The 461,373-nt window shown below is 43.0% G+C and carries 428 protein-coding genes, 2 tRNA genes, 1 pseudogene and 1 CRISPR repeat array (1 of these 432 running past the window's edge); of the genes and pseudogenes, 221 read left to right on the top strand and 210 right to left on the bottom strand.

Annotation, left to right across the window (positions count from 1 at the left end; translation table 11 throughout):
• Window positions 1–176: 176 nt before the first annotated feature.
• The 4 genes from KSK55_RS14520 to KSK55_RS14505 form a co-directional block, all read right to left on the bottom strand.
• Complete coding sequence (locus KSK55_RS14520) at window positions 177–335, bottom strand: hypothetical protein (protein ID WP_218607421.1); 159 nt, start codon at window positions 333–335, stop codon at window positions 177–179.
• 160 nt (window positions 336–495) lie between these two features.
• The gene (locus tag KSK55_RS14515; protein WP_218607420.1) at window positions 496–696 is read right to left on the bottom strand and encodes a hypothetical protein; all 201 of its coding nucleotides are present in this window, start codon (window positions 694–696) and stop codon (window positions 496–498) included.
• Window positions 697–877: 181 nt separating this feature from the next.
• A complete protein-coding gene (locus KSK55_RS14510) occupies window positions 878–2,059 on the bottom strand; it encodes a bifunctional 5,6,7,8-tetrahydromethanopterin hydro-lyase/3-hexulose-6-phosphate synthase (RefSeq protein WP_218607419.1) in 1,182 nt (393 codons plus the stop codon).
• An 88-nt stretch (window positions 2,060–2,147) separates the two neighbouring features.
• Window positions 2,148–2,307, bottom strand: a tRNA-Trp gene (locus KSK55_RS14505).
• 89 nt (window positions 2,308–2,396) lie between these two features.
• On the opposite strand from KSK55_RS14505, the gene KSK55_RS14500 reads away from it, so the two are divergent.
• On the top strand, window positions 2,397–4,112 hold the full coding sequence (locus tag KSK55_RS14500) for an AMP-binding protein (RefSeq protein ID WP_218607418.1): 1,716 nt from the start codon (window positions 2,397–2,399) through the stop codon (window positions 4,110–4,112).
• Here the strand turns inward: KSK55_RS14500 and KSK55_RS14495 are convergent, their stop codons facing one another.
• On the bottom strand, window positions 4,113–4,784 hold the full coding sequence (locus KSK55_RS14495) for a flavodoxin family protein (RefSeq protein WP_218607417.1): 672 nt from the start codon (window positions 4,782–4,784) through the stop codon (window positions 4,113–4,115). It lies immediately after the preceding gene.
• A 181-nt stretch (window positions 4,785–4,965) separates the two neighbouring features.
• Between KSK55_RS14495 and KSK55_RS14490 the strand changes: the two genes are divergently transcribed.
• The 4 genes from KSK55_RS14490 (at window position 4,966) to KSK55_RS14475 (ending at window position 8,604) form a co-directional block, all read left to right on the top strand.
• Window positions 4,966–6,255 (top strand): phenylacetate--CoA ligase family protein, encoded by a 1,290-nt coding sequence (locus KSK55_RS14490; RefSeq protein ID WP_218607416.1) that lies wholly within the window; start codon window positions 4,966–4,968, stop codon window positions 6,253–6,255.
• Window positions 6,255–7,556: a phenylacetate--CoA ligase family protein gene (locus KSK55_RS14485; RefSeq protein ID WP_218607415.1), complete on the top strand. Its 1,302-nt coding sequence runs from the start codon at window positions 6,255–6,257 to the stop codon at window positions 7,554–7,556. Before KSK55_RS14490 ends, KSK55_RS14485 begins: the two co-directional genes overlap by 1 nt.
• Entirely contained in the window at window positions 7,557–7,991 is a 435-nt protein-coding gene (locus tag KSK55_RS14480) for an ACT domain-containing protein (RefSeq protein WP_214420880.1), read from the top strand. It begins immediately after the preceding gene.
• A gap of 73 nt (window positions 7,992–8,064) precedes the next feature.
• Window positions 8,065–8,604, top strand: coding sequence for a DJ-1/PfpI family protein (locus tag KSK55_RS14475; RefSeq protein ID WP_214420879.1), 540 nt, complete (start codon window positions 8,065–8,067; stop codon window positions 8,602–8,604).
• A gap of 61 nt (window positions 8,605–8,665) precedes the next feature.
• Here the strand turns inward: KSK55_RS14475 and speD are convergent, their stop codons facing one another.
• The 5 genes from speD to KSK55_RS14450 all read right to left on the bottom strand — a co-directional run bounded on the left by speD (window position 8,666) and on the right by KSK55_RS14450 (window position 12,439).
• Window positions 8,666–9,106 carry an S-adenosylmethionine decarboxylase gene (gene speD, locus KSK55_RS14470; RefSeq protein WP_214420878.1) on the bottom strand — a complete coding sequence of 147 codons (441 nt, stop codon included), beginning with the start codon at window positions 9,104–9,106 and terminating at the stop codon, window positions 8,666–8,668.
• A gap of 517 nt (window positions 9,107–9,623) precedes the next feature.
• Window positions 9,624–10,214: a DUF5803 family protein gene (locus tag KSK55_RS14465; protein ID WP_218607414.1), complete on the bottom strand. Its 591-nt coding sequence runs from the start codon at window positions 10,212–10,214 to the stop codon at window positions 9,624–9,626.
• The gene (thrC, locus tag KSK55_RS14460; protein ID WP_218607413.1) at window positions 10,169–11,377 is read right to left on the bottom strand and encodes a threonine synthase; all 1,209 of its coding nucleotides are present in this window, start codon (window positions 11,375–11,377) and stop codon (window positions 10,169–10,171) included. The genes KSK55_RS14465 and thrC overlap by 46 nt, the downstream gene beginning before the upstream one ends.
• Window positions 11,378–11,453: 76 nt before the next feature.
• A complete protein-coding gene (locus KSK55_RS14455; RefSeq protein ID WP_214420875.1) occupies window positions 11,454–12,080 on the bottom strand; it encodes a response regulator in 627 nt (208 codons plus the stop codon).
• On the bottom strand, window positions 12,080–12,439 hold the full coding sequence (locus KSK55_RS14450) for a roadblock/LC7 domain-containing protein (protein WP_214420874.1): 360 nt from the start codon (window positions 12,437–12,439) through the stop codon (window positions 12,080–12,082). Before KSK55_RS14450 ends, KSK55_RS14455 begins: the two co-directional genes overlap by 1 nt.
• Before the next feature lie 225 nt (window positions 12,440–12,664).
• Here KSK55_RS14450 and KSK55_RS14445 point away from each other — a divergent pair.
• The 5 genes from KSK55_RS14445 (at window position 12,665) to KSK55_RS14425 (ending at window position 15,934) form a co-directional block, all read left to right on the top strand.
• Window positions 12,665–12,737 (top strand) — tRNA-Pro (locus KSK55_RS14445).
• Window positions 12,738–12,759: 22 nt separating this feature from the next.
• Entirely contained in the window at window positions 12,760–13,629 is an 870-nt protein-coding gene (locus KSK55_RS14440) for a damage-control phosphatase ARMT1 family protein (RefSeq protein WP_218607412.1), read from the top strand.
• A 63-nt stretch (window positions 13,630–13,692) separates the two neighbouring features.
• Entirely contained in the window at window positions 13,693–14,148 is a 456-nt protein-coding gene (locus KSK55_RS14435; RefSeq protein ID WP_214420872.1) for an NfeD family protein, read from the top strand.
• Window positions 14,149–15,234, top strand: a complete 1,086-nt coding sequence (locus KSK55_RS14430) for an SPFH domain-containing protein (protein WP_218607411.1) — start codon at window positions 14,149–14,151, stop codon at window positions 15,232–15,234.
• A 64-nt stretch (window positions 15,235–15,298) separates the two neighbouring features.
• Complete coding sequence (locus tag KSK55_RS14425; protein ID WP_214420870.1) at window positions 15,299–15,934, top strand: response regulator; 636 nt, start codon at window positions 15,299–15,301, stop codon at window positions 15,932–15,934.
• A 4-nt stretch (window positions 15,935–15,938) separates the two neighbouring features.
• Here the strand turns inward: KSK55_RS14425 and pap are convergent, their stop codons facing one another.
• Window positions 15,939–17,435, bottom strand: coding sequence for a polyphosphate:AMP phosphotransferase (gene pap / locus KSK55_RS14420; protein WP_218607410.1), 1,497 nt, complete (start codon window positions 17,433–17,435; stop codon window positions 15,939–15,941).
• 113 nt (window positions 17,436–17,548) lie between these two features.
• On the opposite strand from pap, the gene KSK55_RS14415 reads away from it, so the two are divergent.
• From KSK55_RS14415 to KSK55_RS14400, 5 genes are all read left to right on the top strand, one after another.
• Window positions 17,549–18,271: a YkgJ family cysteine cluster protein gene (locus KSK55_RS14415; protein WP_218607409.1), complete on the top strand. Its 723-nt coding sequence runs from the start codon at window positions 17,549–17,551 to the stop codon at window positions 18,269–18,271.
• 74 nt (window positions 18,272–18,345) lie between these two features.
• Entirely contained in the window at window positions 18,346–19,005 is a 660-nt protein-coding gene (locus KSK55_RS16565) for a tryptophan transporter (protein WP_306127655.1), read from the top strand.
• Entirely contained in the window at window positions 19,002–20,438 is a 1,437-nt protein-coding gene (locus KSK55_RS14410; RefSeq protein WP_256664042.1) for an ABC transporter ATP-binding protein, read from the top strand. The genes KSK55_RS16565 and KSK55_RS14410 overlap by 4 nt, the downstream gene beginning before the upstream one ends.
• Window positions 20,435–21,223, top strand: a complete 789-nt coding sequence (locus KSK55_RS14405) for an energy-coupling factor transporter transmembrane component T family protein (protein ID WP_218607408.1) — start codon at window positions 20,435–20,437, stop codon at window positions 21,221–21,223. The genes KSK55_RS14410 and KSK55_RS14405 overlap by 4 nt, the downstream gene beginning before the upstream one ends.
• Before the next feature lie 57 nt (window positions 21,224–21,280).
• Window positions 21,281–21,868: a response regulator gene (locus KSK55_RS14400; RefSeq protein WP_250545258.1), complete on the top strand. Its 588-nt coding sequence runs from the start codon at window positions 21,281–21,283 to the stop codon at window positions 21,866–21,868.
• Window positions 21,869–21,883: 15 nt separating this feature from the next.
• Here the strand turns inward: KSK55_RS14400 and KSK55_RS14395 are convergent, their stop codons facing one another.
• From KSK55_RS14395 to KSK55_RS14350, 10 genes are all read right to left on the bottom strand, one after another.
• Complete coding sequence (locus KSK55_RS14395; protein WP_218607407.1) at window positions 21,884–22,594, bottom strand: tetratricopeptide repeat protein; 711 nt, start codon at window positions 22,592–22,594, stop codon at window positions 21,884–21,886.
• 79 nt (window positions 22,595–22,673) lie between these two features.
• Entirely contained in the window at window positions 22,674–23,432 is a 759-nt protein-coding gene (locus KSK55_RS14390; protein WP_214420865.1) for a tetratricopeptide repeat protein, read from the bottom strand.
• Window positions 23,433–23,534: 102 nt separating this feature from the next.
• Entirely contained in the window at window positions 23,535–23,984 is a 450-nt protein-coding gene (gene ndk, locus KSK55_RS14385) for a nucleoside-diphosphate kinase (protein WP_218607406.1), read from the bottom strand.
• Window positions 23,985–23,986: 2 nt separating this feature from the next.
• Window positions 23,987–24,178, bottom strand: coding sequence for a 50S ribosomal protein L24e (locus KSK55_RS14380; protein ID WP_011448599.1), 192 nt, complete (start codon window positions 24,176–24,178; stop codon window positions 23,987–23,989).
• Window positions 24,179–24,183: 5 nt separating this feature from the next.
• On the bottom strand, window positions 24,184–24,387 hold the full coding sequence (locus KSK55_RS14375; protein WP_011448598.1) for a 30S ribosomal protein S28e: 204 nt from the start codon (window positions 24,385–24,387) through the stop codon (window positions 24,184–24,186).
• Between the two features lie 5 nt (window positions 24,388–24,392).
• Window positions 24,393–24,761: a 50S ribosomal protein L7Ae gene (gene rpl7ae / locus KSK55_RS14370; RefSeq protein WP_214420863.1), complete on the bottom strand. Its 369-nt coding sequence runs from the start codon at window positions 24,759–24,761 to the stop codon at window positions 24,393–24,395.
• Between the two features lie 149 nt (window positions 24,762–24,910).
• Entirely contained in the window at window positions 24,911–27,004 is a 2,094-nt protein-coding gene (locus KSK55_RS14365) for a DUF2298 domain-containing protein (protein WP_218607405.1), read from the bottom strand.
• Between the two features lie 6 nt (window positions 27,005–27,010).
• A complete protein-coding gene (locus KSK55_RS14360) occupies window positions 27,011–27,967 on the bottom strand; it encodes a lysylphosphatidylglycerol synthase transmembrane domain-containing protein (protein ID WP_218607404.1) in 957 nt (318 codons plus the stop codon).
• Window positions 27,957–28,667: a dolichyl-phosphate beta-glucosyltransferase gene (locus tag KSK55_RS14355; protein WP_372238753.1), complete on the bottom strand. Its 711-nt coding sequence runs from the start codon at window positions 28,665–28,667 to the stop codon at window positions 27,957–27,959. Before KSK55_RS14355 ends, KSK55_RS14360 begins: the two co-directional genes overlap by 11 nt.
• The gene (locus KSK55_RS14350; protein ID WP_218607402.1) at window positions 28,667–29,908 is read right to left on the bottom strand and encodes an NAD(P)/FAD-dependent oxidoreductase; all 1,242 of its coding nucleotides are present in this window, start codon (window positions 29,906–29,908) and stop codon (window positions 28,667–28,669) included. The genes KSK55_RS14355 and KSK55_RS14350 overlap by 1 nt, the downstream gene beginning before the upstream one ends.
• A gap of 120 nt (window positions 29,909–30,028) precedes the next feature.
• Here KSK55_RS14350 and KSK55_RS14345 point away from each other — a divergent pair, with 120 nt between their 5' ends.
• Complete coding sequence (locus KSK55_RS14345) at window positions 30,029–31,210, top strand: tubulin/FtsZ family protein (protein WP_214420858.1); 1,182 nt, start codon at window positions 30,029–30,031, stop codon at window positions 31,208–31,210.
• 7 nt (window positions 31,211–31,217) lie between these two features.
• Window positions 31,218–32,417, top strand: coding sequence for a hypothetical protein (locus KSK55_RS14340; RefSeq protein WP_218607401.1), 1,200 nt, complete (start codon window positions 31,218–31,220; stop codon window positions 32,415–32,417).
• 239 nt (window positions 32,418–32,656) lie between these two features.
• Here the strand turns inward: KSK55_RS14340 and KSK55_RS14335 are convergent, their stop codons facing one another.
• From KSK55_RS14335 to tuf, 3 genes are all read right to left on the bottom strand, one after another.
• The gene (locus KSK55_RS14335; RefSeq protein ID WP_218607400.1) at window positions 32,657–34,210 is read right to left on the bottom strand and encodes a flippase activity-associated protein Agl23; all 1,554 of its coding nucleotides are present in this window, start codon (window positions 34,208–34,210) and stop codon (window positions 32,657–32,659) included.
• A gap of 190 nt (window positions 34,211–34,400) precedes the next feature.
• Window positions 34,401–34,709 carry a 30S ribosomal protein S10 gene (gene rpsJ / locus KSK55_RS14330; RefSeq protein WP_011448589.1) on the bottom strand — a complete coding sequence of 103 codons (309 nt, stop codon included), beginning with the start codon at window positions 34,707–34,709 and terminating at the stop codon, window positions 34,401–34,403.
• 16 nt (window positions 34,710–34,725) lie between these two features.
• On the bottom strand, window positions 34,726–36,003 hold the full coding sequence (tuf, locus tag KSK55_RS14325; protein WP_218607399.1) for a translation elongation factor EF-1 subunit alpha: 1,278 nt from the start codon (window positions 36,001–36,003) through the stop codon (window positions 34,726–34,728).
• A 195-nt stretch (window positions 36,004–36,198) separates the two neighbouring features.
• Between tuf and KSK55_RS14320 the strand changes: the two genes are divergently transcribed.
• Complete coding sequence (locus KSK55_RS14320; protein ID WP_214420854.1) at window positions 36,199–36,507, top strand: hypothetical protein; 309 nt, start codon at window positions 36,199–36,201, stop codon at window positions 36,505–36,507.
• Window positions 36,508–36,527: 20 nt separating this feature from the next.
• Here the strand turns inward: KSK55_RS14320 and cobS are convergent, their stop codons facing one another.
• Entirely contained in the window at window positions 36,528–37,271 is a 744-nt protein-coding gene (gene cobS / locus KSK55_RS14315) for an adenosylcobinamide-GDP ribazoletransferase (RefSeq protein ID WP_218607398.1), read from the bottom strand.
• 85 nt (window positions 37,272–37,356) lie between these two features.
• Between cobS and cobT the strand changes: the two genes are divergently transcribed.
• Genes cobT through nudC (KSK55_RS14275) form a run of 8 tightly spaced genes read left to right on the top strand, consistent with a single transcriptional unit; the run spans window position 37,357 to window position 43,642 of the window.
• Complete coding sequence (cobT, locus tag KSK55_RS14310) at window positions 37,357–38,364, top strand: nicotinate mononucleotide-dependent phosphoribosyltransferase CobT (protein ID WP_218607397.1); 1,008 nt, start codon at window positions 37,357–37,359, stop codon at window positions 38,362–38,364.
• A gap of 36 nt (window positions 38,365–38,400) precedes the next feature.
• Window positions 38,401–38,967, top strand: a complete 567-nt coding sequence (locus KSK55_RS14305; RefSeq protein ID WP_218607396.1) for a GMP synthase subunit A — start codon at window positions 38,401–38,403, stop codon at window positions 38,965–38,967.
• On the top strand, window positions 38,964–39,503 hold the full coding sequence (locus tag KSK55_RS14300) for a YkgJ family cysteine cluster protein (RefSeq protein ID WP_218607395.1): 540 nt from the start codon (window positions 38,964–38,966) through the stop codon (window positions 39,501–39,503). The genes KSK55_RS14305 and KSK55_RS14300 overlap by 4 nt, the downstream gene beginning before the upstream one ends.
• Window positions 39,496–40,704, top strand: coding sequence for a TraB/GumN family protein (locus KSK55_RS14295; protein WP_218607394.1), 1,209 nt, complete (start codon window positions 39,496–39,498; stop codon window positions 40,702–40,704). Before KSK55_RS14300 ends, KSK55_RS14295 begins: the two co-directional genes overlap by 8 nt.
• 15 nt (window positions 40,705–40,719) lie before the next feature.
• Complete coding sequence (locus KSK55_RS14290; RefSeq protein ID WP_218607393.1) at window positions 40,720–41,469, top strand: SAM-dependent methyltransferase; 750 nt, start codon at window positions 40,720–40,722, stop codon at window positions 41,467–41,469.
• 23 nt (window positions 41,470–41,492) lie between these two features.
• Entirely contained in the window at window positions 41,493–42,170 is a 678-nt protein-coding gene (locus KSK55_RS14285) for a diphthine--ammonia ligase (protein WP_218607392.1), read from the top strand.
• Window positions 42,171–42,173: 3 nt separating this feature from the next.
• Window positions 42,174–42,791 carry a glutamine amidotransferase-related protein gene (locus KSK55_RS14280; RefSeq protein WP_218607391.1) on the top strand — a complete coding sequence of 206 codons (618 nt, stop codon included), beginning with the start codon at window positions 42,174–42,176 and terminating at the stop codon, window positions 42,789–42,791.
• A gap of 26 nt (window positions 42,792–42,817) precedes the next feature.
• Window positions 42,818–43,642: an NAD(+) diphosphatase gene (gene nudC, locus KSK55_RS14275; protein WP_218607390.1), complete on the top strand. Its 825-nt coding sequence runs from the start codon at window positions 42,818–42,820 to the stop codon at window positions 43,640–43,642.
• On the opposite strand, the gene KSK55_RS14270 is transcribed toward nudC (KSK55_RS14275), so the two are convergent.
• Window positions 43,639–44,340 carry a hypothetical protein gene (locus tag KSK55_RS14270; protein WP_218607389.1) on the bottom strand — a complete coding sequence of 234 codons (702 nt, stop codon included), beginning with the start codon at window positions 44,338–44,340 and terminating at the stop codon, window positions 43,639–43,641. The two genes, nudC (KSK55_RS14275) and KSK55_RS14270, sit on opposite strands and share 4 nt — an antisense overlap.
• A gap of 282 nt (window positions 44,341–44,622) precedes the next feature.
• Between KSK55_RS14270 and KSK55_RS14265 the strand changes: the two genes are divergently transcribed.
• Window positions 44,623–44,814, top strand: a complete 192-nt coding sequence (locus KSK55_RS14265) for a hypothetical protein (RefSeq protein WP_218607388.1) — start codon at window positions 44,623–44,625, stop codon at window positions 44,812–44,814.
• 541 nt (window positions 44,815–45,355) lie between these two features.
• Window positions 45,356–45,997, top strand: coding sequence for a hypothetical protein (locus KSK55_RS14260; protein WP_218607387.1), 642 nt, complete (start codon window positions 45,356–45,358; stop codon window positions 45,995–45,997).
• An 83-nt stretch (window positions 45,998–46,080) separates the two neighbouring features.
• On the opposite strand, the gene KSK55_RS14255 is transcribed toward KSK55_RS14260, so the two are convergent.
• A complete protein-coding gene (locus tag KSK55_RS14255) occupies window positions 46,081–47,115 on the bottom strand; it encodes a hypothetical protein (protein ID WP_218607386.1) in 1,035 nt (344 codons plus the stop codon).
• Window positions 47,116–47,325: 210 nt separating this feature from the next.
• Between KSK55_RS14255 and KSK55_RS14250 the strand changes: the two genes are divergently transcribed.
• The 3 genes from KSK55_RS14250 to KSK55_RS14240 all read left to right on the top strand — a co-directional run bounded on the left by KSK55_RS14250 (window position 47,326) and on the right by KSK55_RS14240 (window position 49,507).
• Window positions 47,326–47,943: a YIP1 family protein gene (locus KSK55_RS14250; RefSeq protein WP_218607385.1), complete on the top strand. Its 618-nt coding sequence runs from the start codon at window positions 47,326–47,328 to the stop codon at window positions 47,941–47,943.
• Window positions 47,944–48,045: 102 nt separating this feature from the next.
• Window positions 48,046–48,945: a cupin domain-containing protein gene (locus tag KSK55_RS14245; RefSeq protein ID WP_218607384.1), complete on the top strand. Its 900-nt coding sequence runs from the start codon at window positions 48,046–48,048 to the stop codon at window positions 48,943–48,945.
• 226 nt (window positions 48,946–49,171) lie between these two features.
• Window positions 49,172–49,507: an RNA recognition motif domain-containing protein gene (locus KSK55_RS14240; protein ID WP_214420838.1), complete on the top strand. Its 336-nt coding sequence runs from the start codon at window positions 49,172–49,174 to the stop codon at window positions 49,505–49,507.
• A 172-nt stretch (window positions 49,508–49,679) separates the two neighbouring features.
• Here KSK55_RS14240 and KSK55_RS14235 read toward each other — a convergent pair whose 3' ends face one another.
• Genes KSK55_RS14235 through KSK55_RS14225 form a run of 3 tightly spaced genes read right to left on the bottom strand, consistent with a single transcriptional unit; the run spans window position 49,680 to window position 52,208 of the window.
• Entirely contained in the window at window positions 49,680–50,882 is a 1,203-nt protein-coding gene (locus KSK55_RS14235) for a hypothetical protein (RefSeq protein ID WP_218607383.1), read from the bottom strand.
• Window positions 50,879–51,187, bottom strand: coding sequence for a carboxymuconolactone decarboxylase family protein (locus KSK55_RS14230; protein ID WP_218607382.1), 309 nt, complete (start codon window positions 51,185–51,187; stop codon window positions 50,879–50,881). Before KSK55_RS14230 ends, KSK55_RS14235 begins: the two co-directional genes overlap by 4 nt.
• Window positions 51,188–51,239: 52 nt before the next feature.
• Window positions 51,240–52,208 (bottom strand): mechanosensitive ion channel family protein, encoded by a 969-nt coding sequence (locus KSK55_RS14225; RefSeq protein WP_256664039.1) that lies wholly within the window; start codon window positions 52,206–52,208, stop codon window positions 51,240–51,242.
• A gap of 182 nt (window positions 52,209–52,390) precedes the next feature.
• Here KSK55_RS14225 and KSK55_RS14220 point away from each other — a divergent pair, with 182 nt between their 5' ends.
• Both KSK55_RS14220 and KSK55_RS14215 read left to right on the top strand, forming a co-directional pair.
• On the top strand, window positions 52,391–52,999 hold the full coding sequence (locus KSK55_RS14220; protein WP_256664038.1) for a DUF2115 domain-containing protein: 609 nt from the start codon (window positions 52,391–52,393) through the stop codon (window positions 52,997–52,999).
• Between the two features lie 2 nt (window positions 53,000–53,001).
• On the top strand, window positions 53,002–53,829 hold the full coding sequence (locus KSK55_RS14215; RefSeq protein WP_218607380.1) for a lipase family alpha/beta hydrolase: 828 nt from the start codon (window positions 53,002–53,004) through the stop codon (window positions 53,827–53,829).
• A gap of 38 nt (window positions 53,830–53,867) precedes the next feature.
• On the opposite strand, the gene KSK55_RS14210 is transcribed toward KSK55_RS14215, so the two are convergent.
• Entirely contained in the window at window positions 53,868–54,440 is a 573-nt protein-coding gene (locus tag KSK55_RS14210; RefSeq protein ID WP_250545255.1) for an RNA recognition motif domain-containing protein, read from the bottom strand.
• A 233-nt stretch (window positions 54,441–54,673) separates the two neighbouring features.
• On the opposite strand from KSK55_RS14210, the gene KSK55_RS14205 reads away from it, so the two are divergent.
• Window positions 54,674–55,261, top strand: a complete 588-nt coding sequence (locus tag KSK55_RS14205; protein WP_218607379.1) for a hypothetical protein — start codon at window positions 54,674–54,676, stop codon at window positions 55,259–55,261.
• Here KSK55_RS14205 and KSK55_RS14200 read toward each other — a convergent pair.
• Window positions 55,209–55,802: an endonuclease dU gene (locus tag KSK55_RS14200; protein ID WP_218607378.1), complete on the bottom strand. Its 594-nt coding sequence runs from the start codon at window positions 55,800–55,802 to the stop codon at window positions 55,209–55,211. The two genes, KSK55_RS14205 and KSK55_RS14200, sit on opposite strands and share 53 nt — an antisense overlap.
• 108 nt (window positions 55,803–55,910) lie before the next feature.
• Between KSK55_RS14200 and KSK55_RS14195 the strand changes: the two genes are divergently transcribed.
• Window positions 55,911–56,951, top strand: a complete 1,041-nt coding sequence (locus KSK55_RS14195; protein WP_218607377.1) for a tetratricopeptide repeat protein — start codon at window positions 55,911–55,913, stop codon at window positions 56,949–56,951.
• Between the two features lie 24 nt (window positions 56,952–56,975).
• Here KSK55_RS14195 and KSK55_RS14190 read toward each other — a convergent pair whose 3' ends face one another.
• A complete protein-coding gene (locus KSK55_RS14190) occupies window positions 56,976–57,692 on the bottom strand; it encodes a DNA alkylation repair protein (RefSeq protein ID WP_218607376.1) in 717 nt (238 codons plus the stop codon).
• Between the two features lie 410 nt (window positions 57,693–58,102).
• Between KSK55_RS14190 and KSK55_RS14185 the strand changes: the two genes are divergently transcribed.
• The 3 genes from KSK55_RS14185 (at window position 58,103) to KSK55_RS14175 (ending at window position 60,697) form a co-directional block, all read left to right on the top strand.
• A complete protein-coding gene (locus KSK55_RS14185) occupies window positions 58,103–59,269 on the top strand; it encodes a TIGR04083 family peptide-modifying radical SAM enzyme (protein ID WP_218607375.1) in 1,167 nt (388 codons plus the stop codon).
• 88 nt (window positions 59,270–59,357) lie between these two features.
• Window positions 59,358–59,861: an HdeD family acid-resistance protein gene (locus KSK55_RS14180; RefSeq protein WP_214420828.1), complete on the top strand. Its 504-nt coding sequence runs from the start codon at window positions 59,358–59,360 to the stop codon at window positions 59,859–59,861.
• Window positions 59,862–59,950: 89 nt separating this feature from the next.
• The gene (locus KSK55_RS14175) at window positions 59,951–60,697 is read left to right on the top strand and encodes a ribonuclease Z (RefSeq protein ID WP_214420827.1); all 747 of its coding nucleotides are present in this window, start codon (window positions 59,951–59,953) and stop codon (window positions 60,695–60,697) included.
• A 1-nt stretch (window position 60,698) separates the two neighbouring features.
• On the opposite strand, the gene KSK55_RS14170 is transcribed toward KSK55_RS14175, so the two are convergent.
• The gene (locus KSK55_RS14170; protein ID WP_218607374.1) at window positions 60,699–61,373 is read right to left on the bottom strand and encodes a MarC family protein; all 675 of its coding nucleotides are present in this window, start codon (window positions 61,371–61,373) and stop codon (window positions 60,699–60,701) included.
• Between the two features lie 173 nt (window positions 61,374–61,546).
• On the opposite strand from KSK55_RS14170, the gene KSK55_RS14165 reads away from it, so the two are divergent.
• Window positions 61,547–63,586, top strand: a complete 2,040-nt coding sequence (locus tag KSK55_RS14165; RefSeq protein ID WP_218607373.1) for a cache domain-containing protein — start codon at window positions 61,547–61,549, stop codon at window positions 63,584–63,586.
• Window positions 63,587–63,615: 29 nt separating this feature from the next.
• On the opposite strand, the gene KSK55_RS14160 is transcribed toward KSK55_RS14165, so the two are convergent.
• The gene (locus KSK55_RS14160) at window positions 63,616–63,909 is read right to left on the bottom strand and encodes a GYD domain-containing protein (protein WP_214420824.1); all 294 of its coding nucleotides are present in this window, start codon (window positions 63,907–63,909) and stop codon (window positions 63,616–63,618) included.
• A gap of 133 nt (window positions 63,910–64,042) precedes the next feature.
• Here KSK55_RS14160 and KSK55_RS14155 point away from each other — a divergent pair, with 133 nt between their 5' ends.
• Window positions 64,043–65,572: a transglutaminase-like domain-containing protein gene (locus tag KSK55_RS14155; RefSeq protein WP_218607372.1), complete on the top strand. Its 1,530-nt coding sequence runs from the start codon at window positions 64,043–64,045 to the stop codon at window positions 65,570–65,572.
• Window positions 65,573–65,596: 24 nt separating this feature from the next.
• On the opposite strand, the gene KSK55_RS14150 is transcribed toward KSK55_RS14155, so the two are convergent.
• Entirely contained in the window at window positions 65,597–66,814 is a 1,218-nt protein-coding gene (locus tag KSK55_RS14150) for an FprA family A-type flavoprotein (RefSeq protein WP_218607371.1), read from the bottom strand.
• 76 nt (window positions 66,815–66,890) lie between these two features.
• Here KSK55_RS14150 and KSK55_RS14145 point away from each other — a divergent pair, with 76 nt between their 5' ends.
• Window positions 66,891–67,667: a V4R domain-containing protein gene (locus KSK55_RS14145; RefSeq protein WP_218607370.1), complete on the top strand. Its 777-nt coding sequence runs from the start codon at window positions 66,891–66,893 to the stop codon at window positions 67,665–67,667.
• A gap of 29 nt (window positions 67,668–67,696) precedes the next feature.
• Here the strand turns inward: KSK55_RS14145 and KSK55_RS14140 are convergent, their stop codons facing one another.
• On the bottom strand, window positions 67,697–67,978 hold the full coding sequence (locus KSK55_RS14140) for a hypothetical protein (RefSeq protein WP_214420820.1): 282 nt from the start codon (window positions 67,976–67,978) through the stop codon (window positions 67,697–67,699).
• Window positions 67,979–68,083: 105 nt separating this feature from the next.
• A complete protein-coding gene (locus KSK55_RS14135; protein WP_218607369.1) occupies window positions 68,084–68,602 on the bottom strand; it encodes a hypothetical protein in 519 nt (172 codons plus the stop codon).
• A gap of 93 nt (window positions 68,603–68,695) precedes the next feature.
• On the opposite strand from KSK55_RS14135, the gene KSK55_RS14130 reads away from it, so the two are divergent.
• From KSK55_RS14130 to KSK55_RS14110, 5 genes are all read left to right on the top strand, one after another.
• Window positions 68,696–69,562 (top strand): GNAT family N-acetyltransferase, encoded by an 867-nt coding sequence (locus KSK55_RS14130; RefSeq protein ID WP_218607368.1) that lies wholly within the window; start codon window positions 68,696–68,698, stop codon window positions 69,560–69,562.
• Window positions 69,559–70,122 carry a cysteine hydrolase family protein gene (locus tag KSK55_RS14125; protein WP_218607367.1) on the top strand — a complete coding sequence of 188 codons (564 nt, stop codon included), beginning with the start codon at window positions 69,559–69,561 and terminating at the stop codon, window positions 70,120–70,122. The genes KSK55_RS14130 and KSK55_RS14125 overlap by 4 nt, the downstream gene beginning before the upstream one ends.
• Before the next feature lie 61 nt (window positions 70,123–70,183).
• A complete protein-coding gene (locus tag KSK55_RS14120; protein WP_214420816.1) occupies window positions 70,184–70,459 on the top strand; it encodes a DUF1294 domain-containing protein in 276 nt (91 codons plus the stop codon).
• 81 nt (window positions 70,460–70,540) lie between these two features.
• Window positions 70,541–71,626: a cache domain-containing protein gene (locus KSK55_RS14115; RefSeq protein ID WP_218607366.1), complete on the top strand. Its 1,086-nt coding sequence runs from the start codon at window positions 70,541–70,543 to the stop codon at window positions 71,624–71,626.
• Window positions 71,627–71,713: 87 nt separating this feature from the next.
• A complete protein-coding gene (locus KSK55_RS14110; RefSeq protein ID WP_218607365.1) occupies window positions 71,714–72,445 on the top strand; it encodes a helix-turn-helix domain-containing protein in 732 nt (243 codons plus the stop codon).
• A gap of 139 nt (window positions 72,446–72,584) precedes the next feature.
• On the opposite strand, the gene KSK55_RS14105 is transcribed toward KSK55_RS14110, so the two are convergent.
• Complete coding sequence (locus KSK55_RS14105; protein WP_214420813.1) at window positions 72,585–73,409, bottom strand: nitroreductase family protein; 825 nt, start codon at window positions 73,407–73,409, stop codon at window positions 72,585–72,587.
• Between the two features lie 15 nt (window positions 73,410–73,424).
• Window positions 73,425–73,643 carry a 4-oxalocrotonate tautomerase DmpI gene (gene dmpI, locus KSK55_RS14100; RefSeq protein WP_218607364.1) on the bottom strand — a complete coding sequence of 73 codons (219 nt, stop codon included), beginning with the start codon at window positions 73,641–73,643 and terminating at the stop codon, window positions 73,425–73,427.
• A gap of 153 nt (window positions 73,644–73,796) precedes the next feature.
• Here dmpI and KSK55_RS14095 point away from each other — a divergent pair, with 153 nt between their 5' ends.
• Window positions 73,797–74,153 carry a winged helix-turn-helix transcriptional regulator gene (locus tag KSK55_RS14095; RefSeq protein WP_214420811.1) on the top strand — a complete coding sequence of 119 codons (357 nt, stop codon included), beginning with the start codon at window positions 73,797–73,799 and terminating at the stop codon, window positions 74,151–74,153.
• Window positions 74,154–74,200: 47 nt separating this feature from the next.
• Here the strand turns inward: KSK55_RS14095 and KSK55_RS14090 are convergent, their stop codons facing one another.
• Entirely contained in the window at window positions 74,201–74,665 is a 465-nt protein-coding gene (locus KSK55_RS14090) for an LEA/WHy family protein (RefSeq protein WP_218607363.1), read from the bottom strand.
• A 256-nt stretch (window positions 74,666–74,921) separates the two neighbouring features.
• On the opposite strand from KSK55_RS14090, the gene KSK55_RS14085 reads away from it, so the two are divergent.
• The gene (locus KSK55_RS14085; RefSeq protein WP_218607362.1) at window positions 74,922–75,296 is read left to right on the top strand and encodes a hypothetical protein; all 375 of its coding nucleotides are present in this window, start codon (window positions 74,922–74,924) and stop codon (window positions 75,294–75,296) included.
• Between the two features lie 163 nt (window positions 75,297–75,459).
• The gene (locus KSK55_RS14080) at window positions 75,460–76,779 is read left to right on the top strand and encodes a hypothetical protein (RefSeq protein WP_218607361.1); all 1,320 of its coding nucleotides are present in this window, start codon (window positions 75,460–75,462) and stop codon (window positions 76,777–76,779) included.
• Between the two features lie 8 nt (window positions 76,780–76,787).
• On the opposite strand, the gene KSK55_RS14075 is transcribed toward KSK55_RS14080, so the two are convergent.
• On the bottom strand, window positions 76,788–77,363 hold the full coding sequence (locus KSK55_RS14075) for an HD domain-containing protein (protein ID WP_218607359.1): 576 nt from the start codon (window positions 77,361–77,363) through the stop codon (window positions 76,788–76,790).
• 288 nt (window positions 77,364–77,651) lie between these two features.
• Between KSK55_RS14075 and KSK55_RS14070 the strand changes: the two genes are divergently transcribed.
• On the top strand, window positions 77,652–79,427 hold the full coding sequence (locus tag KSK55_RS14070) for a thiamine pyrophosphate-dependent enzyme (RefSeq protein ID WP_218607357.1): 1,776 nt from the start codon (window positions 77,652–77,654) through the stop codon (window positions 79,425–79,427).
• 54 nt (window positions 79,428–79,481) lie between these two features.
• Here KSK55_RS14070 and KSK55_RS14065 read toward each other — a convergent pair whose 3' ends face one another.
• Both KSK55_RS14065 and KSK55_RS14060 read right to left on the bottom strand, forming a co-directional pair.
• The gene (locus KSK55_RS14065; RefSeq protein ID WP_214420805.1) at window positions 79,482–80,141 is read right to left on the bottom strand and encodes a metal-dependent hydrolase; all 660 of its coding nucleotides are present in this window, start codon (window positions 80,139–80,141) and stop codon (window positions 79,482–79,484) included.
• A gap of 9 nt (window positions 80,142–80,150) precedes the next feature.
• Window positions 80,151–80,762 (bottom strand): helix-turn-helix domain-containing protein, encoded by a 612-nt coding sequence (locus tag KSK55_RS14060; RefSeq protein ID WP_214420804.1) that lies wholly within the window; start codon window positions 80,760–80,762, stop codon window positions 80,151–80,153.
• 252 nt (window positions 80,763–81,014) lie between these two features.
• On the opposite strand from KSK55_RS14060, the gene glyS reads away from it, so the two are divergent.
• On the top strand, window positions 81,015–82,733 hold the full coding sequence (gene glyS, locus KSK55_RS14055; protein WP_218607355.1) for a glycine--tRNA ligase: 1,719 nt from the start codon (window positions 81,015–81,017) through the stop codon (window positions 82,731–82,733).
• A complete protein-coding gene (locus tag KSK55_RS14050) occupies window positions 82,733–84,985 on the top strand; it encodes a DEAD/DEAH box helicase (RefSeq protein ID WP_218607354.1) in 2,253 nt (750 codons plus the stop codon). The genes glyS and KSK55_RS14050 overlap by 1 nt, the downstream gene beginning before the upstream one ends.
• On the opposite strand, the gene KSK55_RS14045 is transcribed toward KSK55_RS14050, so the two are convergent.
• Window positions 84,955–85,356, bottom strand: a complete 402-nt coding sequence (locus KSK55_RS14045; protein ID WP_218607353.1) for an Sjogren's syndrome/scleroderma autoantigen 1 family protein — start codon at window positions 85,354–85,356, stop codon at window positions 84,955–84,957. The two genes, KSK55_RS14050 and KSK55_RS14045, sit on opposite strands and share 31 nt — an antisense overlap.
• 63 nt (window positions 85,357–85,419) lie before the next feature.
• On the opposite strand from KSK55_RS14045, the gene KSK55_RS14040 reads away from it, so the two are divergent.
• Entirely contained in the window at window positions 85,420–85,683 is a 264-nt protein-coding gene (locus KSK55_RS14040) for a UPF0147 family protein (RefSeq protein WP_109941945.1), read from the top strand.
• Between the two features lie 77 nt (window positions 85,684–85,760).
• Here KSK55_RS14040 and KSK55_RS14035 read toward each other — a convergent pair whose 3' ends face one another.
• Window positions 85,761–86,180, bottom strand: a complete 420-nt coding sequence (locus KSK55_RS14035; RefSeq protein WP_218607352.1) for a secondary thiamine-phosphate synthase enzyme YjbQ — start codon at window positions 86,178–86,180, stop codon at window positions 85,761–85,763.
• Between the two features lie 58 nt (window positions 86,181–86,238).
• Complete coding sequence (thiC, locus tag KSK55_RS14030; protein WP_218607350.1) at window positions 86,239–87,519, bottom strand: phosphomethylpyrimidine synthase ThiC; 1,281 nt, start codon at window positions 87,517–87,519, stop codon at window positions 86,239–86,241.
• A 145-nt stretch (window positions 87,520–87,664) separates the two neighbouring features.
• Here thiC and KSK55_RS14025 point away from each other — a divergent pair, with 145 nt between their 5' ends.
• The 7 genes from KSK55_RS14025 (at window position 87,665) to KSK55_RS13995 (ending at window position 93,239) form a co-directional block, all read left to right on the top strand.
• Entirely contained in the window at window positions 87,665–88,411 is a 747-nt protein-coding gene (locus KSK55_RS14025; RefSeq protein WP_256664036.1) for an anaerobic ribonucleoside-triphosphate reductase activating protein, read from the top strand.
• Window positions 88,365–88,910, top strand: a complete 546-nt coding sequence (locus KSK55_RS14020; protein ID WP_218607349.1) for a dephospho-CoA kinase — start codon at window positions 88,365–88,367, stop codon at window positions 88,908–88,910. The genes KSK55_RS14025 and KSK55_RS14020 overlap by 47 nt, the downstream gene beginning before the upstream one ends.
• A complete protein-coding gene (locus KSK55_RS14015; RefSeq protein WP_218607347.1) occupies window positions 88,907–89,677 on the top strand; it encodes a sugar phosphate isomerase/epimerase family protein in 771 nt (256 codons plus the stop codon). The genes KSK55_RS14020 and KSK55_RS14015 overlap by 4 nt, the downstream gene beginning before the upstream one ends.
• Complete coding sequence (locus KSK55_RS14010; protein WP_306127608.1) at window positions 89,662–90,618, top strand: ribonuclease Z; 957 nt, start codon at window positions 89,662–89,664, stop codon at window positions 90,616–90,618. The genes KSK55_RS14015 and KSK55_RS14010 overlap by 16 nt, the downstream gene beginning before the upstream one ends.
• Before the next feature lie 231 nt (window positions 90,619–90,849).
• A complete protein-coding gene (locus tag KSK55_RS14005) occupies window positions 90,850–92,688 on the top strand; it encodes a DHH family phosphoesterase (protein ID WP_218607346.1) in 1,839 nt (612 codons plus the stop codon).
• Window positions 92,689–92,773: 85 nt separating this feature from the next.
• Window positions 92,774–93,025 carry a DUF7123 family protein gene (locus tag KSK55_RS14000; protein WP_214421322.1) on the top strand — a complete coding sequence of 84 codons (252 nt, stop codon included), beginning with the start codon at window positions 92,774–92,776 and terminating at the stop codon, window positions 93,023–93,025.
• 25 nt (window positions 93,026–93,050) lie between these two features.
• The gene (locus KSK55_RS13995) at window positions 93,051–93,239 is read left to right on the top strand and encodes a hypothetical protein (protein ID WP_214420794.1); all 189 of its coding nucleotides are present in this window, start codon (window positions 93,051–93,053) and stop codon (window positions 93,237–93,239) included.
• Window positions 93,240–93,303: 64 nt separating this feature from the next.
• Here KSK55_RS13995 and KSK55_RS13990 read toward each other — a convergent pair whose 3' ends face one another.
• From KSK55_RS13990 to acs, 3 genes are all read right to left on the bottom strand, one after another.
• Window positions 93,304–93,711, bottom strand: a complete 408-nt coding sequence (locus tag KSK55_RS13990) for a phosphate-starvation-inducible PsiE family protein (protein WP_218607345.1) — start codon at window positions 93,709–93,711, stop codon at window positions 93,304–93,306.
• Between the two features lie 89 nt (window positions 93,712–93,800).
• A complete protein-coding gene (locus KSK55_RS13985) occupies window positions 93,801–95,060 on the bottom strand; it encodes an L-lactate MFS transporter (RefSeq protein WP_256664035.1) in 1,260 nt (419 codons plus the stop codon).
• 7 nt (window positions 95,061–95,067) lie between these two features.
• Window positions 95,068–96,957, bottom strand: a complete 1,890-nt coding sequence (gene acs / locus KSK55_RS13980) for an acetate--CoA ligase (RefSeq protein ID WP_218607344.1) — start codon at window positions 96,955–96,957, stop codon at window positions 95,068–95,070.
• A gap of 345 nt (window positions 96,958–97,302) precedes the next feature.
• Here acs and KSK55_RS13975 point away from each other — a divergent pair, with 345 nt between their 5' ends.
• The 3 genes from KSK55_RS13975 (at window position 97,303) to KSK55_RS13965 (ending at window position 102,110) form a co-directional block, all read left to right on the top strand.
• The gene (locus KSK55_RS13975; RefSeq protein ID WP_218607343.1) at window positions 97,303–98,691 is read left to right on the top strand and encodes a PAS domain-containing protein; all 1,389 of its coding nucleotides are present in this window, start codon (window positions 97,303–97,305) and stop codon (window positions 98,689–98,691) included.
• Window positions 98,692–98,764: 73 nt separating this feature from the next.
• Complete coding sequence (locus KSK55_RS13970; RefSeq protein WP_218607342.1) at window positions 98,765–101,083, top strand: histidine kinase dimerization/phosphoacceptor domain -containing protein; 2,319 nt, start codon at window positions 98,765–98,767, stop codon at window positions 101,081–101,083.
• The gene (locus KSK55_RS13965) at window positions 101,055–102,110 is read left to right on the top strand and encodes a response regulator (RefSeq protein ID WP_218607341.1); all 1,056 of its coding nucleotides are present in this window, start codon (window positions 101,055–101,057) and stop codon (window positions 102,108–102,110) included. Before KSK55_RS13970 ends, KSK55_RS13965 begins: the two co-directional genes overlap by 29 nt.
• On the opposite strand, the gene KSK55_RS13960 is transcribed toward KSK55_RS13965, so the two are convergent.
• The 5 genes from KSK55_RS13960 to pheS all read right to left on the bottom strand — a co-directional run bounded on the left by KSK55_RS13960 (window position 102,092) and on the right by pheS (window position 106,825).
• Complete coding sequence (locus tag KSK55_RS13960; RefSeq protein ID WP_218607340.1) at window positions 102,092–102,670, bottom strand: hypothetical protein; 579 nt, start codon at window positions 102,668–102,670, stop codon at window positions 102,092–102,094. The genes KSK55_RS13965 and KSK55_RS13960 overlap by 19 nt on opposite strands.
• A 198-nt stretch (window positions 102,671–102,868) precedes the next feature.
• Window positions 102,869–103,240 carry a hypothetical protein gene (locus KSK55_RS13955; protein WP_214420787.1) on the bottom strand — a complete coding sequence of 124 codons (372 nt, stop codon included), beginning with the start codon at window positions 103,238–103,240 and terminating at the stop codon, window positions 102,869–102,871.
• A complete protein-coding gene (locus tag KSK55_RS13950; RefSeq protein WP_218607339.1) occupies window positions 103,240–103,716 on the bottom strand; it encodes an acylphosphatase in 477 nt (158 codons plus the stop codon). Before KSK55_RS13950 ends, KSK55_RS13955 begins: the two co-directional genes overlap by 1 nt.
• Window positions 103,717–103,769: 53 nt before the next feature.
• Complete coding sequence (gene pheT / locus KSK55_RS13945) at window positions 103,770–105,389, bottom strand: phenylalanine--tRNA ligase subunit beta (protein WP_218607338.1); 1,620 nt, start codon at window positions 105,387–105,389, stop codon at window positions 103,770–103,772.
• Window positions 105,389–106,825: a phenylalanine--tRNA ligase subunit alpha gene (gene pheS / locus KSK55_RS13940; RefSeq protein ID WP_218607337.1), complete on the bottom strand. Its 1,437-nt coding sequence runs from the start codon at window positions 106,823–106,825 to the stop codon at window positions 105,389–105,391. Before pheS ends, pheT begins: the two co-directional genes overlap by 1 nt.
• A 600-nt stretch (window positions 106,826–107,425) precedes the next feature.
• Here pheS and KSK55_RS13935 point away from each other — a divergent pair.
• Entirely contained in the window at window positions 107,426–109,045 is a 1,620-nt protein-coding gene (locus KSK55_RS13935; RefSeq protein WP_218607335.1) for an IS1634 family transposase, read from the top strand.
• Window positions 109,046–109,056: 11 nt separating this feature from the next.
• Complete coding sequence (locus KSK55_RS16560; protein WP_306127601.1) at window positions 109,057–109,212, top strand: nucleotidyltransferase substrate binding protein; 156 nt, start codon at window positions 109,057–109,059, stop codon at window positions 109,210–109,212.
• 80 nt (window positions 109,213–109,292) lie between these two features.
• On the opposite strand, the gene KSK55_RS13925 is transcribed toward KSK55_RS16560, so the two are convergent.
• The 3 genes from KSK55_RS13925 to KSK55_RS13915 all read right to left on the bottom strand — a co-directional run bounded on the left by KSK55_RS13925 (window position 109,293) and on the right by KSK55_RS13915 (window position 113,658).
• Window positions 109,293–110,561 carry a tryptophan--tRNA ligase gene (locus KSK55_RS13925; RefSeq protein ID WP_218607334.1) on the bottom strand — a complete coding sequence of 423 codons (1,269 nt, stop codon included), beginning with the start codon at window positions 110,559–110,561 and terminating at the stop codon, window positions 109,293–109,295.
• Between the two features lie 7 nt (window positions 110,562–110,568).
• Window positions 110,569–111,576 (bottom strand): tRNA-intron lyase, encoded by a 1,008-nt coding sequence (gene endA / locus KSK55_RS13920; RefSeq protein WP_218607333.1) that lies wholly within the window; start codon window positions 111,574–111,576, stop codon window positions 110,569–110,571.
• Window positions 111,577–111,786: 210 nt separating this feature from the next.
• Window positions 111,787–113,658, bottom strand: a complete 1,872-nt coding sequence (locus tag KSK55_RS13915; protein ID WP_218607332.1) for a PAS domain S-box protein — start codon at window positions 113,656–113,658, stop codon at window positions 111,787–111,789.
• Window positions 113,659–113,904: 246 nt separating this feature from the next.
• Here KSK55_RS13915 and KSK55_RS13910 point away from each other — a divergent pair, with 246 nt between their 5' ends.
• The 3 genes from KSK55_RS13910 (at window position 113,905) to ablB (ending at window position 117,295) form a co-directional block, all read left to right on the top strand.
• On the top strand, window positions 113,905–115,068 hold the full coding sequence (locus KSK55_RS13910; RefSeq protein ID WP_218607331.1) for a KamA family radical SAM protein: 1,164 nt from the start codon (window positions 113,905–113,907) through the stop codon (window positions 115,066–115,068).
• Window positions 115,069–115,152: 84 nt separating this feature from the next.
• Entirely contained in the window at window positions 115,153–116,466 is a 1,314-nt protein-coding gene (gene kamA / locus KSK55_RS13905) for a lysine 2,3-aminomutase (RefSeq protein ID WP_218607330.1), read from the top strand.
• Window positions 116,456–117,295 (top strand): putative beta-lysine N-acetyltransferase, encoded by an 840-nt coding sequence (gene ablB / locus KSK55_RS13900; protein ID WP_218607329.1) that lies wholly within the window; start codon window positions 116,456–116,458, stop codon window positions 117,293–117,295. Before kamA ends, ablB begins: the two co-directional genes overlap by 11 nt.
• A gap of 24 nt (window positions 117,296–117,319) precedes the next feature.
• Here ablB and KSK55_RS13895 read toward each other — a convergent pair whose 3' ends face one another.
• From KSK55_RS13895 to KSK55_RS13885, 3 genes are all read right to left on the bottom strand, one after another.
• A complete protein-coding gene (locus tag KSK55_RS13895) occupies window positions 117,320–119,131 on the bottom strand; it encodes a KUP/HAK/KT family potassium transporter (RefSeq protein WP_218607327.1) in 1,812 nt (603 codons plus the stop codon).
• Between the two features lie 134 nt (window positions 119,132–119,265).
• Window positions 119,266–120,141, bottom strand: a complete 876-nt coding sequence (locus KSK55_RS13890; RefSeq protein WP_214420772.1) for a mechanosensitive ion channel family protein — start codon at window positions 120,139–120,141, stop codon at window positions 119,266–119,268.
• Complete coding sequence (locus KSK55_RS13885) at window positions 120,141–121,133, bottom strand: hypothetical protein (protein ID WP_218607326.1); 993 nt, start codon at window positions 121,131–121,133, stop codon at window positions 120,141–120,143. The genes KSK55_RS13890 and KSK55_RS13885 overlap by 1 nt, the downstream gene beginning before the upstream one ends.
• A gap of 394 nt (window positions 121,134–121,527) precedes the next feature.
• Here KSK55_RS13885 and KSK55_RS13880 point away from each other — a divergent pair, with 394 nt between their 5' ends.
• From KSK55_RS13880 to KSK55_RS13820, 13 genes are all read left to right on the top strand, one after another.
• Window positions 121,528–122,802: a hypothetical protein gene (locus tag KSK55_RS13880; protein WP_218607325.1), complete on the top strand. Its 1,275-nt coding sequence runs from the start codon at window positions 121,528–121,530 to the stop codon at window positions 122,800–122,802.
• 167 nt (window positions 122,803–122,969) lie between these two features.
• Window positions 122,970–123,434, top strand: a complete 465-nt coding sequence (locus KSK55_RS13875) for a hypothetical protein (RefSeq protein WP_218607324.1) — start codon at window positions 122,970–122,972, stop codon at window positions 123,432–123,434.
• 103 nt (window positions 123,435–123,537) lie between these two features.
• Window positions 123,538–124,548, top strand: coding sequence for a TIGR00341 family protein (locus tag KSK55_RS13870; protein ID WP_218607323.1), 1,011 nt, complete (start codon window positions 123,538–123,540; stop codon window positions 124,546–124,548).
• A gap of 52 nt (window positions 124,549–124,600) precedes the next feature.
• Window positions 124,601–125,284 carry a nitrite/sulfite reductase domain-containing protein gene (locus KSK55_RS13865; RefSeq protein WP_218607322.1) on the top strand — a complete coding sequence of 228 codons (684 nt, stop codon included), beginning with the start codon at window positions 124,601–124,603 and terminating at the stop codon, window positions 125,282–125,284.
• Between the two features lie 2 nt (window positions 125,285–125,286).
• Window positions 125,287–125,625 carry a cupin domain-containing protein gene (locus KSK55_RS13860; RefSeq protein WP_214420764.1) on the top strand — a complete coding sequence of 113 codons (339 nt, stop codon included), beginning with the start codon at window positions 125,287–125,289 and terminating at the stop codon, window positions 125,623–125,625.
• A gap of 188 nt (window positions 125,626–125,813) precedes the next feature.
• Complete coding sequence (locus KSK55_RS13855) at window positions 125,814–126,563, top strand: nitroreductase family protein (protein ID WP_256664031.1); 750 nt, start codon at window positions 125,814–125,816, stop codon at window positions 126,561–126,563.
• Between the two features lie 453 nt (window positions 126,564–127,016).
• A complete protein-coding gene (locus KSK55_RS13850; RefSeq protein WP_256664030.1) occupies window positions 127,017–128,951 on the top strand; it encodes an NADH-quinone oxidoreductase subunit 5 family protein in 1,935 nt (644 codons plus the stop codon).
• Window positions 128,948–129,805 carry an NADH-quinone oxidoreductase subunit H gene (locus tag KSK55_RS13845; protein WP_218607320.1) on the top strand — a complete coding sequence of 286 codons (858 nt, stop codon included), beginning with the start codon at window positions 128,948–128,950 and terminating at the stop codon, window positions 129,803–129,805. The genes KSK55_RS13850 and KSK55_RS13845 overlap by 4 nt, the downstream gene beginning before the upstream one ends.
• A 5-nt stretch (window positions 129,806–129,810) precedes the next feature.
• A complete protein-coding gene (locus tag KSK55_RS13840) occupies window positions 129,811–130,257 on the top strand; it encodes an NADH-quinone oxidoreductase subunit B family protein (protein WP_214420761.1) in 447 nt (148 codons plus the stop codon).
• Complete coding sequence (locus KSK55_RS13835; protein WP_218607319.1) at window positions 130,254–130,643, top strand: NADH-quinone oxidoreductase subunit C; 390 nt, start codon at window positions 130,254–130,256, stop codon at window positions 130,641–130,643. Before KSK55_RS13840 ends, KSK55_RS13835 begins: the two co-directional genes overlap by 4 nt.
• A complete protein-coding gene (locus tag KSK55_RS13830; RefSeq protein WP_218607318.1) occupies window positions 130,636–131,715 on the top strand; it encodes a hydrogenase large subunit in 1,080 nt (359 codons plus the stop codon). The genes KSK55_RS13835 and KSK55_RS13830 overlap by 8 nt, the downstream gene beginning before the upstream one ends.
• Window positions 131,716–131,720: 5 nt before the next feature.
• Complete coding sequence (locus KSK55_RS13825) at window positions 131,721–132,089, top strand: 4Fe-4S binding protein (protein WP_218607317.1); 369 nt, start codon at window positions 131,721–131,723, stop codon at window positions 132,087–132,089.
• Between the two features lie 138 nt (window positions 132,090–132,227).
• Window positions 132,228–132,398 carry a type II toxin-antitoxin system HicB family antitoxin gene (locus KSK55_RS13820; RefSeq protein ID WP_218607316.1) on the top strand — a complete coding sequence of 57 codons (171 nt, stop codon included), beginning with the start codon at window positions 132,228–132,230 and terminating at the stop codon, window positions 132,396–132,398.
• 23 nt (window positions 132,399–132,421) lie between these two features.
• Here the strand turns inward: KSK55_RS13820 and KSK55_RS13815 are convergent, their stop codons facing one another.
• The 11 genes from KSK55_RS13815 to KSK55_RS16615 all read right to left on the bottom strand — a co-directional run bounded on the left by KSK55_RS13815 (window position 132,422) and on the right by KSK55_RS16615 (window position 148,215).
• A complete protein-coding gene (locus KSK55_RS13815; protein WP_218607315.1) occupies window positions 132,422–133,090 on the bottom strand; it encodes a V-type ATP synthase subunit D in 669 nt (222 codons plus the stop codon).
• Window positions 133,091–133,093: 3 nt separating this feature from the next.
• Entirely contained in the window at window positions 133,094–134,494 is a 1,401-nt protein-coding gene (locus tag KSK55_RS13810; RefSeq protein WP_218607314.1) for a V-type ATP synthase subunit B, read from the bottom strand.
• Entirely contained in the window at window positions 134,476–136,230 is a 1,755-nt protein-coding gene (locus KSK55_RS13805; protein ID WP_218607313.1) for a V-type ATP synthase subunit A, read from the bottom strand. Before KSK55_RS13805 ends, KSK55_RS13810 begins: the two co-directional genes overlap by 19 nt.
• 1 nt (window position 136,231) lies before the next feature.
• Window positions 136,232–136,552 (bottom strand): V-type ATP synthase subunit F, encoded by a 321-nt coding sequence (locus KSK55_RS13800; protein ID WP_218607312.1) that lies wholly within the window; start codon window positions 136,550–136,552, stop codon window positions 136,232–136,234.
• Window positions 136,545–137,594 (bottom strand): V-type ATPase subunit, encoded by a 1,050-nt coding sequence (locus KSK55_RS13795; RefSeq protein WP_218607311.1) that lies wholly within the window; start codon window positions 137,592–137,594, stop codon window positions 136,545–136,547. The genes KSK55_RS13800 and KSK55_RS13795 overlap by 8 nt, the downstream gene beginning before the upstream one ends.
• Window positions 137,587–138,180: a V-type ATP synthase subunit E gene (locus tag KSK55_RS13790; protein WP_218607310.1), complete on the bottom strand. Its 594-nt coding sequence runs from the start codon at window positions 138,178–138,180 to the stop codon at window positions 137,587–137,589. The genes KSK55_RS13795 and KSK55_RS13790 overlap by 8 nt, the downstream gene beginning before the upstream one ends.
• A gap of 35 nt (window positions 138,181–138,215) precedes the next feature.
• On the bottom strand, window positions 138,216–138,434 hold the full coding sequence (locus KSK55_RS13785) for an ATPase (RefSeq protein ID WP_109941428.1): 219 nt from the start codon (window positions 138,432–138,434) through the stop codon (window positions 138,216–138,218).
• A gap of 83 nt (window positions 138,435–138,517) precedes the next feature.
• Window positions 138,518–140,431: a V-type ATP synthase subunit I gene (locus KSK55_RS13780; protein WP_218607309.1), complete on the bottom strand. Its 1,914-nt coding sequence runs from the start codon at window positions 140,429–140,431 to the stop codon at window positions 138,518–138,520.
• Window position 140,432: 1 nt separating this feature from the next.
• A complete protein-coding gene (locus KSK55_RS13775; RefSeq protein ID WP_214420748.1) occupies window positions 140,433–140,750 on the bottom strand; it encodes a V-type ATPase subunit subunit G family protein in 318 nt (105 codons plus the stop codon).
• A gap of 89 nt (window positions 140,751–140,839) precedes the next feature.
• Window positions 140,840–141,007: a hypothetical protein gene (locus KSK55_RS13770; protein ID WP_214420747.1), complete on the bottom strand. Its 168-nt coding sequence runs from the start codon at window positions 141,005–141,007 to the stop codon at window positions 140,840–140,842.
• A gap of 173 nt (window positions 141,008–141,180) precedes the next feature.
• The gene (locus KSK55_RS16615; protein ID WP_306127580.1) at window positions 141,181–148,215 is read right to left on the bottom strand and encodes a DUF7948 domain-containing protein; all 7,035 of its coding nucleotides are present in this window, start codon (window positions 148,213–148,215) and stop codon (window positions 141,181–141,183) included.
• Window positions 148,216–149,162: 947 nt separating this feature from the next.
• Between KSK55_RS16615 and KSK55_RS13735 the strand changes: the two genes are divergently transcribed.
• Window positions 149,163–149,768 (top strand): PDDEXK family nuclease, encoded by a 606-nt coding sequence (locus KSK55_RS13735; RefSeq protein WP_218607308.1) that lies wholly within the window; start codon window positions 149,163–149,165, stop codon window positions 149,766–149,768.
• A gap of 27 nt (window positions 149,769–149,795) precedes the next feature.
• Entirely contained in the window at window positions 149,796–150,644 is an 849-nt protein-coding gene (locus KSK55_RS13730) for a universal stress protein (protein WP_218607307.1), read from the top strand.
• An 8-nt stretch (window positions 150,645–150,652) separates the two neighbouring features.
• On the opposite strand, the gene KSK55_RS13725 is transcribed toward KSK55_RS13730, so the two are convergent.
• The 11 genes from KSK55_RS13725 to KSK55_RS13675 form a co-directional block, all read right to left on the bottom strand.
• Window positions 150,653–151,327, bottom strand: coding sequence for a V-type ATP synthase subunit D (locus KSK55_RS13725; RefSeq protein WP_218607306.1), 675 nt, complete (start codon window positions 151,325–151,327; stop codon window positions 150,653–150,655).
• Window positions 151,312–152,718, bottom strand: a complete 1,407-nt coding sequence (locus KSK55_RS13720) for a V-type ATP synthase subunit B (protein WP_256664028.1) — start codon at window positions 152,716–152,718, stop codon at window positions 151,312–151,314. The genes KSK55_RS13725 and KSK55_RS13720 overlap by 16 nt, the downstream gene beginning before the upstream one ends.
• A complete protein-coding gene (locus KSK55_RS13715) occupies window positions 152,718–154,484 on the bottom strand; it encodes a V-type ATP synthase subunit A (RefSeq protein WP_218608955.1) in 1,767 nt (588 codons plus the stop codon). The genes KSK55_RS13720 and KSK55_RS13715 overlap by 1 nt, the downstream gene beginning before the upstream one ends.
• Window positions 154,485–154,536: 52 nt before the next feature.
• Window positions 154,537–154,815 (bottom strand): V-type ATP synthase subunit F, encoded by a 279-nt coding sequence (locus tag KSK55_RS13710; RefSeq protein ID WP_218607305.1) that lies wholly within the window; start codon window positions 154,813–154,815, stop codon window positions 154,537–154,539.
• Complete coding sequence (locus KSK55_RS13705; RefSeq protein WP_218607304.1) at window positions 154,812–156,005, bottom strand: V-type ATPase subunit; 1,194 nt, start codon at window positions 156,003–156,005, stop codon at window positions 154,812–154,814. The genes KSK55_RS13710 and KSK55_RS13705 overlap by 4 nt, the downstream gene beginning before the upstream one ends.
• Entirely contained in the window at window positions 156,005–156,610 is a 606-nt protein-coding gene (locus tag KSK55_RS13700) for a V-type ATP synthase subunit E (protein ID WP_218607303.1), read from the bottom strand. Before KSK55_RS13700 ends, KSK55_RS13705 begins: the two co-directional genes overlap by 1 nt.
• Before the next feature lie 8 nt (window positions 156,611–156,618).
• On the bottom strand, window positions 156,619–157,344 hold the full coding sequence (locus KSK55_RS13695; RefSeq protein ID WP_250545251.1) for a V-type ATP synthase subunit K: 726 nt from the start codon (window positions 157,342–157,344) through the stop codon (window positions 156,619–156,621).
• Window positions 157,341–159,323, bottom strand: coding sequence for a V-type ATP synthase subunit I (locus KSK55_RS13690; protein ID WP_218607302.1), 1,983 nt, complete (start codon window positions 159,321–159,323; stop codon window positions 157,341–157,343). Before KSK55_RS13690 ends, KSK55_RS13695 begins: the two co-directional genes overlap by 4 nt.
• On the bottom strand, window positions 159,298–159,639 hold the full coding sequence (locus tag KSK55_RS13685; protein WP_218607301.1) for a hypothetical protein: 342 nt from the start codon (window positions 159,637–159,639) through the stop codon (window positions 159,298–159,300). Before KSK55_RS13685 ends, KSK55_RS13690 begins: the two co-directional genes overlap by 26 nt.
• Before the next feature lie 133 nt (window positions 159,640–159,772).
• The gene (locus KSK55_RS13680; RefSeq protein ID WP_218607300.1) at window positions 159,773–160,879 is read right to left on the bottom strand and encodes a DUF362 domain-containing protein; all 1,107 of its coding nucleotides are present in this window, start codon (window positions 160,877–160,879) and stop codon (window positions 159,773–159,775) included.
• 49 nt (window positions 160,880–160,928) lie between these two features.
• Window positions 160,929–161,849, bottom strand: a complete 921-nt coding sequence (locus KSK55_RS13675; RefSeq protein ID WP_218607299.1) for an AEC family transporter — start codon at window positions 161,847–161,849, stop codon at window positions 160,929–160,931.
• Between the two features lie 177 nt (window positions 161,850–162,026).
• Between KSK55_RS13675 and KSK55_RS13670 the strand changes: the two genes are divergently transcribed.
• Entirely contained in the window at window positions 162,027–162,584 is a 558-nt protein-coding gene (locus KSK55_RS13670) for a LemA family protein (protein WP_218607298.1), read from the top strand.
• A gap of 9 nt (window positions 162,585–162,593) precedes the next feature.
• Here KSK55_RS13670 and KSK55_RS16545 read toward each other — a convergent pair whose 3' ends face one another.
• From KSK55_RS16545 to KSK55_RS13645, 5 genes are all read right to left on the bottom strand, one after another.
• Window positions 162,594–163,883, bottom strand: coding sequence for a diadenylate cyclase (locus KSK55_RS16545; protein ID WP_256664027.1), 1,290 nt, complete (start codon window positions 163,881–163,883; stop codon window positions 162,594–162,596).
• 130 nt (window positions 163,884–164,013) lie between these two features.
• Window positions 164,014–166,146 carry a NosD domain-containing protein gene (locus KSK55_RS13660; protein ID WP_218607297.1) on the bottom strand — a complete coding sequence of 711 codons (2,133 nt, stop codon included), beginning with the start codon at window positions 166,144–166,146 and terminating at the stop codon, window positions 164,014–164,016.
• A 241-nt stretch (window positions 166,147–166,387) separates the two neighbouring features.
• Window positions 166,388–167,242, bottom strand: coding sequence for a deoxyribonuclease IV (locus tag KSK55_RS13655; protein ID WP_218607296.1), 855 nt, complete (start codon window positions 167,240–167,242; stop codon window positions 166,388–166,390).
• Entirely contained in the window at window positions 167,239–168,648 is a 1,410-nt protein-coding gene (locus KSK55_RS13650) for an aldehyde dehydrogenase family protein (protein WP_218607295.1), read from the bottom strand. The genes KSK55_RS13655 and KSK55_RS13650 overlap by 4 nt, the downstream gene beginning before the upstream one ends.
• Before the next feature lie 66 nt (window positions 168,649–168,714).
• Window positions 168,715–169,854 carry a glycosyltransferase family 4 protein gene (locus KSK55_RS13645; RefSeq protein ID WP_218607294.1) on the bottom strand — a complete coding sequence of 380 codons (1,140 nt, stop codon included), beginning with the start codon at window positions 169,852–169,854 and terminating at the stop codon, window positions 168,715–168,717.
• Between the two features lie 364 nt (window positions 169,855–170,218).
• Between KSK55_RS13645 and KSK55_RS13640 the strand changes: the two genes are divergently transcribed.
• Genes KSK55_RS13640 through trpA form a run of 7 tightly spaced genes read left to right on the top strand, consistent with a single transcriptional unit; the run spans window position 170,219 to window position 176,616 of the window.
• Window positions 170,219–171,769: an anthranilate synthase component I family protein gene (locus KSK55_RS13640; RefSeq protein ID WP_218607293.1), complete on the top strand. Its 1,551-nt coding sequence runs from the start codon at window positions 170,219–170,221 to the stop codon at window positions 171,767–171,769.
• Window positions 171,766–172,344 carry an anthranilate synthase component II gene (locus tag KSK55_RS13635; protein WP_214420731.1) on the top strand — a complete coding sequence of 193 codons (579 nt, stop codon included), beginning with the start codon at window positions 171,766–171,768 and terminating at the stop codon, window positions 172,342–172,344. Before KSK55_RS13640 ends, KSK55_RS13635 begins: the two co-directional genes overlap by 4 nt.
• On the top strand, window positions 172,344–173,351 hold the full coding sequence (gene trpD / locus KSK55_RS13630) for an anthranilate phosphoribosyltransferase (protein WP_214420730.1): 1,008 nt from the start codon (window positions 172,344–172,346) through the stop codon (window positions 173,349–173,351). The genes KSK55_RS13635 and trpD overlap by 1 nt, the downstream gene beginning before the upstream one ends.
• Window positions 173,348–174,097, top strand: a complete 750-nt coding sequence (locus KSK55_RS13625; RefSeq protein WP_214420729.1) for an indole-3-glycerol phosphate synthase TrpC — start codon at window positions 173,348–173,350, stop codon at window positions 174,095–174,097. The genes trpD and KSK55_RS13625 overlap by 4 nt, the downstream gene beginning before the upstream one ends.
• Entirely contained in the window at window positions 174,001–174,672 is a 672-nt protein-coding gene (locus KSK55_RS13620) for a phosphoribosylanthranilate isomerase (RefSeq protein ID WP_306128601.1), read from the top strand. Before KSK55_RS13625 ends, KSK55_RS13620 begins: the two co-directional genes overlap by 97 nt.
• Window positions 174,662–175,837 carry a tryptophan synthase subunit beta gene (trpB, locus tag KSK55_RS13615; RefSeq protein ID WP_218607292.1) on the top strand — a complete coding sequence of 392 codons (1,176 nt, stop codon included), beginning with the start codon at window positions 174,662–174,664 and terminating at the stop codon, window positions 175,835–175,837. The genes KSK55_RS13620 and trpB overlap by 11 nt, the downstream gene beginning before the upstream one ends.
• A complete protein-coding gene (gene trpA, locus KSK55_RS13610) occupies window positions 175,834–176,616 on the top strand; it encodes a tryptophan synthase subunit alpha (RefSeq protein ID WP_218607291.1) in 783 nt (260 codons plus the stop codon). Before trpB ends, trpA begins: the two co-directional genes overlap by 4 nt.
• Window positions 176,617–176,633: 17 nt before the next feature.
• On the opposite strand, the gene KSK55_RS13605 is transcribed toward trpA, so the two are convergent.
• Window positions 176,634–179,591 (bottom strand): hybrid sensor histidine kinase/response regulator, encoded by a 2,958-nt coding sequence (locus tag KSK55_RS13605; RefSeq protein WP_218607290.1) that lies wholly within the window; start codon window positions 179,589–179,591, stop codon window positions 176,634–176,636.
• A gap of 117 nt (window positions 179,592–179,708) precedes the next feature.
• On the opposite strand from KSK55_RS13605, the gene KSK55_RS13600 reads away from it, so the two are divergent.
• From KSK55_RS13600 to KSK55_RS13585, 4 genes are all read left to right on the top strand, one after another.
• Entirely contained in the window at window positions 179,709–180,335 is a 627-nt protein-coding gene (locus tag KSK55_RS13600) for a tetratricopeptide repeat protein (RefSeq protein ID WP_218607289.1), read from the top strand.
• 97 nt (window positions 180,336–180,432) lie between these two features.
• Window positions 180,433–180,933: a hypothetical protein gene (locus KSK55_RS13595; protein WP_218607288.1), complete on the top strand. Its 501-nt coding sequence runs from the start codon at window positions 180,433–180,435 to the stop codon at window positions 180,931–180,933.
• A 24-nt stretch (window positions 180,934–180,957) separates the two neighbouring features.
• Window positions 180,958–181,815 (top strand): thymidylate synthase, encoded by an 858-nt coding sequence (locus KSK55_RS13590; protein ID WP_214420723.1) that lies wholly within the window; start codon window positions 180,958–180,960, stop codon window positions 181,813–181,815.
• A gap of 454 nt (window positions 181,816–182,269) precedes the next feature.
• Window positions 182,270–184,300, top strand: coding sequence for an AAA family ATPase (locus tag KSK55_RS13585; protein ID WP_218607287.1), 2,031 nt, complete (start codon window positions 182,270–182,272; stop codon window positions 184,298–184,300).
• 2 nt (window positions 184,301–184,302) lie between these two features.
• Here KSK55_RS13585 and KSK55_RS13580 read toward each other — a convergent pair whose 3' ends face one another.
• The 15 genes from KSK55_RS13580 to KSK55_RS13510 all read right to left on the bottom strand — a co-directional run bounded on the left by KSK55_RS13580 (window position 184,303) and on the right by KSK55_RS13510 (window position 199,499).
• The gene (locus tag KSK55_RS13580) at window positions 184,303–185,292 is read right to left on the bottom strand and encodes an isocitrate/isopropylmalate dehydrogenase family protein (protein ID WP_218607286.1); all 990 of its coding nucleotides are present in this window, start codon (window positions 185,290–185,292) and stop codon (window positions 184,303–184,305) included.
• On the bottom strand, window positions 185,289–186,086 hold the full coding sequence (locus KSK55_RS13575; RefSeq protein ID WP_218607285.1) for a DUF7714 family protein: 798 nt from the start codon (window positions 186,084–186,086) through the stop codon (window positions 185,289–185,291). Before KSK55_RS13575 ends, KSK55_RS13580 begins: the two co-directional genes overlap by 4 nt.
• A complete protein-coding gene (locus KSK55_RS13570; RefSeq protein ID WP_218607284.1) occupies window positions 186,083–186,571 on the bottom strand; it encodes a LeuD/DmdB family oxidoreductase small subunit in 489 nt (162 codons plus the stop codon). The genes KSK55_RS13575 and KSK55_RS13570 overlap by 4 nt, the downstream gene beginning before the upstream one ends.
• Entirely contained in the window at window positions 186,568–187,779 is a 1,212-nt protein-coding gene (locus KSK55_RS13565; protein ID WP_218607283.1) for an aconitase/3-isopropylmalate dehydratase large subunit family protein, read from the bottom strand. The genes KSK55_RS13570 and KSK55_RS13565 overlap by 4 nt, the downstream gene beginning before the upstream one ends.
• On the bottom strand, window positions 187,727–188,908 hold the full coding sequence (locus KSK55_RS13560; protein WP_218607282.1) for a homocitrate synthase family protein: 1,182 nt from the start codon (window positions 188,906–188,908) through the stop codon (window positions 187,727–187,729). Before KSK55_RS13560 ends, KSK55_RS13565 begins: the two co-directional genes overlap by 53 nt.
• On the bottom strand, window positions 188,905–190,002 hold the full coding sequence (locus tag KSK55_RS13555; protein WP_218607281.1) for a thiamine pyrophosphate-dependent enzyme: 1,098 nt from the start codon (window positions 190,000–190,002) through the stop codon (window positions 188,905–188,907). The genes KSK55_RS13560 and KSK55_RS13555 overlap by 4 nt, the downstream gene beginning before the upstream one ends.
• Complete coding sequence (locus tag KSK55_RS13550) at window positions 189,999–190,964, bottom strand: radical SAM protein (protein ID WP_218607280.1); 966 nt, start codon at window positions 190,962–190,964, stop codon at window positions 189,999–190,001. Before KSK55_RS13550 ends, KSK55_RS13555 begins: the two co-directional genes overlap by 4 nt.
• Window positions 190,949–191,839, bottom strand: coding sequence for a methanogenesis marker protein 11 (gene mmp11 / locus KSK55_RS13545; RefSeq protein WP_218607279.1), 891 nt, complete (start codon window positions 191,837–191,839; stop codon window positions 190,949–190,951). The genes KSK55_RS13550 and mmp11 overlap by 16 nt, the downstream gene beginning before the upstream one ends.
• Before the next feature lie 202 nt (window positions 191,840–192,041).
• The gene (locus KSK55_RS13540) at window positions 192,042–193,838 is read right to left on the bottom strand and encodes a chloride channel protein (RefSeq protein ID WP_218607278.1); all 1,797 of its coding nucleotides are present in this window, start codon (window positions 193,836–193,838) and stop codon (window positions 192,042–192,044) included.
• A 208-nt stretch (window positions 193,839–194,046) separates the two neighbouring features.
• Window positions 194,047–196,152, bottom strand: a complete 2,106-nt coding sequence (locus KSK55_RS13535; protein ID WP_218607277.1) for a DUF262 domain-containing protein — start codon at window positions 196,150–196,152, stop codon at window positions 194,047–194,049.
• A gap of 125 nt (window positions 196,153–196,277) precedes the next feature.
• Entirely contained in the window at window positions 196,278–196,733 is a 456-nt protein-coding gene (locus KSK55_RS13530) for a ferritin-like domain-containing protein (RefSeq protein WP_218607276.1), read from the bottom strand.
• Window positions 196,734–196,853: 120 nt separating this feature from the next.
• Entirely contained in the window at window positions 196,854–197,213 is a 360-nt protein-coding gene (locus KSK55_RS13525; RefSeq protein ID WP_250545245.1) for a rubredoxin, read from the bottom strand.
• Window positions 197,214–197,518: 305 nt separating this feature from the next.
• Window positions 197,519–198,406 (bottom strand): formylmethanofuran--tetrahydromethanopterin N-formyltransferase, encoded by an 888-nt coding sequence (fhcD, locus tag KSK55_RS13520; protein WP_214420710.1) that lies wholly within the window; start codon window positions 198,404–198,406, stop codon window positions 197,519–197,521.
• An 80-nt stretch (window positions 198,407–198,486) separates the two neighbouring features.
• Window positions 198,487–199,032 carry a hypothetical protein gene (locus KSK55_RS13515; protein WP_218607275.1) on the bottom strand — a complete coding sequence of 182 codons (546 nt, stop codon included), beginning with the start codon at window positions 199,030–199,032 and terminating at the stop codon, window positions 198,487–198,489.
• A gap of 32 nt (window positions 199,033–199,064) precedes the next feature.
• Window positions 199,065–199,499 (bottom strand): hypothetical protein, encoded by a 435-nt coding sequence (locus KSK55_RS13510; RefSeq protein ID WP_218607274.1) that lies wholly within the window; start codon window positions 199,497–199,499, stop codon window positions 199,065–199,067.
• Between the two features lie 204 nt (window positions 199,500–199,703).
• Between KSK55_RS13510 and KSK55_RS13505 the strand changes: the two genes are divergently transcribed.
• From KSK55_RS13505 to KSK55_RS13480, 6 genes are all read left to right on the top strand, one after another.
• On the top strand, window positions 199,704–200,576 hold the full coding sequence (locus KSK55_RS13505; RefSeq protein WP_218607273.1) for a formate/nitrite transporter family protein: 873 nt from the start codon (window positions 199,704–199,706) through the stop codon (window positions 200,574–200,576).
• A gap of 20 nt (window positions 200,577–200,596) precedes the next feature.
• Complete coding sequence (locus KSK55_RS13500) at window positions 200,597–201,139, top strand: nucleotide-binding protein (RefSeq protein ID WP_218607272.1); 543 nt, start codon at window positions 200,597–200,599, stop codon at window positions 201,137–201,139.
• Between the two features lie 223 nt (window positions 201,140–201,362).
• Window positions 201,363–203,429 (top strand): formate dehydrogenase subunit alpha, encoded by a 2,067-nt coding sequence (gene fdhF / locus KSK55_RS13495; protein WP_214420705.1) that lies wholly within the window; start codon window positions 201,363–201,365, stop codon window positions 203,427–203,429.
• Window positions 203,430–203,431: 2 nt separating this feature from the next.
• Window positions 203,432–204,676, top strand: coding sequence for a Coenzyme F420 hydrogenase/dehydrogenase, beta subunit C-terminal domain (locus tag KSK55_RS13490; RefSeq protein WP_218607271.1), 1,245 nt, complete (start codon window positions 203,432–203,434; stop codon window positions 204,674–204,676).
• A gap of 89 nt (window positions 204,677–204,765) precedes the next feature.
• Window positions 204,766–205,311 carry a diacylglycerol/polyprenol kinase family protein gene (locus KSK55_RS13485; protein ID WP_218607270.1) on the top strand — a complete coding sequence of 182 codons (546 nt, stop codon included), beginning with the start codon at window positions 204,766–204,768 and terminating at the stop codon, window positions 205,309–205,311.
• Between the two features lie 133 nt (window positions 205,312–205,444).
• Entirely contained in the window at window positions 205,445–207,040 is a 1,596-nt protein-coding gene (locus KSK55_RS13480; protein ID WP_214420702.1) for a DEAD/DEAH box helicase, read from the top strand.
• Window positions 207,041–207,047: 7 nt separating this feature from the next.
• Here the strand turns inward: KSK55_RS13480 and KSK55_RS13475 are convergent, their stop codons facing one another.
• From KSK55_RS13475 to KSK55_RS13450, 6 genes are read right to left on the bottom strand one after another with little or no spacing between them, the layout of a single operon-like run.
• Window positions 207,048–207,560, bottom strand: coding sequence for an NADH-quinone oxidoreductase subunit B family protein (locus tag KSK55_RS13475; RefSeq protein WP_218607269.1), 513 nt, complete (start codon window positions 207,558–207,560; stop codon window positions 207,048–207,050).
• 8 nt (window positions 207,561–207,568) lie between these two features.
• Window positions 207,569–209,110, bottom strand: coding sequence for a hydrogenase large subunit (locus tag KSK55_RS13470; protein ID WP_218607268.1), 1,542 nt, complete (start codon window positions 209,108–209,110; stop codon window positions 207,569–207,571).
• A complete protein-coding gene (locus tag KSK55_RS13465; protein ID WP_218607267.1) occupies window positions 209,107–210,576 on the bottom strand; it encodes a proton-conducting transporter transmembrane domain-containing protein in 1,470 nt (489 codons plus the stop codon). The genes KSK55_RS13470 and KSK55_RS13465 overlap by 4 nt, the downstream gene beginning before the upstream one ends.
• Window positions 210,573–211,265, bottom strand: coding sequence for a hydrogenase subunit (locus tag KSK55_RS13460; protein WP_218607266.1), 693 nt, complete (start codon window positions 211,263–211,265; stop codon window positions 210,573–210,575). Before KSK55_RS13460 ends, KSK55_RS13465 begins: the two co-directional genes overlap by 4 nt.
• Complete coding sequence (locus tag KSK55_RS13455) at window positions 211,262–212,203, bottom strand: respiratory chain complex I subunit 1 family protein (protein ID WP_218607265.1); 942 nt, start codon at window positions 212,201–212,203, stop codon at window positions 211,262–211,264. The genes KSK55_RS13460 and KSK55_RS13455 overlap by 4 nt, the downstream gene beginning before the upstream one ends.
• Entirely contained in the window at window positions 212,200–214,131 is a 1,932-nt protein-coding gene (locus KSK55_RS13450; RefSeq protein WP_218607264.1) for a proton-conducting transporter transmembrane domain-containing protein, read from the bottom strand. The genes KSK55_RS13455 and KSK55_RS13450 overlap by 4 nt, the downstream gene beginning before the upstream one ends.
• 189 nt (window positions 214,132–214,320) lie before the next feature.
• On the opposite strand from KSK55_RS13450, the gene KSK55_RS13445 reads away from it, so the two are divergent.
• Complete coding sequence (locus KSK55_RS13445) at window positions 214,321–214,731, top strand: DUF2493 domain-containing protein (protein ID WP_218607263.1); 411 nt, start codon at window positions 214,321–214,323, stop codon at window positions 214,729–214,731.
• Window positions 214,732–214,784: 53 nt separating this feature from the next.
• Here KSK55_RS13445 and KSK55_RS13440 read toward each other — a convergent pair whose 3' ends face one another.
• Complete coding sequence (locus KSK55_RS13440) at window positions 214,785–215,399, bottom strand: carbonic anhydrase (RefSeq protein ID WP_218607262.1); 615 nt, start codon at window positions 215,397–215,399, stop codon at window positions 214,785–214,787.
• Window positions 215,400–215,538: 139 nt separating this feature from the next.
• Between KSK55_RS13440 and KSK55_RS13435 the strand changes: the two genes are divergently transcribed.
• The 7 genes from KSK55_RS13435 to KSK55_RS13405 all read left to right on the top strand — a co-directional run bounded on the left by KSK55_RS13435 (window position 215,539) and on the right by KSK55_RS13405 (window position 218,583).
• A complete protein-coding gene (locus KSK55_RS13435) occupies window positions 215,539–216,351 on the top strand; it encodes a hypothetical protein (protein ID WP_218607261.1) in 813 nt (270 codons plus the stop codon).
• A gap of 3 nt (window positions 216,352–216,354) precedes the next feature.
• Entirely contained in the window at window positions 216,355–216,732 is a 378-nt protein-coding gene (locus KSK55_RS13430; RefSeq protein WP_214420692.1) for a hypothetical protein, read from the top strand.
• Between the two features lie 10 nt (window positions 216,733–216,742).
• The gene (locus KSK55_RS13425; RefSeq protein WP_218607260.1) at window positions 216,743–217,039 is read left to right on the top strand and encodes a hypothetical protein; all 297 of its coding nucleotides are present in this window, start codon (window positions 216,743–216,745) and stop codon (window positions 217,037–217,039) included.
• A 2-nt stretch (window positions 217,040–217,041) separates the two neighbouring features.
• A complete protein-coding gene (locus KSK55_RS13420; protein ID WP_256664026.1) occupies window positions 217,042–217,257 on the top strand; it encodes a hypothetical protein in 216 nt (71 codons plus the stop codon).
• Window positions 217,254–217,598: a hypothetical protein gene (locus KSK55_RS13415; RefSeq protein WP_214420689.1), complete on the top strand. Its 345-nt coding sequence runs from the start codon at window positions 217,254–217,256 to the stop codon at window positions 217,596–217,598. The genes KSK55_RS13420 and KSK55_RS13415 overlap by 4 nt, the downstream gene beginning before the upstream one ends.
• Window positions 217,564–217,932: a hypothetical protein gene (locus KSK55_RS13410; RefSeq protein WP_218607258.1), complete on the top strand. Its 369-nt coding sequence runs from the start codon at window positions 217,564–217,566 to the stop codon at window positions 217,930–217,932. Before KSK55_RS13415 ends, KSK55_RS13410 begins: the two co-directional genes overlap by 35 nt.
• 84 nt (window positions 217,933–218,016) lie before the next feature.
• The gene (locus KSK55_RS13405; RefSeq protein WP_214420687.1) at window positions 218,017–218,583 is read left to right on the top strand and encodes a hypothetical protein; all 567 of its coding nucleotides are present in this window, start codon (window positions 218,017–218,019) and stop codon (window positions 218,581–218,583) included.
• Between the two features lie 12 nt (window positions 218,584–218,595).
• Here KSK55_RS13405 and KSK55_RS13400 read toward each other — a convergent pair whose 3' ends face one another.
• Window positions 218,596–219,852: a Coenzyme F420 hydrogenase/dehydrogenase, beta subunit C-terminal domain gene (locus tag KSK55_RS13400; RefSeq protein WP_218607257.1), complete on the bottom strand. Its 1,257-nt coding sequence runs from the start codon at window positions 219,850–219,852 to the stop codon at window positions 218,596–218,598.
• Window positions 219,849–221,921, bottom strand: a complete 2,073-nt coding sequence (gene fdhF / locus KSK55_RS13395; RefSeq protein ID WP_218607256.1) for a formate dehydrogenase subunit alpha — start codon at window positions 221,919–221,921, stop codon at window positions 219,849–219,851. Before fdhF (KSK55_RS13395) ends, KSK55_RS13400 begins: the two co-directional genes overlap by 4 nt.
• 643 nt (window positions 221,922–222,564) lie before the next feature.
• On the opposite strand from fdhF (KSK55_RS13395), the gene KSK55_RS13390 reads away from it, so the two are divergent.
• The 6 genes from KSK55_RS13390 to KSK55_RS13365 are packed head-to-tail and all read left to right on the top strand — an operon-like array spanning window position 222,565 to window position 227,982.
• Window positions 222,565–222,822: a 4Fe-4S binding protein gene (locus KSK55_RS13390; protein WP_218607255.1), complete on the top strand. Its 258-nt coding sequence runs from the start codon at window positions 222,565–222,567 to the stop codon at window positions 222,820–222,822.
• Window positions 222,823–222,882: 60 nt separating this feature from the next.
• Window positions 222,883–224,049 (top strand): 4Fe-4S binding protein, encoded by a 1,167-nt coding sequence (locus KSK55_RS13385; RefSeq protein WP_218607254.1) that lies wholly within the window; start codon window positions 222,883–222,885, stop codon window positions 224,047–224,049.
• Between the two features lie 12 nt (window positions 224,050–224,061).
• Window positions 224,062–224,637: a CoB--CoM heterodisulfide reductase subunit C gene (gene hdrC / locus KSK55_RS13380; protein ID WP_218607253.1), complete on the top strand. Its 576-nt coding sequence runs from the start codon at window positions 224,062–224,064 to the stop codon at window positions 224,635–224,637.
• A gap of 2 nt (window positions 224,638–224,639) precedes the next feature.
• Window positions 224,640–225,530: a CoB--CoM heterodisulfide reductase subunit B gene (gene hdrB, locus KSK55_RS13375; RefSeq protein ID WP_218607252.1), complete on the top strand. Its 891-nt coding sequence runs from the start codon at window positions 224,640–224,642 to the stop codon at window positions 225,528–225,530.
• Between the two features lie 14 nt (window positions 225,531–225,544).
• Window positions 225,545–227,560 carry a CoB--CoM heterodisulfide reductase iron-sulfur subunit A family protein gene (locus tag KSK55_RS13370; protein ID WP_218607251.1) on the top strand — a complete coding sequence of 672 codons (2,016 nt, stop codon included), beginning with the start codon at window positions 225,545–225,547 and terminating at the stop codon, window positions 227,558–227,560.
• Complete coding sequence (locus tag KSK55_RS13365) at window positions 227,560–227,982, top strand: hydrogenase iron-sulfur subunit (RefSeq protein ID WP_218607250.1); 423 nt, start codon at window positions 227,560–227,562, stop codon at window positions 227,980–227,982. Before KSK55_RS13370 ends, KSK55_RS13365 begins: the two co-directional genes overlap by 1 nt.
• A 106-nt stretch (window positions 227,983–228,088) precedes the next feature.
• Here KSK55_RS13365 and KSK55_RS13360 read toward each other — a convergent pair whose 3' ends face one another.
• The 9 genes from KSK55_RS13360 to KSK55_RS13320 form a co-directional block, all read right to left on the bottom strand.
• Window positions 228,089–229,474: a formylmethanofuran dehydrogenase subunit B gene (locus KSK55_RS13360; RefSeq protein WP_218607249.1), complete on the bottom strand. Its 1,386-nt coding sequence runs from the start codon at window positions 229,472–229,474 to the stop codon at window positions 228,089–228,091.
• Window positions 229,458–229,880 (bottom strand): molybdopterin dinucleotide binding domain-containing protein, encoded by a 423-nt coding sequence (locus KSK55_RS13355; protein ID WP_218607248.1) that lies wholly within the window; start codon window positions 229,878–229,880, stop codon window positions 229,458–229,460. Before KSK55_RS13355 ends, KSK55_RS13360 begins: the two co-directional genes overlap by 17 nt.
• Window positions 229,881–229,922: 42 nt before the next feature.
• A complete protein-coding gene (locus KSK55_RS13350; protein WP_214420676.1) occupies window positions 229,923–230,195 on the bottom strand; it encodes a hypothetical protein in 273 nt (90 codons plus the stop codon).
• A gap of 24 nt (window positions 230,196–230,219) precedes the next feature.
• Window positions 230,220–231,266, bottom strand: a complete 1,047-nt coding sequence (locus KSK55_RS13345; RefSeq protein ID WP_218607247.1) for a class I SAM-dependent methyltransferase — start codon at window positions 231,264–231,266, stop codon at window positions 230,220–230,222.
• Between the two features lie 103 nt (window positions 231,267–231,369).
• Window positions 231,370–232,170: a formylmethanofuran dehydrogenase subunit C gene (locus tag KSK55_RS13340; protein WP_214420674.1), complete on the bottom strand. Its 801-nt coding sequence runs from the start codon at window positions 232,168–232,170 to the stop codon at window positions 231,370–231,372.
• A gap of 13 nt (window positions 232,171–232,183) precedes the next feature.
• Window positions 232,184–233,899, bottom strand: a complete 1,716-nt coding sequence (locus tag KSK55_RS13335; protein ID WP_218607246.1) for a formylmethanofuran dehydrogenase subunit A — start codon at window positions 233,897–233,899, stop codon at window positions 232,184–232,186.
• Window positions 233,899–235,230, bottom strand: coding sequence for a formylmethanofuran dehydrogenase subunit B (locus KSK55_RS13330; protein WP_218607245.1), 1,332 nt, complete (start codon window positions 235,228–235,230; stop codon window positions 233,899–233,901). Before KSK55_RS13330 ends, KSK55_RS13335 begins: the two co-directional genes overlap by 1 nt.
• A complete protein-coding gene (locus KSK55_RS13325; protein ID WP_214420671.1) occupies window positions 235,230–235,643 on the bottom strand; it encodes a molybdopterin dinucleotide binding domain-containing protein in 414 nt (137 codons plus the stop codon). The genes KSK55_RS13330 and KSK55_RS13325 overlap by 1 nt, the downstream gene beginning before the upstream one ends.
• 633 nt (window positions 235,644–236,276) lie before the next feature.
• Entirely contained in the window at window positions 236,277–237,818 is a 1,542-nt protein-coding gene (locus KSK55_RS13320; RefSeq protein WP_218607244.1) for a hypothetical protein, read from the bottom strand.
• Between the two features lie 169 nt (window positions 237,819–237,987).
• Between KSK55_RS13320 and KSK55_RS13315 the strand changes: the two genes are divergently transcribed.
• From KSK55_RS13315 to KSK55_RS13290, 6 genes are read left to right on the top strand one after another with little or no spacing between them, the layout of a single operon-like run.
• Window positions 237,988–238,509 (top strand): OsmC family protein, encoded by a 522-nt coding sequence (locus KSK55_RS13315; RefSeq protein WP_214420669.1) that lies wholly within the window; start codon window positions 237,988–237,990, stop codon window positions 238,507–238,509.
• A gap of 7 nt (window positions 238,510–238,516) precedes the next feature.
• Entirely contained in the window at window positions 238,517–239,026 is a 510-nt protein-coding gene (locus KSK55_RS13310) for a YeeE/YedE thiosulfate transporter family protein (protein WP_214420668.1), read from the top strand.
• A complete protein-coding gene (locus tag KSK55_RS13305; protein ID WP_218607243.1) occupies window positions 239,026–239,544 on the top strand; it encodes a YeeE/YedE thiosulfate transporter family protein in 519 nt (172 codons plus the stop codon). Before KSK55_RS13310 ends, KSK55_RS13305 begins: the two co-directional genes overlap by 1 nt.
• A gap of 1 nt (window position 239,545) precedes the next feature.
• Complete coding sequence (locus tag KSK55_RS13300; RefSeq protein ID WP_218607242.1) at window positions 239,546–239,770, top strand: sulfurtransferase TusA family protein; 225 nt, start codon at window positions 239,546–239,548, stop codon at window positions 239,768–239,770.
• A 14-nt stretch (window positions 239,771–239,784) separates the two neighbouring features.
• Window positions 239,785–240,927, top strand: coding sequence for a hypothetical protein (locus KSK55_RS13295; RefSeq protein ID WP_218607241.1), 1,143 nt, complete (start codon window positions 239,785–239,787; stop codon window positions 240,925–240,927).
• On the top strand, window positions 240,905–241,153 hold the full coding sequence (locus tag KSK55_RS13290; protein WP_214420664.1) for a hypothetical protein: 249 nt from the start codon (window positions 240,905–240,907) through the stop codon (window positions 241,151–241,153). The genes KSK55_RS13295 and KSK55_RS13290 overlap by 23 nt, the downstream gene beginning before the upstream one ends.
• Window positions 241,154–241,184: 31 nt before the next feature.
• Here KSK55_RS13290 and KSK55_RS13285 read toward each other — a convergent pair whose 3' ends face one another.
• Window positions 241,185–241,829, bottom strand: coding sequence for a hypothetical protein (locus tag KSK55_RS13285; protein ID WP_218607240.1), 645 nt, complete (start codon window positions 241,827–241,829; stop codon window positions 241,185–241,187).
• A 120-nt stretch (window positions 241,830–241,949) separates the two neighbouring features.
• On the opposite strand from KSK55_RS13285, the gene KSK55_RS13280 reads away from it, so the two are divergent.
• Together KSK55_RS13280 and KSK55_RS13275 are read left to right on the top strand one after the other, a co-directional pair.
• Window positions 241,950–242,867 carry a 4Fe-4S binding protein gene (locus KSK55_RS13280; protein ID WP_256664024.1) on the top strand — a complete coding sequence of 306 codons (918 nt, stop codon included), beginning with the start codon at window positions 241,950–241,952 and terminating at the stop codon, window positions 242,865–242,867.
• 37 nt (window positions 242,868–242,904) lie between these two features.
• On the top strand, window positions 242,905–243,075 hold the full coding sequence (locus KSK55_RS13275; RefSeq protein ID WP_214420662.1) for a rubredoxin: 171 nt from the start codon (window positions 242,905–242,907) through the stop codon (window positions 243,073–243,075).
• Window positions 243,076–243,666: 591 nt separating this feature from the next.
• On the opposite strand, the gene KSK55_RS13270 is transcribed toward KSK55_RS13275, so the two are convergent.
• A complete protein-coding gene (locus tag KSK55_RS13270) occupies window positions 243,667–243,921 on the bottom strand; it encodes a hypothetical protein (RefSeq protein ID WP_218607239.1) in 255 nt (84 codons plus the stop codon).
• Between the two features lie 63 nt (window positions 243,922–243,984).
• Between KSK55_RS13270 and KSK55_RS13265 the strand changes: the two genes are divergently transcribed.
• From KSK55_RS13265 to KSK55_RS13250, 4 genes are read left to right on the top strand one after another with little or no spacing between them, the layout of a single operon-like run.
• Complete coding sequence (locus KSK55_RS13265) at window positions 243,985–244,410, top strand: molybdopterin dinucleotide binding domain-containing protein (protein ID WP_214420660.1); 426 nt, start codon at window positions 243,985–243,987, stop codon at window positions 244,408–244,410.
• Window positions 244,411–244,413: 3 nt separating this feature from the next.
• The gene (locus KSK55_RS13260; RefSeq protein WP_218607238.1) at window positions 244,414–245,733 is read left to right on the top strand and encodes a formylmethanofuran dehydrogenase subunit B; all 1,320 of its coding nucleotides are present in this window, start codon (window positions 244,414–244,416) and stop codon (window positions 245,731–245,733) included.
• On the top strand, window positions 245,734–247,452 hold the full coding sequence (locus KSK55_RS13255) for a formylmethanofuran dehydrogenase subunit A (protein ID WP_214420658.1): 1,719 nt from the start codon (window positions 245,734–245,736) through the stop codon (window positions 247,450–247,452).
• A gap of 10 nt (window positions 247,453–247,462) precedes the next feature.
• Window positions 247,463–248,263 carry a formylmethanofuran dehydrogenase subunit C gene (locus tag KSK55_RS13250; protein WP_218607237.1) on the top strand — a complete coding sequence of 267 codons (801 nt, stop codon included), beginning with the start codon at window positions 247,463–247,465 and terminating at the stop codon, window positions 248,261–248,263.
• A 24-nt stretch (window positions 248,264–248,287) separates the two neighbouring features.
• Here KSK55_RS13250 and KSK55_RS13245 read toward each other — a convergent pair whose 3' ends face one another.
• Complete coding sequence (locus tag KSK55_RS13245) at window positions 248,288–251,551, bottom strand: PAS domain S-box protein (RefSeq protein WP_218607236.1); 3,264 nt, start codon at window positions 251,549–251,551, stop codon at window positions 248,288–248,290.
• 290 nt (window positions 251,552–251,841) lie between these two features.
• On the opposite strand from KSK55_RS13245, the gene KSK55_RS13240 reads away from it, so the two are divergent.
• Window positions 251,842–254,553 carry a hybrid sensor histidine kinase/response regulator gene (locus KSK55_RS13240; RefSeq protein WP_218607235.1) on the top strand — a complete coding sequence of 904 codons (2,712 nt, stop codon included), beginning with the start codon at window positions 251,842–251,844 and terminating at the stop codon, window positions 254,551–254,553.
• Window positions 254,554–254,603: 50 nt separating this feature from the next.
• Here KSK55_RS13240 and KSK55_RS13235 read toward each other — a convergent pair whose 3' ends face one another.
• The 3 genes from KSK55_RS13235 to KSK55_RS13225 form a co-directional block, all read right to left on the bottom strand.
• Window positions 254,604–256,850, bottom strand: coding sequence for an efflux RND transporter permease subunit (locus KSK55_RS13235; protein WP_218607234.1), 2,247 nt, complete (start codon window positions 256,848–256,850; stop codon window positions 254,604–254,606).
• 21 nt (window positions 256,851–256,871) lie between these two features.
• Window positions 256,872–258,182 (bottom strand): COG1361 S-layer family protein, encoded by a 1,311-nt coding sequence (locus KSK55_RS13230; protein ID WP_218607233.1) that lies wholly within the window; start codon window positions 258,180–258,182, stop codon window positions 256,872–256,874.
• 149 nt (window positions 258,183–258,331) lie between these two features.
• The gene (locus KSK55_RS13225) at window positions 258,332–258,835 is read right to left on the bottom strand and encodes a MarR family winged helix-turn-helix transcriptional regulator (protein WP_214420651.1); all 504 of its coding nucleotides are present in this window, start codon (window positions 258,833–258,835) and stop codon (window positions 258,332–258,334) included.
• 664 nt (window positions 258,836–259,499) lie between these two features.
• On the opposite strand from KSK55_RS13225, the gene KSK55_RS13220 reads away from it, so the two are divergent.
• Complete coding sequence (locus KSK55_RS13220; protein WP_218607232.1) at window positions 259,500–259,862, top strand: hypothetical protein; 363 nt, start codon at window positions 259,500–259,502, stop codon at window positions 259,860–259,862.
• Window positions 259,859–260,140 (top strand): type II toxin-antitoxin system HicA family toxin, encoded by a 282-nt coding sequence (locus KSK55_RS13215; protein WP_218607231.1) that lies wholly within the window; start codon window positions 259,859–259,861, stop codon window positions 260,138–260,140. The genes KSK55_RS13220 and KSK55_RS13215 overlap by 4 nt, the downstream gene beginning before the upstream one ends.
• A 299-nt stretch (window positions 260,141–260,439) precedes the next feature.
• Here the strand turns inward: KSK55_RS13215 and KSK55_RS13210 are convergent, their stop codons facing one another.
• The 3 genes from KSK55_RS13210 to KSK55_RS13200 all read right to left on the bottom strand — a co-directional run bounded on the left by KSK55_RS13210 (window position 260,440) and on the right by KSK55_RS13200 (window position 262,041).
• Window positions 260,440–261,261 (bottom strand): hypothetical protein, encoded by an 822-nt coding sequence (locus KSK55_RS13210; RefSeq protein WP_218607230.1) that lies wholly within the window; start codon window positions 261,259–261,261, stop codon window positions 260,440–260,442.
• Window positions 261,262–261,370: 109 nt separating this feature from the next.
• Window positions 261,371–261,727, bottom strand: a complete 357-nt coding sequence (locus KSK55_RS13205) for a HepT-like ribonuclease domain-containing protein (protein ID WP_218607229.1) — start codon at window positions 261,725–261,727, stop codon at window positions 261,371–261,373.
• Entirely contained in the window at window positions 261,724–262,041 is a 318-nt protein-coding gene (locus KSK55_RS13200; RefSeq protein ID WP_218607228.1) for a nucleotidyltransferase family protein, read from the bottom strand. Before KSK55_RS13200 ends, KSK55_RS13205 begins: the two co-directional genes overlap by 4 nt.
• A 168-nt stretch (window positions 262,042–262,209) precedes the next feature.
• Here KSK55_RS13200 and KSK55_RS13195 point away from each other — a divergent pair, with 168 nt between their 5' ends.
• Both KSK55_RS13195 and KSK55_RS13190 read left to right on the top strand, forming a co-directional pair.
• On the top strand, window positions 262,210–265,338 hold the full coding sequence (locus KSK55_RS13195) for a DEAD/DEAH box helicase (protein WP_256664023.1): 3,129 nt from the start codon (window positions 262,210–262,212) through the stop codon (window positions 265,336–265,338).
• Window positions 265,335–266,234 (top strand): SWIM zinc finger family protein, encoded by a 900-nt coding sequence (locus KSK55_RS13190; protein WP_218607227.1) that lies wholly within the window; start codon window positions 265,335–265,337, stop codon window positions 266,232–266,234. Before KSK55_RS13195 ends, KSK55_RS13190 begins: the two co-directional genes overlap by 4 nt.
• Before the next feature lie 87 nt (window positions 266,235–266,321).
• On the opposite strand, the gene KSK55_RS13185 is transcribed toward KSK55_RS13190, so the two are convergent.
• Window positions 266,322–268,466, bottom strand: a complete 2,145-nt coding sequence (locus tag KSK55_RS13185; RefSeq protein WP_218607226.1) for a BMP family ABC transporter substrate-binding protein — start codon at window positions 268,464–268,466, stop codon at window positions 266,322–266,324.
• A 664-nt stretch (window positions 268,467–269,130) separates the two neighbouring features.
• On the opposite strand from KSK55_RS13185, the gene KSK55_RS13180 reads away from it, so the two are divergent.
• Together KSK55_RS13180 and KSK55_RS13175 are read left to right on the top strand one after the other, a co-directional pair.
• On the top strand, window positions 269,131–273,468 hold the full coding sequence (locus KSK55_RS13180; protein WP_218607225.1) for a PAS domain S-box protein: 4,338 nt from the start codon (window positions 269,131–269,133) through the stop codon (window positions 273,466–273,468).
• Window positions 273,465–274,604: a PAS domain-containing sensor histidine kinase gene (locus tag KSK55_RS13175; protein ID WP_306128598.1), complete on the top strand. Its 1,140-nt coding sequence runs from the start codon at window positions 273,465–273,467 to the stop codon at window positions 274,602–274,604. Before KSK55_RS13180 ends, KSK55_RS13175 begins: the two co-directional genes overlap by 4 nt.
• Here the strand turns inward: KSK55_RS13175 and KSK55_RS13170 are convergent.
• Window positions 274,601–277,309, bottom strand: coding sequence for a response regulator (locus KSK55_RS13170; RefSeq protein WP_218607223.1), 2,709 nt, complete (start codon window positions 277,307–277,309; stop codon window positions 274,601–274,603). The genes KSK55_RS13175 and KSK55_RS13170 overlap by 4 nt on opposite strands.
• 287 nt (window positions 277,310–277,596) lie before the next feature.
• Between KSK55_RS13170 and KSK55_RS13165 the strand changes: the two genes are divergently transcribed.
• From KSK55_RS13165 to KSK55_RS13155, 3 genes are all read left to right on the top strand, one after another.
• The gene (locus KSK55_RS13165) at window positions 277,597–279,411 is read left to right on the top strand and encodes a PAS domain-containing sensor histidine kinase (RefSeq protein WP_218607222.1); all 1,815 of its coding nucleotides are present in this window, start codon (window positions 277,597–277,599) and stop codon (window positions 279,409–279,411) included.
• Between the two features lie 285 nt (window positions 279,412–279,696).
• A complete protein-coding gene (locus tag KSK55_RS13160) occupies window positions 279,697–283,038 on the top strand; it encodes a response regulator (protein WP_218607221.1) in 3,342 nt (1,113 codons plus the stop codon).
• Between the two features lie 194 nt (window positions 283,039–283,232).
• Complete coding sequence (locus KSK55_RS13155) at window positions 283,233–283,790, top strand: sensor histidine kinase (protein ID WP_218607220.1); 558 nt, start codon at window positions 283,233–283,235, stop codon at window positions 283,788–283,790.
• 116 nt (window positions 283,791–283,906) lie between these two features.
• On the opposite strand, the gene KSK55_RS13150 is transcribed toward KSK55_RS13155, so the two are convergent.
• From KSK55_RS13150 to KSK55_RS13135, 4 genes are all read right to left on the bottom strand, one after another.
• Entirely contained in the window at window positions 283,907–286,024 is a 2,118-nt protein-coding gene (locus KSK55_RS13150) for a response regulator (RefSeq protein ID WP_218607219.1), read from the bottom strand.
• Between the two features lie 395 nt (window positions 286,025–286,419).
• A complete protein-coding gene (locus KSK55_RS13145; protein WP_218607218.1) occupies window positions 286,420–288,786 on the bottom strand; it encodes a PAS domain S-box protein in 2,367 nt (788 codons plus the stop codon).
• A 105-nt stretch (window positions 288,787–288,891) separates the two neighbouring features.
• A complete protein-coding gene (locus tag KSK55_RS13140) occupies window positions 288,892–291,777 on the bottom strand; it encodes a methyl-accepting chemotaxis protein (protein ID WP_218607217.1) in 2,886 nt (961 codons plus the stop codon).
• Window positions 291,770–293,809, bottom strand: a complete 2,040-nt coding sequence (locus KSK55_RS13135; RefSeq protein WP_218607216.1) for a PAS domain S-box protein — start codon at window positions 293,807–293,809, stop codon at window positions 291,770–291,772. The genes KSK55_RS13140 and KSK55_RS13135 overlap by 8 nt, the downstream gene beginning before the upstream one ends.
• A gap of 145 nt (window positions 293,810–293,954) precedes the next feature.
• On the opposite strand from KSK55_RS13135, the gene KSK55_RS13130 reads away from it, so the two are divergent.
• Complete coding sequence (locus KSK55_RS13130) at window positions 293,955–295,370, top strand: PAS domain S-box protein (protein ID WP_218607215.1); 1,416 nt, start codon at window positions 293,955–293,957, stop codon at window positions 295,368–295,370.
• Window positions 295,371–295,488: 118 nt separating this feature from the next.
• Here KSK55_RS13130 and KSK55_RS13125 read toward each other — a convergent pair whose 3' ends face one another.
• Window positions 295,489–297,702: a sensor histidine kinase gene (locus KSK55_RS13125; RefSeq protein ID WP_218607214.1), complete on the bottom strand. Its 2,214-nt coding sequence runs from the start codon at window positions 297,700–297,702 to the stop codon at window positions 295,489–295,491.
• Between the two features lie 241 nt (window positions 297,703–297,943).
• Between KSK55_RS13125 and KSK55_RS13120 the strand changes: the two genes are divergently transcribed.
• The gene (locus tag KSK55_RS13120; protein WP_372238752.1) at window positions 297,944–298,885 is read left to right on the top strand and encodes an IS5 family transposase; all 942 of its coding nucleotides are present in this window, start codon (window positions 297,944–297,946) and stop codon (window positions 298,883–298,885) included.
• Window positions 298,886–299,326: 441 nt separating this feature from the next.
• Here KSK55_RS13120 and KSK55_RS13115 read toward each other — a convergent pair whose 3' ends face one another.
• Together KSK55_RS13115 and KSK55_RS13110 are read right to left on the bottom strand one after the other, a co-directional pair.
• Window positions 299,327–299,605, bottom strand: a complete 279-nt coding sequence (locus tag KSK55_RS13115) for a type II toxin-antitoxin system RelE family toxin (RefSeq protein ID WP_218607212.1) — start codon at window positions 299,603–299,605, stop codon at window positions 299,327–299,329.
• Complete coding sequence (locus KSK55_RS13110; protein ID WP_218607211.1) at window positions 299,598–299,840, bottom strand: hypothetical protein; 243 nt, start codon at window positions 299,838–299,840, stop codon at window positions 299,598–299,600. The genes KSK55_RS13115 and KSK55_RS13110 overlap by 8 nt, the downstream gene beginning before the upstream one ends.
• Window positions 299,841–300,048: 208 nt before the next feature.
• Here KSK55_RS13110 and KSK55_RS13105 point away from each other — a divergent pair, with 208 nt between their 5' ends.
• From KSK55_RS13105 to KSK55_RS16755, 3 genes are all read left to right on the top strand, one after another.
• Window positions 300,049–300,597: a hypothetical protein gene (locus KSK55_RS13105; RefSeq protein WP_218607210.1), complete on the top strand. Its 549-nt coding sequence runs from the start codon at window positions 300,049–300,051 to the stop codon at window positions 300,595–300,597.
• A gap of 156 nt (window positions 300,598–300,753) precedes the next feature.
• Window positions 300,754–302,373 (top strand): serine hydrolase, encoded by a 1,620-nt coding sequence (locus KSK55_RS13100; protein WP_218607209.1) that lies wholly within the window; start codon window positions 300,754–300,756, stop codon window positions 302,371–302,373.
• A gap of 135 nt (window positions 302,374–302,508) precedes the next feature.
• Window positions 302,509–302,643, top strand: a complete 135-nt coding sequence (locus tag KSK55_RS16755) for a hypothetical protein (protein WP_214419191.1) — start codon at window positions 302,509–302,511, stop codon at window positions 302,641–302,643.
• A 69-nt stretch (window positions 302,644–302,712) separates the two neighbouring features.
• Here KSK55_RS16755 and KSK55_RS13090 read toward each other — a convergent pair whose 3' ends face one another.
• Window positions 302,713–306,723 (bottom strand): peptidase associated/transthyretin-like domain-containing protein, encoded by a 4,011-nt coding sequence (locus tag KSK55_RS13090; protein WP_218607208.1) that lies wholly within the window; start codon window positions 306,721–306,723, stop codon window positions 302,713–302,715.
• A 331-nt stretch (window positions 306,724–307,054) separates the two neighbouring features.
• Between KSK55_RS13090 and KSK55_RS13085 the strand changes: the two genes are divergently transcribed.
• From KSK55_RS13085 to KSK55_RS16540, 3 genes are all read left to right on the top strand, one after another.
• Complete coding sequence (locus KSK55_RS13085) at window positions 307,055–307,933, top strand: hypothetical protein (protein WP_218607207.1); 879 nt, start codon at window positions 307,055–307,057, stop codon at window positions 307,931–307,933.
• A gap of 130 nt (window positions 307,934–308,063) precedes the next feature.
• Window positions 308,064–308,909 carry a hypothetical protein gene (locus KSK55_RS13080; protein ID WP_218607206.1) on the top strand — a complete coding sequence of 282 codons (846 nt, stop codon included), beginning with the start codon at window positions 308,064–308,066 and terminating at the stop codon, window positions 308,907–308,909.
• A gap of 620 nt (window positions 308,910–309,529) precedes the next feature.
• Entirely contained in the window at window positions 309,530–311,689 is a 2,160-nt protein-coding gene (locus KSK55_RS16540; protein WP_256664019.1) for a NosD domain-containing protein, read from the top strand.
• Between the two features lie 163 nt (window positions 311,690–311,852).
• Here KSK55_RS16540 and KSK55_RS13070 read toward each other — a convergent pair whose 3' ends face one another.
• Window positions 311,853–312,281: an EVE domain-containing protein gene (locus KSK55_RS13070; RefSeq protein WP_218607205.1), complete on the bottom strand. Its 429-nt coding sequence runs from the start codon at window positions 312,279–312,281 to the stop codon at window positions 311,853–311,855.
• A gap of 73 nt (window positions 312,282–312,354) precedes the next feature.
• On the opposite strand from KSK55_RS13070, the gene KSK55_RS13065 reads away from it, so the two are divergent.
• On the top strand, window positions 312,355–313,953 hold the full coding sequence (locus tag KSK55_RS13065; protein ID WP_218607204.1) for a class I SAM-dependent DNA methyltransferase: 1,599 nt from the start codon (window positions 312,355–312,357) through the stop codon (window positions 313,951–313,953).
• Complete coding sequence (locus KSK55_RS13060) at window positions 313,950–315,038, top strand: PDDEXK nuclease domain-containing protein (RefSeq protein WP_256664018.1); 1,089 nt, start codon at window positions 313,950–313,952, stop codon at window positions 315,036–315,038. The genes KSK55_RS13065 and KSK55_RS13060 overlap by 4 nt, the downstream gene beginning before the upstream one ends.
• A gap of 378 nt (window positions 315,039–315,416) precedes the next feature.
• Here KSK55_RS13060 and KSK55_RS13055 read toward each other — a convergent pair whose 3' ends face one another.
• Window positions 315,417–316,001 carry an HNH endonuclease gene (locus KSK55_RS13055; protein ID WP_218607203.1) on the bottom strand — a complete coding sequence of 195 codons (585 nt, stop codon included), beginning with the start codon at window positions 315,999–316,001 and terminating at the stop codon, window positions 315,417–315,419.
• A 75-nt stretch (window positions 316,002–316,076) separates the two neighbouring features.
• Here KSK55_RS13055 and KSK55_RS13050 point away from each other — a divergent pair, with 75 nt between their 5' ends.
• On the top strand, window positions 316,077–317,261 hold the full coding sequence (locus KSK55_RS13050; protein WP_218607202.1) for a restriction endonuclease: 1,185 nt from the start codon (window positions 316,077–316,079) through the stop codon (window positions 317,259–317,261).
• A 114-nt stretch (window positions 317,262–317,375) separates the two neighbouring features.
• Here KSK55_RS13050 and KSK55_RS13045 read toward each other — a convergent pair whose 3' ends face one another.
• A complete protein-coding gene (locus tag KSK55_RS13045) occupies window positions 317,376–317,843 on the bottom strand; it encodes a hypothetical protein (protein WP_218607201.1) in 468 nt (155 codons plus the stop codon).
• Between the two features lie 486 nt (window positions 317,844–318,329).
• On the opposite strand from KSK55_RS13045, the gene KSK55_RS13040 reads away from it, so the two are divergent.
• The 6 genes from KSK55_RS13040 to KSK55_RS16745 all read left to right on the top strand — a co-directional run bounded on the left by KSK55_RS13040 (window position 318,330) and on the right by KSK55_RS16745 (window position 319,881).
• A complete protein-coding gene (locus KSK55_RS13040) occupies window positions 318,330–318,581 on the top strand; it encodes an ATP-binding protein (RefSeq protein WP_218607200.1) in 252 nt (83 codons plus the stop codon).
• Between the two features lie 11 nt (window positions 318,582–318,592).
• A complete protein-coding gene (locus tag KSK55_RS13035) occupies window positions 318,593–318,811 on the top strand; it encodes a Fic family protein (RefSeq protein ID WP_218607199.1) in 219 nt (72 codons plus the stop codon).
• 19 nt (window positions 318,812–318,830) lie between these two features.
• Window positions 318,831–318,998: a hypothetical protein gene (locus KSK55_RS16535; protein WP_256664017.1), complete on the top strand. Its 168-nt coding sequence runs from the start codon at window positions 318,831–318,833 to the stop codon at window positions 318,996–318,998.
• Window positions 318,967–319,065, top strand: a complete 99-nt coding sequence (locus KSK55_RS16750) for a hypothetical protein (RefSeq protein WP_372238751.1) — start codon at window positions 318,967–318,969, stop codon at window positions 319,063–319,065. The genes KSK55_RS16535 and KSK55_RS16750 overlap by 32 nt, the downstream gene beginning before the upstream one ends.
• A gap of 169 nt (window positions 319,066–319,234) precedes the next feature.
• Window positions 319,235–319,534 carry a nucleotidyltransferase family protein gene (locus KSK55_RS13025; protein ID WP_218607197.1) on the top strand — a complete coding sequence of 100 codons (300 nt, stop codon included), beginning with the start codon at window positions 319,235–319,237 and terminating at the stop codon, window positions 319,532–319,534.
• A 215-nt stretch (window positions 319,535–319,749) separates the two neighbouring features.
• The gene (locus KSK55_RS16745) at window positions 319,750–319,881 is read left to right on the top strand and encodes a HepT-like ribonuclease domain-containing protein (RefSeq protein ID WP_218607196.1); all 132 of its coding nucleotides are present in this window, start codon (window positions 319,750–319,752) and stop codon (window positions 319,879–319,881) included.
• Between the two features lie 225 nt (window positions 319,882–320,106).
• On the opposite strand, the gene KSK55_RS16740 is transcribed toward KSK55_RS16745, so the two are convergent.
• Window positions 320,107–320,232 (bottom strand): hypothetical protein, encoded by a 126-nt coding sequence (locus KSK55_RS16740; RefSeq protein WP_372238727.1) that lies wholly within the window; start codon window positions 320,230–320,232, stop codon window positions 320,107–320,109.
• A gap of 174 nt (window positions 320,233–320,406) precedes the next feature.
• Here KSK55_RS16740 and KSK55_RS16530 point away from each other — a divergent pair, with 174 nt between their 5' ends.
• Both KSK55_RS16530 and KSK55_RS13005 read left to right on the top strand, forming a co-directional pair.
• The gene (locus KSK55_RS16530) at window positions 320,407–320,874 is read left to right on the top strand and encodes a hypothetical protein (RefSeq protein WP_256664016.1); all 468 of its coding nucleotides are present in this window, start codon (window positions 320,407–320,409) and stop codon (window positions 320,872–320,874) included.
• Window positions 320,875–320,883: 9 nt separating this feature from the next.
• Window positions 320,884–321,111 (top strand): hypothetical protein, encoded by a 228-nt coding sequence (locus tag KSK55_RS13005; RefSeq protein WP_218607195.1) that lies wholly within the window; start codon window positions 320,884–320,886, stop codon window positions 321,109–321,111.
• A gap of 202 nt (window positions 321,112–321,313) precedes the next feature.
• Here the strand turns inward: KSK55_RS13005 and KSK55_RS13000 are convergent, their stop codons facing one another.
• From KSK55_RS13000 to KSK55_RS12980, 5 genes are all read right to left on the bottom strand, one after another.
• Window positions 321,314–321,631 carry a hypothetical protein gene (locus KSK55_RS13000; protein WP_218607194.1) on the bottom strand — a complete coding sequence of 106 codons (318 nt, stop codon included), beginning with the start codon at window positions 321,629–321,631 and terminating at the stop codon, window positions 321,314–321,316.
• Window positions 321,631–324,786: a hypothetical protein gene (locus KSK55_RS12995; protein ID WP_218607193.1), complete on the bottom strand. Its 3,156-nt coding sequence runs from the start codon at window positions 324,784–324,786 to the stop codon at window positions 321,631–321,633. The genes KSK55_RS13000 and KSK55_RS12995 overlap by 1 nt, the downstream gene beginning before the upstream one ends.
• Window positions 324,783–325,094: a hypothetical protein gene (locus tag KSK55_RS12990; protein ID WP_250545173.1), complete on the bottom strand. Its 312-nt coding sequence runs from the start codon at window positions 325,092–325,094 to the stop codon at window positions 324,783–324,785. The genes KSK55_RS12995 and KSK55_RS12990 overlap by 4 nt, the downstream gene beginning before the upstream one ends.
• Complete coding sequence (locus tag KSK55_RS12985; RefSeq protein ID WP_214419214.1) at window positions 325,076–325,402, bottom strand: hypothetical protein; 327 nt, start codon at window positions 325,400–325,402, stop codon at window positions 325,076–325,078. The genes KSK55_RS12990 and KSK55_RS12985 overlap by 19 nt, the downstream gene beginning before the upstream one ends.
• 156 nt (window positions 325,403–325,558) lie before the next feature.
• Window positions 325,559–325,855, bottom strand: coding sequence for a hypothetical protein (locus KSK55_RS12980; RefSeq protein ID WP_218607192.1), 297 nt, complete (start codon window positions 325,853–325,855; stop codon window positions 325,559–325,561).
• A gap of 450 nt (window positions 325,856–326,305) precedes the next feature.
• Here KSK55_RS12980 and KSK55_RS12975 point away from each other — a divergent pair, with 450 nt between their 5' ends.
• Entirely contained in the window at window positions 326,306–327,004 is a 699-nt protein-coding gene (locus KSK55_RS12975; protein ID WP_218607191.1) for a hypothetical protein, read from the top strand.
• On the opposite strand, the gene KSK55_RS16525 is transcribed toward KSK55_RS12975, so the two are convergent.
• From KSK55_RS16525 to KSK55_RS12965, 3 genes are all read right to left on the bottom strand, one after another.
• Window positions 326,999–327,133: a hypothetical protein gene (locus KSK55_RS16525; protein ID WP_256664015.1), complete on the bottom strand. Its 135-nt coding sequence runs from the start codon at window positions 327,131–327,133 to the stop codon at window positions 326,999–327,001. The two genes, KSK55_RS12975 and KSK55_RS16525, sit on opposite strands and share 6 nt — an antisense overlap.
• A gap of 186 nt (window positions 327,134–327,319) precedes the next feature.
• Entirely contained in the window at window positions 327,320–327,577 is a 258-nt protein-coding gene (locus KSK55_RS12970) for a type II toxin-antitoxin system RelE family toxin (protein ID WP_218607190.1), read from the bottom strand.
• Between the two features lie 12 nt (window positions 327,578–327,589).
• Window positions 327,590–327,817 (bottom strand): hypothetical protein, encoded by a 228-nt coding sequence (locus KSK55_RS12965; protein WP_218607189.1) that lies wholly within the window; start codon window positions 327,815–327,817, stop codon window positions 327,590–327,592.
• A gap of 136 nt (window positions 327,818–327,953) precedes the next feature.
• Here KSK55_RS12965 and KSK55_RS12960 point away from each other — a divergent pair.
• The 3 genes and pseudogenes from KSK55_RS12960 to KSK55_RS12950 all read left to right on the top strand — a co-directional run.
• Window positions 327,954–328,244: pseudogene (locus KSK55_RS12960) on the top strand (HIT family protein); the annotation flags it as partial.
• A 907-nt stretch (window positions 328,245–329,151) separates the two neighbouring features.
• Complete coding sequence (locus KSK55_RS12955) at window positions 329,152–329,436, top strand: nucleotidyltransferase family protein (RefSeq protein WP_218607188.1); 285 nt, start codon at window positions 329,152–329,154, stop codon at window positions 329,434–329,436.
• Window positions 329,433–329,780 (top strand): HepT-like ribonuclease domain-containing protein, encoded by a 348-nt coding sequence (locus KSK55_RS12950; RefSeq protein ID WP_218607187.1) that lies wholly within the window; start codon window positions 329,433–329,435, stop codon window positions 329,778–329,780. The genes KSK55_RS12955 and KSK55_RS12950 overlap by 4 nt, the downstream gene beginning before the upstream one ends.
• A gap of 403 nt (window positions 329,781–330,183) precedes the next feature.
• On the opposite strand, the gene KSK55_RS12945 is transcribed toward KSK55_RS12950, so the two are convergent.
• A complete protein-coding gene (locus KSK55_RS12945) occupies window positions 330,184–330,423 on the bottom strand; it encodes a type II toxin-antitoxin system MqsA family antitoxin (RefSeq protein WP_218607186.1) in 240 nt (79 codons plus the stop codon).
• A gap of 331 nt (window positions 330,424–330,754) precedes the next feature.
• Between KSK55_RS12945 and KSK55_RS12940 the strand changes: the two genes are divergently transcribed.
• The gene (locus tag KSK55_RS12940) at window positions 330,755–330,970 is read left to right on the top strand and encodes an HIT family protein (protein WP_256664014.1); all 216 of its coding nucleotides are present in this window, start codon (window positions 330,755–330,757) and stop codon (window positions 330,968–330,970) included.
• 23 nt (window positions 330,971–330,993) lie between these two features.
• Here the strand turns inward: KSK55_RS12940 and KSK55_RS16800 are convergent, their stop codons facing one another.
• Both KSK55_RS16800 and KSK55_RS12935 read right to left on the bottom strand, forming a co-directional pair.
• Window positions 330,994–331,089, bottom strand: a complete 96-nt coding sequence (locus KSK55_RS16800; RefSeq protein ID WP_463144482.1) for a type II toxin-antitoxin system HicA family toxin — start codon at window positions 331,087–331,089, stop codon at window positions 330,994–330,996.
• 121 nt (window positions 331,090–331,210) lie between these two features.
• Window positions 331,211–331,423 carry a type II toxin-antitoxin system HicB family antitoxin gene (locus KSK55_RS12935; protein ID WP_218607185.1) on the bottom strand — a complete coding sequence of 71 codons (213 nt, stop codon included), beginning with the start codon at window positions 331,421–331,423 and terminating at the stop codon, window positions 331,211–331,213.
• Between the two features lie 114 nt (window positions 331,424–331,537).
• Between KSK55_RS12935 and KSK55_RS16520 the strand changes: the two genes are divergently transcribed.
• Window positions 331,538–331,666: a hypothetical protein gene (locus KSK55_RS16520; RefSeq protein WP_256664013.1), complete on the top strand. Its 129-nt coding sequence runs from the start codon at window positions 331,538–331,540 to the stop codon at window positions 331,664–331,666.
• 594 nt (window positions 331,667–332,260) lie between these two features.
• Here the strand turns inward: KSK55_RS16520 and KSK55_RS12930 are convergent.
• A complete protein-coding gene (locus tag KSK55_RS12930; RefSeq protein ID WP_218607184.1) occupies window positions 332,261–332,911 on the bottom strand; it encodes a TetR/AcrR family transcriptional regulator in 651 nt (216 codons plus the stop codon).
• A 213-nt stretch (window positions 332,912–333,124) separates the two neighbouring features.
• On the opposite strand from KSK55_RS12930, the gene KSK55_RS12925 reads away from it, so the two are divergent.
• The gene (locus tag KSK55_RS12925; RefSeq protein ID WP_218607183.1) at window positions 333,125–334,726 is read left to right on the top strand and encodes an amidohydrolase; all 1,602 of its coding nucleotides are present in this window, start codon (window positions 333,125–333,127) and stop codon (window positions 334,724–334,726) included.
• On the top strand, window positions 334,723–335,442 hold the full coding sequence (locus tag KSK55_RS12920; RefSeq protein ID WP_218607182.1) for a methyltransferase family protein: 720 nt from the start codon (window positions 334,723–334,725) through the stop codon (window positions 335,440–335,442). Before KSK55_RS12925 ends, KSK55_RS12920 begins: the two co-directional genes overlap by 4 nt.
• A 25-nt stretch (window positions 335,443–335,467) precedes the next feature.
• Here KSK55_RS12920 and KSK55_RS12915 read toward each other — a convergent pair whose 3' ends face one another.
• The 4 genes from KSK55_RS12915 to KSK55_RS12900 all read right to left on the bottom strand — a co-directional run bounded on the left by KSK55_RS12915 (window position 335,468) and on the right by KSK55_RS12900 (window position 339,387).
• The gene (locus KSK55_RS12915) at window positions 335,468–335,743 is read right to left on the bottom strand and encodes a hypothetical protein (protein ID WP_218607181.1); all 276 of its coding nucleotides are present in this window, start codon (window positions 335,741–335,743) and stop codon (window positions 335,468–335,470) included.
• A 3-nt stretch (window positions 335,744–335,746) separates the two neighbouring features.
• Complete coding sequence (locus tag KSK55_RS12910; protein WP_218607180.1) at window positions 335,747–337,189, bottom strand: condensation domain-containing protein; 1,443 nt, start codon at window positions 337,187–337,189, stop codon at window positions 335,747–335,749.
• A gap of 227 nt (window positions 337,190–337,416) precedes the next feature.
• The gene (locus KSK55_RS12905) at window positions 337,417–338,061 is read right to left on the bottom strand and encodes a TetR/AcrR family transcriptional regulator (protein WP_218607179.1); all 645 of its coding nucleotides are present in this window, start codon (window positions 338,059–338,061) and stop codon (window positions 337,417–337,419) included.
• 471 nt (window positions 338,062–338,532) lie between these two features.
• Window positions 338,533–339,387, bottom strand: coding sequence for a class I SAM-dependent methyltransferase (locus KSK55_RS12900; protein ID WP_256664012.1), 855 nt, complete (start codon window positions 339,385–339,387; stop codon window positions 338,533–338,535).
• Window positions 339,388–339,673: 286 nt separating this feature from the next.
• Between KSK55_RS12900 and KSK55_RS12895 the strand changes: the two genes are divergently transcribed.
• From KSK55_RS12895 to KSK55_RS12885, 3 genes are all read left to right on the top strand, one after another.
• Complete coding sequence (locus KSK55_RS12895) at window positions 339,674–340,378, top strand: TetR/AcrR family transcriptional regulator (RefSeq protein WP_250545175.1); 705 nt, start codon at window positions 339,674–339,676, stop codon at window positions 340,376–340,378.
• A gap of 304 nt (window positions 340,379–340,682) precedes the next feature.
• The gene (locus KSK55_RS12890; protein ID WP_218607177.1) at window positions 340,683–341,096 is read left to right on the top strand and encodes a DUF3795 domain-containing protein; all 414 of its coding nucleotides are present in this window, start codon (window positions 340,683–340,685) and stop codon (window positions 341,094–341,096) included.
• Window positions 341,097–341,260: 164 nt separating this feature from the next.
• On the top strand, window positions 341,261–341,416 hold the full coding sequence (locus KSK55_RS12885; protein WP_218607176.1) for a hypothetical protein: 156 nt from the start codon (window positions 341,261–341,263) through the stop codon (window positions 341,414–341,416).
• Between the two features lie 363 nt (window positions 341,417–341,779).
• Window positions 341,780–343,484: direct repeats of the CRISPR family, unit length 37 nt; unit sequence GTTTCAATCCCTATCGGGTTTTCTTATTCACTGTAAC.
• A 125-nt stretch (window positions 343,485–343,609) separates the two neighbouring features.
• On the opposite strand, the gene cas2 is transcribed toward KSK55_RS12885, so the two are convergent.
• The 9 genes from cas2 to cas6 all read right to left on the bottom strand — a co-directional run bounded on the left by cas2 (window position 343,610) and on the right by cas6 (window position 354,301).
• Window positions 343,610–343,879 carry a CRISPR-associated endonuclease Cas2 gene (cas2, locus tag KSK55_RS12880; RefSeq protein WP_218607175.1) on the bottom strand — a complete coding sequence of 90 codons (270 nt, stop codon included), beginning with the start codon at window positions 343,877–343,879 and terminating at the stop codon, window positions 343,610–343,612.
• A gap of 5 nt (window positions 343,880–343,884) precedes the next feature.
• A complete protein-coding gene (cas1d, locus tag KSK55_RS12875; RefSeq protein ID WP_218607174.1) occupies window positions 343,885–344,928 on the bottom strand; it encodes a type I-D CRISPR-associated endonuclease Cas1d in 1,044 nt (347 codons plus the stop codon).
• Complete coding sequence (gene cas4 / locus KSK55_RS12870; RefSeq protein WP_218607173.1) at window positions 344,915–345,499, bottom strand: CRISPR-associated protein Cas4; 585 nt, start codon at window positions 345,497–345,499, stop codon at window positions 344,915–344,917. Before cas4 ends, cas1d begins: the two co-directional genes overlap by 14 nt.
• 16 nt (window positions 345,500–345,515) lie before the next feature.
• Window positions 345,516–346,280 carry an FxLYD domain-containing protein gene (locus tag KSK55_RS12865; RefSeq protein ID WP_218607172.1) on the bottom strand — a complete coding sequence of 255 codons (765 nt, stop codon included), beginning with the start codon at window positions 346,278–346,280 and terminating at the stop codon, window positions 345,516–345,518.
• A gap of 94 nt (window positions 346,281–346,374) precedes the next feature.
• Window positions 346,375–348,453, bottom strand: coding sequence for a type I-D CRISPR-associated helicase Cas3' (gene cas3, locus KSK55_RS12860; protein ID WP_218607171.1), 2,079 nt, complete (start codon window positions 348,451–348,453; stop codon window positions 346,375–346,377).
• A complete protein-coding gene (cas5d, locus tag KSK55_RS12855; RefSeq protein ID WP_218607170.1) occupies window positions 348,450–349,184 on the bottom strand; it encodes a type I-D CRISPR-associated protein Cas5/Csc1 in 735 nt (244 codons plus the stop codon). Before cas5d ends, cas3 begins: the two co-directional genes overlap by 4 nt.
• 17 nt (window positions 349,185–349,201) lie before the next feature.
• Entirely contained in the window at window positions 349,202–350,209 is a 1,008-nt protein-coding gene (gene cas7d, locus KSK55_RS12850) for a type I-D CRISPR-associated protein Cas7/Csc2 (RefSeq protein WP_218607169.1), read from the bottom strand.
• A 65-nt stretch (window positions 350,210–350,274) separates the two neighbouring features.
• Window positions 350,275–353,454, bottom strand: coding sequence for a type I-D CRISPR-associated protein Cas10d/Csc3 (gene cas10d, locus KSK55_RS12845; RefSeq protein WP_218607168.1), 3,180 nt, complete (start codon window positions 353,452–353,454; stop codon window positions 350,275–350,277).
• Window positions 353,444–354,301, bottom strand: coding sequence for a CRISPR system precrRNA processing endoribonuclease RAMP protein Cas6 (gene cas6 / locus KSK55_RS12840; RefSeq protein ID WP_218607167.1), 858 nt, complete (start codon window positions 354,299–354,301; stop codon window positions 353,444–353,446). Before cas6 ends, cas10d begins: the two co-directional genes overlap by 11 nt.
• Before the next feature lie 104 nt (window positions 354,302–354,405).
• Here cas6 and csa3 point away from each other — a divergent pair, with 104 nt between their 5' ends.
• Both csa3 and KSK55_RS12830 read left to right on the top strand, forming a co-directional pair.
• Complete coding sequence (gene csa3 / locus KSK55_RS12835) at window positions 354,406–355,083, top strand: CRISPR-associated CARF protein Csa3 (RefSeq protein ID WP_218607166.1); 678 nt, start codon at window positions 354,406–354,408, stop codon at window positions 355,081–355,083.
• Window positions 355,084–355,670: 587 nt separating this feature from the next.
• Window positions 355,671–356,234, top strand: coding sequence for a hypothetical protein (locus KSK55_RS12830; protein ID WP_218607165.1), 564 nt, complete (start codon window positions 355,671–355,673; stop codon window positions 356,232–356,234).
• A gap of 147 nt (window positions 356,235–356,381) precedes the next feature.
• Here KSK55_RS12830 and KSK55_RS12825 read toward each other — a convergent pair whose 3' ends face one another.
• From KSK55_RS12825 to KSK55_RS12810, 4 genes are read right to left on the bottom strand one after another with little or no spacing between them, the layout of a single operon-like run.
• The gene (locus tag KSK55_RS12825; RefSeq protein WP_218607164.1) at window positions 356,382–357,164 is read right to left on the bottom strand and encodes a 4Fe-4S binding protein; all 783 of its coding nucleotides are present in this window, start codon (window positions 357,162–357,164) and stop codon (window positions 356,382–356,384) included.
• 31 nt (window positions 357,165–357,195) lie between these two features.
• On the bottom strand, window positions 357,196–358,434 hold the full coding sequence (locus KSK55_RS12820) for an ATP-binding protein (protein WP_218607163.1): 1,239 nt from the start codon (window positions 358,432–358,434) through the stop codon (window positions 357,196–357,198).
• On the bottom strand, window positions 358,428–361,178 hold the full coding sequence (locus tag KSK55_RS12815) for a TrlF family AAA-like ATPase (protein ID WP_218607162.1): 2,751 nt from the start codon (window positions 361,176–361,178) through the stop codon (window positions 358,428–358,430). The genes KSK55_RS12820 and KSK55_RS12815 overlap by 7 nt, the downstream gene beginning before the upstream one ends.
• A complete protein-coding gene (locus KSK55_RS12810) occupies window positions 361,175–361,378 on the bottom strand; it encodes a hypothetical protein (protein WP_218607161.1) in 204 nt (67 codons plus the stop codon). The genes KSK55_RS12815 and KSK55_RS12810 overlap by 4 nt, the downstream gene beginning before the upstream one ends.
• A 600-nt stretch (window positions 361,379–361,978) precedes the next feature.
• Between KSK55_RS12810 and KSK55_RS12805 the strand changes: the two genes are divergently transcribed.
• The 3 genes from KSK55_RS12805 to KSK55_RS12795 are packed head-to-tail and all read left to right on the top strand — an operon-like array spanning window position 361,979 to window position 363,245.
• Window positions 361,979–362,482 (top strand): hypothetical protein, encoded by a 504-nt coding sequence (locus tag KSK55_RS12805; protein WP_214419233.1) that lies wholly within the window; start codon window positions 361,979–361,981, stop codon window positions 362,480–362,482.
• Window positions 362,483–362,508: 26 nt separating this feature from the next.
• Window positions 362,509–363,063, top strand: coding sequence for a hypothetical protein (locus KSK55_RS12800; protein WP_218607160.1), 555 nt, complete (start codon window positions 362,509–362,511; stop codon window positions 363,061–363,063).
• Window positions 363,060–363,245 (top strand): hypothetical protein, encoded by a 186-nt coding sequence (locus KSK55_RS12795; protein ID WP_218607159.1) that lies wholly within the window; start codon window positions 363,060–363,062, stop codon window positions 363,243–363,245. The genes KSK55_RS12800 and KSK55_RS12795 overlap by 4 nt, the downstream gene beginning before the upstream one ends.
• A gap of 332 nt (window positions 363,246–363,577) precedes the next feature.
• On the opposite strand, the gene KSK55_RS12790 is transcribed toward KSK55_RS12795, so the two are convergent.
• From KSK55_RS12790 to KSK55_RS12780, 3 genes are read right to left on the bottom strand one after another with little or no spacing between them, the layout of a single operon-like run.
• On the bottom strand, window positions 363,578–364,465 hold the full coding sequence (locus tag KSK55_RS12790) for a glycine betaine ABC transporter substrate-binding protein (protein ID WP_214419235.1): 888 nt from the start codon (window positions 364,463–364,465) through the stop codon (window positions 363,578–363,580).
• Between the two features lie 18 nt (window positions 364,466–364,483).
• On the bottom strand, window positions 364,484–365,383 hold the full coding sequence (locus tag KSK55_RS12785) for an ABC transporter permease (protein ID WP_218607158.1): 900 nt from the start codon (window positions 365,381–365,383) through the stop codon (window positions 364,484–364,486).
• The gene (locus tag KSK55_RS12780; protein ID WP_214419237.1) at window positions 365,380–366,597 is read right to left on the bottom strand and encodes a quaternary amine ABC transporter ATP-binding protein; all 1,218 of its coding nucleotides are present in this window, start codon (window positions 366,595–366,597) and stop codon (window positions 365,380–365,382) included. Before KSK55_RS12780 ends, KSK55_RS12785 begins: the two co-directional genes overlap by 4 nt.
• A 577-nt stretch (window positions 366,598–367,174) precedes the next feature.
• Here KSK55_RS12780 and KSK55_RS12775 point away from each other — a divergent pair.
• The 7 genes from KSK55_RS12775 to KSK55_RS12745 all read left to right on the top strand — a co-directional run bounded on the left by KSK55_RS12775 (window position 367,175) and on the right by KSK55_RS12745 (window position 372,028).
• Window positions 367,175–367,549 carry a desulfoferrodoxin gene (locus KSK55_RS12775; RefSeq protein ID WP_218607157.1) on the top strand — a complete coding sequence of 125 codons (375 nt, stop codon included), beginning with the start codon at window positions 367,175–367,177 and terminating at the stop codon, window positions 367,547–367,549.
• Window positions 367,550–367,870: 321 nt separating this feature from the next.
• Window positions 367,871–368,668: a hypothetical protein gene (locus tag KSK55_RS12770; RefSeq protein WP_218607156.1), complete on the top strand. Its 798-nt coding sequence runs from the start codon at window positions 367,871–367,873 to the stop codon at window positions 368,666–368,668.
• A 29-nt stretch (window positions 368,669–368,697) separates the two neighbouring features.
• The gene (locus KSK55_RS12765) at window positions 368,698–369,948 is read left to right on the top strand and encodes a hypothetical protein (RefSeq protein ID WP_218607155.1); all 1,251 of its coding nucleotides are present in this window, start codon (window positions 368,698–368,700) and stop codon (window positions 369,946–369,948) included.
• Window positions 369,945–370,523, top strand: coding sequence for a DUF2178 domain-containing protein (locus tag KSK55_RS12760; RefSeq protein WP_218607154.1), 579 nt, complete (start codon window positions 369,945–369,947; stop codon window positions 370,521–370,523). The genes KSK55_RS12765 and KSK55_RS12760 overlap by 4 nt, the downstream gene beginning before the upstream one ends.
• Before the next feature lie 54 nt (window positions 370,524–370,577).
• On the top strand, window positions 370,578–370,763 hold the full coding sequence (locus KSK55_RS12755; protein WP_256664010.1) for a helix-turn-helix transcriptional regulator: 186 nt from the start codon (window positions 370,578–370,580) through the stop codon (window positions 370,761–370,763).
• A 344-nt stretch (window positions 370,764–371,107) separates the two neighbouring features.
• Window positions 371,108–371,263, top strand: a complete 156-nt coding sequence (locus tag KSK55_RS12750) for a hypothetical protein (protein WP_218607152.1) — start codon at window positions 371,108–371,110, stop codon at window positions 371,261–371,263.
• A gap of 69 nt (window positions 371,264–371,332) precedes the next feature.
• Entirely contained in the window at window positions 371,333–372,028 is a 696-nt protein-coding gene (locus KSK55_RS12745) for a tetratricopeptide repeat protein (protein WP_218607151.1), read from the top strand.
• Between the two features lie 141 nt (window positions 372,029–372,169).
• Here KSK55_RS12745 and KSK55_RS12740 read toward each other — a convergent pair whose 3' ends face one another.
• Together KSK55_RS12740 and KSK55_RS12735 are read right to left on the bottom strand one after the other, a co-directional pair.
• Window positions 372,170–372,748: a DUF937 domain-containing protein gene (locus tag KSK55_RS12740; RefSeq protein WP_214419256.1), complete on the bottom strand. Its 579-nt coding sequence runs from the start codon at window positions 372,746–372,748 to the stop codon at window positions 372,170–372,172.
• Window positions 372,749–372,921: 173 nt separating this feature from the next.
• On the bottom strand, window positions 372,922–373,254 hold the full coding sequence (locus tag KSK55_RS12735; protein ID WP_218607150.1) for a hypothetical protein: 333 nt from the start codon (window positions 373,252–373,254) through the stop codon (window positions 372,922–372,924).
• Window positions 373,255–373,603: 349 nt separating this feature from the next.
• Between KSK55_RS12735 and KSK55_RS12730 the strand changes: the two genes are divergently transcribed.
• From KSK55_RS12730 to KSK55_RS12705, 6 genes are all read left to right on the top strand, one after another.
• A complete protein-coding gene (locus tag KSK55_RS12730; protein WP_214419258.1) occupies window positions 373,604–373,834 on the top strand; it encodes a hypothetical protein in 231 nt (76 codons plus the stop codon).
• Window positions 373,835–373,856: 22 nt separating this feature from the next.
• Window positions 373,857–374,192, top strand: coding sequence for a YegP family protein (locus tag KSK55_RS12725; RefSeq protein ID WP_218607149.1), 336 nt, complete (start codon window positions 373,857–373,859; stop codon window positions 374,190–374,192).
• 430 nt (window positions 374,193–374,622) lie between these two features.
• A complete protein-coding gene (locus KSK55_RS12720; protein ID WP_218607148.1) occupies window positions 374,623–376,731 on the top strand; it encodes a HAMP domain-containing methyl-accepting chemotaxis protein in 2,109 nt (702 codons plus the stop codon).
• A gap of 28 nt (window positions 376,732–376,759) precedes the next feature.
• Window positions 376,760–377,317, top strand: a complete 558-nt coding sequence (locus KSK55_RS12715; RefSeq protein WP_218607147.1) for a chemotaxis protein CheW — start codon at window positions 376,760–376,762, stop codon at window positions 377,315–377,317.
• Between the two features lie 413 nt (window positions 377,318–377,730).
• Entirely contained in the window at window positions 377,731–380,031 is a 2,301-nt protein-coding gene (locus KSK55_RS12710; RefSeq protein ID WP_218607146.1) for a S8 family serine peptidase, read from the top strand.
• 218 nt (window positions 380,032–380,249) lie between these two features.
• Window positions 380,250–381,080 carry a hypothetical protein gene (locus tag KSK55_RS12705; protein ID WP_218607145.1) on the top strand — a complete coding sequence of 277 codons (831 nt, stop codon included), beginning with the start codon at window positions 380,250–380,252 and terminating at the stop codon, window positions 381,078–381,080.
• A gap of 102 nt (window positions 381,081–381,182) precedes the next feature.
• On the opposite strand, the gene KSK55_RS12700 is transcribed toward KSK55_RS12705, so the two are convergent.
• From KSK55_RS12700 to KSK55_RS12685, 4 genes are all read right to left on the bottom strand, one after another.
• Window positions 381,183–381,623, bottom strand: a complete 441-nt coding sequence (locus tag KSK55_RS12700) for a hypothetical protein (protein WP_218607144.1) — start codon at window positions 381,621–381,623, stop codon at window positions 381,183–381,185.
• 159 nt (window positions 381,624–381,782) lie between these two features.
• Window positions 381,783–384,035 carry a PAS domain S-box protein gene (locus tag KSK55_RS12695; protein WP_218607143.1) on the bottom strand — a complete coding sequence of 751 codons (2,253 nt, stop codon included), beginning with the start codon at window positions 384,033–384,035 and terminating at the stop codon, window positions 381,783–381,785.
• Window positions 384,004–385,044, bottom strand: a complete 1,041-nt coding sequence (locus KSK55_RS12690; RefSeq protein ID WP_218607142.1) for a uroporphyrinogen decarboxylase family protein — start codon at window positions 385,042–385,044, stop codon at window positions 384,004–384,006. The genes KSK55_RS12695 and KSK55_RS12690 overlap by 32 nt, the downstream gene beginning before the upstream one ends.
• Window positions 385,041–385,679, bottom strand: a complete 639-nt coding sequence (locus KSK55_RS12685) for a cobalamin B12-binding domain-containing protein (RefSeq protein ID WP_218607141.1) — start codon at window positions 385,677–385,679, stop codon at window positions 385,041–385,043. Before KSK55_RS12685 ends, KSK55_RS12690 begins: the two co-directional genes overlap by 4 nt.
• A 369-nt stretch (window positions 385,680–386,048) precedes the next feature.
• On the opposite strand from KSK55_RS12685, the gene KSK55_RS12680 reads away from it, so the two are divergent.
• Window positions 386,049–387,440: an ATP-binding protein gene (locus KSK55_RS12680; RefSeq protein ID WP_218607140.1), complete on the top strand. Its 1,392-nt coding sequence runs from the start codon at window positions 386,049–386,051 to the stop codon at window positions 387,438–387,440.
• Window positions 387,441–387,501: 61 nt separating this feature from the next.
• Here the strand turns inward: KSK55_RS12680 and hisI are convergent, their stop codons facing one another.
• The 3 genes from hisI to KSK55_RS12665 all read right to left on the bottom strand — a co-directional run bounded on the left by hisI (window position 387,502) and on the right by KSK55_RS12665 (window position 388,708).
• Complete coding sequence (gene hisI / locus KSK55_RS12675; RefSeq protein WP_218608947.1) at window positions 387,502–387,867, bottom strand: phosphoribosyl-AMP cyclohydrolase; 366 nt, start codon at window positions 387,865–387,867, stop codon at window positions 387,502–387,504.
• Between the two features lie 338 nt (window positions 387,868–388,205).
• Window positions 388,206–388,466: a type II toxin-antitoxin system RelE family toxin gene (locus KSK55_RS12670; protein ID WP_218607139.1), complete on the bottom strand. Its 261-nt coding sequence runs from the start codon at window positions 388,464–388,466 to the stop codon at window positions 388,206–388,208.
• 5 nt (window positions 388,467–388,471) lie between these two features.
• On the bottom strand, window positions 388,472–388,708 hold the full coding sequence (locus tag KSK55_RS12665) for a hypothetical protein (RefSeq protein ID WP_218607138.1): 237 nt from the start codon (window positions 388,706–388,708) through the stop codon (window positions 388,472–388,474).
• A 272-nt stretch (window positions 388,709–388,980) separates the two neighbouring features.
• Between KSK55_RS12665 and hisG the strand changes: the two genes are divergently transcribed.
• Window positions 388,981–389,853, top strand: a complete 873-nt coding sequence (gene hisG, locus KSK55_RS12660) for an ATP phosphoribosyltransferase (RefSeq protein ID WP_218607137.1) — start codon at window positions 388,981–388,983, stop codon at window positions 389,851–389,853.
• A 76-nt stretch (window positions 389,854–389,929) separates the two neighbouring features.
• Here hisG and KSK55_RS12655 read toward each other — a convergent pair whose 3' ends face one another.
• Window positions 389,930–392,980, bottom strand: coding sequence for a PAS domain S-box protein (locus KSK55_RS12655; RefSeq protein ID WP_218607136.1), 3,051 nt, complete (start codon window positions 392,978–392,980; stop codon window positions 389,930–389,932).
• Between the two features lie 83 nt (window positions 392,981–393,063).
• Here KSK55_RS12655 and KSK55_RS12650 point away from each other — a divergent pair, with 83 nt between their 5' ends.
• The 6 genes from KSK55_RS12650 to KSK55_RS12625 all read left to right on the top strand — a co-directional run bounded on the left by KSK55_RS12650 (window position 393,064) and on the right by KSK55_RS12625 (window position 401,925).
• Window positions 393,064–394,320: a molybdopterin molybdotransferase MoeA gene (locus KSK55_RS12650; RefSeq protein WP_218607135.1), complete on the top strand. Its 1,257-nt coding sequence runs from the start codon at window positions 393,064–393,066 to the stop codon at window positions 394,318–394,320.
• A 96-nt stretch (window positions 394,321–394,416) separates the two neighbouring features.
• On the top strand, window positions 394,417–394,782 hold the full coding sequence (locus tag KSK55_RS12645) for a hypothetical protein (protein WP_218607134.1): 366 nt from the start codon (window positions 394,417–394,419) through the stop codon (window positions 394,780–394,782).
• A 251-nt stretch (window positions 394,783–395,033) separates the two neighbouring features.
• Window positions 395,034–395,441, top strand: coding sequence for a hypothetical protein (locus KSK55_RS12640; RefSeq protein ID WP_218607133.1), 408 nt, complete (start codon window positions 395,034–395,036; stop codon window positions 395,439–395,441).
• Window positions 395,442–395,554: 113 nt separating this feature from the next.
• Window positions 395,555–397,699: a histidine kinase N-terminal 7TM domain-containing protein gene (locus KSK55_RS12635; protein WP_218607132.1), complete on the top strand. Its 2,145-nt coding sequence runs from the start codon at window positions 395,555–395,557 to the stop codon at window positions 397,697–397,699.
• 517 nt (window positions 397,700–398,216) lie between these two features.
• Window positions 398,217–399,641, top strand: coding sequence for a transposase (locus KSK55_RS12630; RefSeq protein ID WP_218607131.1), 1,425 nt, complete (start codon window positions 398,217–398,219; stop codon window positions 399,639–399,641).
• A 115-nt stretch (window positions 399,642–399,756) separates the two neighbouring features.
• Window positions 399,757–401,925, top strand: coding sequence for a hybrid sensor histidine kinase/response regulator (locus tag KSK55_RS12625; protein ID WP_218607130.1), 2,169 nt, complete (start codon window positions 399,757–399,759; stop codon window positions 401,923–401,925).
• Window positions 401,926–401,969: 44 nt separating this feature from the next.
• On the opposite strand, the gene KSK55_RS12620 is transcribed toward KSK55_RS12625, so the two are convergent.
• Together KSK55_RS12620 and KSK55_RS12615 are read right to left on the bottom strand one after the other, a co-directional pair.
• Entirely contained in the window at window positions 401,970–402,437 is a 468-nt protein-coding gene (locus tag KSK55_RS12620; protein ID WP_218607129.1) for a YkgJ family cysteine cluster protein, read from the bottom strand.
• A 60-nt stretch (window positions 402,438–402,497) separates the two neighbouring features.
• Entirely contained in the window at window positions 402,498–403,991 is a 1,494-nt protein-coding gene (locus tag KSK55_RS12615) for a PAS domain S-box protein (protein WP_218607128.1), read from the bottom strand.
• A gap of 366 nt (window positions 403,992–404,357) precedes the next feature.
• Between KSK55_RS12615 and tnpC the strand changes: the two genes are divergently transcribed.
• The 4 genes from tnpC (at window position 404,358) to KSK55_RS12595 (ending at window position 412,162) form a co-directional block, all read left to right on the top strand.
• Window positions 404,358–405,836 carry an IS66 family transposase gene (gene tnpC / locus KSK55_RS12610; RefSeq protein WP_218607127.1) on the top strand — a complete coding sequence of 493 codons (1,479 nt, stop codon included), beginning with the start codon at window positions 404,358–404,360 and terminating at the stop codon, window positions 405,834–405,836.
• A complete protein-coding gene (locus KSK55_RS12605; RefSeq protein ID WP_306128596.1) occupies window positions 405,827–409,621 on the top strand; it encodes a PAS domain-containing protein in 3,795 nt (1,264 codons plus the stop codon). The genes tnpC and KSK55_RS12605 overlap by 10 nt, the downstream gene beginning before the upstream one ends.
• Before the next feature lie 58 nt (window positions 409,622–409,679).
• A complete protein-coding gene (locus KSK55_RS12600; protein WP_218607125.1) occupies window positions 409,680–410,129 on the top strand; it encodes a response regulator in 450 nt (149 codons plus the stop codon).
• A 113-nt stretch (window positions 410,130–410,242) separates the two neighbouring features.
• Window positions 410,243–412,162, top strand: coding sequence for a transporter substrate-binding domain-containing protein (locus KSK55_RS12595; protein WP_218607124.1), 1,920 nt, complete (start codon window positions 410,243–410,245; stop codon window positions 412,160–412,162).
• Between the two features lie 90 nt (window positions 412,163–412,252).
• Here the strand turns inward: KSK55_RS12595 and KSK55_RS12590 are convergent, their stop codons facing one another.
• Both KSK55_RS12590 and KSK55_RS12585 read right to left on the bottom strand, forming a co-directional pair.
• A complete protein-coding gene (locus KSK55_RS12590) occupies window positions 412,253–412,957 on the bottom strand; it encodes a PAS domain-containing protein (protein WP_218607123.1) in 705 nt (234 codons plus the stop codon).
• A 10-nt stretch (window positions 412,958–412,967) separates the two neighbouring features.
• On the bottom strand, window positions 412,968–414,059 hold the full coding sequence (locus tag KSK55_RS12585; RefSeq protein ID WP_218607122.1) for a PAS domain-containing protein: 1,092 nt from the start codon (window positions 414,057–414,059) through the stop codon (window positions 412,968–412,970).
• A 337-nt stretch (window positions 414,060–414,396) separates the two neighbouring features.
• Here KSK55_RS12585 and KSK55_RS12580 point away from each other — a divergent pair, with 337 nt between their 5' ends.
• The 5 genes from KSK55_RS12580 (at window position 414,397) to KSK55_RS12560 (ending at window position 419,735) form a co-directional block, all read left to right on the top strand.
• Window positions 414,397–415,821, top strand: a complete 1,425-nt coding sequence (locus KSK55_RS12580; RefSeq protein WP_218607121.1) for an MFS transporter — start codon at window positions 414,397–414,399, stop codon at window positions 415,819–415,821.
• A 47-nt stretch (window positions 415,822–415,868) separates the two neighbouring features.
• Window positions 415,869–417,236 carry an MATE family efflux transporter gene (locus KSK55_RS12575; RefSeq protein WP_218607120.1) on the top strand — a complete coding sequence of 456 codons (1,368 nt, stop codon included), beginning with the start codon at window positions 415,869–415,871 and terminating at the stop codon, window positions 417,234–417,236.
• A gap of 149 nt (window positions 417,237–417,385) precedes the next feature.
• Window positions 417,386–417,865 carry a PadR family transcriptional regulator gene (locus tag KSK55_RS12570; protein WP_218607119.1) on the top strand — a complete coding sequence of 160 codons (480 nt, stop codon included), beginning with the start codon at window positions 417,386–417,388 and terminating at the stop codon, window positions 417,863–417,865.
• A 132-nt stretch (window positions 417,866–417,997) separates the two neighbouring features.
• Window positions 417,998–418,984 (top strand): ATP-binding cassette domain-containing protein, encoded by a 987-nt coding sequence (locus tag KSK55_RS12565; RefSeq protein ID WP_218607118.1) that lies wholly within the window; start codon window positions 417,998–418,000, stop codon window positions 418,982–418,984.
• Between the two features lies 1 nt (window position 418,985).
• A complete protein-coding gene (locus tag KSK55_RS12560; protein WP_218607117.1) occupies window positions 418,986–419,735 on the top strand; it encodes an ABC transporter permease in 750 nt (249 codons plus the stop codon).
• 12 nt (window positions 419,736–419,747) lie between these two features.
• Here KSK55_RS12560 and KSK55_RS12555 read toward each other — a convergent pair whose 3' ends face one another.
• From KSK55_RS12555 to KSK55_RS12545, 3 genes are read right to left on the bottom strand one after another with little or no spacing between them, the layout of a single operon-like run.
• Complete coding sequence (locus tag KSK55_RS12555) at window positions 419,748–420,443, bottom strand: TetR/AcrR family transcriptional regulator (protein ID WP_218607116.1); 696 nt, start codon at window positions 420,441–420,443, stop codon at window positions 419,748–419,750.
• Window positions 420,444–420,498: 55 nt separating this feature from the next.
• A complete protein-coding gene (nudC, locus tag KSK55_RS12550; RefSeq protein ID WP_218607115.1) occupies window positions 420,499–421,344 on the bottom strand; it encodes an NAD(+) diphosphatase in 846 nt (281 codons plus the stop codon).
• 45 nt (window positions 421,345–421,389) lie between these two features.
• Complete coding sequence (locus tag KSK55_RS12545; RefSeq protein WP_218607114.1) at window positions 421,390–422,190, bottom strand: EFR1 family ferrodoxin; 801 nt, start codon at window positions 422,188–422,190, stop codon at window positions 421,390–421,392.
• 273 nt (window positions 422,191–422,463) lie between these two features.
• Here KSK55_RS12545 and modD point away from each other — a divergent pair, with 273 nt between their 5' ends.
• The 8 genes from modD to fdhD all read left to right on the top strand — a co-directional run bounded on the left by modD (window position 422,464) and on the right by fdhD (window position 436,925).
• Entirely contained in the window at window positions 422,464–423,312 is an 849-nt protein-coding gene (gene modD, locus KSK55_RS12540) for a ModD protein (RefSeq protein WP_218607113.1), read from the top strand.
• Window positions 423,313–423,545: 233 nt separating this feature from the next.
• Window positions 423,546–426,677 carry a PAS domain S-box protein gene (locus KSK55_RS12535; protein ID WP_218607112.1) on the top strand — a complete coding sequence of 1,044 codons (3,132 nt, stop codon included), beginning with the start codon at window positions 423,546–423,548 and terminating at the stop codon, window positions 426,675–426,677.
• A 250-nt stretch (window positions 426,678–426,927) separates the two neighbouring features.
• Window positions 426,928–428,250 (top strand): hemolysin family protein, encoded by a 1,323-nt coding sequence (locus KSK55_RS12530; protein ID WP_218607111.1) that lies wholly within the window; start codon window positions 426,928–426,930, stop codon window positions 428,248–428,250.
• A gap of 994 nt (window positions 428,251–429,244) precedes the next feature.
• Window positions 429,245–431,302: a formate dehydrogenase subunit alpha gene (gene fdhF, locus KSK55_RS12525; RefSeq protein ID WP_218607110.1), complete on the top strand. Its 2,058-nt coding sequence runs from the start codon at window positions 429,245–429,247 to the stop codon at window positions 431,300–431,302.
• Between the two features lies 1 nt (window position 431,303).
• Entirely contained in the window at window positions 431,304–432,455 is a 1,152-nt protein-coding gene (locus KSK55_RS12520) for a Coenzyme F420 hydrogenase/dehydrogenase, beta subunit C-terminal domain (protein WP_214419291.1), read from the top strand.
• Window positions 432,456–432,746: 291 nt separating this feature from the next.
• The gene (gene fdhF, locus KSK55_RS12515; protein WP_218607109.1) at window positions 432,747–434,807 is read left to right on the top strand and encodes a formate dehydrogenase subunit alpha; all 2,061 of its coding nucleotides are present in this window, start codon (window positions 432,747–432,749) and stop codon (window positions 434,805–434,807) included.
• A gap of 1 nt (window position 434,808) precedes the next feature.
• Complete coding sequence (locus tag KSK55_RS12510) at window positions 434,809–436,053, top strand: Coenzyme F420 hydrogenase/dehydrogenase, beta subunit C-terminal domain (RefSeq protein ID WP_218607108.1); 1,245 nt, start codon at window positions 434,809–434,811, stop codon at window positions 436,051–436,053.
• Between the two features lie 86 nt (window positions 436,054–436,139).
• On the top strand, window positions 436,140–436,925 hold the full coding sequence (gene fdhD, locus KSK55_RS12505; protein ID WP_218607107.1) for a formate dehydrogenase accessory sulfurtransferase FdhD: 786 nt from the start codon (window positions 436,140–436,142) through the stop codon (window positions 436,923–436,925).
• Window positions 436,926–436,970: 45 nt separating this feature from the next.
• Here the strand turns inward: fdhD and KSK55_RS12500 are convergent, their stop codons facing one another.
• Together KSK55_RS12500 and KSK55_RS12495 are read right to left on the bottom strand one after the other, a co-directional pair.
• Window positions 436,971–437,804: an ABC transporter ATP-binding protein gene (locus KSK55_RS12500; RefSeq protein ID WP_218607106.1), complete on the bottom strand. Its 834-nt coding sequence runs from the start codon at window positions 437,802–437,804 to the stop codon at window positions 436,971–436,973.
• Complete coding sequence (locus KSK55_RS12495) at window positions 437,795–438,904, bottom strand: FecCD family ABC transporter permease (protein ID WP_218607105.1); 1,110 nt, start codon at window positions 438,902–438,904, stop codon at window positions 437,795–437,797. Before KSK55_RS12495 ends, KSK55_RS12500 begins: the two co-directional genes overlap by 10 nt.
• A gap of 256 nt (window positions 438,905–439,160) precedes the next feature.
• Between KSK55_RS12495 and KSK55_RS12490 the strand changes: the two genes are divergently transcribed.
• On the top strand, window positions 439,161–440,012 hold the full coding sequence (locus KSK55_RS12490; RefSeq protein WP_218607104.1) for a class I SAM-dependent methyltransferase: 852 nt from the start codon (window positions 439,161–439,163) through the stop codon (window positions 440,010–440,012).
• 145 nt (window positions 440,013–440,157) lie between these two features.
• On the opposite strand, the gene KSK55_RS12485 is transcribed toward KSK55_RS12490, so the two are convergent.
• Entirely contained in the window at window positions 440,158–441,210 is a 1,053-nt protein-coding gene (locus tag KSK55_RS12485) for a molybdopterin molybdotransferase MoeA (protein ID WP_218607103.1), read from the bottom strand.
• 298 nt (window positions 441,211–441,508) lie between these two features.
• On the opposite strand from KSK55_RS12485, the gene KSK55_RS12480 reads away from it, so the two are divergent.
• Together KSK55_RS12480 and KSK55_RS12475 are read left to right on the top strand one after the other, a co-directional pair.
• Window positions 441,509–442,336, top strand: coding sequence for a DUF364 domain-containing protein (locus tag KSK55_RS12480; protein ID WP_218607102.1), 828 nt, complete (start codon window positions 441,509–441,511; stop codon window positions 442,334–442,336).
• Complete coding sequence (locus KSK55_RS12475) at window positions 442,326–443,165, top strand: XdhC family protein (protein WP_218607101.1); 840 nt, start codon at window positions 442,326–442,328, stop codon at window positions 443,163–443,165. Before KSK55_RS12480 ends, KSK55_RS12475 begins: the two co-directional genes overlap by 11 nt.
• On the opposite strand, the gene KSK55_RS12470 is transcribed toward KSK55_RS12475, so the two are convergent.
• Window positions 443,156–443,740 (bottom strand): nucleoside-triphosphatase, encoded by a 585-nt coding sequence (locus KSK55_RS12470; RefSeq protein ID WP_218607100.1) that lies wholly within the window; start codon window positions 443,738–443,740, stop codon window positions 443,156–443,158. The two genes, KSK55_RS12475 and KSK55_RS12470, sit on opposite strands and share 10 nt — an antisense overlap.
• Window positions 443,741–444,049: 309 nt before the next feature.
• Between KSK55_RS12470 and KSK55_RS12465 the strand changes: the two genes are divergently transcribed.
• The 5 genes from KSK55_RS12465 (at window position 444,050) to KSK55_RS12445 (ending at window position 448,249) form a co-directional block, all read left to right on the top strand.
• On the top strand, window positions 444,050–444,766 hold the full coding sequence (locus tag KSK55_RS12465) for a class I SAM-dependent methyltransferase (RefSeq protein WP_218607099.1): 717 nt from the start codon (window positions 444,050–444,052) through the stop codon (window positions 444,764–444,766).
• A 239-nt stretch (window positions 444,767–445,005) separates the two neighbouring features.
• Window positions 445,006–445,812: a molybdate ABC transporter substrate-binding protein gene (gene modA, locus KSK55_RS12460; RefSeq protein ID WP_218607098.1), complete on the top strand. Its 807-nt coding sequence runs from the start codon at window positions 445,006–445,008 to the stop codon at window positions 445,810–445,812.
• A gap of 12 nt (window positions 445,813–445,824) precedes the next feature.
• Window positions 445,825–446,640 (top strand): ABC transporter permease, encoded by an 816-nt coding sequence (locus KSK55_RS12455; protein WP_218607097.1) that lies wholly within the window; start codon window positions 445,825–445,827, stop codon window positions 446,638–446,640.
• Window positions 446,640–447,383: an ABC transporter ATP-binding protein gene (locus KSK55_RS12450; RefSeq protein WP_218607096.1), complete on the top strand. Its 744-nt coding sequence runs from the start codon at window positions 446,640–446,642 to the stop codon at window positions 447,381–447,383. The genes KSK55_RS12455 and KSK55_RS12450 overlap by 1 nt, the downstream gene beginning before the upstream one ends.
• A 47-nt stretch (window positions 447,384–447,430) precedes the next feature.
• Complete coding sequence (locus KSK55_RS12445; RefSeq protein ID WP_218607095.1) at window positions 447,431–448,249, top strand: alpha/beta fold hydrolase; 819 nt, start codon at window positions 447,431–447,433, stop codon at window positions 448,247–448,249.
• On the opposite strand, the gene KSK55_RS12440 is transcribed toward KSK55_RS12445, so the two are convergent.
• From KSK55_RS12440 to KSK55_RS12425, 4 genes are all read right to left on the bottom strand, one after another.
• Window positions 448,198–448,986, bottom strand: coding sequence for an HD domain-containing protein (locus KSK55_RS12440; RefSeq protein WP_218607094.1), 789 nt, complete (start codon window positions 448,984–448,986; stop codon window positions 448,198–448,200). The two genes, KSK55_RS12445 and KSK55_RS12440, sit on opposite strands and share 52 nt — an antisense overlap.
• 35 nt (window positions 448,987–449,021) lie before the next feature.
• Window positions 449,022–449,321 carry a DUF4213 domain-containing protein gene (locus KSK55_RS12435; RefSeq protein ID WP_218607093.1) on the bottom strand — a complete coding sequence of 100 codons (300 nt, stop codon included), beginning with the start codon at window positions 449,319–449,321 and terminating at the stop codon, window positions 449,022–449,024.
• 65 nt (window positions 449,322–449,386) lie between these two features.
• Entirely contained in the window at window positions 449,387–449,938 is a 552-nt protein-coding gene (locus tag KSK55_RS12430) for an FmdE family protein (RefSeq protein ID WP_214419310.1), read from the bottom strand.
• Window positions 449,939–450,041: 103 nt separating this feature from the next.
• Window positions 450,042–450,251 (bottom strand): TOBE domain-containing protein, encoded by a 210-nt coding sequence (locus KSK55_RS12425; protein ID WP_214419311.1) that lies wholly within the window; start codon window positions 450,249–450,251, stop codon window positions 450,042–450,044.
• A gap of 275 nt (window positions 450,252–450,526) precedes the next feature.
• On the opposite strand from KSK55_RS12425, the gene KSK55_RS12420 reads away from it, so the two are divergent.
• Both KSK55_RS12420 and KSK55_RS12415 read left to right on the top strand, forming a co-directional pair.
• A complete protein-coding gene (locus tag KSK55_RS12420) occupies window positions 450,527–451,393 on the top strand; it encodes a class I SAM-dependent methyltransferase (RefSeq protein ID WP_218607092.1) in 867 nt (288 codons plus the stop codon).
• Between the two features lie 451 nt (window positions 451,394–451,844).
• Window positions 451,845–452,108: a hypothetical protein gene (locus KSK55_RS12415; RefSeq protein WP_218607091.1), complete on the top strand. Its 264-nt coding sequence runs from the start codon at window positions 451,845–451,847 to the stop codon at window positions 452,106–452,108.
• A 161-nt stretch (window positions 452,109–452,269) separates the two neighbouring features.
• Here KSK55_RS12415 and KSK55_RS12410 read toward each other — a convergent pair whose 3' ends face one another.
• From KSK55_RS12410 to KSK55_RS12375, 8 genes are all read right to left on the bottom strand, one after another.
• Window positions 452,270–453,967 carry a radical SAM protein gene (locus KSK55_RS12410; RefSeq protein ID WP_218607090.1) on the bottom strand — a complete coding sequence of 566 codons (1,698 nt, stop codon included), beginning with the start codon at window positions 453,965–453,967 and terminating at the stop codon, window positions 452,270–452,272.
• 19 nt (window positions 453,968–453,986) lie between these two features.
• Window positions 453,987–455,033 (bottom strand): ABC transporter substrate-binding protein, encoded by a 1,047-nt coding sequence (locus KSK55_RS12405; protein ID WP_214419315.1) that lies wholly within the window; start codon window positions 455,031–455,033, stop codon window positions 453,987–453,989.
• Window positions 455,034–455,142: 109 nt separating this feature from the next.
• Window positions 455,143–455,559 (bottom strand): hypothetical protein, encoded by a 417-nt coding sequence (locus KSK55_RS12400; RefSeq protein ID WP_218607089.1) that lies wholly within the window; start codon window positions 455,557–455,559, stop codon window positions 455,143–455,145.
• Window positions 455,560–455,639: 80 nt separating this feature from the next.
• Complete coding sequence (locus KSK55_RS12395) at window positions 455,640–457,397, bottom strand: radical SAM protein (protein WP_218607088.1); 1,758 nt, start codon at window positions 457,395–457,397, stop codon at window positions 455,640–455,642.
• Window positions 457,394–458,038: a class I SAM-dependent methyltransferase gene (locus KSK55_RS12390; protein ID WP_218607087.1), complete on the bottom strand. Its 645-nt coding sequence runs from the start codon at window positions 458,036–458,038 to the stop codon at window positions 457,394–457,396. Before KSK55_RS12390 ends, KSK55_RS12395 begins: the two co-directional genes overlap by 4 nt.
• A gap of 6 nt (window positions 458,039–458,044) precedes the next feature.
• Window positions 458,045–459,124, bottom strand: a complete 1,080-nt coding sequence (locus KSK55_RS12385; RefSeq protein WP_218607086.1) for an ABC transporter substrate-binding protein — start codon at window positions 459,122–459,124, stop codon at window positions 458,045–458,047.
• Window positions 459,125–459,319: 195 nt separating this feature from the next.
• Complete coding sequence (locus KSK55_RS12380; RefSeq protein WP_256664004.1) at window positions 459,320–460,537, bottom strand: molybdopterin molybdotransferase MoeA; 1,218 nt, start codon at window positions 460,535–460,537, stop codon at window positions 459,320–459,322.
• 347 nt (window positions 460,538–460,884) lie between these two features.
• Complete coding sequence (locus KSK55_RS12375) at window positions 460,885–461,127, bottom strand: hypothetical protein (protein ID WP_218607085.1); 243 nt, start codon at window positions 461,125–461,127, stop codon at window positions 460,885–460,887.
• Here KSK55_RS12375 and KSK55_RS12370 point away from each other — a divergent pair.
• Window positions 461,126–461,373, top strand: the 5' end (the start) of a protein-coding gene (locus KSK55_RS12370; RefSeq protein ID WP_218607084.1) for an ABC transporter substrate-binding protein. It continues 577 nt past the right edge of the window; 248 of the gene's 825 nt are visible here — the first part of the coding sequence; the start codon lies at window positions 461,126–461,128; its stop codon lies off the right edge, out of view. The two genes, KSK55_RS12375 and KSK55_RS12370, sit on opposite strands and share 2 nt — an antisense overlap.

The raw sequence follows: 461,373 nt of genomic DNA, 5'->3' as shown, positions 1-461,373 counted from the left end.
TCAATATTCTATGGACATCGTATTGAATTGCCGTTCAATCAATTCAGGAAAAAATTGGCTCAACGAGCGGTAGAAATGATTACAGACAGGTATAAAATATCTATCTAGGATAGCAAAAACACAGATTTCACATAAATAGTTTAAATTTGTGAGAGAATGATGAATCACGAGTTATTTTACATCCCCCAAACGGTTATGAAGAGCCGGTTCATTTCTCCACTCATATCAGGCTCTTTTTTCTCACAAAATACCTTCTCATCCCACGGTACTTCCTCTCTCCGGTCAATAACAACGAGATCCGCCTCATCAGCACCACATCGATCAGAATACTTCATCACCTGGTTCATCCAATCTACAATTTTCTGTTCACGGGACTAAATGTTGATGTATCACTCTTTTTTAAAGTTCATTGATAAGAATAGAATCTAATAGATACATCAAGGATATCCCAGCCGAATCAAAATCCATGAATTAGAATATGAAATTTTGAGCGATTTACCTGGCCCGGCAAGCAGCGGCTTTGCTCCGGTCATTTTCGTATATCAAGGGATCAATATCGTATTCAAGAAAACGCCGAGTATCATCTTTGGTGAGAGTTATTGATGTATTGAAAGGTTCTGCTATTTTAATATCTCCTGATATAAGTGAAATATCTGATGCTCGAAGATTTAACAATATTAAAAGATATAAGGGCATGAACGTATTCTTCTTATCCCTTTGTGGTTCGGGATTATCATGTAGGATCACCACCCAATAAGGAATGGATATCAAAAAACTGAAGAAACCGAGTGAAGCTACAGTAGGATAAAAAAATTGATGATCTGAACAGACCACTTCACCAGAACATGAAAATGCTGGGCATTTTTTTGTTCTGGTATTAGAAATCGGTCATAATTCTAAACTGATCGATCTCTTCCTTATTGAGCTGCTCAAGGAATTCCTCGGCAGCATGTCTGACATCCTTGCTGGCGGTAATTGCTCTGCCGACCACAAGAATATCTGCACCGGTTTTGAGTGCTTCCTTGACAACCGGGACACGGATACCGCCGGCGGTTGCGACCAGGAGTTTTCCACCTGCTGCCTTCTTGATGTCACCTATGTTGCCCCATGCATGGGATGTGTGTTCTGCATCAATGGCACGGTGAAGCTCAACGATGTCAGGCTTGACCTTCAAGCTTGCGATAAGACCAACCGGGTCTTCGACGTTGAGCATGTCAATGACTGAGTAGATACCAGTCTTGCGTGCCTCGGTAATTGCTTTCTCGATGGTAGATGCCGGAGCAAGACCTGACATAACCACTGCATCAGCAGATGAGTCGGCTGCCATCCGGGCCTCAAGGTTACCGGTATCAAGAATCTTCATATCGGCGACGATAAATGCGTTTGGCTTTATTGCTCGGATCTCGCTGATAACCTGCAGTCCGAACTTCTTGATGAGTGGGGTTCCTGCTTCGATGATCAGGTGGTCATTCTCAGGAAGTGATGAGAGCACTGATCTCAGTTTGCCCATGTCAACAATATCGAGGGCAACCTGAAGGTATGGTGGATCCCACAGGCGCGGAACCTTAAAGCCCATAACCGCATGAGCGGCGCGGTCTTTTTCGTGGATCAAAGTCTTTTCATCAGGGAATTCCTCAAATGCACGAGATATTGCAAGTTTTGTTGCTCCGTAGTTGTACCGATAAATCCGATTATAGTCTTTTGCTGATGGATGAAGGAAAGCGCTGGCTAGAATACAGATATCGTTGATATTTACATCGCCAAAAAGCCCTTCTTCAACCGCATCAGCAACCGCCTTGGCAACTGCTGCCTGGACAGGCCCGAACATCTGGTTTACCTGTCCCTCATGTTTCAGGGTGACCTTTGGAATGACGACTGTTGCCGGTTTCGTAAGCAGATTTGGTCTTACTACAGCCAGAAGAGGGGTGTGTCCGGCAGAGAGCTGTGAGAGGGCATTTGCAAATGCAATCCCGACCGGACCGTTCTTATCTCCGACGATCAGGTCAACATGAGCCAGTTCGGAACCTTCGCCGATCAGGGCTTCGCCTATTAGATACATATGATAACCTTCCCCTATATTTCAGCGACCAGACTATAAATCAACAGCGCAGCTTATGGTCTGCGTACTCTGATGTTCGTAAAACAGGTGGGGTCGGTGAGATTTGAACTCACGATCGACGGGTCTCTCCGATATGCATCAGTGCTCCAACGGATCATCATCAAATCAGAAGACCCATTTGTCATCATCTGCACCGGAATGCAAAGACCGCTGGAGCCCGTCGCCATGCCGGACTAGGCCACGACCCCTGTGCTCATATACGTAGTCTGAAAGCTGATTTAAAGATTATGATCATCAGTCGTGACTGATAAATTCAGGGAGTTCCCACCTGAGATCAATGGATTCAAAGGCCACTCCCGAACTGAGTTATGCCTGTGGGACTGCCGAGGTTCCTCTACTCGGGCAGACTATCGGTGAAATTCTAAATGAAATCGCAGAACGGTATCCTGACAATGAGGCGCTTGTATCACCAGAACAGGAGATCAGATTAACCTACCGGCAGTTTCGGGAGGCGGTCGACAAAGTAGCCCGCGGGCTTATGGCTCTTGATGTAAACAAGGGTGACCGCGTCGGTATCTGGGCGATGAATTATGCAGAATGGATTGTTGTTCAGTTTGCAACCGCCAAGATCGGGGCAATTATGGTCAATATCAACCCCTCATATCGGACATTTGAACTTGAATATTGTCTGAAGCAATCTGAAATCAAGTTACTCATCCTGCAAGGGCGATTTAAAACATCAGACTATGTCGGAATGTTTTATGAAACATGTCCGGAGGCATATGAATCACGACCAGGGCGCATTTTATCTGAAAAGTTTCCCTTCCTAAAAACCGTGGTCTTCATGGGTGATATTCCTTATAACGGAATGTACCAGTGGGATGACCTGCTCAAGAAAGCAGACAGTATCAGCCAGGATGAACTAATTGAGCGGGAAAATGCTCTCGATTTTGATGATGCAATCAATATCCAGTATACCTCCGGAACCACCGGCTATCCAAAAGGAGTGGTGCTTACTCATCACGGGGTTTTAACCAATGGATATATCATCGGTGAAGGGATGGGATTTACCGAGAAGGACCGTCTCTGCATACCTGTTCCGTTTTACCACTGTTTTGGTATGGTCCTCTCAAACATGGCCTGTGTATCGCATGGTTCAACCATGGTCATCCCAGGCCCGGCTTTCGATCCTGGCGATGTCCTCAAGACCATCGAAGCCGAGCGGTGCACGGCGGTGCACGGTGTTCCCACCATGTTTATTGCTGAACTTCGCCACCCCGATTTTGCAAAATTTGACCTCCGCTCACTTCGGACTGGCATCATGGCCGGATCTCCCTGCCCTATTGAGACAATGAAAGAAGTCGCAACAAAAATGCACATGTCAGAAGTAGTCATTGTATATGGTCAGACAGAACTTTCACCAGGCGTTACCATGACAACCACCCGCGATCCGATTGACAAACGTGTGGCGACTGTTGGCCGGGTATTCCCCCATACTGAGATAAAGATCATCGATCCAGAGACAAAGAAAATTATCCCCCGTGGTGAGATTGGGGAGATTTGTGCCAGAGGATATATGACCATGCGGTGTTACTACAACAATCCGACCGCAACTCGGCAGGCAAAAGATGAACATGGCTGGGTCCATACCGGAGACCTGGGTTCGTTTGATCCTGAAGGATTTGTCCACATCGAAGGCCGGCTCAAAGATATGGTCATTCGTGGCGGAGAAAATATCTATCCACGTGAAATCGAAGAATTCCTTCACCAGCATCCGAAGATTGCAGATGTATATGTAATCGGGGTTCCGGATGAGAAGTACGGAGAAGAACTCATGGCCTGGATAAAACTTGAAGAAGGGGCATCCCTGACCGAAGATGAGATCCGTACATATGCTGACGGAAAGATTGCCCGGTATAAGATCCCCCGGTATTATGCCTTTGTGGATTCCTTCCCGATTACTGTATCTGGTAAGATCCAGAAGTTTAAAATGAGGGAGATGGGAATTGAGATGCTTGGCCTTCAGGAAGTTGCACAGATTAAAACTGCCTGATCATAACCACTTTTTTTGCACGAAATATGTGTATTCGTACGGCCATTCATCCTTTCTAAAGGAGACGAGTTGTTTCATCCGATCTAGCATGGCGTTATGACCTTCCTGCTGATCAGGAAACTCTGCTTTCGTAAGGATTGCATCAGCAAGCTGAATACCCAATTGATAAGATCGATCAATCCCCTTTTGAAACAATTCTTCGCCATCAGAAAGGTTTAATCCCACAGATCCGACAATAGAAGCACCCATGATAAAGAGCGACTGATTCAGATAATCTGCAACCTCTTGTGCTCCTGATCCTCCTGCTGTACTGACAGCCACAGAATACTTACCTAAAAGTCGCTGACAGTGAACAGTATCAGCCATTCTATCAAGTAACGATTTCATCTTTGCTGTAACATTATTGATATAATTCGGGCTGCTCATTACAATACCATCAGATTCAAGGATGACATCATATACATCAGAAAACTCATCCATGTGCACACAAGATCCGGTTTTATAACAGGTATCACAGGCTTTGCAATACTCAATCTCAAAATTATAGAGATCAATGTGCACTGTTTCACATCCTCCATCAGATGCACCACTTAATACTGCAGATAAGAGAAGGTCTGTGTTGCTTTTTTTCCTCGGGCTGCTGCTAATACCGACAACCTGCATATAATTCATAAAGGGAGTAAAAAAAGATAAATTAATGGATCATTTTTCTTGAGATACCAGGTCGCTGGTTTTCATTTATTTGTTTTGAAAGTTTCGTGCTGCGTGTTATCGTGTAACAAGGGTTATTCCTTGTCCCTCCCAAACCATATACCATAAACATCCATTCCAGGGTGTTCAGGATAATACGGTTATGTTCTGGGATGAGGCTATTGAGACGATAAAACCAGCAGAACTAAAAGTTCTCCAGGAAAAGCGTCTCCGTGAAACAGTTTCCCGTTGTGCGAATGTCGGTTTTTACCAGAAAAAGTTCAAAGAAGCAGGGATTCGTCCATCAGATATTCGAACAATAGAGGATCTCCAAAAGATTCCATTTACACGAAAAACGGATCTTCGTGACGGATACCCCTTTGGATTTCTTGCAGTCCCGCTCAAAGATGTTGTAAGAATTCACACCACTTCAGGGACGACAGGAAAACCAACTGTTGTTGGATATACGGCAGGAGATATTGACACCTGGTCATCTCTTATTGCAAGAAACCTGACCATGGTCGGCCTGACAAATGATGATGTCTTTCAGAATATGGTAAATTACGGAATGTTTACCGGCGGACTCGGATTTCACTATGGTGCAGAAAAAGCAGGCCTGACTGCGGTGCCAAGCGGTACGGGCAATACAAAACGACAGATTGAACTGATCCAGGACTTTGGTGTTACGGCGATTCATTGCACTCCAAGTTATGGTCTTCATCTTGCAGAGGCTGCAGCAGAGATGAAAATGGATCTCCCTTCACTCCGGGTAGGTATCTTTGGAGCTGAGCCCTGGTCTGAGAAGACTCGGAACGAACTTGAGGAGAAGCTGGGTGTTGAGGCGTTTGACAGTTATGGGATGAGTGAACTGTATGGTCCTGGTGTAGCCTTTGAATGCTCTGAACACAATGGACTGCACATCTGGCATGATTCGTACCTGGTTGAAATAATTGATCCACTGACCGGTGAAAGCCTTGGTCCTGGAGAGCGGGGAGAATTAGTCATAACTCCCCTGACAAAGGAGGCAATGCCACTACTCCGGTACCGGACCGGTGATATCACGATGATCATGGATGATGAGTGTTCATGTGGCAGAGGTCCGAAACTTGCACGGTTTACCGGAAGAAGTGATGATATGCTGGTTATTCGTGGAATTAACGTATTTCCCAGCCAGATAGAACATGTCCTTTTATCCATCCCGGAGGTAGGCAATCACTATATGGTTTATGTTGACCGGATCAACCATATGGATGAGATGACGATTGATGTAGAAGTTTCCCGTGAAAATTTTCACGGTGAACTTGCTGATTTAAAGAAAGTTCAAAATAAAGTGATAAAATCGCTTCGAGATGTCCTTGAGCTTCGGACAACGGTCCATCTTGTGGAACCAGGAACACTTCCAAGGTTTGAAGGAAAAGCAAAACGAGTCATTGACAGGCGGGGGTCTGACTAATGCGGTGCTGGGATCCAAGAATCGAGGAGATGCCGGTTTCCGATCTGCAGAAACTTCAGTATAAACTCCTAAAAACACTGGTATACCGGGTTTACAGTTTTTCTCCTTTTTATCACCAGCGCATGAAAGAGGCAGGAGTCCATCCGGATGATATCAACTCTCTCGCTGATATCACCAAACTGCCATTTATGTATAAAAAAGACCTCCGGGATACATATCCAGATGGGATGATTATGAGTGAGCAGGAAGAACTCGTCCGATACCATGTCTCATCTGGAACAACAGGAAAACCAACCGTTGTCGGTTATACTAAAAACGATATTTACAACTGGACTGAATCCCTTGCCCGCGCCCTTACATCCGCCGGATTGGGACGGGGAGATGTCATGCAGGTTAGTTATGGGTATGGCCTTTTCACCGGGGGACTTGGGTTACATTACGGGGCAGAACGGATTGGTGCAACAGTTCTTCCAACATCGGTCGGTAATACTGAACGCCAGATTGAGTTGATGCAGGATCTTAAAGTCACAGCAATTGCCTGCACTCCATCATACCTCCTCCACATGGGAGAAGTCGCCGAAAAGATGGGGATCTCAATAAAGAATGATACCCTTCTTCGTAAAGCGGTTGTAGGGGCAGAACCATGGAGTGAGCAGATGCGTATCCGGATAAAAGACAGCCTTGGGGTGGATGCATATGACATCTATGGTACCAGTGAACTTTCCGGACCGCTCTTTTGTGAATGTGAATATCAACAGGGCTTTCATGTCTGGGGTGACCTGATTTATCCAGAAATTCTGGATCCGGATTCACAAGAGCCATTACCCCCGGGGGAACGAGGCGAACTTGTTGTTACCATGCTCCAAAAAGACGGTCTGCCGATTATCAGATACCGTACAGGTGATGTAACCGCAATACGAGAAGAACCGTGCCCATGTGGACGGACACATCCACGACTTGAACGCCTCTCTGGACGGGTGGATGATATGCTTATTATTCGCGGGATTAATGTCTTCCCAAGTCAGATAGAGCATGCCCTCCTCGGAATCCCCGAAGTTGCAGAACATTTCATGATCGAGGTTGACCGGATAGGTGCTCTTGACGAGATGCTCATTAAGGTTGAACTTGCAAAAGAAGCCTTTTCTGATAAGATATCAGACCTGATGCGTACACGCAGGCATGTAGAAAAGATATTGAAGAGTGCTTTGAATGTCCAGGTTTCAGTAGAATTAACAGAACCAGGAACACTTCCACGGTTTGAAGGAAAAGCAAAACGAGTCATTGACAAGAGGTTGATTTAAATGAGTTGTGAACAGTATATGATCCGCCAGATCTCTCTTTTTTCAGAGAATAAACCAGGTCGTCTGGCTGCATTGGCAAAAGCATGTCAGGAAGAGAAAGTAAACATCCTAGCCTTTTCTATTGCTGAGGCAGAAGGATTTGGTGTCATAAGAGTACTTGTTGACAAACCCGACATCGCATTTCAAAAACTCACCTCAATGGGATTTAATGTGGCATTTACCCATGTTATCGCTGTCGAGATGAAAGATGAACCCGGCGGGCTGTTTGAGATTGCCTCAAAACTCAGTGATGCTAGGATCAATATCGAATACTCATATGCTTTCTCCGGAAAAAACAAGGCAGTTCTCATTTTACGAGTCGACCAGGTCGAAGAAGCAATCAGACTTTTGTTATCTCATAAATTCAGCCTGATTGCTTCAGATACTATTCAATAACCAACCTACTCTTTTTCTGGTATAGATCCATACCTTTATTGATTTGTGAGAAGACTTCCCTTCAGTGAGGAGCATGTCTATAGAAAAACGAATCCTGATTGTTATTGCACCCATGAAATTTCGTGATGAAGAACTCTCTGAACCGATTAAATATCTTGAAAAATTTGGGATAGGGTATGACATTGTCTCTACCAGAACAGGTCTAGCGGTCGGGATGCTGGGCGGTAAAGTCCTTATTGAAAAGACCATTCAGGATGTAATTCAGACAGGGATTTCTCCCTATTCCGGGATATTGATCGTAGGAGGAGGGGGATCACCTGATTTTCTCTGGAATAATCTGATGCTTATTGACCTGGTAAAAAAATTCGACCATGAAGAGAAGATTCTTTCAGCAATATGTCTATCTTCCGCAATCCTTGCCCAAGCGGGGGTTTTAAAAGGGAAACAAGCAACGGCCTGGAATGACGATGCTGCGATTACACAATTAAAAGAAGGCGGGGCAGTGTATAAACCCGACCCAATTGTCATTGATGGCCGAGTAATAACCGCAAACGGTCCTCCCGCTGCTCCAGGATTTGGAGAGAAAATTGTAAAAGCCGTAATGGCTTTATAACTCTATTTTGGATCAAACCGGTGGGCTTTAAAAAGGATAAAAGAAAAAGGGTATTGAGGGTTTAATCCCGGAATGCGATGTGAACGGTCACCTGGTCTGCACCAAAGAATTCACGGCAGAATTCAGCGGTGAGCTGTGGTGCATATTCTTTGCATGAGAAGATATCAATGTAGGCAGCATTGGTTTCATTTGCAAAGTGCGCACCGATGAGTGATGTTTCGATCAGCTGAGTCATGGAATATCCTGCTACCCGCTCACATGGCCCGAAGTTGATGATCTGTGGTTCCCCAAACCGCTTCATCTTGATAAGGTCACAAAGCTCAACAACAAACTCTCTGATCTTTCCTGCATCTCTGATGGTTTCCGGGTTGCAGTTTTTCAGATCAACACTGGTATAGAGGCCCCAGGCATTCCTGACTTTAAACTCCTCCATAATCTCCTGATCTGATTTTGCTGGTACGGTTGCGATTCCTTCTCTTGTTGGAACGAGTGTGTCTATCATGGTGTATCTCCTTTTGACTCAATCACGTGTATCCCTGAGGATTTAAGGTTTACTCTGATCAAAAGTGCCCGAATTGAGAAATCACTATTTTTGAGCGTTAAAAGCCATTTTAGGCGATTTAAAACCATTTTAAACAAAAAATCTCGGTTTATCCGTGAAATTTAATTTTAAGGCAGATCTGGGATTTTGATCTCTCCGTATAATCGAAATAAATCATTTCTAATCGTTTTTAAGGCTTGCGCGTAAATACAGGCATTTTTAATCAAACCGATCTCAATTAAACAAATTACAATCGCTCTTTCGACCAAAATGTAGGATTTAAGGAGATTATTTTTTATAAGAAAAAACGAAAAAATTGAGGTTTTTTACTTCACATTCGTAAACATACAACATGATGCCATACAGATCCTTCCTCATGAGATGGTTTTCATGAGGTGCCGCATTCAGTTGCCTCTTCTATGAGGGACCAAAAAGAAGAATCAGGGAAATGGATCATTCCGGGAGAAAGATCTGTGCGCTATTTTTTTCTGGAGAGGAAAAATGGCAGGAGCATTACTACAGCAATAATGAGCCAGAACTGGGCAAATAGATAGAGCAAATGTTCCTGCCCTTCATCATAGTACCGGAGTTCAACTGACCTGACCTGATCCCAGGATACCATGGTAGTATTATTGGTCAGATTTGTTGTTGATCCCGCAGGTTGAATTGAGGTAAGTAAAGGATTTCCAATATGGTACGGATGAGGGAGTGATACAGTTATGTTGGACGGCTCAGTAAAAAGAAACTGTAATGTGTTAGAAGTGATCGGAGCTTCATATCCAATCGTGTAGTTCCCTTTTGGGAAGGTCAGAATCCCACGGTCTGGAGTGACTAAGATATTGTCAGTTTCATTTCGGATCGTGAGATTCTTTGCCTGGAGGGGTATCCGTTCACCTACCATTCCAGGCTGAATAAGTTCATACCGGTCAGTATTATTGACCATCACGATGGCTTGATAGTTTTTTCCTCCGTCATCAACCGCGACCGAGATGGATGTCCCGGCCACCGGGATGATGAACAGGATCAGAGATGCAATGCAGCAAGCAATGATTCGAGTGTGGCTTCGCATTCGATTGGTGGAGCACATTGTTTTATTACCGTTTCCGGATCTTTGAGCAGGTGACCGGTGACCACGCACACAATCCGTTCGTCACGATCGATAACACCAGCTTCAACGAGTTTCTTCACTCCTGCAACAGATGCAGCAGATGCAGGTTCAACACCGATTCCTTCTTTTTGTGCAAGAGCACGCTGCATGGCAAGAATCTCATCATCGGTTACTGAATCAGCAGTTCCCTTGCTCATCCTTATTGCATTCAGAACCTTTTCTGCATTGACCGGAGCACCGATACGGATTGCTGTTGCAATAGTTTCTGGTGATGCTTCTGGAATTACCTCAGGCAGGTTTTCTTTGATTGCTTTCACCACTGGTTGTGATCCTTCTGCCTGTATGCCAGTCATCATTGGCATATGGTCAACAAATCCAAGTTCTGTAAGTTCTATAAGACCTTTGTAGACAGCTGATATATTCCCAGCATTTCCAACAGGCAGAATCATCCGATCCGGGACTTCCCCATCGAGTTGATCGATAGTCTCAAACCCAATGGTCTTCTGTCCTTCAAGTCGGTATGGATTGACAGAGTTCAGGAGATAGATACCTTTTTTCTCACAGAGGTCGCGGACCATCTCTAATGCCCGGTCAAAGTTCCCATGAATGGATATGACTTTGGCACCATGCATAAGCGCCTGAGCAACTTTCCCAAGTGCTACTTTTCCGGATGGGAGCAAAACAATGACAGGAATACCGGCCTTTGCCCCATAGACAGCAAGTGAGGCTGAAGTATTTCCAGTGCTGGCACAAGCAACAGATTTCATCCCAAGCTGGAGGGCCATGGAAACACCAACGGTCATACCCCGATCCTTAAAAGATCCGGACGGGTTCATCCCTTCATGCTTTGCGTATAACTCTTTGATTCCAAGCTCTTCACCAATACGTTTGAGATGGTATAGAGGGGTACCACCTTCGTAAAGAGTAACCGGACTACCTGAAACCGGGAGCAGTTCATGATATCTCCATACTGAGAGTGGTCGTTTCTGCCATTCTTTTCTGGTAATATTGATATTGGCAAGGTCATACCTGACCTCAAGAAGGTGTCCGCATTTGCTGCAGGAATAAATCACGGCATCAGACCGATAGGTTGCCCCACAACCAATGCATACGAGATCAAACATAGGAAAAAAGGTTAGCATCTTTTCTTACTTCATACTGTGGGAGGGAATGGGGTTTAGAAAAGAAATGAACCAAGGATCAGGATGACCCCGAAAAGATCTCGCGGATCTGCCCCAGGCGCATCTCCTGGAATTTCATATTCGTCTCCATACTTTTTATTGCAATATTGATATCATCGGAGAATTTCATCGAAGGATCAGAGAGATCGTACGTGGTGGAAAGAAGCTTTAACAGACGCTTGGTAATCTCTGTACTTTTTACAAGCCGCCCATATTCATTGATAAGAGCATCATCAAATCCACCTTCTTTTGCCCGAACCATATCATCTGCGATCTGTTTCCGTCGGTTGATGACTCCTTCAATTGCTGCATAGAGCTCTGAATGGGTGACTGGCTTTAAGATGTAATCCTCGATGTACATCCCGTACTCCTGAGCTTCCTGAGGAGTCAGCTGTTTTGCAGTCAGCATCATCACGGGAATATCCTTTGTATCAAAATTCTGTTTTATCGCAACAAGGGTTTCCCATCCGTCCATGGGCTCCATCATGATATCCAGAAGAATGAGATCCGGAGTTACGGTTTTTAATAAATCAATACCTTCCGGGCCGCTATTTGCAGAATAAACGGTATATCCCCCTCTTTCAAGCATGGTTACAAAAATATCGACAATAAAAGGACTATCGTCGATCACCATTATTGTTGACATTAGAACGTCCCTCCCACATCTTCCGCAATTTCCCTGAGCATCCCGGTCATTTGTTGCAGATCCCATGCTGGGTCCACCAGGGCAGCTAATAAAATCTTCTCTCCGGCCCCCATTATTATCAAAATGCCATCCGGAGAATGAAGTGTGACCATTTCAGGTGATTGAATCTTCACAATAACTGCTGCAGATTCAGCTGAAGCAAGAAGGGTGGCACACATCGCTGCAAACCATGCTTCGTTAAAATCACCGGCAGAGTACCGGCCAAGCATGATACCATCACGGGATACGAGTGCACATAATTTGACCCCTTCAATCAGCCTGATATTTTCTATTATCCCTGCAATCTTTTCTTTTAGCATACCCCGCTCCCGTTACCTGCTGATAATACGATATAGTCACAGAGCTATATATTTAATGGTTTGTTGTTTTGGGATATGAGAATATAAGTTTCGATTCTCTCTCTGGTTTACCTCTCATCATGCGTCCCCCTCTGCCACACAATAGAATATTCTCAAAGGTTCCTGTTCCGGTCAGGTAAGAATGGGTAAGTACATATGGAACAGCTGAGAAAATAGTATGGAATTGGGGCCATAGGGTAGCCTGGCATCCTAGGAGACTGGGGGTCTTCTGACTCGAGTTCGAATCTCGATGGCCCCATTACATTTTTTCGGGGAATGAAATGAACCATGACCCACGTTGTTATGATTGCCTTCTTTCAAGGGTAGAACTTGAAATCGAACTGGTTGAATCAGACAAAAAATCAGATAAAAAAAAGATCAGTGACACCTACTCCCACGCAGAAGAGTTGATCAGATTTTTGCATACTACACCACTAACTCATCCGATGATTGCATCTGAACTTCATCGATCTATTTATCGTAAGCTGGGTAGCTCGGATCCTTTTTATGCGCTCAAGCAGGATTCAGATGAAGTGTCACGTAAGATTCTTGATGCCATATCTGGTCGTCTTTCAGGATTTCGCGATTATGTGCTTGCCAGTGTGATTGGCAATATGTTTGATTACGGAGTCAAAGGTCATGAGGTTTGTGCGGACTTTGTCTCATATTTCGATCGTGAATTTTCTAAAGGTCTCACTATTGATGATACTGAAAAGATTCTTCCGTTGTGCACGAATGTTCTTTATTTTACAGACAACTGCGGAGAGATCGTCTTTGATCAGGCTCTTATCTCCTGGCTTATTTCACATGGAAGTACGGTTACCCTGGTTGTCCGGGATGGGCCAATACTAAACGATGCCACCCTGGAAGATGCAAAACGACTTGGCCTTAATACGCAGGTTCATTCCATTCTTACAACCGGAGCAGGAGTTGAACTCGGTATCAGGTTTGACCTACTTCCAGAAGAAGTCAGAATCGCGCTAGAAAACTGCAGTATAATCATCTCAAAAGGCATGGCGAACTATGAAAGTCTTCGTGAAGAACAAGGACTTCCCCCGATCGCATATCTGCTCGCTGCAAAATGTAATCCAATCGCCGAGGAACTGGGAGTTAGTCGCGGGGATAAACTAGCAGTACTGAAAAACATCTGATCCTGACAAAACTAAGTTATTACATATACACATCTTTTTGGTTCAGCCTGACAAGATAACCTTATGGTTTTTGAAGATTTCTCATATGGCTGGATCATCATTTTATTCGGTGCATTGTTTTTTGTTCTTGAAGTCTTCTCTCCGGGGTTTTTCCTCCTCGTCCCTGGGACGGTACTCCTCATAATCGGCGTTCTCGTGGTACTCGGTATCGACATATTTGGCTCCACATATGGTATTGTCATAGGTATTGCCATAGCAATTCTGGCAGCCATTGTCACCGTATTCTTGTATAGCCGCTTGACACCAGGAGATGAAAAACCCCTTACTATCAGTATGGATTCGTTGATTGGAAAAACCGGCAGAGTATTAACTGCTGCTGATGAACAAACCCTGTCTGGAAAAGTCTCAATTGAAGGACAGATATTTAGTGCGAAATCATATGCAGGTACTATCCCGGAAGGGGCAAAAGTAAAAGTTATTGCCTCTCAGGGTGTGCATATTGTTGTAGAGGAGGAATAAATGGCAGTATTTGAAACTCTTGTAACTCTGTTTCTGGTAATTATTATCCTGATCATCTTTGCCCGTGGCGTTATCATTGTACAGCCATATGAACAAGGTCTGCAGATAAGGCTTGGTCGATATATTGGAAGGATGAATCCTGGTTTTCGATGGGTTATCCCCCTCATTACCCAGGTGGTCAAACTCGACCTGCGGACATTGGTGATGGATGTCCCCAGCCAGGAAGTAATCACAAAAGACAACTCACCAACTAATGTGGACGCTATCGTCTACATTCGAGTCATCGATCCGGAAAAAGCCTATTTCGAGGTGGCAAATTACCGGATGGCAACAGTCGCTCTTGCTCAGACTACCCTTCGAGGTATCATCGGTGACATGGAGCTTGATGAAGTTCTTTATAACCGTGAGAGTATTAACACCAAACTTCGTGACATTCTTGACCGGGAAACTGATCAGTGGGGTGTGAAGGTTGAACGTGTTGAGATCAAGGAAGTTGATCCGGTTGGAACTGTCAAGCAGGCAATGACCGAACAGACCGCTGCCGAACGTGAACGCAGAGCTGCAATTCTACGTGCTGATGGAGAAAAGCGATCTGCGATCTTGAAAGCAGAAGGTATGAAAAAGAGTATGATCCTGGAAGCCGAAGGAGAACGTCAGAGTAAAATCCTCAAGGCTGAAGGAGAGCGTCTGTCACAGATTCTACGGGCACAAGGAGAATCACAGGGTCTCCGTATTCTGGCACTCGGATCTCGATCCCTGGATAAACGGGCAATTACTGTTCTATCCTTTGATGCCCTGAAAACCATGGCTAACGGACAGGCAACGAAAATCATATTCCCGTTCGAGATCTCCAGTCTCATCAAACAAGGTGCGAAATACCTTGGTGCAACTGAATCCATGGATGATACAGAAGCATTTGAAACCAGCCTGGATGAGAGCCTGCTTGGGGACATTCCCACAGCAGAACGAATTCAGGAAGTAGTCAAATCCATAGAAGATGAAACACGTGCCATCATGAATGAGGAGATGGTTAGTGACCAGGAATCAGTTATATCTGATCTTGATGAGAAAAAGCTGATAACATAATGGCAGAAAATACTGTGTTAGCCGGGGGTTGGTTGAGGTTACCCCATGCACAGGAAGGGTGAGAATGGTTGGTTCAAGATTAAAAGTCCTGTATGTTGATGATGAGGCCCTGCTCAAGATGGCATTTGTCGAAACCTTGAAACAACAGGGTTTTGACGCCAGAGGAGCGTTGAGTGGACAGGAAGCGATTGACCTGATTCACAAAGACGTTCCGGATATCATCATTTTGGATGTTATGATGAAACCCATGGACGGGTGGGAAACTCTGCTCCATATCAAGGAACATGAACCGGCACGATCGGTCCCGATCATAATGCAGACAGGTAAAAGCCTCACAATTAAAGATGTCCTGCGATATGGGAACCTTATTGATGACTATCTGATAAAACCGGTTCGTCTTCCTGACTTAATACGTTCGATTGAGGGAGTAGGAAACAGAAATGCTGAGATCCACCAGAAAAAGGATGATGCATTAAAAAATGGAGCAGATCCGACTACTGCTCATGAATATGCAGAACTTATAAAAAGAATTCAGGTTGAGCAGCGTCTTATTGAAATTCTGGGGAGAATTTATCCCATCCAACGTGATGGTACAATTGAAACAGACCTTGAAATTCCTGAATTGCATGAATTCGTACATCAGTACGAAAACCATAAAAATAGATTTGAAGAACTGAAAACGCAGATTTTTGCGTTCTAAAAATTTATTTGATCTCTTTTATTTTTTTCTGCAGAGCAGATTCGACAGTTTCAAGGACCGCTATACGTCCATAATATTTGCTATTTGCCGGAATTACCGTCCATGGTGCACGACTGGTTGTTGTCCGTCTTATCATAGCGCTTACTGCTGATTCGTACTGATCCCATTTCTCACGATTTCTCCAATCCTCATCAGTGATTTTCCAGTTTTTTTCAAGATTACTCTGACGATCATTAAAGCGTCTGAGTTGCTCATCTTTGTCAATGTGAAGCCAGAATTTTATGAGCACAGTCCCATCACGGATAAGTTCATCTTCCATAACATTGATTTCATGGTATGCACGCTGCCATTCAGCTTCAGAACAGAATCCTTCAACCCGTTCTACTAAAACACGGCCATACCAGCTCCGGTCAAAGATAGTAATATGGCCTTTTCTTGGAAACCGGGTATAAAACCTCCAAAGATAGTGATGCATTTTTTCCCAGTCATTTGGAACACCAATCGGTTCAACAACGTAGCCTCTGGGATTAAATGATTCAGCAAGCCGGATGATGCACCCTCCTTTTCCAGCTGCATCCCATCCTTCAAAAACTATTACGACAGGGATGTTTTGTTTATAAACCTCCACCTGAAGATCTCTGAGTGATTCCTGAATTCCTTGTAAAATTGGTTTATATTCAGCTCTGGTGTAACTTTTTGTAAGATCGGCTTTTTGAAGAAGTGATGATTCTTCAGATTCTTCAACACTTTTCAGTAAAAAGGTCTGGTTTTGTTCTTTCTGCCCACCTTCACCTTTTTCAAGCCAACATTCGACAGCGGAATTAAAAGTCTGAAGAATTCTGACATATCCGTATTTCATCGATTCAGCTTCAATTATCGTCCAGGGTGACGAAGGCATGTCAGTCTTCATGAGCATGTGGTCAATCATCTCAAAATCACGGCTGACCATGTATATGCCTTCTTTTCTGCGCAAGTACCGGGCCTGCATGGTAAAAGGACTATCTTTTATATCATTTAACCGCTTTTTCTGTTCTTCCTTGCTTATATGTAGAAAGAACTTCAGAATGAGGTTTCCATCACTGATAAGCTGGGCTTCAAAATTATTGATATCTTCTATACAGGAAGCCGGGATCTCCCTCATAGAGTCACTATTATACCGCTCAACGATTGTTGCTGTGTACCAACTCCGATCAAAGATAGCAGTTTGCCCATATGAGGGAAGTCTCGCCCAGAACCGCCAGAACATCCCGTGGTCACGCTCAATGTCATTCGGTTCAGCAATAGGATGAACCCGGGTCCCTCGTGGATCAAGCACAGGCTGAAGGAGATTTATGATTCTGGTAATGCCTGAGCCTCTCCATCCCTCCATTACAATGATGACAGATTTCCCACGTTTTCGGACTTCTCGTTGCAACTCGGCAGTTCGCGCTTCAAGAGGCTCCACGATTGAAGAATATTGTCCTTTTGGTACTCTTCCGGTCAGATCAAAGGCTTCAAGCATGTTATCTCTCATTAGTGTATTACAGGGTTTAAAGATTTTCAACAGTGCAGGCGTTGTCGTCATGATTGATCTCTTCGTCAATACTATGCCTCTTAACGGCAGAGTATAACGAAATGTCAAACTCTTATATCAGACATGAGATTACGAGGCTGACAACAGAACTTGCCCTGTTGACTAAATGGAGTCCTCAGGATCTCGCTGATATTATCCAGGATGTAGGGTTCTCCTGTACACTATGCGGGCGGTGTTGTACAACAGAATTTAATGGACATGTCTTTTTACTAGATGATGATGCAGCAAGAATTAAAAAAATAAAACCAGAGGTACTAGTTCCTGCACCAGAATTTGAACTTGTTGATGGGGAGGGTAATTTTTACGTCTCTGGATATGCTCTCCGTGTAAGAGAAGATGGAACATGCGTATTTCTTGAAAACAACAGGTGCGCTATATACGAAAACCGGTTTGCAATATGCCGAATTTATCCATACATGCTGCATCGTGAACCAGATAGGAAAAAAAATCCTGTTTTTAGACAAATTAGTGGACTAAATGAACACGGTGATTATCACTACCCTATATCTGAAGATGAAGCATATGCTCTGGCAGAGGAGACAATACAATATGAAAACGCATGGCTTATGCAGATGATAGATTTCTATACTACTGCAGAGGAACGCTTTCTCAAGAATAATACCAGCCATATTAGAAAAAACTATGACCGCCGGATTCAGGAATTCAAAAAAGGCGCATCGGTTCAGGTGTATGTATGGTTCAAGGGGGATTTTGTTCCAGTTATCGTGCGCCGAGAGGAATACCAGGGATTTGGATGGCCATAAGACATGATCAGGTACTACAGGTCTGACAATCTTCATATAGGCCAATGTATAATTTCATACATAGATGTTACAACATGTCCATCACCTTCTCAGAGGTGCATGTCCAGGATCGCCCATATACTGGCGATGACTCAATATTCCATTCAGTATTGTATTGCTCATTTGAATACCAATCATTAAAGAAAAACATGAAATCACAGGATATCGCCATTGTCGGCATTTTACTTGCAGTGGGTGCAATTGCACGATTCGCTGCACTCTATGCACCGCTCCCACCGTTCTTAGTACCAAATTTTGTTATTGTATTTTATTGTCTGGCCATCATGCTGGTTGTTCCTAAATTTTCCCAGGCACTCGGGATAGGATTTATTGGCGGAATAATCAGTGCCCTCATCAGTCATTCAATATTTCCTCCAGGAAATCTTATCAGTGAACCTATCGGGGCTGTTGCATGTCTCCTGGTCTTCCAGGCATTGAAAACAAGGTTCTCAGCAGCTCCATTCGCCGCTACCCTCGTAGCAACCCTTGCAAGTGGAATATCATTCATCTGCATTGTTATGCTGCTCGTAATGGTAGCTCCTGGCCTGCTGTTTAAGGCATTCAACTATGAGAGCATGTATGCATTCTTCAGTGCCATGATGATCATGATTGTTCTCCCGACGGCAATTATCAACACAATAATCGCTCAACTCCTGTATGTTCCTGCATCACGAGCATTATCACGTCGATCATGATTCTTGCAACATCCTTAAACTACACATACCCGGTTGGTATCCGACCTGCCCTCCGGGACATCACTCTTTCTATTCATTCCGGAGAACTAGTCCTTGTTACCGGTCCAACGGCTGCTGGTAAAACGACCTTGTGTTATGCTCTGTCAGGAATACTGCAGCATGAATTTGGTGGAAACGTTACCGGCTATCTTGCACTGAAAGGCAAACCAGTCACAGAATATACCGGAGTGGGTGAACTTAACCGGTATATCAGCATGGTCTTTGATGATGCAGATTCCCAACTCATTTTTACAAGCGTAGAGGAAGAGTTGGCGTCAGGTCTTGAGACAAGGATCGATTCAAAGACGGAAATTGAAGAACGTGTCAGAAAAGTGATGGATTTGTGTGGGATCTCCCATCTTCGTGAGAGACCGCCTTATGCCTTATCTGGTGGCCAGAAACAACGTGTAGCGATTGCTGCGGCCCTTGCAATGGATACTGAAGTTATCATCCTTGATGAACCAACTTCAGAATTAGATGTTGATGCAACAACACGGATTATTGAGATCCTAAAAGGGCTGAAAGAGCTTGGTAAGACTATCATTATCGTTGATCACTCTCTTGAAGGATATCGGAATGTCGCTGACCGGGTGATTGTCATGGAAGAAGGACACATCAGTCGGGAGGGAACATTTGATGAGATTTATCCTGAACAGCAGGGTTCGATGAAAGCCCTCTATACTGATTCTGACCTTGTGCCATACACTCCGGCAGATCGTCCAGTGATCGTGAAAATAGACACGTTGAGGAAACGGTACGGTGAAATAGAAGCGCTCAGTGGAGTATCAGTTACTCTCTATGAAGGAGAGTTTATTGCAATTCTGGGTGAAAATGGATCAGGAAAGACGACACTCGTAAAACACTTGAATGGTCTGCTTAGGCCTGATGGTGGAACAATTTTTGTACGGAGCCATAATGCGGTAACCGCACCAGTAATTGAGTTGGTTAAAGAAGCGGGGCTTGTGTTTCAGAATCCTGATACCATGCTCTTTGCCGATAGTGTGAAGGATGAGATTATGTTCGGTCTAGAGAACATTGGATCAGCTAATCCAGACCAGGTAATCAGTGATGTCCTGAACATGGTAGGTCTCTCCGGTTCTGAATCAACCTATCCCCGTCATCTCTCACGTGGCGAGCGACAACGCCTGGCTGTTGCATGCATCCTTGCCATGAAACCGGGAATCATAATTCTGGATGAACCAACTACCGGCCTTGATGAGATAGAATCAGACCGGATGATGGATCTTATGCTCACTCTTCAAAAGAGAGGACACACAATCATCATGGTTACTCATAACATGAGGATAGCAGAAGAGTATGCGAGCCGGATCATTGCGATGGAGAGCGGTCACATCATTGGTGATTATCATAACCTGAAGGGGCGGGCAGCATGAGTGAAATTCTTCAGTATATTCCTGGGAACAGTCCGCTTCATCATCTCAATCCGGTGACGAAACTTCTGCTGGTAATCCTGATTGTTGGTCTCTGTGTTATGTCTTCACAGATTCCCTTTCTCTGTTTCCTCATCGTTGTTTTGGTGTTTGGGGCATTATTCTCCGGATTAATCAAGGAAGTAATCTCCCAGGTTCCGTTTCTGATCCTGTTGTCATTTTTCCTCGTCCTTCTGACAAGTCTGACAGTTCAAGAAGGCGATATGCTTTTTACCATCCTTCCTTCAACAGAACCATCGGTGGCAGGATTTGGGATAACCCTTGGCGGACTGCTTTTTGGTGTCATTTTATCGCTCCGGTTTATCGTGATGATAACTGCATTCCAGCTTTTTGTCATAGCCACAAAACCTAGTGACCTGGTTACCGGACTGCTTGCATTCCGCCTGCCAGTTGATTACGTACTAATGCTGCTTATTGCTCTCCGGTTCATCCCGAGCCTTCAGCTTGAGGCCAAACGAATTCATGAAGCCCAATTATGTAGAGGATATAATCCAGGGACAGGAGTATCAGGAAAGATCAGGAGTATGAAACCTATCATGATCCCATTGGTGGCAAATTCTCTTGCAAAAACACAGGTTCTGGGTTTGACTCTTGATATGCGAGGATATAGGGCAAGAAAAAAACTTCCGCTTCATAAACTTATCTTTGGAGCAGGCGATGTTATTTGTGCAGTGCTGGTTATTGTTATCCTTGCAACATTTGCATTGCTCCATTTCATCTATACATAAATCTCACCCTGACCTTCGGGTTCTTTTTTTTTAGAACAATCGCCATGATTAAAGACCATGAGCGGCAATAAGTGTCTGTCTATGATATCTGTCCTGCTTGTTGATGATGAACCGGTAATACTGGATATCGCCCGTGCTTTTCTCGAGCGTCATGGAGAGTTTTCAGTAACCACAGTGTTATCAGCCCAGGAAGGGCTTACCATGCTTCAGGAGCAAAGTTTTGATGCGGTTGTGTCAGATTATGAAATGCCGGTCATGAATGGACTTGCCTTTTTACGGGCGATCCGTGAAAATGGGAATCATATTCCTTTTATCATCTTCACCGGACGAGGTCGTGAAGATGTGGTAATTGAAGCTCTTAACGCTGGGGCAGATTATTACATACAGAAAGGGGGTGATCCGCGTGCACAGTTTACTGAGCTTGCCTATAAAATTCGCGAATCAGTCAGGAAAAAGAAGGATATTCCACCTCCGGCAGAACATGACCATGTCAGGACAAAAGTCATCACTCATCTTCATGCGATCAAAGATCTCGTTAGTCAACTTCAGGCAACAGAGCTAACCCCAGGACAGGAACCGCTTCTCCAGGAATCAGGTGCACATATAAAGGATCTTCTGAACCTGTTTGGTGAATCCAGACTATAAAAAACAGTTTTTTTATTAATTTCTTTCAATAAGGCTTTTCGCATAGGTAAAAGCTTCATTTGCTTCATTTATCTGACCAAGTGCTAGGTGAATCTCACCTTTTTTATTCCATATCTCCGGGTTTTCAGGATCAATTCCCGTCATGACCTCATAGCATTTGAGGACTTCCATGAATCTGCCTAGTTTTGTCAGAGTGTATGCCTTATGTTGCCATAGATCAATGCGTTTAGGATCAATCTCAATAGCCTTATCAAACTTAAGTAGTGCATCCTCGTAATTCTCAAGACGATTATAGGCAAAACCGAGGAGCAGGTATGAATTCTCTTTTTTGTCATCTGGCCCGGCAAGTTCCAATGAACGTTCTGCAGCTTTGATAGCCAGTTTATACTGGCCATCTTCAATGTATGAAGAGGCTTTCCCCTGCCAGGCACCACTTTCATCCGGATTCAGCCTTATAGCTTCATCAAAGTCATTCATGGCTTCCTGCTGCCTTTCCAGATGCTGAAGAGCAATACCTCTCCAGGTCCATACTTTCGGATTTACCGGATCAAGCCGAATGGAATTGCTGTATGCATCAACTGCTTCAATATAGAGTCCGTCTTTTGCGAACCGGTTCCCTTGTTCAATCCAGTCCTGCGCACTCCATCCTTCTGATCCCAGACATCCACATAGGAGAATCAGCATCAATACTGACAGGGATATTAAAACAGTTGAACCGAACTTCATGACGATATCATTCCAGGTGCCAGAATACACAATTCTTTTTATTCATTATCAGAGAAATAAGAAATGTCTTCCTCTCTGGTCAGGGAACAACAGAGATGGGAGTCTTTGGGATCTTACGTGCAATATCTTCTCCCTGTTTTTTATAAAGCAGGTTTGCCTGATTTATTGCGACTTCCGCTTCATCATTTCGACCGAGAACCCGGAGAACAGACGCTTTGTTTATCCAGTTCTCTGCGTTGGCTGAGTTTAATGTAAGTGCCTTTTCAAAGGAAGCGAGTGCATTTGTATAATTCTTTTCCATGACAAAAGCGTACCCCCGGGAACTCCAGGCTTTTTCCATTGACGGATCCATGAGGAGAATTTTATCAAAGTGAGCAACTGCAAGATCGTACTGGCCTCGTCCACTTAAAGCAAGACCACGATAATACCAGTATTCTGTATTTGCTTCATCAAGTTCAATGGCCTTGTAAAAAGATCTGACTGCCTCATCATAATCGCCCATCATGTAACTGGCACGACCTTTCCAATACCATGCTGCAGGATAATCCGCTTTGACCCTAATTGCAGCAGTAAAAGCATCGATGGCATCTTTATATCTGACAAGTTCAAAAAGAGCCAGACCCTTCAGATAGTAGAGTTCACTGTCGGTTCCGGAGATCCTGATCGCCTGATCATACAGAGATACAGATTCAGCATATCGCCCATCTTCAAAGGCAGAACGTGCCTGATCCCTGATGCGGTCGGATTCGGTACACCCGGCTGCAATTAATCCGGCTATCAGAAGAAATACAAGCAGACAGACTCTCATCTTCATGATCATCGGTTTATGTGCAGTCATCCCAGGTCACCAGTCGGGTACTACTATTCTTCTCTTTTGTATTGAAATATCCGGGATAAATCTCAGGTACCGGAAAAAATGGTAAAAGCCAATCAAAAAAATTTATTCGTAGAGGTACTGTTCATCAATCCGGGTATATGAAACAAGTTCTTCCGGTTTGAAATGAATAGCAATCTCGCGATTTGCAGTTTCTACAGAGTCAGAGCCATGGATGACGTTCATCCCTATCTCAAGGGCAAAGTCTCCACGAATCGTGCCAGGTGCTGCACCGGCAGGGTTTGTTGCTCCGATCATGTCCCTGCTTATCTTCACGATATCTTTTCCTTCCCATACCATCAGGAAACAGGGTCCTGAAGTGATGTATGCCTTCAGACCTGGGAAGAAAGGTTTCTGCACGTGTTCTGCATAGTGTTCCATAACCCGTGCATCTGGAAGCCGTTCAAATCGTGAGGCAACCATCTTGAATCCACGGCGTTCAAACCGGGTGATAACTTCACCGATAAGTCCGCGCTGAACTCCGTCAGGCTTTACCATCAGAAATGTCCGTTCCATTGTTATACCTTGCCAAGAGCTTTCCGGCCAGCGGTGGTCCATCTGACACGGCGTGGGATACGTCCGAGCTTATGGTTCTTCTGGCACTTGGTGCTGCAGTAATAGAAAATCTGTCCGTCTTTCTTGACATACATCTTCCCGGTTCCAGGCTCCATCTGCAGACCGCAGAAAGAACAGATATGCGTATCAATCATAGTTCTTACCTCCGGGAAAGTTTCTTTGCTTCACGTTCGGTCTCAAGGAGCATCAGAACATCACCTTCACGGATCGGTCCTACCGTGTTGCGGGTGATAATCCGCCCCTTGTTCGGGCCATCAAGGATACGGGCTTTAACCTGCATGGCTTCTCCATGCATACCGGTTGACCCGATAACCTCGATTACTTCAGCGGGCGTTCCGTCCATGGTATTCACTCAGCTTTGAGAGCTGCTATCTGTGCAGCAATTTCATCGATGGTCTCTTTTGCTTTTCCGGACTTTACGATAGCTGCAGCAGCAGAGCCGACTTCCAGTCCGCAAGCAGCGCCGATATCATTCTGCTTGCTGATATAGAGGTACGGAATCTTCTTTTCATCGCAGAGTGGTCCAAGATGCATGACGATCTCTGCAGGTTCAACATCTCCGCCAATAAGGACCAACTGTGCGATGCCGCGCTCGATGGCCTTGGTGGCTTCGTTGGAGCCCTTTTTGATTTTTCCGCTTTCACGTGCGGCTTCGACGGCTTCAAGAGCCTTATTCTGGATCTCTTCAGAGACTTCAAAGGTAACGTAGTTTGCCATGAATTCACCTCATTCAGGAGGGGCATGACCCTCCGTCATCACTCATCAGCAGATGACGAATGTGCCATATAAGTTACGGTTGTGGGCGTTTAAAGGTTCGTAAACCAGGCCCTGTTTTTTGGGTGAAATGCCCCAAAAGTAGACAGATTTCAGGAAAGTGTGTGATGATAGATGGTAACATCGCGGTTCCTGTACAGTTCCTGCAGACCCTCCAGAGGAAGTAAGACTGCATACTTCTCATGTTCCACCGGACCGACATAGAGCAGATCAGCTTTATATTGGTTCATGAGCCTGATGGTCTGATCAGGATCTTCATAGATGGTCTGTATATCTTTACTCCGCTGACCATACCATCCTTTCGGATTGTCACCTCTCCACATATATTCATGAAATTGCCATCCGATTATTGTGGGAACTCCTGTAAAAGAAGACACCCGGGAGGTATATTGGTAATCATCTCCGGTTGCTTCCACAAGAATATGGGATCCAGGAAGTGTTCGCAGGAAGGTAATTGCCTCAGCATCTCCCTGGTGAGTTCCTTTCAACCATGCCATCCCGTCCAGAGTAGGAGTATGAGAACCATGGATAGTGGAGACAATAACAGGAGGTATGATCAAGCAGAGGATGAGCATGATAACTACAGTATATTGAAGAATCCGGCTTTTTAATCCGGGGTGAACAGAAAAATAAATATCACACTCTCGTCCCACCATGAGAGCTGCTGCAGTTCCACAAAGAATCCATGCTCCAATATAGAGTTTAAATACCGTGTTCATCCGGTAATATACCTCTCCCATATTGTCTACCAAGTAGATTAGTTCACAAAAGAGGAGAATGGCCAAACCACCAGCTGCAAGAAGATCAGCAGGACCAGATCTGCGATGAAGAACTAATACCAGGAACAGACCTGCCAGACCAGCAGAGATGTACCCGGTCAAAAAAAAGGGGATTATTGCCACAATAATCCAGGGAACTTTCATCATTTGAGTCCTGAGTGAAAAAATAAACCCGATGAAAAACCAGCCATTGACCAGTAAAAATTGTTGAAGAGTTGAGGGTGCATGCACAAAACCAAACCCTTCAATACCGGGGGATTGCATCCCAAACAGGAGTGGACTGATGAGAATCAGACTTGCTGCCGGAACCAATAACAGATAAAAGAAGGCAACAGGGCAAGGATCTAGTGCTTGAGAAAAATCTCTTTCTTTAATAACAGTCAGCAATCTCAAAATAATGGCTTTTGGATGTGTTAAATGATAGAAGATGTGATATTCTTTTGAAATCAACCACAGTCCGGTTCCAAGAATCATCGGCGCCCAGATAAAAACATCCCAACTGTTCACTGCAGGCACGATTGACAGACCAAGTGCTGTGAATAACAGGATGGTTAATCTGCTTTTGTTACTGTTGGTCCAATAGGTAAGTGCAGCAGTCACCATCAGGACTAAAAATGTCTGTGGTAATATTCCCAAAACATGAGCGTGTACATCGCCGAATAAAAATGAAAAGAGAGGATATTCATTTATTGTGTTCTCAATGACTCTGCTGCTATCCCAAAGAAGAGTAAACGAGCGTGTTCCAGACAAAGCCAGGTAAATAAAATAGGGATTTACTATAAAAAAGGCAAGAACGGGGAGAAGCCGTGTTCTTTTTAATACAAGGTGTCCAACCCCGTAAATATTTATCGCCGAAAGGGCAGCAACAGTCGGAAGCGCCAGATTGAAAAGAATATATGAAGGAATCCCTGCCATCAGGGCGGGTGTAGCTATCATCCAGTGACCCAGATAATAATACACATTCAAAAAACCACCTGCAAACCAGGGATCGAGTGGAGGGACCAGAGGAGACCGGAGGATTGAAGCAAGAAATCCATGATCCATGAACTTTTCGGCCCCATTAATATCCGGATTATACGCCCGGACAATGAGCATTGCTCCAAAAACGAGAGAAAAGAGGAGGTAATATCTCCATTCCAAAGGAATTTGGCGATAAAATCCAGTTTTCTTATAATAACAGGTACAGATGCAGATGATAAGAACCGGAATGATTCCTATACCAGCAGGAAGGCCACTCAGTACCGCATACCAGGTAGCAAGAGTTGTGAGGATAAATCCTCCAGTCCATGAAACTGGAACCGCTATTTCAGGAAGATAATCCTTAATCCAGGGATAAAGCGCAAGATGAAAAAAAATTAGCAGAAGTACCCAGGATATTACAGCAACGATCTGACTGGATTCTATCATTTGATATCACTCATCTCGTAATCGCTTTTTGATACTGGCACTGAGTTCAGGTATCACCCAGTCTCCTAAATACAGGATTGAGAGAGCTCCTCCTATCAGAGTTATTCCGTTTTTTATCAGGTGATCAATGACTGCAATAAGGGTTGAAACCGCAGGAGCGGTTCCTGCAAGCTCAAAGATTACAGCAAGAGCAAATTCATAGGTTCCAACCCCTCCAGGAGTGAGTGGGACAGCTTTGACAAGATTTCCGGCCACCACTGCAAGCAAGACAACTTCAAAGGGGATCTCCTGCCTGAACATGACCGCAACCAGATAACAGATGAGAGTGTCAAGGATCCAGATAAGAATTGATGTTGCACCAAGTATGAGTGCAGAACGGGGAGTGAGAGAGGCTTTTCTCATCTCATCGAGCATGGTCAGAATATATTGTACGTATTTATTCTTTGTACGGACTGTCCCCGTTATGAGAAGAACAAGGAAGAAAATCCCTCCAAGAACCAAGGGGATGATGAGCAGCATTCGAATCCATGGTGGAACATTCAACACAAACACCACGGCACATAGCCCCAGAATCGCAACTGATATGATATCAAATACCCTCTCTACCACGATAGAAGAAAGCCCCTGCGATATGGTCGCATCGTAATCATGTTTGAGAAGGACAACCCGTATTAAATCTCCGAGACGGGCAGGTACGATGAGATTTACTGTCTGTGATATGAAAATGCAGGCAACACCAAAGATGAACGATATTCTGACCTGCATCCGTGTTAGTATCGCCTGATATCGACTTCCCCGCACACCCCAGGCAAAAAGACATATGAAACATGCCGGAATGAGAAAGAGGGGCTGAACATAGGCAAGTGCATTAGCCAGGTCATCCCAAACACGGACTACCATGACGATCAGAATTGCTGCCGCCAGAAGAACTGATAGACAGATGGCGATGAATTTACGATACATAAAGTTGCCACCAGAGCCGGAGAATTGCCCGCCCCATCTTCCAAATATCACCAGATCTGACCGTTGTCCCCTGACCTTCTGTCCACACAACAGGAATCTCGGCAATTTTTAGTCCCTTCTTTTGTGCACGGACAAGAATTTCTGTATCCCAGAACCAATGAGTATCTGTTGTTTCTTTCAGGAGCATGCGGATAGAAGAGATACTAAAAGCTTTAAATCCGCATTGATGATCAGAGAGAGTGCTTCGAAGAAAGAGCCGAACCAGAAAGTTGTATCCTCTGCTTTTTATTTCACGGCCGGTGCTCCTTATAATCCTGGATTCAGGCAACAACCGAGACCCTGTTGCGATATCAAATCCTTCTCTAATATGTTTAAGAAGTTCTTCAAGGTGTGAAATATCTGTTGCCATATCAACGTCGAAGTAACAAAAAATCTCACCTCGTGCTTTGGATGCGGCCAGAGTAAGCGCTGATCCTCTTCCAAGCCGTTCATTCCGGTGGAGGTGAATTATATTCGGATTATTTCGTGCATAATCAGCCGCACATTCTGCTGATCCATCAGTGCTGGCATCTTCTGCTATAATGAGTTCATACTGCGAAGTGAGAGATGAAAGAATAGGGATTACTTTTGGCACCGCATCTTTGAGTGCCTGAACATCATTATATACCGGTATTACAACAGTTACCGAATCAAAATTAATCAAAGAGGACGTCCCTCCAGCTGCGAAAAGGAAATTATCTCCTTCGCTGCCCGTTCTCCTGCCCGGACAGAGCCTTCAATACTTCGTTCAGGATAATTCTCTGCTGAAAACATACCAGCAAGGCTCATACCAGGAACTGTTAGTTCTTCCATTCGTGGCTTATACCCAGCCAGATAGAGCGGTCCTGCGAATGGATCAAGTGAGAGTTCGGTCCATAATATGTCACTTTTTTGTACACCAAATTTTTTACAGAAATCCCGGATCATTTGCTCTTTTAAATCCGGAACAGGATTTCCGGTAAAATACGAAGCAAGATAGATGATATGCTCCCCATACCATGAAAATGGCGCAAAACAAGTATGACCAATTACGGCACCATAGGGTGCGTTATCATACAGATTTATCCAATAAATCCCATTGGTAACTGCTCGCTTCAGGCCCATGGTCAGACAGGCAGCCCCCTGGTAAGGAACATCAGAGATGGGAACTCCAATTTCACGAAGAAGTCCTGGTGCGATGGTAGCAATTATGCCTTCGTATGGCTCATCATTTACAAACCATGTTTTCTCTTGCCGTATGAGAGAAGTAACCGGTGAAGATATTCTTATCTCACCACCCCGCTCGGTGATCTGTCCAGATATTGTATTAATGAACCTTGAAAATCCTTTATTCAGGTATCCCAATCGTTCTCCCGCAAGACTTCTGTCTGATCGGATTGCAACCCTGCTCACTAACCAGGCTGCAGATACCTTCTCTGCATTCATTCCAAACTTAGATTTCAGGAGTGGTCTGAAAAAGGATTGGTAAATTTTGTCCCCAACCTGTTCATGTAGAAATTTTTCTGCGCTGATGGCATCTAATTCAGAGAGATCAAATGTTCTGACTTTTTTCGTAAACAACCCAAGTTTAATTTTATCAGGAATGGTCAGGTACGGATACCTGAGGATTTCAATGGGAGTTGTAAGAGGATATATGACCCCGTTAAGGTATGTTCCCGTTGATCCTTTCAGCCATAAAATATCCTCTGTTAGACGCAATTCATCCAAAAGGTGTAAAAAACTCTCGTCACCGGTGAAAAAATGATGATAATATCGTTCTATAGAATAGGTTCCTCGATGATAGGAAGAGAGCAAGCCACCTAATTCGGCTGACTTTTCGTAAATAGTAATTTCATGGTCCGGGGAAAGCCTATATGCCGATACAAGCCCGCTGAGGCCCCCTCCAATTATTGCAATCCGCATATTCTGTTATAATCCCTTAGATATTCCCATCCTGCTCATTGAAGAAGCTTTTTGAATGTATAAAGGAAAGATGTACCAAATATTAAGAATCCCGATATTTCATACAACTGGTGTACCTCCATGAAAGTGTTTTTTATAGGATTTGGTCAGGCTGGTGGCAAAATTGTTGACCGGTTCATTGAGTTTGACAATAGAACCAATGGCAACAGTTTTCGTGCTATTGCGGTAAATACAGCCAGAACTGATCTGATGGGACTTCAGCACCTCGATTTTGAGGACCGAGTCCTGATTGGTCAGACGAGCGTGAAAGGCCATGGCGTTGGTACCGATAATGATACCGGCGCCCAGATAACCTTTGACGAAATTGACATCATTATGAATGCCATCGACCGAAAAGGAATCGGTGAAACGGAGGCATTTATTATTGTGTCTGGTCTTGGTGGCGGAACTGGATCAGGTGGTTCACCCGTTCTCGCCCGTCACCTTAAAAAGATATACAAAGAGCCGGTCTATGTCCTTGGCATTCTTCCGGCTCCCGAAGAGGGACGCTTATACTCATATAATGCTGCACGAAGTCTAGCAACCCTGGTAAAGGAAGCAGACAACGTAATCCTCTTCGATAATAGTGCATGGAAGAATGAGGGAGAAAGTATAAAGGGTGCATTTGACCGGTTGAATGATGAGATCGTCCGTAGATTTGGATTATTGTTCCGTGCTGGAGAGGTTGGACAACTAGGTATTGGCGAAATGGTTGTAGACTCCAGCGAGATTATCAATACCCTCCGGGGTGGGGGTATAAGTTCAGTTGGATATGCCATCAGCGAAGTCATTGACTCCGGACCAGTGGAAAAAGATAGGGGATTTTTTGATCGCATTATCGGGAGAAAACAGATAGAGGAACGCCGTCCGGAGGAAAAACTGATGGGAGAGGATAAAACCTCCCGGATTTTATCGCTGGTCAGGCGTGCAATGCTTGGGAGGCTGACTCTCCCATGTGAGTATTCCACCACAAGCCGTGCACTGGTTCTGGTTGCCGGACCACCAGACGATCTTGACAGGAAAGGAATTGAAAAAGCAAAGAGCTGGGTAGAGGAGAACATTGCCGGTGTGGAGGTGCGTGGTGGAGATTATCCAGCCCAGAGCAGGTATGTAGCAGCAATCGTTCTTTTAGCATCCATTGCAGATGCCCCACGGGTGACCAATCTGCTTGAAATAGCTAAAGAGACGAAAGCTACATCAGAACGGATTGATGAAGAGAATGTTCTGAAACTGGATGAGAGTATTGAACCACTCTTTGAGTGAGGAAGTTATGAAGACCGGATCACTAATCATCTTTCTAAGTATCATTTTTTGTTTCATTGCTATCCCGGCAATGGCCAGTGTTGAAGTTGGACATGTTAACATTAAGCCTTCAGGAGATCTTGAATCTGGCAAATCCAATGTTACTGCAGATTTGCAGATGAGTTTCATCTCAGTTGGCGGAGAAACCTTCCCAAGTGATGAAAGTATTTCACTTAAGACAGAACTTGAAAATCCTGTATGGACCTATTCTATCATTCTGGATGGTGTTGAAAATCCTCGCCCGGCTGTTAGTAAAAAGCAGTTAGACCTTTCAGGATGGGAACTTTCGTATGAAAATGTTGACGAGAGTGTCAAAGTCAACCTGAAAGGAATGGCCCCAAAAGTGGACAGTTCGCGCCAAATCGAAGTTGTTTCTGTCAATGTTGCAACACCAGGTGGAAGAGTGAAGGAGACCGTCAAGAATGTGACGGCTTTTGTCACAAATCCTGGAGAGCTAAAAGGAGACATCACATCAGTTAAGGAATCTTATTCAAAACTGGAAAAGGATATCGCACAGAATAAAGCTGATGGAATTGATGTTTCCAAGGCTGAAGCAAAAGCAAAGGAAGCATTGAATTCCTTAAATTCTGCAGCTGGTGCAAGCTATTCGAATGCTCAGGTTTACATAAAAAACGCAAACACCTTCATCAAAGATGCATATTCCATGCTTGACATGGGCGTTTCCCAAAAAGCTATCAATGAAGTAAAAGAGGCAATTGATAAAACAGATGAATGGATAAACTACTTTAAGACAGAAAAGGAGATGGGAAGTGATCCACGTCTCGCTCCAATTATTACCAAACGTGAATTCGCCGCTGAAGATGCAAGTGATGCAAAAGAGCTTTTTGATGCTGGTAAGTATACCGACGCACGAAAGAAAGCTGAAGAAGCATACCAGAAAGCAAACGAAGTGTTTGAAGCTACCCAGGAACTCCAGACTGAAGTTGAATCCGCTCCAAAAGGACCTGAACTACCAGATATTTCCGGAATAATCCCATATATCGTTGGAATTATTGTTGTCGCAATAGTTGGTTTTATTCTCTACCGGGTTATGAAGAATCGTGGAGGAAAAGGTGGAGGCAAGGGAGGAGGAGGCGGAGGCAGCTTCGGATCCCGTGACAAGCCACGGAAAAAATCTACAGTTCATCAATATGATGAGCTCTTCTAATATTTTTATTCGAATTTTTCGTCACTAACCACTCTTTTTTCCCAGAGTTACGTTATACTTTTCGGAGTAGAAGAATATGAAAAGAACCAGTTTACTCTGCGAACATATGTTAGGCTTGATAAACTGTGTGAATAAAAAACCAAATAGAATTCATCTATTCGTATCTGTAACTGTTCTTCTTATAATCACTCGGGCATTTGTTGAGACGAAAAGAGGGGAACAAAAAATGAAAATTACAATTATTCCTTTAACATACCAGCCTGGTCAATACGGGTAAACACATCAAGGTTAACAGTGCCCATTTTTCCATCCCGAAGAAAATACCACTGTAGAATCCTTTCTTTATTATCAAACCAGGAATACCAATAGCTAAGATGATAGGTTCTTTTTTCAAAATCAGGTAATGATTCATAACTATCAATATCGTGTGTTATGATAACATCTGGATTTTTTCCCATCCAGACAATGGGATCAACCTTTTTTCCATAAAATAAAATTTTCTCCCATTCTCCTCCCCGGTAATACCAGGGTAGAGGCCAGTAGGAATCTGAGGCAACCACCACATTTTTTGCAGAATCAATAATTTTCATGACTTCCCGCATATCTTCCGAATTCTGAACCTGTACAATAGGCTCATTGATGTCGGTCGGGGTAAAGCATACATGAACGGTCATACCTATCAGAAATGCCACGGTTATGATTCCTGCAATAATTTTTTTCTTTTCAATGCGGTATGATGCAAGGAGAATGACAGGAAATAATTGATGAATCAAAAGCCAGGGAACTTTTTCCCCAACCCATCCATAAAAGACCAGGGTGCTAGCGGTCCAAATTACCATGAGAAGAATGAATAGAGATATTTTAGCATCGTTAGACAATTCCTCTGCCGTATGGGTATTTCGAATATAATTGATACCATTATCTTTCCATCCACATTGCCAGATAGCATACCATACAAGAATAAGCAGAGGGATTTCATACAGAAGAAACATGAGCAAATACCAGTATGGAGGTCCACATAATCGACATTGATCATGCATTGAAGTCCAGTGTTCTATTGCTTTAAGCGGTGCTTCAAAGAACATCTGAGGATGCTGGAAGAATGAAGTGTAAAAGATAAAGCCAATAACTGCGGCAATAATGATTGAACCAATCAAATCCCGCTTCCAAGTTATAGGGAGGGATATTTTTTTGAAAATAATCAGAGAAATAAAAAAGGATCCAAAAACTAAAATTACCACTGGCATATCCTCTTTCAGGCACAATCCACATGCTGCTGCAACTCCTGCAAGATAAGCCCATCCTGATTTTTTATATTCTATATATCCAAGAATTGCTACCAAAAGCAAAATCGAGAAAAATAATTGAAAGATATCATGACGTAGAAACCGGGAAAAATACACCATGTCAGGTGAGCATGCAAAAAAGAGTGCTGCCCAGATAGAATGATTTCTTGATAACCAACCGGTTTTATAAATTCCGTATATCAGAAGGATTATGAGAGTACCAAAGATTGCCGGAACAAATCGCGCAATGAGATCCGAATCTCCGAATATTCGAAAGAATCCGGCCATGAGATAGTATAAAAATGGGCCATGGTACATGGGATCATATTGGTATACTCCTTTTGTCAGAAGTTCATAACTAAACCATGCATGAATAGCTTCGTCATGATGTAATAACTTAAGATTCGGTAGAATTGTCCGGAGAAATAATCCAAACAGGAAAATAACAGTAAATATTTTTTCGACAGAACAGTTCGTGTATCGTTCCCGTAACATCTGAACATTCATTGGTTTTCTGCCTCAGTAAGTAGAACGGTTCATCACTAAAAGGCAATCTTTGGTGAAAAAATGCGGTCGGTGGATATTTCCCTCTGTCCCCCGTTAATCATTATAAAATGAAAAGAAGGTATCTCCCTTGGGAGGTACTGTGGATGATATTGGGATTATTGCGGCTTATCTGAAAAGCCGCCCATATTCATCAGCTTTCAAGGACAATCTCAATTCCAATGTCCTTTGGTACCTGGGTACGCATAAGCTGACGAAGAGCACGCTCATCAGCGTCGAGATCAATGAGACGCTTGTGAACTCTCATCTGCCAGCGGTCCCAGGTAGCTGTCCCTTCTCCATCCGGACTTTTCCGGATAGGTACCACAAGCTTCCTGGTTGGCAGGGGAATCGGACCGGCCAGATTTACACCGGTCCGCTCAGCGATCTCTTTAATCTTTTCGCACACTTCTTCTACTTTCTGATAATCGGTTCCGGTGAGTCGGATTCTGGCCTTCTGCATGATAACACCGATTCGATCAGCGCATCTGCTTTCTGGCAACTTCAATACACATGCCGGCAGCGATGGTCTGGCCCATATCACGGATTGCGAACCGTCCAAGCTGTGGGAATTCCTTTGCACTCTCGATACAGAGTGGCTTGGTTGGATGACACTTGATGATTGCTGCATCTCCTGCTTTCAGGAAGGTTGGGTTCTCCTCAAGGGTCTGACCGGTACGTGGATCAAGTTTCTTTACAAGTTCAGTAAAGGTACAAGCGGTCTGCGCTGTGTGACAGTGGAAGACCGGGGTGTATCCAATAGTGATAGCACTTGGGTGCTGAAGAACGACAATCTGTGCAGAGAATTCTTCTGCAACTGCTGGCGGATTGTCAGCGGCCCCACAAACGTCACCACGACGAACATCATCCTTTCCGATACCACGGACGTTAAATCCGATGTTATCGCCTGGAAGTGCCTGTGGAATTTCTTCGTGGTGCATCTCAATAGACTTGCATTCACCAGTCTTGTTGGCTGGCATGAAGGTAACATTCATACCTTTCTTGAGAATACCGGTTTCAACACGTCCGACCGGAACAGTTCCAATGCCGGAGATTGAATATGCATCCTGAATTGGGACACGAAGTGGTTTTTCGGTTGGCTTGTCAGGAACTTCGAGTTCATCAAGTAATCCGAAGAGTGTTTTTCCTTTGTACCAAGGCATCTTGTCAGAGTTCTTGATTATGTTGTCACCCTCAAATGCACTGATTGGGATAAACTTGACACTGTCTGGGTTGGTTCCAACCATTTTCAGAAGGTTTCCAACATCGGTCTTGACCTGGTTGAACCGAGCTTCGTCATAGTTGGATGCATCCATCTTGTTGACTGCAACAATGAGCTGCTTGATACCAAGGGTCTTGGACAGGAAAACGTGCTCCTTGGTCTGTTCCATAACACCATCAGGTGCTGCAACGACGATGACTGCTGCATCCGCCTGGGAAGCACCAGTGATCATGTTCTTGACGAAGTCTCTGTGTCCCGGACAGTCCACGACAGTAAAGTAGTACTTGTCAGTGTCGAACCGCTTGTGGGCAATATCAATGGTAATACCACGTTCACGCTCTTCTTTCAGGCTGTCCATAACCCATGCAAAAGCGAATGAACCCTTACCTTTTGATTCTGCTTCTTTCTTATACTGTTCAACGATGTGTGCCGGAACAGCTCCGGCTTCGTACATCAGTCTGCCGACGGTAGTTGACTTACCATGGTCAATGTGACCAATAACAGCGAGGTTAATGTGGGGCTTCTCAGTTGCCATATATACAAATCCTCCAATACCTCCGCACGATATCAGAACTGCAAAGCACAGCCCGGTTATGCGAGTATTACATATTTGATAGAAGTCCTTTTAATATTTTTCACTATGACCCTGGAGCCGGCGTAAACCAGATTATTGGATATCAGGAGAAAACGAAGTAATTAAGAGGGTTTCAGAGGAATGATCTGAATACATATGAAGTCAATTCCAATTCTCCGTGAGCAAGGCTCAGATAAAGCATATGTGGAATGTGCCTCTGGAAAACTGCCAGTGCACACCAGGTGCTCATATTGCATGAATTGTAAAGGAATTCAGGTAGGGGCGCGGGTTATGCCTTCTCCTTATGAGAATGCCTTTTCTCAGATAAGAGGGGCGAACGTACCCCCTGAGATCCTTATGGAAGCTGCCATGCAATTCAACAGTTTGGTCCGCGATGGCTCTGCAATTGCGTGTGATGATGAAAAAGAACAAGGATACACCCCACGTTTTAGATCACGGCTCTGACACAGGTTTTCTAATAATTATCAAACGTTCATCGTGGCAAGACTACAGGCACAGATAGTGAGGAGAGCGCACCGGGTTATCTCCCCCGTTGCTCCAGTGACATCACCATTTACACCTCCAAACAATTTATAGGCCAGAAACCGGGTACACAGCGGAATTATAATTAGTATAATCCCGGCATAAATTTTTACAAAAAGGGGGATAGGTAACAGAAATGCGGGCACGAGAAGCAGGGTGGCTGGTATTACAAACCAGGTTTTTGAATAGGAATGTAACGTTGCATGCAGACCGTCATGAAATGGTTTGCCAAACACAGTAAGGAATGCCATGCTCCATTTCCCCCCTGTTTCAGCAATAATTAGCACTGATGCTGCAATCACCCCAGTTTGAACTGAACCTAAAGATACCACAGAGAGCAGGGTTACCATCATCCCAAGAGCAAGGGCTCCGGAGCCTATTTGCCGGTCAGTAAGGGCATGAATCCGTTTTTGTTGTGAACCATGCGCCATAAGCCCATCACCAAAGTCCAATAAACCATCAAGATGGTTTGCCCCAGACATAAACAGAACCAGACCAATAGCAAGCACCGCCCCGACAAATGAGGGTGCAGGTATGAAAATTAAGAGGAAACCACCAAACCCACCGATAACATATCCGGCCAATGGATACAGCCATGTATTGCGTGCAAATGCCTCAAAAGGGACTATTTTTCCAAGAGGCAGAATCGTGGTGAACTGGAGAAGTGCCAGGATGGCGTGTATCATGATTCCTCATGAGTTTTCACACCTGACAGATATGGGCTTTGGTGAAGCGAGAGATTGATGGTTCATTCAGAGCAATCGATTACGAATGGTTTTTCTATCCCGACCAAATTTATTACAGCCAAAAAGACCGTTGTTTGTAGGAATTCTGGCGAACACCATGTTATCCACAGTTCCTGGCCTCTCAGGAGCTGGGCCGAATCCAATGGGTTCTCTGCTTGTGCCGGTTCTGGATGCGGAACTAATCTGGCAGGGTGTTATTACAAGTTCAGATGCAACACCAAACACCCCTACTGGATGCCCGACACCTGCATCAATAACACGAGCAGTTCTTAATCTGGCTGGATTATCACCTTTATTCATAAATGCCGGACTGGTTCATCGACCAACCGTTCCAGTGCTGGATCTCCAGGGAAAAGCAGGGGAGGATCCTCGGTACAGACCGGCTGTTCCAGATGCAGTACGATTATATGAAGAAGGAATCAGGGTTGGAAAGCTTTTATCGGCATATGATCTTCTGGTAATTGGTGAATGTGTTCCGGGAGGTACGACAACGGCTCTGTGTGTCCTCAGAATGTTAGGGTATGATGCAAGAGTAAGCAGCGCGTCGGTAAAAAATCCGGAATCAATGAAAGAAGAAGTCTACAACGAAGTAGTAAACCGGATTGGGAAACGTATATCGCATCCTCTCGAAATCATCAAAGAAACCGGAGATCCTATGATAGCAGTGTGTGTCGGATTATCAAAGGGCTTTCCAGGAAAAGTCTTCCTTGCAGGGGGGACACAAATGCTTGCCGTTGCAGCAGTGATCCAGGCTTTAGGAAACCCCATGCCAGAAGTTGTAACAACTACCTATGTTCGTGATGATCCACATGCTAGCTGTGATAAAACAGCACAGGAGATCGATGTTCCGATAACCTATGTCGATCCCGGATTTGGGGATTTGGGTCATTCAGGTCTAGTCAGGTACTGTATTGGGGAGGTCAAGGAAGGGATGGGATGTGGTGGAGCAATGATGCTTGGGAACCTTCTTGGATATAATCCGGAGGAAATTACCAAGTCCATTGTCTCATTTGTGACTGGGTATAGTCCCTGAATGCATATCTACTGCCCGGTATAACATATAAGGAAGATGCTTCCTTTATTTGTGGTCAATAATTATGGCCAGTTCAACCATCTCATTCTTCGGGCTCTTCGTGACCTGGATATTGATGCAAAACTTATCCCAAATACCACACCGATTGAAGATGTAATAGCCGGATGCCGTGGTATCATACTTGGTGGTGGCCCGGATATATCTCGTGCCGGAATGTCAGATCAATATATTCATCTTAAAAAACCGGTTCTTGGGATCTGTCTTGGTTTGCATGTTATTGCACAAACATTTGGCGGAACAGTTCAGTCAGGGCAGAAAGGAGGGTATGGAGCAGTTGAGGTAACCATTACAGATCATGATACAATTCTTACCGGGTATCCAGAGAAGATGCAGGTATGGGCGTCCCATGCAGATGAGGTAATTGTCCTCCCTGTTGGATTTAACCGGCTTGCTACCTCTTCTATCTGTGGAAACGAGGCGATAGCACATAAAGAACTGCCAGTATTTGGTATTCAATGGCATCCGGAGGTGAGCCATACCTTTGAGGGGTACCGGATATTTGAAAACTTCAATCATATCTGTCAGGACCAGACAGAGGTATGACTCATTCATTATCCCTCGTGGGTGCCATTAAAGAAACAGGTTTTTCATGTACCCGGTGTGGAACATGTTGCAAGGAATCTGAACCCGGATCCAACCTTGTTATGGTAGGACCCGAAGAAATATCCAGGATAATCGAGAGGAGCGGTCTTTCATTTGAAGATATCGTAGAACCCTATCCAGACAGAATTCAGGAAGGGGGAAAGGACTATACCTTTGGATGGGTTCTTCGCCGAAAAAATGATCAATGTATGTTTCTTGAAAGAAACCGGTGTATTATATATGAGGTTCGACCGTGGATCTGTCGGACATACCCATTTATGCTGGACAATTCAGGTCTATCAGTCCATCCATGTGAAGGAATAAGGACTGTTAACCATACAGAAGATGCTCAAGAGATGGCGTTGAACCTGGAAAAACGCCTCGAATATGAACAAGATCAGGATGATAAAATTCTGAAAATTTTATCTTCTCACTCCATTCCGGCAGGTAAGCCGGTTGTAATAGATGCAGAAGGAATAAAGGAATATCATGGGTGAAATCCGGATAATCGGGACAGCACATGTCTCACAAAAAAGTGTTGATGAAGTAAAAACAGCGATTGATGAGTGGCAACCTGATGTGGTTGCCATTGAACTAGACCAGGGCAGATACCTGGGCCTGAAACAGCAGCAAAAAAATCCGGAAATCGAAGATATCCTTCAGGCAAAGAATTTCACACAACTCTTAATTCAGTGGATTCTTGCATACATCCAGAGAAAAATCGGAATGGATGTCGGCGTTGAACCTGGTGCAGAGATGAAAGCAGCAATTGCAGCAGCAGAAGAGCGTCAGGTAAAAATTGCCCTTATCGACCGTGATATCAGGATAACCCTCCACCGATTCTGGGCATCGATGTCAATCATTGAAAAATTCAAGATGTTTTACGCACTCATCGGTTCGGTTGTTGTCGCAGATAAGAGCGGCGAACTCATCGATATAGATGAACTCACAAAAGAGGATGTGGTCACTCTTGCGATGGAGGAGTTTTATAAGTATTCACCACGTGGAGCAGAAGCACTGATCGGTGAGAGAGATGCATACATGTCTCATAATCTGGTAAGATTGGTTGCATCACATGAACGTGTTTTAGCAGTAGTTGGTGCAGGACATAGGAAAGGTATTGAAAAATTCTTACAAAGACCGGAGACGATTCCCCCATTAGACAGCCTGACCACCCAGATAAAAACCCGGCCATGGGGATTGATTTTCGGAGTCATTGTCACTGCAGTGTTTCTCCTCCTCATCCTTGCCATCATATTCTCCGGAGTCGGAACAGAGGTATTACTTCAGGCTCTCGTATACTGGGTTTTGATTCATGGTGTTCTAACATTTATCTTTACGTTGATTGCCGGAGGACATCCGATATCCGGACTTGTCGGTTTTGCGGTAAGTCCCCTATCATCACTTCATCCTCTTATTGCCGCCGGATGGTTTTCAGCAATCGCAGAAGCTAAGATCAGAAAACCTCGTGGTTCTGATATTAAGAGAATCATGGAAGCAGAGTCGATAATGGAAATGCGAGACATCCCATTATTCAAAGTAGTCCTTGTAGCGGCACTTGCAAATGTAGGGTCAAGTATCGGAACATTTGCATATTTCATATTTATCTTCCCGATTCTCGGTATTGATCCAAATGTAATATTGGGTCAGGGATTTTCCAATATGTGGGCTGCAATAACAAACATGTTACCTTTTTAATGAGTAACGACTTGAATGGATGACAAACAATCTTTTCAATTTTTTCTGGATTTTTACGCAGACCTTCCCAGGCAGGGCCCGGGAAATGACCAGTTTACCCAGCATATACTAGGTCTGCTCATTGACCTTCCCCCTCATCCAAAGGCCCTTGATATGGGATGTGGAAGCGGTAAACAATCCCTTATTCTTGCACAATGTGGATGCCGCGTGACAGCTGTTGATCTTCATCAGACAATACTTGATGGACTAGTCCGGCGAATAAAGAGGGAAAAACTCGAAGATTTCATTGTACCTGTTCATGCATCAATGGATATGTATGAATCAAAGGAGCCAGTAGATCTCATTTGGAGTGAGGGTGCGATATACATTATTGGATTTGAAAATGGACTTACATTGTGGAAAAAACATTTGAAAACTGACGGATACCTGGTTGTTTCAGAAATGACATGGCTGACCTCAAATCCACCAAATCCAGTACATGAATTTTGGGCCAGTGAATATCCAGCAATGACAACGATCGACAAAAATCAGTTACTCATTGAAAAAAGCGGATACCGGTGGCTAGGTTCAATTCTTCTTCCAGACCATGCCTGGGATGATTACTATGCCCCACAAAAAGAGAAAATAACAAGGTTGCGAAAAACTGAAATACTCTCTTTAAGTGAAGACAGAATATTGAAAGAAATTGAAGATGAAATTCAGATTTTTGAAGAGAACCGGGGAATGTTTGGATATGTATTTTACCTGATGCAAAACTGTGCATAAAGGCAGGGTATTATGTTGATCGTATGAGAATCGGGGCACTATTATCCGGGGGAAAAGATTCGGTTTATGCTGCATGGCGAATGATACAAACCGGACATGAAATTTCTTGTTTTATTACTATTCAGTCCCGTAATCCGGAAAGTTACATGTTTCATACTCCAAATATTTCTTTGACAAAACTCCAGGCCGAGGCAGCAGAAATCCCGATCCTTATACAGGAGACAGATGGAGCTAAAGAGAAAGAACTGGTTGACCTCAGGGAAGCAATACATCGGGCAGCAAGTACTTATCATCTTGATGGTATTGTTACCGGAGCTATTCAATCAGTATATCAGGCATCCCGGATTGAGCATATTTGCCATGATGAAAAATTATGGTGTTTTTCACCACTCTGGCTTTGTGATCAGGAACAATATATCAATTCCTTAGTGTCTGAAGGATTTGAAGTAATCATTGCGGGTGTTTTTGCTGAACCTCTTGACGAATCATGGTTAGGAGTGAGAATTGATGAGTCATTTCTGAACCGGATGAAAAAGATACATCAGAAGTACCATGTATCACTTGCCGGAGAGGGAGGAGAATATGAGAGTTTTGTCTGCTATGCCCCATTTTTCCACAAAAGAATAGAGATCCTAGAAACAGAAGCAAAGTTCGCATATGGATCAGGAGGCTATGTTATCTCCCGTGCACAGTTGGTGTAATCTATGATTTTAATTATTGATCTGACCGATCCAGAGATAACTATTCTCCGCGATGAGTTCGTGGCCCCAATCACCCGATATTTCCTAAGTGTCGGTCAGCAAACGCGGGTTATACGCCTCGAAGAGTGGGGAAGAGTAGATCCAGTAGTGAATGGTATCATTATTTGTGGAACTGCTTTAGCTGATGACTGGTATGTAAACCATTCTATAGAAACACAATTGAACCTATGGAATGGTCCAATACTTGGAATCTGCGCAGGAATGCAGATGCTTTTAACTGGAACCGGAGGCGAGAGACACCCATTTCTGGAGATTGGAATGACTCCTGTATACCTGACTGATATTGGGAGAGAACATCAGTTAACGAAAGGGAAGGATGATTTTTCAGGTTATTCTCTTCATCAATACACTGCTGCTAGAATCCACCCCTGGATATCCCTTGCAGAATCAGATGACGGGGAACAGATTGTAATGCATCAGCATAAGCCATGGTTTGGAGTCTTATTTCATCCAGAAGTCAGAAATGAATGGATTTTTGAGCGATTTATATTATACGTTCATCAATTCTCACAAACACACTCTTCAGGAATAGAAGTTGACTTCGACAAGACAGTCATATAAAATCAGGATGAATGTGTAACCATTTTATGTACCACCCATCATTTGCAATTCCCCGGATGAATATCCATGGGGATCTATCATCTCACCATTCTTATCTCATAGCTCAGTCAGACGGGCATCTTATCAAGGGAACAGAAGGATTTGTCTTTCATGACATTCCAGAAGATATTGCCAGGTTTGAATCTTGCAGGATTTTTCTCGGAACCTGGAACGGTATATCCTGGTGGGTAATCGGTATTCGGTTAGATCTTCCACTCCAAACAGCGTATTCTTTATTGACACTTCGGGAAATTCCAAATGGGACAAACTCTCCGATTTCTGGTATTGCATGTCGTGCTGTTCAACTGGTTAGATTTGATACATTGACAAAATATTGTGGGTATTGTGGCAGTCGAACATATATAAAAACTGACGAGGTTGCAAAAATTTGTACATCCTGCAAAAAAATCGTTTTCCCAAAACTATCACCGGCGGTTATCGTCCGTATTACTGATGGTAGCAGAATACTCCTTTCCAGATCACCTCATTTTCCGAAAGATATGTACAGTGTACAGGCAGGATTTGTCGAAGCAGGTGAGTCCTTAGAGACCGCAGTATGTAGAGAGGTTCGTGAGGAAATCGGTATTGAAATCTCAAACATCAAATACTTCGGATCGCAGCCCTGGCCTTTTCCTGACTCACTCATGATAGGATTTACTGCAGAATATGCAGGAGGAGAGATCATGCCAGACGGATTTGAAATAGAGGACGCTGGATGGTATACACATGAAAATCTTCCACAACTCCCCGGTCCGGACAGTATTGCAAGTGCTTTAATTCTTAGTTGGATAGAACAGATAGCACCCTATTAATCCTCCTCCCATCGATGTGCCAGGTTTTCGCTTGCTGATATGACATAGTGGGGAACATCAGATATAATTACCAGAAGAATTCGGTGGGAGCAATATGGACAACAACCAGCCCTGAGTGATTTCATCTCATTCATCTCTTCGGATGATAAAGAACGGTAATCAACAATCTCTCCTGATGTATGAGGGAGGTTTATGAGAACAGCAGGGCTGAACTGGTGATGACATCGCTGACAAAATCCCCATAATCCATATTGAATGATAATGCGGGTGATACCCTGTTGTTCCAGGTCGTTTATTACCGGATGGTTCCAATAAAATAACGGGAATTTTCGTACTGCAACAGGAAGGCCGGCATATACCTTTAATTTCGGAACTTCAGAGTGAGTCAGATAGCCTCCGGGAATATGCAGAACCACCTGACAGTGAACACACATGGTTTCACCGCCCATTATGGGATCTAGTTCGGAGAGATCAACAGTATTTATTTCACTACAAATAGGACAGGGAAAGAAAATTGTTTTAAGGATATATTTTACATCAGATGTAGTTTTGTTTAAAGGTATTTTTAGTTTCTTTGTGGATTTTTCCGGTTCTTCGACAGGTAAAACAGGTTTTCCCTCCTCATATTTATTTAAACAATTGTCCGGGGTTTCTTTAATATCATCAGTCACTCCTTTTCTTCTACTCCAAAATCCCATGATTCTCCCCATTCAAGACACATACAGTTGGTATAAGCATAAGATTATTAAATAATATCCCAATTATTCAGAATTGTCTCTTGAATGAGGTGAAGAAAATGATAAAACGTATGAACAGATCTCCCATGAAAACGGGAGAGGCTGGCGGGTGCCCTGATGGGATGCTGTCAGGGGGGATGTGAATGATGATTATGCCCGATGAAATGGCATCATTGTTGGGGGGTTTATCCGGGTCTACCTAGTGCTGTCTGGTGGGGTTGATGTGTCTGGTAGGTGATCCATGTGTGCAGACGGATGGCACTATTGTACCACTCCATTGCAACAGTTGTAATGGCACACCGGCAATATGCCGGCAGGGATCAAATTACCCGAATTCCAACTCTGAATACCATTATGATAGGGGGCTATAGCGGATGTTACCAGCCCCTGTCCCGCGAGGCACCGCTCCGGGGGATCCGTCACGAGTACCTCTGATCCAATGGGTCATCGGGTGGAGAGTTAAATGTTACTTCTTGTAATCGTGAAATAAAAATCATACGATAAATTTCATAGAGATAGTGATCTACGTTCTGACCCCGAAAGAATGCCTGATTATCATGAATTCCCCGCATCCTGAAATCATACAATACAATCCGGAGAAGAACATTGAACATCCGGAAACTATTGGTTTTTAAAAATATGACTGAAAATCGGGAATTTAGTTCTCATAATCACGATTTTCAAAAATATCGATTGAAACGTGTAAATATTAATAATTTGTTCAAATATTCAGAGTGCGTGCTTGACTTTATGATTTAAAATATTTTTATGTGAGCATATAATTCAATTTATAATCATTATGATATAATATTTAAAAGAATAATCATTTCAAAGAGTTTTCCTGAATTTTTATCGGAATAATTCAGACAATATGAAATATTCAGATTATCAATCTTTTACTATAATAATACCCGACTGTTTTTTTAAAAGGAGATATATGAGATAGCATATTTGTATATGAGATCAACAACAGTGTATGGTTAAATATTTCATTGTGGGTTGTATCCTCCTCGCTACAATCCTACTCGCAGGATGTGTTCAACAGGAGCAAATTCAGTCTTATCCAGTAGTATCTCCGGAGGAAACAAGCAAACCAGTTCAAGAGTCAGAGATCTCCCCTGAAGAGCTTGTGAACGAGTCTAAAAATGAGACAATAAGTCATACACCATTACCGACAACATCACCAATAATCACACCAGAGCCCACAACTCCAGTTCAGGTACCGACACCAGATCCAAACTTGGCTTTTCAGGAACTTGTTATAACAAAGCTTGATCTCATTCAGGAAGGAAAGAAAGCAGTTCTTGATACCTGGAATGCCGGAGATGCTTTAGCAGCTCAAACACATATTAATGAACTTCGTCAAAGAATCAGAAACAATAATGATGCCAGTACATTTCCAAAGAAAATGGATTATGTGCGGTTACAATATTATGATTTTATTGATCGGATGATTCAGTTTACTGACAATTTTGATCAGGCAGCCATATTACGGAATAAGGGAGAGAGCGGTTCATCTAATTCCTATGTTTCTGCAGGAATTATGGCGGGGGACAGGGCAGATATCTCGGACAAGAAAATCCGGGTCTTCCTCAATGAACATCCAAAACTCCTGTAATTTTTTCAATCTAAACAGTTTTCCCTTTTTACACAGGATCTGAACCCATATATTACAAAAAATGGATTTTTTTATGATTGGGGCTATTCAATCGTAATAATCAATTTCGCTTCCGCATCTTCCGCTGGCCTTGCAGGTTCACCAAAGTAAAACCCTACTTCATCTCCTGTCTTAAGTCCATATACATTCAACCCGTCGGTATCTGGATAAAGATAGTCCTTAAGAAGAATATTATTGACTAGAACAAACCATGTTTTATCACCAGAAAAATGATAATCATTAATTCCTTCTAAAAAGAGTATTCCACCCTTTCTCATTGATTTGTCACTCACGCTTACATCTGAAATTTTGTCATCGTCCATCAGTTTTTTCAAGAGTCCAAGTGGAGTGTCACCGTCGATTTCATAATCTCCCCCGGTTGTTGTTATGTTAACTATCCCGGATGGGAGTGAGAACGAACCACTATATAGGATTTCCTGGTCGCCAGTAGAAGAAGTGTTTGAAGATTTTGTGTCTGATTCGTCCGGGGAGCTTTCTTTTTCAATTTCTTCCACAGTTTTTTCATTTAGCTTAGGTAAATCTTCATTGGTAGTGACATTCAGGGTATCCTGTTCTGGTTTGACTGTCTCATTCCCCTGGTTAGTACTCACTGGTTCAGCCAGGACTTCATGGATCTCCCCTACCGTTACAGTCAGATATGCCTTTGATTCTGAAACCATCCCTTTCGGATCTCCAAGAATGAATAGGACAACGTCACCTTCATTCAGCAGATACCGGTTAAGCCCCATGGTTTCTGACAGAACGACATCCTCAAGTCTCTCTCCATTTACCTTGACGTACCAACCGGCTTCATCTCCAAAACTCAGGTTTCCTATTCCATCAAGAAGCAGGATTCCTTTCTTCTCCATCAATTCATCACCAATGGAAAGTTTGTTTATTGTTCCCGCTTCCTGAAGAATCTGAAGGATCCCAATCGGAGTGTTCCCTGGGACCGTATATGATGTTCCAGAGTATGAAAGGACTGAAAGCGATCCTTTTGTATCTACAGTTCCATTATAGAGGAGACCAACGATATCTGATGACGTTTCTTTTATGTCAGTTATCTCTGTATCAGGCATGACATCATCCGTATCTTCTGCAAATGATATGCCGGAACAAAATAAGAGCACAATAAAAAGCAGATGTATTACGGATAATGATCTCTGGAGTCTTTGCATGTGAATCACTTCGAATCTGACGATGTGTCAGTACATAAGAGTAGGATTTAATAAGATGAGAAGATGACCCAGCAGGGAACAACTATACCTGATTATAGTATAGTACAAATTATGATTCAAATTCTGATTGACGATATTCGCGGCGTTCTCCTTCACCCAAATAAATTCTTCCAAAATGTTCGTGAATCAGGCCTTCCTCATGCGTACAGGCAATATATTGTGCTGCTCGCATTTTTCTCAGTAATTGCCGGGTGGATCAGAATGTTTGACAACGACCACGCAATTCGGGAGATGTTACAAATAGTCCCATATTATGGTCCGTATATTGCAGAAAAAATATGCCCAATCATTGCTGAATTTGGAGTTGCTATAATAATAGGGACGTTTCTTGCAGGAATATATCTTGTGTTCATCGCAGGCGCTCTTATACATCCATTTATTCTTCTGGTAGGGGGTGAACAGGGTTTTAGTCAGACAATGAAGGTACAGATGTATGCCGCTACACCAACACTTCTCTTTGGTTGGGTTCCAGTGATGGGAATTATTGGGATAGTCTGGTCCAGCATTATAATGGTAGTTGGTTTAAAAGAGTGTGCAGGATTATCATTGATCAGATCAGTTCTGGCAGTCATCGTACCAATTTTCCTTTTTGCAAGTTTTTTTCTCATCATAATCATCACAATTCAGTCTTTCACCATGTTCCTCAATCCGATATACTGGCTTACTTAAGTTAAAAAAAGCGTAAGAAAAAACCAGATCTAACATAGAGATTAGAAGTGAATAAGGGCAATACAAGAACCCTCTTAATATTTGTGGTGCTAACGTGAGTATATGAATTTCAGATATCCGGTTATTGCCACTGCTTTTATTCTATCACTGTTAACATGTAGCGTTTTATTCGCGGATAATTCTTGGGAAAAATCTGAAGGGATTGTCCTGACTGAAGATAACTACGAGTGGGTACATCACGATGAACTGCTCAATGTCACCGATGTTTTCTCCCGGCTAGACCTCATGTCAGGAATGACTCTTTCTCCCAATACGTCTCTAACACTGTATAATGCAGATCCTGGTGCAGTTCTCTCACCTGATGCAATACTCCCAGTTCCAGAGGTGATATATGTACTGGAAGGAACAATCAACATCACCGCTGATGATGAACAAATCCTGGCCGGGCCGAATGACGCGGTGTATATTCCGCCAATGAAACTTCGCAGATATGAAAATGCAGATGAGGGTAGACTTCGCTTTTTTTCATTGCTTGACTGGACAAATCAGGACAGTAATGCTACTTCTATAGATGAAGATGGAGAAGAAGGATATCATGACACAACAGTCCGGATCAGAACAGAAGAGACAATTTCTCCCCATATTATAGGAAATCAGACATCCAATGAAACATTTAGATTTTATCGGTTATTACATCCAGAAGAAGACGCTCTTGAACTATCATATGATCTTGGATCTGTCTGGATGTCTGAAGGTTCCCAGATGCCAGACCATTATATTGATGATCGGTATCAACTCATAACCATTTTATCAGGTTCGGGTAATTACTCTGTCGGATGTACTCAATACCCGGTTAATCCAGGAGATATTGTTTTTGCTGCTCCAGGTGCTGTTATGAATAGTACTGCAGATCAGGATTTACATCTCTTGGTAATTACGAATCCCTATTACGAGGAAAAATATGATCATGCAATACCAGGTGCATGTGATGTTATTATCTAATACAGGATTATATAATGCTCATTTATTTTTTAAATGATGGTGATAATTCAAATACTCTTGCGTCTATTATTGTATAGCAGACGTTTGAGCAATTCTGAAATAGTTCCTGAGCATCCTTCGGTCTGAAGTGTTTTGTGTCACGCTATTCTCGGTTATGTCTCTGGCAGGGAGGATCCCAGGATCCGTGACTGCCATTTACACGGATGCAAAAGATAAGTGATTGATAATGGAAGGAAAGAGATTATACGTTGGGAACCTCCCCTACTCTACAAATGAGACCCAGATCAGAGAACTTTTTGCTCCTTTTGGGACAGTTGACAATGTCAAGCTTATTGAGCAGAAAGGATTTGGATTTGTAGAAATGAGCACCTCCGAAGAGGCACAAAACGCAATGGATTCCCTAAACCAGACCGAATTTGGTGGAAGAACCCTGCGGATTGACGAAGCCCGTCCCATGCAGCCACGCCGTGAATTCGGTGGCAATAGTTCCTTTGGTGGAAACCGTGGCTATGGCGGCGGTAGCGGAAGCGGTGGCTTTGGCGGTAACCGCAGAAGATACTAAACTTTTTTAAAATTTCCATACTAATTGCATGGATTAGGGGACATTTCTCCTATTTTTATTCATCATTATCCATATCATCAGGGCATGCATAAATAAATCCATGAGAAGTTAGGGTAGCGATACACACGATTATCCTAAAGGGCACAAAAACCACCATCACTCTTCTGTTGACTTATATTTCGGCCTCATCAACATCAGGTTTTTGTGATGAGAAAAAATCAGACAATCGTGTTTGTTGTTCTTTCATAAGTGACCTGAGCAATTTTCCTGAGGTAATAAATTGTTCTGGTTTCAGGGTCATTTTTCCGGATGCATATGAGAATGCATCCTTAAATGTTTCAAACTCCAGCCCTTTGGTCAGCATGGCATTTCTGACATTCTCGCGGACATTAAATACCCCGAGTGGCACATATCCTTCGGTTGCTTCTCGGAGAACAATAGCACCAGCTTGCTTTTGTTCACGGAGAAGGGCTTCAAGAATTGCCATTTTACATGTGTAATAACACCCACCGACGGTTGAGTATTCCGTTTTCGGGCTTTTTATCTCACTATCTGAAAAAATAAGTTCTTCATCACCGAGTACCCTGATAAATGCTTCTGTCCACTCGTACTGCCATCCGGTGGGGGTTAATATTACAGCATAACGATTATGCAGACTGCTAAATTCATGAACCCGCCAGGAATCCATCAGACTAAACTTTTTTACCTGGTGAAAAAGATGATTTGCTAACGTACTATCAACCGCAGTGATTGACCACCGGGTAGGTACTAGATGCCTTTTTTTCCCGTTCCCCATAGTTCCTGCGGAAAATGCCTTTTGAATAGAAGAAAAAGGAACCTTCTCTTTATGGAGATTTATGACTGCATCCCTTGCCAGCAGATCGGTGTCATCAAAGGCCAGTTCAAGATGGTGATTCCATCTCACCGGTTCACATGAGAGTTTATCAATTGATGCACTTGGTCCAAAAGGTGCATGCTCCTCACTGAATGAAAAACCAGTAGGAACCTCAAGAAATGCGGCCTCACTCTCAACCGATGTGTCTGACAGCACAATCTCCTGCAGCTGGCTGACAAATCTGCTGTGTATATCGGTGGTCTCAACAAGGCGTTTTCCACGCACCAGACCGAGCCGGTATCCTATAATCTCCTCCTGTGACTTCTTTGCAGGGATCCATGACTCAGGCGTGTCATATACTCCTGTATCTCCATGTTCGGGAGTGATAAGGGGTCCGGCAAAGACTTTCGGGTATCCGGCACTTCCAATGAAGATGGATGGAGGTGAACTTCCATCCAGCTCAGTACCGATGGGTACCGACCTGCTCTGAAGTGTTGAGACCGTCAGGGTCCGAAGATATTCAGCCTTTCCTATACTCATTGTTTATCATACATCTCAACTATAAGGGGGAGAACCTTTAATACACCAGATATACCGCTGACGGTGAGGGTCAGGAGGACCGCATCAAGTATCTCCTCTCTTGTTGCCCCAAGTCCCTTCGCCATCGGAAGGTGAGCCCGGACCGCCCGTTCATCTCCCATTGCAGTTTTCATAGCGATATAGATGAGCTGCTTTGTTTTCTGGTCTAATCCTTCTGATGCGATAAGTGCCTGGATAAGACCATTGAACGCTGCTGCAGCCTCAGGGGCCTCTTTCTGAAAAAGTTCCATGGGGGAAAGTTCCATAAACAATATGTACCCCCTGGCCTTATGAAGGATGTATAGGGAATTCTGTAATTTATCCTTCCTTTTTCAGGTGCACATCCACCTGGGGAAATGGTATCTCAATACCCTCGTTTTTAAATACCTTCAGAATGCGACAGTTTATGAAATCACGGATCTCGTAAGTCATGGTATACTTATCTGTCCAGATAATCATCTGCAGGTTCAGACTGGATTCTGCGAAATCAAGGAAATATACTGATGGTTCCGGCTCATGAAGACAGAGGCCGGTATCAATGATCTCACCTGCAATCTTTAAAAGAAGGGCCTTGACTTTTACAATATCACTGCCGTAGGCTACCCCAAGATTTATCCGGACTTTGATCTCCTGATTTGGTTCTGCGTAATTGATTACCACATCATTGGTGAGGATTGAATTCGGAATAGTGACGAGTTGACTGTCAAGGGTTTTAATTCTCGTACTTCTGGGCCCGATAGTGATCACGTCACCGATGAATTCCTGCACCTGTATCCGATCACCGATAAGGAAGGGTTGATCCGCTGCAAGCAGTGCACCTGAAAAGAAATTGCCCAGGATATCCTTCCCTGCAAAACCAGCTGCTATTCCGACAATACCTCCGGCAGCAAGAAGGGGGGTAATGTCAACATTGAGTATTTTAAGAATAATGAGTCCTGCAATAATCCAGACAATATAACTGAATGTTGATCTGAAGAAGTGATAGAACCTGATTCCTGCTTCATTTGATGCAGACTGGAGTATATGTTCTTCATACTGGTGTGCTACATTTTTCACAAATGACCAGAAGATCCAGGTCGCAAGGATGGTAATGCAGACCATCAGGTACCTATTATCCAGGATCCAGGCGTATTCAGCGGGAATGAGGGTGCTTATTGCTAGAGAGGAATAGATAGTGATGATGACGAGGAAGAGGATCAGGGGTTTTCCGATAGATGAAAGGATGATATCATCGATGACACTTTCGGTCCGTTTTGCCCGTGATCTAAGCAGATTTCCGACTGCCATTATAAATATAATGCCGATAATGCCACTAATGAGGATAAATAAAGCGGAAATATTCGAAGGTTCCATCTCTTATATGTCGTCTTGGAAAGGTAATAGTAGTGGACACATGGACCTTCAGTCTCTGCTTCCTATTGGGTACATTGCATGAAACTATATTGTATCTCCGGTTTCATGTATAACAAGTGATAACCGAACGGGTCTGCTGTGGGATGACAGATCCAGAGCAATCAAAAATCGAATCAATTGTAGCACGAATGGCTGGTGCGGCTCATAAAGGGGATCTTGGCACCATTGTTGCTGAAGAAATTCTGAAATACTCTGTATTAGAACTACAGGTGATCGGAGGGAGATTAAATCTTGAGATAGAACGACTTCCAGCAAATTACCGGCATAAAATCAGATCCTATTTCAGGGACCAGATATTCGGGGCTCACCATCTGCTCCTCTCCAGGTATAGAAGTGGGATCTTTCTGAAGTGTTCTGACCCATTACGTGACCCAGAACTCTTTCTCTCCTACTGCCAGATGATACCTGACGGGTGTATGGCATGGGATGAGGATACATGGAAAAACCCTGAGATCTGGAGCCCGAAGCACCGGCTTTTTTACTATCTGATTGCAGCATATACCATGTTTGTCGAAGATCTTCCTGGTCACCCGGTCGGGATGCCATTTCCCGGAGGTCAGGTTGTGGAGAAACAGGGTGAAGAGTACTATTGTCCGATTCGTGATAAGGAAAAGGATGTATTCTTCTCCATCTGTAACTTCTGTCCAGCCAGGCAGACAGATTAATCATGGATTCAATTCCTTTAGTTTTGGTTCATGGGTGGAAGAGTCATCCGGGTATCTGGAGAAGACTTATTGAACGGGTGAATATCCCCACTGAAAAGATCTGGCTCTTTGATTACTCTGATCTACATGAATCGACAATCTCACAAATTGCCCACCAACTCAAATCCTTCCTTCATGAGAAACGGAAAGTGACCGGATATACCGGACCGGTTGATATTATCTGCCATTCAATGGGTGGGTATGTTACCAGATATTATGTCGAGGTAATCGATGGAGGAAAAAGAGAAGAAAATGTCAGGCAGCTCATAGAGATAGGTGTTCCAAACCAGGGCTCTTCAATGGCAGAGATCTTTAATGATCCAAAGTATGGCCCTCATGTTATCCAAATCCTGTCAGGGGAATTTGTCCCGAAAAAATATGAACCTGAAAAGGATGTCAATGTCCAGGGCCTTCGAATAAAAAGTAGGGAGACATTTCAGCTCAGAAAAGCAGGTATCCGTCCGGATATCAGATATAGGAATATTCTTTCAGCAAACCGGACAGGAGATCCGGCTTTTTTCCCAAGTTTTGAAGGAAGAACCTGGGTACTGGGTCATGATGAGACCTGGAGAAAAACCTGGCTCGGAGATGGTGTCATTCCCCATTATGATTCATATCTTCCAGGGACAGAGTTTGATCTCATCCCGTGTAATCCAGAAACAATGTTGGATGAGCCCTATCAGTATTGTCACATTCTCCTGCCAAAAAATTCTGAAGTTATCAGATTGGTAATCAGATATGTGGAAAACCCAACAATTCCCTCGTCAGAAAAGTTTCCAGAACACCACTAATATCATAAAAAAATATCAGAATCTGAAAATTAGAAGAATTATCTGGATCCACCCGGCCAGAACCGTGTCTTTGTTTTTTTCTGAGCAGGTTTATCATCGCGAGGGGGAGTTTTACTCGGTCTGTTTTTCCCGGCAGGAGCAGTATCCTTTTTATCTGGCCGAGGAGCACTTCGTAAAGTTCGCTCTGAATAATCAGATTCCCTCTGTCTGGTTGGTGCATTTTTACCAGATCTCTGGGATGATTTACCTCGTGTTCCAGACCCAGATTTTCCCCGTGGACTAGCTGATTTTCCATATGTTGGTTTTTGACCCTGGAATCTTCCACCAGACCTGTTTTGAAACCCGGTCTTACTTTTTGGAGGCCTTACATCATCAATGAGAAGATTTCGTCCCATGAATTCCGTTTCGTTGAGGGCATTTCGTGCCGTTCGTGCATCTTCATAACTCTCCATCTCAACAAATCCGTATCCTTTCCCTTCAATTATCCTGACACCAACAACTTCACCATATTTGGAAAACAGTCCCCATAACTGCTTTTCATCAACAGAATATGTCAGGTTCCCAACAAACAACCTTTTTGGATTCATATTATTGCCTTTATTTGAGTGCATGTCGAGGAATAATCAGCATTTCGTTCTAATTATCCCAAATGGTTTACCTTGCACTATAATTACCGGTATAACTTTAAGTAGACTCTGACGTCTTGCATTCATACATCGACATGAAGTCATCTTCATCAGACATCATGTATTCACAAACACACTCGTCGCATACGAGTAGTCAGTCATCAAAGAACCAATTCATAATTTTCATATCCATTCTCATTGAACCAATGTGGCACATTATGGGGTTTGATGTTGCGGATTCAAGTACTCATTCTATCATTCTAATGGTAATGATAACAATTATCATTGGTGCTCTCATATTGGCATATTTCTTGGGATTTATACAACTTCCCTTTCACAATTGCCTGGCGCCAGCTATCATTCAGATTGTTGGGGTGAATCATAATGGTGAGAAGCTTGAAAGCCAGGTGGTAATCAGATCGTTTTCCCATGAAGAAATCAACAACAGTCACCTGATGGCAAGAATAAAAGTGAATGATGAATATCTTCTTGCCTTTATATCTACGCTTGATGGAAATGATTTTATTCCAACTAAACATTATGGTGTGAAAACCATTGGAGGTTCAGGGTGCAGGGGGCAGTTTTTCGCTCCGAAGGAGACCATAGTGATCGATCTGAAAAATGGTTTTATTCACCCAGGAGATAATGTTGAACTTCGGATATATCGAAAATTAATCGGATGCCATTCTCCTTTGGCTCCAGGAAACCTCCTTGATTCAGAATATATGGAAAAATACGAGGAAGAGTTTATATTTAGCCAGATGAAGGATTATCGATTATTTTCCCAGCATTGGTATTATGCATGATGGTTCGGGCACACAGTCTGGCAACCCTGACAGGTTCAGGAATTTTTCCATGAAGGGTAAATATTCTGCATAACTTTATGACTTCATTATCCGAACAACCATATCCCCTGGCATACAAAAACAAACCTGTTTTAAGGGGGACAACCATTCTCTCTCCAAGGTCTTTGTATGCTTTTATCCGTTCCTCATCTCCAGGAAAATGATGTCTGATATGGCCTGATAGGCCATTTGAATCCTTATATGAGACACAAATCACAGGAAACCCGGTTTTTTCCATAATCTCCACCGGATTAATCACATTATACCATGCGATGACACACCCATTCAAAAGGATTGCATTCACATCCTGACGGCCAAGAGACGTTATCATCCGGATTATCTCTGCCGTTGCATCCATCCCCCCCACCCGGACTTTTCCAAAGCAGAAGCCGTCAATATGCAGGTCCCGACGCATAACAACTCCGCAGAGAACCGACCAGTCATGGTGTGCAAAAGACTCGGAGATCCCTAATACCCGGATACCCTGCTTTTGGAGCTGCATATCAATAGATCATCTGTTCAGGTACTAGAATTCTTGCGAACCTGAAAAGTATGTATCATCATGGCTCAAGTCCAATCCTATCAGAGGTACCAGATTCTGGAGATGAGAATGACATCACCACAGAGTTGTGCAGGAATTCTAACGCACATCCGAGACCATGTTCCCAGTGATAAGAGTCAGGTTATGGAATACCTCACTGATATGGAGCATCATTATGCAGGACACCCATGTCAGAAGGAGATATCTGACCTCTTTGCATCTCTGGCAATCCAGTCATTCTCTCATGTTGAATTTCAGACCTTCATGTCCCGGGTTCAAAATCCGGATATAATTGTAGAAGCGGTCCTTGGATCTGTCCGTTCACTCCTGAACGAACGAAATGGAATGGCTGCAGAGTCAGCTTTGTTATACATCCTTCCCTATGCTGAGCATCCGAATGAGGGAGAGGAAAAATATCTGTCATTTCGGGATTTTATCGAGTATGCATATTATATAACCTGGCTCTCACCGGAGCAGACTTTTAAGGTTCATCCCTATCAAAACTGCGATATCCTATTCCAGTCAGGACAACTCGCCTTGTTAAAAGGAGAAAAGAATCAAGCCAGAGCTATTTTCAGGTTCCTTTCAGAACTGAGTCCGGTCAATGATTCCATATTGTTTGCCCGTGCTGATATGTGTCGGGAAGGGAGAATCCTGAATGAATTTCGCAATCTTACGAACCAATGTTTTGAGTATGCCTGGAAACCTGATGACCTGGCCCATGCCTACCGGAATATGGGATATTACCTGACAGAAATGGGTGATTATACCGGAGCAGTCACCTGCTACCTAATGGCCACCACGTGGGAGGACTCACCAGAGACCGCTCGGGAACTGGCATATATCAAGGAAAAGGCTGGCAAAGAGCCGGATGTGCCTGCTATTCTCTCCCATGGTCGTGAGATTCTGGATGAACGAAATATCCCCTATGGTCCGAATCCGAAGATCATCGAACTGATGGTCTCGTATGCAGAAGAATGCAAACAGGATGGTGATTTCTTTGAAGCCAGAAAGTATCTCAGCCGGGCAAAAGCACTTGAATTAAGCGACAGTCTGGAACGGGAGATAGAGGTCATTGAACGGTTTATTGAAGACAATACTATTTTCTGATCTGAATAAAAATATGGGATGATACTATTTCCAGTCCTTTTTCATCGCTTCTGCCCGTCTCTCTTTTGGCATGAGTTCAATTGCATAGCGGAGTGACGTTCGTGGCATCTCTTTTTTATGAGCAAGAACATACTCAAAAATAATATCCTCATGCTGTCTGCTTGCTTCTTTTAATAGCCAGCCATATCCCTTCCTGACCAGATCATCCTCATCAGTAAGCAGAGCATCGGCTATCTCAAGAACATCATCCAGGTATTTTCCACGCTTTGCCGGAATAATGAGAGAGACAGCAGCTGCTCGCCTCATCCACTGGTTTTCAGAATGGGTCCATGTTTTTAATTCACCGATAAAATCAGGATACTTATCGATAAAGTCACCCATCGAGTGGTTACAAAAACTGTCACATGCAGCCCAGTTGGTGATATAGTTCATAATCCAATGTCTGAAGGTGATCATGTCTTCTGGCTCGAACTGGTCTTTGAGGTTAGGGACCCAGGAAGCAACAATACCCGTCTCTTCCAGATATCCTGACAGAAAAAGTTCCTCGCAGAGAGAGAATATTTCTTGTTTACTTCTGGTATTCACTTCTTTCCAGTATTTTTTAGCAATCTTTGATACCCCGGCAGATTTACATCCGTACGCTTTCACTTCTTGCTTGAAAAACCGCTGATAACTGGTTTTAGTCTTTTCGTCGATGGAGGTAGACAATTCCTCTTTTATCTTCCGGATGATCGGATCCATGTATGAAATTGACAGCACATCATATTGACATATTCGAAATCCAGATTTTGTTCATATCCTCTCCTGTTCATTGTGATATGAAATATAGTCCTCTTTCGGATCAAAGGGATCTTAGAATCTATCCTGAACTCTTCACCAAGAGAACAGTGGGCTTTTTTATAATGGGTGTTTTCACTGAAAAATAAACGATACATGAGGAAAAGAGCGGATTTACCTCAATAGGACAGACATGACGGATATATGAATTCTTGATGGTAATCCATTAATTGAGAGTTAAACGGCAGCGTGCGCTGACTATCACAAAACATGCTCATACAACATATAGTGATTTCTTATCCATGATACAGACCAAATGGTGCATCTAATAAGTCTTCGGAGGAGTACTTATTCAGGAGAATTGTGGTAGACCGATGAAAACCCCTTTTCATATTATGATAATCCCGACTCTTGGCTGCCCATCCAATTGTAAATACTGCTGGAGCTCGGAAGAAGGATCTCCAGTGATGAATATTCAGGTTGTAAGGGATGTCGTATCCTGGCTTTCAGATTTTCGGGATGATCCGGTCACGATAACCTTTCATGGCGGTGAACCTCTCCTTGCCGGATCTGCCTTTTATCGTGCGGCTCTCCCCATTCTTGCACAGGGTCTAGCGAAAAATAAACCCTCATTCGCGATTCAGACAAACCTATGGCGAATGACTCCGGAACTTGCGAAGATTTTTGCAGAATACCATATTCCCATTGGATCTAGTATCGATGGTCCTGAGGATATAACCGATTATCAGCGGGGTGACGGGTATTTTCAAAAGACGATGGAAGGGTACCGGGTTGCACGGGAGCATGGCCTGAATGTCAGGTTCATCTGTACATTTACCGGCTATTCTGAAAAACAGCGGGAGCCCATCGTACAGTTTTTCATCGACCAGGGTTTTACGATGAAACTTCATCCGGCACTTCCTTCACTTCGAAGTGACAGCCCAAATGAGTGGGCGCTGGCCCCGGAGAAATTTGGGGCTCTCCTAGTCTATCTCCTGGATCAGTCACTTGACCACTACCATGAGATTGACATTATGAACATCAATGACCTGGTCCGGTGTGTCTTTACGAGAAGGGGGAATGTCTGCACTTTTGCCGACTGTATGGGAAATACCTATGCCATCGGTCCGGATGGGAATATCTATCCTTGTTACCGGTTTGTCGGCATGGAAGAATATGTCATGGGCAATGTCCGTGACCGGCCGACACAGAAAGAACTTGATGAATCAAAGGCAGGCCGCCTTATGAATGATTTCAAAGCCTACGTGGATACCCATTGTTCATCCTGTTCCCACATCCGGTATTGCCGGGGAGGATGCCCGTATAATGCAATTGCCCCGTCCGGTGGAGAGATCACCGGTGTTGATCCTCATTGTATTGCATATAAACGGATATTTGATGAAATCACCGATCGGATGAATACCGAGATGTTTGATGCACCACCGATGTTCGGGGGATTCGGACCTGGGCAGACGGGCACAGGTTTGGGAAAACAAAAACCTGGAATAATGGCTCTCATGCAGAAGATTGCTATGCAATAATCATCCCTCCATCTGATTAGGGATCAATTCGGATTTATGGATGGTGGTACAATCATCCTGTATGAACATGATCTGGGTGAGCACGGGTATGTCCAGACAGACTACTGTGGTAGCCATACTCATCGGTCTTCTTATGCTCGTCTTTTCCCCCTTTATCCCTGGCATCATCGGGGTGTTTCTTGCCGCAGTAATATTCCTGATATCGCTGATTATTGTGGGTATTGGCTATTCAGTGAGAGGATCAGGGTTTTCTGTTCCGTTTATGCTCCTTGGAATTATCGGTGTATGTGTTAGTCTGTATGCTCTATTCAACCCTGATATGACGGTCTCGCTTATGGGGATCTTACTGGGGGTCATTATCCTCATGATGGGTATCATGCAACTCGGGTTTTCGTCTGGGTTTGTTCAGGACCGTATATCCTGGATTTTTCTGATTATCGGAGGGTTGTTGAGCATTTTTGTCGGGTTTTATCTCATTCTTTATCCCCAGGACGGGATGCAACTCCTTGTCGTGTTTATCGGGTGTTATCTGATTGCGTATGGAGTGATTGGGGTAATCAGAGGCAGATCATCGCAGACCTATATCTATTGATTTCATCTCTTTTTTTAAGAGTTAATGTCATTTGTTGAGACTGGAACACGCCTTATATCAGTTTATGAGTTCGATGTATTCATGATATAATGGAAGAGATCACAGTAATTTTTCATGGAACGAACGGATGGTACACCTCGAAAACAGGGTATACCACCTGCATCACCATTGATACTCCTGACTGTTTTATCATTCTCGACGCTGGAGAGGGTTTTACAAAGATTCCGGATGTATATCCATCCATACAAAAACCTGCCCTCTTGTTCTTCTCTCATTTTCACCTGGATCATATATCCGGCCTTCATACTCTGGCTCGGTGTCAGTTTGAAGGCGGTCTGTCCATCTATGGTCCTCCGGGGGCTCATATGTTATCCAAATTTATCGGGTATCCCTACACCGTCCCCCTGAGTGAACTGACCTACCCAGTTACGATAATGGAACTAGTAGAAGGCAGGTGTAATCTCCAGATTCCGGTTCAGACTGCATTCCTTGTTCATAATCAGCCGGTTTTCGGGTACCGGTTTGAACTTTCAAAAACAATTACGTTCTGCACAGATACCGGACCATGTGAGGGTATTTTAACCCTGGGAGCAGATGCAGATCTTCTTATTACCGAATGTGCCTATCTCCCCGGACAGGAAAATCCCGGATGGCCTCATTTAAACCCTGAAGTAGCAGTTCGTCTTGCGACTGAGGCAAGGGCAAAACGACTGGCACTGGTTCATTTTGCCGCAGATCTCTATGCATCACTTGATCAGCGAAGTGCAATAAAAAATATCGGCCCTCAGTTTTCTGATGTAATTATAGGCATGGATGATATGGTCATCAAAATGTAATTTATCCGGACAGGGAAGGGAGGATCATGGTGGTGATCGCTCCTGTGATCCCCTCCAGAGTCAATTGGACAGCAATTGCTGCAAGGACAAGCCCCATCAGACGGACCAGGATCTCAATTCCCTGGTTTCCAAACACCTTGCCTATGAAATCCGAACTCATATTAAGCAGAGTAATGAAGATGACAATAAGAAGGATGACAAGCAGTCCTCCGAGGAATGCTGTTTCTGTCGGTGCATTACTCCCAAAAAGAATGGCTGCAGCAATCGATCCCGGACCAACATAGAGCGGGATGCCAAGCGGGACAATAATGGTCGGTAGAATGGATTCGTTCTTCTCAAGAAGCATCTCCTTTCCGGTATCAGAGATAACTTTGTTCATGGTTATGGTATGTGTTCCGCTCATCATTGACAGGGCAACACCGAAGAGAATTATGCCTCCTGCTATCTGGAAAGCAGGCAGCGATATATGGAAAAAACTCAGAACCATCTGACCAGAAAAGAGAAATATTGCCATCGCTGAAAAAATAAATACAGACAGGTACAGAGCGGTTTTTTTCCGGACATGTGAACTGAGCGAACTGGTATATGCAATAAAAAAGGGAAGGTTTCCAAATGGATCCAGGATTGCAAAAAATGTTCCAACTGCTCCGACCAAATATCCGATATCTGAAACCATGAAATTTATCTTAATAGTATTAGTCAACATGCTTTATTGAGATATGACATTGGCTTACCAGAAATTTACAGTAGGAAATTATTATAATCCACCTTGATAAGTAAAATATAATAGACAAAACGATATTTGCTCTAAACATAACCAGAACGAAGAGAAGAAGAGAGATACATGAAATGAAAGACTATTCATTCCGTTTGCCCCCATATATTCCATATACTCTTTTATTTGTCGCAATTTTTCTTATTCTGGGTATTCTTTTAGGCCTTCTTTATTATGAATATGAAGAGGAAGTGGTTCAGAGAGTTTATGATCAGGGATTTTCAATTTTAAATCAGGTTGACAATGAAATTCTCGATCAATTCACTGCATATCGCACTGCATTGCAAAAATTAAGTACAAGACAAGATATCATAACAACTACCGACCAGGGCAAACGGATCTTAAAGTTTTATTATGAATTAAATCAGGACGAAATCAGTGCGATATCACGTGTTGACAGAAATGGTAAAGTCGTATATACATATCCCGAAAGACCTGAACTGATCGGAACCAATATTTCAAACCAGTCACATGTACAAAAGATCCAACAAACTCAAAAACCAGTATTGTCTGATATTTTTCAATCAATTCAGGGATATAACGCTCTTGCGTACCATTATCCGATTTTTCTCAATGGAACATTTGATGGCAGCGTCGCAATATTAATTCCATTTACAACAGTCTTTGAAAAGAAATTATCTCAAGTAGAATTAACAAAAGGAGGAAAAGCATGGCTTGTATCAGGCGATGGAATAATTCTTCATTCACCATTCAAAAGTGATTACGGAGCCAGTTTTTTTGAACAATACAAAGAGATTCCCTCATTTCCTAAATCATTTGAAGGAATCAATTCGCATCAGGCAGACATACATACATTCTTAATACCAAACAATGGATCATTTCCATTTGAACCAGGTCTCTATGATATAGTACACAAACCTCTCGCATTAGAAGATTCATATTGGGATCTTTTTTTTATTACACCCAGAAAAGTGGTTGTAGCTGATATGCAATCCTTCCTTACGAGTATTGTATTGATAATCATCAGCATATTTGTAATGGTATCCTTCTTTATTTTGCTTTTATTCAGGCAACGAAAACAGATACAGGAAAAACAGATTCAAGTATCGATCGAACGTGCAATTGGTCAGGAAAAGGCCCAGTTAGTATCAATCCTTGAAAGTATGGAGTCACTCGTGTTTGTAATTGATCCAGATGATAAATACATCATATACGCGAATCCGACTGCAAAAAAATATTTTGGAGAGAGTGTATTAGGACAGTCCTGCCAAACCATATTCCTGAAAAAAGATGAAACATGTCCAAAATTGTGCATAATACAGGACATTATTCCAGGAGAGACACAAACAGTAAAAGAGCTTTTTATACAGACAATAAATCATCACTTTCAGGTATTCTCAAAAAGAATAAGTTGGCAAAGTGGAGGAGAGAAGATCCTCATAGTAATGAATGACATTACCGAACAAAAAACACTTGATCTTATGCTTCATCAGGCAAGAGAAAAACTCAGGATCCTCAATTCAATAACCAGTAATGAAATAATGAACCAGATTTTCATTCTTGGTGGATACTTTGAGATTGTTCGTGAAGCACAATCAGATGAGGAGCGTATTCTTTATCATAACAAATGCCATGAATCGCTCAAAAAGGTAGAAGAACTTGTAAAATATCTGCAAGCATATCAAGGGCTGGGTCAGAGTCATCCAAAATGGCAGAATGTAAATGAAATTACCATTTATGCATTTTCACATTTATCATCAAGGTCAATTGCTCATGTTGTCACAACTGGATCATTGGAAATCTATGCTGATCCTCTTCTGGAACAGGGATTCGAACAATTAATCAGAAACTCAATAATTCATGGAAAAACAGTTGATACAATAACCTTGACTGCATCAATAGAATCTGAAAGTGAAGATTTGCTCCTTTCCTACACCGATAATGGACAGGGAATAGAACCGGAGAATAAAGAAAAAATATTCAATAAGGGATATGGTTCGGGTCAAGGCTCAGGACTAGGCCTTTTCCTGGTCAGAGAAATATTATCTATTACCGGTATAGAAATTCATGAAACCGGTATCTATCAGGAAGGGGCCAGATTTGAAATGAAAATCCCAAAAGGGGCCTATAGGTATGATTCAGGCTCTGATTGATCGATATCTTCAATGTTATTTCATCTTGATTAATGGTATTTATCAATTACTGAATAGAGTTGTTCAGGTGGCATCGCCATTAATGTCTCTGAACTTACTGTACTAAACCTTCCAATTTCAAAGAGAATCATGGTCATGACATCTTGTGATGGTGCTTCGATAATAGCAACAAAATCATATTGTCCAAAGGTATAATAAAGAGAAACTAAATTACCGCCGGCCTTTTTGATAATATCAGCTGCTCTCCTATCTCGTTCCTTAAACTCCCGTGCCTGTTCCAGGGCCAGGTTTGTCAATCTTCCAAGTAAAATAAAGGTAAGCATGGTGAGTAATTGACTACCAGGGTAATAAACCTGGTGTCATCCAGAATAAAACGATTGTCAATTTTTTCAGGTTCTTTTTTCAGAGAGTCAGATTATAAAGAATTCCTACGATCAAAGAGGTTTTTTATTATAAATGAGTACTACTCAATCAGGTAGAAGAACAATGGTTGGACGGTTATATACAGGAATGATATTATTCCTGATTCTTATTACAGGAACAAGTATCACAGCGGATGAAATACAATCCCCAGAAATTCTATTTCAACAGGCTGAAAAAGCTATGAATGACTCAAGGTTTGAAGAGGCATACTACTTTTTTATGAACAGTTCGGTGGAATATGCTGCAGAAGGGAATCAGGAAAAAAAACTGGATGCTCTCCGACAGGCAAAACGGATAAGTTGGATGTTTAGCGAGATGATCTATAACCAGACCAGCGCGGATGAGACCATTGCTCATACATTTCCCCAATTCTCACATGATGAACGATCAGCCTTTTTAAAACCTGGAGCCTCTATTCAGTTCGTATCTGACGGAAAAACGTATTATTATGAAGGAATTGCACGGAATGTTCAGTACCAAAACAAAACATTGAGCCAGAATATGACAAGGTCACTGAATGAATCCCCATTTTTTGACCAGATTATGCCCTATATTAGCGCTCCCCGTGATGAAAAAAACCCGCTCTATCAAAACCACACTTTTGTTGGAACCGGTAAAATGAGCATTCCACGCAATTTGTTGCCAGATAATGGAACATTGCAGATATGGCTGCCCTTACCAGTAGAAATAGAGAGCCAAACGAACATTTCAGTCCTTTCACTAGAACCTGAGGACGATGTAATCTCTGGTCCGGTAACAACGGGCACAATTGGGGAGGTTTATTTTGAGATCCCACTTGATGAGGTGACAAGTGAATATGTCAACACGTCGGTTGAGGTGGCGGTGACGACAAGTCCACGGATTAATAACGTAAACCCGGATCTGATCAGCGGATACGATACCTCATCAATGTTATACCAGAGATACACTCACAGTCAGCCAAATATCAACGTAACTCCTGAAATTGTTGAATTGGCACATGAGATAGTTGGTGATGAGAAAAACCCATATAAAAAAGCAAAATTGATTTATAATTATATCCTTAACACCCTTCCCTATAGTAATGTGCCACATAGTCACCTTACCGCAATGAACATAAGTGAATCAGATTTTGTACATGAAACAGGATTTGGAGATTGTGGAACCCAGAGTGTATACTTTTCGGCTCTCTGTCGGGCAGTAGGAATCCCTGCACGGGCTCCAGGTGGGTATCAGATAGTACCAGGACATCAGGGAACGCATTTCTGGGCAGAGTTTTATCTCCCCGAATATGGGTGGATTCCTGTTGATGTGACCGTGGCAGACGCAGCAGACTGGGCCTACAATGCAACCCCGGAGCAGATAGCAGAGTACAAGGATTTCTTTTTTGGCAATCTGGACCCATACCGGTTTACTATTCAGACCGATGTGGATGAGTTATTTAGCGGTGAGCCAAATCCTGATATTCTCATGACTTTTGTCCATCAGAAACCGGCAGTGGTATGCACATCCTCCGATTCTGATCTCGAGATGCTGGGGATGATCTATGCGTCATTTACCTTTGAGGATATCACCGCAGAATAAAAAAGGGATCAGGCTGGAATCCCTTTATTCTTTTATTGCTTTTGCCATCTCAAGACCGGCATCGAATGCCTGATCAAGTTCATTGACATCGGGAACAAATACGACTTCCATTGTCTTCGTTACATTGAATCCTGCTGTTTTGAGTTCATCTGCAATCATAGCCGGAGCACCGCCTTTCCCGCCCATAGAACCGAAGGTCATTGCATAACGTTCACCGGTGCGATCAAAATGCAGTCCTTTCAGATAATAGATAAGGTCCCCGATGCTTGGATAGGGCATATCATTAATGGTTGGAATACCAATCATCAGACCCTTTGACTCCAGGATGTGCTTTACAATCTCCGACCGTTCATCCTCATGCAAGTTAAAGATCTTCACATCACATCCACCGGTCATGACTCCTTCTGCAAGAGCATGGGCAAGCATCCGGGTCGAACCATGCATGGTATCATAGACGATTGTAACCTTTGGTTTGATGAGAGTTCCGGTAGCCCAACCAACATATGCGTTGATGATCTTTGATGGATCTGTCCAAATCTGCCCATGGGAGGGGGCAATCATCTTCACTTTACTGATGAGATCAAGATTTGCCAGTTCAGATGCTTTTTTGATAAAAAGTCCTGAAAGCGGGACTATAAGGTTGGCATAAAATTTTTGTGCTGCATCCATCAGAACCGTTTCAGAAATCTCGCTGTCAAGACGCTTCGAGAAACAAAGATGCTGGCCGAATGCATCGTTCGGGAACAAGATTCCATCCTCTACAAGGAGGGTGAACATTGAGTCAGGCCAGTGAAGAAGAGGGGCTTGAACAAATGCCAGGGTTTTTTTCCCATAGTCAAGGGTATCCCCGGTTTTGATGTGTCTGAAAGTTGCACCCTGTAATGCAGGGTAATGTCTTATTAGCCCTTTCTCGGCAATCTCGGTACAATAGATGGGTGCTTTTGGGAATTTTTTATGAATCTCTGGCAGGGCTCCAGAGTGATCCTTTTCGACATGGTTCTGGACGATGATATCGATATGAAGATCCCGTCCCTCCTGGTTACATGCATCAGTGATTCTTCCCCACATCTGTGCAGACTGTCCAGGATAAACATTATCAATCAGGACTGTCTTTTCACCAAAGAGAAGGAATGCGTTGTATGTCGTTCCATCAAGGGTATATCCGTGGTAGGATCTCAGGTCCCAGTCCAGTGTTCCGACCCAGTATACTCCATCTGCGATTTTATATGCACTTGCTTTCATGGTTCAACTCGTTAGTATTAGTACGAACATTCTATTGTGTGCGAACAAATATGAACCTTCCGAATAATATCTGTATGTGGTAGAAAGCAAGGAGTTGCCCGATCAGGATCTGACAGAAGATATACGACTTTTTTCTTCAAAAGATCGGGTAATGGCAATAGACAGTTCAGTCAAGAAAAAAATTCTTGATCTATTGCAAGAACGTGATCGCTCGTTTGATGAACTGGTAAGTTCCTGTGGCAAAGCAAAATCCACGATATCAGTGCATATCCATGATCTCATTCATGCAGGATTTATTTCCTCACAGACCGATCCTCATGATAACCGTAAAAAAATACTCACCCTTACATCTGATCCAATTGGACGTCTGACAAACCGTGATCGTGACATTTCTCTCAAAGAAGAGCCATGTGATGAGGAACTTCCATTTCATCCAAGAGATATTGCATCCTTTTTCAAGTTTGGAATCCGCACATTTCGAACTGAAGCCATGGCTCTTGGGATTAATATAGATCCGGTGCTTGAACGAACCGGATGGAAAATTGGATCTATTCTTACACCCCTCATTTATAGTCCAGATATATCCCAAATGGTTCAGAACATCCATAATTTCTGGCAGGAACATGGGCTTGGATCAGTAGAACTGAGTGGATCTGATCCCATTGCTATTATCGTCTATGGGTGTTTTGAATGTGAAGATTTACCTGTAACCGGTCATGGAGCATGTTCATTTGATATTGGCGTTCTTTCAGCGATATTTACAAAATATCTTAATGCCCCTGTTCAGATAACTGAAGTAGAGTGTTATTCCGCAGGTGACACTCATTGCAGATTCCTAATTAAAAAGCTATAAACAGAAAAACGATAACGAGAGAAAAGAAATTACCGTGGGATTCTCTCGTTTAGCAACTTATAAAATTTTACATAGATATCCGGTCGCTTCTTCATCATTTTGAAAATTTTTTCGTTCGTAACTTCATCACAGGGAATAAAAGGCTCCTCGGTAAGGAGCGGATCTCCTGGAGTAATGATTGATGTATCTCCTGAATCAAGATTAAAGATGATACACCGGTCATCTGCAACCGGACCAATGAGAGTCTGTTTAGGTTCTCCGTGAATATCTGTCCGATATCCAAGAACCTTATTTGGTCTTTTCTCCTGCATGGTCAAATAGTACTATTACATTTGTCTTTATCATACATAGATAAATTGGGTAAACATTTTTTATTATCACATCTCATTCTCATTCTCTAATCGAAAAGATTTGGATTAGGAAATTCGATTTATTAGTTTACTAGTTACAATTGCATCGAATATACGATGAATATTTTCCCTTGCGGTATCAAACCATACCAGCATTTCATCCCTTGAAAACGTAAATTGATCTTTATTACTTGCTTTAAAAACAAGAATCATTTTATCATTATTTTGTTCATAGCGAACGTTAATTACTAAATTCTCAATACTTCCTGCGATGTTTATCTCTGATACAGGCCCCTGTACAATCAGGGATCTTATATCAACGGGAACCATCGGAGCAATTAAAATGAGATTTCCAGGGATATCTCCTGTAGTTAGAAGGAACACATCAGTATACTTGAGTATACAATCAGTTGTTATTTTATTATTTGCTGTCAGTTCTAATGAATGAATAATCTGGTTCCGTATTTTTTCCCACCCAGGATAAGGAGAAGGAAACACTTCTTCAACACTCTGTCCATTTTCTGAGCAAAACCTGAACATGACTTCTTCAACAGGAGAACGAGAAAAATTATGAGAAGTAACCATAGAAACCATTCCATATCATACTACAAAGATACTTTTTACCTATATTCAATCATCTCCGAATACTCATATAGATGCAGAAAAAAACCAGTGAGTATGGTCCGGATCATACAGTTCCCCCGGATTGTTCCGGCAGCAGGGACACCACCCAAAAGAATAGAAGAATATGTGGGACGAATCATATCCGGAACTTCCAATGTGAGTATTGCAAGAATGATTAGCCCTCCTGGTTGGTCTGAGCCATATCAAATCCCGGAATTTGAAGAGTACACCATTGTTCTCTCCGGAATTCTTCAGGTTGAAGCAGAGGGACATTGTATTCAGGTTCAGGCAGGACAAGCAGTAATAATGCCATCAGGAATAAAAGTGCGATATAGTACTCCTGAGGGAGCTGAATATATTGCGGTTTGCACTCCTGCATTTTCCCCTGATATCGTCAATCGTGAGATGGTAATTAATGATTACGAGATACAGAAAATTGCGAAACCTTCAATTTTAAGCACTATCATTTTTGCAACCGGACCAGAAGAGATTGATCAGATAGAAGACCTTTGGGTGGAATTAAGGAGATTTATTCAATCCAAAAACCATTTATTCGTTGATAGAATGAATAAAGTCAAATTTCATGAACGAAAACAGGAAATCCTTGAGAGAAATGCTTCAAGAAACCTTCGGATCTTTTTTGCGTCAGACGAAATAAGCCATAAGAATATCGGATATTGTCTCTGTTCTGTAGCTTCTGACTCATATGGAGAAATTGAGTCAATTTTTATTTGTGAAGAAGCCAGAAACCAGGGTATCGGAACTAAACTTATGACTCAGGCACTTTCCTGGATGAAAGAAGAGGGCGGAACAGATATCCTTGTTCATGTTACGGTTGGAAATGAAGATGTTATTGGATTTTATAAAAAGTTTGGATTACACCCACGGCAATATATACTGTCTTGCCCGGAGGAGAAATGACCAAATCAGCACTTGTTCTCATTGATATTCAGAATGATTACTTCCCTGGTGGAGCGATGGAATGTTTTAACAGTATCAGTGCTGCAGAAAACGCAGGAAATATTCTAAAATTCGCCAGAGAACAAGGATTTATGCCAATCCATATAAGACACATCTCTACACGCCCTGATGCCAATTTTTTTAAACCTCATACATATGGATCTGAGTTGTATCATCTCGTAGCGCCTTTAGCTGATGAACAAGTTATCATTAAACATTATCCAAATAGTTTTCAAAAAACCGATCTAAAGGATGTTCTCTTAAAAAAAGGAGTTGAAAATCTCATCATTTGCGGAATGATGAGTCATATGTGCATTGATGCTACAGTTCGAGCAGCTGCAGATAAGGGATTTTCCTGTACCCTTATTCATGATGCTTGTGCAACAAGAGAACTATCATTTCTGGGTACCATCATCCCTGCAAACATGGTCCATGCAGCGTACATGAGTGCATTATCAGGACTATATGCCAGAGTATGTTCGACTGAAGAGTTGCTTTCCGGGATCATGAGTGGCATATAAAAGATGTGCATTAGAATACTCACATATTTTAGCACATTGCGCGAAACCAGATAAGTCATCTATGAACGAATTTCTGCTCATACCATACCTTATCATCAATGGGATTGCTTTTGCCTTATTTGGAATCGATAAACAACGGGCAATGCAAGAAGAATACCGGATATCAGAAAAAACACTCCTGACTATTGCCCTCTTTGGTCCTTTTGGAGCATATGGAGGAATGCGAATATTCAGACACAAAATTCGAAAACCGCTCTTTTCAATTCTGGTTCCTATTTTTATTCTCATACATGTTGCTATTTATGTACTCATTATCTCTGCATATGTTAGCCTCTAATGAAAGAATCAGATCGGTGGTTCTTAAAGATAAAAAGGAGTACACCAGAACTCTTTTCTCATGATCCACCGAAAAAAATGTATGATACAATCAGCAGTATCGGTGGGTGTAATTGTTCTGACATTATCACTCATCTGTGCAAGTGGGTGTATTGCACAGGAAACAACTCCGGAAATCTCATTTACCGGTGAAATTGTGTATATGGATCTTGAAGGAGGATTTTATGGAATTATTTCTTCTGAAGGGACAAACTATCTCCCCCTGGATCTTTCTGATGAGTTCAGGAAAGATGGCCTGAAGGTTGATGTATCTGGTACAATTGACCAGGATGTCATGACAATTCAAATGTGGGGTCAGCCTTTCAGGATTAACTCGATATCTGTACGTAGTGATATGCCAGAATCAAAAACCTGGTATGAAGGACAAGAAACTGGTCTTTCTCCAGATGAGAAGTTGGGTATGACAACACTATTGCTTAAGTCATCATCATCTCTTATGACCACTTTGAATGAGTATGATGCAGAAGTAGCAAAGGTTGCATTAGAGCTCAAAGGGAAGAACCTGCAAACAAGTGAACTGGACTCTTATCTTGAAAAACTGATTCAGAAAAATAATGGAGTCTATGCTGCATCAATTATTGACAGGTCAGGAACCATAATTGCAATTTATCCAGACTCCCACCAGGAAAGTGTTGGAAAGGATGCAAGTTCACAGTTGGCAATAAAATCCGTGAAAACAAATCCAGTACCGGGAATGAGTGATTATATTGAGACAATTGAAGGTGAACATGCAATATTCATTGTCCATCCATTGTACTCTTCTTCTCTGTCAGTTACAGGGTATCTCACAGCATTATATAAACCAGATATTCTGGTAGAAGAAGCACTCCGTTCAGTTCATGATAACGAAAACTCAATCCTTGTTATCCAGCCGGACGGAACAATTATCGGTTACGCTGGATTAGCAGCAGGTACATTATTTCCGGCTGACACAAACCAGACTCGAAATATTTCGATGAATGATAACCTACCGATTGCGTCATATCCAGCAGGTTATGATATGATAACGCTTGGAACCGAATCGAGCATTGACAATATTGAATACCCGGTTTACTGGACCTCAATTTTCCTCCATCATAATCCCTGGAGAATCCTGGTTTTTAAGTAATTACCCTTTTTTTACATGATCTTTTCGTGAGAGTTATCCTCTATAATAAAGAGATCCTTTTTTCAGATCGGAAATCAATATTACACCTTGAAAATGGTGCATTCTAAACAGACGATTACTCTATCAATCTCACCCCAAATAATAAGTAGACTGCGTATTTTAGCCGCTGAACATCATGTTCCTATTGAAGAAGTTGCGACAGACCTCATATACCAAGCTCTCCAGATCAAAAAACATGATCCTGTTCGTGTTGTCCAGATGGATCAAAAAGGTCATTTTAGTTCATCGGATTCTGAAATTCTCCGGGAGATTATTCAACGACAGGATGGAGAAATTACCTGGCTCCGTGAGCAAATAGCACGGTTGTCCACATTGACTCCAACCACTCATGTCATTAGGCATGAATATCCAGCCATCAGCGATGATACAAGGGTGCTAAAACCACTTATTCCAGATGAGAAAAAACAGTCTCATCCTACAGAAGAAAAAGAGGAGGATAATTCTGATGCAACCCTTCCCTCTCAGATATCCCTTGAAGATGTCCAATATAATGCTACAGAGACAGGGATGGAGTCAGATGACCTCATAACGTCAGAATATTCTGGTCATGCAAGAGTTGGGGAACAAACCCTTCGCGATTCCATTGGGGGCGTCAGGGAAGAAAAAAAATATTCTGTACGTGAAGCAGCTGCGATAGCCGGAGAAAGTGAATCGGTATTGCTTGAATATATTAGCGATGGATTTCTACCAGCAGAACGAGATGGAACAGAATACCGTATACAAGGTGTCGATCTTCGCCGGTATATAATGAGCAGGTAGATATTTCCTTGATGATGTGAGAATTAAATAATTGACTGATCTGAAAAAGGGAATCATACTCATTTTCTAGTGAGAATTACAGACGCATTTAAAAAAAACATGGATTGATTCCAGGTAACTATTCATTTTCAATTTTATCTCATTTCCATATAACCTGTAAAGCATTACGTTTAGGAATCTGATGGAACTTATATTTCGGATATCCAATCATCATTCCATATATAGAGACATGATCAGGTGGGAGACCCAGACTTGCCATGAGATCTGGTGAGCTGAGGCAAGCAATCTGAACAATCCCTGCCCAACAGGTGCCCAGATCCAAAGTAGGGGCGACGATATCAAGATGAGTCAGTGCAATAGTCGCATCAATAAATCCTACTGGATTATCCTTGTGAGCATATGCAATTACCAGATGTGGCGCTCCATGGCAGATATGATCTTCCCCATGGTCCCATGCATTAATAATCATAGGCAATATCGGCATTAACGGATGCTCGGCGCCCGACTTTACCAATTGACGAGCCCATTCAATAACACCAGCGACGAGGTTTTGAACCTCTTTCGGGTTTGAAATAATCAGCCATCTGACTGACTGACCATTCATACCTGTTGGTGCATACCTGATTATATCCAGTATTTTCTCTAAAGTTTCCCGGGGAACCGGCTCCTTTTTATAACTTCTGACCGAACGTCGCATTGCGATGAGTCTGCTGAGTTGTGCAAAGGTGGGATTTGAATCTGCAACATAATCAGGAATGGACCCTGCACCTTCAAAATCCACAGTTATTGCTCCTTCCGGACAGATTGAAGCACAATGGCCACATTTACTACAAAACTGAACGCCATTTGGATTTACAGATGCGATACTTTCTCCTTCTTTCATTTCAATAATACAGTACGGGCAGAGTGTCATACATAATGTGCACCCCGAACATTTTGATGAATCAATGGCAATGGTGGTCATTTTATCTTCCAGTAATTACTGAGAATTACCCTGGTTTTTCGCTCTTTGTGCAAATACATCAGTCAGGGGGATACCTCCCACCCCAATCGCATCAAGAGGATACTCTTTAATAAGCACGACAAAGGACGATTCGGAAATGTTTGTTATTTCACTTGCAATTTTCGTGAGATTTTTAATAAGTTCTTCTTTTTTTTCCGTACCAACCGGTGCAATTTCTAATGATATGACAGGCATTACCCTCTCCTGAAATATCCAGAGAAACCTTGATCAAAAAATTTGGAGGATTGATTGTCCAAGAATTGCTCCATCATATTTCAATACTATACATTAGGTAGTAACTATATTATTAATAATTGCATTCTAACGGATAGTAAAAATCCTATATGTATGAATGAAAAAAATCAATATCATTGTCCAGTAGAGGCTGCTCTAGCCGTAATTGGAGGAAAATGGAAAGCTCTGATTATCTGGCAATTGAAATCAGGGACACTCCGATTTACCCAGATTATGGATCACCTTCCCATGGTATCTCCACGGATGCTTACGAAACAACTTCGGGAACTTGAAGATGACGGTGTAATAATGAGAGTTATGTACCCGGAAGTCCCGCCACGAGTTGAGTATTCTCTTACTCCTCTGGGGATTTCAGTTATTCCAGTTCTCGAATCACTCTGTTCATGGGGATCAGAATATCTCCTTCATACCGGGTCATCAATTCCGGAAAAAAACTGTAAAAACAAGTAAGATATTGCCTACCCATAAAATCCAATTTTATTTAAAAAAAGGGAAATTCATATTTTTAGGGGAATGGATCTTGTCTCCTGAAAGGGGATTCGTGGCTCAAATCCAAAGAAAGATGGCTCTGCAATACCCGTAACCTGTATAGAAATATCACCGGACAACAAAAGGTGAAACCCAGCTTTAATCAGATCTTCATTCCTGACCGATACTGGCAACAATACAGTGCTCTCTCCAACCATTATATCAATATCCTCCTTTTCAATATGGCTTAACTGGTTCCATTCCTTACCATTCAGGTAGGATACATCTGCAGTAATTTTCCTGAACATGATCCCAAAGGGATTTGGATTTTCCACATTCAGTGTTATATTCAGACTTAGATCAGTGGCATTTATGTGAGCTAGATCTACGGATCCAACTGTAACGGATGGTTCCTGAAAAATTGAACTACAACCACTCACTAATATTGTTGAAACGACTATCATCAATAATAAAACAAAATGTTCAATATTCATAGTCTTTTTCCACCCTAAACCATAATAGATGTTCTACCAGACTCATGTATGATACTTACTGCCATACAATAAAACATTTTCATGATAAGAGATAAAAAGTAAGAAAATACAGGAATACAATCGAATACTTGCATGATAAATGTGAAATCACCCCTAGTAAAATTAAAAATTTGTCCATTGAACCAAACTATCAATGATATTCCATACTAATTTCAAAACTGTTCTTTTTCTGACACTTATAATAACAATTGGAAGTATGAATTATGGTATTCTCGCTGGAACTCAAGATGAATCTGCACTACATAAATATTCTGGAGTATTCAATGGATCAGAAGCCGGAGGGATGCCGGTAGCGAATGATATGGAGATGATGATTGACCTTTTGGAAAAAACCCGAATTGATACCTCATATGGTGAGGATGGAGGATCAATTTTTTCCATGGTGGACATATCCCTGACCCGGATAATCGATTCTCTTTCATCAGGGGACATTGAGGGATTCATGGATATCCCGTTGATTAAGGAAACTCTTGCTTATTTTCATATCAACGTTGATGATATTGTATTATCACCAAACGAGACTCCAAAAACTATGGAAGCAATTGATAATTATGCCAAAAGGTATGAATAAGATCCATTTACTAATTTAAATTCTTCTGATTCAATCATTTTTCATAAATTGATACACAGCATCATGTATAGAAATACCCGAAGAGATGTAAGAACATACCATAATATTCGGAACTAATAAATTCCGAAACTTATAATTTCCTTTTTAGAAATGTGGTGGCATCATGGGTAATAATATGACTCAAGCATTTTCAGGTCTGCCAATAGTGTTGATAATGATCATACTGACATTGTCCACAGGTATTGGCTTTGCGAGTGCAGCAGTCTCTGATGAGAAAATTATTTTCAATGGTCCTTTCTTTGAAAATTATGGACAGGGGTTTTCCAACTGGTCTGGTGATATGCCACCCCCAAGTGGCACACTCTTATTGAAAGGAACCTTGTCTGTTCTACCAGATACAGTGAATGCTGGTGAGTCAGTTGAGTTTACTTTAAACCTCGATGTTTCTGCGATGACCATAACAGGAAAAAGTGGTGCAACAATAAAAGCCTCCGGAGAACGGATATGGTCACTAGACACAACAAAACTCCTTGGAGAGCAGGTTGATTTTCAGGCAATCCCTGATCCAGAACTACTCGGAGTAGGTATTGGATCACCAGTCCCTGATCTCATCCTTCGTAGCACGAAGAGAATACAATCAGTTTCCATTCCTGAAACAGGAAAACCGGGAGTGTATCCAATCCGTGCATTTATAAAAGGAACTGACCTTCGGACAAATTCGGTAAACCTAACAGTATTAAACGGTTCTGCGACTTCAGAATTCAATAATTCGAGTGTATTAGAAGAACCAGGTAAAACACTGGAAATTACTTCACTAGCGATTACAATACCAGTAAAATCTGATTCTGAAAATCAAACATCAGATCTCCAGATAGGTGCAATAAACGGTAAGATAATAAACGAGCGTGAAATTCACGTTACCAGCATCTATCCCTTTACAGGAGGGGCCGGCAACACCATGGGAATTAAAATATATGGGGATCACTTCACATCCCCGGTGTATGTGACCCTTGTTAAGGATAATATGGTAATTGATGCATATAATTACTGTTTTGCCGAAAACCAGAAGTATGGTGTAGTCATGATTGACATCCCTGTGGATGCTGAATTGGGTACCTGGAATCTGGTGATAACAACAAAGACTGGAAAAGCAACCATCCCATTTGAAGTCACCTCCAAACTCATAGAACCTGTAATTCTGTCAGTAGATGCACCAGTCCTGACACCTGACGCTGCAGAGGACGTTTCAATTACCGGACGAGAATTAATTGAACCGTGTGAGGTCTTATTGGCAGGAGATAACCTTAAGTGGTTTTCATTCTATCCAAAGCCTGTTGTGATGCACAATGCCATGAAAATACGGGTAAAAATTGATGCTCCATTATCTGAGGAGATTACTTCAGGCAAAATGGATCTTTGCGTCTGGAATACTGATGGTGTAGCTTCAACATATAAAAAAGCAATCTCATTTTCTCTTGAATAAAATATCCCTTATTTTATCTCATTTTCAAGTACACTCATAAAATAAAGAAGGAAATTATGCCTTTTCATCGCAATTTCCTCTGCTGTTTGAGTGTACATAAGATCTTTTAACTTCAACAATTTCTCATATACATGACTCACTGCATCAGGAATATCGCTATTTCGCTCTCCAGAGGAAATAAATGTCCGGGCAATCCCTACCGCACCAATTGCATCAAGATTATCAGCATCAGACAATATTTTTGCTTCTAATGTAACAGGTACCGGATCAGAACTAAACCGGTGAGCCTCAATTGCATGTTGAATGAGTGGGATATATGGATCATTATACCCTATTGATGTGAGATATTCTCCGGCAATTCTTGCCCCTTCTTTTTCATGAGGTATGCCAGTCTTTTTTTCAACCGGGCGGGCAATATCATGAAACAGTGCAGCAGGGATCAATATATCCAGATTTGCCTGCTCTTTCATCCCGATGGTGTGACACAGATCTGTCACACGCAACGTATGATCAAATCCATGAGAACCAGGCTCATACAATATCCTCTGCACATATTCTTTTATACTAAAAAATGTTTCGTTCATATTAATTTAAAAACTAAATATTTCAGATTTTCATCCTTCAATTTTTTAAAATAATTTCGGCCAGTCATTCTAAATGGGCTATGTATATATGATTTCTATCTGATCCTAATCAAATAGCAAGAGAGGGGAAAAACTAAAGGTGAACTCAATCAGCACATGAACAATTGGATCAACCAATAAGAATCCTGATAATTCAATGTAGCATAAAATGGTATATATAAACAATAACTGTTCATCATCCAATACAGAGACAAACATTAAAACTCCAGCATCAGTAATTGACTTATCATGGCAGTATGGAAGTGTAGTATATGCGAATATCTGTACGATGAAATGTCTGGAGATCAATCTACCAATATTCCACCAGGAACCCCTTTTTCATCAATTCCGGATACCTGGCGATGCCCCATCTGTCATGCAGATAAAACTGCATTCAAACGAGTATTAGAGAATAGTCCTTTTACTGCTAATCTCCCTACGGTTTCTGAAGCAATAATAAAAAACCTGGTCCATTTTGGGATCATTGAGTATTTCGGAGTTCCCGGAACAAGCAGTCTTGGTATCATCGACGCCATCCGAAAAAATGATAATGCACGATTTACTCTCTTTCGTCATGAAGAAAATGCTGCAATGGCCGCATCAGCGTACAATAAACTCACCGGAAAAATAGCCGCATGTGTCACTATTGCGGGTCCGGGAGCTACCAACCTGACCACCGGCCTGTATGATGCCAAGGAAGATAGAGCATCTGTCCTTTCAATAAACGGACAGGTAGAGATGCAATATGCTGGTCCGGGAGGCTTTCAGGAGATAGATCAGGACGCATTTTTCAGACCGGTGACTGTTTTCAATAATACCATTTATGATAAGAAAATGACAATAAAAATTCTAACCATGGCAGTGCAACATGCGGTAGTAAGAAATGGTGTTGCACAGATATCAGTTCCAAACGATATTCAAAAACAGGAGATTGATCCAGAGTATGCTACAGTCCATGGAGTTATTCCAAATCGGATGATTCGTCCAGATAATGAAACCCTACAAAAAGCAATAACCCTTATTCATTCATCTACATCTCCGGTAATCCTTGCTGGGTGGGGAGCACATTCCTACCCATCTCAGGTAGAAACATTTGCAGAAAGAATAGATGCTCCAATCCTCTCAACATTTCGTGCAAAAGGAATAATTCCTGATGAACATCCACTGTATGCAGGTATTCTCGGAACGGTTGGATCTCCTGGAGCACGAACAATGGTTGAACAGGCAGATCTGCTCATCACTCTTGGAGTTGGATTTTCTAAGATGACCCGAGTTCCAGAACATACCAGGATAATACAAGTCGATTATGATCCTATTCGTCTTGGCAGGGGAAAAGATACTCTTCCGGTGTATGGAGATGTCGGAGAAGTCTTAAGAGAAATACTTCAAGGTATCCCATCCTCTTCTCATTCAAGTGCAAGAAATCGGGTCGAACAGGTAAAAAAACCATGGGAGGAGATCAGAAAAACTGAAGCAGATGATCGTTCCACTCCTATACGGCCTCCATATATCATGGAAATCCTCTCTAAAATTATTCCATCCGATGCCATAATTTCAGTAGATGTCGGTGAAAATGGCTGGTGGTTTGGAAGAAATTTTCGAATGAAGGGTCAGAAATTTGTCATGTCTGGATATCTTGCTACTATGGGATTTGGATTTCCCGGAGCAATCGCGGGAAAAATCGCATATCCAGAAAAACGAGTGTTTTGCATTACCGGAGATGGCGGATTTGCAATGGCAATGGGTGATTTTGTTACAGCTGTTAAATATGATCTCCCCATGGTAGTAATTATCCTCAATAACCATGAACTCGGAATGATCCAGGTTGAACAGCAGATAGAAAAATATCCTAACTATGCAACTGCCTTGCATAATCCGGACTTTCTTTTATATGCCAAATCATGCGGAGGTGAAGGTATCAGGGTAGAAAAACCTGAGGAACTTGAGTCAGCGGTAATCTGGGCAACCAGTCAAGATTGTCCTGTGATCGTTGATGTAATCACTGATCCCAGACGATTTGTGTAACACATATTTGCATTCTGTTCTGATCAATAAGAATACATAAAAAAAATTATATGATTATGCAGGTATCTTATACTCCATTCCGGGCTCAAGAATAACTGCTGTCATATCTGTCGTTTCATTAATCGCCCGGGCAAACTCAGAAACATCCTGACGTATCTTTTCAAACGTATTGTAATGTATTGGAATTACAATTGGAGCACCGATAAACTCTGCAGCCATCATCCCTTCTCCTGGACCCATCGTATATCTCCCTCCAACCGGGATAAGAGCCACATCAGGATGGTATAACTCACCGATAAGACGCATATCTGAAAACAGACCTGTATCACCTGCATGATACACAGTCACCCCATCCATCCGGATGATAAATCCAGCTGCACTACCACCATACATACCTATTCCTGCCTCTTCTATCCAGGATGAATGCAATGCCTGCGTCATGGTAAATGAAACATCATCCACAACAATAGTCCCACCGATATTCATTGCTTCAGTAGTGCACCCCTTCCCCCGGAGGTAATGAGCGATCTCATTATTGGTAATTATCGGGACCGAATATGATGCGGCAATACCCAGATGATCTGCATGAGCATGGGTCACTGCAACAAGATCAGGTTTAATCCTGATATCACTATCTGGAACGGAGGGATCAATCAGGATGGATTTCGAACCTTCCAGTACGATACAGGAATGGCCAGGATAAATAATTTTCATAAAAAATGTTCAGGTGATGTCAATCAACTCTGCTTCGGTAATGTCTATGGATTCACCAAAGGCATCTTTCGTTGCAGAGGAAGTCATACTCTCAGTAAGATCACGGTCTTCCATCACGTCACGGATACGTTCGAGATACTGATCCATCTCCCGATCAACCATGGCTTCAAGGACATGCCGGTATTCACGAAGGGTTGACGGACTTATCCCCAATTCCTCACTTATCTCCTTCATTGTTTTACCAGAAACAAGCAGGTGCTCCATCTGGTTCCGATCAAACGGCATCTTAAAGTCAAGTTCACGGAAGAGTTTCATCCTGACCCGGGCACGAGCAACAGTCTTGGAGAGTTTTTCATCACCAAGTTCCCTCGCAATTTCCGTATCGTTTTTACCACCGTAGTAAGCACAAATCAACTTTGCAAGCTGAATAGGTTTCAGCTTGGTCTTAAAGAAGCCCTGGTCGAGGAGTTCTCTCATTATGAGAGCAATTTCTCGCTCGACAGCATCACTATCACGGAGCGTACCATGGATCTTCTTCATCGGTTCCACAATTTTTGTGTTACCGGTCATATTGGCGAACAGTTGTAACAGCTGTTCTTTCTTCGCGACCTCTTCAGGCATTAGGACTCACACACGCTAGGGTTACCGATATAGATACCGCTGAAATTATTTAAGTTTGTTGGAATTTTTACGAAATATGACCACAATCTATTATATGGTCATAGCAAATGAGGCGTAAAAGTGCAACAGAGTCACCCTTCATGGTAGGACAGGGTTTATCATCACCATCTGGTTCAGCAGGTGGGAGGGCAGATTCAGAAGAAAATCTTCATTGTAGTTGAGAGCAATATGTAACCCGGTTTGTGATCCCAGATGAGCGATGTCTTTGATAATGTGATGGATCTGGCAAAACGCAGAGGGTTTGTCTGGCCAACTACAGAATGCTATGGCTCGGTTGCAGGGTTTATCGATTACGGCCCTCTTGGAACGTTAGTCAAACGCCGTATCGAAGACCTCTGGCGCCAGTTCTATGTAATCTCGGAAGGATATTACGAGATAGAATGCCCAACCATCGGCCAGGAGGCCATGTATATCGCATCCGGACATGTCAAGGGTTTTTCTGACAAGATGTGTCAGTGTCCGGCATGCAATGAATACTTGCGGGCTGACCATGTAGCTGAAGCCCACAATGTCCCGAACGCTGCAACCCTCTCCTGTGAGGCTCTTGCAGAAAAAATATGTACACTCCCCTGTCCTGCATGTAATGAGGTTCTTGGAAAAGTAGATGTTTTTACCTTCAACCTGATGTTTCAGACTACCATTGGACCTGGTTCACAGAGAAAAGGATATTTACGGCCCGAGACAGCTCAAGGTATCTTTGTTGATTTTGGTCGGTTACTCCGGTTTTACCGTGATAAGCTTCCCTTTGGAACCGTGCAGATCGGGCGCTCATATCGGAATGAGATATCTCCCAGGCAGGGAATGATCCGGCTTCGTGAATTCACCCAAGCAGAGGCTGAGATCTTTGTTCACCCTGAGATGAAGGATCACCCGAATTTTGAACGGTATGCAAATTATGCATTTCCTCTTCTCTCATCAGAGCAACAGCTTGGAGGACTTGAGGCAAAAACCTACACCATGAAAGATGCTGTTGCACAGGGAGTTATTGCGAACGAATACGTCGCCTACTATCTGGCCCTGACCCACGAACTGCTCGTCACGATTGGGGTAATTCCAGAACGTCTCAGATTCCGTCAACACCTCCCAGATGAACGTGCACATTATGCAGAAGATTGTTGGGATGCTGAGATTTTCTCCGAACGGTTTGGATGGGTTGAGACGGTAGGAATTGCAGATCGTACAGATTATGACCTGAAAGCCCATGCTGATCAGAGTGGCGATTCTTTTACCGCATATATCCAGTTTGAGGAGCCACGCCGGGAAATGAGACGGGTCATCAATGCTAACATGGGTGTGCTCGGTCCACAGTACCGGGGAAAAGCCAAGGTTATATCAGATGCCCTGCAGGAGGTCACTCCCGGCCCGGATGGAGCAACCGTTGTCATCGATGGGGAAGAGATCTTTGTCCCGGCTGAACTCTACGAGGTGAAAGAAGAAGAGGTGGATGTCCGTGGTGTTGATGTCAGACCTCATGTCATCGAACCAAGTTATGGTATAGACCGGATGATCTATGCCGTACTTGAACACTCATACCATGAAGAGGAAGTCGAGGGTGAAGTCAGGAAAGTGATGCGGTTCCCGAGCAGAATCGCTCCCGTTCAGGTTGCAATATTCCCACTTATGTCACGCGACGGACTGGATAAAATGGCAAAAGAAATTACCAGAACGCTTCAAATGCAGGGTATTCTTGCTGAATATGATGACTCAGGGGCAATCGGGCGTCGGTATCGCAGACAGGACGAGATAGGAACGCCATTTGCTGTGACGGTTGACTATGACTCACTTGAAGATAATACCGTAACTCTTCGTGACCGTGACAGCATGGAACAGATCCGAATTTCAAAAGACCAGCTTGCTGATCTGATACCAGCCCTTATCAGGGGTAAAAGCTCATTCTCTTCACTCATCTGATGGATTATATCTCCCATCCTTTTGTTGTTCCGGAGACAATGCAAAAGAGGACATACCAGTTCTCTATCTCCATGAACGCTCTTGAGGGAAATACACTTGTTGTTATTCCGACAGGCCTTGGAAAAACAGCAATTGCACTTATTGTTGCAGCTTCCCGTCTGTACCAGAACGGGGGGAAGGTGCTGATGATGGCCCCGACAAAACCTCTGGTCGAGCAGCACCTTCGCTATTTTCAGACTCATCTCGCCATCCCCGGAGATGATAACACAAAGTTTGCGATGTTCACCGGAGAAGCATCACCGGATAAGAGAACTCAAGAATGGATGGCTGCATCGGTGATTCTGGCTACCCCTCAGGTTATTAAAAATGACATCATAGCCGGCAGGTATGATCTCTCGGATGTGTCACTCCTTATTGTGGACGAAGGACATCGTGCAGTCGGAAATTATGCCTATGTCTTTTTGGCAGACCGATACATACAGACAGCAAAAGAACCGCTCATCCTCGCAATGACTGCATCTCCAGGGGGAAATAAGGAAAAGATCGCAGATATTGTCGAGAACCTGCATATCAAATCAATTGAAACAAGGACCGAGAACGACCCGGATGTGAAACCATATGTCCACGAAAAAGAAGTTGAGATCATCCATGTCGATCTTCCGGCAGAACTAAAAATCGCTCTTGAAGATCTAAAAGCACTCGTCAGTGATCGACTTAACCAGCTGAAACAAGCAGGTTTTCCAGTTATCGACCAGTCTTCCCTTTCAATGAAGGCACTCCAGGAGATATCAGCAATTATCCAGCAACGGATTGCAGAACGGGATGCTTCAGGATTTGCTGCGGCCAGTATCCATGCTGAACTGATGAAACTCAGGCATGCCATTGGTTTGGCAGAGTCACAGGGTTGTATGGTCCTGAAAGCCTACCTGAACAAACTCCTCGCAGAAGGAAATGCACCAGGCGGGTCAAAGGCATCAAAGAGGATTGCCTATGATCCCAGGTTCATGAGGCTGCTGAACCGGTCCATCGAATGGAAGGAGGAATGCCACCCGAAACTCCTTATCCTCCCTGACCTGGTACAGTCTATCCTGGAGGAATCACCGGAGACCAGGATCATCATCTTTGCGACCTATCGGGACACGGTCAAGATGATCGTTGATACTCTGCAGGCAACGGGAATTTCTGCAGAACGGTTTGTTGGTAAAGCAAACAAGGATCAGGAGAAAGGACTCTCCCAAAAGAGACAAATTGCTACTATAAGCAGGTTCCGTGAGGGAGAATTTTCCGTATTAGTCGCTACGTCAGTCGGAGAGGAAGGATTAGATATCCCCTCAACCGATGTGGTAATCTTCTATGAGCCGGTCCCCTCTGAGATCCGGAGTATACAGAGAAAGGGAAGAACCGGGCGTCACAGCACTGGACGAATAATTGTTCTGGTTACCAGGAAAACTGCTGATGAGACCTTTCAGATAGTCTCCAGAAGAAGGGAGAAAGCGATGGCAACCGGCATGAAAAATATTGTTGGTCATGAGAAAAAAATTCTCCAGACCGCACTCCCTCTGGATCAGGAAGAACTGCAAAAAGCGAAAGAAACACAAGAGGAGTACTTCTCAGGACCAAAGATTATCATTGATGATCGGGAACTGGTATCAAAGGTTGCCGAATACCTCTCCTCTGCCGGAGCAGTTATACGGATTGAACGGCTTTTTCAGGGCGATTATAAAATTGGTGATAGGATTCTTGTTGAGCGGAAGACTTCCCGTGATTTTGTTGATAGTCTCATCGACCGGGATCTCCTTGATCAGCTCAGAGATATGGCTAGGGTGTGCCCAAAACCTGTCCTGATTATTGAGGGGGGTGATATCTATGCTCAACGGGACATTCACCCGAATGCTATCAGAGGTGCTCTTGCTGCAATTTCTGTCTCCATGGGAATCACGATCTTTCAGACCCGGGATCCGGGTGATACCGCAGACCTGCTCCTGGTCCTTGCACGGAGGGAAGAAGAGAACGGATTTACGGAACGAGGATCCAGCCAGAAAGAGACATACGAGAGTCTTGCATCAGCTCAGGAGGCAATCATGAGTGCATTCCCGGATCTTGGGCCAAAATATGCCCGTGCACTCCTCACAGCATTTGGTTCGCTTAAAGCCATCATCGATGCTGAAAAAGAGGATCTTCTTCATATCCCAGGTATCGGTGCAAAAAAAGCAGAGATGATTTACGAGTTATCCCGTCGGCCGTACCCGTAAAGAAGAAGTGCATATGCTTCAGCCCCTTTCTTAACCGATTCCATCAGGGTAAGAATCCGGGTACTGTCCTGTTCCTCGCGTGCCTGAATCAGAAGAGCCCGAAGGGTGAGAGAAAACTCATCTTCAAGGCCTCCGGGTGCAACTGGTACCTGTTGTGACAGTACCGGCCTGGAAGTTGGTAATGGAACAGTGGTAGGCTGCTGTTCATGGTGTGATCGTGCAACCTGTTCTTCCTGGCAGACAACACACAGAGTCTCGCCTTTATATTCAAAGAGTGGTGAATGGCAGACCGGACAGGTCTTTGACAGCATCTTCCCTCCCTTCAAGAGGTACTCGGCCATAATCTCATCAGGGCTTTTTATTTTAGTCATCGGTCAGTACTGTTTTATGGGGTGGGGGTCTACTTATAAGCGAAGGTTCCAGCAGGTGATAATATGCCAACTCCAGAACAAACCATCGATATCTGTATCCAGATGTTATCCGCCATTATTGACGATGGCACCATCCCCAGAAATATCCGCCGTGTAGCAGATGAGACCCGTACTATTCTCCAGAACCAGGATCGCCAGCTTGGTCTTCGGGCAGCAGAGGCAATTTCAAAGATTGATGAAATCAGCAGTGACCCAAACATGCCGGTTCATGCACGAACCCGTGTCTGGGAATTAGTGTCGCAACTTGAAACTGTACCGCTCGATTAAACGTACATCCTATTTTCGGAGGAGAGAAATCTTCCTCCAGGGCCTTTTGGTCAGACGAAAATGAAACATGACCGTAGTCATTCACCAATGATAGTTATTACAAGGTGACGATCCCGACGTGGCCTCATATCTAGTTCAAGGAGAACAATCTGTTGCCATGTTCCGAGTATAAGCGCGCCATCACGTATCGGAATAGTGAGCGAAGGTCCAACCATTGCTGCTTTTACATGGGATCTTCCATTGCCGTCGCCCCACCGACTATCGTGAGCATAGGTAATATCAGACGGAGCACAGACCGACAGAGCTCGAGAGAGGTCGTTGAGAACTCCTGGTTCATATTCGATGGTCGTCACTGCTGCTGTAGATCCAGTCACAAACACATGGCACAGACCGATTTTGACTCCAGATAAACAGACTGTCTCCTGCACTTTTCCAGTAATATCAACAATGTCCCCTTCTCCCCTGGTTGACAGAGTTATGGTTCCGGATACTGCCATCCATTGACTGTTGCATTCAGCATGCAAGATTTTTTCGGAAAAAAGAATAAAAATAGATTTAGTCTAGTTTTTTGATTACTTTATTGGCTATCTTCAGGGCACAGTAGTCACCGCACATGGTGCAGGCGTCAGTATCAGCTGATGCACGCTCACTTCTTATCTGTCGTGCACGGGCAGGATTAATAGCAAGGTTGAACTGGGCTTCCCAGTCAAGATCACGACGGGCATGACCCATAGCAAGATCCTGGTCACGTTTGTTCAGTTTGATCATGTCACCAACATGTGCTGCGATCCGACTGGAGAAAACACCTTCATAAACCTCTTCCGGATTTGGTAAGGCGAGGTGTTCTGCAGGAGTTACATAGCAGATAAAGTCAGCACCATACATGGAGGACATGGCAGCACCAATAGCCGAGACACGGTCATCATATCCTGGTGCAATGTCAGTAACGATAGGACCAAGCATGTAAAATGGTTTATTACCCGACATACGCTTCATCAGCTTGACGTTTGTCTCAATCTCATCAAGGGGCACATGACCCGGACCTTCAACTATAACCTGGATACCCATTTCATGAGCACGGTCACCAAGTTCTGCGTTGATTATCAGTTCCTGAATCTGTGCACGGTCGGTTGCATCATGGACAGCTCCTGCCCGCATTCCATTCCCAGTTGAGAGGGTTACCTCATGCTCTTTCAAGATCTCACACAGGTAATCAAACTCCGCATAGAGGGGATTTTCCTTGTCATTGTGAAGCATCCATGCAGTAAGGAAGGCACCACCACGCGAACAGAGACCTCCGTGTCGTCCCTGGCGCTGAAGCCGTTCAAGGGTGATCCGGTTTATACCGGTGTGAATTGCCATGAAATTGGTTCCAAGTTTTGCCTGCTCCTCAGTGATACGGAAGAGGTCATCTTCCCGCATATGGATGACTGCTCCATCTTTTCTTGCAGCTTCGATAAAAGCCTGATACAATGGAACTGAACCAACGGAGAGTGTGGTCGCTTCAATACACCGTCTGCGAACCTCAACAAAGTCGCCACCAGTTGAGAGTTCCATAATGGTATCGGCACCAGCACGCTCTCCAGCTTTTACCTTCTCAACTTCCATATCCACATCGACGATATCGGTCGAGGTTCCAACAGAACAGTTCACCTTGGTTTTCAGCCCTCCACCAATACCACAGAATTTTACTTTTCTATAGGGTGATACCGGGATTACTATCTGGCCACCTGCGATCCCCCTTCGGATAAAATCTTCAGTAACGCCTTCCTGGGCTGCTACGACCTTCATTTCTTCGGTGATGATGCCTTTTCTTGCATCCTCGACTATTGACATAGCCTATATGTTCATTTAGAAGATACATAAAGGCTCTTTTTTACAAAAGAGAGTCAATTTTTGTTTATTTGAAAACAAGAAATATTGTTCTGCCTTGAATTCACCCTGAATATTCTATAGCTGGGAGATCAAACCTTCATGAGTAGTGTCTGAATCAATACATATCAACTTCGGAGGTTTTGTTCCTCTCAGCACGGTAGACTGGCGGGGAAAATCAGTTTGCGTCGTATTTTTTCGAGGGTGCCCGGTCAAATGTTGGTACTGTCACAACCAGAGCATCCTGTCTGGTGAAGATAGAAGACCCGTTGATGAAATCAAAGAACTCATCCGCTCTTCATCATTACTCATCAGTGGAGTCATTTTTTCGGGAGGTGAAGCAACCATGCAACCAGCTGCGCTTTTTTCACTGGCAGAATACAGCAAATCTATCGGGCTTTCTACCGGGTTACATACAAACGGAGTATATCCGGATGTAATCAAAAAGCTAATCGATAAACGACTTATTGATCATATCGCCCTTGATGTCAAAGCTGAATGGAACTTGTATACCGTAAGGGGGAAAGAACGAGCAGTTGGAAAACAGGTTAAGGATTCACTGACACAATGTACTGCAGCCTACCATTCCGGAACACTCCCCGGTTTTGAAGTCGTGGTAACCTTGTTTCCAGGATATGGGGAAGAAGTCATGACAATTTCCCATGACGTTGCCCCTGATATTGACCTGGTTTTACAACAGGGAGTATTGATGGGTATCAGACCTCTTGATATACATAATCTGCAAAAAATAGCAGACCGCTTAGGCCGGAAAGTCAGAATACGCACTCGAAGTGATGGAGAAATAATATATGAGAGTAATAGCAGTAGTGGGGATGCCAGGATCAGGGAAAGGTGAATTCTCCGCTATCGCACAGGAAATGGGAATCCCGGTTGTGGTGATGGGCGATGTTATCAGAGAAGAAGTAAAAAACCAGGGCCTTCCTCCGACCGATGAAAGTATGGGAATTATAGCTCGAGGGCTCAGAGAAAAATATGGCATGGCGGCAATAGCTCATGTATGTGTACCAGTGATTGCCCGGCAACAAGCATCTGTGGTACTGGTTGACGGAGTAAGAGGGGATGCAGAAGTTACTCTGTTCTCAGATTCATTCCCTGAATTCTCCCTCGTCTCCATCGAATCACCGCTCATCACCCGGTTCGCACGATTGTCCGAACGGGGACGAACAGATGACCTGCAAAATATTCATGAACTCATTGCCAGGGATGAACGGGAATGTTCGTTTGGACTTGGAAAAGCAATGGAACTTGCATCTGTGAAGATAGATAATACCGGAACCAGAGAAGAGTTTCAGGAGAAGGTCAGGAAGTATCTGGCTGGGATGAAGTCTACATGAATATCAAATATTTTTTTGGGTCCTCGTCAAAAGTCTGGGAAGACATTTCGTGGATTTATGGCATTGAAGAGGCAGGATTTGATGGGTGGGAGATCTGTGCAGATGGGAATTACCATTTTGGTAAGAAAGATCAGTACGAGAGAGTTATCGAAACTCTCCGATCTACAACCCTGCAGGCAACAGTCCATGCTCCGTTTGGTGACCTCAATCCTGCTGCAATCAATGATCCTATTTGGCGGGAGACGGTCAGGCAACTCTCAGAGTGCATCAGATTATCATCAGAGATTACCGATCGGATAACCATCCATCCCGGATACCTTTCCTGCACCGGAAAACTGGTCCCCGATAAAATCTGGCAACTGCAAAAGGAAGCAATGAGGGAGATAGGAAAAGCTGCAACAGAATACGGGGTTATCGCCTGCCTTGAAAACATGCCAGATATCCATGACTTCCTTTGCAGATATCCCGAAGAGATAGAAGGGATTATCGAAGGGATCGAAGGAGTCTCCATGACGATTGACTTTGGTCATGCGAATACAATGGGAAAGGTAAATGACTTTATCAAGGCACTCAAATCTGCTTCTCATGTCCACATCCATGATAACCATGGGAAATCTGATGAGCACCTTGCTATCGGTGAAGGAACGATAGACTGGAACAAGGTTTCGAAAGCCCTTATAAGAGAATACCGGGGAGTAGTGGTTGTAGAGGGAAGATCAATTCCTGAAGCAAAACGCTCCCTAGCCCAGGTATGGGGGTGGAGATAATAGCCGGAGAGACCCTGCAGCTCTTTTTCCTTGGAACATCAGGGGCACTTCCTACCATATCACGGAATCTTCCCTGCATACTTTTAAAGTGGGGATCTCATGATCTGATCTTTGACTGTGGAGAGGGAGCTCAGCGACAGATGATGAAGGCGCGTGCAGGGTTCTCACCCGAAGTCATCTACATATCTCACTGGCATGCAGACCATTTTCTCGGGATCATTGGCCTTCTTCAGACCATGTCCTTTAACGGACGGGAGCAGCCACTGACTATCGTTGGTCCTGATTGTGTCCATGATATGGTCACTGATATCAAAGGATTATGTAGAACCAGGCTGGGATTCCCAGTAGAATCTCAAAAGGTGCGGGGGGGTGATCTGCTCATCTATGAAGGGTATTCAATCCGGGTCTTTGGAGTAGATCATGGCATTCCCGGGGTAGGATATATATTTGAAGAGAATATGAGACCTGGGCGGTTTAACCGTGAACGTGCCATCGAGCTGGGTATCAGACCCGGACCGCTCTTTGGAAAGCTGCAAAGGGGATCTCCGGTTACCATCACAATTGACGGCGAAGAAAGGGTCATTACTCCGGATATGGTTATGGGCCCACCCCGGCCAGGAAGAAAAGTTATTTATACCGGGGATACCCGGCCGGTTCTTTCAGAACTTGCAGATATCGGAGAGGATGCAGATCTCCTCATCCATGATGCGACGTTTGACCACCAGGAAGAGGAGCGGGCAAGAGAGTTCATGCATGCAACTGCGGCAGAAGCAGGTATTGTTGCACAAGCCCTGAAAGCCCACCGCCTGGCTCTCTTCCATTTCAGTACCCGGTACACATCAATCGATACCCATATAGCCGATGCAAAAACCCATTTTTCAGGAGAGATCCTAGCCCCGGATGATCTTACTGTTTTCGATGTCCCCTTCAGGGATGTATAACCATTTTTCTCAGCAATGCAAATGAAGTTAGACGAAATCCCTTATCGGATCATTCCAGACAGATCTCCTGAAATAGGAGAAAAGACGATACTATCAACACTCATATGAACCGCTCCGTGAACACGAGTGGTATTCTTCTGACGCGATACATTACATTCCGCCTTCAAAGGAGCAGAATTTTTTGAATTCCTGCTGCCGGCTGACGGGCCGGATCTCGCTCTGGTGAATAGTATGCCAACAGGAACAGAGACAATAGTTTACAGCTTGGGCGATGGGTGCAGTATTACTGACATCGTCATTGGAAAGACATATACAGGAACAATCCAGGGTTTTGCAAATTTTGGGGCGTTCGTATATCTGAATAGTTCAATCAAGGGGCTCATCCACAAGTCCAATATGCTTATGAGTCACCAGGAGGGTGACACGGTCATTGTTAGGGTTGGAAACATCCGTGACAATGGGAATATTGACCTCGAGGAGATCGTCATCTCATCATACCAGATACAACCAGTCGTTTGCAAAAGACGGACAACTAAACTTGAGGAATTAAATAAAAAAGTTGGACGATCCGTTACTCTTGAATGTCAGGTGGCCCAGGTAAAACAGACATCGGGGCCCACCATCTTCACACTTGTGGACGAAAGTGGAACTGAAAATGCAGCAGGGTTTATTGAAGCAGGAAAACGTGCTTTTCCAGATGTAAACCAGGGAGACACCGTCCGGGCAACCGGAGATGTAATGATGCGTGGAGGTCAGGTCCAGGTTGAATTGGCCAGGCTTGAAGTCCTACATGGCCCAGAAGCAAAGGAAGTACTTGACCGGATCGAGCAGGCTATCGATGATCGGGCGGAGCCGGAAGAAATTTCTCTTCTTATCGAAAGTCCGGTGCTTGAAAAACTCAAACCTGAAATGAGAAAGATTGCAAAACAGATTCGTCGTGCAGTTTTTACCGCCCAGCCAATATTGCTCCGCCACCATGCAGATGCTGATGGTATCTGTTCAGCAGTTGCCATTGAGCAGGCCGTTGTTGCCCTTATTAACGACTCTGGTGGAGATTATGATACTGCAAATTATCTTTTCAAACGTGCACCGTCGAAAGCTCCATTCTATGAGATAGAAGACATTGTCCGTGACCTGGATTATGCGACCCGTGACAACATCAGGTTCGGGCAAAAGATGCCCCTTATCATGCTGACTGACAATGGTTCCACAGAAGAAGATCTTCCTGCGATGAAGATGGCAAAGGTCTATGGTATCCCCATGATCGTCTTTGACCACCATCATCCGGATGAAATTGTGGACCAGTACCTCAATGCTCATGTCAATCCCTACCACGTTGATGGAGATTATGGGATAACAGCGGGAATGCTGGGGACCGAAATTGCCAGGCTCATCTTCCCAGGAGTGGATCAACAGGTGCGCCATATCGCCGCTGTTGCTGGAGTTGCCGATCGGAGTGAAGCACCTGAAAGACAGCAGTACCTGAACCTTGTCGCTGAGCGGTACACTGAAGAGGATTGCAGAAAAATCGCTCTTGCCCTTGATTATATACAGTTCTATCTCAGATTTAATGACGGAAAAGAACTTATCAAGGATATTCTGGACCTGAACGGTGATCATGACCGATACCGGAATATGGTTGATCTCCTGGTCGCTGAAGCTGAGTTTGCGATCTCTGAACAGGTGAAAACCTGTATGCCGCATGTCATCTCTTCATCTTTACCAAATGGAGCGCACCTCTTCCAAATTGATGTCGAGATCCATGCTCACAAATTTACATTCCCACCACCAGGAAAAACATGTGGTGAGGTTCATGATCGGTTATGTCAACAATATGCCGGAGAACCTGTTGTTACACTTGGATTCGGGCCTGATTTTGTTGTGCTAAGATCCCGGGGTGTCCTCATGAATATTCCCCAAATGGTCCGCGAACTCCGTGATGAGATATCAGGAGCAGGAGTTAATGGTGGAGGCCATCTGGTCGTAGGAAGCATCAAATTCGTTGAAGGAATGAGAAAAGATGTTATTTCACGTCTTTCCGAAAAAATTGGAGAATTTCCAACAGCCTGATATTAGTCATGATAAATCATGATAATTAGAGTAGTTTTAAATGTCTGCAATTGAATGTGTAAAGTACGCTGATGGAGGTCGCATAATGCCATCACACTTAAAATTTAGAGAGAAGTACAACGAGACTCAGTCCCGGCTTATTACTTACCTCAGAAAAGGGCTCGATTCAGGAAGGCATTATTTCAAGTCCAAGTATATTGCAAAAGACCTGGGACTGTCTTCCAAAGAAGTGGGGACCAATATGGCAATTCTTGCAGAAATCTGTCAGGAACTGACCATAGTCAAGTGGAGCTACTCAAACAGCACCACTTGGATGGTATCCCCAGTAAAGAATTAAATCTTTTTTTCCCGAATGCATGAGTATGAAAGAGATCATTTCATTTGAGTCAGACTTAGAATTTGTCGGAGACATTAACGAATTTAAAGACTGTCTGATGTCACAGGATAACACACAAAATGATCCAAAAGTTCTCTGGTTTAACATCGATGTTCCAAAGGGACATGGATTACAGCCAGGTGACCGGGTCAAAATCACTGTAGAAAAAGTTTGAAGTTATTACATAGGATGCATGGAAATTCCGTGCATTTCTGTTCTTTTTTATAAATCAGTACTCATCACGCCTCATGAGTTCTTTTTATAAGTTCTTCTTTAATCTTCTCACGGTTTGATTTGCGGATAAGATAATACGCGATTCCCAAGGACAATATCAGGATTCCGAGCCCGATAAGATGCATGTCTGTTACCTCCGAATCAAGCAGGATAACCTTTCGTGCAACCGCTGTCATCGCAACCATGACTATTACTTCCACGTGAATAACATGATCGCGAAGATAAGTCAGGATTGACTCAAAAAACTCAATACCTATGAGAACCAGGAGGAAATATCCAAATATCTGGATAATCTCATGGCTTTCCAAAATAAATCCGCTATCATCAACAAGAAACATGAATACAGTAATTCCAAGATTGATAATTGAAACAACAAGAACGATACCAAGCAGGATGAGAAGAATCAGATACATGAGTCGATGAAAGGATTTGATAGAATCAATCATTTCACATTAGTTGTTTCTCATGGCAAAGAAAAATGCCGGCTCTTTTAAAAAAAGAATTATGTGTCTTTCATGAAAAATGCTGTGATGATCCCAATAAGTGCAAGTACGGCCACTACGGGAAATACTCCGAGGTACGAACCTGTTGCGTCACGGATGTATCCTGCGATCTGTGGCCCGGCGATTGCACCTGCCCCATATGCAAGAAAGATTACTCCATAACATCGCGGGTAATCACCAGTTCCAAAGAACCGGGCAGTAGAAGCAGGAGCTATTGCAAGCCATCCACCAAGGCATCCCCACAGAAGGGCAAATGCCAGTATGTATACCGGAACTGAAGGGACAGATGCAATAAGCAATGATGCTCCTCCGATAAGGATAAATGAGACAATTGCCGTATTCCGGGGATTTATCATATCGGTCAATGCCCCGAAGACCGGCCTTCCTCCTCCATTAAAAATTGCAAAAAATCCGACAAGCATAATCCCAAGAGTTGCCTCAATCCCGACCACTTCTGATCCAACCGGTTTTGATATTGATATTGCCATAAGACCAGCCAGACAGCCGATAAAATAACATAGCCAAAGGGCATAAAACCGTCCTGACCTGACCATTTCTGGAAGGGCTGTTGAACAGGCACATGAAGCAGCTGCTGGAGATCCAGCAAAGCCTTTGGGAGTCCAGCCAGATGGCGGAAACCTGAATGGAATAGCCAGGAGTAGAGTCAGAATTAAAAATGCTAGTCCAAATATCCGAAACGTTCCCATGACCCCTGTTATCCCAATCAATACACCTGCAAGATTTGCAGTGATAAATGCCGAAAACCCAAATCCCAGTAGGACAAGGCCAACTGCAAATCCCCGTCGATCAGGAAACCATCTGGCAGCTGCTGCAACAGGGGCTCCATATGCAATACCCACACCAAGTCCGCCGATTACCCCATATAGGAAATAGAGCATGAGGACAGATGTGGAAAATGATGCCAGAATCCACCCTAGTCCGGTCAAGACACCACCAGCCATGATAATCTTCCGGGGCCCGTAGATATCAAGATATTTACCGGTCAATGGCATTGCTATGGCGAAACAGGCAAGGAATACAGAGAATGGCATAAGGATCTCACTAGCGGTTACAGCCTGTCCTAATGTCTGTGTAAAATATTCGGTGAGTGGGCCAACAAAAACCGACCAGGAATATACACTTCCCAGACACAGGTTTATAGCCATCCCAAGAAATACGAGAATCCATCTCCCTTTCTCTGCATCTATACCCCAAAACATGGGATTACTTTGGTTTTGTGAGAATGAGGTATCAGCCATGTTCTTGTTACTCCTCAAGAGTTGAAGTATCACCAAGGTCCATGTTCATCTCCTTTGCTTTGAGAATTCGTCTCATAATTTTCCCACTTCGAGTCCGAGGAAGAGAATCAACAAATTCTATTGCAGCAGGCATCGCAATTGGCCCGATGCTCATCCGGACATGATATATAAGTTCTGAAACCAGTTTCTGACTTGGCTCAAATCCTTTGACCAGAATGACAAATGCTTTGACTGCCTGTCCCTTAATTTCATCAGGTACCCCGATTACAGCAGCTTCTGCTACAGCTTCATGCTCAACGAGTGCTGATTCAACCTCTGCAGTTCCAAGATTATGACCTGCCACAATGATGATGTCATCTGACCTGCCCAGGATCATAATATAACCGTCATCATCCTTTACTGCAAGATCCCCGGCAGTGTAATAGTTCCGAATCTGGTTCCAGTATTTGCGATACCGCTCATCATTGCGATAAACAGTCCTCATCATGGATGGCCAGGGTTTTTTTATGACCAGAAGACCTCCCTGACCAGGTGGTAGGCTATTACCATCTTTATCAACCACGTCTGCCTCAATACCAGGAATAGGTAATCCTGCAAAACCGGGTTTCATTGGTTCACCAAGAGGTGTTGTAATCATGTGCATTCCAGTTTCAGTCTGCCACCAGGTATCTAGGACTGGACACCGGCTCTTTCCAATAACCCGATAGTACCACTCAAATGCTTCCGGATTCAAAGGTTCTCCAACAGATCCAATAATCCGGAGTGAATCCAGATTATGCTTATTCGGCCATTCCTCTCCCACCCGCATGAACATACGGATGGCTGTTGGAGCGGTATAGAAAATGGTAACCCCCAATTCTTCAATAATGCTCCACCATATCCCGGGGTCAGGCCAGTCAGGAGTAGTCTCAGTGATAACCACCGTAGCTCCTGCAGCAAGCGGCCCATAAACAATGTAACTATGGCCCGTGATCCATCCGGTATCAGCAGTGCACCATAAGACATCATTCTCCTTTAGATCAAAGATATACTTTGCAGTGTAGTGAACACCGGTTGCGTAGCCTCCACATGCATGGACGATTCCTTTTGGCATCCCGGTAGTTCCGCTGGTGTAAAGAATAAACAGGGGATCCTCTGCATCCATCTCTTCCGGGGGGCAGTCTGTATCAACGCCCTCAAGGAGACCGTAAAAGTCTTCTTCCATTTCTGAATACAGCTCTACCGAACATTTCTCACGACATAAGACGATGACTTTCTCAACACTTGGTGCATTCCTGATGGCATCATCGACAATACTTCGAAGTGAGATAACTTTTCCCCGGCGTTTCCCGACATCGGCTGTGATAACAACTTTTGCTTCAGCATCCCGAATACGGGAATGAAGAGCTTCTGCCCCAAATCCTGCATACACAATAGAATGAACAGCTCCTATACGAGCACAGGCTAACAATGCAATGATATGCTCAGGAACCAGAGGCATGTAAAAACAGATCCGATCACCTTTTGAAATCCCTATTTTTTTTAGTGCGTTTGCAAATCGCATTACATCCCGGTGGAGTTGACGATAGGTAAATACCCGTTCTTCCCCGTCTTCACCACGCCAGATTAATGCTAATTTATTCCTTCTCCCAGCTTTAATATGGCGATCCAGACAACTGGTGGTTATGTTGAGTGATCCACCATTAAACCATCGGGCATATGGGTAATCCCATTCCAGAACTTTATTCCAAGGCTTTATCCAGTCAATTTCCCTAGCCATTTGATCCCAGAACAATTCAGGATCAGCTTTAAAGCCCCCATATGCTTTTTTGTAATCTCCAAGGTGTGATTGTTCTTGAAATTCGGGATCTGGCAGGTACGATTTAGAATTCATCACAACTTCAAAATTCTCTGACATTATCCAACTCCTTTTATAAATAGCCCACATTTATCATCTGGCTTTTCCAGAAATATGACACAAAGAATGCATGTATATCTCGTACTGATAATGCTAAGCATCAGAAAATAGAAGGATTGCGTATAAATTAATTATTTGTATAGGTAGTACAGATATGTTGTACATAATAAAAATTAATTATTAGTTTTATTTTCAATAATTATTGAAATTTTATTTAGATTTCATTATCAATATTGTTTTTTTTCAACAATATGAAAAGAAGTCAGATTTATCATGATGAAAACAGGATGTATATGTACGACATTTGTTCTCCTGTATCTGGAATGAATCGGAGTCACACATATCATGATTGGAGATTACGAAGAAATACGGACCATTAAAGAACTGTTACAAGGATCTCCACAGGGGATGTCAATAACTGACATATCACAGGAGTTACATCTACATCGGACAACTGCAGCGAAATACCTGGATATGCTTCAGATGAAAGGTGATGTTGACCTTCGGATCATGGGAACATCAAAAATATATCACCTTTCAAACAGAATCCCAGCAGCAGTAATCCGTAATTTTTATAATGGTCCATACATCCTCTTCTCAGCACGGCTGATAGTGAAAGACTACTCATCAGACCTAGCAGAAATCTGTGGTATCGAGGGCGACATTACCGGTAAAGATCTCTCCGATCCCGCTCTTCACTCTCTTACTCATAACACCATGACTGACATTTGTAAGCGTGCAGTCTTGGGAACCCCAGATGAAATAGATCTTTCATTAACCGGAAAAAAGATGCAGAGAGTTTTGCACATCCGGATTGTTCCTATTGTATTTGATGATGGCCGGGCAGGATGCTCATTTCTCATAGAAGACATCACTGAACTTGCCATGATCAGACAGGAGATTGAGATCTGTGAGAAAGAACTCAGGATGGTATCTGAGGATCTAACAGAATTTGTTTTCCGATGTACACCTGATGGCATCCTCAAACGGGTAAATCATCCATTCTGTATCAGGATGGACAGAAAACCGGAGGAGTTGCTCGGATTCCCTTATGAACCAGTAATATCGCATGTGGACATCGAACGCTTATCCAAGATAAAACGTGAAATTACACCCTCTTCTCCCACACAGACCATTTCATTTAAAGCGATTCAACCAGATGGAATGGTGGCATTCGAGGAATGGACATACCGGGGAATATTTACCGAGAATGGTACTCTTTCCGGGTATCTGGCTGTAGGGCATGACATTTCGAAACAAAAACACCTCGAAGAACAACTCAACACATTTCATGCAAGTTTTGAGGCTCTTGTTAAGCAGCGTACGAAAGAGATGCGGCAGGCTAACCAGGACCTTATGAAAGAGATAGCACGCAGAGAACGGATCGAGCGTGAACTCCTCATCATTGAAGCCGCCTTTAACCATGCATCAGACTCAATTCTCCTATTTGAACGATCAGGAGATCTCTGGCGGGCGAATGAAACAAGCTGCAGGCTGCTTGGATATACGCAGGAAGAGATATCCCATATTTCAGTTTTTGACATTAACCAAGAGATAACACAAGAAATATGGGATGAAATGTGGGAAAACGCAGAAGAAGAATCTGGGATATCACGGGTGATATCAACTCATGTCAGAAGGGATGACACAATTATTCCGGTCGAGGTCTCAAGGACATTTTTCAAAGCAGGTTCTATGACTTTGTTCTGCTCAATAGCAAGAGAGATGCGATAATCTCTATTCATTTTTAAGGCCTTCCATGAACCCATACGGTTAATTAAAAACATGACCCAATTGAAAAGACCAGATGATACGCATTCTGCTTGTTGATGATGAACCCGAACTCCTGGAACTTGAGCAACGAATACTGGAACAGAAGTTTGGATTTGCAACAATTACTGCATCATCCGGAAATGAGGCATTAGAGGTATTTGAAAACCAGACAATAGATGCAATAATTTCTGATTATTCCATGCCTGGGATGGATGGAATTGCCCTGTTGCGAAAAATCCGGGAAATTCATAGTACCATCCCCTTCATCCTCTTTACCATTCGAGAACGAGAAGAGATTGCAATTGAGGCGATAAACAATGGGGCTAACTTTTACATGCAAAAGGAAAAACTTCCCCAGGTTGTTTTTGCCGAACTTGCCCACGCCATTACGAAGTCAGTTGAATTATTCAGAGCAGAAAAAAACCTAAAAATACAACGCGACCTTGCGCTGGCAAATGCCAATGCAAAGACCCTCGAAGAAACATTGCTCATCTGTACTCGTGCAATTCTTGACGTCTCCGGAATGGATGGCGTTGGAATATATTTATTTTATGAGGGAGATCTGTCCCTTGCCACTGCAAGTGGAAACGTGCCTGGTTATCACACACAACCTGTCCAGCAACAGGTTATTCCTCTGCTTCAAGCGATCTTAAAACACGCGAAAACCCAATTTCGGGAACAACCTGAGATCATGCAGACAACTCCGGTATTAGGAGAAATTGAAAACATTCAAACAGACATTTGTGCCAGTATGCATCATCATGGGAAAAAAATTGGTGCAGTCCATATTTTTTCCTACCATAAACATGATGTCTTTGAGGTATCACTCCAACGCTTTGTCACCGATATTATCGTCCAGGTTGGTGGATATATCTCTGACCGACTCGCAGAGGAAGCATTAAAGAACAGCGAAAACAGGATGAAGGCACTCATCAGGAACCTTCCAGGTATGGTGTATCATGGGCATATTGATGAAGAAAGAACCATGGACTTTGTCAGTGAAGCAGTGTATCTCCTAACTGGTTTTCATCCAAATGAAATAACTCATAATACTGTCAGATCCTGGGGATCACTCATTTATCCGCATGACAGAAGTCACATCCCTGAAGTAATTACTCGTGCAATTGAGAAAAATGTCATGTTCCGCCTCACATACCGGATTTTAACAAGAGAAAATAAATTCAAATGGGTACTTGAGCAAGGTACCGGGATATATGATTCTGACGGGACTCTGACAGGAATTGAAGGAATCGTCATGGATATCACCAGACAGAAAATCCTTGATGATCAGGTAAAAATGTACCATACTCGTCTGAAAACGCTCTTTATGCTCATGGCAGCCGGTTGTATTATCTTTAAGAGTGAAGGAACGGTAGAGAATACGGTGATAATTGATATAAACCGGGCAGCAGAGGAGATTGAACAGAGAACAAAGATTGATCTCATCGGTACGGATTTTCAGTCACTCTTTCATGCAGCAGACCAGGAGTTACATGATGCTCTTTCTGATATCTTAATTGATAAAAAAGCAAGAACGATCCAGAAATGTGCAATACAATATCCAAATGGTCTGCGATATTTTGATATATTCCTAAGTAGTGCTCCTGTTGGAACAGAGCGAACTGATGTGGAGATATTTCTCATCTACAATGACGTGACAGATCGGGTTATAACAGAAAAACAGATCATAACATCATTGCATGAAAAAGAGCTCCTTCTCAAAGAGGTTCATCACCGGGTAAAAAATAACCTTCAGATAATATCCGGAATTTTAAAACTTCAATCAATGAGAATTCAGGATCCACGGGCCCAGGAGATCATCCAGGAGTGTCGAAGTCAGGTCTATAGTATGGCTTCGATTCATGAATTATTATATAATTCAAGAGATATAGGAAGAGTCCGTGTAGAAGACTATATAAGCAAACTGGTTGATCATTTTAAACAGGAATATGAAGGTATATCAGCGAGACTAAAACTCATTGTCAGAGTGGATCCTGTAATCGTCCTTGATATCGAACGATGTATTCCCTGCGGACTGATATTGAATGAACTTATTATGAATGCAGTAAAATATGCATTTGAACCTGATCAGGATGGGGAGATCAAAATTTCATTCACTCAGGACATTCAGTCATACCAGATGCAGGTGGCCGACAATGGACGGGGGCTTCCAAAAGACTTCGATGTTAGGAAAAGTCAGTCTCTTGGCATGGAACTAACATCCCAGCTGACACATCAGTTACGGGGAAAACTTGATATTTCCAGTGATAAAGGAACGGTATTTACCGTTACATTTCCAAAAATAGATGGGGGCAGGGGAAAAAATGAGTCCACGACGAATACTGATCGTTGAAGATGAGGCAGTTACATCAGTAATGCTTGAGAAGACTCTGAAAGAACTGGGATACGAAGTTGTAGGTAGTGCTTTTGATGGTAGAGAAGCTATCGAAATTGCCAGGGAGAAGCACCCAGATCTCATATTAATGGATATTCGAATTCAGGGAGATATGGATGGTATTGAAACGGCAAAACTGATCTACCAACAGTATAATATCCCAAGCATTTATCTGACAGCACATTCGGATGAAGACACAATAAAAAGAGCAGTAGAATCAGGCCCGTTCGGATACCTGATTAAGCCGTTTAAAGAGCGGGAACTGTATAGCAATATCGAGATGGTGGCACACAAACACAAACTCTATCGAACCACTTCAGCAAGAAGCGAGCCTGAAGAACCACGAGGAGGTATGGACCGTCGACAGGAAACCCAGACTCCAGCTGCTATTCCTGCTCCTCAACCTGCTCGTCCTCAGGATTTACGGCTCGGTATTCTTGCTGTTCAGGCTATACCGCACCCAGTGATCCTCTTATCAACAAATGGAGCCATTACCTATTCTAATCCTGCATTCCGTAATTTTCATCGGATGACTACGAATCAATATGATTCCACACCTTCCTCTATAGACGAACTACCCGAATTGTGTAGAAAGATATGGGCCTCAGGAAAGAACCGGTTTAAAGAAGGCAAAGGATTTTCAATAAACGGACCAATTCCCATAAAAGGGACACCTCATAGATACAGAGTCGATATGCTGCCACTTATGGAAAAAGGAGTACTACATTTTATCGTTGCAATTATTCTTCCAGGAGAGAGCGGGACAGGAGCTAAAACAGAAATTACTGATTCATCTGGAAACTTGCTTGAAGAAGTAATCGACACAATAAAAGAGATCCGTTTTCTTGCATCATCAGAAGAGACATATCGCCTACATCAGATTGTCACTCGGGCTGATGGTGTGCTAAAAAACCTTGGAGAAATTAAAAATATATCATACCCAGGTCAGGGAGAAAAGAAGAGCGGTCAGATACTAACCGGATAATCATTTAATATTTTTGCAGGTAATCGCATTCTGATATGCCATGATGACTGAGGGTAATGCTCTTCGAGAATGAGGAGTGAACACCGCTCAAGGTTACCAAACTGTTCCTGGTCAAACCTGAATTCTGCTTCTTTATAAAAAGCCATTATTTTTTTAACCGCATCAGTTACATCTTCACCAACTATTTTTTTCCCAAATTTGTCTCCAATTTCAAATGGGATTGAAAGTTCAACATCCTCCATCCAGAGAACACTCTTGTCGACTTCAAAAAAACCTTTTCCAATAATGATATAATGAAATTCGACATCCATATGTGGTTCATCCGGACCTGTTCGAACCAGCATATTATACAAAAAATCCAACAAAACACGTTTATTCGAGATCAGATCAGAGGATACAGCTTCCTTGGATAATCGGCGGGCCATATCAGGTATGATATCCTGTCGATCCACCATCATCAAAAACTGTTCTTGTGACTTGATATTATTCGCCATCACTTTTAATGTGAGAAACTGTTCCCTGATATCGGACCCAATACCCCGCCCCATGTTGACTGCCATACTACAGAAATTCTTCTTCTTTCATGAAAGATATTAGCATCGGATCATAAAAATTGGAATATATTTTTACCCACATATATAGCGACATAGGGTTTATTATTTAAAAGGACTTCTCATTATAACCTTATCTTTATTATTAGAAGACAATGAGCGAAAATATATGAAAATTATACAATTTGGAAAAGAATCTCAGAAAGATTAGGATACATCCATCTCATCAAGAAATGGAAGTAATCCGATAACTCTGGGAATAGTGCCATCCTGTTCTATCCTGACAATAGACACCCCAAGAGGAATAACGCTCAGTGCCTCGTTAAACGCAGGATTCATCTCCCGCTGAATTTCCAGAAAGACAGGGAGATGAATGAATGGACGTTCATGTTCCTCAAATTTTCCATACTCATTCAAATCCTTCTCATATGTTGAGTTATATGCAAGGTCCTTTTCAAAATATACAATAATCTCACATGGTTCCCGGACCGAAATTTGTTCAAGTGCCCTGATATCTACAACCATACCTGGAGCAAGATTTGCAACAACTACCGGAAACGCTGGCTTTTCTACTTTCATTAACCAATCCCCTGAGTATGAATTGCTTCAATAACCCGTTCCAAAACTTCACGGCGTTTTCTTGATTCCTTTTTCATGTCACGCAGAGCAGACACCATCTCTTCCTGCATCTTCAGGCTCCGCTTTTGGAGCTTGATCATCTCTTTCAAGTATTCAAGACCAAGTTCTGACCGGTGAAACATCTCTTTTTGAAAATCACCAAAATGAGCTTCAAAGTGAGTAAGGGTTCCTTCATAGGCTGATTCAGAGACCATAAGTGATTCTACTAAAATAAGTGGTTCATCATCAGCTTTTAGATCCTCGCAAAACCTGGCAAGGTCGTCTTCATCCCCTTCAGCAACAATCCTGACTGATCCATCCGGAAGATTTTCAGCATATCCGAAAATTCCATGCCGGTTTGCAATCAGTCTGGCAAATCCCCGGTACCCGACCCGTTGTACCCGGCCGGTTACCAGAATAGTGAGTCGTTTCTGCATAGGCTGTGAATGTCCTATGCTGAGACGGGAAACGGGTTTAAGATTTCGTTTCCTTACTGTTGAAAAATAAGATGAAGAGAAATCTCAATACCCGCGACCGGCTGGTCAATATCAAACAGGTTTAATACTCCTGGGTGTATTTCCCCAAATACTCCAACTTTTTTTCCGTTAACCAAAATATCAACGGCTCTTCCGGATGTAAAGGCAGGATCAGAACTTTCTGCTGGAGTATATGCAACTCCAAGTTCTCTCATCAGGGCATCAACAGTTGCATAAGCTTCTGAAAAATCAGCCCCTGGATGGGTTGAAGCAAGAGCAAGACTCTGGAACGTCTGTAGATCAGAGACGATATCCCCGGTGTGAAAAATCCGCTGGGGAAGTTCGCGCCGTTTGTTCATTCTCAACAGATCCAGAAGGAGGGGGAGAAGATCTGTTCTGACAAGTGTTTGTTCTTCTGATATCGGGTGAAGAACACGAAGCGCTTTTGGATCAGGTTCACGCTTCATCCTAGAGTACATGATCTCATCGTTTGAAAGCGTGAACGGCATGACCTCAAGGTATCCTAATCCACAGCATATATCACGGACAGATGATGCAAGGGTATTGATGGGGTGTTCACACCCAGTTGCAAAAGTGGGAGGCAACTCAGCTTCAAGGTTACTAAATCCAGTTCCGATTGCAACATCTTCGTACACATCCCATTCATGCATAATGTCTGCACGATAACAAGGGATTCGTATTGAGACAATATCTTCTCCTGATTTCTCAGCACCATATCGCATCTTCTTCAGGATATCAGCAATTTTTTCAGCAGAGAATGATGTCCCAAGGAGTTTGTTACAGGATCCAACATGAATTTCCCGAAGAGTCGGGGAGAGATCTGGCATCACAGAATTTTTGACGGTTACACTTTCACATCTTCCTCCAGCAGTGATGAGAGTTGTACATAAAACCTTCAGGGCCGTCATAACTGCACGTTCATCGGTTCCTGTTACATCAAGGAGAAGGTTCGTCGATGATTCAGTCACCCTGGTTAATTCTCCGTTGATGATGGGCGGGAATGAAAGAACATTGCCATTTGCATCCTCAATAAGTGGCATGACCGGTTTGTCTTTCACGATATGGGAATAGTCACGTCCTTTCGGATGCTCTTCCATGATCTCAGCAAGCGTCATCTCCCGATCATAATCCAGTGGAACAAATGATCTCGTTAATGGCGCTCCATAATATCTGAATGGAGGGGTCAATTTATCAAGATCATGAACACCGATGGCTACTTTTGCCCGGCCACGACCAACTACCCAGTGCAGTGCCTCCTGTACTCCCATGAGACTGATGATCGCTTCATTATCAAGGTGAATGTCTCTGATTACAGCTGAAGCGATGTAAGGTCTGACATCTTTCAGGTTATCATCAACAGAAAACGAGATAGATGAAGGAGTAACAGAATAGGTCTCTTCTCCGGTTTCCAGTCCAAGAAAACCTCGCATGGCACGTGCAACACCTTCTGTTGAATAGAGATCCACACGTGACGGGAAGAATTCAACATCCACCTGCTCCTCGAGGATACGTTCGATATCTGAACCAATCATGGGGAGGTGATCTATGATAGTCTGTCGGTCTGTTCCACACAGACGCTCCAGATATTTGTAAGGAAGTGAAACAACCGGCATCAGCATCGCCCTCCATGAACGACCGGCATTCTCCGTACCCAGTCTATATCACTCTGGTATAGTTCACGAAGATCAGTAAGACCCATCCTCAGCATGGCAACACGGGAGACGCCTAGACCCCAGGCAAGAACCGGGCAGTTAATACCCCAGGGTGATGTTACTTCTTCTCTGAAAATTCCTGCCCCACCAAGCTCAACCCAGCCGAGATCCTCAATATATACTTCTGGTTCGACACTGGGTTCAGTATATGGGAAGTATCCGGGTCTGAACCGAACCGACTCAAATCCCATCCGTACATAAAATTCTTTTAAAAATCCAAGCAGGTTACGGAAGTTCACATTCGAATCCATGACTATGCCTTCGAGTTGTTCAAACTCAGGAAGGTGGGTTGGATCGATTGCTTCCCGACGATATACCCGGCCGATACAAAAAGCCTTAACCGGAGGATTCTGATGCCCTGCAAGGTGCTGAATAGAAAGACTGGTGGTATGAGTCCGAAGCACTGTTGCCTTTGCTTTTTCAGGATCCCATTTCCCTCCCCATCCGGTTGATGAAGTATCGCCTCCAGATTCATGCATATCACGGACTTTTTCCCAACCTCCCGGGAGATCCTGCTTTCCGGCAAGGTGGAATGTGTCCTGCATCTCCCTGGCCGGATGATCCTGAGGCTGGAACAGGGCATCAAAATTCCAGAAGGCTCCCTGAATGATGCTTCCATGGAGTTCAGTAAAACCCATGTCAAGAAGAATCCGTCGCATCTCATCGATCATACGCTGGTACGGGTGAATCTTTCCGGGCCAGACAGGGCGAGGGAGCTTCGTGATATCATATCGGCGAAGAGAAAGATCCTTCCAGGCTCCGGAGCTGATCTGGTCTGCAGTCAGGGTTCCGGTTTCTTCAGTAAGTGTAATCCCGGCTGCAGCCAGTTTTTTCCCCTCATCAGTAATACAGATTAAATATCTTACAGATTCATCTTCTATAACAAGGCCTCGCTTGAGAAGATCCTTTTTGATGTCAGCTGGAGCGGCATTAGGATTTTTCAGATTGATTTCAAGAGGAGAGAGGGTTGCATCTCCGGTTTTTTTGACCATTCCGGATTCTATTTTTACCCAGCCAAGCCGTTTCATCCAGCCAAGCCCTATCTTTGCATGAGGATGGGCATTCAAATCTGCAATGGAAGAGGAGTCACCAAAACTATCATAGAGTTGACGTTCCGGGAGACCTTCAGTCAAGTACCGGCTTCCTTCCTCAGTCAGGGATAGTGTTGTTGTGACGTTCCGTTCAACAGTTGCAAGACCTTTCTGCGATAAGAGTCCCCCATACTGAACAACTGACTCAGCAGGCCGGGAAAGAATACTTCCCATCTCTTCCGGAGTTGTGGTCCCGGTTTTTTCAAGTTCGAGAAGCAGACGTTTCTCGTTCAAAGTTAGTTGCATCGTATCTCCTTACATGATTTGGTAGTTTGCTTTTGATGAAGGATCAATATGTGCGTTTTTTGTATGTTGTTCATCGGTATACATCTCCTGACAACCAACGGTTGTAGTAATCGATTATTACAGGGGTCCGGCAACGTATCCAGACCCCTACCTAAACGAAAAGAATGAGCCGGAAAAGAATTGAGAGAACGATCCGATATTGCTCATGAAAGTCTGCTGTAATGTTACCAGTGATTAGTATTTATAAGATCGGGATCGTGAGTAAAGAATAACACAATAACCAAAAAACATACAATGATTCCTGCAAAAAATTCCCATTATACCGGGAATAAGACCTCCATATGATCGAATTGGTTCGCTCTTACAATCTCCCGCAGAAAAGGGACACAAACCATTTTGTATGGTATTTCCAGAACAAGAGAAGTGATCAGACTTTAGAATGAAATATCCACTACAGTATACATATCGAATGACATCAGGAACCCACACAAAATGAATGAAAAAAGGATATTCCCACATTCCGCATATCCTTTTATAAAATTCAATTAATCATAAAAGCTTAACTATAAATACTTCCTGATCGATCTCTATGGATAAACGATGGATTTCGATGATATCTTCGTATCAGATTCAGATAGGACAATCGGTCATCTTGGACTTGTTGCTGGTAGTTATGATGAACTGAATATTGGTCAGATAATTGATAACTTCATTCCAAAAACAGGTCCACATCACTTGACACATGGCGATATTGTTAAAGCAATGGTCATAAATGGCCTAGGATATATTGAACGGCGGCTTTATCTTTTTCCTGCATTTTTTACCGATATCTCCCTCACTCGTCTTTTTAACAAGGAGATCACTCCAACACAATTGAATGATGATCTTCTGGGTCGGACTTTAGATGCAATTCATGCGTTTGGAGAAACCGAAATGTTCAATCATATTGTATCGGAATGCCTTGAAAGAGACCAATTCGCAATCAATTTAGTAAATAACGATACTACCAACTTTAGTGTCCATGGAAACTATGACTCAGACAGCAATACTGAAGAAATTGAGATAACGCATGGTCATCCAAAGGATGGTCGCTGGGATCTTAAACGATTTGCACTTGGAATGGCAACCAATCAACATGGAATTCCTCTTCTTCTTCAGACATTCTCAGGGAATGAGTCTGATAAAAAAGCACTCCTTGAGATCATAACGAAAGTTAAAAAGAACCTCAATGTTGCAGAAAAAGTCATTCATGTAGCAGATTCAGCATTCTATACTGAAGAAAATCTTCAGACGCTCGGCTTTCATACCTTCTGGATATCACGTGTTCCCTTAACAATATCTGAAGCTGAGTCTCTTCGAAAAACTTCTGAATCTTTCACTTCCTGCGAAGACAGTCGTTATTCATACTATTGCTCATCATCCAATTACGCCGGAGTCAGACAAACTTGGATTGTCTTTCATTCAAGTGAACAACAAAGAAAAAAAGAGAAGGATTTTGATAAAAAAGTAGAGAAAGAACTCATACGAGCTCAAAAATCCCTAAAACACCTGGCCTGTAAACGTTTTGCCTGTGAACCCGATGCCAGAAGTGCTGCTGCCGAATGGGTTTCGAAACACCCGTGGGTAATTTTTGATACTTGTTCTATAAAACAAGTTCACGAGCGATTAGAGAAGAAACGGGGACGGCCTGGAAAAGATGAAACGCTCATACTGAAATATGTTATTGAGGCTGATATCTCACTAAATTTTACTGAATTAGAAAAAGAAAAGTCAATTCTTGGCAGATTTATTATTGCGACAAATGATCTGGATTTGGATCCTGAAACCACGTTAAACTATTATAAAGGTCAATCACAGGTCGAAAAAGGATTCAGGTTTCTGAAGGATAAAACGTTCCGGGTGTCTGACGTATTTCTCAAAAATACAGGGAGAATTCAGGCTTTGGCAATGATCATGGTTCTTTGTCTATATGTATACGCCATAACAGAGTACAAGTTACGGAAAAGTCTCAAAGAGACTAATGAAACAGTGCCGAATCAAACCGGTAAACCAACTCAAAAACCAACATTACGCTGGATTTTCTTTTTATTTCGAAGAGTTAGAGAACTCTCACTTCGGATTGAAGGCAGAATCGTCACCAAAGTTCTCAATTTGGATAAAACGATTCGGAAAATTATTCGATTGCTTGGGACGCATCATGAAAAATATTATTTCACATAACAAACTGCGGAATGTGGGATATTCGGTACAAACAGAGATTAACAAACTACTGTAGGGCACTAGAGATGCTCCGTCAGGGAACAAAGATCTATCATTCCCGCCCTTTAACCCAATTGGAAAAGCAGGGGTTTATAAAAACATTTGAATTTACGTTTGAACTTGCGTGAAGGTGATGAAGGATTACCTTGCGTATCATGGATACTCAGATAACTATCCATACCAAGCGGAAAAAAAAGAGAATTCTTGATTAACAACTCTTTTCTGATCGTATCTGATCTGCTGCAACTGCCATCTTTTCCCTGAATTCATCCAGGAATGCTAAAACTCTCGCAGCACTATCTTTCTTACACTGCCCACACATGAGTTCTCCAGCCATACATTTCCGCCGGATTTCAGCAAGTTCTGTATCATCTGATACCATATGAAACAGATTCAGGAGGAACACCGGGCATTTATCTGCTTCTCCACCAAGCTCTTTTTGTTCCTGGAGTGTCATCCGGCCACCAGTCAGGGCAGACATGATCTTCTTGGTGACCTTCTTGTCATCCTCATAAAATCCAATAATACTCTCCGGGATACTGGATGACATCTTCCCCCCGGTCAGACCGGGCATAAACCGGTGAAAGGTCGCTGAGGGAGTAACAAATCCATATCCCCCATAAGTCCGCTCGATCGCCCGGATAGTCTTTTTTACGACATCCAGAGGAACCCCGGTAATATCTATATGTCCTTCGTACCGTTTGGATCCCCTAAATGCCTTATGCACCGCTTCCATCGCCTCTTCCGGGGCCTCCTTTGACCGGACACTGACATGAGTATTCCGATCTTCGACGGTGAACATCCGGAGTTTATGGGCAACCCCTCTCGTAAGACGGATATGCGGATCCTGGTCAAGACCAACTGGCACAACAGTCGGGGCCGGTTCTGATTCCACCTGGGGATGGAGAATATCTGCAACCTGGGTTAAGACACTCATAGCATGACCGATGTCGGTATCAGGAGTAAATCCATAAATTGCAGAGAGCTCTGAAAAATTCACTTTGGCTGATGCTTCAAATGCAAGATCCTGTACGATCCGGTTAGAACTTTGCTCATACGTTTCTCCATGGTACCCGAGGGCATAGAGGCAGGAGAGGTATTCATCACCATATTTCCGGCACTGTTCCCAGGTAAGGTTCCGGACTGCATGAGCCTCACGATCAGCAATACAGATATATCCCCTCCCTCCCTGCTTTACATGCCAGACTACTTCTTTCATGACCATCAGGTGTCCCAGATGCGGATGTCCGGATGGCATAAATCCGGTCATAACATTAAAGGGTTCATTGGTCCTGATTGCATTCGCTATCTGATGGTAATCGCGGTGACCAAAGACAATTCCTCTTCTGATAAAATCAGGAACGTCTGGGAGAAGATTGGTAACCGTTTCGATTCGCTCAATTCCGAACTCGGCATGTAGACGCTCAATATCGACAGACTGGTCTGATGCCCAGGGATTTACTGCTTCAGTATCCATGATGATTCTAGAGTTTTATTCGTGCAAATTCTATGAAGACAATGCCCTCATCATGTATACCGGCAAATAACATCTTCTTTTTGACACTATGTGCCATCCGTACAGACCGTGATATACTATTCATGGGAAGGGTTTCACCCTTGTCGATTGCCTGAACGAGCATCTCTGAATGGATTTTTCTTCCGGAATAAACACGGAAATGATGCCCAAACTTATACCCGGTCTTTGGAATATACTGGAGTGTCCGCAAATGGCGGTACACAGCAATTTTTTTGTCAAGTTCAGGATCTGAATCACGGATCAGGGTGCAATACCCGTCAGGGGTTAATATCTCCTCACCCTGATGAATCGTCACAAGACCCTGCTCCATCAGGTAGGTTGCTTCAACCGTTGCAAGGACAATCCTTGCTTCATCAAGTCTTTTTCCATAAAATGCCTGATCATAACCGAGATCTGCATCTGCGGTTATGATAACAGATATACTTGAAAGAATTCCAACAGCCGGCTTTGGGTCAGGTGTTACTTCAAGGCTTGGGAGTTTCTGTATTTTTACTTCATAGTACGTTATCTCAAATTCATCATCGACCACGGCGAGTACGTGTTGCTTTCTCATATTCAGTGTGGTTTTTACCTCATTCTGAACTACGGCAAAATCAATTAGATCACGTTCGGAAAGCACTCTGACCATGTATTGTGACTCGCCTTTTCCTGGTTTTTCGCCTCTTTTAAACACCCGGAAATCATGTGGACCTGTCTGAACCACATAGCCACGTTCCCGAATGTCACGATACACCAGAAAAGATCTGATCATATGGGCATCTTCAGAAAACCTAACCAGAAGTGAATCAAAATCAAACCCAGGGATCTCAATTCTTCCCCGGTACACGAGATAGAGTGCTTCTACCGGAGAGAGACGGAGCCCGTCCTTTTGCGGTCTTCCAAATCCGCTCTGTTCATAGAGGGCATATCCCTCCGATCCAAGAAGGACTTTATTATCTTCTATCCGTGCCTTCACGCCTTAAGATTAGGGCGTCGTCCATCATAAAACAGCCCTGGAAGCCGGACCTAAACCTCCCTTGCTGTTCGGGTATAAACTGCATGATGATATATATTAGAATTGGAGTATACAAGTTAGGAAATATCTCAATAAAGCCACTCATAAAAAAAAGGGGTAGATTGATTAGAAAAACAAATGTTGAACGAATCAGATCAAAAAAAATTGAGGTTATGATTCGATAAATCCAGTTATACGATGTTGCAGACTGTATATTTCATCCCGAAGTGATGTAACATTTCGAAGCACGATGAGAATTGCAGAGATGAGGCCTGCGTTATCTTTCTCTGGAATGAACATAGCATCCATGAGCATCTCTACCCCATCATGAGTAATAGTGAAAAGTTCATGTAGAGGTATTCCAGACAAAAAAACAGACTTAAATCGATCACAGGTAGGAAAAATCTTACGGATTTCTTGGGCCTCGCTTATGTGCACCCCGATAAGATTCTCAGGACTGGTCCCAATTAACCTTCCCAGGGATGGATTTGCATACAATATCATACCCGCCCGGTTGATGACCATAATATCATCCAGAACATGCTCAGCAATACCTCGGAGTAATTCCTCTTCATCCCTGATTTTTGCTTCATTCTCCCTGAAAGAGGTAATATCACGAAGTGACTGGATAGCTCCAGAGAGTTCACCTGTCTCTGTGTAGTATGGTGTAACCTTGACCCAGTAAATCCGCTTACTCCCATCCTGCCTGTATGCGATGGTCTCTGCAGTAAGAGCTTCCCCTTCCTGGACAATGTTTTTAAAAAATGCATTTATTGACGGATCATACCTGTTAAATATCAGATCTGCAAGGACAGGGCGACTATATCCATATATTGCTGGTACAAAAAGATCAATAGATTTTCCAATTGTCTCCTCTGATTGAAGACCGGCCATATTCTCGAGTTGCTTATTCCAAAGTATTATCAGTTTATTCTTATCAACGGCAAATGTTGGATCAGGAAGATGATCTAAAATCCACTCCATTCTCTTTTGCGACTGGACAACCTGCCGTTCACGGGTGATTAGATCTGTTATATCAAATCCGGCGAGAATCATTGAAGCACCATTCTTCCCTTTCCGGAGTCGTATCAGATTCCAGGAATAAATCTGTGAGGAGATCTGATTTTCTATGATGAGTGATGAATCCCAACTTGAAAAATCAGAAATACCATTTCGGACAAGGTCAATTTTATCAGTAATTACTATCCCCTGTTCATCCAGATGAGGAAACAAAGTATGTAATAGAGCCGGATGGTCTTGCTCCCCATCATGGAGATGAACAATCTCTGATGCATAATGATTACAAAAAACAACTTTTCCGGCAGAGTTTACCTTCAGAATCACAGCGCGAACATTCTGCAGGAGATCACGGATTGCTCGTTCACGACTTGATACCTCCCGAACTGTGCTTTTTGCTTTTTCCAGATTGTTCGTCAAATCAGAGTGAATAAGAGAGATCTGATGTTCATACTCGGATGCAAGACTCTTTGCCTGCTCTTTACTTGATTGGATTTCAGTTTGATCCTGAAGGATCATCACTGATCCACGTTCATCCCCCACCAATTGAATTGCAAATATACGATAACGCAGGAATTTTTCCCTCATTTGTCCTGAAAGATGTAAAATGCCCTCAATAGCCTGTAAAGGAGGTTCCAGGAGTACTTTTTGAATTTCCTCAGAAAAGATAGCAGCCAATGGAGAGTATCTGATTGATCTGCCTTTCAACGTATCACAAGAAGTAAAAAGCATTTCACAAAATGCTGGATTTACATCAGTGATTGTTCCATCATGACTAATGATGAGAACTCCTTCATCAAGGACAGCGAGAATTTCTGAGCTCGAAACCCGGAACGATGCACGATATATTTTTGCAGGTCCAAGAGACCGTCGCTCAGCCCTTCCAGCGTGGAAAAGAGACTCAAGATACCGGGCCGCAGTTGTCCGGGTTATATGCAATAACCGTGATACTTCCTCGATTGTCAACCCTTCTCTATTTGAGCATAACAGAGAGTGGACCTGTTCTTCATATGATCCTGTAGACAAATGAGAACTCCATTAAACGGATATCGTTTTTCTTTGACCTAGAAATACATTGTGGTATGTGATAAATCAAGATCATTACTAATAGTAATCAGATCTAAGAAACTATAAATATGAGGATCCCCAATTATTCCTTAACCGGGACTTTCAGAATACCAATCTTATTGACCATTGCCCGGATACTCTATACCCCGAGGGATTCCCTCCTACACCCAGGGGTTTATTGTTAACCACCAGGAGGTGAACACGATGAAAGGAACATATATTACAGACATTACCAGGATCCCATACTTTCAGTCTCTGAAAAAAAGCGAACAAGAGAGCCTTTTACAGGTGACAGAACGATTCCCATTCCGTGCATCACGTCATTATCTCTCTCTTATCGATTGGAATAATCCTAACGATCCACTAAAAAGAATCATTTTCCCAGATCCTGGTGAACTATCTATGATCGGCAGCCGTGATCCATCCCAGGAACAAAATTACACAGTCCAACATGGATTGCAGCATAAATATCCCCAGACATCTCTGTTCCTTCTTTCAGATGAGTGCGGTGGCATTTGTCGTTTTTGCTTCAGAAAACGTCTTTTCATGGACTGTCAAAGGCAGACTGTCAGAGATTATACTCCGGCACTAGGATACATCAGAGATCATACTGAAGTTACCGATGTACTGTTATCAGGTGGTGATCCGCTCATCCTTTCAACACCACACCTCCGAAAAGTAATCAATGAGTTGAAGTCTATCGATCATGTTGGAATCATCCGGATAGGAACAAAAATGCTGGCATATAATCCTGGAAGGATTACCGGGGATCCGGATTTCATCTCTCTGATCAATGAGTCATCCAAAGAAAACAAAAAAATATACATCATGGCTCATTTCAACCATCCGGCAGAGATATCCCCCGAATCAATACAGGCAATCGGGATGCTTCAGCAGGCAGGTGCCATTATTGTAAACCAGACTCCGGTTATCGATGGAGTGAATAATAATCCAGCCATTATGGCCCAATTATTTAAAAAATTATCATTCCAGGGAATTTCGCCATATTATGTCTTCCAGTGCAGGCCGACAATAGGAAACCAGATCTATACAGTTCCAGTAGAAAAGTCATACCAGATTATGCATACTGCATTTAAACAATGTTCAGGTCTTGCAAAGCGGGCTAGATTTATTATGTCTCATAGCACCGGGAAGGTAGAGGTTGTCGGGATGAATAACCATAACATCTTTATGAGGTACCATCAGGCAGCCGATCCAGAAGATTATGACAAATTCATGATATCTCATTCAAATCCACAGGCACGATGGTTTGATGATTATGAGCCGTTTACTCCAGGAACAGGCCCTATCCGGGAGTGGCTGTTTGAATATGATCCTGCTGCTTATCGTGAAGTGGCAACCTACTAAGTTTTTTTCTTCTTGAGGTACCCATTCGCCAGTTTTATGAAAAAATGTTGGTAAAAACCAAATTCATCAAAATCATACAAAAATATGACTCATATAAAAACAATCCCTCCATCTATCGAACAAGCTGCCGAAGATAATAAACAAAGGTGGAAAGACTGGAAATGGCAAGTTGGGCATAGCATTACTGATATTAAAACTCTAGAACGCATGCTTGACATACCATTGTCTGATACGGAACGAAAAGATATACAGAAGACATGTGACATCTTTCCTATGTCTATTACTCCTTATTACCTGTCTTTGATCGATACCCATGATCCATATCATGATCCCATTTTTAAACAGGCGGTTCCATCTGTCGGAGAATTAATCATAGAGGACTATGATATTCACGATCCACTGGGAGAAGACGCAGATAGTCCATGCCCATTGATCACACACAGGTATCCGGACAGAATCCTGTTTCTGATAAGCAACACCTGTGCAATGTACTGCAGACATTGTACACGAAAGAGAAAGGTAGGTCAGGTATCCTCAATTCCATTGGAAGAGGAACTGGAAGCAGCCTATTCATACATCGAAAATCATCCCGAAATCCGAGATGTCCTGTTATCAGGAGGGGATCCTCTCATGCTGTCAGACCATCAACTGGACAGAATACTAAGCAGGTTACGAAAAATACCTCATATTGAGATTATCAGAATCGGATCCCGGGTACCTGTTGTTCTTCCTTTCCGGATAACTGATAATCTTGTTTCAATCCTCAAAAAATATCACCCCCTCTGGCTAAATACTCATTTTAACCATCCAAAAGAATTCACGGATGATTCACGTAACGCTCTTGCAAAACTTGCGGATGCAGGAATTCCTCTTGGTAACCAGTCTGTTCTATTAGCAGGGGTAAATGACTGTCCGGTCATCATGAAAAAACTGGTTCAAGAACTTGTAAAAAACCGTGTCAGGCCATATTACTTGTTCCAATGCGATCTTGCAGAGGGCCTTGCTCATTTCAGAACACCAGTAGGGAAAGGAATCGAAATTATTGAAAGCCTTATTGGCCATACTTCAGGTCTTGCAGTTCCTACGTATGTAATTGATGCACCAGGAGGCGGTGGAAAAATCCCAGTGATGCCCTATTATCTCGTATCGTGGTCTTCCAACAAGGTTGTTCTCCGTAATTATGAAGGGATGTTCACTACTTATCAGGAACCATCTTCATATGAGGGAGTAACTTGTGATCTTCGGTGTGAGGCATGTGTACTCCAACATTCAATTGATGAGGAAAGTGCAGGAAAACGTGCTCAGGGGATTGAGGCATTATTATCAGATTATGAAAATGATATTACAATCCTCCCAGCAGATCTTGACCGAATCTCTAGGAGGGCAGATGGAGACTGATTTTTTAGTAACCATTGGGAAAAGCCTGATTCAACATGGATATTATAATAACAGGATTTACCTTATCCAGGTTCATCCGGACGATATTGAACTCATCCTGCATAGAATCAATTATTTACAACTTGTTTACTCTTATGAAAAGATTATCCTTAAGGTTCCCAGATCATTAGAGAGGGATTTTAAAACCCCGGATACACGGATTGAAGCGCGTATTCCGGGTTATTACCAGGGTATAGAAGATGCTCTTTTTTTATCCAGGTTTTTTAATATCCGGAGAGCTGAAGAAGATGGGTTTAATAAAATCCAAAGAAACATTCATACCTGCCAGAATAACCTGCTCCCACCAGTTCAAAAAAATTATTCGCAAGAAATAAGGATTCGAAAAGCAGACACATCTGATATTTCAGAGCTATGTGCCCTATACAAAAAGGTTTTTGAGACATATCCATTTCCGATATGTGAACCTTATTATCTGAAAAAGATCATGAGTTCTGGTGTACCTTTTTTTGTTGCTGAAATATCAAATGAAGTTATAGGTGCAGGCTCTTGTGAAATTGATGCACATGCTTCTGCTGTTGAAATGAGTGATTTAGCCGTAAATCCAAAATATCGGGGATATGGAATCTCAAAAATACTTCTTTCATTTATGGAGAAACACATGAAGAAAAATCATGTTAAAACAGCATTTACGATTTGCAGGGCAGAACCACTCCAAATCAACCGTTTATTTTCCGGTTTCGGGTATCAACATGGTGGAACGCTCATTAAAAATACAAATATTTGTGGAAAATTTGAGAGTATGAATATCTGGTATAAGAGTCTGACTTGAATTTCAAATAATTTTTTTCTTAATTTACATTACAAACCTGGTAACTACTCCGTGAATTTTCTCAGCCGGCAATGAATAAAACTGAACAAATGGTGGAGAAGCTTTTTTCATCAGACCAAAGAGGTTCCAGATCATCCGGTCACTTATGATATTCTCAATGCCATAAAAGATCGTTTTTTCATAAATCCCTCTCTCACGGAGAAGACCTTCGATATCTACAATTTCCATATACCCAGCTTCAATGATAAATGCAGAAAGCCCTTCTGCCAGTCCTTCCTGATAATCAGATGTAACTCCAAAAGGATATCCTTTGACTCTGACAGAAACCAGAATGTTTTGTTGGTAAATGATGTTATTTTGGAAAAAAATTTGTCCAATATAGGGAGAGACTGATCGAATATCTGAGGTAAAATACAGTGCAGCACCTGAAATTTTGCATACTCCCTTGTATAACTGATGATATTTATCGATAAACTCTTCATAGGGGATGGGTTTAAATACTGAACGAAGTTTCTGCTGCCCCTGTATAAATATCATGATTATGATAAAAGGTATCAGGGCCAGAAGAAAAGACCAGTAAGCTCCATGTGGGAGTTTTGTTAAACAGGCCATGAAGAAGGTCAGGTTAATTCCAAGTAATAAACACATGACTCCAACCTTTCCTGCATCCCTTTTGATGGAAAATATGACAAGAAGCATGAAAGCAGTTATTGACATATCTCCGGCAACTGCAAGTCCATATGCTGCCCCAAGATGTTCTGATGACTGAAAAGCAGCCATAACGATCAACACTGCTAATAAAAGGATCCAGTTTATGCTGTCAATATAGATCTGTGACCGAAGTGATGAAGATGTGTAATCTATCTTCATTTTTGGTATAATCCGTGTTGTCATTGCCTGATAAACAATAGAAAACATACCGCTGATCATAGCCTGAGACGCTATAACCGTTGCACAGATACTCATGACCAGAAACGGAATGTATAATGGTCCAACTATGGAGGAAACCATGGAGAAGAGGACCGTTCCGGTAGAACCATGTTCTAGTACAAATGCCCCCTGACCCAGATAACTAAGCATTAGAGCAGGAAACACACAATACCACCCTTTTACAATAGGTTCCCGACCAAGGTGACCCATATCAGCATACAATGCTTCACCTCCAGTGACACATAATACAAGAGCTGATAACACGATGAGTGAAGCAAGGCCGTTATCCAGTAAAAACCCAAATGCAAAATGAGGGCTTAACGCAAACAGAATGTGCGGTGTTGATACCAGACTGATTAGCCCTGTAATTGAGAGACAGAGGAACCATATTGCCATCACCGGACCAAATGCCCATGAAATCTTATCTGTTCCCCTTCTCTGGAATGCAAATAAACAGATTGCAATTGAAGCTGCAATAAGAAGCAAAATAGTACCACTTATATCTTCAAGCCCTGGAACGAGTCTAATTCCTTCAACAGCAGATAAAATACTGATAGCAGGTGTGATCACCCCGTCACCCATGAAAAGACAAACACCGACTATCGCCAGGAGTGATATAAACGGAACCAATGGGCTGTCCTTTAATAATCCAGTCAGAATTTCTTTTAATACAATAGTACCTCCTTCACCCTTTGATCCAACATTCATGGCAAACCAGACATACTGGACCGTGATTATTAGAAAAAGGCTCCAGAAAATTAAAGAGATAATTCCAAAAATATTTCCCTCATCCGGGACGAGAACAAGAAGTATGATGCCAATTGTATAAATCGGACTTGTCCCGATGTCTCCAAATACAAGCCCTAATGATTTAAGAACCCGGGAATCGACCAGGGTAGAAAACATACCTTTACGTTTTAAAAGAAATAATAAAGTGCTTTTGGTTTTTTTATGAACTCTACATTTGAATTACACAACAATAACAGATCGGTGTCTGTTTTCAAGAGAAAACGTGATAAAAATACCTTTGAAAAAAAACATTATCTCCCCTCTAACTTTTCAGTGATTAAATACTGGTTAGAGTCTTGTTGTTTTTCCATTAGGACACCCGGGTATGGTGGAGAACGAATATTCTCATTTCTCATCGCATCCCAGGCTCGTTGATGGAGATCAGATTGATACTCAAACTCATACCTATGATCTGTCACATATGCTTTGGCCCTTATTCGATTATAAAATGGAAATGAGTGAATAAGAACTGTGTAAGGAAAATCATCACTAATAATTACATATGGTGAACTTGCAATTGTTTCTCTGACAAGAGTTTGAGCCAGGGAATAATCTGAATCCGTATCAATGAAGAGATCTGTTACAACCATCATTGCAGTGGAACCAAAATTTCCACTAGAAACAGTTCCGGAAAATATCTGGTAATTTGGTATGGTCACAACATCGTCAGACGGAGTAACCATTCTTGTTGTTCGAAGACCAATATCTGTCACTTCACCATAATACGCTCCAAACGCTACTTTATCCCCAATCTGATATGGTTTTTCAAAAATTATCACAATACCTCCGATAATGTTGGCCAGAAGATCCTTCAGCCCAAAACCCAATGCAGCACCAAATAATCCAAAAAAGGCAACCATCTCAGTATAGGAAGGAGCGAGAATTGCAGTGATGGCAAACCAGGTAGCAATACAATAAAAAGCAATTTTTACTAGCGGTATCAGCATTTGTATGGTGATACGATCTTTAGAAAACATCTCGGAAAATTGTTGGAGAAAATGACCAATAATCCAGTTAAGAATAAATGTTAAAAGATAAATCAGGACAATATATAGAATAAGGAAAGAATAGTCTCCGGAAAGAGGGGCAACAGGTGAGCCCATATCCAACGCAACGCTTTCATTCATTACCAAATCATCCTCCGTTGTTTTAAGTAATCCACAACCGGTGCAAATCCCTCTAAACTGATGCACCATACTTCCTCATTTCTGATTACCAGCCCTGATGATACCAGTCGATATAATGAAGAATTAAGCATTGCTTTATCCTGAATGGACTCATTTAGCCTTGAATATACAGGTAATTCATACATGAGAATAAGGGTTAACACAAAGATATCAATAGCATATAATTCAGGGACAGAAAGCGGCTTTGGAAGGTGTGTTACTCTGATTTCATCTTCCACTATCGCATCATGAAATATTTTCAGAGCGATCCCTGGTTCACCTGAAGATAGTCGATATATTTCCCGAAAGATCAGTTCTTCTGGCAAAGCCTGTTTATCTGCGAGTAAAGGAATATATGATGCATAACGACGTTGAACGGTCAGATATGGAATAGAAAACGAAAGATTTAATGAAGAAATGGTAATATCATAATCTTTCCTTACTAATTCCAATGAATTATCCAGTTCAGTATCAATAATAAAATGAAGGTTTTCTTTCCCATCAGCAATGAGATATTTTTTTAATTCAGGTAAGGATAAGAGAGGAAGAGTAATAATTATCGGAAACCAGCGTTCTATGTGAAGAAATCCACTCAGGAAATTCCATGAATACTGGTTCCATGTAGTAATAACCTGACGTGAATTCGTTACAAGAGAAGATAGAAATAACCTCAGAAGATCAAAACCATGTGGCCTTCTTTCATAAAGATATTGACATTCTTCGCAGACATAAACCGCATGTTCTTCAAATAAATTCTCCAACTCTCTTTTTCCAAATGGTTCTCCAGAAAAATTTTTCCTCTTAACTAATACAGAAATTTCCCTGGCAATACTATCTGCTACAACGGTTCTGGAGTATGAAGTTGGACTTATTATAGCGATTTTTGGAGGAGTTCTGAAGTCTCCGGGTTTTCTGATATGTGTCAGGATCTCACATATTTTAGATTCATACAACAGGACATCATTTCCGAGAATACATGTTTGGTTTAGAGAGTTATCATTCTGGATCCTGGATATGAAAATCACCCAAATTCTATAAAACTTGATCGTGTAATAAGAGCCATGAAGATTTATAATTTCAGGTTATCATCTTATTGCATGATTATGCCATAAGTATTAATAATTTATTGATTGAATTATCGATAATACAACATAATACTATAAGATTTTTTTATTTTGATATCTGCTGTAGTATTCCAGGTGAAGGTGTCCGATTTAAAATACGTGTGCCAGCGGGCAGTTATCGACAGATAAGTGGATTCAGATAGAAATATCATTTTTCGAAAATAATGCTACTTTGAAAGAATGCATTAAGGGTACAATCGCCATTCAAGGAGTAGTATATTATATGACAGACGAACACAGGCAGATAAAGAACCATCTTAAAATTACCGGGGAAGCAGATCTTACGATCGAAGTGGTCATTTTGATCATTCTTGGGATTTTTATGTTTCTTTTTGGGGTACTTCTCTTTCAGATTAACACCGGAATTCTTCCATATGCACCAGATAGCACCTATGGATTGTTCCTCCTCCTTATCGCTTTTCAAATCGTCACCATGGGAAAGACACCATTTGGTGATCTCAAGCGGTCTTGGCTTTTGATTTTGGCAGGTATATGCGTTGCGATTGTAGGTATGGCTGCAGGTTTTATTCCTGGCTATCTTTCAGAGTATGTTAGGATCCTTGTCGGAAGCGTTCTTTTTTTCGGAGGAGCAGCTCTTTTCCTACAATTATTTTTGAGGGAAGACAAGGCAAAAACATGGAGACATAGTTCAGGTGTGTTACAGCACCTCATCCTGGCGTGTGGGATAGTATACATTATAAGCTGTTTTTGTGGCCTGATCACTCTTTTTCCTGGGATAACTACCAATCAACAAACCGCTGTAATTCTAATTCTGTATGCAATAAGTTTATTTTACCTTGCATGGTGTATTCAGAAGATTGCTCGAAAATACCCGTCTTCAAAACAAACAGCCAATGATATTCATGCGAGAATTGATAATACGCAAACAAGTAGGATTTGGCTGGTACTAAAAGATACTTCACTCTCCCTCTCATTGAGTGTTCTTCTTCTGGTTGCAGTTCTCCTAACTCTTCTTGGATTAGTCCTGATCCCGGTAAATCTGGGATTATTTCCTTTTTCACAAGATGGGCTGTTAGGGATGCTTCTGGTCATTTTTGCGATTCAGATGATGGCACTCGGTGAAACGCCGGTTGGTGCATACAAACGCTCCTGGCTGATGGTCATTATTGGTATGACCTTTGCAACCTTTGGAATTATATCCAGCGTTGTTCCCGGAGTTTTAATCAACCTGCTCCAGGCATTAATCGGTCTGCTTAATATTATTGGGGGTGTCGTGTTACTTATCGGACGTTTTTACCCAGTACTCCTGGCAATGAGAAATCCACCGGATCAACCGGTTTTTCAACCACCAATCCTTAAACAAATGAATGTTACCCAGACCATACTCAATTTTGTATCCATTGCCTTTGGTATTTCGATGCTCATCCCAGGGATAATGCCAGGGCTTATTAATGCAGAGATTATTGTTGTAAATGGACTGCTCCTCTTTGTTTTAGCATACCTCATCAGAAAACTTGAAAAATTATATCCAATATAGGATAATGGGACATGATCCACACTATTTTTCAAAAAAATGAAAAGACTACAACCGCTTTCTTCTGTATATTAGTAATTAAATCCATATTCTAAAGAAAACATATATTCTATTCACTCAAAAATTCAAAAACCATTGAATTGTTATTATACATGATGAAGAGGAACCGTATGCAGAATGTATCTTGGAAACTAATCATGAAGATAATCACCAGTTTTATTTTAATCAGCTTGATTATCGCATTCTTTCCCGTATCAGCTACCATTTTCATTGAAGATGGAACGGAACTCGATGAACAGGGCCTTATACAGTACTTAAAAGAGCCTGCTCCAGATTTTGAAAAACCGGGAGCCATCTATTTTTATGATCCGAACTGTGGTGCCTGTATGCCAGTCCATGACTTTTGGGATACATACTTAAAAGAAAATCCGGATGTCATTTTGGAGCAGGTCAACCTTGAAGAAGGTGCTGATCAGATGGATCGGTTTAAGGAATTCTCCCAGTCATATAACCGTGAAAAGACCTTTATTCCACTGGTTTACCTGGGTCCGGTTGCTCTGGAAGGAACAGATGACATTAAGAATTACTTCGATATAGTATATACCTGGTATATGGCATCATTCACAGGAGAATAAATCTTTTAATTTTTTTTTCATTCGCCTGAATAGATGAAATAAGGGAATATTTCCCTATTACCAATGTTATGATAATGGATGAACTCATATCATCCATTGGTCTATGCTCGAAGAATTTATAAGAGTTAATAAATTTGACCAGGCATACCTCCCCATACTACAGAAAAAACTCTGTTTTGAAGGTGAATGTGCCGGAAACGGAATACTAAATTATGGAGTACTCCTGACACTTGCAACCATTATCTCAACCTATGGTGTGATTGCAGGTTCAACCGCCACCGTGATCGGTGCCATGATAATTGCTCCTTTGATGACACCAATTATGGCAACAACACTTGCGATTGTACTTGGGGACACACACCGGGCCGGAAAATCGTTGATTATGGTAACGATTAGCACGGTTTTTGTTATCCTTCTGGCTGCTCTGCTCACTTGTAGTATCTCACCTCTTGCCATTGATTTTCAGGGAAATCCAGAGATCCTCTCGAGAACCGCACCTGATATGTTTGCACTCTATGTTGCCCTTGCATCTGGAGCTGCAGGAGCTTTTGCCGTCAGCCGGGAATCGGTCAGTGACTCACTGCCTGGAGTTGCGATTGCTATCTCTCTTGTTCCTCCGCTCAGTGTTGTTGGTATTTCTCTGTCCAAATTTCAATGGGGAGATGCAAGCGGTTCATTTCTCTTGTTTCTCACAAACCTGTTTGCCATTCTGGTATCCGGGGGGGCAGTTTTCTGGATTTCCGGAATTAATCCTGGATGGATGGATAAAAGCCGATCTAAAAAACGAAAACAGGCATTTACCATTGCAGTCATCTGTGTCGCCCTGATATCAGTCCCACTTTTCATCTCTGGTTATGAGACCCTGGAACAGGCATATTATTCAAAAGAAGCACAAGACATTACAAAGAACTGGTTGTCCGGATCAGGATATGAGATAACTACATTTGATCTTCGGAAACAGAACCTTACTTTTCATATAATCGGAATCGGAGAGATACCGGATCTTGAATATTTACACCTGGCACTTGATGAGCATTTTAAAAAACCCATAGCAATTGAAATGCGGGCAATTCCGATAAATATTCTACATTATCCATCAGATACCGGTCAGTGAGGAAAGGAGAAATATATCCTCTTTTACGTAATATCAACAGGAGGAAGATATCATGAAAAAAATAAACGGAGCAATTCTGCAACGGGATGGGAAAACATACGGAATCATGACAAATACACCCGCCGGCATGATCACTTCTGAGGATCTTGAACAAATCGCTGCTGTCGGGAGAAAATTTCACATTCCGGTCATGAAAATAACATCAGGACAGCGGATTATTCTTGCTGGAATACCCGCTGATGATGTCGATAACGTATTTAAAGAGCTTGGCACTCTCGGAAAGCCTGACCTCGGACCTTGTGTTAAATTTGTTCAGGGGTGTCTTGGCACAGAAATGTGTAAGTGGGGAGCACAGGATTCAATCGGGCTTGCATCCAGAATAGAAATTCTCGTTCAGGATAAAAAATTCCCGGCAAAAATCAAAATCGGGGTATCAGGGTGCCAACGGTGTTGTAGTGAGAGTCAACTCCGTGATATCGGACTTATTGGCACTACACGGGGTTGGATTGTCCTTTTTGGAGGAAATGGTGGAAGAAAGCCTCGAATTGCAGACCCGATTGCCTATGGCCTTTCAATAGATGAGGCATGTGATCTGGTCAGCAGACTTCTAGAATATTACCAAAAACACGGAGAATCCCAGGAGCGGACCGCCAGGTTCATGGAGCGTATTGGCATAGAAACATTAAAATCTGAATTGCTCTCTATGATTCCATATATAAATCTGGATAAGGTGTAACCATGATTATTACCGATGTAGCACAGGTTCCTTCAGGACCCAATCCTCACCACGTGGATGCCAGAAAGATCTATGATTCCCCCCATGCTATGACAGTTGTCATTACGCTTCAACCAGGAGAATCACTCAAAAAACATATAACACCGGTCGACGTCTTTTTTTATGTCCTGGAAGGGACAGGAATTGTTGAGATCGGTGATGAAAAAGCCGAGGTAACAAAAGATAAGTTAGTGGAAAGTCCAGCCAGGATTCCGCACCGATGGATTAACCAGAGTACTGAAGTTTTCAGAGTTCTTGTTGTAAAAGTCCCAAAACCAACTGAAGAGACAAAATTGCTTTAAATTTTTCCCTTTTTTACCACTTTTTTTCACTCAGATTTACCATCATGAATATCCGGATTTATATTTTGCAGGTAGAATGATTAAGAAATATGAAGCAGACATCACCCACTCATTCAGTTATAATTGACATAGAAAAATGCATATCCTGCGGGATCTGTTCATCAGTCTGCATGTTCTCCGTGATAATCATGGATGAAACAACAAGAAAACCCGTTATCTCATCAAACGTTCCACCCTGCAGTCAATGTGGACATTGCGAAACATTCTGTCCGGAGGGTGCCATTCACCTGAACATCCCAGACCTAAAACCACCAAATCTTTCTCAAAATATTCATCCGGTTTCCACCGAACAGATACAGGATCTGGTTCTCCACAGGCGGTCAATCAGAAAATACCTGCAAAAACCGGTTCCGCGGGATACAATAGAAGAGATCCTGGATATTGTGCGATATGCACCGTCAGCCATGAACCTTCAGACAGTCCGATGGCAGGTTATCTATGAAACTAAAGTAATCAGAAACATTGCTCAAGAGATAATATCCTGGATGAACCTGATGATTACCGAACAAAGGCTTCATGAATTCGCGATTGGAACTTCATTTCCCTATATTACCAGTGAATGGGAGAAAGGCAGGGATCTCATAACACACGGAGCACCACACCTTCTGTTAACATACTCAGGAAATGATGAACTGACTGCAACAACAGACGCAATTATCGCAACAAGTTACCTGGACCTGATTGCACCGGTTTTTAATCTGGGATCCTGTTGGACGGGTATTTTAAAGCGGGCAGCAGATTGGTCACCAGATGTCCTGGCATTACTCGATCTCCCGGAAGGCTCCATACCACAGACTGCACTTTTGATCGGGCATCCGGCATTCATCCAGTATTCAATTCCTGAGCGAAAACCTGTGAAGGTCAGGTGGATAGGATGATTACTACCATTTTTGATAATGCTCCCAATTGTGATTATGATCGACATTTAAATAACGGCACGCTATTGGCTTTTTGCACATATCCCCATACATTGTATACCCCTGTTTCTACTTCCAATAGCACCCCTTTATAAAATCGATATATTCGTAGATCATAGCATTTGCGTCTATTATTAACCCCATTTTTCCCTGCGTGGACAGAGATATATAAAATATCATAAATATTTTAGATTTATCAAAATAGTGGTCAAATATCTTTTTTATGTATACTAAAAATTGAATACGCCTCACCACCCTGTAAGAAAAAGCATTTTTAGGATAAAGAAGAGTAAAAATATCGACAATTCACGAATTATCTATTTTATTAACTCAAATAAAAATAAAAACACATAAATTGTCTTTGTATTCACCATGATTCCTACTAACTATCATGATAAATAATGATAAATAGACATGGTCATAAACGTTACATACATGGAACTGCTCATCTTCCTGATACTCTTTCCTCTTCTGATGGCCGGCCTGTTAGTATTCATACCAGGTGAAAATTTCAGAAGAGCAGCAGTAATAAGCGGAGCAGTCCTGGTTGGGATTGCGTCTCTTGTTGCACTCGCTCAAAGTGTCACCAGTCAGGCGGTATTTTATTCCGTCCCGGTAGATACTATCGGGATCCTGATTTTTATCGGGGATATTATCATTAGCGGGTACATCATTTTCGTCAGTCTGAAAGCCAGGCAATATTTGGTGACTGGTATCACCGTGATTCAGCTTATACTACTGTGTACGGTAGAATATCTTGCACTCGCAGATCATGCACATATACCGGAATTATTCTCAGATCAGCTCTCCGGAATAATGGCTGCGATAATTGGTGTTATCGGTGGGCTCATCTGTGTGTATGCTCTTGGATATATGCGGGAATATCATTCAGAGCATCCGGATCGACCAGACACGAGACCACAATTCTTTGGAATCATGTTCCTATTCCTCTCTGCAATGTTCGGTGTCGTATTCTCAAACAATCTTCTCTGGTTGTTCTTTTTTTGGGAGATAACAACACTTTGTTCATTCCTTCTGATCAGATACCCGGAGACTGATGAGGCAATAAAAAATGCATTCAGGGCTCTTCTCTTCAACCTGGTTGGAGGAGCATGTATCCCGGTTGCTTTCCTGTTCATTTTTCTAACCGGAGGATCTGAACTTATCGGCCTCCATGAACTTGTCAGTGCCGGTCCTGGTCTAGCTCTTATTCCGGCCGGACTTATTGCGGTTGCAGGACTTGCTAAATCTGCCCAGTTCCCATTTTCATCATGGCTTGTCGGGGCAATGGTTGCACCAACTCCGGTATCTGCCCTCCTTCACTCAAGCACGATGGTAAAGGCAGGGGTATACATTATTGCACGGTTTGCACCGGTCTTTGAAGGACAGATTGTTGGCATTTTAATTGCTCTTATCGGTGGCATCACGTTCCTTGCTGCGTCAGCAATTGCCATATCTCAAAGTAATGCGAAAAAAGTTCTTGCATATTCCACCATTGCAAACCTTGGGCTTATTGTTGCATGTTGTGGGGTTGGAACCGCAGAAGCACTCTGGGCGGCAGTACTCCTGATAGTCTTCCATGCCATTGCAAAATCACTACTCTTCCTGTCGGTCGGTACGGTAGAGCACCAGATCCACAGCAGGGATATTGAAGACATGACAGGACTAGTCACCAGGATGCCCCGGATCACCATGATGATTCTTATTGGCATTGCCGGAATGTTTCTTGCTCCATTCGGGATGCTTATTTCAAAATGGGCATCATTACATGCGTTTGTAGAATCGGTTCCTCCTTATGGTATCCTCTTGGTAATTATTATCGCATATGGCAGTGGTATAACCGCTTTCTTCTGGGCTAAATGGATGGGAAAACTCATTGCAGTTGGTGAGCCTGAACAAAAAGATGAGACACATATTCCGAAATCTGAAAAAAACATACTCTATATTTTATCAGCTCTTACCATAGGGGTTTGTTTTGGTTTCCCGATAATTTCATGGTACCTCATTGAACCATGGCTTTTAACCATGTATAAATCTGTAACAGAACTCATCTCACTCAGCAACATTGAAATAATGTTCATGATGCTCTTTTTAGTGCTCATCATGCCATTTTCTCTTGCCCGGTTCACTCAATCAGCGAGGAGGGTACCACGATACCTGTGTGGAATTCCGGAAAGCCAGACAACTGTCTTTATGGGAAGCTGTGGAATCAACCGGGAAATTACCCTCTCAAATTATTACCTGGACAGGATCTTTGGTGAAGAACGTCTCTCACGAATCAGTGTTGGAATTGGTATCTTCCTGATTGTCCTACTTCTCAATATCCTTATCATCGGAGGTGGCCTGTGAATTCATTCAATCCCTTCCTTGCAGCAGCATTATTTATCATTCTTGCACCGGTAGTCGGAATTCTTATCACCGGACTGGATCGGATACTGACAGCCAGAATGCAGGGGAGAGTTGGACCGCCTGTATTGCAACCCTGGTATGATATCCGAAAATTATTCCAGAAAAAACAGGTAGCAGTCTGGGGAGCACAGAGTTTCTTTATCTTCTGTTATCTCATCTTCATAATATTCACCGGAGCTCTCTTCTTCGCCGGAGGAGATATTTTGCTCGTCATTTTCGCCTTTACCCTGGGGCATGTCTTCCTGGTGCTTGGTGCCTATGTCTCATACTCACCATATGCCCATATCGGAGCCGAAAGGGAACTTATCCAGTTAATGGCAGTCGAGCCGATGATCATTATCGCGGCTATCGGGCTCTATCAGGTGAATGACTCGTTCCTCATCGGTGATATGGCAAATCATCCCGGACTTCCGATATTGCTATTACCCGGTGTATTTCTCGGTTTTATTTATATATTAACATTTAAACTCAGGAAATCTCCATTTGACCTTGCAACGTCTCACCATGCACATCAGGAGCTGGTGAAGGGAAGTACTACAGAATTCTCAGGCTGGACCCTTGGAATGCTGGAACTTGCTCATATTTACGAACTTGTCGTAATGCTAGGATTTATCTGGCTCTTCTTTGGTGATAATCTCATACTGTGTGGAATTGCCATTGTAGTGATTATGGTCCTAGAAATATTGGTTGATAACTGCACATCAAGAGTGAGATGGCAGGATGCCATGATCAGTGCCTGGTTTGTCACCCTCGTAGCCGGAGCAGGAAACATCTTTGCCCTTTCAATAATGTGAGAACCATGTCATACCTACAGAAATCACCCTGGATAATTCACTATGATGCCTCAAGTTGTAATGGCTGTGACATTGAAGTATTGGCCTGTCTGACACCACTCTATGATGTCGAGCGGTTTGGAATTCTCAATACAGGAAATCCAAAACATGCAGATATCTTTGTCATTACCGGTGGTGTGAACGAGATAAATAAAGAGGTTGTGCAGAATATCTACGAGCAGATGCCTCATCCTAAAGTTGTCGTAGCGGTTGGTATCTGTGCCTGTTCTGGCGGAGTATTTAAAGAATGCTACAATATTTCCGGCGGTGTTGCAACCGTCATACCTGTCGATGTATATGTTCCTGGATGTGCAGCACGTCCGGAATCGATCATTGATGGTATCGTGCAGGCACTTGGAATACTTGAACAGAAACGAAATACGATGAAAGCCGGAGCGGAGGGGACCGTATGAAACAGCCAGAACAGAACATCGAGACCATTACTGTCGAAGACCTCATTCACCGGGTCCACTCCTTCCATGACGATGGGTACCGCCTAGTCCAGATCAGTTGTGCACAGGAGGGGGATACTTTTGAACTGACCTACACCTTTGACAGGGATCTGGCCCTTTCACATCTCAGGATCCCAGCGGACCAGGAGACCAGTATTCCAAGTATCTCCCGAATCTATCTTGCATCATTCGTGTATGAGAACGAAATAGCAGATCTCTTTGGCATTCCCTTCTCAGGAATTACAGTTGATTATAAGGGGACATTTATCAGAACCAGCATTCCACACCCGTTTGGAACACCACAGATTGCGGTAGTGAAAAAGAAGCCGGAGGACAAGCATGAGTAAACAGATTATTGTCCCGTTTGGGCCACAACACCCGGTCCTTCCTGAACCAATTCATCTTGACCTGGTTCTGGAAGATGAGCGAGTGGTAGAAGCAATCCCCTCAATCGGATACGTTCATCGCGGCCTTGAAAAACTCGTAGAAAAACGAGACTACAAGGATTATGTATTCATATCCGAGCGTATCTGCGGGATCTGCAGTTTCATTCACGGAGCTACCTATTGCCAGGGAGTAGAGCAAATAATGGGAATTGAGATCCCAAGGCGTGCAGAATTTCTTCGGGCAATATGGTCTGAATACTCCCGTATGCACAGTCATCTCCTCTGGCTTGGATGTTTTGCAGACAGTATGGGGTATGAAAACCTCTTCATGAACTGCTGGAAAGTCAGGGAGAAGATCCTTGATGTACTTGAACGGACAACCGGAGGCCGGGTTATACAGGGAGTAAACCGGGTTGGTGGAGTCAGCAGAGATATGGATGCAGCAGAGCTCAAACGGATTGAGAGTGAAATCCCCGGATTACGTGCTGACTTCACAGAACTAACCCGGATATTTGATGAGGATCTGACAGTCCAGACGAGGACCAAGGGAATCGGGATGCTTCCCAAAGACAAGGCATGGAATCTTGGAGCGGTCGGCCCGGTTATAAGGGGCAGTGGGCATGCAATAGATGCTCGGTCCACCGGGTATGGAGCCTATGATGAACTTGATTTTAATCCCGTTGTCAGAGATGAGGCGGATTGTCATGCCCGATGTCTGGTCAGGGCTGAGGAACTGTTCACCTCACTGGATCTCATAGAGAATGCCATTGACCGGATCCCTGCCGGCGAGATTTTGGTACCAGTCAAAGGCAACCCATCCGGTGAATATTATGCACGGGCAGAACAGCCACGGGGAGAGGTCATTCATTACGTAAAGGCCAACGGAAAGAAAAACCTGCTCCGTCACCGGGTCAGGACGCCGACGCTTGCGAATGTTCCTGCTCTTGTTCATATGCTGGCGGGCTGTGAACTTGCCGATGTTCCTGTTATCGTGCTGACGATTGATCCCTGTATCGGCTGTATGGAGCGGTGATTGTCATGAAAGTAGGAGTTATGGCCCTGACCGTCCTGAAAAACCTTGTCAAAGGACCTGCAACCATCAGATATCCATACCAACCGGCAAAGGTTACACCGGTAACCCGTGGTCACCTTGTTATTAATATTGACGATTGTATATTCTGTGGTCTGTGCCGGATGCACTGTCCTGCAGATGCCATTGAAGTCAGCAAACCTGACCGGACATGGAGGCTAAACCAGTTCCAGTGTGTTATCTGTGGGTGTTGTGTCAGTTACTGTCCAAAAGATTGTCTTTCCATTGAACAGACCTATCTTCCGCCATCGACATCGGCAACTTATCTGACGTTCACCGGACCGGAACCGGATAGAAAGGAAGAGGGGCAGGAATAGCCGGTATCGGATTAGATTTCATACTTTTTTCTGGGAAATTCTGAATTAATCAACCAGATTATATATTAATTTTTCTCGCTTGACAAGTTTAAAAGCAGGAAAGGGAATATATGAGAGAGAACGAACAAGGTCTGGCAGATGAAAAGATATCAACTTACAACCCAGATTTGGGAAGAAGAGGGAGTTTACGTCTCACAATGCAGGGATATCAAAGTTGCATCCTGTGGTGCCACCCCAAAAGAAGCTCTTGATAATCTGCATGAAGCAATTAAACTTTGGCAAAAAAATGCTGAGTTTCTCGGAATATGAGCAAGGTAAAGATAATCACTCACTTACGCTGATCTCGTACCGGCTTGAGCCATTTTCTTTTTTACTTTCTTCCGTTCTATCAGTTTCTTCACCTTTTTCAATCTGAACAGATCCTCTCGTTCCCGCTCCTCAATACTGAACCGGATATATTTAGCCTGATCTTTCAATTCAGGAATAATAATCTGATCAAGAGCATTGACACGTCTCCGGTTCATCTGGATCTCATTTCCAAGCCGGCGAAGCGTAGTCTCAGTCTCGGCAAGTCTGATTATCATATCCAACTCGGATTCGAATTTTTCAGCCGCTTCATTTATCCGGCTGCTGGTACCGATAAGCCCATACCCCCGCTGCATCACATTCAGGGCTACACTCGTCTTCTGGATCACCGGAACCGGGACGCCCATAATATTTTTTCCAGAGATATCAACCATGATCTGCCTTTTGGTTGCATACGAAGCAGATTTCACTGCAACTGGATCGTCCACGGCTTCCGCTACCAGAAGGGCAATATCAGCTTCTACGGCAAGCTGTTCGAGCCCTTCTCTTGACTCAGAAAAGTTGACCATTATCTTAAAAAATTCCTGGATAAGAGCTTCCATCTTCTCTTTCAGGAGATCACGGCCCTGCTCTGCCAGCACTATCTGGGACCGCTTTTTCATCAGCTCCATCCGGGTTGGGTGTACCTGCTCCATGGTCTATCCTCCGGAGATGATAAGTGTCCGATATTTATCGATGTATTCTTCTTTTATTCGTTTCAGTTCCTGGTCAGGCAACAAGCTGAAAAGTTCCCATGCAACCTGCAGGGTTGTCTCAATACTTCGCTCCACATTTCCCTGTGAGATAAATCGCTTCTCAAAATGGTCCGCAAATTTCAGGTAATTCCGATCAAGCTCTGAAAGTGCCTCCTCTCCAACAATAGCAACCAGCCTTCGAAGGTCCCGTCCATAGGCGTAGGAAGCATAGAGCTGATCTGCCACATTCCGGTGATCTTCTCTGGTCTTTCCAGGCCCGATACCAAGATTCATAAGCCGTGAGAGGCAGGGAAGGGCATCAATAGGTGGATTAACCCCTTTCCTAAACAGGTCACGGGATAACACAATCTGCCCTTCGGTAATATATCCGGTCAGATCAGGAACTGGGTGAGTGATATCATCATCCGGCATGGTCAGAATCGGAATCTGGGTGATTGATCCGGTGCAGCCCTTGATACGTCCGGCACGTTCGTAAATGGTTGCAAGGTCGGTATACATGTACCCAGGATATCCACGCCTTCCCGGAATCTCCTCACGAGCAGTCGAGATTTCTCGAAGGGCATCACAGTAATTGGTCATATCAGTCAGAATGACCAGGACATGCAGATTATGTGTATATGCCAGAAACTCAGCAGCAGTAAGAGCACACCGGGGGGTTGCAATCCGTTCGATGGTTGGATCATCGGCAAGGTTTAAGAAGAAAACGACCCGTTCTAAGGCACCACTCTCTTCAAACTCTTTCATAAAGAATGAAGCTTCTTTATAGGTGATACCCATCGCTGCAAAAACCACTGCAAAGTTTTCTCCCTCTCCCAGGACTTTGGCCTGTTTTGCTATCTGGGCAGCCAGCTGGTTAGCGGGAAGCCCTGCACCTGAGAAAATGGGGAGTTTCTGACCTCTGACAAGTGTATTAAGTGCATCTATTGCAGAGATTCCAGTCTGAATAAATTCTGCGGGTTTGTCACGGGAATAGGGATTAATTGGCATTCCAGCGATGTCAAGCCTGGCTTCGGGAATAATTGCCGGTCCACCGTCTCGTGGCCGCCCGACTCCGTTCAGCACCCGGCCAAGCATATCATACGAGACATCAATAAGAGGAGACTGGCCGGTGAACCTGACGGTTGTCACGTGACTATCAATACCCCTGGTCCCTTCAAAGACCTGAACAATAGCAATATCCTCAGCAATATCAAGGATCTGACCAGTCCTTATCTCTCCATCCGGAAGAACAATCTGCGCAGTCTCACCAAAGGAGATCTCTTTTGGCCGTTCAACAAAGATGAGAGGACCTGATACATAATGTACCGTCTGATAATCCACTGTAATCAGGCTGCCGTGCTGCATGTCTGCACCTCCAGGGTTTCAGTCTGTTCCCACACCAGATCACTGAGCGCTTTTAACCGGCCCAAATCTTTCTGTTCTTTCATCCGTGCTATCTCTGACCTGGCTGGGATTGAAAGAAGCTGACGAAGTGGAACACTCCGTCTCATTGCAGCCCTGATTGCATCATAATACCAGATAATCACTTTCAGCATCCAGTATTGCTTTTCAAGCGGGCAGAATGAATCATCATCACTATAAGCACTCTGCTGGAGGAAATCTTCACGAATAATTTTAGCAATCTCAAGGACTACTTTTTCCTTATCCGGAAGAGCGTCTGGTCCGACTAATTGCACAATCTCTTGAAGTTCAACTTCTTTTTGCAGAATATACATTGCCCGACCCCTGAACTGGTACCAGTCACGGGCAACCTGTTCTGAAAACCAGTCCTCAACATCCTCGAGGTACAGGGAATAACTCCGAATCCAGTTCACTGACGGGTAATGCCGGCGATATGCAAGATTTGCATCGAGAGCCCAGAAAGTTCCAGCTATCCGAAGAGTGTTCTGGGTTATCGGTTCAGAAAAATCACCTCCCGGAGGTGATACCGCACCAATAATCGTTACCGAACCGGTTTTTTCTTCAGAACCTGCACAGATAACCCGTCCCGCACGTTCATAAAAAGCAGCAAGACGGGTTGCAAGATAAGCAGGATACCCTTCTTCTCCCGGCATCTCTTCAAGTCTTCCGGAGACTTCACGGAGTGCTTCTCCCCACCGGGAGGTCGAATCTGCTAAAAGTGCGACATCAATGCCCATGTCCCGGTAATATTCTGCTATTGTAATTCCGGTGTAAATAGACGCTTCACGGGCAGCTACCGGCATATTTGAGGTGTTTGCGATCATGATCGTCCGCTCTATCAGCGGGTAACCGGTTCTCGGATCGGTCAGTTCCGGAAACTCAGTCAGCACATCAGTCATCTCATTTCCCCGCTCACCACATCCGATATAAACAACCACCTGGGTATCAGCCCATTTTGCAAGGGTTTGTTCCGATACTGTCTTCCCGGTTCCAAACCCGCCCGGAATCATGGCAGTCCCACCCTTCACCAGGGGGAACATCGTATCAAAGACCCGCTGGCCGGTGAGCAGGGGAACCTCCGGATCCAGTCGCTTGATAAAGGGCCTTCCCTTTCTTACCGGCCACCGCTGAAGCATGGATAATTCTGTCCCATCCTCAAGGATGCAGACGGTATCGACAACAGTGAATTCTCCTGAAGAAATGGTTTTAATTGTACCCGTAACTCCGGGTGGGACCATAATTGAATGAACAAGATGAAACTCCTGGACCGTTCCAATTACATCACCTGACTGTACATCATCCCCTGCTTTTTTGACCGGATGAAAAGCCCATTTTTTATCCCGGTCAAGCCCGGGAACCATGATGCCCCTGCTAATATAATTCCCGCTCTTTGCATACAGGGCAGGAAGAGGCCTTTGAACTCCGTCATAAATAGATGCCAGTAAACCTGGGCCAAGTTCTACAGACAGAGGAACTCCCGTATTCTCCACCGGTTCGTGGATCATAAGACCGGTTGTATCCTCATAGACCTGGATAACTGCCTCATCTGCTTCAAGCCGGATAATTTCTCCAGGAAGGGCCGCCTTCCCCACTGATACAACATCATACATCCGCGATCCGGTCATATTCCGTGCAGTAATTACCGGTCCTGAAATTCTGGCAATTGTTCCGGTTATCATGTTAACTCCTCATCACCACATTATATCCTATCGCTCTCCGGAGCAGACGTTCAACATACCCGCTCACTTCGTCGCCTTTCCGGGGTGCAGGAATCGGAATAATGACCGGGTGATAACACCGTTCAATCTCTTCATACAGGCTTTTATCCAGATTTGCAAGAAAATCTTCACGAACTGCAATAATACCCGTTTCGTCCTCATGAAGCAGAGACGATAACAGTCGTGATGCTGTAACTGAATCTTCAGCCTCCAGGACATCAGACCCGGCAAGGCGAAATCCGGTTGCTGATTCAGGATCAGTGATGATGACGACTTTATACATACACCATCTCCGCCTCCATATCTTCTGGAGGGATCAGAGCATTTTTACATCGTGCAATTATCCGCAAATTCATAATTTCGGTATATTTAGCCCACATATACCCAATTACAATCGTAACAGAAAGAGGATCGCCCCGGTACAACCTGATAGCATGCCGAATCAGGTATTCATCAAGGAGATGCTGATACGCAGATATTTTGAGGTTATCACCTTCAGTGCTTCGTAAATCACTCAAAAAACGGTATGGAGTTTCTTCAAGGAATTCAACAACACTGGGTACTGACCCAAGGTCCAGCATAACCCGGAGTTTTTTGCGATCAAATACCCTGCCTCCTTCGATAAGAATCTGATCTGCATCCTCTGTATCGATATTATCCCTGACAATCATCAACACAGACTTAAGGTTTATAAGATCTATCTCGGTTGCAATTAAATCACGGATAATACGTTCATCTTCAGATTTACCACTCACAAGGGAACGGGCCTGCTCATAATAAAACTGATCAAGTGCATTTTCTAGAATGATAAGATCCGATACACGGGAATACTCCGGAAATGCAGTGGTAAGAGGAGAAGCATAAGGAACATCCCAAGTTGCAAGAAGATCAATAACGCCTTTTATATCCGGCTGCTTTAAAAGTTCGGTAAGAAGCGACTCATCAAATTCTCCAGCAGGAACCAGGTTTTCCTGGATTTGCATGGAAGGAACATAGATCCTCTTTCCCCGGAGAATTGTTTTAAGATTATGAATATCCCACCGGGATGAGAAGATTTTAATATATCGCTCTCCCTTTTCCCCTTCTAAAAACCGTGCTATTTTTTGAATCGTCCTGATGAGATTCTGTCTGAGAGCATCTTCTATCCCAGATAAACCTGGTTTTCCAACAAGAGCACGTTCCAAATCTTCCCGATATGTCGTTTCTTCAAGAGCTGTAATCAGGCTAGAAATATCAGGTTTTAAAATTAAATTGCTCAGGCTCCCTTTATCAAGCAGCCGTGAATACATACCCCTGATTCGGGCATTCACATAGCCGTTATCCATCAGGACCTCCAAGAATCAGGGTGATGATCTCAAGGGTTGATTGTTCCTGAATTTTTGATAACCTGGTTTCCAGGGTATTATCAGCACGGATTTTGCCATCTGCAGATGTTCCACACAAACCACCAATGGTCCGCAAATCCTTTTCAATGCGATAATCAAGGCCGTTTTTGTGAAGGACTTTTTCACATAACGTTGCATCAGCTGGATCAATATGAAGAACTATCTGTTCTCCGGCAAGTGACCGGATAACCTCATCAACAAGACGCTCATATAAAGAGGCATACATCGAGTCAGACCTTATATTGGCCATGTTCTGCAACGATTTATCAATAGCCTCATGTATGAGTTGTTGTCTGACGGAACTTACCTTTCGTTTAACTTCCTGTTTTGCAAGAAATTTTTGTCGGTTAGATTCAAGAGCCAGATCTCGTTTTGCTTTCTCCAGGTACTGAGCATGGATAGCCGAGAGTTCAGTTTCGGTTTCCCGAAGAATTGCCTCTATTTCCCGATCAGCATCCCGGAGAACCTCCCGATTTTTTTCATCCGCCGCAGACTCTATGGACTTGATAAGGTCTTCATATGCCATTGCTATTCACCTTCTGTACAACGGTACCTGGTTGATTATTCAACCATGATGATGATCATAGCGGCCACTACAAAACCCAAAATGACCAGTGTTTCAGGAATAGCCTCCAGAACGATGACAATACCTGCGGACTCCGGACGTTCGGCTACAGTTCCTGCTCCGGCTGCTCCAATCTTTGACTGGGCGATTCCAGTTGCAATTGCTCCTCCAGCAAAGGCAATTGCAGCACCAATAGGGACTTCCCAACCTGTCATGATAACCTCCAACGATTACCTTATCCTGTGTATATTTATATATTGTGATTTGTCCGTCACAAAAGAAGATAGAAAAAATGGTTTTAGAGTCGCTCTTTTCCAAATGGTTTGTAAGGATTACCTCCTCCTTCATAAAATTTCGAGAAGAACTCCACCACATGTAATCTAAGGGAATGAATAGATGGACTAAACATGGCAAGAAGAATGTTTAATGCATGAAGGAGAATTGCAACAATAATACCCACAATGAAGATACCAATTTCATGCGAAAGCCGGTTAGCAACTAATGCCAGTATCACCGAGGCAAGCCCGATAGCCATCAGACGGGCATATGACATAATATTGCCAATTGTTCCCATCACTTCGATAACTCCCCGACTGCCACCGCCGTATATCAGGCACCCGATTGAGATTAGCATCAAAGCAATGATCAGAAATAACACTGATTTCGGGATATGCCCGGCATAAGAACCCAATAGAAGAAGAATCCCGGACACGAGGCCTAACATACCGATCTTCTCAATAGCGTGCTTTTTCTTGTGGTGCCGGAGAGCATTCAAAATACCAAGAGACAAGCCAAAAAATACATGAAATACGCCTATCCCTATTGTCAGGAGGAGGAGTGGAATGATTGATTCAATCCGGTTCCAGGTGATGCCAAAAATGGTAAGTGGGTGAAGCCAGCCCATGTGCTCGCCAAGATCTCCAAAAAACTCCCCAAATATGTACCCAAAAATAATCGTAGGAATAGAAGATATTATGAGGATTCCCATGAGTTGTTTTAGCCACCCGATATGAGAAAATTTATACCGGACAAAAAGACTGAAACATAAAATTACCATCCCATATCCGATATCACCCACGATGAGTCCGAAAAAGAGGGGAAAGAAGATGGCAATAAGTGGTGTGGGATCAATCTCACGATATTGCGGGGGTTGAACCAGGTTCATGAAGAACTCGAATGGTTTTGCCCAGAATGGATTATCAAAATACACCGGGGCATTATCAAAAACTGCTGGATCGTACGGGAGCTCAGTTACCACCACTGATTCATCAAAATTACTTTTGAGCGCCTTTTTCGTTGCAGGCAGATATTTCTGTGGTATCCATCCCTTTACCACAAAAGTATAATCTGTCTGACCAAAGTGAGAATATGCAGAGGTCTCCTCAAGAAAGTTAGTGAGTAATGTTTTCAGAGTGAAGAGATCAGCATACCATACTACAGAGATTTCCTTGATCCTTTTTTCTATTTCAGCAATTTCATCTATAATTGCTTTTTTATCTGCTGCAATAAGGGCCAGTGCCTTCTCCAGGGGCATGTTTGTATACTCCTGGGGAATCCGCACTTCATTTACGTTCTTTGAATAGAGAAAATCATGAACCTTACCTGCATATTTTTTACTGAATACCGTAATTACCGCGATATTTTTGTCATCAAGATCTGCACTGATGAATTCAAATTGGTTTCTGGTTATTTCGGATAAAAACGGATGAATAATCTCAAGGACTGATTCGAATTCTTTTTGAATGATTAAAATGGTGACTTCAAATCCTTCAAGGGTGGGAAGTTGTTGCTCGAGTGGAGATATCTTTTTGATGATCTTTTCATACCTTGCAAGGGTTGTGTACCTGACATCAAGATCCCCTTTTCTGGTCTCAAGAGTCCGAAGCCGTTCTTCGAGAGAATCACAGACTTCTGTTGCCGTAATGGACAATTCATTATAAGAAAGGCCTGCGTATTTTTCTATAAGAGGACTTTTTTGAGCCTTCTTAGAATCCGTTGGTGTCAGGATCTGGAGCTGGCCCTTTATCCGAATTAATAGAGACGTGATTTCTTCAGGGTTAAAAGTATCAAGCGGAGCAATTTCCATGGTCTCCAGGCGTTCATTTTTTGCATCCTCAAGATGAAGAGAACCTGCCTGGTACAGTACATCAACTATTCTTTGATAGTCCTTTTTTGGACCAACCACCAGGATCTGTTTCATCTTTTGCAGCATATTACCCCAGAACCATTTCGACGATCTGTTTTACTGCACCATCAACCTTTTTTTCCCCTTTTTTGAGAATCTCTTCTGCCTCTTTTTCTCCAGCCAGGTGAATAGAAGAAATTTCCTCGGACAGTTTAGAAAGACCTTCCTTCATATACCTGGATGCTTCTTCTGCTCCTTTCTTTTCTGCTTCTTCCCTCAAATTCCGCGCCTTGACTCGAGCATCATGGATTCGGGTTTCTGCTTCTTTACAGACGACATCACATTGCTCTTTGAGCTCAGCTTCTTTTCGTGATATCTGGTCCAGCAGTGAATGTTCTGTCTCCATACTTATCCCTGTTATGATGAGGATCTGTGTGTCACCGGTTTGAGTTGCTTTGTAAGCAGCCTCTGGCTATTAAAATAAACCAGGCCAGATCACAGCCCGTATTTACTTTTCATCCGTCGTGTCATACCATAACTTTCAGCATCTTCCAGCTTCTTTTTACAGGGCGGACGGCTAGCGGCTTCAAGTATCCGATCCTCACATCTCTTCATAGCAATCTGCTTGAGCTCGAGGATCTTTTTCATGTCTGGTACAGCCATAACAATCACCCCGTATCATACGTAACAGTGTCCTTTTACTATCACATATTATTTAAGTATAGTATATTGAATATCATCAAGCTGAATCAATTAATTGTTTTTTGGAATAGTTCTGCCCATATATTATGGATTCAAGAAAAAAAGGGATATGTGCCAATTATGAAACCTCGACACTACCCTTTTACTTGGATAAAATTATTCATCACTTGATACCCTGCAGTTTGATTATTATATGCTCGGAGAGAGACGGTGAATATCCCTGGAATTTTATACTGGTGAACGGGATCTTTATCTGATGAGATCCCCCCGTCACCAAACTGCCAATACCACGATATTGGATCACCAATGGACTGATCCCTGAATGAAACCTCAAGTGGAGGGGTGCCAGTTGTCGGAGTGGCATTGAAGGAGACGTGGATCTGACCTGGTGATGGGGTTCCTTCTGTTGCCATCCGGTGGTCTGAAGAGATATTTGTGAATGGTCGGGTTTTAATCGCTCCCTCTGATTCATCATCTACGACTACGTCTACCAGGTCAGCTCCGGGTTTTGGCTGGGTGATATAGGTCTTATTTGTTCCCACCGGGTATGATATGTTACCAGATGGATACACAATTGACCAGGAATCTGCTGTGGCGTTGATCTCATACTGGCCAGGGATGTCGGTGAAATCCGAATGGATGGTGTGATTTGTGGTGACATTGCGGAATATGTATTTTGCTACTGCTCCGACTGTTTGATTGTCGACCTGAACGTCATGGATATAGAAACCGGGATTTGGGGTGATGGTGAAAGTTTGATCAGAGCCTTCGGGGACGGGGATTGAACCTGCTGGGGTGATGGTGCCGTTCGGGGAGGCGGTGGAGGTGATGAAATTATTAGAGGGTGCTAACATGATATAATCAATTTGGGTCGAGGTGTCAATACCTAAATCATTTGAAACCGTAAGCGAGACTGTGTAATTACCGGGTATTTTATAGATATGAATGGGGTTTTGTAAAGTTGAATTTGTACCATCGCCAAATGTCCATAACCAGTGAGAGGGTGAATTTATTGATAAATCAATAAATGAGACAGCAGTTGGTACAAAACCTTTAGTAATATTTGATGAAAAATTCGATTTTATAGGGTTCCAGTGTTTATCAGAATATACAATTGTATCAAAAGTACCATCGCCATTTTTATCAATCTTAATCATAACACCTGTTTCATTTTTCTGAAGCATTGTCCAATTTATAGAATATTCATGAACCTCCCTCTTTTTTGTTAATATACCTGATGCGTTGAATAATTCTGTACTGGAGATAGAAAGTGAGTAATTACTTGATTCCGTCCCAATAAAGCGGTAAATTATTGAGTCATTATCTTCAGGTAACCAGATTCTCTCCAAAGCAGGATCATAAATAGAAAAAGGAATATCCTCAATCACATCTCCATTTAATATTCCCGTCATTCTTCCAAGAGAATCAATAACTTGTGGTTCAATCGGACTCCACATTTTTATTTCTGTAGAATGACTTACAAGAATTTCCAATCGCTTTGCGAAATCATCTGCAGCTTCTTTTACTGTTTTTCCACCAATCTGACTTTTTTCTGTTTCATAATCATCATAATTACCGTTATTGTAGTAAAAATCCTTAATACGGTTTTTTAATTGATAGCAGAGTCCAATTGAAGAATCACATAAATATGTCCCGGGGTAGGTTTTATAGCCATTATATCTCTGTAAAGCAGAAATCCATGCAAATTCTTCACATGAAAAACAAGTTTTTTCTTCCTGCCCAACACAAATATTCTTATTATCGGACTTAATACACTTTTCATATCCATCTTTCACTAATTTATAATGATCGTTTAAAGCATACAATCCGTCAGCAATGTTGGCTCTTATGCCCTGTGTTGTATTTGTGTAGAAGTGAGTACATGCCTCACAACTCCATCCAGGATAATTATAACGATCTTTAATGTTTTCAGCACCGCATGAATCAGAGGGATATCTTTTTACACAAGTTGTCTTCGTTCTCGATGCCCATACACAATTTGGGTTATCAGTAGGACAATAAAGACAATAGGTTGATTCTCCGATTTTTGTGGGTAATGGGCTCTCAGAACAACCTAAATCCCGACATGTATCAATATCACCATGATCATTCCACCATCTAATACCCAAAGCTTTCCCCACATATTTATCTGCATCAATGCGAGCGATTCCCCTACCCCATGGATCCATTGTGATAAAATCATTATCATAATGAACAATCCATGATTCTTGAGCAATCTTTGCAATTACGAGATAAGTAGGAAATTCGGTAGGTGGATAATTAAATGACCTTCCCGCTTTAAGAAAAATGGGAATTAATTCTTCCACTAATCCCCTAATAATCGGCTTTCTGGAGGATTCTTCCTTTATTACCTGCACAGCCCTGTCTTCAGAAATTGAAGACTGAATTTCATCGATCTTTATCCATCCATCCGTTTTATCAGTGACATCATAAATGTGTTGGTAACCATTCAACAATTCAAATTTATTTTGAATAACCCACCCATTTGGAATCAATTTAATAGGCTGATGCTGTAAAGTATTTTTATTCTCATTTAACTTCGTAATTGTTTTCGGTGTTTTTTCCACATCCAGAATAGATATTCCAATTTCTTCATCAAATGAGTGTATTTTTTTGAATAGTTCTAATGAATTCTTAGTTTTACTTCCAAGTAAATCAGTTTCATAACCCGGAGAGCCGGGCTCCTGTTCTGATGGTCTTTTATAATAAAAATCTATGTCAGATATTTGTGTAATTGGATTTGAATTTAAAATTTTTTGAAGATTTTTAAAATATTGGTTATTAGTGTTCAAATTTTCGGGAACATTTTCAAAATTAAAATCAAGAGGAATATTTTGATATTCCGATATCATTATAGGATTCCTAACAATATAGGCTCCAGTCGGACTATTAACTTCAACCCATTCACCCATTTCAGTTGTAGTGAACAGTTTGGTTACATCTTTTGATTTGAATCCATTATAATAGCAAGTATAAATATTAAGTGAAAAGGCCTTTCCACCAGTTAAAAGAAATTTGTAAGTATTAGCAGGATAATTCACAATATCTGTGTAGGAATTTTGTGCTAATCCAACATTTTCATCAGAACTCATTAAAACCTCCTGTATATTTATTTCATAATGGCTGATATCGGTTTGATTAGACCAAATCGGATGTTTCCAAGTCATTTCAAAGTCATTGCTGACCTCAGTGTTGTTTATCGGATACAGCACCGTCGGTGCCGAAATAATCGGAAACGCCCATCCAATATATCCTTCAGGATTCGGATTATACCCCCTGTGAATGATCTTCTGATTCATATCACAGCCAATAACATTCCCGTCTCCTTCAGACAAAGCAAAGGCCATGTCTCCGGATTGATACATTGCAACAGATCCTTTCGGTGGGATTAGGGTCTGATTTCTGTTAGCCCTTTTAAATAACTCTTTTACCTGCTCAAAACTCTGAATCCGTGAATCAAACGCATACCCTGACCCATTCTGATACACATCATTGATGAACGTCAATGAATTACCACAATAGTCAGTGTTTATTGTACCTGCTGCATATGAGACGGCACTATTAATTTTTAACTTATCTCCTGTATCATCCGGAGTCCCGATTATGTAATCAGGCAGGGACAATTTTCGAGAGGTTGTTCCATCACTTACCGTCAGGTTCACCGTGTAATACCCTGTATTGACATAGGTATGGGTAGGATTTTTTTCATTGGAGATCATTCCATCGCCAAATTCCCATAGCCATGATGTGGGATTACCATCAGACTGATCATAAAATGTTACCTCCAGAGGAACCTTACCGGAGGCGACTGAGGCTATAAACTTTGAATCTAAAGGTTTGGGAGGTTTATCTTCAATAGTAAGTGCATTCTCCATCTTTCCTAACTTGCCATCAGGATTAGTGACTGTAACATTGTATATCCCTGCAGGAACACCCTGGAGGTGATATATTACAGAGATCGTGTCAGGACCGCCATACAAACAACTCCGCGTGATAGCGGTCCCAGGTCTTGCAATCGTCACAAGAGATTCTTCAATGAACCCAGCACCATGAATGATAAATCCATATATATCATCATTAAAAGAAGTCGATGGTTCGATTGAGTTTACAATGACAGATGAACTCTGACCAGTTACCTCAAAAGAACCGCTCTTCGCAGCGATCTGTCCATCCCCATTCTTGACAACCAGATCATACGTTCCTGTTCTTCTACCGGTAATATCAAATGTGCCGGTTATATTCCCGGAATCAAGGACGGCAATATTCGTCCCGGTGATGTTTATCTGGCCATCTCCAAATGTTTTAGAAAGATTCACAATCGGTAGAGGAGCGGACTGGAAGTTGGAGCCGGTGATACGGAACTGGACCAATGTGGTGTTGGGGGCGGATAGGGGAGAGATTGAAGTGATGGTTGGCGACGGGCTACCTCCAATTACGAATGACTCAAGATTATCAGCATCAATTAAATGTGGATTTTCAGGACCCGCAGAATCACGGTGAACTGCACGATAGTAATAGGTTGTGCCTGGACTGAGCTCGGTAAGGATATGGCGATATGTAGAGTTCGTTTGATTTACAATAGATAAACCAACTTTTGTCTTCGGAGTTGCCCCACCTTCATACCTAAAACTAACCGGATAATCAACACCAGGTTCGGCATTTGTAATATGACCGCTTAATATTGCAGACCTCTCACTTACAATTGCAGTATCGGTTACAAGTTTTGGGTTAACTGACGGGCCGGTTACCTCAAAAGAACCGCTCTTCGTAGCGATCTGTCCATCACCATTCTTTACTACAAGGTCATAGGTTCCCGTTCTTGCCCCGGTTAGATCAAACGTACCGGTAATATTTCTGAAATCTGGGACGCCAACATTCGTTGCGGTGATGTTTACCAAGCCATTTCTAAATGTTTTAGAAAGATTCACAATCGGTAGAGGAGCGGACTGGAAGTTGGAGCCGGTGATACGGAACTGGACCAATGTGGTGTTGGGGGCGGATAGGGGAGAGATTGAGGTAATAGTTGGAGAAAGAATTGAAAAAGAGAATTTTACCATAAAAGCATCCTGTTGTCCCCCATGTATTGGTTGATATGACTCTGGAGTTGTGGGAAATGAACCATCAGTATATCCAATTACATATGCATTCCCTTCAGTATCTATCACGATTCCATGCCCCTCGTCATAACCTGTACCCCCAAAATAAGTTGAATAGAGGAGGGAAGAACCGGTAGAGTTTAATTTTGTGATAAAAGCATCAACGCTTCCTCCAGAAATTGTCTGATAAGCCCCGGGAGTTATTGGGAAGTCGGTACTTGCTGTGTATCCATTCAAGTATACATTCCCATTCTGATCTATTATGAGCCCTTCACCGCGTTCAACACTTGTTCCTCCCAAATAAGTGGAATAGAGGAGGGAAGAACCGGTAGAGTTTAGTTTTGTGACAAAGACATCACTACTACCTCCAAATGTTGTTTGATATGACCCTGGGGTCGTGGAAAAGTTAATGCTTGATGTATATCCGGTCACGTATACATTTCCGGTTGAATCAACATCGACTCCTTCTCCTGCATCTCCTGATGCACCACCCATGTATGTGGAGAAAATAACTGATGAGCCAGCAGCGTCAAGTTTCGTAACAAAGGCATCCCAGGTACCTCCTCCATATATTGTCTGGAATGCTCCTGGAGACGTGGGAAACAAACCATCAGTTCTTCCAGTGACGAATGCTATCCCTTCTGAATCTACCGCGATTCCATACCCTTCATCATAACCTGATCCTCCAATATAGGTAGAATAGAGGAGGGAAGAACCAACAGCGTCAAGTTTCGTAACAAATGAATCCCAAGTCCCTCCTCCATATAATGTCTGATATGATCCAGGGGTTGTGGGAAACGATCCATCTGTCCATCCAGCCACGTATGCATTCCCGCCTGTATCTAATGCGATGGCACGTGAATCATCTTGGCCCCTTCCACCTAGATAAGTTGAATAGAGGAGGGAAGAACCAGCAGTGTCAAGTTTCGTGACAAAGGCATCTCCATAGCCCCCATATATTGTCTGGAATGCCCCTGGAGTCATGGGGAAATCAGTATTGGTGGTCATCCCAGTCACGTAGGCATTCCCTTCAGAATCTACAGCGATTCCATAACCAATATCGTTAGAAGTTCCACCCAGATATGTGGAATAAAGAAGCGAAGAACCAGCAGAGTTTAATTTCGTAACAAAGACATCAACATTACCTCCATATAATGTCTGAAATGCTCCCGTAGTAATTGGGAAATCAGTACTTGCGGTTCTTCCAGTCACGTAGGCATTCCCTTCTGAGTCTACAGTGATTCCATACCCATTTTCATTATAAACTCTGCCCAGATACGTAGAATATATCAAGTCTGGATCGATCACTAACTCATATTCAGGATTATACGTATCAATCTCAATGGTCAACTTTTTATCATCCAAGAGGACATATCTGGCCTCGACATCTACCCTGTTCCCATCAATCTCCTGAAAACACACCGGCTGCGATTCGGTCATAGAACCCTGCCCGGTTGTAATATTCAGATTTCCATTTTGATCAATTGAAATGGAATCAGCACCATGGTATTCCATCTGGATGAGTGCCGGATCAACACCTGATGCAACGATGAACTCACGTTTAAGAACCGAACCGTTTCCACAGTAGAGGAGATCAATACCAGGATAAAGATCATGGTACCGTACTGCCCCGTACGTTGAGAGATTCGACCGCCAGGCATCAGGGTCATTCCCAATAAAAAAATTTGCTGTTCCTGGCAGGACATCTTCACCTGTGATGTGGGTAGATTCATTTGCACCGATAAAGGTCTGAGTTATCACAACAAATGTTTCATTAGTCGCGTCTGGGGATTTTTCCATTGAAAAGAGCATACTTGTATTGGTAAATGAGAACGATGTCCCGGAACCTCTGACCATAAACCATACATTCGGGTCAGTCTGCCCATCGTTCGGAATGAATGAGAGAGGAAGCGCTGCCATTTGGACTGTGATGCTTTCGTTTCTTTCCTTATTATCAGGAATTAGCTGATTTTCCGAGCTTGTGAAAAGAACAGGCTCCCCAGATATTGTTCCAGATATATGTCCTGCATGAACTCCCTGGATCAGCATCATGAGGGCAAATAGGATGAGAAAATACTCGGATAGCCTAGTTACTATTCCAAACGATTGCTTTGTATGGAAAAAATTGTTTTTTATAATCTGTTCCTTTGATCTTTTAAAGATGCCAGAATAGGAGATTTTTAATTTGGTATTCATTGAAAATCACATTGAATTTCGATATGGGGATGTTGGTAGCAGTACTGATCCCAGGATGTGAGATACAATTGATGTTGGGCGTTTGCTTGACAGTTTTAGGAAAAGGAGCAATACAAAAATCCCAGCAATTGTCAACAAAATGAGAGAGATAAGTTAAAAAATTACTTTTTATAACCAATAAAAACAGTAGAGGCAGAAGTAAAAGACTGGTTAGCCACGTAATCTTTCGTATCATATCCCCATCACTTCATCCATCCATTACATCCGATAGGCACCCTGACTTTTTCGAGATCAGCCGGTCAAAAGACCAAATAGTTTTTTTTTACCGATTCAATAATCGTAGAGTAGACACAGGGGAGCTTTACCTAAATAGTTCATAATTAGATAAAAGGGTAAATAATAATTCTCATTTAATAATATCCCATTACAATTAAATTCGACATCCCTAATATATTGAGCCATTTTGATCGTATTGGAGAAATTAGAGAGGATAGTGCATACCCCTCATTTTTGTTGCAGGGTTTATAAGTGATTTAAATACTCTTATTTCCCAACATGGGGTTAATCGCTATTCTCTAGATATATTGAAAAAACAGAATCGAATTTCAGATATTAAAAATCAGGAGGGATAATAAGTGGAACCGCTGTTATCCCAAAAGCCATTTTTTTCTTTAAAGCAAATTTTACTATTTCTCTCTGCAATCTTCCCTGTTCCAGTCCAAAAAAGGACCCATATGTTTCGATTTTGTTTCGTTTTTTCCCGGAACAGATAATATCACTCATTACAATAGTATATCAGGAAAATGTCACCATCTTCTAAACCAAAAACATCATCCCAGGATCAAACCAACCCGGACGGACCACTCTCCTTTGAAAAAGTCTGGCTCATGTTCCAGGAGACGGACAAAAAGTTCCAAGAGACAGACAAGAAATTCCAGGACACAGATAGAAAATTCAAGGAAACTGATAAAAAGCTGAATAAACTGGAACGCTTATTCGTATCCCAATGGGGAAAACTGGTTGAATCCCTGGTAGAAGGTGACATTATTTCAATTCTCAACCAGCGTGGGATAAAAGTAACTGATACCATCAAACGCAGATCAGGACGTCGTGATGGTGTTGATTACGAGTTTGATATCATCGCAATAAACGGAACTGAAATAGTCATAGTAGAAGTAAAAACAACACTCCGGCCTGAGGATATCAGGGGTTTTTTGAAAAAACTAAGGCAGGCAAAGAACTGGATGCCCGAATATTCTGACAAGAGGGTATATGGAGCGGTTGCATTTATATCAGAAGACGCTGGTACTGCAGCAATGGCTGAGAAGAATGGTCTTTTCGTGATCCGTGCTACGGGTGACAGTGCCAGCATCGTGAATAATAATAGTTTCGTTCCAAAGATTTGGTGACGTTATCTTTCAACGAGAGGGTAATATATGTTCAGGCGTATCCTGTTTCCCACAGATTTTTCTGAGTATGCACGGCGAGTAATGGATTGTATTGCAGGCCTTCCTGGTGTTCTGGAAGTTGTGATGCTCCATGTGATTAGTTCTGACAGTCCGGCAGCTCTTCGGGGAGATATCGAGTCATCTGCACGTGAAAGACTTGAATCAGACCGGGCTCTTCTTCAAAGTCTTGGAATTTCAGTTATAAAAACAGAAGTCGTGCTCTCAGAATCGGTACCAGCCTCAATTGATGAGGTCGCAAAAAGACATGAATCCACCATCATCGTAATGGGAGCCAGAGGAAAGGGTCTTATTAAAGGCCTTCACCTAGGTAGTGTTACCCACCGGGTGTTACATGATTCACATACGAACCTTCTCATCATGCGAGGACAGATTATCGAACGGCTATCTGGAGAAAAATTTCAGAAGTTCTGTCCGATGATTTTTTCCAAAGTACTGATTCCAGTTGATCTGACCCCGGATTCATGGGATGCAGTTCAAAAGATCGGAAAAATCCCGGAGGTCATTGAGATAATTGTCTGTTCGGTCATATCACGTGGAGAAACGGAAAGTGAGATTGAACGGATACGAAATAAAACCGCAGATGCCCTGAAAGAAAAATGTGCACAACTGAAAACAGCCGGAGCAGAAGTCAGGTGGAGAATTCTTGAAGGTGATCCGGTCAGTCGTGTTCTTGAGTATGCAGATGAAGCAGATGTATCCCTGGTTTGTACCGTTCCGACAGAAAAAGGTATAATAGCAGAGTTATTGCATGGAAGTTTCTCATGTGAACTGGCACGACGTACCTCCAGACCTGTTCTGGTAATCAGAAAAGATTGAGAAATAGATCAGGCAATACCTTTTTCCTCAACCTCCTTTCGTTCCATGATCTGTTTCATTCGCTTTCTTCTAAACAAGTCTTCCCGCTCACGTTCTTCAAGCCTGAATTCAATGTATTTCATTGTCTGCTGGAGCCGTGGGATGACCAGGTGTTCTAAAGCATTGACTCTTCTCCTAGTTCTGTTCATCTCAAGAGTGATCCGGTCAGCTCTTCCTTCAAGTGATGCATAGGAGAGAAGAGAATGCAAAACCTTCTCATACCGGAGAGCGGCCTCATCTACCTGGCCTGAGGTGCCAAAAACGCTGTATCCTCGCTCGTTTCTATATACTCCCTGTTCAATTCCTTCAGACATGGTAATGACCGGAACTCGTACCCCCATGACCTGAGAAGAGGTAACCTCCAGTCCTGGAATATGCACACACGAAGATGCCAGGTCAGATAGTCTGACCCATCCGGTAATTATTCCAGCCAGTTTGAGTGCTTCGTAGGCTTCTTCCATCTCTTTTTGAATGAAACCAGCCCTCTGTTCCATCTCTGTAGTAAGCCGTGTATGTTCAATAACAAGGGCATCTAATTTTTCCTGTAAAATGTCCCTGCCCTTCTGGGCGATAAGTTCACGTCTTGAGAGCCTGAGAAACTCAAGTCTTGTTGGTCTGACTCCTGCAATTACGGCCCGCTGCATTCCAGAATCTCCTCTCCGTGATAGTAGGCTTTTATAAATTCTGTGCTAACTCGTTTCAATTCAGATTTTGGAAGGATTGACAACAGATCCCAGGCTAAATTGAGAGTATCTTCAAATGACCGATCCTCATACGAGGCCTGCCTGATAAAATCATTCTCATACCGGTCACAAAACCGGATATATATCTTATCAAGTGAAGAAAGCCCCTCTTCTCCCATCACTGCCACCAGACTTTTGAGCCTGATTCCCCGGGCATATGCTGAATAGAGTTGGTTTTTTACCTCTGCGTGATCTGCCCGTGTCCGGCCTGGTCCGATGCCTCCCTGCATAAGACGGGAGAGACAAGGCAGAACATCCACCGGGGGATAAATCCCTTTCCGGTGCAGGTCACGGGAGAGTACTATCTGTCCCTCGGTAATATACCCAGTCAGGTCGGGGACGGGATGAGTAATATCATCATCAGGCATGGTCAGGATAGGAAGTTGGGTAATTGATCCTTCTCTGCCCCTGATTCGACCGGCCCGTTCAAAGAGTGACGCAAGATCGGTGTAAATGTATCCGGGATATCCTCTTCTCCCAGGAACTTCTTCTCGTGCAGCTGCAATCTCCCGGAGTGCCTCACAATAATTTGTAATATCTGTCAGCACCACAAGAACGTGCATTCCCTTGTCAAAAGCCAGATATTCAGCGGTGGTAAGTGCAAGCCGGGGAGTAATTATCCGTTCAATAGCCGGATCGTCTGCAAGGTTCAGGAAAAGGACTGCTCGTTCAAGTGCTCCGGATTCTTCAAACTCACGGATGAAGAACGCAGACTCTTCATAGGTAATCCCCATCGCTGCAAAGACGACAGCAAACTTTTCCGCCTGACCAGTCACCTTTGCCTGCCTTGCAATCTGGGATGCAAGCAGATTGTGGGGAAGTCCTGCCCCGGAGAACAGGGGAAGTTTCTGACCCCTGACAAGGGTGTTCATACCATCAATTGATGATATGCCGGTCTGGATAGAGTCACGGGGGTGTTCACGGGCAGAAGGATTTATCGGTGATCCATAAATATCCCTGATACACTCCGGAATGACCGGTCCTCCTCCATCAAGCGGCCTGGCACTTCCGTCAAATGTTCTTCCCAGCATGTCAGACGAGAGGGAGATCTTCATCGGTTCACCTCTGAACCTGACCTTTGTCAGTTCTGTGTCAAGATCACGGGTACCCCGGAAGACCTGAACCATTGCTCTGGTGGTTGTCGTCTCCAGAACCTGCCCGATACGAACCTCTCCATTTGGAAGCACAATTTCCGCTATCTCCCCATAACCGATACCTTCTACACCATCAAGAACCATCAGAGGCCCGACCACTTTTGAGACACCGGTATACATCCGGAAACTGGTTTCCATTACACCCCTCCCTTCATTTCACGGACAGCCCGGATATCAGTTTCAATCTCTAAAAACAACGATTCTTCCTCGTCCGGTGATGATGAGCCCATCCGTGCAAACCGTTCAATAATGGGAAGAGTCCGAAGCTGTGATACCGAAACCCCCATTTCCAGAGCAAGTTCTGCACGGTTAAAAAAAGAAAAGATTGCCTGAAGCATCCGGTACTGCTTTTTCGGTCCGGTATATGTATCAAATTCATCAAAAGCATATTGCATGAGATAGCTCTCACGGAGAATCTCAGCTTTTAACAGGAGCAGGCGATCAGATTCAGGAAGAGTTTCCGGGCCGACAAGTCTGATGATCTCTTCCAGTTCATTTTCCCTTTGGAGGATCTCCATCATCTCCTGTTTCATTCTGACAAAATCCGGACCAATATGCTCTTCCCACCATGATCCGGCTATTGAGCTGTACAGGGAATAAGACATAAGCCAATTAATAGCAGGAAAATGCCGTTGGTATGCCAAATCTGCATCAAGTGCCCAGAAAACCTTTACAATACGAAGAGTATTCTGGGTAACTGGTTCTGAAAAATCTCCTCCCGGAGGAGATACGGCCCCGATGACCGAGATAGAACCCTCATGATCACCTGTTCCAAGCAAAGACACCCGTCCGGCACGTTCGTAAAAGTCAGCAAGACGTGAACTCAGATATGCCGGATATCCTTCTTCTCCAGGCATCTCTTCTAGCCGACCAGATATCTCCCGCATTGCCTCTGCCCATCGTGAGGTTGAATCAGCCATAAGAGCAACATGGTAGCCCATGTCACGATAGTACTCAGCAATTGTAATTCCCGTGTATACCGATGCTTCACGGGCTGCAACTGGCATATTGCTGGTATTTGCTATCAGAACCATCCTGCTGCTTAGGGCATGACCAGTCCGGGGATCTTTCAGAGTTGGGAATTGTTCAAGGACATCTGCCATCTCATTGCCTCGTTCCCCACATCCAATGTAGACAATGATATCTGCATTAACCCACTTGGCTAGCTGTTGTTGCACGACAGTTTTTCCTGACCCAAAAGGACCGGGTATTGCTGCTGTCCCACCTCTGGCAAGAGGAAAGAGGGTGTCAATAATTCTCTGGCCGGTCATCAAAGGTTCAATGGGATCAAGACGTTCGCGAACCGGTCTTGGGTCACGAACCGGCCAGCGTTGGATCATGGTAAGGGTTTTTTTCACAGTTCCAGTATCGATAGTGGCTATTGTATCGGTGATGACATATTCTCCTTTTTCAGCCAGTGACTCAAGCGTTCCACTGACTCCGGGAGGAACAAGGATATAGTGATGGACAGCGACGGATTCACGGACACACCCAAGGCGATCCCCTTCATGAATCATGTCTCCTTTTTTTGCACATGGATAAAACCGGTATTTTTTCGTCCGGTCAAGGGCAGGAGCAGACGCTCCACGTTCGATCATATCACCAGTATTGCGAAGGATCTCCTCAAGCGGACGCTGAATACCATCATACATAGTGCCCACAAGACCCGGACCAAGTTCAACCGAGAGGGGAAGATATGTCCGTATTACCGGTTCACCAGGAGTAAGACCGATGGTTTCTTCATATACCTGGATTGTGGCCCGGTCTCCTTCAAGAATGATGATTTCCCCGATTAATCCGGTATTTCCAACCTTCACCGATTCATACATACGGCTCCCTGCCATTCCCTCAGCCTCAACAACAGGACCGGTAACCCTGATAATTACCCCGTTATTCTCATTCATTTCTCTCATCTCACCATTCCTCCCGAATGCACAATACCACACCATCCATTCCTCATGCTGTTCCTCCACACACTTCCGCTTGATCGCCAATATCAGGGATTATTGAGATAACTGGAATCATCCGGGGTGATGTTTTCGCTTCCCTGATCATCTCCGGGATCATTCTGGCAACCGGTTTACTCACCAGGATTACACCAATCTCTGAATTTTTAAGACAAATCTCCATTGCCTGTTTTGCATCGTCAAGCGTCTCACAGATAAATGCTTCATGAACTCCGCCAAGAAGAAAACCAAGACTCAACCTTTTGAATGCAAGCACAGCCACCTTCATGTCTCCTCCGGTCCCGTAATCAGCATCTTACCAATCTGGTCAGAGGAAAGGCCTTCAGAAAGACCTGTCAGGATGATACGAATATTTCTAAGTTCAAATTCTTTTGCTACCAGGTACCAGAGCAGCGGCCCACCGGTATGGTAGTATTCCATGGATAACCGTGAGATCGTTTCAAGGAGATACCGATCTAATGCAAGATCTATTGAAAGCATACTCTCTGTGGATGGATATGATCGGAGCAGGGGAGAAAGAACTGAATCATACCTGGTTCCTGACAACTGACGAACCAAGTCTGGCAAGCTCATCATCTCATTCATCTGTATAAGCCTCCATGATGGCAGATCAAGGCCGCCGTCGATTAAGCATGGCATAACCTGCTGGGGGTTCCAACCGGCATGTTTTGCCCGGATTAATGTTCTGATATTTTGAATATCAATGAGTATGGAGATATAATCCCGATATGGAGAGGCAAGATAAGCCTGCACCATTGAACTCTGACTTTTTATTTCTGCAAATCCCATGCAATCAAGGACATGATCCAGATAAAAGACAGATTTTTCTTTCTCATACAGGACAAGACCGTCTGCAAGAATTTGACCATATCGTGTCTCATGAAATATTCTCGCCGCTTCACTCACCGAACGTGAGTTCGCAATTTTTAAGGCTACATCTGTGGTAAACTCTTCAGGCCAGAGAAGAGGAATCTCTGGAATAATTGCTGCACGACCATCATGGACCATTCTGAGGATCCTTTTTACTTTGGCAATCTCCTGAAAAGAGAGTATTGCATCAAAAAAAAGCCATGCATCCCGTGGAGCCTGTGAACGAAGAGTCTGGACTTCATCATACCATGCAATGAGCAGTTCTTCTTCAGCCTGATCCGGGTTGCAATCAAGAGAGACCGATGCCAGGTACCCGGAGCTTTTCAGTCTGCTGATAGAATCAGGAAGAGAGCCACTTTGCATAAGATCCTGCACAAGTTCCGGTTCAATATAGGGCACTCCCCTCGCTTTTATCCTGGCGACAACAGGCGTGTATGACGTAAGAGAAAGGAGGACCGGAAAATATCCGACAATACTTAAAAGAGTCAGAAACAAGAGAAACATGACGGCAATAAGAATTGCAGCAGTAAGTTCAGTTATAAATGGGGATCCAGCACTCAATAGTACGGTAAGATCCGATATTTCCATCAGGATTCACCATTCTGAAACAGGATCTGTGATGCGATGCTTATCATCTCACGTTCCATCCTGGTAACTCTGGTTTCAAAAGTGTTGTCTATTGATACATTATCGGAGATACGGATACAGATGACACCCCCGTTTGTGTCTATTGAATCATCTGAAATTCTGATCGAGAATCCTTCACTGTTTACCTTCTTCATAACGGTTTCAGCAAGAGACCGGTCATCAGAGTGAACCTGCACGAGAATATCAGATTTTCCAAGATTCTGAACACATTCTCGGATAAGGTTTTCAAAAAGAGCAGGATATTCATCCTTTTTACGAATTTCGTTCAAATGCACGGACACTTCCTTAAAACATTCATTAATGATATCTTCTCTGGTTTTACGGACCAGACGTTTTGCCTCTATCCTGGCTCGTGACTGTTCACTGGCAATATATTGTCTTATTTCCCGATGCCCTTCTGCCATCCGGTGATTGTAGGCTTCCTCTGCTTTCTGTTCTGCCTGGGTCCTGATATGTGAGATGTCACATGTCTCTTCAGACCTGATGATCCTGATCTCCTTATCCGCTTCTTCACGAATTCGGGTGATGATAGTATCGACTGACATAATACGCCTTATCCACTAAAAAGTCCAAGCCCAAAGAGGATCAGAATAGCGATGAGCAGACCAAAGATTGCAAACGTCTCTGACATAGCGGCAAATACAAGGCTTCGGCCAATTGCTCCAGGATTTCGTGCGGTTGCAGCAATCCCACTTGAACAGGTAATCCCCTGACCAATAGCAGAAAATCCGGCAAGACCAACCGCAAGGCCTGCACCGATAAGACCGATTGCAACCGGCATCTCAACCGAAAAATCTGCGGACAGAATTCCCGTGAGAGCAAGCATAAGAACTGCAATCAAAAGACCATAAATTGCCTGAGTCTCGCAGACGGCAGAGAAGACCACACCTTTCCCAAACATTTCCGGTTTTTCTGCAGTGTTGGAAACACCGGACGCAGCAGCGATACCCTGACCAATAGCTGAAAATCCGGCGAGACCGACCGCAAGGCCTGCTGCTACGGCAACAAGCCCGGCAGGAGTCGGGATATCACCGGCTGTTCCTCCTAAAAAACCACCAGACTGAAGAATCAGAATTGCTATTAATAGCCCGTATATGGCCTGGGTCTGAGGGATTGCTGTAAATACGAGGGCCATTCCAAACTTCTCCGGTCGTTCAGAGATAACCCCGGATGCTGCAGATCCGACTATTCCTACCCCGATTCCGGAACCAATTGCAGAACATCCAACTGCAATCCCTGCTCCGATAGCCATTAAAACCGCACCAGTACCTATTGTCATAATACCTCCTCTCTCATGTTTCGTGTATATATCCGACTCTCTTGGAAGGGGACAAACTCCTTTCCACCGCCAGCGTAAAATTTCCCAAAGAATTCAATGTAATGCAGACGTAATGCATGAATCACACTCCCCAGGGTCTGAATAGCAAGGTTGAAAATTTGACCGGCAATGCAAAACAATATCGCCGGGATAATCATAAATGGATGAACTGAAGCAATCATTTCGGATAATATGTTAATTGTCATGGCAATGCCTCCGGTAGCAAGAGCAAGGGCAAGTATCCTGACATATGAAAGCCAGTCTCCTAGAAATCCAGTAAGACTGAAAAAACCCATGGGCCCTTTCTTAATAAAAAGAACCGCAAGCCCAAATAACGCACCTACAAGAGCTAAATTTACAGTAAGGGGTGAAAATGTCATCCAGCCAAAGAATACTATAAGGAGTACTGCTGCAGATGGTTGAAGAATAAACCAGATTCCCTGCTCCTGAAATGCTGTCCGGTACATTTTCGCTCGAATATTCTGCCAGAGTCCAAGCAGGATACCAAGGTTGATATGAATCGTACCGATAATGAGAGCTACCTGGAACAGGAGAATTGGTGACTGAAGCGGTTCAATCAGGACGAATGGTGGAGTGATATGAAAGAACCGGGGGAGCATGTCACCAAACCAGCCACCTTGAATGGTTCCAAGAATAATATCTGCAATACCTGAACAAAGCAGAATATAACTCATGTCCCTGAAGGGAGCATCATATTTTCCAGGTCCACGGTAGAGGAGCCATCCCACGAGAGCAATGATCACCCCATACCCGGCATCACCAAGCATGAGTCCAAAAAACAAAAGGTATGCTGGCGCAAAAAACGGAGTTGGATCAATCTCATCATACCGGGGTCTTGAGAATGTTGTCGTCAGTAACTCAAACGGAGCCAGCCATTTAGGATTGTCATATCGGACCGGAACATCATCTTCTGGTCCTGCAGGTCGTATATGCAGGAAAAACTCACTATCAGTTATCTTTTTGAGAAGAGATGAAAGGCGGTCTGTGTCTTTTACCCGGACCCATCCATGAAGGTATACAACATCTCTGCTTGATCCAAAATTCCGGGTTATTTCAAGCCGTTCCCGCCGTATTCCCAGTTCTTCTCGAATAGCCCGTAATGGCACCAGATATTTTTTTGCATGGGAAGCAAGTGATTCTAATAACTCCTGTTCACCAACCTGATATCTCTCAAGCTGATCCTGTTCCTGCATGAGTATTTCCGAAGGAAGACCCGAATACGACTCTGGGAGAATGATACGATGAAACCAGGATTTATGAGATAGTTCTTCAAGAATCCCTTTCATTTCAGGAGTTCCTATACAAAAAACAACCACATCCTGGTCATCTGGTTCTTGGGTCAGATAGATCTCATCATTTTTGGTTTCATTCTGCCATGCCTGGAAGAGATCTATTGATTCTTTTTTTATCCATCCGGCAACAGAAAAAGTAAAAAGGCCAGTGGCCAGGTATGAAACATCTACATCCAGAACAGAAAGACGATTCAGATATGATATTCTATCAAGGGTTACCTGCTGTAATTCCCTGTTTTTCTTAAGATTTTCATAAACCTCAAGCGCAGTTTCAGCAGATCCAAGCAGATCATCTGCCAAGTGTATAACATCATTCAGAGGTTCAGTGCGGGCAGGAACGAACACCTTATCCGGGGGTGTGAGGAGAGATTTCAAGGAGGTATCTGGTTTCAGATCATATGACTGAAGAATCTCACAAACCCGATCAGCCCTGAATTGCAGGTTAATGATTTTCTCTATATCTTCTTTCGGAACTTCAGGAGGAGAGGAAGGAATATCTTCCACACTGGCCCTTTTCAGATCAAGAACTTCAAGTTCTCCCTGCTCATGAAGAGAAGAGGTGATATCTGTAAGCCATCGACGGTGAATGCCGATGATGACACTATTCATTCGGGCTGGATAAAACATGATCCTCTCCGGTAATCATCCGGATCAGACGAAGAACTGCATCATCTTTCTTCTGTGTTGAATGTTCCCTGATGCGTTGTGCTTCATCTTTGGCATTTTTTAAGAGGAGGGTATGCTCCTCTTGCATGTCTTTTTCAGCTCCCTCTCTCTCCTCCCGTACTTTCTTTTCAGCATCAGAAAGACGGAGAGCCATCCTTTCTTCTCCTTCCCGTATAGCCTCTTCAATCGCCAGCTTCTTTCTCTGCCGTGCTCCCTCGATCAGATCAGCAGCTTCCTGCTCGCATTTTTTTATCTGATCTATCTCAAGGATCCCCATACTACATCTTTTTAGTCTATCTTCACGTCATTTATCAGTTGTCATCAGGTCTCATCCAGGGCATCGACCCATCTCCATGTCAAAAAATATCAAAAAAACCTGTTATTGCCGGCACAACGGGTGCCAGGAGGAATTATATTTCAATTAAGGTATAATTTCGCGATCCAAGTCCTATCTCATGACCATAATCAATCTGGTGATACCCTTCAACCTGCTCCCAGACTCCTTTGAATTTATTCTCTCCTGGCTGGTGGTGATAGTGAAGTGATGAACACTCAAGGCCTTGCTCATTATTAATCAAATCAATTGCAGCAGCGTCAATTGCAACCGGATCATCAGATGCCAGGAATCCAATATCAGGAACAATTGGTGAATCACTCCACGGAACACAATCACAATCAGGGGTAATATTCGTTAGAAAACTCACATACAGAACTTTTCCGGATTTGCCTGCAACTGCTCCCAGGGCATACTCAGCCATACGCTCCAAAAACCTCGGTACATCCCGTTCCCAGTTAAAGGATATTGCCTGTTCAGGGCAGACCTGCAGACAGGCTGAACATCCATAGCAGATAGATTTATCAACGACTGCCTTCTTTCCGATATGAATTGCCCCAAATGGACACTGGGTTACACAATATCCACATCCGATACATTCAGACTCGTTAACTTCAGCCTGCATCCCCTGGTGCTGATCGCGTTTTCCAAGAGGAGAAGCACATCCCATCGCCAGGTTTTTAATTGCTCCCCCAAATCCTGCAAGAGCATGCCCTTTGACATGAGTAAGAACAACCATAGCCTGTGCATCAAGAATATCCCTGGCTATCCTAACGGACTTGAAATGCTTTCCCGGGATATCCACATCCCCATAACTATTTCCTGAAAGGCCATCTGCTATCAGGACCGGAGCATCAACAACTGCATACGCAAATCCATGTCTGATGGCGGTTGTTATATGGTCTGCTGCATTGTGTCGCGATCCAATATACATTGTATTAGTATCAGTCAGAAATGGTTTTCCAGACAATTTTTTGACAGCATCGACAACCTGTCTGACAAAAACCGGTTTGATATACGTATCATTGCCAAGCTCTCCAAAGTGCAGCTTAATGGCTGTTAAATCCCCCTCTTCAATCATCCGGGATAGTCCAGCCACTTCACAGAGTTTTGATATCTTTACACAATTATTCTCATCCGGATTCCGGACCCGCATACGAGCCAGATAGACTGTGCTGACCATCGTTCTTCCCGTGAGATTGTTACCTGAAAATATTTAGTTTAGCCCTCTCTCATGGCAATAAAAAAATGCTTATGAGCGGTATTGTCACAAGAGAGAGCAGGGTGGAGATAAAAACTCCTTTGGAAGCAAGCTCCGCATTCACCCCATACTCTTCAGAGAGCAAGACCGTATTTGCAGCCACCGGCATGGCAGCTAGGAGAACTGGAATTCCGAGGAGAAGAGGATCATGAACAAATGGTGATATCAGAAGAAACACTACAGCAGGAATTGCAAGAAGCCTGATGGATGAAATAATCCAAATCCGTGTATCTGACAGCATTTCAAAAAAAGGCAGAGGAGCCAGGAATGTTCCAATGACGATCATTGCAAGCGGGGTTGTTATTGAACCAAGGAGCGAGATTGATTCATTGATAGGTGATGGGATAGTAAGACCGGTTCCTAAAAGGACAAGACCCAGGATGGATGCAATAAGACCCGGTGTGACAATCCGTTTGATGTCCGGTTGACGTGCGAGATCCGGGCGAAGCAAAAACACTCCCACGGTAAAGACCAAAAAACCGAAGGGGAGGTTGACGAGTGTAACATAAAAGACAGATGCTTCACCAAACATTGCATACGCTACCGGATACCCCATAAATCCCAGGTTTGAAAAGATAAGCATGAAACGTAACACTCCAGTTTCAAACCGGGACCCATGGAGGAGTAAAGGAACAATTCCAGCAAAGATGAACGAGACAACATAAACCACAATTTCAATGAATACTATCATTTCCATTGAGTAAATGAGCCCTTCAGAGAGTGGTACCTGCATACTTTCCAGAATAAGGCAGGGTATTGCGACGTTTACCAGGAGGGACGATAGACCGGATGCACCACTTCGGGTGATATATCCCATGCGAAACGCAACAAATCCTACCCCAATCAGGATAAAAAGTGTGAATATACTTGTTACCACCGGGATAAAGTCCATAGTACACCAGCCGACTCCTTCATGGATCACGCAATGGATATTGAAGAAAGATCTCGTATGAAGGTTGTATGTTCTACCACATAGTTGGGATCATGACTGAATTTTCGAATTGCTGAATATGACCGTGGGAGGAGGAATTTTATCTCTTTCCGGCGTCAATAGGTTGTAGGACTACCTATGATAGGATTAATAATTGCCGGGATCGGGATTCTGATCCTGCTTGGTCTTGTAGCATGGTTCATCTCACTCTATAACCGATTTTACGCATTGAAAAACTCGTATGAAGCAACCCTTGGTCAGATTAAAGTCGCATTGAAAAAACGGCTTGACATGATAGACCAGCTGCTGGGTGCGGTGAAAAGTTATGCTGCATTTGAAAAGGAGACTTTTGAACGTGTCACTGCCATGCGGGCATCGGTTGGATCAGCTGGTAGTGGTGATATTCCGGCGTTAGAGGCAGAATCCCGGTCGATATTGGGTCGTCTTCTTGCAGTCATGGAAAATTATCCAGACCTGAAAACCCAGGCTACAGTATCTGAACTTATGGGCGCTGTAAAAAACGTTGAAGACGAAATTGCCCGTCAGCGGTACACATGTAATAATATTGCCGAACAGTTCAACACCATGGTAGATACTATTCCCTCGAACTTTGTCGCACGGTTTTCAGGCCTTACAAAACTGGAATACCTTGAATTTGAAGAAGAGATTAACAAGAGACCAGAGATCTCTTTTTAATTATTTTTTTTAGTTAGTCTCAAGGATGATTCGTCCACGAGCCATTATCCTGACCTGACCACCACTTTCTGATACAACTATCCCAATAGCTTTTGTCTCCTGGGTTATGGCTGCAACTGATACATGTCTGGTTCCAAATCCTTTTGAGAGCCGGACATTACTGGTATCAATGGATATGTATCTGCCCGCTGCTTCAACTGTCCCATCCTCCCGTATCACAAATGCTCCGTCAAGGAGAGAAAGTTCTTTGATATTTTCCCTCATATCCGGATTTGTTATCATACGTTCGCATTCTGAGTGACCTGCGAGTGGATTCAGGATCAGTTGTCTTGATCGCTCAAGAACCGCATCACTGTCACCCAGGACAAATGCTGTTCCAACCGGTTTTCCTTCTCTTCCTTCTCTGGCAATTTCTATTGCCAGTTTTATGACCTGCTTGCAGATGTACTGATCCCCATGATAATAATCTGAGATACTATCGGCGATCTGGTCAAGTTCTCTATCTGTTACCGGACCAGATGACTGTCTTGACAGTACCTGACCCCCTTCAGGAGCCGGACGTTTTCTGATATGATATATGACAAGACCACTGATGATAAGACCGCCTACTCCGGTCCCGATAAGAATCCAGAATAACGGGGTAGCTAGAAATGGAACACCTTCTCCGGGTATGAGTGGCATATCTCCGGGACTCATATTTGCTGTGATCGAAGGTCTAGTTGCATTTTTATCTGCTGAAAAATACCCTGGATCAATAGTCAGCAGGAACCGGTATGAGTCATATGCCTCATCATACATTCCCAATTTATCATAGCATGTCGCCCGATGATACCAGGCATCAGCATAATACGGATCACGTGCAATGGCCTTTTCAAACTCTATGAGTGCTGCCTGACAATTACCCGCCTCTTCAAGTGAACGTCCTAATTGGAAATATGTCTGGGCAGTCTCATTGTTACCTATTTCTGTAAGAGACGGAGTTGGAACTGGACTTGCCGGCACTGTCCCGGTCAATGTTGGCCTTGGAGAGAGCGTTTGCACTGGCATCTGTATAGTCGGTGATGTTCCAGGTTTTGGATTCTCTACCGGAGGTTTTACAGCTGGTTCCTTGGTGTGAATAGGAGCTATTGTTGCCTTTGTGGTTACATCCTGCAATGGAATAGGAGAGGTTGCTGAAGGGGTTAGTATGTCTACTCCGGCAGGTATAGGAGTCTCAGCATAACAGGGCTGAATCGATGATATTCCAAACAAAATCAGAATAAACACCATCAGGTACCGATACCAGGTGATGGCGTTCATAGTATAACTAAGGTGCTGATTAGTGATAAAGATGTAACTGAAAGGACGATTCATTTTGAGGTTTAATAAGATATTCAGTCCTCGTTCGTAATTAAAAAGATAAAAACATGATCGTATAAATAAAAATATTTCAGGTAAACCCGGCAATGATGGTGTGATCACGGGTTACATTGATAAACTGATACTCAGTCGCCGGTTCAACAGTAGAGCCGTCAATCAGAAGATAGTCTATCTCATGCCCTTCATAAGGTGTGAGAACAAAGGTGACATTCTCTTTTTCCATAACCTCAACACTCCCCTCTGGGAAGATAGCACCACCAGGGCCGGCGTATGCGGTTACAGTATATCCTGGGACCATTTCTCCATTTGCCTTGTTCATCATGACAATGGAACCGGATGATGTAGTATTCTTGGCTACATCAGTAGTCTTTGGAAGATAAGTCAAAGCTGGAGGGACAACAAGGAATGGTGTTGTATTGTTCTCCACCGTATCAGTTCTATTTCCAATCTGCACTAAGACAGGGGCCGTTTCATTTGATACTTCCAGAATAGCAGGAGAAGCCTGATTAACTGAACTCACCTCAATAGCCTCAGGTGTGACACCGGAGTCTGTTACGCTAATGTTGATTACAACCGTCTCATCTGCTGCCGGATACCGATCAATTGTTCCAGTGGCGAGGGTCTGATTCTGATGCTGCACCTTCCATGAGGTATAAAGTGGAACATCTGCAGGGACAGGAACAGACAGGCTTGATGTTGGGACTTCATCAAGAACAACCTCGGTATTTACCGTTGTCAGAAGACTAACCTGATAACCAGGTGACAGTCCTGTAAAGAACAGATACCCGTTCTTCACTAGAGGAAGAGATGATATGGTTTCATTCTGAACAGTAACATTTTCAGAGACATTTCCCTGTCCATCCCTGACTTGCACGACAGAGGTATTCAAAGCAGAGAAAACTGATTCTTCTCCATTATACTCATTCTGAACGGAGATAGAAGGAGAATATGAGGAGTTATTTGTCGTGTAGTTCACATCACTAGTCCCAGTGATGTTAACAGGGATTAATAAATTCTCCTCTATCTGTTCACTGATTACGCTCTCGTTCACAGTGCTGTTATCTGTATCGGATTGTGTTCCGTTTGCCTCAGGAAGAACGTCACCTTCTGATTCAGATATAACAACAACTTCAGGTTCCGGAGTCGGAGCAGGATAATTCTTGTCGGTGTTCGTCAGGGGGAGATAATCAATGTTGTATGCATTAATTTCATATGGTGTATCACCTATGCCATACCCGTCTTCATCTGCAACATCATCTGAAAAACCAGAAAGACCTGGTGCCGATCCCCAGTAATTGCCGCCTTTATATGGGCCACCAAGAATATTCACACCGACGTCAAGGGTGGTATTCCATGAGATATCACTGCTGATATCATCAACTGAAATATTATTGACACTTCCAAAGTAGTTATTGTAAATTTCTGCACCCCTGACACCATTCCCGATTACCACAACAGGGCCGGTTTCAGTTTTTGAGAAATTGTTATCGACGATTACAGAGTTTTCAGAGTTTTCAAGCTGGAGTGCAGCATACTTGTTATCACTCACATTGTTTTTGGTCATTGAAAATCCAGTTGAATCTGTGACCTGAATGCCATACACCTCGCAGGTATTGACGTTATTTTCTATGAGGGAGACATCAGTGGTTTTCATAACGATGACACCAACACCATTATTCTTCAGATTATTCTTTTTTAGTGTGACCAAATTAGAATTCTGTTCTATGTTTATGGCTTTTGAACAATCACGAATCATATTGTCAAAGATGGTAATGACATCAGAGTACTCAATGTGGATTCCAGTCGGACAATCGATGATATCAAGGTTTGAAATCTCGTTTTGGTCACCTTCTTCACCTTTCACGTACTGGTAACTGACTGCTGTATTCCAGTCCTCAAGTTTGAGGTTTTTTATCGTGACATTGGTGATTGAGCCACCGTACTTGTTCACATAAACACCAACTGATTTGTCACGCTGATCTCCACCCAAAAAAAATCCTTGACCGTCGATCACCACATCAGACGACTCAACCTTAATTCCATACATATCTGTAATACCACGGGCATCAGCCGTTAGCTCATACATCCCTGGTGATGTTATCACAACAGGAGCAGTTATCGGCTGTGCTGATACAGATACAATACATACAGTAAATATTACCAGGATGAGAGATCCCAGGCACCTTAATGAATTTCCTGACATCACAAACACCTTCCCCATCTTCGAAGATTCAGACATCTATGAACCTGAAGAGTTTCCTATCTCTACGTATAGGTAAGGAACCCTATAAGGTTCTCGGAAAAGTACCAGATATTACAGAGATTTTTACACCTTGCCGTATTTAAAACGATGAAACAGGAAGGAAATCAGGACAGGATTTTATCATCCGGATAGAATATTTTTTCTTAAATTTCATCTATACAGACATATTTTGGAAGAATCCTCATCCCATAAGGTCCCTGACCTTCTGGATATTTTCATTATCTCCGCGCCGATCATCAACAGGGGTTTCGCAAATGCAGGGTATCCCAAAAAATCCTGGATGGTGAAGTATGGATAAAATTCCTTCCTCTCCTAGTGCTCCAAGACCAATATGTTCATGTCTGTCAAGTCCACTTCCACAGTTACCTTTTGCGTCATTGAGATGGATCAGTTTCAGGTTTAGTAGCTCTATCCGCTCTTCAATGAGATCGCTCACCATCCCGACAGACTGCTCATCTCTGAGATCATATCCTGCAGCAAAAGCATGACAGGTATCAAAACAGATCCCGACTCGAGAGGTATCCTGGCATCTCCCAAAGACATCCGCAATTCCTTCAATCGTGCTCCCTACAGAGTTTTTCTCTCCGGCGGTGTTTTCAAGTAAAAGCATGGTATCTCCGGACACCTCGGAAAGAGCAGTATCAATAGCCTGGACAACCCGATCACGTCCTGAAGTCAAACCATCGCCGGCATGACCAAGGTGTGTGACAAGGTACGGGATAGATAATGTTCTGCACCTTTCAAGTTCCAGGCATAATGCCTGAACTGATTTCTCATATAAAGATGGTTTTTCTCCAGCCAGGTTTGGAAGGTATGAGATGTGGGCAAAAACAAGACCTGGAGAAAATTGTTTTATTGCCTCACGAAATGCTAATCCTTCTTGTTCTGAAATTGGTTTTGCCTGCCATCCTCTCGGATTTTTGGTGAATATCTGAAAACAGTCACATCCCCGTTCCCGAGCCCGGTCAAAAGCATTTGCAAGGGATCCGGCAATGGAGACATGCACCCCTACTTGTCTTTTATAATCTCCCTTCATGGCTGAATAAGAATTGTCTTTTCTTCAAGGTATTGTTCCAACGCATATCGCCCGTTTTCGCGCCCGATTCCGGAGAATTTCGTCCCCCCAAATGGAACTTCAGGCGGTATTCTCAGGTGTTGGTTTACCCAGACGATTCCGGCTTTGAGTTCCTCAGTTGCTTTTGATATAATTCGCATATCATGAGTCCATATCGATGCTCCAAGACCAAACCGTGTTGCATTGGCACGGGTAATCGCTTCCTCAAGACTATCAAACGTGGATATCGGAAGCACCGGACCAAAAACCTCATTGTTCATCACCGGAGCATCCGGATCCACATCTGTCAGAATGGTGGGATGGTAAAAACTTCCCATACATGATGAGGAATCAGGAAGGGTACCTCCACAGAGTACGGTCGCCATCTCCCGGGTAATCGTCTCTTCAACTTGGGAATGGAGAGCATCACGTTGGCTCATCGTGTGTACCGGTCCCATATCCACACCTTTTTCAAGACCGTTTCCTACTTTAAGGGCTCCGGCATATTCGCGAACTCTTCGGATGAACTGATCAGAGATTTTTTTATCAACAAAAACACGTTTAATAGCCGTACAGGTCTGACCACAGTTAAAAAAACGCCCCGAAACAGCACCTTTTGCCGCAAGATCAGGATCTGCATCCTGACAGACAATCATCGCATCACTTCCCCCGAGTTCCAGAATTGTCTTTTTAAGGGTTGGTGCTGCGATCTCAGCGACTCTGATTCCGGTCCGGACTGCTCCGGTAAATGATAAGGCTCTAATATCCTGGTGCCGTGCCAATGCTTCCCCCACCTCATCTCCAGACCCAGTCACTATCCGGACGACAGACGGGGGAAGACCTGCTTCATAGAGGTGTCCTACAAGGGTCAGACATGTCAGAGGTGCTGTTGATGAGGGCTTGAGGACCATAGTATTCCCAGAAGCCAGAACCGGACCGATTTTCCAGCTCATGATGAGTGCCGGAAGATTCCAGGGAATGATTGCAGCACACACCCCGATGGGTTCCCTCCTTACCATCATATGACCATACTGCCTGCTCACCCCATAATCACCCCTCAACATTCCAGAGATTGAGGCATAGTATTCTAAAACCCTTGCAAATCCGGCGATCTCATTCATGGATTCTTTCAGGGGTTTTCCCTGTTCACGGGTCAATAAGGTAGCAAGGTTTTTCTGGTCGGCCCGAATCCTTCCGGCAGCAGAAAACAAAATTTTTGATCGCTCCGGGGGATCAGTCCTGGACCATGACAGGAATGCATCGCCAGTCTCCCGGACCGCCTCATCAACATCATGAGCAGTTCCTGCCTGAACCGTTCCGACAAGACTCCCGTCTACAGGATTATACACAGATATCATATCGCGATTGTTGCCCTGTCCATTCTGCATGGTAACAGATTTGATCCCCAGATGAAAAATTACAGTGGTGAGGAGGAAAAAGAAAAGATTTGGAATTCAGCTGCAGACTGTTCCATACATACAGTCAAGGTTTTCTGCAATACCTTCCCATCTGAATTGACGGTATACTTTTGATCTGCCGGACCTCCCAAATTTTGACAACCGGTCCGTATCTTCAAGGGCCTGACAGATCCCTTCTGCGATTTGGTCAGCAGAGACTTCGACTTTTATTCCATCACGATATGATTCGATATTTTCGTGTAGACCACCCACATCACAAGCCACAACCGGCTTCCCCGCACTCCATGCCTCAGGGAGCACGATTCCAAACGGTTCATTTCTACTTGGTATCACCACCAGGTCTGCGGCTTTTAACAGTCTGACATATTCTGCATCACTGATATATCCAGGGAATCTGACCGGAAGACCGCGATCATAAGCAACTTGGGAAAGCCACGGACGCATGCCACCATCACCGGCCATGATCACCTGCATTCCCCAGAATTGATCTTTTACCCTGGGCAATGCATCAAGGAGCAGATCCGGGCCTTTTTGGTACGCCATCCTGCCAATAAAGAGAATGGTCGGTGCATATGGATGTATACCGAGGTCTGCTTTTATCGCGCCCTGATCTAGATCAACATCAAACTGTTCTGGTATCACCCCATTTGGAAATACTCGGATCTTCCAGTCAGGAACCTGATACAGATTCATAACCTCTTCACGAAGGACATTGCTGACTGTTGTTACCTGCTTTGCAACAAGTCCGGCATACCATTCCTTCCCACAGATCTCGTGATATTCCCACCAGTCCCCATGCTGGTTTCCATTTCGCCCATATTCAGTAGAGTGATACGTGAAGACGGTGTTTCTCTCTTTTAGGAGGTGCAATGCCTCAGTAACATGCCAGTCATGAAAATGAAGGATATCAAACGGTTTTCTATCGAATTCTTTAAACCGGTTCACCATGCCATGACTCATATTCCGGCAGTATTCAATGATATTTCCACCTTCAGGTCTGACTCCGTGATAATGAACCCCGTTAAAGGTAAAATCACAATCTCCCCTGGTAAAGAAATGAACATCGTTTCTTTTCGCAAGCTCCTGAGCTACATATGTGGCCGCGTTCGCAAGTCCGCCCACCCGTTCGGAGTACATTGACTCCCAACAGAAGAATGCAATTTTTTTCCGTTCCACGTATACATCTCCTAGCATTATCACCCGGCAGTTACCCTGCCATAATATCCGGGATTTTCAACATCGAGTATGGTTTTTTTTACATTTTTTTGGAGTATTTTTTACTTGTGTCAGCTGCCCTTTGACCGGGCAGAACAGATTTCAGTAGTCACTTATAATATATATAATTACCTTTTTGATCTTCGTTAAAACAAATATATTGTTAGATCGACCTTTGATTTCATTTTGAAGCGCTAAAATTTAACCGTGATGCGTGTATGTAAAAATGAGATCTCCATAAATCATTTTTGTACTCCTTACGATAAGAGATAACAATAATGCATATATATGTACATTGATCAACATCTATGATCATGATTGCTCAATGCATTTCCCAGAAGGTGATGCCGGTGGAATGGAAGCTGCCATGACGGCGGGTCATATCCCGGAGATTATGTCCTTTTCCACATATGAGGAGATAATCACAACCCTGAAAAAACCAGCGTATGTTCCAGTGTCCATGAATGTCCCTGAACCAAGGGCAGATCCTGCAGCAATATACGCCGATCTCGAAACAACAGAGGGTTTTTTACTTGAATCGATGGAAGGTGTGCCTAAAAGAGCCGTGAGGTCAATTATTGGAATCCGGCCTCTTGCATCTCTCTCCATATCAGAAACGCTTGAAGTTACTGGAGAGTATGGAGATGTTATTTCTGAGATCGTCAGAAAAGATGGGAATATCTGCAAACCATCTGATGTTTTGCGCCGCATTTGTTCTACAATATCCGGGTATACACCTGATCGGTGCACATTTACCGGCGGAATGGCCGGATACTGCAGGTACGATCTCGTTTCTAGTATTACCGACGGGATGGTGAAGACCGGGACAGAGGAGGGTCCGGTTATCAGACTACAGATACCCGGTGAACTGATCATCTTTGATCATGTTGCTCATTCCTGTATGATCATTGCAGGAACCATGGTCATGGATGGAGATGACATACAACAGAAATACCAGGATGCTGTCAGGAAGGTTCAAAATCTGCACAGAACTATCTCAACCAGCAAACTTAGAAAAGAGGTTTACCTCATTCACAAAACACCTTTGTCTCTCCCGGACCATGACCGGATTCCTTTTGAAGAGTCAGTAGAAAAGGCACTCAATCATATCAGAGCAGGAGATATCTTCCAGGTTGTCCTTTCACGACAGGTTTCACTCCCCTATGACAAAGATCCCTATACAATCTACAAGGTACTCAGACAAATTAACCCCTCACCATACCTGTATTACTTTCATTTCGGTGATGAGGCAATAATCGGATCAAGTCCGGAGATGCTGGTCAAGACTGAAGGCAAAATGATCACCACCGTCCCTATTGCCGGAACCAGGCCACGGGGAAAGACCGATGCAGAAGATGACGCCCTTGCCCGGGATCTTCTTTCAGATCCAAAAGAACGGGCAGAACACCTGATGCTTGTCGATCTGGCCAGAAATGACATTGGCAGAGTTTCAGAGTTTGGAACCGTAAAAGTATCCGAATTCATGTCTGTTGAGAAGTTCTCCCATGTCCAGCACATCACCTCAATTGTAACCGGAGAATTGCAGGAAGATAAGGATCCGGTTGATGCACTTGAGGCCTGTTTCCCGGCAGGCACGGTAAGTGGAGCACCAAAAATCCGTGCAATGCAGATAATTCAGGATCTTGAACCAGTCTCCAGGGGATTATACTCAGGAGCAGTCGGATACCTGGGTTTTCAAGGTTTGATGGAGTTTGCAATTGCAATCAGAACCGTTATTATAAAAAATAATATCGCAACCTGTCAGGCAGGAGCTGGTATTGTTGCTGACTCAGTTCCATCCCGGGAGTTTGAAGAGACTCAGGCAAAGGCCGGAGCGATGGCACAAGCAATCTTTGCAGCAGGAGAATTATCATGAACGTTGTAATTATCGACTGTTTTGACAGTTTTACCTATAATCTGTATCAACTGGTCGGATCCCTGGGGGCTGATCCGATTCCGGTTACTTCTAATAATCCAGTTGAAATAGTGGAAAAACAAGAACCAGATCGGATCATTCTCTCCCCAGGACCAGGAACGCCATTAGAATCAGGGGTTTGTGCCGATGTAATCAAAGCATATATCGGTGAAGTTCCGATTCTGGGTGTATGCCTTGGCCACCAGACAATTATTCACACCCTGGGTGGAACGATATCCCGGATGAAACGGCCGGTTCATGGGATGACGAGTGAGATCAGAACCAATGGTGAGGGAATTTTCCAGAGTATTCCAGACCGGTTCACCGCAGCACGGTATCATTCTCTTACTGCAGAACCACATCACCTGCCATCAGAACTTGAAGTAGTTGCAACCGCTGAAGATGACGGAGCAATTATGGCAGTATCACACAGGAAACATCCGGTGTATGGCCTGCAGTTTCATCCTGAAAGTATCATGACCCCACATGGACGAACCATCATGAAGAACTTTTTACAGTTCGGTGGTGAGTGTTGATGATCCAGAGTGCGATTAAAAAAGTCATCAGCATGCAGGATCTGGCAGCCGATGAAGCACGGGATCTTATGACATACATTGCAGACGGAAGGGTGACTGAGGCACAGATAGGATCAATTCTGACTGCACTTACCATGAAAGGAGTCACGGCACACGAAATTACTGCATTTGCCCAGGTTTTAAAAGAGCGGGCTATCCAGGTAAAGACAGCATCTGGTACCTGTGTTGATACCTGTGGAACCGGAGGTGATGGTGCCCAGACCTTTAATATCAGTACTGCAGCGGCCCTTGTTGCTGCAGCAGCCGGAGTACGAGTCGTCAAGCATGGAAACAGGGGAGTCTCCAGCAGGTCAGGTTCTGCTGATGTCCTTGAAGCACTTGGAATTCCAATAACACTCACTCCTGAAGAAGCAGCATCCTCTGTTGCCAGAAATAACATAGCATTCCTCTTTGCTCCCGGGTATCATCCGGCAATTGGAAGAGTTGCATCAGCACGGCGGGAGATCGGTTTTTTTTCGGTCTTTAACATCCTCGGCCCACTTTTAAATCCGGCCGGTGCATCATCTCGACTGATCGGTGTTGGTGATACCAGACATATTCCTTCCATTACCGGAGCACTGGCAAATCTTGGTGTTTCACATGCCATGGTTGTCCATGGTGACGGAACAGATGAGATCACCATCACCGGAGAGACACGGGTCTTTGAACTGTATGATGGGACTATATCACAATATACTCTGACACCTGAAGAATTTGGTATCTCACGGGTGAGTCGTGATGCGATTACTGGAGGAACTCCTGCAGAAAACGCACAAACTATCAGGGAGATTTTTTCCGGGAGAAAAGGACCATGCAGGGATATAGTACTCCTGAATGCAGCGGCGGCGATTTACCTTGGAGAAAAAGCTTCATGCTTATACGATGGATATGACATCGCCTGTAATGTCGTTGACTCAGGAAAAGCAAAGCATCTTCTCAGATCTCTTCGTCCAGGTGAGGCATCATGATCCTTGACGATATTGTCGCATCATCACAAAGACGGGCAGCAGCACTTCCGGAATCATTTCCCTCATCCTCTCACGCTCCCATAAGTCTTCGAAAGGCGATAACACAGACACGAAATAATGCAGTCATTGCAGAACTCAAGTTTGCCTCTCCTTCACGGGGAGTAATAACACAGGAGAAAAAAACCGAAGCGGCCATTACTGACATGATCCAGGGAGGGTGCTGTGCTCTCTCAATACTCACTGAGCCGGATTATTTCCTTGGTAGTCCGGACACCATACCTGCGATCAGAGAATCAGTGCCAATTCCAATCCTTCGAAAGGATTTCATCGTCGATGAACATCAGCTGGATGAGACCAGATCTCTTGGTGCGGATGCTGTTCTTCTGATATCATCTGTTCTAGGTGACGAAACAGAACACTTTGTGAAGGAAACTCAAAGGAGAGGACTTGAACCACTCCTTGAAGTTCATACGAGAAAAGAAGCAAGACAGGCAGTGGATTCAGGTGTCGAACTTGTTGGCATAAACAACCGGGATCTGAAAACATTCAGAACCGATCTCTCAACAACGAAAAATATTGCACCGATTCTCAGGCAAGCGGGGCTTACCGTCATATCAGCAAGCGGAATGATCTGGCCTTGTGATATCAGATCCCTGCATCAGTATGCAGATGGGTTTCTTATCGGATCAAGTATTATGTCATCAGGAAATCCGAGAAAACGAGTGGAGGGATTTGTATACGCATAAAAATCTGTGGGATTACTTGTCAGGAAGATGCACGCCTTGCAGACCATGCCGGAGCTGATGCCATAGGAGTAGTTCTGTTTTCAGACTCACCCCGTTCGGTGTCACCAGAGAAAGCGAAAGAAATTTTCAAGGCAGCGGGTCCGTACATGGGACGGGTATGTGTATCTCATACCGACTCATCAGAAGACCTAGCACAGATACTTGACCTGCATCCAACAGCAATCCAGATATCATACCCCCATACCCTTCCAGAAGACCGGACCGTTCAGGTGATCCGGGTCATTAAGCCAGGTGATCCCATTCCTCAGTCAGCAGATGCCATAATCGTAGACGCCAGTATGGGGAAAGGGACACTATACGACCATACCTACGCACAACAGATCATAGCAATGTCAAAAATACCAGTGATCCTCGCCGGAGGATTGAATCCAGAGAATGTTTCCGAAGCGGTCAGAACATTAAGACCATATGCCGTTGATGTTGCATCAGGGGTTGAATCCGCTCCAGGGATAAAAGATCAGAAAAAAGTCCTTTCATTTGTAAAAAACGCCAGAGAGGCCGAATATGGAGCTTAACACCAGATTTGGAGAATATGGAGGATGTTTTGTTCCGGAAACCCTTATGGTTGCACTTGAAGAACTTGAATCAGCATACCTCAATATATTCCCAAATCCTGCATTTCAAAAAGAATTCCAGGAATACCTGACAACGTATGCAGGGAGAAAAACTCCTCTTACCCTATGTAGGAATATGTCCAAAGACCTTGGATGCACCGTATATCTAAAACGGGAGGATCTCCTTCATTCCGGGGCACACAAGCTCAACAATGCCCTTGGACAAGCATTACTTGCAAAACATATGGGCAAAAAAAGGCTGATCGCGGAGACTGGAGCAGGTCAGCACGGAGTTGCTACAGCCATTGCAGGAGCTGTCCTCGGACTGGAAGTGGACGTCTTCATGGGAGAAGTGGACATTGCCCGTCAGGCCCTGAATGTGGCGAGGATGAACATGATGGGTGCACGGGTAATTCCAGTCACATCAGGAACACGAACGCTGAAAGATGCAATGAATGAAGCTCTCCGTGACTGGGTTGCACGAGTAAGGGATACCCATTACCTGATAGGAACCGTTGCAGGCCCTCATCCATACCCGGTACTGGTCAGGGATTTGCAACGGGTGATCGGAGATGAGACACGAGAGCAGATCCTCTCAGTGCAGGGAAGACTCCCGGATATCATTATTGCCTGCATCGGTGGAGGTTCAAATGCAATGGGGATATTCCATCCGTTCATCGACGATGCCTCAGTCACGATGTATGGGGTTGAGGCAGGTGGAGAAGGACTTGACAAAAAACATGGTGCTTCCTTATGTGGTGGAAGACCGGGTGTTCTTCATGGGAACTATTCATACCTCCTGCAGGATTCATACGGGCAGATCATAGAGTCACATTCCATATCAGCAGGCCTGGATTACCCGGGAGTCGGGCCAGAACATGCCATGTATAAGGACTCAAAAAGGATCACGTACACAGCCATTACCGATACCGAAGCACTTGAGGCATTCCTGTACTTGTCCCGGACAGAAGGTATTGTTCCGGCCCTTGAATCATCACATGCCATCGCCTTTGCGAGAAAAATAGGACCTAAATTATCAAAGGACGCACTCCTGATAATAAATCTTTCCGGACGGGGAGACAAGGATGTTGAAACCGTTCTGAGATATATGAGAGGTGCAGCATGAACCGACTCTCAAAAGCATTCCAAAATAGAAAACGGGAACTCCTCATGACCTTCACCGTTGCAGGAGACCCCGATTATTCAATAAGTCGTGAAATAATCAAAGCACTTGAGAAAGGAGGAGCAGACATAATCGAACTCGGACTCCCCTTTTCAGACCCTGTCGCTGATGGTCCGGTCATTCAGCAGGCTGATCAACGAGCTTTGGAATCAGGTATGAACACTGACCGGTTCTTTGATCTGGTCAGGGACATCAGGAAGGATTCAGAAATACCTCTGGTGGTTCTGACATATACAAACCTCATCTTGCAACGGGGTATTCAATCATTTTACCAGGATGCTGCCGATGCCGGTATCGACGCAGTTGTTGTTGCAGATCTTCCTTATGAAGAAGCAGCTTCATTTATCATAGCAGCGGAAAAGGCAGGAATTGCTCCGGTAATGATGGTCAGTACCACTACATCAAAGGAGCGGCTTTTTAAAATTCTCACCGTTAAAAGTGGCTTTATCTATCTTGTTGCAGCCCTTGGCGTGACCGGAGTCAGACAGGCAACAGATCCACAGGCACGTGAGTTACTCTCTGAAATTAAAAAACAGAGTAATATACCTGTTGCTCCCGGATTTGGAATATCAGACAGAACACAAGTGATGGAATGGGGTAAAGCAGGTGCAGATGCAGTAATTGTCGGATCAGCCCTCGTCAAAACGATTGAAGGAAGATTACAGGATCCTGATTCACTCATCCCGGCGGTTACCGCATTTGTCCAAAGCCTGAAAGGATAACCAGGTCCAACCACATATTAAGGATTAAGATTACAACACCCGTCTCTGGTGATGGGAAGACAGATCATAAACCGGGATCCATGACCCGGCCCATCACTTTCAACCCAGACTTTTCCACCATAACATTCCATTACCCTCTTGACAATGGCAAGACCAAGACCTGACGACTGTCGATCATGACGTGAACGGTCGACCATGTAAAATTCATCAAAAACATGAACTGCTTCTTCCTGAGTCAGCCCAATTCCGGTATCCTCTACGGTGATAATCGCAGCATTTTCATCTGTGACCGAATAAATGCGAATATTTCCTCCATTTCCGGTGTATTTTATCGCGTTACTAATAAGATTATCAAAAACAGAGGAAGCATCCCTCGCTGAAAATCTGACTACCAGATCATCAGGAACAAGAATCTCGATATCCAGCTTTTTCTGTTTTATAAAGAGCCAATTTTTCTCCACTGCCTGCCTGATAAGGATGACCGGATGAATCATTTCATACTCAACCACACCATCCTGGCGACTTAACCGGGCAAGTGTCAGGATCTTATCGGTCTGTTCCCTGATTGAATAAACTGACCGGAGAAGAACACTATATAATATCCTTTTATCTGGATCTTCTTCTTCATGCAACAGAGATGGCAGGAGAGCGATCAGAGGTGTCAGGGGGGTTTTCAGATCATGACCAAGTTGGTTGATGAAATCATCTTTCTGACGCAATAGCCGGTTAATCTCATCTGTCCGTTCCCTGACACGATCATCCAGGTCACGGTTCATACTAATGAGCCGATTCGTCAAAAAGTCAAGTTCATGGTTTTTATCTTCCAGAACACGGGCATATTCACGAAGTTGTTTCTCCGCTTTTTTACGTGCCCTGATATCCCGTGCAACAACCAGAACAGCAGGATCCCCCCGGTACCTGATTGGCCGTGAGGAAACTTCCACCTGAAGGTGTTCCCCATGAGAACCTAAAAAAACTTCTTCCTGGGGTAAATTTGAATCTAATCCAGATAATGAGGTTTCTATTCGTTTCTTCACAAGGGGTAAAAAATCTGGATGTACATACAAGAATGGATCACGTCCAAGAATGTCCTCTTCAGTTTCTCCTCCAAACAGTCTGACTCCAGCTGGATTTGAATACAATATCTCAATACCATTATGAACAAAAATAGCATCAGGAGAAAGATCAACCAGTGTCCGGTACCGAGATTCACTCTCCCGAAGAGCTAAATTTACATCCACAAGCTCCCGGGTTCGTTCATTTACCAGTTTCTCCAGTTCCTCCCGTGATTTTTTTAATGCCTCTTCAGCCTCTTTTCTCCCGGTGATGTCACGAATGCATTCAATAGCTCCAAAAATATCACCATCAGCATTTCGGAGCGGGGAAGCAACCCCCCAAAAGTATGTCGTTCCAGATCCAAGGCCTGGAATATATGACTCCCCAATGATGACATCGCCTTCCTGTCTGATAAAGGCATATTCTTTTTTTGGAATCAGTTCAGGATGCAGGGCATAATCAACAAGAATCGGCCGCCGCACCATGTAAAAAGGCAGGGAATACTCATAATTACTTTTTCCGAGGATATCCCTGGCATCAATTCCGGTCATCTTGGCAATTGCCCGGTTCCAGAAGATAACTTCGCCAGCCTTATTAATGACCACAGTTGCATCAGGGAAAAAGTCAATTACATCAGCAAGTTGTTGTTTTGATTCCCGAATGGCATCTTCAGCCTGTTTCCTCATGGAAATGTCAATGATCACTCCACGCAGGCCAACAACGGTTCCGTTCACAACAGCAGGTGCCGAATGGATGATTATCGGAAACGTTGATCCATCCAAACGGACTCCAATGTATTCATGAGGCTTTGATGGATTCCCATGTAAAACCTGGGTGATGATCTCCTTTGCCTGTTCATGATCCTCTGGAATGATAAAACGAAAAACAGAGATATTATTCAATCCCTGAGCAGGATCAAATCCGAACATCGTAAAAGCCTGATGATTCACATACGTAATAGTTCCATCAAGAGAACATTCAAAAACTCCTTCAGGGAGAAGGTCAGCAAGATCTTTATATCTTTTTTCACTTTCCCGGACCTTACTTTTAGAGAGGCGTAACTCCTCCACTTTACGTTTCAGTTCTTCTCCTGATGCCATGAGTTCCTGGTAAGCAGTATGCAGATCAGCGTTTCGTTGCCCCAGTTCTTTTTCAGAAAGCAGCCGTTCAGTAATATCCCGAATTATTGCCTGAAAAAGAACCCTCCCCTTGATGTCAAGCCTGCTAATACTCATCTCAGCATCAAATTCAGTTCCATCAAGACGCGAAAACTTCCAGGTAACAAAAGCACCCCCGGCACGATAGGCTTCTTTAAAAACAATTTCTGCCTTTTCCCGGGTTAATTCCCCATCTGGCTGTATTTCAGGTGCCAGTAAGAAAAAATCAGAATCCAGAAGACGACTTCGGTCCAGATGAAACATCAATGCTGCATGGTTGTTACAATCACGAATAAACCAATCCGATATGAGAATGATTCCATCACGGGCAGTTTCAAAAAGAAGTCTGAATTTTTCTTCATTCTCTAAAAGTGCCCGCTGCGCTTCTTCGGCGTGGACAGCCTGCCTGATTTTATGAGCAAGCTCGGCAAAAAGTGATGATTGATCACCACCTTTTTGAAGATAAAAAGCAGCACCCTCGTTGATTGCTTCTATGACCACCTCTTCCCTACCTTTGCCTGTAAAGAGAATAAATGGAATTTTTACCCCTTTTTTCCGGTAGGCTCTGAGAAGATCCAGACCGGTCATACCTGGCATCTGGTAATCAGAAACTACGATGTCATATGAGCCATCAAGGATCATATCAAGAGCCTGATGACCATACCGTACGGTGGTGACAGAAAAATCTCCCATTTTCTGGAGATATATCTTAAAAAATCCACAAAAGGACTCGTCATCATCAACATACAGAACTGATATCATCAAGGAACCTGACTAGTATACCTGATAGTGTGGTACGATACCCGGTTATATCAAAGTACGGCCAGACTCTTGAACACTCACCGGGTACCTGATAACGTCGTACGGAGAATGATAGCAATGATGAAATCTATATACATCGCAATTCTGTGTTTTTTTGTCTGTTGTGCACTGCCAGTAGCAGGAGAAACCGCAGATGAACTTGCAGCAGAGGGGAATGCCCTCTATGATGCGGATAAGTACAATGAGGCTCTCATTATTCTGGACAAGGCATTAGCCCTCGATCCTGATAATCTGGAGGCATTAAACGGAAAAGGGAAAACCCTGAAAAGTCTTGGCAGATATGAAGAAGCAATAGAACAGTATGACATGGCTATTTCTCTAGATCCCACATATAAAAAAGCCTGGAATAATAAGGGTAATGTGCTCACATATCTTGAACAATATGACGAAGCAGTCGCCATGTTTGACGAAGCAATTAAGATTGATCCAGAGTATGGAAAAGCTTACAGTAACCTGGCATGGTGCTTAAACTTAGCCGAACGGTATGAAGAAGCACTGGAATCAGCGGATCAGGCAACCATCCTGGAACCTGATTATGCACGGGGCTGGTTGAACCGTGGTATTGCATTAGCGGCTCTTGGTCGGTATGATGAGGCAGTTAGTTCATATGATACAGCACTCATTCTTGATCCAGGGCTTACCGAAGCAGAAGAAGGTAAAAATGAAGCAATTAGTTTGATGTAGCACTATCCATATCATTTCTTTTTTGGTACCCGGTTATCAATATCGCCTGAAAAAATACAAAAAATCACATACCTTGCGGTCTTAAAACATATCTACAATGAAGTTGTGGAATTACGTGTTGTTATCCATTATCCTGGCACTCGTTACAGTATGTATGGTATCTGCTGATAACCAGTCTGTGACAAATAGTTCGCCAGATGTCAACCAAACAAATACAACGAGCCTAATTCACATCTCCCCCCAGGAAGAACTTATGAACCTGGCATTTGCTGCACGTGAATTCGCTCTTGAAAATGGTAAAGAAAAGGCAATCACAGAATTTTCTAACCCGTCAGGACAATTCAGCACAAAGGGCAGATATGTCATTGCCTACGACATGGATGGAACCCTCTTAGCCAACATGAAAGTACCTGGAGAGGTTGGTTCCAAATTCATCAAGGATGACTATGATGCAGGCCAGGTAAGAATGATGCGGGATATGGCAACCACTGGCGGTGGCCTGTATACTGATCCTGCAACCGGTGCATTCTGGTTTATCATGGATGTTGATGGCAGCTGGTGGATCTGTACTGCCCAGTACCAGACATCCGGCCAGTAATAACTAGACCATGAGGATATAGCCATGATACTGATCAGAAAACGAAGCATAGGACAGGCTCATGAGGAGGTAATACGGGAGATAGCCAAACGGTGTGAAGGTCAGGTACGGGTTACTGAAGATGGAGAATACACCTGGGATCCGGAAGAGCCGATCTGCATTCATGTAGATGAGCCATTTTCAGAACCGATGCGATCAGGGGCCAGTCTGTTTGGAGAAAAATTTTCAGAACAGTACCAGGCATCATTATACACCATCACACCGCGCCGCAATGACGGAACCGATGCTGTATATACCTATGGAAACCGTCTGCGGGATTATCCGGCACCGGAGGTTGAAATCGGTTTTTCATCAGGAAGTACTATAAAAAAAGCCATCGACGGGATATTTCGAAAACTCGGATATGTTCCGGCCAGCGCATGCGGTAACCTGACCTGGAAAGGTGACGGGAACTATGGTGGTATCGATCAGATTGAGAAAAGTATTATCAATCGACTGGTTTCCAATCCTGAAAGCAGGCGGGCAATCGCAATAACCTGGTTTCCGGTTAGGGATGTTACTGCTGATGAACCTCCCTGTCTTCAGATTGTTCAGGGATTAATCGATAAAAAGAATCATTTGAATCTGATTTGTCTGTTTCGAAGCAATGACATGCTTTCTGCTTGGGGTCAGAATGCATACGGTCTTGCACATCTTCAAAAATATATCTGTGACCAGGTTAACCAGAAAAGAAAAGGAAATGGCAACGATATCACGACCGGATGGCTTGAAACCATCAGCATATCAGCCCATATGTACTTCCACCGGGACCAACTTGAATTAAACCTCTTTTTAGAGAAGATAAAAACCGGAGAACTGTTTCAATCTTTCCAAAAGCGATAATTGCCAGTGATTTACAGAAAATCTTTGTTCATTTTTTAGAAAGAAAAGAGAAACCATTTATAGTGCCAATCCGATATGAAATCGTGTGGTGCATGAGTCGGCGGCCAGATACCTGTTCATTGAAATCTGAGCTTTCGACTGTACCAGAATATGGGAGACTTCACAGAGGAGGTATCCACCATGATACCCGGATACCTCACTGCCTTCATTTTGTATATACCATGACTTTAGGTATGTTTTAGCATTGATTTTGTAAGACTTCATCGAATATAAAGCCCGGGTACACGGATTTTTGTTAATCGCCTACATTACCTGTCTGCCGCTATCTGGGTGATTTGATAGAAGATACTTTTATCAAAATCAATGAAATCAACACGATCAGCCGTTATTTTTAACCTATCTTATGAATAACCACCCAAGAACATTTATAGGATAACAAATCGAGAGATATCCTATGCAACTTGCCGAGTTCCGGGTCCAGAATTATAAAATTATAGAGGATACCGGATGGATTCCAGTCCAGAACCTCACTACATTCGTTGGAAAAAACGAATCAGGAAAATCAGCAATTTTTCGGGCACTATCAAAACTCAACTCTTCAGACGGGGAAGGATACGACGGCCTGAAGGAATTTCCACGGCAACGGTATGCCGCAGAGATAACCCGGACAGACTGGCCTGTTGCATCAGGCAGGTTTATCCTTACTCCAGATGAGCAACGGGATATCGCCGCGATATCTGAGCTGTGCAGAGATGTTCATAGTGTTGAGGTAACCAGGCATTATACCGGAACCTACAGCATTACATATCACCCGGACGTCGGAGTTGACCTGGTAACTCCACCAGACCTGATTTATGCAATAGAAAGTGCAATTGAGCACATCAGAAACCTGATTGCACCAGAAGGAAAGGGAGAAGACCTTGGAAGAATAAAAGAAGGTCTGCTGGCATTTCTGGAAGAACAAAAAAATGGAATTCCAATAGATGGGCAGATTCAGAAGCGGCATATTTCAGACCTGATTAATGCAATTAAAAGCAGGGCGAATGAACCCTGGCAACATGATATCCTTAATCCGGTTACAGAACCGATGTACCGGCTTATCAGACAGATGGAGATCTTCGAGGGTCTCATGGCAGCAAACCGATACATCATTGAACATCTGCCAAAATTTGTCTATTTTGACCAGTATAACGTTATTGAGAGTGCCATACACATTCCGACCTTTATCGCCACACTCAAATCTCACCCTGAAACACCAGGCCTTCGTGCAACCCACTGTCTCTTCCGTCATGTAAACCTGGACCTGGACCAGCTTGACCGGCTTGGTTCACACAAAAATGCAGTTGATGACAACCCAATCATCAGAAGACAGGTTGATGAGCGGTCAATTCTCCTCTCCACTGCATCCAACCTAATGTCAAAAAAATTTGAAGACTGGTGGGGACAGAGAAAGATCCGGTTCAGATATGACATTGACGGAGATTATTTCAGAGTATGGGTATCAGACGACCTCGATCCGTCAGAGATTGAACTCGAACAGAGAAGTGCCGGGCTCCAATATTTCTTCTCATTTTACCTGATATTCCTGGTTGAATCAGGAGATGCATACCATGACAGCATCCTGCTTCTTGATGAACCCGGACTCCAGCTCCACCCGACTGCACAACAACATGCAGTTAAATTCTTTGAGCGAATATCCCATCAGAACCAGATATTCTTCTCCACCCATTCACCATTCATGATAGATCTTGACCATCTTGATAGGGTCAGAACAGTTTATGAAGGGCCAGAAGGGACAACAAAAGTATCTGTTTCAGAATGGCCGGCTGACCGTGACTCATTGTTCCCGCTTGAGGCAGCACTCGCCACCCGGATTGCTGAAAAAACCCTCTCCGGAGGCAACCAGCTCATCGTGGAAGAAACCCTGGATCTCTGGCTGTTACAGGCAATGAATTATGCACTTCGGAACAGAGGAAAGCCCGGACTTTCTCCTGAAATCAGAATTACACCAGCAGGAGGAGCAGCAAACCTACTTCCACTCGCCCTGATGATGACTGCACATAAAAAACCTGCAGCAGTGCTTTTATCAGGAAACAATGTGCCAGTAGGGGTAATTGAAAAACTCCCATCCATGCATTTGAGTGAAGGAAACGGTCTTCTCTTTTATAGTGCATTTGGTAATCGTCAAGGAGCTGGGATTGAAGATCTCTTCTCTCCTGATTTCTATTATCGGTGTGTCAAAGATATTTACCCGGATCTGCCACTTGGTCAGGTACCAGAAAAAAGTCCTGCAGAACGAAATGAAGAGCGGGGAATTGCATTCCAGATTGCAGATCTTGTCGAGCGAAGACAGGGAGAACACTTTGAACGCTGGCGGGTTGCTGAGCTGCTCTCTGATCGGATCTGTGAATCTCCACAAAACCTGGATGAAGAGACAATTGACAGATTCTGTCGTCTCTTTGAAGAGATAAACAGGGTTTCCTGATCTCACAGATCCGGAACTTCTGCCTTTTTTTCTGCCTGTAAATTTCGAAGAACTGCACGCCCTACATCATCTGTTGTTGCTGTCCCACCCAAGTCAGGCGTTTTTATTCCATCAGTAATAGTTTTTTGAATCGCCCGCTCTACTGCAAGAGCCCGGGGTTTTTCTCCCACATACTTCAGAAGCAGAGAAACACACCGAATGGCTGCAATCGGATTTGCAATCCCTTTTCCGGTAATGTCAGGTGCACTCCCATGAACTGGTTCAAAGAGTGCCTGATGCCTGCCGATATTTGCACTTGGAAGCATACCAAGCCCACCTTCAAGAAATGCCGCTGCATCGGAGAGAATATCGCCGAAAATATTCGTCGTCACAATCACATCATATCGTGACGGATGCTGAAGAACATCAAGGACAAGAGAGTCAATATATTTTTTATCAATAGAGATTCCAGCTTTTTCAGCCTCTTCCATACAAATTTCAAGGAAATACACATCAGACTTCAAAACATTCGCCTTGTTTCCAATGGTAAGATGCCGTCTTCTCCGTTTGGCACAGGCACTTGCAAACCGTGCAATCCTGCGGGATCCTTCCTGGCTAACCACACGAAGAGTACATGCCCGGTCCTTCTCCTGCCATTCAATACCCGAATACAGCCCCTCCGTGTTTTCCCGAACTATAAGGATATCAAATCCTTCACCAAACACCGGACGAAGATTTGCATAGAGGTCTAATTCCTTTCTTATCCGGAGTACGACACTGTGATACTTGGGATCAGGGGGTGTTGTAATTGCACCAAACAAAATGAGATCCGCTTTTCTGAGAGTTTCAAGAGTCTTATCTGATAATGCATCACCAGTTCGTTTCCAGCACTCATATCCAAGATATACTGGTATATACTCCCATTCCGGGTGATAATACCGAAGAATTTCAAGTGCAGAGGGAATGACCTCTGGTCCGATACCATCACCAGGAGCAATAACAACCCGCTTCATCCATTCCTCCATTCATGTATACATGCATACAGGGCATCGGCAATCTGTTTTGGTGATGCACCCCAATGGACTACAACGCCCTTTTTTCCATTCAACGTCTGTACCCCGCTTCGCTCTGCCCGACAACATCGTGCGATAAAAGGTTCCTCTGTGACAGCATTGGCCGGACAGATATCAATGAGCGGAAAATCATGCCCATAACAGTCTTTGAGAACCTGTCGTGCTGTCATACATCCGGCAACATGCTCATCTCCCTTTAACCGGTCTGAGTCGATCGTGCGGGAAAAACCACCTGCTTTGCAGGGATATACATCAGCCTGGGTTTCTCTGATATCCCGGACATGATACTGAAACGTGATTTCGAGTTCTCCAAAAATGCCCGCTTCATCAAGTGTCTGAACAGTTCCGGCAAGATGGGGCCGGGGAGGAGTTACATCATATACATGAACTGTAAGGAGTGATGCAGGATCCGGATCACAAATAAAAATCATATGCTCCTCAATCCCGGTAAAGATAGTGCATCGTTTATTGGTCTGTAAAGCCTTTTTAATAAGGTCTCCACGGTTATGAAGCACCACCGGTTCAGGATACATATATACATCATCCGGACCAGCTATCTGGGTTACCGATTCAATATCCCTCATCAGTCCATCCCCATCTGCGGGCTTTACGGCTAATATTTCAAACCCACCGGGAACTTCATGGATCAGATATTCTGATAGAAAATAAACCCGGTCCCCTACCGGTTTGTTACCTGCATACCCGATACATTTGCAGTGAGGGGGAAAAATCATCGTTCTAGTCTCCGTTTCCAGTATTCCACGAGACCCCCGTTGCTGAGAATCTCCTGCATCCGGGAAGATAGTGGCAGGAATTCATGGCGGATTCCATCAACGGTTATCCATCCCTCGGTACAATCAAAGGTAACCATCATTCCATCCCGGCACTCAGGGATATTACATTCAAGAACCGGCAAGCCGACGTTGATGCAGTTCCGAAAAAATATCCGGGCAAATGACGGAGCAATAACAGCAAGAACCCCGGCTTCATGCAAAGCCCGTGCTGCCTGTTCACGTGAGGACCCACAGCCCATATTCTTCCCGGCAACAAGGACAGAACCCTGTAGTCTTGATGCAAGTGTGGGATCCAGATCTTCAAACACATGTTTTGCCCACAGACTCCAGTCCTTGGTTCTCAGGTATCTCCCAGCGATTACAAGATCTGTGTCAATATCTTCTCCAATGCAGACAGCCGGACCAGAACCTTTGAGTGCTGTCATAGTACCTCCCGTGGATCTGCAATCTCCCCAACAAGGGCGCTGGCTGCAGCGGTTGATGGAGAACAGAGGTAGTACGAGGCTCCGACTCCCATTCGGTTCTTAAAGTTCCGGTTAGCCGTTGAAAGAGCAACTTCACCCTCACCAAGCACACCCATATGAGCCCCAAGACAGGGTCCACATCCCGGTGGTCCCATAATACATCCGGCCTTCACCAGATCTGCAGCAACACCGGTTGTAATCGCCTGCAGATAATCACGCTCTGAAGCCGGAACAACAATAGTTCTAACCTTTACCCGGTGTCCTTTCAGTATCCTGGCAGCACGGGTAAGATCTTCAAACCGGCCATTTGTACAGGTTCCGATAAAGACCTGGTCAAGGGCAATGCCGGCTAATTGTGATACCGGCTGAATGGTATCCACCCGGTGAGGTACAGCACAGACCGGTTCCAGGGAAGAGAGATCAAGATCACATTCTCGGACATATACAGGATTTTCCGGGAGCTGCATGTGACAGGGAACCGAATACCCAGCAAGGTACCGCCTGGTTTCTGTGTCTGCATAGAAAAGTCCGGTCTTGGCCCCGGCTTCTACTGCCATGTTACACAGGGTCAGTCGTCCTTCCATGGGAACTGATGGTGCTGCCTCACCAGTAAATTCCAGGGCATCATATGTTCCACCGTCCATCCCTAACTCCGCAACATATGATAATGCCACATCTTTCCATTCAACTCCGGCTTTCAGAGATCCGCTCAGATGTAACCCTATTGAATCAGGGACCCGAAGCCAGGTTTCGCCAGATACCCAGATGCCGGCCATATCACTCGCACCAACACCGGTTGCAAAGGCTCCCAGAGCACCTAGAGTGCATGAGTGTGAATCGGCCCCTATTACGACCTCACCTGGATGAACAAGACCTTCAGCCATAACCTGATGACAGATACCAGATCCAATCTCCCTGAAATGTGCACCGTTCTCTGCAAAAGTCCGGAGTTCTGCCTGCAGCTCTGCGGTCTGGGAATTGTTTGCCGGAGCAATGTGGTCATAGATGACATAGACGGCATCAGGATTGGCAAGGCCGGGAGCGCCTATCGCATCATAAATGATTTTTGCCTGAATCCCGGTCCCGTCATGGCAAAATGCCTTGTCTACCTTCCGGTCAACATACGTGCCGGCCTGGGCACCCAGAATCTTCTCCGAGAGTGTTACCATTGATGACATCCTCCCCGGTCACCTGCGAGATTATCTCCCGCAAAACCTGCTGGTTGATACTGCATTTATCCTCACTTCTGTCTTTAATCAGCTCAAGCACCTGAGTAACCTGATCATCAGTAATGTGATACCCAAATGTGGTCAGGATATGGACAAGTGCCCTTTTTCCAGTGTGTTTTCCTAAAATGAACCGCCGCTCAAGTCCCAGGAGTTCAGGTGGAATAAATTCATATGTCTCGGGATTTTCAAGAATGGCAGCGATGTGAATGCCACTCTCATGAGCAAACGCATTTGCACCGACAACTGGTTTCGTAATCGGCATATAAATCCCGGTGTACTTTTGAACCTGCTCTGATAGTGCCGGAATCTCAGTCAGGTCATACCGGGCTATTCCTCCTTTGAGAACAAGGGATACCAGAACCTCCTCAAGCCTGGCATTTCCTGCCCGTTCACCCAGACCATTCACTGTTGTGTGAAGCTGAAACGCCCCAAGTTCAGCAGCAATAAGCGTGTTTGCCGTTGCACAGCCAAGATCGTTGTGAGCATGGATTGCAATTGGGATGGGGGTTCTTGGAACGATATCTTTCATCACCGTTGCAACTTCTAGCGGTGTCAGACATCCGGTTGTGTCTGCATATGTGACATACGATGCCTTATGTTCGGCGGCTTGTTTGTAGATCTCTACAAGAATATCAGGATCAGTCCGTGATGCATCCTCTGCACCAAACCGGACGATAAGGCCGTGATCAACTGCATAATCGAGTTGCTCAATGGCGTTTGCAACCACGACTTCCCGGGGTTTTTTATGTTTATACTTTAGATGCAGATCAGACGGGGCAATGAAAAGTCCAATCATATCTACTTCTGCATCAAGGGCAGCATCAACATCTTCCCGACAGGCCCGTGAAAGACCACATATCTTTGCAGAAAGACCAAGCCGGGAGATATCTCTGACCATCTCTTTTTCATGGACAGATACAATGGGAAATCCGGCTTCGATTATTTCTACCCCAACTGCATCAAGTCTGGTTGCAATATCCTTCTTCTCTTCAGGGGTAAATGAAACCCCCGGGGTCTGTTCGCCATCACGAAGGGTTACATCACAAATTTCAACATGCCATGGTTTCATTTGGATCTCTCCTCTGGACATACTCCCTGAATGACGAACACCCGGAAGGTGTTATCAGGGACAATATATTCTGAAATTTTTTCATGTTCAGCCGCATCTACAACATCCGGCTGTGCAAATCCAATGTAATCGGTTATGTCCGGGACCGGTTGTCGGCCGGTTGTCCCCATGCACCGGTTCTGCAGGACAATACAAAGCACAGGTCTGCCTTTTGCATGAAGATCAATCAAGGCCTGAGCACCAGAATGGAGCAAAGCATAGTCTCCAGTCAGTGCAACCCGGGTGGACTGGGCTGCAACACCAATTGAAGACCCCATCCCATAATTGGCAATCCCAAATGCAAATGGAGGGATCATGGAAAGAAGACTACAACCGGTATCACTGATAACCGGGACATTCCTATCCTGCAGAAGGTCAAAGACAAACTTAAACGGACAATCCGGACAGAACATTCGCGAGGAACCACGTTCCCGCCTGCTTTGTGGAATGTCGCCGGTTGTCAGGGGAGAGACTGGGAATGGAAGGTACCCTTCCTGTTGCATTACTGGAACAGATTCATATGCCCAGACTGAACGTCCATACATGGTCAGATCCGGGTCGGCAAGTGACCCGGTTTTTCTCCCCGTATCATATCCCATCTTGTCCGACGGTCTGTTGAGATCATCTGGGATAAATCGGACAATTGAAACACGGGAAAACCGCTCTGATGCACGGAAAGCCTCTCCAACCGGGTCAGAACCCGAACCATCAATGACCGGACATATCGCAATTTCGCCATAGATCCGGGAATCCTGAATGGTCTGGGTTCCATATGCCGTGGGATCATCTCCTACGACAATAATTACCCCGGCGGTCAGACCCTGAACGGTTGCATGAACCAGAGTATCGGCAAGCACATTCATCCCGACATGTTTGACTATTACGCAGGACCGTTTCCCCGAGAGCGAGTCTCCAAGGGCATACTCAAGAGCTACTTTTTCATTTATGACCAGCTCTGCCCCGGTCTCTTCAATAAGAGTTGTTACCGGGTATCCAGGCACTGCATATACCGAATCAGCATATGCTAGTATAGCATCCCCTAATCCGGAGATCATGTATCCCTCCCCGGAATCAGGTCACAACCGGTACATGACGGACACATAGTCAGGGCTTCTTTGGGATCAAGCCCATATCTCCGGATCATTTCTTCATGAATCCGGGCTATCCTGATAATCCGGTCTGGTAGAGGGGCATGAAGATCAATCAGATCCCCACCCGGAGTCAAAGGCCGGATAACCGGCAGGATTCCATCCTGGCACAGTTGTTCAATACAAGCAGTCATCTCCTCATCAGTCTCTCCTAGGCCGAGGATGATATTTGAAAAGACATGGTTCCTGCCAAACAGGGGAACTGCAGCACGAAGGGCAGTAAGTGCATCGTCCCTGACAAGACCCGGACACATGACAGAAAAGAGATGGTCGGTTGCCGTCTCAAGGTTGAATTTTACTTCTGAAACACCAGCATCTTTCAGACGACGGGGCGTTTCCGGGTCAGGATAGATAGATACCCCTATAGGAAGGTGAAACTTCTGCAGTCGTCTGACAGCCTCAAGGGTATAGCGTTCCTCTTCATGAATATCGGTCAGAACACCTGATGTCAGGGATATTGCATCAATATCAGGAAATACAGATGCAACCATTTCCTCTATCTCATCAATACTCCGCCGGGGTCCAGGGCTTTTCCACACATTACAGTACCGGCACTGAAAGATACAGGAGCCGGTGATAGTCAGATAAGCCTGACGTGGACAATGGAGCCCGGGTTTTTCAAGTATGCCTGAATATTCCTCTCCTTCGTACCGGAGGAGGGCCTGTCCATTCCCGGTATGCTGTATTTCTACAAACCCAGTATCTGAAAGGGTAAGCCTGACCCGGCGCCCATCCATAGAAAAAAATATCGACCCGGCCTTTCCTGCCCCTGGACCAGCACGGGATCGTGCGATATATTCGTCTGCAAAAACTCCGGTGATATATACAGTACCTGCATTGAGCAGCCGGGCTTTCAGCTCTGCCCACATAACCGAAGGCCCTCATCATACCGGGTATAAAACGGGATCGCTGCTATTGCCCCGGTTATACCCCGGCCGTTTATCCAAATTTTCAGATCATCGCCAGCAAGTGCCCGGGCATCATCCGGAGAGACTTGTCCTGTTTTTGTCCGCCACCCATATTCAAGAAGACGATCGGGGGAGAATCCAGTGAAGACCGCCATGCCAGTCTCTTTAGAGAGCGTATACTGCATCAGGAGTTCTGAAAACTTTCTGGCCAGATCGTCAGGATTGCTGGTTGCGAATTCAGCCACGACGCCAACACAGTTTTTTGTCCTGAAGGGAACCGGAAAGAGCTGGACAATGGTATGGGAGAGGTACCGGTGCTGTTCATTCGCAACCGTCCGGGCAATATTGTGAACCAGGGTCCATGTTGCTCCTTCTTCCGGGGTATCAGTATCATCAACACCAATAAGCACACGATTCTTTCGGGAGAGGACTATAGTCGATCCAGCAACTTTTCCCCCGCCTGATTCGTCATATTCTGATCGAAGTACCCCCTCGGCACCTGCCCGGCATATAGTGGCGCCGACTCCGCCACCACCCATACCAATATAGGAGATCGCGATTTCATTCCCTTCTACACTGACTTTTGAGATACCAGCCGGAAATTTGGATCCTTCAAGAGCAAGGTCAACCTCTCCGGTCCGAAGAAGGAACCGGTTCATGGACCCGACGGTTCTGACATCGGTTACAAGAGGGGACTGTGCATAGTGCTTTTTCACCCACATGGCACCACCGATACAGTCAAAGCACTCAATAAGTTCAACCTGGCTTCCTGCATCATCGCTGACTGCGCAAATCCATGGATAATGGATAATATATGGCTCTGATATACCAGACATTCCGGGCTCCAGAAATTTTTCCAGACAGGGGATATTTGTTGGCGAAAATTTCGTCAACAAACATGGTGCACCAATAGGTATAAGTGTTGTCTATGAGGATGTTCAACCTCTCCTCACATCTCATTCATCTGATTCTCGTCCCCGAATGGTAAAATTGAAAATTTAGAACACAATAAGAAATTAAAATAATAAAAAGTGAATATCACAAGAAGTACTTACACTCCTGCTGTGCTTTTGTAGCATATGCATGCGTAATATCCCTCCTTGTAATGAGGCCTACCATGTATGGGAGATCATCCTGAATTTCTACAATTGGGACATGTCCGATATCTACTGCAATCATGTCTTTTAAAATTGACTCGAGGTCTGTATCTGGGCTGGAAGTAACCAGATCAGTCATCATAACTGTGCTTACCTTTCTATTATCCCAGCACCCTTTCGAATCTTTCAAGGTAACAAACCCGACAAGAACATTATCAGGAGTAATGACAGGAAATCCATAATGAGTAGACTCTTCAACGAGAGTGAGGATTTTACTACATGGATCCTCGGGTGTTAAAGTTACAACCCGTTCCACGGGAGTCATGGCATCTTTTGCGGGAATCACCTGAAGCACATGTGAATCATACTCACCCCTATGTGCTCCGGATAATGTTTTATTAGAAATTTGAGAGCCATATATCGTTCTGTTCCCAACTAATATCACGGACACTGCTACTGCACCCATCGCCGGTACAAACAGAGAAAAATCGCCGACCATCTCGATGATCATGATAAGACAGGCAATCGGTGAATGAGAGATACCTCCAAAAAGAGAGATCATACCACAAATAGCAAAAACAGGTACAGAACTTAAAGGGACAATATGGGGGATAAGTATGTGCATCACCATACCAAATGCGCCCCCTGTCGTCGCTCCAATGGTAAGACCGGGGGCAAAAACACCCCCACTCCCCCCAGAACCGATAGTCAATGATGTCGTGAGAATCCGAACAAGAGGAATAAATAACAAAACAGAAAGTGGGAGCATATTGTAAACAGTAAGTTGAATAAACCCATATCCGGACCCAATACTACCAAGGGCTATGAGAAACGTTTCGTGGGAGAGACATGCCAGAACAATGACAAGTACACCAATACATGCCGCACCCATTACTGGTTTTAAATAAATAGGGAGATTGTATTTGATCCATATATCCCTGAAAAAAACTCTGGAACGCTGAAATATTTCCAGATATCCTATTCCAACAATTGCACAGACAATTCCTAAAAGAACAAAAAGAGGTATCTCTGGAACAGACCAGGATAGATCTCCTTTCGCAAAAATGGGTTCATATCCTTCAAAATAACCGAAAATGCCATATCCAATAATTGAAGACAGAAAAGCAGGTACAATTGCATCTGATTCAAAATCGCGAAGATAGAGAATTTCTGCCGCAAGAATTGCTCCACCAAGAGGAGCTTTGAATATCGTTCCGATTCCAGCACCAATTCCAGCAGCAATCGCTATTCGTCGTTCTTTATCAGGTAGTTTTAAAATATCAGCGGCTATGGATCCAAACCCGGCTGCTATTTGAGCCGTAGGTCCTTCTCTGCCTGCACTTCCCCCGGTTGCGATGGTGCAAATAGAAGCAAGTGCTTTAATGACAGGAATTCGTCTTCTAATCCGCCCAGTCGTATGAAATGCGGCGATAGCAGCATCAGTTCCATGACCTTCTGCTTCCGGAGCAAACCGGTACACGAGAAATCCGGACGCTAATGCACCTAAACAGATGATTGGCAGAAACATCCAGATATTTACTGGAGGAGACCATGATGCAATCATTTCAGCAGACATGCCATCCACCGGATATCTATAGCCCCAGATATCCCCCATGATGATTTGGTTTGCAAATTTAATTCCCTCAAAAAAGAGAAGTGCACCAAATCCAGAGATTATGCCTATAAGAATAGACAACCCGATAGTCTTTCGGAAAAGGATAACCTCAGCGGACACCATGAAAATGGTATATATTTTTAACCTTTGTTATGCATTCCCATTTTTCATGTGAGGAGAGATTATCGTATTGAAATAGAGGAAGTAAAATAGGGGCTATTTAAATATCAGGTAGAGGGTGGAAGCAATTCCATGACTGTGATTAACACAAGGACCGGTCACAATCCTGATTGGTACCAATATCTTCTCATATGGTATCCAGGCCATCGGTTTATTCACAAGTCAGACACCAGACTTCCTCATTCCACCCGACAAGTTTGATGATATTCAGGCACATATCACGGATCTGGTACCGGCCAAATCGTGACTTAAATGAATACGTTCCGACATTTGATTTATACCGGGCCGGATCATCGGAAAAATACCCAGGATATTCCCGGACAACACGTTCAAATTTCTGGGGTTCTTTCTCATAAATAGCCCGGATAGTATTTTCAAGAACCTGATACCAAAATTTTACCGGATACACCGTTCCGGCAATATTCAGGTTTGATGGCCGTGCCTGTTTTGGGATCTCACCTGAACGCATACACCCGGCAGGAACTACGGATGGTTTTGCAATCTCTATTTCAGGAACTTCGCATCGAGGCCAGATTTTCACACAGAATGCCGCCAGCACTCCTGACCGCTGATCAATCTGATACCGTCTCCAGAAACGGATATTTTTCATTCCCGCGTTGAGCATCAGATTATCTAAGGCATACCATGCCTTCTTGTCTTCAAAGGCGCCATTTTTAATCGATGAATTTTCCTGAGTCAGGGTCAGGTTACCAAGGCGGTGAAGAAAATCTGTATGAACTGATGACCAGTCAGACCCAAGATGCTCTATCCAGTGATCCGAAAGAGACTCCGGCATGATATGATCAATCATCAGATCTTCTGATTCATCTTCAAAGAGGGCATATGATGCTACAGGCTCAAGCCCTCGTGGCTGGCTTGAAAAGAACTCCTCAAGTCGCTCAAGAATAACGAAAGCAAGTTCGTTCTCAGTCTCTGGATGGTAGAGATCACTGTACCTGAGATGATCTGTAAATTCATCATCATCAGGGAGATCAAACGGAGGTTGGAGGGAGGCAATAAGAGATTTCGTCTCATCTGCAGAGAGATACCCATTCCCATCAGATGCAGCACGGCAAAGGATCTCAAATACATCCTCATACACTGTATCAGGCCTTCCACATACCATACGCCTGATAAAGTAACTCTCAATACAACTGAGAACCTCAAACACTTCCTGGTCAGATAATTTTCCACCGTTCTCATTATCCGTATCATTGGCAGCCAGCAGGAGAAGGAAAAAGGGAGCTGGAGTATTATTACTAATTCTCCGGATTCGGAATAGCGACTTCAGAATTTCCTTTCGTTCCCGGCTTGTGCCTTCTTCCGAATCTGGAAACAGAATACGGCGATAATATTCTGATGACCTGCTCATGTCCTTGAGCAGATACAAGACCTCATCTGGTAAAGCATTCTGAAACCGTTTCCGGATCTTTTCAAATATTTCACCATGCCGAATGAACCGGCCCTCTTTCATACAATAATGCCTGATAAACGATGAGATGAGAACCTGATCATTTAACAGCCGCTCTTCCATCGGTTTCCAGTACAGATCGTACTGAGCCTCTGCAATCTCCTGGCTTTCAAGATGGGCAAAGAAGAAATTCCGGATGAGATCAGACTCCTCAAGGGGAACACCCCGGTAATTTAATGCTTCAAATACCTGGTTTGGGTTTTCCCCTTCATCCAGTTCAATATAGACAACACACAGATCCTCGGTGATTACCTGTTGAAGAGCATTCAAATCCATCTCAGTTGACCGATCAAGCTGCCACCAGAAATAGTCAAAACATTCAACAATCCGCGAGTCCTGGTCAAAAACGTAGTCCTCATCAAAAATATGGTAGAGCGCGTTTTTATCAACGCGGGTAGGAATCACCACATACTGGCCTTCACCACTCTTCGGAGCATTTTTCAAAAAATCAGATATCTGGTTATAAAGTTCTGTTAATCCTTTTTCACGTGCAAATGCCCTGATAACTGCAAGAATGATACTTATGGTGGTAATTCGTTGCTGACCGTCAATAATTACATATTTATCAAGATTTTTTTCATATTCCCTGACAACAACAACAGAACCCAGAAACCTGGCAGGGTGTTTGGTATCCTGACCAGACATGAGCTGGTATTGCTCCCGGATATCAGACCAGAGTTGCTCCCATTGTTGCCGTGACCAGACATAAGGCCGTTGAAATAATGGAACTTTGTATTGCTTTGCCCCATTATATAAGTCCCACACAGAAGCCTTGGTCGCCTTCATACCCCACGAATCCCACTAATTATTTCACTCTCTCATCCCTTTACCCCACCGGTCAGGTCAGAGAAAATGAATCAGGAAATGGCAGTATGCAAATATCAAAGAATCTTGTATCGGAAAAAATGAAATTACCAGGCCTCTGAAAAGGCACTGTTGGTATATATATCTTCAAGACGGGCTTTATGTCCGCGCTCCATCTTTGCAAGCTCCTCAAAGACCTTTTTCTGATCTGCATCCATGCTTGCGGCTGCAAACTGCTCATACATCTGCATTGCCTCTTCTTCCCGTTTGATTGCAACCTGCAGACCTTCGAGGGGTTTTAAATCCATGGATGGTTTTGGTTTTTCCATGGTATCTGACAGGTGATAATCTTTAACTTCATCAAACCTGAGTTCTTTTTTGGCACCACTCAGATATTCCTGGAGAGTTTTCCGGTGATACGTCTCCTCCTGGGCAAGTTCTTTGAACGTTCCCTTCAAAGCCGGATCTTTGACTTTTTCTGAAAGCGAGATGTAAAATGCATACGCATCAACTTCCTTGTCGATCGCAGCAAGTAAGATCTTCTTATATTCTTCCAGTTTCATAAGCCACCCTCCTGAGGGCAAATAATAATTACAAGCGGGTATGGTAAAAAAGATAGTGATCACAAAACTGAAAAGCCGAATCAACAGGAAAAACCATAAAAAATCAGAAAAAAAGAGAGATTATTCAGTAGCTATAAATTCACTCTTACCAATTTTTGCATAAACCCCGCATATCGGACAGATATAGGTATCGGGGAGATCTTCAAAGGAGGTTCCTGGTGGTATCCCATTCTTTGGCTCGCCTCTCTTGGGATCATACAGGTATCCACATGCAACACAGCGATACCGCCCTGATGGTGCTTCCATGGGGACGAACTCTCTCTTCGTAATATTAGCCTTTCCACAAACCGGACAAACATAGGTATCTGGAAGGTCTTCGAATGCTGTACCCGGTGGGATTCCATTCTTTGGCTCGCCTCTCACCGGATCATAGATATATCCACAAATTTCGCATTTATAGGGTTTCATCTGTTTTCTCATGGTAACCACACATCACAAGCTTACCGTTGTAACATGTTGATAATTGATGGAATTTCTATTAAAGATTTCCAAATTGTTTTTTTCATATTACGCAGGATCATTGCCATCTTCTGTTTCCACATACATTCCCGGAGAAAAAAGAAGCGACTATGTTTAACTACCCCGAACCCAGAAAATCTGATAATTACTAAAAACCAGAGAATTTCAAATTAATTTGAGAAGTTCGATCAAAACTGTTTTTTTGCATATACCTTGCATATCGGTTTTTGATCAGGTTGATGGAAGCGCGATAAAAAAGGTATTGTTTAGAAAAGTTCAGCCAGTTTAAACTGGAATGGTCCAAGTTTTCCTTCATAGTTACCAGCACTGATGAATGAAACACCTGGAACTTTGACTGCAGCCTTGATACCTGCTGCCATTGCCTTCTTGACTGCTGCCTCGTCAACACCATTGATGACAAGTTCATAGATGGATTTTACTCCCTCGGGGACTTTTGTATCCGGAACTTTTTCGCGGATGGTTGGGCAGTACTGCTCATTGGTTGTTGCCGGAATCGGGAACTTGTAGTTCTTTGCTCCGACCTTGGAACCGGAAGCAACAATGCCACCTGCAAAGCTGGTGATGGTGCCTTTTACGTCTAAAATTGCATCTGCAGCGGCCTTTGCTCCCATGAGAGCGGTCATCTGGTTGTCAGCCATGACAAAGAAGTTGCCACCTGCGACACCCTTGACCATCCCAAAGACCTCTTCTCCGATATAGTCTCCTTCCATGATCGGGATCTTCCAGCACTGGCGTCCGCCAACTTCAACCTTGGACTCAAATTTGTCTCCGAAGAAGTGAATCTTGATATCAAACTTCTCTTCTGCATCTGGCATTCCATTAAAGACTGAGGTAGTAGCTGCGGTAAGAACACACTCAGCGATACGTTCCATAACCTGTTCTGGAACCTTCTTTTTTGATGCACAGATAAGAATTGACACACCCGGACGTCCGTCTGGGGTCTCATCAGCACTCACAAATCCTTCTATTCCTGCTTCACATGGACAACCGATAGCAGATGTTGCAAATCCTGTTGCCTCTGTGGCCGCAGTCATTGCCCATTCGCGGGTTACACCGGTGATAATGACCCGTGATACCCATATTGGAAATCCTTCAGCAAATGTGTTATCAATTGGTACACCGTTCAGTTCCATTACGGTTCCTCAGAAAGAGGTCATCAGTCAGACCAATAATGGTTGTGAATTCGATCTGATACCTGAAAGCAATTCACCTTTCATTCAGGACACATTCTACAGGCCTCCAGGACATCAATTCCTCGGAGTGGCTGCGATGGATCTGCTGTGGTAACAAGGGTTGACAAGGCCAGCACTGAGTCGGGTAATTTCAAACCAAACAAGTCGGTCGATTGTACCTCATGGGTATGTGATTGAACTGTTTTCCTGACCGTCCCCCGGTTTATGGCAATACCCATCCTGTTCATGAGAACAGCCGCATAAGAAAACGTATGATCCTCGGAAAGAGACAGGCAGAGATCAACAATTGGTGATCCGAACCGGCTCTTATCATAAAATGGCGCTTTTGCATAACAGAGCTGCCCGCAATCACGACAATGAAAGCGCTTGACATATACGTAAATATGTTTTTCCCCTTCCGGAGAATAGACGGTAGAAAAACGCCGCTGTTTCATGTCATGACTGATCACCATTCCCATACAATTCGGACAGGGAAGGGGGTCAGTAAACTGGACACCTGAAACTCCGGTTACCGCCTGATAGACAAGGTCAGCAATAATCGGGGAAATAAACGGTTGGCGACGCATCTACAGGATAGTACAATCAACCTGACCGGTGTTTAAGGATGTTGCATTGTATTCGATGGTCCATACCTGGTCAGCAGTCGCCAGAGTAGAATCGTGAGCGTACATGAATACAGAACCTGGAGTAAGATAGTCCAGGGAATTTCCATGCTGAAAAATATGATTAAGGCATATATCGGGGTCATAATAGAGACGATGTCCTTTTTTTCAAACAGAAGCGCAAGACCAGCTAACACAAATGAACCAAGAACACATCCCCAGATAAAACTCCCTTCATTTTCCATTATAGCCATAGAATGAAGAATATAGGAGAAACCAATTCCTGCCCAGGGAAGAACAAGTGACAGGACGCATAGAACCTTTTGGAGGACCGTAAGGTTTCGGATAGGGAAAATATCGTCAATATTCATTATCCTTATCCTGAGACGGAATGGATGATGAAATGTCCGGATTATGATCCGGGTTCTCATTCGGCAATCACCGATGAGGGGGTCACTTTTCGTATAACAAAAATAAAATCTCATATCCTCGAGTCTTTTTTGGATAATAAGGCATTTCAAGCCGGGATTATTTTCAAAAGTGTTTAATACTATCACAAAATACTTAATGTTTAAGCCTGCAAGGCGTGTTGTGTGGCCTTGAATCAGGCAGACTCTGTGAAGGTGTAACTAACTATGGTATTTCATCCACCCGTACAAATAATCGCCAAGGGAGCGAGCGCTGGAAAGTATAAAGCAGGCCTAGAATGGTGGAACATGATCATCCGTGGATTCATGTCCGGAGCATACATCGCAATGGGAGGTGCCCTCGCCTGCGTCTGTTCTACTGCAGTCGCTGATAACCTGGGAGCTGGTTTTGGTCAGCTTATTCTGGGAGCAGTGTTCCCTGTTGGGCTTATTATCACCGTCCTTACCGGTGCAGAGCTCTTTACCGGTGACGCAATGCTTGCACCACTTGCAGCATTTGTTCACAAGGTCAGCTGGGGAAAAGTCCTGAACCTCTGGATATGGGTTTATATCGGAAATCTTATCGGTTCAATCTTTTATGCATATATAATGGCAAACGGACCGTTTGTCTCATGGAACGCTGCAGGTCTTGCAACCGTGAATGCCTTTGGATTACGGGCAGTAAATATCGGTATTGCAAAAGTCAGTTATGTTGGAATGGCAGGTCTGTGGGCTGCATTCCTGAAGGGTATCGGATGTAACTGGCTCGTTAACCTCGCTATCCTGCTTGGTATCTGTGCAGATGATGCAATTGGTAAATTCTTCGGTATCTGGTTCCCGATCATGGCTTTCGTTTCAACCGGATTCGAACACTGTGTTGCCAACATGTACTTCATACCCGCCGGTATCATGACGGCAGGATACCTGAACGCAGAACAAGTCGCAACTATTACTGCAGAAAAACTTGCGACATTGAATTGGGTTACGATGTGGACAAACAACATCATCGTTGTCACCATTGGAAACATCGTCGGTGGTCTGCTCTTTGTAGGTATCATCTACTGGATTGCCTTCAAGAAAGAGATCGAAGCACTTGAGTAATTAAACACCCTTCTTTTTTTATGCAGTTTCTTCCAAGAAAGATACGACCGTCAATCCTGCACATCCTTGTCTTTGTGTTTTTTCTGATCCTGATTTGTATCTATGTATTTTCAACCGGAGACACCAGTATGCTTATCTGGGGTATCCCAACGCTGATTTGTCTTCTTCTTATCCCCATGGGTCTGACCTATATCTCACAAAGCCAGTATTCTGACCTTATCCCGGTATATGAAACAACGGCGAAAGACGTGAAGATACGCGAGATCAATGAATCCATGATATCAAAACCTATCAAAATCGAGGGACTTGTTGAAGAGGTCAGATTCAAATCCTTAAACCGGCCGCATTTTATTATTGGTGACCGGACCGGTGTTACTACAGTGAAGATGTTTACAAATCCTCAGAATGATATCAACAAAGGAGACGTAGTTGAGGTGTACGGACAGGTCATCAAGAGATACATCTTCTATGGTGATCCGATCGTCAATGGTGTGGATATCAGGGTTACCAGATCCAACGTCAAGAGTTCACCATCTTCAGCTTCCAAAGGCAAAAAGAGATAAGTGAACCATTCTGATGCGCCCTGATTCTTTCATTTTCTGTTTCTTTTTTTCGACATATTAGCATGCGCACGTAATTAACCAGAAGTGATGTACATTTAAGAATCGGTTCTGAAGATACCCGATCATTGTACATAATCAGTCCACCACAAATCACCATCTTTGAGATTTTTTTCATAAGACTTATCAGTCCTTATCCAGAACCTTTTGTTACCGAGGAATCGTAATGGATCTCAAGTATGTCCAGACTACATGCCCGTACTGCGGTACCGGGTGTTCATTTAACCTCGTGGTAAAGGACGGTAAGGTTGTAGGGACTGCTCCCTATCACCGCTCTCCAGTGAATGAAGGAAAGGTATGCCCAAAGGGGACCTATGCCCATGAATTCATTAACAGCCCTGACCGTCTGACAAAACCACTGATAAAGAAAGATGGTAAATTCGTCGAAGCTTCCTGGGAAGAGGCAATAAAACTCATCGCTGATAAGTTCAAATCCTACAAGCCAGATGAATGCGCTGTTCTTTCTTCAGCCCGTGTCTCCAACGAAGAAAATTACGCCATGATGAAATTCGCCCGTGGCGTTTTAAAGACACGGCATATTGATCACTGTGCACGTCTCTGCCATGCATCAACCGTTGCAGGTCTTGCAAACATATTTGGTTCCGGGGCAATGACCAACTCCATTCCGGATATTGCAGAGTCAAAATGCGTCTTTGTCATCGGATCAAACACCTTTGAAAACCATCCGCTCATCGGCCGTCAGATTATGAAGGCAAAATCGAATGGTGCCAAAGTCGTCTATGTTGACCCCCGAAAGACCCCAACCGGAAAGCAGGCCGATCTCTTCTTACAGTTCTACTCCGGAACTGATGTCTGTCTCCTCAATGGTATGATGCAGGAGATCATCAAAAACGGCTGGGAGAACAAAGAGTTCATTGAAAAGCGCTGTAACGGCTTTGATGAACTCAAGAAAGAGGTCATGAAAGATGACTATAGTCTTGAGAATGTCTCATCTGTCACTGGCGTCCCGGTCGATGATATCAAGACCGCCGCCGAATGGTTTTCAAAATCAGGAGCCAGTACAATCCTCTATTCGATGGGTATCACCCAGCACACCACCGGAGTTGACAATGTCAAATCGGTTGGTAATATCCAGATGCTGACCGGAAACCTCGGACGGCCAGGAACCGGTGTCAACGCCCTTCGTGGACAGAACAATGTGCAGGGTGCCTGTGATATGGGAGCTTTGCCGGTTGTTTTTACCGGATACCAGAAAGTCATTGATGAAGCTGCCCACAAAAAGTTCGCTGACGCCTGGAAGTTCCCTGATGGCATTGCAGAAGGGAAGAACGGGTACGAAGTCACGGTCATGATGGACGTGCTGACTGACAAGCCAGGTGAACTCAAATGTATGTACATCATGGGTGAAAACCCGATGATCTCTGACCCTGACCTGACCCACGTCGAGCATGCATTAAAATCACTTGAATTCCTCGTCGTTCAGGATATCTTTATGAATGAGACCGGTGTCCTTGCAGATGTTGTCCTGCCTTCCTGCTGTTATGCAGAAAAGGATGGAACCCAGACCTCAACCGAACGCCGTGTTCAGATGTGGAGAAAAGCCCAGGATCCACCAGGAGAGGCAAAACTTGACTGGGTGATCATCTCTGAAATTGCAAAGGCAATGGGATATGGAGAACAGTTTGCCTGGAAATCTGCTGAAGAGATCTTTACCGAGATGGCAGCACTCACCCCATCCTACGCTGGAATGGACTATGTAAGACTCAACAGACCTGAAGCCCTCCACTGGCCATGCCCGACAAAAGAACACCCGGGAACCCCAATCCTCCATATCGAGAAGTTCGGTATGCCAGACGGTAAGGGTCTGATGACTGCTATTCCATTCAAATACCAGCAGGAACGTCCGGATGCTGAATATCCAATCCTTCTGACCACCGGACGATGTATCTGGCACTGGCACACCGGAACCATGACCCGTAGATCCGAGAGTCTTGAGCGTGAAGAACCAACCGGATGGATTGAGATGCACCCTGAGGATGCAAAAGCTCTGGGAGTTAAAAACAACGAGATGGTAAAAGCAATCAGCCGCCGTGGCGAGATCACCATCAAGGCACGTATCACTGACACCATCAAAAAGGGCGTTATGTTCATACCGTTCCACTTTGTCGAGTGTGCAGCAAATATGCTCACTATCAATGCTCTTGACCCCATTGCAAAGATTCCGGAATCAAAGGCATGTGCAATAAAAGTTGAGAAGATACAGGAGGCCTGAACATGGCAGCAAAAGGCGATATGAGCTATGTCTGGGCAAAAGACAAAGATATCCTCGATAAGGGAGAATGTGGTGGAGCAGTCACTGCACTCCTGAAATATGCATTGGAAAGTAAATTTGTAGACGCAGTCCTTGCCGTCAGAAAAGGCCAGGATATCTATGATGCAGTCCCGGCATTCATCACCGATCCGGCAGAAGTTGCATCCACTGCAGGATCCCTACACTGTGGAACGCTCCTGCTTCCAAAGATCTTAAAGAACTACGCCGACGGTGCAAAGGGCATGAAGATCGCCGTAACCTGCAAGGGTTGTGACGTCATGGCCTTTTACGAGCTTGCAAAGAGAAACCAGATAAATCTTGACAATATTGTCATGATTGGTGTCAACTGTGGTGGTTCGGTAAGCCCGGTGAGTGCCCGGAAGATGATCTCTGAAAAGTTCGGTGTAAACCCTGATACCGTCCACAAGGAAGAGATCGACAAGGGTCAGTTTATCATTGAGTACGAAGGCGGACACAAGGGCATCAAGATTGATGAACTTGAAGAAGAAGGATACGGACGCCGTTCAAACTGTCGCCGCTGTAAGATGAAAGTCCCCCGCCAGGCAGACCTTGCATGTGGGAACTGGGGAGTCATCGGAGACAAGGCAGGAAAGGCAACCTTTGTTGAAGTCTGTTCAGAGAAGGGTGCAAAGCTCCTCTCCGATGCACAGGCAAAAGGTGCTGTTGAAGTTGCAGCAGCCGATCCAAAGGGTATTGAAATCCGTGGCAAAGTCGAGAAGGCCATGCTTAAGCTCGGTGACGAGTGGCGTGCAAAAGACTTTACTGCACTTGGAAAGGGTAAGGAACGCTTAAAACTTCTGATGGATGAGACCTCAAAGTGTATCAAGTGTTATGCTTGTGTTGAGAATTGTCCCATCTGTTACTGTGTTGAATGTTCAACCAAGAAGCCATGGTACATCACTCCAGGTCAGCTCCCGCCAGGTTTCATGTTCCACCTGATCAGATTTGCACATATTTCTGACTCCTGTATCAACTGTGGTCAGTGTGAAGAACTCTGTTCCATGGACATCCGGAATGCACTCTTCATGCACTCACAACAGGTTGAGATTGAGAAGCAGTTCAAGCACACACCAGGTATTGACATGACCCCGCCAATCCACGCGTTTGTTGAGGAGAAGGCAGAGCGTGCCCGGCTTGATGCTACCGGAACTGATTCCATCTATATCAACATATTCAAGGATGAGTAATCATCCCTCCATTTTTCGCACCGAAGCCTGTCTTTCCGGAAACCATCCGGAAAGGATCACCTTATCACGTAATCTGACATCGTGTACTCATGAATGAGTACCTGCGCAAGACTTCCCACTTGTTATTCGGACTCCTTGTCGCCGGTGTTATCCTGATTTTTCCAACATACCAGGCAGCGATGATCATCGGATTTTCCTTGTACGTCGGTCTTATCCTCATTGACCTGTGTATGAAAGGATACAAGATACCCCTGATTTCAATGATTATCCATCATATGGAACGGGAGGGAGAATTTCCAGGAAAAGGGGCGTTCTTCTTTGTCTTCAGTGCCCTCGTAACCCTCATGTTCTTCCCGCCGGTGGTTGCTGCGGTATCTGTTGCAGTACTTGCCGTGCTGGACGGATTTTCAACCATATTTGGCATCAGGTTTGGAAAGCACCGGATATGGAATAAAAAAACTTTGGAAGGATTTCTCGGAGGAGTCATCATCACAGCAGCCCTGCTCCTGTTTATCTCGCCACCAGTCTATGCCATTCTCATCTCGCTGGTTGCAGGATTTGTCGAACTCCTAAGTCCGGTAGATGATAACCTGATCATTCCCTGGGTTGTTGCGATGCTGATTACTTTATTATGAAAGATAACTCTTTTTATTTGAACTGCCGCGATTGATTTAAACAATACCAAGAGAAATTAAAAATAGAATCCTCCCGGTTCTTTTTCAGGATAAAACCATCATCCTTATATCCCCGTGGGACGCAGAATATGCGATGGAAATACCTTCTTTTTCAGACCTCCAGCTTTCACCTGGAATCCTTAAAGCCATCCGTGATATCGGATATGAAGAACCAACCCCAATACAGTCTCAAGTTATCCCATTAATTCTCGCCGGCAACGATGTTGCAGGACAGGCCTATACCGGAACTGGTAAAACCGCATCATATGGTATTCCTGCACTCGAGATGTGTCAGCCTGCAAATCGGAAAGTTCAGACCATCATCCTCTGTCCAACCAGAGAACTTGCTGTACAGGTAGGAACTGAACTGAACAGACTGGCAATGCATCGGAAAGGAATCTCAATCCTTCCGGTATATGGTGGTCAGCCAATTGAACGACAACTCAAGGCTCTCTCCCGCGGGGTTCATATCGTTATCGGAACTCCGGGAAGAGTGATCGATCATATTAAACGGGGAACTCTGACCCTTGATTCGGTCTCACTGGTCGTAATGGACGAGGCAGATCAGATGCTTGATATGGGATTCCGTGATGATATAGAAGAAATACTCTCCCACATACCAAAAGAGCATCAGACTGTCATTCTCTCAGCCACATTCCCCTCTGAAATCCTCGATATCTCCCGTCGTTTCCAGAAAGATCCGATTGATGTCAAGATGGTTCACCAGGAACTGACCGTTCCACAAATTGAACAGTACTATATTGAAGTCAGGGAACCGGCTAAGTCAGACACCCTTATCAGAGTCCTTGAATTTTACCAGCCACAACGGACCATCATCTTTTGTAACACCCAGATTGCCGTAGATGCAGTATCAAGCGCTCTCAAGGCAGAAGGATTCATGGCTGACGGTCTTCATGGCGGTATGGCACAGGCCCAGCGTGACAAAGTCATGAATGCATTCCGGAAAGGGCAACTCGAAATTCTGATTGCAACTGATGTGGCTGCCCGTGGAATTGACGTTGAAGAGATTGACCTTGTCTGCAACTACGACTTTCCCCAGGATGATGAATATTATGTGCACCGGATCGGCCGGACAGCACGTGCAGGACGAACCGGCCGTGCAATCAGTTTTGTAAGTCCCCGGGAACGGTACAGACTCCGGGATGTCAGACGGAGCACACGAGCCGAACCTGAACCACTCCCCATTCCGACCCTTCGAGAAATCGGAGGCAAGAAAGCCATCACCACCCTTGCTGATGCAGATTCACTCATGAACACCGGGGATCTCTCATTCTGTCGCCCGATGATAGAGGAGAAGATTGCAGGAGGCGCTGATCCAATTGCCCTTGCAGCATCCCTGCTTATGATTGCAGCCGGCATCGGAACTGAAAAAGAAGACGAACTTGAGAAATATCTTGGAGAACAGGCAGTTGTCAGGCTTTCAGCAGGTCGGCAGGATGGCATCCTGGTCAGGGATATTCTCCAGGTTGTCAGAAACAGTGGTAGAAATATTCAGAACGATATTGGAAACATCCGGATCGGACAGACTGCCACCTACATTGATGTTCCTGAACCCTCGGTCAAGGATGTCATTGATGTCCTGAACGGTGCCCAGATAGGAAGAATCAGGCTTGTTGCAAAAAGAGGAAGAAAGCAGTCTGATATTCCAAAAAGACGCTTTACTAAATAATTAAAAATTACCTTTTTTCCGCCGACTGCATCATCATAAGCAGTCCTTTCATGATGGCAGCAGGTGTCGGGGGATTTCCCGGAATCTTCAGGTCAACAGGAATTACAGAATCAACCGGTCCCAAAACTGCATAACTTTCTGCAAATATCCCGCCGGTGCAGGCATCATCACCCACTGCTATGACGAATTTTGGTTCAGGGGTTGCTTCATATGTCTTTATCAGGGCTTCTTTCATGGCATGAGTAACAACACCGGTGACCGCAAGAACATCTGCATGCCTGGGTGATGCAACAAACGTGATACCAAACCGTTCAACATCGTAATGCGGGGCAGAAAGATTTGCTAGTTCAATCTCAGCAGCATTGTCACTTCCACAGTCAACCTCCCGGATCGCAATACTATTCCCAAATACGCGATCAATCTCCTGCCTGAGCATCAATCCTGTCGATTCAAATACCAGATCTGTGGTATTTGACCTGGTGACTTTTGGTTTTTTGAGTAAAAGTGAGAGAATATTCATGGTAATCCTCACAGATCAGTCCCTGCATACGATAGATTCAGACTCTTGTTTATCACCGGGAAATCAGGGACAATATTTCCCATAACTGCATGTTCAATTGCAAGCCAGTTACAAAACGACGCGGTTGAGACCGCAAACCGGTCAATTTTGCCATCAATGACTTTAATCCAGAAGAGGGTCCGTCCACGGGGAGATTCAAGTGCTGATAAGCTAAATCCATCCCGAATCGTGGCAGTAACATGAACCGGTCCTTTTGGAATATCAGGAATCATCTCCTTGATTAGGGTAAGAGATGCACGAATCTCTTCTCCTTTAACTGAAAACCGGGCCAGCACATCGCCATCCCTCTTGAATATAACGCACGGCGGATGAGCCAGATACCAGCCATAGGGGTGATCAGCCCTGACATCACATGCTCTTCCACTTGCCCGTGCAATGGGTCCGGAAAGAGCAAGTGGATCAATCAGAGGTTCTCTGACAACACCGGTTGTTGAAAACCGGTCAATCACCGATGGGACAGATAATGTCCAGGTAAAAACCTCATCAAGATCCACGAGAGATTGTATGACCGTGTCTTTGAGTGCCATAAGAAGATCATCCGGAATGTCCCGTGACAGGCCACCAACTGTAAGTATACCTTTTAAAAACCGTGAACCGGTGATCATTTCACATGATCGCTGGAGTTCTTCCCGGATGATTAAAAACCTGGCCGCTGCTGCAGAGAATGCAACATCGGTCACCATTCCGGCAAGATCAGAAAGGAGAGAGTATGACCGTTCCAGTTCAAGCAGAATAACCCGGAGAGCAGCAGCCCGATCAGGAATACGGATGGATGCAATCGTTTCTATAGCCATTGCATAGCAACAGGCAAGTGCCGCAGATTCATCTCCGGATATGGATTCTGCAATCCGGATCCCAGAGAAAGGATCGGATCCTTCAGCCAGTTTTTCAATTCCCCGGTGCAGGTACCCAAGCCTGAGCTCAAGGTTGACAATTGTCTCACCAATGACAGAGAACCTGAAATGACCAGGTTCAATAATCCCGGCATGAACCGGACCGACCGGAACCTGATACACAGCAGTTCCCTGTACCTGTCTGAATTCATAAGGAGCAGTCTTTTCAGTAGTCTGAACCGGGCCATTTTTTGTGGTTTTTCGCAGTGGATAAAATCCTTCCGGGTAACATTCATGGAGCAACAGTCTTCTCTCGTCAACAGATCCTTCAAACCTGATACCAAACTCATCTGCTATCTTCCGCTCAAAATACGAGGCAACCGGATAGAGAGAGGCAATTGATTCCGGGTGGGAAGTATCTACAACAAGAACTATAAATTCTGGCCGTTCTGCCTCTTCAATCACGTACCAGAGTCTGAATACCTCGGTTGTCCTGCTTTCATCGGTGCAAAAAATCCAGACAAGCCTGGACTCACGGGCAAGTTCTGCGGTAAGGATATTTTTCAGGTCCTCCGCTGGCACAGAGTAATATACCGCGGTGGCATCTGATTTTATGAGCCATGATGAAGGAAGGCCAGGTGATCCCATCACACTCATGGGCTTACCCCCATTCCTAAATCAGCAACAGCAGCGGTGAGAAATGCCTCCTCTCCAGGGATCATGATAATCCCGATACCAGCAGACAGGAGAAGAAGAGCAATAATAGGGATTGCCATCGAGAACGGTGCCCGATATGGCTGTGGTCCTTCCCCATCTGAAAACCGGACGGCCATAATGGAGAGATAATATCGTACCAGGGCTGTAGCCGCGATTGCAAAGAGAAGAAGCGTTACTGCAGGTATCCAGATCGAGACTTCAGCCGATGCCATGAGTATTCCTAATTTTGAGAGGAACAGGGGAAACACCGGCATACCAATAAGAGCGGCAAATCCTGCAAAAAGGGTGAGAGCTGCATATGGCTGAAGCCTGAAGAGATCACCAATCTCATCTTCCCCGGTTTTTGTCGGAATTTTATATTGCCGATGCAGTATTCCAGCAGATAAAAATAATCCGGCCTTGATGCAGGAATGACCAAGCATATGATATAATGCCCAGAAAAGAGCCACTGGAGCTCCAATAGCGATACCAAGCAGAATAAAACCCATATTTTCTATCGACGAAAAAGCGATCAGGACTTTGAGTTTTTTCTGCCTGAGCATTGACAGGCAGGCCAGGGACATGGTGATCATGGCAAAGACCAGCAGAAGAAGAGAGGCTTGATCAAAAACTTCAGTCTGGTGGACTATTCCGGTCATCCGAAGAATACCATACATTCCCACATTCAGGATAGCACCAGAGAGGACCGCACTGACCGCTGAAGGTGCCTTTGCATGGGCTTCAGGAAGCCAGGTGTGGAACGGAACAATACCTGACTTTGCAGCAAACCCGATAAAGAAGAAGACAAAGGCAATCCATATCATCCCGCTGTCACACCCGGCAGCTTCCTGGACAATAACCGCCCAATCAAGACTTCCCATCCCGGTTTTATTTTGAACAGCCTCAAAAAGAAAAATAATCCCGATAAATGAGAACAGCATGGAAGTAGAACAGACAAAGATGTATTTCAGGGATGCATCGATATTCGCCCTGACAGCAAGGATTGCAATCAAAAGGGCAGAGAGCACTGTCGTCAGTTCGGCAAATATCCAGAACAGGGCCACATTTGGAGAAAATAACGCCATCGTCGTGACCAGAAGCAGGGTTGATAATCCAAAATAAAAAATCCGAAGACTTCTCTTTTCAAGGTCACCTGATTTGACAAGACCATCAATATACCCCACTGCATACACACTGGCACTCGTAAAGATAATGCCGGTGATGAGCATGATAAACAGATTCACATGATCAATGAGGAAAAAAGTCTCATTTTCCCACTCATTCGGGGAGAGAATCAAAAGAACAGTTATGAGCACTGATCCAGCAGCATGGATGACACTCAAATAACTCAACCATGTGTGTCTCTTCTGTATTAACTGGCACAGCAGGATGATTCCGGCCAGAACCAGATAAGTCATTGCTATCATTGGACTGCCTCCTCACCGGTGAAAAGATGAAACTCCTGCATTCGTTCCTTATACTCCTCAATAGATGAGTCAATCCCGACGGTGAGAATCGATGTCAGGAGCACCAGGATTATCAGGTCAACCATGATGACAAACTCGATGATAAAGGGAAGTTCGGTTACAAACATACCAAACAACAGAACCCCGTTTTCCATAGACAGGTACCCGATGACTTTTGTAATTGCCATCTTCCGGGAGAAGACTGCAATAAGCCCCATCAGGACCATGGATACTCCGATTACACTACCCAGAAAGAAGAGACTGCTGCTTTCGTATAATGAATCAAGAATCCTGGAGAAACAGGTGTATACCAGGAGAATTATCAGGATACTCACTATCAGGGCACCTGCCGGATGAAGATATGAGAACCTGATATCCTGGTGTATCTGGATCCGCTGTTGTATCATCCGGATAAAGGTTGGAATACCCCACACTTTGGAGATAAAGGTCAGTCCTGCTACCAGAAACAATAGTGCATGATCTTCAATTCCGGCCAGAAATACGGCGATGATAACCAATAGGAGTGACTGGAGCTGATAGATCCTGACTAGGTTAGGGAGGTTTCGTGACGAGAGGAGAAATGCAGCCGATACTAATACCAGGACCAGAGAGATCCTGACCAGTACAGGGGCTGATTCGGGTGTAATCATATCATCACCTCGATAAAGATCGTAAGAATGGAGAAGAAGAACGCTATCATGAAGAGGTTTGGTATCTGAAAGAACCGCATTTTTGCAAAAGATGACTCAAAGAGTCCGATACCAATGGACAGGACTGTTCCTTTCAGAAGAAACAGGATGCACCCAATAATAAGGGCAGGAACTGAAAATTCAAACATCAATCCAGCAGGAACCAGAATATTGATGAGCAATGCCATTAGGAGCACCTGTTTTACTCCATGAGAGAGTTCGAAGAGGGCCAGATTTCTTCCAGAGGTATCAAGAAGCATCCCCTCATGAACCATGGTCAGTTCAAGATGAGTTTCCGGATTATCCACCGGAATCCTACCGGTTTCAACAATTATCAGGATAAACAGCGAGATGCAAAGAAGCAGGATCGTCGGAGACCATGAGGGAGACTCAAGAGCTGCATGACGGAACATCTCAGGTATTGAAAGACTTCCCATGACAAAGGCAAGAGCCGCAAAGACCAGTACGGTTACCGGCTCGATAATCGCTGAAAGGCTCATCTCACGGGAACTGCCCATCCCGCCAAAACTGCTCGCTGCATCAAGACCAAGCAAAGCCAGGAGCAGACGGCCCGCTACAAGCAGGTAAAGAAACACGATGATATTCCCCGTCACCGGTTCCAGATCCGGTACCCAGACAAGGGGGACCATAAGTGCTGCAACCAGGAGAATCGAGAGTGAGGCATATGGGGCAAGCCGTGAGATGAAACTTGCATACTCAGAGTAGATGACCTCTTTTTTGAAGAGCTTGGCAAGGTTGAGATATCCTTGGATTATCCGGGGACCTCTTCGTCCTTGAACCCGTGCTTTCACTTTTTTTACCACCGTGATGTACAAGGGAGCCAGACCGAGAACCAGGAGAATATTCAGCACCCCGTACACAACCGGGATGAAATTCATGACGACCACCCGAGTACGATGATAAGGGCAATTACCATGAGAAAGACATAGAGCACATACCGATCAACACTCCCATTCTGAAGACCACTAACATACCCGGCATACCGGTCAATTCCCCGTGCAACCGGAAGATAGAGACATTCTTCAAAGAATTTCATCAGATAAATTCCAGCCTCACCAGTCCGGAACAGACACTGAAATGAATCATGGTACTGTTTTGATACAGTGATTTTTGTCCGGAACACCGGAGAGAAAAACCTGACAACCGGTTCAGTAAACCCAGATCCCGTATATTCGTTCATACTGCCTGGAGCATGCATCCCACAATCCCAGGTCCGGGAGATCTTGGTCTTTTGAGAAGCACCGGCATACACTGCCCCATACACCAGGCATGTGGTGATAAGGAGGAGGACAGCTACCGTGCTTAAATCAGGCATTAGTCCAGGATATCCAAAAATCCCCAGAATGTGATAGGCACATACTCCAAGAACAATACTCATCCCTGCAAGTACGGCCGGGCCTGCCACCATAAAGAATGGGGTTTCCCGGGCATTTTCTGCTCCAGAACTCCGGGGAAGGGCAAGAAATGTCAGACCAAAGGCTTTCACAAATGTAGTGACAGTCAATGCTCCGGTCAGGCCGAAAAGGGCAAGAGCTATGATCATGACAACCTGTGCATATGGATCAAGACTCATAAGGCCGCCGATAAGGGCCTGATAAATAAGAAGTTCGCCAATAAACCCTGAAAACGGAGGAATGGCTGATATTGAGAGAATGCCAATGAAAAAGAGCAGACCAGTGGAAGGCATCCGGACCAGAATTCCACCAAGTTCATCAATATTTCTTGTGTGTGCAGCCTGACAGACAGATCCTGCAGTAAGGAAAAGAAGGCCTTTGAATATGCCATGACTAACTGAGTGAAAGATTGCACCGACAAGTGCCATCGTCGCTATATCCAATTGACCATATGAGGCAAAAATGACCCAGAGCGAGAGACCTATCAGGACGACTCCGGTATTATCAATAGAAGAGTATGCCAGCAATCCTTTCAAATCCTGTTCTTTGAGGGCATACATAACCCCAAGAACCGCTGTCAGGCAGCCAAAGACCAGCATGACATATCCCCAGGATATATCAGTCTCATAAAACCGGGTAAGAACCCTGACCAGGGCATACAATGCTGTACTGATCATCATTCCAGACATCAGGGCTGATACCGGAGATGGGGCTGCCGGATGGGCATGCGTCAGCCATTTATGAAATGGGATGACCCCGGATTTGATGGCAATACCAATAAAAAGGCAGAAGAAGGAGACTGGAATGAGGACATCACTTCCGGACACCTTGTCAGGATATGCAAAAGAACCGGTGATGAGCCTGAGCAGGATGATACCAAAAAAGATGAAGACGGTTGAGAGCTGGGTCATTGCAAGATAAAAAATAGCAGCATACCGTGTCCTGGCCTCCTCATACTCAGTAAGCACGAGGAAAAAGGAAAGAATTGCCATGATCTCCCAGAATATCAGAAATGCAATAAGAGTCTGTGAGAAGATGACCAGAAGCATGCTCACCAGAAAAAGGGGAATCAATGATGAGACAAGGTATTTTCTCCGGTCTCCATGCATCCGGTCAAGGTATCCAGGAGTGTACATACTGACGGCCACAGTAAGGATACCAAGAAGAACAGAATAAACAGCAGAAAGCCGATCAATTCCCAAAGTTACCGGGTATAATGCAGATATAGAAATCTTCAAAACCGGTATACTGTAATTGTGCAGGGCAGCGAAAAGACAGGACACAACAAGAAGAAGACCACCAACCCCCATTATCAGGGATGATATCTCCCATATTCGTTTTTTTCGTATACAGAGAGGGACTATACCTGCAAGAGCATACAAGAGCAGGATGAATAGAAATATTTCTGACATAACATCACATTCGAAGGTTCAATATCGTCTAAAATCAATGGAAGAATAAATTAAGGTTGTGATGAAGTGTTTTTTACAACCGATTTTACAGTTTAACAAAAAAACACGATAAAGGTTTCCTGGGACAGGTACATCTGGAGATGAAACCAATAGAAAACATATATACCAGATATGATAATTATTAAGGGCATGAAAAAATTAATTATCTCCGGTCCTCGTACATGCCGGAAATTTACAACGGTTTCTAAAGAAATCGAGAAATATATCGCAGAATTGAATGGTGTCGATGAAATCATTACCGGTGGTTCAACTGGTGTAGACCTGATTGCGAAGCAGTATGCCCTGGACAATAATATCGCATACAAAGAGTTTGAGCCAAATTGGCAGGATAATTTAAACGCTGCAGGTCTGGTCCGTGACGCGCACATGGCAGAATACGGCACTCATCTTCTGATTCTCTCGAACGGCTCATCAAAAGAGTCACGAAACCTCATTGCAGAAGCAAAAAAGAATAATCTTACCATTAAAACCGTTGGATATATTGAAGAGATGCTCATTGAGCTGAAACAGCCAGTCGGAACACCGGCAGGTTCAATCTAAACCTTTTTTCAATATTACATACCAATACCCCTTGAAAGGGGAAAAAGAGAGATTTATTCCTGTTTTAATGGCTTGCCTGGATCGACGACCTCAAGCTGAGCGGTTGACAGCCGGTAATAGAGTCCGACAACCCGGAGTTTTCCTGCATCTTCTGCATCCTTTACCACACTATAGGTGCGAAGATTTGCAAGCTGTAACTTTACATTTTCAATCTCAAGTTCAGACTGCCACTTACGAGCTTCTTCTGGGTCTGCCGGCTTTTCTCCCTTACTCTCAACTGCATGGAGTGCAGTATGTGCATGTCTGAGCCATCCCGGAATCAGAACATCGTCACCACTCTTCTTACTGGCAAGTGCTTTCATGGCACCACACTCTTCATGTCCACACACGACCAGGGTATTGACTTTCAGGTGACGAATTCCATATTCAAGAAATGTTCCGATATTCCAGTCTCCCGGAGGAACGATATTCCCAATATTCCGGTGAACAAATATTTCCCCGGGTTTTGCATGACAGGTAATTTCCGGGGCAACCCGCGAGTCACAACACCCGATCATCATGACATGCGGATTCTGCCCCTTCAGGAGTGCCTTATAATATTCTATGTTCTCTGCGTATTCATTCTCGACGAAGGTCTGATTTCCTTCCATTAACTTTTCGATTCCCATATGAAATCTCCCAGGGTCCTTATCACATAAGGATTAATGATCGTGATCTGAAGAACCAATATATATTGCGATTTTATTTCCAGACAATCCCCTGAAATAAACCGAAAGATTGAAAAAGGTTATGACCTGATTAAACCACATGGAGGAAGCTACCCTGCAGGCAGTGAAACGGGCTATGCCCGGTCACGGAAGAGCCCGCATTCATGAAAAACTCATTTCAATCCTGGGAATTGAGGATCAGACTGAGGTGGAAGTGAGTACAGATGCAGGGGCGACCCTTTATCTGACGGTTTTTGCAGACGAACTTGTAGATGAGGGTACAATTCGAATCAGTGGAGAAGATTTGAAAAAACTTGGCATTCCTGACGGTGGAAATGTCCATGTAAAAAGAAAAATCCCTCTTGAAGAACAGGTCCGGACAGCTGCAGAAACTGCCGCTACCCAGATTAAGGAAGGTGCCCAGGACATCGGAACCAAACTGTCTGAAACTGCAGAAAAGATTCAGAAAGGGGCAGCAGAGACAGCAGAGCAGTTAGGAACGAAGGCAAAGGAGCTAACCGACAAGGTCAAAGAAGAGACAAAACCTATCGGAGAAAAGGTAACCAAGGCTGCAAAGAGTTCTGCAGATGCAATCCGGGATAAGATCCCGATCGGAAAACTTGCCCCTGAGATTGAGAAAGGTCTCTCAGCCTTAAGCCAGGAGGATGCAAAGAAGATCAGGAGCTTTCTTACCGGCGTGGAAGGAGTAAGTGCTGCTGTCCCGGTAAAATTTGCTTCCGGACGGTCATTTGGCAATCTGACAATCCCACCGGAGATTAACCTGGTTGCAATCCAGCGGGGAACCGCATTACTTGAATTAAAACCTGATATAATCCTTAAAGAAGGCGATATTGCATACTGCAGCGGCCCTTCTGATATGATTAGCTTTGTTACCAGGATGCTGGAGGGATAACCTGTGGAGATCTCCTTTAGTCAGGACGGCCTTATCGGGATTGCAATCCTGCTTGTCATCGTTGTCATGATTTACCTGATGATCAGGGAAATCAGAATGATGCGAACGAATACGAGAAAACTCGAATTAGAACTTGAACGTGACAAACTGCAGATCCTCAAACAGGACAATGCAGCCTCAGTCCAGCCGGCATTACGTCTAACAACCGACCAGATATCTGCACTCAAGGAGATTGAAGAGTCAAATATTACCCTTGAAACCGATATATTCATGAAACAAAAGACAATTGAGGGAAGGCTGAAGCGTCTTGAAAATTATGTCAAGCGTGAAAAATTAGACCTGATGATAGACCGGATTGAATCTGAAGAAAAAAAGATTTAGGTGAAGTTACATGTTTGAAACATCAGGAAGTACCAGAAAATTCTTCGAAAATATTCCCCATTTTGACACCCCGGTCACATCAAAAGTCCCGACATTTGACCGGACACTGGACTCATATTTTGACCGGAATTTCGAGACAATCATCGAAGAATGGGGACTTGTAACCGAGTCAGATCTCAGTGAATACGCACGAAAACTTGATTATTTAAGTTATGAGGTAGGTAGACTGCATATAGAAAAAGACCTCCTTAAAAAACGTGCAGACTCTATTGAAAAAGCAATTTCAAACCTGGAGGCAAGAAAATGAACATGGATAATTACCTAAGTTCATATCTTGACCGCCGGATGAAACTGATGATTGATGACTGGCAGCTCTCCACCACTGCCGATATCAGGGATTTGTCACAACGATACCGCAAGGTAAAACAGGATCTTGACTCTCTGAAAACCTTTGAGCGTGAATCTCATAACCGGATGGATCGGATGGAGGAACGGATACGAGCCCTTCAGGAGCAGATGAAATGACGCTTATTGAGATTCTTTTAATCATCCTTATCGTCCTTATTGTTGCATTTCTGCTCTTCTGGTTCTACCAGGGATCATCTGGCAGGGTATCACTCAGAAGACCGGTTGAGAGCAGGGTGGATGAATATCTTGACCGTCGGTTTGCCCAGCTTGTTGAGGAATGGGGAGTCGTTCGCAGACCAAAACTGAAACGGTTCAAAGAAGAACGGGGATCAACCCTTGATGCAGATGAGATGAAGATTGCAGAAGTGAAAAAGTTTGAGAACGAGTTTATTGAAAACCTCTCCGAACTTGAGGCACGACTTGATGCACTTGAAAAATCCCTTGAATCGAAAAAGTAACGACCAAAATACATCAGGCGGTATGTTTGCTGCCCTGAAAAACCAGGTTATGCGGGTTCGGAAGGACAATGAACCCCCAAACCGGGATATGGAATCGTTTTCCCGGTATGTATGCGATCTCTGTCACACATCAGGCCCCTTATCCGGTCTTCGTCAGTGTGTCATCTGCGGAAGATGGGGATGTAGTTCCTGTTGGCATGATGAGTATTATCTCTGTAAATCATGCGGAGGAATCATGAGACTCTTACTCCTGAAACTTCCAACCCATGATGAACAGAACCAACCAAATACGGATGATTCAACCCCTCCGGATCCAATTGAAGACATCCCCTGAACTATTTTTGGTTCCTTGTCAAAACTGGATAATTCAATACTCCCGCTGTCCAGATGATATAGGAACATATCCGGAAGGTCCGTTGTGAAAAGCATAAAAATTCCATCCCTTATCTCATCAGTAGTCCTGAATGCATTAACAGGGATTGAGGGGATGGAATTTACCCTGCTTGACCATTGTCCCTACTGTAATGGCGAGGTCAGGTACCATGACATGCGAAAGAAACGGTTCGCAACCGTCATCATTGATGGCGAGAAGAAGATCATCAATGTCCTGGTTACCAGATATTACTGCAAAAATTGCGGAAAATTATGCTATGCACAGGCACCATTTTACCCGAATACAAAATTTGGATCACCAGTTATCGACCTGTGCCTGACCCTGGCCCGGGCTCATCCATTCAATCATAGTGCACGAATTCTTCAGGAAATGGGAGTTGTGGTTGACAGGGGCACCATCAGGAACTTCTTCTCCCGTGACATCCCGGAAGTCAGTTATGCAAAAATTTATGGGCTCTCAATTCCTCTCTCAATCTTTTACCTCTCTGATCTCGCATCAAAAAGGCAGCAGTCACGACTGGTAACCCAGGAAGACGTCCTCAAAGTCTGCGGATTCCCATCAACAAAAGAACTCTTTCAAAAAGAAGAATAAGGACGCTCTGCTTTATTCATCATCAACAGGCAGGACATTCTGGCTAAAAAGCCGTATCATCTCATAATATCGGTTTCCGTAGTAATGCTCCCACTCCTCATGCTGGTTTACTTTCGCAAGCACCGGCATTCCCCCAGGTTTTCCCGGATGATACCCGAACATCAGTTCAAGTTCTGCCTGTAATGCATGCATCATCAGTGATACCGGAATATCCATTGCACACCGGTCCTGACACTGACCACAATTAATACATGAGTCAGCTATGTGAGAAAACCGGATCAGGTGAAACATCAGCGGAGGCGGGATCTCTCCAGGTTTTACCAGCCATGGCTTTTTTGTCTGGCAATCCTGACAAAAACAGAGTGGACATGCCTGGGAACACTGGTAACATTTAATGCACCGGGAGGTCTCCTTCATTATCCAGGTCAGCCGGGAAAGGCCTGAACCTATTTTTGAGAACATTATCTTCCGCTTTTTTTCAGATAATGTCTGCATTGCTGCTTCTACCCGTGAACGTGCCTCAATGCCTTTAGGGTCAGCAGGAATTATCGTGATGTATCCGTTCTTTCTGGCCTCGTCCAGGAAAACAGATCCTTTTTTACTGCATACCTCAACAAATGTCGCATTCTCTGCATGTTCACCAACCAGACCCCAGGATCCACAGACAATATCACACTGGCGAGGTATCGGAGTATCACATCTCTTACATGAATCACGCCGGCCAAATCCTTCCTCTTCAATACTTTCCAGGGAATATTCACGGGAGATATCGCCTGCACGGATAACAGCCCTTCCATTTCTGATAATAAAAGAATCAACCAGATCAGGATGAATGCCACATATGTTCCGGATAAAAGTCCGGGCCTTCGTTGGAGATATCGTACCACTACAATTCAAGCCAATAAGAAAGAGATCGTCCCGATCCAGTCTGCTGCGTTTGGTAAGTTCAATAACTGCCTTTGCATCACATCCCTTGAGAACAGCAGCAATTTTCATTCCCGGATTGGCACAGACCGCCTGAACAATCCAGTCTGCAGTCAGGAGACTTCCACAATACAAGGATCCTGAGCATAATACAATCTCATCAGGATTTGTAATCAGGACCGGGCGGGGATCATAGATATCCTCACCTTTTTGCATGCAACATACCGCATCTACCGTCCCTGACTCAAGCAGATATATCAGAAGGCCCGTGACAAGACCGCCGGATGCTGCAGAATCCCGGATTTGCTCATCAACAGACCAGCCATAAAACATAGTCCCGTTCATGATCCCTCCTCTTCTTCGCCAGCTGGTTCAATGGCAACACAAATCGGTTTATATTCAGATATCCCGGCTTGAACATCATCAGGAAGTCCTATAAGCCGGTTCAGTGCAGAATCAAAGATAAGTGGCATAAAAACCATGCCTTCCTTAATATCAGACACGACCCTGGCTCTACAGGACAACCGGCCTTTTCTAGATCTGACCTGAACCATATCACCATCAACAATTCTGGCAGATGATGCATCCGAGGGATGAATCTCTATATATGCCTCATTCACCTCATCAGCCAGGTTTTTACTCCTTCGGGTCATTGCCCCTGCATGCCAGTGCCAGATAATCCGACCAGAGGTAAGACGAAACGGGAACTCCTTACCGGGGATCTCTGAAGGTTCCTTCCATTCCACCGGACAGAACACTCCTTTCCCGTCCGGGTGATAAAATCTGTCATTATAGAGGATTGGGGTACCTGCATGGTCATCGAATGGACATGGCCAGCAAATCCCATCCGGATGACGGATACGGACATACGTCATTCCATGATATGGTTCACAGACCTCGGTAATCTCCCCAAAGATCTCTTCTGGTGAGTGGTAGGGAAACTGTTTTTCAAACCCCATCACCCGTGCAATATCTGTGATAATCTCCCAGTCAGGTTTTGCTTCTCCTAGTGGATTGATGGCTTTGCTCAGATGCTGGACTCGTCGCTCCGTATTAGTAGCCGTTCCATCCTTTTCGGCAAAACATGCTGCAGGAAGGACAATATGGGCGTATTCACACGTCTTGGTAAAGAAGATATCAGAAACCACAAGAAATTCCACATTCTGGATTGCATGAAGAGTGGTATTCTGATCAGGTTCAGTTACCAGGGGATTTTCTCCGACCAGAAACAATGCCTTAATCCCATTCTGTCTGGCACCGGCTCTCTGAAAGATATTCGTGATATTCAGACCTTCTTTCGGTGGACAAATCCCATCAGGAAACTTCCAAATACGACCGATCTTTCTATGGATAAGGCTATCGGTAACCGGCTGGTATCCTGGGAAAAAGCCAGGAAGACAGCCCATGTCACAGGCCCCCTGTACATTATTCTGGCCGCGAAGGGCATTCACCCCGGTTCCCGGACGTCCGATATTTCCAGTCAGCATCATCAGATTGGCAATAGCACGAACATTATTTATACCACCACTCTGCTGGGAAAGACCCATTGCATATAAAACCGTACAACTGGCAGAGGTCCCTATCCACTGTGCAGCAAGGAGCAGATCTTCTTTTGAAACACCGGTGAGAAGACTGACATTCTGGGGACTGTACCGGGATTGTAATACTACCTTTTTGAGTGACTCAAATTCCCGTGTCCGGGAAGCTATGAACTCTTTATCTTCCCAGCCGTTCCGGATAATCTCTCCCATAATACAATTCAGAACCGCTACATCACTTCCACTGAAAAACTGGAGAAACAAATCTGACTGAATCGCTGTCGGAGTATACCTGGGATCAGCATAAATAAATTTCCCACCGGCTGCCTGTGCACGGACAATTTGTCTTCCAATAAGAGGATGCTGCTCAAAAGTATTGGAACCAAGGCAAAAGACACACTCAGACTCCCCGATATCCGGGATTGAATTCGTCATGGCTCCAGTTCCAAACGAGAGAGTAAGACCGGTCATGGTTGCTTCATGACATAATCGTGCACAATGATCCAGATTATTTGTCTTTAATACTCCCCGGGCGAATTTCATGAGCACATAATTGTCTTCATTCGTACACCGGGCCGATGCGAGGACTCCGATTTCATCAGGAGTATATGATTTGAATTTTTGTGCTATCAACTGATATACAGTCTCCCAGTCTGTTTCAACAAAAACTCCTCCCTTCCTGACAAGCGGTTTTTTGAGCCGGTCAGGACTATGAATAAACTGGTGGCAATAGGTACCTTTCGGACAGAGTTTTCCTTCATTTACCGGAGACCGGATATTCGGGTTGGTTCCGACAACTTTTCCATCCTGTACAATCAGGTTTACCGAGCACCCGGTTCCACAGTACGGACAAATCGTCGGGATCTGAGATATCATACTACATTTTAATCCTCAACTCAGGACGACATAAATCCTTGCCTAATTTTAGAATTTTTGATGATTTATGGTGGATGAATCGATATTAGAAGACCCAAATATGCAAATGGAGACCGTTCATGCGGGCAGTAGGTCGGCGAGTCTCATAAGACCCCCTCCTAAATGGAAAATGTGCTCACTATTTGGCTGTATAGTAGTCGATTTTCGCGTTTGAAGAGAATACAGGCACGCAGGGTTTTTTTCCTGAAAAATACCTGAAAAATACTACCAATTATTCCATTTTTCCATGAATAACGACCATAATATCGATTGATTGATTTGATTCAGGGATTCGTACATCAATTTCATATGTCATTTTTACGAACTGGTCAGAATGTAACTCAATCATTGAATGATCAGTGAATTTCGGTTTTTTAAAAAATACCTCAGACGGAAATGGTCAGATTTATCATGATTTATCATGAAATATAGGGGTTCGAATGATAAGCTTCTGCTTTTGACATACTACGAGTTGTCAACATAAAAGACACACTTTCGCCCTGTTTTTGATGAAAAACTCCCATATCCAATTCAGAACCTTTATCTATATTTTCTAACAACCTTTGTTCAGTCGATTTTAATCGATCAGGCTGGTGCGACAAATATGGCATTTGCAGTTCATGTAAACATGGAACGCTGTACCGGCTGCAACAATTGTGTGGTAGCATGTCCAGTGAATGCACTGGAGTTATTCACGGTTAACCCGGCGAGCACGGATAAGATCTACAAAGTCATCAATGGAGCAGCAATCTCTCTTGATGTCAAGTATGAACTTTGTGCAGGCTGTGGAATCTGTGTCGATGCATGCCCATACGATGTGATTCAGCTCTCCGGTCAACCTCCCCAGGCTGTTGAAGCCTGAAGGGTGCGGAGAAAGATAAGCGTTTCAGGAACAGAATTCGTGAACAACCGAGGTATCTTAATGTCTACACTGTTTCCTAAGTATTCCAAGACCTCTGATGGGTCTAAGGTTATAATGGAGCAGAGACTTCTCCAGCAGGTAAACAACCTCATCCTTGACAATGATGTTTGTACCGGGTGTGGTATCTGTGCTGAAGTCTGTCCCGAAGAAGCAATTGTAGTAGGGGCAGTCGGAGGAGTCCGGAGAGGACTTGTTGATGATGCAGCAAGCATTCGTGTCGATGAGACAAAATGCTCATACTGTGGTGTCTGTGTCATCATGTGTCCTTTCTCTGCTCTGGCTCTGAAAGTTGATGGCGAAGAACGTCTGCCAATCCTTGAAAAAGAAGGATTCCCGACATATGACAAGGGAACGGCAATTGACCAAGACAAATGTGTCAGATGTAATATCTGTGACGATGTTTGTCCCCGTGATGCAATAGACCGCGATGTCCCTCTCTTTGAAGGACAGGACAAGGAAGGTCTTGCAAAAGGTCAGGGCATCAATCTCAAGGTTGAGTTTGTTGTCGATGATGAAAAGTGTACCAAGTGTGGCATCTGTGGCAACCTGTGTGAGGCCATCAATGTGCTCCACAAGCCCTTCAGCCCTGAAAAGGGAGCTGTTGAGGGTGAAGTTATCTGGGATGAGGCATACTGTGACGGATGTAATGTCTGTGCAGAAGCATGTCCATCTGAGGCAATCAAGGTTACACGGACTGTTGTCGGACAGAAAAAACTTGGAAACGTCAACATCATCGAGGAAGACTGTTGTACATGCCGCTGGTGTGCAATCAACTGTCCGACCGAAGCTATTACTGTGAACAAGATCTTTGAAGGAGAGATCACGTTCCATGCAGAGAAATGTCCGGGAGGATGTTCCACCTGTGTTGATGTTTGCCCGGCAAATGCCATTTATCTCCCGACACCAAAGCCTGCAAAGGATATGAAGGGACAAATAGAGGCAAATATTGCAGTAAATCCGGACTTCTGTATCCTGTGTGGAGCCTGTGTCCATGCCTGTCCGGGAGAGGATATCATCTACCTCCGCCGTGACAGCGTGAAGATCAAAGGCAAAGAGACTGACCTCTTTAAGAAGATCAAGGAAAAACTCTTCACTCCAAGAACTTCCAAGGTCAAAGAACAGTCATCCCTGGCCGGTTCTGTTGAATTAAAGGCGGTAAGCCAGTAATAGAGGTGTCTTATGGCTGCAAAATCATATAACATTCCAGAACTGGACAAAAAACTTGCAGATCGCCGGTACCATCTCACCGATACAAACCCTGAGTTTACCGAGAAGATCCTCAAGACCAGCAGAACTATCGCAAATATGTGCTACCAGTGTGGTACCTGTACCGGTTCCTGCCCGTCAGCACCCCGGAGTTCATACCGGATCCGTCTCTTCATGAGACGCTGTGTCCTTGGACTTGAGAATGAAGCCCTGACTGACCCGGATCTCTGGCTCTGTACAACCTGTTATTCCTGTACAGACCGCTGCCCACGTGACATCGCTCCAACCGATGTTATCATGGCAATGAGAAACCTTGCATTCAAGCGTGACATTGTTCCAAAGAACTTCCTGCAGACCTGCCAGCTTATCTATAACAACGGACACGGTGTGCCAAACAATGACGTCAACCGTGCAGCACGTACCAAGCTTGGTCTTCCTGCAGACCCACCGACAACGCACTCATACCCTGAATTCATCAAGGGTATCCAGAAGATTATCGACCATTATGGTCTGAAAGAGAATGCAGACAGAATTCTGAAGGGTGACTAAACGTGCACGAATACGCATTTTTCCTTGGGTGTATTGCACCAAACCGGTACCCCGGCTGTGAGGCGTCTGCCATCAAGACCAGTGAAAAGGTCGGCATCAAGCTCCTCCCGCTGAAGGGTGCCAGCTGTTGTCCTGCTCCAGGTGCATTCGGATCCATTGACCTGAACGTCTGGTACGCAATGGCAGCACGAAACCTCGTCCTTGCAGAAGAGATGAAAAAAGACATTGCACTCATCTGCAACGGTTGTTACAAGTCAATCTACGAAGTTAACCACATCCTCAAGCACAACGATGAACTTCGGGACAGTACAAATGAAGTTCTTGCTGAGATTGACATGCAATTTAAGGGTACCATTGATGTCTGGCACCTTGCAGAACTCTATTATGATGATAAGATCTGTGGGGTCCAGAAGATCAAGGACAGTGTCACAACTCCACTCAATGGTGCTAAGATTGCCGCTCACTATGGCTGTCACTTAATGAAGCCAAAGAAAGAGAGACATTTCGGAGACACTGAAAACCCGATGTGGTTTGAAGAACTCATTGCAGCACTTGGCGCTGAACCGGTTCAGTACCGCAACAAGATGCAGTGCTGTGGTGCTGGTGGCGGTGTCCGTGGATATGATATTGTCCATGCCCTTGACATAACCAATGAAAAACTCATTAATGTCAAAGAAGTTGGTGCTGACGCAATCACTGAAGTATGTCCATTCTGTCAGCTTCAGTTTGACCGTGGTCAGATTGAGATCAAAGAGAAGTTTGGCGACGTGTACAACATCCCTGTTCTGCACTACAACGAACTCCTTGGTCTTGCCCAGGGTATGAGCCCACAGGATCTTGCACTTGACCTGCATGCAATCGACTGTACACCATTCCTGCAGAAGGTGCTCTAAGGGAGGACAAAGATATGGCAGAAAATACTGAACCAAGAATCGGTGTCTTCCTGTGCCACTGTGGTACCAATATCGCCGGTTCCCTCTCAATCAAAGATGTCGTCGACTACGCAAAAACACTTCCCTTTGTCGCCGTAGCTGACGAATATCAGTACATGTGCTCAACACCGGGTCAGAAGAAGATTGATGATGCAATCAAGGAACACAACCTGACCGGTGTTGTTGTCGCAGCATGTTCCCCCCGTCTTCACGAACCAACCTTCCGTACAGCAACCAAGGAAGGAGGATTAAATCCATTCCGGTTTGAGATGGCAAACATCCGTGAGCAGAACTCATGGGTTCACATGCATGGTATGTGGGACGAAGCAACCGAGAAGGCAAAGGACCAGGTCAGAATGGCAGTTGCAAAGGCAACAATGCTTGAAGACCTTGTTCCAAAGAGCGTTCCGGTAGAGCCTACCGCAATGGTTGTCGGAGCAGGAGTTGCCGGTATTCAGGCAGCCCTTGACCTTGCAAGTGCAGGAATCAAGACCTACCTGGTTGAGCGGACCCCGACCGTCGGTGGCCGTATGTCCCAGCTTGACAAGACCTTCCCGACCCTTGACTGTTCACAGTGTATTCTGACACCAAAGATGGTGGATGTCGGACGTCACCCGAACATCGAACTTCTGACCTACCATGAGGTTGAGACCGTAGAAGGATACATCGGTAACTTCGAAGTCACTCTCCGGAAGAAAGCCCGTGGAGTTATGAACCCGGTCGAAGCAGCTGCCAAGGGAATCGTTGGTGGTGGCTGTAATGGTTGTGGAGACTGTGCTGCAGTCTGTCCGGTCATCAAGCCAAACCCGTTCGAGATGGGAATGGCACCACGCAAGGCTATCTACATCTACCACGCCCAGGTCATGCCACTCATCTACACCGTCGACTTTGATTCCTGTGTCAAGTGTGGTCTGTGTGTCGAGGCCTGTGGTGAAAAGAAGGCAATTGACCTTGAGATGCAGGACGAATTTGTCAAGTACAAAGTCGGAACCGCAATCCTTGCAACCGGATACGAACTCTTCCCGGTTGAGAACAAGAGAGAGTGGGGATACAAGCAGTTTGATAACGTCATCAATGCTCTCGAGTTCGAGCGTCTGATCTGTGCATCCGGTCCGACCGGTGGTCACCTTGTCCGTCCAAGCGATGGCAAGACCCCGATGAAGGTTGGATTTGTGCTGTGTGCAGGATCCAGAGACAACACCGGAATCGGAAAGCCATACTGTTCCCGGTTCTGTTGTATGTACTCACTCAAGCATGCTCACCAGATCATGGAGAAGATTCCAGGTGCTGTTGCATACCTCTTCTACATGGATATCCGGTCCTTTGGTAAGATGTACGAGGAGTTCTACTACCGTATCCAGCATGAGGGTGCCAAGTTCATCCGTGGACGTGTCGCCAATGTGCTTGAGGATCCAGCAACCAAGAACCTCCACGTCTATACTGAAGATACCCTGCTCGGTCGCCCGGTCGATGTAGAAGTCGATCTGCTTGTCCTTGCAGCCGCAGCACAGCCCAATGAAGGTGCAAACGTTCTTCGGAAGAAGTTCGGTGTATCTGCATCACAGGACGGCTGGATGCTTGAAGCACACCCGAAATTAAACCCCTGTGGAACTACCACTGCAGGAGTGTTCCTCGCCGGTGTCTGTCAGGGTCCAAAAGACATTCCTGACGCAGTTGCACAGGCAGAAGGTGCAGCATCAGCAGCATCTATCCCGATTCACATGGGTAAAGTCGAGCTTGAGCCATACTTTGCCATGTGTATTGACGAACTGTGTGCCGGTTGTGGAATGTGTGTGAACCTCTGTCCATACTCTGCACTCGCCCTTGGTGAGAAGGATGGCAGAACCGTCATGGTTGTTACCGAAGCCAAGTGTAAAGGCTGTGGTACCTGTGGAGGATTCTGTCCAGGTGGAGCAATCAAGATGCAGCACTTTACCACACCACAGATCGCAGCACAGATTGATGCATTCTTTGCAGGAGGAGAACAGTAATGGCAGACGAATGGAAACCACAGATTCTCGCTATCATCTGCAACTGGTGTTCCTACGCAGGTGCTGACCTTGCCGGTGGTGCACGTATTCAGTACCCACCAACGGTCCGTGCAATCCGTGTTATGTGTACCGGTCGTGTTGACATGCTCTTCATCCTCAAGGCATTTGTTGAGGGTGCAGACGGTGTCCTCGTCTCCGGATGTCACTTTGGTGACTGTCACTACCTTGAAGGTAACTACAAAGCAGCAAAGCGTATGTTCATGATCAAGTCCCTGCTTAAAAACATCGGTCTTGATGACAGACGTTTCCGTATGACCTTTGTCTCAGCATCCGAGGGTGCAAAGTGGGCAACTGTCATGGAAGATGTTACCAACACCGTCAAGGAACTTGGTCCCAGCCCGATCAAGGAATTCAAAAAATAAATATTTTTTTTCTACGTAATTTTCAGTAATTTCCTTATTGCTACTGAAAAATAGTTATCGTGTTTTCTGCTCAAATTCCGAAAAATCGGCTATTTGCAGATATTTTTTACGTACAAATTACTGATTCCAAAGATATAGGTTCAGAACTATCCGGACTGCATATTTTCGCTTTCTCAAGGATTAACTCTTCTAACCGGTTTGCTATTCCAGTTAAAACCTCTTCATCAGATAGCATCCCTTCAGGCATATCAATTACTTTCCGATACTGAATCGGAACATTATCCATCCGGTACACAATTCCCGGAACTTCAACCCCGGAAATTCCAACCGGAATGTGGAGATCTGCAATTTCTGCAGCCATACTCACATTTGGATCAATGGTTATCCAGGTATGCTTTTTCAGTTTTTTCACCGCATCAATAGGAAAATGGGCCGCTGCATCGGTTCCGATATTAATGAAGAGATCAATCTCGTCACGGGAGGCAAGATCAATCGTACTCGTTTCCCCCGGATTCATGTGAGCATAATCTCCTTTCGTGAGATCAACACAATAGGGAAATCCATAGGTCCAGCACCATACTCTGTTTGGGCCGGCAATATTAAAATGGCCCCGCATTGCCATAATCGACCATTTAGATACAGCGTTTAAGTCCCGCATGAGTGAGATTGCTATGTCAACATTGTGATTTCGTCCATCGGTATGGGTAAGGCCCATACCAAAAAAGCACACACCGAATTTTGCTCCCTTCAAAATCTTCGAGACTTCCAGGATAGATTGTTTCGGAATTCCGGCAACCATTTCTGGAATATCAGATTCATACCCGTACAGGACCATCCGGAATGCATTCAAGAGATCATAATCATGGCCCTGTTTGATCTGCAGGTGATAATCAGCAACCCCGGCAGTGTCGGTTTTCCGGGGATCTACCACGATAACCGTTCTTTCAGTAAAACCATTTCCCTTGAAAAATCCTAAGGGATATATTGCATATCTGGACATATGCCGTGGATGGGCATGAACCGGGTTCGCCCCCCAGTACAGGATGACATCTGCACGGTTTTTCACCTCGCCAAGGGTACAGGTCGGGTGACCATTGTCAAAAAATGCCATGAGAGATGGCCCATGACAGATAGAGGCACAATTATCCAAAATCCCGCAACCAATTTCCATCAGTTGTGCTGCTGCCCGCTGTGCTTCACAGGTTGTCGATCCAAATCCGTACATCAGGGGCTTTTTAGCGTTCAGGATGGCTTTTGCAGCAAAATCAATGGCCTCCTCGTAAGAAATTTCACTGAAACTCCCATCCGGCTGACGGAGGCGTGGCCGGGTAATCCGCTCATGGTTTGTAGCCTGAAGAAAAATTTCTGTCCCTATCGCACAGGCATTTTCAACCTCCAGGATCTTTTTTCCATCATCAGAAACGACTACTCTGACATCATCACAGGAGCACCCACAATATGGACACCCGATTCCTTCAAGAATTTTCACCATCTTCCCTCCACATTCCAACCGATTCACATATCAGATCACGAGCACTCCTGACTTGTAATTCAGGGGCCGGGGTTACAGTAACCGGAAACCCGCTGTACTGCGGAACACCAGTTGACTGGGTTCTTATCGGAACAATCTGGTTTGCCCAGACCCCTTGTCTGATGTGACACATGCCTGGTGGGAGTTCCTGTATTCCGATAATGGCAGTGACTACAACTTCACCGCACTCACTGACAACTCTAACCGGAGAATCTTCTTCAATCCCCATCCGGAGCATATCAAGGTCATTCATTTCAATAACACTACAGGCATCAAAATACTCCCTGGATTGTTTCCCTTTCTCCATGGCGATACCTTCTTCAATTGACCGGTGAGTTATCATGGTCAGAGTGCGTTGAGATATCATAATCAAAAGACCTAAAAATGAAAAAATTTTGTCAGAATCCTCTTATTCTCCAAGAAGCTCAATAGCCAGATCATAGGGATTTTTCGGTTTTTCACTCCCCGGTTTGTTGAAGAAAAACGTATGAGGATTAATCTCCTTCATCTGTTCAATCGTAAGGCGATTTATAATGTCCTGAGAAACCTGTTCTGCTTCCTTTGATTTTCCGGGGAATTTTAAAATATATCCCATTTTGATGTGTTTCAGCATCGCTTCTTTCAGCTCTGCATCAGTTAAGGTGCTAAAAGGGGTATATCCTTCTTGTTCTGGGCGGGGCATGATACTCTCCTTCATGGTTATTCTTCATACAGTGTTAAGTAACTGTCCATTACTCTTCTGAGCCAGATGAAGAGAGGACTCTCCATACCGTGACCTGATAACTCCTGACTGGCGGATAATCAGACCACAATCATCACATAATTTTTCGAATTCTCGTTTATCCGGGAGCTGATGATACCGGTTATGAATTGCAAGTTCTAGTTCATACAGTCCTTGCATACCTGTTCCAACCGGGGGAGAGGAAAACCAGTGATTTGACAGGAACAGGCCCCCTTGGGAGATCATGGATGCTAATTTGGAAAGGATTGCGGGCAATGTCCCTATATGTGAATACAGTACATGAGCAACAAGAACGATGTCAGATGCAGATCCCTGGTATGATTCAATATCACCTGAAACAACCTGAATCCGGTTTTTCATTCCGAATTTTTCGATATTCTCTTCTGCAAAAGAAGGATCAACAGAACCTGTCAGAACCGTCGCTGTCATCTTCGGATTATTCTGACAGGCAGCTATGGCATACAGACCATGACCACTCTGAACCTCCAAAAACGATCTGGCAGATAAAAATCCATCCCAGGTCTTCAGTATATTTATCACATTCTGTATTGTTCCCCGAAGGGCAAGATTCGCCTCTGAACGAACTGACTCCGCTGACAGGGTGTCAAATGTCTGTTTCTTCTCCGGATGTGTAAGAAACACATCAATATCCTTCCATGGTGAATCATCTGCAGCGATATTCATGATATAATCCCCCTGGTAGAACGGACTGTTTTTGACAAAATGCATCCGTGCTGCAGGAGAAATCGCATACTCATCTCCGTTTTTGCGAACCATATCAAGATAATACAGCATACCAAGGAGGCTTGTCATAAATTCCGGCCGGATACCGGCTCCGACAGCGATTTTTTCTGGAGTTGCAGGGCCATTCTCCGAAAGCCAAGAAAACAGATCTCGTTTCAGTGCTGCTTTTATGACCATATACTCTTTATATACCTGTACCAGGTCGTCTACAATTTCAATTACCGGAGATTCCGGGATTTTCAGGATTTCCTGTATCTCGTCACTCATAGTGTATCACATTGTCCCCACATCTGAAAAAAAAAGAAAAACATACCGTTCGATCTCCCTCTCTTCATATTTCCGGAACAGGGAGGCTGGTGGATAAAAAAGGTTATTTTTTAAGGTAGAGATTACCGTAGATAATTTCTCCCTTCTTCTTTTCCTTGCGTTCACCAAGGTCTCCGATGTACTGGTCAAAGGTGTAGGTTGCTCCATCTACTTCTTTCTCAACGGTTGCAACTTTCTTAAAGCCAGGCAATGGATAGAGCAGGTTTCCGAAAATGTAGGCGTCTCCTTTTACCATCTGACCGCCGACACGTCCCTCAACATCTCCCTTGATGATAACCGTTCCCCCTTCTGCATGGGTCAGAACGTGAATAAATGCATCACCTTCGATGATGATGGTTCCACCAGTCATAGCAGTTCCGATATCATTTCCGGCATTTCCTTTTATCCGGATAAGGCCTCCGGACATACCCCGCCAGTCTCCACGGTAGGCACTTCCGACATGATTCTGGGCATCTCCCTCAACCAGGATCTCCCCGCCTTCCATCGCAATACCAAGGAACGTATCTGCATTCCCTTTTACCGTGATTGTACCACCGGTCATCCAGCCCCCGATATACATATCGGTATCACTGTTGATGACTACCTCACCTGCAGACATCTTCTGTCCGAATCGCTTCATCTTCCGGACATTCCCGTTTACCACGATTTTTGTATCTGCAGCGGTTTCACCGGCTTTTCCTTCAAACTTGAAGAAGTCCCCAAGTTTCCACTGGATCTTCCCTTCATGTGCCGGGAGGTCTGCAATCTCTGCAAGGCTCTTTCCAGCAAACTGATCCGGGGTAACATTGTAGCATTCAAGGTATAATTCCGGCTGCTGTACCAGAGTCATTGTTACGGTTTCCATTCCTCATTCCTCCTTATGCTACATCCAGTTCGATTGCCCGCGGGTTATGCACATGTTCATCAAATACTGCATAATTCTCAAGATTTACCGTGTAGTTCTTGGTAAATTTCTCTTTAATGTCATGCATGACCTGAGCATTCTCTGCTATGTTTACCTTGGTCCAGAGGGTGTACTTGGGAGGCTCAGCGGTAATCTGACCGTCTTTGACAACCATGATGCCTTCCTTAAAGGTGTATGCAGTGTTCAGGAATGCAGCTTCAATGAGTTCTGGATCAGACGGAAGCGTGTTCGCATCAAGATCATAGATAGCAATGTTTCCATCAGCACCTTTTGCAAGGCTTCCATACATATCTGAAAGACCAAGGGCTTTTGCCGGACCAGCACGAGTCATCTGGGCAATTTCATACAGCCCAAGTTCTTTATCCATTGATGCAATGTTACTTGCTGCGATGACCTTGTCCTTCCACTTCATAGTGTCAAGGGTTGCTTCACGTGCCTTCTGGGACATCAGCCACTTGATAACACGGGGATACCGGGTAAATGGTCCTGCATTCGGGTGATCCGTCGTGATATGGACCCGCATCAGATCTTTTGCAAAGAGAGCGATTTCAAGACCAATTGCCCACTGGATTCCACAGACCTTGATATTCTTGTCATAGATATAGGGAACGATGCCTGATCCGGTCTCAAGTTCAACATCAACATTTGCCCACTTGATGTGATTGAGCTGGTTGAGGTGATATTCAAACGGACCATCGGCGGTCATCGTGGTTGTTTCGTCAAGAGTAACCTGCCCCATGTCAACAGTAATGTTTTTGTTACTGTTGACATAGTCCATAACTTCCTTGGCACCAGATTCAAAGTCACCCCATGAAGTGCCCTTGTAACTGTGGAACTGGAGATGGGTGTTATGAAGAACCTGCTCTCTGCCAAACTTGTTTTTGGCTTTTATGCCTTCAGCAAGTCGTAATGTATCAATAGTATCCTTGTAGTTGCCCGGATTTCCAAGGTTGTTTCCATGGATATGGACCGAGTGGGGTAGACCGAGATACTCGTTTGCTTCAATAAGGCCTTTGACAATCTCTGCCGGAGTGATATCGAAGTACGGGACAGGGTCGTTTATAGTTGTACAGTTCTCTCCCCATGCCCAGGCTTCGGTTCCACCCGGATTGACGACCTTGATACCAATACCCTTGGTGGCATTGAGCAGCCATGCAATATATGAGGCATTGTTCTCAAGTTCTTTGTTTTTGATATATTCAAAGCAGAACCAGTTATTCCCGAACACGGGCATTGCTGCCTGGTCAAGAATGGGTGTATCACGGAACTCTTCATGCACGTGAGGTGCAAGAAGCGGGGGCATTGCGGCTTCGTTGGTGAAGGTGTATCCCATACGGGCATAGGCGTAACCCGTCTTCCAGGTGGACGGAATAGAAAATCCCATCTCCATACGCTTCCCCTGCTTGACAATACCTCCCCGGTATTCACCACGGAAGAATTTATCTTCAGGACGCATTTCCCGACCAAGGTTTACCTTTGGACCGGCAACATGCGTATGAATGTCCACTCCACCTGCCATGACCGTCTTGCCAGATGCATCAATGGTCTGTGCCTTTGATGAGACCTTGTCAACAATCTTGCCATCTTTGATAGCAATATCTGCCTTGTCTCCCTTAATTCCAGAAATCGGGTCAAAGACATACCCGTTCTTGATAAGAAGTTCTGCCATCAGGCCTCACCCTTTGCAATGAGTTCTTCCATCCGATCAGCAATCTTGTTCAGAAGAGTCTCGTCATCCATAACTCCTTCCGGAGGTTCAATAACTTTCCTGAACTGGATCGGCACGTTATCCATACGATAGACGATACCACCTACATCCACACCACAGATACAGACCGGGATATGAAGGTCAGAGATCTCGGATGCCATGTTGATACTCGGGTCAATAGTAACCCAAGGGTGTTTCTTGAGCTGTTTCACTGCTGGATATGGGAAGTGTGCCCCTGCATCGGTACCGATATTTATGAACATGTCCACTTCGTCACGCATTGCCATGTCAACCGAGCTGGTCTCACCAGGGTTCATGTGAGCATGGTTCTGCTTGGTAAGGTCAAGACAATAGGGGAATCCAAAGGTCCATGACCAGACAACACCAGGTCCGGCGATGTTGTAGTGACCCCGCATTGCCATGATCGTCCACTTTGAAACCTTGTTCAGGTCACGGGTTAACGAAATGGCAATATCGATATTGTGATTTCTCCCATCAGAGTGTGTCAGGCCCATACCGAAGAATGTTGTTCCAAACCGGGCATTCTTCATGATTTCTGCTACTTCAAGGATAGTCTCTTTCTTGATTCCGGCAACCTCATCAGGAAGGTCATCTCCATGGCCATTCACGACCATTCGGAATGCATTGAAGAGTTCGTAATCATGACCCTGCTTAACCTGCAGGTGATAATCAGCCACGTTTGCAGTGTCTGTGAACCGGGGATCAATAACAATGACCGTTCTCTTCTTCTGCCCTTTTCCAGTGAAGAACCCACGAGGGAAGATAGAATATCGTGACATGTGGCGGGGATGTGCATGAGCCGGGTTTGAACCCCAGTATACGATTACATCCGCACGGTTTTTCACTTCTCCTAAGGTACAGGTCGGGTACCCGTTATCAAATATGGCAAGGAAGGACGGACCATGACAGATAGTTGCACAGTTATCAAGCATACCACCGGAAATTTCCATAACTCGTGCAGCTGCTGCCTGTCCTTCACAATTGGTTGAGCCAAAACCATACATAAGGGGCTTTTTTGCCTTGATAAGATGCCGTGCAGTCCATTCTATGGCTTCATCGTAGGAGATCTCTTTCATTGAGCCATCTGGCTGGCGTAGTCTGGGGAGTTTGATTCTATCCTTTGAACATCCATGTTTGAAAATCTCAGTCCCGATTGCACAGACATTTTCTACTTCAAGGATATCCTTTCCATCATCAGAAACCGTCACCCTGACATCATCACACGAGCAGCCACAATATGGACACCCGACATTCTCGATTACTTTCGGCATTATTGATCACCCTTCCAAAGTCCAAACGATCCTTGGACCAGTTCAAGTGCTGATTTTAATTTTTCGTCAGGTGCTGGCTCAACAGTGACAGGAAATCCACTATATTGGGGTGCTCCGGTTGACTGTGTTCGTGGAGGGACCACCTGATTTGCCCATACCCCCTGTCTGATATGACAGAGACCGGGGTAACAGGTCTGGCGGCCCGCTACAGCTTTTACAACAACTTCACCGGATTCACTCTTCACACGGACATTGGTATTTTTCATGATACCAAGTTCTTTCATGTCCTGAATATTCATCTCGATGATGCTGCAGGCGTCGAAGTATTGTCTGGAGGTTTTTCCTATCTCCATAGCAATACCTTCTTCTATTGCCCGCTGGGTTATCATGTTTAACGTTTTTTTTGCTGTCATAGGATCTCCCGATAATCCTATTCTAAAATGCTTTACCTCTGACCAGACCAATCATTACCAGTACCAAATCCGGTATTGTGCCTATATTATGCCTATTATTGTAATGGCTGGAATGGATTCACGTGTCAAACCATTTTACCAGTCTGTAATACTGCATTGTAGAAATCAGCACATAGGTTCCGTTGATACCTGATATTTTACATGTTTCATTCATTCTTACCCACCCGAAGGGTCGACATGTGAAGCATGTAACGTGAGGCCTGATCAACAGAACATAATCTTTTTTGAACAGTATATAGAGTTATTTTTTCAATTAATTAGGCATTGTATTACCTGATAATCAATTGAATTCTCCTACCCATCCAAGATTCATTTATATCAATTTATTCTCTTTAAAACTTATATAGGACATAAAATGCCAATATAAATCATGAATTAATTTCATCATAAAACTATTTCTATTAGGCACTGTAAACAAGGAAAATTAATGAGATTTATTTTCTTTTATTGAAGATATAACTATGATTACTTACCATGCTGAATGGTAATCCCAGTATAAATTTTTAGCAAACTATTACCAATATTTTTCAGATTTCTATAACAAGATTAGCGGTTGGAGGTTCAGTAAAGAGTTTAATCCCCTTTCAGGGGAGGAATCCCACCAAAGTATGAAAGAACCGTTTTTTGGGTTTTTGATAACCGGTACGGGAATATTGAAGGCTGATAGGATTTTATGACATAAATCGGACGTAACTCGGTCAATAAAGCTTCAAATGAGGGCACTTCAGGGATTTGGGCAGAGGATAGCCGATTTACAATAAGTTCCTTGATAAGGACCGCCAGGAAACAGATGAAAAAAATCCCTTTTCGGATCCGTTCGATACGATACCCTTTAAAATCACGTTCAAGTTGAGATATGAATGAACTCATCTGTTGCTCAAGGTTTCCTCTCATATCCGCGAGCGTAAAGCACTCTTCCCATGAGAATTCACCCCGGTAAAGAACACAGGTGCGCCCGAGTCTTTTGTTTGCCTGGTGAACTTCTTCCTGGTCAGTCCGTATTGAAGGACTGCCACGAGTTTTATCGATGATGAAATATTTCCGGAATGATCCGGCACTTTCATTGAGAAGCTCTTCAATTGTTCCAGGATATTCCTTTGTTTCCTGTACTAGATCTCGAATATTCTGAAGATTTTTATGGAATGCAAGCCGATCTGCCTGTTCCCTTCTGATATCATGGAGGATGTACCCATGAACCTGATTCTTCCCATATGAAATAGAAAAAGGACGAATATAACAGGCTTCACCCCGATAATACCGGATATTTGCGGGGTGATCCATCTGCTCTCCCCAGGCTAAGACATGTTTTAATACTGGCCCATAAGAGGCATCGGTCCTGGTAATAAACGAACAACCTGCATTAACAATTCTGAGCATGAGAGACGGGGAGAGATAATCCCAGTGAGGAACAATGATTCCATCTGGAATCTTCCGAGAAGCAACCTGATCAATAGTATCCTCAATTACAGCACGTTGAAACTGAAATGCATCAAAACCGGCAATAATTTGCTTTTCTGGATCGTAGTGGATACGGACTCCAAGTTCCCGCTCCAGTATTTCATCTGAAAAAAGCCCGCTCCCTTTCTCCTTCATCAGTTCAGCGATATCATGTAACCGGAGCGTAAAGAGGACTCTTCTCCCAGACAGATCATTAATTGATGCAAACATCCTGGAAAAAACTTCAGCAACCGGTCGGTCAGAGATTTTCTGGAGAACAAGGAGCAGATCTGCTTCATTAAACTCTGCACCAGGAATGAGCCTGGACAGGTACGTGCTTTCCAGCCAGGTTGCAAGATTCGATGGCGGACACGGATGTATGAGCCTGTTAATTGTGAGTAAAATGATCGTTGCTGTTTCATCGGGAGAACATGATGAGAGCAATGCTTCAATTACTTTATGCGTTTTTACGGCCCAATAAGCAGGAATATATTCCCCAAATTCAAAAACCTGCCCGATTTTCCCTCCCCGGTCTTTCTTAACCGGTTCCCCGTCTATATTTTTTCCCAGGTATTTCGTTTTCTGCCGCCATTTACCGGTATCCGGATCATAATACGGGGTAATCTCATAGAGGTACTCATGCCCTTTAATCTTTTTTTTTCGAATGAAGGATTTCATAGTAAGGCTGTCAGCATTGTTTTCTTTTTATATGAATTAGGCACTAATTGTCTCATATGTGCTTGTATTGCGTTAAAGTATTAAAACAACTTATTTCGTTTGATATTTTAATGGTTAACTTTTTTATAAAATATATTTATCCCATGATTTTTGAAACAATTGTGAAACAATGTCACTCAATAATATTGACCTGGAACAGGTGGATGAATATGAGGCTGAGATCCTGAAGAATAAGGAAGAAGCTAAATTCACGACGAAAATGGAGGGCACCTGGCTATATGAAGAATCAGGACCCCAGTTTTCAGCGGAAACAAAGACGAACAAGGGCTCCGTCACATTTTCTTTGTCACACCCAAATTTTTCAGGCCCCGGTCCGTTTCCAAGTCCGATGGCCTACGGTCTTTTCTGGATGGTCGGGTGTGTCAGTTCTACCTTCATGACTGCAGCAGAAAAGAAAAAAATTGCAGTTAAATCACTGAAAGCAAAGATTGAGGCCGACCTGAACTATTTAAAACAGTTTAATCTGGGAGAAGAACCCCTCATCTCTGCATACCGAGTCTTTTTTGATGTCGAAACAGACGCTTCAGATGCTGAAGTAGAAGAGCTGAGACAAGCTGCATTGGCAGGGTGCATGGCGATGTATACGATCAAACATGCAATCCCGCTCGACCTGACCGTTACGAGATCCTAGGTGTTTCATGAACGAACATAAAAAAATATTAGAAGGTCAGAAAGGGCCGATTATTCTCGGAGTAATTATCGGATTTCTTGCGGCAATTGTTCAGGCGCTGACCATTTCTGCCGGAGGACCAGAGGCATACGGGTTTTGTGCACTCTGTCATACCCGTGACCTGGTGAATGGAATTCTGAACATAGTGTTAGGCACAAACTATGGTCTGGCACCCATTTCCAAGGCTGCGATTCTTCCGGTGCTGACCATGATAGGAGTGCTCATCGGTGGAGTTATTGCTGCCAAGATGAGCAGGGAATTTAGAATAAAACATGCACAGGTAAAGGACATTCTGGTTTATTTCATCGGAGGCGTGCTCCTGATGCAGTTTGGCCTTCTGTTTGGTGCCTGTCCGTACCGGGCTGCATTACGGCTTGGGTATGGTGATGTTGTTGCACTCTTTGGAATAATTGGAATCGTCGTCGGAGTATGGCTGGCTCTTGCTCTGATCACCCGCTCGTTTAAAGGAGGGAACTAATGGCAGCAGGATGGATTTCAAAAGAACTTGCAATTATTCTTGTTCCGTTCATCACCCTGGTATCTGGCTGTATCATCGGATACTTTGCACAGAAAACCGGATTTTGTGCAATTGGTGGTTTTCGTGATTACATCATGTTCAGGCACACCCGCCTGCTGAATGGATTCATTGCCATGATCGTAAGTGCCATTGTGGCGTTTTTCATCTTCCACCTGATTACTCCCATGGCATTTGAGAACTTCCCCTGGCTGGTGACAAAAGGAGTATTATCAGCAGTTCCAGGAGCACCGGCAGATCTTTCGCAGATGGCTTATATCATCCTGGCAGTGATCGGAGGCATCGGAATGGGAGTAATCGGTGTATATGTCGGTGGTTGTCCGCTCAGACAATTTGTCATGACCGCTGAAGGAAGCATGAAATCGCTCTGGTTTGTGATTGGTATGGCGGTTGGAAGTGTCATATTCTACCTTATCACGGCAGGATTTGTTGTCGGACTCATGAAATCAGTGGGGCTTTAACATGGTTCAGAAAAAACTTGATATTAAAGGCGTCGTATGCCCGTTTTGTGTATTGAAAGTAAAAACCGCTCTTGACGAGATGAAGGCCGGGGATGAACTGATTGTTGTCAGCGATCATCCTCCTGCAGCAAAAGATTCAATTCCTGCATTTGCCAAGATGAACGGATTTATCTGTTCTGTTCAGTCAAGTGAACCAGGACTCTGGGAATTATCCATAAAAAAATAATTTTTGGCGATTGAGTGAAAACACCACAGATATCATACCCGACGGTCAAAGCACTGCTCTCCAGCCATGTCTCAAAAGAGCGGCTGCTCTGGTTGCAGATGCTGACACCTTCACACACAACCTCGTCTGATTCAGATACAAATTCCAAAATTACGTTTTACCTGTGTGGGGATGCCCTGTACAGCCTGGTCCACCCTGAAACTGCACCTATGTGGGAGGAACTTGGGAAAAGGCCGGGAGTTCAGATTATTGCAGAAACCGATGACCTTGCCGATATGGGTCTTCTTACCAGGCCAATAGAACCTGGTCCAATAAATAAAGGAAATCTGAAGGTTCTGTTTTTCAAAGAAGAACATATCCCGGTCTCTTCTGCAGGATTTCTCCACCTCTACAGCCCCTATATGCATCGTCATACCGATCAGTTTCTCGCATGTGTTGACCAGGCGGTCTCGTTATCCATCCCGCTCTCTGTTATTCTCTACCTGGACGGGGTCCATTTATGCCATACAAACCAGGTGACAACTGAATTTGAAAATATAGAACACGGTCTTGATCAAATTCAGCAGAAAGCGATTGAAACCGGGATATCTTTCAATATTACCGCCTGTCAGCGATGCAGTCAGGCACGTGGATATCTCCATCCGGGACCTCTTGAAGATAAAGTAGCACCCTGTTTTCGAAAAGAAGTAGAAGTCTCCGGATTGTCACAGCTGATCCCGCTCTTTTCATCTTCTGAAATTGTCCTGAGTGCAGACTGCATGGATATTCCAGGAACCGGGGAAGAAGCATATGTCATGGTGATAACCGGAACACCATATGGAACAGAACATACCTTTGGAGCCATATCCTTCGCCGTGGCACTCGCAGGAAAAGACATTCCAACATATGTTATCTTTGCAGAGGAGGGTGCCTACTGCTTCATACCAGCCCCGGATAGCCGGTTTTCAGGAACCGTCCGTGATATCCACGGAGTTATTGAAGCGACTGCCATACCAGGGCTGCTTGAATATGCCGTACTTGAACGCTCGTTATCAGAAAGAGGGATTCATACAGACTATGAGGTCCCGGATTTTCAGGTGTTCGGACCTGATGAAATCGCGTCACTCATGAACAAATTAATAACCGGAGGATATCATGTCAGAGTGCTTATATGGTAATGTTGATTGCTCGATGAGGGATTTACGGGATGAAACATGCACCAATGTCTCGATTCAGCTCTCTCTTCTCATGAAACGACTGAAACGGGGCGAAGTAAAAAAGATCATGCTCACCAGGAAACAATATGCCCAGGTTGAAGGAATAAACAAACGATTTCATCTATCAATGGAAAAAGAAGAATCCGGTAATGATTTACTCATTACGATATCACACCATGATACATAAAAACCGGGCCTGAAGACTCACCCAGGTCCTCTCATTTTTCACAATATCGAACGAAATTTTCTGGACCACCCGGATGAACGCGGTTTTTGTCCTGTTCTATTCCTTCGCTCGTGAATCTCTCTTCCATCTCATCCCGGATCTCATCTTCATGCATGACAACATTCCATTTCTCTCCGGTCAGGCAGTATCCACGTTTATCTTTGACCAGGACCGGATATGATGCAATGTCTTCAGGAATGGGCTGCGTATCAAGACGCCTAAAGTTCACCAGATCTTCTGGCCGAAGACCGATGGCGTCACACAGTTCTCTGAGATTATTGAGCCATACGAGAAGATCCCGGACATCGATGGTATCCCATTTCATGATCTGGTACAATAACATGTAGGTGTCACGTTCTCTTGTAATATGCCGAACCCCGCTATCTTCCTTGAAATAGAACTCATGAAAATATTTGATGTCACGTATCTGCTGGGCAATATCAAAGAGAACATTCCGATTTTCATTCAGGGTTCGGATAATTTCATTATCGTCGACTTTTTTTGTCAGTTCCCGCAGAGTCTTCGAGATATCTTTTATATCATCCACATATTCATCCAGTTCACGGAGCGTGTCGACATATTTCTCTTCAAGGTTCACCCCGAAGAACGCCTCCATGTGTTCAGACATATTTGCCATGTATAAAGAGGTCTGGCCTTCATACAATAAATCTATCGCGTTGTTCTGGTTAGGCACTTTTTAAAGTTAATATAGTGGTTAAATTCAGCTTCCCTATCCACTTATGTAGTCCTACCGTACATGAATGATATAATGGACGTAGATCCCCGTTTGTACTCCCGTGGAGGTATCATCACCGAACGTGATCCAGAGCGGTGCATCATCCGCCTCAGGATACCAGCCGGAATGCTTACTCCTGAACAGACCATCGGTATTGGAAAAATAGCCAGAACGTATGGCGATGGCCGGGTTCATCTCACGGTACGGCAGACCATCGAGATCCCTGGCGTTGATCCAAGCCGCATTGTTCCAATGCTGACTGCACTCAAGGATAACGGAACTCCGCTTGGTTCAGAACGGCAGGAGATAGTGAATGTCACAGCCTGTATGGGAACTGACCACTGTAAATATGCAAATATTGACTCCCTGGCACTTGCAAAAAAGATAGATGAACGATTTTTTGGGAAAGAGATGCCGGTAAAGGTCCGAATTGCGATATCAGCATGCCCGAACGGATGTTCAAGTGAGCGGATGAATGAGATCGGCATCACCGGAGTCAGGGAACCCAATCGTGACCAGGAACTCTGTACCGGGTGTGGGACCTGCCAGAAATACTGCAGGGAAAATGCAATCATAATCAGGCGTGGACAGGTTGAACTAGACAAAAAACTCTGTATGGAATGCGGTATGTGTGTTATGCCCTGTCCGTTTGATGTTTTAAGGGGGAGTGAGCCACGATACCGGATCACCGTCGGGGGAAGAAGAGGCCGACATCCGAAAGTAGGACGTGAACTGGTTACCGTATCAGATCCTGAAACGGTCCTTGAAATCGTCGGTAAAATAATAAAATGGGTCTATGAGCTCGCTTCCAGTGATGTACTCCTGCCGGAACAACTTGATGAACTTGAATTTAACCAGTTCAAGAAAGAGATCCGGGAACAATATGCAGAAAAAAGGGAGTGGCCACCAGCTGAATCAGAAGGATCAGAGTACCTGTGACCTCATTTTTTATATCATTCCGGAAGAATGTATGAATATGACAAAATGGCAGTGTCTGGAATGTGCATATGTATATGATCCAGAAAAAGGTGATAAAACCCAGAATATTCCTCCGGGAACGCCCTTTGAAAAGCTTCCCAAAACCTGGGTATGTCCGGAATGTAAAATATCCATCCAGAAAAAAGGATTATTTGTTCCCCGAGAATAACCGGATTATTGCCCGGCGCAATACAAATTGCCCACAATTATGCATTTTTTCTTCTGATGCCTGTCAGTTTTACTGTTTGAACAGACCAGAATAGATCTCTTATTTTCCAAAAATGATCATGAAAAAAACAGGAATCATGGATAAACGCCTTTTGTAAAGTAAAAAAAAGAGACAGGATCATATATTTTCTGTTGGCAACCTTACTTCGTACATCCAAGATTATTGTTAAATCATTCAAATTAATTGACGTAAGCTTCTCCATAATCAGATATATATAATTATGCTCAAATCAAGATTATTCCACTTCTAATCTTCTAAGATTGCGCTTTTCACATCATGCTCTTTTTCAGAGTTTTTTGGGTTAGTGCCTATCTTATCAGGAATGGTATTCAGGACGTAAATGCGATCATATGCAATTTAGGCATTGTGAATTGTCAGATATTACCTGTTTAATCAGATATGAGCACACATTGTAGTCCTAATCAATGGGCACAAAAAAATTTTGCCTAATCATCACCAAACCTTCGGTCACAAACTCATCTCTCTCCTTCCGGGTCATGATGCCCAACTTGCCGGATAACTCCGAAACCTTTAAAAGAGACTCTTTCGCCTCATCTCAAAATGGAGGCATGATGAACCCAAATCCTTTATTATCCCCACGTTGACCGTTACTTGTTCGGTTGACAAGTGGTGCCTGTTCGGGTCAGGACCATGGATGGAAACCTGAATGGTGGGATACTCCCGATATCCCATCACCAGTCTTCTCATACTAACCATTGGTGCATGCTGATCCCCACGTTCGTACCACAAGAATCTGGAACCCAGGTTCGTGTGACCGTCTTTCATCGGAATGATCGCTTCTGATGATTCCTGAATTCAAGCGTAGAATTTGGGAAACGGAGGAGATGAATGACAAACAAGATTACGTTGAATCTTATTACCTGTCGAACCATTCAGCAAGGAGTTGCTATGGAGACAGGAAAGACTTCCAAGAAGTACTATGACGCTGCTTCAATCATTCACATGCACGAGGATGATATGAAAAAAGCAGGAATCATGGCAAATACCAATGTCCGGGTCACCAGCAAAGATGGTACCATCGTGGTTAAGGCAGTCCGGACCCGTGAAGACGTTGTTCCAGGTCTTGCAATGCTCCCCATGGGACCCTGGGCAAATGCACTTGTCTCTGCATATACCTACTCCACCGGAGAACCCTGCTTTAAGGGATTTCCTGTAGATATCGAGCCCGCTGAAAAAGAGAAGGTAATGGAAGCAGTTGAACTGATCCAGACCCTTTGTTATGGCGAAGATAGAAAACCACCGGCAAGGGAGTAATACATGTCTAAAGTAGTAACCGATGTTACCTGTCCATTTTGCGGAACCCTGTGTGATGATCTTGAGATCACGGTTTCTGATGACGGGAAAGAAATTATTGATTGTCAGAACGCCTGTGCAATCGGCTCTGAAAAATTCCTTCACGTACGGAAGGAAGGCCGGGTAACCCGTCCAAGAAAACGCCAGCCAGACGGATCCTATAAAGAGATCTCATACGATGAAGCTATTGAATACACCGCACAGATGCTGGCAAAAGCCAAAAAGACCCTCTGGTATGGATGGGCTTCAACCAGCTGTGAGGCAATGGCAATCGGTCACAAGGTTGCAGAAAAAGCAGGAACCATCGTTGATAACTGTGCAACCGTCTGTCACGGCTCTTCACTGCTTGCAATCCAGGACGTTGGTGTCCCAAGCTGTACCTTAGGAGAAGTCAAGAACCGTGCAGACCGTATCGTGTTCTGGGGATGTAACCCGGCCCATGCTCACCCCCGTCACATGTCCCGATACTCTATCTTCCCCCGTGGATTCTTCACCACCAAGGGTCACAAGGGAAGAAAGATCATCTGTGTTGACTGCCGGTACACCGACACAGCAAAATGTGCCGATGAATTCATCCAGATAGAACAGGGATACGACTACGAACTCCTTGATGCATTCAGAACGGTTGCCCGTGGACAGCCAATTCCTGATGTCGTCGGTGGAGTCCCGAAGGAAAAGATCATATCCGCAGTAAATACCTTAAAAGAAGGACGGTTCGGTGTCATCTTCTTCGGTATGGGTCTGACTCACACCCTTGGAAGAAACCACAATATCGATATCGCAATCAACCTCACCCGTGACTTAAACGACTTTACCAAGTTTTCCATCATAGCAATGAGAGGACACTGGAACGTTACCGGTTCAGGACAGGTTCTCTCATGGCAGTATGGATTCCCGTACTGTGTTGACCTCACCCGCCGGACCCATGCCCGGTACAACCCTGGTGAGACATCCTCTGTTGACCTGCTTCGGAGAAAGGAAGTCGATGCCTGTATCTGTATCGCATCTGATATCGGTGCACACTTCCCAATTGAAGCAACCAGACATATGGCCCAGATTCCATCGGTCTGTATTGACCCACATATCAACCTGACAACCGAGATCTCCGATGTTCACATCCCGGTCGCTCTTGTCGGTGTTGAAGTCGAAGGTTGTGCCTATCGTATGGACAACGTCCCGATTGCATGCCGGAAAGTCGTCGAACCTCCAGAAGGAATGCTCACCGATGAGGAGCTTCTTGAGAAGGTATACGACCGGCTCTGTGAAATCATGGGGGATGCGTAAATGAGTGAAATACTGATCAAGAACGGTCATGTCTTTGATGTTGTCAGTGGCGTAAAAGGAGACAAGGCCGATATCGCCATCAAGGATGGCAAAATTGTAGACAAGGTCTCATCCAAGGCAAAGACTATCGATGCATCCGGAAAGACCGTCATGGCCGGTGCACTTGATATCCATGCCCACGTTGCAGGACCAAAAGTCAACCTTGGCCGATGGTTCAGACCAGAAGACAAGATGATCCGTGGTGAGATGCGGGGCGGTATCGTCAAGCAGACCACCAGAATGGAGCAGGGTTTCTCAATTCCGTCCGTATTCAGAACCGGATACTCATACGCCCGTATGGGGTACGGATTTACCATGGAAGCAGCCATGCCACCGCTCTATGCACGGCATGTCCATGAAGAGATCAAGGATACTCCAATCATCGATGAAGCAGCACTTCCGGTGTTTGGAAACAACTGGTTCGTCTTTGAATACCTAAAGGAACACGATATCGAAAAGACTGCAGCATATACTGCCTGGCTTCTCAAGGTAACCAAGGGATATGGTATCAAGATCGTCAACCCCGGTGGCACAGAAGCATGGGGATGGGGTCTGAACTGTCTTGGCATCAATGATGAGGTTCCGTTCTTTGACATCACACCGTCAGAGATCATCAAGGGTCTTATTGAGACCAATGAATACCTTGGTCTGCCACACTCCATTCACATCCATGGAAATATGCTTGGAGACCCGGGCAATGCACCAACAACCATCGACACGATGAAACTTGCAGCCGGGTACAAGGCAAAGAACACCTTTAACCGTGAACAGGTTATGCACCTGACTCACCTGCAGTTCCACTCCTATGGCGGTTCCAGCTGGGGAGACTTTTGTTCAAACTCCAAGGAGATCATGAACTACGTCAATGCACATCCCGAACTCACCTTTGATACCGGAAATGTGACCCTTGATGAGACAACCACCATGACCGCCGACGGTCCGTTTGAACACCACCTCAGTGCATTAAACCACCTCAAGTGGTGTAACGTGGACGTCGAACTTGAGACCGGTTCCGGAGTTGTTCCGTTCATCTACAGCCCGAACGTCTTCCCCTGTGCCGTCCAGTGGGCAGTCGGTCTTGAACTTGCCCTTCTTGCAACGGATCCAATGCGGACCATGATCACCACCGACCATCCGAACGCTGGTCCGTTCACCCGGTACCCACGGGTATTCAAGTGGCTTATGTGCAAGAAGACCCGTGATGAGCAGATGGCCGCCTTCAAAAACAGTGGCAAGGTAGCAGACGCAACCATCCTGAACGAACTTGACCGTGAAATCACGCTCTTTGAGCTTTCACAGATGACCCGTGCTGGTCCGGCAAAGGCCCTTGGTCTTTCAAACATGATGGGAGGTCTTGCTTCAGGTATGAATGCAGATGTTGCCATCTACGACCTCAACCCGGCCAAGATGCCAACCGATCCAGAAGAGATTGAGAAAGCCTTCTCGAACAGTGCATACTTCATCAAGAATGGAGAGATCGTCTGCCAGGACGGTCAGATTGTTCATGCAGGCACCAAGAAGACCTTCTGGGTTGATGCAAAAGCACCGGAGAGCAAGCAGGTTACCCGTGATGTCAGGGAGAAATTCCTCCGGTATTACACTGTAACGCAGGCAAACTACGAGGTTCCGGATTCATACGCACCGAACCCGTTCGTCATCGAAACCAAGGCAAATGTGTGAGGAATCAGGAATGAAGATCGCAACAATCAATCTGAAAACTGCCCCGACGTTATATCTTGAAGCAGACTGTATCACCCCCGATTCCTTTGCAGGAAAGAGCAAGGATGAGATTCTGGCACTTCCGGTCTATGAAGGAAGAGAATGCTACAAGCTTGGGGACTACTTTGAAATCGCCGGTGAAATCGGCGAAACTCCGGAAGAAACAAAGATCGTCGTAAACGGTGACTGCAGCAAAGTCAAGTACATCGGCGCAAAGATGTCAGCCGGAGAGGTCATCGTCAACAGCAGCACTGACATGTACACTGGTGCATGGATGAGAGGCGGCAAACTGACCATCAAGGGCAATGTGGACTCCTTCTCCGGCCTTGGCATGGAGAACGGAGAGTTCATCGTCGAAGGAGACGGTATGAACTACATCGGTGCATCCTACCGTGGTGACTGGCGTGGTATGCAGGGCGGAGTCCTCCGGGTAAAAGGCAATGTCGGCAGTGACATCGGTACCTTTATGAACGGTGGAACCCTCATCGTCGAAGGAAACGCAGATGTCCACATCGGAACCCACCAGGAAGGCGGAACCATCATTGTAAAAGGTGACGTCAACCGTCGTGTCGGCGGCCAGATGGTCAAAGGAACTATCTATGTCTTTGGCAACATGAATTACATGATGCCCGGGTTCAAGTACAACCAGGATGTTGAGCTGGAAGTTGACGGATACAAGGGAACCTTTGCCGAGTACATCGGTGACCTTGGTGAGCGTCACTCCAAGTCCAAGGGTCAGGTCGTGTACGGGAAACTGTACAGAAAGAAATAATTTTCTTAAAAAATCCTTTTTTTTCTATTTTCTCTGGGAAATATCAATCCCGATTCCAACAAAGAAATCAAGTTCCCCAGAAGGAAGAAGGACTGGTCTTCCACGCCATTCCACCAGGTATACCTTCCCTGACTTACTCACAATCCTGTTTTCATTCAGGGTTGCAGACGAATCTCTCACAATCCGACGGAATATGTCAGAAACACGCTCCCGATCTTCTGCAGGGACAAAGGTGCTCAGGTAATCCTTATCCTTCACTTCGTCTTCAGAATATTCCAGTGCATCGAGAAGCATCCGGTTCATCATCAGGGTTTTCCCTTTCCCATTGATAGCAACAATAAATACCGGTGAGATATCAAGTAACAGCTGAGAGAACTTCCTTTCTGACTGTAACGAATTGTCTGCCTCTTTTTCAGCAGTTACATCAAGAATAACCCCACTAAACAACAATTCATCAGACACCCTGACCGGAGCAGACATAGTACGGAAATAAATAATCCGCCCGTCAGATCGTATGAACCTGCCTTCAAACTCCCATTTTGATTCTGTTTTTACCGCCTGATCTAAAGACGATAAAAACCGTTCCTGATCCTCTGGCGCAACACCAGATAGGAATTGTGTAAGGAAGGTCGAAATTTCTCCGGAAATTCCCAGGATTTCGCCAACTCTGGAACTCACATAGGTTAGTCCGAATTCTCCAGAGTCTTTTGCATTAAACTGGAAGACAATGCCAGGAATCGTATTTGCAATCCCGGTAATCTGCTCGTTGCTTCGCCTGAGTGAATCTTCAACTCTCCTCCGGTCAGTAATATCGGCCATCGTTGCGAGGATCTCAGGTTCTCCCCGATATTCAACATATACTGCAGATATGACCACGGTTTTCTGGGTTCCGTCTTTTATCCGGATAATTACTTCCTTCCCATCCACATATCTCTGTCTGTTCAAATCATGAGTAATGTCATGAAGGTCTTCAGGGGAGAGGATATCTAATTCTTCGGCCTTTTTCCCGACTATTTCAGTTGCTACATATCCGGTAATCTTTTCATGATAGTCATTTACGAGCAGGCAGAACCCTCTTTTGTCATACAATATACAGGCGTACGGTGCAAGTTCAAAAAGGATTCGAAACCTTTTCTCACTCTCACGTAACGCTTGTTCATTTGATAACAACATTTGGTAATTTTTCTGAAGCATGGCTTCAGATGCCTGAATCTGTTCATACGCTACCAAAAGATCATGTTCTGCCCGTTTTCGTCCAGAAATCTCCCTGAAAAACCAGACCCGTCCATAATATTCCCCATTATCTCCAAACATTGGGGCAGAAAAACGTTCTAATACCCTTCCATGGCGAAGATTTATCTCTTCAAAACTCTTCTCTTCAGGGTGTGCATACAGATATCTGACCCGTGAAAGAAATTCTTCAGAATCAACAACAGAATCTAAAATAGAGGTTAAAACCGGATCATCACTTCGTGATAATAACAGATCATCAGGGATACCCCATATCTCCTGGAACTTTTTATTATATTCTAGAATTTTCCCATTTTTATCGACAATGAGAATCCCATCCGGAGAAACTTCCTGTTGGGTCTTTAGTATTGCATTCTTAAACGCAATTTCAGTCTCAGCTTTTTTACGGTCGGTAATGTCCTGAATTACCCCAAGAACGCGGATAATATTCCCCTGATCATCTCGCTCACATCTTGCTCGTGAATGAATATACTTCTCCGCTGAACCATCAGCCGGATGAATGACATATTCAATGTCATACGGAATATCATCAGAGAGGAGATCCACAAGTGCCTGATGAACCCGATCCCGATCAGGAATACAGGATTCAATATCCTCAATAGGAAAATTGCCTGCAACCGGAGGATAACCAAAGATAGCCAGACCCTCAGCAGATCCCCAGATAGAATCGGTCTGAATAGTATACTCCCATGCACCAGTCCTGCCAATCTCCTGAGCCAGAATGAGTCGTTCCTCACTTTCTCTGACCATTCGTTCACTATCGGTCAATTCCTCGAATTTTTCCCGAAGTTCTTCTTCATCAGCTGCTATCTGTTCATATGCATCCTTCAGCCTCTCTTCAGCCTGTTTTTTTTCAGTGATATCCCGACCTACCACCTGATAGTCTGATACCTGACCAACTTCATCAAATAGTGCCCTGACTGTCCATATCTGCCAGTACATATTCCCGTCTTTTCCAGGAACCATTCTCTCCATCTCACGGGTAGGAACATCAGGCGTAAGCGATTGTAAAAAATTTTCAACAGCAGCGTAATTATCAATCTCCATGATATCCCGGATATTTTTGCCAACCGGATGATGCAGACCAATTCGTGGAGCGTAATACTGTCGATATGCTTCATTTGTGAAGGTGATAACTCCTTCAGGGGTAAACCGGGCTATCATTTCGGTCTGGTCATTAACAACCGACCGGTATCGTTCCTCACTTTTGCGTATATCTTCTTCAGCTTTTTTTAGTTGCGTGATATCCCGGATTGATTCTATGGCTCCTGTTATCGTTCCAGACTGATCAAAGAGCTTGCTGACCTTTACAAGAATGTAGAGATGAGAACCGTCAATATGGATGAAATCAGTCTCGCCAGTAAGGGATGAACCGTCCCGCTCAATATTCGAGTAGTACTGCAGAATGACATCATCAGGTTCATCGATCAGATCAATCAGGACAGGGCGGGTAGATCGATAGATAGCATATTTATATGCATCTTGCCCCTTTCCGATAATATCAGCAGATGAGGTTTTGGTCAAATTTTCAAGAGCCCGGTTCCATGCAATCACTTTTCCAGAGACATCAACAGCGAAGGTGGGATCAGGAAGAAAATTTATGATATCAGAGAAGCGTTTTTCCGATGTTTTTAATGCTCGTTCAGCATCTTTTCTTCGTGCAGCCTGGCGGATTTTATGTACCAACTCGGCAAATTGTGATTTGGGTTCTCCTCCTTTCTGCAGGTAAAAATCAGCTCCATGATTGATAGCCTGGATAACCACCTCCTCCCTCCCCCGGCCGGTGAAGAGAATAAAAGGAATATCACCAAACTTTTGACGAACTTCCTGGAGTAGCCCGATGCCATCCATACCTGGCATCTGGTAGTCTGAAACGATACCATCATACGAATTACTGGCAATCTTTACAAGAGCCTCATCTGCCGAAGGAGAAGTATCTACAGAGAGATTGCCAAACCGCTCCATGAAGAGTTTTCCAATAGTTAATAGTTCAACCTCATCGTCAACATAGAGGATACAAAGTCTCTGTTCATCCATAGATAACAAAAATTCTCCAAATAATTGCCGCTTATTTCAGATTTCAAGGGCATTCTGCTTTTGGTAGTATATCCGTTGCACAGTAGTATCTTTCATATTATCAGGAAAGGATAAATAACCAACGAGTGGTTAACATTTCGTTTTAGTCTCAAAAAAGGTTATTACTCATGAACTTTTTCTCTGGTCCATTTTGGTCCGGAAAGAATCGACATAAAGATTTTTATGAATGCCTCCTAGTTTTCACCCTAAAGGTTAACATCTCAGATGGAGAGGTATATCATACCAAACTCATGTCTACTTCTCCTTTAACAATCCTTTACGTTGATGATGAACCCCTTCTTCTCCAGGCAACAAAAGCATATCTGGAGCACCTGGGATTTCACGTCGAGACTACAGATTCCGGCCTTAAAGCACTCGGATTACTCTCTGAAAAACATTATGATGCCATCGTTTCAGACTACCAGATGGCAGGTATGGACGGTATTACCCTCTTAAAAGAGATCCGGAGCAGAAATCCTGAGATCCCATTCATTCTCTATACCGGACGAGGACGGGAAGAGGTGGTCATAGAGGCGATTGATAACGGGGCTGACTTTTATGTCCAGAAAGGAGGAAAACCAGCACCGCAATTTAAAGAATTAACACACAAAATTAGGATTGCGGTTCAGAAGAAACAAGACAGCAAGGCACTCATGGAGAGTGAACTCAGGTTTCGCTCTCTTATTCAAAACTCATCAGACATTATACGAATCCTGGACAAAGACGGAACTATCCTCTTTGATTCACCATCCTCATCTCGAATTCTGGGATACCCGGAAGGGTCACTTGTCGGGACATGTGCTTTTGATTACATTCATCCGGAAGACAAAGATCAGGTCCAGTCAGATTTTCTGGAGGTGCATAATAATACAAATGACCATATTCCCACAGAATACCGAATAAGAAAGGCTGATGGATCATACCTGTATGTTGAATCTGTTGGTCTCAATCTTCTTGACACACCAGGAATCAATGGCATCGTCACCACCACCCATCCGATTCATACCCAGAAAATGGCTGAATTCGGGATGAAAAAGGTGGCTGATGATCTTGCTGCAGCATATGAGGAACTTGCAGCAAATGAGGAAGAACTCAGGATCAGTTATGAGCAGCTGAAAGAGCAGGAACAGGCTCTATTAGAGAGTGAAGAACGATTTCGGAGCATGGCTGAGCGCTCTTCAGATCTGATAATCCTCATCAGCAAAGAGTTTCTTTCCATATATCTCTCCCCCTCTGCTCATTCTGTTATCGGATATGATCCTGAAGAATTCGTTGGCAAACCTGCAGAATATTGGGCTCAAACAATCTTCTCACCGAGCGGACCAGATTTTTACCAGGCTGTTCAAAAAACAATGAATGGTGAATCTGTTTCAAACCTTGAGGTCCAGATCCAGAAAAAGAACGGAGAGTATGCCTATGTCAATATCAATGCAGTCCCCACTCAGCATGAGGAAAAAATCACTGGGATACAGGTATCAATGCGGGATATTACTCCTGTCAGAAAAGCAGAACGTGCTTTTCGGGAGAGTGAGATAAAACTTCGGAAAAGTGAACAACGGTTCCTTGCAACAACCACGAACGCAGGATTCTGGGTCTGGGAAGTCGATGCTGACGGGATATATACGTATTCGAGCCCTGCTGTTGAAAGCATCATGGGATACCATCCGGATGACCTGATTGGAAAGATTCGTTTTTTTGATCTCTTTGATCCATCAGTTCGTGATGAACAGGTTGAAATGGCCAGGGAAATCTTTGATTCAAAAAAATCCTTTTCTAATTTTATTAATCTCAACAGTCATAAGAATGGAAGATGTGTAATCCTGAATACATGTGGAACTCCGGTATTTGACGAACACGGAATATTTTCCGGATACTGCGGAGTGGATCAGGATATTACCACCCAAAAAGAAGCAGAAGAAAAGATCAGGGATAGCGAGGCACGATACCGGCTGCTTGCAGATAATGTGCATGATGTTATATGGACCACCGATGAACGGATGAGAATTACCTATGTTTCTCCTTCGGTTATCGATATGCTTGGGTTTAGTCCTGCAGAAATCAGAACCATGACATTTCGGGATCTTCTCACTCCTGAATCATATCAAAGGATTATAAATCATCATTATGAGTGGTTAGATCAGCTACTTGAAAATAAAAAAATCACTGATAAATCAACTGTTGAATTAGAATTCATCCGCAAGGATCAGACCAGGGTTTGTACAGAGATCATGATAAAACCCATCTATACAGAATATGAACTGTTTATCGGCCTTGTGGGTGTTACCCGGGACATTTCAAAAAGAAAACATACTGAAAAAGCCCTCAAGGTTGCAAATCATCAGTTAAGTCTTCTGACAAGCGTTACCAGACACGACATCCTCAATAAAGTATCTGTCATTTTTACCTATCTGTCTCTTGCAGACCTGGAATATGCCAGTCCCAAACTCACTGAATATCTCAGAATTATTAAAATGGCAACTGATGATATTCAGTCCCATATTGAATTTACCAGAGTATATCAAAATCTTGGTTCACAAGAACCACAATGGTTTATTCTGGAGCGGGTTATGCCCAGGTCAGTTTTGCCGGTCAATATTCATTATCTCAATGACTTGTGCAGGTTCGCTCTCTACGGAGATCCCATGCTTGAAAAAGTGTTCTTCAACCTTCTGGATAACTCAATCCGGCATGGGGATTATGTTACTGACATCCGGGTTTCGGCATATAATTCTGACGGAGGGCTCATCATTATCTGGGAGGATAATGGCAGGGGTATTCCATATGAAGAGAAAGACTCTATATTTGAACATGGAGTCGGGAATAACACAGGTTTTGGTCTTTTTTTGGTCAGAGAAATTTTGCTTCTCACCGGTATCACTATTCAGGAGACAGGAATTCCCGGAAATGGGGCCAGGTTTGAGATCCGGGTACCAAAAGGAGTGTACCGGATTATAGAGGGTTAAATTATTTTTGGGAGGAAATTTTCGTTCCGACGAAGACGTTCATCGAAAAATTAATTATGAGAATGAGAATGAGAGAAAACATCATCTTCAATCTTCTCTACTTTGTGGATTACCTGGTCAAGTAATACAAGAACTGCTGGCATTACAATAACCGCCCCGATAAGTGAAAAGAACACCGCGATGATGGTACTCAGTCCAAAATTACTCACAATGGGAAATGTCGAGAGGATAAGAGCCGAGAACCCGAAGAACGTTGCAAGACCTGAAACCAGGATTGCAGAACCTATCTTCCGGACACTATTTTTTATAGATTCTATCACGTCATCATTGGATTCCCGTTCTTCTATATACCGCTCCATAACCAGAATTGTATACTGACATGCAATTCCGATGGTCATCGAACCAAGACATGCGGTCAGGATATTGTAGTCAATACCCAGAAGATACATCGCAACCGCATTCCAGCCGACAATTGCGACAATAGGAATGATTGGAGTAATTGCGTTAATATTCCGGTACACAACCCCAAGAAATACAACGACAAGAAGGAATCCAAGATAGGTCATCGCTTCTTTACTCTCCACCAGTTCACGGATAAGGGTTGTAAATAATTCAAACGAACCCACAATTCTGGTCTTAATACCCGGAGGCGGATAAACAAATTCCAAATCCGCTTCGACCAGTTTTCGTAATTCTCCTTTTTGTGGGGTATCGAGTTTAATGGTGTATAACTTGATTATCGCTTCATTACGCCCGTTCAGGAACTGTTTCTGAGTCTCTTCCGGAATCTGCTCTAAGACACCTGTTAATTCACTTTTGGTTGAAGGGATGGTTCCATTGTTGTACATCTTTACATAATCAGCAATACTCACTGCATTTGTCAGCTGGGAGTGAGAATCCACCTGATATTTCGTAAATCTGTCCATCCATTGAATGGATTCAAGAGATATGACATCAGATCCATACACCAGAATGGCAATCGGATCAGTTGATCCAATAGTCCGGGAAACCTTGTCCATTGTGACCTTTGCAGGCATATCCCCCGGAACAAACGATTGTTCATTGGTATTTATTGGAATCTTTGGATCCAGTTGGATACCAATGAACGCTACCATTACCACGAGAAGAAGGATTGGAACTGGTCGTTTTGCTACCCACTCCGCAATCTTTGAAAGAGACAGATCAATTATTTCCGACTGACGGGATTTTCCTGCTCCTTTCGGTTTGTACCCAAACACGAGTGCAAATAATGGAATGCCGATTAACGATGTAAGATAACAGACGACAACCCCGATGATGGCAACAAGTCCGAATGACTGGATCATCGGCACCGGAGAGATAAACATTGCCATAAATCCCATTGTTGTTGCAAGCATCGCAAAGAGCACCGCCGGACCGGTCTTGATGATGGTTGTTTTCACTGCAACAGACAATGGATTGGTTCTGCTCTCCTCTTCAAGTCTTGATTGAAACTGAATTGCATAATCTATTCCCAGTCCCAGGAGAATTGGAAATGCAGACACGACTGACATCCCGACCTGAATATGTGCCATTCCCATAAGACCAAAGGTGAAAAGCAGACCCAGAGTCACAATGAGGATCGGGAGGAACCGGTGGCTCACATAGGTAAAAAGAAGCCCTACAACGATAACCATCAGAATAAGTGCTGCAATAATGAGAGTTCCCATGGATTTGCTCAGTTCATCTTCCATCTCCTGGGAAAACGCTGCTTCACCGGTGAGCTGAATGGTCAGTCCTGGTGGAACTGTTGTACTTGCAATAAAGGAACGGATATTCTCTATGGCATTTTCTTTCTGATCAAGGGTAAGCCCTGGATCAAGAGTAATCATTCCCATTGAAAGAAGTTGCGATGGAATGTACTGCTTTACAATTGATTCGGGGAGAGTCTGTATTACTTCATCAATTTCCGCTCTGTTACTTGGAAGCACCCCAGATGTTTTTTCCTTGATTACATTCGTAATTTGAGAAACGGACGAAACATACGGCAGATTTTCGATTGGATCCTGTATGGAGTCTATATACTGTAATTGATCAGGACTGAGCGGCGTCCCAGACTCATACAGCAAAACAAGAGTGTTTTGCTGAAACGTGTCCTGATAATGAGCAGTTATAATACCCCGCTCTGAAGTGGGACTCATATAGGTGTCATTTCCAGACACCATCGAGATCATGGTCATACCAAGGAGTGATACGGCCATGAAAACAAGGATACAACCAGATAACAATCTCGGATGGTCCACTACAACATCGGCAAGCCGACTAAAAATAGGTGGCATAGGTCTTTTCCCAGAATTCTTTCAGACCCTTTGTCCCTGTTTTTTTGTCCGGAAGAAATGAATTCCACCGATGATTGCTGCAAAAGCGACTACGAGCAGGATGAGGTTTGAAAGCATACCCGGTCCTGATGGTTTTTCAACCGTTACCGGCACTTTAATGGTATCTGAAATTCTGCTGGTGTCCAGTGCATCACGGTATCGGACTTCTGAATCAAGTGCATAATTCTTGACGGTTGCATCAGATCCAACCGTAACCCTGAATCTTGCAATGCTTGTTTCTCCAGGACCGATATCACCAAGATAGGCAAGATCGTCATTGCTGGTAAAAGGATCTACTGCACTAATCCTGGCTTGTGCATGGTACGCAACAGATTCGCCGATATTTTTGAACGGAACTTCAATAACATGACTTTGACCCGGATTTACAATGGAATCATCTCCAGTCACTTCAAAAGCGATTTTTTTCAAAACCGGGATACCAATCTCCTCTTCCGGAGTGGTCATCTGTTCGCCGTCAGTATTTTCATACCGTACCTGAACTTTCAGCGGGTACTGCTGTGGCTCTGCATCCAGACTCACCGATACTTTAAATTTTGCATCCATCTCGGCTCCAGGAGCAAAGGTTCCGAGGTATACCATTCCATCAACCGGCACAACCGGGGAATTACCACTTCTGATAATCTCTGCAACAGCCTTTTCTCCCACATCACTGCCGGTATTTTTCAATCTAAGGGTAACATACCCGGAACCACCGGCATGTATCTCTTCAGGAGTCACTTTGATAATATCAGTATTAATCGCTGATTTCATCGATAATGGAAGGATAAGGGATTTCATCTGTTCCTGGTACCGATAGGTAACACTGTCTGTTCCCTGTTGCTCTGCATGTGCCAGATGGGTATATCTGATGGTAATCGGAAGGTCATACATACCGGCTTTCGCGTCATCTTTTATCCGGATTTGAAAGGAGGCAATAGCGTTTTCAGATCCTTTTACGTCCCCGATCATCTGGGCATCAGATTTTATCAGTACGGGTGCATCACCAGACTGGAGTGTTGCAGTTACCATTTTTGCCGTACTCGGAAGATCATCCTGTTCAACAATACCAGACTGGACCATTTTCATCTGATTCAGACCGTCGTTTTGTATGCGAACATCAAGACCTACCGTTTCACCAGGAGTAAATTCATTTGTTCCAGAGATGGAAATGGTAAGATTTGGTGAACCAGCGAGGTACTTTGTACCTGCAAGAGCCGGAGTTGCCATAAACGATGCTGCTATAAGGGCTATGCCCATTATGAGAAATGCTTTTTGGGTATGTGCGATTATCATACTAGTGGTCTCACATTATTTCCGTCCATGCTGATCTGTGGGGCGGAAATCTTGAAATCTGACAGTTTTAAGGTAATGCCAAAATGGCAGGGACCATTTCAAAACCGGGCTGTTCGTCTGTGGTAGGTCTGAACAGTCCGGTTTGATACTTATGGAGAATCTTTTTTATCAAGGGTGTAGAATGACCAGGCCGATTGATCGTACCTGTCGGTGAAAATCGAAAAGATGGTATGAATTTCTTTGCTTGCGTCACAAAATCTCTTCAAATCAGAGGAGGATAATTTTGAAATGAATGGGATGATGTTATTTCGCATATTCTGAAGAAGCATTCGAAGTTCTTTTCTGCCTTCATCGGTTACGGATATGTTCATTGCTCTCCGATCCGATGGATCAACAATCCGTTCGACTAATCCTTCAGAAACCAGATGTTCTACCAATCGTGACATGTATGGTTTTGAGATAAACATACTCCCACAGAGATCTGACATGGATTTTGTTCCCTGAGCTTCCAGGATACCGAGTAACCGGTACTTTGCCTCTTGCATCCCGGAAAGATCGGGAAAGGCAATCTTCATGATCACCTGGAATTCGAGAAACAACTGTAGTATCTCTGTAGCAGCTATCTCCTGAGGAGTCTTAACCATCGGTGTCATCTACCTATACAAATTAGTTCACAGTGTAAATAAATGTATGTGTGAATTATGTATTTGTGCAATTATTTACTGAGTGTATCATTGACACCGGGAAATGAATGATGAAATCTGATAATCTGCATATGTTCCTCTTATTCCCGGTATGAGTTCCGAAGGTAGAACAGACCAGGCTTACTGTGAAAAACGTCCCTTCAAACGCATTTAACCCGGGGTTTCACGACACTCCCATATCCCCGGAGATAAAAACAGGTGTATGGAACATATCTTTTCATTTCATTTATTCTAAACGTTATGCAGGGCAATACAATATGAAATCTTCAAATATTGTTATAATCTCAGTTATTTTCGCGATTTTTTGATCGAGACTCTGATACTGGAAGAGCGATAACTCTCATCAGAAGTAATATATCTACAATTCGTAAAAAATGGCGTAAACGTCATTGGAGAAACGGTTTCAGCGTTCCGTAATCTGCCATGGATACCAAATGGTACCAATGTTTGGATCAACAGATATATTTCTCTCATAATCTTGTGTCAGCCTAGAGCGACTGAACATTTACGTCATAAAATGGCTCAATGGATATCATACAACATTGGCTGATCTTGAAGAGTTTTACCGAGAATATATAATGACACTATACAAATCATAATTATCAGGATAGGTATGATCCAAACAGACCACACACCTCATCGAGCTCTTGTCACAGATATGACTGGAACCCCCCTATATTTTGAACAAGGTTTTATTTTCATCGATTCTGGCATTGGTGGAGAAAACGTTGCGTACACCCTGAAAGAACCGGTGAAGATATCAATAGTATTTGATGATGAGAGCAACGAATATATTCTTTCAAATGATCTCCTTCATCTCTTATCCCATCATTCATCTCTCCCAGAAGCAATTCGGATTATTCAGGAGCAGATATATATCCTATATGAAGAGTTTGTAATTGCGGAACCGGTTCATATTCATAAATCAGGCATGGCTTTTCGTGAACTATTAAAAAGATTGGTTGAGGTTTCGTGACCTCAAGAAAGAGTGAAAAAGTGGTTAAAGCACTTTTAAAAAAAGGATTCGTATGTAAAAATACCCATCATAGATATTTGATTTTTTCAAATCAGGGCAAAGATACTGACATTATTACCTTTGTAAGTCATGAAAAAAGAGAGATGAGCGATGCATTGCTTTCAGTAATGGCACGACAGATCTCACTTTCGAAAGAAGATTTTTTTTTGTTAATCGACTGCACTATAGATGAATCAGATCTCATAGCAAGGTACAAGGAAATCGGAAAAATCGACTGAAATTGGAAATGAGAGAAAAAATAACTCCGAATCCTGATAACTCATGAGAATTCGGATATCCCACAAATGTCACCCAAGAATATTCCTCGTAATCATTAGCATCCAATATTAAAGCGAAATCGTATATCCTTCTGCTTGAAGAATACTATAAAAATCAACCAATCAATCATTCGAGTAGAGCGTATTACTGAGTTATTCGCGTTAATAGCGAGTAAATGCATATTTAGAATGTAATGTAAGGTTTTATCGTCCCCTAAACTGCAACGAATACGCAGCATTACATTCAGAACGAAAAAAGGTTATAAAGTAGTTGTCTCTTTATATCCGTCCATGATCTCAATGACAACCGGAATCAGGGCAGACATATCCGCTTCAGATCCGTTTTCGGTCATATTTGTCATAGATTCCTGAACAACACCATCTGCTTTCTGCTTCAATTCCCTGATGTCTTCAATGGAACTTTCTGCAAACCGTGACTCAAACAATGCTGCATCGGTATCAAATGCTGACATCTTTTCAGTATAGAGATCAATAAGGGCCGGATCTGCAGTCAGTACATATCCTTCCTGTGCATTGACAGCACCCAACAGATGAGTATACAAGAGAAGTCTGAAGCTATCTTCACCGATTGCGTTTTTATCGATGAATCTGGCAATGATGTTATCAAATACCCTGATAAGGTCTACTGCAGCATCTTTGTATTCTACAACTTCATCTTCTGCCGGTGTGAGATTATGTGCCTCAAAGGTTGATAGCATCTGAAGACCGGATGCATTCAGGGCATCATATGCTGAGTACAATGTTGCCCACTCTGCAGTTGCATCTTCACTCTCATTCACCGCAGCATCAATCGTATCAAGAAGGGCATCGATCTTTCCGTCAGGATCCTGGGTCGCAATCATGAAATCTTCAATTTCGCTCGCATCTTTGAGGATCAGGGAGCCAAAACCGTCTTCAATCATACGAAGATCTGCAGCATAGAGTTCTATCATGGCATGTGCCGATTCGTTATTCAACATCCATGGTTCGCCAATGGTTTGATTATCATTGGTATCTTCGGCAAAAACACCGCCAATAAGGAGAATGGTGAGAATGAAACATCCAGAGATAATGTTTTTCATAATTCCTCGCAGACGACAAGAATAAAAATCCCACATTCCCCTACCCAACACATGGAATCTGTACCTTGCCATCGGAATATAGGTTACACAGAAGGGTATTAGTAGATAATTATTCCTGCTCGATAGAAAAGATATTGGTTTTTACCAGAGCAAAATCTTTCGAAATACTTGGTAATATTTCTCTGGCCGTTTTGAAAACTATCTGAAAATTGACTCCAAAATATTCATGAATTAACTTATCTCTCATTCCGGCCATTTCAGCCCAGGGAATTGTGGGGTACCTGTCTCTGATATCTAGAGGAATTTTCTTCGCTGCTTCACCCATTACCTCAAATGCCCGAACTACAGCGAATTGTGTTTTTTTATCCTCTAAAAACTCTTCATATGACATATTATCAGTGAATTCCAGAATGATGTGGATCATATCACCAATATCATCCAGGTAGTCCTGAAAATCACGTTTCATTCATACACCACTTCTGATAAGATATGTTCACCAATATGACGCTTTAACGAATCTTTCAAAACCAGATCAACCTTCATATGGAATATACTAGAAAGATATTGTTCCAATCTCACAAATGTAAACAAATCTGGAGTTTTTGAGAATGTGACCAGAATATCAATATCACTGGTATCAGTTCCTTCTCCCCGAACAATTGAGCCAAAAAGTCCAATCTCCTGGACATGATAATCCCGCTCAAGATAAGTGGCTTTTTCTTTTAAGATTGCTAATATTTCATCTCTTGAATATGGCCGGATAATTTTGCAAGCGTTCATAATGCAGAATGATATGTCATTAAGAAATTTCTCACATAAATATCCTGTCATTGAAAAAAAAGTATTCACCAAAATCCATTTATAAATCATCTACCCATACCAGTTCAGCTCCGAACCTCCCATACCCACACATGTATCTTTCCCCGGACGAAACAGGTGAGAGAACAGATGGAACTCAAGAGGGGCTATGTACCGGAACACCAGGAAAAGCCTGACACATATCCAGAGACTAAGCCACCAATTATCCTGCATGGCCTCATATATCCCCGGATTTCAGGCATTGCCTTATTTGGAGAATCCGGATCAGATAAACCAGCCCCGAATATAACTCTCAGTCATTCTGATATCTATCCTCCTGCTCTCCCTCATTATCGACTTGCCGAGACGATCCATACGATAACCGGCCATTCTTTCCATTCGGCCAGTCGGGCATACTGGATAATCCATGCACCAGAACCCAGATCAGGGAGTTCTGATACCAATAATTCCAAAACCGGACACCAACAGGTACCACTCTCCCGATATACTGTTCCGGTTCTCATCATCCCGTACGAAACCTTTTTTGAAACATTCACCACTCTTCAGGCATCACCGGATGTCCACATCGGAGACACGGTCACATATCTTATTAGCTTGCTGGAATCAGCATGTATTCTGGTCAGGGATGGAAAATTCAAACCAGCCCTCGTAAAGACTTCATCAGGATACCAGATCAGCTGGACTCCGGCACTTCTCCCTGATGATTTCTCATGGCTGGCCCGGTATGCAGCCGCAATGCCGCCAATTATGCAATTTGCCTCTGAACAGAAGAGAATTCAAAAGCCACTCCCAAACCCAGAGGAATTTCTTTTTGCTGCTCTCTCCGGGATGATGGAGACCATAATCAAACAGGCACTCAAAAAGCATCCACCTTCTATCCGGCCAGGAAAGCGGATGATAGAGCATGAAAAAGATGCCCTTGCCTTCATGGCTTCCCTCACCGGAAAAGACCTCAATATACAGGATCATGAGTTGGATCCAGTGTTTGCAGAAAAGATGGATGAATGGCTTTTGTTCCGGAAAGAAGGGTCTGTCCCCTTTCATACCTGTATCATCGTGCAGGAACCAGACGGTGAAGATCTGGAACCCTGGACGATTCGGCTCTGTATACGATCTGAAGGGGATCCTGACCTCCTTATCCCGGCCAAGACGATCTGGAACCTTCCTGACAAATCCGGTGGAGTGCTTCCCCCTGGTCCGGTCCTCATCCAGGAACTCCTTACCGGACTTTCGCGGGCCGTGTCAGTATCACCGGTTCTGAAAGATTGCCTGTCAGGTTCAAATCCGACAACCGCGGAGATACCACTTGCTGATGCAGCAACCTTTCTGACTACCGAGGTTCTTGCCGTAAAAGACAAAAGAGTAGATGTAATCCTCCCGTCATGGTGGACCGATGAGAAGTACAGACCCCGGATTGAACTTGGCGCCCGCAAGAAAGGTCCGGCTCACCGGGACGGGATGCTTGGGATATCTGAACTAATCTCGTTTGATTACCGGATTGCTATTGGTGATGAATCAGTATCTCCTGAAGAGTTCTGGCAGGCAGTCAAACAGAAAACCCCGATCATCAAAGTGAAGGGCAGATGGATCTTTGGGAATGCAGGTGCCCTTTCCACTGCACTCACACAATTTGAGAGACGATACATCCGGGGAAAGCCACAGGCAGGAGATCTCATCCAACTGTCGGTCGGAGGATTTGATGGTCCGATCACCGTTCAGGTCAGGGGAACCGATGAATGGACAAAAGATATCCTTGCCATGCTCCGGTCAACACAGGATGCTGCCGAATGTCCAATCCCCGCAGCATTGAACGGGACACTCCGGCCATACCAGGAGACAGGACATGCATTCCTCCTTCGATGTACCGAGCGGGGATTTGGGGCCTGTCTTGCCGATGATATGGGCCTTGGAAAGACAATTCAGACGATTGCATGGTTCTTATCCCTGAAAGAGCATGATCCAGACCTGGCTCCGGCTCTTATCATCTGCCCCATGTCAGTTGCCGGAAACTGGGAACGAGAGATTAAACGGTTTGCTCCTTCTCTTTCGGTCTGGATCCATCATGGAATCTCCCGGTGCAGAGGGGATGAATTTTTCCGGCTCATCAGCCAGTATGACCTTATTCTGACCACGTATAACCTGGCAAGCCGGGATATTGATCACCTTTCACCGGTCAGGTGGTCAGCTGTTATCCTTGATGAGGCCCAGAATATAAAAAATCCGAATACGCTCCAGTCACAGGCAATTCGGGAGCTGATTGCTGACCGGAGGATTGCCCTGACCGGAACACCGGTGGAGAACCGTCTTCTTGAACTCTGGTCAATCATGGACTTTTTAAATCCCGGATACCTGGGATCCCAGCATGCATTTCAGTCAAGGTATGGTCATCTGTCAGGAACAGAAAAAGACCGGCATGGGACCACTGAACTTCGTCTGCTTATCAGGCCGTTCCTCTTGCGACGAATGAAGACCGATAAGGCGGTGATTGCTGATCTTCCGGAGAAGATGGAATCACGGGTGTTTTGCACGCTTACCCATGAACAGGCGACGTTATACCAGGCGGTTGTCGAGGATATGGCACAGTCTCTTGAGACGGTAACCGGACTGGCACGACGAGGAGTTATCTTCCGGACCATCACCAGGCTGAAACAGATCTGCAATCATCCCGGCCTTTTCATCCATGATCGAGGATTTCTGCCCGAACGGTCAGGGAAAGTCTCCCGACTTCTTGAGATGCTGGAAGAGGTCAGCGAAGAAGGAGATTCTGCCCTGATATTCAGCCAGTATGCGACGTTTGCAGAGTATCTTGCAGGTATTCTGCGGGAAAGGTTTTCAATGCCAGTATTACTCCTTACCGGAAAGACTCCCCGGCTAGAGCGTGAACGACTGGTCAGGGAGTTTCAGTCATCGAAAGAGCCATCACTCTTTGTGATATCGTTAAAAGCCGGAGGTACCGGGCTGAACCTGACCGCTGCAACCCATGTCTTCCATGTTGACCGGTGGTGGAACCCGGCAGTTGAGGACCAGGCGACGGATAGGACATACCGGATCGGACAACGGCAGAATGTTCAGGTTCATCTGATGATCGCCGCCGGAACGCTTGAAGAACAGATTGACCGGATCAATAATGAGAAACGAATTCTGGGTCAGGAGGTTCTGGCACAGGGAGAGGATCTCCTCACCAGTCTGTCAACAGAGGAATTACTGGATATCGTCTCACTCCGTGATGCGGTACTCTCCGGGGAGGATGAGGAATGAAGAGAAAGATCTGGTGGCAGATTCCGGGCACCCTCCCGATCAGTAAAAAAATACGCTTACAGAGCCAGCACGGGCCGGTTGGCAAGAACTGGTGGACAATCCGGTTTGTCTCGGTCCTTGAGGACTATGGTGAGAACGGACGACTCAGCCGGGGAAAGCATTGTGCGAGGAATGGGTTTGGGAATAATATCCGGTTCGGTCCTGGTGAGGTGAGTATGGGTATTCTTTGTACTGGATCATCAGCCAGACCCGTAGGATTATTATTCCCTCGTTTCTCCACCGAGGTCTGGGATATGGTTATTGAAACCATTACCCATGATGCTGCACTGACCGGATCACTCATAATCGGAGAATTCACTCGCGATCTTGTGGATACACTGGAAAAGAAAGAAATATTTCTTATTCCTGATCATTACCGGAGTGTTCGGGCTTTTTGTCACTGCTCTGATGATCAGAATCCGTGCATTCATGTTGCTGCTGCATGGTACTTCCTTGCTGAGGTACTTGATGAAGATCCCTGGATGCTCTTTCTCCTCCATGGAATGACAAGGGAGGAGGTGATGAACCGGGTTCAGACTTTCCGGAATCTCGTTTCTCATCCGGTTCCCGGTTCAGATGCAAAAGAAGGGACTGAGCAGGAGGCCGGTATTCCAAAGGTTGGTGATCCCCAGGGATTTTTCTCCTGCATCGATACCAGTGAGACCTTATACCAGGTTCCGGAGCGAAACGTGTCACCAATCCTGCTCCTTGGTCCTGCCCCATACCGGCTCGGAGGGAAGAACCTTGCCGAACGGATAAACGGAATGTATCCGGATATTCGTGCTTATGCAGAATCAGTCCGTTTTGGTAAGGCGAAATCCAGTAGATCTAAAGATTTCGAAAAATCGTTCTTTTGAAGAAAAGTAAATAATGTCGATATTACCGAGAAAAAACAAAAATAAAGAATGTTATGGAACATATTCATGAACCGGATCCTCTGAGCTTCAGGTAGATTCGGCCTTTATCTCCTGCTGAACAGCTTCGTTCATTTTGCTCTCTATTATTTTAGAAAAGTCACCAAACCTTGGGTTTATCACTAAAGAGGATCCATCATTGGTAAGATTGTATTCAACAAGGCCGGGTGTAAACCTCCTGTTCAGTGCTTCGGATAATTCCCAATATACAACCGGATCAAGGTTCTTTACCACCGATGCGATAACAACTCCCGGCCCGAGATATGACTGATCCGAATCAACTCCGATAATCTTGAGATCCTGCGATTTTTTCGCTGCTGATACCGCTCCAAGACCTGACGCTCCTGCTACCGTGAAGATGATGTCTGTTCCGTTTCGATACATATCCATTGCAATTGCAGCTCCCTTCTCCGGCTGATGGTATCCAGAGTTATCATCAGCAATATAGGTGATATTCACCACAATCGTCGGATCTTCATCTATAGCTCCTTTGATAAACCCGTCTGTGAAACTGTCAATAACCTGGGCTTTTCTCCCGGCAATTACTGCTATCTGTCCAGTCTTTGTCAGGTCTCCAGCAAGTCTTCCGGCAAGATAACTGGCTCCATACATCGAGAATGAAGCAGTCCTGATATGGGGAAGCGACATTGGATCAGCATCAATCACCATGACCGGAATATCAGGGTACTCCTCTGCTACCCGTTCTGCATACTCAGCCATATATGATCCGAGCATCAGCACAGCACTGGCCTTCTTTCCGGTTAATGGATTGAATACCGGGTCAGGTTCCTCGCCGGTATCTCCGGTATATATCTCATGAACGGTCAGGTTAAAGTCATCCCTGATTCTCAGGATACCCAGATATGCCTGGTCAGTAAATCCGAAATCCCCCTTCTCACCGTTATACACAAAGGATATTTCTGCTCTTTTATCTTCGGTAGTATTTAGAAAAGCAGAGAGATCCTGCATCGGTTGCTTTATCTTATCCGTTTCCCTCCTGTCTTCCCTTGATCCGGAGATGTACGAATCAGCGAGAAATTCACCTTCCTCCACCCTCCAGTGAACATACCATGTTGTCAGGGGATCTGTCCCGGTCCTTGTATCATAATCGAGCGTTCCTGATGCACCGGAGAGATCAGGGAGATATCCGCCACGGATTATTCTTATTGCCTGTGCAGTTCCCTGATCATCCCAGGGAGTTACCATGTCACTCCCCTGAACCACTGATGTCAAATACTCACCAGGCTCTTCTGAAGGGTTTGCCTCCATTCTCGCAAGAGCTGCAATCCCCAAAATCAGGGCATCCCTGGTAAGAGCTGCATAATCGGAGGGCATCTTTCCAAACGCTTTTTGGTAGGATACAAAAAATCCGGTTTTTTTATCTGCTGTAGGACTTACTCCTTCAGCCCCTTCCGCATATTCTCCGGCAGTTGTGAGAAATGTATCTGAACGTCCAGCATCAGTAAAGAATAATTGTACAGTACTGTTTTGTGCCTTAACAAAGCGGGCAATCTCTGCAGCAATGGATCCTCTAGCTGCAACAATCAGATAATCAGGTTTTTTTGATATGATATTGTTCAAAAGGCTGGAAATATCCAGTTCATGGGAAAAAGGCACTGATTCGATATGCACAACTCCGGATTCATTTGCATAATACTCTGCCCAATCTGCGAATGTCTTCCCATACGTGTTATTTTCATACATAAGAGATACCGTGTGAGTTCCCCGTTCAGCAACCAGATCCATGATGAGCTGAGTCTGTATCCTGTCACCACCAGTTGTCCGCCAGATATATCCTGACTCTCCAAACAGGTCAGCAATCTCTCCTGATGTAGCCGACGGAGTAATGAGGATCTTCTTTGCAGCAATGAAATCAGGTGCTATCTGAAAGACCTCATCACTTGTTGCCGGACCAATGACCACCCGGATATCAGGGTCGGCAAGCATCTTCAGGGCTGCTTCTCTTGTAGGAACCGTACTGGTATCAATACCTACGAGTTCTATGGTTCCAACACCTTCCTTTTCCAAACCGGCAACGGTCCAGTTCAGAGTCTCATAAAAGTCCATGGCACTGTCCCCTGATGCAGGGAGAAGGACCCCAATCCGATACTGATCTGTTGTCGGAGACTCAATTTCGGGATAATCGCCAGTTACCGCTGGAATTAAGAGTGTCATGCAGATAGCAAAGTATAGTCCGAGTTTTTTTGAAAAGGAGAAGGGGATGTGCATTGAGACTAAAATTTATTTTTTTATCTTAAAAGAGGTTCCTTATTTATATTCGAGATCAGATAAAGCGATTAAACCTATTAAAATCCAGTTTTAAGGATGCAATCAACGCATATGAGTTTGGATGAGGTATAGTTCCGGGATGTCTTCACCAAGTCTAAAACTTCTGAATACTTCATGCAGGATACGGTATTTGCCCATGCTGAATTCGTGATGATTGTTGATAGCCTATTGATAAATATTGTATCTCACTGAAGAGTGTAACAAACACCCCCTTTTTCCCCAGTAAAGTTTATAAATCCAAAGCCGATCTTTAACCTCCGGTGAAGGAGCAATAAATATTCTCTACACCAGTTTCTAGGCCATAGAGCAGATTTTAAGGTAAATCTATTACTAATGAGATATGAAATAGAGATGCGATAATCATAAAAAATGAGATACATGATCAAGACGAATACTGAGGGTTTCCACATTCTTTTAAGCAACCTGAAATGAGCAAGATATCTGAATTATGCCCCCAACCCGATAACCTTCGGCATTCATACAGTACAAAAAGAGTATACCTCCCCAAGATTTGAATACCAATGATATAGAATCAGGATCACTTCAAACCATGATTTCAATCCTCTATGCAGACGATAAAGGAGACCTGCTCGTCAGAGGTAAACAAATCCTGGAGAAAAATGGTGAATTCTCCGTCCATACCTGTATATCAGTACAGGAAGGCATGGAGAATATCAACTCCCATGACTATGATGTTATCATATCCCGGTTTTCAAAACCCGGCTTTGATGGAATTTCCTTTTTAAAAGCAGTCAGAAAGCAGTCAGGAGATATTCCGTTCATCCTCCTGACAAATCCTGATAATGATCTGGCTCTCTATGAAGTGTTCCAGAATGGTGCAGATATGTGCCCCTGGAAAGAGGGGAACGAGGAGTTCAGGTTTTTGTTACTCACTCTGAAAATAAGATCTGTGGTACAGAGAGAGAAGAATGAAAGTTCTGTACATGATCTGAAATCCGAAACAGAATCTCTCAAGCACCGGGCAGCAATGCTTCGCATCCTCAATGAGATCATATCAGAGGTAAATAATGCTCAAAGTCTCTCGGATCTTCTGGAAAAGGTTCTTGAGAAGTCGATAACTCTCTTAAACTTTGATTCGGGAGGAATATATTTCGTTGACCCTGATTCACGGATGGCCCATATTGTTCATGCTCAAAACCTCCCGGTCCAATTCCTTGCTGAGGTTGATAATGTTTCAATCGATAAAGAGCCCTATAACACGATGTTTATAAAAAATCAGCCGCTTTTTATCGAAAATTATGTCCAAGTCAGCCCGGAGCGTTCACAGAAATATGGATTGTACTCTATTGCCACACTTCCCCTAATTTCAAAGGGGAAGGCCATCGGTGTATTAAATATTGCCAGTATGAGGCGGTATCTCATCAGTGATGAGGAAAAGGAGACACTCATCTCAATAAGCAGAGAACTTGGCAGTGCAATTGAGCGGCTTTGTACCGAAGAAGAAAGAAGGAGGAGTGCACAAAACATCAGAACCCTGTTTCAGTCTATCGAGGACATAGTCTTTGTTGTCGATCTGAAAGGTACTATTATTGCAATGAATGCCGCAGCGGAGCAGAAACTATCCTATTCAAGACAGGAACTCATCGGCAGAAACATTCTTGACATTCTGGCTCCCGAAAAAAGAGAAGAAGCATTCATACTCTATGAAAAACTGGTAGATGGAACCGTGAAGGACAATTCCATCCCAATTATTGCAAAAGATGGGACTCGGATCGAGGTCGATACAAAAGTTTCAAGGGGAAGGTGGGATGACCAGGATGTTCTTATCGGAGTGAGCAGGGATGTCACCGAACGCAGGCGGTTTGAAGACGCATTACAAAAGAGCGAACGCAGGCTGAATGAAGCACAACATCTCGCAAAGACAGGGAGCTGGGAACTGGACATTCCTGCAAACCGTCTTTCATGGTCTGATGTCATCTTTGAGATATTTGAAATAGATCCCATCCAATTCGGTGCAACATATGAGGCTTTTTTAAATGCCATACATCCTGATGACCGAAAAGCTGTAGATAAGGCCTATTCTGCTTCATTACGAGATAAAACACCATACCAGATAGAACATCGTCTGCGTATGCCGGATGGCAGGATAAAATATGTCCTGGAACGATGCGAAACAAAGTATGATTCATCCGGAAGACCCCTATCATCCCTGGGAACTGTTCAGGATATTACCGAACAGAAGATCGCAGAACTCTCTCTGAAAGAGAAGGATATAAGGTACCGGGAGATATTTGAAGGCAATTTTGACGGGTTTGTAATGGTTGACCTGGCCGGGCATGTCATCGATGCAAACCAGGCATATTGTTCGATTGTTGGATATACTCTGGAAGAATTAAAGGCGCTGGATAATTTTTATGTGATCACAGCGGAAAAATGGCAACGATGGGAACAGGAAGAGATCTGGAAAAAACGTCTCCTTGTCCATGGCTATTCCGGTCTGTTTGAGAAGGAATATATCAGGAAGAACGGGGAGATCTTCCCGGTAGAACTTCAGGCCTACGTCTCATATTCCATTGACGGAACCCTGCGATGTCTCTGGGCGGTTGTCCGGGATATAACCGAACGAAAACATGCAGAGGAGGAACGGGAATCTCTTATCTCGACAATTGTAAAGAATAATGCAGATCTGAACGTCACCTATGAACAGTTATTGCAGACTGAACAGGAACTGAAAAAACAGAATGTAGCCCTGACACTATCCAGGGAGAGTTTCAGGGAGACGAATGAATACCTTGAAAACCTTATTGCATATGCAAATGTTCCGATCATCATCTGGAACCCCTCATTTCATATTAAAAGAGTAAACCGGTCTTTTGAGCACCTTATCGGGAGACCTGCAGAAGAGATGACAGGTCAGTCATTACGGGTCCTATTTCCGCCTGATAAGGCTGACAGAACCATGCGACTGCTACAGACCACTCTGGATGGTGTTCGATGGGAAACCACAGAGATAGACATTATCAGGAGTGATGGTGCCATCCGGACACTGCTCTGGAATTCTGCTACCCTGTATACCCCGGATGGTCTTACCCCCCTAGCTACAATCGCTCAGGGCTATGATGTCACTGAAAAGAACCGGCTTGAGCGTGAAAAAGAGAGTGCATTGGAACAGATTCAAAATAATCTGGCTATTCTTGCAATTCTGAATGATGAGATACGAAATCCGCTCGCAATTATCATGGCTACTGCATCCATGCTTGCTGATCCGGCAGCTGCCGATATTATCGATAATGAGGTGAACCGGATTGATCAGCTGGTCACTCAGCTGGATCAGCGATGGCTCCAGTCTGAAAAAGTCCTGAATATGATAAGGAAACACTACAATATCACAGTCTCACATAGAACAGAAGCCGGGTTAGTGGAGCTGCGTCGTGAAGATACAAAAGATCAGATTTCTGCAGAAAAGGATGGATCATGCGAAGAACAGAGAGAGGTACTCATTGAAGAAGTTCAGGCACAGCTCTATACCATCCTCAACAGTATGGATGTTTTGGTATATGTTGCCGATATGGACACCTATGAGATATTATATGCGAATAACCGGTTGAAAGCATATTTAGGACCATTAACCGGACAAAAATGTTACCAGTACTTGCAAAATGGCCGGGAAAGTCCCTGTCCTTTCTGTACCAATCATCTTCTGGTAGATGAAAACGGCCCGACAGGATTGTACCAATGGGAGTTTCAAAGTCCTGTGACCGGAAGATGGTATGACTGCCGGGACCGGGCCATCCGGTGGAGCGACGGAAGAATAGTCAGAATGGAAATCGGGACAGATATAACCGCCCATAAAATAGCTGAAAAAACACTTCAGGCATCAGAACAGCGGATTCGAACGTTACTTGAGAATATTCCCTTCGGAATTCTCCTGGCAGATGGGAAAACCCGGCGATTTATCTTTGCAAATGAGACAATATGCCAGATGATGGGATACACCTGCGATGAACTCATTGGGATGACCCCTCAGGATATCCATCCCCCTGAAGAGTATCCCCGTATCAGGGAGATATTTGATCAGATGGCAAAAGGAACTGTAGAATCCTGCCAGGATATCCCCATATTACGAAAAGACAGGAGTGTCTTTCCGGTGAGAATTCATAGTTCAACTCTGAATTTAGAGGGACAGAGGTATCTTCTTGGGATCTTTTCAGATATTACCGAACAGAAAATTGCAGAAGAGAAGATTCTGGAATTGCAACGTCGTGAATCTGATATAATCAACTTTTTACCTGATGCGACCTTTGCCATCGACCGGGAAGGAAGGGTGATTGCATGGAACCGTACCATGGAGGAGATGACCGGTGTTTTCGCAGAAGATATGCTGGGAAAAGGAGATTATGAATATGCCATCCCCTTCTATGGAGAGCAGAGACCTCTTCTCATTGATCTCTCTCTCCTCCCTGATGAGATAATCGAAAAGAAGTACCAGGATCTCCGGCATGAGGGGAGAATCCTGGTTGCAGAAACTACAAAAGCCAGACCAAAAGGTTTGGAAAAAGTCCTCTGGGGAATGGCTACTCCCCTCACCGATGCAAAAGGAAACGTGATTGGTGCCATAGAATCCATCAGGGACATTACCGAAGTGAAAAAGACAGAGAAGGCTCTCCGGTTATCCCAGGAGAAGTATTCAACATTATTCCTTTCCAGTCCGGATGCCATCATCATCTCAGATCTCGTAAGTGGGAGGATCATTGAAGTCAATGATGCATTCGCTCATAACCTGGAATATTCTTATGAGGAATTAATAGGCAGGAACACAATAGAACTTGAAATATGGAACTCACAGGATGAACGGAATCATTTTATCAACCTCATCAAAAAACAGGGAAAAGTGAAAGGATTTGAGACGGTTACCCATTCTAAATAAGGAAGTCGTTTTGGGTATCTATCTCTGCTGATATAATTGCCCTGGAGGGTCAGACATTTCTTATCAGCACTATCCGTGATATATCTGGGCAGAAACAGAATGAAATCGCTCTGAAAGAAAGTGAGGAGAAATACCGGAATGTTGTAGAGCAGGCCCAGGATGGTATCGTCATTGTTCAGGGCTTTTATATGGTATTTTTAAATGATGCATTTGCACGAATTACCGGATACACGGTTGATGATCTCACCGGACGAGACTTTCGGACACTATTCCCTCCAGATAAACAAGAAAAATTTGCTGAGTTTATTCGCAAAAGACTTGCGGGAGAACCATTGCCCAAGATCCATGAAACCAATCTGCTCCGATGCGATAATTCCGAAATTCAGGTAGAAGCGATTGGGGCGTTGATATCATATCAGGGTGCTCCGGCAGATCTCATCATCGTGCGGGACATTAGTGAGAGAAAGAGACTTGAATTCTCTCTCCTAGAAGCATTACAAAAACTCAAAATCCTGACCGGGATAACACGGCATGATATTATCAACGATTTAAATATCATCACCGTATCGCTGGATTTGGTACTTGATTCGGATTTGAGACGAGATCAACAGGAGTACATCACCAATGCCCTTACTGCAGGGCAGACATTGAAAAATACCATCGAATTTACGAGGGAATGTGAAGATTTCGGATCTCTCTCCAGCCGGTGGATGGACCTGATCTCTATCGTAAATGCAGCGAGATCTGATGTTTCATTAGGGGATATCACAGCAGACATTTTAATCTCTCCGGATATTGAAATTTTTGCAGATCCCATTATTCAGAAAGTCTTTTCAACCTTATTTGAAAATTCTGTCAGGCATGGGACCACTATCTCTGCCATCTGGATTACCACAGAAAAAAGGGGTAAAAAGATAATTATTGTCTATGCCGATGACGGGATAGGTATTCCAGAAGAAGATAAGGAGAGAATCTTTCAGCACGGGTATGGAAAGAATACCGGAATAGGTCTGTATCTGGTTAGAGAATTTCTTTCAATCACCGGGCTTACCATTTGTGAAACAGGAGAATCAGGAAAAGGGGCACGTTTTGAAATTGTGGTCCCGCATGGATTATTCAGATTTCAAAAGGACTAAGTTACGTTATTCAGGATAACCCGGTATGACTCCCGGGGGATTTTCATCTCAAACCGTGCTCCGGTTCCCGGTTTTCCGTTTTCTGTGATCCTGATATCGGTCAGGGACAAAATCTCCCTGACAAGGAACATGCCAAGACTGGTATTCTTTCCAAATCCCCGTTCAAAGATCTTCTCTTTCTCATTATCTGCAATACCAACCCCATTGTCTTCCCATACCACGATAAGGAAATCTCCTTCCTTTCGGGCAGAGACACGTATCTCAGAGACCGTTTCCCCATGACGAAGAGAGTTATCGAGCAGATTAAAAAAGACTTTTTCAAGCATGGGGTCGGCAAAGATTATAATTCCCTGAATATCTGTATTCAGGGTGACGGAAGAGGGAACCTGAGAACGGGGGATGACCAGATCAAGAAGTATCCATTGAGGTTCATGAGAACCGAGTTCCTCATAGATACGGGTAAATTCAATCTGGGTCTGGATATCACGGGTGGCGTTACATATGATTGAGAAATACTCTGTAGTGGATGGGTTCAGAAGTCCCTTCTCCATCAGCTCTAAAAATCCGTAAATAACTGATACTTTATTGAGGATATCATGCCGTGTTATTCCTGTCAGAAGACTCAGCTGCCGGTTTGCTTTCTTTATGGCGTCTTCATTCCGTTTCCGCTCGTTAATGTCATGGGATATTCCCTGGAGAAGAATAACATTTCCTTCTTCGTCCAGAACTGGTGAGATATTCAGCGAATGCCACTTCCATGACCCGTCTTTATACAGTAACCTGCATTCAACAACAGCTTTCTCCTTTCCCTCAATAATTTTTTGGGTAATACTGGCAAAAATCCGGGGATAATCATCAGGATGGATAAAACGCGATGCGTCACATCCGATTACCTCATTATTCTCGTATCCAAATATGGTCGTCCATTTATCCGGTATATAGGTGATGATGCCATCCGGTGTCAGAGAAAAGACGATATCATTGGCATTCTCCACAAAAGACCGAAATTTTTCCTCACTCTTCCGAAGGAGCTCTTCTGCCTCTTTCCTTTTGGTGATATCCCTCGTAACCCCGACAAAACCGGTAAATTTTTTATTTGCATCAAACGCAGTTGAGATCATCATCTCCGCCCAGGTTGAGGGTTTATTTTTGGTTTTAAACTCCAGTTCCAGAACCATTTTATGGGGAACCGGAATTCCGTTTTTCAAAAGATCCTGTCCCTGCTCCAGAAACGTCTGAAATACCTGCATTGATTCAGGCGCCAAGAAATCTTCCAGTTTCATCTTTAGTGCCTGTTCCTGTGAAAAACCGAGAGCCCGGGTGACGGACGGGGAGATATAGGTCAGGTGCATCGTTTCATCGCATGTCCAGATAACGTCATGAACATTTTCTGCAAGCACCCGGTATTTTTCTTCACTCTTATACAGAGCAGCCTTTATCTCTTTCACCGAGGTAATGACCCGCATCGAAACCTGGGCACCGGTCAGGAGATTGTTGTTTACAATCGGGGTCGCATACAGGTTCACAAAGACTGATCTTCCATCTTTTGTCAGAATGCGGATGTTCACATCCTCGACTGATTCTTTTTCCTGCAATGTTCGAATGATGTGTTTAAACTCCTCGATATCCATCGGAAAGAGGAGTGAAGCAGCATCTTCAGTTGATTTTCCAACAAGTTCCTGCTTCGAATATCCGGTGATTGCAAAAACGGACGGGGAGATATAGGTTGCACAGAGCCGGTCATCGAGGATCACAATCAGATCAGAAGAACGTTCAGCCATTAATCTGAAGCGTTCCTCAGATGCCCTGAGTTCTTTCATCATCCCGAATAATTCGGTTACATCAGACGAGACACCACGAAATCCTACACGGTTACCGCTCTTATCCTCAAGGGGAAATGATCTGATATTGAGAATACGCTGACTTCCATCCTTATGAAGAACAGGGACATCAAAGGAAAAAAGGCCTGGTTTTCTCGTCTTTCCCTCTTTGAGGACCTCCCTCATCATCTCCATTCCTTCCGGAGTAAGGATGGAAAGCAAATTTCTCCCTACCAGTTCTTCCGGAGTATATCCGGAGATTGAACGACACTGGGGGCTGACATATGTTACGAATCCGTCAAGGTCCGTATCCCATATTACATCAGGAGAGGTCTCAACAATGTTTCTAAACTTTTTTTCACTCTCCTCTAATGAGTTCTTCAATGTTTTAAGCTCGGCATACTGCCCCCGTATCTCCTTCTCAACAGCCGGTATCTGGTCAGAAAATACTCTCCTTCGCTGAACCGCTTTCATGAGTTTATCAGATATCTCTTCAAATAGTGCCCTTGAATCTTCTCCTTTCTGAATATAGAAATCCACACCGTACTCAATGGCCCTGATTATGACCTCTTCCCTTCCCTTTTCAGAAACGAGGATAAAGGGCATGGTGTCGAATCGTTCCCTGATCTCCTGGAGTAACACAAGACCATCCATATCCGGCATCAGGTAATCAGAGACGATGGCATCATAGGTATGCAGATGAGGTAATGCCAGAGCCTCCTCTGCTGAAGTTAGTGTATCAACTGTTATCGGACCAGAACTCTCCAGATACTTCTTCCCAAGTTTCTGAAGACTCTCCTCGTCATCGACATACAGAACAGAGACAGAGGAATCCGGATGTTTGTCTAAATCCGTCTCATTACCCAAAAAATTTGTTTGCGGCATTCCTCCCCCTCGTCATCAGTATATTGTCTGAATTGTTCTGAACAGATATGAATAATTAGCCATTTAGCTTCAGAATCATTAATAGATATCGCCATTTTTACCAAAACCATCCTGAACGTCTGGCATGAACCATACAAAACAGAAAAATAAATCATATCAGGGAAAGAAACACAATAGGAGAATTATACTGAAAAAAGGGATCTCATCCTATCAAGAGGCTGACTCATGCGTATGATGAGAATAGTGCTCACTTCTCTTCCTAACAGATACATATAAGGATACCGCTCATGGATTTTGTACCGTACCTGTCTATTTTTCCAGATCTTCTCCTCGTTTTTATCCTGATTGCCGGTATCATGTATCGAACCTCTGAAAAACAGAAGAGATATGCCATCATTATCGGAAGCATCGGATGTCTTACCCTGTTTTCGGGCTCGATTATCAGATGGAATACGGATCTCCTCTATACCGGTCTGTCTGCTCATATCATAGGAGAACTCCTCATCTTTTGTGCAATTCTTCTTCTGATTACTTCAAAACAGGCATCAGAACCGGATAAAAACCTGGGAATGAAAATTTCAGAGCTGGAGCGTCAGGTTTTGGAAAAATCTGAGGCTCTTGATATGACGAATATTCTTCTGAAAAATGAACTAGAAGTCAGGACCTCGTTTGAAGCAGATCTTCAGGAGAGTGAAGAGAAGTTTCGCACTATCACTGAGAATACCCCGCTTGGGATGATACTTGTCAACAAGGATAATTCCATCGCCTATATCAACCCTCAGGTGACCAGATCACTTGGATTTATTCTGGACGATATTCCGGACATGCAGACCGTCATCCGGGTTTTCTTACCAGATCCATCTGATCAGGAAGATGCCTTTCATATGTGGCAGGATCTGGCCTGGAAAATAGACAGGCAGATCCAGGAACCTGAACCCCATGTCTACCAAATAAGCGCAAAAGACGGATCCCAGAGGACATTTGAGTTGTATTTTGCACCATACGGGAAGGTTATGCTCATCCTTCTCCATGATATCACCATCCGGAAAAAAGCCCAGGATGAACTCCGGGAATCTGAACGCCGGTACCGTGAGATGATAGAGAAGATCCCACTCATAGTCGTGATACTGGACCGTGATGGGAAGGTAGTGTTCGGAAACAACCACCTCCTCAAGGTTATCGGATGTGACAAAGATGAAATCCTGGGTGCAGACTGGTTTTCTTCATTTACCCCTCCTGAAGAGCATGTACGGGATACCTTCGTCCAATATATCCAGGAGGAAAAGGTACCCCCACAGCTTGAGAACTCAATTGTTTCCAAAGATAACCAAAAGCACTCTGTTCTCTGGACAAACCTTGTGCTTCAGGAAACCGATGGCAGAACTACCGGAATTATCAGTCTTGGAACGGATATCACCGAGCGAATACAGCGGGAAAAGGCTATCCAGCTTGCAAATAAGAAACTCAATATCCTCTCTTCCATCTCCCGCCATGATATTGCAAACACCCTAACTGAAATCTTTCTTACTCTTGAACTGGCACAGGATACCATAGAGGATACTGCCTCACAGGAATTAATTCGCGAAACCCTTGATGGACTTCGGATTATTCGTCACCAGATAGAATTTTCCCGGTACTACCAGGACATCGGAGTCCATGCTCCGGAGTGGTTTGAGCTTGACACCATTATCACGCTCGTAGTCAGGGAGATGGCTCTTCCTGATATCACGATAACCATAGAGACAGGAAAGGTCATGGTGTATTCAGATCCTCTCATTCAGAAAGTCTTCTTCAATCTCATCGATAACACCATCAGGCATGGAAAGCAGGTGACGGTGATCTCATTTACGCTGATGTATGAAGGATCTGACCTCATCATCGTGTATCGTGATGACGGGGCAGGCATATCTTCTGATGAGAAGGAGAAAATATTTGAGAAGGGATTTGGAAAACATACCGGAATGGGGTTATTTTTAATCAGAGATATATTGGCAATTACCGGGCTTTCCATCCGGGAATGTGGAACTCCTGGAACGGGAGCACGGTTTGAGATACGGGTACCAAAAGGAGCATGGCGGGCTGGAGTGGAAATGGGGGGGTAGAAAAGGAGGGATCCGGCTTATTTTCATTTAAACCGGATGATCAATAAATATTGTTGAATCAGTATAAAAACCAGGATCCATCAACGGTTTAACTAGAAGGTATAGGTATTGGTTTACGTATTGGTGTAGGGAGAGCAATAGCGTGTGATTTGTGTGCATGCCTCATAATACCCCTTTTTCTTCGATGATAAATCCAAGGTATTTGATATATGAAATTCCCCCTCTTATTCCCACAATCATTATTATACTCTTCACGTTCTATTTTACTCTATATCAGGAACTTTCATGATCTCAGTCCTGTATGTTGATGATGACCTCACACTCCTCGAATTAGGGAAACTCTTTCTTGAGCGAACCGGAGAATTTCAGGTTGAACTTCGTGATTCGGCGGTAGAAGCCGTAGAGCTCTTAAAAAACACTTCATTTGACATTATCCTCTCTGATTACGAGATGCCGGTTATGAACGGGCTTGAATTTTTAAAAGAGGTCCGAAGTACATTAGGAGAGATCCCCTTTATTCTGTTTACCGGAAGAGGAAGGGAAGAAGTGGTCATTCAGGCCTTAAATGACGGGGCTGATTATTACCTGCAGAAGGGCGGAGATCCCAAACCCCAGTTTGTCGAATTAACGCATAAAATGAAACTTGCCGTTCAGCGGCGCAATATCGGCATTGAACTCAAGGAGAGTGAGCAGCGGTACCGTGAGGTAGTTGAGACACAGTCGGAATTTATCTGCCGGTTTACTCCCGGTGGCATCACCGTATTTGTAAATGAGGCGTATTGCAACTATTTTGGAATAAAAAGAGAGGAGATCATAGGGCAGCGATTCATTCCTGATATTCCTGAAGACGACCGGGAAAAAGTCCACACCCATTTTGCCTTACTCACCCAGGACTCACCAGTTGGAGAGATTGAGCACCGGATACGTATGCCTGATGGCAGTCTCCGCTGGCACCGGTGGCGTGACCATGCAATTTTTAATGAAAAAGGAACCCTCATCGAGTATCAATCGCTTGGGAGAGATATTACAGACCGAAAGCAGGTAGAAGAAGAACTGAAACAGTCTGAAAGTCTGTACAGGGCAGTATTTGAAAATACCGGGGCAGCTTCGATTATTATCGGCCCGACCACTCTCATTCTGCGGGCAAACTCAGGATGGGAAAAGCTGACCGGTGTGCCGATTGCCGAACAGGAAAACAAATTAAGCTGGACGAAATTTATTGATGAAGATGATGTAAAACGAATGGTTGAGTATCATCATATCAGGAGGAAGGATCCCTCCCTGGCTCCGACAGTGTATGAATGCCGGACCCATAATGAAGCAGATGGATCAGTCCATACCTGCATCGTCCATGTCGATGTCATTCCAGGAAGCGATAACAGTATTGCGTCCCTTGTTGATATTACGAACCAGAAACAGTACGCAGAAGAGGTACAGGCAGCCAATGAGGAGCTTACCGCCACCCAGGAAGAACTGCAAGCACAGTTTGAAGAACTCAAACGTAACCAGGAAATAATCCAGGAGAGTGAGGAAAAATACCGGAGAATTCTTGAGAATATGCAGGATGTGTACTATCAGACCGATAAAGAAGGTAAAATAATTCTTACGAGCCCATCAGCAACTTCGGTCCTTGGATATCCGGACAATACTGAATATTATGGAAAAAACGTTGCTGATGCACTATATTATAACCCAGAAGACAGAAAAGTCTTTCTTACAGCGATTGAAAAGACCGGAAAGGTGGAAAATTACGAAGTAACACTCCGAAAAGGAGATGGAACCCCGATTACGGTTTTGACCAGCAGTCATAGATATTATGATAATACCGGTAATTACCTCGGGATTGAAGGGTTATTCAGGGATATTTCCGAAAGAAAGCAGATGGAGATCAGACTCAATGAATCAGAGAATCTCCACCGGGCGGTTTTTGACAATACCGGGACGATTATCCTGGTAGTGGAGTCTGACAATACCATCGTATACGCCAATAAAAAATTTGTCCAACTTTCAGGATATTCAAAAGAGAAACTGGAGGGGAAGATGTGCTGGACTGATTTCATCATGCCTGAAGACCTCATTAAGATGAAAGAGTACCATCGCATACGCCGAGCCAATCCTGCATCTCCACCGCCGGTCTATCCATTCAGGTTTGTTGACCGATTTGGAAAGATGCGGTACTGCATTAATAATGTAGCCATGATCCCCGGTACTGAGCGGAGTGTTGCATCGGCAATTGACATTACAGACCAGGTTATCGCTGAGACTGAATACCACACTATCTTTGAAAATATTCAGGATGTCTTCTACCGGTCTGATTCGGAAGGGAAGATAATCCTTATTAGTCCCTCTGCAACCACGGTGTTAGGGTACGAGTCCCTGGCTGAACTAATCGGTAAAAAAATCGCGGAGACACTGTATCTGAAGCCCCAGGACAGGGAGACCTTCCTCAGGGATATGAAAGAAAATGGATCGGTCACGAATTATGAGGTTCAGCTGAAAAAGAAAGACGGAACCCCGATAACAGTCCTGACCAGCAGCCACTATTATTATGATCATCAAGGGAATTATGTTGGGATTGAAGGGATATTCAGGGACATTACTGAACGAAAACAGATAGAGATCCTGTATAAAACCATATTTGATAAAACAGGTATCCCCATGTTGATTCTTAATGAAGATTTGGTGATATCTGATATGAATGCAGAGTTTGAACAGGCATTCGGATATACCCGCTCAGAGATAATCGGACAGTTACAATGGCCTGCCCTGATTGCTGATGATGACCGGGGGCGGATGATAGAATATTATGCTCTGCAGAAAAAAAACCTCTCCGCTCTTTTAGAAAATAATGCATTTACCTATGTTTTGAAAAATGGTGAGACCCAGGTAGGAGCGATATTAATAACCTCCATTCCCGGAACCGGGAAAAGTCTGATTTCAATCGAGAACATAGCAGATTTGCTAGAAACACGGACCAAATTAAAATCTACTAAAGAGGAGATGAATCAGTTATTCAATCAGCTTCCTGATTACGTCATTATTCATGAAGGGGAGACCATTGTCTATGTCAATGATGAAGGGGCACGGCTGATGGGAAAAACTCCTGAGGAGATCATTGGAACATCAGTCCTCTCATTTGCAGCTCCAGAATATCACGATCTCCTGATACAAAACATCGGATTCAGATACCAGGGAATAAATATTAAACCTTATTTGATTGAGGTCACTATCCCTTCTGGTGAGCGGAGATGGCTTGAAGTTCGATCAGCGTCACTAGCGGGACGATTGAAGGATACAACCCTGGCTGTTCTCACTGATGTAACGGAGCAGAAAAAAGCAGAAATCGCATTGAAAGAGAGTGAATTACAGTACCGAACGATTATTGAAAATATGCAGGATCTGGTCTATAGAGCAGACCTTTCTGGCAACCTGATCATGATAAGTCCTGCCGGAGTCAGACCTGCAGGATTTTCATCGGCTGATGAGATGATTGGCTGTAATATCTCTCATATGTTCTATTCTAATCCAGGTGAGCGCGAAAAACTTTTAGAGCTCCTTCAAAAAGATGAGAAAGTTACAAATTTTCCAACTTCTCTCGTTGACAACATGGAAATATCCATCAGGTAACCGTTAGCTGTCAGTTCTACCGGGACATTCATGGAAATATTATCGGCATTGAAGGAATTCTCCACGATGTCACCGAGATAAAAAAGGCAGAAGAAGCAGTATTACTTGCAAACCGGAAACTAAACCTTCTGACAAAAATTACAAGGCATGATATCAATAATCAGCTGGTTGCACTCCTTGGATATCTAACCATTTTGGATGAAACTCTGAAGGATTCTCCAGAGTATGAGTTAGCAAAAAAAGCCGTATCTGTTGCGGAACGGATTAACTCAATAATCCAGTTTACAAAGCAATATGAGGATATTGGAGTGAAATCCCCCATCTGGAAGAATATACGAAAGACCACTCTTGATGCATCAGAACAGGTTCATCTTGGATCGGTTATCATACAGAATGATATATCTGAAGACATTGAGGTATTTGCTGATCCGCTCCTAGTGAAGATCATCTATAATCTGATTGAGAATGCGGTCAGGTATGGTGAAACGATAACGAAAATCCGGTTTTATGAAGAAGAAGCATCCAACCTGGTGCTTATCTGTGAGGATGACGGGGTTGGAGTAATTCCGGAAGAAAAGGAGAGGATATTTGAGAGAGGATATGGAAGGAATACCGGTCTTGGACTGGCTTTGTGCAGGGATATCCTTACAATTACTGACATTTCAATCATTGAGACAGGAGAGTTTGGGAGTGGAGCGAGATTTGAGATATCCATTCCCTCAACCGGGTGGAGAAAGATACCCAGGGATTAGAAATTATATTATCTTCTGATTTCATTTAAGATGAGCCAGAACCTTTTTCCCCGAAACCCGGATCAATGAGAACCGATCGCTTTCTGAGAGGATGCTTTTTGGAATAAACGGATATATCACCTATTTTCCTCCCGATCATCCTCTTCCGGAAGTATTTCACGTATTGATGCCTGGGCACCGGTCAATACTCCATCCTGAAATATTGGTACGGCATGAATGCTAACGTATGCCCGGGTCCCGTCTTTCCTGATGATTTGGATATCTCGCTCATACACTCTCTTTCCTTTTGATTCGCCATTCAAAACCTCTTTCGCATCATGTGATATGACATCGCCGCCCTGCTCAAAGAAATTCTGAATCGCGAATTCATATGATTTTCCCAGCAGTTCGTGAGGTTCATACCCAAGAATTGTCCGTGCTGCTGGAGAGGCATAGGTAACGCACAGACGATGATCGAACACCAGAATCAGATCCGAAGAACGTTCTGCTATCCCCCGAAACCGCTCCTCGCTCTCTTTGAGTGCCTCTTTTGCCAGTACTTCTTCAGTGATGTCATGAGAAATGGACCCAAACCGGTATCCCCGAACCGTTTTCATGGAGAAGATCCTCTGGCGGGTAATAATCGTCGTCCCGTCCGGGCGTTTGCCAGAAATAATCTGTGGTCCGGGGAAGACCGGTACCCCTGTTTTGAGCGAGGATTGTAATGCTTCTTTTATTGCGTTTCTATGCTCTGCATCCTGGTGCTCTGCAGGTGCCATCCGGAGGGTGAGATCCCAGATATACATTCCAAGGGCTACTTCTTTCGGGATCCCGGATATCATTTCAGAACTCCGATTCCATTCGATGACTCGGCCCTCCTCATCAATCATGGAGACAGACTCCTCAGTATTGTCAATTAGGGAGCGGAGCCGGAATTCGCTGTCAACAAGAGCCTGTTTACTGGTAAGAAGCTCCTGGTAGGAGCTCTGCAATGATTCCTCAGATGCTGCTAATTCTTCATATGCTGCATGTATCTCTTCTTCGTCCCTTTTCCGACGGGTAATATCCTTTCCTGATACCTGGTATTCAACAGGAGTGCCCTTCTCATCAAATAAAGCCCTGACGGTCCATAACTGCCAGTGCTTTTCTCCGTCGGTCCCGGTAACCTCCCGCTCCATCTCCCGAACTGGTGTATCAATAGTAAGTGAACGAAGAAACGCTTCAACCGCTGAATAATTCTTGATCTGCATCAGGTCGCGGATATTTTTCCCTTCAACATCTTTCAGGTCAAGTAAAGGGGCAAAATTATCACGATACGCTTCGTTGATGAAGGTAATCGTCCCATCGGATGTAAACCGGGCGATGAAATCGGTCTGATCATGAATGATCGAGCGGTACCGCTGCTCACTTGTAAAGAGTTCCCGTTCGGTATTTTTCAGGGGGGTGATGTCACGGACCGTTTCTATCGCCCCGGTGATAACACCCTCCTGGTTGTATAACCTGCTGACCTTTATCGTTAAATAAAATATTTCCCCATTTTTCCGGGTCATTTCGGTCTCAGCAGAAATTGAAGAACCATCCCTGAAAAATGTGGGATAATGCATCTCTATAGTCTCATCAGGTTCGTCAATAAGGTCTATCAGGAGCGGGCGATCCTGGGTATAAAACGTAGTAACATAGTCATCATGGGTTTTCCCAAGAATACTGTCAGCTGAAAAGCCGGTCATCTCTTCCAGAGCCCGATTCCAGGCAATTACTTCTCCTTTCTGGTTGATGGCAAAGGTAGCATCGGGAAGGAAGTTTATGATATCCGATACCCGCTTTTCAGACTCACGGACTGATTTTTCCGCCTGTTTTCTCCGGACCGCCTGCCTGATTTTATGGGATAGTTCGGCAAATTGCGACTTTGGCTCCCCTCCTTTCTGAAGATAAAAGTCAGCTCCGTTATTGATTGCTTCTATCACGACCTCTTCGCGACCCCGGCCGGTAAAGAGAATAAAAGGGACGTCGTCATACTGTTCCCGGACTGTTTTTAGAAATTCGATACCATCCATCACCGGCATCTGGTAATCAGAGACAATGGCATCATAGGTCTCTATGGAAGAAGAAGAGAGGGCAGTCTTTGCGGATGTCTGAGTATCAACACGGAAATGGCCGGTACGTTCCAGGAAGAGCTTTCCTATGGTGAGGAGGTCTTCCTCATCGTCTACATAGAGAACCGAAACCAGTGGCGATTTATTATTTTCATCAAACATAGATATTCAGTTATCCTCATTCAGGGGGTATTTGTTGAATATTTAGAATGACAGGGAAATATCGTGAGTATGAGAGTATAGGATCTCATCGATAATTAAAGGTGAGGTGTGTTCAGTTTATCAGATCGATATTTCAAAAAAAATAATGAATATTCACATAAATATCCAAAAAATTTTTAAGACGAATGAGAAGAGATTCATTTCGGCAATATTTTCCACGTAACAATAATTATCCCATGATCTTAAACTTTTTAAAATAATTAGAGGATTTATTTAATAGAATCTAACTCGATATAAAGACAAGCCCAAGAATACTCATTTTATAACGACAGTTCCTGCACTTTTCTTCATGCAAAAAACCAAGTTTATTTTGGGATTGGATCTTTGAAATACGATTATTCCCATTTTCCCTGAGGAATATTCATTTCAAATCTGACTCCCTGTCCAGGTTCACCACATTCACAAATCGAGATCCCTGTCATGGCAAGAATTTCCTTTATGAGAAATAACCCAAGCCCGGTGTTCTTACCAAAACCTTCTTCAAAGATCCGGTTTTTGTCATCATAGGCAATACCAACACCATCATCCTCATAAACAACTTTCAGATTGTGTAATCCCCTCTCTCCATATAAATTGATTTGGCTGACATTCTTCCCATGACGAAGTGAATTATCAATAAGGTTCTCAAATACTTTTGAGATCAGAGGATCGGCAAAAATCCGGGCATCTTCACCTTTGAAAGTATAGAACGAGGTATGGATCTTATGATGCCGTGCGGCCTGAAATCCAAGAGAACTCAAGGTAAACCATCCGGGTTCCATTACTCCTATCGTTTGATACTCAAAGGTGGTTTTTAATTGCTCGAGGATATTCGTGCAGGGATCAATGGCTCTTTTTATCAATTCTGCTTCCTCGTGTGGAATATCACCTGAACTAACCAGATCAAGAATGGTCATGACTGTTCCAAGTTCATTTTTAATGTCATGCTGGGTTATCGATGAGAGGATTTTTACCTTATTCTGAGCCTGACGAAGAGCACTTTTTCGTTCATACTCCTCTGTGATATCCCTGAAAATGGTCATCACAGATATGGAATCATCAATATACACAGGAGTTTCTGCAACTTCCACAGGGATTTCAGTACTATCCATTCGTAAAAATTTTCCTTCGATGAATGGGTGTTTTGTTTCAGCTGCCCGGAAAATGCGATCATTTATCTTTTCTCGGCATTCTGGATGAACAACATCAAGAGGAGACCTTCCCATTAAGCAGGAAAGATCGTCATATCCAAGAATCTGACAGGCCATTGGATTCGCATAACTTATCGCATCATCCCGATGAATGATGACACCATCTGGAAGGTGTTCAATAAAACTTCTAAATCGCTTTTCGTTAATTTCAAGTAAACTTTTTTGATTTTCGATTTCATCCAAACTGGTGCGAATTTCTTCATTCTGAGCTGCAATCTCCTCATATGAAGAGGCGAGATCCTCTACCTTTTCCCTAAGTTGCAGTTCCAACTCCTTTTTTTCCGTTATATCACGGATGGATTCAATAGCTCCGGATATATTTCCATCGCCATCATACAATGGGGCAACTATTGCCCATAAAAAAGCTCTTTTTCCAACATAAATCTGGTCATTATGGACTTCTGCAATCAGGTGATCATGTTCATTTTTAATAAAATCGTATTTTGTTCGAATTTCAGGATGATCTTGTAAGGCAAGATCGATGAGGGTGGGACAACGTTTTGAATAAAACGGCTCTGCATACGCATGATTTCCGTGACCGAGGATGTCGATGGCATTTTTCTGAGTCATCCGTTCAATTGCACGGTTCCAGGCGATGACTGTTCCATTATTATCAATCGCAAAGGTGGGATCTGGAATAAAGTCAATAATATTTTGAAGTGTCCGGGCACTCTCATCCAAAGCACGGGACTTCCTTGCAAGATCCAGTTCATTTTGTTTGATAAGAGTTATATCACGAAGCGTTTCAACGACTCCAATGAGTTGATCATTTTCATCATAAAGCGGGCTTGCTTTCACCCATACATTTCGTTTACCCCCTGATCCGAGGCACACTATTGTCTCAGCGGTGATGGTATCCTCTTCATGAATAATATTTTCATACCATTCCTGAATTCTGGAATCAGGATTAAAAATATGATCCGCAAGAGATAATCTGGGAATTCCAAAGATTCTCTGGGAACAGTCTCTCAATTTGATGCTTAACATTTCCTGTTCTGAATATCCGGTCACCTTTTCTATGGCACGATTCCAGGCGATCAGATATCCATCAGTACTAATAACAAATGTCGGGTCAGGAAGATGATTAATAATCATCTTTGACTGATGATGCACTCGTAATAATTCTAGTTCGGCACGTCTTTTTTCAACGGCTTTCTGAATCATATTTACCAGTTCAGCATATTGGGCCTTTGGTTCGCCTCCCTTTTGCAGATAAAAATCAGCTCCATTATTCAGTGCTTCAATAACGACTTCTTCACGACCTTTCCCCGTAAAAAGAATAAATGGAACAAAATGTTCTGAATCCCTGAGTGTTTTTAAAAAAGATATCCCATCCATCTCAGGCATCTGGTAGTCAGATACAATAATGTCAAAAGTTGAAATGTTCAGGGATGATAATGCCTCTTGCGCTGAAGATACTGTTGTTACTCTTAAATTCCAGTATTTTTGAAGATATATCTGCCCGATCTCCAATAATTCAGGTTCATCATCAACATATAGAACGGAATACATAAAATCACATAAAATTCAAGCACGAATACTCAACACTCAGGAGGTTACCTAGAAATAACGGAGCCAGGTTATTGATACTCACCAAAACCTTCTCTCTGAAAAAATTTAAAGAGAAAAACTCTCAACTTTTTTCTTTAACCCCTTAGCCATGTCAGAGATCTCTCCTGAAGCACTTGCTATCTCCTCTGTTGATGCACTGGACTCTTCAGCAACTGCTGCAAGACCAGTCATTTTTTGTTCTTCACCAGTCACCATCTGTTGAATTACCCCGACATTTTGTGTAACCCGGTTGGTTGCCTCTGCCTGGTTTTCCGTGGCACGTGTAATCTCCGATACATTACTTTCAGCAATTTCAATGTCTTTTGCAATCTGATTGAGTGATGCGAGAGCATTTCCAACAGATGAAGAACCGGCAATAATACTATCAAATGCATTTTTCATAGATTCTGCAGTCATTTCACTCTCTTTCGTCAGTGTGGAGATAAGTTCTCCGATTTTTCCCGTCGCAAGTTTGGATTCTCCGGCCAGGTTCTTTACTTCTCCAGCAACAACTGCAAAACCTCTTCCATGTTCTCCGGCTCTGGCGGCTTCGATTGCTGCATTAAGTGCCAATAAATTCGTTTGATTCGCAATATCCCCAATCATCTGAACAATTTTGCCTACTTCGTTCATCCGGTTATTCAGGGTTATTATCTGATCAGTCGCTTCACGGGAGATTTTTTCAACGATCTTCATTTTTTCAGTTGCTTCTTTCCCCTGATGAACAGCCTGATTCCCATTCGAAGCTATTTGAGCAACTAATTTCCTAACATCCTGAGCGCTTGCAGAAATCTCTTCAATCGATGCAGAAAGGTCAGTAATCTCATTCGAAACACGATCCAACTCCTGCAATTGATTTGATATCTCCTGTGATGCCTGCTGGCTTATCAAAGCTACCTGTTGAGAACCCTCCGTGAGGTCCACTGTTGCCCTGCTGATATCTTCAATCGACTGAGCAAGAGATTTACTTTGAGTGAGAATGGTGACGAGGACATCATGTATCGCCTGGATAGATGAATTCAGATCTGTCTTCACCCCGATAAGTGGATCTTCATCATATATCGGAGTTGAAACCGAGAGATTCTTATTTGCCAGAGCGGATAAGGTATCGGCTATCTCACCAATACTCTTCTGCAATTTCTGCTCAAGTTCCCGGATAGTGGTAATATCAAAATATACTCCAAGAACCTCATCAATTTTTCCATTCTCATCTGGAAGAGGCAGATAATGGGCCGTCAGGTATAACTTCTTTTTTGGTGTTTCAACCAGAAGTTCTCCAGTCACAGCGATTCCTTTTGTGAACGCAAGTCTGAAATCCTCACCTTTTCGTTCAAGAATCTTAAAATCAGTAAGTTTCATGGAAAGGATTTGTTCTTGAGAATATCCACTTAACTCTACCCAGGTTTTGTTTGCACGGATAATCTTAAGGTCCTTGTCAAGAATAAATATCAGCCCTGGATTATTTTCAATAATCATCTGATTTTTATTTTCAAGGGCCTTAATGGACGAAATATCGAAATATGCTGCAAGAATCTCATTAATTGTGCCATCTTCTGAGGGAAGGGGAACATAATGGAATTGCAAGTGAAGTTTTCCTTTCGGGACGATAACTCCCAGTTCACCAGTCACTTCAGCACCCTTCGTAAATGCATCCATGATATTCCCTCCTGAGCGTTCATACACTTTAAAATCGGTTAGTTTCATTGAAAGGAGTTGATCCATGGAATATCCACTGACAGTTACCCAGGAAGGATTCGCTTCAGTTATCTGAAGGCTTTTATCAAGTATGAAGAAAAGAGTGGGGTTTTTTTCAATAAGAACACGGTTTCTTTGTGCCAGGGAATGTAAATAGGTCACATCAAAATATGCAGCAAGAATTTCATCTATCTGTCCATCCTCTGATACAAAAGGCACATAATGATATTGTAAGTGGACCCTCCCATTGGGGACTTCAACACCGAGTTCACCGGTTACTTCAGCACCTTTTGTAAACGCATCCATAATATTCCCTCCCGAACGCTCATATACTTTAAAATCAGTGAGTTTCATGGAAAGGAGCTGGTCCCGGGTATACCCACTGAAAGCCTCCCAGGAAGGGTTCGCTTCAGTTATCTGAAGGTTTTTATCCAGTATGAAGAAAAGAGTGGGATTTTTTTCGATCATCAACTGATTCTTTCGTTGCAGACTCCGATTTTCGGTTACATCAAAGTATACAGCGAGAAGACTATCTATAGCATCTCTGTCCCTTGGATGAAAAACCGGAGTGTAATGATACACCAGGGCAAGTCTTCCGTTAGGAGTATCCAGAACCATCTCTCCGGATATCGCCTTTTTCTCTCTGATTGCACGGTCAATAGTGTCACCTGACCGGGAGAGGACCGAGAGATCTTTTAAATTCATTGAAAGGAGTTGTTCACGTGAATATCCACTTTTTTGTACCCATGCATTATTCACATCAACAATGTCAAAAGAAGGATCCAGGATAAGCATCAGGGCCGGATTATCCTTAAAAATGACATCGTTCTCTCGAATTGACAGAGCATGCCCATATTGATCTCCGATCCCTGAAGGACTGATCTGAAGACCAATCAGAACCATATCCTCATCATTCGATGAAGATGATGAGAATGATGAGAAGGTAAGGAAAATTTCCCCGGGACTCTTATCAGGTCCATTCACTGAAAATTTCCCAGATACTTCACTTATACTCATCGGTTTGTTCACGGCCTCTCTATACATACCATGAAAACGATCCCTCTCCTTGGGGAGGATTTGAAATGTCGTGCAAAAATCCATGTCCAAATACCGATCAGGAGTCTCCCCACCCAGCAGGTGAACTGCAGACAAGGATATCTCCTTTATCTGGCCCTCTTTCACAAGAACGAGGGGTGATGGCATATATCTGATCATCGAATAGTCATGCAGGTTGTAATGATTGTTTATTTTATTCATGTTCTTCCCCTAATTTTTTAAAGATCCCGATAAAAGCAGGCTTTGATTGGTAAAATGTTATTGAACCCTGAATTTCAATTAAAATAATTGTTTTACGCTTTGTTTTAGCATGGACATGATAAACCACTGAAGATGTTTTTTTAGTCAGACGATCTTCCATTGTTTTTTTGATTGTCGGAATATCTTCTTCAAGAAAGAACGAGAAGAAAGGAAGGGAGCAGAGTTCTTCAAGAGTGTATCCAAGGAGTGACACAATATAGGGGTTAGCATAGAGGAATTTCTCATCCTGGATGATGTAAACTCCGAGTGACAAAGATTCCGCCAGCTTTCTGAATTTTTCTTCAGATTCCCGAAGTGCATGTTCAGTATCTGAAAGCTTGGAAATATCAATAATTGATACAATGCTCTGTTTTGTGTCAGGGATCATACCAACCGTGATAAATGAACGAATTCTCTGGTTATCCCGGGTGATAAAGGTAAATTCATATTGTGAGGGAATATTCGATACCCCTTTCCGACGATTCTGGTGATATTCATACATCCGTTTCAGATCTTCAGGAGAAACAAAACTGGTCCATGACATCGAATGTTCGATATTTGAGCGAGAGTACCCGGATATTCGTTCCATTTCATGATTTGCAGAAATAATGGACGTATCTTCATCCAGCACCATCATGGCTGTTCCGGTTGATTCAAATACCGTCCGATAGAGTTCCTCTGATTGTGCAAGATTTATTTCTATCCGTTTTCTATCAGTAATATCACGACCAACGGACTGATATTCAACACAGGTTCCATGTTCATCAAAAACTGCATGGTCTGACCATTGTTGCCACCGGATTCCCCCATCGGGAAATATCACCTGATGTTCAATAGTTCCATCAGGGTATTCAGGGGTAAGCTTTGAAAAATATTGGCATAATTCTTTGAGATCTTCTTTCGGCATTTTTGGCTTAAATTTTTTCCCAATTACTTCATCTGATGGGATCCCAAAATACATGCAGTACGCATTATTAACGAAGATATGTGTTCCATCAGGGCGGTATCGGCATATGAATTCGGCCTGTTGTTCAACGACATTCCGATACCGCTCCTCGCTTTCAACAAGTTTTTGATCTCCTTTTCTTCGTATGATAGCGTTGATTATTACCTGACCAAATATCCGGAGAGTATTTATTTCTTCATCAATCCAGGATGTTTCCTGTAGCAACGTATCAAGACCCAGAATCCCTGTTGTTACTTCTCCGATCTGGATGGGAACAAGGAGTATAGATTGTATATTTAAATCTCCAATTTTACCGAAAAATTCTGGTTCTTCTGTTTTTTTTCTTGTGACGGAATCACATAGAACATACTGATTTTGATCTAATTCAAAAAATATTTTATAATAATCAGATAGATTTTCGTTCTGGATTTCTTCATATGCAGATTTATATCCAGGTTTACACCAATCATGAGTGATTGAAAAGGTTTTTTTTGTCGCATCGTCCCACATCATGAGATAACATCGATCAGATCTACATAAGGTCCCAATTTCTTCTAAAGCATCTTCAATTTTTTTATCAATAAAAAGAAAAGGGGTATTCATCAGACCAGTTGAGATTTCAGTAATTCTTTTTATTAAAGATATCTGTTTCTCAAGCGCTCTCTCTGTTTTCTGCTTATCTACCGCCTTTTTGAGTTTATGAATGAGTTCGATGAACTGAGCCTTTGGATCCCCACCTTTCTGAAGATAAAAATCAGCACCACTATTTAATGCATCGATTACAACTTCTTCCCGTCCCTTTCCGGTAAATATGATAAAAGGAGTATTACAACCACGTTGTCGGATATTTTTGAGTAATGTAATGCCATCAATTTCTGGCATCTCGTAATCAGATATAATGGCATCATAATTCCTTGTAGTAAGATGATCAAACGCTTTTTTTGGATCTGAACAGATATCTGCGGATATTTCTCCACTTTTTTCAAGAAAAATCTTCCCAATATTGAGGAGATCCTGTTGATCATCAATATATAATACAGATATCATGGAAATGGTGCTGTTTTTCTGTTCAAGTAATTTGCAACATGAGAAAGTGGCTTATTTGACTACTCACATATGTGTATATGATAAGCAATAACTTAAAGGATAGTGAAGCCGTGCAACATTGCCCAGCAATGCCCGTAATATTTTTATGAAAAATATTGAATCCGATATAATTAATTATCTACAGAATAAGGACGATGAGGTAACGATACGTGAACTGACAGAGCAGTTTCACATGAACCGTAATACCATAGCGAAATATCTCCAGGCTCTCATCCGGAGAGGCGATATTGAAGTTACGCAATTTGGGATGATGAAAATATATCGGATGAGTTCACGAATTCCAGCAAAGGGAATGTTTCATCTGGTTATGGATCCCGCCTGTATCATAGATACGGAGAGAAATATTGTTTCTTACAATACATATTTCACAGAATTATTTTCTTTAAAAGCAAGTAACCGAAAATTGTATTCACCTTGTACACTGCCAGAAGAGTTCTACCAGAACGATCTTGTTGATGCCATTATCCAAGGAATCCATGGGGAAATATCTGAGAAGGCTCGGGAGATGAAAATTTCCGGAAGGCTCTATGCTCTTCATGTAAAAATACTGCCACTTATTCTTGAAGACAATACCTTTGGATGCGGGGTAATTTTCAGGGATGAATCTCGTGTTCAGAAATTATCCAGTTTTTTGGAAGAGTCAGAGGGAAGATATCGTGCTATTGTTGATGACCAAATGGATCTTGTGTGCCGGAGAGCACCAGATCTTACCCTTACCTATGTGAATAAGGCATACTGCGAGGCTGCACGGCGAACTTCAGATGATCTTCTGGAGAAGAAACTATTCCCCTTTGTTCTCACCAATCTCTCAAATGAAACAGAATCAATTTACCGACAGATTACCATAAATAATCCAATTATTGAATTTAATACAAAAGATATTTCCAGCAACGGACAAAGCCGCTGGTTGCAGTGGAACTTAAGGGGTTTTTTTTCTCCACATGGAGAGATTTTGGAGTATCATGCAATAGGAAGGGATATCACCCCGTTAAAACGGTGTGAAGAACAGATCCGAATATATCAACAATCAATTGAGTATCTTGTCCAGGAACGGACACGTGAACTGCAGGAATCAAACAAGAGATTATTAGAAGAACTGATGATTTGGGAGAAAAAAGAAGGAAGACTTTTAGAACGTGAAATGTGGTTTAAATCTATATTCAATAATATTACCGAACCATGTCTTCTTTTTGAACAGAGTGAACATGGAGAACCAAGCAGGATAATTGAGGCGAATAAAAGTGCCTGTCATATTTTACAATATAGTCATGATGAATTACTCTCAATGGTATCGACTGATATTACCACAGAAGAACACTGGCATGAATATCTCGAGTGTTATGCGAAACAGTTCGCTGAAGACCAGGTCATCAGGTATCCAGGAGTCGGGAAGAGAAAAGATGGGAAAAATTTGCATCTAGAAATTTCAGCACAGCGATTCAGAGTGGGAAAAAAACCATTGGTCCTGATGATCTGCAGATGTCCGGAGGAACCGGTGTGACAATGAATTATCCATTAGATTTGGTTTATATGGTTTAAAATAAATCAAAAATCCAACCAAGTAGCAAAAGAAGCCTAAATTTTCATGCCTAGTTATCTGATTTTTTTTTCACTCTATTTTATTCACGAGGAGGGAACGTGAATGAGAATGTCGTTCCTTCTCCAGGTGTTGACGTAACCCAGATCTTCCCTCCATGCCGCCTGATGATACGATGAACGGTTGCAAGACCTACTCCTGACCCTTCGAACTGATCAGTCCTTACAAGCCTGATGAAGGGTTTGAAGATCTGGTTGGATAACGCCATATCAAACCCTATGCCATTGTCTTTGACATAATAGACAGTTCCTGTCTGATCCTGGACTGTGCCAATCTCTAGCTGGGGATCGCTTCTTTTTCTGGAGAACTTTACGGCATTACTGATCAGGTTCATGAAAACCTGCTGTATCATTGTTTTATCTCCATAACACGGAGGCAGGTCGTAGATTATGACGCTGACCTTGTGATCAGGATTCTGCTCAAGCACAGATGATACAACATCTGAAATAAGTGGATTCAGAGAAATTTCTTCGCATACCAACTCCTGCCAGTTTAAATGTGAGAGTGAGAGGAGACTTTCGATCAGCTCATTCATATGAAGCACAGTCTGACGGATCTTTTCAAGATACTCCAGTTCTTTCGGTTCCAGGCGGGAACCGGCTTTCACCGAAACGATTGTTGTAAATCCATCAATAGCCCGTAACGGGGCTTTGAGATCATGAGAGACTGAATACGTAAACGCCTTCAGTTCACTGGTAGCCTCTTCCAGTTCCATCGTTCGTTGTGCTACCCGTTTCTCTAAATCTACATTCAGGAGCCGAACTTCTGCTTCTATCTGCTTTAACCGGGTTACATCAACAACACTCCCTCTGGCTCCAATTACAATCCCATTTTCAGATCGCGGTGCAACATAGGCTAATACTGAGAATGAACTTCCATCTTCCCGCATGCTGGTGAACTCGGATCCGAGGGTTTTTTCTCCACGAAGAATAGCAGAATAGATCTCTTTGGCCCGTTCCCGGTCTTGCGGGATTATTGATGAAAATATATTGATACCCTGAAAAGATGTGTATAAATTTGATCCATAGAGTTCAAAGGCTGCGGGATTTGCAAATGTAATGTTTCCATCAGGATCAGATTCGAACACCCCGACAGGGAGGAGCTGGACAAGATCCATGAACCGTTGCTCACTTGCTTCCCGTTTCCGGATCTGCTCCTTAAGCCGTTCGACCATGATTCCCGTCTTCTTTGCCAGGTTAGACAACTCGTACCCATGGACCGGCTGTATGGTATGATTAAGGTCTCCGGCGGCAATGGCATCAACATCGGAGGCAAACTGCTCTATGGGTTTTGAGATCCTCCGAGACACCATGAATGCGATGACTCCTCCAAGGAGTAACACAAGCATGGCCGTAAATCCATGGAGAATTGCCAGTTGTCTTAGTTCTCCGGAGAGTAGGGAGTCGTCATAGGTGAGTTTTGAAAAGATGCTCATATCGGCAGGGTATTCCTGATTCCGAAGGTCAACGGGTATCCATATGATAGTCTTTTTAAACATCGGATCCCTGACCACCTGGGTAGTCCGATTCTCTTTGAGGAGATAGTCAAGCATGGCAGATTCTTCAGGTGTCGGAATGTAGCTGGTATTGTAAACCAGTCTCTTTTGTGACTGGAAAAGAAGCACGTCCTCAAGATACGGATTGAGAGCCCTGATGTCACCCACAACGTCGCTATACTGGACCACCATCCGCTCACCTGCGAACTTATCAGAGACAAGTCCGAGTTCAATGATGTACTGATGATCAGGAGTTGGCATGTAACTGTATTTTGTTAATACTCCTTCGACATAGTTCTGACAGACCCGGTCAGGATAAAAACCGGATGTGTTCCGGATGCTCTGCAACCAAACATGATAATCGGGCGAAACGACTGACAAATCCAGATTAAGATCACTTGGATTTGTTGTATATTTGATTATGCTCTGGCTGTCGAAGATATAGATGTCCATTCCCCTGATTCGGGATTTCAGTGATTCAAGGTCCATACGGGACGGATCACCACCTGATTGATTATATGCGTCCATTACTATGACAAATGCGTCCTGCATATCTTCATTGAATGTATTATCGTAGATTGTCAGGCCGGCATCGATCATCCGGAAGGAGTTATTGATATAAGATTCTGTAATTGCATGGAGACGGTATGCATTCGCCTCAAGATTATTCTTTGATGATTCGTAATTCGCCCAGATACCAACGAGGAGGACGGAAACAATGATTATGAAAAGTATTCCCATGATAAGATAGGAAAAATGTAACTTTTCACTGATACTGGGCAAAGGGTTCAACCACCTAATTGTCAATTGGTACGTAATAAATAATAATATCTGCGGTTTGTGAACCTGGAAATGGGTGGCATGAACAGTGTTTCGTAACCCATGTACACAAAAGAGCCCTTTTTCCCCATTGAATTAAAAAAAAGTATTTGAGAATAGCTAAAAACCTCATCTTTTTATCTGAGAAGATCGAATAATAATGGTGGATAACTTTAGTACATTCATTTTTCGAGAAGAATATGAAAAATACAAAAAATTAGGTGATACTCTTTCAAATATCAGCGATTCTATCGATTGGGAGCGATTTAGAGTCATAATTTCACCCCTCTACAAAGATAACAAAAATGATGGTGGACGCCCTCATTTAGATGAAATAGTGATGATTAAAACCTTGGTATTGCAACATCTCTATGGATTATCAGATTATGAAATCGAACGTAATATTTATGATCGAATGAGTTTTCGTCATTTTTTAGGTTTTCCAGACACAATTCCAGATCGTTCAACAATTTGGCTATTCAGAGAGCGATTAATAAATAGTAACTGCCTTGATTTAATTTGGGAAGAATTACAGCATCAAATAGACAAATTAGGATTTGGAATTCATCGTGGAGTTATTCAGGACGCGACTTTCATCACCACAGATCCAGGTCATGCAAAAAAAGATAAACCGAGAGGTGATGAAGCTCTGACTCGACGATCAAAGGAGGGAACATGGAGTAAAAAAGGGAATAACTCCTATTTCGGTTATAAAATGCATACATTAGTAGACAAAGAATTTATGATTATTCGAGAAGTCGGAACCTCGACGGCATCACTTCACGATAGTCAAATCGATCTAACTGAACCCGGACAAACAGTTTACCGTGATAAAGGATATTTTGGCGTAAAACCAAATGCCTCAATGGATAAAACTATGCACCGAGCAACCCGAGATCATCCCTTGAGTTGCAAAGAAAAACGCAGAAATAAAGCAATATCACGGATCCGCTCTCTTGGTGAGTTGCCATACGCTGTTATGAAACGAATTTTTAAAGGAGGGCATGTTTTGGTAACAACTATTGAACGTGTACACGTGAAAAACATCTTTTCCTGCTTTTCTTACAATTTATATCGACTGAAAAGTGTTCAAAAAGCTATGTAATAATAGCGATAGCTATCGTTCTAAGCGAAAAGGATAGTAGAAAATTTGCTTCTTTTGTGATTTTTTTGCATTTTTTCAGTTTTATTACCTCTCATACAATCATATGTTGTCGTTGTAAGATCAAAAATAGGGGTTATTAGCTATTCTCATTTGCGCATACATTTAGTGTGTTCTATTTTTCAAAATAAATTTTTAAAACCTCTTACCGTAGCCAAAAATCCCGTTTGAAAACATCAAATATCCTGAATACCATGTTGCAATGAATATTGTTTTCAATCCAGAAAGGTTGAAAAATTACCAAAAATATGTATGAAAATTTTGGAAAAAAGAGAACATAAATTATTGCAGAGTAGTATTTCTCCTCAAAATGATCTCATTACGGAGTAAATTATTTCTCGAGGTTATGATTGCCTCCAATATCAGGTGTGTGGCCATAATCTCTCAATTTTGGTATTTACGGTATATCGTTTTCCTATGACCTGCTTCAATGACTAGGAGCATCAGTTTATAATCAAAAATCTCAATGATAGCCCGATATTCTCCGGTTCTCAGAGAGTACAATCCCTTTGCCCTCCCTTTCAGGGGTCCGAGTTTTTCACGGGGATTATCAAGGAGTTCAAGTTCTGCTAGAGTTACCTCCAGAGAGTTCCTGGCTAATTTCGGAAGCTCTGCTAAGTCACGTTCTGCTCCTTTCGAGATGAGTAACGTGAACTTACTCAAAGGAATCTCCAAGATCTGCCATCACTTCTTTTAGTGTCCTGCATCTTCCAGCCCTGAAATCTTCTCTCGCCTCTGCAATCCTTTGAAGAGTCTCCTCGCTGAGGGGCTCATCGTCAATGTCACAGGCCATTTCAAGAAGTTCAGCGATAACCCGGTCATCAGTCATGTCAGAAGAACCTCGGAATGCAATCAACTTTTCATAGGTTGAATCGCTCAGTGACACCGTGACTGTCATACAAGTACATTGTTTTGATGGAAAATATGCATTCCCTTGAAAGGTGAGCATGACACTCATAAGCGTACACGTCATGGAATAAGCTTTATTCAAAATCGATTATTCCATTACATTTGTCAATCCACGATAATCTGAACTTCTGTCTCTATCACCAGAAAACCTCCTGATTCCCAATATCCTGAATACCAGAAACATCATACCTGTATGTATGAGCGATTCAACACCATCCTGGCGGACTATTAAGACAGGTTTAGCCGGAATGGATGCAAATTCTCTGATATCTCTCATTCATGATCTCTATGCCCTGAATAAGGAGAACAAAGAGTATCTGCAGGGGAGAATTGGTGGAGAAGCAGCATATGCCAGTCTTCGTGAGAATGCGGCCAAGAAGATCAGACATGAGTTCTTTCCTGAACGGGGATTTGGTAAAGCCAGAATTGCCCCGGTGAAAAAGGCGATTGCCGGATATAAGAAAGCGACCGGGGACCCAATAGGGACAGCTGATCTTACTCTCCTGTTTATCGAGCAGTTTGTGAAATTTTTCTCTCATTATGGGGGTGGTGATGAGGCGAAATTAGATTCACTCAGTGGTGCGATGAGTGAATTGTATAAAATTCTGAAGACATGCCCGGCGATAATTGAGGTATTGGATATTGAAGATCGGCTTTTTGATGTAAAACTCGATGCCTCAAATGCCGGATATGGTATCGAAGATGAGATAGCAGAACTTATTGATGACATTGAGGCTCTTGAATAGAAAAACCGGGGAACTGATGGTACTGAACTGGCGGGAAGGTACGTCGTTTCTCCCAATATTACCAACCAAATATGAAATAAAAACCATTTTGCACAATAAATTATGTCGCCGAGTACAAATAAAAGCATATATTATCCCTAAAATCGTATTCTGTGTATGAAGTACTCTTCTCTGTTCGTTCTCGTTCTTATTTTTAGTACCGCTCAAACAATCGATGCTGGTCCCATCAATGTGCAGAATCCTGAAACAGGAGGTATGAGTCCACTTACAGGTATTGGGGTAAAGGCATCCCAATCCCTCACAACATCGGATCTTGATGATATCATCGCTCATTTTGATACGTATGCCGAGGAAGAGCGACAAAAGTGGGATGTGCCCGGGATGGCTATCGCCATAGTAAAAGACGGGAAGATAGTTTTTACCAAGGGATACGGGGTGAAGACGGAAGGGGAGTCTGATCCGGTTACAACAAACACGGTATTTCAGATTGGATCTACTTCAAAAGCATTTACTGCAGCACTTGCAGCGATGGAAGTAGATAGCGGCAGAATGAACTGGACCGACCCGGTTGTGAGTTATGTACCGGATTTTGAGATGAGCGATCCCTGGGTCACGAAAGAGTTTACAATAACCGACTCACTTGCCCAAAAGAGCGGGCTTTCAGATCATTGGGGAACTGACCTCCCAATCTTCGGATATGACCGTGCTGAAATAATCCATGCTCTTCGATATGCTGAGCCTGTATCCAGTTTCAGATCTCAGTTTATGTATCAGAATGTTCCGTTTTTGGTGGCTGCAGAAGCAATAGAAAAAACAAGTGGGATGAGCTGGGAGGACAATCTCCGGAAACAAATTTTCACTCCGCTGAATATGACCAGTGCTTCTACTGGCTATGAATCCTTTCTGGCAGCACCGGATCATACATCATTGCATATGATTGGACGTACCTCAAACAACACGATAGGTCCCATCCCGATTGAAAGCGACTGGAGATTCACTGATTTCACTGACATAATGGGTCCTGCTGGCGGTATCAATGCAGATATCAAAGATATGGCTGCCTGGGCAATCTTCCAGCTTGGAAACGGATCATGTGGAGCAGATGAACTCATCACTTCTGATAATATGGCTTTCATGCACACTCCCAAAACGCCTATCAGTGATATCATGGTTGATCCTGTAGGCTATTATTGCCAGGGATGGATTTACCAGGAGATGAATGGCACTCCCTCAATTATCTGGCACAATGGTGCGACATTGGGAGGAATTGCGAATATCATGCTTGTTCCTAAGGAGAACCTCGGCATTGTGATTCTGGCAAATGAAAAAGGGCCGAACATTCCTGATTTCCTGGCATTTTCCTTCTATGATCAGTGTTTTGGTGGTACTAGTGCTGTGAAAAATACCATGTCTCTGAACGATTATATGGCATTAGTAGGGCAGATGATTCTTCCCCCAAAACTGGAAATATTTAACAACACAACTTCACCAAAAGATCTGACCCCATATCGTGGATCCTATCAGAATGATGTATTTGGGACCGCTGTGGTCTTCGAGCAGAACGATAACCTGACCGTGACCATCGGCAAAAGACCGGTTACATTTTATTTATCCATGATAGATGAGAGAACCTTTATGGCTACCTGTCCGGAATATAGCCAGGATTATTTCAAAAATGTCACCTTCACCATCGGACCTGATGGAACCATTCAGGAATTTTCCGCTCCGCTCTTTATTGTGAGCGAGAATGTTCCCTATACCAGAATCAACCCATAAAATGAGAATAATCCAAAACCACGAAGGATATGGATAACTATCTGAACGCTTGTATCAAAATGAACAAATAACACATATACCGAAAGGAAATGATCCTATGAATGTTGAAAATTATATACATGGTTGGATGTACCAATGAAGAGAACGTATATACGCAAATGTGGTGGTGAAGGTTCAGAGCCCGGGCAGTTTGATATTCCTATTGGGATATGGGTGGATTCAGAGGGGGATGTTTATGTCGCAGATTCGGGCTCGCCAAGATATGAATAATTGCTGAATCTTAATTTTATTTACCGCCTTATTTATCGGATTCTCTGATATTCTCATGAGAAAAGAGATTTATGGTTCGTTCAAATTGGAGGTGATGGGAATATCTTCAGTCCCAAAGAAGGAAAGTCTTCCCTGATTATCCGAAGAGGTGCATAACCGTCCATCATCCAATACAAGCTCAAACGTCCCAGGTGGAGTAACTTCTCTGATGTAATCTTCCATCACCATACAATTCTCACACCCTTCAGCCTTTTCATCTACATCAGGTTTCAAGGTTCCTTTATACCAGGGTTTGCTATTCCAATACAAGGTATAGGGTATTCTGCCAGACTCATCTGTTTTCATTGCAATAGTACTGATCTTAAAGACCTCCGAATAATCCCGGGTAGATGTTCTTGCATGGACTTCCTGAATTGTGCAGCAATCTTTACAGGGTTCTTTTTCTCCGGCAAGAACAGATATTTTATAGACAGACTCTGTTTTTTCCGGTTTTATTTCACCACCAGTTTCAGGGATCTCTACAATCTGGTCCTCATACCCATCGTCATGTTCGAAGGTTATCAGATACTCTCCAGGATGTACTCCGGTTATGAGTAATGGGGTTTCACCCTGTGGTTCTCCATTTATGTAAACCTCAATATTTTCGGGTTGTTCCATAAGATTAATTGTCCCAAATACTGTTTCTGTTGGCTCACTTTCATGAGTCTCTCCTTCTATTCTACTGATTAATCCTTCATTCTGGTTAGGTGTAATGATTGGTTGTATTTCAGGAGTAACCTCAATTGTAGGCTCAACTGTCAAGGTGGGTTCAGGGGTAACCTCAAGCGTTGGCTCAACCGTCAAGGTGGGTTCAGGGGTAACCTCAATGGTGGGTTCTAAGGTCAGTGTTGGTTCAGGAGTAACCTCACGAGTGGGTTCAACCGTAAATGTAGGTTCAGGGGTAACCTCAATTGTAGGTTCTACAGTCAATGTTGGCTCGGGAGTGACCTCAACGGTGGGTTCAACCGTAAATGTAGGTTCAGGGGTAACCTCAATTGTAGGTTCTACAGTCAATGTTGGCTCGGGAGTGACCTCAACGGTGGGTTCAACCGTAAATGTAGGTTCAGGGGTAACCTCAATTGTAGGTTCTACAGTCAATGTTGGCTCGGGAGTGACCTCAACGGTGGGTTCAACCGTAAATGTAGGTTCAGGAGTAACCTCAATGGTAGGCTCTACCGTAAATGTGGATTCTGAAGTGACCTCACGAGTGGGTTCAACTGTCAGTGTTGGTTCAGGGGTAACCTCAATTGTAGGCTCTACCGTAAATGTGGATTCTGAAGTGACCTCACGAGTGGGTTCAACTGTCAGTGTTGGTTCAGGGGTAACCTCAATTGTAGGTTCTACCGTAATTGTTGGCTCGGGAGTGACCCCAACAGTAGGCTCTACGGTCAACGTAGGTTCAGGAGTAACCTCAATTGTAGGCTCAACCGTCAAGGTGGGTTCTAAGGTCAGTGTTGGCTCGGGGGTGACCTCAAGCGTCGGTTCAACCGTCAAGGTAGGTTCAGGAGTAACCTCAACAGTGGGTTCTAAGGTCAATGTTGGTTCGGGAGTAACCTTAATTGTAGGCTCAACCGTCAGTGTTGGTTCTGGAGTGACCTCAATTGTAGGTTCTATGGTCAATGTTGGCTCGGGAGTGATCTCACGAGTGGGTTCAACCGTCAAGGTAGGTTCAGGGGTAACCTCAACGGTAGGCTCTACCGTAAATGTGGGTTCTGGAGTGACCTCACGAGTGGGTTCAACCGTAAATGTAGGCTCTACCGTAAATGTGGGTTCAGGGGTAACCTCAACGGTGGGTTCAACCGTAAATGTAGGTTCAGGAGTAACCTCGATTGTAGGTTCTACGGTCAATGTTGGCTCGGGAGTGACCTCAACAGTAGGCTCTACGGCCAACGTAGGTTCAGGGGTAACCTCACTGGTGGGTTCAACGGTCAGTGTAGGCTCTGGTGTAACCTCAAAGGTAGGTTCTACGGTCAAGGTGGGTTCAGGAGTAACCTCACTAGTGGGTTCAACCGTCAGTGTTGGTTCAGGAGTGACCTCAACAGTGGGTTCAACCGTCAGTGTAGGCTCTGGTGTAACCTCAAAGGTAGGTTCTACGGTCAAGGTGGGTTCAGGAGTAACCTCAATTGTAGGTTCTACGGTCAATGTTGGCTCGGGAGTGACCTCACTAGTGGGTTCAACCGTCAGTGTTGGTTCAGGGGTAACCTCAACGGTGGGTTCTACGGTCAGTTTGGAATCAGAAATGAAACCATATGTAGATTCAGGACTGACGGTTCCTTTGGGTTCAACCTTGGATTCGGAAACGGATTCACCCTTATCGGTCTTCTCTTTATCGGGGAGCAATATTTGAGCACCAGGTTTTGTGCCGCTCGTTCCATCATAACCAGGTGTTGCAAGGGTTTCACCTTCACCGGTTATCGCCTGGGATCCAGACGGGGTGGTTACCTGGGCTCCACCCTTATCTTTCACGTCTTTCTGGTCTTTTGTTGAAACCACGGTTGGAGTAGATTCAGGACTGACGGTTCCTTTGGGTTCAACCTTGGATTCGGAAACGGATTCACCCTTATCGGTCTTATCTTTATCGGGGAGCAATATTTGAGCACCAGGTTTTGTGCCGCTCGTTCCATCATAACCAGGTGTTGCAAGGGTTTCGCCTTCATCAGTTATCTCCTGAGATCCAGAAGGTGTTGTTACCTGGGCTCCACCTTTATCTTTCACCTCTTTCTGGTCTTTTGTTGAAACCACGGTTGGAGTAGATTCAGGACTGACGGTTCCTTTGGGTTCAACCTTGGATTCGGAAACGGATTCACCCTTATCAGTCTTCTCTTTTTCGGGGAGTAAAACCTGAGCACCGGGCTTTGTACCGCTCGTTCCATCATAACCAGGGGTTGCAAGGGTTTCGCCTTCATCAGTTATCTCCTGGGATCCAGAAGGTGTTGTTACTTGGGCTCCACCTTTATCTTTCTCATCTTCCTGGACTTCTGTTGAAACCACGGTTGGAATAGATTCAGGACTGATGATTTCTTCAGGTTCAACCTTGGATTCGGAAACAGATTCACCCTTATCGGTCTTGTCTTTTTCGGGCAGTAAAACCTGAGCACCAGGCTTTGTACCGCTCGTTCCATCATAACCAGGGGTTGCAAGGGTTTCGCCTTCATCCGTAATCTCCTGTGACCCAGAAGGGGTTGTAACCTGGGCTCCACCTTTATCTTTCTCCTCAATGAATTCTTCATTTATTAGAACCAATGAAGAAAGATCATTCGTCAACTCTTCTTCCAAACTGGACAGAGACTCCCCGAATATTGCTCCGTTCGCTGTTGATATCTCAAAATTTGAAGATTCCTGTTCTTCATCGGTAATTATTGTTGTTGTGACCGGTTCAATATGAGCAATAGATTCAATTACCGGAGGAACTACTTCAGATTCTAAACCCTCTCCGAATATTGCTCCGTTTGCTATTGAAAAATCAAAATTTGCTTGTTCTGTTTCGTCTTCGGTTATTGGTATTATTTCAACCGACTCAATCTGAGAAAATGTATCAATAACCAGAGGAACTTCTTCGGATTCTAAACCCTCTCCAAATATTGCCCCATTTGCCATTGAGATCTCAAAATCGAGATCAAAATCTGCCCATGAACCAAATACATCCTCTTCTGGTGGCTCAATCGTAGATATCGATTCGAATTCTAACACACCTTCATCAGAATTGAGACCCTCACCAAATATTGCTCCATTTGCGATAGAAATTTCATATTCAAGGTTTTCAATTAAAGAAGGATCTATTGGAGGAATCAAGTTCGGATCTGGTTCCGAAGAGGGAACTGGCTCTTCCCAATCAAGAGACTCAGTTATATCAATATCTTCCCAATTTACTGGTTCCTCATATTCTTCATCTAATAAATCATTCCAATCAAATGGCTCAGCAGGTTCTGTGGGCTCAGGTGTTGGAACAACCGTAGTATTATCAGCATATGAATAACTAACCAATAAAAATAATATCAATAATACTATTTTAACTGATAATTTCCATGATCGTGATGCCATTTTTCCACCCCTGTGTTACTTTTCTCTCACACCAATAATTACGACAAATATCTGACACAAAAAAAGTTCATTGTAAAATTTCAAATGACCAGTATTTTGTCGAGATTTCATAATTTAGCATTGGTCATATATGGAAAAAGATGATTGTGAAATCTCACTCGTTCTATGTTAATCGTTAGTAAGTCATAATGTTATTTATATGTATTGGTCAAAGAATCAATCACTTTAAATGATGTCCGCTACATAAAAATCCAGATATTTTTATAAAATGCATATCAATCGTATGCAATTCTACGATATAATTTTATAAGAGATGTTCTAACAATATCGTATGAAATCGATAGTAATTGGTTCAATTTTCATATTTATCTGCTTAAGTTTCGTTGGTATTGGGAGTGCTGAAATAAATACATTAGACAATCCTCCCGAATGGAAAGAGGGATATTTCCCTACGTATCCGATGGATCCAAAAATTACCTGGGTGGGGAATTTATCCCTTGAAGCTGGATATCCCCTTGTAGATCATGCATTTGGTCCGTTTACTGAGAAAGACTGGGATATGTATGGTGTTGAGAAAGAACATGTAATACGAATAATTGCATACGAAAATCCCCCTCTTTTCCCAAATAAGACGGCATATGCAATTTATCATGAAGGGCTTGAAACTATGCCATGGCTTATTGAGATGAAAAATCCAGTGACTGGTGATGATATGCTGGCCCAGGTAGCATCTACCCCCAAGGGGAAATATAATCCTGATTTAACACCCTTGGAAAATGATAAACAAAACAATATCGGCTGGTATGTTGTTGACGGAACGATGTATCCACGAACATGGATTAGTGGTCATCTTGCAGAAGGGCAGACCTGGGTAGAATACTGGGGACCTTTCAATCCGGATAAGGAAGGATCCAAAGTAAGAAAAAGGACGTATACCATAACTGAGGAGCCGGTAACCTTTGCTGGAGAAACGTATGACGGATATAGAGTAAAAATTGTTGGACCTCATGTAATCGCAAATGTTCCAGTAGAATCGGTTGAAGAGTTAACTTTGGTTGATGGAATTGGCGTTACCTCAAGATTATTGTCACATACTGCGACTGAACCATTCGTAAGAAATTCTTCAATTACCGGAAAACAAACCATGCCAGAAGGAACTATGATATTCCGCCATCTGGTGACAATGCTCTCAATGGACCAAGGTAACTAGAAAAAAGGAATTTTAAAGCTGTATAATTATTTGAAAGATTTCAAAAAAACTGGTGAGGAAAGACGACCCATTGGTTCTCAAAATTTTTTTAAAACCACCTCTCATAAAAAATCATATCTATGGACAAAAAATGAGCATTATTACAAAAATTTGTATCATTCTAATATTTGTTTTATGTACGAACCTCTGTCTCCTCGTCATCGCTGACAGACTTCCAAGTGAGGTAACGGAAAACCAGATATTTACCATAGATACTGAAATAAAAGCAGTCGGAATACTGAGTGAAGAAAGTTCTGTTGACTGGATCATTGATTATCAGCGTTTGTACGTGAATGGATCATATGATTATGGACATATCCACGATGGAAAATTGAATAGAACTGAAAGTATTGCAATACTTCAATGGGATGATTCTCTCCGGAGTTCGGGAGGGAGTATTGCAATGGGTAAAAAAATTGCATATAATTCAAAAAATAAGGCCGAATCAAGATATAACCTACAAACGGAAAAAGTCCTCACATATCGGACAAAGGAAGGATCCCATCTTTCAGGAGGGGAATCATGGTCTCTTGATGTAGCCGGAAACTGGGACTATAAACCTGAATATATCAGGTGTGTATTTGCAGATAATGATCCAGATTATTTCCCTGCATTTTGCAACATTGTCAAAGCAGACAGTACATTACTTAATTTCAACACCGGACAACTCTCATCCAGAGGTGTTGCACGATCAGTAACCTATTACACACAATATCCATCAGCACTGAATTATCTCATTGCAGTCCGACCAGATTCTGGAATGAATAGTCCTGCAATGGGGACAATAAAAACGGACTTTGGTGGCTCCATTATGGAAGCTAGGAACCGATCAAATAATGCCTCTGCGACAAATAACTGGAAAGATACGATATCTGTAACAGGGGGTATTGAAAAATTCCAGAAGAAATTAATGTATGAATCAGGATTCAAAGTTTGATATTTTATTAAAACCTCTCATTTGAATGAGTATCTCCGACAAGGGTTATTCTCATTACGGTTTCATTTTTTCGGTGTCTTTCTGGAGAAATTTTTTTAGGAGCGTAATTACCTTGTATCTAAAGAACATAGCAATTATCTCTTAAATTTGGTATTTACGGTATATCGTTTTCATATTGTCCGCTTCAATTACCCGACGGATCAGTTTATTTTCAAAAATTTCAGAAAATGTCCTGAAAATACAGATGAATGTGTACGGACATTCCTGAAATAATGAACCGATTTGAGAGGGCAGAAATTACAATTGACAACGAAGTAAAAATAATTTCCTAATCTTCATCCAGAGCTGAAGGAGACATTGAAGCTCACAGGACTCTCGCACCTTTTTCTACAGGATCTTACGGCCCTGTAGGCGATAATGCTACATTAAAAGGGTTATAAATAACATAAATTACCAATACCGTATATCTCATGGCATATAAAATATGGGAGATAATAGAAAGAAATGAATGATATCAAATGGCACAGGCTCAATAAGTTTGTTCTGGTAGATACACAAAGAGCATCCTCTTTTCAGAAAAGATGCAGACCGACTATTCCAACAAAGGTTGGTGGTACCTGATGTACCAAAATTTCGGACTTTTACTAAAAATCTCCCTTTTTTTCCTGGTTCTTCAGGCACCTGTTATCCTTGCCTGTTCAGCAGAACATACCATCAATGTACCAGGAGTCCCCACGAATCAGACCGACAACCTGTCGTCATTTCAAAGGATAGATTCAATTTCGTTTCTACCGCCAGCTATCAACATTTCTGACATTAAGAGCTCAATCACCGCTCCAAAAGTCAATAGACCGTCAATATCTTCCCATTCGTTCGCAGATATTGACTTGGCAACGAAGGGTAATGTCATCCTTGTTCCAGTTACTCCAACACCTGAAGGAAGCGGGTACACGTATTTCAATAGGACTGGAAGCGATGAGAGCTATTTCATCTATTCTCCTGGTACCTATACACTTCAAGAAGGCTTTTCGACCAGTAATACTACAGCAATTTACCTGGGAGCAGATGATGTCACTCTTGATGGAAATGCGCAAACAATCACTGGAAATACTGCTAATTTCGGAATTATTATCGAATCAAATAGAAATAACACAACGGTAAGAAATTTTAAAGGTATCAATAATTTTTGTTATGGTATTGATTCTAGTGGAGATCAGGTATCTCTCATTAATAACTCCTTATCAGAGAATTCTTACACCGGTATTAACTCCATTGGTTCGCACATGTATGTGTACAAGAATATCATCAGGAATAACTATAATGGGGCGTTTTTATCGGGAAATAATGCAGCATTGAAGGACAACATTATTTCGGACAATGAAGTTTATGGAATTTTTGGATTTTCAAAAAATTATACTCTGGAAAAAAACCGTTTCGATGCGGATGAATATGGAGTGATTCTTTTTGGAGATAATCTGAGTTTTCATGAAAATACTGTTCGAAATAATCGAAAAATTGGTGTTCAGATTCAAAGCACGGGAGCTTCCTGCATTGGTAATACGATAAGCCATAATTCCGCCAACTTTCATATATCGGGCAATAATACAACAATAAAAAGCAATACTATATCATCAGCATTTTTTGTTTTAGGGTATGGCATCCAAGCAGAAGGCGTAAATACCACGATATCAGAAAATGCGATATATAATAACCCATATGGAATAATTGCACTTTGCGATGACTGCAAAACACTAAATAACAGAGTTTATTCAAGTTATAAACTTGGCATTTCTTCAGAGGGAAAAAACAGTTTAATTTCAAATAATATTATTCGGGATACTGTCTTCACTGGAATGGCATGCTATGGTGATAATACGAATGCATATGCCAATACCATTATAAATGCAACATATGGGATAGTAATTATGGATTATCTCAATACTTCTGTTATTGGGAATCAGATCAATGAAACAAGACAATATGGGCTCTTCTTCTCTGGAAATCCTTATCGCCCAGGACAAGGAATTGGAGATATCTACAATAATTACTTTGGAAGTGAGAACTACGTTGGTGGATTTAACAGCATAAACCAATATTCATATCGATGGACAAATCCTTCAGGTCCGGAGCGTGGGACAAATATCGTCGGGGGTCCGTTTATTGCCGGTAATTACTGGAGCAACCCTGACGGAACTGGATGGTCAGATAAACAGCCACCACATGTAACCGGATATTCGACAACTCCATTTGAGATTTCACCTGGAGTGAACGATACAGCCCCACTTGTTCCACAAAAACCGGTCACAATCAATGCCACCGCAAATGACTGGGGGAATATTGTTCCAACTGGTAACAGTTCTTACCAGTCATACACGAACCAGACATTTATAACCCAATCCAAACCCGGAGCAGATCTCACGGATGTCGTTGTTGATTCCGCATCCAAAGGGAATATTCCCAGTTGGACTTTTACCGATCTGACCGAGAACCATGATATCGAGACGATAGGAAATCCAGCACCATGTCAGGTACATGTTTTCTTTACCGCATCACAGCGGTACGGAGAAAAACCTTTGACTGTCGCTTTCTCTTCAGAGCAGTCATTTGGGTCTCCGACCTCATGGTACTGGCAGTTTGGAGACGGTTGTACCAATACCACACAAAACCCAATCCATACGTATGATAGTCCGGGAACATACACGGTCTCCTTACGTGCATCGAATGGCAAGACAGGAGGATATTCGGCATGGAATAACTACATCACCGTAACAGACGGATAAGGTACAGATCCAACACCAGATCCCGGCGGATATGGCCGGAACTCCCATCTGAATGGAGCGAATTACCATTGGGCACACTTCCGGACAACTATGCTATAACCGGAGTTTCCCCCAAACACCTGTCTTCTTCATCCCCTTCCTGAAATCATCGATATTTTTAATTCTATTTCACTATCTTTCGATAGTCCTCTTCCGGAATCTCCCTCATCGCCTGCCGGAAATGGCCGGACCACATGGTCTTATTTGTCACAAACCCGAGTTCCGGAATGAGCGGTTTGATCTCAACAGGCTCCTTGAAAATCTTCACTGGTTTCAACCTGAACCGGAATGGGAAAAGCTCGTCTCCCATCTGCGGTGGAGCGGTAAATAATGGGGTGGAATCTTCGAAGAGCTCGGTAACTTTGTATTCTCCGAAGATAACCGATGGAAATACTTCTTTTGCATGGGTTTCTGACCGGGCATAGATGAGAATGGTGTCTCCAACCTTCACCCGGGAGTGAAGTCCCTTGCTCCGTTTCGGGACACCCCATATATTGTGTTTTTTGACGACCTCCCAGTTCTCCCGGTTCCCGGAGGCTATCCAGATTACCATAGTATCAATGTGGACCGTACCACTATTTGAAAACGTTTATCGACCGTCACGATTAACTCTCTCATCTCTGAATATGGCTCGTGCAAAAAAATCTTCAGAAACAACGGCTGCAAACCTCGGGTTTGAAGCAACCCTCTGGGCTGCAGCAGATAAACTCCGGAACAATATGGATGCGGCTGAGTACAAACATGTTGTCCTTGGTCTTATTTTTCTGAAATATCTCTCTGATGCATTTGAAGCGAAACACTCCTCACTTGAGCAGGCATACTCTGATCCGAAAAGCACTTGGTATATCGCCGAGCCGGAAGTCAGGTATGGAGTAATCGAAGATCCTGATGAGTACCGGTCAGAAAATATCTTCTGGATCCCAAAAGAAGCCCGATGGTCCTATATCCAACAGAATGCGAAACGGCCGGAGATTGGGAAGATTGTCGATGATGCAATGTATGCCATCGAGCGGGATAATGCGGTACTCAAAAATATCCTGCCCAAGGAGTATGCACGTCCTGGTCTTGATAAGGAGAAACTTGGAGAACTCATCGATCTCATCGGGACACTCAACCTGAGCGACTCTGATAACCGGTCAAAGGATATCATCGGGAGAGTGTACGAGTATTTCCTCTCCGAGTTTGCGAGTGCAGAAGGAAGACAAGGAGGTCAGTTCTATACACCCCGATGTGTTGTTCAGATCCTTGTTTCGATGATATCCCCCTTCAAGGGTCGGGTGTATGATCCCTGTTGCGGTTCGGGGGGGATGTTTGTCCAGAGTGAGAAGTTTGTCGAGGCTCATGGTGGCCGGATTGGTGATATCTCAATCTTCGGGCAGGAATCGAACCCGACCACCTGGAAACTTGCCAAGATGAATCTTGCCATCCGGGGAATAGACCATGACCTTGGGGCTGAACATGCAGACAGTTTCCGGCGGGACCTTCATCCAAACCTGAAAGCGGATTACATCCTTGCTAATCCTCCATTTAATATGAAAGACTGGGGAGGGGAGAACCTCAGGGATGATGTCCGATGGAAGTACGGGATTCCTCCGAACGGGAATGCGAACTATGCATGGATTCAGCATTTTATCCACCATCTCTCTCCTTTAGGGATAGCCGGGTTTGTGCTTGCGAACGGGTCGATGTCATCGAACCAGTCAGGGGAAGGAGAGATCAGAAAGAACCTCCTCGAAGCAGACCTCGTGGACTGTATGGTGGCCCTTCCCGGTCAGCTCTTTTACTCTACCCAGATTCCGGCCTGTCTCTGGTTTGTTGGTCGAAACCGGTCAAATGGAAAGTTCCGGGACCGTCGTGGAGAGGTCCTATTTATCGACGCCCGGAAGATGGGAGTCATGAGGGACCGGACTCACCGGGAACTGACCGATGAGGATATTGAGAAGATAGCCGGGACGTATCATACCTGGCGGGGAGATGCCGGTGCCGGGGAATATGAGGATGTACCGGGATTCTGTGCTTCGGCAACCCTTGAGGAGATAGCAAAACACGGGCATGTTCTTACTCCGGGTAGATATGTGGGGGCCGAAGATGCAGAGGATGACGGAGAGCCGTTTGCTGAAAAGATGAAAAGGCTGACAAAACAGTTATCTGAACAGATGGAGGAAGGTGCCCGGCTTGACGAGGAGATTCGGAAGAATCTTGGGGGTTTAGGATACACCATATGAGAAAACGTTCATCACCACCAGTACCGGGTTCAGCCCCCGCCCTGATCAGGGAAGAAGGATTGCAGCAGGATACGGAATATTCGGTTCTTTTACATGAGATCCGTGAGATGATCTCATCAACCCGAAACCGGGTTGCGTATGGAGTAAACCGGGAAACGGTTCTGTTATACTGGAATATCGGATCACGGATTCACCAGGAAGTTCTCCAAAAAGACAGGGGTGAGTATGGTAAGAGAATTGTCGAGACACTGTCTGGACAATTGCTCCATGAGTATGGCAGGGGGTTTAGTCGGGCAAACGTATTCTCCATGGTCCGGTTTGCTGAGCTCTATCATGATCCCGGAATAATCCAGACACTGTCTGGACAATTGAGCTGGTCACATTTCGTTGAACTCATCAAGATTGACAATGATCTGCAACGGGACTTTTACACACAGATGTGCAGGATTGAACGATGGAGTGTCCGTCTTCTCAAGGCAAAGATCCAGGGCATGCTCTTTGAGAGGACCGCACTTTCCCGAAAACCGGAAGAGTTAGCCAGGCAGGAGCTCGAAGTTCTCCGGACAGAGGACCAGATGAGCCCGGACCTGGTCTTTCGGGATCCGTATTTCCTTGATTTCCTCGGGCTTTCTGATACCTACTCTGAAAAGGATATTGAATCGGGTATTATCCGGGAGATCGAGCGGTTCATTCTTGAAATGGGTTCTGATTTCTCGTTTATCGCAAGGCAGAAGAGAATCACCATCGACGCAGAGGATTATTATATTGACCTCCTGTTCTTTCACCGCCGGCTTCGGTGTCTTATTGCAATTGACCTGAAACTGGGGAGGTTTCAGGCTGCTGATAAGGGTCAGATGGAACTGTATCTCCGGTGGCTTGACAAATACGAACGGGTTCCTGGTGAAGAGTCACCGATGGGTCTGATTCTCTGTGCCGGGAAGTCTGATGAGCACGTGGAGCTCCTTGGGCTTTCGGACAGTGGGATACGGGTTGCTGAATATCTGACCGAACTGCCGCCGAGAGAACTCCTTGAGGCGAAACTGAAGAGTGCGATGGAGAGGGCACAGAATGCAGTCAGAAAATAAGAGATATAATTACAGAGATGTTAATATTATGATTGAATTCAGGAGATTTGAATTGGGCAGACAGTGTTTGCCGAATTGTCTGACGGGTATTAGATAGTATGAGTCTGATGACGCTTACGAGAACGTATCTCGATTTAAATTTTGTGAATTTTACTAAGTTTAAATGAGGGAATCGTATTGACTCTAATATGCCTGTATTCGGATTCAAAAAAAATAATTCAAAAATTTAAAGCCGATTTCAGATCATATCCAAAGGCTCTGAATGATTCACTGAGAGATTCTGCACTTGGTTTTATAATTTCTCCTAAAGAATACTCACTCTCCGTCTTATCCTTTTGATTATACAATGAAGATTTATGATGGTCAGTAATCAGATCACTATTGTTCCTTTGAATCAGAATCAGAGATTTTTTGAATCAATTGGGCTGGAATCAGAGGGGGATCAGTCCTGTGAAGCATTGCATGACAGTTCGGACACACCGGGATTAAATCCGATTCCGGATTTACTCTGTATCCGGGTTTAATTTCTGATACCGGAGTAATATGATGGACATGGATGAACCCGTCTCCTAAAGGACCGTATTTTTCAGAAAAATCAAAACCACATATTCTGCACTTGCAGCCGTGTATGGCAATACAGGCAGTCCGGTTCAGCCGACTACGTTCATATTTTTTCACAAACTGGTGAATTACTTCCCCTTCCGGATAACAGGTAGTAATCCTGATATCATCCTGCTCTTCAAGGGGGAGAAGAGAGATCAGCAGTTCTGTGAACTCACAGATCCTTCCGAAAATATATCCCTCGGCTTTCTGATTGTCTGAACTTATCGAATCATCGGTAAAAAAGTAAATTTTGAGCCCGAAGGAGCCCCAGGGTTCCCCGGAAAAATTGAGATATTCAAGATCAATTGGAGTGTTATTTACTTTCAGTTCTGTCTTTCCGATATCAATTATAGAGATCAATTAAATTTCAATCCAAAAGAAAAAGATAAACTACTCTTCATCGTAATCTATATTTAATTTTACTTAGATGGTATCATGCGTAGATTCTTCTTTTCAGAAATATCTTCATCGCCGTTAATTATCGACGCGATTTATGAAGGAGGTGATCAGAACCATGCTGGAGATGATCCAATCTCAAAAATGTTTCCCGGTGTTGGAAATCAGGGAGGATTTAGGATTTCTTATAAGAACAACTCCAGAAAACCAGCATATGTTGTTCTTTATACGAGTGGTAAAGAAATAGAATGGCCAGACTATCTAGATATTGAAACAGGAATGTTTCGCTATTATGGAGATAATCGCAAACCGGGATACCCTCTACATGAAACACCGAAAGGTGGAAATGCTTTACTCCGTGATACCTTCAACCTTCTTTTAGCCACTCCAGATGAACGAAGAAATATTCCTCCGTTTTTTATTCTCGAAAAGGTTGGAGAAGGAAGAAGTGTTCGATTCAGGGGCCTTGCTGCTCCCGGTTCAAAACATTTCCCTCCTGATAACGCTCTGGTGGCAATCTGGAGAACAAAAGAGAATACAAGATTTCAGAATTACGAAGCATACTTTACCATTCTTGATTCGAGTGATGAACCGATTCCAAAAGAATGGCTTCAGGCTTTAAAAAATGAAACCGGCGAAGAGAAAATTTTCGAACCTGATGTTTGGAAAAAATTCATCAATGAAGGTTTACAAGGAATTAAACCTCTTCATGCTCCGAAAATTAAAATTCCATCAAAGAGTGACCAGCTCCCTTCTGATGATTACGGACGTGAACTTCTCTTTACGATATATGATTACTTCAAGGATAATCCCTATAAATTTGAAGCATTCGCAGTAGAACTAGCAAAGATGATTGATAATCATTTTTTTGAATTTGACCTTACTCGACCCTGGCGTGATGGAGGGAGAGATGCTATCGGAAAATATCTTATTGGTCATGAACGCGGTAAATTATTTGTTGAATGTGCTTTAGAAGCTAAATGTTACAATTATGATAATTCTATAGGAATCAAACAAACATCCCGTCTTATATCCCGATTAAGATATCGGCAATTTGGAATTTTAGTGACGACCAGTTTTGTAGATCGTCAAGCATATTTGGAAATTAAAGAGGATGGTCATCCTGTTTTGTTAATCTCTGGTGGAGACATCGTTGATGTATTGAAACGAAATAATATGAATAAAGATGATTTAATTAAATGGTTGGAAAATTTTGAACGATGATACATTTAAAGATTTATAAAAAAAACCTTCCTATAAATCAAAACTGATATTTTACAACCTTTTATACCTCAAAACGGATTTTATAAGTTATATTCATTAGAGATTATTATTCTCCTATAATGCATCAATCACCCCATCTATATCTGAAAATCTTAAGTTGAAAAATGATTGAAATCTCTCAATATCATCTTCTAATTCAAGAACAATTCCAATCCAATTCTTCTCATGGTCTTGAGTTATCACAATTATCCCACCAATTAAATCATCCGAAAAGTATGCTGGATCGGAATTTTCAACTCTTATCATTGCCTGTTTATTACTTTTTAATTCACTTTTTAAAAATGTACACATAATATGATCGGTTTTGTTCAAAAACAAAGAAAACCTTATTTCAAACTGATTTTCTGTCGAATTTAATTTGGATAGGAAAAATGAATCATTCTTTAGAGAAATCGTCATTGTTGGAAAATCTTCATTAAATACTTCTCCGGAAATAAAGCGATAATATCCTCCATATTTTGTGCATAAATCAAATGCAATTTCTGAATTCCGAAGATGTTTGTTAAAAATTGTTGATTTCATAATTAGTTACCTCACTATTTTTATTTCTTCCTTCTTGTTCCTCTTCGTTTCTTTAGTTTTCCTTTACAGTCACATTTCAGAAAGATAATTTTAATATGATAATTACATTGAAAGCATTAGCACGATTGGATCTCGTGATAACTCCTCTTTCATTTAAATTATCTATAAACCAGAGCATTCCATGAACAGGAGCAATATTATGTCCTGTACTAATACTGCATAACCTTCGATAAACAGCTATAATTATGCAACCCGGATGGATAAGAGCATCACATACAAAGAAGATCAACAAGGCTGATTATCTTATGTGTCGGTACCACACGAAACAATCCCACCATTTCAGGACCAATATTTTATCAATTTTTTATCATGAAATAAAAATTCTTAACCGAAAAGAGGAAATTTTTCACTAATATTGTGTTTACCTAACTTGATGAGTAATTTTGCAGAGAAGAGATAATCAGTCCGGGTGGCCTTCCTCCAGGGATGCAACCGGCTGATCTTGGGCATAAGAGCGTTCGGAGAAACCCAATCATAGCTGACCTCTATCACCGGATAGGTTTTATCGAGAAAGCCGGGACCGGAATCGAGCGGATGCGGGAAGGGGCACGGGAATCCGGATGTCCGGAGCCAGTATTTGATGCCGACGGATTTTTCACCGTAACCTTCACACCTATCCAGACCCCTGAAGATGACCGGCACCAAGTGGGCACTAAGAAGGCACTAAGTGGGCACTAAGTGAGGAGAAGTTGGACCTCCTGAAAAATCTTACCAGAGAGAGTACTTTGGTAGAATTAATGGCCGATATGGGAAGAACTGACCGGACGAAATTTAGGAAAAATGTCCTCCTCCCTCTCATCCAGGATGGACTTATTGAACTGACCATCCCGGACAAACCACGAAGCCAGCATCAACGGTACCGGATCACTCCGGTCGGGAAAAAAGCATTGGAAGAGAATCATCAGTAAATAAAAACAAGGAACAAGAATGAGCCAGGGATTATGTGAATCTGACGTAGAAAAAACGGCACTTGACATCTTTCGTGACCTTGGGTACGAGGTCCTCTATGGGTATGAGGTCGCACCCGGAGAACAACGAATTCCTTGTCGTCAACCAGTTCACCATTCAGGAAGGGAAAAACCACCGAAGGCCTGATATCGTCCTTTTCATCAACGGGACTCCGGTGACATGGCTGATCCGAAAGGGGGAGTCCGGGGAGTGATTCCGGGAAAACGGAAGTATTAATTCATAAGCCCAGGTGGGAAATATGAGTAAAATAATAAAGGCCCTTGAAATACCGAAATCCTTCAATACTCCAAAAACAAATTCTCATTTACTAAATTATATAATACACTTTGATATATGATGCAAAAAACCAGTCCGGTGATGTAATGGCAAAAGTTCAAACCAGGGTTATATTCTCTACATTAAAATCCTTAAAACCAAAATTAATGGAACAATATCATATCACCAGGATTGGAGTTTTTGGTTCTGTGATTCATGGAACCCAGACTGAAGAAAGTGATGTTGATGTACTCATAGAATTCTCTGATCCCCCTGGTTTATTCAAATTCATGGAAATCGAAGAGTTACTATCAGATACGCTTAAAATCCCAGTTGATCTGGTTGATGCAGAAGGGATCAAACCCAGACTCAAAAAAAGGATATTATCAGAGGTACAGTATGTCTGAAACCCGTGATCTCGGAGTTTATCTTGACGATATGCTTACTGGAGCAGAAAAAATAACAAATTATGGCAAAGAACTCTCGAGTTAGACTTTATTCAAAAAGAAGAAAAAACAGAGGCAATTCTCTATAACCTTCTCATTTTAGGAGAAGCTGCTAAAGGTATTCCTGAAGATTTTCGGAATAAATATCCGAAATACCCTGGAGAGAAATCACTAGAATGAGGGATAAAATCATTCACCAGTATTGGGATATAAATCAATTGTTGATATGGAAGACAATAACTGAAGAAATTCCTCCGCTTATAATCGGACTAAAATCCATACTTGCCAAGTTAGATAAAGAAGAATAATCTCGGATATTTACCCGGGAAGGAATTCCAGATGCTATCGTTTTGATTTTTATTTCGCCAGTTATCATTGTAAATTATCAATATACCAATTAAACAAATATTTTCACGTTTTTTTAAAACATTGCATTTTCAATTACGACCGCTATATGTTCACTTTACGTTCGCGGTCGTAAACCAAAACTCAAATACGTTCGCGGTCGTAAGTGGACGCAAATTCCAGTCGTGTCATGAACCCTTCCATACATAGGAGGTTCCTTTCCCGACGCCTTCCCTGTTTACCTCTTGGAAAATTTCTGCCAACCGGGGGTTCCGGGGCTTTGGTTCATGAATGAGCAGATTGTCGGGAGTCACTCCTTCAGGGAACCATCCAGGATTGGTGATGAGAAGGTGATCTGATAAAATAATTGGATACGTAACGGGATAGTTTGTTACTGGCAGATTATTATCTGAACTCCTTTTACTGGAAACGAAAAGTAATCCTGTTAATTCAATATCCTGATTATCTAGGACACCGAATCTGTTTATATGAGTCCATCGAAAGTATCCTGGCGAACGATTAAAACAGAGTTAACCGGAATGGATACAGATTCTCTCATATCTCTCATTCATGACCTCTATGCTCTGAATAAGGTGAATAAGGATTTTTTGCAGGGAAGAGTGGGTGGGGAAGCAGCATATGCCACTCTTCATGAGAATGCAGCCAAAAAAATCAGACATGAGTTCTTTCCTGAACGGGGGTTTGGAAAAGTCAAAATTGAGCCGATGAAAACTCGATTTCCGGACTCTGACATCGCAACACCATCCGGAGCAATCCCTCCAAACAGGAGCAACAGATCTGTCACCGGTATCACCCCGATCTCTCCGGTCCCGTCCAGCATCATCCGGATGACATCAGTATCTCCGGGAATGAACCATACAACCCTCTCATACCTGACCAATCTATGGATAATTGAGGTGAGAGGAAATGAAAACTTGATGAATCCTGAAGGATGATACAATAGTATGAGTGAAGCAATAGAAATTCCATCTCCACTCATGGAAAAGATCATAAACCTGAAAATAAGGCCTGAAGAAACTCCGATAGATGTTATCTCTCGTGCCCTGGAAGTCCTGGAAGATGATGATTATATCGATGAAGAGACAGCAGCAGAGATAGAAAAAGGGATTGAAGAATTTAACAGGGGAGTCTTTACTACTGAAGAACAGATGGCGAAAAAGATCGGGCTTTGATGATGTTCTCCCTGGCATTTACCAAACATGCAGAGAGAACATTGGAGAAATGGTAATCCTGGTAGTGGATGTCGGCCATCGTAAAATGATATATCGTAAATATCAGTGAGGATGAGTAAAACCCTACCCTAAATGGCCTCGATTATCACAAAAATATACAAAGTTGTGAAAAATTTTTTTTCGGTGTTTTCTGATGATTCACCTATTTTTTTAAGACAAACAAAGCAGCCTTCTTCTTCGGCCAGTCCCGGATCATCCCCCTGACCTGCCTGGTCAAAACCACATACTCCTGTCCCATCGGCCTGGTCAAAAAAACTCGATTTCCGGACTCTGACATCGCAACACCATCCGGAGCAATCCCTCCAAACAGGAGCAGCAGATCTGTCACCGGTATCACCCCGATCTCTCCGGTCCCGTCCAGCATCATCCGGATTACATCAGTATCTCCGGGAATGAGCCGTCCAACCTTTTCGTACCTGACCAGGGGAGCCTCACGGATTGCAGTAACCGTAAATCCCATTATACCGTCCCCTCAATGTTGTTCCGGTTACTGAACCGTTCACGATGATAACACCGTTCACACAGACCTATCTTAGTATCTTCATCAAACCAGGTAATTGGATGAAGCTTACACAGATGACATCGTCCCAGGGATCGGTCGGTCTGTTTCATCGAATGGAGAGGCAGAACACCAGGAAGAGCCTGAAATGTCATAACCTCCCGTGAGACTGCCTTGCTATAACACCGTTCACAAATCATCCGCCTCTTCTGTCCGGAAGTCGTCCCTCCTCCTTTCTCCCGGTAATGCACCCCTTTCCTGCCACAACAATCACACACCTGATCAGCCATTCTTTCAGACAGATGGAACATATTCGGATTGATGTCCATAATACCGAATTTTTTCTCCTTTTTTCCAATCTCAGCAGGCACAACCTCTGACCTGTGCATACAATGCACATCTATGCACTGGTTATGCACACCCTCATGCATAGATTTAATCAAAGGATCACCCACTTTTTCCGGTAAATCTGAAAAAATTATTGACTTCGGTATGGTGTATGCACAATTCTCAGGTACGTATAAAGATGTTTTTTCACCAAGTGATTCTCTGTACGCACGTGCCGGAGTGTGCATTACTGAAGGTGAATCCGCCATTTCATTCAGATTATCAGAAACAGACTCATTTCCACTTACCGAATCAATGCATTTTGGTGTGCATTGTTCATGCATAGGCGTGCATAGATGCATAGCACCATCTGGATCATCATCATGACCAGAATGAGAATTGTTTTTATCTGATTCATCAAGCCAGCATGAAACACCTGCAGACCAGATCTCATCCAGATCATAATCCCAGGAATAAACCCGGACCCGCTGATATCCCCCGTCTTCCCGGGGTTCTGAACGATCATAAAAGGAGAGTGGAGGACATTTCTCAAGCAGACCGGCATGATCCTCACGACTTGGATTTCCTGACAGGAGCCTTGATACTGTTGACTGTGACCGGCTGATGAGCTTTTGCAGCTCTTTTACCGTAAATTCTGTTTTTCCAGTCGAACGAATGGCATTAACCAACAGCTGTTCGGTCCTGGTCATTTTTGTCATCTGTCCTCCACAATCACCATTTAACAAAAGATAGATCTCCCTGGCTTTTTCAAAATCCTGTATCTCTGCCTGAACTTCTATTATTGTGCCAATCTCAATCCGTTCCCGCTGGTACTGGAACAACAGGGCAATTGACCGGACCAGGTCTAAGAGCATAGAAGAATTCCGACGGTTTTTCGAGTTGGTAAACCGAATCCTCCTCGCAAAAGGTATTCTAACCGAGACTGATGCCAGATGATCCCAGAGAGCCCGACAAATTCTCATCTCCCGGGATATGGTCACACAGGGGGATGCCGGTCGTGCAGCTTCGTCAAGTTCACGGGCAAGAACCAGATCATCCTGAATCTGGCTGTCGTCAATCCATACGGTAAGCATCCGGTTCCAGACCTGATCGTCCCCGGTTCCTTCTTTTTTTGCTATCCACCACAGGCATCGTTCAGGAATTACTTTCGTCAGACTGTTCCGGTCCTTGTCAAGGGTCCGGTAGATAAACGGTTTTTTAAACGACGTGGTTACGCCTTTGAGTGTCTCCTGAAGTGAGAATGAGAGTGAAACGTCATCAAGACAGATAACAGACCCTTTCCGCAGGTTATTCTGGTAAAAGAGGGCCTTATCAGTAAGACGACCACCAAGGCAGTACTCCTGAGGGATGAGATCCATCATGCTCTCAAATGCATGGGATTTTCCTTTTCCGGACTCCCCGGTGACGAGAACATGCAGTCCTTTTGAATTTATGACCGCCCGGGATGCAAGAGACATGAGCAGGCATTGTGCCACAATCTCGTCTCCTTCATGTGCCAGGGCAAAGGTATCCAGGATATATCTGATGGGATCTCCTGTTTTTAGTATCCTGAGCGTTTCATCACGGATATCCTGGTCTTTTTCATCCCCTGATCCAAGATCAAATGGTTCCATTCCAGGTATGGCCGGGTCTCCATCTTGTTGCAGATTCATGCCATCCCGTTCTGCTTTTGCCCGGGCACGTTTTTTTATTCCCTGCTTTATTCGTTCTTCATACCGGCGTTCTTTTCCTGATCCGTCAAACCGTTCCCGAAGTTCATGCCACCGCTGGGAATTTCCCCCACAGGATGAGTGGTGACATCCGGCAAATATACCTCCGTTAGCAAACTGAATGGCATACGCACCGTCTTTGTGGGCGGACGAGAACGGGCATTCGTCAAAGACAAAGAGCCGGCCTGCATGATAGGGTTTTTCGGAATATGAAAGTCCGTGACGGGTGAGCCATTCGGCGAGATCAATGACTCCTGATATCCCTGACTGCCTGGATGGTTCTGATAGCCCCGGTGTTCCTGACCGGCTTATTCCGGGCTTTTCTACCTGATCCGGCTCCATACAAAGAGATGCAAGAGCCATGAGACAGGGAACAGAGACTGGTTCGATGGAGTCCGGATGGGTGATAATGTGTGAGATCCGGTGTGGCCGTTCAATAGTATGGTCACCTTTTCTGGACCGTGTGCCATAGAGTTTCCATATCCGGGCAGGGTTTGCAACCGCTGTGTCGATTGCAGACTGATCATCAGAGAAGATCTGGTCAAGGGTTTTGAGACAATCCCTGATAAGCAGGGTATTTTCCTGATCTGCAGGGAGATCTATCTGATAGAGGAGATGTGCCCCGTTTCCGGAGTCTGCATGGATGGGATCCGGCCATCCCATTTCTGTGAGATATGCCTTGATAACTGCTGCTTTTTTGAGTGCAGCGGTGTGTTCCTCATCTGAAGAGGAGATCCCTGCCGGCCTTCTTGGATCGATGTCTATGGGAAGCCAGGATCGGCGGATGATATCTCCGTCTGCTGTCTGTGGTTCTTTTTGTCCGGCTTTTTTGATCCGGTTGGCACACCGTGAGAGAAGAACGGGGTTTACCCGGTTCAATGTGATGTATATCCCTGAAATGCCCGGAGTGGTGTCAAGAATTGCTGCATCCCTGGCTAATTTGTCATGATCGGTGTAGTATCCATAGTGGGTCCGGTCTCCAAGTGCCCGGAGCTCTACAACAGATCCTTCCTGAAAGAGGAGGGAGAGGGCCATCCGGATGGATTCTTCCGGTTTCATGGCTGGACCTCATCTGTGACAGAATGAGAATCCAGCTTGCTCCTGATCTGCCAAACAAACGAGGAGGGCTGGACAGCCTGTGTTTTACTCCAGATGGTAAATGTCCGGTTCATTACACAGGATATTATCCGGCGTCTGCCTATCCTGGTCCTGGTGGATAATTGTGGATAGAGTTCTGGTCTGGCCTGTATCTCTTCTTCTATCCGCTGACGGGAGATGAGGGTGTCATCGGGCCTGACTGCCGCAAAGACTGCTGATATGACCTCCATCTGTAACATGGACGACATGTTCAGGCCTCCCTGATGCATATCGCTCCTCCGGGAACAATGTCATACCGTGACCTTCCACCTGGATGATAAAGCCAGAGTTCAGTTTTACCTGGTATCATCCGGTTCTGAACCAGGGCAGAGATTTTCAGTATCTCTTCATGGCAGGACCTGATGTTTTTTGTCCGGGAGGTTCTGATTATGAGACCGAGGATATTTTCCCGGTTCCAGGCGATGAGGTCAAAGATCCGGTCCTTTCCGCAACACCGATCGGTAAGATAGCCCCGGTTTTTGAGATCGCTGATAGCAAACCAGATGGCACACCGGCTGGCTTTGGTGTCATATGACATGACAACCTCCGTTTTTCCTCGGGGGAAATGATAATATCCGTATAAATCTATAGCTTAGAACTGCCCCTGCCCTGATCGTCATGCCTCCAAGCTGGATGATTGAGCGGGGGTACTCTCTTTTGATTCGTTTTCCACGTCGCATGGTCTACTCCATATTCACTCTCTGATTTTTGTGTGTTTTTTCGAGGATGTATGAATCCGGTTCTCTTCTGCCCGTTCATCAGGGTTTTTTTGACATGAGATAGAATTGGCTGCTTGTGTTGTCATTGGAAAATCCCCTGGTGATTCCGGGTCTTCTGAGAGGGTTTGCCAGTACTGATACATCCTGTTTTGCATCGTGTCCTGGATATACCGGGTGCAGCAGGAGAGGTATCCAGAATAATCGCTATGTGGGAGTGATTTGTCCCACAGAGCGGCATTAGGTGTGTTTCGTGAGGAGGAACGATCCTCCATTCATGGTTACATGAGGTAGTATATGAATTTCAGGGGTGCAGGGTGAAAGTGAAAAGGTGGGACGAATGGAAGGCTTTATGATATGGATTTGGGGGATTGGAAGACGTGGTGAGAGATTTTTATCTATGGAGACTTCGTGTTCTATTTAAATAAAACTGATACGGATTTCATTGATCAGGTATGGAGCAGAACCAGGGGAGCAGGGAGGGACGGGCTGAGTCATGTGGGTACCCTATATGAAATGAAGAAGAGGCAAAATGACCTCCATATGGATTTTATATTGTATACAAACAGAGGTACCCCTTTTTGCATGGCAAATTTTTTAATAATATGATGCTTTAACAGGGGTTCATAGTCAGCAGATATGGCTGATCATTCATAAGGTGAGAAATGATGAAAAGCAACAGGATGAAAATAAAAATTTTTACTCTGATCATTTTACTTTCTAGCATGTGTATTCCACTGGTTTTTGCAGAATGCTCAGAGAAATGGACAAATGGAAATATTTATACAGTGGAGAATGATCCAATTAATCCGACTGAGGTTACCTTCGATTCTCAGGTACATATTTGTACAATAACCAATTATCATTGGAATTATGGTATGGGAACTGAAAAAACGGGTAAGATTTCGCTTGTAAATACTGATGACGGTACGACATACGGACCTTGGAAAACAACAGGTAAACCAGGCCAGGGAGGTGTGAAAAATGCATACTGGTTCGCCACAGTAAATGAAGATATCAGTCAGGGAATGTACCAGGTAAAAGATTCTGATGAAAGTACATGGGCAAATAATGAAGATTCGGACTTTTGTGGTATGACTGAAATTCATTACGATATTTCTAAATCATCAAAGAAAACTGTTGGGTGCTCATGGACCGGATCATGGCCTGGTGCACCGCAGTTTTTCGGAGGAGCAATTTCTCTGACCCAGTCTGGTAATTCTGTGAAGGGTACATATCCTCTGAATGATGGGAAGATTACCGGAACAATTTCAGGCAATATCATGAGTGGGACATGGAAAGAAGGAGCGAAGTCCGGACCGATAGAATTCACGTTGTTGTCAGACTGTAAATCGATAAAAGGGAGGGTGAGTGGATCTTCTGGTGGCGAGATGACCTATCATTTTGAACTTGAAAAATCATAATTCTCTTTTTTTCTGATGGAGTCGAATTCCTTCTTTCATAAGGATGGAATGACCGCCTTCAATATGGTTTATTATCCATCCGGTTCGTTTAAGGGCAGCGATATGGAGATCCCCTAATGCCCTAAACACATTTCAGCTCACCGCCAGAACTCCATGTTACCGATTCTGGTTCAGGATGATAGATTATTGCCCCGGTGAGAAACATCCAAAACAAATAATATCGAGGTATAAAGGTGATAATGAAGGATAAGAAAAGAATGATAAAAATTTCACCCTGAAGATATATCTATGATCATCGCCTTATTTCAGGGCCTACTATCTTTTATAAATATTCTTCCTTAAGCCAACTTGTATTACAACTATTACTAACACTTCATCTTTGAATGTTAGATATGCCCGAAAATCCCCAATCCTGTACCGATAAACCCTGCCGTTATATTTTCCCTCAACTTTATCCAGATATTTTCGAGGATTGGAGACCGTTTCAAGAAAGAATATTTTATCTTTTATTCTTTGAGCCACATCATTAGGAAGTCGTTTTAGATCATCTTCTGCATCCTCTGAAAAGTCCACGACATAGGGCAATCAGATCCCCATCTCTTGTGCGATATCACGGAGGGGTCTGTGTCTGCCGGCATCTACATCCTCGAGCCCTTTCAGGATCCTCTGATTTGTTTCCTCATCTATCTCATCTGCATCGTCGTAGTAATCAAGAAGCCTGATTATCACATCTATTGGTTTCTCATCGGGCTGGATTTTTAACCTTTCAATCCGCTGCATCAGAGGAAAGGGGATTTCTATTGATTCACTCATATGATTTCTTCTCCTCCTGATTGCATCTTTCTTCGTACCTAAATATATATTCATTTCGAATAGCTAATTCTTCAAACTGGATCAGTTCCTGACCAATAATCTGTATATCTGTACACCGGATATTATCCGCCTTATATTGGCTTTTCGCCTGTTTGCTCATGAGGAAATCCCAATTGGTCCCGTAACCTGTATCTTCTGCACTCCCGGACCGGATGACATCATTCTTGACAACGAATATGCTTATGCCAGGTATGACACGTATCCAGTCTCCCCCCGCCACCTGCTCATAATCCCAAAACGGCACATCTCCTCTATCTTTCATGCAACAGAAGAAGAGATTACTGCTCTCTAGGAGCTAGTCCGGGATGCAAAAGGTTTTCTGGACTGGAATTATTCTCCGGACGGGTATAATATCGGGATAAACGACGGTATACCGGCAGGAAAGACGGTAATGCACCTGCATATCCATAACATCCCCCGGTATTCCGGAGACATGGCAGATCCGAAAGGAGGGGGCAGGGGAGTAATTCCGGAGAAGCAGAAGTATTGAAGAGAAATGAGATGAGAAAACGAATAGTTCCTATGAAAATCCTTACGGTTCTTAAAAATACCCCCATAAAATAATTATTTGATAAATCATAAAACTTGAGGATCTGGTGCTTGATTAGGATGTCCCGCTTTAGCAATTATATTCCATGAAAACCTATGTAAAATTGCAAATGGACTATGTATATTCGGTTTTCATGAGTTAAGCATGAGGCAAAGCCTCATGGGCGTTTTTAATTAATTTTCCAAAATAAACCATATATTCTTAATGAGGTAAAAGACAATGAGGGTTTTAAGCCGGTCCGTTTCATGTCCCTTCCCTTCAGCCATCTCAATGACCGTGTGAAAAACTGTTCCCCTCTAAAAGAACAATGTATCCATCGTCGTTATCCGGATTACAAACCAAATTTTAACCTGATCGAACAGGACTCATATGTTTAAAGAAAACTATGATGGAACTTGAAATCACCCAGAATCAGGGGCTGCTTCACCGGATCCATAAACAAGATGACCGTAGATAAGGTTCGGAGAGATTCATATATTTCACGGACCGGTCAGTCCTCGGGACCATCCCGTCACGGGAAAGGCAATTCTGTTCCAGGGCACAGAGATACCGGGTGGCTGGAGCAATCCACCCATCCCTATCATTCAAATCCCCCGGTTCCAGCACAGCGTGGACTCTTATCGAAAAGAGATGACTGACAGCATGGCAATCTATTATCAATATGCAGGAGATATACTCATGGTATACCTGTTATTCATACAGAGAGGAAGAGAGGAGATCCAAAATGGATGTAATAAAGGAGATCAATACGGTGCTTCCAATCCTGAAAAGAAGATTTGGGATATCGCGGATTGGTGTGTTTGGTTCATATAGTACAGGTACCGCATCTCCTGAAAGCGATATTGACATCCTCGTCACCTTTCAGGAAGGACAGGAGACCTTTGATAATTACATGGATTTAAAATTTTTTCTTGAAGACTCATTCAATAAAAAAGTGGATCTTGTCATTGAAGATAGCATAAAAACCCGGATAAAAGAAAGAATCATACGGGAAACAGTATTTGCATGAGAGACTGGATTCTTTTTGTGGAAGATATTTTTCATGCATGCGGTGATATCGAATCCTATGTAAAGGATCTCACATATGAATCATTTCTTGATGATAAACGGACACGGGATGCAACGGTTCATAATTTACTTATTATCGGTGAGTCAGTCAAACACATCCCTTCTGATATTCTAGACTCATACCCGGATATAGAATGGCGAAAGATCGCTGGTTTAAGGGATATTATTGCTCATTCATATTTTAATATAAAACCTTCAATCCTCTGGAATATAATCGTAAGCAAGATCCATCCCTTGAAAAATGTTGCAGAGTCTATTCTTTCTGAACAAGCAGAAGAGGCATGAATACTGGGGGGCAAGTATTGGTGTCTTTGCGGTTATATTAAATAATGAAGTATCAATAATGGCTAAAATTTTTTCAATTATGTTTTCCTTACGCATCAGGTTGAAACGTATGCCTGCATAACATGTTGATATCTTATTTGCGTTCATCGCTCCCATTGCCTTACGTTTGAGCCATGAACCCTGGTTTTCATAATATTTCAGATTAATAAACATCTTTCCCTGAAAATATTGGATTCAATTTCATTATTAAGGAAGGATCAGACAATATTAGGATGATATCTGCTCCAGAATACAATAAGATAGAGATAACATAACTCCAAGTCGGGTTATATAATGGGGTTTTGTAGAGCGACGTTATGTGGGATCGTGAGATCATGTCCATCTTAAACTCAAAAATTCTGAATTATATGGAAGCACAGGCAGCCCGGTACTCCCTGATATCAACCTGAACACCAGACTCGACATCATGTTCAGCAATCGACAAGACGGTATCAGTAATCTCTTCATTCAGATATTCTTCGCCACAGGTGTTACAAACCATGGCTGGGACCTGTCTGATTACCACGGTTGTAGGTCCTCGTTCTAATGTGACAGTAATAGTGCCTGGTTCACAAATTCCACGTTTACAAATTGCACATTTCATACTCTCCTCCGGTGTTCACTATCCCATACTTGAGCATACGGTTCATATACAGTAATACCATGAATTATAGAACCTCGTGATCACTTCGATAGGTTTCTCATCAGGCCTATTTTTTAAATGTTCAATCAGATGCATCACGGGGTCCGGGATCTCCACTGCTTCACCCATTATTTCATCTTCCTTCTGACTTCATCAACTTTTCAATAGAACCGAAATTATGGATTCTTTATATCCAGAGGAGTACTCCCACAAAAATAACATGATCCGTCACACCAGGCATAGTTTTAGCTCCTGATAAGTAAAAGGAGATTGAATAGAGAATATATTCTGTTTGGTTCATCTCTCACCAGAACACGGGATTACAGTACCGGGAACTGGAACGATGTTGCATTCTCCGGACGGGTATAATATCGGGATAAACGACGGTATACCGGCAAGAAAGACGGTAATACACCTGCATATCCATATCATCCCCCGGTATTCCGGAGACATGGTAGATCCAGAGGGAGGAGTCAGAGGGGTAATTCCGGAGAAGCAGAAGTATTGAAGAGAAATTAAATTAAACCCGAATTATAGGAATTCTTCAAACTCTTCAAATGAGATACCTGCTAATTTCAGGGCATGCCGAATAGTACCTGGGGCCAGTTCCTCATGCATCGGAATCACGGTTCCAACTTATCCCTCCGGGGTATTTTTGGAAAGTCGTACATGACTCCCTTTCCTTCCTGAAATTACAAATCCAAAATGTTTACATAGTATTTTGATAGCTGATGCACCCGAAATTGGTTTATTGGGCGGCAATCGATGCTACCTCAAAAGTTGTTATTAAACTCCGTGAATGATGAGGAGCAGGAAATTCTTCAAGATAAAGTTCCGTTGCTTCTTTGAGATTTGTAATAGCCTCTTCTATACTCTTTCCCTGGCTTACAGTACCAGTTTCCGGGCATAATGCAACAAAGAATTCCCCTTCCTGATGAATTATTGCAGTAAATGTATCCATGATATACCTCCTAAAGGTGAGACGATTATAATAAACCTGTAATGGGTACCCAATTCTCTATTAATTATATCTTTTTAATCTGAGCATAAATTATTTCTCTTTATTTTCATTTTTATGAAGAGCAAATATTTTTTGATATCAAAGGATATCCTGTATATCCATATCATCCCCCGGTATTCCGGAGACATGGCAGATCCGAAAGGAGGGGGCAGGGGCGTAATTCCGGAAAAACAGAAGTATTGATCCATAAGCCATGGCGGGATACATGAACTGAATAATAAAAGCCATTGAAATACCGAAATCCTTCAATACTCCAAAAAAAATTCATTTAACTAAATCATTACATTAAATTTGATTCATGATGCAAAAATTCAGTCAGGTGATATAATGACGAAAGTCCAACCAGAGTGCTATTCTCTACATAAAAATCCTTAAAGCTCAAATTAATGGAACAATATCATATCACCAGTATTGGGGTATAAATCAATTGTTGATATGGAAAACAATTACTGAAGAAATTCTTCCATTGATCGTTGTATTAAAATACATACTTGCCAGGGTGGATAAAAAAGAATAATCTGATTTGTTAATACCAGTCTCCCCAGGCCACTTGCCTGTAATCCCAAAACTGACCCTCCCTCTCCCATCTCCCTAACATCCCCCCATTGTGCCCAATAATCTCATCTTACTACCCGATTTCATGCAACCCCCATCCGGATACCCGATACCCGAAATACATGACCGGAAAAGAACTGGACCGGCTCTGTGAGTGGGCTAACCTGTGAAAGAACGGTTTTGGTGGATGGTGGCTTCGTCGGCAGATCCTTCTCGAATTGATTAAAATTCAGTAAATCCAGTGCAGATATCATATCCCGGACAGTCCAGGGGACATTTTTCAGAGAATTTATCCCTCCCTGATTCCAGGAATAGTGCTCTGATAATTTCAATCCACCGGATACGAAGTTCATCATGTTCCACTCCCAGGATAATCATCATTCGCATTCCGTTAAAGATTGATAAAAGAGCGATAGCGAGAGTTCGTGGATCGGTTGTAGATGTAATGTATCCCTTTTTTTGTTGTTCTGCGATGGTTTTTGTGGATTCTTCGATTCCTATTTTCATTCGTTCTATGGAATAATTTCCGATTTCAGGTTCATATTTGGTCATCCCAATGAGTTCCAGGAGTAATGCATGTTCATTGCTTTCAGATGACATCATCTGATCGAAAACAGTTATCCATGTGGCGATGGGGCATTTATTAGATTTCTGTGGTGACTGAATCCGGCGGTATTCTCCCTGAAGGATTTTTGCACTCTCAAGAATCAACTCATTTTTATTTTTGAAATAGCGGTATAAGGCAGGTTTGGTGACGTTCAGGTGTTTTGCGATATCGTCCATGGTAGTTCTGCAATATCCTTTTTGGTACATTACCTCCAGACCTGCGTTCACGATTCTATTTTTTGCTTCCTTCCGGTACTCCGGGACCATTTTTGACGTAAAATCAACCTCCTAATAATATATGCGTCTTAAGTATATCTCGATTACCTGTAAAATACAGAAGTTACTAAAGGGTAACTTATTTTAATAATTAGTAAGATAGTGAATAATAGACTATTCGAATAAAGATCGGCAGAATGGAGAAATCTGCCAGATTGTAATTTCATAATCCGGATAGTAGGTCTAATTAAAAAAAGGGCTAATATGACATCCGATACAAAGAACAAACGACTGATTGCCTTTACAGGCGGACAGATACTGACGATGGATCCTCAAAATAATAATGCAGAAACGGTTGTTATCAGGGGGAACAGAATTATTGACATCGGTGATGCGGAGATCTGTAATCAATATCCTGATGTTGATATTGTCAATTTGGACGGGCGGACTCTTTTACCCGGTTTTATAGATTCACACAATCATCTATCCTCATTTGCCTGTTTCTTTCCGAACTGGGTAAATCTCTTCGGTCTTATGACAAAAGAGGAGATTCTTGGTGCATTGAAAAAACATGCTCAAATGAATCCAGGAAATGGATGGATAGTCGGGTTTGGATGGTTTGATGGAAAATCAGGGGGAATAGATCTAAACCGGTTTGATCTTGATGAAACTGGTTTTGTTCGTCCTGTCCTTCTTATCCAGGCTACATTTCATATGAGTGTAACAAACAGTCTGGGACTGGAGATGGCTGGTATTGACTCCGCTACACCAAATCCCCGGTGTGGAACTATTATTCGGGATCGTGATGGAAAACCAACCGGAGTTCTGATAGAGAACGCTCAGAGTTCTGTATTCAATCTGACCATGAACACTGAAATCGGGGAGCATGCTGAACTTATCAGGGCCCGGGCTTTAGAACTTCTCTCATTTGGAATTACTGCAATTCATGATCCCGGTGTCACATTAAAAGCTGCAGAGGCGTATCGTTTTCTGTATAATCGGGAAAACTTGCCGGTATCAGTGCTCATGATGCCTCATGGAGCGACAATTCTCGATAATGATCCTGGTATGTGGCTCGAAGGTCCGAAAACCGGAAGTGGTGATGAACATCTCCGCATAGGTCCGGTCAAGATCTTTGCTGATGGAGCAACACCGGAAACTGTTGCATATGATATGGTTATCCGGGGACAAACGATGAAAAGCGGTTCCTTCCGAGATGATTTTCGCGGGATATTATATGATGCAACCAGAAAGGGATTTCGTGTTTGTGTCCATTCTTTTGGAAATGCTACCACTGATGCGGTTCTTGATGCTTTTGAAGAAGCAAAGAAATATGCCCCTCCGGAATTTGAAATAAGACCTCGTCTTGAGCATGTGACGTTAATTTCAGATTCACAGATCCGCCGTCTTGCAGTAATGGGTGGATGTGTCTCTATTCAGCCTCAATTCCTTATGCGAGCTGCAAATTTCTCCCGTGCACCGGTGGAAAATGCGAAGTGGCTGCCATATGCCGATCTTTTTAAATCAGGAGTGTGTGTTGCCGCATCAAGTGATGATCCCGGTGGATTCATGGATGCACGGGATCCGTTGAAGGGTGCTGTGATGGGATCTACGATGAGTAATGGTGATGGAAACACCGTATTTCCGGATCAAGTTCTTCCCTTTCAGCGGTGGCTGTGGTTTTATACTGCCGGAAGTGCGTATGCCGGAGGGCAGGAACACGAACGAGGAATGCTTAAAAAAGGACTGGTTGCTGATCTCGTAATCCTCAAAGGGGCACTTGATCCCGAAAATCCCCCGGTGGTTGATGAGACCTACAAAGATGGCAGGTTGGTATTCAAGCACCAAAATGAGGTTAATGTATGAATCATGGGGAGAATCCGAATTTCCAGGCAAAGGAGGATGAGAATGAGTGGAATATCCGTATTAAGGGGATTGTCTTTGGCCTTATTCCGGTTGTCATCATGGGAGGGGTACTTTTTGGTTCATCCGGTACGCTGTTCTGGCCGATGGCATGGGTTATCCTTGGTACGTTATTCCTGGCTACAACGCTTGTAACACTTTTTTGCAGCCCTGATCTGATTACTGAGCGGATGGTGAAAAAACCCGGAGTAATGAAATGGGATTCTTATCTGGTAACAGTGATGAATGTAATGGGTTTTTTAACGCTATTTGTTGCAGGACTGGATATGAGGTTTAACTGGACCGGAGAAATGGTATTCTCTATACAGATTGTGGCGTTATGTTTCTTTTTATCCGGATACCTGATATTTTCATGGGCCATGTTGTCGAACCGGTTTTTTTCAACCGTTGTTCGAATCCAGGAGGAGAAGGGTCATTATGCCATCATGTCCGGTCCGTACCGGTTTATAAGACATCCCGGCTATATGGGCTTTATTCTTATTGTTCTTGCCCAGCCCCTGATGCTAGGATCTTTATGGGCATTATTCCCCGGAGTAGTCACCGCAGCACTTTTTGTTGTGAGAACCAGGAAGGAGGATGATGTACTGGTATCAGAACTGAATGGATACTCTATGTATATTCAGGAAGTGAAGTATCGCCTTATTCCGGGGATTTGGTGAGAATATTAGGTATTTGTAAATTCATCTATCCGGGATGATATGATGGCTTCCTGCATGATAAGCGGGGTGAGGAGGAGATCCGGGTTTTTTTGCTCCGGAAAAGCCTGTCAAACAGAGCCAGGGCTGCATTTGCAGCACCAATGAGAGGAATAAGACTAATCCGATCAATGTCTGATGGGGGTAAGGGTTCTGGTCTCATGAATGGGTGGTATTTGTGGGTCACATGATAAGGATCTGGTACCAACAACATATCCGGTATTTTATAATAAATGTCAAGATCGTTTACAGTTACTTTTGGCATAATTTACCTTCCTATCACTTTTTCATTTACTTTTTCAGGAAATCCCAGGAACTCTAGCGCACGGTTCCGGATTCGGATCATTTCTGGTTCAGGAGAAATCCCTGTTTTTGCCGGTGGATCGACATACGTAAGAGTAAACGTCATCCGATCATCAGTCCCGATTCCACCCATCACAAGTGGATTAATCTCGCTGGCTGAAGGAAGAAATACCAGACGTTCAAGGTTGAGTTCATCGTTAGATTCTGGAATTTCTATTTTTCCGAGGTTTGATGGTATGAATCCCGGAATCATATTCTGAAAATTCCTGTTTAATGTCATTGCGATATTTCCTGAATCCTGTATGAACCTTCGAAATATTTCGGTTTGGGAGTAAGCTTTTGGGGCCAGGTCAGAAAATGGAGCAAATGCGGCCATTGCATCAAGGAGAGAATGATCAAATGGAGGCATATCGAGTCCTGACGGGTCTGGATTTTTAAGAAGCAGATGAATTGCTTTGTTTAATATAACGGTGTTTTCCCAGAATGTTTTTTTTATTTGGTAGGAAAAAGGTAATCGGAGAGATCCAACGCAAAAGCAGAAAACATCACCAATGGGTGGTTCGGATCGTCTTCTTATATCAAATGGCACCATGATCGCCTGTTGCCGGGAAGAAAATTCACCGATTATCTCCTGGTATGCTCCCAAAAAGGCTGATGATACTGCTGATCCGACTGTTACCTGGTGTTCCCTGCATTTTTCCAGCAGCCTGACAGATTCATCCTTGTCAAATTCCATCATTACAATACCTGGGCTGCGGTTTTTCCAGTATTCTTCGTATAGAGTTGAATATTCTTCAGGACCGAAATGATATGGATTTTTCCTCCACTTCCGGTTCGCATGAAATGCAAAAAGATTGGTAATCATCCCTTTGAGGTTCCGTCTTGGTTTCAGAAGATCCTGGGAGACAGGAGGTACTATTACCTGGATTTTTCCTTCAGGTTTTCCATATCTACACAATATCTCTTTTATCAGGCCGGCAAGAGCCATCCCATCACAAATACTGTGGTTACAGAATACAAGAAAGTCGGATTCTTCTTCTGATTGGAGCAGCACGTACTTTATCAACGGTCCTTTCCCGATATCAAAGGGAATTCGTGCTTCATTCTTCAGTTCATCAACCCACTGATCCTTTGATATCCGGGGAATTATTCTGAGCGAAATTCCAGGTACAGAATCTGAAGAAAACCAGGCTTCGTGCTGCTTGTCGAAAATAACTTTTGCATCAAGAAGTGGATGAATCCGTGTCACCGTTGAGAGTGCCTGATTAAATTTATCTATGTCGATTTTTCCCCGGATCCGGGCCGCCATCATGACGGTACATGCAGGACTCATAAAAAATACCCGTTCACAACCGGTCATTTTACGTATACAGCCTGGGATATTATCCGGATTTGAACAAGTATTCATAAATAACCTCTTTCTGGTTTGATGGTTTGATTTGTTCTCTTTACAATATGGATTAAAAATCCGGTAAATGACGTCACTGGATTGTTTTGGTACTTATAATTGGCCATATTATTCATCCGTTTCATAATTTTTTGATAGCATTCGCTCATTCTACAGTAATTTTGAATTCAGGAATTAGTTCAAATCCGAAAAGGCTGCTTACATGTCCATGTCAGGTTAAAGTGATATTAGCTATTTTTCCCACAGTGATTGATTGAAGGCTCAATGAATGTAAGAAAATTATCAACCAGTTGTTCATATCCAATTCCTGCCATTTGAAATCCTTTTTCCCAAATTGGATGAGGTGACACCACAGAAATGCTGATGAGCGAGATGTAGATCCCTAATAGTATTGGATCCAAATCTTTTCTGATGGATCCATCATCCATCCCTTTTCTAATTGCATTATGTTGCCATCTGTTAAATTCTACAGCATTTTGAGCCAAAATCTGATCATATGCCTCATCCAGCCGTGAGTAAATAACCGGACCATATGTGCAGGACATGGTATTATAATCACGGTGGTTTTTCGTAAATTCGACCAGGAATTTAATCATCGTCCTTATCTGGTCTCCACCCGTTGCAGTTGCATCGATTTTTTCCATTAACTGTCGATGATACTCTCTGTGTACCCGAGAGACTATCTCAAAATATAGGGAATCTTTGTTTTTGAAAAGTAAGTAGAGAGAACCTTTTGAAATTTCAACCGCTTCTGCGATCTCATCCATACTAACATTGTCAAAACCTTTTTCGTAGAAGAGTTTCTCTGCTACATCAATGATTTCTACACGGCGTTGCTCTCTTTCTCGTTGTCTTCGGTCAGCAGTTGCCATAGTTCATCGTATGTGACTTCTGGTCATATGCTGACTGAAAGTCACAAAAATACTTTGAGTCAATATCTTATATTCCTTTGCACGGGTCATAAGGGGCTTTATTATGTATCAAGATGGTCTTCTGGATAGATTATGGTGAACTGCCAAAGATTATAGAATAATCGAAGTGAAACACAGGTTATTCTTAATCCTGGACTCTAAATGCACTTATAATTACATCATAACAATTTTTAAATACCCAGAAAGTTATCTATTATTCGATAGATCACATCCGGAGGAATTTTTTATCAAACTGGAACATAATACAGCCTCTTTCATCCCACCAGTCACAACCCTTACAGAACTCATGATTCCGGGTACACTTTTTCCCCACATTCTCAAATGGACAATTCTCCCTTTTTTTACAGACAAAACAACATGTCCCTGTAGGTCTTCCTGCAATATAATCCGGATTGATAAAAGAATTATAATTCAATGAATTGTCACCTCGACGAAAGAGAGAAGGTTACAGACATTCCGGTCCCCGCATTTCCCGTTGAAGTATATTTTTTTGTACTCTTCACTGGTGATGATTCTTGGATTCGCAAATTTCCATTGACAGAGAAAATCTATCTCCTGATTGTCGGGAATCCCGAATTTGAGAGGTTCACCCATCATACGGGTAAATGATGTAATATTTTTCGCGATTTCATCAGGATTTGTTCCATTAATTACCGACTCAGGGTAATAATCGAAGATCATTTTGCTCCCTGTCCTGGTGCTGGAAGAGATAAATGAAAAGATATCATAGATTATTTCCGGAGGCAGGTACATGGAAAGCCCCTCAAGGACAAAGAGGGTCTTTTTATAATCGCAATATCCGGAAGAGAACAAACTATCCTTAAGTTTTTGTGTCTCAAGATCAACAGGGACATATCTCACATTTTCAGGTAATTTACCGTAAAATTCGATTATTTTTTCCTTTTTATAACATTGAGTTTCCTGATGATCAACTTCGAATATGGTGATCTCTGATTGAAGTTCTTTGATTCTCAATGCACGTGTGTCATAACCCGCTCCAAGAAAGACAAATTGAGTACATCCAGAGACAGCACAGTTTTCTACAAGATCATCAAAATACCTCACCCTGGCACGAATGGAATTTCCAAGACCGGGAAACATCTGTTCCATTTCTTCAAGTTTTTTTTCAGCTTCCTTTGGATGTTCAGCTGCATACTTTAATATCTCTGGATTAACGAAATGGATAGCATAGGGATCATAAAATATCCGCTCATTTTCCGGTAGCATTGATTCAGCAACGCGATGCATGGCAATTCCTTCTGCCATTTTGCTAGGGCTTTTTTTTATCATGTGAATATCACTCTTTTTTCAAGAAATTCCAGGTCTTTGTTACTATCGGGGAGACATTTCCTCTGGTTCATGGGTAAATGATGATTATCTACATACCTTTCTGAGGCAGTTTCTCTTCCAGTTGAGAAGGATTCTTTGATTATCGTCATCATTTCACACTTCTCATTTTTACAGTAAATATGTACAGAAATATTACATCCTGAATAGTAACATTATCTGTATATATTTTACATACTATTTGGTATGTATTAATGCCATCGGTATGGATCTTATTCTTCCCTATAGTTTTTTCACTCTGTCAGGTGCATATCTTATAGAAAGAATGCCTAAAGTAGTCCCTGAATATAAAGAAGAAGCAAAAAGACGAATTATTGATGCTGCGATGGAAGTGATAGCAGAACGGGGATGCGATCAATTAACTTTTGACTACGTAGCAGAAAAGATCGGGGTTACCAAAGGGGCAGTTTACTGGTATTTCAAAACAAAGGATGAATTGATAACGGCCGTTATGAAAAAATTTCAAAGTGAATTTGAACGTATCAATTTTGATTCTTTTTATAATCGTCCGATTGACGAGATGTTCTTGCAAATATTTAATAAATTTTCTCTTACTGATCACCGGCAAAGAGCGGTATTTTTTGAAATGTTTGCAATGGCTGTACGGAATCTGGAACTTCGGCGTTCGACACGTGACTATTATGCCAGCCTGATTACTACCTTCGAGGATGCTGTTAAAAAAGAACAAAAACAGAACCCAAAACGTAATCAGATGGACTCCCATAAAGTGGCGCTTCTTATGGTGGCTCTTTATTCCGGGCTGCAGAATTTTGAACTGGTCTGGATGTGTCAGGATGAGATGAAAGAACTCTGGCTTGATGGAATTCGTCTTCTGTTTAATCCTCTGGATGATGAAATATCAGACATGAAAAAGAAATCAGATAAGAAAACCAATGAGAAAAAAACATAAAAATCTCAATCTGCAAGACACTTATATCCTATTCCGCTGGTTAATGGAACCATGAGAAGTGATATCACAATTATTAAGACTCCGGCTCCTATCAGATGGTAATGCCGGAAAGAGTCTATTTTTCTTGAGAAAAAATGCTGAAAAACCGGAGTTGAAATAACCGTTACTAAGATGATACGTCCGATCTCGGATGATGAGATGTCAATATCCGAATAGAATCTCTATTTTCTAGAAAATTTACATCTGTCAATAATTACCTATACAATTGTATTTTTATTCACGGAACATATTCAATGAGAGAAATATGACTCCATCCATCCCTCTGCAGCAAACCGCCAGACTTATCGCTCCATGTGGCATGAATTGTGCTTTATGCCTCGCTTTTCAACGCCAAAAGAAGAGATGTCCCGGGTGCATGGAGGAAGACCCGAACAAACCACATTCTTGTCAGGTATGTATAATACGCAATTGTCCGACTATCATGAATAATTCATCTCATTTCTGTTATGAATGTGAAAATATGCCTTGTAAACGGCTTAAACAACTGGATAAGCGGTATCGGATGAAATATGGGATGAGTATGATCGAAAACCTAAACGAGATAAAAGAAAAAGGCATGGATGTTTTCCTTACCCATCAGGTCGAAACGTATACCTGCAAAACATGTGGAGGCTTAATGTGTGTTCATCGCTCCCGGTGCCTTACGTGTGAGCCATGATCCATGGTTTTCATACGTTTTCAATGACAATTCCTCGAAAATGTACCTCATTGTATCCGAAGAATCCACGAACCACCCATAAATAAACTATCACCTATAAAAGCAGCATTCTAATCAGGAAAATCTGAAACATGGTATTCGAGGGGCTTTTATGGTAGAAGACCATGCAGATATCATCCGGGACTGGTTTGACAGATATTCGTTTGGGGGACATATTTGATACAAACTCTGGTCTCATCAGTTATATTCAGGCTATCCCGATTCTTTTTGGTCTGAAATGGCTGAATACTTCTTCGAAGGATTTAGGTATGAATGAATAAACTTCAGCGGTTTTAGAGAAAACGGGATCAAGGGTTGTTGTTTTCAGGAGAAGAACTCACATATCCACTCTCTCTGAACATCACCTTTGGAGATATCGGGAAAAATCCGGTGAATGTCTGAAGTTTCCTTAATTATTTTGGGTGCCTGAAGGCAGATTATCCAAAATTTGCAGAATATTATCAAATTCTTGTCGCGTAATCTCATTCTATTCAAAACCGGGAGATTTTCCCTGCATACCGGCAATTTGTGTTTTGGTTGTTCCTGAATTCCCGTCGATTCATAACAAAATCGGTGGGATTCTGGAATTTTATCTAAATTCGCTACCCAATCCCCTCTTTATTGATCTGATGTCCGTTATTTAAGCCTTATTCCCTATTGGGTTTTCTTATTCACTGTATCTCATCACTTCTGCTTCTGGGATGTTAACAGATGTCGCGTTTCAATCCCTATCGGGTTTTCTTATTCACTGTATCTCGAATTGATGAAACAGATGGGGAGAACTGCTGAAGTTTCAATCCCTATCGGGTTTTCTTATTCACTGTATCAACCGGTTCATCTCTCGCTTTTGCAATCCGTTTTGGTTTCAATCCCTATCGGGTTTTCTTATTCACTGTAACACTGCGCCGGGGGAGTTTCAATACCAGACAAAAGAGTTTCAATCCCTATCGGGTTTTCTTATTCACTGTAACTCCATTACAGGCCCTCTTGCACCACACAAACAATTGTTTCAATCCCTATCGGGTTTTCTTATTCACTGTAACTCACTGAAACCGCCTATTTGTGTTGACGTTGACATGGTTTCAATCCCTATCGGGTTTTCTTATTCACTGTAACGTTAACTCTCGAGGGGAGATCAACGGCGGTATACAGTTTCAATCCCTATCGGGTTTTCTTATTCACTGTAACTTTGATAGTATTGGATGCAGAAGACTGTTTTGGTTTCAATCCCTATCGGGTTTTCTTATTCACTGTAACGAATCACATGCGTATCGTATCCGGTTTTTTAGATCAGTTTCAATCCCTATCGGGTTTTCTTATTCACTGTAACCTCTGGATTGGTACAATCTGGCAGGGGAAAAACCCCGTTTCAATCCCTATCGGGTTTTCTTATTCACTGTAACTTCTTTGAGCTCTTCGGAGGGCTTGCAAAAGTCACGTTTCAATCCCTATCGGGTTTTCTTATTCACTGTAACCGGGATGTCATCAACAATAAAATAGGGGTTGTGAGTTTCAATCCCTATCGGGTTTTCTTATTCACTGTAACTTCTCCGACCAGGTACGGATCCGGGTAGGCAAACGTGTTTCAATCCCTATCGGGTTTTCTTATTCACTGTAACTTCCCCTTCTTCAGAAAGCCCATCCACGTAATGAGAGTTTCAATCCCTATCGGGTTTTCTTATTCACTGTAACTCCACATCTTTCAGAGAGTAGATCTGCACAATTTGTTTCAATCCCTATCGGGTTTTCTTATTCACTGTAACGGACAACAGGCGTTACCTTACTTGCGAATAGCGGGGGTTTCAATCCCTATCGGGTTTTCTTATTCACTGTAACCATCCGTGTTGATCTCGTTGAGCCCGTCAATGGTTGGTTTCAATCCCTATCGGGTTTTCTTATTCACTGTAACGAAACCAACACAGGTCGCTGTTGCAAAAGTTCTACAGGTTTCAATCCCTATCGGGTTTTCTTATTCACTGTAACCCGTTGATATCACGTCTGAAAACCAGATGCAAACACTGTTTCAATCCCTATCGGGTTTTCTTATTCACTGTAACTTGAATATGCAGGGAACGCCACTCCGGTATATGCTGTTTCAATCCCTATCGGGTTTTCTTATTCACTGTAACACCAGGATAAACCTTCTTTATCCCGGCTCCGGGAACAGTTTCAATCCCTATCGGGTTTTCTTATTCACTGTAACGAGAAAAGTTATGGTTTTCTCTCCCAGGTCTGTTTAGTTTCAATCCCTATCGGGTTTTCTTATTCACTGTAACGTCCTGACTGCAGTCTCAACACTTCGCATTGAATGAGTTTCAATCCCTATCGGGTTTTCTTATTCACTGTAACCGCCACAATAATCGTCTGTATTAATCATATAACAGACTATCGCTCCAGAAAAAAGAGGTGTCGATCATGGATCATTGTCATCCCATTACCTTATATCTAGCGATGAACGCAACAAATAACCCACATTAAATTACTACGTGCATCTTATCTGGAGAAACCTCTCCAAACTCAGTAATCTTTCCCTGGCACCGTTCACATAACTCATATATTCTAACCCGGTCAGAATCCTCAATGAGATCAGTAATACTATGAAAAAGTTCAATCCTGTGTACCGGAGTAATCTCCAGTTCAAACACACTATACTGTTTCCATGCACCATACCTTTCTAAAAGACGAAACAACTTGTTTCTAATCTTATCCTTCCTAATGTCATAGGTAATCACCAGCCGAACCATGCAAATCACCTTGTATAGAGAAACGGGTAATACCCATTCAGCTCTCCACATATTGCTTTCCGTAGCAGGATCGCTTGGATTTGAATTATCTTTTTTCTGGAAACGGGATACTTAAAACGAGGATGCTTTAAGGTCTCCTCCATAAATTCATGATAGAATCCCAGATACTTTTTAAAAGACACGTCATTCAGGTGTGATTCCTGGGTAAATTCATCTTTCGTAATCATTCGCTTATTTATGAGCCGAGCAACAAATGCATCACAAAAAACCGGTCTGAACTCTTCAATTAGATCAAGAGCTAAAGCCGGTTTTCCATGTCGGTCAACATGCATGATACCAATGAAAGGATCAAGGTTGAACTGACGAAGGGCACTAATTACCTCCGATGTGACCATAGTATACGTGAGAGAAAGAAGGGCATTCAGTTCATCCTTTGGTGGCCTTCTAGTCCTTTTATCTGACCTCCATTCTTCTGGAAGGCTGGATGAAAATAATTGAAAATACAAACTCGCTGCTTCACCCTCCACACCGCGAAGAGAGTCAACCGAAACTGCATGTATTGATTTATCTCGCAATTCTTTCAGTAAATATGGAACTTCAACCTTCTTTCTTGAAAGAAAAACACAGGAGTTTTGTAATTTTGCATGAATAATCTCACGACAGATTACGAGTGATTCTTCCGAAGTAATTTTTGCCTGGTGCCTTCTGACGAGAGATATTGTATTCCTAGCAGGTACGAAAGACCCAAAATACTTACCAAAGACAGTAAAATAGTTAATCGTCACTTCCTTGTCAGAACAATGCTTAAGAAGAGGAGTGGATACACTTGCAGAACCAAAGATATTTATTGTACAAACTTTTTCTAACGGAAATGAAGCAATATCCTTCCCATCAGAATCCTTAACACGAATTCTCCCTCCATCCAGAGATACTTTTCCGTATGGAGTCGTGATATAGATAGTATCATCTTCCAACAACCCTTCAGGAGGTTTTGGATCTCGGACCGGTTCAGAAGTGTTAACCATTGGGATCTCATTATCCTGATTCATTTTCCCCTCCCTCCAGAATGTGAGATTCATACGGTAAACAGTAGAGTTTTACACTACATTTAGTGCATTTATTAGGATTATTTGCAAACCCAGGAATCACTTCTGGTTTCATTGACCGTATATCTTCAATTATTTGGATAGTTTTGTCCTTTAAAGAATCACTCAGAGGGATTTCATGTCTGCGATTAGTCCCAAATAAATAAATTATCCCAACACCTACTGGCTTTTCAAGATATTCTTCTAAAAGCAACCCATATGCACATAATTGGATTACATCATTCTCAAAAAACCGATCTCCTCTTTTCCGTTCAACTGGCTTCATACCGTCTGAACAATCAATAAGATCAATTTTTCCATGTAATCCAAACCGATCAGAATGAACATACAATTCAAAGATATATCCACCCCTTCGTCCGTGTTTTGAATGATTTTTCCTCCCGTCAACAAGAAATTCATTGATACCCTGCGTCTGGTAAAATTGTAGGTAAAAAAGCCTCCTTGGGCAATATAAAAATTGGTTGATGTCAGACACATTGATCATGTCGTCAATCCACCTGGATTTCAATGTCATGTGATCTCCCACCTGATCACTCAAATCTCGCATTTGTAATCTTCGACCGTGCAAAAGATACCCGATCAGCATCCTTGTAATTCACCACTTTATATTCAAAAACCTCGCCCGGGCCAAGATTTGAGACATAATCTGAAGAAGTTGCGATAACCGGGCCATTCTCACTTGAATAAAAAGTTACCTGAACCGAACCATAGGCGAGAGTAGTGGTTGCAGTGTTTTGAACAGTGCCTCGTGCAACATTATGTTTCACATAATCACCTTCATCCTCAAGGGATTCAAGTTTTAAAACCAGATAATCATCTGGATTTAGTGTTGGAGTCGGAGTTGGTTTGGCTCTTGAGGAAAGATGCAATGATCGAAGCTCAGGAATCGTCATAGAACTACCCAGAACTGTTTCATAGGTACGAAGTCCAATCACTTCCCCATACAAATCGACCAGATCAGGATCTCTGACCCGGCCCTGCGAACCATCATAATTTACCCAATATACTCCATCAGTATACATCCCAAATACAGTGGGAATTGTAGCGACACGAAGAATATACCGGCTGTCATCAGATTGTGCCTGAACCACCTGACCAGTAATATGAACGACTTTTCCCTGATATTGTTCAATACCTTTAAAGACTGAATCATATCCAGGAGTGATTGCAACAGAACGAATCTCCTGTAATGATTTACCCTCATATTTACTTCCAGTCGGCACATCAGTACATCCACACAGTGCTACTGCAACAATGAGAATGAAAACCCAAATATAATGCATTAATTTTCTCATGTCAATCACCATTCGCCGAAGCGTTTTCGAAAATATCCTGGCTAATAAATGCCGGGATGAAGATCTGAACAATTCCTAATGGGTTTTCAAAAAATTACAAGAGAGAAGGAAGGGTTTTCTCAAAGGAGAGGCTTTCAGCAACCGCACAATCGGCGATGAATGCATCCTGTCCAATAGCCAGGCTTCCATCTTTATATGGTAGTAAAAAGGCGTAATCACCCAACTCATAATATTTTCTTGACTGGTAGGCAGAGAGATCAAGATACCGGCAGAAAATACCTCTTTTCATGAGTTCTTTCTCAATCAGAGAAAGACCGAGAATAGAACCATTTTCATCATCCTTTACAACCGGAAACAGACCCCTTTCTCTACAGGGAAACCGTTTTTCTTCAGGAAGGCGTACTTGATCAATAATCCTTCCTTCAAGTCGTACTGAACGAGGTCTAGAACGCATACCACGAACATAAGCATACCCAAGGGTTCCAGTCTGATGATTTTTTATTTGATCCCGATACTCTTCAGGTACTTTTTTTGCAAACTCGTCACGTTTGAAAAATGCAATATCAGTCCACCGAAGTAAAAAGAAGAGATCATATGCCCGAATTTTTTGAGAAGGTTCGTAGAAAATAACTACAGAAAAACTATTTCCTCGAAGTGGAGCAAGTTCTGCCATTACATCAAGAACCTGTGATTTCGCTTTGTCCAAAGGTGTACGAAACAGAGATACTAAGCCCTCTTCAATCCCGATATCAGAAAAATAATGCCGAAGAATTCGGTTTGCAGACTCGACCAGATATTTTTCACGCTTATCAGTTGACATCCCACCAGTTTTCGAAAGGAACGTCTTCTCCTCTCGGGATTGAATGATTTTGGTAGCTGATTGACCACATGCCCGATGACAAGTATAATCCCATGCCTCTAAAAATCCCCATCTCCATCGGAAACTCGAATATACTCTGGAATCCCGCATCGTTCGTTCCAATCCCTCCTTAAGCTGATTCCGTGAGATTTGAAGGAATTTTGAAAAATAAGAACAGACCGATTCCGGTGCAAAACACACAGCACGATACAATATCTCTGGATCAGGATTTCTAAGTCTCCCAAAACGCTGTAGAAATTCACTTACAGAAAAAGCAGAGAATATTAGTTGCTGAATTGAATAACTTCCTCTGAAATCTATCCCTACTTCTACCGCTTTATTGCCTACAAGAACGTCAAACGGTTCATCCATTGAATCCTTTCGAAATCCACTCTGTTCACAGACACGATAGTGAGTATTGACACGTAAAAACTCACTTACAACAGCAACCTCTATAGCACTGTCAAAGATTATTGCAGTACGAACACCTGCCAGTAAAGGTTCGAATTCGGAAAAACGAGAGATAAAAACCTCCCCAGATGAAAACTTCCGTGCCTTGACAAAAAACATCTCAACCTGAGGAAGAATAAGTCTTTGATCTACTTCTTTTTCATTGCAGAATTCATCTGCAATGACAAGTTCACCGCCAATCACGTTCTGAATCTTATCAATCATCCCTCGTGAGGGAGTTGCAGAGAGAAAGATGAACTTACGAATAGAACAGAGATCTGAAGAGATGAGATCATCAAACAGGAAGAGCAGAAAATCAGTCTGTTTCAGATCATAGAGATGAAATTCGTCAAATACAACCGTTTTAACACTGGTTCTGACTGCACTTTCAACATACGGATCAATAAACACATTCTTTAGAGCAAGAACAAAAATATCCGGGTTCGTTACAATTATCCCCCCACCCTGGCCAGACATTTTTTGGAGAATGTGAGTTAACACCTCACCTTTTGATACTCTGACCGGAAACTCATCTCGAAGCATTGCCAAACGATCAGCATCAAGAAATTCAACCTGACGTTGAGGAGCCAGTTTATCCCTTAATGATGAAATCGTCTGGTACTGATCCAAAGCAAGAGCGTTAGTCGGATACAAGGCAAATACTACACCAGCATCATCTTCGGTGAGTGCCGGAATAACCCATGATTCTGTCTTTCCTGCACCAGTTGGAGCGGTAATAAAGAGAAAGAACTGATCCTTCTCCCTTATCACCGCTCGTGTTGTAACCTGATGACCGTAGGGAAGAAACGATTTCCGAAGTGGTTTTGCATCATACCGGGGAATAGATAATCCTTCAATTATCATGAGCGAATCCTTTGTAAAAACCTGATGGATGCAGGTAATTGAACATCATCCTTATTCCCTTTCCCACCTTTTTGTATCTGGAAATACTCACCTTCAAAACCTCCCCGTTCTATGACATCAAACGGTTGCATACGCTTAAACGAGATATCACGGGAGGGTATATGAGTCAGATCATCGACCAGCACCGGATGATTCATAAAAAATGACCCGTTTTTTACAGCAACAGGATATTCAGACCAGGTAACAGAGGCCTTACTCCGTTTCTTGCCCAGTCGAATATAAGCAGGCAGATCCGGTTCACTTCCATCAAATGAGAGAACAAAGAATACAAACTTCCCTCCTGACAGGATCTGTTTTCGAACCCCGTATTTTCCAGTTGGAGAGTTCATCTGTTTTTCATACTTGTTATATTGAATATACTCATCACTTCTAGCGTTTGTGATCTCACTAGCAAACCTGATTTTATTCACAGGTTTTGCCGGAGTGACATATAAATCGGAATACAATGATGACGTATCTTCAACATAGGTTGGATTCTGTTTTGCAGAACCCTTTTTTACCGGAACATTAACATATTTGCCTGAGCAATACCCGAGGGCGTAATAGAGGGCTGTATTCAGTATCAATGGCTTGGTTGTATAATTGTTCCCTGGTTCAAGAGAGGCGAAGAAGAGTTCGCTCATCATCTCAAGAACGCCTTCAAACGCTCTGACTGAAGATTGATTTTTCATACGCCACTCCAATCTCTTTATTGTACCGCCAGGAACTCAGATATTTTATCAATCTGGGCAAGTAATGTTTCTTTTATAATAGTATCTTCTTTCATTGTTTCAAGGAGAGCAGACACTTCAGATTCTTTCAAATGAATTCCGGCAATTCGATGAGTTTTATCCAATTGCTGATATGTATCCAGAGCATATTTTTTTACATCCTGAAGAGGCAGACTATCTTGTCCCAGAATATTCTTGAGTTCCCCTGAATCTGGCAGTTTCGTTTCATCTCCTCCGGCAAGCCTGAGAGCAACCCCCCTGGAAATTTCCAGACTTGAAGGACCTTCACGGTTAGAGGCAAAAATTCCAAGAATATGGTTTCTCGTCTTCCCAAATCTGGTTCCTGTAGCACCATACCGGGTATTTCTATCAGTGATATTCAAAAAAAATAAGACCTCTTCACATGTAACATCCCGTAATGTTACTACACAAGGAAATAATGTCCCTTCTTTGAAAAAATCAGGTTCACGAATTCCGGATGTCGGCTTTTTGGCATAGTCATCTCCCGGAGCATTCTGGAAAAATTCTTCAACTACTGAATTTATCGACCGAATTGTATACGCTTCATCATACATGACACGTGAAGTTACACTCATCTCCCCTTCTGATGCAGCACTACCAAATAATGCACATTCAGGGCACTTCTGGCACATCTTCGTTACTTCCATTGAGCATCCACTCCAATCGCCTTTCTTATAGAATGTATTCATCTTTTCAGCGATCAGATCTCTTTGTAGTGCCTTTGCTATTCTTCTGTCACTTGCTACCTGTTTTCTTCCAAAGAGTTTTCCCACCGTAACTTCTTCTTCACCTATCCGAATGATAGATGAGTTAGCTTCAGTTCCATCGGTAGTAAATCGTGCGGCACTTTGCAGTTCGCGAAGGATGAGGATGCTGATATAGTTCTGTTTCGGTTTCCGCTCCGGTTTTTCTAATGTATATGGTTTAATGCTATCACAAAATGACTGAATTGATTTATCTGCCATGATTAATTCTCCTGTTCTGATATCACAAGTGATTCTGATTCTGTTGTTTCCTTTCTCGATTCAAATTACTCTTCTCTCATTTGAAGTGTTGCCGAATAAAAGCCGTCAGCAAGATCATTTGCAGCACGTTTCAGTTTTCCCGGATCACCTGAAGCAATCTGATAGAAGATAAGATCTACGAAATACTCTGCAAAAGTGACAACCAGACTAAAGTCATCTAGTCCTGGAATACTGGAAAACTGTTCTTTTCCAGCCCTTTTTATCATTTTGAAAAGCCTGCCACTTACTGCATCTACATAATCCTCACGAGGGTATTGAGAACCTTTTTTCCCTAGGATTGCTTTTACTGATTCCCGAAACAGTTTTTCCACTTTATATGGCTCATATTTACTTGGAACCGCAACATTTAGCCCAAGTTGGGCTAGTTCATGAATTGATGCTACTGCCATTGAATTCTCTCCATACTTGTCCAGTTTTATTGCCTGATCAATGAAGCCCGGATACTCTGATTTAACAATTTCTCCATCCACTTTACGCCAGCCTCTGGCAGCATTAACAAAACCACCCATACCACCTTTCTTTTTATCCTGTTCGTATACCCGCCTGATCTGCTTTAATAATGTACTACCAGGGAATGGGTGATTCCGAAATGTCTGCAAAAACCTGACAAAAGCTGTATCATCCATCCGAATCTCATATCCCATAGAAATGATCAAAGATGCTGTTATGAGAGTCTTTTTTAAATCCGATAATTTGATCCTGTCTGAAAAAATTCTTTTAACTGCTACATGTGGAGCCTCCAATACAACAAATTCTGAGAACTCATCGCCACTCGTCATACATATTGGGTTTTCTCCCGCAACAACCCTGCATCCGGTAACAGATGCCAGAATTAATGCAAGATAAGATCCAAAAAACCAGTATTCTCCATCTCCATTCCTTTTTTTGTTAAAAACAAAATCAAACGTAGAATTCTGGTAAGAAAAACCAAGACCTGCAAATTGGCACAGATTTTTCCTTCCGGATTCAGCAATTAACAGACTGACCATTGAATCCTCGGAAGGAAAGTCATCTCCAATAAATTCATGGGCTAAATCCAGAATCCTTGTTCCGGAATCCCCATCAAAATAATTCGCAAACTGACTGAAAATATCTGCTGTAGTATTACTAAAATGGTAATCAGGAATTAATCTGAAGTAAATTTTATCAGAGCCTTTCCTTATACCATGACCGATAGACCGAAGACCAAGCTCAATCTGAACAGGAACTGATACATACAGACTTGGTTCACTTGAACCGATGGGAACCCGGTTCGAGAAACTGTATTTAAGCATACTAACATCCATTGAGGTCGTCTTTCGTTCTTTATCATAAGGTGTATCATTGGTCAGCCTGCAGATACCAGTCCCTTCACAATAGGCTTTAAATTTATTCGTTTTATTTTCAAACGAACCATAGAGCATAGATCCATGAATATTCAGGTTTTCACTGAGCCATACCAGAAATTTTTCCTTATAAGGGTACAGAATGGATGACTCAAATTTCTCAAGGTTCTCTGACGAAACAGTAGAAAGATACTCATCAACCAGGGTATTCAGATAAGAAATCTTCTCTTGTATCGAAGCTATTTGTGAGAATAACACTCCATTGATTTCTCGGTCAAGAATATCACGGGCAATGGCATATGAATAATTCCAAAATCCTCCTACAGAATGATGATCCTGGCCCTTATATTCTCCTGCATACGAAACCATTTTTAGAGTGAGATCGTCATTTGTTTGAAACATCCTGCATGTCTCAATAAGAGGATCATCAGACGGCAGAGAACCGGATTTTATAAGTTCAGCAATCACATCTTTTCGAATTCCGGATATCGCTCGTGCAAGAGGAATAATTGATTCATCCCAACCGATATCAACACTAAAATCATCAAGAATATGACAACGGTATCCCACCATGCTTGGCATAAGTCCGATACCAGTAATAGTTATTTTTCCGGGTACTGCTGTTCCATTAATAAAAACTGATTCAGGAATGAGAGTAAATTTCTTTGCTTTTCTCTCTTCGTTGTTGCATGTGATTCTGACATCAGAAACTGGGATTTTATTTCCATTAACAGCAATATCCTGAATAGAGTGAGCAGGTATTAGAATCTCACGAGCAGGGGGAAACTGCATCTCAATATCAGATTTATTGAGTGTAAGGTAAGGTGCCGATGTATCAATTTCAATGCTTCCGGACTTATTCTTTTCATCTACCATGACCGCTGCAGCAAGAAATGCTTTTGAGACCGTATGAATGCCCGAATAAAAGAAGAATGATTCTTCAACGGAAAAGAGTCCTTTCGAACCCTGTACCTGAATATATTTCTGCAATTTTTCAGGTCTTGACAGTGATTCATGCGATGAATGAATCTTTTTGATTAATTCTTGATATATCTCTTCAATTTGTCCTACATCGTTAAGAGTAAAGCCAGCATTTACGTCCCCCAGATAAATAACCCCTTTCTCAAAAAATAACAATGGAAGGAGATCATATTGCCTTGCCCATTCTGAAACGGCTGCATGAACAAGGTTGGACACCAAACCGATTGATTCCGAAAAAATGTGATAATAGAAAGTTTTTCTTTTGTCGATAAAGCCAATATGCTTTTTCATTCCCTCTGTGACCGCTGGTTTTTCTAGACTTGCAAAAATGTCAGCAAGTAAAAGCCAGTTTTTATACTTAAGAAAGATAGGTGATAGGTCACCATGAAATCCCTGTGTTGAATGTGTCGCAATTGCGATTGAGTGAAAATCACTTGGTTTTAGAGTTGGGGCAAATTTGTCTGCCTGAATAGCACGGGCAAAACTCATCACCTCGTCCTCAGTCAGATCAAACTGTTCCCTCCACTCTTTCCCAATAATCTTATGAAAATCGTGAATTGAGAAGAGAGCTATAACTTCACGTAGTTGGGAAGCTGGAAGATAAGATGAAGAACCACTATGAATAAGTGTTTTATTTAGTTCAATAAGTGCCTGAATTCCGTTCCGGATGTGATTAATCATTGGTTGATCGGTTTTTCCGAATTCAACACTTTTTGCAGGCATGTAAGCATATTTTGACGTTCTAAGAGGATGATCAATTATCTTGAAATAATCATACAGGAGATCATCAAAATCCTCATGTTTCTCATCATGGTCGCCTATTCCATCTCCAAACAGCATTTCATGAGTAAATACTGATGTAATGTTTTTAGTTTGCATAATTATCCTCCAAAAAAGAAACGGATACCTGGCCACATCCACGTGACACACTTGATCCAACACCACAATATTCTGCAAAATGGGCAAGAATGAGAGAGGCATTAATGATGGAAATGGGAGAATCCCCGGTGAAAATATATCTACATATTCCGGTAAACCCTTGTTTAAAAATCGGACGAGGATGCTGTTTTTTTGAATCAAATATCGTATTGGTTAAAACCGAATGTGTTCGGTATGTTTGTGGGTTAGGAGATTCAAGTAAATATCTCCCAAAATCATCTCGATTGAGTGCAAGACGTAAATTTTCCGGACAGACTTGATTGTATTTGGAGAGTATTGAAAAAAATACTGCAATCCGATTTGGGAACATCTCAGTTACCCGGCTGTTTCTATATTGAATGCAGGTCGGAGTCATAAAGTCCATCTGAATAGCAGGCCTGCGATATCCCCCCACTTTCTGAATGATATCCTGAAATGACTGGTATTGTGTTTCCATCGAAGAAATGCATAAATTACCTTCAAAAAGAGAAATTTCTTTTCTGTCTAATAAAAAAGGAGTGATAATGTGATTAAAAAGTTCTTCATCATGAGGATCAGTAATTCCAATCCTCCAGGAATATTCTTCACCAATTTTTACGGATTTGTGGCCCTTTTGTGACGACTTTTCAAATCTGCCTATCAATCCCGTTGTTGATAAGGAGGGGAGAGGCGAATTATGAATTTTTAAACTTGTATCCGGATACTTTTCCTTGATTAGGGAAAGAAGGGCTGAATATAACTGATATCCATCACTAAGTGGAATCTGAAATGAAGTTTTTGGAGAAACTGTAAGATGGATCAGATGCATAATTTCTAATTGAATTAACCTACCATAAATGTTACTTATTGTGTAGACGAGAATCATTTCATATAAATGCATCAAATGTAAAAAAGTGCAAGTGTTTTGACAATATGAAAACATACATATCTCCCATTGGATTTGATACCACTCACCTCCTTTCCCTATTAGTGAGATTTGGTATTGAATCGAACGATTCCATAATTCTCATTAGACCAATCGATGACGATGATAGATCATTTCGGGCTATTGAAGAAATCCAAGAGTTAACTAGGAAAATTGGTGATGGAATAACTATTGACATTTTAAAAGTAGATCACCGCGATTTCATGAGCATGGTATTTGTTTTCATTCGTTCTCTCAGTGAATCTGCAGGAAAACCAGGAAACAATGATAAATTATATGTAAATCTTTCCGGTGGACCAAGAGAGATTCTCATTGCTCTAACAACAGCCTCCATCACAGTTTCTGATAAAATTGATCTGGTAACTTCTTTTTCAGATATCGGGCGAGACCTACAGATCATCTCTCTTCCTTACATTGCAAACTCTCCTGATGAAAAAGAGTATTATCTATTACATGACATCAAAAAAAATGGACCCACTTCTTTTGCAGATATCGCTTCCCGATTGCAAATTTCTGAAAGCACAATCTCGCGCCAATGTTCAAGACTTTCAGGTCTTCAATGGATAACGGTTGAATCACGGGGTAAGAACAAATTTGCATCAATCTCTCCATCTGGTGAGATCATGATTATGCGATACAATCCCCCAAAAGACAACGTAGTGTAAATTGAGCGAAAGTTTCTGTATAAATATGACAGGAGAGAGTGATCCCAGAGAAAATATTGGTAAACCATACAAATGGGGAATGTTACGGCTTGTTTCAGTTTCAATTGTGTATGAAGTTGTTCGGATAAAGAAATTATCGGATAACTATTGCTGAAATTTTCATAATCCGGTAGATACCGTAGTTCAGTTGATCATCGGTCTGAATCTGGAAGAGCTGAGGTAAAAGCCGCTACAGGCTTTCGATATCCTCCTTCTCTTTTACCTGCAACTCCTCATCATATGCTGATTTCACGTCCCGTACAAATAATTCATCGTTCTCTTTCATCGGTTTACTCATTTCTTCTCCTCATTATCTCGGAAATTTCGTTTTAGATGGCACTCACAATGATCATGATTCGGAAACGATCCTGAATCGATATTCTGGTAATTTTTAAAATTTGAAAATAAACGCAATCGATCCAGAACACACCTGCTCTCCAATAGCAGCAAGCCCACGGGCATAGAGCCTTATCTGCATCGATGCATTATCCTCGGTAACCATAAATTCATATCGAAACAAACATATCGCATACAGAGCGAGAAGAAGTATGAATCGTTACCTATTATCTGGATTCATTTGTTTATTCATCCTGGTTTCACTGGCAGGAGTCTCTATTGCTGATGAATCTCCCCGATATGTAATATACGTTCAGGGCGGTGAAAGTTCCATCATTCATGGATCAGAAGGGATAACGGATATTATTGTGAAGGATATCATTCCGTATGCCCATTTTTCAGATGGAAAGAAAAATCTTTTGATTCCTGATACACTCGTACAGTCTATCACCGGTCCGGTACATGCAGCGGTTGTCTTTTCCGGTACTGGCGGTGAATCAGTATCACTCATAAGTATTTCTAATCTGTCGTTGCCTTATGAAAACAAGGTTCTCACACTTCGCGTAAATCCCCTCGGTTTTTACGAAGGAGAGGCTCTAAAATCCTTTGCTCGTGAAAAAAAGGAACTTGATACAATTGAGGTCGACACGTTTGAAAATACGGGCATTTATTTTGAAATCATCGGGACAGCACTTGAAAATAATAACTGTCTGGCTCAGGAAATTGCATGTCTGAAAGCTGATGATATGAAAGCGTGTTTAGGAGAATGTGGTTAAGGTCAGAGGGGAGAAGTAACTGATACACGGTAATGCTGTTACCTCATGTATCATGCCCAATCTCTTTTCTCCCGTCTTTTTCTGTTGAACGGGGATTGAATAAGATCCTGACAAAACAGGAAAATATCATCATGCCGTTGGATTTTTCTATTTCCGTCTGATCGAGTATCCGATAACCCCTTCAGGGCAGGTATCAGCACACCGGGCACAAAGAATACAATCAGGATTCTCCATCTGATTATTCCGGACCATCTCCGGGACCGAAAGGCCCATCGGACATTCTTTCTGGCAAGTTCTGCAGCTCGTACATGCATCATTCTGCACTGATAACCTGAGGGCAGACCATCCAACACGATTTGCGAGGAAACGCCCGGCTATCATGATCCCGGCGATCGGGCAGACGACATGACAGAAACCCCGCTTGCCGGTTATGAACGCAACCACCAGGATAGTGATGAAGATCATCATGACGACCTGCAGAACATCAAGAGATGAGATGGAAATTCCCCCGATGGTCCCGTAAAAGATATCAATCCCTTTAATACTACCGGCAGCGATGAAGGATGAAACAATTGCGAATAGCAACAACACGGTGAACCCATATTTGACCAGGTCACGCCACCCGGCAGTCACTGGCCTTTTGATAACCGGAGACCAGAATTCCTGCCAGGCACCCATCGGGCAGAGCCAACCGCACCAAATCCGTCCTGCGAAGAGTGCAATGAAGAATAACAGAATATAGAGGATCAGGCTACCGGTGACTATTCCTTCTGCAGCACCCATCATCAGGATTATGGGGGAGATATAGAATATCGTAACAGGAATCAGGAGAAACGACAGGATCAGAAGGATCAGCCGGATCTTCTGCCTCGGTGATGAGGTTTTGTTTTTGTTCTCTTTCGCCATAGTATCTGTAGATATGGTATTCATCGGCATTATTGGATGTGATGTATGATTAAAATTATACATCAGCGGCAAATATCGTAAGAAAAAGTTCGCTATGATCAAGTAGTTTATACTCAGGTCTTTTTCCGGACAATTCCATGCTTTCTCTGATAATTATAGGAACTCCATCTCCACGTTTTTCCATATAGTGTTTTCGTCCACCAATCCGTTCCGAATATGAAACTGGGCATTCAGCCAGAAGTGAAGTTACGAGTTCATTTCTCGTGGATTGTCTCAGTTCAATGGTTTCTAAACTCATTGTGTTTGGAAGAGAGCCAGGTGAGAAAATCTCCAGGCGATCATCAAAGAGAAAAAGGCGTATTTTGGATCCATATATCGAATAATCCCGATGCGCTACTGCATTGACAATCGCTTCAAAAACTGCCCGATTGCTGAATTGATACTTTTCAACACGGTCGGGGGTTTTTCTGGCGGTCACCTGTTGGTTTTTCATCACAAAGGAGACAGCATCATCAATCTGTTGATCAAGTGGGCCGGTGATGGATCGTGCATCAATCTGATAATGTGAGTCCTGAACTAATCCTTTGTAATGGACGGCTTCTATAAATGCACCAGGAAGGTGATTTTCCGGATGAAGTGAACAGAGAAGAATCCCTGCAACTGTTGCCCGTAGAATATCAGAATCATCCCGTTTAAGGAGCCCCCTCTTTTCTAATTGAATCAGTTGAGAATCTTCAGTTTTTGTAATAAATCGTTCAGTATACCGGGGATCCAAGTCAGAAAAAGATGTTTCAGGAGCAATCTGTTCATCAAACCAGATGATTCGTGCCTGACTTCGTTGTTGAAATAATCTTGCCAGATACTCCGGAGGCATTTGTCGCTTAGAACTTCCCAGCCTCATAAAATATCCTCCGGGGCTCTGGTGAACAAAAAGACTTTTTGGGATCTCTACCTTTAGGATAATTTTCTGAACACCCAGATGATCAGGGAGAAAAAGCCGGTATGCACGGATAATTACTGGTGGTTTTATGCTATCCATACAGATATCCCGGATATAAGTTTCAACAAGATCAATTCTATCTAATGGAACCCCTATGATATCACGAGTTTTATCATCAATGCCTAAAAGTAAGATTGCTTCATTTGTATTAGCAAGAGCTGCAATTTCATCTGCGAGATCATTTCTTGACGGACTTTTTACTCTATCCCCACTGAATTCTATCCTTTTGAATTCGATAGAGTTATCTTCACCCAGTTTAATCTTTTCTAGTAATTCATATGAACTATCTAACATGAGAACTCCCTGAGGATCCGTTTATATCTCATTTCAAATGCTGTCCTCCCTCCTTCCATTACCCGACAGATTTCATCTCGGACTGGTTCATCCTGAAGAGTGCCCTGATGACTAATAATTGTCTCTCCGCCTTCAGCGATCAGCGGAATAACCAGATCTGCATTTCCATTCACCACAATATTCGCATTATGAGTGACGATTATGATCTGCCTTTTTTCTTTCATATTTCGAAGATGTCTAACGATCATGTCATAAATCAGGTGGTTGTCCAGATCATCTTCTGGTTGGTCGAGGATTAGGGGCTGGGTTCCATAGGAAAGAATAAAAGATAATATTACCGCGTTTTTCTGACCAGGAGACCCTTGCATAATATCTTTGAATATTCCTTCTGATTCTGCATAATATCCAATAGAGAGAGAATCTTCAGGATAAAAAAAAGCAAGTTCATCCCGCTGATCTTGAGGACACCGGATCATCTTCTCAATAAACCGACGTTCTGTATCTGATGGACCCTTTCCATCACAAAGATCGTAGATATATTCCTTTTCTAAATGTAATTTGTTTAAGAAATCATCAGGATTAACGTGTTGTCCGGTCCAGTCATAATCGGTGTATAATCTGTCAATAATCCCTGTTTTGTTATCAAAATCATGAATATATTTTGCATATATGTTTTTATCCAGCCCAAGGATCGAACGGATCTTTCTTTCGGCTGATATGTGATCGCCAAAGGGAAGTAATACCATTCTAATCTGTTTATTTCCGGCCAGGTTCTTACGGATAAACTCCTTCCGTTTTCTTGTCAGTTCCAGTCGATGATTTGTGATTTCTTTGAGGAGTTGTTTTTCCTGATTGGAATAATCTTCCAAAGAAAAAATAAGAGAGTTGTAGTTTCTGATCTGTTCCTCAAGTGTTTCTCTGGTTTGAAGTAACTGACCATATTGCTGAATATCAGAAATTCCTCCTTCTGCAAGTATTCTCATCAATGAGGAATATTGTGCATGAATTTCAGCATTTTTCTTACTCCATTCTGATTCTTCCCGGATCTTTTTCCAATCTGCCCATTGTGACTCCAATCTTTTTGCAATATTATGTAATTCACGAATTGTAGTATTGACCGTTTTCGTTCGTTCTTCAAGATCCCGGGCACATTTTTGATCATCCGGATCATCTTTATCCATCACCGATATATCAGGATCATTAGCCCCTATCTGTTCTATTAGGGAAATAATTGAATAGGATGCAGACATCCAACTCTCTTCCCATATTTCTATAGCCCGTTCTTTTCCCCGGGTCTGTTGATATTTTTTCAGGATATCAGCATGCCCTGATTCTTCAAACCGTGAAATTTTGCTGGAAATATCTTCCAGTTCTCCGCGAATACGTTCTTTATCAGGTAATGATGCAGTAATCTCCCGGATCTTTGCTTGCAACGATTTATAACGTGAAGTTAAGATCTGGAATTTCTGTTCCCAATCTGAAAAACCAGTATCAGGATCCTGATCAATCATATGTAGGATCGAAGATGGATCCCTGACCATTTCATAAATCTGTTTCTGGCTGTATATTGAAAGGGGAAAACGATTTTTAATCTCTCCAGAACTTAGTTCTTCACTTCCATCTTCCATCACCCGGTATATTGAATATTCATCATTGTCAATCCTCCACCGAATCCGATACAGAGCATCGTCCTTCTGATATTCCAGCATTAATTTTGATTTTTCATGAAGAAGACCTGAAGGGTCATGTGTTTTTTGGATGAAATATTTTTTCAAATCTTCAGTTAATGTATCAGGTATTTCTTTAGTTCTTCCCGTACACAATCGGATAAATTCTATTGTTGACGACTTCCCTGTTCCTCTTCCTCCGATAATCGTATTGAGTCCGGGATTACATAGGAGAAATGGACTATCGGAATCGATATATTCTGTATCTGTTATGGTAACGGAACGAATCCATGGATGGGAGGATAAAGTGAGATCGTCCGTAATATCCCTCATTATTTTTACAGAATTATTTCCATCAATACAAGCAAGTTTAAGGCCTTCAAGAGTTGGGGACCTCATTTTTATCCATGTGAATTTGTGAGGAATTGACCCCGGAACCTGATGACAATCAGAGCCCAGAATCTGTATCCATTTGGGTTTTTGTTCCTTAATCAGATCAGGCCATTCTGATTTTGATCCTTCATGTTCGATGGCAATGATCTGTTCGTTATAAGCAAGAGAGCGAAGTTGATTGCCGGATAATTGAAATATCCCTTTTTCCTTATTCGCATGGGCAGGTATTGCTAATGCACCTGACTGGTTTATGATTTTAATTACATCTGATGATTGGTACTTTGAAAAGACACCTTCCGTTTCTCCCCATTTTCCACGGGGGATGTCTAATCGTACTAAGAGATCTTCAACCTCGGCAGTCCCTTTTAAGGGATCAAATAGTGCTAAAATATGAACATTTTCAAGGGTGGATATCTCTACACCAGGGAAGATGCATATTTTTTTGAATCCTCTCGGTTGGATTGTCGCTAGGTTCTGGTATACTGCTTTGATTGGATCAATGCTTGAGCCTGAATTGTGATCGGTGATTGCAATGACATCGACACCAGTACTCATCACATTCAATAACCAGGTATCCAGTGGAATATCTTGTAATTCTAGAGTATCTCGTGATGCACTGGTATGAATATGAAGATCACATCTCCACCATTTGGCTCCCGGGTATGACTGTGATGATAGCATCATTCTGATTCTTTTCTTTGCTTTGTAATAGAAGAGAATATTTCATCGGGATCATCAGAGAGCGAGGTATGTTTATCATTCGTGTACTCACCAGATCCCAGGTCATAAATCTGGATAAATCTTGATGTATCGAAATTCATTAGTTTTTCCACGAGGACATTCAATCCTTTATGATGTATCTGTACCAATGATATTCCACTCATTTCAGTAACCCTCCTCGAATACGAGAACCAGATTTCGTATTCCTATATCAAATTAGGTAGCATCTTGTTTATATACATGTACTAATCTATCATCATTGTAATTCATGTCCCATGAACCTGTTGGACAGGCGATATGAAATCCATCTACAATTTTATTTCGTACTGGATAGTTTTCAAATAAACGGTTAATAACTGATCATCTTTGACATATACGAAAAAACAGCCATAATTGTTGCTTTGGAATATATCCCACATAAAGAACAGTGATCATCTCTACGTTTCACTCCTGTTATTACCTCCCTATCATTTTTTGGTGATGACATGAACTGGGATGAACTGTTGTTTCTATTTTGCTGCCAATATCAGGATTATCGGGTGAAAATTCGAGATTCATACGTATCGATATAAATAATTACAGCGGTACCTTCCCCCAACTCTGATATGGCAGATTCATAAATCTCTGATTTTTTCATCCCATCGTTCAACAAACCTGACAAATTCTGATTTAACCACAATTAATCCCATATTTCACCCGATCTTTATAACCTCCTGTATCCTGCCATCGACCTTGTATGGTCACACCCGTGACAGGAGAAAAAAATGGCAGATTTTGTCGCAAAATCAACCGTAAAATCCGCAGAACGGATTCTTGCCACTCCGTTCGCTAGCAAAGCTGCAATGAACACTATCGTCGGGAACATTCTCGTCGATAATCCCTGGGGATGTACGTCATATATCTCCGGAGGAGAAAACCTTCCGGCAGTTCAGAAGAGTGCAGAAAACTATACCGGGACCGTTATATACGAAAACAATGACGGAAAACAGGTAGGACGGATCAGTATCCGGGCACCCACATCCGGAGCATTTGATACGACCATTGCAAATATTCTTGCAAATGAAGCCCTGGAAACAGCTATTGGAGGAACCGCTTCCCATGACAGTTCTGATGACGGGTTCAGTGTCACCCTCAAATGCCACGCTGCGTCCGGAGAACTCTATAATGTAGCCTTCAAACGGGAGAAGATCACGGTATCCAGTTTTGAGGCAGACAGCATCCTGACTACTATCGAAACATGGGCAGATACTGTGCCGGATCTGGCATAATCCCCCCATCATTTTTTGGTGATGAGATGAACCGGGGATGTGTAATCGGATGTATTCTGCTGCTCATCGCTGGATTCGTAGGTGCAGATTCGATATCATCATCCATCATGTGTGATGGGGCATCCTGGGTCTCTTCTTCCGTAATCGGACAGGGACAGACCTATGCAGCACACTTCTTTACTACCAGTATTGCATCGCTCATGAGAGATCTACAGGTAAAAGACGGAAGTGTGAAGACCGTCACTGTTGCTGATTCAACAGGTCCGATGGGAATTGATGAATACTCTGGACAAGCAGTGAATCAGACACCGGCACATACCGGGTGTTTGTTTGAGATTTCTGAAAACCGGACAAATACACAGGATGAGATCACGTATACCGGACTTATGATGACCGGAGTTTATGCCTCATCCCGGGATTTGAAATCCACCAGGACATCAGGAACAACGATGGTCAACGGAACCGGGATGATTCTCGCTCGTGCATCGTCACAGGATCAGACTAATGAGACGTTTCATGCCAGTGATGCAGCAGGCAGGCTGAATATGACCGAACGTATCATATTCGGAGGAGAGAAATGAACACGGAGACGATTGCTGCAGGTATATCCCTTGGAATCGCATTTTTGAACGCCGGGGCGGTTGCAGGTATGTACATGCATATGGTGAGATCTGCCCGGAACGTTGTGTGCACCATCCGGAAAACAGAGAACGGGGAGGTGAGGATCGATGATTCGTTCCGAAAAGGGAAATCCCTTTTTTAATCCTCCCTTATAACACTGAAGCAAAGGGGTAATTTCCAGTGAGATGATAAAGGAATATATGTGAATCAAAAAAGGCTTTTATCTTCTATCTCTTCAATAATTTCTCCCATAACTCATCCGATGAATTTTTTCTTATAGATATTCGTATCAAAGATATACAAGTTTCTTGGTGAGATCTCCCCTGAACATTGTATGTACCATCCAGACAACAGAGAGCGGGAAGGTGAAGATCGATGATCCGTTCTCGGGGTGAAAAAGAGGATTTCAATGGAAACTATCAGCCTTGTCCAAAGGCCACCTATTCTCCGTTGAAAAAAAGAATATCCAAGAGATTACTGGAATTTATCCTTCACACTGTTCAGTTCATCAATTGAACTGATGGTCACATAATCAGGCACGACAAGCCCGACTTTTGCTCCGGTGAGAACCTTTCTGACCTCAACAAGGTTATCCCTGTACTTTTCCATATAGGTCGACTGGGTCGTTGGAAGCCATGCTGAAATGGTACAATCCACATCTCCTGTCGAAACAGCCTGATACAGAGGACCAGCATCAACGGCGACCAGTTTCACGGTATACCCTGCCTGTTCAAGCACCTTCTTGAGCACATTCGTACTAGCAATCTCTGAATCCCACAGAACATATCCGACGGTCACAAGTTCTCCGTTGCCTTTTACAGAACCAATCCACGAAGAGACCTGATCCGGATGGGCTGCAATATACTCGTCAGCTGCACTTTCTGGTGATTTTCCATCCTCTATTGCCAGCATGACAGATGCCATCTCATCTGATGTCCATGAAAACCGGGAAAGAATACCATACGCACCAGGATTGTCGGTTTCAAATCCTTTTCGTGCAAGAGCACCGATATACTCTTCTCCGCCGTAAATCCCCTTGGGATCGTCAAGATATTTCAGGTTAAACCGTGCAAATTTCCAGTGAGGAGTCCAACCGGTTACAACAATCCATTTTCCTGAATTGATGGCCTTCGTAAGCTCTGATGCCATTCCCGCACTACTACTGGAGACAAGCGTGTAATCAAGCCCATAGTCCTGAATGGCATCTTCAGTCTTCTGCATAATACCTGCACCGGGTTCAATCCCGATGATCTTACCCTTCTGCACCTGTGCTGACTGTTCTCCGGTGCACCCACAAAGCAGGATACACCCGGTTAGTACTACTCCTAAAAATACGATTGGAAATACTTTTGTCAATTTCATTTCATACTCCAAAATTCTCTATGATCGTCGTGATTCCCGTACCGGAATCAGATTCTGACTCAGTCGGTCAAGAATGATTGCAATAATTACAATCGCAAGACCGGCTTCAAACCCGGATCCAATATCCACACGCTGAATTCCGTACAACACCTGGTACCCAAGCCCCCCTGCACCAATCATGGAGGCGATGACGGTCATTGAAAGGGCAAGCATTATACACTGGTTTACACCGGCCATGATTGTCGGCAGTGCAACAGGCAATTCAACTTTTATGAGTTTTTGTGCCATGGTTGCACCAAACGCATCTGACACCTCTATCAATTCCTTTGGTATCTGTCTGATTCCCAAATTTGTCAGCCTGATCGTCGGTGGCATAGCAAAAACAACTGTAGCAATGACACCAGGAACATTCCCAAGACCAAAGAATATGACCGCAGGAATGAGATACACAAAAGAGGGCATTGTTTGCATAAAATCCAAAAAAATACGGATTATCTGGTTAAACCGATCTGAATGAGACGCAATGATGCCAATAGGAATTCCTATCACCAGGGATACAATCGTTGAAACGATAACAAGAGCGAGGGTTTCCATTGAAGAATCCCATAAATCAAGATCCCAGATGAGCAAAAGACCAGCCACACAAAGAACGGGAAGGTCAATTGATTCTAGAAACCGTTTGTAATTCGATTTCTTCTGAGATCTTCCCCTGAATTTTAACGCAAAGGAGATGATGGCAATAATAAGGATCAGAACCGGCGGTGGGATACTACTCAGAAAGCTCTGAATTGTATTTGTCAGTTCAGTGAGGATATCAGTTATCCCATCCAAAAGCCAGCCAAGATTCGTACTGATCCAGGTAACCAGATCCTCAATCGCTGTTCCAAGGGGTAATCTGGGAAATGGAGAAACCGTCATTCAGTTCCTCCTGACCTGCCAAGAGCAGCAAGAACTGATCCCCTGACGATGACACCTTTTAATTTCTTCTCTTCATTAATCACGGCCAAAGGAAACCGGCTTTCTGCAATCACCGGGATGATCTCTGAAACCGGGGTATCGTGATGGATGGACACAACATCAGGGATAACAATGTCCAAAAGAGGCAAGCCTTCTTTTCCTGCCTGTAATGCATCATCTGCCGTGATAATACCTTTGAGTTCCCGGTTTTTTCCGACAACAAATAATGTGGAAATCCCGGCTTCCTGCATCATTCGTAATGCCACATGAGGGCCTGAAGTAACATGAATCATGGGATCCGGGGCTTTCATGACATCCTTTGCCGTAAGAACCCGTGAGAGATCCACATCCTCAACAAACCGTTCAACAAATTCGTTTTTGGGTTTCGTGAGGATCTCTTCAGGTGTACCGATCTGGATGATTTCGCCTGCTTTCATCAGGGCAATCCTGGATCCCAGTTTCAATGCTTCATCAAGATCATGCGAGACAAAAATGATGGTCTTTTCAAGACGATCCTGTATGTCAAGCAGTTCATTTTGCATATCACGTCGAATAATGGGATCAAGGGCGGAAAACGCTTCATCCATGAGTAAAATATCTGGTGAACTTGCAAGAGCCCGGGCAAGCCCTACCCGCTGCTGCATTCCTCCAGAGAGCTGATCCGGATAGGAATACTCATATCCGGATAAACCTACAAGATCCAGGGATTTCTTTGCTTCCTGGACCCGTTCCTCATATGGCATACCCTGAATTTCGAGACCAAATGCAATGTTTTCCAGAATATTTCTATGGGGAAGAAGAGCAAAGCTTTGAAAAACCATGCTCATCCGTTTTCTTCGGATTGATTTCATCTGGTCTGCTGAAGCGGAAACAATATCATCTCCATCAAGAAAAACCTCCCCGGTTGTCGGTTCAATAAGCCGGTTCAGGCATCGGAGAAGTGTTGATTTTCCACAACCTGAAAGGCCCATCAGAACAAATATCTCCCCTTTTTGAACTGAAAAAGAAATATTTTGTAATGCAACGATGTGACCGGTCTTTTCACGAATTTCTTTGACCGAACATCCTCTTTGGAGATGAGACAGAGTTTTCAGGGGTCTTGGTCCAAAAATCTTGGTCAGATTTCTAACTTCGATAATAGGACCCAGATTATTTATCAGAGATGGAATAATCATCCCCCCTATTCATATCTATCCCCATCAGAATATTGATGGGGGCTAAACATAGATAACTGTTTTGTGAAGGCTTTTTAGCGAAATCGCCATTTAAATTCAATTTTTAGCAACCTATGGCGATAAATTCAGGATTGAAAACAGATCAAACCATTAATTCAAGATTTACAGCCATTTTCACTAAAGAACCAATTTTAACGGACAATGATTGGATGAACTGGTGAGATAAGATACACATGAAACCGGGTATATGGATATGCTTCACGGATCACCCCTCAGCAAGGTAATGACAGTAAGAATCAAGTTCAGAGATAGTGAGGAAACCTATGTGATCAAAATAATAGACTGATCCTCCGGAACATTAAAAGCACATGTCGAGAGAGTATACATCTCAGCCATCCTGATCAGGAATAATATATGAGGCTATCAATATCTTCTCGGCAGGTATCCAGAGGATGTGGGATAGCAATTACTATTGTTCTACGTGATCCCCCATGCACATATCTGGATGATAGAGAAGACTCTATGGTAAAGAAAGAATTATTAAACACAGGTGCCTTATTAACAATGAGTGAGAAACATGCAGGAAGTCTATCAATGCGGTGTTTGTGGAAAAATTGTTCAGATAGTAGTTGACGGAAAGGGCACCCTTGTCTGTTGTAACCAACCGATGTCATTTGTCCAGGAAAAAAGTGGAGAGTTGGAAGGGAAAGAAAAACATGTTCCGGTTCTTGAGAAGACTTCTACGGGTGTAATAGTCAAAGTAGGATCAGTTCCCCATCCGATGGCTGAGGATCATTATATCGTGCAGATTGAGATAATCGGTGAGAACTTCCAACAGATCTCCATGCTTAAACCAGGAGACTCCCCGGAAGCAGAATTTTCAGTTCCTTTAGATAAGGTAGTAAAAGCTAGAATATTCTGTAACAAACATGGTTTCTGGGTTAATACGTAATTATCACCAACATAATTATTTTTTCATTAAAATTACTCCAGTACCAGATGAAACAGAATTTGAGTAATGGGTGATTTCGATGAGTGCATTTCCCAGAAAAACGGTTTTCAAATATCTTTCGCTTCATTCTTATTCCGATACAAGCGCTATAAATATTTCCTGCTCACATTACTTATGATTTCACTGAAATACTGACAAATCGGCGTTTTTAGACTTTCGGACCAAGATGGCAGAGTTGTGTTTCATGATTTACGATCTCAGAAAAACACACAATGCCAAAAAGTTTTTACATTATGCACAACTATTTGATCATGTGGTCCTATGATCATCTGCAATATTCGATCCAGAGTCCTTGTACTCATACTGGTGATGGTAACCCTGATCTCCATCAGTTTCGCAAACGCTGTTCTGGCAGAAAAAGCATATCTCTCTGTTGATCCGTTGGGCACGAAAACAATTGGCGATTTGGTCATTCTGTCCGGTGAAACAAATCTTCCGGAGGGAACAAAACTCTCTGTCAGGGTGGAAGAGGCGGAATATAACTCTGGCACAGTCGTTGTCAAAGGGAGTAACAATATTAACTGGTGGTTTGTCCCTGTCGATACCTGGGGAATCAAACCAGGAACATATATTGTCAATGCGACAGAGATAAAAGGATATAATCTGAACAAAACTGGTTATTTATATGGGAATGCACAGGGAAATACGACGTTTATATTAAACGGAACGTTCCTTGGATCTGAAATATCGGTACCTGCCAGAGGCCAGGAACACGCCTTTATTGCTCTTGATTCTATACCGGATAAAAAAACTGGCGATCTGTTTCTCATCACGGGAAAGACAAATCTCTCTGTTGGAACTGACATCATATGGGAAATCAGGCCAACCATCCTTGATTCCGACGTTGAGATCACAAATAATCCAAATCTCTCCGGGATAATGGCTAATTCCCAGGTGACAAGGGGATCTGATACTAACCGGGTATCACTCGCCCTGAATACCTATGAACTCAATCCTGACGAGTATAATGTATCAGTCGCGACGGTAAAAGGGGATATATTTAGTCCAGATATGGTATTCGGAACCGTTACTGACTACGACATTTTCACTCTGAAATAAACGCTTATCAAAGGGAGAACTATGATATTATGAAGAAGAGATATAGTACCTATGCAGGAGTTATATCCGGGATTATTCTCATTGCACTCTTTTTTAGCATTTTCATTATCAAATCGCCACTCCTTTTTTTCATACCCGTAATTACTGTTGACCCAATAACAGATCTGAATGTAGGTGAGGATAATATCCTGATCTTGACTGGAAAAACCAACCTCCCCATAAATACCATAATCTATACCGATGTATTCCCAACTGGTTCGTGTTTATCTGATAGAGAGAACTGTGAACCATATGTCAGAGGAAATGCCCAAATAATGGGAAAATTAGCAGAGTGGAATGTATGGAATGGAACTCTCAATATTTCTTCATTGGAACCGGGATCATATACGGTCATGTTTACAACTGCTCATTATACTGATAATTTTACTAACAGAGTGGAGAGTGGGCCGATAGGATCCATTCCCTTTACCATAGGAAACGAAACCTGTATCGGGGATTGTATCCGGAAGAAAACACAGGAAAAACTCCCGTTTATCAGGATCAATCAGATATCAAAACGATCGGAGGTTCCTCTTATCACCGGTATTACAAATCTTGAACCGGGGGTTGTTATGCAATGGGTTATTCAGAAAATACCCGGAACAACAAAAGAACATGTATTCGAGGGAAATTGCACAATACAAACGGGAATTAATGGAATAAACCGGTGGTCAGTTACTCCCCAGCCAGAAATGGGTTCAGGACGCTATGAGATCACGGTTACTGCCAGTCTACATGAAAAAGGACAGAGAATAGGAAAGAAAACGATATCAGCCCGGATGGAATTGAATCTCACAGAAAGCCAAGAAGATTTGATTCTCCCCGTCGAAAAAGAAGATATCTCTGAAATACTTCAAAACCCATACATCACCATTGATGCACTTCCGGAGATGAATACCAGTGAAACCTATTACATTTCCGGAACCTCAAACCTCCCTTCAGGAGAGGTATTACTCATCGAGATAATCCCCCCAAAAGGGTTACAGGACTATAACTTCACAATCAACCCACGGGATAGTTCTCAACAGGGGAGCATTTCAGGACTTTCCGGATGTGTGCAGATTGAAAATGGATCTGAGGGAATTAACCTCTGGGCGTTTGAGATACAAACGCACCTCCTTACTCCTGGAGAGTATGAAATAACTGTCAGCAATACTGGCCTGGTTAATGGATCCATGGAACTCATACCACCAACCGCTTCCAGTTCACAATCTTTTATCCTCAATGGAGGTTCTTTATGAAATATCTGGTTTTTCTTATTCTTTCCATCCTGACAGGCTGCCTGGTTGCATCACTGATTGGATGGGCGGTAGCAGTTGGTTCTCTTTTGATCCCGATTTTTGCAATTCCCTTGGGAATTATAGTCATTTTAGCCAGTAGACAGCATGTTGATGAAATACTAATAGATGACCGGACCCAGGAAATTCATTCACGTGCAGCGCTTCGAACTCTGGAAATCGGGATAATCCTAGGGATAATAGCAGCAGTCATCTTGTATTCATATGTGATTAGCGAGCCCCTTTCTCCAACAATCACCGGAACGTACAAAACCGATGACAAAGGGGTACGATCCATGGAAATCACTGTGTATCAACCGGGTTTTATAGGGAGTCCAGATCCGGTTATTCGTACAACGACTATCCCTGATGTTGACAGAATGAACGAGTTTGAAGCCATGGAATATTCCCAGTTTAGACGGGAGAGTTTTCAGGATAATGAACGAAAAGGACTTGTGGGATTGACACTCGCTTTTGGAGTCATATCTTTGTTGATTATTTTCGGAGTGTTTAACCTCTATTACACCCGTAAATACTAAAAGACCTTGATTCATATGAAAAACCGGATCAAAGTACTGAGGGCTGAGCATAATATGACTCAGGAAGAACTGGCAAAACGAATAGGTGTCACTAGAAACACGATAATTTCCATTGAAAAAGACAAGTACTGCCCCTCTATGAAGGTTGGATTTCGCATTGCGCGAGTCTTTGATGTGGGACTTGAAGATGTTTTTTCGTATGAAGAAGAGAAAGACGGGCCTGCATCAGAGGATACATAATAACATTTTACCATAATCTTCAAAAATGTTACAGAAAGACGAATCGATAAAAATTAATCTTTTTTACCTGATTCACAGACAAATCATATTCCTGAATAGAGATCATCACTTATTTTTCTCTTTCAGTTCTGCTTATTTACGACGGCAACACAATCCCCCATAACATTCACTGTACTAAAGAGATTAACGCGGGAAAGGCCTCGTATATGAGTTCAGAGAATTCTGTTTTGTACGTATTTTTTTTCTGAAACCGGTGAATTAGTAGCACAAGCTGACAACCAGGCCTAAATTGAAAGAACCTGATAGATTAGACCGATGGTGCCGGAACTCCATTCAGGGAGCAGATGATTTCTGAGGCCATTACGAACGGAACAGTCAGGGTGGATTATATCTCCACAAGACCAGAAACAGGAGGAATATATTACAAATCAGTGTATGCTGAGAAAGTAACCGGAAGCGATGAAAAATTATATGTCGTTGGTTCAGGAATATATCAGTAAATTCAGAAAAATTTCATTTTTCTGGATTTTTTGGAATTATTCGGCAACTACCAATTGGTGACAACATAAATGACAGATATGAGACGTATCGCACCGGTTCTGATGGTTATTACAGTTATTGGAATAATAACTCCCTGTACTGGGGTAGATTTTTCATTGCCCGGAATAGAGGGATTAAATGTTACTAACGTAACAGAAATCGAAAAAGAAGGTTTTTTAGCAATAGATGAACAAGATTGGAATAAATTATTGTCAATTTCTCAAAGTGGATTAGAAAAGGGTCTTGAGGATCCGGTATTGTACACAATGAAAGGATATGCTCTTCGAAAACTGGGAGATAGTCAGAATGCACTTATTGCAGATTCGAGAGCGATTGAGATCCAACCAAATCCGGTGCGATATGAAAACAGAGCGATGACTCATCTTTCCCTGGGTAATTATTCAGCAGCGTTATCTGATGCACAGAATGCTCTATCCTTGAAATCAGATTACGGTACGGCATATGCAACGAAAGCACTTGCATTTTCTTTCCTTGGGAACAACACTGCGGCAACAGAGAACATCGATCAGGCATTCTTATTCATGCCGGATAATGCTGCCATTCTTCATATCGCTGGAATTGTAGAGATGAATAACGGGAATTGCTCTGCTGCAATAGCTTACTTTGAAAGATCTCTTGCTGAAAATGCTGAGTACTCACTTCCCTGGCCTACAATGCCAAACGCAACCATAGACTTGGAAATAGCCAGAAATAAGTGCTCATAAACCAGTGCAGGGCTGAACGTGGATATGTATGGAACTGGAAGTGTTCAGAGTCTGGCAGATATCACCAGATAATTTATCCGGTTGATTAGACTCATGGCATCTTCCTGGTATGTATCATCCTGAATAAGGATATCAAAGGTTTTACCCTTTGAAGATCTTTTTCAATGAACCCATGATACCCCCGCTTCCCCCCTGGGAGGCAAGGAGTAATTGGGCTATATCGGCGACATCCGGTGATGATTGCATGGCCATCTTCGATTGCTCACCAAGGAGGTTTGAAAGCCCGTTCTTATCCATACCTCCTCCTGAAACCATAGAACCTACCTTTCCAAGGACGATAGGAACGGCAATCTGAAGAATTTTTCCAACAATTGCAGGAGGGAGTCCAGTCTTTTTCGCTATTGCATCCTGTATCGGGCCAAGCTGACTTCCAAGCAGGCTGGAAACAAGTCCTGCGCTTCCAGAAGGCTGGGAACCGCTTAAAAATCCACTTAAATTATCCATCGGATTTGCACCACTCATCTGGGAGACCATACCCATCATAGCATCCATACCACCTGACTTTGATGCGTTATTTGACATGGAACCAAGGATCAGGGGCATTGCCATTCCTAAGGCAGATTGAACAGCACTCGGATCTCCTCCTACAGACTGGCTGATTGAAGCGAGATTATCACCCGATGCTACCTCTTTCATCAGTTCCGAAACAATAGAATCCATCTTCATATCTCCGTTTTTTACCAGACAGAATACTGATGAGCCCAATAATTCATTCTTATACTGACCTGACCAGCTATGAATAAAGGTATCAGAATCTGGTTACTTCAGAAGTGCTTAAGATCCGTTAAAGATACCGGACACAAAAAAAGGATAAAGAGAAGGGGAGAAGGGGATTACAGAGGACCAGTCAGGTGTGGGAGGAACCATCCCACAATAGAGGTTACAATCCAGATTACAACTGCAATTATAAGGGATTTAACCCACCCAATTGTGTACAACTTTTGTAATGCAATAAGCCATACAATACCTGCAATAAAGGCAGCGATTAAACCCTGACCGATGAGATAGTAAATCAGGGTATAGATAACAGTACCAACAATTGCTGCGATAAATGCAGTTTTTATGTCTTCCGTCTCGCCGAAAATTTTCGTTATGATGTAAATAATCACCGCTGACACTATCAGGGCAATAATAAACATCAAAACTGCAGTTACTGTCAGGTCCATAGTATACCATTCCCTGTTCCATCATATATCTGTTGGGATATCATACAACTGTGAAAACTTGTCAGACAACCCTCATTGGATAGTAACTGGTATCATAGACCACGCTTGGAAATATCCTCAATTTCGAGGCTTTTTTTACACATTCAATTTCTCGGACGAGGATTTTAGAAACAGGATATGTTTTTGGAGATCATTGGTATACCTCTAAAAAATGGTTTGGTAGTCATTTAAGAGCTGATTCACCAGTTTCATTAAATCGAAAAATCCTCAAAAATTAAGAGGGGATATAATTTCCAGGAGAGAAATGATTATCGTTCATGAGGATGAGTAACCATATGAGGGAACAAAAATGGGGCTTCTTGATAATATTGGCGGCGCTCTGGGAGGAATGCTTTCATCCCCTGAAGGAAAGGAACAGATTATGAAGTTTATCTCGTCTCCGGAAGGAATGGCAATGCTTCAACAGTTTATCAGCAGTCCGGATGGGAAAAAGGTTGCAGGTCAACTCCTTATGCCAATACTTGGAAATCTTGGAATTCCTGATGATTTGAAACAAGCTCTTCAGCAGTACGTGAAATAACCTGATAACTCTGGATGATAATATGACAGGGAAATTTGAGGTTTACAAGGATAAAGCAGGGGAATTTCGTTTCAGATTGAAAGCAGGGAACAACCAGGTTATCCTTACCGGAGAGGGGTACAAATCAAAATCAGGCTGCACAAAAGGAATTGAGTCGGTGAGAAAGAATGCCGGGAATGATTCCAGGTTTGCAGTCAATCAGGATAAGAACGGGAAATTCAGATTTACATTAAAAGCGGCAAATGGAGAGGTCATTGGGCAAAGCCAGTCATATGCTTCAGAAATGTCATGTAAAAAGGGTATTGCCTCGGTGCAGAAAAACAGTGTTGATTCTCAGATCATCGAGATCTCCGAATGAGAGGTGATGAACCCTTCCGTTTATTTTCCACTCTTTTTCATCATGCATTCGTTCATTCATCGCAAATTTGTTTAATTATCTAAAAATAAAGCTCCTTTATCGCATGGCAAGTTAAAAGGAAATCATTTCCGGTGTTACTCTCACGGATCTTTGTCAGGTTATAGAACATTGCACATTTCATGGAGACTAATTAAATAGCTTCACGGAATCCTCCCAGGAATTACCGATTATTTTTTTATTATATATTATATCTTACGGGACGTCAGTGAAGATATGCATAAATAGAAACTCATCAAATGTTCACATATACCACCAGATTAATGACCCATTCAGGATGGTGGCAGGAACGTGTCTTCTATTCGGAATATTTTGACACTTCGTTCCTACCCTCTATGAATAGATGTTGAATACCCTGGAGAGGAGGAAAAATATGAAATTTTTAAATAATTTGTCAATGGCTAAAAAATTAATTATATTTACCATTATAGCCGTTGCAGGTCTGTGTATTGTCGGATATATTGGGATTTCCAGCCAGATGCAGACAACAGACACACTGAATGATATGTACGATTATAATCTGCAGAATATTGTGTACATCGATGATCTGAGAGCGAATATGATCTTGTACAGTCGTTCGGTTGTTAACCACTTGGCTGCCAGGAATGCTGAGTACCGGGCAAACTGGGAAAAAACGATGGCTGAACAGGATAAAGACATTCAGGAATCCTTGAAACGAATAATGGTCCGAACTGATGTGGGGAAAGAGACCGTTGTTAAGATTGAGAATGAGTGGAATGATTATACGACAGCTGTACAAGGTCTTGTAAAACTGGTTAATGAAGGGAAGATGGATGAAGCACGAGATTATCGTGATAAGGAAACTCTGACACGACTTGATACCGTGACCGCCACCATTGAGGAATATCAGAAATTCATCATCGAACTTGCAGAAACAGCGAAAAAGAATAGTGATACACAAGCTGCCAATGCATTTACCGCCATGATCCTCATCTCGCTCATCGTTGCAGCCATCCTTATAGGATTTGCTGTAATCCTCACCAGGAGTATTACCGGTCCATTAAACCGGGTTGTTGAGATGCTCAATGAACTCACAAAAGGGCATCTGAGCATACGGCTCTCTCTTGATCAGAAGGACGAACTTGGAGTCATGGCATCAACCATGGACAATTATGTTGAAATACTGCAGAAAAATCTCATCGGAACGCTTCAAAAGGTCGCAAAGGGGGAGAAGAATATCCAGCTCATTCCTGCAGCAGATGATCAGGATGAGATTGCTCCTGCAGTGAACACCATGATTACCACCATTGAATCAGTCGTCGGAGAAGTGAATGGTCTTATTGCAGATGCACAGGAAGGAAACCTAAAGACCAGAGGGAAACCAGAACAGTTTGTTGGATCATACCGGGAGATTATCGAAGGTATCAATAACATGCTTGAGGCTATCACGACCCCACTCAATGAAGCACTCCGGGTAGCAGATCTCTTTGCCCATGCAAAATTCGGATCCCGGTTTGACGAATCTGTTGAGGTGAGAGGAGATCTTATTGCTCTCAAAGAAGGTCTTAACACCGTTGGTAGAGAACTATCACTGGTTATAAGGGAAGTGTCTGATCAGGTAGGTGCCCTCACCGCATCAGCCGAAGAAGCAGCGGCAAGTGTAGAGGAAGTCACCGCCGGAGCAGCTACCCTCGCCCAGAGTTCTGGCCTTGTAAGTACCAATGCAGAAAGCAGTGTCAGATCCGTCGAACAGGTGCTCAATGCCATGGAGGATCTCTCATCATCCGTCGCAACTATTGCAACAAAAGTGGATGCAGTGAGTAAACTCTCCCAGGAAGCAAATACCCTCTCAACAAATGGAGTTACCCAGGCAGGAGTAGCAGAAAAGGGAATCACGGCAATTAATGATTCGGTCAATGATGTCGGATCCATAATTGTTGAGATACGCTCCCAGATGAACGAGATCGGAAAGATAGTAGATATAATTGGAGATATTGCAGACCAGACAAATCTGTTAGCCTTAAATGCCGCAATAGAGGCTGCACGTGCAGGAGATGCAGGAATGGGCTTTGCCGTAGTTGCGAACGAAGTCAAAACCCTTGCCCAGGAATCACAGGGTTCGGCAGAAAATATCGGTCAGATCATTGCATCGCTTCAACAACAATCTGAACGTGCAGCAAAAGCAATGGATCAGGCAACAACCGAAGTATCAAAGGGATCTGACGCGATAACCGATACTATACAGTTCTTCCATACCATTGCTGACCAGGTGGAGGATATCTCACAGAACATGGTTGAGGTGGCGAGCCTTTCAGAAGAAGGAGCAGCAGCGGTTGAAGAGATCACTGCAAGCATCTCTGAAGTGAAGAACCTGTCTGAACTGACAGCCCAGGAGGCAATTGGATCATCTGCGGCATCAGAAGAAGCCTCTGCAGCCTTAAACCAGATATCAACCGTGATATCAGACCTCTCGGTTATTGCCACACGGATAAACAGTTCGATGGATCGTCTGAACGGGTGATCCCACCTGGCAATTTTTGGAGGAGAAGATGGGAACCTATACGATGAATTATGAAGAAGAAGAACCGGTAGTCATAGAGAATACCCGCAAATCCACTGCATCCGGCCGGACACGAGATGGCGGAACACATCAGTTTGTTGAGTTCATCCTCGGCCATGAGAACTTTGCCGTCAATCTTTTTCACACCCGTGAGGTGATAACCCCAACCGAGATTACTCCACTTCCCAATGCACCTGCATACATCACCGGGATTATGGATCTTCGCGGGATAATTACCACAATTGTTGATCTGAAACAGATGATGAATATACAGACCAGCTCAGATGGGAAAAAACGAGCCAGGATCATTATTCTTGACCAGGATATCTCAAAAAAACCGGTTGGCATTCTCGTCGATGATGTTTCATCAGTGACCACCTATGCAGCGGGTGATATTGATCATGATGCTGATGACACAGCCCATCGTGGCCGAAGTATTCTGGGTGTTATCAGGAGAAAAGGAAAAGAAGGCGGGAAAGACGGACATAGCCTGGTTCTCTGGCTGGATATTCATACTATGATAGAGAGAATATCAGGTGAGATATAATCAGGTACAATACTGGAGGAGATGAACAGGTCTCATATTACATCCCAAATACCGTGATCTGCTTTCCCTGATACTCAATCGTATCAGAAAATATCTTCTCATCCCAGTTCTCTTTTTTTCACGGTCAAATATGAGGAGAAACACCTCATCTTTTCCGCACCGGTCAGCATATCTGATAACCGGGTCAAGTTGATGACAGAAAATTCCTCCTCGTGATTCTGAATGATTCTGCCAGAAAAAGAATTAATCCGGGATATCCTCACTGTCGCCATCTCCAAGTTCTCTTCGGTTTATTGTCAACAGGAGCTGACTCATTCCTAGTACCATTTCATCTCACGAACTAAAATACGAATAAGGATATAAAAAAGCATAAGAATTAATAAATTAACATATTTTTCACAGAGAACCATTTCATGAAAATAATACTGAAAAAACAAATTTTTTGGGTCCTTGTCTGCCTGGCAGGTCTTTCCTTTTCATTCGGTATGGCAGATGATACCAGGTATTCTACAAATGTAATAGGAATACCGAATTTTCTGCCTGATCCTCCATACGTGAATGGAAGTATCCTTGTGCAGGCAAAATCAAATTCTGATGGAACGATTCAAACCCTGTCTGATATCAATGCAGCAATTGGGGCAGAAGTTACCAGAGATTATGGTACCGTGGGGATTTCAGGATTATCACTGATCGCCCTTCCTGACACAATTTCAGTTCCTGATGCAATCCGGTATTATTCTGGTAATCCTGCTGTTGCTTATGCTGAACCTGATTATTATGTCAGGGCATTAAAAACACCTGATGACCCGCAGTTCTGGCGACAATGGGGACTTTCCAATACTGGAACGCCATTTAAGGAAAATACCAGCCCAGGGCTGTCTGGTGCAGATATCAGTGCCCTTCATGGATGGAATGAAACCACTGCAACACATGGAACAATCATCGCTGTTCTTGATACCGGCGTTGACATCGGTCATCCTGACCTGGCCAAAAACCTCTGGAGTTCATCAGAATCCGGAACCATTCTGCATGGAATAAATATTCTGGAAGATAAACCGGTTGAACCGTGGGATGATTATGGTCATGGGACTCATTGTGCCGGAGTTATTGGTATGATCGGCAATAATGGAGAAGGAGGAACAGGTGTTGCCTGGAATACCACCATCATGCCGATAAAAGTCCTGAATTATTTTGGAAACGGTAAATTATCTGACTTGGCATTCGGCATGGCATATGCAACGATGCATGATGCCTCGGTTATCAGTTGTTCATTTGGAGTAGAATACAGCAGGGTTATGGAAGATATCATCCGGCAGTCACCGGCTCTTTTTGTGTGTTCAGCAGGGAACAATGAAGTGGATCTGAATAGATATCCGCAGTATCCGGCATGTTACAACCTCAGTAATGTCATAGCCGTAGTAGCTACTGATGCCCAGGACCATCTGTCAGATTTCTCAAATTATGGGAACCGGACGGTTCATGTCGGAGCTCCGGGTTCAGATATTTATAGCACCATCCCATCCAGATATTCCTATACGCCACTCTTTGAAGATCCCACATTTTCAGAGGGAAATTTCACGCTCACCGGGAACTGGACCCGGAATCCCGGTACCATGCCAGGAGAGCCCGTATCATTACAGGGAGTGCTCCCAGAGGATCTTTTTCATGATACCTATAGTATTGAGATGAACAAAACTGTTCTTATACCGGATGATACAGGAAAAATCCCATATCTGGTATGGGATATCAAAGGCGATTTTTGGGGGAGCCTGGTGATTGAGTACTCCAACGGCGTTGTGAATTGGACCACATTATGGGATTATACTGCTTATTTCGAAGAGGATGACTGGAGACAACTATTCATTCCGTGGAATTCATGGTATTCTGATCCCTCATACAAAGTCAGATTTTCATTTCAACCATTCAATGGAGTAATAAAAAATGATTTCTCCATCAGGAATATCATGATCGGATATCGGGGAGAAGTAACAAAACCTGAATATGGGTACATGAGCGGTACATCGATGGCAGCTCCAATGGTCTCTGGTATGGCCGGTCTCATCAAGGGAATAGTACCGGATCTCACTGCAGAGGAGGTAAAGCAGGTGATCATGGATACCACTGACCCGCTCCCGTCACTTCAGGAAAGAACCATCACCGGAGGGAGGGTAAACCTGTCAGCAGCTCTGAAATCCCTGAAAAAAGATGATATCATCCCTCTATATCCAGGATGGAATCATGTATCTGTACCCAGGCAACTCAAAGAAGGATATGATACGGCACAGATTTTTGCCAGCGTAAACTCATCCGGACATTCAGTCCTCGTGTATGTGAATAATTCTACCGGATACAAAACGCTCTCAATGAATGATCCGGTGGTCCCACTCCAGGGATACTGGGTCTATTCAACCAGTACCATGGCTGTCCCGGTCAGGCTTTCAGATCAGATAAAACCATTTTCCAGAGAGATTCAGGCAGGATGGTCATCGGTCGGAGGCTGGATGGAGACTGATATTTCAGCAAAAGAGACATTTCATAGTCTGATGAATACCTGGTCATATGCTACCGGGTATGACGCTGTTGTCCAGCAGTACGAAGAGCCAATTATCCGGGGAGGAACCGGAAACCAGAGTGATGAAAGACCGATACAACCTTATCACGGGTACTGGCTGTATTGCTCACAGAATGGAACCTATCAGACAGGATTTGGATAAGGGGCGGAGAAAATTTTAATACCTTAACTTTTCATTACAATTTCTGAAATTTCTCATTATGCGAGAAGAGAACTGCGGGCCTCTTTTAGTTATGATTAATAGAGGGATACAGAAGAATAATTTCCACTTTATCAGGCATCAGAATCTTTTCAACATTCTTTCGATAACATTATAAGTAATACACTTAAGATACCTACATTCCTTCTGGAGGATGTCATATGAAAACGTTGTACTCTATTGGAATTATTATTGGTCTGGTTTTATTAACAATGCATGGAGTTTTTGCGGAATCTTTAATCTCCTTTGATCAAAATATTAAACCAAACCCGTATGCAACTGATGATCTGATCTCCCGTGCCGGTACTATGAATATTCCTGCGGGGATTGGAGTTCTCACATCAACCGAAATAATAGAGCCATATTGGGCTCCGAAGGATGATCTTCTTCCGATCAGGATTGAATTCTCTCCAGTTAATGAAAACGGACCGATTGCCGATATTTCGAGTGTCGGACAGGATATGTACCAGTTTGGAAATGAAGTAAAGGGTTTGAGTTTTTCAAATGGTGTTCCTCTGAACATAGTAACGAAATATCTCATTAATAGTTCTGCAAATATCCCATATTACGTGATTTTGGAAAATTCTCTTGATAAAGGAGATACAATTCATGATTTTAATCTGGCCTATTCGGCGGAATATGAACCAATAACCTATAACCGTACTGCATATAGTTCGGGAAATCCTGAAGGAACGTACAAAACAAGTATGGGAGATATCAACCTGTCTTTTTCTGATAAAGCAAATGAACTCCCGTATATAAACGGGACATTTGATAATGGATATGTCATTGGTGGAACATTGAATGGACCAGTCTGGACTGGATCGTGGGGGCCGGATGATGCCGTATTTGATAAGAATCCTAATCAGGCGACCTTTGGACAATTTATGGTAGTATTTCATGAAGGGTGGTCATCTTTTTCAGGAACAAAAGGAATTTGGCATAGTTGTTCGAATGATGGACCATTTACTGGTGAAAAAGTAACAGTGTAAATTTTCCATACTAATTATTTTAATCTCTTTTTGGGACACGATATTCACATAAAGATCCTTACCATCTTGTTCATCCCGGTAAAAACATTAAAACCGAATTCATTATTGTTTAGGAATTTCTCTTCTGAAAGGACAATACTGGTTGCCACATCCGGGACATAGAACAAGATAACTGCTCATAGCAGCAGTAACGATACATATCCAGAATATAACAAACAGATACAGCGATGTGATAAGAACAATCTGGGGTATGAGAATGATTATCGCAAACAAAATCCCGGTCAGAATAATGGTCCTGGAAGAATATGGTCCAGTTGACTGGTTCCAGAACGTTGCCAGATAACCGGGGATGATATGAACACATGTTCTCTTAATGGGACAGGAAGCACAAAAGACTCTGACTATAAGCAATCCTGCAATGAGACAGATGAGGAGATATCCCCCGGCCAGATAATAGGATATAGGTAAGAATGCAAATATTCCAATCAGAATGGCTATGGTTCCAAAAATAAGACCCAGAGTTCCGGGAATAGTCCGGTTCATATCCAGTATTGGAAGAGAAAGATATTATTTTTGTCTTATTACAACGAAGAGACAGCCCACATTATCAGGGTGAATGTGATTAGTTTTTATTAACGCAGAATCTTGAAGAACTCTCTTTTCAGACCCCTTTAGGTGACACTTTATCGTAAGTTAGTCCTGTTATTCTTGAGATATTTTTCTCCAACTATCTTTTGGAACAACCATTTCAAACCTGACTCCCTCCCCGGGAAGGCCACATTCACGTATTAATATTTTCGTAATATCCAGTATTTCCCTGATTAAAAATAATCCCATTCCGGTATTCTTCCCATGGCCTTGTTTAAATATTACCATTTTTTCCTCATTTGGGACCCCTACACCATTATCAACATATTCTATTAGATAATCATCGCCTGATTGCCGGGCGGATATTGTAATTTTTGAAACGTTCTGACCATGCCTGTGTGAATTATCAATGAGATTATACATTACTTTCTCAAACATGGGATCCACATAAATTTCTATAGGAATATCCAGCAATAAAAGTTCAATACCATTCAGCACAGACTTTATCGATGGTCTGCTCATCACTTCCCCGATCTGAATCCAGATAGGGTTCTGCACACCGAGTTCCTGATATTCTTTAGTAAAGGAGATCAGATTTTTGATATCATTTCCTGCGGTAAGGATATTTTTCAGACTTTTTTCTTCTATTTCATTTGAAGTAGCAGCAAGGAGTATCTCACTATATCCATAGATGACCATGACTTTATTGAGGATATCATGTCTGGTCACACTACTTAGGATTGCCAGTTTGTTCTGAGATACTTTGAGTGCTTCATAAGCCCTCATTAATTCTTTTTCTGACTTTTTTCGCTCGGTGATATCAAAAACATAATTCGTGACCCCAATGATGGAATTTTCTTTATCATAAACCGGTACAAAAATACTTGAAATCCAGGTACAATAATCTCTGGATGGAAGATGAAATTCAAGGTCTGGTGCTACTATCTTTTCTCCGGATATGGCATCAAAAAAATAGGGAAATGGTCCGTTTTTATCTAAATAAGGGAAAAATTCAAAGACCACGTTCCCTTTCATCGGTTCACCTTTTAGTCCGAAAATGCGTTCCATTTCAGGATTATAAAATAAAACCCGGGCATCTTTATCGAGCACCATGATTCCGATATTAGCAGAGTTTACAATTGTTTTGATAAACTCTTCACTATCTGCGAGTTCTTTCTGACTCTTGATAAGTTCGTGATTTGAGCCTTGAAGCTCATGAGTTAAGGATAGAAGTTCTTCGTTATTATCTCTCAGTTTATCATTTGCTGCCTCTAATTCACTTGTGATTTTTTGAATCTCTCCCCACAACCGGGAGTTATTTATGGCAAGACCGAGGAAAGAGGTCATGGAAAGAGTGAGGTTAAGATATTCCCGTATCCTGTCCGGAACAGAAACACCAAATATACCTAAAATACCGAGTGTAGTTTTTTTATGATGGAGAGAAACCACAAATCCCTCATTATTGTCAAGGAGATAATAATCCCTTTCAAATCCGATTAAGAGCGATTTATATTCCGAAATCTTTTCCCCGGAAGGAAAAATACTGATCTCTCCAGGCCCTGTAGAAAAATAGGGAATATATTCAATTTTTTCAGGTGCAAAAAGAGATTGAATCATGATAAAAATCCGGGATATTACCTCCGGTTCTTCACTTACCGATGCAATCTCACTGATAAGTGCCATTACTGCCATCTGGGTAGCAGAGGATTGGAGGACAGATTGATCCTCTATGGTACTTGAATCCTTGATTTGTTTCATTCTCCATTTGCAGATTGCAGCTTCAATTATCGCTGTCAGGTATGAAGTACCTGTTTTGAGAATCGTTAAATGCAATCCGGCAAAGGTCTCAAATGATCTGATAATATCTTCAGGTATGGGGATAACACCAGTATCTAAAAGGGTAATTCCATTCAAACTCGAAGAAAAAAAAGTAGTTGGGATAGATGGATCAAATCCCATCCCGGTTACATATTCCTCCCAATTTAAAAGCCATCCGGGAAAGATAAAATAACTCCCCTTTTTAGCAAAATCATGTATGAGTTCAACAGGGGCAACCAGGGCATGACAGGTATCCGGACCGGTATGGATGATATTTGAAGGAAGGATGTCTCTTTTTGAAATTGCTACATCGCCGAATAATAATCCGCTATTTTCCGGATTTACATATGCCGAGAAGTACGTCTTTAAATAATCAATTTTACTTTTTCCTGCAGTACAAAAATGTGGATAAAAAAACAGCTTTGTTCCTTTCGGGACAGAAAGGCTCCCATATATGTATGTGATCTCTTTTTGTAATGTCTCACAGAAAAAGAGACAGAGTTCACCCTCCTTTTTACTAGACAGAAATCGGATACCTCCCGTATTCATATGTTGCATCACGGATGGCATAGAGCACTTCATCCGGAACCTGCAAAGGAATTTCTCCGTGATTATCACTCAGGATGAAACCTCCACCTGGAGCTGCATCTGAAATTACCTTTTTTACAACTGAAAATGCTTTTTCCCGACTCCAGTGTCTCATCTCTATGCCATTGAGGTTACCAATAACGGTCACCTTCCCGGCACATTTTTGTTTAATCTCTGAAAGGTTTTCATTTTCACCGCCCCAGACCGCTACACCTGCTGTTCCCGTGGAAATGACGTTATCCAGGATAGCAAGAGTCCGGGCTGAAGCAAACCCTGTCACTACTGGTCCGGGGACTTTAGGAATCAGTTCCTTTGCTATTAAAAGGCCTGTTTTCCGGTATAATTCCGGGGGAATAATGGTCGGAGATGAGACCGGGTCATAATAGATGATTCCATTAGCTCCGGCATCCATTTGTGCGGTTGCCCAGTCCAGGAAAAATTGTTTATTTACTTCAATGAGCTGGTTAAACCGGGTTTCATCAGAGTATATGAGTTTAATATAATTTTCAAATCCCATCTGCATAACAGGGAGTGAAAGAGGGGATATAGCGACACCAAAAATGGGAGCATCATCCGGAGAATCTTTTTTCAGGGTCTTTATCATATCCAGAACCATCTGGAGGCAATCTGTCTCTTTGACTACCGGAGCGGTCAGGGAATCGATATCTTTCCCCTCTCTAATTATCGGCCTACCACTATTTGGCGGTCCGTCATCCCTGAATATTACATCTCCGCCAAATGCTTCGTATTCAACCGGAGTATAATGAAATCCGATATATGCATCAGTCCCGAATTTTTCATGGATTGAAATAAGCCCCTGAGCTACCAATTCTGAAGATGTAAAATATTTTTTCAGGGATATGCCCATATCCCTTGCCGGATGCATGGTAGGGTTGAGGATGAGAGGAACCCTGTCCGGTTCTGTATGACTGATTGTTGTCAGAATTCTCTCTAATGAAGTCATTGTCATGATATACCCTCCAATTCCCTGAGGGCGGTGATTGCGTCTGATGCTGTCAGACATACACGGTCTGCTCCCACTTCTCTGCCAAGGTCCGGATCAAACCGGAATGGTGCTCCCCCTACGATAATTTTTACCCCCTCAGAAGATATCTGGGGTGATATTTCCCGAATTTTTAACGCTGACGGAAGCATCAGGGTAGATATAAATAGGTATTTTATTTCATCTTTTTTAATGAGAGACAGGAGCTCAGCAACATCTCTTCTGCCATATCGAATTGGTGAATAACCGGCACCAATAAGAAATACTGAAACGATTCGCTCTCCCAGCATGTGATAATCTTCAAGTACCACCGTTGCAATTTTTCCTTTTGCTCCACCCGGCAAATCATTATGAGGAAACAATCCCCCAATTGCTTCTTCAATTATTATTCCTGCCATATATACTTGAGAAATCGCAAGAGTCCCTTCCTCCCATCTTCTTCCGATTTCTTCCAGAGCAGGAACGATTATTGCATCAATAACATGAAGTTTGTCCTCATTTTCTGTGGATTTTGAGAGGATTTCCCTGACAGCAAGACGGTCCATGTAAAGCAGAGCAGAGATCAACTCGTCAATCCTCTTTTTGGAAAAATCTGCTGTCATAATTAAAATCCTATTGATTTTCCTAGAAAATATAATTTTCCTGCTTGAAAGAGGAGGAATACCTTTTTAAAAAATTTAGGTACACACTTTTTTTACATTGATTTCACCTATCTTACTTCAAAAAATTATCACATGAGGCTCCGCCTCATAGGTGTTTTTTTCGTATGGCTGAATAGTTACCGTAACATAAATATCAGCAATATATTGAGACTATTGGCTATCCTCAAGTTTTTTGCCGGGTTAAAGATCGTTTATCAAACATATCATCAACAAACCATTACTTAAAACATGATACTCCAAAGTAAGTTACTCCGGAGTAACATACTTTTAAGTAACATATTTATTATCTTCGAGCCTGTAGTATACGATATGTTTCTTAACCGTGAGGCTGAACTCACATCACTTCAGCAACGGTTTGATGACAATAATGCAGAGTTCATTATTGTATATGGACGAAGACGTGTTGGCAAATCTGAACTAATCGACCAGTTTATCATAAAAAACACCGGTGTTCGAATTCTCGCACGAGAAGAGACAAAAGGGTTACAACTGAAAGAATTTTCCTCAGAACTTACCGCATTTTTTGGGGATACGCATCTCTCATCTGTGGTTTTTCCGGACTGGGATGCCATTTTCTCCTATATCAGGTCATATAAAAACAAACGGGTAATCATTGCATGTGATGAGTTCCCATACCTGGTGAATGAGGATCCTTCCCTATTGTCAGTAATTCAGTACCATTGGGACACATGGCTTAAGGATTCACACCTGTTCCTGATAGTATGTGGTTCCTCAATCAGTATGATGGAAGAAATGACCATGAGATACGAAAGTCCTCTGTTTGGAAGAAGAACCGGACAATATCTCATAAAACCATTACGATTCACGGATATTCTGGAGCATTTTCCAGACTTTAACACAGCAGTAAAGCATTATGCAGTATTTGGGGGAACCCCGGCATATATATTCAAAGCGGAAAAGAATAAAGACATTTATGAGAATATTATCTCCAGAATTCTGTCAGAAGACTCGATACTATTCCGGGATACAGAATTTATTCTCATGTCAGAGGTATCAGAACCCCGATATTATTTCTCAATCCTTCGTTCAATTGCAGAAGGAAATACAACGCCATCAAAAATATCCCAGATGACAGGATTAGAACGGTCTACCGTCTCGAAATATCTCCAGGTACTCATGAACCTCCAGCTCATAATCAGGGAGATTCCTGCAGGAGAACCATTAAAGAGTAAAAAAGGACAATATCTCTTATCTGACAATTATTTTGCATTCTGGTTCAGATACGTCTATCCTTATGTGAAATCAATTGAAATGGGTAATGGAAGATCCCTTTGTGTTCAGGAGGTAAAACCAACTCTTCAGGCATATATCGGAAGAAAATTTGAGGGGTGCATAGAGGATCTGTTATGGAAGTTTAATGAATTCGGGCTGCTTCCCTTCAGGTTCCATTCCTGCTCACGGTGGTGGATGAAAGAGCATGAGATTGATCTTATCGCCTTCAGTGATACAGATGTTCTATTTTGTGAGGTGAAATGGCAGGAAAAGGTGAATGCAGAAAAAGTATTTGCAAATCTTCTGGTAAAAAGTAACGTTTTTCTTTCATACCATCCTGAATTTCGTGATAAGCACTATCTGGTCATTGCAAAAACATTTACCCAAGAATCCGGGATTGCATCTAACAAGGTCCATATCTGGAATACTACCTCATTGGATGAGATGTATCGCCGAAGCAGGCCATAAATTCATAAAAAAAGAGGAGCGATGCTGATAACCCCTTATATTCACCAATCGTTCTGAAGTTTTATTCTTTTTTCTTGTAAACCTCATCAGGATCAAACATCCGTTCTCCGGAAACGGTCCCATCAAGCCTTCGGTAAAAGCATGACCGGTATCCGGTGTGACATGCTGCTGTAAGCTGATCCACCAGGTAGATGACTGCATCTTCATCACAATCAACCAGAATTTCATGAACTTTCTGGAGGTGTCCTGATTCCTCTCCCTTCTTCCAGAGTTTCTTTCTGCTCCTGCTGTAATAATGGGCAAATCCGGTTGACTGAGTCAGGTCAATAGCCTCTTTGTTGGCATATGCAAGCATCAGTACATCCTTTGTCGTATTGTCCTGGGCAATTACCGGTACTAATCCCTTTTCGTCAAAATTAATCGTAATCATGTTATCGTTTCCATCTCCCATTTGTAAAGAAATGAAGTATACTCGTACAGTATGATGAGATGAGGTTTAAATCTGTTCATTTTTTAATACAAGGCATAAAAGGCCACGTATCTTTAACCGACCATTCCCGGATAACATCTGGTTTACTCTCACAAATACCTATTTAAGTCCTTATGTCTCCCGAGATTCACCAAAACGCCGTCAATTGAAAAAACCTTAAATGCCCCCATATATTACATCAATTTACCAAATCATTCCGGTTCTCATTCCAATATTTGGGGGTTTGATCAGATGACAAAACACCTGCCTCTTCGATAGACGAATTTTCAGAACAATCATCGGTATGAATTATACCAATGCTCATAGTCCTTATGATCTTCAAAGCAATGGAGGATATACAGCGTTTCTTCCCGGATCTCATAGATTATCCGTGCCTGCCGTGTCACCTTCTCTACATGGAATGGGATGCCATATTTCAAGTGACGGCGGGGTGGCAGAGACTGGATCTTCTCAAAATGTGATAGGAAGAGGATTTGGAGATCGCGTGGGAGTCGTTCAAACTCCCTGGATGCAGATGCTGCAAATACAATCTCCATTATGATCACTTCTTCAGAAGCTTCTTCATATCCTCAAGAGAGGAGAGAGGGGTGCTGCCAGCCAATATCTCCTCCATCTCAATAGAGACGCCCCTGTGAACAAGCATCATCTCTTCTTCCTCGAGCATCTTTTCATATGCCAGAATTGCCTGTCGAATTACCTCGGTCTGATTCCCCGCATACCCCTTATCAATGATCCTCCGGATCGCCTCTTCATATGGTCTCCCGATATTAATGTTCATATAAACACCACTTCAATGTAGAATAATTATGCATTCAATGATATAATAAGTGCCTATTGATTAAAGATCTATCATCACCGACCATTCCCGGATAACATCTCATTATTTTTCATATCCGACCGATATCCGGAGAGAAGAGAACGAAATGGCATTGACAAATTTACTGTCGATGCAAAAATATTTCTCATCGCCTCTCAGCTGTTTCTTCAGAGAATAGACAATGCAGAATCAAACCGTCAGGGTTTAATTGATACCTCTCCTTCTATTGTTCTATGATTAACATTGCACTCCCAAAAGGCAGTCTTGAAGAACAGACCCTGCAACTTTTTAAAGAAGCCGATCTTGAGGTCAGGAGAACTGACCGTGATTATAATCCCCAGATCAATGATGCACGGATAGGAAAAGTAAAGATATTACGGCCCCAGGAGATACCGACCTATATTGAGATGGGATACTTCGATATGGGTATTTCTGGCCTGGACTGGATTCATGAGTCAGGAGCACAGGTAAAAGAGGTAGCAAAGCTCAATTACAGCAAAACAGGGCCGGGTATTGTCAAAATTGTCGTGGCAGTCCACCAGAGTGAGCCCATCTCCATGGTCAGCGAAATTCGCCCTGACAGCCGGATTACCACCGAATACCCGAAATTAACAAAAGAATTTTTTGAAGAACTCAAAATCCCCGTCCGGCTCTTCCCGTCCTATGGTGCAAGTGAAGCCAAGGTTCCTGATCTTATGGATGTTGTGGTGGATCTGACCGAAACAGGGACAACCCTTCGAAAGAATGGACTGAAGATAATCGGGCAGATTATGGAATCATATACGACTATTATCGCAAATCATAGCAGTTTTGAAGATCCGGTCAAGAGAAAGGAGATAGAAGAGATTGTAACGCTCCTCATGGGGGTCATAGACGCACGAAACAAGGTTCTTATCTCGATGAATGTCCCTGCAGCTTCACTTGAGACCATCGTTGCAGCCCTACCGGCATTAAAGAAACCGACGGTTGCAAAACTCCATGGTATCGACTATTTCAGCCTGGAAACAGTGGTGTTGAAAAGTAAGGTAAACACCCTGATACCTCAGCTGAAAGCAGCTGGAGCAGAGGATATTCTGGAGATACCGATCACAAAGATCGTGAGATAAATATCATTTCATTTTTTGCTTATAATCACATGGATTACGATTCTTTTTGAAAAAGGTCAGAATAAATCGCCCTCTTTTAAGAATCCATCCGATATCCGTTTTGTGGTACCGAGATCTCAAACCGTGCCCCTTTGCCCTCTTCTCCAGTCTCTTGTATAGTCATTCCGGTAATTGATAAAATTTCTGCGGTGAGAAACAGCCCGAGTCCGGTATTTTTACCAAATCCACGATTGAATATCTTTTTCTTATCTGCAACCGGAACACCACACCCATCATCTTCAAACACCAAACACCCGCCGTATTCGGTTTCTGTAAATGAAATCGTGATCTTTGTGACAGTTCCACCATGTCTCAGAGCATTTTCCAAGAGATTATAACATACTTTTGAAAACATCGGATCGGTAAATATTTCCAGTGTTCCCGTGCTGACTTCAATCAGGACATTTGAAAAGATTTTGTTCTCTTTTTCCTTTTTGATAACCGATTCAACATGGCTCCATGTTGGGGCAGCAATACCCAGATCCTGGTAGTCCTTTGTGAAGAGAATCTGCCGGTGTATGGTATCAACCACTTTTCTGAGCAATTCAAGCCTTTCACGTGCAGGAGAATCCTGGGCCATTTCCTTATCAAGAAACTCTTCAACAAAAAAGAGGGCCTGAACCTGGTTGAGGAGATCATGCCGGGTTACTGAGGATAAGAGGTTTAATTTTTTATTTGCCTGAAGCAGGGCATCACTTAACCTGATAATTTCAGTAACATCATTTACAACGGTTAAAAGTGCTTCTGTTTCCTGGATATAAATGATATCTGCGGCTAATATTCCGGTTAAAAGCATATTTGTTTTGGTTTTTATCATGACATGTTTGTTTCGAATACTTCCCATTTCTCTGATTTCATCCCAGATATTGCTTCTTTCATCAGAACGAACAAATATATCAAGATCCGATGACAACTTCCCAATCGTCTCCTCCCGTGTATATCCAAGAGTATCCAGAAATGTTTTATTTACGTCAATATACCTCCCTTCAACGGTTGATATTGCCATCAGGGATCCACTTGCCTCAAAGGCCTTTGAAAACTTCTCTTCAGACAGCGTTAATTCAGAGATATCTTTTGAGACGCCAAATAAAGCCGGATGACCATTCCAGATTCCCGAGACAACCCGTGTTTCAACCGGAATTAACATCCCATCCTTGGTTATCAGAGGAATTGGGCAGAAGTCACATGTTCCGGCTAACATCTCCTCAATAAGGTGCCTGGCATCATGGTGCCTGGATGAAGGATGAACCATAAGAATCGACTGTCCAATCAATTCTTCCTGGGTATATTTCAGACGGCGGATAACGGTATCATTCACCTGGGCTATCAGTCCTTCCGGGGTTAAAACAAACAGAAAGTCATCTATGGTATTAAAAAAGGTCTGGAGATTGTTATCTCGGATCTCAACCTCTTCATCTGCTTTTTTTCTCCCAAAAGAAGCTCCGAGAAGTCCTGCAGCTGCTTCAAGTGTCTCAAGTTCAACCTGGCTCCATTCATGATCATGGACACAATCATCAAATCCGATAAATCCATGGAAATCATCGTGGGAGAAGATGGGAACAACAGCAAGGGATTTTATCTCCTGTTCAACGAGAAGCTGCTGTTCTTCTGGTGGAAAATCCATAACCGTTCCTGAGATGGTTTCCCCGTTCATGAGAGCCATAGCCCATCGTTCATATCCCTGATTTCTCCAGTCAAGATTCTGGAGAGCTGAATTATTCTTTTGGGTAGTGATTCCCTCATCGGTCCATTCATATTGGTAATGAATCAAGGATGCTCCATCCGGTCCATATGAATGAGTAAAAATATATGACCGTGAAACCTCCACAGCCTGCCCGATTTTTGAAAGCACATTCTCAATAGTGTCATCACGAAGAGACGACATGAGGTTCATTGCTGCATAACTTATGGCATCAAGAATATTTTTCTTTCTGACCAACCGTGTTTCGGTAATTTTCCGGTCAGTAATATCCTGGGCAGCACCATAAATCAGATTTCCTACAGGTGCTGACCGCCATTCAATCCAGCGATAGGTTCCATCCCTGCATTGATACCGGTTAACAAAATTTATGACGGTATTTTGCTGTGCTAACTGGGATATCGCCTGATACGTGGATTCAAGATCCTCCGGATGAACATAATCCAGAAATTTTTTAGCCAACAGTTCATCCTTGCTCCATCCAAGAACATGTTCCCAGGCAGGATTAAGCCGGAGGAAATATCCGTCGGTGTTCGCAATACAGAGCATCTCAACGGTCACATGAAAGAACTGCTCGAGTTCTTCGGTTTTTTCTTTTAACTCATATAACAAATTCTTTTGATAAGTGATATCGCTATGAGTCCCGGCCATTTTAATTGGATTACCATTCGCATCCCATTCAGTAACTTTTCCCCGGTCATGGACATGAACAATTGATCCATCTTTGTGTTTCATTCTGAAAACAGTCTCATAGTAGTCAGTTTTTCCTGAAAAATGCTTTTGAATTGCCTCCTGAGCAACCGTTAGGTCATCAGGATGAGTCAGCATCTCCCAGGTGTGAATGGTCGTAGGGGTCAGTTCTTCAAGGGTATATCCGACGATTTCAGCCCATCGGTCATTGAAAATGGTCGCGCCAGTTTGAATATCCCATTCCCAAATTCCTATTCTGGAACTATCTATTGCAAGAATAAATTGCTCATGGGTTTTTCTCAGTTCTTCCTGAGCCAGATGACGGGCGGTGTGATCTGTCACCTGAACATAATATGCTGAAATCTGTCCGCCGGTTTGGATAAATGGAATGCAGGATATGTCAACAAAAAGAACCGGATTAGTAATATTTTGAGAAAAGGCATGAGAATCAGATTCATCAAGGACGATTTTTTTCGAATAGGTAATGGTCTCACCTGATTTCACCCGGTTTACTATATCATCTGGTATATTCAGGAGACCTGATATGAACTGCTCAGTGGATTTTGTAACTGATGCAATATTGAACAAGGCAAGAGCAGCAGGATTTATGTCAAGGATGTGATCATGGTCATTATAAATAATCGTCGCGAGTTCGCATTTTTCATACAATTGTTTGAATATGGTATCATTCTCCTGCATACAATCACTCTATTGATTCTGACGTCTCTGATGTATCTGTTCCTTGATATCTTTGTTCACCATAGGGATGAAACAGATAATAAATGATCCTTTCACGACCGATACTTGGTAAAGTAATAGTTACTTTTTTATGCTTGTCAACCGATAAAGTAGAACCTCCAGAAATGATTCCACCATTATCTTTCCACTATGGTTCGCTTATTTCCATGAAAGAAGCTCAAAAGACCATATTATCATCTTTTCACCATGTATCCCAGACGAAAATTATCCCCGTAAAGGATGCCAAGGGGCATGTCCTGGCTGAATCAGTGCTTTCACAACGAACAATACCGCCCGTACCTCTTGCCGGGATCGATGGAATTGCAGTCAGGAGTAAACAGACAAAGGGGGCATCACCTGAAGATCCACGAGAAATTGAATATGTCAGGGTGAATGTTGGTCTTCCCATGCCCGAAGGATTTGATGCTGTGGTCACGGAAGATGTTGTCCGGATGAGCGGCCCGGATCGTGGGTATATCCTGACCCCGGTTACACTACATCATCAGGTTATTAAAAAAGGGGCTGAAGTAACAAAAGGACAGGTAGTCATTCAATCAGATCAGCGACTCATCCCCTATGATATCGCAACACTCTCACATTTTGGGATTCGGAATGTTAAGGTTAAAAAGTGGAAAATAGGTCTTATCGCAACCGGAGATGAGATTGTTCCCCTGAAAAAAGATCCGCTTCCGGGACAAATTGCAGATACAAATACTATTATGATCTCTGAATATCTTCGGGACTTTCAGGTATTGACCGATCTGTATCCGATCATTCCTGATGATCCAGATCTGATTGCCACACAGATCAGTACTGCATGTGACAATAGCGATATGGTGTTGGTTTTTGGTGGATCATCAAAAGGATCGAAGGATTGTACATTTGATGCCATAAAAAAGAGCGGTTCGGTGCTTTTTCACGGAGTAGCAATGCATCCCGGAACAACGGTCTCTTGTGGTATTGTCAGTGAAAAACCAGTTTTTGGTATGCCAGGGCAGGCGATAGCCAGTTTAATCGCCTTTTTTAACCTGGTGCTTCCCCTGCTAAAATCTTGGGATGTTCCAATACCAGGGAAGAAACATGTTTTTGGGGAGATAACTGAGGATATTCTACCCTGTAACCAGTTTGACCTGTTTCATCTGATAACAACCCGGTATACCGATGGAAAAATACGTATTATACCAATTCCATGGGAGTTCGGCCACATGACCGGAATGGCAGCAGATGGGATTCTTCATCTCCCCCAGTGGAGTAATGGATTTCGAAAGGGAGAGATGGTGCAGGTGTTATTACTCAGGTAACCTAAAACCATTATATCAATCCATCATTATTATTGGTGATTGAAGGATCTGACCGAGCCCTTAAATCAGTGATACATCCTAATCCTTGAGAATACTATGAATGATAAGAACGAGGAAAACGCCCATAGAACCCGATGGCGGGAGTTGTCTCAAAGCCTGACTGATCGCGAGATATTGTATTACGTATCAGGTTCACCGGATGGAGTCAGAGAACAGGCAATAAAGACCTTCATGAAAGATGTGTTCAAATATTCATTTCATGGTTCTGTCGAGACACATCTGAAAGCATTAGAATCAAAGGATCTTGTAACCAAAGAATCTCCCCGGAGAGGGACTCCCTTATGGCATGCCAATCATTCAGAAGTAATGGCTCTGATTCAGAAGGAACTTGAAGAGATGAAGATTCGGGAAGATGAGCTGAGGGACTTACTGGCATACCTGAAAGAAATATATGCTGATTAATGTACTTACCTGAGAATTTTTGCCCATCAGATAAGGAACACTTGAAACCATAGTTAAAAAACTCCATTGTATGGAAAATTTCTGGAGTCTGGGAAAAAATTAATCCAAACAGATCTCCGATTGTCGTTGATTATTCTCCGTGAAAAACTACCATTCTTCCACTCTTTTTGGATTCACGATATCAAAATCCATACCAAATTCTTCGTAATATATGGAAATTATTATCAGGTTTTGTGATGTGATTATATCGTATGAAAGGATTTCTGGCTTTCTTGCTTGTATGTGTATTTGTGGGTATGGTTGGTATTTCTACTGCAGATATTCCAGATCTTGTTGGGAACTGGACCGGACCATATGTGGAATACAATGCTGGTCAGGGATTTTCTGAACAGGAAGAGGGAGTTTACTTCATAAACATTACTGAGCAGCAGGATCGGATAATTGTCGGATATTCTTCGTATTCCAAAAGTGATGGTACAGAGGAACGGGTGGACCTTGCAGGAGTAGTGAGTGCAGATGGGACTGGAATCTCTCTCGCAGAACAGAATAACGGGTATTCAACCGGGAAGATAATCAGTGCTGATGAATTCGAACTTACCTATCTTTCAGATAATGATCCAATCAGTGTTGCAATTGACCGGTTCTACCGGATAAATTAAAATTTTTCAGAGTATTCGTCAGTCACATGACACCTCTTCTATTTACATGACGCCGTACCTCTTTTTATAGTATGACTGAATAAAGATCCTTCAGATACTCCGTTCCTGTCCGGATGGATCTCTGGTATATATTATCGGGTCAGGAAATTTCCGAATCATCGATCATGGTGAGCCAGATATTATTTCTCCTGCTTGTCACATCAGCGGTGATCATGCTGGGATTTGGGTTGTATAGCAGACGTTACACAACCAATCCTGCAACCGTACCCTACCAGCTGCTTATGTATTTTGCAGCCGGATGGTCCTTGACATATGCCCTGGAACTCTCTTCTCCTACTCTTCCGGTAAAGATCTTCTTGCACAATGTCAAATTTATTTTCCTTCCATTTCTTTCAGTTTTTGAATTGTGGCTGGTTCTTACGTTTCTTCGGCGTGAAAACTGGGTTTCAGGATGGAGGTTTGGTCTTCTCTGTATTATTCCATCTCTTGCCACCCTTCTGGCTCTTTCAAGTCCGCTTCATTCGTTTTTTCGGTATAACTTTGAACTCATTCAGGCTGGAGAATTTTCTGTCCTGAAGTACGCTCCAGGTCCGTTTCTTCAGATATACCTGATTTATTCCTACATTCTCATTTTCCTGGCGTTTTTTCTGCTGGTGTTTATCAGGGATGAAACTCACAGGATCTATCTGAAACAACGGATTATGTTAGCCCTTGCATTATTTTTGCCGGTTATAATTGCATTTTCATATGATGTGGGGTTGAGGTTCATTCCCGGTGTCAATCCTGCCCCGGCATTCTTCTGGGTTATGGGTATTCTCTACAGCATTGCATTATTCAGATACAAATTATTTGACATTATTCCAATTGCCCGGAGCACAGTTATTGATGGGATGGGAATGCCCATGATTGTTCTGAATAATGAAGAGAAGATAGTGGATATTAATCCCGCAGCTGCCAGCCTGCTTGATATATCAAAATCAACCCTAGGAAAATCACTGAAAACCTGTGCTTCCACCTGGCCTGAACTTGTGAGTTTTGCATCCAGTCAATTCCGTGGCAGACAGGAGATCATTCGAAAAGGTGAGGAACAGGATTTCTTTTACGAAGCCAGAATGGATACCATATACTCTGATTCCAGTGAGGCAGAAGGCAAAGTTATCCTTTTAACCGATATAACCCTGCAGAAGAATCTGGAAGAAGAACTAAGGGAGAGTGAACGCCGGTGGAAAAGTCTTATTGATGGTGCTCCGTTTCCGATTGTTATCATCCGTTCTTCTGACAATATTATTCTGCTTGTAAATTACCGGACCGTTGAACAGTTTCAGATTCCTGCGGAGGAATTGATTGGGAGTCCTTCTGACCGTTTTTATGGGGATATTTCTATCCGGAACATGATAACTGAGCAACTGAAGACGAAGAGTCATGTCGATGATGTTCTGATGGAGATGAAAACTCATGACGGGAGAATGCTTTGGGTATATGCTTCGGTCAGGATGATAACCTACCTGGGGAATGATGCATATTTTGTGTCATTTGCTGATATTACCCAGAGAAAGATGCTTGAAGATACACTCATGCAGAAGAATGCTGATCTTGAGATGATATCCCATTCTCTTGAAACGACGAATAAAAAATTGAATCTGCTCTCAAGCATTACGAGGCACGACATTCTCAATCAGGTGCAGATTATTTTATTCTTAACAGATATGTCTTATCCGTTGTCAGAGGAAGAGATTAAACAGAATATGGCCATGATTCTGGAAGCTGGAAAGGGTGTTCAGGAATTGATTGAGTTTACTGCCGAGTACCAGTCACTTGGACAGACAAAACCTGGATGGCAGGATATTTCAGAGATATGTGCCGATCCTCTGATTATTCGGATGATATCGGGTATTTCCTATCGTGTTCCAGATGTTCAAATCCTTATTTTTGCTGATCCCTTACTGAAAAAGGTTTTTTTCAACCTGGTAGAGAATTCTATTCGGCATGGGAAGACCGTTCAATCCATCTCTGTCTCCTTTGAGAGGAAGAATGATGAATTCTTACTGATTTATGAGGATGACGGCTGTGGTGTTCCCAACGAGGAGAAAGAGAAGATATTTACCCGGGGTTTTGGGATGAATACCGGTCTTGGGTTATTCTTTATCAGGGAGATCCTGGATATCACCGGCCTTTCTATCAGAGAATGTGGAATTCCCGGAGAGGGTGTTCGGTTTGAGATCAATATTCCGGAAGGGAAGTATAAGATTGATGGGTAGAAAGGCTGGTGAGTTTCGTGCCTTGTCCGTGTGACTCATAACCAGAACAGACACGATCCTCTTCTTTTTTCTGACACCCCCCGGCAAGGTCAGGTTGCTCAGGACAGGGTCATTATGAAGGAGGGAATCATCTCAGGATAGTACAATAATCCGGCAAATTTGCTGAAGCGGTGAAGATCTTTAACTCAAACCTCATATCAAGAAAATTGAGACATGGGCCGATACCATTGGTGGTCTTGCATAAATCCTCCTTTTTTGGAGATGTAACAAACCCTGAATTTCTTCGTTGACTTTGGATTACCGGGTATAGTTACGACGAATGTTCTTCTTAAATAACCCTAACTTTTCTTAGTTAACCCAGTATTGTAAGTTTCCTTCAAATATTTTTACCCTTTGTTTTGAAAAATATTCAATTTTTAAGGAGTTTAAAAAATGAACTTCTAGAACAGGGCAAAATATTTATAATTCTACTAATAAATTAACACAGTGTATTTTAACCCAGTAGTAGGATATGAATATGATCCCTGATAAGGTGCGGCACACCCTTCAAAACTTGAAAAAAAATCTTCAACATAACGTAGAAATTCATCAAATCAAAGGTGGTTTTTATGTTTATCGCGCTTCAAGTGTGTATGATCCACAAACAAAAAAATCGAAAAAAACGACACACTATATTGGATCCATAACTCGTGATGGTACGTTTAAACCCAAAAAAAATTCAGCCTCAAAAATAGTTTCAAACAGAGAAATATTTGAATATGCTAATGGGATGCTAGCCTATTCATACATCAAGGATCTTGAATCATTATTAGAAAAATATACTCCATATTTCAAGGAATTAGTCACTATGGCTATCGTAAAAGCCTTAGATCCTAAACCTCTCAGATTAATTGAATCACGATGGGAAAAGTTAGATTTATCCAATCAAATCAATGTCAAATTGTTGCCTAAACATTTAGGAGAGGTACTTCACCAAATCGGTTCTGAAGTTGGCTGGTGGTATGACTTATTTGCAGAATTAGCTTCAGACGACGATTTGATATTTTACGACTTAACTGCGATTATTACTTATTCTGAATCAATAAAGTTAGCTGAAAAGGGATATAATGCAGACCATGATAAAAACGAACAAATTGGGGTTTCAATGGCATTCTCATCGAATACCGGTCTTCCAATCGGATGCGATGTCTCATATGGATCTATGAGAGATATAAAAACAATAAAAAATTTCTTAAATCGATTTAAAGACAACGATATTGGATTAATTTTGGATCGGGGCTTCTCTTCGTATTCATTGTTGAATGAACTAAAAAAAAGAGGTATTCACTACCTTGTCCCATTAAAAAAGAATTCAAAATTCTTACAAAAATCTAAAATAGTATGGGATGGAGGGTTTTTATATCGTAATAGAGGGATTTTGTGTACGTGTGTTAATAATCAATATGGTTACCTCTACCTTTATATGGATCCCTTATTGAAGGGGGAAAAAGAATCTACTTTACTAAAAAATTCACTTAAAAGAGGCCTGAATGTAGGTGAATATCAAAATAAATGCGAATTTTCGGGAATAATTCCAATATTATCTGACATTGCTAAACCTCCAGCAGAAATTTTTCTTTTATATAAAGAGAGGGAAGATGTGGAACTTGCATTTGATGCATTAAAAAACCCAATAGATTCAGATAAATCGTATTTGCAGTCGGAAGAAAGTGTTAGAGGTTATTTTTTCATATCATTATTGGCACTGAGGATATACTTTTCAGTTTTAAGAAAACTTCGCATATTAAACTTAAATCAGATTATCTCTGTAGAAGAAGTCTTTTTTGAACTTTCAAAAATTGAGATAATTCATGATGCACGTGGAACAAAAAGTTTTGCACAGATTCCTAAGAGAGCAACAAAAATACTCAGCCTCTTCACCGACCAAATACCTATGGGTTAAAATGCCGAGTTCAGGTTAAATAATCGTTCAATTTTTTACATGGAGAATATATTACAAAAAGATTATCCCTGGTACATCCAATAGTGAATCACTGAATACTACCCGGCCTTCTATCATGATATCTATCCTCTATGTCGATGATGAAACATCCTTTTTGCACCTCGTGAAAGGATTTTTGGAAATGAAGGGTGTTTTTACCGTAGACACTGCAATTTCTGCTAAATCAGCCCTTGAAATGGCACAGTCCCATCCATATGAAGTAATTGTATCAGATTATGAAATGCCCGGAATGAACGGGATTGAATTACTCAAAAACCTCCGGCAAATGGGAAATGAAATTCCATTCATTCTTTTTACAGGACGAGGGAGGGAAGACGTGGTCATCCAGGCTCTCAATGAAGGAGCGGATTACTATCTTCAAAAAGACGGGGATCCTGTACCACTCTTTGCTGAATTGTCACATAAAATAATGCATGCCGTTGAGAAAAAACAGGCAAAAATCGCCCTGAAACATTCTGAAGAACAGGCTCAGGTTCTCATTGACCACATCCAGGATGGAGCATTCCTGGCCCAGGATGGGATTCTTCTTTTGTCCAATGAAGTACAGGCAACCATGCTTGGGTATCAGAAGAATGAGGTAATGGGAATGCCCATTTCTGAACTGATTGCCCCTGAAGATCAGGAAAGGGTCATAAAAAGGCATTTTGACCGGCTTGCCGGAGAGATTCTCCCAGAGACGTATGAATTCAACCTGCTTCATAAGGACAGAACTACCCGCATCCCGGTCAGAATGTCAGTTGGGATCGGAACATATCAGGATCGTCCTGCAGTTATCGGAACTTTGCATAACGTAGCAAAAGAACGGGAACAGGAATCTGCGTTGGAAAAGAGTGAAGCAAAATACCGCACGATCTACAATAATGCAAGCATAGGCCTCTTTACATCCTCACTTGATGGCAGGTTCCTTGGTGCAAATCCATATGCTGTTAAGTATCTTGGATATGATTCAGAGGAGGATTTTATCAATTCAATCACAGACATTGGCTCAAGATATGTTGATACCAGAGATCGGGATAAAGTCCTTCAAATGCTTACATCACAAGGATATATCAATAATTTTGAAACACGATTTTACCGAAAGGACGGCAGGATTATTTGGGGTTTAATTAATGCAAAAATCACCAGAAAAGAAGATGGTACAGTTGTTGTAGAGGGAATCTGTCAGGATATTACAGCTAGGAAAGAAGCAGAAATTGCACTCCAGGAGAGTGAAAAAAGACTCAAGTGGGTATATGATTCCGGATTATTAGGGGTGATGTTCTGGAATCTTGACGGACAAATAACCGATGCAAATGATACATTTCTAAATATGTTAGGATATTCACAGGAAGATCTGAAAGAAGGTCGTATTAATGGATTTAATCTGACACCTCCGGAATATGCCTCGGTTGATAAATCAGCCATAGAAGAACTTCTTGAGACTGGGATTCATAAAAAACCATATGAGAAGGAATACATCAGAAAAGACGGGACACGGATTCCGGTTTTCCTGGCAGGTACCATGTTGGATGAGAAACGAACCCATGGTGTCGGATTTGTATTAGATATTACTGAACGAAAAAAAGTTGAAGATCTCCTTTACAAAGCAAATAAAATGCTTACCCTGATGACAGATATCACCCGTCATGATCTGAATAATCAACTGGCCCTCATATATGGAAACCTTGAACTTGCAGAATTACACACAGAAAGTCCATCATTGCATGAGTTCTTACAAAAGATCAGATTTGCAGCAGATACAATGAAAGAACAAATAACATTTACCAAAGTCTTCCAGGATGTAGGAAGTCAGATGCCACAATGGCAAAAACTGGTAGATGTATTGCCATATTCGATGATTCCACCATATGTCACAATACACATCACCACCCCCAATATTGAACTATTTGCAGATCCGATGCTTGAAAAGGTTTTTTTCAATCTCCTTGATAATTCTCTCAGGCATGGTACTCATGTACGAACCATCACGGTATCTTCAATAGAATCAGAAAATGCACTCACCATTCTCTGGGAAGATGATGGCATTGGTATTTCTTTGGATAAAAAAGAAAAAATTTTCATCCGTGGATTTGGAGAAAATACCGGACTCGGGTTATTTTTAGTTCGTGAAATTCTTGCTCAGACCAGTATTACAATCCATGAAACCGGAGAGCCAGGAAAAGGAGCACGATTCGAAATTATGGTGCCATGGGGAGGGTATCGAATATTTCCCGGATCCAAATAGTACTTCTATCTTATGAAAACTATTCGAATTTTCTGAGTATGAGATTAATCCCGGACAATAAATCCAGCAGCCCGAATAATCTCACACATCTTTTTGTCCCAGAGAACATCATCAGTTTCAGAAAAATTTCGCACCTTTTCATCCCAGATCTGTTGAAGGCCGGGATTTTCTGCATGCAGGTGACGGGATCCCATAACTCTTCCTGCCCGATTCCCCTGTGGATCAAGAATTAAAAATCTCCAGCATCCATATTCTCTACATACATCCGGGCGGGTCAGATGGACCGTACAATACCAGAGATTCGTATCCCTTCCTTTGCGAAAGAACGGACAAGCTTCAGGAAGGTCAGTAAATATACTCTTGTCATCATAAAGAGAGCGATGACCTTCGGTGACTTCAACCAGGTACCGTTCTCCGGTGTATTCATTCCGGACCTGAAAGGTATATTCGGATATCTCTTTTTCAATAGCCCACATCAGCCCAAGATGACCACAGCACTCCCCACATTGCATACATTCAAAAGCCAGAATCAGACCTCCAGAGTTATCTTGTTCGAGTATAGTTGTATCATGTTATGAATCAATTTTTTGAACCATCGTTGCATAGATCCTTTTTCCATCTGATAAGTCAATATTTCCCACATGATGCCACAGAACAGATAGGGTTTTCCCTGACACATGTAAGAGAGATGTTTTGGTATGTCTTCCAACCAATTCACTATGTGAAATGAACTGGCAGAATTGTTCAAATCCATGATTGTCGGAAAATAATATCCGGATGTTTTTTCCATGAAGGCCAATATCTGAATAACCACAAAAATCAATCATTTCAGTACTTACCCAGGTGATTATCATTGATGAATCAAATATGATGATAGGGATATGGGTGACATTTAAAAGGTGCGTGAACAGGATGGAACGTTTTTCAGCATCAATACGTTGATTATTCAACTCATCTATCTGAACCTTAATTTCAGCATCATGGGCAATTACTTCTTCGGTTACCCCGATAAGATCTTTATTATTTTGAAGTAACTGTAATTGTTGCTCTTTTTGTTCGGTGACATCCAGATATGAGATATATATTCTTGACAGATCATTCTGTGGTGATGCATCTGAAACATAATTAGAGAAATGTCTGATTTTCCCTTTTGAAGTAATAATTGATGATGGGAAATGATAAAAATTTGAACCTTCATAGAGAGCAATATACAGATCCTTAAAATTTTCCATCGTTTCTTTTGTGAGATGAGGATTCAGATATTCCATTATTTTCGTATACTCACCATCTATGACCCGATAATCTTCCTGACTTTTTTTATTTATATTACGAACCTTTACAAGAAGATTGCATTTTTTGATCTCATCAGGATTCTTATCAAAATAAGCCCTGATATCATCAATTCCTGATTCTTTTAGTATGTCAATAAACTGTTTTACCTGAGAATAATCTGCTTCATTAATAGGTATCGGGGCATTTTCAAAAAGTGATCGGTACATTGCCTCATTTTCAATTAATTTTCTTCTAGTTATTACCTTTTCAGTAATATTTGAAGCGATTACAGCGATGTAAAGGGAACCAGGTCTTAATGATATATTCATAATGGTTATTTCATACCAGTGATCAAGCCCATTTTTTTGTATTTCAAGTTCTATTTTTGTGACCTTCTGGAAAGAAAACTCTTTTAACCCTTGGATGACTTCAAACGATGAAAAAATCTCCAAACGCAGAAAGTCAATCCTTTTCCCAATCACTGGTTGATCTGACAGGTGAAAAAAGTTTAATGCAGATTTATTCATATACTGCACTTCCCATTTTTCATTCAAAATAATAATTAAATCATTGCTGATATCAATTAAACTAGAAACAGGCACAGCTTCTACAAGAGTATATTTTTTTGCACTCCCTATCTCTATCTTTCTAACTCTGCCGAGAATCTCTAACGTATCCAGTTTTCTTGCAACAGTATGCCTATTAATGCCACAAAATTCAGCAATGTCTTTGATATTTAATGGTTTTTTTGTATGAGACAGGGTGGATAGAATTTTTTTCTGTTCCATATCCATAGATAATAACAAAATAGATGGGCATATAAATCTATGTATCCTGGCGCCACCAGGTGATGATATAAATAAGATATTTGAGTACATAATTCTCTCAACTGACCAATATCCAGATTCAGAGAAAAAAGGGTTGAAAAAATGACAGTAACTACTCATTCAATGATCCAATCACAAGATGTCTCCACACTTCAGAGAATTATTGACGAGATCCCTTGTGCAATATTCATTATAAATTCGTAACTATTCAGCCGGTCTCAGCGCCCTTATCCCGTCCATCTGAAAACCTACTCTAATATTAGTCCTCTTCTTCTAAAAATTCATTTTTACCGAAAGATCTTTTTATAATGACTATTAACGTTAAATTATCAAATGGACTTTCCAGAAGAACTCAAAGCCAAAATACTTGAATGTCCTCCTGAAGTAATTGCATATATTGTTCACCTACATGAAAGAATTGATCAATTAGAATCCAGAGTCAAAGAACTCGAATCCAGGCTAAACCTCAATAGTCGAAATAGCGGAAAACCACCATCTTCTGATGGGTATGCTAAAAAGAATCGAAATAAATCAGATTCTCGAAAGAAATATCCGGGAGGTCAACCCGGCCATAAAGGGACAACCTTAAGGCAGAGTCCTCATCCAGATCATATCGAATATCATAAACCTCATGAATGCTCCAAATGTGGACATAGCCTTGTTTCTGGAAAAATACTCGGCATTGAAAAAAGACAGGTTTTTGATCTTCCCCCTCCTCCCACAATCGAGATAACAGAACATCAGTCTTTCACTATCTGCTGTCCTCATTGTGGTTTAAAAACATCAGGGGATTTTCCCGAAGATGTTACACATCCAGTTCAATATGGATCCAGAGTCAAATCTTATCTGACCTATTTTTCTCATCATCAATTAATCCCTTATGAACGAGTAACTGAAATCTGCTCAGTTCTTTTCGGTTTTTCTGTTAGTCCTGGAACAATCGTAAATTTAACTCACAATCTAGCGAAGAAATTACAATCATTTAAGGATGATATTGTAAACGTTCTTCAAAATGAGCCCGTAATCCATAATGATGAAACTGGAGTCAGAGTAGAAGGAAAACTTCATTGGCTTCATGTGACCTGTACTCCTAACCTAACTCATTATTCCCTTCAGAGAAAAAGAGGTAAAGAAGGAATGGATAATATTGGAATCCTTCCTGAATTTCATGGGATTAGTGTTCATGATTTCTGGGGTCCTTATCTTTCCTATTCCTGCGAACACAGTTTTTGTTGTGCTCATATTATCCGAGAACTCATCCGGGTTGAAGAAGAAACCTCTCAAAAATGGCCTTATGATCTTATTGAGTTATTATTAGGGGCAAAAGAAAACAAAGAGATATTTCATGGAGTTGGGGTTCCTATTCCTCCAATCATTCGTACCAGTCTGATGGAGTCATACGATGAATTGATACAGATAGGACTGGATGAAAATCCTCCACCGGTTGTAGATGAAGTAAAAAGGGGCAGGAAGAAAAAGGGATTTGTACGAAACTTACTCGAAAGGCTAAAAGAGTGGAGAGAGAGTGTGTTGAGATTTATAAATGATCCTCTCGTTCCATTCGACAATAATCAGGCCGAGAGAGATATTCGTATGATGAAGGTAAAAATGAAAATATCAGGTGGATTTAGAAGCTTCGATACAGCCAGTGCGATTGCTCTGATCAGAAGTTACATCTCAACTATAAGAAAAAATGGAATTAATGTTATTGAAGGAATTGTTTCAGCATTTCATAATTTTCCATGGTCACCAAATAGAACCAAAGATATTAGTGGAGAGTCGTTACTCTCTCAAAATCTTGCATTAGCCTAAGCCGACTGAATAGTTACATAAATTCAAACGGGATCTTTATCGAGTGTAGTAAAACTGCTCTAACTCTCTTTCAAATTGATACCCCGGATCAGATAATTGGAAAAAATCCGGAGATTATTTCTCCTCCATTTCAAAGAAATGGAAAAAATAGCAACGAAGAAATAAAGAAATGGATCCTTTTCGCAAGTCAGAAAGGGAGTGTTTCATTTTACTGGGATCATAAACGGTTGAACGGCGAGATATTTCCAGCAAAAGTGACATTATCAACATCAATATATGAAGGAGAAACCTGCATACTTGCCACCGTTGTTGATAATACCGGAAATGTTTTACTAGAGGAAACCGAGGCATTGATAAATGGGAACCCCTATGCCCTCATAGTTCTCAATCCTGATTTGACCATCGCCGATGTCAATCCGGCATTTTCTAATATTTCCGGATATGTTCGTCAAGAATGGATCTCTAAAAATCTTTCCGATTTTACTATCCTCAAGCGGGAAGGACCAGCGGTTGATGAAGCTATGAAAGATAAAAAAACCGTTTCAGGGAAAATTATCGTCCAATTTCCAACCGGTATCCGGCATATGGAATATTCCTATATTCCGGTTTTTGATGCCAATGGAGAATTAATAAAGGTATATGATATTTTTGCAGATCAAACAGATATCATCGAAAAACTTCATGAATCGGAAACTCTGATTTCTGAAAATCCGACGAGTATTATCACGACTGATATGAAAGGCAATTTCCTCCAATTTAATAAAGCTTTTTTAGAACTTACCATGATGTCTGGGGAACTGTTGCGAACAATGAACCTTGGCGATTTTAAACTTTTATCACGGGAAGGAGCGACGTTTTCTGATGCCCTTACTTCAAAAAATCCGGAAAAAGGTACAATGGTGGTGGATTTTGGTGACCGGATCAAAGTTCTGGAATATACATACCTCCCAGTTCTGGATGTAAATAATACAATACAAAAGGTATTGTGCATATATAATGATTTAACTGATCTGAAAATATACATAGAAGAGAATAAAACTTTTGTATCAGAAAACCCATATGCAATTTTTACATTAAATCTTGATTTACAGATAACAGATGCAAATCCGGCATTTTCTAAATTAAGCGGGTATCCTACAGAACAACTTCTGAAAATGAGACTCCAGGATTTCAATGTCATCCAAAGAGAAGGGCCGAGTGTTTCTGATGCAATAAAATCCGGGAAACTCGAAGGAGGAAGTATGGTCGTACAGTTCCCAATTGGTATCAGACATGTAGATTATTTCTACATACCAATTAAGGATCCACGAGGAAATATTCACAAAATTATTGAAATTTTTTTGGATCGGACCAATCTTGTTGAACAATTGCATGAATCAGACACCCTTATTTCAGAAAATCCCACCAGTATCATTACCACCGATCTCAAAGGAAATTTCCTCCAATTCAATAAGGCATTTATGAATCTTACCATGATTCCAGAGGAAAGGTTACGGACGATGAACCTTGCCGATTTTAAACTCATATCCAGAGAGGGTGCAATGTTTTCGGATGTTCTTTCTTCGAAAAGCCCAGAAAATGGTTCGATGGTGGTAGATTTTGGTGACCGGATAAAAGTTCTGGAATATACCTACCTCCCGGTTCTGGATGTAAACAATACAATACAGAAGGTATTATGCATATATAATGATTTAACAGACCTGAAAACATTCATTGAAGAAAATAAATCGTTTGTTTCAGAAAATCCCTATGCCATATTTACTTTAAATCTGGATTTACAAATAACAGATGTGAATCCGGCATTTTCTAAATTAAGCGGGTATTCTACGGAACAACTTTTGAAAATGAAAATTCAGGATTTTACAGTTATAAAAAAAGAAGGACCGAGTGCAGTTGATGCCATAAATTCAGGTAAACTCGAGGGCGGGAATATGATCGTACAATTCCCAGCGGGTATCAGACATGTAGATTATTTCTACATACCGATTAAAGATCCACGAGGAAAAGTTCACAAGTTAATAGAGATATTTTTGGATCAGACCAATCTTGTTGAGCAGTTGCATGAATCAGAGACACTAGTACATGAAAGTCCTGCCGGAATAATTACTACAGACCTAAACGGAAAAATTCTCTCATCCAATAAGGCATTTCAGGATATCATTCAATTATCTGAGTCAAAATTGACTACGATGAGTCTTAAAGAAATAAATGTCATTGAACGGGAAGGGACAACATTTAATGAAGTCATTTCTTCAAAGAAAGATGGGACGGGCACTATAACCGTTGATCTCGGATCTTTTACAAAAATATTGAATTATACCTACATCCCCATCCTGGATGTCAATAACAATGTAATCAAAATTGTCATGATGTATATCGATATTACGACCATCAAAAAGATGGTTGTGTATCTTGAAAAATCTATCAGCAACCTGTATGAGAATATATCCTCTCTTTCTCATGGAAATACGAGTTTTACCTCGACTGTGCTTGATGCAGATCGTGAGATTACAGGAGCACAAGAACAATTTGTTAAAATTAGTCAGGCAGTAAATATTGCACGTGATGCAATAGCCCGCCTTGTCAGAGATTCAACTCATATTGCAGATGCAGCTCTTGCAGGTAATCTCTCATTCCGTGTAGATCAGACAGTTCACGAGGGAGATTATCGGAAAGTTATCGAAGGGATGAACCAGACCCAGGCATCAATAGAAATGCCAGTTATGGAAGCTATGCGAATTGCGAAAGAATATGCAGGATATAATTTTTCTGCCCGGTTTGATAAAAAACTGGATATCAAGGGAGACTGGATATCATTCAGAGGAGCACTTGACGAAATAGGAGATAAAGTAGCAGAAGCGATCTCAACAATAAACACTCAAGTCAAAAATCTTTCTTTAAATGCAGATCAGGCCAATGTCAACGTAGGTGAGATAGCACAGGGAGCAGGACAAATGGCACATAGTGCCAGTCAGGTTTCTACAAATGCAGAACAAGGGAATTCTGGTGTTCAGCAGATCCTCAAGGCAATGGAAGATTTGACTATTACCGTCGCTGAGGTTTCCAAAAAGACTGAAGAAGTATCAGAATATTCCCGGAATGCCAATGACCTTGCAAAAGAAGGAGCATCTCTTGCCAAGAAATCTGAAGATGGAATGCAGGTTATTACAACGAGTGCGGAGGATATGAACCGGTTAATTAGAGAAATTCAGCAGGATATGGGCCAGATTGGTAAAATTGTCCGCCTGATATCAGATATCGCGAGCCAGACTAACCTTCTTGCACTAAATGCTGCTATTGAAGCTGCAAGGGCTGGTGAAGCAGGACGGGGATTTGCAGTAGTTGCTGCAGAAGTAAAAGCCTTAGCAACTGAATCAAGAATATCCGCAGAAAATATTGCTGAAATGATTACTTCACTCCAGAAAAAAACCGAGGATGCAGGAAATTCTGCAGAGACTGCTGCGGAAGCAATAAAAGATGGTAATGTAGCATTGAGTGACACATTGAAAGTCTTTGGGAAACTAGCCGAATCGGTTAGTGGTATCTCCATGCATGTTGAGCAGGTTGCTGCGATGACTGAAGAACAGGCTTCCGGGGTAGAAGAGGTTACCGCGAGTGTAAATGAGATATCCAACCTTCTTGAAGGTAACTCTAAGGAGGCCGTGGATATTGCAGGAATTGCAGAAGAGTCAGCGGCATCTATTGACGAATTAAAATCAATAATACAGCAGGTGAATTCCGGAACTGATCAGGTATCAAAAGCGGTTGCACATTTTGTTGTATAATTTGTAGTTGCATATTCTGTCCAACAAGATTACCAATAATTTCCAGGATTTATTTTTTATGAGTAGTTCTATTCATTCCCCCTTACCTCAATCACAAAATATTCAATTTTGTAACTCTGAAAAAAAACAGAAACGCAGGTATCGTATTCTTTTAGTCGATGATGATGAAGATCTGCTATATATAAATCAGATGTTCATTGAGCGATATGAAGGATTCGAGGTTAATACTGTTTCAACAGTAAAAGAGGCATTAGAAAAAATAAACTCAGATTCATATGACGTAATAGTATCAGACTATGATATGCCTGAATTAAACGGCATCGATTTTTATAAAATTTTACGATTAGAAGAAAATTTCACCCCATTTATTATTTTCTCAAGTAAAAGTCGGGAAGAAATTTCTCTTTGTCATCAAATACCAGATTCGCTTATATTCATTCAGAAACAAACAGATTTATTACGGGTTTGTAAAGAACTCGTCTCTCTTATCCATCTGAAAATAGCGTAATTCTTCTCACAAAGACCAATTATCAATGGAAATAACAATTCGAATTGTGATCTAACATAGTTTCTGATGGGAAATTTCGGTAATCATAAATAATAAATTTTCTCATATTGAGTATGCATCGTAAATATCTGCATATTTCAATTTTAGTGATTTTTACTGTATCTCTACTTATTATACCCATAGTAGCGGATGAATCGAATGATGAATTTCAAGGCCTTGCCTGGGTGACTGAAGAATATCCTCCCTATACATTCATAGACAACGGGACACCTTCAGGATTGATGGTTGATATGGTTACTGCTATATCCAGAAAGGCAGGGTATGAACTTCCCAAACAGTCAAATCATTTTCTCCCCTGGAATGAAGCATATCAAAAGGCCCTTACCAAACCTGGGACCGTGATTTTTTCCATTGCCCGGACACCGGAACGAGAGAACCTCTTTTCATGGGTGGGGCCAGTGGTTTCATCTGATATTGCCTTGTATTCCTCCAGGGACAGGAACATCACCCTCCATGATAGGAAAGAACTGGCAAACTATACTATTGGGACGATTACGGACGATGTAACCATTGACTTCCTGGTTGATGCTGGTGTTCGTAAGGATTCAATTGTCACACGCTCTGACCCCTATGAACTCATACATTATCTTGATGATGGCACAATTGATCTCTTTGCCTACGGAAATATTGCCGCAGAATACCATATTAAAAATGCAACTGGAAATCCCGGATTTTATAAAATATCGGCCAAAATAGGGACATTCCCTATATATATCGGATTCAGTGCAGGAACCCCGGAGAACCTAGTAAAAAAATTCCAGAATGCATTTGAAACATTAAACAAAACACCAGATAACGGAGAGATAAGTGAAACAGAAAGAATACTTTCTTCATGGTTACTGGATGAAAACCTCAAACACCTGGAATATCTTACCGAAGGGTACTACCCGTACACGTTCATGGAAGATGGAATTCCTAAGGGAATATCAATTGATATTTTACATGAAGTATTTTCACGGTATGGTATCACGATTCCATCCGAACGGTTTACCTTTGGTACATGGGAGGAGGTATATCAGAAAACCCTGACACAGAATAACACTGCTTTGTGCATCATTGCCCGGTCTCCGGAACGAGAAGACTTGTTCCAATGGGCCGGCCCAATTGATAAGACATCAAATGTCGTATTTTCTCGTCAAGATTCTGCAGATGAGTTCAAAAACAAAACACTGGAGGAGATGAAGATAGGGGCGATAACTGATGATATTGCTACAATTGCCCTCATCAACTCCGGAGGAAAAGACATTATCTATTCTACTGATCCAAAGGAACTTATTAAAAAACTCGAGAGCGGTGAGATAGACGGGTGGGCATATGCCTCTATGCCCGGATATCAGTTAATAAACAAATATGCCTCTGATCCGGATTCTATTGTACCAGTTCATTCATTACAGACCTATGACTATTACATCGCTTTTAACAAAAATACGACACCACAGGTTGTGCAGGCATTCCAGGATATGTTGGACATTATCCGAACAGAAAAGGACCAGACCGGAGTGAGCACATATGATTATATCATGTACCGGTATGTTGATCCAGTCTATTCTGAATCATCTATAACTCCACAGGATGTGACTGACCTGGTAAACCAGACTGCGACAGATCTTGCCCGTGATGCTCCAGGAACTATAAAAAACATAAACGCAGGTCTTGCACCATATCGGAATGCAGAACGTCCGGATCTCTACGTGTTCATGTATGATACAGCAGTCAACATGGTTGCCCATGCAGATAACATCAGAATGGTCGGAGCAAATTATCACAATAAAACAGACGTTGCCGGAAAACCCTTCAGAGATAATATTGTACAGGGAGCTCTTACGAATGGCTCTGGATGGGAGGATTATATTTACAGTAATCCGGTTGAAAGCGGCCTTTTCTGGAAGACAACCAGGTATCAACTCGCCGTAGGGAGTGACGGAAAACAGTATATCGTATGCTCAGGCATGTTCAGGAATAATTCTGAATAATGTATCATGAGTGATACTTTAAGACTAAATCAGAATTCACAATAGAGGATAGTTCAGACAAGAATCGTTGGAAATCCTGATGTGTATTAATTAGAGATTCCCGATACCATAATGTTTTTGCAGAAAATTAATGGTTTTTTCTGATTCCATCCATCTTTTATCCAAATTTGAGATAATATCATCAATTTCCCGAATACATTGGCTTATCGGAACTTCAATATCAGGGGCATACATATCAACGAGAGTTGCTATCACTGTCAGGGGATTTCGGATTTTATCATTTAAAACTGCGAGTTCAATAAGATTTTGTTCCAATTGAATCAGGAGGTTTTTTCGTTCCCTTTCTAAAGTTTTTTGTTCGGTGATATCAATTGCAATACCGATTGTTCCGGTAATCGTGTTTTGGGCATCATAAATCGGCGAAGTATATAATAACGTATTTCTGTCTCCATATACCGCTTCGATAGAGGAGTCCATGCCTTTAAGGGCAAGATGATGAGCATGAACCATTTCTTTATCAGCATGAGGGATAATTTCTTCAATGCTCTTTCCAATACCCTCATTGGGTAACAGGCCGATTTTTTCAAGACCTGCACCAAAAATGCTTTTTAATCGCATAGTGGTATCAGTGGTCAATACAATACCAGGAATGTGATCTACAATCATTCGCAGTTTTCTTTCATTTTCGTTCAGTTTTCTCTCTTGTTCAATCAGTTTATCATAATTCTGCCTGAGCTCTTCTTCTGTAGAGATGATCTCCTCATATGCAGATCCTAATTCTTCATTTTTTCGCAATAATTCAATCTCAATTTTTTTTTCTATCGGTGATATCAGTGAGATAGATACGTGCCGTATGAGATTGATTTGTTACATATACATACTCCAGAAAGATCCGATCCTGAATCGCAATCTCAAGAACAAATGACTTTTCAACCTCGTTATCAATGGCATCCAAAATTTCGTCCAGTTGCTCTGGTAAATACTGAGAGAGATCATAATTCCCTGTCAGATTGAATAAGGTACTTCCGGCGGCTTCGTTATTCATTATGATGTTTCCAAAAACATCAATTTCTAAGACAGGATTCGGATTTAATTCAATGAAGGAAGCTAATGAGAGTATTTTTTCTTCGTATTGCCTCAAATTTGTTACATCAACAGGAATTGAGATCATGTACGGCTTGTCATCAATGGTAATGGTTCTTCCAGAAAAGAGAATATCTTTTATTTTTTTATCTTTTCCCCTCATCTTTACAGGTATGAGATGAAAATAACCATATTGCCGTAACCTGTCGATAACATCATTTCTCTGGTTGATATCTACCCAGAAGTCCAGGTCAATTGCGGTTTTTCCTATGACTTCTTCCCGGGAAAATCCCCACCATTTTGAAAAATGTTCATTCACTTCATAAAATCTGCCGGTTGTAAGGTCAGATATCGCTATTCCCTCGGGGATAAGATCAAATATCGTTCTGAATAACGAATCCGGTTGAACAAGCAGATTATCAGGTAACGAAGCTTGTGATGAATGTTTAAATATCCATATTCTGCCCATCAAACCAGAATCAGGTTCCGGAAACGGTGTTGAATAGAGGAGTAAAGAACCCCCTTCCCGGACTGGGATAGTATGTGAACCAGTCCATTCAGGATTGGATCTAACCAGGTTCAGAACATATAATATATCTTCATGTTGCAGATCCCGGTCAACAAAAAAGCGAAGCATCTCATCACCATTAAAAAATTCATCATGATTTGATAATGAAAAGAGAGTCTTAAACGATGGATTGCAGTAGAGTATTGATAAATCAGGGTTTGTAATCAAAACCCCGTCTTTGAAGGTATCATAACCATTGAATGCAAGATATACAGGTTTCAATTCATCTAACCTATCTTCGTTCATGATATGTGAATAAACACATTACCATAACACTATTGAATAAAAATAAAAAGTCATTCCTTTTTAACCTTCTGATTTTGATACCCAGGACTACAGAGATCAATGTTCTGGAGTTTTTAAAAGTATATCTCAGAATAGTATGAATACGGTGCGTTCCAGGTAATCAAACACGATATAACCATTGATTATCTGCATGATAATTACTCCTATTAATTGTGAGAATAAAGGAATTATCGAACATTTGAGGGAAATGAGTTTGATTTTTTCTGTCTTATTCCTGGATAAAGAAATGATTAAATTCAAAACTATTATCACGAACTCTGACACAATCTGTTACCCCATGTCCCCAATCATCTCCAATCAACTCCACCAAAGACTTCTTCTTACGGCTGCTGCTGTCGGAATGTTTTTAGACGGGCTTGACGGCTCGATTGTAACAATAATTCTCCCACAGATTTCAGAGTCATTCAGCACCGACACCGGGACAGCTTCCTGGGTCATTATCACGTATCTTCTGATGATGGCAGGATTAATCCTCATTGTTGGAAAAGTTGCCGAACGAGGACAAATCAGGAAGATTTTTCTCTGGGGTTTGTGTGTCTTTACTGCTGGATCTGCTGCGTGTGGAATCGCTCCAGACCTGGAAATTCTTCTGACTGCCCGGATTTTTCAGGGAATCGGAGCAGCAATGCTTGCATCAACCGCCTCATTGCTCTGTGTCACCTACCTTCCAAAGGATATGTACGGGTTGGCCTTTGGAGCAATTTCCATGTCTGTTTCTGTCGGGGTAGCAACCGGACCGGCCATCGGGGGATTTATAGCCCAATATTTCTCCTGGCACTGGGCATTTCTCATGAATGTCCCTGTTGGTATCCTCATTCTGGCTTTTGCCATGCATATCATTCCTCCGGACATACCACGTGAAAAGCAACCATTTGACCTGTACGGAGCAATTCTCCTCTTTGGGCTGATGGCAGCAGGAGTGTATTGTCTTGAACGCATTTCTCACCTGGGGATATCTGACCCGCAGATCTTACTCTGTGGGAGTGTCAGTATTGCCTGTCTGATTGCCTTTTATATTCGTGAGCGGATGTGCAATCTACCCCTTATTCATATCAGCGTGTTTTCAGTCTGGAACTTTACCGCAACACTGGTGGCATTTCTTATATATGGGTGTGTATCTATGGGCATTTTCTATCTTCTCCCATTCTTCCTTCAGGCAGGGATGACATATAACCCGGCAATGGCTGGACTGTTTCTCCTAATTCCACCGGTTATTACGGCAATAATCGGCGTTCCGATGGGAAGATGGTCAGACCTTATAGGCAGAAGACCATTTGCAATAGCTGCAGCAATATTCTCCATTGCAGTTTGTGGGATTTTTATGACAATCGTCCCTGAAAACGGCTTTATTCCGCTAGTTCTTGGTCTTCTGTTTATGGGTCTCTTTATGGGTTGTTTTGGCGGACCGGTTGCCAGCAGGGTTGTAGAAAATGCTCCTTCTGGTGAAGAGGGTACGGGAACATCACTCATGGTCACTGCAGTGTACCTTGGGAGTGTCCTTGGTACCGCTCTGTTTGCAACATTTTTCACCTTGGGAAGTGTAGAAACAGGCATTGCAGCATTCTCTGATCTTGACCCGGAGAAATTTTTACGAGGATTTCACCTTTCAATGACTGCTGGGTTTATCCTATCGGTTCTGGCACTCATATTATCGGTCATTGTCAGGGAAAAGAAAACCCAAGAAAACACAGTACGGATTTAAAATAGACAGAATAAAGCCTAATCACATCTTCATAGTGGAGTACTTTCATGGATCATGAATCTGATACAACCGGAGTCACCCTTCTGAAAGGTGATCCGAAAATCGCCATTATAAAACTCTCTATTCCGATGATAGTAGCCATGCTGCTCATGTCCACCTATAACCTGGTGAATGCCATCTGGGTAGCTGGACTCGGGGCAGATGCCTTGGCAGCTGTTGGTTTTATCACTCCCCTGTTTATGATTCTAATCGGACTGGCAAATGGACTTGGAGCCGGAGCTACGTCTGTAATTTCCCGAAGAATCGGCGCAGGAGACAGAAATGGAGCACATGCAACTGCAGTTCAGGCAGTTCTCCTGAGCATCGCAATCTCGATTCTTATATCCCTTTTGCTTATTACATTCAGCAGACCACTGATGATACTGTTTGGTGCAGGAAATACAGTAGATCTTGCAGTAGAGTATGGAAACATCGTATTTGCAGGGACTATCCTGATTCTTTTCACCAATGTCGGATACGGGATTCTCAGAGGAGAAGGAGATACCAAACGGACGATGTACGTCATGGGAGCAGCATCCATCATCAATATCGTTCTTGATCCGATCTTTATCTACTATATGAACTGGGGTATTGCTGGTGCTGCCTGGGGTATGATAGTATCACTGGTTCTCATCGCATCTGTCCAGATATACTGGTTCTGTATTAAAAAGGACACCTATATTACCCTTTCAAAACATGTGGATATTCGTGAAACCAGGCACATCAAAGATGTTCTGGCAATCGGACTTCCAGCCAGTTGTGAATTTTTCCTGATGGCAATCCTCGCCGTTTTCATCAATATACTGCTGGTCATGGTTGCAAATACTGATGCTGTCGCGGTATATACAGCAGGATGGCGGGTAATTATGTTCGCGATCATTCCTCTTGTTGCAATATCCACATCTGTTGTTGCAGTTACCGGTGCAGCATTCGGAGGACGACATTTTGAAAAGTTTCCGGTTATCCATAACTTTTCTGTCTTCTTAGGTATTGTCATCGCTACCATCATTGCAATTCTGACCTGGCTTTTTGCAGATCAGATTTCGTATATATTCTCGTACTCAGCTGAAGGAGCACATCTAGCGCCATCAATAGCAGCATTCCTTGCAACGATGTGCATATTTTATCCATTTGTATCTCCAGGAATTATGTCATCCTCTGTCTTTCAGGGAACCGGGCGGGGATTATCATCACTCCTTCTCAATGTGCTCAGAGAGATAGTATTCATGGCATCTGCAGCATATCTGCTCGGCGTTGTTCTTGGATATGGCGAACACGGCATCTGGTGGGGACTCATTATCGGTGATATTCTTGGTGGAATTACCGGGTATGTCTGGGTTAGGTTTTACATCAGCCGAATTATCAGATATACCTGAATCACATAATTTTTGCTCAATTTTTCACAGATAAACCCACCCGAAAAAGGGGCTCTGAATGCTGATAATGAAAAGCTTTGTATACTCTGTGATCCTAATATCGTATTGTCGATATCGATTAACCGATATCGAATTTTCCAGGTGATACTATGCAAGACAATCGAGAAGACATGAGATCATTCATGAGACGGTTCCACCGGATTCGACATTTCAGGGGATATGGGGGCCTGAAAGTGCTTGTCCTCTATATACTCAGAGAAGGGCCAAAGAATGGAGCTGAACTTATGGATGCTATTGATGTGATGAGCCATGGACACTGGAAACCATCCCCTGGATCCATGTATCCACTACTTAGCAAAGCTGTCGAAGAAAATTTTATCATAAAAAGAGAAGACCGCAGATACGAACTGACCAAGGCAGGTATAGAGGAGATAAATATGTTTAAAACCGGAACGTTTGGTAAAGCAGAAACAGTTGAAGATATCCTAACTGAAATAGACAGCAATCTTTCATATCTTGAAGATTTGACAAAAGAAAAACTGACACCCCATATTCCTATCCTTGAAGAGATCAGGGAGAAAGTAATCCGGCTCCATGAAACACTTCATTCCTCCGGACCAGAGACATAATATCGAAATGTATTCAAAATGAGCAAAAAAGTCAGAAGATAAAGATACTCTCTTTCATGAAATAAGACCAGCACATACTATAGAACACTGAAAACACACCAGATTATCCAATATTATGAGGACAACAATACGATGACACCTGCAATTCAGGTACAAGATCTGACAAAAAAGTTCAATGATCTTGTTGCAGTAAACCACATATCCTTCGAGATTGAGCAAGGTGAGATATTTGGTCTTCTCGGTCCAAATGGAGCCGGTAAAACCACAACGCTCTCCATGTTATCAACCATGCAAAAACCGACACAGGGAACCGCAATAGTTCAGGGTAAAGATGTCGAAAAAAACGAAGATGATGTCAGGAAGGCAATCGGTATAGTCTTTCAGGATCAAAGCCTGGATGAAGAACTCACGGCTATGGAAAACATGGATTTTCATGGCAGATTATACCGTATTCCACCAGATGTTCGAGCACAACGGACAGATGAACTTCTCCGCCTGGTCGAACTGTATGACCGGAAACATGACATCGTAAAGACTTTTTCCGGTGGAATGAGACGAAGGCTGGAGATTGCCCGTGGACTTCTTCATCACCCTTCGGTCCTGTTCCTTGATGAACCAACCCTGGGCCTTGATCCCCAGACACGAAATCATCTCTGGCAGTATATTGCATCATTGAGCAAAGAGAAGCATATCACGATTATTCTTACTACCCATTACATGGAAGAGGCTGACCGGCTTTGCGATCGGATAGCGATCATCGATCATGGAACCATAATTGCGCTTGATACGCCTCAAAACCTCAAAAACGGAATCGGTGGTGATATTATTACCATTACAACATCGGATCCTGCTACCGTTGTGCAGATACTCACCAAACCATGGATACACCGGATCGAGCAGCATCATGATAAGATACGGATAAACCTGGAGAATGCAGAGCAGCATATCAGTGAAATTATCAGTCTCCTCAATCAGCACAGTATCCCGATTCATTCAGTCTCGATTCATAAACCAACACTTGAGGATGTGTTCCTTTCATTTACGGGCAAAACAATCCGGGAGCAGGAGATAGACGGAAAAGAAATGATGCGGATGCACCGCAAAATGATGAGGCATTAATATGGATATTATCTATACCATCTGGCTCCGGAGTATGATTCGCTATGTCAGATCAAAAAGTAGGATCATCGGTAGCATCAGCATGCCCCTGTTCTTCCTGCTCTTTCTCGGATTTGGCTTAAATTCAGTAGTCAGAATACCCGGTTTTGGGGAGAATTATATTCAGTTCCTTATCCCGGGCATGGTTGCCATGAGTGTACTCTTTACCTCAGTCTTTTCAGGGATTCAGATAATATGGGATAAACAGTTCGGGTTTTTAAAAGAAACCCTGGTCGCTCCGGTAACTAGAATGGAGATCATGCTTGGACAGACGTTCGGAGGAGCAACAACAGCACTCATTCAGGGGATTATTATTATGGTAATCTCACTCTTTGTGGGACTTCACGTAGAGAGTGTGACCGGATTTTTGATTGCTCTCGGATTCATGGTGTTGATCGGTATCTCGTTTACAGCATTCGGCATTGCAATTGCTTCCAGAATGGAAGATATGACCGGATTTCAACTGATCATGAATTTCGTCATATTCCCAATATTCGGCCTATCAGGAGCATTATTTCCGATTAGTTCGCTTCCCGAATGGCTTGCACCGATAACAATGATCGATCCCCTGACTTATGGTGTGGAAGGAATCAGGTATGGTCTGACCGGAACGAGCCAGATTAGTCCGGTGATAAGTTTCATGGTAATTGGTGGATTTGCCTGTGTCATGACCATAATTGGTGCATTCCTATTCAGGAAAATAAAAATATAAAAAGTGCCAGGATTACATTATCCCAGGTAGATTGAAACCAAATTGTTCAAAGTCTTTAAGATTCATTATGTGGGCACTTTCACCGGAAGCAATGGACGGCAGGATAAATCGAAAAAAATCTTGGCAAAACTGCTCAAAACTGAATCCCTCTCCAACTATTACCTGTTTCCATTTTTGTTCCATTGAAAGAATGTTCATGAAGGAGATCATGAGGTACATTGATGTCAGGAATGGATCGATATCTCCACGGATGGTCCCATCATCGATTCCTTCCTGAATAGCATCCCGAAGAATCATACGACATGCACCATACCCTTTTCCTATATCTGCTGTACATGGATTCTCTTTTGAAAAACGCTCCGAGCCATAAAAATGAATCATTCGAAGATAATCCGGGTATTCCTGTGAAAATGTGTAATATGCCTGGCCCATCAGTATTACTTTAACGATACCCGAAACCTGTTTATTCATGCATTCAGAATATTTTTCTTTCAGGATCTCAACACCACGAAGGACTATGGAAGCGTAGAGTGCCTCCTTGTTTTTAAAATAAAGATAGATGGTGGCTTTGTTGAGTTCAACTTCACGAGCAATCTCATCCATGGAGACTTGTTCATAGCTCCGGGAAAAAAACAGACGTTCAGCTGCATCAAGTATTTCAGTCCTTCTTTGTTCCTTTTCTCTTTGTCTTCTTTCAGATATTCCCATATGGCCTCTCTACCAATACATGGTTGTTTAATAATGACAGTAATTTAGTATGTTATTAGATCTCACGACTGATCCACGCTTCTATAAGCTCCCGTGATATGCTCGCTTTTGAGGGATAAGGCGGCAGATTTTCTCGGGTAAACCAACCGGCATCTTCAATCTCCTGGTTATCAACCTGAATTTCTCCTCCGCCATAATCTGCAACAAAACCAACCATAAGTGAATCAGGGAACGGCCAGGGCTCACTCCAGAAGTACCGGAGATTTTGGACAGAGATGCCCACCTCTTCTTTTACTTCACGGTGAACCGTCTGTTCGAGATTCTCTCCTGGCTCATTAAATCCGGCAATGACCGAATAAAATCCGGATGGAGAGCGAGGTGAACGGGCAAGCAGAATTTCCTCTCCTTTTTTGATCAGTACAATGATAGCAGGGGAGATCCGGGGATAAACGGTAGTATTGCAAACCGGACAGGTCTGTGCCCGCTCAGTTGTGAGTGGAAGGGTTTTTGTTCCACATCTGCCACAGAATGCATGTAACCGATGGAATTCTAGGATTCTAACTGCATACGACGCAATCGCCATATCACTTTCTTGTGCCTTTTCATAGAGTTCCCTGACAGATGATGATTCAAATCCCTCCGGTAACCTTGCAGAAACAGGAACCTCACATACATGATACATACAATCCCCCTTTATACCAACATAGACAGGATCATTACATACCAGATCAGTGGGGAGTGAATTCTGCAAAATGATGATTTTGGATTCTAATTGATAACGAAAGAGTACCTGTGTGCCCTGGATCAGAATCCAGTACTTCTGTGCAGGGGAAATATCCTCAGGTTTCGGATATACAGGAAAGAGGGGGGAGATTCCATAGAATGGACGGGAAGCTATCATTTGCTTAGATTGCCTCAAAGATATCCCTGTTCCCGAGCGATATATTTATACATAATATTCCGGCTTTTTTGGTTCACTATAGAGAGTATGAAGCCGTATTGAAGCATCCTGGACAAGACCGGGTTTCATTGTTCTGGCATGTTCCGGACAGTTTTTGATACATGCACAACAGGTAATACATTTTTCTACCTGAATTTTTGAACTGTTTTGTGGATCAATTGCACCGGTCGGGCAGAGTTCTGCACATATACCACATTGTGTACACTTATCACTCACAGAAATGAAATCAACGGTCCATAATGTCGAATCACCCCGATATGGGTACATGCCTGGAATCTCTATTTCAGATAATTCAGATATCGACGTGACAGATTGCAGTTTTTCTTTGACTTTTCGGCCGAATTCTTCTGCATGACGAATATCATCTATATCCGGACGACCTGCTGCGGTTGGTGTTGCATCTGTTGAGAATGAGTGCTCCCCGATATATGCACCACCTGCGATAGGAATACCCCCACATTGCTGAATTATTTTTTTAAGTTCAAGCAACGCATCCTCATACACCCGGTTGCCATACACGACAACACAGACCGTCGGGGTGTGATGAGCCTGGATTGCATTCAACCAATCAATGATAAGTGCTGGGACTCTCCCCATGTACACAGGAACTCCAACAATAAGCAACTCGTCTTCAGACGTCTTCATTGGTGTTTTTCTTGTTTCAGGTCTGGTGATATCAATACATTCAACACGATCTGAAGTGATACCATTCGCAATACTCAAAAGTACTTTTTTTGTTGTTCCAGTTGGAGAGAAATATACCAATTTTACTGATTTCGCTTCCATGTTCCTTTACTCCTTTCGTGACTGTGAATGAAACAAATAATACAGATCGTTTTTGTTTCATAAACACAAGGGGGGTCAGAAAATCCTCCAAGATGAGGGAAGGATTCTCTTTTTTACTGACGGAGAGGTATACGTAATTATTTGATCCTCATTTATTATATAACTATCAGTTAGTAAATAACCACCAGTTATATTAAAAACCATTTGATATTCAGATGGAATGAAAAAAACAAAGAAAAATCTTAATAGTAACCAAAAGTTAACACATTTGCGATGATTTATTTCACCGATAATGATATCGATCGATTGATAGAAGATGATCTTCCGGCAGGTGATATGACTACATTCCTGTTAGATCTCGCTGGAAAGAAGGGTTCAATCTCATTGATTGCCAGAAATGAGATGATCGCCTGTTGTACTGAGGAAGCAGTTCGTCTATATAAAAAAGTCGGGCTTGAAATTGGATTTTTTGTTCCTTCTGGGACCAGAATGCAACCTGGTGAAAAACTGATCGAGGCACATGGAGATGCAGCCGCCATCCACATTATCTGGCGGACTGGGAGTGCGATGATCGAATTTGCGTCAGGTATTGCAGGCAGGACACATCAACTCCTGACTGCTGCAAGAAAAGAAAACCCATCAATATCAGTAGCAGGCACACGAAAACACCCGCCTTTTGTTAAAAAAATGGCATTGAAAGCGTTGATGGCTGGTGGAGGAGTACCACACCGAACCGGGCTATCTGACACCATACTCATTTTCCGAGAACACCTGTTATTTACCGGAGGGTATGAACAACTACCTGATGTGATCCGTTCAGTCAAGGAAAAGATGAAAGAGCGAAAGATAGTTGTAGAAGCCCATAGTATGGAAGAAGCATTGATTGCTGCCAATTCCGGAGCTGATGTTATTCAGATGGATAAAAGTCAGCAGGAAATTTTTTCCGATTGTGCTGGAAAGTGTCGTGCTATAAACCCAAATATCTGTATGATTGCTGCCGGGGCGATTAATGACACCAATGCAGCGATATACGCAAAAGCCGGTGCTGATGTGCTGGTTACCTCATGGATGTATTTTGCTCCACCGGCAGATATCAAGGCAGAAATCGTACCAGTAATGTAAATTTTTGAATCGGTCCGGATGAGTGATAATTCAAAAAATCATGTATTACTCATCATTTTTTTATTGGGCCAAGCATACTGGTATTACCTATTATTACCCATTATTCCCGGCAGTACATCAGGTTGTTCTAGGGAATAATGAGCAAAAAGCAAGAATATTTCATAACTATTATATCAAAACATTACAAACTATTACCCTGAAAGTATACATAAAGAAAATTTTTCCTCGCAAAGATGGTTGATTCGAACCCATTAAAGCATACAAATCAGATCTCATTTTTGTATGTTGATGATGAAGAGGAACTCCTTACTATAGCAAAACTCTTCTTGGAGCGAACCGGCGAATTTAGAGTTGATATTGCCAAATCAGCACAAGAAGTTTTGCAATCTGGATCTTTACAATCATATGATGCAATCATTTCTGATTACCAAATGCCAGGGATGAATGGCATCGAATTTCTCAAGGCAGTCAGAGATCAGGATAAAGACATCCCATTCATACTTTTTACTGGAAAAGGTCGTGAAGAGGTCGTCATCGAAGCAATTAATAACGGGGCAGATTTCTACCTCCAAAAAGGGGGTGATCCTAAATCCCAGTTTGCTGAACTTTCCCACAAAATAAAGCAGGCAGTCAGAAGAAAACGGGCTGAGAGATCATTTCAGGACTCTCAGAAAGAACTTGGTGACATCATAGATTTTCTGCCTGATCCAACCTTTGTTATTGATAAATCGGGTACCATCATCTCCTGGAATCATGCTATTGAAAAGATGACCGGACATTCTGCACGGAAAATGCTTGGAAAGGGGAATTATGAATATGCAATTCCTCTTTATGGTCATCGACGCCCAATACTCATTGATCTCATCAATGAAACTGATGAAACATTATCCCGGTATTATACCCATATATCACGATCAGGAGATGCTGTCCAGGCGGAAGTGGAGTATGTGAATGAAAAAGGCAGGAAAATTAGTTTGTACGGAAAAGCCTGCCCCCTTTACTCAACCAATGGAGAAATAACCGGATCAATAGAATCTTTACGTGAGATAACAGAACTGAAAAATTATGCTAAAAAATTGCAGAACAGTGAAAAAAAATACAGAAACCTTATAGAATTCTCACGTGACGCAATTATTATCATTGGGTTTGACGGTACTATCTATTTTAATAACACCTCTGGAACACTGTTACTAGAAGAGGAATCTTTAGATGACACCTTTGCCAGGAAAAATATAATGGAATATGTCCATCCTGACTCTTGTGAAGATGTACTAAAGGATATTGAACTGTTTAAACAGGGAAATGACGCAAATATTTCTCAGTATAAATTAATCACCACAAAAAACCATGAGATCTGGGTTGAGAGCCATGGTAGAAAAATTCCATTCCATGATTCACATGCCATATTCGTAACATTGCGGGACATTACCCGAAGAAAACAAATTGAAGAAGAGAGAGATACTTTTCTTCAATCATTAATATCCCAACAAAAATTTACAGAAACTCTTCTCGACGCGATTCCTCTCCCAGTTTTCTGGAAAGATACAAATTTCAGGATTTTAGGATGTAACCAGGCTTATTGCAGACTCCTTGGTATATCAAGTGAACAATTGTTAGGAAAAGCCATCCATGAGATATGGCCGGATAGTAAAGATGCCATTGAGACGATGCTCCACGACCAGGAATTAATAAAAAATGAGAAGAATCATTCTTCCCAGAGAAAACTTACTGATTGGGTTGGAAAAACTCACGACGTTATTGTATCAAAAAACCTCTTTTTTGACCATTCTGGAAAAATTGCAGGAATTGTTGGATCAATCCAGGATATCACTGATTATAATTTATTACTCCAGAACCTGAAAAGGCGGGAGGAATTGTTCCGGATGATTGTAACTCAGTCTTCTGACATCTTTGTAATCATCTCACCCACCTATGAAATAACGTATATCAGCCCGAATCATTCCAATCTGACTGGTTTTCTGACTGAAGAAGCAACCGGAACAATAGAACGCTTTATTCACCCTGATGACTACAGAGAAGTTATTTTTCATATTGATAACCTTGCAAACAATATATCATCCATTGAAACAGCTGAATTTCGAACATTAAAACGTGATGGATCATACATTCTTCTGGAAGGGGTAGGAGTAAATTGTATAGATAATCCCGCAATAAAAGGAATTCTGATCACTGCACGGGATATTACGACGAGAAAAAGAACAGAACAGGAATTATCTCGAATCACAAGATTGTTTCAAAAAATTTCGGAAAATTCACCTGTTTTTATCGCACTTTTAGATGAAGAGGGATTTATTGTTCTTGCAAACCAGGCATTTTCACTACCCACCTTCAATTATGATAACGAAAAAACAAGATTTCGTATTCAGGACTTTTTTAAAGCAGAATGGGAGATAGAATGTTCTGCAATTCTCGAAGATGTTATTCAACTGGAAAAACCATGTGTTCATGAGTGCCCGATTGTTGGTAAAGGCGGAGACAAAATACTGTCGGCTGCGTTTTTCCCAATCCAGGAGGAGGATAAAACCTATATTGGATTCATCGGGCTGGATATTACCGAGCAAAAGATATTAATTAGCCAGTTGAATGAGAGCATTATTCAGAATGAGGCTCTTGAAAAAGTAGTTGAAACACGGACTCGTGAAATTTCTTATTTATTAGAACTGAAAAATTCTTTAATAACCGCCATCGCTCATGATCTCAGAACTCCCCTCACCCCACTTATCGCTCTTCTCCCGGTACTGGAACATGAAGATGATAGTTCCAAACAGACGCAGATTATCAGAATTCTAGAGAAAAATACTATAAGAATTGCATCTATTGTAGAAAACCTCCTTTTTTTAAATAAACTCGGATCAATAAACTCGATTGAAGATATCTCTGACGTGAATGTTCATGGATTAATTGAGAATTTACTCAATGTTCATTCAATTGCAGCAGAAAAGAAAAAGATTACGATTATCACAAAAATTCCAACGAACATTGTTATCAAGACCTCTCTACCCCATCTCACTTCAGTATTAGATAACGTCATCTCAAATGCAGTTAAATATTCAAAACAAGATGGAAAGATATGGGTTTTGGTATGTGAAAGAGCAGAAAAAGTTCGGATTCAAGTGTTGGATAACGGTATCGGACTTACCAACCATGAATTATCACATGTTTTCGAACCGTTCTTTAAAGCTGATCCTTCGAGACATGACCGATCCTCATCGGGTCTGGGATTATCTGTTTCGAAACAATTATTACAGGCAATCGGAGGGAGAATTACCATATGCAGTGAGGGCTTGGATAAAGGAACGCATGTGACAATATGGATGAAAAAATCCATTGAATTACCTAAATGATTCTCTAATCAGGTTATTGATGAGATTAATCAATATGTTTGACTAAAAACGTATGCTGTTTCATGGTTGCGGTTTTAATTCCTTTTTGGTGTTTCGCAGACATCCTCTCCGATGCATTACATCCATGAGAATTATTTATGAATAATGACCCGTTTGAGAAAAGAAATACAGATCTTATGAAATAATAAAAACACCAAAAAAGAGTTATCAGCAAAGATACAATATATCCTTAGCTTTTCAGCACTCTTCTATGACAACAAGTATTGATATTATCATCTTATTTCTCCTTATAATCGTAAACGGTTTTTTTTCCATGGCAGAATTTGCTCTGGTCTCGTCACGTAAAATAAAACTGAAACAACTGGCATCAGAGGGAAAAACCGGAGCACACGCAGCATTGGGACTAATGGAAGATCAGACATCCTTTCTTTCATCAATCCAGATAGGAATTACTCTTGTGGGTATTTGTACCGGTGCATATGGTGGCGCAACCTTTTCGCATGTCCTTGAACCATTCATTGAGAATATCCCATTTATTGGTACCTACAGCCAGGCTATCAGTATAACTGGTGTTATATTGGTTATTACCTACTTTTCAATTGTAATAGGAGAACTCGTTCCAAAACGCATTGGTCTAGCGAACCCGGAAGGAATTGCCTGTACAATAGCTCCGGTATTTGTATTGATTACCAGGATATTTGCACCATTTTCATACCTTACATCAGGACTGACTCATCTCCTTGTCAAAATATTTGGTATTTCCGATCAAAAAACCCCTGATATCATTGAAGATGAAATTCATCTTCTCTTGGAGGAAGGAGCTGAATCAGGAGTAATTGACGAAACCGAACACAACATGATGGAAAGTGTTTTTGAATTTGGTGACCGGCCGATTGATGATCTGATGATACCAAGACCTGATATCATTGCCATTGATATTGATGATGAACCTTCAAAAAATCTCGACATAATGAGAAATTCCAAACATACCAGATATCCGGTATATAGAGACACTCTGGATTCAATCATAGGCATTATATCTATCAGGGACCTTTGGACATATTCACAATCACATCAGACCATTGACTTATCCAAGGTTATTCAAGAGATATTAGTCGTCCCGAACCAGATTACTGCTCTAGACCTTATTCACCGATTTCGAAATGCAACATCACCACTCGCAATAGTTGTTGATGAGTATGGATCTGTCGTGGGACTCATTACCCTGCATGATCTCCTGGAAGCTCTGGTCGGAGATCTTTCTAAGGTTGATAATGAAGAAGAGATTGAACTGGTAACCAGAAGACATGATGGATCATGGCTCGTCGATGGGCGAACCACTCCTGAAGAACTCTACGAACTGACAGGTATATCTTGCATTGAAGACTCAGCACGAGGTTTTTTTAAAACAATGGCGGGATTTATGCTGTACCAGACTGGCTCAATACCAAAAGAAGGAGAAACTATCGTCTGGGACAATTATTCATTTGAAATTGTTGACATGGACGGTCATAGGATCGATAAAATCCTAATTACACCAAAAGAGCCTGAAATCAAAGATTCCCTTCCCTAATTTTCGAGAATACGACAGAACCAGGGTTTCAGCTTTTTTTAAATAATATGGCTAATATTTGACATTTTGCAATTAAAACTGTATTTTTGAGAGAGATTGCAATTAATATATATAGATATTGTAATGGGACACCTGAAGTTGAACAATTAAATTCAAACAAGAGCAACGAAGTTGTACTCATGTATACCAAACAACTGGTGAGGTAGGATGAGTAATGACCCTCAAAGGTTCGGGATCTCTCAGGGTTAACCGGGAAAGGCTACAACCACACACAATAGATCGGTTTCGATCACAAACCTTTCCTCTTTGAGGGTCATCATATAACACCATACAACAGAATCAGTCCAGATACGGGATTCGAACTGAGCGAATATCTTTTTCTATCGCGCCCGACATATCGGTAAAAAGAATTAACGATTATTATTAATATCAGATATTGTTGAACGAAAAATATTAATCATACGTCCATACCTCCGAAAAATAATATATGGGATAGATTTCTAAAAAGACAAATATGACAATATTTCACTTAAAAACACCCTATTTTTCTCTTAATTGATTTCACATTATAAACAACTGCAATTCGTAAAATTTATGCCATGAGATTAGGAACAGTTGAAATATACTGTGTACACGCATGAATCAGGATGCACATACCTGAAGGGACAGGTATTTAGGCAGATTCAAAATGCCTCACAGTATATGAATCACGTTATCATGATTCGAACCGTATCTGAATAAGGATAATCCGGGATTTTAAGAATTATTTCCTGATTATCTTCGCATGAGAATTGCCAGTGCCATCTTATCATCGGATAAGAGCACACTAAATTCGCCATAAACCGGTTGGAATAGACAAAGTCTGTTATTCAGGTAGAGAGGAAGGAATTTTCAGCACTGGGTTTGTGTGGTTTCCTTGTGCTCACCCCTCTGTACAGGTCCAGTTCTAATGGACCTCTTTGGGTTATTCCACCCTGAGAACTCGGGTGAAAGAATGAGCGATAGCAATTTAATTAAGTATGTACAAACCACCTGCCCCTATTGTGGTGTCGGGTGTACACTGAACCTTGTTGTAAAAAACGAAAAGGTCGTTGGCGTAGAACCGTATAAGAGAAGCCCTATTAACGATGGGAAACTCTGTCCCAAGGGTCTTACCTGCTGGGAACATGTTCACAGTCCTGACCGGCTTACTACACCACTCATTAAAAAAGATGGGAAGTTTGTCGAGGCATCATGGGATGAGGCACTTGATCTTGTTGCCAAGAAGCTGAAAGAAACAAGCGATAAATACGGGCCAAAGGGACTTGGGTTCCAGACATCCTGTAGAACGGTAAACGAAGACTGTTATATTTTCCAGAAATTCGCCCGGGTTGGATTCAAAACAAACAACGTGGATAACTGTGCCCGTATCTGTCACGGTCCCTCTGTTGCTGGTCTCTCTCTGTCATTTGGTTCCGGTGCGGCAACCAACGGTTTTGAAGATGCATTAAACTCTGATTTTATTCTGGTATGGGGTTCAAATGCCCTTGAAGCTCACCCCCTTGCAGGTCGCCGGATGGTCCAGGCAAAACTGAAAGGCATTCCGATTTATGCAGTAGATCCACGTCTCTCGACTACTGCCAAGATTGCTGACAAGTGGATCCAGTTTAATCCGTCAACTCACATTGCTCTTGCAAACTCTATGATGTACTGGATCATCAAGGCAGGAAAACATGACAAGAAGTTCATCGAAGAGCGTGTCAACGGCTTTGAAGAACTCAAGGCAATGGTTGAAAAATATGCAGATGCTGAAGACATCCATGGTGTGCCACTTGAAACAGTAAAAGATCTGGCATACAAGTATGCATCAGCCAAGAATGCAGTCATCATCTACTGTCTTGGAATCACCGAGCTGACCACCGGTACTGACAATGTACGGTCCATGGGTAACCTTGCCCTGCTCACCGGGAATGTCGGACGTCCAGGTGTTGGTGTCAATCCACTCCGTGGTCAGAACAATGTGCAGGGTGCCTGTGACATGGGTGCATATCCAAACGTCTATTCAGGTTACCAGAAGTGTGAAGTTGCAGACAACCGTGCAAAGATGGAGAAGGCCTGGGGAACATCCGGACTTCCAGACTGGTATGGTGCTACTCTGGTTGAACAGATCAAGCAATGCGGAAATGAAATCAAAGCCATGTACGTTCTTGGTCTGAACCCGGTCGTTACGTATCCGGACTCAAACCTGGTCAAAGCACAATTCCAGAAACTTGACTTCCTTGTTATTCAGGATATATTCTTTACCGAAAGCTGTCAGTATGCGGATGTTATTCTTCCGGGAGCCTGTTTTGCAGAGAAGGATGGAACCTTTACGAGCGGTGAACGCCGTATCAACCGGGTCAGAAAAGCAGTCAACCCGCCGGGAAAAGCAAAGGAAGACATCTGGATCATTGCCGAACTTGCAAAGAAGATGGGCCTTAAGGGCTTTGAACTTCCGACTGCAAAATCGGTCTGGGATGACATGCGGAACTGCACCCCGAACATGTTTGGTGCAACGTATGAGAAACTCGAAAAGCCCGAGTCCATTGTCTGGCCATGCCCGACTGAAGACCATCCCGGAACTCCAATTCTGCACATAGGCAAGTTTTCAACTGCTGACGGCAAGGGTAATCTCTTTGGTATTGAATACCGCCCACCGGCAGAAGTTGCAGATGCAGAATATCCGTTCACCATGATGACTGGTCGTCTCATCTTCCATTACCACTCACGTTCACAGACTGACAGAAGTGCAGCCCTTCACTACGAAGTGCCTGCCTCTTATGTCCAGATCAACCACGAGGATGCAAAACGCCTCGGTATCGGACAGCATGAGAAGATCCTTATCTCCAGCCGCCGTGGAAAAACAGAAACCGTTGCTCATGTAACCGATGAGATCGGACCAGGTGTCCTGTACATGACCATGCACTTTAACGAAGGTGTCAATAACCTCACCAACACTGCACTCGATCCGATGTCCAAGATGCCGGAACTCAAACACTGTGCTGTGAAAGTTGAAAAGATGGGAGGGAACTAAGATGGCAGCAAAAGGCGATATGATCTATGCCTGGACAACTGACAGCGGTGTTGCTAAAAAAGCAGAGTGCGGTGGAGCAGTCACTACCCTGCTGAAATACGCTCTGGAAAACAAGATCGTTGATGTCGTTGTCGCAGTGAAGAAGGGATTTGACCTGTATGACGCCGTACCGGTTGCCATAACCGATGCAAAGGATCTTGACCAGACAGCAGGATCCCTGCACTGTGGTACCCTCCTCATGTCCACCTTCATCCAGAAATATCTGGACGGAGCAAAGAACATGAAAGTGGGTGTCGTAGTCAAGGGTTGCGACCTCATGAGCCTTATCGAACTTGGAAAGCGTAATGAAATCAACATGAACAATGTCCTTACCATTGGTGTCAATTGTGGTGGTTCTGTAAATCCAATTCAGGGCCGGAAGATGATCAAGGAGAAGTTCGGTGTTGATCCAGACAAGGTTACCAAGGAAGAGATTGACAAAGGCCAGTTCATCATCGAATATGAAGGTGGACACAAGGGCATCAAGATCGATGAACTTGAAGAAGAAGGATTCGGACGCCGTTCCAACTGTCGCCGGTGCAAGTATAAAATCCCCCGCCAGGCAGACCTCGCCTGTGGAAACTGGGGAGTTATCGGTGAAAAGGCAGGAAAGGCAACCTTTGTAGAGATTTGCAGTGACAAGGGTGCTGACCTCATATCCAAGGCCGTCTCAGCAAAGAAACTGGAGACGAGTGCTGCTGATCCAAAGGGAATTGAGATCAGAGGCAAGACCGAAGGAGCCATGCTCAAACTCGGTGAAAAGTGGCGCAAGAAGGAGTTTACCGCACTTCGTGACAATCTATGGGACTTCATCAACAAGGAAACGTCCCGGTGTATCAAGTGTTACTCCTGTATTGAGAAATGTCCGGTATGTATCTCTACTCCATTTGAGGGAAGACCAGAATCATATATGGTCAGACCTGGGTACATCCCGTCAGATCCGATGTTCCACCTTCGCCGGTTTGCTTCCATCTCTGACAGTTGTGTGAACTGTGGTCAGTGTGAAGAACTCTGTCCGGTTGAGATCCCACTGGCTCTCATCTCACATGCCATCAGGGTTGAAGGAGACAATGCCTACGTTCCAAAACTTGGGGCAGCTCCATACAAAAACTAACCATCCTCTTTTTTCCATACTCTTCTTTTCATCCGGTAATCGTGTATTCAAAGTGATCATTCAAGACCTCCACCACTAAACACCATATTTCCGGATTAATTCGCCAGCTTTATATTAGTACTCATTACAATATTTCTCTGCAATGTGATCAGGGGGTGTCCGATTACACCCATGGGCATATTCGGGTTGTCCATTCCTAAGGCCTGGTTGCAAAAAAGCATGGATTAGCTGATGAGCGTATGCTCTACCGATAATGAATGGTATCTTTCACCAGCTAAACTCGGGTGAAATATGAGTGAAAATACAGAACTAATGAAATATGTGGCAACCACCTGCCCCTACTGTGGTGTTGGTTGTACATTAAACCTGGTAGTGAACAATGGCAAGGTTGTCGGTGTTGAGCCGAACCAGAGATCTCCTATCAATGAAGGAAAACTCTGTCCAAAAGGAGTAACCTGCTGGGAGCACATTCACAGCCCTGACCGTCTGACAACTCCCCTGGTCAAAAAGGACGGAAAATTCGTAGAAGCATCCTGGGATGAGGCCCTTGACCTCGTTGCAAAGAATCTTAAGGCAATCTACGACAAACATGGCCCAAAAGGACTTGGATTCCAGACGTCATGCAGAACAGTCAATGAAGACTGTTATATATTCCAGAAGTTCGCCCGGATCGGATTCAAAACCAATAACGTTGATAACTGTGCCCGTATCTGTCACGGACCTTCTGTTGCAGGTCTGTCACTCTCGTTTGGTTCAGGTGCTGCCACAAACGGCTTTGAAGATGCACTGAACTCTGATTTAATTCTTATCTGGGGATCAAACGCTGTAGAAGCTCACCCCCTTGCAGGTCGCCGTATTGCACAGGCAAAGAAGAAAGGTATCCCGATTATTGCCGTTGACCCACGGTATACCATGACCGCCCGTCTGGCTGATACCTACGTCCGATTTAATCCATCTACTCACATTGCCTTAGCAAACTCCATGATGTACTGGATCATCAAGGAAGGCCTGGAAGACAAAAAATTCATTCAGGACCGGGTAAACGGCTTAGAGGATCTCAAGAAGACGGTTGAGAACTACGCAGATGCAGAAGCAATCCACGGTGTTCCCCTTGATGTTGTCAAGGACATGGCATTCAGATATGCAAAGGCAAAAAATGCAGTCATCATTTACTGTCTTGGTATCACCGAACTGACCACCGGTACTGACAACGTCAGATCCATGGGTAACCTTGCTCTCCTGACCGGAAACGTAGGCCGTGAAGGTGTCGGTGTCAATCCGCTCCGTGGTCAGAACAATGTACAGGGTGCCTGTGATATGGGTGCATACCCGAACGTATACTCCGGGTACCAGAAGTGTGAAGTTGCAGACAACCGTGCCAAGATGGAGAAGGCATGGGGAGTTACTGATCTTCCAGACTGGTATGGTGCTACCCTGGTTGAGCAGATCAAGCAGTGTGGTGAAGAGATCAAGGGAATGTATATCCTCGGTCTGAACCCTGCAGTCACCTATCCAGATTCAAATCTGGTCAAGGCACAATTCCAGAAACTTGATTTCCTTGTTATCCAGGATATCTTCTTTACCGAAAGCTGTCAGTATGCAGATGTTATCCTGCCAGGTGCCTGTTTCGCAGAGAAGGATGGAACGTTCACCAGTGGAGAACGCCGTATTAACCGGGTACGCAAGGCAGTAAATCCACCAGGTCAGGCAAAAGAGGATATTCACATCATATCAGAACTTGCAGCCAAGATGGGCCTCAAGGGCTTTGAACTCCCGACTGCAAAGGATGTCTGGGACGATATGCGGGCTGTAACCCCGTCCATGTTCGGAGCAACATACGAGAAACTGGAGAAACCAGAATCCATCTGCTGGCCATGTCCAACCGAGGAACACCCCGGAACTCCGATCCTGCACCGTGAAAAGTTCGGAACCGCTGACGGAAAGGGTAACCTCTTTGGTATTGAATACCGCCCACCGGCAGAAGTTGCTGACGCTGAGTATCCATTCACCCTGATGACCGGACGTCTTATCTTCCATTACCACTCCCGGAGCCAGACCGGTCGTGCAGCAGACATGCACCGTGAAGTGCCAGAGTCCTATGCACAGATCAACGTTGAAGATGCAAAGCGCCTTGGTATCAAGAATGGCGAATACATCAAGCTGAAAAGCCGCCGTGGAGAGACTAAAACACTTGCACGTGTCACCGATGAAGTTGCACCAGGTGTTGTCTACATGACCATGCACTTCCCTGAGGGTGTCAACAACCTGACCAACACTGCACTTGACCCGATGTCCAAGATGCCGGAGCTCAAGCACTGTGCCATATCTATCGAAAAGTTTGGAGGTAACTAAGATGGCAGCAAAAGGCGATATGATATATGCTTGGGCAAAGGATGCAGAAATCCAGAAGAAAGGAGAGTGTGGTGGAGCAGTTACCGCCCTTCTCAAGCATGCACTGGAAACAAAAATGGTTGACGCAGTTGTTGCTATCAAGAAGGGCAAAGACCTCTATGATGCAGTTCCAACCGTCATTACCAATCCGGAAGACATCATCCAGACCGCCGGTTCTCTGCATTGTGGTACCCTCCTTATCCCCAAACTGATCAAGAAATACCTGAACGGGGCAAAGGACATGAAGCTCGCAGTCACCTGTAAGGGCTGTGATGCCATGGCATTCTATGAGCTGGCAAAGCGGAATCAAATAAACCTTGATAACATCATCATGATCGGTGTCAACTGTGGAGGTTCAGTAAGCCCGGTTGCAGCCCGGAGGATGATTGCAAACAAGTTCGAAGTTGATCCTGACAAGGTTCACAAGGAAGAGATCGACAAGGGTCAGTTCATCATCGAGTACGAGGGTGGACACAAGGGCATCAAGATTGATGAACTTGAAGAGGAAGGATATGGACGTCGTTCCAACTGTCGCCGCTGTAAGATGAAAGTCCCACGCCAGGCAGATATCGCCGCCGGTAACTGGGGAGTCATCGGAGACAAGGCAGGTAAGGCAACATTCCTTGAAATCTGCTCAGAGAAGGGTGCAAACCTCGTAAACAGTGCCCAGTCAAAGGGTGCTCTTGAGACCAGTGCAGCAGACCCGAAGGGTATCGAAATCCGTGGAAAGGTCGAGCGGGCAATGCTCAAGCTTGGTGACGAGTGGAGACACCGTGACTTTGAAGGTCTGGGACAGGGCAAGGACCGCCTGAAACTCATGATGTCAGAGTCTTCTAAATGTGTCAAGTGTTATGCTTGTGTTGAAGCATGTCCAATCTGTTACTGTGTTGAGTGTTCTACCAAGAAGCCCTGGTACGTTGCTCCGGGTGTTCTGCCAACCAGCTTCATGTTCCACCTGATCCGGTTTGCACACGTTTCAGACTCCTGTATCAACTGTGGTCAGTGTGAGGAACTCTGTCCAATGGAAATCCCGAATGCCCTCTTCATGCACTCCCAGCAGGTTGAGATTCAGAAGATGTTCGACCATGTTCCAGGTCAGGACATGACTCCGCCAATCCATGCATTTGTAGAAGAGAAGGCTGAACGTGCACGTCTCGATGCAACCGGCACCGATTCAATATATACCAATATCTTTTCGGATGAATAATCCGAACCTTTTTTTCTTTTAACTTCCAGTATTTCACAGAGGTTTGAGCATTTACTCTCCCTTCTTTTTCCGACAGGTGGCCAGATATGACGCAGATAGATAGTTTAACCCTGGGAATTACAAAAGAATACCCGGTGATTAAGGCTCACGGGACTGAATGCAGGGATGCAACCGTTGAGGTGTGTACTGAATCCAGGATTATTTTTTCTCTGAACGGTAGTATTGTAGGGGATCTTTCGATAACACCACTTGATCTTGAAGCTTTTGCAATCGGCTATCTCATCTGTGAAGGATACATCTGTTCCAGGGAAGAGATTAAGGAAATTACTATTAATCTCCCGGATATTTCTGTAAAGACCAATACTGGGGCAGTTCCTTCAGGACAGTTTTCTAAAAATAGTTCTGGAGGTTCATGTCGAGAACTCCTGCCGGGTAGCACTCCGAATCCTCTTCAGGACGGATTTGTGCTCTATGCAGAGACCATTCTGAATTCTATGGATAAGGTAAACGACTATTCTGTCATCTGGAAACGAACCGGTGGAATGCATTGCAGCCTTATCATTGATGAACATGGCTCGGTAATTTCTGGTGTAGAAGACATGGGTCGACATACGACAGTGGATAAAGCAGTAGGAATGGCCTTGATAAAAGGGACTGATCTCTCCCGGTGTTATCTGGTATGTTCAGGAAGACTTCCGGTTGACATGGTTGCGAAGGCATACCGAGCAGGAATCCCGGTGATGGTCAGCAATAATGCAGCATTTGCGGGAGGAATTGACTTTGCAAAAAAAGCAAACATGACCCTTGCAGGTTTTGTCCGGCCACCAAATATGACCATTTATACCGGTGGTCAGAGGATTTTATTCCCCTGAACCGAATTTTTAAGTCAAGCCAATTGTTTTTCCCGGATACGGTGATTAATTCTGCTGGAAAGATGATGCAGGGTGTATTGGGCAGGTGCATCCCGGAATGTTCTTTACCGGAATACATACTTTTCTTCCCGCTATTTCAACGAATTCCACGTGAATATCAACCATGTAGGTCTCTTTTAACGTCATATTCGTGATCACTTCTTCTGCCGGGCCGATGTTGATAAATGATCCATTTTTCATAATTCCGACAAGGTCTGATACCATAAATGCATGATCCGGAAAATGCGATGTCATGACGATGGTAATTCCCTTTTCTTTAAGTCGCTCAACAAGAGAGAGAACCTGCATCTGGTTTCCAAAATCCAGATGTGATGTTGGTTCATCTAGGAGTAAGAGTTCTGGCTCCTGGGCAAGTGCCCGGGCAATTAGTGCCATTTGATGCTCTCCACCGCTGACTTCATTTACTGATTTATGCATAATATGCATTATTCCTGCCTCCTGGATTGCATGAAGAGCAATTTTGAGATCATTCTCATCCGGAGAAGAAAAAGCAGAGATATAGGGAGCCCGACCCATCAAAACATATTCAAGGACAGAATAGGGAAATGCTACCTGATAACCCTGGGGAACATATGCAATTCTTTTTGCCAGGGTTTTCCGGTCAATCTTTCTGATATCAGTCCCATCAATCATGGCAACTCCATTCTGATATTCAAGAATATCAATCATACATTTCATAAGAGTTGATTTTCCGGTTCCATTTGGTCCAATAATACAAAAAATATCCCCTGAATGAAGAGAGAAACTGATATCCTTAAACACATCCCGTTTTCCATCCCAGCTGAACTGAAGATTATGAGCTGTGTACGTTATACCCATCCGGTCTTCCTCCGCCAGAGCAGGTAGGCAAAGAATGGAGCACCGAGTAAAGCGGTCAGAATACCAAGAGGAATCTCTGTTGCAATAATTGTCCTGGACAAATCGTCCATGATGAGAAGGTAGGATGCACCCATCACAATAGTGAGTGGCAGGAGTTTTTTATAGTCAGGACCGGTTATCATCCTTCCAAGATGGGGAACAACAAGGCCTACCCACCCGATGATGCCACTGATACATACCGATGCAGCCGTTAAAAGTGTTGCACAGATGATGATGATCCGAGTAATTTTCTTTAAATCAATACCAAGGGTTTTTGCTTCATCCTGACTTAATGAAAGGAGGTTAATTCTCCACCTGATGAGGATGAGAACTCCCCCTCCGAAAATGATTGCCGGTAGGATCGCAAGGATGTCATTGTATCTGACCGATGAAAGACTTCCCATAAGCCAGAATATGATGGTTGGAAGTTTCTCGTATGGATCTGCAACATATTTGGTGATTGAGAGTAGTGCTCCAAAGAATGCTGATACGATAACTCCTGAAAGAACCAGCACGAGTATTTGCCCGTTTTTATATAACCGTGAAAGAAAATACGATGCTAAAACAGCGAGTATCCCCCCAATAAACGCTGATATCTGAATCATCCATGCTGCGGTTGAGAAGAGAATTGCAAGTGCTGCACCAAACCCCGCCCCGGAAGAAACACCGAGTATATCTGGAGAAACGAGAGGATTTTTAAACAATCCCTGGTATGCTGCTCCTGCCATGGAAAGAGCTGCCCCGACTATAACCGCTGCGATAACACGGGGGAGACGAACCTGGAAAAGGATGGTTTCATCTGCATTGGTCCAGGTGTGTTCTATAGGATACACCTGCGAGATAAGCATTTTTACGACAGTAAGTGGTTCTACTTCATATCTCCCGATGAATAACGACCAGAAGATCACCCCGAATGGAAGAAGGAATAAAAAAATCCGGATTGGTGTTGCAATGTGCAATGTTGCTTTAATAGCCTGAAGGTTATATTGTGGCGGAGGGATGTGAATGTCATGGGGTGGAAGGGAACGGGTATTGAGAGATACATGCTCTGATGAATTCATAGTAAACCTATCATAACCAGATTGCCGGCTTGTTAAGAAGGATAGGTATACAAATGCAAAAAAGATTGTTATTTGAAGTGAGATGTTAAATTAATTATATTTACATGAGCATAAACCTTAAAATTTCGTTCTATTTTGTCAAAATCGCGTTGATATTGTCGTATGTTTTTTCGGGAGTGTGGGAGGTAACTGGATCTCATCATTTTTTCCTGAAAAAAATGAATAATTTTTATAATTCGCATGAAAATATTAACTCATGATTGATGTTAATACAATTGATTGGAATGAGGCCTGGAAGAAGCCTGAAGGTGAGGAAGGAAAAAAGAAGGGATTTATCAGTTGTGGGAGACGATGGTCAGATCCTGATCGGTGTAAACGGTTCAGCGATGCTATGAAAGAAGATAACTGGGCAGGATCCAGGGCACGGATCAGTGTTATGGACATAGATGAGGGCTCTCGGATTCTTGATGTCGGTGCGGGACCAGGAACTCTGGCTATTCCTCTTGCATCCATTGCTGCACATGTCACAGCTGTTGAGCCTTCTGAGGGGATGCTTTCCTGTCTTCGTGAAAATATTGCTCTTGCAGGTTTGCCCAATATTGACATTGTCCCCAAAAAATGGGAAGATGTGGATGTCACACATGATTTGAATCCACCATATGATGTGGTTGTTGCGTCATACTCGCTGGGTTTTCCGGATCTCCGGGAAGGAATCCTGAAAATGGTGAATGCTTCATCCAAATATGTCTATATTTTCTGGTTTGCAGATATGCTCTCTCCCTGGCAGAGAAATTATGGAGAAATCTGGGAGAAATTATATGGTATTCCACGTCCTTCAGGGAATAAGCCAAACATAATCTACAATCTTCTTCACCAGATGGGAATATATGCCAATATTGATATCAGCAAAGAGGAGAGTATTCACCGGTATTCAAGTGTTGAGGAAGCAGTATCTGATCAAAAAGATGGACTACATCTCACGACACCAGAACAGGAAGAAATCCTTCGGGAATACCTGGATAATAAACTGATTCGGGAGAATGGAAAGGTTGTTCTTCGTGAAATGACACACCGGGCAAAGATCTGGTGGAATGTAAACGACCAATGAAATCCGCCCATTAGGATTTTTTCAATAACTTTTTTCAATACACAACACTCATTCAGGCATATTTAGATCATTCAGGAATATGATTGGTTGAAGGAAAATAATGAGGAACATAGATAGAATGATATGAAAAGAAACGAGTGCCATATTACCAGGTCATGACCTCAATCCATTCACCTTCGCGATACCCTTGATGACCAGCTGGTACTCGTACCATCCCGTCACTATGATATAGCATGTGAATAAGGCCTGACTTTCCAAACACAGGACTGGCCATGTCTCCGATCAGACGTACCCGGATATATCGATCAGATTGGGGGTTGGAACAGAGGTGATCGCTCAATCGTGCTTCTTTTTTATAAAAACGCTGACATGGTGCTCCTTTCATGGCACGTAACAGATGAACGACCACGAGCGTTAACACCATAAATGTGGCCGAGGGATGGCCTGGAAGTCCAATTACCAGGACCGTCCCTATCTTTCCGATTGTTGTCCGTTTATCTGGGGCAAAAGAGATTCCCTCGGTGTAAACCTTACCCAGGGAGCGGACGACTTGAGCGGTGATGTCATTCTGATCCCGGTTACTTCCACCGCTTACAATGATGGCATCGCATTCCTCTGATGCTTCCATAAGAAGATTTTCAAGTTCCTGAAGATCATCGCGTACAATTCCATATTTCATTGGAATTGCTCCTTGGCGTCTGCAAAATGTTGCAATAAGATGGGAATTTACCTCTCTGACCTCCCCGGGTTTTGGTATTGATTCTGCCGGAACAAGTTCCTTTCCAGTTGAGATGATGCCAATGACAGGTTTTTTCCTGACCTTTATGCGGATCTTCCCCAAAGATGCCAGAATCGGAATGTCCTGGGTCCGTATCATCCATCCATCAGGAAATATCAGTTCATTCTTCTTGAAATCGTCATTATTTCGGGAAATATGTTTTCCTGGTTCGATTGGACAAGTAAAACATGGCAGATCTGACGATGCATGGATCGGTTCACTGAGTATGCGACCTTCAGATTCATCAATGAGGACCGTCTCCGACCCTGTCTTATGAGCAATTGTCCGGACTATCTGAAATGCTTCGGACAGGGGAACATTTGTCGGATCATTCCTGATTTTTTTTAGAACCTGTTCTTCTGGATTGGCTAGAGAGAGCACATCCATTTCGGGTTCTCCACACGCGAACATATCTCCCATGAAATCAACAATATGTGAAAATCCTTTGTTTCATGAGTACATATACGCTTAAATAAAGGACGCCAATAATGTAAATTATTTATGATATTATAAAAATTAACTTAAAATAGTAAACCCCGGATATTTTCTTTCTGATAAGAATAATGTGAAAAACCGAATCCCTGAATATATGCCCGATGTTCCTTGAATGAATTTTTATGCACCTATTTTTCGAATAAGGACATAATTCTTTCAGAGCCTGGAGGCGATCTAATTAATCAAATTAATTTACAACAAAGTAAAACTAAGCAATATTAAAATGGAAATTCCTCATTATGAAATGCTCATCCGAGAGATTGCCAAGGCAGCAGCTCCGGACCAGGTAATCGAAGATCTCCGTATCTATACAAACTGGGTACTGGTTAAAACCGGGAAATGGTCACTTTCCACAATCTTCCGTGGAATGCCGGGCCTGACTGATCCTGCAGGCATGGACTCGTGGATGGGAGACTGGCTTCACAAACCCGGATTAGAATCATCAATAGAGCTTCTCTCCAGTACCGAGACACTCCGGCGTGCAGTAGGAATGGCATGTTTAAAGTCGCTTCTTCCGGAACCTCAAACCATAATTCATGGGAATGCCATCGATATGGTGAAGAATGCCGCAGCACATGTTCCCACCTGCTTTGTAGGATATTTCAAGGAGGGGGCAGAATGGCGGGAAATGGGCTGGCCGGTTCATATTGTCGAACTTTTTCCCCGTCCAGGTGATATCCATTGGAATGATGCAGATGAAGTGCTCAGCAGGGCACAGATCGTTCTGATGAGTGGTCTGACTATTGTGAATGAGACCCTCCAGGCAGTGATTCGCCGGACACCAGATGCGAAAATCAGGGTCATGATGGGACCAACCGTCCCTCCAAGTCCTACACTCTTTGAATGTGGCCTGGACCTTATTGGAGTAACTCTTGTTCAGAACATGGAGCTCATGGCTCGTTATGCAGAACTTGGGGGAGGAAGTATCTCACATTCCCCTCTTAGTGCTCTTGAACGAATCAACATGGTAAAGGACATTTCTGCATTTAAAAAGAAACTACTCTCCCTAGGCGCGGTAAACAAAGAAATTGGTGAATCGGATGTGGCTTAATAACATAACAACATGGTACAACAAGGGAATTCCATGTGCCCTGGTAACAATAATTGATTCTGCAGGATCTACTCCCCGGAAAACCGGATCACATATGGTCATCAACCAGAACGGTGAAACAGCAGGATCGGTAGGCGGTGGAGGAGTAGAGTTACAATGTATTCACCTTGCCAGAGAGGCAATGAAAACGGGGACCTGTATTACCCGTAAATTTGTCTCGAAAGGAGATGGGGATGAATGGAACGCATCAGATGAAGATGCTGAACTCGGAGTTTGTGGAGGTTCTCTCACCGTTTTTATAGAGCCTCTTATTCCGGAATCAGAACTGGTAATTTTTGGTGGTGGTCATGTCGGGCTTGCCCTTGGGAAATTATGTGAAGTCCTGAATGTTCCATACCGGGTATATGATGACCGGAGAGAGTTTGCAGATCCTGAACGGTTTCCTGGAGCAAGATCTCTCATATGTCAATCTTTTACGGATATATCCTCACATATTCATCTTTCAGGGACAAGTTATTGTGTTATTATGACCTATGGCCATGAACATGATGAAATCGTCCTGGAACAACTCCTCAAAATCAAAAAAATACCGTATATTGGAATGATCGGAAGTGTAAAAAAGGCTGAAGTATTGATTCGTAACATACAAGGCCGAGGTGGAGTCATCGATGATCGAGTCTACTGCCCCATCGGTCTTCGCATCGGAAAAAATCTCCCTCAGGAGATTGCCTTATCAGTTATTTCCGAGGTAATCCTTGTTATGAGAGGAGGGATTCCTGAACATATGCGTGTAGACTGGTCAGCAGACAAAAGTATACCTCATCGGTGAAATGTTTCAGACCGATAAAGCCGGATCTCATTCATCATATCATCAATAAAATCATCGTAATTTTCAGAGCCGACATCAATGATTCTTTGTCTCTGGACCGGCCATCGCTTCGTAACCGCATCAACAAAGGATCTCCTGACCGTCCAGATCATCGGTGGGCGGGGTGTTTGCATGATATGATCAATACTCTCTCCCCATACCTTCCCCGCAATCTCAAACCTTCCTACCTCATCGATGACAAGGAGATCCACCTGACCGGGGAGGGGTACCTGGCTTAATATCTCCTTCCCAAAGGTAAGGCCTTCTGATCGAAAGTAATACCTGCCATATTGTGTGGAATTAGCCGTTGGAATTGCAGAGCAGAGTTCTACAGTTCTCCCGGAATGTACATTCAGAATATCAAAACCTGATCTGATACCATCGCTGAAATATCCCGGAGCAGCGATACCCTGCATTCTGATTCCCTGATTTGTGAGTTCTGGAAGGATTTTCAGAAGAAGTGTTGTCTTTCCCTCCCCTTGTTCACCGGTGATGATGAATCGTGGTGGTTTCCAGTTAGACATTGAATTGACCATATTCTTGTTGACTCCTTCTCATAATTTTCATTCCAGATATTTCAATCGGTATTCTGATGAATGTATGTCAGAAAATCCATAACAATATAGGAATCAGGAGATTTTGAACCGTTTGGTTCGCTAATCTGTTTACCTGAATTTGGATTATTTCACTATCAACCCATGAATTGGTGAAGATGATGTTATTGCCTGATTTTTACAGAATCACTCAGAATATTTGAAGTTCAGGTGAGTGCTTCTTCTTATTTATATGGCTATTTCTGGAGAATGGAAACATATGTTCTTTCTCTCATCGTAATATAAGAAATCATGGTTCATGGAAACGGTAATTATCCTGAAACAACCCTGGAGAGCAAAATCCGTTGGGAAGCTATTGCAGATTTCTGGGATTCCAGGATGGGAGATCATTCGAATCTTTTTCATCGTAAAATAGTTAGGCCCAAAACCGAAGAACTCCTCATGCCTACGAAAGGTGATTTTATCCTGGATATTGCATGTGGTAATGGTAACTTTTCGCAGCGTCTTGCAGAACTAGGTGCAAAGGTTATTGCGTTTGATTTTTCTGAAAAACTTATTTCCCATGCAATGAAACGCCATGATTCATTCCGGGATAAAATTTCATTTCAGGTATGTGATGCAACAGATGAAACCCAGCTCCTGCTCCTAAAACAAAACCGATTTTTTGATAAAGCCGTTGCAAACATGGCTTTCATGGATATATCAGATATCCGGCCGTTATTGAAGAGTGTATATCATTTGTTGAAACCGGATGGGATATTTGTTTTTTCGATGCTTCATCCCTGTTTTATCCGACCGGAACCACAATATCTCACATCGTGTTCTCATGAAGGTGAAGCAATAGTCGGACAACCGGTAAAAAATTACTATTATCACCGTTCGCTCCAGGATATTTTTAATCTGTGTTTTCAGGCTGGATACATTGTTAATGGATTTTATGAAGAATCTGATGATGATTTGGAAAAGCCAGTCATCTGTATTGTCCGGTTACAAAAAAGTGGTCAGTAAGATCCCGATTGATTGACGAAAATCATTTATTTTGAATACTATTGCCTGTGTAATGGTTGCAGTGGATTGATCTAACCCTTTTTTTCAACTTTAATTTTTATTTCAGTTTTTGATATATTTTTCAATTCAACGGAGAAAGAATAAATATATTTAGTAAATGAATAGAATTAAATTATTTGCGAATAAATAAAATAATTTATTTAATAGAAAATAGAACCATATTTGTTTGGAGTGTATTCATGAAAACTACTCACTCGTATGTATCATTCGGGCTGGCATTTTTGCTGCTCTTCGTTCTGTTTGGTGCAGTATCTGCTGCTGAAACTGATGATAAAGAACTGATCGTCTTTGCCGCTGCATCCTTAACCGGCGTAGTGGGGGATCTTGATCCGATCTTTGAAGCTGGACATCCAGGTGTTAACGTAACTACTAATTTAGACAGTTCTGCTACCCTTGAAACTCAGATCAAGGAAGGAGCATATGCAGATCTCTTTCTACCGGCAAGTACGAAGAACATGGACAACCTGATCAAGGAAGAACTGGCTGACAAAGACAGCGTTACGAAATATGCAACCAACAAACTTGCAATCATTGTCCCGGTTGACAATCCAGCTGGAATTACTGGCTTTGCAGATCTTGCAAAACCAGGTGTCAAGATCGTCAGCGAAACTGCAGAAGTCCCGGTACGAAAGTATACCGAACAAGTACTCAACAAAACATTAAACAGTACTGAGTATGGAAAGGCTTTTGTTGATGCATTCAGAGCAAACGTTGTTTCAGAAGAAACAAATGTTGCGACTGCAACTGCAAAGGTAGCTCTTGGAGAAGTAGATGTAGGGATCACCTATTATTCTGATGTTACCAAAGACTTTGCAGATAAGATTACCATTATTGACATACCACAAGAATTCAATGTGGTAGCAACGTATGAAGCTGGAATTCTCACAGAATCAACTGAAAAGGAACTTGCAAAGGAATATATTGATCTCCTTAGCTCAGACGAAGGAAAGACTGTCCTGAAAAACTACAACTTCCTTCCCGCATAATAGTGTAGGGGTATGAAATCAGGCTCTATCTCTTCTCTCCGAAAGGGGGGGAAAATATTAATTCTCCTCCTTTTTGGCCTGATAGTCTTTATTACCATCCTTTTCTATACATTGCCACTTCTTTCACTCTTTCTGAGGATAACTCCTCACGAGTTTTTTGTTGCAATTTTTGATTCAAATGTCCAAAGTGCCATTTTTTTATCACTTATTACGGCCACCACCGCTACTGCAGTTATTGTTTTGCTTGGAACCCCTTTGGCTTTCATGAATGCACGAGTTGATTATCCTGGCAGAAAATTTGTAGAAACTCTGATAGATGTCCCGATAGTTCTCCCTCCTTCAGTAGCAGGTCTTGCTCTTCTGGTTTTATTCGGAAGACGTGGCCTAATTGGAAGCTCGCTTAATGACATGGGTATAACCATTATATTTACAGCACTTGCAGTCATTATTGCCCAGATTTTTGTTGCAGGTCCTCTTTATATCAGGCAGGCAAAAAGTGCCTTTGCCATGGTGGATCCAGTATATGAGTCAGCAGCTCGAACCCTTGGTGCAAGTCCCTTTATGACCTTCTTGAAAGTGACAGCGCCTCTTGCCCGAACCGGATTAATTTCAGGGATTATCCTCAGTTTTGCACGGGCAATCGGCGAATTCGGGGCAACTATCATGGTTGCAGGAAATTTACCTGGCAAAACACAGACAATGCCACTTGCGATTTATGGATTTATGCAAAGCGATCTGACCGCATCGATTGCTCTCTCAATCGTTCTGATTGCGATATCTTTTGTCATTCTGATTATTATCCGCTTCCTCTCAGGGAGGTCAGCTTAATGCTTGAAGTTCATATGAAAAAGAAACTACGGGATTTTGACCTTGATGTTTCTTTCAATGTGAGACCTGGTGAAGTACTTGTTCTGCTCGGGGAGAATGGATCCGGAAAATCCACTATATTAAACCTCCTAGCAGGACTTCTGATTCCTGATGATGGATCCATCTCGCTAAATAAGAGGATATTGTATTCTGGTAGTGACTTTGAAGCACATCCCCCGGAAGATCGGAATATCGGATATGTATTTCAAAATTACGCCCTGTTTCCACACATGTCAGCTTTCGAGAATGTAGCATTCGGATTACGGAGACGAAAAATCGGATCAGGGGAGATTAAAAAATCCGTGAATCAGATATTAAAAGACCTTGGTATTGGTCATCTTACCAATGAACGTGTTACCAACCTTTCCGGCGGACAGCGGCAGCGGGTAGCTCTGGCACGTGCAATGGTTATTCAGCCTGATCTTCTGCTCCTTGACGAACCACTGACTGCGCTGGATCGGCAGGCGAGAGAAAAAATCCGGCAGGAACTCAGGGAAGACCTGGTTAAAAGTAATAAACCCTCCATAATTGTGACTCATTCACTTAAAGATGCCAAAATCATGGGTGATCAGGTTATCATCCTTGCAGAAGGAAAAGTAATCTGGACCGGACGACCAAATGAACTTCAGGCCCATACTGGGGTATCGCACGTTGAGTACATCTCTGACGAATACATAAGTTTTTCAGCGATAGCCATTGACTAGGTGGTTCTGTACCCACTCATGATTATTTCATATTATAGGAAAAAAGAATGAAATTTCGATCGTATGGTTCAGATCCAAAGAGAATTGCTCTTATACACGGGGGTCCAGGTGCACCTGGAGAAATGGGTCCGGTTGCACGATATCTGTCAGATTATTTTTCAATTATCGAGCCATTTCAGACAGGACTATCAGTCCAAGATCAGGTCGAAGAACTGGCAGAGATCCTTCGTTCATCTGCAGAATTTCCAGTTATCCTGGTTGGATATTCTTGGGGTGCTTGGCTTTCAGGGATGGTTGCAGGCAGATATCCCGAACTTGTATACCATCTCATTCTCATCTCTGCAGGCCCATTAGAGGAACGATATGCCACGGTATGGGAGAACAGGATGCAACGGCTCACTCCGGATGAACGTGAAAAAGTGCATGATCTCATAGTACAGATTCAGAATCCTATCTGTCCTGGCAAGGATCAGATATTGGAAACATTCGGAAGATTGATGCATAAAGCAGATACATTTTGTCCAATTCAGAAAAATAAAGAAGAAAACGATACTTTCTCCAGTGATCCTGAAATATTTTCACGAGTATGGGCTGAAGCAGCAAAAATGCGACAAACAGGAGAACTTCTATCTTGCTTTCAGCAGATATCCTGTCCAGTAACGGCGATTCATGGTGATTATGATCCTCATCCGGTTCAGGGAATCATTGAACCACTATCCCGGAATCTTTCCAGGTTTACGAGTATCATTATTCCAAATTGTGGTCATTGCCCATGGGAAGAGGCTGGAGCTAGCGATACCTTTTTTTCTCTTCTTCATGGAGAAATATCTGGCATTTTCCCATCACTGGTTTCTATTGCCAGGTAACATGGTTCTAATCCGCTTTTTCCGAATATCGGACTGCAGGATGTGCAATCATCTTCCAGGTGAGGGACTATCCGCAACCTGAAAAATGGATCTTCAGGATCGTACACCCGTATGATCAGGGATGGATACTTGAAAAAACATGATTGAACATTCTGGTGGGCTTTCCAGTGTCGTCTGCTGTGTTCATCAAGCCCATCCTCTATCAATGAAAAAACCTCAGATGGACACCGATCAGTGCCAAGATCAAGAGCATCTATAAGACGGAAGAGTGCTGTGACAAGATGCAATCGAAGGAGAGATGTACTCCTCTTCGTCATAAGATCTATCCTGCTGTCATGACACTCAACCAGAAATGCCAGATCACTGCGTTCATTTTCTGTAAGTAGTTCTGATAGAAATGGATCAGTCCGGATTATTACAGAAGAGAGTTCGGCATGTCTGCTCCTGTCATGTATAGAAATGGGATGGATGTATCCTATATCATGGAACCATGCTCCCAGGAATAAAAGAAAAATCTCCTCATTGCCTAAAGATATCGGCAAAGTTCTAAGCATTTGATGAATAAACCGAATAAGGGCTTCAGAGTGACAGATGCCATGTGATTGAAAAACCGGTAACCCTCGGGGAATAAAGGGGAGAAGAGACGAGGCATATTTTTCTGCCTGGCAGATCCGATCATAATACTGTGGGTAAATAATAAGTGGCTCGTATTTCTGACCCTGCCTTGACTCGTTCATTGATTATCCATGGGATTTTAATACAGACAGGGCATTCACCACACTGACGATGAGAGCCCTGACCAGGGGTGTCGGAGAATTGACAAGTGGGTCAGCATATCCTCAACCATAACCCCTTGTATCTTTCCACAATTTGGCATTGTACTTGTAGCAGTTGAACAACAGACAGCATCAGGAATGAGAGCAACAGGGGTAAAACAAATCCCTTCATATCCGGATATGAGTTTTACGCTGGTAAAAAATACTCCCACGACAACTGAATCTAGTGGTATCTCTGAAAAAGGTACTGGTATCCTCGTTTTCAGGATATCAACCGCATCGGAAAGGATGGCCATTTGTTTTTCTGTTGTCTGGTCTATGATTTTTTACTCCTTTCTGCCTGATTCAAAAGGGAAAATTATTAAGTAACAGAGTAATACGACCCGAATGCACAATCTTTACATTGGATCAAACCATTGGTGTTTACTTCCCTGCTATCCAGGATCTGCTCTCCGCACGTTGAACAAAATTCCTTGTGGGTAGGCAGTCCTGGCATGTCTTCATCTGGAATATTCACCCTTACTTTCTGGATGGTAAATAGGTCAGATTCTGGAACGGTAGCTAATTTCTGAGCAATCGCGCGAAAGTCCTGTTCTTGTTCTCCCTTTTTAGGAATGGCTGCGACTCGTACTGCTTTTCCTGATTTACTATCTACAAAGGTTGCAGCAAACTTACCATAATCCCGGTGTTTCAGCGTTCGGTGTCCCAGTGTTACACCAGTTATTGCCTGAATTGCATCGGTTGCACACCGGTCAATCTCAACATAAACAATAAGGTCATGGTTTTTTTCCATGGGGTTCATACTCAGTTCACGCATACCGGCAATCGTCATCCGGGTCCCCATGACGATCCCCGGACAAACATCACCATGAAATGCTTTAGCTTTTTCGAGTAATGTCTCAAAGTCACTCATAATATCTGAAAAATGTACATAAAACGGGTTACAATTAGAAAGGCAAATCTTCCTCAAATATCGGTTTAATACCCTTTCGACCTTTTCGGGTTTCCTTTGTTCGTTAATCAACGGCGATCATTACTTCAGAAGACTTGATCAATGCCCATGCAGTATTTCCTTCTTTTAGCCCTAGGTTCTCGACAGCATGAGTTGTAATAACTGATGTAAGAAGAACACCATTTCCAATATCAAGAACAACTTCTGAATTTACCGGACCTTTCGTTATGGACTTAATGGTTCCTTTGATTGAATTACGAGCACTGATTCTCATGTTACCTCCAGAATAATTGATTTATGATTATCAGTGTTGGCGATACATACACATAAAATTGTTTAATGGATCCTCTAATTAACAAAAAGTACATAACAGTATCACATCACTCGTTAGAAAAAGTGGTTAATGATATTTCCAGGATGTTCCTTGAATTATCCATCGACATCTCTCATCAATAAAAAATAATTGACAATGTCAGGAAACAATCAATTCATTTATACTACAATACAGGCAACCTTCTAGTACTAATGCATTCTCATCACGGGGAACTCATGGTTCTGAATGAAACGGTACATAACTGGATTAATTGCTGGAAATCTTCAATCGATGAAGATTATTATACATCTGATGAACAACAGGCTGCCAGTTGGAATAAACGTGCGGAACATTTTGGTAAAGATGTGGAAGAAGAGAGACAAAGGAAAAAGAATGAAGATTTTTTTAATCTTTTAGAGGAAGCGGGATTCAACCCAGCAGGTGCACGAATTCTCGATATCGGGTGTGGTCCGGGAACGTTATCCATTCCCCTGGCACAGGCTGGAGCACATGTCACTTCGCTGGATATTGCCTCAGGTATGCTTGACAGAATGAAAGAGATCGCAGATCGTGAGCATCTTTCGATTACTCCGGTTGAATGTTCCTGGTGGACTGCAGATATTGATGCGTTAGGATTTCGGAACTCATTTGATCTGGTAATTGCATCATTTACTCCAGGTATCAAAGATGTTGATACCTTTGATCGGATGATTGCTTGTTCCAAGAGATTCTGTTATTATAGCAATTTCATCAGAAAAGATCCTGCAAAAATTCCTTGTGAAATTTATACGCGAATTTTGGAAACGATTCCCCAGGATAACATCTTTGCATCTGGATTTATGTACCCGTTTATGTATGTATACACTCAGGGATTTCACCCGATTGTGAAGGTAACTCATAAATCAGAGGATCGCAACCAGAATTGGGAAGAAGCATGTGAAAAGGCAATTGATTTTATCTCGCTTCGTCAGGAACTTACTTTGGAGATTAAAGAAAAGATCAGAGAATACTACAAAAATGCTTCTATTGATGGATTATACCGTACCCATTCGGAAATATTCAAAGGGATGATGATCTGGTCTGTAGAGAAAAATAAATGTTGATACAGGAAACAGGTTAATCTCATCAATACCGTATTTTATCAAATACAATACAAACAACCTCTCTAAGTGATCAAATATAGTTTACAAAATTGTTCATGGCAGCGTAATTAAATAAATTTATTAACTTTTAGTTCAAATTAATTTATGGTGGTTAGTACTTCCAGCACATTGAAGAATAAACCATAGACAACTCCAAGAGCACTCCTTACCGGTACTTAAATACAATCCGATCATGCCGTTTCTGAGTACCGGAAATACTCTACTACAGTCAAACTTGGTTACCATCCTAACCACCATCTTCTTTTAAAGGTGAAATCGTCATTCTGTCTGAACTCATATTTTTTTGTACCATATACCCATTGACCATGTTTTTTACATTGAGCAATTCACAGATGGGAACAGATATATAAGGTGATGACATATCTTGTATTGCAATTCAAGAGGTTAACTTATGGTTAAAGTTAATGAATTATATGAAATTGCACTGTATCCATCTGAATGGAATGCAGTTGTAAAAGAATTTCAGATCAATCAGAATAAAGGAGAAGCTACGAAAATAGAAAGAATAATCGGGGGAAACCGCGTAACTTGTGAGGTTATGGGGTATTCCTGGAATGGAGCAAAAAAACCAGATGTACCTTTGAAACAAAAAATAAAAGTACAAATTACGGGAATAATAAAGGAACAGGAAAATCGGGAAAAAACTGCATCCTGATACAGATTCACCGTGATTTAGTGGTCATTCATCTTCGATTCATATATGCAAATCCTTTGGTTTTGGGATTACCTGATTTCAACGGTTTTTATTCCAAAACCTTCACCTGCCAGAGACATCAATTAAAAAGGACTTTGTTTTGTCCTATTAGATATCCCTGTTCACTCTAGTCCGGGTAATGTTTTAAGAAGAGCCTCTTTTTCATACTTCAGGTCAAAATCAAAAATATCCGGATGAAGATAATTCGCTAATGATTCTAAGGTCAGAATCCATGATGGGCCGGTTCTCATATGTGCTCCAGATACTATGAAAATATTATTTTCCTCTAGAGCAGGAGCGGTAAGGTTTTCTCTTATACATAAATCAACAAAATTCTGGTGTGTCAGATGACCTGGACCAGAAACAACAAGGATATCCGGTTGTAATTTTTGAAATGCATCCCGGGTGAATCGTTCGGATGATTGTTCATCATATCCCAGATTATAATTTAATACCTCTCCTCCTGCCAAAGAAATGAGTGTATTTTCCATTTTATCCGGATATGAGGGGAGGAGCGGATGCGAAAGGACTGAGAGAACCCGAGGTTTATTTGGCATATCGGAATTTTTCTCAATTATCTGAACTCTTTCTGAGAGGAATCTGATAACCGGATGAAATGATGAAGTTCCTGACCATTGTTGTAATACCTGTAAAAATTCGATATATCCTTTCGGAGTCTGTAACCGGTTCTGTAACTGCTCCAGATAATCGTTGGACAACAATTTTGTTAATATTAATCCTATCGTTGTATCATCAGAGATTCCCACCGCTTTTAGAATACTATACACCATGTCAAGTGCTACCGGTGTCCTGTATCCACCTCTGAATCGGGGTTCAGGATAGTGTTGGGAATACCATGTTCCTCTGACTGGGATGGAATAATGACAGGAAGGGCATACTGGCGTATAGTGACCTGAAAACCGGGCTCCCATCGGTCCATTAAATGATCGTTCAACAAGTAATTCATTACATTCCGGACAGTATGAATTCAAATAACGGGTTGAGGGCGTGTTAAAAAGGTATACCCATGGCAGATATTTCCTGCAGGCTGAGATCAGATCCTCAGCCACGGTAGCAGAGGGTTCAAGCGCAGTATCTGCTCCATGAAAGGGAATAAACCGCATGACATGGAGAGGAATATCAGCAGATATCTCCTGTATCCGCTGCGCAATAGAAACAATCTCTTCCATGTCTGATGTTTTGCATACTGCAGCAACCTCAAGATGTATGTTTCTGGAATGAATCGTCTTCAGGGTTTGAAAGACATGTTCAACATTACAAGGCGCCCCGTTATCCTGGTATCCATGTTCTGACAGTCCTTTCAGTCCGATGGTGATAAAATCCATATGGTCTAAAAGAATATCCAGCGCTTTTTCCGACATACATCCATTCGAGGCACACCCCATGGATAATCCGGCCGTATGCAGCTCCCGGGCAACACGGGTAACCGTCCCGAGTGAGACTGTTGGCTCATTCAGACAAAAGACCGCCCCGATACAGTCGTTATCTTTTGCCATGCGAAGAATGTCTGATGATTCGGCATGAATAAGAGCATCAGTTAGCAAATCCTGGTTCTTTGCCAGAACATACGAGACGCACCCTTCACATGAGAGATTACAACCGATAGTAGAGAGGAGGAGATAACGTCCACCAGGAGTATAATGGAGAAAAGGAATGGTTTCAATTGCACTCGGCCAGAGAGCCAGGTACCGATTAGGGAAACGTTCTAAAATCTCCCCATTGATGCAGGTATACATCCTGCATCTTCCATATCCTCCTTCCTGAATACTACACCGGTGACCACACATTTCGCATTCCATTCTGGTCACCAAAAAAAAGTTATTGTTTCGGTTTATTCAGAGTGACCTTCGTGGTGTCTGAAAAAATGTTCTCAACATCTTTATCAGTCAGGTCAATCCGATAGAACTTTTTATAAAAGCTCTTAATTTCATCTTTGATATCAAAGGAAACCGATTCCGGATATATGACACTCTGGAGCCAGAGAGTTCCGAGAATTGACTCAGGTACCGGAAGTTCCCAGCTCATGAGGTACTTCGGCATCCTGAAAACCTGCTTCTCCTTGACCGCTGAAAGAGACTGCCAGGCAGGGTCAGCCAGAATATCTTCTACACTAGCCGGGCAATAGGGAAGAAGGACGACAGAACTTGGGTTCCATTCGTATACCTGCTCCATGGTAACCGTATTATCTCCACCAGAAAGGCCCTTTGCTGCGTTTGATGCTCCGATAATCCGGGCAATTTCAGCTTCATAATAATCGTCGCCAAGTGTCTGGAGTGGGGATCGTTGACCAAAGTAAATACTCTTTCTTTGATCTTCAGAAATACTCTCTCCGGTCTCCTGTACGGAATTCATCTTCTGGTTGTAATAATCAATAAACTCCTGGGCTTCTTTCTCCTTTCCAAAAATTTTTCCGACTATTTCATAACTTTTTACCAGATTTTCAGCCTCTTCAAGATCGATTTGTACCAGTGGGATGGAAACTCTCTCAATATCATTATTGATTGACGTATAATCAATGGAGGAAATAACAAGCTCAGGTTTCAGTTTCATCAATTCCTCGAGATTAACATTTGTCTTACATCCGGGAGAGGGAAGGGATCCAAGTGTTGGCTGAGTCTTATTCACCAGATCTCTGTTCGCTGGTCCGATACAGGTTCCAACCAGTCTGTCATCCGCTCCGATAACATAGATAAACTGGCTGGAAAATGGATCTACCGTTACAACTCTGGTTACATCTGCAGGAATTTCTACCTGATTTCCTGAAATATCAGTAATTGAGACTGTACCATCAGCAATTGTGCAGACAGGAATCAATAAAAAACCTGCTACAAGAATGCAGAATAGATGAGTTAAGGATAACTGCATAATACACTCCAAAGATGATCGTATGATCTTAATGCTGTATGTTAACTATGCAATAATAATTTACCTAAATGACATGCAGATATTGATCTTTTTTAATTAACTTAGGTAATCACTCTACAAAAATATGCGAGAGCGTATCAACGTTTAAATTTTTTGAATTTTTCCGTTGTAACTTTGACCGGAGAATCATTTTTATATCATCGAACAGGGTTTGGACAAAAGAGTTCGCATGTTGCTCTTCAGGAATTAGGTTGACAAGAGCTGACAGATACTCCTCAATATATCCTGCGGAGTATGCCGGGAATGTGACCTGGATTACACTGCTCTGTAAAATACCGGTGATCTGAATGTTTTCAGGTTTTTGAATCTGATAGCATGGAGAGAGGTATTGGTGTCCGGTTATGGTATATGCCCTCTGAGAGAGGATATCCAGTCCTTCGAGTGTCACATGACCTGATAGCAGATAATCCACACTCAGGTACCCGTCATTCAACTCCTGCCTTCGAAGAACCTTGATAATATTCACAATTGATCAGAGAAGGTTGGTTTGTGGGGCAAAGAATATACTCTTGAAATACGTCTGTGAGAAAAAAAGGGAGGTAAAAATTATCCTGAAATTTTTGCTGTTGCCTTGATAAATGACCGGGTTGGTTGAACCGATCGATAGGAAATATGATAGAATCGCTGGTAAAACTGGTCAGCAACCTCATCCATATTCCAGGTACATTTTTCAGGATGGAATGACTGCGCCAGAAGCATAAGGCCCAGAATCCATCTTGGACTACCAAAATCCCATGATGGCGGTAGTTCAATGACCTTATTCTCTGTTATCGCAGGGACCATGAGGTCATGGGTTTTGCAATATGTAATACACTCCTCTTTCGGAAGAGAAAAAAGACCCGATATGCATATCCAGTCAGGATTGAGCGATATAAACTCTTCATGGGATAGATTTATACCCGGTTTCCCGGTCCGTTTTATCATCCGGTTTACAGGATTGCCTCCAGCCACATCCACGAGCTGATTCTCGAATCTGCCTCCGTTCAGTGAGAATATCGGGTATCCCATGGTATAGAGAACACGGGGATGAGAAGTTTCCTTCACTGCATCAGAAACCCTGTTTTTCATCTCTTCCATGACTGACAGTAATTCTTCCCCTGCATCCTTTTTGTTAACAGTTTCTGCAACTTCACTGATGATGTCATAATATGAAGAAATCTTTTGGATTCGTTCGTGTATTGAACTGATTTTCCCATGGGCAAGATATAATTTCCAGAGCCGGGGAGCACACAGGAGATCATCAACTCCAAGGCAGGTAACAATTCCCTGTATAAATTCAAGAGCACGGGTAGGTCGGTATCCGCCATCCATACCCTCTTCTTCATACCGGGAAGGTGATGCAATTCCGGAGAGAGGGACCTGGTATCCGCATGAACATAACCCGGTATCCAGATATGTTACCGGTCTGCACCCCATTGGTCCGTACATTTCACGATTAGATAATACATCTCCGCAATCTGGACAGACGGTATTGATATACGCAGTTCCTGGTGAATTGAGGAGGTACACATGGTCAGCAAATTCTCGTATCTTATCACACTGGAGTTCAGATTCCGGTATAGAAGGTTCATACTCCTGGCCGAGATCTCCAAATGCCATACACCGCATGATCTGGATTGGAATCCTATCAGAAATGGAAACAATCTCTTTTGCCTGGGAAATGACTTCGTTCTCCTGCCCCTTTGCATGCATCAGTGCAATTTCAACATGGACCCCCGCCTGAACGAGCTTTTTGATGTTTTGGATGACGACTTGATCATTAATAATTCCACAAGCCCTGAGATTCTTCACGTCTCTCCCCTTCAGACCGATATTTATCATATCAACAACCGGAAGAAGAAGATTTAATGAATGCTCTGAAAAATACCCGTTTGATGAACATCCAACAAACATCCCTTTTTCTTTTGCCAGGTGGGCAACCCTGAGGAAGGAGGGAAGGGAAACAGTCGGCTCATTCAGACAGAAAATGACTCCCCTGCAGTCGTGCTTCTCCGCTTCATCGATTATGGCTTTTGCTGACTGGTACCGAAGACCTGTTCCCATGTCATCCGGTTTTCTCACCAGTACTTCAGATACACATCCCGGACATTTCAGATTACATCCGATAGTACTGATTTGAAGTGCTTTTGCCTGTGGGTAGGCGTGGACAAATGGGATCGTCTCAACCGATACTGGTGTTACCATCAGCCAGTAATCCGGAAACCGTTCAATTATATCATCATAAACTGCGGTATACATTCCACAGATGCCAGTGCCACCATGTGCAATGTCACAGTGATGAGGGCAGTAGGGACAATTGGTCATTCCCGCACCATCATGAGCCAGATACCGGAATCATCGTTTATAAGATTGTAATTATGAACCCCGATATTCTCTAATGTAGACGTGATGATATAAGGCGAACGGGATGTCATTCGTTCCTTCATTCCCGCTTCAAAATCGGATTCTCTCTCTTTCATCGCTGCAACGATCTGTTCTTTTAATGCAGCGGTTCCAAAACCGCCTCCGATATAGGTTTTCCCACCTGGTTTCATAACCCGGTAAATCTCTGAAAGGCTTTTTGATAAATCCTCCCAGAAAAACCATGATCCTCTGCTGACGATGAGATCAAAGGTATTATCATCATAAGGGATTTCACGAACATCTCCCAGTGCCGGAATAACTCTCTTGTTCAGCCCTTTTTCAGAAACCCGGGTTCGACAGATCTTTATCATATCTGGTGAGCAGTCAAGAGCATGAACCGTACATTCAGAAGCAAGAGCCAGAGCGGTTGCAAGATGCCCGGGGCCGCTCCCGACATCAAGGGCTGTCCCGGAATGAATACCGGTGTTCGTGACGATCTGTTCTGCAATAACAGGATAAATGGGAGAAAAAATAGTGTCAGCAATCGTTAAAAAACGTTTGCTATCTTTTTTCCCCATATTAGGGTTATCTTTTTGTTCCATATGTCATCATTCGTAAACCGGAACATCACTGAGCAGACCATCCAGCTCTGGTGCAGATACCTCTACTCCATAGAATGATGAATAAAATTCAGTAATCTTCTCTTTCAGCTGTTCGGTAGAAAATTTCTCCGGGTACAGGGTGTGGAGCATCCAGTACAGCCCAGGAATCTGGTTCGTTCCTGGTGGGCGGTCAAACCAGGAGAATGGTGAAACGGGGACTCCGTATACTCTGCCTGACTGAACTGCAGGGACATCTTTCCAGAGCGAATCGGTGAGAACTGATGAGGCGAATTTTGAATCACTGGCGATGATAACCTCCGGATTCCAGCTTAACACCTGTTCAAGTGAGACAGGAGTCATACCATATCCTGGTGTTATCGTCGTCTCGGCAACATTTTTACCACCACAATAGTCAATGAGCATTGCATGCTGGGATCCGCTTGGATCGGTTGCAAGACCATCCGGCCCTTCTGCATAATAGACCTTGATCTTCTCTCCTTCAGGAATAGTCGAGACTATATCTTTGACTGTTTTTAACGCAGTCTGATAATATGCAGCCAGAGCATCTGATTTTTCTTTCTTATTCAGGACATCACCAATAAAGGAGATCGATTTTGCATACCCAGATATATTTGCAGTATCCTGAACTGTTATGAGTGGGATATCCCCGAATTGTGACTGTCTATCCTCAACAGCATTGACATCTACCGGGTCTCCGGTGATGGTTCTGCCTTCAAGGATGATGTCTGGATTGAGTTTGATGAATGTCTCAAAATTACCATCAGTTTTTCCAAACCATCCTCCGACGACGGGGATGCTCTGATACTGCTTAGGAATATACTTTTTCTGGAGGGGGGTGAGTTCAGAGTTCCATCCAAGCATGAGATCCGGTGCAATCAGGTACAGGGTCATCGTTGTTGGCGGGGCAGTACTTACAACTCCGGTGATCTCTGCAGGGATAGTAAGTTCTCTGCCAAGAGCATCAGAAATCGTCCGTTCAGATGCCTGAGTATCTGCAGACATGGGAAAAATGCAGGCAATGGTGATAATCAGCACAACAAATGCTAGAAATACATTATTTTTCATTAAGTTAACTCCTATTCACATGTTACTTCATTTAATGTACTAAGATGATTTGTTCAAATGGTTAAATAATAATAGTGGTTTGATTTTGAAACGAGTCAATTGTGATTGATTCAATGTTATGATCAGTAACTTGTGATAATTATCTATCAGGAGACGTGGATCGCAGAAAAAATAGATTCTATGATTTTAATATCATTACCTGATTCTGGTCATTTTTACAGATACAAAGCTCCCTTTTTCTAAAGATTCTGAACCTTCATTAACATGAAGAATTGCATTAGCCCTGACTCCCATCATATGACCAAACACTCTTGGAACAGGAGTTATCTCATTTACTCCATCATTCATTGTGACTTTCATCATGAGAAAGAGATCAAATCCAGGAAAAGGAAGAACAGTCTCCATAAGTTTTCCTTTTACATAGACACTTGGGGGAATTGACAATCCCCAGTTCGTTAAAAGAGGATAAATCATCTCATAGAGAACAATCAGAGAACCTATAGAAGGGCCTGGCATTCCAATTACTGGTTTTCCATGCATTGAGCTAAGTGATACAGGTTTTCCCGGAGCCATACCAACTCCATGAAACATGAGTTCTCCTCCATCAGCAATGGCATCTACCGTGAAATCTTTTGATCCAGCTGAAGATCCTCCAAAGATCAGAACCAGATCACATTTATCAATAATTTTTTCGATTTCTTCAGTAATTGATGTGGGATCATCTGGAACGACCTGGCCAAAAACGGGAGTGATTCCAATTTCTTCAAGATAAGATGCTATCATGTGGGAATTTGAATCTACAATCTGTCCGGGAAGTGGTATTTTCTGTAAAGGAATAATTTCATCGCCGGTTGCAATCAACCCTACCTGTATATGCAACACCGGAACTTCCAGGATTCCATAGCTCAGTAATGCGCCGATATCAAAAGAATTGATGGCATGTCCAGCATCAAGAACAATATCGCCTTTTTGAATATCAATCCCTTGAGAAATGGTATTCTGATATGGAGTAACTGGAGTGTGTATCCTGAAACATGATTCCTCGATTTCCGTGACTTCTTCAATCATGATAACAGCATCATATCCCTCCGGCATAGGCATCCCGGTATTCACTCTTACAGCATGAACTAACACAGGATTTTTCTGGCTCGCCAATAACGTTTCAATACTCTTTACTGCTATTCCATCCGGTCCACTCAGTAATACCGGTGGATTTGTACGATTCGAATAGACCGGTTGTGATAGTGTATGACCAGATGCGTGAATAGTTGGAATTTTTTTCAAGGTCATAGGTTTTGAAAATGACTGTAATAAGATATTTTTCGCTTCATTGAAAGGAAGTAATTCATTTAAGGAAGTTATCCGTGGTATTTTGATCACCTGGTTAATAGATGAAACAAGATCTTCGATCATAAGTTAATAAATATTTTTAATTTACTTTAACGAAAATAAAAATAATAAAATTAATAGATTACTACGAAATATTGAATCAGGGCAGAAATCATCACTTCTACGAAGAACATTCTCGATAATGTACGACCAATGGTGTGATGCAAAATAAATTACAGACCATAAATGGATAGAAATCAGGATTTTTCCGGTTTTTATGATTACGTATGAAATGAGCCATCCATATTACATACCTGTATCAATATCTTACACTTCAAAAATGAACACTAGGAAAAGGTGAATTAATTTAAAAATGTTAACTTATACAAAAAGAAACCAAAAATATTAATTATCCTGCCACTTCACATATGTTATATGAGTAAATCATCGATTACTCCATTTTCGAGATTGATCATTTCGATTTTAATAATGGGGGTTTTTTTAAGTGCGACATGCATTTTTCCAGGTTCAGCAGGACAGCCATCAAAAATAGTTACAGATATGGACGGGCGATCAGTCGAAATACCGGTGCCTGTTGAAAAGGTAATTACTCTTGGATCAGTGCCCGTCCAGAATAGTTTTATCTTTACTTTGGGAAAAGGCGAAACCATCATGAATGATCTCCCAGAATCCTTCAAAAAACAGGGAAGATGGAAATATCAATACATATTTGCTCCAAATCTAAAAAACGCTGATTCGATTCAGATCTCGACAAACCAACCAAGTGTTGAACAGATAATTGGTATGAATCCTGATCTCTGTTTTACCATGGACAAATCCACAGTGGAACTTCTTGAAGGTAGTGGAATCCCTGTTATTTACCTTTCATGGGTGGATGACAACGATGTAAAAGATCTCAT

Source organism: Methanospirillum hungatei, from assembly GCF_019263745.1.
Classification (GTDB): domain Archaea; phylum Halobacteriota; class Methanomicrobia; order Methanomicrobiales; family Methanospirillaceae; genus Methanospirillum; species Methanospirillum purgamenti.
The sequence above is the reverse complement of the archived record's forward strand: the minus strand, read 5'-3'. Positions and strand labels throughout refer to the sequence as shown.

Excerpts from the sequence above, each read along its gene's own strand:
- KSK55_RS13385 (WP_218607254.1), top strand. The coding sequence starts at position 222,883 with ATGTCTACACTGTTTCCTAAGTATTCCAAGACCTCTGATGGGTCTAAG.
- KSK55_RS13080 (WP_218607206.1), top strand. The coding sequence starts at position 308,064 with ATGAGCATTATTACAAAAATTTGTATCATTCTAATATTTGTTTTATGT.
- KSK55_RS12930 (WP_218607184.1), bottom strand. The coding sequence starts at position 332,911 with ATGGTCCCGGAGTACCGGAAGGAAGCAAAAAATAGAATCGTGAACGCA.
- cas2 (WP_218607175.1), bottom strand. The coding sequence starts at position 343,879 with ATGGTTCGGCTGGTGATTACCTATGACATTAGGAAGGATAAGATTAGA.
- KSK55_RS12975 (WP_218607191.1), top strand. The coding sequence starts at position 326,306 with ATGTGTATTCCACTGGTTTTTGCAGAATGCTCAGAGAAATGGACAAAT.
- KSK55_RS13575 (WP_218607285.1), bottom strand. The coding sequence starts at position 186,086 with ATGATTTTTCCCCCTCACTGCAAATGTATCGGGTATGCAGGTAACAAA.
- KSK55_RS12545 (WP_218607114.1), bottom strand. The coding sequence starts at position 422,190 with ATGGAAGCGAAATCAGTAAAATTGGTATATTTCTCTCCAACTGGAACA.
- KSK55_RS13810 (WP_218607314.1), bottom strand. The coding sequence starts at position 134,494 with ATGCAGCACGGCAGCCTGATTACAGTGGATTATCAGACGGTACATTAT.
- KSK55_RS12465 (WP_218607099.1), top strand. The coding sequence starts at position 444,050 with ATGGTTCATGGAAACGGTAATTATCCTGAAACAACCCTGGAGAGCAAA.
- ndk (WP_218607406.1), bottom strand. The coding sequence starts at position 23,984 with ATGGAACGGACATTTCTGATGGTAAAGCCTGACGGAGTTCAGCGCGGA.
- nudC (WP_218607115.1), bottom strand. The coding sequence starts at position 421,344 with ATGATAGCTTCCCGTCCATTCTATGGAATCTCCCCCCTCTTTCCTGTA.
- KSK55_RS14455 (WP_214420875.1), bottom strand. The coding sequence starts at position 12,080 with ATGTCAACAATAATGGTGATCGACGATAGTCCTTTTATTGTCGATATT.
- KSK55_RS13580 (WP_218607286.1), bottom strand. The coding sequence starts at position 185,292 with ATGAAGCGGGTTGTTATTGCTCCTGGTGATGGTATCGGACCAGAGGTC.
- fdhF (WP_218607109.1), top strand. The coding sequence starts at position 432,747 with ATGAGTGAAAATACAGAACTAATGAAATATGTGGCAACCACCTGCCCC.
- KSK55_RS14360 (WP_218607404.1), bottom strand. The coding sequence starts at position 27,967 with ATGTATCGTAAATTCATCGCCATCTGTCTATCAGTTCTTCTGGCGGCA.
- KSK55_RS13000 (WP_218607194.1), bottom strand. The coding sequence starts at position 321,631 with ATGGGATTTACGGTTACTGCAATCCGTGAGGCTCCCCTGGTCAGGTAC.
- KSK55_RS13440 (WP_218607262.1), bottom strand. The coding sequence starts at position 215,399 with ATGGGAATCGAAAAGTTAATGGAAGGAAATCAGACCTTCGTCGAGAAT.
- KSK55_RS13340 (WP_214420674.1), bottom strand. The coding sequence starts at position 232,170 with ATGGAAACCGTAACAATGACTCTGGTACAGCAGCCGGAATTATACCTT.
- pap (WP_218607410.1), bottom strand. The coding sequence starts at position 17,435 with ATGCTTGAAGCCTTTGATCTGACCGGAAGAGTACCAAAAGGACAATAT.
- KSK55_RS12910 (WP_218607180.1), bottom strand. The coding sequence starts at position 337,189 with ATGAATACTTGTTCAAATCCGGATAATATCCCAGGCTGTATACGTAAA.
- KSK55_RS13500 (WP_218607272.1), top strand. The coding sequence starts at position 200,597 with ATGCAGTTTCTTCCAAGAAAGATACGACCGTCAATCCTGCACATCCTT.
- KSK55_RS13505 (WP_218607273.1), top strand. The coding sequence starts at position 199,704 with ATGGTATTTCATCCACCCGTACAAATAATCGCCAAGGGAGCGAGCGCT.
- KSK55_RS14195 (WP_218607377.1), top strand. The coding sequence starts at position 55,911 with ATGACATCACCACAGAGTTGTGCAGGAATTCTAACGCACATCCGAGAC.
- KSK55_RS12645 (WP_218607134.1), top strand. The coding sequence starts at position 394,417 with ATGAATGATAAGAACGAGGAAAACGCCCATAGAACCCGATGGCGGGAG.
- KSK55_RS14180 (WP_214420828.1), top strand. The coding sequence starts at position 59,358 with ATGTCCAGACAGACTACTGTGGTAGCCATACTCATCGGTCTTCTTATG.
- KSK55_RS13070 (WP_218607205.1), bottom strand. The coding sequence starts at position 312,281 with ATGGTAATCTGGATAGCCTCCGGGAACCGGGAGAACTGGGAGGTCGTC.
- KSK55_RS13850 (WP_256664030.1), top strand. The coding sequence starts at position 127,017 with ATGGTCATAAACGTTACATACATGGAACTGCTCATCTTCCTGATACTC.
- KSK55_RS14060 (WP_214420804.1), bottom strand. The coding sequence starts at position 80,762 with ATGCCTGAAGAGGTCGCGAAGAAAGAACAGCTGTTACAACTGTTCGCC.
- cas7d (WP_218607169.1), bottom strand. The coding sequence starts at position 350,209 with ATGGCAGATAAATCAATTCAGTCATTTTGTGATAGCATTAAACCATAT.
- KSK55_RS14010 (WP_306127608.1), top strand. The coding sequence starts at position 89,662 with ATGGGGGTGGAGATAATAGCCGGAGAGACCCTGCAGCTCTTTTTCCTT.
- KSK55_RS12965 (WP_218607189.1), bottom strand. The coding sequence starts at position 327,817 with ATGAGTGAATCAATAGAAATCCCCTTTCCTCTGATGCAGCGGATTGAA.
- KSK55_RS12640 (WP_218607133.1), top strand. The coding sequence starts at position 395,034 with ATGAAAGGATTTCTGGCTTTCTTGCTTGTATGTGTATTTGTGGGTATG.
- KSK55_RS13105 (WP_218607210.1), top strand. The coding sequence starts at position 300,049 with ATGAGCGATTCAACACCATCCTGGCGGACTATTAAGACAGGTTTAGCC.
- KSK55_RS14125 (WP_218607367.1), top strand. The coding sequence starts at position 69,559 with ATGACCAAATCAGCACTTGTTCTCATTGATATTCAGAATGATTACTTC.
- KSK55_RS12745 (WP_218607151.1), top strand. The coding sequence starts at position 371,333 with ATGACAGATATGAGACGTATCGCACCGGTTCTGATGGTTATTACAGTT.
- KSK55_RS13950 (WP_218607339.1), bottom strand. The coding sequence starts at position 103,716 with ATGCAGAAACGACTCACTATTCTGGTAACCGGCCGGGTACAACGGGTC.
- KSK55_RS12790 (WP_214419235.1), bottom strand. The coding sequence starts at position 364,465 with ATGAAATTGACAAAAGTATTTCCAATCGTATTTTTAGGAGTAGTACTA.
- KSK55_RS13200 (WP_218607228.1), bottom strand. The coding sequence starts at position 262,041 with ATGAACGCTTGCAAAATTATCCGGCCATATTCAAGAGATGAAATATTA.
- KSK55_RS14090 (WP_218607363.1), bottom strand. The coding sequence starts at position 74,665 with ATGAATATTGAACATTTTGTTTTATTATTGATGATAGTCGTTTCAACA.
- KSK55_RS12575 (WP_218607120.1), top strand. The coding sequence starts at position 415,869 with ATGGATCATGAATCTGATACAACCGGAGTCACCCTTCTGAAAGGTGAT.
- KSK55_RS16545 (WP_256664027.1), bottom strand. The coding sequence starts at position 163,883 with ATGAACGCCATCACCTGGTATCGGTACCTGATGGTGTTTATTCTGATT.
- KSK55_RS13085 (WP_218607207.1), top strand. The coding sequence starts at position 307,055 with ATGAAATCGATAGTAATTGGTTCAATTTTCATATTTATCTGCTTAAGT.
- KSK55_RS12485 (WP_218607103.1), bottom strand. The coding sequence starts at position 441,210 with ATGGGAGATATGTTCGCGTGTGGAGAACCCGAAATGGATGTGCTCTCT.
- KSK55_RS13595 (WP_218607288.1), top strand. The coding sequence starts at position 180,433 with ATGAAGTTGTGGAATTACGTGTTGTTATCCATTATCCTGGCACTCGTT.
- KSK55_RS14300 (WP_218607395.1), top strand. The coding sequence starts at position 38,964 with ATGACTCATTCATTATCCCTCGTGGGTGCCATTAAAGAAACAGGTTTT.
- KSK55_RS13570 (WP_218607284.1), bottom strand. The coding sequence starts at position 186,571 with ATGACAGCACTCAAAGGTTCTGGTCCGGCTGTCTGCATTGGAGAAGAT.
- KSK55_RS13805 (WP_218607313.1), bottom strand. The coding sequence starts at position 136,230 with ATGATAACCGGAACAATTGCCAGAATTTCAGGACCGGTAATTACTGCA.
- KSK55_RS12620 (WP_218607129.1), bottom strand. The coding sequence starts at position 402,437 with ATGCAATGTGGGGAGTGCTGTGGTCATCTTGGGCTGATGTGGGCTATT.
- KSK55_RS13650 (WP_218607295.1), bottom strand. The coding sequence starts at position 168,648 with ATGCAGAATGGACAGGGCAACAATCGCGATATGATATCTGTGTATAAT.
- KSK55_RS14490 (WP_218607416.1), top strand. The coding sequence starts at position 4,966 with ATGTTCTGGGATGAGGCTATTGAGACGATAAAACCAGCAGAACTAAAA.
- KSK55_RS13220 (WP_218607232.1), top strand. The coding sequence starts at position 259,500 with ATGATCCAAACAGACCACACACCTCATCGAGCTCTTGTCACAGATATG.
- csa3 (WP_218607166.1), top strand. The coding sequence starts at position 354,406 with ATGAAAACATACATATCTCCCATTGGATTTGATACCACTCACCTCCTT.
- KSK55_RS12810 (WP_218607161.1), bottom strand. The coding sequence starts at position 361,378 with ATGAGTGGAATATCATTGGTACAGATACATCATAAAGGATTGAATGTC.
- KSK55_RS13555 (WP_218607281.1), bottom strand. The coding sequence starts at position 190,002 with ATGATCTCCGGATTAGGGGATGCTATACTAGCATATGCTGATTCGGTA.
- KSK55_RS14405 (WP_218607408.1), top strand. The coding sequence starts at position 20,435 with ATGAGTGAAATTCTTCAGTATATTCCTGGGAACAGTCCGCTTCATCAT.
- rpl7ae (WP_214420863.1), bottom strand. The coding sequence starts at position 24,761 with ATGGCAAACTACGTTACCTTTGAAGTCTCTGAAGAGATCCAGAATAAG.
- trpD (WP_214420730.1), top strand. The coding sequence starts at position 172,344 with ATGATCCAGAGTGCGATTAAAAAAGTCATCAGCATGCAGGATCTGGCA.
- KSK55_RS12885 (WP_218607176.1), top strand. The coding sequence starts at position 341,261 with ATGCAGATATCATCCGGGACTGGTTTGACAGATATTCGTTTGGGGGAC.
- KSK55_RS12950 (WP_218607187.1), top strand. The coding sequence starts at position 329,433 with ATGAGAGACTGGATTCTTTTTGTGGAAGATATTTTTCATGCATGCGGT.
- KSK55_RS16560 (WP_306127601.1), top strand. The coding sequence starts at position 109,057 with ATGTGGGATATTCGGTACAAACAGAGATTAACAAACTACTGTAGGGCA.
- KSK55_RS13470 (WP_218607268.1), bottom strand. The coding sequence starts at position 209,110 with ATGAGTGTGATGGGATCACCTGGCCTTCCTTCATCATGGCTCATAAAA.
- KSK55_RS16745 (WP_218607196.1), top strand. The coding sequence starts at position 319,750 with ATGAGGGATAAAATCATTCACCAGTATTGGGATATAAATCAATTGTTG.
- KSK55_RS14465 (WP_218607414.1), bottom strand. The coding sequence starts at position 10,214 with ATGCGAAGCCACACTCGAATCATTGCTTGCTGCATTGCATCTCTGATC.
- nudC (WP_218607390.1), top strand. The coding sequence starts at position 42,818 with ATGTACCACCCATCATTTGCAATTCCCCGGATGAATATCCATGGGGAT.
- KSK55_RS13955 (WP_214420787.1), bottom strand. The coding sequence starts at position 103,240 with ATGAAAGTAGAAAAGCCAGCGTTTCCGGTAGTTGTTGCAAATCTTGCT.
- KSK55_RS14225 (WP_256664039.1), bottom strand. The coding sequence starts at position 52,208 with ATGGCAGTCGGAAATCTGCTTAGATCACGGGCAAAACGGACCGAAAGT.
- KSK55_RS16540 (WP_256664019.1), top strand. The coding sequence starts at position 309,530 with ATGTACCAAAATTTCGGACTTTTACTAAAAATCTCCCTTTTTTTCCTG.
- modA (WP_218607098.1), top strand. The coding sequence starts at position 445,006 with ATGAAAACTACTCACTCGTATGTATCATTCGGGCTGGCATTTTTGCTG.
- dmpI (WP_218607364.1), bottom strand. The coding sequence starts at position 73,643 with ATGCCTGTCATATCATTAGAAATTGCACCGGTTGGTACGGAAAAAAAA.
- KSK55_RS13400 (WP_218607257.1), bottom strand. The coding sequence starts at position 219,852 with ATGAACGGGACTATGTTTTATGGCTGGTCTGTTGATGAGCAAATCCGG.
- KSK55_RS12770 (WP_218607156.1), top strand. The coding sequence starts at position 367,871 with ATGATCATCTGCAATATTCGATCCAGAGTCCTTGTACTCATACTGGTG.
- KSK55_RS13985 (WP_256664035.1), bottom strand. The coding sequence starts at position 95,060 with ATGGCTGATACCTCATTCTCACAAAACCAAAGTAATCCCATGTTTTGG.
- KSK55_RS13250 (WP_218607237.1), top strand. The coding sequence starts at position 247,463 with ATGAAGATCGCAACAATCAATCTGAAAACTGCCCCGACGTTATATCTT.
- KSK55_RS13830 (WP_218607318.1), top strand. The coding sequence starts at position 130,636 with ATGAGTAAACAGATTATTGTCCCGTTTGGGCCACAACACCCGGTCCTT.
- fdhD (WP_218607107.1), top strand. The coding sequence starts at position 436,140 with ATGACGCAGATAGATAGTTTAACCCTGGGAATTACAAAAGAATACCCG.
- KSK55_RS14380 (WP_011448599.1), bottom strand. The coding sequence starts at position 24,178 with ATGATTGATACGCATATCTGTTCTTTCTGCGGTCTGCAGATGGAGCCT.
- KSK55_RS12750 (WP_218607152.1), top strand. The coding sequence starts at position 371,108 with ATGATTTCTGAGGCCATTACGAACGGAACAGTCAGGGTGGATTATATC.
- KSK55_RS14215 (WP_218607380.1), top strand. The coding sequence starts at position 53,002 with ATGGATTCAATTCCTTTAGTTTTGGTTCATGGGTGGAAGAGTCATCCG.
- cas5d (WP_218607170.1), bottom strand. The coding sequence starts at position 349,184 with ATGAAAAATCAATCTTCAGTCAGAGCGTTTGAAGGCGTTCTTGAGATG.
- KSK55_RS13590 (WP_214420723.1), top strand. The coding sequence starts at position 180,958 with ATGATACTGATCAGAAAACGAAGCATAGGACAGGCTCATGAGGAGGTA.
- cas6 (WP_218607167.1), bottom strand. The coding sequence starts at position 354,301 with ATGCATCTGATCCATCTTACAGTTTCTCCAAAAACTTCATTTCAGATT.
- KSK55_RS13230 (WP_218607233.1), bottom strand. The coding sequence starts at position 258,182 with ATGATAATCGCACATACCCAAAAAGCATTTCTCATAATGGGCATAGCC.
- KSK55_RS13265 (WP_214420660.1), top strand. The coding sequence starts at position 243,985 with ATGACAAACAAGATTACGTTGAATCTTATTACCTGTCGAACCATTCAG.
- KSK55_RS14375 (WP_011448598.1), bottom strand. The coding sequence starts at position 24,387 with ATGGACGGAACGCCCGCTGAAGTAATCGAGGTTATCGGGTCAACCGGT.
- KSK55_RS14390 (WP_214420865.1), bottom strand. The coding sequence starts at position 23,432 with ATGACTGCACATAAACCGATGATCATGAAGATGAGAGTCTGTCTGCTT.
- KSK55_RS12765 (WP_218607155.1), top strand. The coding sequence starts at position 368,698 with ATGAAGAAGAGATATAGTACCTATGCAGGAGTTATATCCGGGATTATT.
- KSK55_RS12600 (WP_218607125.1), top strand. The coding sequence starts at position 409,680 with ATGAGTAGTTCTATTCATTCCCCCTTACCTCAATCACAAAATATTCAA.
- KSK55_RS12395 (WP_218607088.1), bottom strand. The coding sequence starts at position 457,397 with ATGACCAATTGTCCCTACTGCCCTCATCACTGTGACATTGCACATGGT.
- KSK55_RS13320 (WP_218607244.1), bottom strand. The coding sequence starts at position 237,818 with ATGAAATCCTTCATTCGAAAAAAAAAGATTAAAGGGCATGAGTACCTC.
- KSK55_RS13865 (WP_218607322.1), top strand. The coding sequence starts at position 124,601 with ATGAAAAAAATAAACGGAGCAATTCTGCAACGGGATGGGAAAACATAC.
- KSK55_RS13625 (WP_214420729.1), top strand. The coding sequence starts at position 173,348 with ATGATCCTTGACGATATTGTCGCATCATCACAAAGACGGGCAGCAGCA.
- KSK55_RS13270 (WP_218607239.1), bottom strand. The coding sequence starts at position 243,921 with ATGAAAGACGGTCACACGAACCTGGGTTCCAGATTCTTGTGGTACGAA.
- KSK55_RS14335 (WP_218607400.1), bottom strand. The coding sequence starts at position 34,210 with ATGAATGTTCAGATGTTACGGGAACGATACACGAACTGTTCTGTCGAA.
- KSK55_RS12710 (WP_218607146.1), top strand. The coding sequence starts at position 377,731 with ATGAAAATAATACTGAAAAAACAAATTTTTTGGGTCCTTGTCTGCCTG.
- KSK55_RS13130 (WP_218607215.1), top strand. The coding sequence starts at position 293,955 with ATGAAAAATATTGAATCCGATATAATTAATTATCTACAGAATAAGGAC.
- KSK55_RS12490 (WP_218607104.1), top strand. The coding sequence starts at position 439,161 with ATGATTGATGTTAATACAATTGATTGGAATGAGGCCTGGAAGAAGCCT.
- hisG (WP_218607137.1), top strand. The coding sequence starts at position 388,981 with ATGATTAACATTGCACTCCCAAAAGGCAGTCTTGAAGAACAGACCCTG.
- KSK55_RS12865 (WP_218607172.1), bottom strand. The coding sequence starts at position 346,280 with ATGAGAAAATTAATGCATTATATTTGGGTTTTCATTCTCATTGTTGCA.
- KSK55_RS13720 (WP_256664028.1), bottom strand. The coding sequence starts at position 152,718 with ATGGAAACCAGTTTCCGGATGTATACCGGTGTCTCAAAAGTGGTCGGG.
- cas1d (WP_218607174.1), bottom strand. The coding sequence starts at position 344,928 with ATGAATCAGGATAATGAGATCCCAATGGTTAACACTTCTGAACCGGTC.
- KSK55_RS12830 (WP_218607165.1), top strand. The coding sequence starts at position 355,671 with ATGAATCGTTACCTATTATCTGGATTCATTTGTTTATTCATCCTGGTT.
- KSK55_RS12905 (WP_218607179.1), bottom strand. The coding sequence starts at position 338,061 with ATGGCAACTGCTGACCGAAGACAACGAGAAAGAGAGCAACGCCGTGTA.
- KSK55_RS12555 (WP_218607116.1), bottom strand. The coding sequence starts at position 420,443 with ATGGGAATATCTGAAAGAAGACAAAGAGAAAAGGAACAAAGAAGGACT.
- KSK55_RS14210 (WP_250545255.1), bottom strand. The coding sequence starts at position 54,440 with ATGCACTCAAATAAAGGCAATAATATGAATCCAAAAAGGTTGTTTGTT.
- KSK55_RS14020 (WP_218607349.1), top strand. The coding sequence starts at position 88,365 with ATGAGAGTAATAGCAGTAGTGGGGATGCCAGGATCAGGGAAAGGTGAA.
- KSK55_RS13535 (WP_218607277.1), bottom strand. The coding sequence starts at position 196,152 with ATGAAGGCGACCAAGGCTTCTGTGTGGGACTTATATAATGGGGCAAAG.
- KSK55_RS14350 (WP_218607402.1), bottom strand. The coding sequence starts at position 29,908 with ATGCGGATTGCAATAATTGGAGGGGGCCTCAGCGGGCTTGTATCGGCA.
- fhcD (WP_214420710.1), bottom strand. The coding sequence starts at position 198,406 with ATGGAACTGAACGGTGTACCAATTGATAACACATTTGCTGAAGGATTT.
- KSK55_RS13525 (WP_250545245.1), bottom strand. The coding sequence starts at position 197,213 with ATGAGAAAACAGATGAAACCCTATAAATGCGAAATTTGTGGATATATC.
- KSK55_RS13205 (WP_218607229.1), bottom strand. The coding sequence starts at position 261,727 with ATGAAACGTGATTTTCAGGACTACCTGGATGATATTGGTGATATGATC.
- KSK55_RS14440 (WP_218607412.1), top strand. The coding sequence starts at position 12,760 with ATGAACCATGACCCACGTTGTTATGATTGCCTTCTTTCAAGGGTAGAA.
- KSK55_RS12380 (WP_256664004.1), bottom strand. The coding sequence starts at position 460,537 with ATGATCGAAGATCTTGTTTCATCTATTAACCAGGTGATCAAAATACCA.
- KSK55_RS12495 (WP_218607105.1), bottom strand. The coding sequence starts at position 438,904 with ATGAATTCATCAGAGCATGTATCTCTCAATACCCGTTCCCTTCCACCC.
- KSK55_RS16755 (WP_214419191.1), top strand. The coding sequence starts at position 302,509 with ATGAAGAGAACGTATATACGCAAATGTGGTGGTGAAGGTTCAGAGCCC.
- KSK55_RS13355 (WP_218607248.1), bottom strand. The coding sequence starts at position 229,880 with ATGATATCTCAACGCACTCTGACCATGATAACTCACCGGTCAATTGAA.
- KSK55_RS12630 (WP_218607131.1), top strand. The coding sequence starts at position 398,217 with ATGATCCCTGATAAGGTGCGGCACACCCTTCAAAACTTGAAAAAAAAT.
- KSK55_RS13045 (WP_218607201.1), bottom strand. The coding sequence starts at position 317,843 with ATGAAATCAACAATTTTTAACAAACATCTTCGGAATTCAGAAATTGCA.
- KSK55_RS13310 (WP_214420668.1), top strand. The coding sequence starts at position 238,517 with ATGAACGAACATAAAAAAATATTAGAAGGTCAGAAAGGGCCGATTATT.
- KSK55_RS13820 (WP_218607316.1), top strand. The coding sequence starts at position 132,228 with ATGAAAAGATATCAACTTACAACCCAGATTTGGGAAGAAGAGGGAGTT.
- KSK55_RS12740 (WP_214419256.1), bottom strand. The coding sequence starts at position 372,748 with ATGGATTCTATTGTTTCGGAACTGATGAAAGAGGTAGCATCGGGTGAT.
- cas3 (WP_218607171.1), bottom strand. The coding sequence starts at position 348,453 with ATGATAATTGAAGGATTATCTATTCCCCGGTATGATGCAAAACCACTT.
- KSK55_RS12920 (WP_218607182.1), top strand. The coding sequence starts at position 334,723 with ATGAATCATGGGGAGAATCCGAATTTCCAGGCAAAGGAGGATGAGAAT.
- KSK55_RS14065 (WP_214420805.1), bottom strand. The coding sequence starts at position 80,141 with ATGAAAATTATTTATCCTGGCCATTCCTGTATCGTACTGGAAGGTTCG.
- KSK55_RS14040 (WP_109941945.1), top strand. The coding sequence starts at position 85,420 with ATGCCAACTCCAGAACAAACCATCGATATCTGTATCCAGATGTTATCC.
- KSK55_RS13910 (WP_218607331.1), top strand. The coding sequence starts at position 113,905 with ATGAAAGGAACATATATTACAGACATTACCAGGATCCCATACTTTCAG.
- KSK55_RS13390 (WP_218607255.1), top strand. The coding sequence starts at position 222,565 with ATGGCATTTGCAGTTCATGTAAACATGGAACGCTGTACCGGCTGCAAC.
- KSK55_RS12375 (WP_218607085.1), bottom strand. The coding sequence starts at position 461,127 with ATGATGGTTTCGCCTTTTCCCAAAGTAAAGATAAAACTATTCTGGACG.
- trpB (WP_218607292.1), top strand. The coding sequence starts at position 174,662 with ATGGAGCTTAACACCAGATTTGGAGAATATGGAGGATGTTTTGTTCCG.
- KSK55_RS12895 (WP_250545175.1), top strand. The coding sequence starts at position 339,674 with ATGGATCTTATTCTTCCCTATAGTTTTTTCACTCTGTCAGGTGCATAT.
- KSK55_RS14005 (WP_218607346.1), top strand. The coding sequence starts at position 90,850 with ATGCCAACAGGAACAGAGACAATAGTTTACAGCTTGGGCGATGGGTGC.
- KSK55_RS14235 (WP_218607383.1), bottom strand. The coding sequence starts at position 50,882 with ATGAGTATAGGAAAGGCTGAATATCTTCGGACCCTGACGGTCTCAACA.
- KSK55_RS12565 (WP_218607118.1), top strand. The coding sequence starts at position 417,998 with ATGACACCTGCAATTCAGGTACAAGATCTGACAAAAAAGTTCAATGAT.
- KSK55_RS14435 (WP_214420872.1), top strand. The coding sequence starts at position 13,693 with ATGGTTTTTGAAGATTTCTCATATGGCTGGATCATCATTTTATTCGGT.
- KSK55_RS13210 (WP_218607230.1), bottom strand. The coding sequence starts at position 261,261 with ATGAAAAACATTATCTCTGGATGTTTCATTCTCACCATTCTCCTTATT.
- KSK55_RS12700 (WP_218607144.1), bottom strand. The coding sequence starts at position 381,623 with ATGAACCGGACTATTCCCGGAACTCTGGGTCTTATTTTTGGAACCATA.
- KSK55_RS12780 (WP_214419237.1), bottom strand. The coding sequence starts at position 366,597 with ATGATTATTCCATCTCTGATAAATAATCTGGGTCCTATTATCGAAGTT.
- KSK55_RS12455 (WP_218607097.1), top strand. The coding sequence starts at position 445,825 with ATGAAATCAGGCTCTATCTCTTCTCTCCGAAAGGGGGGGAAAATATTA.
- KSK55_RS14340 (WP_218607401.1), top strand. The coding sequence starts at position 31,218 with ATGAAGACCGGATCACTAATCATCTTTCTAAGTATCATTTTTTGTTTC.
- KSK55_RS16520 (WP_256664013.1), top strand. The coding sequence starts at position 331,538 with ATGAAGAGCAAATATTTTTTGATATCAAAGGATATCCTGTATATCCAT.
- speD (WP_214420878.1), bottom strand. The coding sequence starts at position 9,106 with ATGATAGACACACTCGTTCCAACAAGAGAAGGAATCGCAACCGTACCA.
- KSK55_RS13700 (WP_218607303.1), bottom strand. The coding sequence starts at position 156,610 with ATGTCAGTCGATACTATCATCACCCGAATTCGTGAAGAAGCGGATAAG.
- KSK55_RS13680 (WP_218607300.1), bottom strand. The coding sequence starts at position 160,879 with ATGGTCAGCACAGTCTATCTGGCTCGTATGCGGGTCCGGAATCCGGAT.
- KSK55_RS13635 (WP_214420731.1), top strand. The coding sequence starts at position 171,766 with ATGAACGTTGTAATTATCGACTGTTTTGACAGTTTTACCTATAATCTG.
- KSK55_RS13510 (WP_218607274.1), bottom strand. The coding sequence starts at position 199,499 with ATGAGAACCCGGATCATAATCCGGACATTTCATCATCCATTCCGTCTC.
- KSK55_RS12440 (WP_218607094.1), bottom strand. The coding sequence starts at position 448,986 with ATGAACGAGTCAAGGCAGGGTCAGAAATACGAGCCACTTATTATTTAC.
- KSK55_RS14015 (WP_218607347.1), top strand. The coding sequence starts at position 88,907 with ATGAATATCAAATATTTTTTTGGGTCCTCGTCAAAAGTCTGGGAAGAC.
- KSK55_RS14430 (WP_218607411.1), top strand. The coding sequence starts at position 14,149 with ATGGCAGTATTTGAAACTCTTGTAACTCTGTTTCTGGTAATTATTATC.
- KSK55_RS12680 (WP_218607140.1), top strand. The coding sequence starts at position 386,049 with ATGTTTCTTAACCGTGAGGCTGAACTCACATCACTTCAGCAACGGTTT.
- KSK55_RS14260 (WP_218607387.1), top strand. The coding sequence starts at position 45,356 with ATGGTTAAATATTTCATTGTGGGTTGTATCCTCCTCGCTACAATCCTA.
- KSK55_RS12925 (WP_218607183.1), top strand. The coding sequence starts at position 333,125 with ATGACATCCGATACAAAGAACAAACGACTGATTGCCTTTACAGGCGGA.
- rpsJ (WP_011448589.1), bottom strand. The coding sequence starts at position 34,709 with ATGCAGAAGGCCAGAATCCGACTCACCGGAACCGATTATCAGAAAGTA.
- KSK55_RS14485 (WP_218607415.1), top strand. The coding sequence starts at position 6,255 with ATGCGGTGCTGGGATCCAAGAATCGAGGAGATGCCGGTTTCCGATCTG.
- trpA (WP_218607291.1), top strand. The coding sequence starts at position 175,834 with ATGAACCGACTCTCAAAAGCATTCCAAAATAGAAAACGGGAACTCCTC.
- KSK55_RS13285 (WP_218607240.1), bottom strand. The coding sequence starts at position 241,829 with ATGGCAAATATGTCTGAACACATGGAGGCGTTCTTCGGGGTGAACCTT.
- KSK55_RS13875 (WP_218607324.1), top strand. The coding sequence starts at position 122,970 with ATGCAGAATGTATCTTGGAAACTAATCATGAAGATAATCACCAGTTTT.
- KSK55_RS14170 (WP_218607374.1), bottom strand. The coding sequence starts at position 61,373 with ATGGTTTCAGATATCGGATATTTGGTCGGAGCAGTTGGAACATTTTTT.
- fdhF (WP_214420705.1), top strand. The coding sequence starts at position 201,363 with ATGGATCTCAAGTATGTCCAGACTACATGCCCGTACTGCGGTACCGGG.
- KSK55_RS14080 (WP_218607361.1), top strand. The coding sequence starts at position 75,460 with ATGGGTAATAATATGACTCAAGCATTTTCAGGTCTGCCAATAGTGTTG.
- KSK55_RS12560 (WP_218607117.1), top strand. The coding sequence starts at position 418,986 with ATGGATATTATCTATACCATCTGGCTCCGGAGTATGATTCGCTATGTC.
- KSK55_RS13425 (WP_218607260.1), top strand. The coding sequence starts at position 216,743 with ATGTTTGAAACATCAGGAAGTACCAGAAAATTCTTCGAAAATATTCCC.
- KSK55_RS12520 (WP_214419291.1), top strand. The coding sequence starts at position 431,304 with ATGGCAGCAAAAGGCGATATGATCTATGCCTGGACAACTGACAGCGGT.
- KSK55_RS12510 (WP_218607108.1), top strand. The coding sequence starts at position 434,809 with ATGGCAGCAAAAGGCGATATGATATATGCTTGGGCAAAGGATGCAGAA.
- KSK55_RS12815 (WP_218607162.1), bottom strand. The coding sequence starts at position 361,178 with ATGATGCTATCATCACAGTCATACCCGGGAGCCAAATGGTGGAGATGT.
- KSK55_RS13140 (WP_218607217.1), bottom strand. The coding sequence starts at position 291,777 with ATGAATAAAATAAACAATCATTACAACCTGCATGACTATTCGATGATC.
- KSK55_RS13135 (WP_218607216.1), bottom strand. The coding sequence starts at position 293,809 with ATGATATCTGTATTATATATTGATGATCAACAGGATCTCCTCAATATT.
- KSK55_RS13695 (WP_250545251.1), bottom strand. The coding sequence starts at position 157,344 with ATGACAATAGGTACTGGTGCGGTTTTAATGGCTATCGGAGCAGGGATT.
- tuf (WP_218607399.1), bottom strand. The coding sequence starts at position 36,003 with ATGGCAACTGAGAAGCCCCACATTAACCTCGCTGTTATTGGTCACATT.
- KSK55_RS12595 (WP_218607124.1), top strand. The coding sequence starts at position 410,243 with ATGCATCGTAAATATCTGCATATTTCAATTTTAGTGATTTTTACTGTA.
- KSK55_RS12480 (WP_218607102.1), top strand. The coding sequence starts at position 441,509 with ATGGAAATTCCTCATTATGAAATGCTCATCCGAGAGATTGCCAAGGCA.
- cobT (WP_218607397.1), top strand. The coding sequence starts at position 37,357 with ATGGTTTTTCTATCCCGACCAAATTTATTACAGCCAAAAAGACCGTTG.
- KSK55_RS12775 (WP_218607157.1), top strand. The coding sequence starts at position 367,175 with ATGCAGGAAGTCTATCAATGCGGTGTTTGTGGAAAAATTGTTCAGATA.
- KSK55_RS13325 (WP_214420671.1), bottom strand. The coding sequence starts at position 235,643 with ATGACAGCAAAAAAAACGTTAAACATGATAACCCAGCGGGCAATAGAA.
- KSK55_RS16535 (WP_256664017.1), top strand. The coding sequence starts at position 318,831 with ATGAGCCAGGGATTATGTGAATCTGACGTAGAAAAAACGGCACTTGAC.
- KSK55_RS16565 (WP_306127655.1), top strand. The coding sequence starts at position 18,346 with ATGTCCATCACCTTCTCAGAGGTGCATGTCCAGGATCGCCCATATACT.
- cas4 (WP_218607173.1), bottom strand. The coding sequence starts at position 345,499 with ATGACATTGAAATCCAGGTGGATTGACGACATGATCAATGTGTCTGAC.
- KSK55_RS13880 (WP_218607325.1), top strand. The coding sequence starts at position 121,528 with ATGACAGACGAACACAGGCAGATAAAGAACCATCTTAAAATTACCGGG.
- KSK55_RS13225 (WP_214420651.1), bottom strand. The coding sequence starts at position 258,835 with ATGACACCGATGGTTAAGACTCCTCAGGAGATAGCTGCTACAGAGATA.
- KSK55_RS13685 (WP_218607301.1), bottom strand. The coding sequence starts at position 159,639 with ATGGGGATCCTTGAGATAGATCAGATAAAAAAATGCGAGCAGGAAGCT.
- KSK55_RS14400 (WP_250545258.1), top strand. The coding sequence starts at position 21,281 with ATGAGCGGCAATAAGTGTCTGTCTATGATATCTGTCCTGCTTGTTGAT.
- KSK55_RS12425 (WP_214419311.1), bottom strand. The coding sequence starts at position 450,251 with ATGAGAATCAGTGCTCGTAATTCAATCAAAGGAACCATTAAGTCCATA.
- KSK55_RS13780 (WP_218607309.1), bottom strand. The coding sequence starts at position 140,431 with ATGCTGCAAAAGATGAAACAGATCCTGGTGGTTGGTCCAAAAAAGGAC.
- KSK55_RS12730 (WP_214419258.1), top strand. The coding sequence starts at position 373,604 with ATGGGGCTTCTTGATAATATTGGCGGCGCTCTGGGAGGAATGCTTTCA.
- KSK55_RS12405 (WP_214419315.1), bottom strand. The coding sequence starts at position 455,033 with ATGCAGTTATCCTTAACTCATCTATTCTGCATTCTTGTAGCAGGTTTT.
- KSK55_RS13025 (WP_218607197.1), top strand. The coding sequence starts at position 319,235 with ATGGCAAAAGTTCAAACCAGGGTTATATTCTCTACATTAAAATCCTTA.
- KSK55_RS12665 (WP_218607138.1), bottom strand. The coding sequence starts at position 388,708 with ATGAACATTAATATCGGGAGACCATATGAAGAGGCGATCCGGAGGATC.
- KSK55_RS13260 (WP_218607238.1), top strand. The coding sequence starts at position 244,414 with ATGTCTAAAGTAGTAACCGATGTTACCTGTCCATTTTGCGGAACCCTG.
- KSK55_RS14050 (WP_218607354.1), top strand. The coding sequence starts at position 82,733 with ATGGATTATATCTCCCATCCTTTTGTTGTTCCGGAGACAATGCAAAAG.
- KSK55_RS14320 (WP_214420854.1), top strand. The coding sequence starts at position 36,199 with ATGAAGTCAATTCCAATTCTCCGTGAGCAAGGCTCAGATAAAGCATAT.
- KSK55_RS12435 (WP_218607093.1), bottom strand. The coding sequence starts at position 449,321 with ATGGCCATCCTTTCCGATGCGGTTGATATCCTGAAAACGAGGATACCA.
- KSK55_RS14085 (WP_218607362.1), top strand. The coding sequence starts at position 74,922 with ATGAATTATGGTATTCTCGCTGGAACTCAAGATGAATCTGCACTACAT.
- mmp11 (WP_218607279.1), bottom strand. The coding sequence starts at position 191,839 with ATGTCTGGTATATCAGAGCCATATATTATCCATTATCCATGGATTTGC.
- KSK55_RS13530 (WP_218607276.1), bottom strand. The coding sequence starts at position 196,733 with ATGAAACTGGAAGAATATAAGAAGATCTTACTTGCTGCGATCGACAAG.
- KSK55_RS13565 (WP_218607283.1), bottom strand. The coding sequence starts at position 187,779 with ATGGTAACACTCTCGGAGAAGATTCTGGGTGCCCAGGCCGGCACGTAT.
- KSK55_RS13485 (WP_218607270.1), top strand. The coding sequence starts at position 204,766 with ATGAATGAGTACCTGCGCAAGACTTCCCACTTGTTATTCGGACTCCTT.
- KSK55_RS13825 (WP_218607317.1), top strand. The coding sequence starts at position 131,721 with ATGAAAGTAGGAGTTATGGCCCTGACCGTCCTGAAAAACCTTGTCAAA.
- KSK55_RS13275 (WP_214420662.1), top strand. The coding sequence starts at position 242,905 with ATGACAAAATGGCAGTGTCTGGAATGTGCATATGTATATGATCCAGAA.
- KSK55_RS14425 (WP_214420870.1), top strand. The coding sequence starts at position 15,299 with ATGGTTGGTTCAAGATTAAAAGTCCTGTATGTTGATGATGAGGCCCTG.
- KSK55_RS13100 (WP_218607209.1), top strand. The coding sequence starts at position 300,754 with ATGAAGTACTCTTCTCTGTTCGTTCTCGTTCTTATTTTTAGTACCGCT.
- KSK55_RS12430 (WP_214419310.1), bottom strand. The coding sequence starts at position 449,938 with ATGAGTGACTTTGAGACATTACTCGAAAAAGCTAAAGCATTTCATGGT.
- KSK55_RS12980 (WP_218607192.1), bottom strand. The coding sequence starts at position 325,855 with ATGGAGGATCGTTCCTCCTCACGAAACACACCTAATGCCGCTCTGTGG.
- KSK55_RS13435 (WP_218607261.1), top strand. The coding sequence starts at position 215,539 with ATGGAGGAAGCTACCCTGCAGGCAGTGAAACGGGCTATGCCCGGTCAC.
- KSK55_RS14480 (WP_214420880.1), top strand. The coding sequence starts at position 7,557 with ATGAGTTGTGAACAGTATATGATCCGCCAGATCTCTCTTTTTTCAGAG.
- KSK55_RS14115 (WP_218607366.1), top strand. The coding sequence starts at position 70,541 with ATGATACAATCAGCAGTATCGGTGGGTGTAATTGTTCTGACATTATCA.
- KSK55_RS13775 (WP_214420748.1), bottom strand. The coding sequence starts at position 140,750 with ATGGAGACAGAACATTCACTGCTGGACCAGATATCACGAAAAGAAGCT.
- KSK55_RS16615 (WP_306127580.1), bottom strand. The coding sequence starts at position 148,215 with ATGATGCTGATCCAGGGAGTTCATGCAGGACATATATCTGGAACAATA.
- pheT (WP_218607338.1), bottom strand. The coding sequence starts at position 105,389 with ATGCCGGTTGTTTCACTTCCTTACAAATATCTGGAGCGTCTGTGTGGA.
- KSK55_RS13330 (WP_218607245.1), bottom strand. The coding sequence starts at position 235,230 with ATGCCGAAAGTAATCGAGAATGTCGGGTGTCCATATTGTGGCTGCTCG.
- KSK55_RS13670 (WP_218607298.1), top strand. The coding sequence starts at position 162,027 with ATGATAGGATTAATAATTGCCGGGATCGGGATTCTGATCCTGCTTGGT.
- KSK55_RS13315 (WP_214420669.1), top strand. The coding sequence starts at position 237,988 with ATGTCACTCAATAATATTGACCTGGAACAGGTGGATGAATATGAGGCT.
- fdhF (WP_218607256.1), bottom strand. The coding sequence starts at position 221,921 with ATGATATCTCAGATCCCGACGATTTGTCCGTACTGTGGAACCGGGTGC.
- KSK55_RS13795 (WP_218607311.1), bottom strand. The coding sequence starts at position 137,594 with ATGGATAACGGCTATGTGAATGCCCGAATCAGGGGTATGTATTCACGG.
- KSK55_RS12625 (WP_218607130.1), top strand. The coding sequence starts at position 399,757 with ATGATATCTATCCTCTATGTCGATGATGAAACATCCTTTTTGCACCTC.
- KSK55_RS13170 (WP_218607223.1), bottom strand. The coding sequence starts at position 277,309 with ATGCCGCAAACAAATTTTTTGGGTAATGAGACGGATTTAGACAAACAT.
- KSK55_RS13725 (WP_218607306.1), bottom strand. The coding sequence starts at position 151,327 with ATGCAGCGGGCCGTAATTGCAGGAGTCAGACCAACAAGACTTGAGTTT.
- KSK55_RS14035 (WP_218607352.1), bottom strand. The coding sequence starts at position 86,180 with ATGGCAGTATCCGGAACCATAACTCTGTCAACCAGGGGAGAAGGGGAC.
- KSK55_RS13860 (WP_214420764.1), top strand. The coding sequence starts at position 125,287 with ATGATTATTACCGATGTAGCACAGGTTCCTTCAGGACCCAATCCTCAC.
- KSK55_RS12900 (WP_256664012.1), bottom strand. The coding sequence starts at position 339,387 with ATGGCAGAAGGAATTGCCATGCATCGCGTTGCTGAATCAATGCTACCG.
- KSK55_RS14450 (WP_214420874.1), bottom strand. The coding sequence starts at position 12,439 with ATGCTAAAAGAAAAGATTGCAGGGATAATAGAAAATATCAGGCTGATT.
- KSK55_RS12475 (WP_218607101.1), top strand. The coding sequence starts at position 442,326 with ATGTGGCTTAATAACATAACAACATGGTACAACAAGGGAATTCCATGT.
- fdhF (WP_218607110.1), top strand. The coding sequence starts at position 429,245 with ATGAGCGATAGCAATTTAATTAAGTATGTACAAACCACCTGCCCCTAT.
- KSK55_RS13855 (WP_256664031.1), top strand. The coding sequence starts at position 125,814 with ATGGATGAAACAACAAGAAAACCCGTTATCTCATCAAACGTTCCACCC.
- KSK55_RS12990 (WP_250545173.1), bottom strand. The coding sequence starts at position 325,094 with ATGCATCAGGGAGGCCTGAACATGTCGTCCATGTTACAGATGGAGGTC.
- KSK55_RS12985 (WP_214419214.1), bottom strand. The coding sequence starts at position 325,402 with ATGTCATATGACACCAAAGCCAGCCGGTGTGCCATCTGGTTTGCTATC.
- KSK55_RS14120 (WP_214420816.1), top strand. The coding sequence starts at position 70,184 with ATGAACGAATTTCTGCTCATACCATACCTTATCATCAATGGGATTGCT.
- KSK55_RS13925 (WP_218607334.1), bottom strand. The coding sequence starts at position 110,561 with ATGGATACTGAAGCAGTAAATCCCTGGGCATCAGACCAGTCTGTCGAT.
- thiC (WP_218607350.1), bottom strand. The coding sequence starts at position 87,519 with ATGTCAATAGTCGAGGATGCAAGAAAAGGCATCATCACCGAAGAAATG.
- KSK55_RS13110 (WP_218607211.1), bottom strand. The coding sequence starts at position 299,840 with ATGACAGTCACGGTGTCACTGAGCGATTCAACCTATGAAAAGTTGATT.
- KSK55_RS13475 (WP_218607269.1), bottom strand. The coding sequence starts at position 207,560 with ATGAATATTCTCTCACTTTTACTCAAAAAACCAAAAGTCACCAGGTCA.
- modD (WP_218607113.1), top strand. The coding sequence starts at position 422,464 with ATGATTTATTTCACCGATAATGATATCGATCGATTGATAGAAGATGAT.
- KSK55_RS13345 (WP_218607247.1), bottom strand. The coding sequence starts at position 231,266 with ATGAGTGACGAGATACAGGAAATCCTGAAAATCCCGGAATCTCCGGTA.
- KSK55_RS13305 (WP_218607243.1), top strand. The coding sequence starts at position 239,026 with ATGGCAGCAGGATGGATTTCAAAAGAACTTGCAATTATTCTTGTTCCG.
- KSK55_RS13290 (WP_214420664.1), top strand. The coding sequence starts at position 240,905 with ATGTCAGAGTGCTTATATGGTAATGTTGATTGCTCGATGAGGGATTTA.
- KSK55_RS12955 (WP_218607188.1), top strand. The coding sequence starts at position 329,152 with ATGGATGTAATAAAGGAGATCAATACGGTGCTTCCAATCCTGAAAAGA.
- KSK55_RS13465 (WP_218607267.1), bottom strand. The coding sequence starts at position 210,576 with ATGATAGCAATGACTTATCTGGTTCTGGCCGGAATCATCCTGCTGTGC.
- KSK55_RS13235 (WP_218607234.1), bottom strand. The coding sequence starts at position 256,850 with ATGCCACCTATTTTTAGTCGGCTTGCCGATGTTGTAGTGGACCATCCG.
- KSK55_RS12705 (WP_218607145.1), top strand. The coding sequence starts at position 380,250 with ATGAAAACGTTGTACTCTATTGGAATTATTATTGGTCTGGTTTTATTA.
- acs (WP_218607344.1), bottom strand. The coding sequence starts at position 96,957 with ATGTCAGAGAATTTTGAAGTTGTGATGAATTCTAAATCGTACCTGCCA.
- KSK55_RS13415 (WP_214420689.1), top strand. The coding sequence starts at position 217,254 with ATGACGCTTATTGAGATTCTTTTAATCATCCTTATCGTCCTTATTGTT.
- KSK55_RS13975 (WP_218607343.1), top strand. The coding sequence starts at position 97,303 with ATGATTGGAGATTACGAAGAAATACGGACCATTAAAGAACTGTTACAA.
- KSK55_RS12800 (WP_218607160.1), top strand. The coding sequence starts at position 362,509 with ATGAACCGGGGATGTGTAATCGGATGTATTCTGCTGCTCATCGCTGGA.
- KSK55_RS12935 (WP_218607185.1), bottom strand. The coding sequence starts at position 331,423 with ATGGATACATTTACTGCAATAATTCATCAGGAAGGGGAATTCTTTGTT.
- KSK55_RS12715 (WP_218607147.1), top strand. The coding sequence starts at position 376,760 with ATGGGAACCTATACGATGAATTATGAAGAAGAAGAACCGGTAGTCATA.
- KSK55_RS14140 (WP_214420820.1), bottom strand. The coding sequence starts at position 67,978 with ATGCAGGAGAAAAGACCAAATAAGGTTCTTGGATATCGGACAGATATT.
- KSK55_RS12690 (WP_218607142.1), bottom strand. The coding sequence starts at position 385,044 with ATGACAATGACTTCATTAGAGAGAATTCTGACAACAATCAGTCATACA.
- KSK55_RS13190 (WP_218607227.1), top strand. The coding sequence starts at position 265,335 with ATGAAGAGAAAGATCTGGTGGCAGATTCCGGGCACCCTCCCGATCAGT.
- KSK55_RS13735 (WP_218607308.1), top strand. The coding sequence starts at position 149,163 with ATGTCACCATCTTCTAAACCAAAAACATCATCCCAGGATCAAACCAAC.
- KSK55_RS13895 (WP_218607327.1), bottom strand. The coding sequence starts at position 119,131 with ATGTTTTCTACCCTGGTCGATTCCCGGGTTCTTAAATCATTAGGGCTT.
- ablB (WP_218607329.1), top strand. The coding sequence starts at position 116,456 with ATGGAGACTGATTTTTTAGTAACCATTGGGAAAAGCCTGATTCAACAT.
- KSK55_RS14000 (WP_214421322.1), top strand. The coding sequence starts at position 92,774 with ATGCCATCACACTTAAAATTTAGAGAGAAGTACAACGAGACTCAGTCC.
- KSK55_RS12615 (WP_218607128.1), bottom strand. The coding sequence starts at position 403,991 with ATGGATATGGAACAGAAAAAAATTCTATCCACCCTGTCTCATACAAAA.
- KSK55_RS12450 (WP_218607096.1), top strand. The coding sequence starts at position 446,640 with ATGCTTGAAGTTCATATGAAAAAGAAACTACGGGATTTTGACCTTGAT.
- kamA (WP_218607330.1), top strand. The coding sequence starts at position 115,153 with ATGACTCATATAAAAACAATCCCTCCATCTATCGAACAAGCTGCCGAA.
- KSK55_RS12685 (WP_218607141.1), bottom strand. The coding sequence starts at position 385,679 with ATGACAGCAGATTTTTCCAAAAAGAGGATTGACGAGTTGATCTCTGCT.
- KSK55_RS13710 (WP_218607305.1), bottom strand. The coding sequence starts at position 154,815 with ATGAAGGTGGCTGTGCTTGCATTCAAAAGGTTGAGTCTTGGTTTTCTT.
- KSK55_RS13715 (WP_218608955.1), bottom strand. The coding sequence starts at position 154,484 with ATGAATGAGAATAACGGGGTAATTATCAGGGTTACCGGTCCTGTTGTT.
- KSK55_RS13180 (WP_218607225.1), top strand. The coding sequence starts at position 269,131 with ATGATTTCAATCCTCTATGCAGACGATAAAGGAGACCTGCTCGTCAGA.
- KSK55_RS13350 (WP_214420676.1), bottom strand. The coding sequence starts at position 230,195 with ATGCCCCGCCCAGAACAAGAAGGATATACCCCTTTTAGCACCTTAACT.
- KSK55_RS12390 (WP_218607087.1), bottom strand. The coding sequence starts at position 458,038 with ATGGAACAAAAAGATAACCCTAATATGGGGAAAAAAGATAGCAAACGT.
- KSK55_RS12795 (WP_218607159.1), top strand. The coding sequence starts at position 363,060 with ATGAACACGGAGACGATTGCTGCAGGTATATCCCTTGGAATCGCATTT.
- KSK55_RS13460 (WP_218607266.1), bottom strand. The coding sequence starts at position 211,265 with ATGATTACACCCGAATCAGCCCCTGTACTGGTCAGGATCTCTCTGGTC.
- KSK55_RS13090 (WP_218607208.1), bottom strand. The coding sequence starts at position 306,723 with ATGGCATCACGATCATGGAAATTATCAGTTAAAATAGTATTATTGATA.
- KSK55_RS12735 (WP_218607150.1), bottom strand. The coding sequence starts at position 373,254 with ATGGACCTGACAGTAACTGCAGTTTTGATGTTTATTATTGCCCTGATA.
- KSK55_RS13660 (WP_218607297.1), bottom strand. The coding sequence starts at position 166,146 with ATGTCAGGAAATTCATTAAGGTGCCTGGGATCTCTCATCCTGGTAATA.
- KSK55_RS14280 (WP_218607391.1), top strand. The coding sequence starts at position 42,174 with ATGATTTTAATTATTGATCTGACCGATCCAGAGATAACTATTCTCCGC.
- KSK55_RS14345 (WP_214420858.1), top strand. The coding sequence starts at position 30,029 with ATGAAAGTGTTTTTTATAGGATTTGGTCAGGCTGGTGGCAAAATTGTT.
- KSK55_RS14190 (WP_218607376.1), bottom strand. The coding sequence starts at position 57,692 with ATGGATCCGATCATCCGGAAGATAAAAGAGGAATTGTCTACCTCCATC.
- KSK55_RS14045 (WP_218607353.1), bottom strand. The coding sequence starts at position 85,356 with ATGACTAAAATAAAAAGCCCTGATGAGATTATGGCCGAGTACCTCTTG.
- KSK55_RS13165 (WP_218607222.1), top strand. The coding sequence starts at position 277,597 with ATGGATTTTGTACCGTACCTGTCTATTTTTCCAGATCTTCTCCTCGTT.
- KSK55_RS13890 (WP_214420772.1), bottom strand. The coding sequence starts at position 120,141 with ATGAATGAAAGCGTTGCGTTGGATATGGGCTCACCTGTTGCCCCTCTT.
- KSK55_RS12785 (WP_218607158.1), bottom strand. The coding sequence starts at position 365,383 with ATGACGGTTTCTCCATTTCCCAGATTACCCCTTGGAACAGCGATTGAG.
- KSK55_RS12725 (WP_218607149.1), top strand. The coding sequence starts at position 373,857 with ATGACAGGGAAATTTGAGGTTTACAAGGATAAAGCAGGGGAATTTCGT.
- KSK55_RS12535 (WP_218607112.1), top strand. The coding sequence starts at position 423,546 with ATGGTTGATTCGAACCCATTAAAGCATACAAATCAGATCTCATTTTTG.
- KSK55_RS12585 (WP_218607122.1), bottom strand. The coding sequence starts at position 414,059 with ATGAACGAAGATAGGTTAGATGAATTGAAACCTGTATATCTTGCATTC.
- KSK55_RS14270 (WP_218607389.1), bottom strand. The coding sequence starts at position 44,340 with ATGGGATTTTGGAGTAGAAGAAAAGGAGTGACTGATGATATTAAAGAA.
- KSK55_RS13335 (WP_218607246.1), bottom strand. The coding sequence starts at position 233,899 with ATGGCAGAACTTCTTATCAAGAACGGGTATGTCTTTGACCCGATTTCT.
- KSK55_RS12570 (WP_218607119.1), top strand. The coding sequence starts at position 417,386 with ATGCAAGACAATCGAGAAGACATGAGATCATTCATGAGACGGTTCCAC.
- KSK55_RS12820 (WP_218607163.1), bottom strand. The coding sequence starts at position 358,434 with ATGTTAGATAGTTCATATGAATTACTAGAAAAGATTAAACTGGGTGAA.
- KSK55_RS12805 (WP_214419233.1), top strand. The coding sequence starts at position 361,979 with ATGGCAGATTTTGTCGCAAAATCAACCGTAAAATCCGCAGAACGGATT.
- KSK55_RS13450 (WP_218607264.1), bottom strand. The coding sequence starts at position 214,131 with ATGTCAGAAATATTTCTATTCATCCTGCTCTTGTATGCTCTTGCAGGT.
- KSK55_RS13640 (WP_218607293.1), top strand. The coding sequence starts at position 170,219 with ATGCATTTCCCAGAAGGTGATGCCGGTGGAATGGAAGCTGCCATGACG.
- KSK55_RS13995 (WP_214420794.1), top strand. The coding sequence starts at position 93,051 with ATGAAAGAGATCATTTCATTTGAGTCAGACTTAGAATTTGTCGGAGAC.
- KSK55_RS12760 (WP_218607154.1), top strand. The coding sequence starts at position 369,945 with ATGAAATATCTGGTTTTTCTTATTCTTTCCATCCTGACAGGCTGCCTG.
- KSK55_RS14365 (WP_218607405.1), bottom strand. The coding sequence starts at position 27,004 with ATGATAGAATCCAGTCAGATCGTTGCTGTAATATCCTGGGTACTTCTG.
- KSK55_RS13655 (WP_218607296.1), bottom strand. The coding sequence starts at position 167,242 with ATGAAGGGAGATTATAAAAGACAAGTAGGGGTGCATGTCTCCATTGCC.
- KSK55_RS13490 (WP_218607271.1), top strand. The coding sequence starts at position 203,432 with ATGGCAGCAAAAGGCGATATGAGCTATGTCTGGGCAAAAGACAAAGAT.
- KSK55_RS12995 (WP_218607193.1), bottom strand. The coding sequence starts at position 324,786 with ATGAAACCGGAAGAATCCATCCGGATGGCCCTCTCCCTCCTCTTTCAG.
- KSK55_RS13360 (WP_218607249.1), bottom strand. The coding sequence starts at position 229,474 with ATGGTGAAAATTCTTGAAGGAATCGGGTGTCCATATTGTGGGTGCTCC.
- KSK55_RS14070 (WP_218607357.1), top strand. The coding sequence starts at position 77,652 with ATGGCAGTATGGAAGTGTAGTATATGCGAATATCTGTACGATGAAATG.
- KSK55_RS13815 (WP_218607315.1), bottom strand. The coding sequence starts at position 133,090 with ATGGAGCAGGTACACCCAACCCGGATGGAGCTGATGAAAAAGCGGTCC.
- KSK55_RS14395 (WP_218607407.1), bottom strand. The coding sequence starts at position 22,594 with ATGAAGTTCGGTTCAACTGTTTTAATATCCCTGTCAGTATTGATGCTG.
- KSK55_RS13600 (WP_218607289.1), top strand. The coding sequence starts at position 179,709 with ATGATGAAATCTATATACATCGCAATTCTGTGTTTTTTTGTCTGTTGT.
- KSK55_RS12695 (WP_218607143.1), bottom strand. The coding sequence starts at position 384,035 with ATGAATACGGGAGGTATCCGATTTCTGTCTAGTAAAAAGGAGGGTGAA.
- KSK55_RS12580 (WP_218607121.1), top strand. The coding sequence starts at position 414,397 with ATGTCCCCAATCATCTCCAATCAACTCCACCAAAGACTTCTTCTTACG.
- KSK55_RS14165 (WP_218607373.1), top strand. The coding sequence starts at position 61,547 with ATGAAAGACTATTCATTCCGTTTGCCCCCATATATTCCATATACTCTT.
- tnpC (WP_218607127.1), top strand. The coding sequence starts at position 404,358 with ATGGACTTTCCAGAAGAACTCAAAGCCAAAATACTTGAATGTCCTCCT.
- KSK55_RS12420 (WP_218607092.1), top strand. The coding sequence starts at position 450,527 with ATGGTTCTGAATGAAACGGTACATAACTGGATTAATTGCTGGAAATCT.
- KSK55_RS13150 (WP_218607219.1), bottom strand. The coding sequence starts at position 286,024 with ATGTTTGATGAAAATAATAAATCGCCACTGGTTTCGGTTCTCTATGTA.
- KSK55_RS12470 (WP_218607100.1), bottom strand. The coding sequence starts at position 443,740 with ATGGTCAATTCAATGTCTAACTGGAAACCACCACGATTCATCATCACC.
- KSK55_RS14075 (WP_218607359.1), bottom strand. The coding sequence starts at position 77,363 with ATGAACGAAACATTTTTTAGTATAAAAGAATATGTGCAGAGGATATTG.
- KSK55_RS13970 (WP_218607342.1), top strand. The coding sequence starts at position 98,765 with ATGATACGCATTCTGCTTGTTGATGATGAACCCGAACTCCTGGAACTT.
- KSK55_RS13255 (WP_214420658.1), top strand. The coding sequence starts at position 245,734 with ATGAGTGAAATACTGATCAAGAACGGTCATGTCTTTGATGTTGTCAGT.
- KSK55_RS13065 (WP_218607204.1), top strand. The coding sequence starts at position 312,355 with ATGGCTCGTGCAAAAAAATCTTCAGAAACAACGGCTGCAAACCTCGGG.
- KSK55_RS13240 (WP_218607235.1), top strand. The coding sequence starts at position 251,842 with ATGTCTACTTCTCCTTTAACAATCCTTTACGTTGATGATGAACCCCTT.
- KSK55_RS14105 (WP_214420813.1), bottom strand. The coding sequence starts at position 73,409 with ATGACCACCATTGCCATTGATTCATCAAAATGTTCGGGGTGCACATTA.
- KSK55_RS13300 (WP_218607242.1), top strand. The coding sequence starts at position 239,546 with ATGGTTCAGAAAAAACTTGATATTAAAGGCGTCGTATGCCCGTTTTGT.
- KSK55_RS12635 (WP_218607132.1), top strand. The coding sequence starts at position 395,555 with ATGGATCTCTGGTATATATTATCGGGTCAGGAAATTTCCGAATCATCG.
- KSK55_RS13560 (WP_218607282.1), bottom strand. The coding sequence starts at position 188,908 with ATGAAACCATGGCATGTTGAAATTTGTGATGTAACCCTTCGTGATGGC.
- KSK55_RS13195 (WP_256664023.1), top strand. The coding sequence starts at position 262,210 with ATGGAACTCAAGAGGGGCTATGTACCGGAACACCAGGAAAAGCCTGAC.
- KSK55_RS13935 (WP_218607335.1), top strand. The coding sequence starts at position 107,426 with ATGGATTTCGATGATATCTTCGTATCAGATTCAGATAGGACAATCGGT.
- KSK55_RS12755 (WP_256664010.1), top strand. The coding sequence starts at position 370,578 with ATGACTCAGGAAGAACTGGCAAAACGAATAGGTGTCACTAGAAACACG.
- KSK55_RS14510 (WP_218607419.1), bottom strand. The coding sequence starts at position 2,059 with ATGTATCTAATAGGCGAAGCCCTGATCGGCGAAGGTTCCGAACTGGCT.
- cas10d (WP_218607168.1), bottom strand. The coding sequence starts at position 353,454 with ATGCAAACTAAAAACATTACATCAGTATTTACTCATGAAATGCTGTTT.
- KSK55_RS12415 (WP_218607091.1), top strand. The coding sequence starts at position 451,845 with ATGGTTAAAGTTAATGAATTATATGAAATTGCACTGTATCCATCTGAA.
- KSK55_RS13785 (WP_109941428.1), bottom strand. The coding sequence starts at position 138,434 with ATGACAGGTTGGGAAGTCCCTATTGGTGCTGCAATTGCCTTTGCTGGA.
- KSK55_RS12650 (WP_218607135.1), top strand. The coding sequence starts at position 393,064 with ATGATCCTTTCACGACCGATACTTGGTAAAGTAATAGTTACTTTTTTA.
- KSK55_RS13050 (WP_218607202.1), top strand. The coding sequence starts at position 316,077 with ATGCGTAGATTCTTCTTTTCAGAAATATCTTCATCGCCGTTAATTATC.
- KSK55_RS12445 (WP_218607095.1), top strand. The coding sequence starts at position 447,431 with ATGAAATTTCGATCGTATGGTTCAGATCCAAAGAGAATTGCTCTTATA.
- KSK55_RS13690 (WP_218607302.1), bottom strand. The coding sequence starts at position 159,323 with ATGTTTTATCCAGCCCGAATGAATAGTGTCATCATCGGCATTCACCGT.
- KSK55_RS14410 (WP_256664042.1), top strand. The coding sequence starts at position 19,002 with ATGATTCTTGCAACATCCTTAAACTACACATACCCGGTTGGTATCCGA.
- KSK55_RS14515 (WP_218607420.1), bottom strand. The coding sequence starts at position 696 with ATGCCCTTATATCTTTTAATATTGTTAAATCTTCGAGCATCAGATATT.
- KSK55_RS14520 (WP_218607421.1), bottom strand. The coding sequence starts at position 335 with ATGAAGTATTCTGATCGATGTGGTGCTGATGAGGCGGATCTCGTTGTT.
- KSK55_RS12720 (WP_218607148.1), top strand. The coding sequence starts at position 374,623 with ATGAAATTTTTAAATAATTTGTCAATGGCTAAAAAATTAATTATATTT.
- KSK55_RS12385 (WP_218607086.1), bottom strand. The coding sequence starts at position 459,124 with ATGAAAAATAATGTATTTCTAGCATTTGTTGTGCTGATTATCACCATT.
- KSK55_RS12825 (WP_218607164.1), bottom strand. The coding sequence starts at position 357,164 with ATGAATACCATATCTACAGATACTATGGCGAAAGAGAACAAAAACAAA.
- KSK55_RS13005 (WP_218607195.1), top strand. The coding sequence starts at position 320,884 with ATGAGTGAAGCAATAGAAATTCCATCTCCACTCATGGAAAAGATCATA.
- hdrC (WP_218607253.1), top strand. The coding sequence starts at position 224,062 with ATGGCTGCAAAATCATATAACATTCCAGAACTGGACAAAAAACTTGCA.
- KSK55_RS13835 (WP_218607319.1), top strand. The coding sequence starts at position 130,254 with ATGAAACAGCCAGAACAGAACATCGAGACCATTACTGTCGAAGACCTC.
- KSK55_RS13730 (WP_218607307.1), top strand. The coding sequence starts at position 149,796 with ATGTTCAGGCGTATCCTGTTTCCCACAGATTTTTCTGAGTATGCACGG.
- KSK55_RS14095 (WP_214420811.1), top strand. The coding sequence starts at position 73,797 with ATGAATGAAAAAAATCAATATCATTGTCCAGTAGAGGCTGCTCTAGCC.
- KSK55_RS14290 (WP_218607393.1), top strand. The coding sequence starts at position 40,720 with ATGGATGACAAACAATCTTTTCAATTTTTTCTGGATTTTTACGCAGAC.
- KSK55_RS14240 (WP_214420838.1), top strand. The coding sequence starts at position 49,172 with ATGGAAGGAAAGAGATTATACGTTGGGAACCTCCCCTACTCTACAAAT.
- KSK55_RS13370 (WP_218607251.1), top strand. The coding sequence starts at position 225,545 with ATGGCAGAAAATACTGAACCAAGAATCGGTGTCTTCCTGTGCCACTGT.
- KSK55_RS12670 (WP_218607139.1), bottom strand. The coding sequence starts at position 388,466 with ATGGAGATTGTATTTGCAGCATCTGCATCCAGGGAGTTTGAACGACTC.
- KSK55_RS14255 (WP_218607386.1), bottom strand. The coding sequence starts at position 47,115 with ATGCCTGATACAGAGATAACTGACATAAAAGAAACGTCATCAGATATC.
- KSK55_RS12655 (WP_218607136.1), bottom strand. The coding sequence starts at position 392,980 with ATGCAGGAGAATGATACCATATTCAAACAATTGTATGAAAAATGCGAA.
- KSK55_RS13540 (WP_218607278.1), bottom strand. The coding sequence starts at position 193,838 with ATGGTGTCCGCTGAGGTTATCCTTTTCCGAAAGACTATCGGGTTGTCT.
- KSK55_RS13060 (WP_256664018.1), top strand. The coding sequence starts at position 313,950 with ATGAGAAAACGTTCATCACCACCAGTACCGGGTTCAGCCCCCGCCCTG.
- KSK55_RS14305 (WP_218607396.1), top strand. The coding sequence starts at position 38,401 with ATGCTTCCTTTATTTGTGGTCAATAATTATGGCCAGTTCAACCATCTC.
- KSK55_RS14285 (WP_218607392.1), top strand. The coding sequence starts at position 41,493 with ATGAGAATCGGGGCACTATTATCCGGGGGAAAAGATTCGGTTTATGCT.
- KSK55_RS13480 (WP_214420702.1), top strand. The coding sequence starts at position 205,445 with ATGGAAATACCTTCTTTTTCAGACCTCCAGCTTTCACCTGGAATCCTT.
- KSK55_RS12500 (WP_218607106.1), bottom strand. The coding sequence starts at position 437,804 with ATGGGTATAACGTACACAGCTCATAATCTTCAGTTCAGCTGGGATGGA.
- KSK55_RS13960 (WP_218607340.1), bottom strand. The coding sequence starts at position 102,670 with ATGGCAGTCAACATGGGGCGGGGTATTGGGTCCGATATCAGGGAACAG.
- KSK55_RS12945 (WP_218607186.1), bottom strand. The coding sequence starts at position 330,423 with ATGAAATGTGCAATTTGTAAACGTGGAATTTGTGAACCAGGCACTATT.
- KSK55_RS13790 (WP_218607310.1), bottom strand. The coding sequence starts at position 138,180 with ATGGCATATGAAGACCTTATCAAGTCCATAGAGTCTGCGGCGGATGAA.
- thrC (WP_218607413.1), bottom strand. The coding sequence starts at position 11,377 with ATGTTTGATCTCGTATGCATTGGTTGTGGGGCAACCTATCGGTCTGAT.
- KSK55_RS14415 (WP_218607409.1), top strand. The coding sequence starts at position 17,549 with ATGTCAAACTCTTATATCAGACATGAGATTACGAGGCTGACAACAGAA.
- KSK55_RS14205 (WP_218607379.1), top strand. The coding sequence starts at position 54,674 with ATGGGGTTTGATGTTGCGGATTCAAGTACTCATTCTATCATTCTAATG.
- KSK55_RS14135 (WP_218607369.1), bottom strand. The coding sequence starts at position 68,602 with ATGGTTACTTCTCATAATTTTTCTCGTTCTCCTGTTGAAGAAGTCATG.
- KSK55_RS14230 (WP_218607382.1), bottom strand. The coding sequence starts at position 51,187 with ATGGAACTTTCCCCCATGGAACTTTTTCAGAAAGAGGCCCCTGAGGCT.
- KSK55_RS14245 (WP_218607384.1), top strand. The coding sequence starts at position 48,046 with ATGAATTTCAGATATCCGGTTATTGCCACTGCTTTTATTCTATCACTG.
- KSK55_RS13365 (WP_218607250.1), top strand. The coding sequence starts at position 227,560 with ATGGCAGACGAATGGAAACCACAGATTCTCGCTATCATCTGCAACTGG.
- KSK55_RS13705 (WP_218607304.1), bottom strand. The coding sequence starts at position 156,005 with ATGGAAATATCGGATCTTACCGTACTATTGAGTGCTGGATCCCCATTT.
- KSK55_RS14200 (WP_218607378.1), bottom strand. The coding sequence starts at position 55,802 with ATGCAGCTCCAAAAGCAGGGTATCCGGGTATTAGGGATCTCCGAGTCT.
- KSK55_RS13040 (WP_218607200.1), top strand. The coding sequence starts at position 318,330 with ATGCAACCGGCTGATCTTGGGCATAAGAGCGTTCGGAGAAACCCAATC.
- KSK55_RS13550 (WP_218607280.1), bottom strand. The coding sequence starts at position 190,964 with ATGTGGGCAGAGCTGAAAGCCCGGCTGCTCAATGCAGGTACTGTATAT.
- cobS (WP_218607398.1), bottom strand. The coding sequence starts at position 37,271 with ATGATACACGCCATCCTGGCACTTCTCCAGTTCACCACGATTCTGCCT.
- KSK55_RS14295 (WP_218607394.1), top strand. The coding sequence starts at position 39,496 with ATGGGTGAAATCCGGATAATCGGGACAGCACATGTCTCACAAAAAAGT.
- KSK55_RS14475 (WP_214420879.1), top strand. The coding sequence starts at position 8,065 with ATGTCTATAGAAAAACGAATCCTGATTGTTATTGCACCCATGAAATTT.
- KSK55_RS13145 (WP_218607218.1), bottom strand. The coding sequence starts at position 288,786 with ATGTATTCCGTTCTATATGTTGATGATGAACCTGAATTATTGGAGATC.
- KSK55_RS14495 (WP_218607417.1), bottom strand. The coding sequence starts at position 4,784 with ATGAATTATATGCAGGTTGTCGGTATTAGCAGCAGCCCGAGGAAAAAA.
- KSK55_RS13420 (WP_256664026.1), top strand. The coding sequence starts at position 217,042 with ATGGATAATTACCTAAGTTCATATCTTGACCGCCGGATGAAACTGATG.
- KSK55_RS16530 (WP_256664016.1), top strand. The coding sequence starts at position 320,407 with ATGAGTCCATCGAAAGTATCCTGGCGAACGATTAAAACAGAGTTAACC.
- KSK55_RS14250 (WP_218607385.1), top strand. The coding sequence starts at position 47,326 with ATGATTCAAATTCTGATTGACGATATTCGCGGCGTTCTCCTTCACCCA.
- KSK55_RS13410 (WP_218607258.1), top strand. The coding sequence starts at position 217,564 with ATGCACTTGAAAAATCCCTTGAATCGAAAAAGTAACGACCAAAATACA.
- KSK55_RS14150 (WP_218607371.1), bottom strand. The coding sequence starts at position 66,814 with ATGAAAGCAAGTGCATATAAAATCGCAGATGGAGTATACTGGGTCGGA.
- KSK55_RS14160 (WP_214420824.1), bottom strand. The coding sequence starts at position 63,909 with ATGCTTACCTTTATTTTACTTGGAAGATTGACAAACCTGGCCCTGGAA.
- KSK55_RS13990 (WP_218607345.1), bottom strand. The coding sequence starts at position 93,711 with ATGTATCTGATTCTTCTCATCCTGCTTGGTATCGTTCTTGTTGTTTCA.
- KSK55_RS12530 (WP_218607111.1), top strand. The coding sequence starts at position 426,928 with ATGACAACAAGTATTGATATTATCATCTTATTTCTCCTTATAATCGTA.
- KSK55_RS13445 (WP_218607263.1), top strand. The coding sequence starts at position 214,321 with ATGAAAAAATTAATTATCTCCGGTCCTCGTACATGCCGGAAATTTACA.
- KSK55_RS13125 (WP_218607214.1), bottom strand. The coding sequence starts at position 297,702 with ATGGGAATACTTTTCATAATCATTGTTTCCGTCCTCCTCGTTGGTATC.
- pheS (WP_218607337.1), bottom strand. The coding sequence starts at position 106,825 with ATGCAACTAACTTTGAACGAGAAACGTCTGCTTCTCGAACTTGAAAAA.
- KSK55_RS14175 (WP_214420827.1), top strand. The coding sequence starts at position 59,951 with ATGGAAGAGATCACAGTAATTTTTCATGGAACGAACGGATGGTACACC.
- KSK55_RS13870 (WP_218607323.1), top strand. The coding sequence starts at position 123,538 with ATGCTCGAAGAATTTATAAGAGTTAATAAATTTGACCAGGCATACCTC.
- KSK55_RS12915 (WP_218607181.1), bottom strand. The coding sequence starts at position 335,743 with ATGCCAAAAGTAACTGTAAACGATCTTGACATTTATTATAAAATACCG.
- KSK55_RS13840 (WP_214420761.1), top strand. The coding sequence starts at position 129,811 with ATGTCATACCTACAGAAATCACCCTGGATAATTCACTATGATGCCTCA.
- KSK55_RS13160 (WP_218607221.1), top strand. The coding sequence starts at position 279,697 with ATGATCTCAGTCCTGTATGTTGATGATGACCTCACACTCCTCGAATTA.
- KSK55_RS14155 (WP_218607372.1), top strand. The coding sequence starts at position 64,043 with ATGAGTACTACTCAATCAGGTAGAAGAACAATGGTTGGACGGTTATAT.
- KSK55_RS13965 (WP_218607341.1), top strand. The coding sequence starts at position 101,055 with ATGAGTCCACGACGAATACTGATCGTTGAAGATGAGGCAGTTACATCA.
- glyS (WP_218607355.1), top strand. The coding sequence starts at position 81,015 with ATGAGCGATGTCTTTGATAATGTGATGGATCTGGCAAAACGCAGAGGG.
- KSK55_RS13280 (WP_256664024.1), top strand. The coding sequence starts at position 241,950 with ATGAATGATATAATGGACGTAGATCCCCGTTTGTACTCCCGTGGAGGT.
- KSK55_RS13800 (WP_218607312.1), bottom strand. The coding sequence starts at position 136,552 with ATGTATAAAGTCGTCATCATCACTGATCCTGAATCAGCAACCGGATTT.
- KSK55_RS13185 (WP_218607226.1), bottom strand. The coding sequence starts at position 268,466 with ATGACACTCTTAATTCCAGCGGTAACTGGCGATTATCCCGAAATTGAG.
- KSK55_RS13675 (WP_218607299.1), bottom strand. The coding sequence starts at position 161,849 with ATGGACTTTATCCCGGTGGTAACAAGTATATTCACACTTTTTATCCTG.
- KSK55_RS13605 (WP_218607290.1), bottom strand. The coding sequence starts at position 179,591 with ATGATATCAGTTCTGTATGTTGATGATGACGAGTCCTTTTGTGGATTT.
- KSK55_RS13515 (WP_218607275.1), bottom strand. The coding sequence starts at position 199,032 with ATGCGTCGCCAACCGTTTATTTCCCCGATTATTGCTGACCTTGTCTAT.
- KSK55_RS14500 (WP_218607418.1), top strand. The coding sequence starts at position 2,397 with ATGGATTCAAAGGCCACTCCCGAACTGAGTTATGCCTGTGGGACTGCC.
- KSK55_RS14130 (WP_218607368.1), top strand. The coding sequence starts at position 68,696 with ATGGTCCGGATCATACAGTTCCCCCGGATTGTTCCGGCAGCAGGGACA.
- KSK55_RS14185 (WP_218607375.1), top strand. The coding sequence starts at position 58,103 with ATGAAAACCCCTTTTCATATTATGATAATCCCGACTCTTGGCTGCCCA.
- KSK55_RS13585 (WP_218607287.1), top strand. The coding sequence starts at position 182,270 with ATGCAACTTGCCGAGTTCCGGGTCCAGAATTATAAAATTATAGAGGAT.
- KSK55_RS13770 (WP_214420747.1), bottom strand. The coding sequence starts at position 141,007 with ATGGCTGTACCAGACATGAAAAAGATCCTCGAGCTCAAGCAGATTGCT.
- KSK55_RS12890 (WP_218607177.1), top strand. The coding sequence starts at position 340,683 with ATGACTCCATCCATCCCTCTGCAGCAAACCGCCAGACTTATCGCTCCA.
- KSK55_RS13245 (WP_218607236.1), bottom strand. The coding sequence starts at position 251,551 with ATGGATGAACAGAGACTTTGTATCCTCTATGTTGACGATGAGGTTGAA.
- KSK55_RS12410 (WP_218607090.1), bottom strand. The coding sequence starts at position 453,967 with ATGGAATGCGAAATGTGTGGTCACCGGTGTAGTATTCAGGAAGGAGGA.
- KSK55_RS13455 (WP_218607265.1), bottom strand. The coding sequence starts at position 212,203 with ATGAATTTCATCCCGGTTGTGTACGGGGTGCTGAATATTCTCCTGGTT.